Annotated in this window: 396 protein-coding genes, 5 tRNA genes and 1 riboswitch (1 of these 402 only partly in view); of the genes, 223 read left to right on the top strand and 178 right to left on the bottom strand. The window is 61.1% G+C overall.

All coding sequences use genetic code 11. The annotated features are described in order from the left end of the window. Positions 1-2,616, bottom strand: a 2,616-nt coding sequence (locus LCH64_RS05885) for a retention module-containing protein (RefSeq protein WP_226499737.1), incomplete at its 3' end; no start/stop codon positions are given. A gap of 358 nt (positions 2,617-2,974) precedes the next feature. On the opposite strand from LCH64_RS05885, the gene LCH64_RS05890 reads away from it, so the two are divergent. The 12 genes from LCH64_RS05890 to LCH64_RS05945 all read left to right on the top strand — a co-directional run bounded on the left by LCH64_RS05890 (position 2,975) and on the right by LCH64_RS05945 (position 19,184). After that, the gene (locus tag LCH64_RS05890; RefSeq protein ID WP_003220452.1) at positions 2,975-4,327 is read left to right on the top strand and encodes a TolC family outer membrane protein; all 1,353 of its coding nucleotides are present in this window, start codon (positions 2,975-2,977) and stop codon (positions 4,325-4,327) included. Positions 4,328-4,361: 34 nt separating this feature from the next. Next, positions 4,362-6,518 (top strand): type I secretion system permease/ATPase, encoded by a 2,157-nt coding sequence (locus tag LCH64_RS05895; protein ID WP_003220454.1) that lies wholly within the window; start codon positions 4,362-4,364, stop codon positions 6,516-6,518. After that, positions 6,508-7,875, top strand: coding sequence for an HlyD family type I secretion periplasmic adaptor subunit (locus tag LCH64_RS05900; RefSeq protein ID WP_003220455.1), 1,368 nt, complete (start codon positions 6,508-6,510; stop codon positions 7,873-7,875). Before LCH64_RS05895 ends, LCH64_RS05900 begins: the two co-directional genes overlap by 11 nt. Positions 7,876-8,248: 373 nt before the next feature. Beyond that, entirely contained in the window at positions 8,249-9,145 is an 897-nt protein-coding gene (locus LCH64_RS05905) for a TauD/TfdA family dioxygenase (protein ID WP_226499738.1), read from the top strand. An 18-nt stretch (positions 9,146-9,163) separates the two neighbouring features. After that, positions 9,164-10,189: an ABC transporter substrate-binding protein gene (locus tag LCH64_RS05910; RefSeq protein ID WP_098966545.1), complete on the top strand. Its 1,026-nt coding sequence runs from the start codon at positions 9,164-9,166 to the stop codon at positions 10,187-10,189. Positions 10,190-10,194: 5 nt separating this feature from the next. Continuing rightward, a complete protein-coding gene (locus LCH64_RS05915) occupies positions 10,195-11,055 on the top strand; it encodes an ABC transporter ATP-binding protein (protein WP_003220458.1) in 861 nt (286 codons plus the stop codon). Positions 11,056-11,075: 20 nt separating this feature from the next. Beyond that, positions 11,076-11,942 (top strand): ABC transporter permease, encoded by an 867-nt coding sequence (locus tag LCH64_RS05920; protein WP_226499739.1) that lies wholly within the window; start codon positions 11,076-11,078, stop codon positions 11,940-11,942. 174 nt (positions 11,943-12,116) lie between these two features. Further along, positions 12,117-13,034, top strand: a complete 918-nt coding sequence (locus LCH64_RS05925) for a LysR family transcriptional regulator (RefSeq protein WP_103486188.1) — start codon at positions 12,117-12,119, stop codon at positions 13,032-13,034. Positions 13,035-13,247: 213 nt separating this feature from the next. Further along, complete coding sequence (locus LCH64_RS05930; RefSeq protein WP_003220460.1) at positions 13,248-14,786, top strand: MFS transporter; 1,539 nt, start codon at positions 13,248-13,250, stop codon at positions 14,784-14,786. Positions 14,787-14,812: 26 nt separating this feature from the next. Further along, complete coding sequence (locus tag LCH64_RS05935; protein ID WP_201136102.1) at positions 14,813-15,883, top strand: HlyD family secretion protein; 1,071 nt, start codon at positions 14,813-14,815, stop codon at positions 15,881-15,883. Next, positions 15,880-17,427: an efflux transporter outer membrane subunit gene (locus LCH64_RS05940; protein ID WP_226499740.1), complete on the top strand. Its 1,548-nt coding sequence runs from the start codon at positions 15,880-15,882 to the stop codon at positions 17,425-17,427. Before LCH64_RS05935 ends, LCH64_RS05940 begins: the two co-directional genes overlap by 4 nt. A 161-nt stretch (positions 17,428-17,588) precedes the next feature. Next, the gene (locus LCH64_RS05945; RefSeq protein WP_226499741.1) at positions 17,589-19,184 is read left to right on the top strand and encodes a glycosyltransferase family 39 protein; all 1,596 of its coding nucleotides are present in this window, start codon (positions 17,589-17,591) and stop codon (positions 19,182-19,184) included. Positions 19,185-19,202: 18 nt separating this feature from the next. Here the strand turns inward: LCH64_RS05945 and LCH64_RS05950 are convergent, their stop codons facing one another. Beyond that, entirely contained in the window at positions 19,203-19,961 is a 759-nt protein-coding gene (locus LCH64_RS05950; protein WP_003220464.1) for a slipin family protein, read from the bottom strand. Between the two features lie 2 nt (positions 19,962-19,963). Beyond that, positions 19,964-20,515 (bottom strand): NfeD family protein, encoded by a 552-nt coding sequence (locus LCH64_RS05955; RefSeq protein WP_003220465.1) that lies wholly within the window; start codon positions 20,513-20,515, stop codon positions 19,964-19,966. A gap of 152 nt (positions 20,516-20,667) precedes the next feature. Between LCH64_RS05955 and LCH64_RS05960 the strand changes: the two genes are divergently transcribed. From LCH64_RS05960 to pgaD, 14 genes are all read left to right on the top strand, one after another. After that, the gene (locus LCH64_RS05960; RefSeq protein ID WP_003220467.1) at positions 20,668-21,129 is read left to right on the top strand and encodes a YbaK/EbsC family protein; all 462 of its coding nucleotides are present in this window, start codon (positions 20,668-20,670) and stop codon (positions 21,127-21,129) included. A 127-nt stretch (positions 21,130-21,256) separates the two neighbouring features. After that, on the top strand, positions 21,257-21,502 hold the full coding sequence (locus LCH64_RS05965; protein WP_226499742.1) for a DUF2789 domain-containing protein: 246 nt from the start codon (positions 21,257-21,259) through the stop codon (positions 21,500-21,502). Between the two features lie 87 nt (positions 21,503-21,589). Further along, positions 21,590-21,835: a hypothetical protein gene (locus tag LCH64_RS05970; protein WP_103486194.1), complete on the top strand. Its 246-nt coding sequence runs from the start codon at positions 21,590-21,592 to the stop codon at positions 21,833-21,835. Between the two features lie 122 nt (positions 21,836-21,957). Further along, entirely contained in the window at positions 21,958-22,386 is a 429-nt protein-coding gene (locus LCH64_RS05975) for a MarR family transcriptional regulator (RefSeq protein ID WP_045122246.1), read from the top strand. Next, positions 22,383-24,446, top strand: coding sequence for an FUSC family protein (locus LCH64_RS05980; RefSeq protein ID WP_226499743.1), 2,064 nt, complete (start codon positions 22,383-22,385; stop codon positions 24,444-24,446). The genes LCH64_RS05975 and LCH64_RS05980 overlap by 4 nt, the downstream gene beginning before the upstream one ends. Next, entirely contained in the window at positions 24,443-24,652 is a 210-nt protein-coding gene (locus LCH64_RS05985) for a DUF1656 domain-containing protein (protein WP_098966584.1), read from the top strand. Before LCH64_RS05980 ends, LCH64_RS05985 begins: the two co-directional genes overlap by 4 nt. Then, positions 24,649-25,551, top strand: a complete 903-nt coding sequence (locus LCH64_RS05990) for an HlyD family secretion protein (protein ID WP_226499744.1) — start codon at positions 24,649-24,651, stop codon at positions 25,549-25,551. Before LCH64_RS05985 ends, LCH64_RS05990 begins: the two co-directional genes overlap by 4 nt. Beyond that, positions 25,548-26,990 (top strand): efflux transporter outer membrane subunit, encoded by a 1,443-nt coding sequence (locus LCH64_RS05995; RefSeq protein ID WP_226499745.1) that lies wholly within the window; start codon positions 25,548-25,550, stop codon positions 26,988-26,990. Before LCH64_RS05990 ends, LCH64_RS05995 begins: the two co-directional genes overlap by 4 nt. A gap of 93 nt (positions 26,991-27,083) precedes the next feature. After that, positions 27,084-27,719 carry a hypothetical protein gene (locus LCH64_RS06000; protein ID WP_003220482.1) on the top strand — a complete coding sequence of 212 codons (636 nt, stop codon included), beginning with the start codon at positions 27,084-27,086 and terminating at the stop codon, positions 27,717-27,719. A gap of 292 nt (positions 27,720-28,011) precedes the next feature. After that, positions 28,012-29,514 (top strand): YdgA family protein, encoded by a 1,503-nt coding sequence (locus tag LCH64_RS06005; RefSeq protein ID WP_226499746.1) that lies wholly within the window; start codon positions 28,012-28,014, stop codon positions 29,512-29,514. A 259-nt stretch (positions 29,515-29,773) separates the two neighbouring features. Next, on the top strand, positions 29,774-32,254 hold the full coding sequence (gene pgaA / locus LCH64_RS06010; protein ID WP_226499747.1) for a poly-beta-1,6 N-acetyl-D-glucosamine export porin PgaA: 2,481 nt from the start codon (positions 29,774-29,776) through the stop codon (positions 32,252-32,254). 12 nt (positions 32,255-32,266) lie between these two features. Continuing rightward, positions 32,267-34,264: a poly-beta-1,6-N-acetyl-D-glucosamine N-deacetylase PgaB gene (gene pgaB / locus LCH64_RS06015; RefSeq protein WP_103520838.1), complete on the top strand. Its 1,998-nt coding sequence runs from the start codon at positions 32,267-32,269 to the stop codon at positions 34,262-34,264. A 1-nt stretch (position 34,265) separates the two neighbouring features. Then, a complete protein-coding gene (gene pgaC / locus LCH64_RS06020) occupies positions 34,266-35,621 on the top strand; it encodes a poly-beta-1,6-N-acetyl-D-glucosamine synthase (protein ID WP_103485244.1) in 1,356 nt (451 codons plus the stop codon). After that, complete coding sequence (gene pgaD / locus LCH64_RS06025; protein WP_003220491.1) at positions 35,618-36,145, top strand: poly-beta-1,6-N-acetyl-D-glucosamine biosynthesis protein PgaD; 528 nt, start codon at positions 35,618-35,620, stop codon at positions 36,143-36,145. The genes pgaC and pgaD overlap by 4 nt, the downstream gene beginning before the upstream one ends. A 31-nt stretch (positions 36,146-36,176) precedes the next feature. Here pgaD and LCH64_RS06030 read toward each other — a convergent pair whose 3' ends face one another. Next, positions 36,177-37,700, bottom strand: a complete 1,524-nt coding sequence (locus LCH64_RS06030) for an FAD-dependent oxidoreductase (RefSeq protein ID WP_226499748.1) — start codon at positions 37,698-37,700, stop codon at positions 36,177-36,179. A gap of 139 nt (positions 37,701-37,839) precedes the next feature. Between LCH64_RS06030 and LCH64_RS06035 the strand changes: the two genes are divergently transcribed. Together LCH64_RS06035 and LCH64_RS06040 are read left to right on the top strand one after the other, a co-directional pair. Next, a complete protein-coding gene (locus LCH64_RS06035) occupies positions 37,840-38,400 on the top strand; it encodes a YbhB/YbcL family Raf kinase inhibitor-like protein (protein WP_003220497.1) in 561 nt (186 codons plus the stop codon). Positions 38,401-38,571: 171 nt separating this feature from the next. After that, positions 38,572-38,844, top strand: a complete 273-nt coding sequence (locus LCH64_RS06040; protein WP_226499749.1) for a hypothetical protein — start codon at positions 38,572-38,574, stop codon at positions 38,842-38,844. Between the two features lie 77 nt (positions 38,845-38,921). On the opposite strand, the gene LCH64_RS06045 is transcribed toward LCH64_RS06040, so the two are convergent. Then, positions 38,922-38,998, bottom strand: a tRNA-Arg gene (locus tag LCH64_RS06045). A gap of 445 nt (positions 38,999-39,443) precedes the next feature. Here LCH64_RS06045 and gabD point away from each other — a divergent pair. The 3 genes from gabD to LCH64_RS06060 all read left to right on the top strand — a co-directional run bounded on the left by gabD (position 39,444) and on the right by LCH64_RS06060 (position 43,701). Then, entirely contained in the window at positions 39,444-40,886 is a 1,443-nt protein-coding gene (gene gabD, locus LCH64_RS06050) for an NADP-dependent succinate-semialdehyde dehydrogenase (protein WP_226499750.1), read from the top strand. 185 nt (positions 40,887-41,071) lie between these two features. Further along, positions 41,072-42,349 carry a 4-aminobutyrate--2-oxoglutarate transaminase gene (gabT, locus tag LCH64_RS06055; protein ID WP_003220503.1) on the top strand — a complete coding sequence of 426 codons (1,278 nt, stop codon included), beginning with the start codon at positions 41,072-41,074 and terminating at the stop codon, positions 42,347-42,349. 140 nt (positions 42,350-42,489) lie between these two features. Further along, entirely contained in the window at positions 42,490-43,701 is a 1,212-nt protein-coding gene (locus LCH64_RS06060; protein ID WP_003220504.1) for a response regulator, read from the top strand. Positions 43,702-43,838: 137 nt separating this feature from the next. Here the strand turns inward: LCH64_RS06060 and LCH64_RS06065 are convergent, their stop codons facing one another. Both LCH64_RS06065 and desA read right to left on the bottom strand, forming a co-directional pair. Continuing rightward, positions 43,839-44,828 carry a sensor domain-containing diguanylate cyclase gene (locus LCH64_RS06065; RefSeq protein WP_226499751.1) on the bottom strand — a complete coding sequence of 330 codons (990 nt, stop codon included), beginning with the start codon at positions 44,826-44,828 and terminating at the stop codon, positions 43,839-43,841. 247 nt (positions 44,829-45,075) lie between these two features. After that, positions 45,076-46,260, bottom strand: a complete 1,185-nt coding sequence (gene desA, locus LCH64_RS06070) for a delta-9 fatty acid desaturase DesA (protein WP_003220506.1) — start codon at positions 46,258-46,260, stop codon at positions 45,076-45,078. Positions 46,261-46,406: 146 nt separating this feature from the next. Between desA and dibA the strand changes: the two genes are divergently transcribed. The 6 genes from dibA to LCH64_RS06100 all read left to right on the top strand — a co-directional run bounded on the left by dibA (position 46,407) and on the right by LCH64_RS06100 (position 52,802). Continuing rightward, complete coding sequence (gene dibA / locus LCH64_RS06075; protein WP_226499752.1) at positions 46,407-48,326, top strand: phosphodiesterase DibA; 1,920 nt, start codon at positions 46,407-46,409, stop codon at positions 48,324-48,326. A 289-nt stretch (positions 48,327-48,615) separates the two neighbouring features. Beyond that, positions 48,616-48,798: a sulfur starvation response protein OscA gene (oscA, locus tag LCH64_RS06080; RefSeq protein ID WP_003220508.1), complete on the top strand. Its 183-nt coding sequence runs from the start codon at positions 48,616-48,618 to the stop codon at positions 48,796-48,798. 136 nt (positions 48,799-48,934) lie between these two features. Then, entirely contained in the window at positions 48,935-49,948 is a 1,014-nt protein-coding gene (locus LCH64_RS06085) for a sulfate ABC transporter substrate-binding protein (RefSeq protein WP_226499753.1), read from the top strand. Positions 49,949-50,104: 156 nt separating this feature from the next. After that, entirely contained in the window at positions 50,105-50,923 is an 819-nt protein-coding gene (cysT, locus tag LCH64_RS06090) for a sulfate ABC transporter permease subunit CysT (protein ID WP_003220511.1), read from the top strand. Positions 50,924-50,936: 13 nt separating this feature from the next. Further along, on the top strand, positions 50,937-51,809 hold the full coding sequence (gene cysW, locus LCH64_RS06095; RefSeq protein WP_003220512.1) for a sulfate ABC transporter permease subunit CysW: 873 nt from the start codon (positions 50,937-50,939) through the stop codon (positions 51,807-51,809). A 3-nt stretch (positions 51,810-51,812) separates the two neighbouring features. Next, positions 51,813-52,802 (top strand): sulfate ABC transporter ATP-binding protein, encoded by a 990-nt coding sequence (locus tag LCH64_RS06100; protein ID WP_003220514.1) that lies wholly within the window; start codon positions 51,813-51,815, stop codon positions 52,800-52,802. A gap of 81 nt (positions 52,803-52,883) precedes the next feature. Here LCH64_RS06100 and LCH64_RS06105 read toward each other — a convergent pair whose 3' ends face one another. Further along, a complete protein-coding gene (locus LCH64_RS06105; protein ID WP_003220516.1) occupies positions 52,884-53,408 on the bottom strand; it encodes an Mpo1-like protein in 525 nt (174 codons plus the stop codon). Positions 53,409-53,490: 82 nt separating this feature from the next. Here LCH64_RS06105 and LCH64_RS06110 point away from each other — a divergent pair, with 82 nt between their 5' ends. Then, complete coding sequence (locus LCH64_RS06110) at positions 53,491-54,168, top strand: Crp/Fnr family transcriptional regulator (protein ID WP_003220518.1); 678 nt, start codon at positions 53,491-53,493, stop codon at positions 54,166-54,168. A gap of 121 nt (positions 54,169-54,289) precedes the next feature. On the opposite strand, the gene uraH is transcribed toward LCH64_RS06110, so the two are convergent. After that, on the bottom strand, positions 54,290-54,700 hold the full coding sequence (uraH, locus tag LCH64_RS06115) for a hydroxyisourate hydrolase (protein WP_097086822.1): 411 nt from the start codon (positions 54,698-54,700) through the stop codon (positions 54,290-54,292). A gap of 11 nt (positions 54,701-54,711) precedes the next feature. Then, entirely contained in the window at positions 54,712-55,197 is a 486-nt protein-coding gene (locus LCH64_RS06120; protein ID WP_226499754.1) for a heme-binding protein, read from the bottom strand. Between the two features lie 136 nt (positions 55,198-55,333). Here LCH64_RS06120 and LCH64_RS06125 point away from each other — a divergent pair, with 136 nt between their 5' ends. Then, positions 55,334-56,014 (top strand): heavy metal response regulator transcription factor, encoded by a 681-nt coding sequence (locus LCH64_RS06125; RefSeq protein WP_003220524.1) that lies wholly within the window; start codon positions 55,334-55,336, stop codon positions 56,012-56,014. Then, positions 56,004-57,389: a heavy metal sensor histidine kinase gene (locus LCH64_RS06130; RefSeq protein ID WP_226499755.1), complete on the top strand. Its 1,386-nt coding sequence runs from the start codon at positions 56,004-56,006 to the stop codon at positions 57,387-57,389. The genes LCH64_RS06125 and LCH64_RS06130 overlap by 11 nt, the downstream gene beginning before the upstream one ends. Positions 57,390-57,521: 132 nt before the next feature. Here LCH64_RS06130 and LCH64_RS06135 read toward each other — a convergent pair whose 3' ends face one another. Beyond that, positions 57,522-58,526, bottom strand: a complete 1,005-nt coding sequence (locus LCH64_RS06135) for an AraC family transcriptional regulator (protein WP_003220532.1) — start codon at positions 58,524-58,526, stop codon at positions 57,522-57,524. Positions 58,527-58,626: 100 nt separating this feature from the next. Here LCH64_RS06135 and LCH64_RS06140 point away from each other — a divergent pair, with 100 nt between their 5' ends. Then, on the top strand, positions 58,627-59,700 hold the full coding sequence (locus LCH64_RS06140) for a fatty acid desaturase (protein ID WP_226499756.1): 1,074 nt from the start codon (positions 58,627-58,629) through the stop codon (positions 59,698-59,700). 103 nt (positions 59,701-59,803) lie between these two features. Here LCH64_RS06140 and LCH64_RS06145 read toward each other — a convergent pair whose 3' ends face one another. From LCH64_RS06145 to LCH64_RS06155, 3 genes are read right to left on the bottom strand one after another with little or no spacing between them, the layout of a single operon-like run. Continuing rightward, a complete protein-coding gene (locus tag LCH64_RS06145) occupies positions 59,804-61,414 on the bottom strand; it encodes an arylsulfatase (protein WP_226499757.1) in 1,611 nt (536 codons plus the stop codon). Positions 61,415-61,427: 13 nt separating this feature from the next. After that, entirely contained in the window at positions 61,428-62,243 is an 816-nt protein-coding gene (locus LCH64_RS06150; RefSeq protein WP_134785163.1) for an ABC transporter ATP-binding protein, read from the bottom strand. Further along, entirely contained in the window at positions 62,240-63,838 is a 1,599-nt protein-coding gene (locus LCH64_RS06155) for an ABC transporter permease (protein ID WP_226499758.1), read from the bottom strand. The genes LCH64_RS06150 and LCH64_RS06155 overlap by 4 nt, the downstream gene beginning before the upstream one ends. Positions 63,839-64,246: 408 nt before the next feature. On the opposite strand from LCH64_RS06155, the gene LCH64_RS06160 reads away from it, so the two are divergent. Then, positions 64,247-65,260 (top strand): ABC transporter substrate-binding protein, encoded by a 1,014-nt coding sequence (locus tag LCH64_RS06160; RefSeq protein WP_226499759.1) that lies wholly within the window; start codon positions 64,247-64,249, stop codon positions 65,258-65,260. Positions 65,261-65,382: 122 nt separating this feature from the next. On the opposite strand, the gene LCH64_RS06165 is transcribed toward LCH64_RS06160, so the two are convergent. Further along, the gene (locus tag LCH64_RS06165) at positions 65,383-66,303 is read right to left on the bottom strand and encodes a LysR family transcriptional regulator (RefSeq protein WP_045122247.1); all 921 of its coding nucleotides are present in this window, start codon (positions 66,301-66,303) and stop codon (positions 65,383-65,385) included. A 180-nt stretch (positions 66,304-66,483) separates the two neighbouring features. On the opposite strand from LCH64_RS06165, the gene LCH64_RS06170 reads away from it, so the two are divergent. Further along, positions 66,484-67,404, top strand: coding sequence for a TauD/TfdA family dioxygenase (locus LCH64_RS06170; protein ID WP_103485228.1), 921 nt, complete (start codon positions 66,484-66,486; stop codon positions 67,402-67,404). A 107-nt stretch (positions 67,405-67,511) separates the two neighbouring features. Here LCH64_RS06170 and LCH64_RS06175 read toward each other — a convergent pair whose 3' ends face one another. Continuing rightward, the gene (locus LCH64_RS06175) at positions 67,512-69,128 is read right to left on the bottom strand and encodes an alkaline phosphatase family protein (RefSeq protein WP_226499760.1); all 1,617 of its coding nucleotides are present in this window, start codon (positions 69,126-69,128) and stop codon (positions 67,512-67,514) included. Positions 69,129-69,318: 190 nt separating this feature from the next. Next, a complete protein-coding gene (locus LCH64_RS06180) occupies positions 69,319-70,263 on the bottom strand; it encodes a LysR family transcriptional regulator (protein WP_045122248.1) in 945 nt (314 codons plus the stop codon). Positions 70,264-70,428: 165 nt separating this feature from the next. On the opposite strand from LCH64_RS06180, the gene LCH64_RS06185 reads away from it, so the two are divergent. The 15 genes from LCH64_RS06185 (at position 70,429) to LCH64_RS06255 (ending at position 84,187) form a co-directional block, all read left to right on the top strand. Then, entirely contained in the window at positions 70,429-72,789 is a 2,361-nt protein-coding gene (locus tag LCH64_RS06185) for a TonB-dependent receptor (RefSeq protein WP_226499761.1), read from the top strand. Between the two features lie 23 nt (positions 72,790-72,812). After that, on the top strand, positions 72,813-74,156 hold the full coding sequence (locus LCH64_RS06190; RefSeq protein ID WP_226499762.1) for an aryl-sulfate sulfotransferase: 1,344 nt from the start codon (positions 72,813-72,815) through the stop codon (positions 74,154-74,156). Between the two features lie 189 nt (positions 74,157-74,345). After that, positions 74,346-74,672, top strand: a complete 327-nt coding sequence (locus LCH64_RS06195; protein ID WP_226499763.1) for a hypothetical protein — start codon at positions 74,346-74,348, stop codon at positions 74,670-74,672. 162 nt (positions 74,673-74,834) lie between these two features. After that, entirely contained in the window at positions 74,835-75,158 is a 324-nt protein-coding gene (locus LCH64_RS06200; protein ID WP_003220556.1) for a hypothetical protein, read from the top strand. Between the two features lie 46 nt (positions 75,159-75,204). Beyond that, positions 75,205-75,540 carry a hypothetical protein gene (locus LCH64_RS06205; RefSeq protein WP_226499764.1) on the top strand — a complete coding sequence of 112 codons (336 nt, stop codon included), beginning with the start codon at positions 75,205-75,207 and terminating at the stop codon, positions 75,538-75,540. Positions 75,541-75,814: 274 nt separating this feature from the next. Then, positions 75,815-76,630, top strand: a complete 816-nt coding sequence (locus LCH64_RS06210) for an energy transducer TonB (protein WP_226499765.1) — start codon at positions 75,815-75,817, stop codon at positions 76,628-76,630. Positions 76,631-76,675: 45 nt separating this feature from the next. After that, on the top strand, positions 76,676-77,401 hold the full coding sequence (locus tag LCH64_RS06215) for a MotA/TolQ/ExbB proton channel family protein (protein ID WP_003220564.1): 726 nt from the start codon (positions 76,676-76,678) through the stop codon (positions 77,399-77,401). A gap of 1 nt (position 77,402) precedes the next feature. Continuing rightward, positions 77,403-77,804, top strand: coding sequence for a biopolymer transporter ExbD (locus LCH64_RS06220; protein ID WP_003220570.1), 402 nt, complete (start codon positions 77,403-77,405; stop codon positions 77,802-77,804). Positions 77,805-78,093: 289 nt separating this feature from the next. Then, positions 78,094-78,675 (top strand): alpha/beta hydrolase, encoded by a 582-nt coding sequence (locus LCH64_RS06225; RefSeq protein WP_226499766.1) that lies wholly within the window; start codon positions 78,094-78,096, stop codon positions 78,673-78,675. Positions 78,676-78,731: 56 nt separating this feature from the next. Next, the gene (locus LCH64_RS06230) at positions 78,732-79,664 is read left to right on the top strand and encodes a sigma 54-interacting transcriptional regulator (protein WP_226499767.1); all 933 of its coding nucleotides are present in this window, start codon (positions 78,732-78,734) and stop codon (positions 79,662-79,664) included. 167 nt (positions 79,665-79,831) lie between these two features. After that, on the top strand, positions 79,832-80,629 hold the full coding sequence (locus LCH64_RS06235) for a MetQ/NlpA family ABC transporter substrate-binding protein (RefSeq protein WP_003220575.1): 798 nt from the start codon (positions 79,832-79,834) through the stop codon (positions 80,627-80,629). Positions 80,630-81,224: 595 nt separating this feature from the next. Next, positions 81,225-81,890: an amino acid ABC transporter permease gene (locus LCH64_RS06240; RefSeq protein WP_003220579.1), complete on the top strand. Its 666-nt coding sequence runs from the start codon at positions 81,225-81,227 to the stop codon at positions 81,888-81,890. After that, the gene (locus tag LCH64_RS06245; RefSeq protein ID WP_226499768.1) at positions 81,871-82,530 is read left to right on the top strand and encodes an amino acid ABC transporter permease; all 660 of its coding nucleotides are present in this window, start codon (positions 81,871-81,873) and stop codon (positions 82,528-82,530) included. The genes LCH64_RS06240 and LCH64_RS06245 overlap by 20 nt, the downstream gene beginning before the upstream one ends. After that, positions 82,527-83,309 carry an amino acid ABC transporter ATP-binding protein gene (locus LCH64_RS06250; RefSeq protein ID WP_226499769.1) on the top strand — a complete coding sequence of 261 codons (783 nt, stop codon included), beginning with the start codon at positions 82,527-82,529 and terminating at the stop codon, positions 83,307-83,309. The genes LCH64_RS06245 and LCH64_RS06250 overlap by 4 nt, the downstream gene beginning before the upstream one ends. Beyond that, positions 83,306-84,187 (top strand): transporter substrate-binding domain-containing protein, encoded by an 882-nt coding sequence (locus tag LCH64_RS06255; RefSeq protein WP_226499770.1) that lies wholly within the window; start codon positions 83,306-83,308, stop codon positions 84,185-84,187. Before LCH64_RS06250 ends, LCH64_RS06255 begins: the two co-directional genes overlap by 4 nt. 120 nt (positions 84,188-84,307) lie before the next feature. Here the strand turns inward: LCH64_RS06255 and LCH64_RS06260 are convergent, their stop codons facing one another. Continuing rightward, on the bottom strand, positions 84,308-85,468 hold the full coding sequence (locus tag LCH64_RS06260; RefSeq protein ID WP_003220586.1) for an AAA family ATPase: 1,161 nt from the start codon (positions 85,466-85,468) through the stop codon (positions 84,308-84,310). A 260-nt stretch (positions 85,469-85,728) separates the two neighbouring features. Here LCH64_RS06260 and LCH64_RS06265 point away from each other — a divergent pair, with 260 nt between their 5' ends. The 3 genes from LCH64_RS06265 to LCH64_RS06275 are packed head-to-tail and all read left to right on the top strand — an operon-like array spanning position 85,729 to position 90,943. Continuing rightward, a complete protein-coding gene (locus tag LCH64_RS06265; RefSeq protein WP_103520321.1) occupies positions 85,729-86,832 on the top strand; it encodes an efflux RND transporter periplasmic adaptor subunit in 1,104 nt (367 codons plus the stop codon). Then, positions 86,829-87,893 carry an efflux RND transporter periplasmic adaptor subunit gene (locus LCH64_RS06270; protein WP_226499771.1) on the top strand — a complete coding sequence of 355 codons (1,065 nt, stop codon included), beginning with the start codon at positions 86,829-86,831 and terminating at the stop codon, positions 87,891-87,893. The genes LCH64_RS06265 and LCH64_RS06270 overlap by 4 nt, the downstream gene beginning before the upstream one ends. Beyond that, positions 87,890-90,943, top strand: coding sequence for an efflux RND transporter permease subunit (locus LCH64_RS06275; RefSeq protein ID WP_226499772.1), 3,054 nt, complete (start codon positions 87,890-87,892; stop codon positions 90,941-90,943). The genes LCH64_RS06270 and LCH64_RS06275 overlap by 4 nt, the downstream gene beginning before the upstream one ends. Positions 90,944-91,041: 98 nt before the next feature. Here LCH64_RS06275 and LCH64_RS06280 read toward each other — a convergent pair whose 3' ends face one another. From LCH64_RS06280 to LCH64_RS06335, 12 genes are all read right to left on the bottom strand, one after another. After that, a complete protein-coding gene (locus LCH64_RS06280) occupies positions 91,042-91,671 on the bottom strand; it encodes a class I SAM-dependent methyltransferase (protein ID WP_226499773.1) in 630 nt (209 codons plus the stop codon). A gap of 93 nt (positions 91,672-91,764) precedes the next feature. Continuing rightward, on the bottom strand, positions 91,765-92,409 hold the full coding sequence (locus LCH64_RS06285; protein WP_207849377.1) for a methionine ABC transporter permease: 645 nt from the start codon (positions 92,407-92,409) through the stop codon (positions 91,765-91,767). Continuing rightward, positions 92,399-93,520 carry an ATP-binding cassette domain-containing protein gene (locus LCH64_RS06290; RefSeq protein WP_226499774.1) on the bottom strand — a complete coding sequence of 374 codons (1,122 nt, stop codon included), beginning with the start codon at positions 93,518-93,520 and terminating at the stop codon, positions 92,399-92,401. Before LCH64_RS06290 ends, LCH64_RS06285 begins: the two co-directional genes overlap by 11 nt. A 2-nt stretch (positions 93,521-93,522) precedes the next feature. Then, positions 93,523-94,332: a MetQ/NlpA family ABC transporter substrate-binding protein gene (locus LCH64_RS06295; RefSeq protein ID WP_096797452.1), complete on the bottom strand. Its 810-nt coding sequence runs from the start codon at positions 94,330-94,332 to the stop codon at positions 93,523-93,525. A gap of 120 nt (positions 94,333-94,452) precedes the next feature. Continuing rightward, positions 94,453-95,805, bottom strand: coding sequence for an LLM class flavin-dependent oxidoreductase (locus tag LCH64_RS06300; RefSeq protein ID WP_226499775.1), 1,353 nt, complete (start codon positions 95,803-95,805; stop codon positions 94,453-94,455). Next, complete coding sequence (locus LCH64_RS06305; RefSeq protein ID WP_226499776.1) at positions 95,805-96,998, bottom strand: SfnB family sulfur acquisition oxidoreductase; 1,194 nt, start codon at positions 96,996-96,998, stop codon at positions 95,805-95,807. Before LCH64_RS06305 ends, LCH64_RS06300 begins: the two co-directional genes overlap by 1 nt. Positions 96,999-97,033: 35 nt before the next feature. Beyond that, the gene (locus LCH64_RS06310) at positions 97,034-98,275 is read right to left on the bottom strand and encodes an SfnB family sulfur acquisition oxidoreductase (RefSeq protein WP_226499777.1); all 1,242 of its coding nucleotides are present in this window, start codon (positions 98,273-98,275) and stop codon (positions 97,034-97,036) included. Between the two features lie 398 nt (positions 98,276-98,673). Continuing rightward, complete coding sequence (locus LCH64_RS06315; RefSeq protein ID WP_003220605.1) at positions 98,674-99,444, bottom strand: hypothetical protein; 771 nt, start codon at positions 99,442-99,444, stop codon at positions 98,674-98,676. A gap of 472 nt (positions 99,445-99,916) precedes the next feature. Next, the gene (gene tcyN, locus LCH64_RS06320; protein ID WP_103521961.1) at positions 99,917-100,666 is read right to left on the bottom strand and encodes an L-cystine ABC transporter ATP-binding protein TcyN; all 750 of its coding nucleotides are present in this window, start codon (positions 100,664-100,666) and stop codon (positions 99,917-99,919) included. A 4-nt stretch (positions 100,667-100,670) separates the two neighbouring features. After that, positions 100,671-101,336 (bottom strand): cystine ABC transporter permease, encoded by a 666-nt coding sequence (gene tcyL, locus LCH64_RS06325; protein ID WP_226499778.1) that lies wholly within the window; start codon positions 101,334-101,336, stop codon positions 100,671-100,673. Then, positions 101,336-102,136 (bottom strand): cystine ABC transporter substrate-binding protein, encoded by an 801-nt coding sequence (gene tcyJ, locus LCH64_RS06330; protein WP_123585657.1) that lies wholly within the window; start codon positions 102,134-102,136, stop codon positions 101,336-101,338. Before tcyJ ends, tcyL begins: the two co-directional genes overlap by 1 nt. Before the next feature lie 343 nt (positions 102,137-102,479). Continuing rightward, a complete protein-coding gene (locus LCH64_RS06335; protein WP_226499779.1) occupies positions 102,480-103,478 on the bottom strand; it encodes a D-cysteine desulfhydrase in 999 nt (332 codons plus the stop codon). Between the two features lie 190 nt (positions 103,479-103,668). On the opposite strand from LCH64_RS06335, the gene epsC reads away from it, so the two are divergent. Together epsC and betT are read left to right on the top strand one after the other, a co-directional pair. Next, a complete protein-coding gene (gene epsC / locus LCH64_RS06340; protein WP_003220610.1) occupies positions 103,669-104,595 on the top strand; it encodes a serine O-acetyltransferase EpsC in 927 nt (308 codons plus the stop codon). Positions 104,596-105,019: 424 nt separating this feature from the next. After that, positions 105,020-106,981, top strand: coding sequence for a choline transporter BetT (gene betT, locus LCH64_RS06345; RefSeq protein ID WP_226499977.1), 1,962 nt, complete (start codon positions 105,020-105,022; stop codon positions 106,979-106,981). A gap of 24 nt (positions 106,982-107,005) precedes the next feature. Here the strand turns inward: betT and LCH64_RS06350 are convergent, their stop codons facing one another. Together LCH64_RS06350 and LCH64_RS06355 are read right to left on the bottom strand one after the other, a co-directional pair. Continuing rightward, positions 107,006-107,266, bottom strand: coding sequence for a hypothetical protein (locus LCH64_RS06350; protein WP_003220613.1), 261 nt, complete (start codon positions 107,264-107,266; stop codon positions 107,006-107,008). A gap of 183 nt (positions 107,267-107,449) precedes the next feature. Continuing rightward, positions 107,450-108,487: a LacI family DNA-binding transcriptional regulator gene (locus tag LCH64_RS06355; RefSeq protein WP_226499780.1), complete on the bottom strand. Its 1,038-nt coding sequence runs from the start codon at positions 108,485-108,487 to the stop codon at positions 107,450-107,452. A gap of 205 nt (positions 108,488-108,692) precedes the next feature. On the opposite strand from LCH64_RS06355, the gene LCH64_RS06360 reads away from it, so the two are divergent. From LCH64_RS06360 to mgrA, 3 genes are all read left to right on the top strand, one after another. After that, entirely contained in the window at positions 108,693-110,918 is a 2,226-nt protein-coding gene (locus LCH64_RS06360; protein ID WP_226499781.1) for a TonB-dependent receptor, read from the top strand. Position 110,919: 1 nt separating this feature from the next. After that, positions 110,920-112,239 carry an LLM class flavin-dependent oxidoreductase gene (locus tag LCH64_RS06365; RefSeq protein WP_226499782.1) on the top strand — a complete coding sequence of 440 codons (1,320 nt, stop codon included), beginning with the start codon at positions 110,920-110,922 and terminating at the stop codon, positions 112,237-112,239. Positions 112,240-112,325: 86 nt separating this feature from the next. Then, complete coding sequence (gene mgrA, locus LCH64_RS06370; protein ID WP_226499783.1) at positions 112,326-113,363, top strand: L-glyceraldehyde 3-phosphate reductase; 1,038 nt, start codon at positions 112,326-112,328, stop codon at positions 113,361-113,363. Between the two features lie 155 nt (positions 113,364-113,518). Here mgrA and tauD read toward each other — a convergent pair whose 3' ends face one another. The 7 genes from tauD to LCH64_RS06405 all read right to left on the bottom strand — a co-directional run bounded on the left by tauD (position 113,519) and on the right by LCH64_RS06405 (position 122,027). Then, on the bottom strand, positions 113,519-114,361 hold the full coding sequence (tauD, locus tag LCH64_RS06375; protein ID WP_226499784.1) for a taurine dioxygenase: 843 nt from the start codon (positions 114,359-114,361) through the stop codon (positions 113,519-113,521). Positions 114,362-114,516: 155 nt separating this feature from the next. Beyond that, positions 114,517-115,350: a taurine ABC transporter permease TauC gene (gene tauC / locus LCH64_RS06380; protein WP_226499785.1), complete on the bottom strand. Its 834-nt coding sequence runs from the start codon at positions 115,348-115,350 to the stop codon at positions 114,517-114,519. Beyond that, positions 115,347-116,141, bottom strand: coding sequence for a taurine ABC transporter ATP-binding subunit (tauB, locus tag LCH64_RS06385; protein WP_226499786.1), 795 nt, complete (start codon positions 116,139-116,141; stop codon positions 115,347-115,349). The genes tauC and tauB overlap by 4 nt, the downstream gene beginning before the upstream one ends. A 16-nt stretch (positions 116,142-116,157) precedes the next feature. Beyond that, positions 116,158-117,135: a taurine ABC transporter substrate-binding protein gene (gene tauA, locus LCH64_RS06390; protein ID WP_226499787.1), complete on the bottom strand. Its 978-nt coding sequence runs from the start codon at positions 117,133-117,135 to the stop codon at positions 116,158-116,160. A 282-nt stretch (positions 117,136-117,417) separates the two neighbouring features. Continuing rightward, on the bottom strand, positions 117,418-119,001 hold the full coding sequence (gshA, locus tag LCH64_RS06395) for a glutamate--cysteine ligase (RefSeq protein WP_226499788.1): 1,584 nt from the start codon (positions 118,999-119,001) through the stop codon (positions 117,418-117,420). A 318-nt stretch (positions 119,002-119,319) separates the two neighbouring features. Beyond that, complete coding sequence (locus tag LCH64_RS06400) at positions 119,320-119,703, bottom strand: PaaI family thioesterase (protein ID WP_003220635.1); 384 nt, start codon at positions 119,701-119,703, stop codon at positions 119,320-119,322. Continuing rightward, positions 119,703-122,027 (bottom strand): Tex family protein, encoded by a 2,325-nt coding sequence (locus tag LCH64_RS06405; RefSeq protein WP_226499789.1) that lies wholly within the window; start codon positions 122,025-122,027, stop codon positions 119,703-119,705. The genes LCH64_RS06400 and LCH64_RS06405 overlap by 1 nt, the downstream gene beginning before the upstream one ends. A gap of 358 nt (positions 122,028-122,385) precedes the next feature. Here LCH64_RS06405 and ompR point away from each other — a divergent pair, with 358 nt between their 5' ends. Both ompR and LCH64_RS06415 read left to right on the top strand, forming a co-directional pair. Continuing rightward, a complete protein-coding gene (gene ompR, locus LCH64_RS06410) occupies positions 122,386-123,126 on the top strand; it encodes a two-component system response regulator OmpR (protein WP_003220637.1) in 741 nt (246 codons plus the stop codon). A 112-nt stretch (positions 123,127-123,238) separates the two neighbouring features. Next, positions 123,239-124,552 (top strand): ATP-binding protein, encoded by a 1,314-nt coding sequence (locus tag LCH64_RS06415; protein WP_003220639.1) that lies wholly within the window; start codon positions 123,239-123,241, stop codon positions 124,550-124,552. A gap of 130 nt (positions 124,553-124,682) precedes the next feature. On the opposite strand, the gene rimK is transcribed toward LCH64_RS06415, so the two are convergent. Then, positions 124,683-125,588 carry a 30S ribosomal protein S6--L-glutamate ligase gene (gene rimK / locus LCH64_RS06420; protein WP_003220641.1) on the bottom strand — a complete coding sequence of 302 codons (906 nt, stop codon included), beginning with the start codon at positions 125,586-125,588 and terminating at the stop codon, positions 124,683-124,685. Further along, positions 125,585-126,046, bottom strand: a complete 462-nt coding sequence (locus tag LCH64_RS06425; RefSeq protein WP_007964698.1) for an ATP-dependent zinc protease — start codon at positions 126,044-126,046, stop codon at positions 125,585-125,587. The genes rimK and LCH64_RS06425 overlap by 4 nt, the downstream gene beginning before the upstream one ends. Positions 126,047-126,280: 234 nt before the next feature. On the opposite strand from LCH64_RS06425, the gene LCH64_RS06430 reads away from it, so the two are divergent. Then, positions 126,281-126,685 carry an RNA-binding S4 domain-containing protein gene (locus tag LCH64_RS06430; RefSeq protein ID WP_003220645.1) on the top strand — a complete coding sequence of 135 codons (405 nt, stop codon included), beginning with the start codon at positions 126,281-126,283 and terminating at the stop codon, positions 126,683-126,685. A gap of 167 nt (positions 126,686-126,852) precedes the next feature. Here LCH64_RS06430 and LCH64_RS06435 read toward each other — a convergent pair whose 3' ends face one another. Beyond that, positions 126,853-127,656 (bottom strand): phosphatase PAP2 family protein, encoded by an 804-nt coding sequence (locus LCH64_RS06435; protein ID WP_103485311.1) that lies wholly within the window; start codon positions 127,654-127,656, stop codon positions 126,853-126,855. 105 nt (positions 127,657-127,761) lie between these two features. Here LCH64_RS06435 and hslO point away from each other — a divergent pair, with 105 nt between their 5' ends. Beyond that, entirely contained in the window at positions 127,762-128,664 is a 903-nt protein-coding gene (gene hslO, locus LCH64_RS06440) for an Hsp33 family molecular chaperone HslO (protein WP_103485310.1), read from the top strand. Between the two features lie 181 nt (positions 128,665-128,845). After that, positions 128,846-130,387 (top strand): phosphoenolpyruvate carboxykinase, encoded by a 1,542-nt coding sequence (locus LCH64_RS06445; protein WP_103485309.1) that lies wholly within the window; start codon positions 128,846-128,848, stop codon positions 130,385-130,387. Positions 130,388-130,442: 55 nt separating this feature from the next. Here LCH64_RS06445 and LCH64_RS06450 read toward each other — a convergent pair whose 3' ends face one another. The 6 genes from LCH64_RS06450 to LCH64_RS06475 form a co-directional block, all read right to left on the bottom strand. After that, entirely contained in the window at positions 130,443-131,708 is a 1,266-nt protein-coding gene (locus LCH64_RS06450; RefSeq protein ID WP_226499790.1) for a HipA domain-containing protein, read from the bottom strand. Continuing rightward, positions 131,705-132,196, bottom strand: a complete 492-nt coding sequence (locus LCH64_RS06455) for a helix-turn-helix transcriptional regulator (RefSeq protein WP_045122694.1) — start codon at positions 132,194-132,196, stop codon at positions 131,705-131,707. Before LCH64_RS06455 ends, LCH64_RS06450 begins: the two co-directional genes overlap by 4 nt. A gap of 178 nt (positions 132,197-132,374) precedes the next feature. Next, the gene (locus LCH64_RS06460; protein ID WP_226499978.1) at positions 132,375-132,554 is read right to left on the bottom strand and encodes a YhfG family protein; all 180 of its coding nucleotides are present in this window, start codon (positions 132,552-132,554) and stop codon (positions 132,375-132,377) included. 170 nt (positions 132,555-132,724) lie between these two features. After that, complete coding sequence (locus tag LCH64_RS06465; RefSeq protein ID WP_226499791.1) at positions 132,725-133,024, bottom strand: hypothetical protein; 300 nt, start codon at positions 133,022-133,024, stop codon at positions 132,725-132,727. A gap of 342 nt (positions 133,025-133,366) precedes the next feature. Beyond that, entirely contained in the window at positions 133,367-134,509 is a 1,143-nt protein-coding gene (locus LCH64_RS06470; RefSeq protein WP_103485306.1) for a hypothetical protein, read from the bottom strand. Positions 134,510-134,601: 92 nt separating this feature from the next. Further along, complete coding sequence (locus LCH64_RS06475) at positions 134,602-134,877, bottom strand: hypothetical protein (protein WP_003220660.1); 276 nt, start codon at positions 134,875-134,877, stop codon at positions 134,602-134,604. Positions 134,878-135,179: 302 nt separating this feature from the next. On the opposite strand from LCH64_RS06475, the gene LCH64_RS06480 reads away from it, so the two are divergent. The 4 genes from LCH64_RS06480 (at position 135,180) to LCH64_RS06495 (ending at position 139,715) form a co-directional block, all read left to right on the top strand. Continuing rightward, positions 135,180-135,683: a hypothetical protein gene (locus LCH64_RS06480; protein WP_003220662.1), complete on the top strand. Its 504-nt coding sequence runs from the start codon at positions 135,180-135,182 to the stop codon at positions 135,681-135,683. 183 nt (positions 135,684-135,866) lie between these two features. Further along, positions 135,867-137,801, top strand: a complete 1,935-nt coding sequence (locus LCH64_RS06485; protein WP_226499792.1) for an ATP-dependent DNA helicase RecQ — start codon at positions 135,867-135,869, stop codon at positions 137,799-137,801. Between the two features lie 228 nt (positions 137,802-138,029). Beyond that, positions 138,030-139,253, top strand: a complete 1,224-nt coding sequence (locus tag LCH64_RS06490) for a 3-hydroxyacyl-CoA dehydrogenase (protein ID WP_226499793.1) — start codon at positions 138,030-138,032, stop codon at positions 139,251-139,253. A 30-nt stretch (positions 139,254-139,283) separates the two neighbouring features. Next, positions 139,284-139,715, top strand: a complete 432-nt coding sequence (locus tag LCH64_RS06495; protein ID WP_226499794.1) for a thioesterase family protein — start codon at positions 139,284-139,286, stop codon at positions 139,713-139,715. Positions 139,716-139,818: 103 nt separating this feature from the next. Here the strand turns inward: LCH64_RS06495 and LCH64_RS06500 are convergent, their stop codons facing one another. From LCH64_RS06500 to fdhD, 3 genes are all read right to left on the bottom strand, one after another. Further along, positions 139,819-140,301, bottom strand: a complete 483-nt coding sequence (locus tag LCH64_RS06500) for a glycine zipper domain-containing protein (RefSeq protein WP_003220670.1) — start codon at positions 140,299-140,301, stop codon at positions 139,819-139,821. 328 nt (positions 140,302-140,629) lie between these two features. Continuing rightward, positions 140,630-142,978, bottom strand: coding sequence for an FdhF/YdeP family oxidoreductase (locus LCH64_RS06505; RefSeq protein WP_103485302.1), 2,349 nt, complete (start codon positions 142,976-142,978; stop codon positions 140,630-140,632). Beyond that, a complete protein-coding gene (gene fdhD, locus LCH64_RS06510) occupies positions 142,975-143,814 on the bottom strand; it encodes a formate dehydrogenase accessory sulfurtransferase FdhD (RefSeq protein ID WP_226499795.1) in 840 nt (279 codons plus the stop codon). Before fdhD ends, LCH64_RS06505 begins: the two co-directional genes overlap by 4 nt. 188 nt (positions 143,815-144,002) lie before the next feature. On the opposite strand from fdhD, the gene lysM reads away from it, so the two are divergent. Continuing rightward, positions 144,003-144,443: a peptidoglycan-binding protein LysM gene (gene lysM, locus LCH64_RS06515; RefSeq protein ID WP_226499796.1), complete on the top strand. Its 441-nt coding sequence runs from the start codon at positions 144,003-144,005 to the stop codon at positions 144,441-144,443. A 112-nt stretch (positions 144,444-144,555) separates the two neighbouring features. Here the strand turns inward: lysM and yrfG are convergent, their stop codons facing one another. After that, positions 144,556-145,218 carry a GMP/IMP nucleotidase gene (yrfG, locus tag LCH64_RS06520; RefSeq protein ID WP_003220678.1) on the bottom strand — a complete coding sequence of 221 codons (663 nt, stop codon included), beginning with the start codon at positions 145,216-145,218 and terminating at the stop codon, positions 144,556-144,558. Positions 145,219-145,306: 88 nt separating this feature from the next. Here yrfG and nudE point away from each other — a divergent pair, with 88 nt between their 5' ends. Together nudE and cysQ are read left to right on the top strand one after the other, a co-directional pair. Continuing rightward, positions 145,307-145,873 carry an ADP compounds hydrolase NudE gene (gene nudE, locus LCH64_RS06525; RefSeq protein ID WP_003220680.1) on the top strand — a complete coding sequence of 189 codons (567 nt, stop codon included), beginning with the start codon at positions 145,307-145,309 and terminating at the stop codon, positions 145,871-145,873. A 5-nt stretch (positions 145,874-145,878) separates the two neighbouring features. Continuing rightward, on the top strand, positions 145,879-146,712 hold the full coding sequence (gene cysQ, locus LCH64_RS06530; RefSeq protein WP_226499979.1) for a 3'(2'),5'-bisphosphate nucleotidase CysQ: 834 nt from the start codon (positions 145,879-145,881) through the stop codon (positions 146,710-146,712). An 84-nt stretch (positions 146,713-146,796) separates the two neighbouring features. Here cysQ and LCH64_RS06535 read toward each other — a convergent pair whose 3' ends face one another. From LCH64_RS06535 to rfbB, 7 genes are read right to left on the bottom strand one after another with little or no spacing between them, the layout of a single operon-like run. Then, positions 146,797-147,252 carry a YiiD C-terminal domain-containing protein gene (locus LCH64_RS06535; RefSeq protein ID WP_226499797.1) on the bottom strand — a complete coding sequence of 152 codons (456 nt, stop codon included), beginning with the start codon at positions 147,250-147,252 and terminating at the stop codon, positions 146,797-146,799. After that, complete coding sequence (locus tag LCH64_RS06540) at positions 147,249-148,634, bottom strand: sigma-54 dependent transcriptional regulator (protein ID WP_003220686.1); 1,386 nt, start codon at positions 148,632-148,634, stop codon at positions 147,249-147,251. Before LCH64_RS06540 ends, LCH64_RS06535 begins: the two co-directional genes overlap by 4 nt. Beyond that, on the bottom strand, positions 148,631-150,439 hold the full coding sequence (locus LCH64_RS06545; protein WP_103485296.1) for an ATP-binding protein: 1,809 nt from the start codon (positions 150,437-150,439) through the stop codon (positions 148,631-148,633). The genes LCH64_RS06540 and LCH64_RS06545 overlap by 4 nt, the downstream gene beginning before the upstream one ends. Before the next feature lie 36 nt (positions 150,440-150,475). Next, positions 150,476-151,345: a dTDP-4-dehydrorhamnose reductase gene (rfbD, locus tag LCH64_RS06550; protein WP_226499798.1), complete on the bottom strand. Its 870-nt coding sequence runs from the start codon at positions 151,343-151,345 to the stop codon at positions 150,476-150,478. Further along, positions 151,342-151,887 carry a dTDP-4-dehydrorhamnose 3,5-epimerase gene (gene rfbC / locus LCH64_RS06555; protein WP_226499799.1) on the bottom strand — a complete coding sequence of 182 codons (546 nt, stop codon included), beginning with the start codon at positions 151,885-151,887 and terminating at the stop codon, positions 151,342-151,344. The genes rfbD and rfbC overlap by 4 nt, the downstream gene beginning before the upstream one ends. Beyond that, complete coding sequence (rfbA, locus tag LCH64_RS06560; RefSeq protein WP_226499800.1) at positions 151,884-152,759, bottom strand: glucose-1-phosphate thymidylyltransferase RfbA; 876 nt, start codon at positions 152,757-152,759, stop codon at positions 151,884-151,886. The genes rfbC and rfbA overlap by 4 nt, the downstream gene beginning before the upstream one ends. After that, positions 152,756-153,838 (bottom strand): dTDP-glucose 4,6-dehydratase, encoded by a 1,083-nt coding sequence (rfbB, locus tag LCH64_RS06565; RefSeq protein ID WP_226499801.1) that lies wholly within the window; start codon positions 153,836-153,838, stop codon positions 152,756-152,758. Before rfbB ends, rfbA begins: the two co-directional genes overlap by 4 nt. Positions 153,839-154,077: 239 nt before the next feature. Here rfbB and LCH64_RS06570 point away from each other — a divergent pair, with 239 nt between their 5' ends. The 3 genes from LCH64_RS06570 to LCH64_RS06580 all read left to right on the top strand — a co-directional run bounded on the left by LCH64_RS06570 (position 154,078) and on the right by LCH64_RS06580 (position 158,805). Then, positions 154,078-156,990 carry an aminotransferase gene (locus LCH64_RS06570; protein WP_226499802.1) on the top strand — a complete coding sequence of 971 codons (2,913 nt, stop codon included), beginning with the start codon at positions 154,078-154,080 and terminating at the stop codon, positions 156,988-156,990. Between the two features lie 251 nt (positions 156,991-157,241). Then, positions 157,242-158,348 (top strand): agmatine deiminase, encoded by a 1,107-nt coding sequence (gene aguA / locus LCH64_RS06575; protein WP_003220691.1) that lies wholly within the window; start codon positions 157,242-157,244, stop codon positions 158,346-158,348. 244 nt (positions 158,349-158,592) lie between these two features. After that, on the top strand, positions 158,593-158,805 hold the full coding sequence (locus LCH64_RS06580) for a hypothetical protein (RefSeq protein WP_003220694.1): 213 nt from the start codon (positions 158,593-158,595) through the stop codon (positions 158,803-158,805). Positions 158,806-158,994: 189 nt separating this feature from the next. Here the strand turns inward: LCH64_RS06580 and LCH64_RS06585 are convergent, their stop codons facing one another. Next, positions 158,995-161,088: a TonB-dependent siderophore receptor gene (locus tag LCH64_RS06585; protein ID WP_226499803.1), complete on the bottom strand. Its 2,094-nt coding sequence runs from the start codon at positions 161,086-161,088 to the stop codon at positions 158,995-158,997. A gap of 256 nt (positions 161,089-161,344) precedes the next feature. On the opposite strand from LCH64_RS06585, the gene LCH64_RS06590 reads away from it, so the two are divergent. The 6 genes from LCH64_RS06590 (at position 161,345) to LCH64_RS06615 (ending at position 166,040) form a co-directional block, all read left to right on the top strand. Continuing rightward, the gene (locus LCH64_RS06590; protein WP_226499804.1) at positions 161,345-162,013 is read left to right on the top strand and encodes a DsbA family protein; all 669 of its coding nucleotides are present in this window, start codon (positions 161,345-161,347) and stop codon (positions 162,011-162,013) included. 296 nt (positions 162,014-162,309) lie between these two features. Beyond that, positions 162,310-163,596, top strand: a complete 1,287-nt coding sequence (locus LCH64_RS06595; protein WP_226499805.1) for an OprD family porin — start codon at positions 162,310-162,312, stop codon at positions 163,594-163,596. A gap of 231 nt (positions 163,597-163,827) precedes the next feature. Continuing rightward, positions 163,828-164,574 carry a 2OG-Fe dioxygenase family protein gene (locus LCH64_RS06600; RefSeq protein WP_003220699.1) on the top strand — a complete coding sequence of 249 codons (747 nt, stop codon included), beginning with the start codon at positions 163,828-163,830 and terminating at the stop codon, positions 164,572-164,574. Positions 164,575-164,653: 79 nt separating this feature from the next. Beyond that, positions 164,654-165,031 (top strand): GNAT family N-acetyltransferase, encoded by a 378-nt coding sequence (locus tag LCH64_RS06605; RefSeq protein ID WP_003220700.1) that lies wholly within the window; start codon positions 164,654-164,656, stop codon positions 165,029-165,031. Continuing rightward, complete coding sequence (locus tag LCH64_RS06610; RefSeq protein ID WP_003220701.1) at positions 165,028-165,744, top strand: AzlC family ABC transporter permease; 717 nt, start codon at positions 165,028-165,030, stop codon at positions 165,742-165,744. The genes LCH64_RS06605 and LCH64_RS06610 overlap by 4 nt, the downstream gene beginning before the upstream one ends. Then, entirely contained in the window at positions 165,723-166,040 is a 318-nt protein-coding gene (locus tag LCH64_RS06615; protein WP_003220702.1) for an AzlD domain-containing protein, read from the top strand. Before LCH64_RS06610 ends, LCH64_RS06615 begins: the two co-directional genes overlap by 22 nt. On the opposite strand, the gene LCH64_RS06620 is transcribed toward LCH64_RS06615, so the two are convergent. After that, complete coding sequence (locus tag LCH64_RS06620) at positions 165,957-166,883, bottom strand: LysR family transcriptional regulator (RefSeq protein WP_007961685.1); 927 nt, start codon at positions 166,881-166,883, stop codon at positions 165,957-165,959. The genes LCH64_RS06615 and LCH64_RS06620 overlap by 84 nt on opposite strands. A gap of 442 nt (positions 166,884-167,325) precedes the next feature. Between LCH64_RS06620 and LCH64_RS06625 the strand changes: the two genes are divergently transcribed. The 3 genes from LCH64_RS06625 to LCH64_RS06635 all read left to right on the top strand — a co-directional run bounded on the left by LCH64_RS06625 (position 167,326) and on the right by LCH64_RS06635 (position 169,231). Continuing rightward, positions 167,326-167,835, top strand: coding sequence for a PBECR2 nuclease fold domain-containing protein (locus tag LCH64_RS06625; protein WP_201136045.1), 510 nt, complete (start codon positions 167,326-167,328; stop codon positions 167,833-167,835). Between the two features lie 308 nt (positions 167,836-168,143). Then, on the top strand, positions 168,144-168,554 hold the full coding sequence (locus tag LCH64_RS06630; RefSeq protein WP_007961687.1) for an MbcA/ParS/Xre antitoxin family protein: 411 nt from the start codon (positions 168,144-168,146) through the stop codon (positions 168,552-168,554). After that, a complete protein-coding gene (locus LCH64_RS06635; RefSeq protein WP_003220707.1) occupies positions 168,551-169,231 on the top strand; it encodes an RES family NAD+ phosphorylase in 681 nt (226 codons plus the stop codon). Before LCH64_RS06630 ends, LCH64_RS06635 begins: the two co-directional genes overlap by 4 nt. 296 nt (positions 169,232-169,527) lie before the next feature. Here the strand turns inward: LCH64_RS06635 and LCH64_RS06640 are convergent, their stop codons facing one another. The 7 genes from LCH64_RS06640 to LCH64_RS06670 all read right to left on the bottom strand — a co-directional run bounded on the left by LCH64_RS06640 (position 169,528) and on the right by LCH64_RS06670 (position 175,631). Beyond that, positions 169,528-170,685, bottom strand: a complete 1,158-nt coding sequence (locus LCH64_RS06640; protein ID WP_103520121.1) for an AAA family ATPase — start codon at positions 170,683-170,685, stop codon at positions 169,528-169,530. 238 nt (positions 170,686-170,923) lie between these two features. After that, positions 170,924-170,999, bottom strand: a tRNA-Thr gene (locus LCH64_RS06645). A gap of 420 nt (positions 171,000-171,419) precedes the next feature. After that, positions 171,420-172,655 (bottom strand): methyltransferase, encoded by a 1,236-nt coding sequence (locus LCH64_RS06650; protein ID WP_226499806.1) that lies wholly within the window; start codon positions 172,653-172,655, stop codon positions 171,420-171,422. Further along, on the bottom strand, positions 172,636-173,325 hold the full coding sequence (locus LCH64_RS06655; RefSeq protein WP_003220713.1) for an ABC transporter permease: 690 nt from the start codon (positions 173,323-173,325) through the stop codon (positions 172,636-172,638). The genes LCH64_RS06650 and LCH64_RS06655 overlap by 20 nt, the downstream gene beginning before the upstream one ends. Continuing rightward, on the bottom strand, positions 173,322-174,017 hold the full coding sequence (locus tag LCH64_RS06660) for an ABC transporter permease (protein WP_003220715.1): 696 nt from the start codon (positions 174,015-174,017) through the stop codon (positions 173,322-173,324). Before LCH64_RS06660 ends, LCH64_RS06655 begins: the two co-directional genes overlap by 4 nt. A gap of 77 nt (positions 174,018-174,094) precedes the next feature. Next, positions 174,095-174,844: an ABC transporter substrate-binding protein gene (locus LCH64_RS06665; protein WP_003220717.1), complete on the bottom strand. Its 750-nt coding sequence runs from the start codon at positions 174,842-174,844 to the stop codon at positions 174,095-174,097. A 13-nt stretch (positions 174,845-174,857) separates the two neighbouring features. Continuing rightward, on the bottom strand, positions 174,858-175,631 hold the full coding sequence (locus LCH64_RS06670) for an ABC transporter ATP-binding protein (protein WP_201136039.1): 774 nt from the start codon (positions 175,629-175,631) through the stop codon (positions 174,858-174,860). A gap of 552 nt (positions 175,632-176,183) precedes the next feature. On the opposite strand from LCH64_RS06670, the gene gabP reads away from it, so the two are divergent. After that, positions 176,184-177,575, top strand: coding sequence for a GABA permease (gabP, locus tag LCH64_RS06675; protein WP_226499807.1), 1,392 nt, complete (start codon positions 176,184-176,186; stop codon positions 177,573-177,575). Positions 177,576-177,645: 70 nt separating this feature from the next. On the opposite strand, the gene LCH64_RS06680 is transcribed toward gabP, so the two are convergent. The 4 genes from LCH64_RS06680 to LCH64_RS06695 all read right to left on the bottom strand — a co-directional run bounded on the left by LCH64_RS06680 (position 177,646) and on the right by LCH64_RS06695 (position 180,396). Next, the gene (locus LCH64_RS06680; protein ID WP_103485282.1) at positions 177,646-178,098 is read right to left on the bottom strand and encodes a hypothetical protein; all 453 of its coding nucleotides are present in this window, start codon (positions 178,096-178,098) and stop codon (positions 177,646-177,648) included. Between the two features lie 6 nt (positions 178,099-178,104). Next, positions 178,105-178,518 carry a hypothetical protein gene (locus LCH64_RS06685; protein WP_226499808.1) on the bottom strand — a complete coding sequence of 138 codons (414 nt, stop codon included), beginning with the start codon at positions 178,516-178,518 and terminating at the stop codon, positions 178,105-178,107. Between the two features lie 28 nt (positions 178,519-178,546). Then, positions 178,547-179,521 (bottom strand): alpha/beta fold hydrolase, encoded by a 975-nt coding sequence (locus LCH64_RS06690; RefSeq protein WP_045122254.1) that lies wholly within the window; start codon positions 179,519-179,521, stop codon positions 178,547-178,549. A 68-nt stretch (positions 179,522-179,589) separates the two neighbouring features. Continuing rightward, positions 179,590-180,396 carry a PDDEXK nuclease domain-containing protein gene (locus LCH64_RS06695; RefSeq protein ID WP_226499809.1) on the bottom strand — a complete coding sequence of 269 codons (807 nt, stop codon included), beginning with the start codon at positions 180,394-180,396 and terminating at the stop codon, positions 179,590-179,592. A 262-nt stretch (positions 180,397-180,658) separates the two neighbouring features. Between LCH64_RS06695 and LCH64_RS06700 the strand changes: the two genes are divergently transcribed. Together LCH64_RS06700 and LCH64_RS06705 are read left to right on the top strand one after the other, a co-directional pair. Beyond that, positions 180,659-181,108, top strand: coding sequence for a carboxypeptidase regulatory-like domain-containing protein (locus LCH64_RS06700; protein WP_226499810.1), 450 nt, complete (start codon positions 180,659-180,661; stop codon positions 181,106-181,108). A 76-nt stretch (positions 181,109-181,184) separates the two neighbouring features. Beyond that, positions 181,185-181,466, top strand: a complete 282-nt coding sequence (locus tag LCH64_RS06705; RefSeq protein WP_226499811.1) for a YceK/YidQ family lipoprotein — start codon at positions 181,185-181,187, stop codon at positions 181,464-181,466. Positions 181,467-181,480: 14 nt separating this feature from the next. Here LCH64_RS06705 and LCH64_RS06710 read toward each other — a convergent pair whose 3' ends face one another. From LCH64_RS06710 to LCH64_RS06735, 6 genes are all read right to left on the bottom strand, one after another. Further along, complete coding sequence (locus LCH64_RS06710; RefSeq protein WP_003220735.1) at positions 181,481-181,831, bottom strand: hypothetical protein; 351 nt, start codon at positions 181,829-181,831, stop codon at positions 181,481-181,483. 166 nt (positions 181,832-181,997) lie between these two features. Then, positions 181,998-182,073 (bottom strand) — tRNA-Phe (locus LCH64_RS06715). Between the two features lie 103 nt (positions 182,074-182,176). After that, positions 182,177-182,449 carry an oxidative damage protection protein gene (locus LCH64_RS06720; protein WP_003220737.1) on the bottom strand — a complete coding sequence of 91 codons (273 nt, stop codon included), beginning with the start codon at positions 182,447-182,449 and terminating at the stop codon, positions 182,177-182,179. Beyond that, complete coding sequence (mutY, locus tag LCH64_RS06725) at positions 182,446-183,513, bottom strand: A/G-specific adenine glycosylase (protein ID WP_226499812.1); 1,068 nt, start codon at positions 183,511-183,513, stop codon at positions 182,446-182,448. The genes LCH64_RS06720 and mutY overlap by 4 nt, the downstream gene beginning before the upstream one ends. Continuing rightward, positions 183,510-185,735, bottom strand: coding sequence for an AsmA family protein (locus LCH64_RS06730; protein ID WP_226499813.1), 2,226 nt, complete (start codon positions 185,733-185,735; stop codon positions 183,510-183,512). Before LCH64_RS06730 ends, mutY begins: the two co-directional genes overlap by 4 nt. Before the next feature lie 78 nt (positions 185,736-185,813). Continuing rightward, positions 185,814-186,218, bottom strand: a complete 405-nt coding sequence (locus LCH64_RS06735; protein WP_003220743.1) for an acetyl-CoA sensor PanZ family protein — start codon at positions 186,216-186,218, stop codon at positions 185,814-185,816. A gap of 223 nt (positions 186,219-186,441) precedes the next feature. On the opposite strand from LCH64_RS06735, the gene LCH64_RS06740 reads away from it, so the two are divergent. The 7 genes from LCH64_RS06740 to LCH64_RS06770 all read left to right on the top strand — a co-directional run bounded on the left by LCH64_RS06740 (position 186,442) and on the right by LCH64_RS06770 (position 192,253). Beyond that, on the top strand, positions 186,442-188,106 hold the full coding sequence (locus tag LCH64_RS06740; protein WP_103520112.1) for an OFA family MFS transporter: 1,665 nt from the start codon (positions 186,442-186,444) through the stop codon (positions 188,104-188,106). A gap of 265 nt (positions 188,107-188,371) precedes the next feature. Beyond that, entirely contained in the window at positions 188,372-188,965 is a 594-nt protein-coding gene (hisB, locus tag LCH64_RS06745; RefSeq protein ID WP_007909204.1) for an imidazoleglycerol-phosphate dehydratase HisB, read from the top strand. Further along, positions 188,965-189,603, top strand: coding sequence for an imidazole glycerol phosphate synthase subunit HisH (hisH, locus tag LCH64_RS06750; RefSeq protein ID WP_003220749.1), 639 nt, complete (start codon positions 188,965-188,967; stop codon positions 189,601-189,603). Before hisB ends, hisH begins: the two co-directional genes overlap by 1 nt. Further along, positions 189,604-189,864, top strand: coding sequence for a DUF2164 domain-containing protein (locus tag LCH64_RS06755; protein WP_003220751.1), 261 nt, complete (start codon positions 189,604-189,606; stop codon positions 189,862-189,864). 42 nt (positions 189,865-189,906) lie between these two features. Next, a complete protein-coding gene (hisA, locus tag LCH64_RS06760; RefSeq protein WP_003220753.1) occupies positions 189,907-190,644 on the top strand; it encodes a 1-(5-phosphoribosyl)-5-[(5-phosphoribosylamino)methylideneamino]imidazole-4-carboxamide isomerase in 738 nt (245 codons plus the stop codon). Positions 190,645-190,653: 9 nt separating this feature from the next. Continuing rightward, positions 190,654-191,424 (top strand): imidazole glycerol phosphate synthase subunit HisF, encoded by a 771-nt coding sequence (gene hisF, locus LCH64_RS06765; RefSeq protein ID WP_003220755.1) that lies wholly within the window; start codon positions 190,654-190,656, stop codon positions 191,422-191,424. Positions 191,425-191,497: 73 nt separating this feature from the next. Further along, positions 191,498-192,253, top strand: coding sequence for an ABC transporter substrate-binding protein (locus tag LCH64_RS06770; RefSeq protein ID WP_226499814.1), 756 nt, complete (start codon positions 191,498-191,500; stop codon positions 192,251-192,253). On the opposite strand, the gene LCH64_RS06775 is transcribed toward LCH64_RS06770, so the two are convergent. The 6 genes from LCH64_RS06775 to gpmI form a co-directional block, all read right to left on the bottom strand. Further along, complete coding sequence (locus LCH64_RS06775; RefSeq protein ID WP_226499815.1) at positions 192,234-193,538, bottom strand: Vps62-related protein; 1,305 nt, start codon at positions 193,536-193,538, stop codon at positions 192,234-192,236. The genes LCH64_RS06770 and LCH64_RS06775 overlap by 20 nt on opposite strands. A 211-nt stretch (positions 193,539-193,749) precedes the next feature. Continuing rightward, a complete protein-coding gene (locus tag LCH64_RS06780; protein ID WP_226499816.1) occupies positions 193,750-195,228 on the bottom strand; it encodes a serine protease in 1,479 nt (492 codons plus the stop codon). Positions 195,229-195,361: 133 nt separating this feature from the next. Beyond that, complete coding sequence (locus LCH64_RS06785; RefSeq protein WP_226499817.1) at positions 195,362-196,138, bottom strand: divergent polysaccharide deacetylase family protein; 777 nt, start codon at positions 196,136-196,138, stop codon at positions 195,362-195,364. 2 nt (positions 196,139-196,140) lie between these two features. Next, positions 196,141-197,460, bottom strand: a complete 1,320-nt coding sequence (locus LCH64_RS06790; RefSeq protein ID WP_003220766.1) for a S41 family peptidase — start codon at positions 197,458-197,460, stop codon at positions 196,141-196,143. 31 nt (positions 197,461-197,491) lie between these two features. After that, positions 197,492-198,778, bottom strand: a complete 1,287-nt coding sequence (locus LCH64_RS06795; protein ID WP_003220768.1) for a murein hydrolase activator EnvC — start codon at positions 198,776-198,778, stop codon at positions 197,492-197,494. Positions 198,779-199,018: 240 nt separating this feature from the next. Next, positions 199,019-200,548 carry a 2,3-bisphosphoglycerate-independent phosphoglycerate mutase gene (gene gpmI, locus LCH64_RS06800; protein WP_226499818.1) on the bottom strand — a complete coding sequence of 510 codons (1,530 nt, stop codon included), beginning with the start codon at positions 200,546-200,548 and terminating at the stop codon, positions 199,019-199,021. Between the two features lie 154 nt (positions 200,549-200,702). On the opposite strand from gpmI, the gene LCH64_RS06805 reads away from it, so the two are divergent. From LCH64_RS06805 to secB, 3 genes are read left to right on the top strand one after another with little or no spacing between them, the layout of a single operon-like run. Next, complete coding sequence (locus LCH64_RS06805; protein ID WP_003220772.1) at positions 200,703-201,116, top strand: rhodanese-like domain-containing protein; 414 nt, start codon at positions 200,703-200,705, stop codon at positions 201,114-201,116. 1 nt (position 201,117) lies between these two features. Beyond that, positions 201,118-201,372 (top strand): glutaredoxin 3, encoded by a 255-nt coding sequence (gene grxC, locus LCH64_RS06810; protein ID WP_003220774.1) that lies wholly within the window; start codon positions 201,118-201,120, stop codon positions 201,370-201,372. A 57-nt stretch (positions 201,373-201,429) separates the two neighbouring features. Continuing rightward, entirely contained in the window at positions 201,430-201,915 is a 486-nt protein-coding gene (gene secB / locus LCH64_RS06815; protein WP_025110924.1) for a protein-export chaperone SecB, read from the top strand. A 131-nt stretch (positions 201,916-202,046) separates the two neighbouring features. Here secB and LCH64_RS06820 read toward each other — a convergent pair whose 3' ends face one another. Then, entirely contained in the window at positions 202,047-202,502 is a 456-nt protein-coding gene (locus tag LCH64_RS06820) for a tRNA (cytidine(34)-2'-O)-methyltransferase (protein WP_003220777.1), read from the bottom strand. Between LCH64_RS06820 and LCH64_RS06825 the strand changes: the two genes are divergently transcribed. After that, positions 202,501-202,941: a hypothetical protein gene (locus LCH64_RS06825; RefSeq protein WP_226499819.1), complete on the top strand. Its 441-nt coding sequence runs from the start codon at positions 202,501-202,503 to the stop codon at positions 202,939-202,941. The genes LCH64_RS06820 and LCH64_RS06825 overlap by 2 nt on opposite strands. Positions 202,942-203,458: 517 nt before the next feature. On the opposite strand, the gene ntrC is transcribed toward LCH64_RS06825, so the two are convergent. The 5 genes from ntrC to glnA all read right to left on the bottom strand — a co-directional run bounded on the left by ntrC (position 203,459) and on the right by glnA (position 209,027). Further along, the gene (gene ntrC, locus LCH64_RS06830) at positions 203,459-204,895 is read right to left on the bottom strand and encodes a nitrogen regulation protein NR(I) (RefSeq protein WP_103485265.1); all 1,437 of its coding nucleotides are present in this window, start codon (positions 204,893-204,895) and stop codon (positions 203,459-203,461) included. Then, positions 204,892-205,977 (bottom strand): nitrogen regulation protein NR(II), encoded by a 1,086-nt coding sequence (glnL, locus tag LCH64_RS06835; protein WP_003220783.1) that lies wholly within the window; start codon positions 205,975-205,977, stop codon positions 204,892-204,894. Before glnL ends, ntrC begins: the two co-directional genes overlap by 4 nt. 231 nt (positions 205,978-206,208) lie before the next feature. Beyond that, positions 206,209-206,826 carry a DUF4124 domain-containing protein gene (locus LCH64_RS06840; RefSeq protein WP_226499820.1) on the bottom strand — a complete coding sequence of 206 codons (618 nt, stop codon included), beginning with the start codon at positions 206,824-206,826 and terminating at the stop codon, positions 206,209-206,211. Then, positions 206,823-207,335 (bottom strand): DUF4124 domain-containing protein, encoded by a 513-nt coding sequence (locus LCH64_RS06845; protein WP_226499821.1) that lies wholly within the window; start codon positions 207,333-207,335, stop codon positions 206,823-206,825. The genes LCH64_RS06840 and LCH64_RS06845 overlap by 4 nt, the downstream gene beginning before the upstream one ends. Positions 207,336-207,620: 285 nt before the next feature. Continuing rightward, positions 207,621-209,027 (bottom strand): glutamate--ammonia ligase, encoded by a 1,407-nt coding sequence (glnA, locus tag LCH64_RS06850; RefSeq protein ID WP_003220788.1) that lies wholly within the window; start codon positions 209,025-209,027, stop codon positions 207,621-207,623. Positions 209,028-209,356: 329 nt separating this feature from the next. Between glnA and thiI the strand changes: the two genes are divergently transcribed. Beyond that, positions 209,357-210,811 (top strand): tRNA uracil 4-sulfurtransferase ThiI, encoded by a 1,455-nt coding sequence (thiI, locus tag LCH64_RS06855; protein ID WP_226499822.1) that lies wholly within the window; start codon positions 209,357-209,359, stop codon positions 210,809-210,811. A gap of 139 nt (positions 210,812-210,950) precedes the next feature. Then, complete coding sequence (typA, locus tag LCH64_RS06860; RefSeq protein ID WP_003220792.1) at positions 210,951-212,771, top strand: translational GTPase TypA; 1,821 nt, start codon at positions 210,951-210,953, stop codon at positions 212,769-212,771. A 226-nt stretch (positions 212,772-212,997) separates the two neighbouring features. Here typA and LCH64_RS06865 read toward each other — a convergent pair whose 3' ends face one another. Beyond that, the gene (locus LCH64_RS06865; RefSeq protein ID WP_045122258.1) at positions 212,998-213,435 is read right to left on the bottom strand and encodes a YkgJ family cysteine cluster protein; all 438 of its coding nucleotides are present in this window, start codon (positions 213,433-213,435) and stop codon (positions 212,998-213,000) included. Positions 213,436-213,693: 258 nt separating this feature from the next. Between LCH64_RS06865 and LCH64_RS06870 the strand changes: the two genes are divergently transcribed. From LCH64_RS06870 to LCH64_RS06890, 5 genes are all read left to right on the top strand, one after another. After that, the gene (locus LCH64_RS06870; protein WP_226499823.1) at positions 213,694-216,144 is read left to right on the top strand and encodes a glycogen/starch/alpha-glucan phosphorylase; all 2,451 of its coding nucleotides are present in this window, start codon (positions 213,694-213,696) and stop codon (positions 216,142-216,144) included. A gap of 256 nt (positions 216,145-216,400) precedes the next feature. Beyond that, positions 216,401-219,988, top strand: a complete 3,588-nt coding sequence (locus tag LCH64_RS06875; RefSeq protein WP_226499824.1) for a DUF2339 domain-containing protein — start codon at positions 216,401-216,403, stop codon at positions 219,986-219,988. Then, positions 219,985-221,349, top strand: coding sequence for a DUF3999 domain-containing protein (locus tag LCH64_RS06880; protein WP_226499825.1), 1,365 nt, complete (start codon positions 219,985-219,987; stop codon positions 221,347-221,349). The genes LCH64_RS06875 and LCH64_RS06880 overlap by 4 nt, the downstream gene beginning before the upstream one ends. 329 nt (positions 221,350-221,678) lie before the next feature. Next, complete coding sequence (locus LCH64_RS06885) at positions 221,679-222,689, top strand: class 1 fructose-bisphosphatase (RefSeq protein ID WP_003220797.1); 1,011 nt, start codon at positions 221,679-221,681, stop codon at positions 222,687-222,689. Between the two features lie 3 nt (positions 222,690-222,692). Then, entirely contained in the window at positions 222,693-223,295 is a 603-nt protein-coding gene (locus tag LCH64_RS06890; protein WP_226499826.1) for a DUF924 family protein, read from the top strand. A 10-nt stretch (positions 223,296-223,305) separates the two neighbouring features. Here LCH64_RS06890 and LCH64_RS06895 read toward each other — a convergent pair whose 3' ends face one another. From LCH64_RS06895 to LCH64_RS06905, 3 genes are all read right to left on the bottom strand, one after another. Then, the gene (locus LCH64_RS06895) at positions 223,306-223,638 is read right to left on the bottom strand and encodes a type II toxin-antitoxin system RelE/ParE family toxin (RefSeq protein WP_103485259.1); all 333 of its coding nucleotides are present in this window, start codon (positions 223,636-223,638) and stop codon (positions 223,306-223,308) included. Next, positions 223,635-223,907, bottom strand: coding sequence for a type II toxin-antitoxin system Phd/YefM family antitoxin (locus tag LCH64_RS06900; RefSeq protein ID WP_226499827.1), 273 nt, complete (start codon positions 223,905-223,907; stop codon positions 223,635-223,637). Before LCH64_RS06900 ends, LCH64_RS06895 begins: the two co-directional genes overlap by 4 nt. Positions 223,908-224,111: 204 nt before the next feature. Beyond that, positions 224,112-226,004, bottom strand: coding sequence for a methyl-accepting chemotaxis protein (locus LCH64_RS06905; protein WP_226499828.1), 1,893 nt, complete (start codon positions 226,002-226,004; stop codon positions 224,112-224,114). A gap of 282 nt (positions 226,005-226,286) precedes the next feature. Here LCH64_RS06905 and LCH64_RS06910 point away from each other — a divergent pair, with 282 nt between their 5' ends. Both LCH64_RS06910 and LCH64_RS06915 read left to right on the top strand, forming a co-directional pair. After that, complete coding sequence (locus tag LCH64_RS06910; RefSeq protein ID WP_003220802.1) at positions 226,287-226,541, top strand: hypothetical protein; 255 nt, start codon at positions 226,287-226,289, stop codon at positions 226,539-226,541. Positions 226,542-226,572: 31 nt separating this feature from the next. Further along, positions 226,573-227,142, top strand: a complete 570-nt coding sequence (locus tag LCH64_RS06915) for a lipocalin family protein (protein ID WP_226499829.1) — start codon at positions 226,573-226,575, stop codon at positions 227,140-227,142. Positions 227,143-227,263: 121 nt separating this feature from the next. Here the strand turns inward: LCH64_RS06915 and LCH64_RS06920 are convergent, their stop codons facing one another. Then, positions 227,264-228,628, bottom strand: coding sequence for a formimidoylglutamate deiminase (locus tag LCH64_RS06920; protein WP_226499830.1), 1,365 nt, complete (start codon positions 228,626-228,628; stop codon positions 227,264-227,266). 188 nt (positions 228,629-228,816) lie between these two features. On the opposite strand from LCH64_RS06920, the gene hutC reads away from it, so the two are divergent. The 18 genes from hutC to LCH64_RS07010 all read left to right on the top strand — a co-directional run bounded on the left by hutC (position 228,817) and on the right by LCH64_RS07010 (position 251,248). Next, a complete protein-coding gene (hutC, locus tag LCH64_RS06925; protein ID WP_232324077.1) occupies positions 228,817-229,485 on the top strand; it encodes a histidine utilization repressor in 669 nt (222 codons plus the stop codon). Beyond that, entirely contained in the window at positions 229,482-230,051 is a 570-nt protein-coding gene (locus tag LCH64_RS06930) for a HutD family protein (protein ID WP_226499831.1), read from the top strand. Before hutC ends, LCH64_RS06930 begins: the two co-directional genes overlap by 4 nt. 481 nt (positions 230,052-230,532) lie before the next feature. Beyond that, positions 230,533-232,230 carry a urocanate hydratase gene (gene hutU, locus LCH64_RS06935; protein ID WP_226499832.1) on the top strand — a complete coding sequence of 566 codons (1,698 nt, stop codon included), beginning with the start codon at positions 230,533-230,535 and terminating at the stop codon, positions 232,228-232,230. A gap of 173 nt (positions 232,231-232,403) precedes the next feature. Beyond that, a complete protein-coding gene (locus LCH64_RS06940) occupies positions 232,404-233,876 on the top strand; it encodes a cytosine permease (protein WP_003220810.1) in 1,473 nt (490 codons plus the stop codon). Between the two features lie 70 nt (positions 233,877-233,946). Continuing rightward, complete coding sequence (locus LCH64_RS06945) at positions 233,947-234,915, top strand: ABC transporter substrate-binding protein (RefSeq protein ID WP_226499833.1); 969 nt, start codon at positions 233,947-233,949, stop codon at positions 234,913-234,915. An 84-nt stretch (positions 234,916-234,999) separates the two neighbouring features. After that, positions 235,000-235,851 carry a proline/glycine betaine ABC transporter permease gene (locus tag LCH64_RS06950; RefSeq protein WP_003220813.1) on the top strand — a complete coding sequence of 284 codons (852 nt, stop codon included), beginning with the start codon at positions 235,000-235,002 and terminating at the stop codon, positions 235,849-235,851. Continuing rightward, positions 235,848-236,678, top strand: a complete 831-nt coding sequence (locus LCH64_RS06955) for a glycine betaine/L-proline ABC transporter ATP-binding protein (RefSeq protein WP_226499834.1) — start codon at positions 235,848-235,850, stop codon at positions 236,676-236,678. The genes LCH64_RS06950 and LCH64_RS06955 overlap by 4 nt, the downstream gene beginning before the upstream one ends. 154 nt (positions 236,679-236,832) lie before the next feature. Continuing rightward, the gene (hutH, locus tag LCH64_RS06960; RefSeq protein ID WP_226499835.1) at positions 236,833-238,356 is read left to right on the top strand and encodes a histidine ammonia-lyase; all 1,524 of its coding nucleotides are present in this window, start codon (positions 236,833-236,835) and stop codon (positions 238,354-238,356) included. Between the two features lie 117 nt (positions 238,357-238,473). Next, positions 238,474-240,006 (top strand): histidine ammonia-lyase, encoded by a 1,533-nt coding sequence (hutH, locus tag LCH64_RS06965; protein ID WP_226499836.1) that lies wholly within the window; start codon positions 238,474-238,476, stop codon positions 240,004-240,006. Between the two features lie 100 nt (positions 240,007-240,106). Then, positions 240,107-241,312: an imidazolonepropionase gene (gene hutI, locus LCH64_RS06970; RefSeq protein ID WP_003220820.1), complete on the top strand. Its 1,206-nt coding sequence runs from the start codon at positions 240,107-240,109 to the stop codon at positions 241,310-241,312. Between the two features lie 10 nt (positions 241,313-241,322). Beyond that, positions 241,323-242,126, top strand: coding sequence for an N-formylglutamate deformylase (gene hutG, locus LCH64_RS06975; protein ID WP_226499837.1), 804 nt, complete (start codon positions 241,323-241,325; stop codon positions 242,124-242,126). A gap of 227 nt (positions 242,127-242,353) precedes the next feature. Further along, the gene (gene pip / locus LCH64_RS06980; protein ID WP_226499838.1) at positions 242,354-243,325 is read left to right on the top strand and encodes a prolyl aminopeptidase; all 972 of its coding nucleotides are present in this window, start codon (positions 242,354-242,356) and stop codon (positions 243,323-243,325) included. After that, complete coding sequence (gene dtd / locus LCH64_RS06985; RefSeq protein WP_226499839.1) at positions 243,322-243,759, top strand: D-aminoacyl-tRNA deacylase; 438 nt, start codon at positions 243,322-243,324, stop codon at positions 243,757-243,759. Before pip ends, dtd begins: the two co-directional genes overlap by 4 nt. Positions 243,760-244,111: 352 nt before the next feature. Further along, positions 244,112-245,896: a glucan biosynthesis protein G gene (locus LCH64_RS06990; RefSeq protein ID WP_198286788.1), complete on the top strand. Its 1,785-nt coding sequence runs from the start codon at positions 244,112-244,114 to the stop codon at positions 245,894-245,896. Beyond that, on the top strand, positions 245,889-248,459 hold the full coding sequence (gene mdoH / locus LCH64_RS06995; RefSeq protein WP_003220831.1) for a glucans biosynthesis glucosyltransferase MdoH: 2,571 nt from the start codon (positions 245,889-245,891) through the stop codon (positions 248,457-248,459). Before LCH64_RS06990 ends, mdoH begins: the two co-directional genes overlap by 8 nt. A gap of 172 nt (positions 248,460-248,631) precedes the next feature. Further along, the gene (locus LCH64_RS07000; protein WP_003220833.1) at positions 248,632-249,429 is read left to right on the top strand and encodes a transporter substrate-binding domain-containing protein; all 798 of its coding nucleotides are present in this window, start codon (positions 248,632-248,634) and stop codon (positions 249,427-249,429) included. Positions 249,430-249,561: 132 nt separating this feature from the next. Continuing rightward, entirely contained in the window at positions 249,562-250,521 is a 960-nt protein-coding gene (locus tag LCH64_RS07005; protein WP_226499840.1) for an amino acid ABC transporter permease, read from the top strand. Then, a complete protein-coding gene (locus LCH64_RS07010) occupies positions 250,514-251,248 on the top strand; it encodes an amino acid ABC transporter ATP-binding protein (protein WP_103520646.1) in 735 nt (244 codons plus the stop codon). Before LCH64_RS07005 ends, LCH64_RS07010 begins: the two co-directional genes overlap by 8 nt. A 147-nt stretch (positions 251,249-251,395) precedes the next feature. Here the strand turns inward: LCH64_RS07010 and LCH64_RS07015 are convergent, their stop codons facing one another. The 10 genes from LCH64_RS07015 to ubiE form a co-directional block, all read right to left on the bottom strand. After that, positions 251,396-253,312 carry a methyl-accepting chemotaxis protein gene (locus LCH64_RS07015; RefSeq protein WP_226499841.1) on the bottom strand — a complete coding sequence of 639 codons (1,917 nt, stop codon included), beginning with the start codon at positions 253,310-253,312 and terminating at the stop codon, positions 251,396-251,398. A 209-nt stretch (positions 253,313-253,521) separates the two neighbouring features. Further along, on the bottom strand, positions 253,522-254,229 hold the full coding sequence (locus LCH64_RS07020) for a 16S rRNA (uracil(1498)-N(3))-methyltransferase (protein WP_226499842.1): 708 nt from the start codon (positions 254,227-254,229) through the stop codon (positions 253,522-253,524). After that, positions 254,226-255,017, bottom strand: coding sequence for a twin-arginine translocase subunit TatC (gene tatC / locus LCH64_RS07025; protein WP_003220842.1), 792 nt, complete (start codon positions 255,015-255,017; stop codon positions 254,226-254,228). Before tatC ends, LCH64_RS07020 begins: the two co-directional genes overlap by 4 nt. After that, on the bottom strand, positions 255,014-255,454 hold the full coding sequence (gene tatB, locus LCH64_RS07030) for a Sec-independent protein translocase protein TatB (protein WP_103486605.1): 441 nt from the start codon (positions 255,452-255,454) through the stop codon (positions 255,014-255,016). The genes tatC and tatB overlap by 4 nt, the downstream gene beginning before the upstream one ends. Positions 255,455-255,463: 9 nt before the next feature. Then, positions 255,464-255,745, bottom strand: a complete 282-nt coding sequence (locus tag LCH64_RS07035) for a twin-arginine translocase TatA/TatE family subunit (protein WP_003220847.1) — start codon at positions 255,743-255,745, stop codon at positions 255,464-255,466. A gap of 25 nt (positions 255,746-255,770) precedes the next feature. Continuing rightward, positions 255,771-256,103 carry a phosphoribosyl-ATP diphosphatase gene (locus tag LCH64_RS07040; protein WP_003220849.1) on the bottom strand — a complete coding sequence of 111 codons (333 nt, stop codon included), beginning with the start codon at positions 256,101-256,103 and terminating at the stop codon, positions 255,771-255,773. Then, the gene (gene hisI, locus LCH64_RS07045) at positions 256,096-256,497 is read right to left on the bottom strand and encodes a phosphoribosyl-AMP cyclohydrolase (RefSeq protein WP_003220851.1); all 402 of its coding nucleotides are present in this window, start codon (positions 256,495-256,497) and stop codon (positions 256,096-256,098) included. The genes LCH64_RS07040 and hisI overlap by 8 nt, the downstream gene beginning before the upstream one ends. Before the next feature lie 80 nt (positions 256,498-256,577). Further along, positions 256,578-258,182 carry a ubiquinone biosynthesis regulatory protein kinase UbiB gene (gene ubiB, locus LCH64_RS07050; RefSeq protein WP_226499843.1) on the bottom strand — a complete coding sequence of 535 codons (1,605 nt, stop codon included), beginning with the start codon at positions 258,180-258,182 and terminating at the stop codon, positions 256,578-256,580. Continuing rightward, positions 258,179-258,802 carry an SCP2 domain-containing protein gene (locus LCH64_RS07055; RefSeq protein WP_003220855.1) on the bottom strand — a complete coding sequence of 208 codons (624 nt, stop codon included), beginning with the start codon at positions 258,800-258,802 and terminating at the stop codon, positions 258,179-258,181. The genes ubiB and LCH64_RS07055 overlap by 4 nt, the downstream gene beginning before the upstream one ends. Then, a complete protein-coding gene (gene ubiE / locus LCH64_RS07060; protein ID WP_003220857.1) occupies positions 258,802-259,572 on the bottom strand; it encodes a bifunctional demethylmenaquinone methyltransferase/2-methoxy-6-polyprenyl-1,4-benzoquinol methylase UbiE in 771 nt (256 codons plus the stop codon). Before ubiE ends, LCH64_RS07055 begins: the two co-directional genes overlap by 1 nt. A gap of 154 nt (positions 259,573-259,726) precedes the next feature. Between ubiE and LCH64_RS07065 the strand changes: the two genes are divergently transcribed. The 3 genes from LCH64_RS07065 to LCH64_RS07075 all read left to right on the top strand — a co-directional run bounded on the left by LCH64_RS07065 (position 259,727) and on the right by LCH64_RS07075 (position 261,562). Further along, positions 259,727-260,002 carry a polyhydroxyalkanoic acid system family protein gene (locus LCH64_RS07065; protein ID WP_003220859.1) on the top strand — a complete coding sequence of 92 codons (276 nt, stop codon included), beginning with the start codon at positions 259,727-259,729 and terminating at the stop codon, positions 260,000-260,002. A gap of 242 nt (positions 260,003-260,244) precedes the next feature. Further along, a complete protein-coding gene (locus LCH64_RS07070; RefSeq protein WP_127648618.1) occupies positions 260,245-260,667 on the top strand; it encodes a phasin family protein in 423 nt (140 codons plus the stop codon). Between the two features lie 10 nt (positions 260,668-260,677). Then, a complete protein-coding gene (locus tag LCH64_RS07075) occupies positions 260,678-261,562 on the top strand; it encodes a phasin family protein (protein WP_003220863.1) in 885 nt (294 codons plus the stop codon). A gap of 200 nt (positions 261,563-261,762) precedes the next feature. Here LCH64_RS07075 and LCH64_RS07080 read toward each other — a convergent pair whose 3' ends face one another. From LCH64_RS07080 to LCH64_RS07125, 10 genes are all read right to left on the bottom strand, one after another. Next, positions 261,763-262,383 carry a TetR/AcrR family transcriptional regulator gene (locus LCH64_RS07080; protein ID WP_045122259.1) on the bottom strand — a complete coding sequence of 207 codons (621 nt, stop codon included), beginning with the start codon at positions 262,381-262,383 and terminating at the stop codon, positions 261,763-261,765. A gap of 30 nt (positions 262,384-262,413) precedes the next feature. Further along, the gene (gene phaC / locus LCH64_RS07085; RefSeq protein ID WP_103520651.1) at positions 262,414-264,096 is read right to left on the bottom strand and encodes a class II poly(R)-hydroxyalkanoic acid synthase; all 1,683 of its coding nucleotides are present in this window, start codon (positions 264,094-264,096) and stop codon (positions 262,414-262,416) included. Between the two features lie 139 nt (positions 264,097-264,235). Beyond that, on the bottom strand, positions 264,236-265,090 hold the full coding sequence (gene phaZ, locus LCH64_RS07090) for a poly(3-hydroxyalkanoate) depolymerase (protein WP_003220867.1): 855 nt from the start codon (positions 265,088-265,090) through the stop codon (positions 264,236-264,238). 153 nt (positions 265,091-265,243) lie between these two features. After that, the gene (phaC, locus tag LCH64_RS07095; RefSeq protein WP_201136004.1) at positions 265,244-266,923 is read right to left on the bottom strand and encodes a class II poly(R)-hydroxyalkanoic acid synthase; all 1,680 of its coding nucleotides are present in this window, start codon (positions 266,921-266,923) and stop codon (positions 265,244-265,246) included. 257 nt (positions 266,924-267,180) lie between these two features. Further along, positions 267,181-267,558, bottom strand: a complete 378-nt coding sequence (locus LCH64_RS07100) for a DUF971 domain-containing protein (RefSeq protein WP_003220870.1) — start codon at positions 267,556-267,558, stop codon at positions 267,181-267,183. Between the two features lie 153 nt (positions 267,559-267,711). Next, complete coding sequence (hslU, locus tag LCH64_RS07105; protein ID WP_003220872.1) at positions 267,712-269,046, bottom strand: ATP-dependent protease ATPase subunit HslU; 1,335 nt, start codon at positions 269,044-269,046, stop codon at positions 267,712-267,714. 49 nt (positions 269,047-269,095) lie between these two features. Beyond that, positions 269,096-269,632 carry an ATP-dependent protease subunit HslV gene (gene hslV / locus LCH64_RS07110; protein WP_003220875.1) on the bottom strand — a complete coding sequence of 179 codons (537 nt, stop codon included), beginning with the start codon at positions 269,630-269,632 and terminating at the stop codon, positions 269,096-269,098. Positions 269,633-269,937: 305 nt separating this feature from the next. Next, positions 269,938-270,645, bottom strand: a complete 708-nt coding sequence (locus LCH64_RS07115; protein WP_003220877.1) for an SPOR domain-containing protein — start codon at positions 270,643-270,645, stop codon at positions 269,938-269,940. Between the two features lies 1 nt (position 270,646). After that, on the bottom strand, positions 270,647-272,383 hold the full coding sequence (gene argS / locus LCH64_RS07120; protein ID WP_103520652.1) for an arginine--tRNA ligase: 1,737 nt from the start codon (positions 272,381-272,383) through the stop codon (positions 270,647-270,649). Positions 272,384-272,621: 238 nt separating this feature from the next. Beyond that, complete coding sequence (locus tag LCH64_RS07125; protein ID WP_226499844.1) at positions 272,622-274,841, bottom strand: primosomal protein N'; 2,220 nt, start codon at positions 274,839-274,841, stop codon at positions 272,622-272,624. Positions 274,842-275,127: 286 nt separating this feature from the next. Between LCH64_RS07125 and rpmE the strand changes: the two genes are divergently transcribed. From rpmE to LCH64_RS07140, 3 genes are all read left to right on the top strand, one after another. After that, positions 275,128-275,346, top strand: coding sequence for a 50S ribosomal protein L31 (rpmE, locus tag LCH64_RS07130; protein WP_003220885.1), 219 nt, complete (start codon positions 275,128-275,130; stop codon positions 275,344-275,346). Positions 275,347-275,387: 41 nt separating this feature from the next. Next, positions 275,388-276,170, top strand: a complete 783-nt coding sequence (locus tag LCH64_RS07135) for a thermonuclease family protein (RefSeq protein WP_226499845.1) — start codon at positions 275,388-275,390, stop codon at positions 276,168-276,170. Positions 276,171-276,353: 183 nt separating this feature from the next. Beyond that, positions 276,354-277,622, top strand: a complete 1,269-nt coding sequence (locus LCH64_RS07140) for a malic enzyme-like NAD(P)-binding protein (RefSeq protein ID WP_226499846.1) — start codon at positions 276,354-276,356, stop codon at positions 277,620-277,622. Between the two features lie 261 nt (positions 277,623-277,883). Here the strand turns inward: LCH64_RS07140 and LCH64_RS07145 are convergent, their stop codons facing one another. After that, on the bottom strand, positions 277,884-280,331 hold the full coding sequence (locus LCH64_RS07145) for a penicillin-binding protein 1A (protein WP_103485591.1): 2,448 nt from the start codon (positions 280,329-280,331) through the stop codon (positions 277,884-277,886). A 216-nt stretch (positions 280,332-280,547) separates the two neighbouring features. Between LCH64_RS07145 and LCH64_RS07150 the strand changes: the two genes are divergently transcribed. From LCH64_RS07150 to hemE, 11 genes are all read left to right on the top strand, one after another. Continuing rightward, positions 280,548-281,612: a pilus assembly protein PilM gene (locus LCH64_RS07150; protein ID WP_226499847.1), complete on the top strand. Its 1,065-nt coding sequence runs from the start codon at positions 280,548-280,550 to the stop codon at positions 281,610-281,612. After that, complete coding sequence (locus tag LCH64_RS07155) at positions 281,612-282,178, top strand: PilN domain-containing protein (protein WP_226499848.1); 567 nt, start codon at positions 281,612-281,614, stop codon at positions 282,176-282,178. Before LCH64_RS07150 ends, LCH64_RS07155 begins: the two co-directional genes overlap by 1 nt. Further along, a complete protein-coding gene (gene pilO, locus LCH64_RS07160; RefSeq protein ID WP_226499849.1) occupies positions 282,175-282,798 on the top strand; it encodes a type 4a pilus biogenesis protein PilO in 624 nt (207 codons plus the stop codon). The genes LCH64_RS07155 and pilO overlap by 4 nt, the downstream gene beginning before the upstream one ends. After that, positions 282,795-283,322 (top strand): pilus assembly protein PilP, encoded by a 528-nt coding sequence (locus LCH64_RS07165; RefSeq protein WP_103485590.1) that lies wholly within the window; start codon positions 282,795-282,797, stop codon positions 283,320-283,322. The genes pilO and LCH64_RS07165 overlap by 4 nt, the downstream gene beginning before the upstream one ends. 13 nt (positions 283,323-283,335) lie before the next feature. Beyond that, positions 283,336-285,408 carry a type IV pilus secretin PilQ gene (gene pilQ, locus LCH64_RS07170; RefSeq protein ID WP_003220900.1) on the top strand — a complete coding sequence of 691 codons (2,073 nt, stop codon included), beginning with the start codon at positions 283,336-283,338 and terminating at the stop codon, positions 285,406-285,408. A gap of 4 nt (positions 285,409-285,412) precedes the next feature. Continuing rightward, on the top strand, positions 285,413-285,931 hold the full coding sequence (gene aroK, locus LCH64_RS07175) for a shikimate kinase AroK (RefSeq protein ID WP_103519996.1): 519 nt from the start codon (positions 285,413-285,415) through the stop codon (positions 285,929-285,931). 151 nt (positions 285,932-286,082) lie between these two features. Beyond that, a complete protein-coding gene (aroB, locus tag LCH64_RS07180) occupies positions 286,083-287,183 on the top strand; it encodes a 3-dehydroquinate synthase (protein ID WP_027611317.1) in 1,101 nt (366 codons plus the stop codon). 10 nt (positions 287,184-287,193) lie between these two features. Continuing rightward, positions 287,194-288,783 (top strand): AAA family ATPase, encoded by a 1,590-nt coding sequence (locus LCH64_RS07185; protein ID WP_226499850.1) that lies wholly within the window; start codon positions 287,194-287,196, stop codon positions 288,781-288,783. 349 nt (positions 288,784-289,132) lie between these two features. Continuing rightward, complete coding sequence (gene gltB / locus LCH64_RS07190) at positions 289,133-293,578, top strand: glutamate synthase large subunit (protein WP_003220908.1); 4,446 nt, start codon at positions 289,133-289,135, stop codon at positions 293,576-293,578. Positions 293,579-293,611: 33 nt separating this feature from the next. Continuing rightward, positions 293,612-295,030, top strand: coding sequence for an FAD-dependent oxidoreductase (locus LCH64_RS07195; RefSeq protein WP_003220910.1), 1,419 nt, complete (start codon positions 293,612-293,614; stop codon positions 295,028-295,030). Positions 295,031-295,272: 242 nt separating this feature from the next. Further along, positions 295,273-296,340: a uroporphyrinogen decarboxylase gene (gene hemE / locus LCH64_RS07200; protein ID WP_103485588.1), complete on the top strand. Its 1,068-nt coding sequence runs from the start codon at positions 295,273-295,275 to the stop codon at positions 296,338-296,340. Positions 296,341-296,516: 176 nt separating this feature from the next. Here hemE and LCH64_RS07205 read toward each other — a convergent pair whose 3' ends face one another. Next, positions 296,517-297,791: an MFS transporter gene (locus LCH64_RS07205; RefSeq protein ID WP_201135998.1), complete on the bottom strand. Its 1,275-nt coding sequence runs from the start codon at positions 297,789-297,791 to the stop codon at positions 296,517-296,519. Between the two features lie 118 nt (positions 297,792-297,909). Here LCH64_RS07205 and LCH64_RS07210 point away from each other — a divergent pair, with 118 nt between their 5' ends. Then, entirely contained in the window at positions 297,910-298,812 is a 903-nt protein-coding gene (locus LCH64_RS07210; RefSeq protein ID WP_103485586.1) for a LysR family transcriptional regulator, read from the top strand. 102 nt (positions 298,813-298,914) lie between these two features. Here the strand turns inward: LCH64_RS07210 and LCH64_RS07215 are convergent, their stop codons facing one another. The 22 genes from LCH64_RS07215 to LCH64_RS07320 form a co-directional block, all read right to left on the bottom strand. Further along, positions 298,915-299,352: an excinuclease gene (locus LCH64_RS07215; RefSeq protein WP_226499851.1), complete on the bottom strand. Its 438-nt coding sequence runs from the start codon at positions 299,350-299,352 to the stop codon at positions 298,915-298,917. Between the two features lie 149 nt (positions 299,353-299,501). After that, positions 299,502-299,945: an excinuclease gene (locus LCH64_RS07220; protein ID WP_103485585.1), complete on the bottom strand. Its 444-nt coding sequence runs from the start codon at positions 299,943-299,945 to the stop codon at positions 299,502-299,504. Positions 299,946-299,974: 29 nt separating this feature from the next. Next, positions 299,975-301,201 (bottom strand): beta-ketoacyl-ACP synthase, encoded by a 1,227-nt coding sequence (locus LCH64_RS07225; RefSeq protein ID WP_103519989.1) that lies wholly within the window; start codon positions 301,199-301,201, stop codon positions 299,975-299,977. After that, complete coding sequence (fabG, locus tag LCH64_RS07230) at positions 301,201-301,929, bottom strand: 3-oxoacyl-ACP reductase FabG (RefSeq protein ID WP_226499852.1); 729 nt, start codon at positions 301,927-301,929, stop codon at positions 301,201-301,203. Before fabG ends, LCH64_RS07225 begins: the two co-directional genes overlap by 1 nt. Continuing rightward, positions 301,922-302,386, bottom strand: a complete 465-nt coding sequence (locus LCH64_RS07235) for a hotdog family protein (protein ID WP_103485583.1) — start codon at positions 302,384-302,386, stop codon at positions 301,922-301,924. Before LCH64_RS07235 ends, fabG begins: the two co-directional genes overlap by 8 nt. Next, the gene (locus tag LCH64_RS07240; protein ID WP_226499853.1) at positions 302,383-303,579 is read right to left on the bottom strand and encodes a beta-ketoacyl-[acyl-carrier-protein] synthase family protein; all 1,197 of its coding nucleotides are present in this window, start codon (positions 303,577-303,579) and stop codon (positions 302,383-302,385) included. The genes LCH64_RS07235 and LCH64_RS07240 overlap by 4 nt, the downstream gene beginning before the upstream one ends. Continuing rightward, positions 303,576-304,166 carry a DUF3261 domain-containing protein gene (locus LCH64_RS07245; RefSeq protein WP_226499854.1) on the bottom strand — a complete coding sequence of 197 codons (591 nt, stop codon included), beginning with the start codon at positions 304,164-304,166 and terminating at the stop codon, positions 303,576-303,578. The genes LCH64_RS07240 and LCH64_RS07245 overlap by 4 nt, the downstream gene beginning before the upstream one ends. Beyond that, positions 304,166-304,891 (bottom strand): class I SAM-dependent methyltransferase, encoded by a 726-nt coding sequence (locus LCH64_RS07250; protein WP_201135993.1) that lies wholly within the window; start codon positions 304,889-304,891, stop codon positions 304,166-304,168. Before LCH64_RS07250 ends, LCH64_RS07245 begins: the two co-directional genes overlap by 1 nt. Beyond that, positions 304,888-306,135: an NAD(P)/FAD-dependent oxidoreductase gene (locus LCH64_RS07255; protein ID WP_226499855.1), complete on the bottom strand. Its 1,248-nt coding sequence runs from the start codon at positions 306,133-306,135 to the stop codon at positions 304,888-304,890. Before LCH64_RS07255 ends, LCH64_RS07250 begins: the two co-directional genes overlap by 4 nt. Beyond that, on the bottom strand, positions 306,122-307,282 hold the full coding sequence (locus tag LCH64_RS07260; protein WP_226499980.1) for a sodium:proton antiporter: 1,161 nt from the start codon (positions 307,280-307,282) through the stop codon (positions 306,122-306,124). The genes LCH64_RS07255 and LCH64_RS07260 overlap by 14 nt, the downstream gene beginning before the upstream one ends. Further along, on the bottom strand, positions 307,282-309,621 hold the full coding sequence (locus LCH64_RS07265; RefSeq protein ID WP_226499856.1) for an MMPL family transporter: 2,340 nt from the start codon (positions 309,619-309,621) through the stop codon (positions 307,282-307,284). Before LCH64_RS07265 ends, LCH64_RS07260 begins: the two co-directional genes overlap by 1 nt. Continuing rightward, positions 309,605-310,207: an outer membrane lipoprotein carrier protein LolA gene (locus LCH64_RS07270; RefSeq protein WP_226499857.1), complete on the bottom strand. Its 603-nt coding sequence runs from the start codon at positions 310,205-310,207 to the stop codon at positions 309,605-309,607. The genes LCH64_RS07265 and LCH64_RS07270 overlap by 17 nt, the downstream gene beginning before the upstream one ends. Next, a complete protein-coding gene (locus LCH64_RS07275; RefSeq protein WP_226499858.1) occupies positions 310,204-310,629 on the bottom strand; it encodes an acyl-CoA thioesterase in 426 nt (141 codons plus the stop codon). The genes LCH64_RS07270 and LCH64_RS07275 overlap by 4 nt, the downstream gene beginning before the upstream one ends. Continuing rightward, the gene (locus LCH64_RS07280) at positions 310,622-312,166 is read right to left on the bottom strand and encodes an aromatic amino acid ammonia-lyase (RefSeq protein WP_226499859.1); all 1,545 of its coding nucleotides are present in this window, start codon (positions 312,164-312,166) and stop codon (positions 310,622-310,624) included. The genes LCH64_RS07275 and LCH64_RS07280 overlap by 8 nt, the downstream gene beginning before the upstream one ends. Further along, positions 312,147-313,094, bottom strand: coding sequence for a glycosyl transferase (locus tag LCH64_RS07285; RefSeq protein WP_226499860.1), 948 nt, complete (start codon positions 313,092-313,094; stop codon positions 312,147-312,149). Before LCH64_RS07285 ends, LCH64_RS07280 begins: the two co-directional genes overlap by 20 nt. Continuing rightward, positions 313,091-313,825 (bottom strand): glycosyltransferase family 2 protein, encoded by a 735-nt coding sequence (locus LCH64_RS07290; protein ID WP_226499861.1) that lies wholly within the window; start codon positions 313,823-313,825, stop codon positions 313,091-313,093. Before LCH64_RS07290 ends, LCH64_RS07285 begins: the two co-directional genes overlap by 4 nt. A 128-nt stretch (positions 313,826-313,953) precedes the next feature. Further along, positions 313,954-315,633 carry an acyl-CoA synthetase family protein gene (locus LCH64_RS07295; RefSeq protein WP_226499862.1) on the bottom strand — a complete coding sequence of 560 codons (1,680 nt, stop codon included), beginning with the start codon at positions 315,631-315,633 and terminating at the stop codon, positions 313,954-313,956. After that, the gene (locus LCH64_RS07300; RefSeq protein ID WP_226499863.1) at positions 315,630-316,175 is read right to left on the bottom strand and encodes a hypothetical protein; all 546 of its coding nucleotides are present in this window, start codon (positions 316,173-316,175) and stop codon (positions 315,630-315,632) included. The genes LCH64_RS07295 and LCH64_RS07300 overlap by 4 nt, the downstream gene beginning before the upstream one ends. Then, positions 316,172-316,426 carry an acyl carrier protein gene (locus LCH64_RS07305; RefSeq protein ID WP_003220947.1) on the bottom strand — a complete coding sequence of 85 codons (255 nt, stop codon included), beginning with the start codon at positions 316,424-316,426 and terminating at the stop codon, positions 316,172-316,174. Before LCH64_RS07305 ends, LCH64_RS07300 begins: the two co-directional genes overlap by 4 nt. A gap of 9 nt (positions 316,427-316,435) precedes the next feature. After that, the gene (locus LCH64_RS07310; RefSeq protein ID WP_003220949.1) at positions 316,436-316,711 is read right to left on the bottom strand and encodes a phosphopantetheine-binding protein; all 276 of its coding nucleotides are present in this window, start codon (positions 316,709-316,711) and stop codon (positions 316,436-316,438) included. Further along, positions 316,695-317,501, bottom strand: coding sequence for a lysophospholipid acyltransferase family protein (locus tag LCH64_RS07315; protein WP_103521131.1), 807 nt, complete (start codon positions 317,499-317,501; stop codon positions 316,695-316,697). Before LCH64_RS07315 ends, LCH64_RS07310 begins: the two co-directional genes overlap by 17 nt. Continuing rightward, entirely contained in the window at positions 317,477-318,205 is a 729-nt protein-coding gene (locus LCH64_RS07320; protein WP_226499864.1) for a beta-ketoacyl synthase chain length factor, read from the bottom strand. Before LCH64_RS07320 ends, LCH64_RS07315 begins: the two co-directional genes overlap by 25 nt. A gap of 351 nt (positions 318,206-318,556) precedes the next feature. Here LCH64_RS07320 and LCH64_RS07325 point away from each other — a divergent pair, with 351 nt between their 5' ends. After that, on the top strand, positions 318,557-319,327 hold the full coding sequence (locus LCH64_RS07325) for a ParA family protein (protein ID WP_103485568.1): 771 nt from the start codon (positions 318,557-318,559) through the stop codon (positions 319,325-319,327). A gap of 113 nt (positions 319,328-319,440) precedes the next feature. Here the strand turns inward: LCH64_RS07325 and trxC are convergent, their stop codons facing one another. The 5 genes from trxC to LCH64_RS07350 all read right to left on the bottom strand — a co-directional run bounded on the left by trxC (position 319,441) and on the right by LCH64_RS07350 (position 328,542). Next, entirely contained in the window at positions 319,441-319,875 is a 435-nt protein-coding gene (trxC, locus tag LCH64_RS07330; protein WP_027611346.1) for a thioredoxin TrxC, read from the bottom strand. Between the two features lie 80 nt (positions 319,876-319,955). After that, the gene (locus LCH64_RS07335) at positions 319,956-321,419 is read right to left on the bottom strand and encodes a protein adenylyltransferase SelO (protein WP_226499865.1); all 1,464 of its coding nucleotides are present in this window, start codon (positions 321,417-321,419) and stop codon (positions 319,956-319,958) included. Positions 321,420-321,467: 48 nt separating this feature from the next. After that, positions 321,468-324,821: a mechanosensitive channel MscK gene (gene mscK / locus LCH64_RS07340; RefSeq protein WP_103485565.1), complete on the bottom strand. Its 3,354-nt coding sequence runs from the start codon at positions 324,819-324,821 to the stop codon at positions 321,468-321,470. A gap of 34 nt (positions 324,822-324,855) precedes the next feature. Then, the gene (locus LCH64_RS07345) at positions 324,856-326,598 is read right to left on the bottom strand and encodes a potassium/proton antiporter (protein ID WP_003220963.1); all 1,743 of its coding nucleotides are present in this window, start codon (positions 326,596-326,598) and stop codon (positions 324,856-324,858) included. Positions 326,599-326,916: 318 nt separating this feature from the next. Further along, positions 326,917-328,542, bottom strand: a complete 1,626-nt coding sequence (locus LCH64_RS07350; protein WP_103521135.1) for a methyl-accepting chemotaxis protein — start codon at positions 328,540-328,542, stop codon at positions 326,917-326,919. A 278-nt stretch (positions 328,543-328,820) separates the two neighbouring features. Between LCH64_RS07350 and LCH64_RS07355 the strand changes: the two genes are divergently transcribed. The 3 genes from LCH64_RS07355 to LCH64_RS07365 all read left to right on the top strand — a co-directional run bounded on the left by LCH64_RS07355 (position 328,821) and on the right by LCH64_RS07365 (position 331,387). Continuing rightward, the gene (locus LCH64_RS07355) at positions 328,821-329,051 is read left to right on the top strand and encodes a hypothetical protein (protein ID WP_003220969.1); all 231 of its coding nucleotides are present in this window, start codon (positions 328,821-328,823) and stop codon (positions 329,049-329,051) included. Beyond that, positions 329,048-329,350: a cell division protein ZapA gene (locus LCH64_RS07360; RefSeq protein WP_003220971.1), complete on the top strand. Its 303-nt coding sequence runs from the start codon at positions 329,048-329,050 to the stop codon at positions 329,348-329,350. The genes LCH64_RS07355 and LCH64_RS07360 overlap by 4 nt, the downstream gene beginning before the upstream one ends. Before the next feature lie 99 nt (positions 329,351-329,449). Further along, the gene (locus tag LCH64_RS07365; protein WP_226499866.1) at positions 329,450-331,387 is read left to right on the top strand and encodes a methyl-accepting chemotaxis protein; all 1,938 of its coding nucleotides are present in this window, start codon (positions 329,450-329,452) and stop codon (positions 331,385-331,387) included. A gap of 120 nt (positions 331,388-331,507) precedes the next feature. On the opposite strand, the gene LCH64_RS07370 is transcribed toward LCH64_RS07365, so the two are convergent. Both LCH64_RS07370 and putA read right to left on the bottom strand, forming a co-directional pair. After that, entirely contained in the window at positions 331,508-333,310 is a 1,803-nt protein-coding gene (locus LCH64_RS07370; protein WP_226499867.1) for an acyl-CoA dehydrogenase, read from the bottom strand. Positions 333,311-333,570: 260 nt separating this feature from the next. Then, positions 333,571-337,524: a trifunctional transcriptional regulator/proline dehydrogenase/L-glutamate gamma-semialdehyde dehydrogenase gene (gene putA / locus LCH64_RS07375; RefSeq protein WP_201135977.1), complete on the bottom strand. Its 3,954-nt coding sequence runs from the start codon at positions 337,522-337,524 to the stop codon at positions 333,571-333,573. A gap of 457 nt (positions 337,525-337,981) precedes the next feature. Between putA and putP the strand changes: the two genes are divergently transcribed. From putP to LCH64_RS07395, 4 genes are all read left to right on the top strand, one after another. After that, on the top strand, positions 337,982-339,466 hold the full coding sequence (gene putP, locus LCH64_RS07380) for a sodium/proline symporter PutP (protein ID WP_003220979.1): 1,485 nt from the start codon (positions 337,982-337,984) through the stop codon (positions 339,464-339,466). Positions 339,467-339,820: 354 nt separating this feature from the next. After that, entirely contained in the window at positions 339,821-341,836 is a 2,016-nt protein-coding gene (locus LCH64_RS07385) for a type VI secretion system tip protein VgrG (protein WP_226499868.1), read from the top strand. Beyond that, positions 341,826-342,530, top strand: coding sequence for a DUF4123 domain-containing protein (locus tag LCH64_RS07390; protein ID WP_226499869.1), 705 nt, complete (start codon positions 341,826-341,828; stop codon positions 342,528-342,530). Before LCH64_RS07385 ends, LCH64_RS07390 begins: the two co-directional genes overlap by 11 nt. A 321-nt stretch (positions 342,531-342,851) precedes the next feature. Beyond that, positions 342,852-343,172 carry a hypothetical protein gene (locus tag LCH64_RS07395; protein ID WP_226499870.1) on the top strand — a complete coding sequence of 107 codons (321 nt, stop codon included), beginning with the start codon at positions 342,852-342,854 and terminating at the stop codon, positions 343,170-343,172. A gap of 95 nt (positions 343,173-343,267) precedes the next feature. Here LCH64_RS07395 and LCH64_RS07400 read toward each other — a convergent pair whose 3' ends face one another. Further along, positions 343,268-343,681 (bottom strand): hypothetical protein, encoded by a 414-nt coding sequence (locus LCH64_RS07400; RefSeq protein ID WP_226499871.1) that lies wholly within the window; start codon positions 343,679-343,681, stop codon positions 343,268-343,270. A gap of 183 nt (positions 343,682-343,864) precedes the next feature. Between LCH64_RS07400 and rlmJ the strand changes: the two genes are divergently transcribed. Further along, entirely contained in the window at positions 343,865-344,704 is an 840-nt protein-coding gene (gene rlmJ / locus LCH64_RS07405) for a 23S rRNA (adenine(2030)-N(6))-methyltransferase RlmJ (RefSeq protein ID WP_003220988.1), read from the top strand. Positions 344,705-344,829: 125 nt separating this feature from the next. On the opposite strand, the gene msrA is transcribed toward rlmJ, so the two are convergent. The 5 genes from msrA to aceE form a co-directional block, all read right to left on the bottom strand. Next, entirely contained in the window at positions 344,830-345,495 is a 666-nt protein-coding gene (msrA, locus tag LCH64_RS07410; protein ID WP_003220990.1) for a peptide-methionine (S)-S-oxide reductase MsrA, read from the bottom strand. A 205-nt stretch (positions 345,496-345,700) separates the two neighbouring features. Beyond that, positions 345,701-348,397, bottom strand: coding sequence for a GGDEF and EAL domain-containing protein (locus LCH64_RS07415; RefSeq protein WP_003220992.1), 2,697 nt, complete (start codon positions 348,395-348,397; stop codon positions 345,701-345,703). 239 nt (positions 348,398-348,636) lie between these two features. Further along, entirely contained in the window at positions 348,637-350,034 is a 1,398-nt protein-coding gene (locus LCH64_RS07420; protein ID WP_226499872.1) for an alkaline phosphatase D family protein, read from the bottom strand. A 273-nt stretch (positions 350,035-350,307) separates the two neighbouring features. Further along, positions 350,308-352,263 (bottom strand): dihydrolipoyllysine-residue acetyltransferase, encoded by a 1,956-nt coding sequence (gene aceF / locus LCH64_RS07425; RefSeq protein ID WP_226499873.1) that lies wholly within the window; start codon positions 352,261-352,263, stop codon positions 350,308-350,310. Positions 352,264-352,274: 11 nt separating this feature from the next. Then, a complete protein-coding gene (aceE, locus tag LCH64_RS07430) occupies positions 352,275-354,920 on the bottom strand; it encodes a pyruvate dehydrogenase (acetyl-transferring), homodimeric type (RefSeq protein WP_003220999.1) in 2,646 nt (881 codons plus the stop codon). A gap of 262 nt (positions 354,921-355,182) precedes the next feature. On the opposite strand from aceE, the gene LCH64_RS28230 reads away from it, so the two are divergent. From LCH64_RS28230 to LCH64_RS07510, 17 genes are all read left to right on the top strand, one after another. Then, the gene (locus LCH64_RS28230; RefSeq protein WP_256198919.1) at positions 355,183-355,308 is read left to right on the top strand and encodes a hypothetical protein; all 126 of its coding nucleotides are present in this window, start codon (positions 355,183-355,185) and stop codon (positions 355,306-355,308) included. Continuing rightward, positions 355,305-358,244 (top strand): bifunctional [glutamate--ammonia ligase]-adenylyl-L-tyrosine phosphorylase/[glutamate--ammonia-ligase] adenylyltransferase, encoded by a 2,940-nt coding sequence (glnE, locus tag LCH64_RS07435; RefSeq protein ID WP_226499874.1) that lies wholly within the window; start codon positions 355,305-355,307, stop codon positions 358,242-358,244. Before LCH64_RS28230 ends, glnE begins: the two co-directional genes overlap by 4 nt. A 330-nt stretch (positions 358,245-358,574) precedes the next feature. After that, on the top strand, positions 358,575-359,609 hold the full coding sequence (waaF, locus tag LCH64_RS07440) for a lipopolysaccharide heptosyltransferase II (protein WP_103485550.1): 1,035 nt from the start codon (positions 358,575-358,577) through the stop codon (positions 359,607-359,609). Position 359,610: 1 nt separating this feature from the next. Further along, positions 359,611-360,672, top strand: coding sequence for a lipopolysaccharide heptosyltransferase I (gene waaC, locus LCH64_RS07445; protein ID WP_103485549.1), 1,062 nt, complete (start codon positions 359,611-359,613; stop codon positions 360,670-360,672). After that, positions 360,672-361,793, top strand: coding sequence for a glycosyltransferase family 4 protein (locus LCH64_RS07450; RefSeq protein WP_103485548.1), 1,122 nt, complete (start codon positions 360,672-360,674; stop codon positions 361,791-361,793). Before waaC ends, LCH64_RS07450 begins: the two co-directional genes overlap by 1 nt. Beyond that, positions 361,794-362,600, top strand: a complete 807-nt coding sequence (gene rfaP / locus LCH64_RS07455) for a lipopolysaccharide core heptose(I) kinase RfaP (RefSeq protein ID WP_226499875.1) — start codon at positions 361,794-361,796, stop codon at positions 362,598-362,600. Beyond that, positions 362,600-363,334, top strand: a complete 735-nt coding sequence (locus LCH64_RS07460; protein ID WP_201135967.1) for a lipopolysaccharide kinase InaA family protein — start codon at positions 362,600-362,602, stop codon at positions 363,332-363,334. The genes rfaP and LCH64_RS07460 overlap by 1 nt, the downstream gene beginning before the upstream one ends. Beyond that, on the top strand, positions 363,331-364,083 hold the full coding sequence (locus LCH64_RS07465; protein WP_226499876.1) for a lipopolysaccharide kinase InaA family protein: 753 nt from the start codon (positions 363,331-363,333) through the stop codon (positions 364,081-364,083). Before LCH64_RS07460 ends, LCH64_RS07465 begins: the two co-directional genes overlap by 4 nt. Continuing rightward, the gene (locus tag LCH64_RS07470) at positions 364,083-365,534 is read left to right on the top strand and encodes a lipopolysaccharide kinase InaA family protein (protein ID WP_226499877.1); all 1,452 of its coding nucleotides are present in this window, start codon (positions 364,083-364,085) and stop codon (positions 365,532-365,534) included. Before LCH64_RS07465 ends, LCH64_RS07470 begins: the two co-directional genes overlap by 1 nt. 212 nt (positions 365,535-365,746) lie before the next feature. Then, positions 365,747-366,082, top strand: a complete 336-nt coding sequence (locus tag LCH64_RS07475; protein WP_103485545.1) for a YceK/YidQ family lipoprotein — start codon at positions 365,747-365,749, stop codon at positions 366,080-366,082. A gap of 5 nt (positions 366,083-366,087) precedes the next feature. Continuing rightward, positions 366,088-366,939, top strand: coding sequence for a DUF3800 domain-containing protein (locus tag LCH64_RS07480; RefSeq protein ID WP_226499878.1), 852 nt, complete (start codon positions 366,088-366,090; stop codon positions 366,937-366,939). A gap of 225 nt (positions 366,940-367,164) precedes the next feature. Then, positions 367,165-368,922, top strand: a complete 1,758-nt coding sequence (locus LCH64_RS07485) for a carbamoyltransferase (protein ID WP_003221021.1) — start codon at positions 367,165-367,167, stop codon at positions 368,920-368,922. Next, positions 368,906-370,036, top strand: coding sequence for a glycosyltransferase (locus LCH64_RS07490; RefSeq protein ID WP_226499879.1), 1,131 nt, complete (start codon positions 368,906-368,908; stop codon positions 370,034-370,036). Before LCH64_RS07485 ends, LCH64_RS07490 begins: the two co-directional genes overlap by 17 nt. After that, entirely contained in the window at positions 370,036-370,932 is an 897-nt protein-coding gene (locus LCH64_RS07495; protein WP_003221025.1) for an antimicrobial resistance protein Mig-14, read from the top strand. The genes LCH64_RS07490 and LCH64_RS07495 overlap by 1 nt, the downstream gene beginning before the upstream one ends. Positions 370,933-370,940: 8 nt before the next feature. Further along, positions 370,941-372,377 carry a PIG-L family deacetylase gene (locus LCH64_RS07500; RefSeq protein WP_226499880.1) on the top strand — a complete coding sequence of 479 codons (1,437 nt, stop codon included), beginning with the start codon at positions 370,941-370,943 and terminating at the stop codon, positions 372,375-372,377. Continuing rightward, a complete protein-coding gene (locus LCH64_RS07505) occupies positions 372,374-373,528 on the top strand; it encodes a glycosyltransferase family 4 protein (RefSeq protein WP_226499881.1) in 1,155 nt (384 codons plus the stop codon). Before LCH64_RS07500 ends, LCH64_RS07505 begins: the two co-directional genes overlap by 4 nt. A gap of 32 nt (positions 373,529-373,560) precedes the next feature. After that, a complete protein-coding gene (locus tag LCH64_RS07510) occupies positions 373,561-374,445 on the top strand; it encodes a glycosyltransferase (RefSeq protein ID WP_226499981.1) in 885 nt (294 codons plus the stop codon). A gap of 69 nt (positions 374,446-374,514) precedes the next feature. Here LCH64_RS07510 and LCH64_RS07515 read toward each other — a convergent pair whose 3' ends face one another. Beyond that, positions 374,515-376,380, bottom strand: coding sequence for an O-antigen ligase family protein (locus LCH64_RS07515; RefSeq protein WP_226499882.1), 1,866 nt, complete (start codon positions 376,378-376,380; stop codon positions 374,515-374,517). A gap of 154 nt (positions 376,381-376,534) precedes the next feature. Between LCH64_RS07515 and msbA the strand changes: the two genes are divergently transcribed. The 5 genes from msbA (at position 376,535) to LCH64_RS07540 (ending at position 382,716) form a co-directional block, all read left to right on the top strand. Next, positions 376,535-378,337 (top strand): lipid A export permease/ATP-binding protein MsbA, encoded by a 1,803-nt coding sequence (msbA, locus tag LCH64_RS07520; protein WP_103485539.1) that lies wholly within the window; start codon positions 376,535-376,537, stop codon positions 378,335-378,337. A gap of 289 nt (positions 378,338-378,626) precedes the next feature. Then, positions 378,627-380,048, top strand: coding sequence for a bifunctional D-glycero-beta-D-manno-heptose-7-phosphate kinase/D-glycero-beta-D-manno-heptose 1-phosphate adenylyltransferase HldE (gene hldE / locus LCH64_RS07525; RefSeq protein ID WP_103485537.1), 1,422 nt, complete (start codon positions 378,627-378,629; stop codon positions 380,046-380,048). Positions 380,049-380,175: 127 nt separating this feature from the next. Then, positions 380,176-381,150 (top strand): glycosyltransferase, encoded by a 975-nt coding sequence (locus tag LCH64_RS07530; protein ID WP_226499883.1) that lies wholly within the window; start codon positions 380,176-380,178, stop codon positions 381,148-381,150. 3 nt (positions 381,151-381,153) lie between these two features. Beyond that, positions 381,154-381,855: a hypothetical protein gene (locus LCH64_RS07535; RefSeq protein WP_226499982.1), complete on the top strand. Its 702-nt coding sequence runs from the start codon at positions 381,154-381,156 to the stop codon at positions 381,853-381,855. A gap of 60 nt (positions 381,856-381,915) precedes the next feature. Then, positions 381,916-382,716 carry a hypothetical protein gene (locus LCH64_RS07540; protein WP_103521892.1) on the top strand — a complete coding sequence of 267 codons (801 nt, stop codon included), beginning with the start codon at positions 381,916-381,918 and terminating at the stop codon, positions 382,714-382,716. A gap of 3 nt (positions 382,717-382,719) precedes the next feature. On the opposite strand, the gene LCH64_RS07545 is transcribed toward LCH64_RS07540, so the two are convergent. The 4 genes from LCH64_RS07545 to LCH64_RS07560 form a co-directional block, all read right to left on the bottom strand. Beyond that, a complete protein-coding gene (locus LCH64_RS07545) occupies positions 382,720-383,685 on the bottom strand; it encodes a metal ABC transporter ATPase (RefSeq protein WP_103485534.1) in 966 nt (321 codons plus the stop codon). A gap of 31 nt (positions 383,686-383,716) precedes the next feature. Next, positions 383,717-384,529 (bottom strand): aldo/keto reductase, encoded by an 813-nt coding sequence (locus LCH64_RS07550; protein ID WP_226499884.1) that lies wholly within the window; start codon positions 384,527-384,529, stop codon positions 383,717-383,719. Then, entirely contained in the window at positions 384,526-385,701 is a 1,176-nt protein-coding gene (locus LCH64_RS07555; RefSeq protein ID WP_226499885.1) for an FAD-dependent oxidoreductase, read from the bottom strand. Before LCH64_RS07555 ends, LCH64_RS07550 begins: the two co-directional genes overlap by 4 nt. A 204-nt stretch (positions 385,702-385,905) precedes the next feature. Continuing rightward, positions 385,906-386,238, bottom strand: coding sequence for a multidrug efflux SMR transporter (locus tag LCH64_RS07560; RefSeq protein WP_003221050.1), 333 nt, complete (start codon positions 386,236-386,238; stop codon positions 385,906-385,908). A gap of 102 nt (positions 386,239-386,340) precedes the next feature. On the opposite strand from LCH64_RS07560, the gene LCH64_RS07565 reads away from it, so the two are divergent. Next, positions 386,341-387,243, top strand: a complete 903-nt coding sequence (locus LCH64_RS07565) for a LysR family transcriptional regulator (RefSeq protein WP_045122268.1) — start codon at positions 386,341-386,343, stop codon at positions 387,241-387,243. Positions 387,244-387,254: 11 nt separating this feature from the next. After that, positions 387,255-388,529: a lipid IV(A) 3-deoxy-D-manno-octulosonic acid transferase gene (waaA, locus tag LCH64_RS07570; protein ID WP_103522585.1), complete on the top strand. Its 1,275-nt coding sequence runs from the start codon at positions 387,255-387,257 to the stop codon at positions 388,527-388,529. Between the two features lie 147 nt (positions 388,530-388,676). Here waaA and LCH64_RS07575 read toward each other — a convergent pair whose 3' ends face one another. Next, positions 388,677-390,110 (bottom strand): TolC family outer membrane protein, encoded by a 1,434-nt coding sequence (locus LCH64_RS07575; RefSeq protein WP_003221054.1) that lies wholly within the window; start codon positions 390,108-390,110, stop codon positions 388,677-388,679. A gap of 206 nt (positions 390,111-390,316) precedes the next feature. Continuing rightward, positions 390,317-390,422, top strand: a riboswitch (TPP riboswitch). A gap of 145 nt (positions 390,423-390,567) precedes the next feature. On the opposite strand from LCH64_RS07575, the gene thiC reads away from it, so the two are divergent. Further along, a complete protein-coding gene (gene thiC / locus LCH64_RS07580; protein ID WP_003221055.1) occupies positions 390,568-392,457 on the top strand; it encodes a phosphomethylpyrimidine synthase ThiC in 1,890 nt (629 codons plus the stop codon). 187 nt (positions 392,458-392,644) lie between these two features. Next, complete coding sequence (gene cytX, locus LCH64_RS07585) at positions 392,645-393,937, top strand: putative hydroxymethylpyrimidine transporter CytX (protein WP_226499886.1); 1,293 nt, start codon at positions 392,645-392,647, stop codon at positions 393,935-393,937. Here cytX and LCH64_RS07590 read toward each other — a convergent pair. After that, a complete protein-coding gene (locus tag LCH64_RS07590) occupies positions 393,906-394,652 on the bottom strand; it encodes an RsiV family protein (protein WP_226499887.1) in 747 nt (248 codons plus the stop codon). The genes cytX and LCH64_RS07590 overlap by 32 nt on opposite strands. A 228-nt stretch (positions 394,653-394,880) precedes the next feature. Here LCH64_RS07590 and LCH64_RS07595 point away from each other — a divergent pair, with 228 nt between their 5' ends. The 9 genes from LCH64_RS07595 (at position 394,881) to LCH64_RS07635 (ending at position 404,334) form a co-directional block, all read left to right on the top strand. After that, on the top strand, positions 394,881-395,498 hold the full coding sequence (locus tag LCH64_RS07595) for an NUDIX domain-containing protein (RefSeq protein WP_103485530.1): 618 nt from the start codon (positions 394,881-394,883) through the stop codon (positions 395,496-395,498). Continuing rightward, positions 395,489-395,941 (top strand): DUF1249 domain-containing protein, encoded by a 453-nt coding sequence (locus LCH64_RS07600; RefSeq protein WP_003221062.1) that lies wholly within the window; start codon positions 395,489-395,491, stop codon positions 395,939-395,941. The genes LCH64_RS07595 and LCH64_RS07600 overlap by 10 nt, the downstream gene beginning before the upstream one ends. Before the next feature lie 99 nt (positions 395,942-396,040). Next, positions 396,041-396,856 (top strand): 3',5'-cyclic-AMP phosphodiesterase, encoded by an 816-nt coding sequence (cpdA, locus tag LCH64_RS07605; protein ID WP_226499888.1) that lies wholly within the window; start codon positions 396,041-396,043, stop codon positions 396,854-396,856. Positions 396,857-397,097: 241 nt separating this feature from the next. Continuing rightward, the gene (locus LCH64_RS07610; RefSeq protein WP_226499889.1) at positions 397,098-397,706 is read left to right on the top strand and encodes a YqiA/YcfP family alpha/beta fold hydrolase; all 609 of its coding nucleotides are present in this window, start codon (positions 397,098-397,100) and stop codon (positions 397,704-397,706) included. Positions 397,707-397,747: 41 nt separating this feature from the next. Next, positions 397,748-399,655: a DNA topoisomerase IV subunit B gene (parE, locus tag LCH64_RS07615; protein WP_083367189.1), complete on the top strand. Its 1,908-nt coding sequence runs from the start codon at positions 397,748-397,750 to the stop codon at positions 399,653-399,655. Next, the gene (locus LCH64_RS07620; RefSeq protein WP_226499890.1) at positions 399,655-400,644 is read left to right on the top strand and encodes an esterase-like activity of phytase family protein; all 990 of its coding nucleotides are present in this window, start codon (positions 399,655-399,657) and stop codon (positions 400,642-400,644) included. Before parE ends, LCH64_RS07620 begins: the two co-directional genes overlap by 1 nt. Then, positions 400,641-401,165, top strand: coding sequence for a TIGR02281 family clan AA aspartic protease (locus tag LCH64_RS07625; RefSeq protein WP_226499891.1), 525 nt, complete (start codon positions 400,641-400,643; stop codon positions 401,163-401,165). The genes LCH64_RS07620 and LCH64_RS07625 overlap by 4 nt, the downstream gene beginning before the upstream one ends. 7 nt (positions 401,166-401,172) lie before the next feature. Then, complete coding sequence (parC, locus tag LCH64_RS07630) at positions 401,173-403,437, top strand: DNA topoisomerase IV subunit A (protein WP_003221074.1); 2,265 nt, start codon at positions 401,173-401,175, stop codon at positions 403,435-403,437. 186 nt (positions 403,438-403,623) lie between these two features. Then, on the top strand, positions 403,624-404,334 hold the full coding sequence (locus LCH64_RS07635; protein ID WP_003221076.1) for an ABC-type transport auxiliary lipoprotein family protein: 711 nt from the start codon (positions 403,624-403,626) through the stop codon (positions 404,332-404,334). A gap of 225 nt (positions 404,335-404,559) precedes the next feature. Here the strand turns inward: LCH64_RS07635 and LCH64_RS07640 are convergent, their stop codons facing one another. Continuing rightward, positions 404,560-406,074 carry an AhpA/YtjB family protein gene (locus LCH64_RS07640; RefSeq protein WP_226499892.1) on the bottom strand — a complete coding sequence of 505 codons (1,515 nt, stop codon included), beginning with the start codon at positions 406,072-406,074 and terminating at the stop codon, positions 404,560-404,562. A gap of 134 nt (positions 406,075-406,208) precedes the next feature. Here LCH64_RS07640 and serB point away from each other — a divergent pair, with 134 nt between their 5' ends. Then, on the top strand, positions 406,209-407,423 hold the full coding sequence (gene serB / locus LCH64_RS07645; protein ID WP_003221079.1) for a phosphoserine phosphatase SerB: 1,215 nt from the start codon (positions 406,209-406,211) through the stop codon (positions 407,421-407,423). Positions 407,424-407,559: 136 nt separating this feature from the next. Here serB and LCH64_RS07650 read toward each other — a convergent pair whose 3' ends face one another. Continuing rightward, positions 407,560-409,314 carry a molecular chaperone gene (locus tag LCH64_RS07650; protein ID WP_226499893.1) on the bottom strand — a complete coding sequence of 585 codons (1,755 nt, stop codon included), beginning with the start codon at positions 409,312-409,314 and terminating at the stop codon, positions 407,560-407,562. Positions 409,315-409,534: 220 nt separating this feature from the next. Here LCH64_RS07650 and LCH64_RS07655 point away from each other — a divergent pair, with 220 nt between their 5' ends. Beyond that, entirely contained in the window at positions 409,535-409,936 is a 402-nt protein-coding gene (locus LCH64_RS07655) for a hypothetical protein (protein WP_003221082.1), read from the top strand. Between the two features lie 60 nt (positions 409,937-409,996). Here the strand turns inward: LCH64_RS07655 and asd are convergent, their stop codons facing one another. Genes asd through LCH64_RS07670 form a run of 3 tightly spaced genes read right to left on the bottom strand, consistent with a single transcriptional unit; the run spans position 409,997 to position 413,271 of the window. Then, complete coding sequence (gene asd, locus LCH64_RS07660; RefSeq protein WP_003221083.1) at positions 409,997-410,857, bottom strand: archaetidylserine decarboxylase; 861 nt, start codon at positions 410,855-410,857, stop codon at positions 409,997-409,999. After that, positions 410,857-411,690, bottom strand: a complete 834-nt coding sequence (gene rhdA / locus LCH64_RS07665) for a thiosulfate sulfurtransferase (protein ID WP_226499894.1) — start codon at positions 411,688-411,690, stop codon at positions 410,857-410,859. Before rhdA ends, asd begins: the two co-directional genes overlap by 1 nt. 42 nt (positions 411,691-411,732) lie before the next feature. Beyond that, positions 411,733-413,271: an HDOD domain-containing protein gene (locus LCH64_RS07670; RefSeq protein ID WP_226499895.1), complete on the bottom strand. Its 1,539-nt coding sequence runs from the start codon at positions 413,269-413,271 to the stop codon at positions 411,733-411,735. Positions 413,272-413,437: 166 nt separating this feature from the next. Between LCH64_RS07670 and motA the strand changes: the two genes are divergently transcribed. Both motA and motB read left to right on the top strand, forming a co-directional pair. Beyond that, a complete protein-coding gene (gene motA / locus LCH64_RS07675) occupies positions 413,438-414,289 on the top strand; it encodes a flagellar motor stator protein MotA (protein WP_007952169.1) in 852 nt (283 codons plus the stop codon). Between the two features lie 3 nt (positions 414,290-414,292). After that, entirely contained in the window at positions 414,293-415,369 is a 1,077-nt protein-coding gene (motB, locus tag LCH64_RS07680) for a flagellar motor protein MotB (RefSeq protein WP_226499896.1), read from the top strand. Between the two features lie 52 nt (positions 415,370-415,421). Here the strand turns inward: motB and LCH64_RS07685 are convergent, their stop codons facing one another. The 4 genes from LCH64_RS07685 to rsgA all read right to left on the bottom strand — a co-directional run bounded on the left by LCH64_RS07685 (position 415,422) and on the right by rsgA (position 418,526). After that, complete coding sequence (locus tag LCH64_RS07685) at positions 415,422-415,913, bottom strand: toll/interleukin-1 receptor domain-containing protein (RefSeq protein ID WP_003221092.1); 492 nt, start codon at positions 415,911-415,913, stop codon at positions 415,422-415,424. After that, on the bottom strand, positions 415,913-416,872 hold the full coding sequence (locus LCH64_RS07690; protein WP_226499897.1) for a caspase family protein: 960 nt from the start codon (positions 416,870-416,872) through the stop codon (positions 415,913-415,915). The genes LCH64_RS07685 and LCH64_RS07690 overlap by 1 nt, the downstream gene beginning before the upstream one ends. Positions 416,873-416,874: 2 nt before the next feature. Beyond that, positions 416,875-417,282: a TIR domain-containing protein gene (locus tag LCH64_RS07695; RefSeq protein WP_003221095.1), complete on the bottom strand. Its 408-nt coding sequence runs from the start codon at positions 417,280-417,282 to the stop codon at positions 416,875-416,877. Between the two features lie 212 nt (positions 417,283-417,494). After that, on the bottom strand, positions 417,495-418,526 hold the full coding sequence (rsgA, locus tag LCH64_RS07700) for a small ribosomal subunit biogenesis GTPase RsgA (RefSeq protein ID WP_003221096.1): 1,032 nt from the start codon (positions 418,524-418,526) through the stop codon (positions 417,495-417,497). A 107-nt stretch (positions 418,527-418,633) separates the two neighbouring features. Here rsgA and orn point away from each other — a divergent pair, with 107 nt between their 5' ends. Both orn and LCH64_RS07710 read left to right on the top strand, forming a co-directional pair. Beyond that, positions 418,634-419,176 (top strand): oligoribonuclease, encoded by a 543-nt coding sequence (gene orn / locus LCH64_RS07705; RefSeq protein ID WP_003221098.1) that lies wholly within the window; start codon positions 418,634-418,636, stop codon positions 419,174-419,176. 206 nt (positions 419,177-419,382) lie between these two features. Continuing rightward, complete coding sequence (locus LCH64_RS07710; RefSeq protein WP_047290974.1) at positions 419,383-419,994, top strand: trimeric intracellular cation channel family protein; 612 nt, start codon at positions 419,383-419,385, stop codon at positions 419,992-419,994. Positions 419,995-420,085: 91 nt separating this feature from the next. On the opposite strand, the gene queG is transcribed toward LCH64_RS07710, so the two are convergent. Further along, positions 420,086-421,150 carry a tRNA epoxyqueuosine(34) reductase QueG gene (gene queG, locus LCH64_RS07715; protein WP_226499898.1) on the bottom strand — a complete coding sequence of 355 codons (1,065 nt, stop codon included), beginning with the start codon at positions 421,148-421,150 and terminating at the stop codon, positions 420,086-420,088. A 63-nt stretch (positions 421,151-421,213) separates the two neighbouring features. Here queG and LCH64_RS07720 point away from each other — a divergent pair, with 63 nt between their 5' ends. From LCH64_RS07720 to LCH64_RS07775, 12 genes are all read left to right on the top strand, one after another. Beyond that, entirely contained in the window at positions 421,214-422,713 is a 1,500-nt protein-coding gene (locus LCH64_RS07720) for an NAD(P)H-hydrate dehydratase (protein ID WP_226499899.1), read from the top strand. Then, positions 422,701-423,171: a tRNA (adenosine(37)-N6)-threonylcarbamoyltransferase complex ATPase subunit type 1 TsaE gene (gene tsaE, locus LCH64_RS07725; RefSeq protein ID WP_103485508.1), complete on the top strand. Its 471-nt coding sequence runs from the start codon at positions 422,701-422,703 to the stop codon at positions 423,169-423,171. Before LCH64_RS07720 ends, tsaE begins: the two co-directional genes overlap by 13 nt. Before the next feature lie 3 nt (positions 423,172-423,174). Next, positions 423,175-424,602 (top strand): N-acetylmuramoyl-L-alanine amidase, encoded by a 1,428-nt coding sequence (locus LCH64_RS07730; RefSeq protein ID WP_201137054.1) that lies wholly within the window; start codon positions 423,175-423,177, stop codon positions 424,600-424,602. 5 nt (positions 424,603-424,607) lie between these two features. Next, positions 424,608-426,506: a DNA mismatch repair endonuclease MutL gene (gene mutL, locus LCH64_RS07735; protein WP_177434721.1), complete on the top strand. Its 1,899-nt coding sequence runs from the start codon at positions 424,608-424,610 to the stop codon at positions 426,504-426,506. After that, entirely contained in the window at positions 426,506-427,477 is a 972-nt protein-coding gene (gene miaA, locus LCH64_RS07740) for a tRNA (adenosine(37)-N6)-dimethylallyltransferase MiaA (protein WP_226499900.1), read from the top strand. The genes mutL and miaA overlap by 1 nt, the downstream gene beginning before the upstream one ends. A 94-nt stretch (positions 427,478-427,571) precedes the next feature. Then, the gene (hfq, locus tag LCH64_RS07745) at positions 427,572-427,832 is read left to right on the top strand and encodes an RNA chaperone Hfq (RefSeq protein WP_003221112.1); all 261 of its coding nucleotides are present in this window, start codon (positions 427,572-427,574) and stop codon (positions 427,830-427,832) included. Positions 427,833-427,844: 12 nt separating this feature from the next. Further along, the gene (hflX, locus tag LCH64_RS07750) at positions 427,845-429,146 is read left to right on the top strand and encodes a ribosome rescue GTPase HflX (protein WP_003221114.1); all 1,302 of its coding nucleotides are present in this window, start codon (positions 427,845-427,847) and stop codon (positions 429,144-429,146) included. 96 nt (positions 429,147-429,242) lie between these two features. Beyond that, complete coding sequence (hflK, locus tag LCH64_RS07755) at positions 429,243-430,418, top strand: FtsH protease activity modulator HflK (RefSeq protein WP_003221116.1); 1,176 nt, start codon at positions 429,243-429,245, stop codon at positions 430,416-430,418. Further along, a complete protein-coding gene (gene hflC, locus LCH64_RS07760; RefSeq protein WP_226499901.1) occupies positions 430,418-431,287 on the top strand; it encodes a protease modulator HflC in 870 nt (289 codons plus the stop codon). The genes hflK and hflC overlap by 1 nt, the downstream gene beginning before the upstream one ends. Positions 431,288-431,600: 313 nt before the next feature. After that, positions 431,601-432,788, top strand: a complete 1,188-nt coding sequence (locus tag LCH64_RS07765; RefSeq protein WP_226499902.1) for an ATP phosphoribosyltransferase regulatory subunit — start codon at positions 431,601-431,603, stop codon at positions 432,786-432,788. 54 nt (positions 432,789-432,842) lie between these two features. After that, positions 432,843-434,132 carry an adenylosuccinate synthase gene (locus LCH64_RS07770; RefSeq protein WP_003221122.1) on the top strand — a complete coding sequence of 430 codons (1,290 nt, stop codon included), beginning with the start codon at positions 432,843-432,845 and terminating at the stop codon, positions 434,130-434,132. A gap of 139 nt (positions 434,133-434,271) precedes the next feature. After that, a complete protein-coding gene (locus LCH64_RS07775) occupies positions 434,272-436,206 on the top strand; it encodes a methyl-accepting chemotaxis protein (RefSeq protein WP_003221124.1) in 1,935 nt (644 codons plus the stop codon). Between the two features lie 108 nt (positions 436,207-436,314). Here the strand turns inward: LCH64_RS07775 and LCH64_RS07780 are convergent, their stop codons facing one another. The 4 genes from LCH64_RS07780 to LCH64_RS07795 form a co-directional block, all read right to left on the bottom strand. Further along, positions 436,315-437,880: an iron ABC transporter permease gene (locus LCH64_RS07780; protein ID WP_226499903.1), complete on the bottom strand. Its 1,566-nt coding sequence runs from the start codon at positions 437,878-437,880 to the stop codon at positions 436,315-436,317. Further along, on the bottom strand, positions 437,880-438,890 hold the full coding sequence (locus LCH64_RS07785) for an iron ABC transporter substrate-binding protein (RefSeq protein ID WP_226499904.1): 1,011 nt from the start codon (positions 438,888-438,890) through the stop codon (positions 437,880-437,882). The genes LCH64_RS07780 and LCH64_RS07785 overlap by 1 nt, the downstream gene beginning before the upstream one ends. Positions 438,891-439,105: 215 nt before the next feature. Continuing rightward, positions 439,106-439,192: transfer RNA gene (locus LCH64_RS07790), tRNA-Leu, on the bottom strand. 181 nt (positions 439,193-439,373) lie between these two features. Then, positions 439,374-439,460: transfer RNA gene (locus LCH64_RS07795), tRNA-Leu, on the bottom strand. A 225-nt stretch (positions 439,461-439,685) separates the two neighbouring features. Here LCH64_RS07795 and rnr point away from each other — a divergent pair. The 11 genes from rnr to LCH64_RS07850 all read left to right on the top strand — a co-directional run bounded on the left by rnr (position 439,686) and on the right by LCH64_RS07850 (position 456,571). Next, positions 439,686-442,319 carry a ribonuclease R gene (gene rnr / locus LCH64_RS07800; RefSeq protein ID WP_103522253.1) on the top strand — a complete coding sequence of 878 codons (2,634 nt, stop codon included), beginning with the start codon at positions 439,686-439,688 and terminating at the stop codon, positions 442,317-442,319. Next, positions 442,316-443,080, top strand: a complete 765-nt coding sequence (gene rlmB, locus LCH64_RS07805) for a 23S rRNA (guanosine(2251)-2'-O)-methyltransferase RlmB (protein WP_003221131.1) — start codon at positions 442,316-442,318, stop codon at positions 443,078-443,080. Before rnr ends, rlmB begins: the two co-directional genes overlap by 4 nt. Before the next feature lie 309 nt (positions 443,081-443,389). Beyond that, on the top strand, positions 443,390-443,812 hold the full coding sequence (rpsF, locus tag LCH64_RS07810; RefSeq protein ID WP_003221133.1) for a 30S ribosomal protein S6: 423 nt from the start codon (positions 443,390-443,392) through the stop codon (positions 443,810-443,812). 28 nt (positions 443,813-443,840) lie between these two features. Continuing rightward, positions 443,841-444,071, top strand: a complete 231-nt coding sequence (rpsR, locus tag LCH64_RS07815; protein ID WP_002551829.1) for a 30S ribosomal protein S18 — start codon at positions 443,841-443,843, stop codon at positions 444,069-444,071. A gap of 36 nt (positions 444,072-444,107) precedes the next feature. After that, on the top strand, positions 444,108-445,001 hold the full coding sequence (locus LCH64_RS07820; RefSeq protein ID WP_003221135.1) for a hypothetical protein: 894 nt from the start codon (positions 444,108-444,110) through the stop codon (positions 444,999-445,001). Between the two features lie 19 nt (positions 445,002-445,020). Then, complete coding sequence (gene rplI / locus LCH64_RS07825) at positions 445,021-445,467, top strand: 50S ribosomal protein L9 (protein WP_003221136.1); 447 nt, start codon at positions 445,021-445,023, stop codon at positions 445,465-445,467. 120 nt (positions 445,468-445,587) lie between these two features. Then, on the top strand, positions 445,588-446,985 hold the full coding sequence (gene dnaB, locus LCH64_RS07830; RefSeq protein WP_047600693.1) for a replicative DNA helicase: 1,398 nt from the start codon (positions 445,588-445,590) through the stop codon (positions 446,983-446,985). Between the two features lie 203 nt (positions 446,986-447,188). Next, positions 447,189-449,492: a YgiQ family radical SAM protein gene (locus LCH64_RS07835; RefSeq protein WP_226499905.1), complete on the top strand. Its 2,304-nt coding sequence runs from the start codon at positions 447,189-447,191 to the stop codon at positions 449,490-449,492. Between the two features lie 338 nt (positions 449,493-449,830). Next, positions 449,831-453,106, top strand: coding sequence for a transglutaminase family protein (locus LCH64_RS07840; RefSeq protein WP_226499906.1), 3,276 nt, complete (start codon positions 449,831-449,833; stop codon positions 453,104-453,106). Between the two features lie 88 nt (positions 453,107-453,194). Then, positions 453,195-455,681, top strand: a complete 2,487-nt coding sequence (locus LCH64_RS07845) for a circularly permuted type 2 ATP-grasp protein (protein WP_226499907.1) — start codon at positions 453,195-453,197, stop codon at positions 455,679-455,681. Continuing rightward, on the top strand, positions 455,681-456,571 hold the full coding sequence (locus tag LCH64_RS07850; RefSeq protein WP_226499908.1) for a transglutaminase family protein: 891 nt from the start codon (positions 455,681-455,683) through the stop codon (positions 456,569-456,571). The genes LCH64_RS07845 and LCH64_RS07850 overlap by 1 nt, the downstream gene beginning before the upstream one ends. A gap of 154 nt (positions 456,572-456,725) precedes the next feature. Here LCH64_RS07850 and LCH64_RS07855 read toward each other — a convergent pair whose 3' ends face one another. Then, on the bottom strand, positions 456,726-456,914 hold the full coding sequence (locus LCH64_RS07855; protein ID WP_226499909.1) for a hypothetical protein: 189 nt from the start codon (positions 456,912-456,914) through the stop codon (positions 456,726-456,728). A 68-nt stretch (positions 456,915-456,982) separates the two neighbouring features. After that, positions 456,983-457,570, bottom strand: a complete 588-nt coding sequence (locus tag LCH64_RS07860) for a TIGR00730 family Rossman fold protein (protein WP_226499910.1) — start codon at positions 457,568-457,570, stop codon at positions 456,983-456,985. Positions 457,571-457,910: 340 nt separating this feature from the next. On the opposite strand from LCH64_RS07860, the gene azu reads away from it, so the two are divergent. Beyond that, the gene (gene azu, locus LCH64_RS07865) at positions 457,911-458,357 is read left to right on the top strand and encodes an azurin (protein WP_098966950.1); all 447 of its coding nucleotides are present in this window, start codon (positions 457,911-457,913) and stop codon (positions 458,355-458,357) included. 198 nt (positions 458,358-458,555) lie between these two features. Here the strand turns inward: azu and nadE are convergent, their stop codons facing one another. From nadE to LCH64_RS07880, 3 genes are all read right to left on the bottom strand, one after another. Further along, the gene (gene nadE / locus LCH64_RS07870) at positions 458,556-459,383 is read right to left on the bottom strand and encodes an ammonia-dependent NAD(+) synthetase (RefSeq protein WP_201135935.1); all 828 of its coding nucleotides are present in this window, start codon (positions 459,381-459,383) and stop codon (positions 458,556-458,558) included. A 4-nt stretch (positions 459,384-459,387) separates the two neighbouring features. After that, the gene (gene pncB, locus LCH64_RS07875) at positions 459,388-460,611 is read right to left on the bottom strand and encodes a nicotinate phosphoribosyltransferase (RefSeq protein WP_003221154.1); all 1,224 of its coding nucleotides are present in this window, start codon (positions 460,609-460,611) and stop codon (positions 459,388-459,390) included. Positions 460,612-460,825: 214 nt separating this feature from the next. Beyond that, positions 460,826-461,373 carry the 3' portion of a LysR family transcriptional regulator gene (locus tag LCH64_RS07880; RefSeq protein ID WP_098966954.1) on the bottom strand. It continues 364 nt past the right edge of the window, so the window shows 548 of its 912 coding nt (coding positions 365-912); the start codon falls outside the window, past its right edge; its stop codon occupies positions 460,826-460,828.

Consider the following 461,373-nt stretch of genomic DNA (forward strand, 5'->3'; position numbering starts at 1 on the left):
AACAGTGTCGGTTACGGTGGTGCTGACCGGGGTTTTGTCCGCTACGAGGTTTTCGTAGTTGCCACCGGTCACGCCGGTGATCGAGTTGCTCAGCGGTGCTTGGCCGTTCAGCACGTCGTTCGGTGCGGTGGTAGTGACGGTGCCGGTGGTCTTGCCCACTTCGATGGTGATGGTCTGACCATTGGCCAGGGTCACGACAACTGGCGAACCGGTCACGGGCGCACCGACGGTGGCGGTGTAAGTGACGGTGCCGCCCTCGGCGACCGAGGTGTCAGCGGACAGTTTGACCGTCGAGGTGTCGATGGTGTCGGTCACTTCGGTGACTGCAGGGACAGTGCTTGGTACCAGATTTTCGAAGTTGCCACCGGTTGCACCGTTGATGGTCACTTCGACTTTGCCGGCATCTTTGTAGACGTCATCGGCAGGCGCTGGGACCGTCACGGTACCGGTCGTTTTGCCGGCTTCGATGGTGATCACGGCGCCGTTGCTCAAAGTCACGGTGACCGGGGAGCCGGCAGCATTGGTCAACGTCGCGGTGTAAACGATCGAACCGCCCTCAGCCACGGTACCGGTCGCGCTCAGCGACAGGTTGGTGGTGTCGACGGTATCGGTAACGGTGGTCGAAACCGGAGTTTTGTCGGCGACGAGGTTCTCGTAGTTACCGCCACTGACATTGGTGATGGCGTTGGTCAACGGTGGGTTGCCAGTCAGCGCATCGTTCGGCGCGGTGGTGGTCACGGTGCCGGTGGTTTTGCCCACTTCGATGGTGATGGTCTGACCGTTGGTCAGGGTCACGGTCACTGGCGAACCGGTGACAGGCGCGCCTACGGTGGCGGTGTAAGTGACGGTGCCGCCCTCAGCGACCGAGGTATCGGCAGTCAGTTTCACGGTCGAGGTGTCGATGGTATCGGTGACTTCGGTGACAGCCGGAACAGTGCTCGGAACGAGGTTCTCGAAGTTACCGCCGGTTGTACCGGTAATGCTGACTTCGACTTTGCCGGCATCTTTGTAGACGTCGTCCGCAGGCGCCGGAACGGTCACAGTGCCGGTGGTTTTGCCAGCCTCGATGGTGATGACGGAGCCGTTGCTCAACGTCACGGTCACCGGGGTGCCGGCCGGGTTGGTCAGGGTCGCGGTGTAAATGATCGAGCCGCCTTCAGCCACGGTACCGGTAGCGCTCAGCGACAGATTGGTGGTGTCGATGGAGTCGGTAACGGTTGTGGTCGCTGGCGTCGTGCTCGGCACCAGGTTTTCGAAGTTGCCGCCGGTAGCACCGGTGATGGTGGTGCTGATGGTGCCGCCGTTGTTGTAGACGTCGTTCGGCGGTGTCGGCACGTTGACGGTGCCCGTGGTCTTGCCGGCTTCGATGGTGATGGTCGAACCGTTGGACAGCGTCACGGTAACCGGTGTCTGCGCCGGGTTGGTCAGGGTCGCGGTGTAGGTGATCTGGCCGCCTTCAACCACGCTGCCGGTGGCGGTCAGGGTCAGATTGGTGGTGTCGATCGAGTCGGTGATGGTGGTCACCGCCGGCGTCGGATTCGGCACCAGGTTTTCGAAGTTGCCGCCGGTAGCACCGGTGATGGTGGTAGTGACGGTGCTGCCATTGTTATAGACGTCGTTCGGCGGTGTCGGCACGTTGACGGTGCCCGTGGTCTTGCCGGCTTCGATGGTGATGGTCGAACCGTTGGACAGCGTCACGGTAACCGGCGTCTGCGCCGGATTGGTCAGGGTCGCGGTGTAGGTGATCTGGCCACCTTCGGTGACGCTGTTGCCCGCCGTCAGAGTAACGGTGGTGGTGTCGATGGTGTCGGTGACCTGGGTCACGGCCGGAGTAGTCGGCACGGTGACGGTAATGCCGTTGCCACCGGTGGTGCCGGTGACGGTCACGTTGATCTGGGTCGGGTCGTTGTAGACGGTGTCGTTCGGTGCCAGCGGCACGTTGACGGTACCGGTGGTGGAACCTGCCGGAATCACGATCACCGAGCCGTTTGACAGGGTGATGGTCAGGTCGGTCAGCGGCGCCTGGGTCAGGGTCGCGGTGTACACCAGCACGCCGCCGGCTTCGGTGATGGTCGGCGTGGCGCTGAGGCTCAGAGTCGACTCACGCAGAGCGTTGGCGGTGCTGTCGGTGGTCTGGCCACCGGTGATGTTCTGCGCGGCTTGCGCGCCGGAGTTGATGCCCGCAGTCGGGAAGCCGATGGTCGGATCGACGCGGCCAGCGGTGGCGTCGAGCATCACGAAGCTATGGCCGCCGCCTGCCGCGCCGCCAGTGCCTGCGGCGGTGGCGCCGGCAGCGGTGGCTTCAAGGGCGGTGGTCGGGTCGGCACCGGCAGCGATGGCTTGCTGCAGCTCGGCTACAGACGGCGCGGCCTGCGCGGTGGCCTCGGCCAGGTCAGTGCTGGAGTCGGGCGCGTTGGCGCTCCACTGGGTTTCACGGCCCAGGTCCAGGGTGCGGCCATCCGCCAGTTCCAGCGACACGGCGCCGGAGAGGCCGGTATCGATCTGGTCGCCGACGAACAGGCGATCGCCTTCAACGAGCACGCGGCGTACACCCTCGGGGGAGACCACGAATACCTGACCGACAATGCTTTTGACGATGGCAACAACACTGCTCATTGAAGACTCTCCGGGGTGTCACGTTCAGTTGACTTCCATAGCCTGATGGCTTCGGCGCCGATTCAGTCTGGACGTACTTTTAAAATTTGCGAATCAAGATTGACGCTGTTCTTCGTCAATAATTTGGCTAGATTCTTTCGCTATTAACTTTATGCCAAACTATTGACCTTCTGGGTGCCATCCTAAACAATCGCCCCACTAATGTCACATTGATATTTCCGCGGCGACCTGTCCCTCAGCGTGTGATCCAGTTCCTATTTTGAACTTTCCGACATACGGTCATTCCGGTTGCCAATCATCCGACGCAGCAGCACGTTTTGCTGTGATTCAAGACAAGAAGTCCTGGGAAATCTTTACCATGCGTTTGCACTTGTTCAAGGCTCTACCGTTCGCCCTTGCCGCCTCTTTCGTCCAGGCACAATCCTTACCGGAAGCCATGCAACAGGCGCTGGATGTCCATCCGGAAATCCAGGCAGGGGTCAACAGTCGTTTGGCCGCGGATTATCAGTTAAAGGCAGCCAAAGGTGGATACCTGCCCAAGGTCGATCTGCTGGGCGGTTATGGTCGTGAGGGCACCGACAGCGTGACCACGCGGGCGAACGGAGGTGGCAATCACTGGGAAACCCTGAACCGCGGCGAGTCAAGTTTACGTCTCTCGCAAATGGTTTTTGACGGTTTTGCAACGTCCAGCGAAGTCGGGCGTCAACAAGCCACCGTCAACTCCCGCGCCTACTCCCTGCTGGGCACTTCCGAGCGCACTGCGCTGACCGTCGCCCAGGTGTACCTGGACGTGCTGACCCGCCGCGAATTCGTGCGTCTGGCCGAGGAAAACCTCAAGAGCCACCAGCGTATCTACGACCAGATCCAGTTGCGTACCCAGCGCGGCGTTGGCAGCGGCGCCGACCTTGATCAAGCCGAAGCGCGGATGGCCCAGGCGCGCAACAACCTGATCACCGAACAGACCAACCTCGCCGACTCCGAGACCAACTTCCTCAGCGCTGTCGGCCAGATGCCTGACCAACTGGAGCGTCCGGCGCCGTTCATGGCGATGATGCCGGTCAACCTCAATGAAGCACGCCAGCAAATGCTGGAAAATAGCCCGATCCTGCGTTCGGCCGAGTCCGATATCGCCGCTGCCGAGAAGCAGTACGAAACCGCCAAGTCGACCTTCTACCCACGTTTCGACGCTGAACTGGGTCGCACTGCCGACAACGATCTCGACGGTCAGAACGGCCACAACAACGAGTGGCAGGCGATGCTGCGCATGCGCTTCAACCTGTACTCCGGTGGCAGCAACAAGGCCGATCTGGAATCCAAGTCGTACCTGTCGAACCAGGCGCTGGACATCCGCAACAACGCCCTGCGTCAGTTGAACGAAGAACTGGGCCTGGCCTGGAACGCCCTGAACAACGCCAATGCGCAGGTGCCGATTGCTCAGCAGTACGTTGATCACAGCACCGCCGTGCGCACTGCCTACCAGCGTCAGTTCAGCCTCGGTGAGCGGACCCTGCTCGATTTGCTCGACAGCGAAAACGAGTTGTTCACCGCTTCGCGGCGTCTGGCTGAAATCAAAAACATTCAGTTATTTACTCAATACCGAATCAAGGCGACCATGGGCGAATTGCTCAAAAGCCAGGGAGTGGTCGCACCATTGGCATCCGTTGTGCAGAACGACGTGAAGCCCAAGGTTCAGCTGCCCGGGATGAATTGAGTTATCCCTTTTCAACTGTTAAAGAGTGTCGAGCGTGGAATCAGAAGTCAGTCGAGTTCATCTCAGTCATGATCCACGCGCGTTGCACGACGATCCGTTGCTGGATGGTCTGCTCGCCCTTTGCATGCTGCACCAGAAGCCCGCCAGCGCGGCGATGCTGACCACCGGCCTGCCGTTGCCCAAACAACGCCTGAGTGTCGAGCTGCTGCCCCGCGCAGCGGCTCGCGCCGGGCTGCAAGGCCGGGTGCTGCAACGCAAGCTGGAAGAGATTCCGGCGATTGCCATGCCGGCGTTGTTGCTGCTCAAGGATGGCCGCAGTGCTGTCCTGCTCGGCTGGCAAGGTGAAAACGAAGCACGGGTGCTGCTCAGCGAAAGTGATGGCGGCGAATCGGTGGTCAGCCGCGAACTGCTGGCCGACGACTACACCGGCAAAGTGTTTTTCGCCCAGCCGCAGCACAAATTCGACGTTAATCACGGCACGCTGATCCCGCGTGCGCGCTCGTGGTTTCGCGACACCCTCAAGCGTTCGCGCTGGTTGTATGCGGATGCGATCGCCGCGAGTTTCCTGATCAACATCATCGCCATGGCCGCGCCGCTGTTCGTGATGAACGTCTACGACCGCGTGGTGCCGAACCAGGCCGAAGCGACCCTCTGGGTGCTGGCGCTGGGCATCACTGGTGCCTACATTTTCGACCTGATCCTCAAGAGCCTGCGCAGCCTGTGCCTGGATCTGGCCGGCAAGAAAACCGACCTGATCATCTCCGCGACGCTGTTCGAGCGTATCGTCGGCATGGCCATGAAGTACCGCCCGGCACGGGTCGGCAGCTTCGCCCAGAACATCCATGAATTTCAGAGCCTGCGCGACTTCCTCGCCTCGCTGACCCTGACCAGTCTGATCGATCTGCCGTTCACCATTCTGATCTTCATCGTCATCGCCATTCTCGGCGGGCATCTGGTGTGGATTCCGGTGCTGGCGTTCCCGATTGCCCTGTTGATCGGCTACGCGTTGCAGAAGCCGCTGGTCGCGACCATGGAACGCACCATGGCGCTGGGCGCCGAGCGTCAGTCGAGCCTGATCGAAACCCTCGCCGGCCTCGATGCGGTCAAGGTCAACAACGCCGAAAGCGAACGTCAGTACCAGTGGGAACAGACCATCGGCACCCTCAGTCGCCTCGAGCTGCGAGTGAAAATGCTCTCCGGTCTGGCGATGAACATCACCCTGCTGATCCAGCAACTGGCCGGGGTGATCATGATCGTCTTCGGCGTGTACCAGATCATCGCCGGCAACCTGAGCATGGGCGGTCTGATTGCCTGCTACATGCTCAGCGGCCGCGCGCTCAGCCCGCTGGCGTCGCTGTCCGGTCTGTTGACCCGCTACCAGCAGGCGCGGGTGACCATGACTTCCGTTGACCAGATGATGGAGCTGCCGCAGGAGCGCAATTTCGAAGAACGTCCGCTGAGCCGCAAGGTGCTGCAGGGCGCGATCGAGTGCCGTCAGCTGAACTTCACCTACCCGGAACAACAGAACCCGGCGCTGAAGAACATCAACCTGGTGATTCGTCCCGGCGAGAAGATCGGCATCATCGGCCGCAGCGGTTCGGGCAAAAGTTCGCTGGCGAAACTGCTGGTGGGCCTGTATCAGCCGGACGACGGCGCGTTGCTGGTGGACGGCGTGGACATCCGCCAGATCGACGTCAGCGAGCTGCGCTACAACATCGGCTACGTGCCGCAGGACATCCAGCTGCTGGCCGGCACCCTGCGTGACAACCTGGTCTCCGGCGCGCGTTACGTCGAAGACGAACTGGTGCTGCAAGCCGCCGAACTGGCCGGCGTCCACGAATTCGCCCGCCTGCATCCGCAAGGCTACGAGCTGCAAGTCGGCGAGCGCGGGCAGAACCTGTCCGGCGGCCAGCGGCAGAACGTTGCACTGGCCCGGGCGCTGCTGCTCAACCCGCCGATCCTGCTGCTCGACGAACCGACCAGCGCCATGGACAACACCGGCGAAGAACGCCTCAAGCAACGTCTGGCTGCCGTGGTTGAAAACAAGACCGTGGTGCTGGTGACGCACCGGGCCTCACTGCTGTCGCTGGTCGACCGCCTGCTGGTGGTCGACCGTGGACAGATTCTCGCCGATGGCCCGAAAGCCGCCGTGATGGAAGCGTTGAAGAAGGGGCAGATCAGTGTTGCTTAAGTCGGGTGTCAAAGAGTCGATCCGTCGCTACTTCAAGGGTTCTGCCTCGCTGCAGGGCCAGCCGCTGCCCGAGGTCAACAAGGCGCTGATCGAGGACGCCCCGCGCGTCGTGCGCCTGACTATCTGGGCAATCATCGGCTTCTTCCTGTTCCTGCTGCTGTGGGCCAACTTCGCCGTGATCGACGAAGTGACCAAGGGCGACGGTAAGGCGATTCCATCGTCGAAGATCCAGAAAATCCAGAACCTTGAGGGCGGGATTGTCTCGGAAATGTTCGTCAAGGAAGGTCAGATCGTCGAGGCCGGCGCGCCGCTGATTCGTCTCGACGACACACGATTTGCTTCCAACGTCGGCGAAACCGAGGCTGATCGCCTGTCGATGCTGCTGCGCGTCGAACGCCTGAGCGCCGAGGTCGATGACCGCCCGCTGAATTTCCCGGACGACGTGCTCAAAGCCGTGCCGGGTCAGGCGAAAAGCGAGGAATCGTTGTACATCAGCCGTCGCCAGCAATTGCACGACGAGATTGGCGGTTTACAGGAACAGCTGATTCAGCGTCAGCAAGAGCTGCGCGAATTCACCTCCAAGCAGGCGCAATATCGCCAGCAACTGGGCCTGCAACGCCAGGAAATCAACATGTCCGAGCCGCTGGTGGCGCAGGGCGCCGTGTCGCCGGTGGAAGTGCTGCGACTCAAGCGTGCCGAAGTCGAAACCCGTGGTCAGCTCGACGCCACCACGCTGGCGATTCCGCGCGCCGAATCGGCCATCAAGGAAGTACAACGCAAGATTGACGAGACGCGCGGCAAATTCCGCAGCGATGCGCTGACCCAGCTCAACGAAGCCCGTACCGACCTGAACAAGGCCCAGGCCACCGGCAAGGCCCTGGAAGACCGGGTCAGCCGGACGCTGGTCACCTCGCCGGTACGCGGGATCGTCAACAAGTTGCTGGTCAACACCATCGGCGGTGTTATTCAGCCGGGCAGCGACATGGTGGAAATCGTGCCGCTGGATGACACCTTGCTGGTCGAAGCCAAGATCCGTCCGCAGGACATTGCGTTCCTGCATCCGGGGCAGGAAGCGATCGTCAAATTCACCGCGTACGACTACACCATTTATGGCGGGCTGAAAGCCAAACTGGAGCAGATCGGTGCCGACACCATCACCGACGAAGACAAGAAAACCACCTACTACATCATCAAGGTCCGCACCGAGCGCAGCCACTTGGGTACTGATGAAAAGCCTTTGCTGATCATCCCGGGGATGGTGGCGTCGGTGGATATCATCACTGGCAAGAAGTCGGTGCTGAGTTATTTGCTCAAGCCGATCATTCGGGCGCGGGCCGAGGCGTTGCACGAGCGGTAGGTCTTCAGCGCGGCACATGGCCCCTTCGCGAGCAAGCCCGCTCCCACAGTGGATCTCGGTCGAACACAGAACTTGTGTCCACTGAAGATCAAATGTGGGAGCGGGCTTGCTCGCGAAGGGGCCAGCAAAATCACCACACCCCTGTCAGTAAGTGACACAAATCGTCATTCACCATCCAGTCCATTCCTCACCATCCGCCATATCGTTATTCATTAACGGTATTTAATTTCCCGTTCTTATAGCTTTAAAGTCAGCCACCTGCGTACCTGCCGACCAATCGGCGCGCCGCACGACCTGAACCAACACGCAATCCAGCGTGAGTTTCTGATCGACGTGCGCGCCTGTGAGCGCGCCGTGCGTGGGAGATTGAAAGATGTCCGCAGCTACTGCCACCCCAAGCGCCGCGACTGCCGCGCCGCAAAGCTTTGAAATTCGTCCGTTCAGCGGTGCCGTCGGTGCCGAGATCATCGGCCTGGACCTGACCCGGCCGGTCAACGATCAGGACTTCGCGCGCATTCATCGTGCGCACCTGGATCACCACGTTGTGGTGTTCCGCGACCAGCGCATCACCCCGCAACAGCAGATCGATTTCAGCCGCCGCTTCGGCGTGTTGCAGATTCACGTGCTCAAGCAGTTCCTGCTGGCCAATCATCCGGAAATCCTCATCGTTTCCAACATCGTCGAGAACGGCCAGAACATCGGCCTGGGCGATGCCGGCAAGTTCTGGCACTCCGACCTGTCCTATAAAGAACTGCCGAGCCTCGGCTCGATGCTGCATGCGCAGGAATTGCCGTCCGAGGGCGGCGGCACCTTGTTTGCCGACATGCACAAAGCCTGGGACAACCTGCCGCAAGCGCTGCGCAAAGCCGTGGAAGGGCGCTCGGCAGCGCACTCCTATACGGCGCGCTACAGCGAGACCAAATTCGAAGGCAACTGGCGCCCGACCCTGACCCCGGAGCAACTGGCGCAGGTCGCTGAAGTGGTGCACCCGATCGTTCGCACCCATCCGGAAAACGGCCGCAAGGCGTTGTTCGTCAGCGAAGGCTTCACCACTCGCATAGTCGGTCTGCCCGAGGACGAGAGCCAGCAACTGCTCGCCGAGCTCTACGCCCACAGCGTGCTGCCGCAAAACATCTACCGCCATCAGTGGCAGCCCCACGACATGGTGTTCTGGGACAACCGTTCGCTGATCCACCTCGCCGCCGGCTGCCCTGCGCACCTGCGCCGCAAGCTGTATCGCACGACCATTCAGGGCGACGCACCTTTCTGATTTGCCGGAGATTCGATCATGTCCAAACGTCTTCCATTTGCACCGCTGGCGGCGGCCATTGGCCTCGGTTTCAGCCTCATCGCCGGCAGCCTGGTGGCGCCGACCGTGGCCCACGCCGAAGGTGAAATCCGCATCGCCGAACAGTTCGGGATTGTCTATTTATTGCTCAACGTGGTGCGCGATCAGGGCCTGATCGAGAAGTACGGCAAGCAGGAAGGCCTCGACATCAAGGTCGACTGGACGCAGCTCTCGGGCGGCGCGGCGGTCAACGATGCGCTGCTGTCCGGCTCTATCGACATCGCCGGTGCCGGCGTCGGCCCGCTGCTGACCATCTGGGATCGCACCCACGGCAAGCAGAACGTCAAGGCCGTGGCCTCGCTCGGCAACTTCCCGTACTACCTGGTCAGCAACAATCCCAAGGTCAAAACCATTGCCGATTTCACCGAGAAAGACCGCATTGCGGTGCCGGCGGTGGGCGTTTCGGTGCAGTCGCGTTTCCTGCAATACGCCGCGGCCAAGCAGTGGGGTGACAAGGAATTCAATCGCCTCGACAAATACACCATCGCCGTCCCGCACCCGGACGCGACCGCAGCGTTGATCGCTGGCGGCACCGAACTGACCGGGCATTTCTCCAACCCGCCGTTCCAGGATCAGGCGCTGCAGAACCCGAACGTGCACGTGGTGCTCAACTCCTACGACATCCTCGGCCCGAACTCGCCGACGGTGCTGTTCGCCACCGAGAAATTCCGCAACGACAATCCGAAAACCTACAAAGCCTTCGTCGAGGCGCTGACCGAAGCCGCGCAATTTGCGCAGAACGATAAGGGCGCGGCGGCGGACACTTACATCCGCGTGACCAAGGCCAAGATCGACCGCGCCGAGTTGCTGAAAATCATCGACAACCCGCAATTCGAATTCAGCGTCACGCCGAAAAACACCTATCCACTGGCCGAATTCCTCTACCGCGTCGGTGCGATCAAAAACAAACCGGAATCGTGGAAGGACTACTTCTTCCAGGACGCCAAACCGCTGCAAGGGAGCTGATCGAGATGAACGCCCCCTTGCAAGGCCACGCGGCCAGCAACCCGATCGCCAGCAGCCAGGCGCTGTTGGCGGTTGACCAAGTCAGCCTTGAATACCGCACCCCGCAACGGGTGGTACGCGCCACCCATCAGGTCAGTTTCGAAATCGATCCGGCGGACCGCTTCGTCCTGCTCGGCCCGTCCGGCTGCGGCAAATCCACCTTGCTCAAAGCGGTCGCCGGGTTCATTGCGCCGTGCGAAGGCGAGATCCGCCTGCAAGGCCAGCGCGTCGACGCGCCGGGGCCGGACCGGATCGTGGTGTTTCAGGAATTCGATCAACTGCCGCCGTGGAAAACCGTGAAACAGAACGTAATGTTTCCGCTGCTGGCCTCGCGCACGCTGAAGAAAAAGGAGGCCGAAGAACGCGCGCTGCACTATCTGGAAAAAGTCGGTCTGGCGGCGTTTGCCGATGCCTATCCGCACACCCTGTCCGGCGGCATGAAGGCGCGGGTGGCGATTGCCCGGGCGCTGGCGATGCAGCCGAAAATCCTCTTGATGGACGAGCCGTTCGCCGCGCTGGACGCGTTGACCCGGCGCAAGATGCAGGAAGAATTGCTGCTGCTCTGGGAAGAGGTGCGCTTCACTTTGCTGTTCGTCACCCACTCGATCGAAGAGGCGCTGGTGGTCGGCAATCGCATCCTGCTGTTGTCGCCACATCCGGGGCGGGTGCGCGCTGAAGTGCACAGCCATCAATACGATCTGCAAAGCCTCGGCGGCGTGGCGTTTCAGGAGTCGGCGCGGCGCATTCACCGTTTGCTGTTCGATGAAGGCCAGTCGCCGGAAACCGAGCGCGAGCACGATTTCAACGACATTCGTATCGCTTATTGAGCGTTCTGGAGGATTGCCCGATGAGCCAACCATCGTCTGTACGACAAGAGTTTGAAACCGTCCTTGAACCATTGACCAGCGTACCGCTCGAGCGCGAATTGCCTGTAGGCCAACGCCTGTGGCAACAGGGCTGGTTGCGTAAGAGTGTGATCCTGATTCTGCTGGCGGTTCTCTGGGAAGTCATCGCCCGGGTGCAGAACAACGACTTGCTGCTGCCGAGTTTTCTGCAGACCAGTCATGCGCTGTATGACGGCCTGCTCAGCGGCGAGTTGCTGGGCAAGGTGTGGATATCGTTGGTGGTGCTGATCAAGGGTTACCTGATCGGCATCGTGCTGGCATTCGCTCTGACCACGCTGGCGGTGTCGACGCAGTTTGGTCGCGACCTGCTGAGCACCCTGACCTCGATGTTCAACCCGCTGCCGGCGATTGCCTTGCTGCCGCTGGCCTTGCTCTGGTTCGGGCTGGGGCAGAACAGCCTGATTTTCGTGCTGGTGCATTCGGTGTTGTGGGCGCTGGCGCTGAACACTTACGCCGGCTTTCTCGGCGTTTCGGAAACCTTGCGCATGGCCGGGCGCAATTACGGGCTGAAGGGCATGCGTTTTGTGCTGTTCATCCTGATTCCGGCAGCGCTGCCGTCGATCCTCGCCGGGCTGAAAATCGGCTGGGCGTTTGCCTGGCGCACGCTGATCGCCGCCGAACTGGTGTTCGGCGCCACCAGCGGCAAGGGCGGGTTGGGCTGGTACATCTTCCAGAACCGCAACGAGCTGTACACCGACAAGGTGTTCGCCGGGTTGGCGGTGGTGATCCTGATCGGGTTGCTGGTGGAGAATCTGGTGTTCGATACGCTGGAGCGGGTTACCGTCAAGCGCTGGGGTATGCAGCGGTAATTTGTGTTGTTCCCGCTGGCCCCGTCGCGAGCAAGCCCGCTCCCACATTTTGGAATGCGTTTCTCCTGTGGGAGCGGGCTTGCTCGCGAAGGCGTCGGCTCATGCGCCACCGGTTTCAAGGATGTTTGCTAGCATTGCACCCAGATCAATCCAGATCAGCCACGAGTGCTCTGCATGCAACTCCCGGACATGAACCTTCTGGTCGCCCTCGACGCCTTGCTCGACGAGGGCAGTGTGGTCGGCGCCGCGCGGCGGATGAACCTCAGTCCCGCTGCCATGAGCCGCACCCTGACGCGAATCCGCGAGGCGATCGGCGATCCGATCCTGGTGCGCGCCGGTCGCGGCCTGGTGCCAACCCCCAAGGCGTTGGAACTGCGCGAGCAAGTGCGCGATGTGGTCGAGCAGGCGGCGCTGCTGTTTCGCTCCGCCGACAGCGTGGATCTGGGCACGTTGCGCCGGCGCTTCAGCATCCGCGCCAACGATTTTTTCATCGGCGTGTATGGCGGCAAGCTGTTCGATACCCTCGACCAGCAGGCGCCGCACTGCGAGTTGCGCTTCGTCCCCGAGGGCGATGGTGACGACGAAGCGCTGCGCGAAGGACGGATTGATCTGAGTGTCAGCAACACCCGTCCGGTGTCCCCGGAGGTCAAAGTTCAGAACCTGTTTTCCACGCATTTCGTCGGTCTGGTGCGTGAGGATCATCCGTTGCTGGACGGCGAGATCACCGCCGAGCGTTATGCCGGTTACTCGCATATCAGCATGTCGCGCCGTGGCATTGCTCGCGGCCCCATCGACACCGCGCTGAATGCACTGGGCCTGGAGCGGCGGGTGGCGGTGATCGCGCCGAGTTTCCACGCGGCGATGTTTGCCTTGCCGGATTCCGACCTGATCCTGCCGGTGCCCAAGGAAGCGTTGCTCAGCGTGCGCCGATTGGGCCTGAAGCTGCGCTCGTTCAATCTGCCGATTCCGTTGCCGACGCTGATGCTGACCCAGGCCTGGCATCCGCGCTTCGACAAGGACCCGGCGCACCGCTGGCTGCGTGAAACGCTCAAGGCGTGTTGTGACGAAACCTGGCTGGCTGCACAGCCCTGACACCGAATCAATGTAGGAGGGGGCTTGCTCCCGAAGGCGTCGTGTCAGGCAATGCATAGGTTGAATGACCCACCGCTTTCGCGAGCAAGCCCGCTCCCACATTGGATATTCATTGCTGCACTGAGCGCACTTATAACCTGCCAATAAGTCAATTTTCGTCAGCAGTAAGCCTTACTAAAATGCTCCGGTATTTTTCCTCCGGAGTTTGAATCCATGACATCCCTGTCGGTCCCGGCGCCCCTCGCTGCGGCCAGTCCGGCGACGGCGGCTGCGCCACCGGTATTCGGGGCGCGGATCATCACGGGCCTGGTCGGCGTGCTGCTGGCGGTGCTGGTCTCGGGCCTCAACGAGATGGTGACCAAGGTCGCGCTGGCCGACATCCGTGGCGCGCTGCACATCGGTTACGACGAAGGCACGTGGCTGGTTGCCTGCTACACCGCGACCTCGGTCGCCGCGATGGCATTCGCCCCTTGGTGCTCGGTGACCTTTTCGCTGCGCCGTTTCACCCTCTGCATGATCAGCGTCTTTACCCTGCTCGGCGTGCTGTGCCCATTCGCCCCGAATTACGAAAGCCTGCTGTTGATGCGCACCCTGCAAGGTCTGGCCGGCGGCGCGTTGCCGCCGATGCTGATGACCGTCGCCCTGCGTTTCCTACCGGCCAACTTCAAGCTCTATGGTTTGGCCGGTTATGCGTTGACGGCGACGTTCGGCCCGGGCCTCGGCACGCCGCTGGCCGGGCTGTGGAGCGAGTACGTCGGCTGGCAGTGGACGTTCTGGCAAATCATCGTGCCGTGCCTGATCGCCATGGCGATGGTCGCTTGGGGCATTCCGCAGGATCCGCTGCGCCTGGAACGCCTCAAGACATTCAACTGGAAAGGCCTGCTGCTGGGCTTTCCGGCGATCTGCATGCTGGTGATCGGCTTGCTGCAAGGCAATCGGCTGGACTGGTTCGAGTCGAGCCTGATCTGCGGTTTGCTCGGCGCCGGCTCGCTGTTGCTGGTGGCGTTTCTGATCAATGAGTGGTCGCAGCCGATTCCGTTCTTCAAGTTGCAGATGCTCGGCATCCGCAACCTGGCGTTCGCGCTGATGACCCTGGCCGGGGTGCTGGTGGTGTTGCAGGCGGTGGTGCTGATTCCATCGAGCTATCTGGCGCAGGTCCAGGGTTATCGCCCGGTGCAGACCGCGCCGATCATGCTGATCGCCGCGTTGCCGCAACTGATCGCGCTGCCGCTGGTGGCGGCGCTGTGCAACCTGCGCTGGGTCGATTGCCGTTGGGTGCTCGGGATCGGTTTGAGCATGTTGACCCTGTCCTGCCTGGGCGGCTCGCTGCTGACCTCGGAGTGGATCCGCGACAATTTCTACGTCCTGCAATGGCTGCAGATTTTCGGTCAGCCGATGTCGGTGCTGCCGTTGTTGATGCTCTCGACCGGCAGCATCCAGCCGCAGGACGGGCCGTTTGCCTCGGCGTGGTTCAACACGGTGAAAGGTCTGGCGGCGGTGATCGCCACCGGAGTCATTGAGGCGCTGACCACCGCGCGCCTGCATTTCCACTCGACCATGTTGATCGACAGCCTCGGCAATTCACCGTTGGCCGATCGCAGCGATCCGGGCCTCGCCCATCGCCTGCACGAACAGGCCGTGGTGCTGACTTCCTCTGATCTCTATGTGTGCATGGCCGGCGTCGCGGTGGCGCTGATCCTGCTGATTTTCTGGCTGCCGACGCGGATCTTTCCGCCCCGTGCGCCGACCTGATTGCTTCACTGATACCGAAGGTTTTTATGACGACTCAAGCAAAGCAAAAACTCGCGGTGGCCGTGGCGGCCGCACTGGCTGTCGGCGTGTTGCTGTACCTGGCGGTGCCGGGACTGTTCGGCAAGCGGACCCAGCAAAACACTAACGATGCGTTCGTTTCCGCCGACTTCACCCTGGTGGTGCCGCGCGTGGCCGGATTCATCAAGGAAGTGCTGGTGGAAGACAACCAACAGGTCAAGGCCGGGCAGTTGCTGGCGCTGATCGATGATCGCGATTTGCGCGCCGCCGCTGAAGCGGCCGATGCGCAAACCCTGGTCGCCCGCGCTCAGCTGCAAAACGCCAAGGCCACGCTGGAGCGGCAGACGTCGGTGATTGCTCAGGCGCAGGCCTCGGTGGTCTCGGCCAAGGCAGAAATGGCGTTCGCCCAGCAGGAGCTCAATCGTTACAACCACCTCGCTGGCGTGGGTGCCGGCACGGTGCAGAACGCGCAACAGGCCCGCACGCGTATTGATCAGGCGAGCGCTCGGCTCGATACCGCCAGCGCGAAGCTCGCGGCTGAACGCAAGCAGGTCGAGATTCTCACGGCGCAGCGCGATGCCGCCGAAGGCAATCTGAAGCACGCGCAAGCGGCGCTGGAAATCGCCAGTTTCGAGCTGTCGTATACCCGGATCACCGCGCCGCAGGACGGCATGATCGGCGAGCGTGCTGTGCGCGTCGGCGCTTATGTCACGCCGGGCAGCAAGCTGCTGGCGGTGGTGCCGTTGAAGCAGGCGTATGTGGTTGCCAACTTCCAGGAAACCCAACTGACGGACGTGCAGCAGGGCCAGCACGTGCAGGTGCGCGTCGACAGCCTTGGTGGCGAGGCCTTGAGCGGTCGCGTCGAAAGCATTGCCCCGGCGACTGGCGTGACATTCGCCGCGGTGAAACCGGATAACGCCACGGGTAACTTCACCAAGGTCGTGCAGCGGATTCCGGTGAAGATCGTGCTTGAACCGGGTCAGCCGTTGGCCGAGCGTTTGCGTGTGGGCATGTCGGTAGAGGCGAGTATCGATACTCGCCGTTCGGCGTCGGCGGAACGTGAGGTGACTCAGCGATGAACAGTTTTGATAGAACTGACGCCTTCGCGAGCAAGCCCGCTCCCACCGGGGGAACGCATTACCCAATGTGGGAGCGGGCTTGCTCGCGAAGAGGCCAATGGCAGCAACTCACCCTCGGTGCATTGCTCGCTATTGGCCTCAGCGCCTGCACCGTCGGCCCCGACTTCCACAAGCCCGAAGCCGCACAGATCACCGACTGGGCCAAACCCGCCAAGTCCGCCCCCAGTCAAGCCGTCAGCGAACCCCTGAACGAACGCTGGTGGGAGGTTTTCCACGACCCGCAGCTCTCGGCCCTCACCCAGCGGGCGATCAAGAGCAACCTCGACTTGCAACTGGCCAGCAGCCGTCTGCAACAAAGCCGTGCCGCGCGCCAGGTGATCACCGCTGATCGTTATCCGTCGACGGCAGCCACCGGCAGCTACGCACGCGAACGCAACAGCGGCAAAGGCTTGAGCGACCCGTCCGGGCACAACGGCGATTCCGCCTTCAACCTGTGGGACGCCGGTTTCTCCGCTTCCTGGGAACTGGATTTCTGGGGCCGTGTGCGCCGCGAAACCGAAGCCGCCGATGCCAACCTCGAAGTCGCTGAAAACGACCGGCGCGGTGTGCTTCTGGCAGTGCTCGCCGACACCGCGCAAAACTACATCCAACTGCGTGGCGTGCAGAACACTCGCGCGGTCACCGAGCAGAACCTCGACGTCGCCCGGCACAGCCTCAAGCTCTCGCAATTGCGCCTGAACGATGGTGTGGCGACCGATCTCGACGTCGCCGAAGCCGCCGCGCAGGTCTCCGCCATCGAATCGCGCCTGCCGGCGCTTGAGCAGCGTCAGTCGCAACTGATCAACGCGATCAGCCTGCTGATGGGCGAGCCGCCGCAAGCCCTGGCCAAAGAGTTATCCACAGACGGCGCGGTGCCGCAGTCACCGCTGCAAGTCGCCATCGGCCTGCCGTCGCAACTGGCCGAACGCCGTCCGGATATCCGTCAGGCCGAAGCACGCCTGCACGCCGCCACCGCCAACATCGGCGTGGCCAAGGGCGATTTCTATCCGCGCATCACCCTGTCCGGCAACTTAGGATCGCAGGCGATGCAACTGAGCGATTTCGGTTCCTGGGGCTCACGTGCATTCGGCATCGGCCCGCAATTCAGCCTGCCGTTGTTCGACGGCGGACGCCTGCGCGGCATGCTGCAACTGCGCGAAGCCCAGCAACAGGAAGCGGGCATCGCCTATCAGCAGACCGTGCTGCGCGCCTGGCATGAAATCGACGATCAATTGACCGCTTACAACGCCAGCCAGCGTCGCCGAGACAGCCTCGCCGAAGCCGTACGGCAGAACCAGATCGCCCTGCGCACCGCGCAGCAGCAGTACGTCGAGGGCGCGGTGGATTTCGTCAACGTCCTCACCGTGCAAAGTGCGTTGCTGGCGACGCAGGAGCAGTGGGTGGAGAGTTCGACCGGCGTTTCGCTGGCGATGGTCGGGTTGTACCGGGCGTTGGGTGGGGGCTGGGAGTCGGTGTATCCGCCGGGGGAGATGGCGCAACGCTGATGGCGTGAACTGAAAATGCCGAGGGCTGTTTGGGATCGGCCGGGGTGCCGGATGTCGTGAAACCGCACACCGCCATCGACGGCCCTCCCGTGGCTGACCTAAAGTGACGGTCAGGTTCGGAGCCTTCCGTTCGCGATATTCCGGCACAGCAAGAGGATGCAATGGCGGCACACAGAGAAACGCCGGTTGGCGACACGCAGGATCCGCGTGCGGTTCCGGGGGCATGGCTGGTTGCCTTGCGCCTGATTCGTTGGGCCAGAGAACACTGGCTGTTACCGATCATGCTGCTGGCGGCGGTGGTGCGTTTTTACGACCTGACGGCGGCAGCGATCTGGTTCGATGAAGGCTCCAGCGTCCTGCTGAGCCAGTTTTCGCTGACTGAAATCTGGGGGCGTGCAGCCCACGACGTGCACCCGCCGTTGTATTTCCTGTTGCTGCACGGCTGGATCGGGCTGTTCGGCGACGGCATCCTGTCCATTCGCATGATGAGTGCGCTGCCGGGGATCATTACCGTCGGTCTCGGTGTGTGGCTGGTGGATCTGCTCGCCACCCGCCGCGCCGCGCTGCTGGCCGGACTGCTGCTGGCGCTGTTGCCCACGGCCGTGCGCTACAGCCAGGAAGTGCGCATGTATTCGCTGCTCGGCATGTGGCTGATCGCGGCGACCATTGCGTTGGTCTATTGGGTTCGGCAGCCTCGGCGGCATCGCTACCTGGTAGCGTACGCGCTGCTGATGACGGCGGCGTTTTATACCCATTACTTCACCGTGCTCTGCGTGATCAGCCACTGGCTGTACTTGGCGGCAGTGCGCGTGCAGCCGGGGTATCGGCTGCGGCATATCCAGCGACCGGCGTGGTGGCTGGCGAATCTGGTCATTGCGTTGCTGTACCTGCCGTGGGTGCCCAATCTGCTGGATCTGCTGCAACACATCCCGGAACTCAAGGCCAGTAATGACATTGGCTGGGAAGATCCGGTCACCCTCAGCTCACTGCCGTCGATGGTCTGGTCGCTGCTGATTCAAGACGATGGCATGACCCTGCCGGGTTGGCTGTTTTTGCTCTTGCCATCGGCGCTGGTGGCAGTGATCGGGGTTGCCCTGCTACGTGATCGCAGCGTATTTCGCGGCAGCTTGCTGCTGCTGTTCTACAGCGTGTTGCCGATTCTGCTGGTGTTTGGCGTGTCGTTCATCTCACCGGTGTTCATCGAACGTTATGTGACGGCCTATGCGCTGGGGCTGCCGATGCTGGTGGCGCTGGCGGTCGATCGGCTGTACACAGGTTCTCGCGTGCTGGCGCTGGCGATTCTGGTGTTGTTCGTTGGGGTCGAACTGGTGGGTGTGAAGAACAACGCCACGGTCGACAGCAACGATCAGTTCAGCGTGGTTGTCGATTACGTCAACCGGCACTTCGTTGAGGGTGACCGGATCGTTACCAGCGACATGATGTGGTACCTCAGTTACATCTATTACAACCGCACCGATGCGCAGGTTCGCCTGTACACGCCACCGGCGGCGGACGGACGCTCTACGCGTCCCAATGCCTACGGGTTCGGCACGCTGGTCAGCGAGGATGTTTATCTCGACCAACTCGGCGATTTGTCCAAGGTTGGCGCTCGGGTATGGTTGATCGGCACCCTGGACGAACCCACTGACTTTGCGGCGTTGCCCGAAGGCTGGCAGCGGCAAAGCGATGTGCATGCGGGTGGCGCTTTTGCGCGCTTGTACGTGATGGTGCCAAGCGCCGATAAACCGGGGGGATAATCGCTGGTGTGCGCATGCTCAGGACTTGCCTGACAGATCCGCCATCCCTTTGAGCAGCTCGATCGGCAGCGGAAAAACAATGGTCGAACTCTTGTCGCCGGCAATCGAACTCAAGGTCTGCATGTAACGCAGCTGCATGGCGCCGGGCTGACGACCAAGCATTTCGGCGGCCTGCATGAGTTTTTCCGAGGCTTGCAGTTCGCCTTCGGCGTGAATCACCTTGGCCCGGCGTTCGCGTTCGGCTTCGGCCTGTTTGGCAATCGCGCGCACCATCGACTCATTCAGATCAACGTGCTTGATCTCGACGTTGGCAACCTTGATGCCCCATGCGTCAGTCTGGGCGTCGAGCACCTGCTGGATGTCGATGTTCAACTGCTCGCGCTCGGCCAGCAGCTCATCCAGTTCATGTTTGCCGAGCACCGCGCGCAGGGTGGTCTGCGCCAGTTGGCTGGTAGCCGAGAGAAAATCTTCGACCTGAATGATCGCCTTCTGCGGGTCGAGCACGCGGAAGTACAGCACCGCATTGACCTTCACCGAAACGTTGTCGCGGGTGATCACATCCTGTGGTGGCACGTCGAGCACCACGGTGCGCAGGTCGACCCGGACCATTTGCTGCACCACTGGAATCAGCAGGATCAGCCCCGGACCCTTGACCTGCCAGAAGCGCCCGAGCTGGAACACCACCCCGCGCTCGTACTCACGCAGGATGCGAAAGGTCGACCCGGCGAGGGCAATGACCAGCAGCAACAGTGCAACGAAACCGATTTGCAGACCCATGATCACTCTCCGTGTCCTGCCGCGTCAGTCGCGGCGACTTTCAGCAATAAGCCCTTACGCCCGACCACACGCACCGATTGCCCGGTGTGCAGCGGTGTTGTGCTTTGCACTTGCCAATGCTCACCCTGCAATTGCACCCAGCCGTTGTGCGTGTTTTCCGCTTGCACGGTGGTCACCGCCGTCACGCTGCCGACCAGCCCGGCATCGCCGCTGACGGCGTGACGCGGACGGGTTTTCAAGGCGCGGATGATCAGCGCGATCAACAGCAAGGCGCTGATCAGGCCCAGCCCGATCATCATGGGTACCGGCAAATCGGCATTGCTCAGAATCAGCGCGCCGATGACGAACATGATGATCCCGCCCAGGCCGATTACCCCGTAGTTGGGCAGCGCGGCTTCGGCAATCAGAAAGGCAATCCCGAGGGTGATCAGCCACAGGCCGACCGGATTGACCGCCGTCAGCGGGACGTCAGCCGCGAGGGCCGAGCCGCTGAGCAGCAGCATCAGGAAAAACGTACAACATCGACTGGTCACGTGACCCTCCGGGAGAGTCATGGGTGGTTCCTTGAGTCTAGTTGAGCCTGGCGCTGGATGAATTCTGATCAATGAACAGATGTGTCCAGTGAGCGGATTTCCCTTCGCCAGTGGCTTGCCGAACTAGACTCAGCAGAACAGGTACAACGTTCAGCGTGACACCGAGGTGCATCATGCGTATGGCAAAAAAAGTGCAGAGCAGCCTGAGTCGGGCGCACTGCGAATATGACGTCGTGGCCCACCGACACTCGGCCAGCAGCCTGGAAACCGCGCGGGTCTCCGGGGTGCCCGCCGAACGTGTGGCCAAATCGGTGATCCTCGACGACCACCACGGGCATTACCTGATGGCCGTGCTGCCCGCCAGCCGGCACCTGGATTTGAGCAAAGTGCGCAGCAGCGGTGAATGGCAGATCACCCGCGAGAGCAATCTGGCGCATATCTTCGATGACTGCGAACGCGGCGCGGTGCCGCCACTGGGTGATTCCTATGGCCTGGACATGGTCATCGACCCGCTGCTGACCCGGCAGAAAGACATCTACCTGGAAGCCGGCAACCACAACTACCTGCTGCACATGAGCATGCCCGAGTTCCTGAAAATGGTGCCGCATGCGCAGGTGCGGGAGTTGAGTCATTAGGTTTTGTGGTGCGGCCACTGACGCCTTCGCGAGCAAGCCCGCTCCCACAGGTTGACCGCAATCCCCTGTGGGAGCGGGCTTGCTCGCGAATAATCGCCCATCCACCGCATTCTTGAAGGAGTCCTCCATGGAACAGCCCACCCACAGCCTCCCATCCCTGTTCGACCAACTCGGCCTGAGCAGCGACCCGACCAGCATCGAGCAATTCATCGCCACCCATTCACCACTCAAACCCGAGTTGCACCTCGCAGACGCGTTTTTCTGGAGCAAGAGCCAGGCGGATTTTTTGCGCGGCGAGATTCTTGATGATGCGGATTGGGCGGAGGTGGTGGATCAGTTGAATGTGTTGTTGCGCAAGGGGCGGGTTTTGTAGGACTGAAGTAAAACCTTATTACAGAATGTCCGCAGGATCCCTATCGATGTTGGAGTAGCTTGCCAATTCAACAATCCGGAGCCGTCGATGCAATCATTTTTGCCAGTCAGAACAATTGATGTTGACGCGCTTGGGGACTGTATTGAGGCAGTGATCGAAAGCATCTCCAACGGGCCTGTCGAGTTTCGGGAGCACGACACAACAGTGGCTGTGCTGATTTCGCCAGAAACTTATGAAGCGATCCTGAATAAGCTGGATGATTTCGATTTGGTGTCAATCACACATTCGCGCAGGAACGAAGTAGGGGTAGCCATCGAGCTGGATGAACTATAGAAATTCTCTGCCGAGAAGATTTGTTTCAAAACTTGACTGAAATTCCCCGCCAATGCGATATTGATAGTTAGCAAACTAACAGTGTGCATTTTCCCGTGCCGAATTCCCTCGACGCTCTCCAGATGAACATCAGCAGTGCCATGGTGGTGGCCGCCAGGCATTGGCGGAAGATCTGCCAGACCACGCTGGTCAACTATGGAATCTCCGAAGCCTGCGCCGTGCCGTTGTTGATGATCGGGCGGTTGGGCGAGGGTGTGCGTCAGGTGCAAGTGGCGCAGGCGGCCGGGATGGAGAGTCCGTCGCTGGTGCGCCTGCTCGATCAGTTGTGCCACGCCGGCTATGTCTGCCGCACCGAAGATGCGCAGGATCGTCGGGCCAAGTGCCTGAGCCTGACCGACACCGGCCGTGAGCTGGTGCAAGCGGTGGAAAGTGAACTGGTACGTCTGCGTCATGAGGTGCTCGAAGGCATCGACCAGAGTGATCTGGAGGCTACGCTTCGGGTACTGCGAGCTTTTGAGGCGGCCCATCCGCCTGTGGTGATCAATTCTTGAACGGTTTTTTCTCCGGCATTCCTCCGGCCCGGGACTGGTTCTACGGGGTCCGCACCTTTGCAGCGTCGATGATTGCGCTGTACATCGCCTTGCTCATGCAAATGCCGCGTCCGTATTGGGCGATGGCCACGGTGTATATCGTCTCCAGCCCGTTTCTCGGCCCGACCAGTTCCAAGGCGCTGTACCGCGCCATTGGCACCTTTCTCGGGGCGGCGGCGGCGGTGCTGTTCGTGCCGATGTTCGTGCAGAGTCCGTACGTGTTGGTGGTGGTCATCGCGCTGTGGACGGGGATCCTGTTGTTCCTGTCGCTGCACCTGCGCACGGCCAATAACTACGCATTGATGCTCGCCGGTTACACCCTGCCGCTGATTGCCTTGCCGACCGTGGATAACCCGTTGGCGGTGTGGGACGTGGCGGAAGCGCGTACCGAAGAGATTTTTCTCGGCATCGCCGTGGCGGCGGTGGTCGGCGCGATGTTCTGGCCGCGCCGTCTGGCGCCGGTATTCAACGACGCGGTGGGCAAGTGGTTCGCCGACGCCACCACCTACAGCCTGAAGTTTCTCAGCCGCGACGTGCAGCCTGAACAGATCACCGCGCTGCGCATGGCCATGGTCGCCAATTTCAACAGCCTCGAATTAATGATCGGCCAGTTACCCCACGAAGGCGCCCGGCCGCAAACCGTGCGCAACACCAAGGAGCTGCGCGGGCGGATGATCCACCTGTTGCCGGTGATCGACGCTCTGGAAGACTCGCTGTATGCCCTTGAGCGACGTACGCCGGAGCTGGTGGAAAAATTTGCCCCGCTGCTGACCGCGACCCAGGAATGGCTCGGTCATAAAGATGCCGATCTGGACCGCTGGCAGGCGCTCAAGGATCAACTCCAGGCCCTGCAACCAAGCTGCGAGGCGCTGGACGATCGCAAGCAATTGCTGTTCTCCAACGCGATTTATCGCCTCGGCGAATTCATCGATCTGTGGCAGGACTGCCGCAGTCTGCAGGACGCGATTCTCTGCGAGCGCCAGGACAGCTGGCGTGCGGTGTACCGGCACTGGCGCCTCGGGCGGCTGACGCCGTTTCTCGACCGCGGGATGATGCTGTATTCGGTGGCCTCGACCATTCTGGCGATCATCGTCGCTTCGGTGCTGTGGATTCTGCTTGGCTGGCCGGACGGTGGCAGCGCGGTGATTCTGGCGGCGGTAGCGTGCAGTTTCTTCGCCTCGATGGACGACCCGGCGCCGCAGATCTACCGGTTCTTTTTCTGGACCGGGATGTCGGTGCTGTTTGCCAGTCTCTATCTGTTTCTGATTCTGCCGAACCTGCACGATTTTCCGATGCTGGTGCTGGCGTTTGCGATTCCGTTCATCTGTGTCGGCACCCTGACGGTGCAGCCACGGTTCTATCTCGGCATGCTCCTGACACTGGTCAACACCTCTTCTTTCATCAGCATTCAGGGCGCGTACGACGCGGACTTTTTTGCCTTCGTGAATTCCAATCTGGCCGGGCCGATGGGCCTGTTGTTCGCGTTCATCTGGACGTTGGTCACCCGCCCGTTCGGTGTCGAACTGGCGGCCAAACGTCTGACCCGTTTCAGCTGGAAGGACATCGTGCGCATGACCGAGCCGGCGAACCTCGCCGAGCACCGGCAACTGGGCGTGCAGTTGCTCGACCGTTTGATGCAGCACCTGCCGCGTCTGGCCATGACCGGTCAGGACACCGGGATCGCCATGCGTGAAGTGCGCGTTGGGCTGAACCTGCTCGACCTGCTGGCCTACACGCCGCGTGTGGAAGGTGCACCGCAGGCATTGCTGCGGCAAGTGGTGGCCGAGGTCGGCGATTATTTCCGCGCTTGTCTGAAGGCCGGCGAACGCCTGCCGGCACCGAGCCCGCTGCTGATGACCATGGACCGCACGCGCCGTGCGCTCAAAGGTCACGGTGACGACGAAACCCGACTAAACCTGTTGCATGCCCTGAGCGGTTTGCGCCTGGCGCTGCTGCCCGGCGTGGAATTCGTCAGCACAAGCGATGCCGAAGAACCGCTGCCCGATGGAGCGCCCCTATGATCGGTGATCTGGATATCAGCGGGATTTTCCTGCCGACCCTGCTGGTGTTGATGGGCATCACCTATGTGTTGTTTCTGCTGGTGCATGGCGTGCTCACGCGCCTGCACTTTTACCGTCTGGTCTGGCACCGGGCATTGTTCAACGTGGCCCTCTACGCCGTGATGCTGTACGGCGTGGACTCACTCAGTCGATACCTGATGACATGAAAAAACCGTTTCTGACTATCGGTCGCGTGGTACTGACCCTGCTGATCGTGACTTTTGCCGTCGTCCTCGTCTGGCGCATGGTGATGTATTACATGTTTGCGCCGTGGACCCGCGACGGCCACATCCGTGCCGACATCATCCAGATCGCCCCGGACGTGTCCGGGCTGATCCAGCAGGTCGAGGTCAAGGACAACCAGTTGATCAACCGCGGCCAGGTGCTGTTCAGCATCGACCAGGACCGTTTCAAACTGGCCCTGCGTCAGGCGAAGGCGGCGGTCGCCGATCGCGAAGAAACCCTGGCCCAGGCGCAGCGTGAAGCCAAGCGTAACCGTGGGCTGGGCAATCTGGTGCCGGCCGAACAACTGGAAGAAAGCCTGTCGAAAGTGGCCCGGGCGCAATCGGCGCTGGCCGAAGCGCTGGTGACGGTGGACAGCGCCCAGCTCAACCTGGATCGCTCGGTGATCCGCAGCCCGGTGGACGGTTACGTCAACGACCGCGCGCCGCGAGTGCAGGAATTTGTCACCGCCGGGCGGCCGGTGTTGTCGGTGGTCGACAGCAACTCGTTCCACATCGACGGCTATTTCGAAGAAACCAAACTCGACGGCATTCATGTCGGGCAGTCGGTGGACATCCGTGTGATCGGTGACAAGGCCAAGCTGCGCGGGCATGTCGAAAGCATCGTCGCCGGTATCGAAGACCGTGACCGCACCAGCGGCAACAACCTGCTGCCCAACGTCAACCCGGCGTTCAGCTGGGTGCGGCTGGCGCAGCGGATTCCGGTGCGCATCGCCTTTGACGAAGTGCCGGAAGATTTCCGCATGATCGCCGGGCGGACCGCTACCGTGTCGATCATCGACGATCAGCCACGCGACGACCACAAACAGGAGCCCGCGCAATGAACAGGGCCCTGATGATCGCCGGGTTGGGCGTGATGCTCTCGGCCTGTCAGATGGTCGGGCCGGACTATCACCTGCCCGCTGACGCGGCGGTGCAGCGCAAGGATTTTCAGGGCGAACTGGCGGTGGAGGGCAAACCGGTGGTGTCAGCGCCGGTGCCCGCCGACTGGTGGCGGCTGTATCGCGATCCGCGTCTGGATCAACTGGTGCAGCAGGCCATGGCGTCCAACACTGACTTGCGCGTGGCGGCGGCGAACCTGTCGCGGGCGCGGGCCCAGGTCGATGAGGCCGAAGCGGCGGGCGGCTGGAGTGCCGGGGTGAAGATGGGCGCGCAGCGCTTGCAGGAGTCCGGTCAGGCCTACCTGCTGACGGAAAAGGTGCCGGTGGCCAACGTCGGCGATATCGGCATCAGCGCCTCTTACCAGTTCGACCTGTGGGGCACGCTGCAGCGCGGGATCGAAGCCGCCAAGGCCAACGCCGATGCGACCCAGGCCGCCGCCGACACCGCGCGCATCACTCTGGTAGCGGACGTGGTTCGCGCCTACACCCAGGTGTGTGCCGCCAATGAAGAGCGGGAAATCGCCCAGCATTCCCTCGACCTGCAATCGCAAGGCACCACCCTGATCCAGCGCCTGCGCGATGCCGGGCGTGGCGATGAAACCCAGGTCACCCGTTCGCAAACCCAATTCAAGTCGTTGCGCGCCGACATGCCGCGCTATGAAGCGGCGCGTCAGGCCGGGCTGTTCCGCCTGTCGATGTTGCTGGCGAAACCGGTCGATCAGTTGCCTGCCGGCACCGCCACCTGCGCCGAACTGCCGAAAATCGCCCAACTGGTGCCGGTCGGCGACGGTGCGGCGCTGCTCAAGCGTCGGCCTGATGTGCGTCAGGCCGAACGTCGCCTCGCCGCCGCGACCGCCGGGATCGGCATCGCCACTGGCGAGCTGTACCCGGACATCAGCATCGGCGCGACCATCGGCACTGTCGGTATTATTTCCGACCTTGGCGATCCGTCGACCAACCGCTGGGGCTTCGGCCCGTCGTTGAGCTGGAAGGTCCCGACCAACGGCGCCCGCGCCCGTATTCGCGAGGCGGAAGCCAATACCCAGGGTGCGCTGGCGCACTTCGATGGCGTGGTGCTCAACGCCATCCGCGAAACCCAGACCGGCCTGGCGCAGTACACCGCGCTGCTGCAACGCCGCGATGCGCTGGCCGATGCGGAACAGTCGGCGAAACTCGCCGCCGATCAGACGCACCGCTTCTTCCAGGCCGGGCGTGAGTCGTTCCTCGCAGACCTGCAAGCGACCCGCACCTACACCGACGTTACTGCGCAACTGGCCGCCGCCAACACCCAGGTTGCCATGAGCCAGATCGATTTGTTCCTCGCGCTGGGCGGCGGTTGGGAAAGCGGACGAACGCAAGCCTCAAGCGCCAGCAAACCCTGAAGCCGTTGCTATGCTTTGAAGTGTTGGAAGGGTGCCCTGAGCACGGCGCCCTTCCAGCGCACATTGCTAGCGCTGGTCTAGGGGAAACCAATAATGAAAAACCCTTACGCTCTCGGCTTCTGGTGCGCCCTGGTAGCGCTGGTGCTGCTGTCGGCCACCTATTTCTACGGCATCATGCTGGCCCATCAGATCGATAAGGCCATGGTCTTCCTCGACAGCGCCACGGCGTTGATCGCGGTGATGGCAATCGTCGTCGTGGCGTGGGCCTCGGTCCAGGTGCAGCGAGTCAAGAAAAGACAGCTTGAACAAGGCAAGACCCTGGTGCTGATCTGGGACACCAAAGTCGCTCTGCGTCGGGTCGAAACCGTATTCGATCGCTACTTCTGGGGCAGTTACTGGCAACCTGGACGTACTTTCGCCGAAGTCATGGGCGAGCTCACCGGCACCCCGCTGGAAAAAAGCCTCGAAGCCCTGAAAAAGCAGTGTCTGGAACTCGACAAGCAGATTGCCGATGAAGGCTGGCACTGGCTCAACAATGCCCGCGAACTATCGGATGTCGCCACGGCCATGGCCCGGGAGCGTTATCAACTGGATTTCTGCGACCCGCGCGCCGAGGGACCGGGCGCAGCGGTGATCGATCGGGATTTCGAAGTGCTGGTGTATACGTGGACGGCGCGGTTGAAGAGCTTTGATCATCAACTCGATGAGATCGAGGTTCAGTATTCCTGATCTTCTGCGAATCCAGTGGCCCTATCGCGAGCAGGCTCACTCCTACAGGGGAACGCATTTCAATTGTAGGAGTGAGCCTGCTCGCGATAGCGTCCTCAAAAACACTGCAACTCTCCCCGCCTGTCAGCTGTCCACACTCCCCATAGACACTCTTTAACCTTTAAACATTGGGCCGCCTCGCGCTGCCAGTGCTAATCTCCACCGCTAATTTCAGCGGAGTCGAGCCGCGACCCGGTCACGGGTTCAGGGAAGACGACCACATTTTCAGCCACGGACATTGATCAGGTCATTCATGAATAAATCAGCAGGCGTGCTTCTCGGGATTGTTGTAGCCATCGGTGCCATCAGCGCCGGCGGGGCCTGGTACACCGGAACCAAGATCGAAGGCGTGCTGAACAACGCCGTCACCAACGCCAACAAAGAGCTGCAGACCGCGATGGCCGGCTCCAATGGCACCGCATCGCTGGAGCTGGTGTCGCTGGAGCGTCACACCTTCACCAGCACCGCGCACTACCGCCTCAAGGGCGAGGGCGAGATGTTCGGTGACAAGCCGGTCGAGCTGCTGTTCGTCGACCATATCGAACACGGCCCGCTGCCGTTCTCGCGTCTGGTATCGCTGAAGTGGCTGCCGGTCATGGCCACCAGCAATTACGAGCTGGAAAAGAGCCCGGCCACCGAAAAATGGTTTGCCGCCACCAAAGGCGCCGCGCCGCTCAAGGGCGTGACCAACATCGGCTACGACGAATCCACTACCAGCAGCCTTGAGTTGCTGCCACTGGAAACCGCGCTGGACGAGCAATCGAGCCTGAAATTCTCCGGCCTGACCATGAACATCTCCGCCAGTGCCCAGGCGCAGAAGGTCAAGGCTGACGGCTACATGGACAATCTGAAACTGGTCACCGTCTCGCAAGATCAGGCGCCGGTGCAGATCGAACTCAACGGCCTGACCCTGGCCAGCAACCTGACCAAGAGCAGCTACGGCTACTACACCGGGGAAAACACCCTGGAGCTGACCAGCAGCAAAACCACTTTCGGTGCCAAACAGTCGGTGCTGGGCGTGAAGAACTTCGAAATGAAGAACCTCACCGAAGAAAACGGCAGCAACGCCTCCGGCCGTGCAGATTACCAGATCGGTGAAGTGTCGCTGAACGACAAAAAGATCGGTTCGGCGCAACTGGCCATGAGCCTGAAGAACCTCGATATCCCGTCGACCCTGTCGTTGATGCAGATCTATCAGACCAAACTGCAGCCTTACGAGAAGGCTGCTGCTGATGCCGCTGCCGCTGGCCTGCCAGCTCCGGAGCTGAATCTGACCGAGGCGGAAAACGCGCAAGTCAAATCCGATCTGCAAAAACTGCTGGCCGCCGGCCCGCAACTGGCCCTGGAAAACCTGTCGCTGAAAACCGCCAACGGTGAAAGCCGCGCCAATCTGGTAATCGACCTGACCAAACCGGCCTCGATGGACATGCCGCCGGATCAACTGGTCAAACAGTTGATCGCACTGCTCGACCTCAATGTGCAGGTGTCCAAGCCGATGCTGGTCGATCTGCTCAGCGTACAGGCGCAAGTCGATGGCCAGACCGATGCCAAAGCCATCGTCGATCAGGCCAGCGCCGGCGCCGACATGTTTGCCAGCATGGCAGTCGGTTCGCAGTTGGCGACTCTCGACGGCACCAATGTGGTGACCAAACTGCACTACGCCGCCAACCAGGTGGAGTTCAACGGCCAGAAGATGACCGTGGAACAGTTCGTCGGCTTCCTGATGAGCAAATTCGCCGGGGTTCAGATCCAGTAACACCCGCGCGTTCCAAAAGCGACGCCCGGCCTCTGTGCAATGCAGACGCCGGGCGTTTTGCTGTCTGGCATCAGGCTTTGCTCAGGTTGGGGGCAGACGCTGCGTCACGAATCTGAACAATTATTGTGTTCTGAATATTGGTCTACGCTTGCATGCAAGACTGCCTGACTAAGCTTGGCCGAGTGCTCTCGACTCGGCCGCCGTTACTAATGGGCAAGGGGGCATTGCGACCCGGCTGGCCATGTAAGGATGCTGACGAATGCCGCGTATTGATGTGCCTGTTCTACATCGTGGTTTACGCCCGTTGTTTCGTGTCGCGCTGTGCAGCCAGTTGCTCTGGCCGGCACTGGCGTTTGCCGATACGCCCTATGATCAGATGGTGCGTGATGCCCGTGCCGGGCAGACCACGCCTGCGCTGAATGTGCTGCGTCAGGTGCCACCCGGGCAATCGACCACCGGCCAGATCAGCGATCACCTGCAGATCGCCAGTTGGGCGGGCCTTGATGCCGAAGTGGTGCAGGTCTATGAGACCCAGGGTCGCGACCGTGCGCTGCCGGTGCAGGCACTGACCGCCACGGCCCGTGCCTATCGCAACCTCAAGCGTTGGGATCAGGCAATCCAGGTCTACAACAAAGCCCTGGCGCTGGAGCCGAGCAACGCTGATCTGCAACTGGGGCTGGCGCTGACCCAGGCCGACTCGGGCAAACCCGACGAAGCCGTCGCCCGCGCCAAAGCGCTGGTCGCCGCCAAACCCGATGATCCGACTCGTCGCCTGGCGCTGGGCTATGCCCTGACCCGCGCCGGCAAGCAATACGATGCCCTGTTTGAATATGATCAGGCGTTCATCCGCGCCGGCAGCAAACCGGACGTTGCCCGTGAGTATGTGGTCGCCCTGCAAAAGGCGCGTCTGCCGGAGCCGGCACTGCGTCTGGCCAACCAGCGTCCGGGCCTGATCGACCCGGTAACCCTGCGCCGCCTCGAAGGCGACCTGGCCGCCGAGCGTGTGCGCCTCGCCGAGTTCGCCACCCGCAGCGAAAAAGAGCGCTATGTCATCGCCGACCGCGCGCTGGCCGACTACGACAAGCTGCTCGCCACTTGGACCCCCGACGCCAGTGCCCACGACGACGTGGTTCGCTGGCGCATCGACCGCATGGGCGCCCTCAAGGCGCGGACGCGAACCGCTGAAGTCATCAGCGAATACCAGAAGCTGCAAGCCGAAGGCGTGAAGGTCCCGACCTACGCCTTGCGTTGGGTCGCGGCGTCGTATCTGGATCAGCGCCAGCCGGAAATCGCCACCGATCTGTACCGTCAGGTGCTGGCGGCACCTGACGCCGATCCGGGGGATCGTCTGGAAGACACCACCGCCCTGTATTACTCGCTGCTGGAAAGTGATCACCCCGAAGAGGCCCGCAAGGTTGCGGATGATCTGGCCAAGTCAGAGAAGCCACGGGTCGAACTCAAGGGCCTGCCGATCGGCAACCCCAACGACGAATGGATGGACGCTCAGCAACTGGCCGCGCAGGCCGGGACGTACGGCGCCGACCTGCCTCACGGCGAAGAAGGCCTGCAAGCCCTGGTCGACCAGGCGCCGGGCAACGTCGGCTTGCGCGTGGCCCAGGCGGATCTGTATCTGGCCCGTGACTGGCCGCGCCGCGCCGAGAGTCAGCTCAAGGAAGTCGAGAGCATGGTGCCGCGCGACATGAGCCTGGAACTCGCTCAGGCGCGCACCGCCATGACCCTGCAGGAATGGCGGCAAATGGATGCGCTGACCGACGACCTCGTCGAGCGTTTCCCTGACAATCGCCAGGTGCAGCGCGCCGAGCGTGAGCGTGAAGTGCATGACATGTCCGAACTGCGCGTCGAAGCCTACGGCGGCAAAGCCAATGGCGGCGGCAGCAGCGGCGCCGGCGCGGTCAGCGGCAGCCGTGATTTCGGCATCCAGAGCACGCTGTACAGCCCGCCGATCGATGAAGACTGGCGGGTGTTCGTCGGCGCCGGTTATGCCACTGGTGATTTTGCTGAAGGCACCGGCACCGACCGCTTCCAGCGCGTGGGTCTGGAGCGGCGTACCCGCGACATGACCCTGGAAGCCGAAGTTTCCAACCACGACTACGGCTATGGCGACAAGCAAGGCGCGCGCGTGGCGATTGCCCGCGACATCAACGACAACTGGCAGTACGGCGGCAGCTTCTCCTATCTGTCGGCCGAGACGCCGTTGCGTGCGTTGAACAGCGATATCAAGGCCAACGGCGGCAACGCGTTCATCCGCTGGCGCGCCAACGAAAGCCGCGAGTGGAAACTCTCCGTCAGCCCATCTCACTTCAGCGACGGCAACAACCGCGTCGAAGCCTTGCTCACCGGGCGCGAGGGCGTCTACAGCACGCCGCACGTGCAGGTCGACGCCGGTCTGGAGGTCGGCACCAGCCACAACTCCAACTCCGAAGACGTGCCGTACTTCAACCCGAAGGCGGACTTCAGTGTGATGCCCACGGTCAACGTCAATCACGTGCTGTACCACCGCTACGAAACCTCCTGGAGCCAGCAGTTCCAGGCCGGTGCGGGCACCTACAGCCAGCGTGATTACGGTACTGGCGGCATGGCGATGCTCGGTTATGGCCAACGTTATGCCTGGAACGACGTTTTCGAGGTGGGCGGCTTGTTCAGTGTGATCAACCGGCCCTACGACGGCGATCGGGAAACCGATCTGCGTCTGCTCGTCGACCTCACTTTCCGCTTCTAGAAGAGTTTGAAGATGCCTTTGATTTCGCGTTTCATCCTTCTGCTGGGAGTGCTGCTGGTCAGCGCCTGTGCCCAGCAAGCCCCGGCCTTCGCGCCGCCGTCGGAACGACCGCTGGCGGCCAGCGAAAAGCCGTGGCCGAAAAATCACGTGCTGGGCATTGCTTATCACGACATCGAAGACCGCGATCCGGATCAGGCGGTGGTGGCAGTACGCACCGAGCGCATGATCGAACAACTGGCCTGGCTGCGCGAGAACGGCTACAAGCCGGTGACGGTCGACCAGATCATGGCCGCCCGCAAGGGTGGGCCGGAGCTGCCGCCGAAGGCGATTCTGCTCAGTTTCGACGATGGTTATTCGAGCTTCTATACCCGCGTGCTGCCGGTGCTGCGCGCCTACAACTGGCACGCACTGCTCGCGCCGGTCGGCACCTGGATCGATACACCCTCCAACCAACGGGTGGATTTCGCTGGCGATATGCGTCCGCGTTCCGAATTTCTGACCTGGGACCAGGTGCGGGAAATCTCGCAATCGGGGCTGGTGGAAATCGCTGCTCACACCGACGCGAGCCACAAGGGCATCCTCGCCAACCCCCAGGGCAACCTGCAGCCGGCGGCCGCGACCCGGCGTTATGATCCGGTGACCAAGCGCTATGAATCGGAAGATGATTTCCGCGCACGGATTCGCAACGACGTGGTGACCATTTCGGAAAAAATCCGCAAGGTCACCGGCAAGAAGCCGCGCGTCTGGGTCTGGCCTTACGGGACGGCGGATGGCACTTCGCTGACGGTGATTGGCGAAGAAGGCTATGAATTGGCTCTGACGCTCGACGACGGCCTCGACGCTCTCGACAACCTGATGAGCAGCCCGCGCTTCCTCGTTGCCTCCGATCCTGACGGCGAACACTTCGCCAACAGCATCGTCGCGGTGCAGTCGGATTTCACCATGCGCGTGGTGCATGTGGATCTGGACAATGTCTACGACCCTGATCCGGCGCAGCAGGAAATCAACCTCGGCAAACTGATCCAGCGCATGGCCGACATGGGCGCGAACACCGTGTTCCTGCAGGCCTTCGCCGATCCGAAGGGCGACGGGCTGGTGCACTCGCTGTACTTCCCCAACCGTCACCTGCCGGTACGTGCCGACATCTTCGACCGCGTTGCCTGGCAACTGCGCACTCGGGCGCACGTGAAAGTGTTCGCGTGGATGCCGGTCCTGAGTTTCGGCCTCGATGCGAAGCTGCCGCGTGTCACGCGCTGGGATCCGAAGACCGGCACCACTTCGGTCGATCCGGGCCAGTATCAACGCCTGTCGCCATTCGATCCGCAAGTACGGCGGATCATCGGTGAAATCTACGAAGACGTGGCGCGCCTGACCTCGGTCGACGGCATTCTTTATCACGACGACGCGGTGCTCTCGGACTTCGAAGATGCCAGTCCGCAAGCGCTGAAAGCTTATGCAGCACACGGTTTGCCGGGTTCGATTGCCGCGCTGCGCGCCGATCCGGCGGCGATGCAGCGCTGGACGCGCTTCAAGAGCCAATACCTGATCGACTTCACCAACGAGCTGACTGCCAAAGTCCGGGCTATCCGTGGCCCACAGGTGCTGACCGCGCGCAATATCTTCGCCGAACCGGTGCTCAATCCCGACAGCGAAGCCTGGTTCGCGCAGAACCTCGACGACTTCCTCGTGGCCTACGACTGGACGGCGCCGATGGCCATGCCGTTGATGGAAAAACAGACCCAGGCGCAATCCGGCCCGTGGCTCGAAGCGCTGGTGGCAAAGATCAAACAGCGCCCCGGCGCCCTGGACCGCACAGTTTTCGAATTGCAGGCCCGCGACTGGACGAAAAAGGATCAGGCCGACATCGACGGTGCGCAACTTGCCGACTGGATGGGCCGGCTCAAGCGTCAGGGTGCGACCAGTTTCGGTTACTACCCGGACAACTTCCTCGACAACCTGCCGGACCTGAAAACCGTAAGGCCTGCGCTCTCCAACAAATGGAACCCATGACATGCTGGATAGACTGTTAGCCCTGCTTGTTCTGGCGCTCGTCCTCGGCGTGCCGCTGGGGTTGATCTTCCTGGTCACCGGGCAGTTCCTGATGGACTTCGTGTTCTTCTACCCGTTGTTCATGTCCGGGCTGTGGATTGCCGGCGGCCTGTATTTCTGGCTGCACTGGGAACGCCACTGGCCGTGGAAGGACGACACCCTGCCACCGCCACTGGAAGGCGAGCCGCTGATCTCGATCCTGATCCCTTGCTACAACGAAGGTGAAAACGCCGCCGACACCATTCATGCGGCGCTGGCCCAGCATTACCCGAACATCGAAGTCATCGCGATCAACGACGGCTCCAAGGACAACACCGCCGAAGTGCTCGACCGGCTGGCCAAGGAAGACCCGCGGCTGCGTGTGCTGCATCTGGCGGAAAACCAGGGCAAGGCCGTGGCCCTGCGCATGGGCGCCATCGCTGCGCGCAGCGAATATCTGGTGTGCATCGACGGCGACGCGCTGTTGGCGCCTAACACGGCGGCCTATCTGGTGGCGCCGATGCTCGACAACGCGCGCCTCGGCGCGGTGACCGGCAACCCGCGAATCCGCACACGGTCGACGCTGGTCGGGCGAGTGCAGGTTGGCGAGTTCTCATCGATCATCGGGCTGATCAAGCGCACGCAACGGGTGTTCGGGCGGATCTTCACCGTGTCCGGCGTGATCGTCGCGTTCCGCCGTACGGCGCTGAACCGGGTCGGCTACTGGAGCCCGGACATGATCACCGAAGACATCGACATCAGCTGGAAGCTGCAACTCGATCACTGGAGCATCTTCTACGAACCGCGTGCGCTGTGCTGGATCCTCATGCCGGAGACCCTGCGCGGCCTGTGGAAGCAGCGCCTGCGCTGGGCGCAGGGTGGCGCCGAAGTGCTGTTCAAGAACATCCGCGGCATCTGGCAGTACCGCCATCGTTATCTGTGGCCACTGCTGTTTGAATACTGCCTGTCGACCGGTTGGGCGTTCACCTTCCTGCTGTCGGTGATTTTCTGGGCGATCGGCAAGTTCGTGGTCATGCCCGACGCCATCGCCGTACACCACCTGATGCCGCCGGCGTTCACCGGACTGTTGCTGGCGTTCGTCTGTCTGGTGCAGTTCGCGGTCAGTATCGTTATCGACCGGCGCTACGAACCGGGGCTGGGCCGAACCATGTTCTGGGTGGTGTGGTATCCGCTGGTGTTCTGGTTCATCAGCCTGCTGACCACGCTCGTCAGTTTTCCCAAAGTGCTGTTCGGCCAACATCAGAAGCGTGCGCGTTGGGTCAGTCCTGACCGGGGTATCAAACCGGCCGGAGACGACGAAGAGGAGGTCATCAAATGAAAATCATCCGGACCCGCCAGCGGCCATTTCTGGTGGTCGTCGATGTGATCCTCACCGTGCTGGCCTGGGTTGGCCTGCTGTACCTGCTGATTCGCGGGTTGTGGCCATTGATCGAGACGCACGCCGGCGGACCGCGCATCGACAGTTCGGCGTTCGAGGCCCTGGGTACGTTGGAGATTTACCTGTGGGTGGCGCTGGTCAATGCGGTCATTCTGATTGGCTGGGCGCGTTATCAGCAGCGCAAAAGCCGAAGCTTCGCGCAGCGTCGATTACCGGCACCGGTTGTCGATGACGAAGGCCTGAGCAAGAGCTTCAAGATCTGCGATGACCGCTTGCAGCAGCTGCGCACCCCCGGGGTGATCACCATTCATAACGACCAGGAGGGCGATGTCAGCCGTGTCGTGCTGAACTTCAGGCCAGTCGAGGCCACGGAACTGCCACCGCCGCTGGCGCCGCTGGAGCATCCACGGGTGATCTTTCTGCACTCGGAAGACGATGACAATCGCGGGCCGACGGCTCACTGAACGGCTCACGCAACCTCGGCAGGAGCTGTATTCACCCGCGAATCAGCTCCCACGCTTCTTCCATCTCCAGCGGTTGCTTCATGCGTTCGGCGAGCATGGCCATCTCCCGCTCTTTCTCGCACGCCACGGCGGCCACGACGACGCCGTTTCTGCCGAACAGGCCAAGGAACGGTGGCTGTTCCGGCTCGCCGATGAACTCCACTTCATCCCAATGTTCGGCGTGGCCCAGGTAGTCGTAGTTCTTGCCAAAGTGCCAGGTCCAGAAAAACGGTACGTCCAGATAATGTTCGTCAGCGCCGAGCATGTTGGCGGCGGCAATGCGCGCGTGTTGCTGGGCCAGGCGCCAGTGTTCGATGCGTTGTGGCTGGCCGTTCAAGGGAAAGGTCGCGATGTCGCCAATCGCCCACAGGCCTTCAGCGACGCGCATGCCGGCATCGACCCGCAATGACTGATCCTTTTCCCTGGGCAACGAGGCGAAGGCCTCGGTGGCCGGATGCACGCCGATCCCTGCCAGCACCAGATCCGCCTTCACCCGCAGGCCATTATCCAGCACCACTGCCTCCACCTTGCCTTCACCAACGATTTCCCGCGCTTGATGCTCAGCGATGAACTTCACCCCGTTTTTTTCGTGAAGTGCACGGATCGCTTTGCCCACGGCTTCGCCGAACTGCGCGGCGAACGGTACCTGGTGCCGCGCCAGCACGGTCACTTCGAGGCCGTGCTGGCGCAACGCCGAAGCGCATTCGAGGGCGATAAAGCTGTCGCCGATGATTACCGCGCGTTGCTCCGCCTTGGCTGCGCTCATAATCTGCCCGGCTTGCGCCTTCGAGCGCAGGACAAAGACTTGCGGCAGATCGGCGCCGGGCAGCTCCAGTGAATTGGGCACAGCACCGGTGGCCAGCACGGCCGCGTCGTAACGCAGGGATTGGCCCTCGCGCAGGTGCAGGATTTTGCCGTCGACATCGATTGACCGGACTTCGTCCTGAAGGCGTTCGATGCGTTGTTCGCGGTAAAAATCGTCATCACGCAGCGGCGGGGTTTCGCTGACTTGCATCTCTGCGGCGAGGACGAATTTGCTCAGCACCGTACGGTCATAGCCGGCATCGGGTTCATGGTCGATCATCACGACGCGGCCACCAAAGCCCTTTTCCCGTAGCGCCGCCGCACACGCCGTGCCTGCCGCTCCGGCACCGACGATCACAAAGGTCCGCGCATCATCGGCCGGTGGAACATGCGGATCGAATATCGGCTGATCATCCACCCAGACTTCATCACCACGCATTTCCAGCGGATAACGCTTGAGGCTGTCCAGGGCCGGCGGTTCGCACAGTGCACCGTCCTCGGCGCGGAACGCGGCTTTGTGCCACGGGCAGATCAGACGACCATGGCACAGCGCTCCGTCAGCCAATGGCGCACCGGCGTGTGGGCATTCGCCCTGAAATGCACGTAATTGGCCGGCGACACGCAACAAAACCAGCTTGCAGTCGCCGATCTGCACCGGCAGGCCACGGTCTTCAGGGACATCGGCGAAACGGGCGACACGGTGCAGGCTCATGTTCGTGCTCCTGGCAGGTATTTCTCTTACGAGTTTGCGGCGCAGTGCGAGGTTCAGCCAATTGCTACTGCCACGGCACGAACGGTACGGCTATAGTTTGCAAGCCGACGAAGGCCCAACTGCACAAGGTGCTCCCGGAATGACCCGATTGACCTCTCTAAACCCTTGGCTGGCGGCCGTCGCCGTCGCCCTTTGCGTGCAGTTTCCGGCGCAGGCGGCCGAGCGCTTTACCCTCGACATCCCCGGTGTCTCGGACAACCGCCTGTTCACCTCGGCCGCAGCGAGCGATGCGGCGGGCTGTGGCGGCAAGAACCAGTCGCCAGCGCTGGCCTGGAATGCGGGCCCTGCCGGTACCCTGAGCTACGCGATCGTCATGCACGATCCGGACGGCCAGAAAGGCCTGGGCGTCGATCACTGGATTCACTACGGCATCAAGGCCACCACCCGGCAGATCCCGGCCGGTGTCGGCGCCAAATCCAACCTGGAAGGCGTGGGCGGTACCAACACCAAAGGCACCACCCACTACATCGGGCCTTGCCCTCCGGTCGGCGACAGCGCCCACCACTACATCATTCAGATCTACGCCCTCGATCTGGCCCCGGACGCCTTGCCCGCCGGCCTGACCCGCGCCGAGCTGATGGACAAAATCAAAGGCCACGTACTGCGTAACAGCAGCGTGGTGCGGCGTTATCACCGCTGAAACTAATTTCAGCGGCGTTTAACCCGATCTGAAGGGGCTGCCTGCCTCAGTGGATGAATGATCACGTTCATTCACTGAGGCGGGCAGCCCCATGTTTCGTTGCCTGCCTTTACCGCGACGCCTGTGCCGCGAACAAATCCGCTGCCAGCGAGCGGATGAATCTCCAGCCATTTGGCATTGCCCGGCAAAAACGCGCACTATCGGGCCATGGCTGAAGCGCTGGAGAACAAAGTGGCACCAAAAATCGACCGCATCGCCCAACTCCTCAACTGCCCGCAGAAGGGCGAGGAGATGCGGCGAGCGATTACCGAGGCTCGCAAGGAGTTTCTGCTGAACCAGTCGGAAGAAGACGTCGTGGAAGAGGACGAGGTTTTTGAGGAGGTTGGGGAAGATCAGGAAGACGAAGACGACGATTACGACGAGTTTGACTGGACGACGGAGTGACCGCCGCCAGAGGACTGCGTTGCGCCCACAAAAAAGCCCCGGACCATCACAGTCCGGGGCTTTCTCGTTTCAATTCATGGCGCACCAGGCGGGATTCGAACCCACGACCCCTGCCTTCGGAGGGCAGTACTCTATCCAGCTGAGCTACTGGTGCAGCGGGCGACATCATACCTAGGTCGGCTCGGGGCGTCCATGCCGGGTTTGGGCGGGTTTTGTCAGTGCGCGTGTCGGTGCGCAGACGCTGCATTCCTTAAAGCTGTAACGTCCTGCAAAACCCTCGCTTGGCGCTTTTTCCCGGCTGATCTATGGTTTGGCTGCGGCCGGGGGTTTTTGCTCGTTGATCTGAAAAAACCAGCAAACGCTGGGTTTTTGTTCTTTTTTTCGAACGGCCTATTGTCCTTTAACCCCTTTGCTCCTACGATCCGTTTGAGATTTCAAACGCTCTTTGATCGGGTGTTGAGCCGCACGTGTTTGCAACCGTGCGCTATTTAGAGGTTTCAGCCCGGTCCATGATTTCCCTGACGGCAGCCTTGCGAGGCGCCTTTCTACAATCATAATTTTGCTCCGCGCAGGCCGCGGTGCTGTTAAGGAAAGCCGACATGCAGCTTAAAGATACCCAGTTGTTCCGCCAGCAAGCCTTCATTGATGGCGCTTGGGTCGATGCGGACAACGGTCAGACGATCAAGGTCAACAACCCGGCCACCGGCGAAATCCTCGGCACCGTGCCGAAAATGGGCGCCGCCGAAACCCGCCGTGCCATCGAAGCCGCTGACAAAGCGCTGCCGGCCTGGCGTGCACTGACCGCCAAGGAGCGTGCAGGCAAGCTGCGTCGCTGGTTCGAACTGATGATCGAGAACCAGGACGACCTCGCGCGCCTGATGACCCTCGAGCAGGGCAAGCCGCTGGCTGAAGCCAAAGGCGAAATCGTTTACGCCGCTTCGTTCATCGAATGGTTCGCCGAAGAAGCCAAGCGCATCTACGGCGACGTGATCCCGGGCCACCAGCCAGACAAGCGCCTGATCGTGATCAAGCAGCCGATCGGCGTGACCGCCGCGATCACCCCGTGGAACTTCCCGGCGGCGATGATCACCCGTAAAGCCGGTCCGGCGCTGGCCGCCGGTTGCACCATGGTGCTCAAGCCGGCGTCGCAAACCCCATTCTCCGCTTTCGCCCTGGCCGAACTGGCGCAGCGCGCCGGCATCCCGAAAGGTGTGTTCAGCGTGGTCTCCGGCAGCGCCGGCGACATCGGCAGCGAGCTGACCAGCAACCCGATCGTGCGCAAGCTGTCCTTCACCGGTTCGACCGAAATCGGTCGTCAGTTGACGGCGGAATGCGCCAAGGACATCAAGAAAGTCTCGCTGGAACTGGGCGGCAACGCACCGTTCATCGTGTTCGACGATGCGGACCTGGATAAGGCCGTCGAAGGCGCGATCATCTCCAAGTACCGCAACAACGGCCAGACCTGCGTCTGCGCCAACCGTCTGTACATTCAGGATTCGGTCTACGACGCGTTCGCCGAGAAGCTGAAAGTGGCGGTGGCCAAGCTGAAGATCGGCAACGGTCTGGAAGAAGGCACCACCACTGGCCCGCTGATCGACGAGAAAGCCGTGGCCAAGGTGCAAGAGCACATCGCTGACGCCGTGGCCAAAGGCGCCACCGTGCTGGCCGGTGGCAAGCCGATGGAAGGCAACTTCTTCGAGCCGACCATCCTGACCAACGTGCCGAAAGATGCCGCTGTCGCCAAGGAAGAAACCTTCGGCCCGCTGGCACCGCTGTTCCGCTTCAAAGACGAGGCCGAAGTGATCGCGATGTCCAACGACACCGAGTTCGGTCTGGCTTCCTACTTCTACGCTCGCGACCTGGGCCGGGTGTTCCGTGTGGCTGAAGCCCTGGAATATGGCATGGTCGGCGTCAACACCGGGTTGATCTCCAACGAAGTCGCGCCGTTCGGCGGCATCAAGGCGTCGGGCCTGGGCCGTGAAGGCTCCAAGTACGGCATCGAGGATTACCTGGAAATCAAATACCTCTGCCTGGGCATCTAAGCCGGGAAAGGGATCGCTGCAAACGCAAAGGGCACGAGAGCGCTGTCCCTTTGCGTCGTTTCAAACCGGAATTTTCTCTGCGGCCGGAAACGCCGTGGCAGTCGATCATCGCATGCTGCCACCGCCGATTCCTCCCGCTTAATCCTTGAGCCACGCCGCCCGATGAGCGGTGAATGAGGACTGTAATGAGCAAGACTAACGCTGAACTGATGGCCCGTCGTACCGCAGCTGTTCCACGTGGTGTTGGCCAGATTCACCCGATCTTCGCTGAATCGGCAAAGAACGCTACCGTGACTGACGTTGAAGGTCGTGAATTCATCGACTTCGCCGGCGGTATCGCTGTGCTGAACACCGGCCACGTGCACCCGAAAATCATCGCGGCCGTGACCGAACAGCTGAACAAGCTGACCCACACCTGCTTCCAGGTACTGGCCTACGAGCCGTACGTTGAGCTGTGCGAAAAGATCAACGCCAAGGTGCCAGGTGATTTCGCCAAGAAAACCCTGCTGGTGACCACCGGTTCCGAAGCCGTGGAAAACGCCGTGAAAATCGCCCGTGCCGCCACTGGCCGTGCCGGTGTGATCGCCTTCACCGGCGCCTACCACGGTCGCACCATGATGACCCTGGGCCTGACCGGTAAAGTCGTGCCTTACTCGGCCGGCATGGGCCTGATGCCAGGCGGCATCTTCCGCGCGCTGTACCCGAACGAACTGCACGGTGTGAGCATCGACGATTCGATCGCGTCCATCGAACGCATCTTCAAGAACGACGCCGAGCCGAAAGACATCGCCGCGATCATCATCGAGCCTGTGCAGGGTGAAGGTGGTTTCTACGTCGCGCCGAAAGAATTCATGAAGCGTCTGCGTGCCCTGTGCGACCAGCACGGCATCCTGTTGATCGCTGACGAAGTGCAGACCGGCGCTGGCCGTACCGGCACCTTCTTCGCCATGGAGCAGATGGGCGTTGCTGCCGATCTGACCACCTTCGCCAAATCCATCGCTGGCGGCTTCCCGCTGGCTGGTGTCTGCGGCAAGGCCGAATACATGGACGCCATCGCTCCAGGCGGCCTCGGCGGCACCTACGCCGGTAGCCCGATCGCTTGCGCTGCGGCCCTGGCCGTGATGGAAGTGTTCGAAGAAGAACAACTGCTGGACCGCTGCAAGGCTGTCGGCGAGCGTCTGGTGACTGGCCTGAAGGCCATTCAGGCCAAGTACCCGGTGATCGGCGAAGTGCGTGCCCTGGGCGCGATGATCGCAGTCGAGCTGTTCGAAAACGGCGACAGCCACAAGCCAAACCCGACTGCCGTTGCGGCAGTCGTGGCCAAGGCGCGTGACAAGGGCCTGATCCTGTTGTCCTGCGGCACCTACGGCAACGTGCTGCGCGTACTCGTACCGCTGACCTCGCCGGACGAGCAACTGGACAAAGGTCTGGCGATCATCGAAGAGTGCTTCTCGGAGCTGTAAGCCCGGCACTGTGTGATCGGCTCGACAAAAAACCCGCTTCGGCGGGTTTTTTTACGTCCCTTGAAACACATCAGGCGCTTTTGCGCTGTATCGAAAGGCCAGCATTGGCTAAGGTTCAGGCATTGCAAGGGAGAGCGCGCATGACTGCCGTTGATTTACCCGCCGTACCTCGGGTGCTGATTGCCGAGGCTGACCCATGGTCTCGTGACCTGCTCAAACAAGTGCTGCTCAATGTGCGCTGCGATGCGCGACTGGATCTGTGTGCCGACGGCCAGCAAGCGCTGTCGTTGCTTAGCGAAGTGCCGTATGACCTGGCCATCGTCGATTGGGAGTTGCCGGGCATCGACGGTCTGAGCGTGCTGCGCAGCGTGCGTCAGCGCAAACGCAATCCGCCGCTGCCGTTCATTCTGATGAGCAGTCGTAACGACAGCGCCAGCGTGCGCGAAGCCATACCCTTGGCCCCGACGGCCTACCTGACCAAACCGTTGAACATGGAAAGCCTGACCGAGCGGCTGCAGGGTTTGCTGCTGAACGCGGGTGAAGAGGTGTTCTGCGAAGTGCCGACGCTGGCGCCGGGCATGACCTTGTCGGTGTTCCTCGAGCGACGCCGCGAGCAGGCCGACGGTGCGCCGTTGATGACCGATGTGCAGGTGGCGGTCAAACGCAGCCTCAATCCCAATGGCCTCGACCTGAAGCTGCTGGAAGAAGAGATCCGTACCGATCCGCAGATCACCGCCGTGCTGATCGCCGCCGCCAACAGCGCGGCGCAGCATCATGGCGCAGCGGTACAGACCCTCGGGCAGGCGCTGCATCGCCTCGGCACCGGGCAGAGCATGAACCTGATCCTCGGCCTGGCGCTCAAACGCAGCGCCAAGCTCAGTGACCCGTGCCTGGCGGACTACGCCGAGCGCTACTGGGGGCTGTCGCTGCACACCGCGGAATACGCGCGCACGCTGGCGCGCCTGCTCGATCTGGATCAGGAGCGTTGCTACTGCGCCGGTATGTTGCATCGTCTCGGTGACCTGGCGTTGCTGCGCTGTTTGCAGGAGTGGCAGCAGGCTGGTGGCGCACTGGATGAACTGGAGGAAGTCGGCGAGGCGCTGGCGGAATTCGGCGCGGCCTACGGTTCGGCGTTGCGCACACGCTGGCGCTTGCCGCTGGAGCTGCGGGAGCTGATTGCTTCGGTTTACCAGCTCGGTGGCGGGGTGTATTCCCGTGAGGCGCTGGTGATGAACATGGCGGCGCAAATGGCCCGTCTGACCGAGCATGAGGGCGTTGAAGAGCTGGCGAAGAGTCGTACGGCGCGGCTGCTGAAGATCGGGCTGCCGGAATTGATGCGGATGCGTAAGTAACCGGATTTGCATAAACCCCTGTGGGAGCGGGCTTGCTCGCGAAGGCGGTCTATCAGCACCACAAATGCTGAATGACCCAACGCCTTCGCGAGCAAGCCCGCTCCCACATTGGATCTCTGGGTGGCTGAAATTCTTGATCAGGCAGAGATGATTCGGTTCTTGCCCTGACGCTTGGCCTCATACATTGCCGCATCCGCCCGGGCGAACAGGCTGTCGAGGCTTTGGTCTTCGTCCTTGAGGCTGGTCAATCCCTGGCTGACGGTGATGCTGAAGGTCTGGCCGTCGATATTGAAGCTCAACCGTTGAATCTCCTGCTGCAGCCGCTCGGCCACCTGCATCGCCATGTCCGGTGCGCAAGCGGGGAACACGGCGGCGAACTCCTCGCCGCCGATGCGTCCGAACAGATCGCCGCGGCGTAACGACCCGCGCCCGCACTCGGCGATGCGCTGCAGCACATTGTCACCTTCCGGATGGCCGTAGCTGTCGTTGATCAGCTTGAAGTCATCGATATCCAGCAGCAGAAAGGCTAGAGGCGCACCTTGCAGGCGCGCCTCTTCGAACTCGCGGTTGGCGCATTCGAAGAAATGGCGGCGGTTGCTGCTCTGGGTCAGCACGTCAGTGGTGGCCAGACGTTGCAGCTCGGTTTCCATGTGCTTTTTGTCGGTGATGTCCTCGGCGATACCGACGATGATCACCGGTTGCCCAGGCTCATCCTGACGATTGATGAAGCACTTGTCGCTGAGCCAACGGACCTGGCCGTCGGCGGCGATGATCCGGTATTCGCGGTCTTCCACTGCGCCTTTGTGCAGCACTTCGGCAAGGCTGCGTTCGGCGTAGTCCAGGTCGTCGGGGTAGATACTGTCGCGCCACTGGTTATAGTCGGCCAGCAAGAGCCCTGCGGAGCGACCGAAAATCCGCTCGTAGGCCGGGCTGACATACAGCACCTGACGGGTTTCCCAATTGAAGGCCCAGAGTACCGCGTTGACGCTCACCAGCAATGAGCTGAACAGCTGTTCGCGTTCGCTCAGGCGCGCCACTTCACCTTGGGCGTGCATCAGTGCCATCAGGGTTTGCGCGGCTTCGGGCCACTGCGGGAGGGATGAGTCTTTTTGATTGTTGTTGACCATCGGCACTTATCTCAAAGGGCGTGCCGCAATATCGACAACGGCCACAGTACTGCCCGCCGGGGTGGCGAAGTGTCTTTGAGATAGGGGATTGTTGGCTTAGTTCCGCGCTTTTGTGGCGAGGGAGCTTGCTCCCGCCGGGCGGTAGGAACGACGCGTTTTGTCTGTCAAAACGCGTCGCTTGATCTACGACTGCTGCGCAGTCGATCGGGAATGAATCACCTCACCACAGGGGACTCATTCACCGCAGTCAGACTGCGGCGGGGCGTAACGAGTAGGTTTTCAACTGATCGGCGAATTCACGCAGGGACTGAATGCCGCTGGCCTCGGCCTCGTGCACCCATTCCTTGATGGCGGCGAGCATGTCGTGGCCATTGGCGCTGGTCTTGACCCAGATCTGCTGCAAGGCCAGGCGTTTTTCATAAATGACCTTCAGCGCCTGGCTGTGCTCGAGCATGTTCTGGATGCGCAAGTGATGACGGTCTTCCAGCAGGCTGGTTTCCCGCGACAGCAGGCGTTTGGCCCGATGGAATTGATGGCGTACCGAATGATCGACCTTGTCCAGCTCCTGCTTGACCAGCGGCCCGATCACCAATTTGCGGTACTGGGCCATGATCTGGAACCGGTTGTTGAGGATCGCCATGGCGGTGTCCATGTCCAGATTGCCCTTGCCTTCGACACGGTGGGCAATCGGTGCCACGCGCTGCACCTTGGCCAGACCGAAGAAGCTGAAGACCTTGATCCATGCCCAGCCGAGGTCGAACTCCCACTTCTTCACCGACAGCTTGGCCGAGTTGGGGTAGGTGTGATGGTTGTTGTGCAGTTCTTCGCCACCGATCAGGATGCCCCATGGCACCAGATTGGTTGCCGCATCGCGGCATTCGAAGTTGCGATAGCCAATGGCATGGCCGAGACCGTTGACCACGCCGGCCGCCCAGACCGGGATCCACATCATCTGGATCGCCCAGATGGTGATGCCGATGGTGCCGAACAGCAGCAGGTCGATGACGCCCATGATGGCGACGCCCAGCAGCGGATAGCGGCTGTAGACGTTGCGTTCGATCCAGTCTTCGGGGCAGTTCTTGCCGTAGATGCGCAGGGTCTCCGGGTTCTCGGCCTCGGCGCGATACAGCTCGGCGCCTTTGCGCAGCACGGTGGACAGGCCCTTGATGACCGGACTGTGCGGGTCATCTTCGGTTTCGCATTTGGCGTGGTGTTTGCGGTGGATGGCGGTCCACTCGCGGGTGTTCTGCGCCGTGGTCAGCCACAGCCAGAAGCGGAAAAAGTGTTTCAGACCGGCGTTCAGCTCAAGCGAACGGTGGGCCGAGTAACGGTGCAGATAGACCGTGACGGCGACAATTGTCACGTGGGTCATCAGCAGGGTGACCGCGACCAGTGACCAGGCCGACAAGCCAAGAAAACCTTCGTACCACATAGGCTATAGGGCCCTCGATAAAGATAAAAACAGCCGTTGCATTATCACCAAGCACACAGATAAAACCAGTCGCCCTTTCAGATAAGAGTCGCTGGATGTTTCTTGACCTATAATTCCAACCTTTTTGTAGGGACATGGACAGCCGAATGTCTGCCACTTATCGCGATGCCTTGCGTGCAGCGCTGCTCTATCTCGTGCTTGCCGCCGTCTGGCTGCAAGGTACTGGTTATTTATTAAACAATTTCTTCGATGAGTCCGTCGATCAACTGCGCTGGCAACTGATCAACGGTTACGTCTGGGCGGCGCTCAGTGCCGGGCTGATTTTTCTGGCCCGCGTGCGCTTGTGCGAGTTTCTCGGCATCGGCGCGCGGTTGCGTGAGCGGCAGGCTGATCGCGAGCGCCTGCGCCAGGCGGCAGCGGTGTTCGATTGCACCCGCGAAGGCGTGCTGGTGACCAACCGTCAGGGCCTGATCGTGCACGTCAACCGCGCGTTCATGGAGATCACCGGCTATCAGCGCGAAGAAGTCCTCGGGCATCAACCGAGCCTGTTCAAGTCCGGCCACCATCCGCCGGGCTTCTATCAGGCGATGTTCGCCACGTTGGAGGCGGAGGGTGAATGGAGCGGAGAAATCTGGAACCGGCGTAAAAGCGGCGAGATTTATCCACAGTGGCAGACCATCCGCGTGATTCACGATGATCAGGGCCGGCTCAGTCACTACGTGGCAGTGTTTTCCGACATCAGTGCGATCAAGGACTCCGAACACGAACTCAAGCACCTTGCTCACCACGACCCGCTGACCGATCTGCCCAATCGTCTGTTGTTCAGCGACCGCGCCGAGCAGGCGCTGGCGTCGGCGCAGATCCACAAACGTGGCTGCGCCCTGCTGCTGATCGATCTGGATCACTTCAAGATGATCAATGACAGCCTCGGGCACAACGTTGGGGATCGCCTGCTAAAAGCGGTGTCGGCGCGCCTGCAGGAACTGTTTGGCCCGGGGATTACCCTGGCACGGCTTGGCGGTGACGAGTTCGCGGTGCTGGCGGAGAGTTGTCCACAGCTGGTTCAGGCGGCGGCGCTGGCCCAACGCATTCTCGATGCGCTCAAGGAGCGCTTCTGCATCGATCGGCATGAGCTGTTCATCAACGCCAGTATCGGTATCAGCCTGTTCCCCAGCGATGCATTGAGTGCCGATCAATTGCTGCGCAATGCCGACGCCGCGCTGTTCAAGGCCAAGAGCAGCGGGCGTAACGGCTACGCGCTGTACACCGAAGAGTTGACCGCGCATGCGCAGCAACGGGTCGAGATTGCCTTCGAGCTGCGTCGCGCGCTGGAGCAGCAGGAGCTGCGCGTCTATTACCAACCGGTTCACGATTTGCACAGCAGTCGGCTGATCGGCGTCGAAGCGCTGGTGCGCTGGGAGCATCCGCAGCGCGGTCTGGTGTCGCCGGCGGAATTCATCCCGATTGCCGAACGCACCGGGCTGATTGCCGAAATCGACGCCTGGGTGATGCGTCAGGCGTGTTCGCAGATGTGCCAATGGCAGCAGGCCGGGGTGGTGTTGTCGTTCGTGGCGGTGAATGTGTCGTCGCGCCTGTTTGCCCGGCGTGAGCTGTACCAGCAGGTGGCGCAGGTGCTGCACGAGACCGGGCTGGATCCGGCGTATCTGGAACTGGAAGTCACCGAAAGCGCGGTGATGGATGACCCGGAAGTGGCGCTGGAGCAGATGCATCGTCTGCGTGAGTTGGGTATTCGCCTGGCGATTGATGACTTTGGCACCGGGTACTCGTCGCTGCTGCGGCTCAAGCGCCTGCCGGTGCAGAAGTTGAAGATCGATCAGGGTTTCGTCGCCGGTCTGCCGTGGGACGAGGATGATGCGGCGATCGTCCGGGTGATCATCGCCCTGGCTCGCAGCATGGGCATGCAGGTGCATGCCGAAGGCATCGAGCAGGCCGAGCAGGCGGCGTTTCTGCTGGAGCAGGAATGTGATCTGGGGCAGGGTTACTGGTTTGGGCGGCCGGTGCCGGCGGGGGAGATTGATTGGGCGCGGGCACCGTTTATCGGTTGAGTCCGATTCTGTGGCGAGGGAGCTTGCTCCCGCTGGACTGCGTAGCAGGCCCAAAAAAACGGCGAGCGCTGCGCACTCGAGCGGGAGCAAGCTCCCTCGCCACAGGGGGGCGGTGTTCTTTCGTAGCGGGAACACCGCGCAAACCCTTGCTCCGTCAGATAATGTTTTCCAGTTATATAAACATTCTTAAATAGTCTTTTTAAGAATATCTGCGCCTCTCTTATATTGCTCCCACGCCGAACGCAGTGCCGCCCACTGCCAGGCATTTCCCATTCAAAGGAGCAGCACCATGAGCGCATCCCTTCGCAGCGTTGACGGTCAGGACGAAACCACCATTTTGCGTGAGATCCAGAGCGCCCTGCGCGATCTGCGATTTGGCGCGGTGGAGATCACTGTGCACAACGCTCAAGTCGTGCAGATCGAACGCAAAGAGAAATTCCGTTTGCAGCAGCCGGGTAACAAGCCGAGCTGAAAAAGATCGCAGCCTGCGCCAGCTTTTGCAGGGGGCTGTGCGCAAGCGCTGGCGCAGGCGGCGATCTTTGAATGAGCACCCGATTCCAGCAACACATAAGAAAAAGCCACCACCAAGAATTCCAGGAGCTTTCACCATGTCGTCGATTCGCCGTTACGCTTTGGCCGCGCTGGCCAGTGCTGTGTTTGCCGGTTCCGCGGTTGCCAAGGATTACGAACTGCTCAATGTGTCGTACGACCCGACGCGCGAGCTGTATCAGGACTACAACGCCGAATTCATCAAGTTCTGGCAGAAGGATCATGCCGGCGACACCGTGAAAATCCAGCAATCCCACGGCGGTTCGGGCAAGCAGGGCCGGGCGGTGATTGACGGTCTGCGTGCCGACGTCGTGACCCTGGCCCTGGCCGGCGACATCGACGAAATCGCCAAGCTCGGCAAGACCCTGCCGGCCGACTGGCAGAAGCGTCTGCCGGATGCCAGCACCCCGTACACCTCGACCATCGTGTTCCTGGTGCGCAAGGGCAACCCGAAAGGCATCAAGGACTGGGGCGACCTGGTCAAGAACGACGTCTCGGTGATCACCCCGAACCCGAAAACCTCCGGTGGTGCACGCTGGAACTTCCTCGCCGCGTGGGCCTATGGCCTGAAAGCCAACGGCGGCAACGAAGAAAAAGCCAAGGAATACGTACAGACCCTGTTCAAGCACGTGCCGGTATTGGACACCGGTGCTCGCGGCTCGACCATCACCTTCGTCAACAACGGTCAGGGTGACGTGTTGCTGGCCTGGGAAAACGAAGCGTTCCTGGCGCTGAAAGAAGACGGCGGCGCCGACAAGTTCGACATCGTTGTGCCTTCGCTGTCGATCCTTGCCGAGCCACCGGTGGCCGTGGTCGACAAGAACGCCGAGAAGAAGGGCAACGAGCAGATCGCCGAAGCCTACTTGAAGCACCTGTACAGCCCGGCCGGTCAGGAGATCGCGGCGAAGAACTTCTACCGTCCGCGTGACAAGGACGTGGCGGCGAAGTACGCCCAGCAGTTCCCGAAACTGGAACTGGTGACCATCGACAAGGACTTCGGCGGCTGGAAATCCGCGCAGCCGAAATTCTTCAACGACGGTGGCGTGTTCGACCAGATCTATCAGGCGCAGTAATCTGACCCACAATGAGCCTGATGCTCGGGCACTAAACCATGTGGGAGCGGGCTTGCTCGCGAAGACGGTGTGTCAGACGACTTGAATGTTGAATGATAGGGCCTCTTCGCGAGCAAGCCCGCTCCCACATTGATGCGTTTTTAACCAAGGACTTTTATGTCGCGTCGTATCTCCCCCGTCATACCCGGCTTCGGGCTGACGCTGGGCTACACCTTGGTGTACCTCAGCCTGATTGTGCTTATCCCGCTGGCGGCGATGTTCGTCCACGCTGCTCAACTCACCTGGGATCAGTTCTGGACGATCATCACCGCGCCGCGCGTGCTCGCCGCCTTGAAGCTGAGCTTTGGCACGGCGCTGTGTGCCGCGATCATCAACGGCATCATCGGGACGCTGCTGGCCTGGGTACTGGTGCGCTACACGTTCCCGGGACGCAAGGTGATCGACGCGATGATCGACCTGCCGTTCGCCTTGCCGACGGCGGTGGCCGGTATCGCCCTGACCGCGCTGTACACCCCGACCGGTCTGGTCGGCCAGTTCGCCGCCGACCTCGGTTTCAAGATTGCCTACACCCCGCTGGGCATCACCCTCGCGCTGACCTTCGTCACCCTGCCGTTCGTGGTGCGCACGGTGCAGCCGGTACTGGCTGACATTCCCCGTGAAGTCGAAGAAGCCGCTGCCTGCCTCGGTGCCAAACCGTTGCAGGTGTTCCGTCATATTCTGGTGCCGGCGCTGTTGCCCGCGTGGTTGACCGGTTTTGCCCTGGCGTTCGCTCGGGGTGTCGGCGAGTACGGCTCGGTGATTTTCATTGCCGGCAACATGCCGATGAAAACCGAGATCCTGCCGCTGCTGATCATGGTCAAACTCGACCAATACGATTACACCGGCGCCACTTCCATCGGCGTGCTGATGCTGGTGGTTTCCTTTGTCCTGTTGCTGCTGATCAACCTGTTGCAGCGGCGCATCGAAACCCCATAAGGAGGCGCGAACCATGTCCCAATCGTCTATTGCGGCCGCGTCCTCGGCCAACGCTGCACGCCGTGGCAGTGCTACGTCACGGCGCGTCCTGATCGGTCTCGGCTGGCTGATCTTTTTCCTGTTTCTGGTGCTGCCGCTGTTCATCGTGGTGTCGCAGGGTTTGAAGAACGGCCTCGGCGCGTTCTTCACCGCGATCTTTGAACCGGACGCCTTGTCGGCGCTGAAACTCACGGTGATCGCCGTGTTGATTTCGGTGCCGCTGAACCTGGTGTTCGGGGTCAGTGCCGCGTGGTGCGTGAGCAAGTATTCGTTCCGTGGCAAGAGCATGCTGGTGACGCTGATCGACCTGCCGTTCTCGGTGTCGCCGGTGATCGCCGGTCTGGTCTACGTGCTGATGTTCGGCGCTCAGGGCCTGTTCGGGCCGTGGCTGCAGGATCACGATATCCAGATCGTCTTCGCCCTGCCGGGCATTGTGCTGGCGACGATCTTCGTCACCGTGCCGTTCGTGGCCCGCGAGCTGATTCCGCTGATGCAGGAACAAGGCACGCAGGAAGAAGAAGCCGCGCGGCTGCTCGGCGCCAATGGCTGGCAGATGTTCTGGCATGTCACCGTCCCCAACATCAAGTGGGGCCTGATCTATGGCGTGGTGCTGTGTACCGCGCGGGCCATGGGTGAGTTCGGTGCGGTGTCGGTAGTCTCCGGGCACATTCGCGGGGTGACCAACACCTTGCCGCTGCACGTCGAGATCCTCTACAACGAATACAACCACGTGGCCGCGTTCGCCGTGGCGAGCCTGTTGCTGATCCTGGCGCTCTTCATCCTGCTGCTCAAGCAGTGGAGCGAAAACCGTATCAACCGCCTGCGCGCCAGCGCCGCGGAGGAATAATTCATGTCGATCGAAGTGCGTAACGTCAGCAAGAACTTCAATGCGTTCAAGGCGCTGGACAACATCAGCCTGGACATCCACAGCGGTGAACTGGTGGCGTTGCTCGGCCCGTCCGGCTGCGGCAAGACCACGCTGCTACGGATCATCGCTGGCCTGGAAACTCCGGATCAGGGCAACATCGTATTTCACGGCGAAGACGTCTCCGGCCACGATGTGCGTGATCGCAACGTCGGTTTCGTGTTCCAGCACTACGCCTTGTTCCGGCATATGACGGTGTTCGACAACGTCGCGTTCGGCCTGCGCATGAAACCGAAAAACCAGCGCCCAAGCGAAAGCCAGATCGCGACCAAGGTGCATGAGCTGCTGAACATGGTGCAACTGGACTGGCTGTCGGATCGCTACCCGGAGCAACTGTCCGGCGGTCAGCGTCAGCGTATCGCCCTGGCCCGTGCCTTGGCGGTGGAACCGAAAGTGCTGCTGCTCGACGAACCGTTCGGCGCGCTCGACGCCAAGGTGCGTAAAGAGCTGCGCCGCTGGCTCGCACGCCTGCACGAAGACATCAACCTGACCTCGGTGTTCGTGACCCACGACCAGGAAGAAGCGATGGAAGTCGCCGACCGCATCGTGGTGATGAACAAGGGCGTGATCGAGCAGATCGGCTCGCCTGGCGACGTCTACGAAAACCCGGCCAGCGATTTCGTTTATCACTTCCTCGGTGATTCGAACCGCTTGCTGCTCAGCGACGACAACCATGTGCTGTTCCGTCCGCACGAAGTGTCGTTGTCCAAGCATGAACTGGAAGATCACCACGCCGCTGAAGTGCGTGATATTCGCCCGTTGGGTGCGACCACGCGAGTGACGTTGAAGGTCGAAGGACAGACTGATCTGATCGAGGCCGAAGTGGTGAAGGACCACGACAGCCTGATTGGTCTGGCCAAGGGTGAAACGCTGTTCTTCAAGCCGAAGGTCTGGCAGAAAGTCGCCAGTCTTTAAGATCAAAAGCTTCGCGAGCAGGCTCGCTCCCACCTTTGGAACGCATTCCATTGTGGGAGCGGGCTTGCTCGCGAAAGCGGTCTACACGGCTGCACGATTCGGATTGACCCGCACCACACCCGCCCGCGCCTCGATCTGCTCTTTCAACTCATGGCGCATGCCGAGCAGAAAGGCCACTTCCGCCACCACAAACAGCGGCCCGACGATCAGCCCGCTCACGTCATCGACAAACGCCGGTTTACGCCCCTCGTAGTGGTGCCCGACAAACTGGATCACCCAGCCAATCACAAACATCGCCAGCCCGCTGCTCAGCCAGACCATGGTGCTCTGCTGCGCCAGCGCATGCCCGGCCCAGACCGACAGGCCCATCAGCACCGTCATTAACACGCCGAGTTTCACTTCCAGGCGCAGGTAGAACCACGCCGACGCCAGTGCCAGCAGCACCGCCGGCGATAGCCACAAGCCGCCCAGCGACCACTCTGGTCGCGACAACAACACTGCCACCGCCACCACGATCAGCGGAATGCCGATAAAGTGGCTGGCGATGTTGCGCGGGTCGCGGTGGTAGGCGGCGTATTGACTGAGATGGTCGACGAGGCTTTTCATTGTTGTTCCTCCTGTAGGGTGCGTGCAGCATGCCTCGGGTTCGGCGTTCGCTCTGTCAGGCAGGCGACAATTGGGAGTGTTCATGGATAAGCGTTCACGGCTGCTGACCGGGCAATGGTTCAGTCATCTGCCAGCATCCTTTCAGGATAGTCTGCTGGCGGCGGCTCGGGAGCGGCGGCTGACGGCGGGGCAGCGCTTGTTCCAGCGCGGTGATCCGCCTTGCGGGTTGTACGCGGTGCTCGACGGCGCGATCCGGATCGGGGCGGTGAGCGAGCAGGGCAAGGAGGCGTTGCTGAGCCTGGTCGAGGCACCGCACTGGTTCGGCGAAATCTGCCTGTTCGATGGCCAGCCACGCACTCACGATGCTTACGCGGTCGGGCCGTGCACCCTGCTGAATATCCCGCAGGCCACGCTGCTGAAAATCCTCGATGAACAGCCGGTATATTGGCGGCACTTGGCGTTGCTGATGAGCCACAAGCTGCGCCTGACCTTTATCAATCTTGAGCAGTTGAGCCTGCTGCCGGCCCCGGCTCGCCTTGCCCATCGCTTGCTGATGATCGCCGAGGGCTACGGCGAAATCGATGCGCCACGCCGGGTCCTGCAACTGCCGCAGGAACAGCTGGCGTCGATGTTGTCGCTGTCGCGCCAGACCACCAACCAGATCCTCAAGGATCTGCAGGGGCAGGGGATTATCGGGCTGGGGTATGGCGAGATCGAGATTCTCGATGCCGAGCGATTGCGGGCGCTGGCCACACTCTAAAGAACATTGCCATCCCTGTGGGAGCGGGCTTGCTCGCGAAGGCGTCGTGTCAGCCAGCACATCATGCACTGACAGAACGCTTTCGCGAGCAAGCCCGCTCCCACCTGTGATCGCAGTTGATTCAGGAGCCGCGATAGGTCGAGAACCCGTAAGGGCTGAGCAGCAACGGGATGTGGTAGTGCTGGTCAGTCTGCTTCACTTGGAAAATCACCGGAATCTCCGGGAAAAACGTCTCGCGCTTGTTCTTCTCGAAATACTCGCCGGTCTTGAACACCACTCGGTATTCGCCCGCCTCGAAAGGCTGTTTGGCCGGGAACAGTTCGGCGATGCGCCCCTGCTCGTTGGTGGTGCCCTGGGCCAGTGGCTGCCAGTTCTGGCCGACGTGTTTTTCCAGGGTCACGTTGACGCCCGGCGAGGGCAGGCCGTTTTCCAGGTTGAGCACGTGCACGCTCAGCGGGTTGCCGGCGGCCAGCGCCAGGCTGGAGAAGGCACTCAGGCCGAGTGCGGCGAAGGTCATGCGCAGGGTGGTCATGGTCAGTCTCCTTATTGGGAACGGGTGAGGGTCAGGCCGGCCTTTTCGGTGGCCTTGATGGCACAGCTTTCGTCTTGCTCGCCGCCGCCGGAGCCGGCCACGCCCATGGCGCCGACCAGTTCATCAGCGGCGTATAACGGGATCCCGCCGCCGAGCAATAGCAGCTCATCGAGGGTGTTGAGGTTGGCGGTTTCCGGATTGCTGCGGGCGCGCTCGGCGAACAGCCGAGTCGGGGTTTTCGTCGACAGCGCGGTGTAGGCCTTGCGCTGGCTGGCAGCGGTGTTGTGCGGGCCGATGCCGTCGCCGCGCAGGGTCACCAGCAGGTTGCCGCCACGGTCGAGCACCGATACCGTGGCGGTGCAGTTGCTCAGCGCCGAGTCGGCCAGCAAGCGTGCGGTTTTCAGATCGAGGTCAGCGTGGCGCGGCAGTTCAGGGGCGGCGAAAACACTGGCGCTGAGGCCGAGGGCGAGGCTCGCTGCGAGGTATTTGACGGTCATGGACAGGCTCCAAAAGCGAAGGACATCACCTTAGCCGCCGCTCTTCGTCAGAACCCCGTCAGTCGGATTACAAGTTTGTAATGGGCAATCGGGCCGAAGGCGCCTAGCCTGTGTGCCTGATCAATCGAGGTGTGCCATGCGTTTGCTGGTCGTAGAAGATGAAGCCAAAACCGCGAATTTCCTGGCCAAGGGCCTGGGCGAGTCGGGTTTTGCCGTGGACGTGGCGCTCAATGGTCTCGATGGGCGTTATTTCATCGAGCAGCAGGAATATGACCTGATCATCCTCGACGTGATGCTGCCGGGCCTCAATGGCTGGCAACTGCTGCAACTGATCCGCCAGCGCGGCGCCACCCCGGTGTTGTTCCTGACCGCCAAGGACGCCATCGAAGACCGCGTGCGCGGTCTCGAACTGGGCGCCGACGACTATCTGCTCAAACCCTTCGCCTTCGCCGAACTGCTCGCGCGAGTGCGCACGTTGCTGCGGCGCGGGCCGCTGCGCGAGGCCGAGTCCTACAGCATCGCCGATCTGGAAATCGACGTGCTACGGCGTCGGGTCAGTCGCGGCGGTCAGCGCATTGCCCTGACCAACAAGGAATTCGCCCTGCTGCAACTGCTCGCCAGCCGCCAGGGCGAAGTGCTGTCGCGCACGCTGATCGCCTCGCAGGTGTGGAACCTGAATTTCGACAGCGACACCAACATGGTCGAAGTGGCGGTGCGGCGTTTGCGGGCCAAGGTCGATGACCCGTACATGCCGAAACTGATCCATACCGTGCGCGGCGTCGGCTATCAACTGGAAGCGCCCGACGATGCGCTCTAAGTCGATCGCCTGGCGCCTGGCGCTGGCGTTCGCGATTGTTTGCGCTTTGGTGTTGAGCGTGATTGGCGTGTTTCTCTACCGCTCGCTGGCCTCGGAAATCGCCTACCGGGATGATCTGGCGTTGCTCGGTCGACTGGAGCAGGTGCGCGCCTTGCTCGCCGACAGCGACAGCCTCGACGCCTTGCAGGCGCGGCCACGGCTGTACCAGAACATGCTCGGTAACCTCGACAGCCTGTTGCTGGTGCGGCGGGCCGATGGCTCGAACGTGATCGCGATCAACCCGCGCCAGCGCGAGCTACCGCCATTGAACGCAATCGCGCGCGAGCAAACGCCACAGCGTCGCGATGTGCTGACCTGGCAAGCGCCGGACGGCGCCGAGCTGGCGCTGTTGTCCGGTGACGCCCAAGGGCCGAACGGCGAACCGCTGACGGTGATCGCCGGCAAGGTGCTCACTGAACGTGAACAGATGCTCGCCAGTTATCGCCTGCGCCTGTACCTGGCCGTCGGGCTGGGCGCGCTGCTGGCGTTCGCGCTGGGCCTGGTGCTGCTGCGCCGTGGTCTGCAACCGTTGCGCCAGTTAAGCGCGGCGGTGCGCGGCATTGATCTGCGCAGCCTCGACCAGCGACTGCCCGCCAGCGGCACTCCCGCCGAACTGCTCGAACCGGTGCAGGCGCTCAACGGCATGCTCGCGCGGCTGGACGACAGCGTGCAGCGGCTGTCGCAGTTTTCCGCCGATCTGGCCCACGAGATCCGCACCCCGTTGCACACCTTGCTCGCCAGCAACGGCCAGGCGTTGAATCACCCGCGCAGCACGGCGGAGTATCAGGAGCTGCTGGCCTCGAACATGGAAGAGTTCGAACGCCTCAAGCGCATGGCCGAGAACCTGATGTTCCTTGCTCGCGCCGAACAGGCAGAGCGCGCGCTCGACTTGCAAACGCTGGATCTGCACAGCGTCGGCAGCGAGCTGTGCGATTACTTCGAAGCCCTGGCCGATGATCGCCAGTTGCACCTGGAAAACCAGCTGCACGGCGAACTGTTGGCCGACCAGCAACTGCTGCAGCGCGCCCTCGGTAATCTGCTGGCCAACGCGGTGCGCCACGCCGATGAAGGCACGCTGATCAGCCTGCGCCGCCGCGATGAACCGGGCGTGTGCTGGTTGCAGGTCCACAACCACGGTCCGGTGATCGCGCCAGAACATCTGGGCAAACTGTTCGACCGCTTCTATCGCGTCGACCCCTCACGGACGCAGCCTGGGGACTCGGGTGGGCTGGGGCTGGCGATTTTGCAGTCGATCATGCAATTGCATGGCGGGCGGGTGCGGGTGAGCAGTGATGTCACTGGGACTGTGTTTGAGCTGGGTTTTGAGGTGATCTGACTGGCGCCTTCGCGAGCAAGCCCGCTCCCACAGGTTTGTCGGGTGTACATGAGTTTTGGGTACGACACGGACACTGTGGGAGCGGGCTTGCTCGCGAAGAGGCCAGTTGCTTCAGCACCAGTTCCGGATCAATCAACGCAACTGATCGCGAAACTGCCCCGGCGTCATCCCGGTCCAGCGCTTGAACGCGCGGCTGAAGCTGCTGGTGTCGGCAAACCCCAGCAGGTAGCTGACTTCACTCAACGAACAATGCGGATCGCGCAGGTGCAGCAGCGCGAGGTTTTCGCGGCTCTCGTTGAGCAGCGTGTCGAAGCGACAGCCTTCATCCGCCAAGTGCCGTTGCAGGCTGCGCAGGCTCAGGTGCAAGGCCTGTGCAATGCGTTCGGCGCTGGGTTCGCCTTCGGGCAGTTGCTCCTCGATGGCATCGCGCACCTTGCGCTCCCAGGTCAGCGGTTTGAGCTGGGCCAGGGTGCGTTTGAGCACCGCTTCGTTGTGTTCGGCCAATTCCGGGTTGGCGTCGTCGAGGTGGCTGTCGAAGTCGGCGAGGGCGAATTCCAGGCGATCTTCGGCGCAGGAGAAATGCACCGGGGCGCGGAACACCTTGTGCCACTGATGCGCATCGGACGGTTCGGGGCGACGCAGGTATACCGCCAGCGGCGCGTAATCGCGCCCAAGGCGATTGCGGCAGGTGCGCACGTAGATCGCGGCAAACGCGTCAATGGCTTCGAAGGCCGGCGCCGGATTGCCTGACGGAATTTTCAGACGGAACAGATAGCGGTCATCGCTGCGGCTCAGCTCCAGTTCCAGTGCATCGCTGACCACCGGGTGATAACGCACGATGCGCTCGAATACCTCACGCAGGCTGCCGCTGGCCACCAGCGCGTAACCCAGCGCATGGAACGTGGTCGGGCTGACGAACCGCGACACTCGCAGGCCGATCGCCGGATCCCCGCTGAACTGTACTGCCAGTTGCCACAGGCGCGTGGTGCCGGACAACGGATAACGCGCGTTCGGGTCGTCCATCAACTGTGGATCGAGCCCGGCCTGTTGACACAGGCCGAGACTGTCCAGCCCCAGCGCATCGAGTTGCTTGCGCAAGGCACGGGTCCAGCTGGCGAGAGAGGTCGGTTCCTTCATGCTGATTGGCGCTTCCGGTCAACAGGTTGGCGTTCACGGCTACCACCACTAAAGCATTAGCAAGGCAGGATGCGAACATCAATAACCAGAGGATGGAAGCATGGACCGTACTTCTGCAAGTCCCCCGCGACACAATGCTGCCCAGCGATCAGCGCATATTCGCGAAGTGGTGCTGGCCAAGGGGGTCGAACTGCGTGAGCGCTACCCGATTCTGCAGCATCAGGATGCCCTCGGCGCCGGCATTCTGGCCTTTGCCCTGGCCGGGATGATCGGCTCGGCGGCGCTGTACATCACTGGCCACATGGCGTGGTGGGTGTGCCTGCTGCTGAATGCGTTTTTCGCCTCCTTGACCCATGAGCTGGAACACGACCTGATCCACAGCATGTATTTCCGCAAGCAGCGCGTGCCGCACAATCTGATGATGGGTCTGGTGTGGCTGGCGCGGCCGAGCACGATCAATCCGTGGATCCGCCGCCACCTGCACCTCAATCACCACAAGGTCTCCGGCACCGAAACCGACATGGAAGAGCGGGCGATCACCAACGGCGAGCCATGGGGTTTTGCGCGCTTGCTGATGGTCGGCGATAACGTGATGTCGGCGTTCATCCGAATGCTGCGGGCGAAAACCTGGGCGCACAAATTCAGCACCATCAAGCGCAGCCTGAAGGTCTACGCGCCGCTGGCGCTGGCGCATTGGGGCGCGTGGTACGTGTTCCTCGGTTTTCATGCGGCGAATGGCATCGCCTACCTTATGGGCTCGCCGATTGAATGGTCGGCAACCACGCTGTCGGTGATGCAGGTGATCGACATCGCGGCAGTGGTGATCATCGGCCCGAACGTGCTGCGCACCTTTTGCCTGCACTTCATCAGCTCGAACATGCATTACTACGGCGACATCGAGGCGGGTAATGTGCTGCAGCAATGCCAGGTGTTGAACCCGTGGTGGTTATGGCCGTTGCAGGCGTTCTGCTTCAACTTTGGCAGCAGCCACGGGATTCACCATTTTGTGGTGAAGGAACCGTTTTACATCCGGCAGATGACCGTGCCGGTGGCGCACAAGGTGATGCGTGAGATGGGCGTTCGGTTCAATGATTTCGGCACGTTTGGGCGGGCGAACCGGTTTGTTCGTCGGGATGAAGTGGTAGCGGAGGAGGCGCGTACGGCTCAGGCTTGATGGTGAATTTGCGGGCCTCTTCGCGAGCAAGCCCGCTCCCACAGGGGAACGCATTTCAACTGTGGGAGCGGGCTTGCTCGCGAAGGCACCGGATCAGGCAACCTCAATCCGGCTGAAACGGCGAAGCACTGAGAATCACCCCGGTCTCCTCCACATACTGCTGCCAGTGCCCGATCAAGCTGTTGAGCTTGTCCGGCTGACGCGCCGCCAGATCATGAATCTCCCCCGGATCGCTGCTCAGATCATAAAGCTGCCAGGTCGCCGGCCCCACCGGCCCGGGAATCCACACCGCTTTCCACGACCCTTGGCGAATTGCCCGGCGGCCAAACAATTCCCAACCGGTGACGGTGTGCTCGTCGTGCACTTGCGCCGTCTCGCCGGACAAAAAGCCCAGCCACGATTTACCGCGCAGCGGCGCCACCGGTTTGCCGTGCCATTGCTTGCCCGGATGGCGCACACCGGCCAGATCGAGAATGGTCGGGGTGACGTCCATCACCGTGCCGAAACCGTGGCTGATCTGCCCTTTGAGCGGCAGTTGCGGATAGTGCAGCAGCGCCGGTACGCGAATCCCGCCCTCGGTGGTGAACGCCTTGAACAACCGTGACGGTGCGGTCGCCACCTGCGCCCAGCTCGGCCCGTACCAGACGTAGGAATTGGCGCGGCCGATGTTGTCGAGGCTGTTGTCGTAATGCTGATTGAGGTAGGTCAGCAGTTCCGGGCCGAACTTGGGAAACGCCTCCAGCAGTGCACCCTCGGCACCGTTGTCGGACATGAACAGGATGAAGGTGTTATCGAGTTGGCCCTGCTGGCGCAGGTAATCGACCACCCGGCCGATGTTCCAGTCCATGCGCTCGACCATGGCCGCGTAGACCTCCATGGCCCGCGCGGAAATCTGCCGTTGCTCATCACTCAGCGCGTCCCATTGCGCATTCAGTTGAATCAGCGGATGTGGCTCGACATCCGGCTCGATCAGCCCCAGCGCCTTGAGTTTTTCCAGGCGTTCGAGGCGCAGGACTTCGGGACCGGCGTCGTAGCGGCCACGGTATTTTTCGACCACCTCGGCCGGTGCCTGCAACGGCCAGTGCGGTGCGGAGAAGGGCAGGTAGGCGAAGAATGGCCGGCTCTGATCGCGCTCCTTGAGGTACTGCAGCAGCTTGTCGCCGAAGGCATCCGACGAGTAGAAATCCTTGGGCAATGCGTCGACAAAGGTGTCGTCTTCGATGTACAGCGCTGGCGTCGATTTCAGCAGGCCAGGCGTGTGTTCATCGTAAGTCGGCTCGAAACCATAGTGGTTGGCCGCACCCGGCAGCAACGAGAACGAACGCTCGAAACCGCGAGCCTGCGGCGCCAGTTCAGCGGTCAGGCCGAGGTGCCATTTGCCGCTCATCAACGTCTGGTAACCGGCCTCGCGCAGCAGCTCGGGCAGGGCCACAACGCGGTCGTTGAGATAGCCTTCGTAACCCGGTTTGCCGATCAACTCCGGGGTCAGCGCTTCGGCCATGGTGCCGATGCCGGCGATGTGGTGGTCGGTGCCGGTCAGCAGCATCGAGCGGGTTGGCGAGCAGGTCGGTGCGGTGTGGAAATCGGTCAGGCGCAGGCCGTTATTGGCCAGGGCATCGAGGTTCGGCGTGGCGATTTCGCCACCGAACGCGCCGATGTCGGAGAAGCCGAGATCGTCGGCCAGAATCACCAGAAAGTTGGGGCGTTGCGGCATCGAAAAGCTCCTCTCAGCAGGCAATGAACGACAGCGGCAGATCGCGGATCTGTACCGGCAGGCTCGGTTGGTAATGGTCGTCACTGGTCAGTTCGTGCAGCAGCTCTTCACGCAACTGATGGAAGTCGAAACTGCTGCGCTGACGCGGGTGCGGCAGGGCGATATCAACCACTTGCTTGATCCGCCCCGGACGCGGCTCCATCACCACCACGCGGTCGGCAAGAAAGATCGCTTCTTCGACGTCGTGAGTGACGAGGATCGTGGTGATTTTTGCCCGGTCACGGATCGCCAGCAGCTCGTCCTGCATTTGCTGACGGGTCAGTGCATCAAGGGCGCCGAACGGTTCGTCGAGCAACAGAATCCGTGGGCTGGCGACCAGTCCGCGAGCAATCGCCACGCGCTGGGCCATGCCGCCAGAGAGCTGGTGCGGATAGGCGCGGGTGAAATCGCGCAGGCCGACCAGATCGATGAAATCGTTGATGCGCTGCTGCTTTTCAGCGGCGCTCAATGGTTCGTTGACCAGGCCGAGGCCGATGTTGTCGGCCACCGTCAGCCACGGAAACAAACGGTGCTCCTGAAACACGATGCCACGCTCGCCGCCGATGCCGCTGACGGCTTTGCCATCGACGCTGATCTGCCCGCGAAACTGCGTATCGAGCCCCACCAGTAAGCGCAGCAAGGTGGATTTGCCGCAACCGCTGGAGCCGACGATGGCGACGAACTCGCCCTCGGCGATGTCGAGGTTGAATTCGCGAATCGCCTCCAGTTCGAAGCCGTCGACGTCGAAGGATTTGCCTACGTGGGTGAAGCTGACAATCGGTGCGTTCATGCGTGTCTCCAGCGAGTGGCGCGAATTTCCAGGCGTTGGCCGATGAGGTTGAGCAGGGCGCCGGTGAGGCCGACCAGGAGCATCCCGGCCATGATCAGGTCCATGCGCAGCAGTTGTTGGGCGCCGATCATCTGGCTGCCGATGCCGCCGTTGGATGGCATGAAATATTCGGCGCCGATGGTGCCGAGCCAGGCGTAGATCAGGCTCAGGCGCAGCCCTGCGAAAATCCCCGGCGCCGCACCCGGCAGCACCAGTCGACGCAGGCGCTGACCGAGGCTCAGGCGCAGCACCTGCGCGGCCTCGTTGAGTTGTGGCGAGAGGTTGGCGACGCTGCGCTGGGTGGCGATGAACAGCGGGAAAAACGCGGCGAGGGCGACGAACACCCACTTCGACAATTCACCCAATCCGAACCACGCGGTGAGCAGCGGCACCCAGGCAAAAATCGCGATCTGGCGGATGGCGGCGAGGGTCGGGCCGAGCAGCCGTTCGCTGGTACGTGAAAGCCCCAACAGCAGGCCGAGGGCGAAACCAAGTCCGCCGCCCAGCAGCAACCCGCCAAGGGTACGACCGAGGCTCAACGCCATGCCGCTGATCAGGGTGCCGTCGAGCAGACCGTTCCTGGTCGTTTCCAGCACTGCCAGCGGGCTGACCAGGATGTTCGCATCGACCCACTGCTGATCGCTCGCCACTTGCCAGACGCCAATCAGGCCCAATGGCAACAGCCACGGTTGCAGCCGCTGCCAGCCTTCATAGCGCGGGCCACGGCGGATTTCCGCAGTCGCCGGGTGCGGCCAGTGCACCAGTTTGCGGTCGAGAAAACCGATGCCGCGATCCATCGCTACACCGAACACACCGATGACCACGATGCACACGAACACGATGTCGAGCATGAACAGTTGCCGTGCCCAGACCATCAGGTAGCCGATACCTTCGCTGGACGCCAATAGCTCCACCGCCAGCAATGAAGTCCAGCCAGCAGCCAGGGCCAGACGCACGCCGGCCATGAACGCCGGCAGTGCAGCGGGCAGCACCAGGCGCCGGATCAGCAGGTACGACGGCAGACGCAATACGGCGGCGGCTTCGCGTAGTTTCGGTTGCGCATCACGAACGCCGACCAAGGTATGCAGAGTCACCGGAACCACGATAGCCTTGATCAGCACCACCAGTTTCAGCACTTCGCCGATGCCGAAAAACACCATGAACAACGGAATCCAAGCCAGCGTCGGCACTTGTGCCAGACCGGCGAACGTGGGGAAAACCAGGCGCTCGAGACGCCGGCTGAAGCCCAGCGCAGCACCCAGCACCGCGCCCGCAGAGATCCCTGCCAGCAAGCCCCAGAGCAGGCGTTGCAGGCTGATCCACAAATGACTCCACAGCTCGCCCTGGGACAGCTCGATTGCGCTGTTCCACACCAGCGATGGCGCCGGCAGGATCTGCTCGCTCATCCATTGATTGCGCGCGGCCAGCCACCACAGCGCGAACAGGCTGATCGGCAGCAGCCATGGCAGCAGACGTTGGTTGAGGCTCGGCCACGCGCGCCGGCTTTTCAGAGGTGGCGCGGGCAGCGGCAGGCTGAGCAGGGAATCACGGGCCATGGGTGACCTCCGTTGTCGGGTTGCATGGCGAACCGCTGTGCCTGTGTGGGAGTGGGCTTGCTCACGAAGACGGAGTGTCAGGCGCCGGTGATGGCGAATGACACGGCCTCTTCGCGAGCAAGCCCGCTCCCACAATTGGCTAGCGGTGTATGCAAAATCGATCTATAAAAATTCAAATCAATTCTATTGAGAGATAAGCCAGACCATTTAAGGCTTGCAGCGCGACGCGCATCCAATGCATTCGAAGAATATTTTCGATGCTGTTAATGCATACGCCGCTGCAGCCCGCGTCATTGCTTGCTTAGCGTCAAAAGCTATAGAAATGTGCATTTTTAGTATTTAAGCGAAGGTCATGCTTCGGCCTACTTTCGGCTCCTCAACGCCCGTCGTGATCAAGGAGCCGCACCCATGAACCTTCCCTTCAAACGAGTCTTCAGTCTGTTTGCCATCCCGGCATTGGCGGGCCTGTTGGCGTTAACCGTGCAGGCCGACGAGCTCAAGGAAATCAGGATCGCCGTGCCCGACCTGAGCGCCGGCACCCAGCATAGCGGCGGCGGTGTGGTGGACGTGCTGCGTGATCGGCAGATCTTCGAAAAAGCCTTCGCCGATCAGGGCATCAAGATTCAATGGAGCTTCTTCAAGGGCGCCGGGCCGGTGATCAACGAGGCGTTTGCCAACGGTCAGGTCGATCTGGCGTATCTGGGCGACCTCGCGGCGATCATCGGCAAATCCAATGGCCTCGACACACGTTTGCTCAGCGCCAGTGCGCGTGGGGTGAAACAGTATCTGGGCGTGGTGCCGGGGTCGGGGATCAAGACCTTGCAGGATCTGAAAGGCAAGCGCGTGGCGATCTTCCGTGGCACCGCCACCCAGTTGTCGTTTGATGCGGCGCTGGCCAGTCAAGGCTTGAGCGAGAAGGATCTGAAGGTGATCAATCTCGACTTCAGCGGGGCCACCGCCGCGCTGGCGGCCAAGCAGATTGATGCGTCGTGGGGCAGCTCAGGTCTGGCCGCTTTGCAGAGCAAGGGGCTGGCCGAATTGCCGCTCAACACCAAGGACCTGGGGGGCGCCGGTAGCGTGCAATCGGTGCTGGTGGGGGCCGGCAAGTTTGTCGACGGGCATCCTGAGGTCGTGGCGAAACTGCTCAAGGCGCAGCAGCAGGCGGTGGATTGGCTGACCCAGGACAGCAACAAGGATGCCTACGTGCAGCTGGTGTCGGGGCTGGCAAGTTATCCACCGGTGATCCTGACCCAGGACCTGCAGGATCAGAAACTCAGCGAAGTGTTTCCGTCGACGCTGGACCCGGTATTCCTCGGCAAATTGCAGGACTCGGTGGATCTGGCGGCGCAGCAGAAGCTGATTCGCAAGCCGTTCAAGGTCAGCGATTGGGTGGCGCCTGAACTGGCGGCGGCCAAGCTCTGAATTTTCGGCGTCTGGACGGGCCTCTTCGCGAGCAAGCCCGCTCCCACAAGGATCTTCAGTGAACACAGATTGTGTATTCACAACGGTCCCCTGTGGGAGCGGGCTTGCTCGCGAAGGCGTCCTCAAACCGCGACGCTGACTTCCTGCTTGTCCACCGCCACCAACGTCTCGATCATCGCCCGCGCTGCCGGCGACAAGCGAAACCCGGTACGGCTGACAATCCCGCAGCGCGCGTTCATGCTCTCCAGATTCTGCGGCAGGTTGCGCCAGTGCAGCAGCGCCAGTGAACCCTGGGCAATGTCCTCGTAAAACGCTTCTTCCGTACCGATGCCGATGGCATTCGATTGCAGCACCACTTTCACCAGCGCCGGGAAGTGCTCGGTCTCGATGGTCGGGGAAAAATCGATCCGGCCGCTGAGGTTCGCCAGCAGTTTGCGAATCCCCGGCGGGATCAATGTGGTCGCCAGCGGGTAGTCGAACATGTCGTTGGTCGACAGGCTTTCCTTGGCCAGCAGCGGGTGCCCGGGCCGGCAGAAGAACACGCCGCGCTTGGGCGTCAGGGCCTGCGTCTGGAAGTTCGGGTCGGCTTCGAAGTGGCGGATGTCGGCGATGAAGAATTCGATCTCTTCACGGCTCAGCGCACGGCTGAGTTTTTCCCAGTTATCCACCTGAAAACAGGTGCGCACTTTCGGGTGCGCGTTGATGAATTGCGCCACCGCATCCGGCACCAGTTTCACCGCCGGGGCCGGGCCGCAGCCGAAGTGCAGCTCACCGGCATCGAGCTTGGTCATCTGCGTCACTTCGGCGCTGAGCAGCGCCGCGCCTTGCACCAGGGTCAGGGCGTGTTGCAGCACCACCTGGCCTTCGGGCGTCGGGCGCAAATCCTTGTTGCCGCGATCCACCAGCACACAGCCGAACTCTTGCTCCAGCCCTTGAATGCTGCGGCTGAACGCCGGTTGAGTGATGCCCATGGCGTCCGCCGCACGGACAAAACTGCGGTGTTCGTTGAGGGCGATGAAGTAGCGCAACTGGCGAAGATCCATATGCTTTTCCGGCATCCTAAAAATAGCTCGAAGGCATTTGCGACGAGGGTTGCTTGAGGTTTTAAATGCAAGCTCTTATTCCGTCAACGAAGCATGTGAATATCTATTAGATGTAAATGGAATATAGATAGAGCGATGTTTCGCTGCCGCCAACCGCAAGCAGTCGATGAGGGTCTACCCATGAGCAATGCCGCACTCGCTGTAAAACCCGCTGTCCACGCGCTGGAAATCCACCCGGTGGCCGGCCGTATCGGCGCCGAGATTCGTGGCGTGCACCTGTCCGGTGAACTGGACGCCGCCACGGTCGAAGCCATTCAGCAAGCGCTGATCCAGTACAAGGTGGTGTTCTTCCGCGAGCAGACCCAGCTCGACGATCAGCGCCAAGAAGCCTTCGCCCATCTGCTCGGCGAGCCCGTGGCGCATCCGACCGTACCGGTGCGTGAGGGCACGCGTTATCTGCTGGAACTGGACGGGGCCGAAGGCCAGCGCGCCAACTCCTGGCACACCGACGTGACCTTCGTCGACGCCTACCCGAAAGCCTCGATCCTGCGCTCGGTGGTGGCGCCGGCCTTCGGTGGCGACACCCTGTGGGCCAACACCGCGACTGCGTACAACGAACTGCCGACCGAACTGCGCGAGCTGGCGGACAAACTGGTCGCCGTACACAGCAACGAATACGACTACGCCGGGGCCAAGCCGGACGTGTCGCCGGAGAAGCTTGAGCGCTATCGCAAGATCTTCACCTCGACCGTCTACGAGACCGAACACCCGGTGGTGCGCGTACACCCGATCAGCGGCGAGAAAAGCTTGCTGCTGGGGCACTTCGTCAAACGCATCAAGGGGTATTCGCAGGCCGATTCGGCGCACTTGTTTGGCCTCTTGCAGAGCCATGTGATTCGTCAGGAAAACACCGTGCGCTGGCGCTGGAAGGCCGGTGACGTGGCGATCTGGGATAACCGTTCGACCCAGCATTATGCGATTGATGATTACGGCACCCAGGATCGCATCGTGCGGCGGGTGACGCTCAAGGGGGAAGTCCCGGTTGGGGTTTCGGGGCAGCGTAGTCAAACCATCAAAGGTGCCGAGCTCGTCGGCGTCTGATCGGGCCTCTTCGCGAGCAAGCCCGCTCCCACAGTGGAAATGTGTTGAACACAGTGGATGTGAACGACACAGAACCCTGTGGGAGCGGGCTTGCTCGCGAAGCTCTTTCACCAAACGCCAATCTGCACGACTTTCTCGGTCTCAGGCTCGCCATAGCGAAACCGCTGCCCGCGCAAATCGATCTCCTGATGACTGATCGTGGTCCGCCGCTTCAAACCGCGCACCCATTCGAACAGATACCCCGCATGCTCTTCGCGCACCGCCGCGTATGCCGGGTCCTCACCCAGATCGCGCAACTCCTGCGGATCATTCAGCAGATCAAACAACTGCGGCCGGAAGCCGTCGTACGCCAGGTATTTCCAGCGCTCGCTGCGCACCATGGTCATGCGGCAGCGGTCGATCGGCTGGCCAAGTCGCTCGCGCGCCGGGGCCTGAAAGGCGTAGTCGTATTCGCTGATCGCGTAGCGGCGCCAGTCGGGATTTTCGCCGTGCAGCAGCGGGATCAGCGAGCGTCCTTCCAGGCGATGCTCGGCCCCCGGCAGGCCCAGGGCCTGGAGAAACGTCGGCAACGCATCAATGGTTTCCGCCAGCCGCTCATCCACCGTACCCCGGGTGATATCCGCCGCCGCGCGCGGGTCGCGCACGATCAATGGCACGCCCACCGCTTGCTCCAGCAAAAACTCCTTCTCGCCCAGCCAGTGGTCGCCGAGAAAGTCGCCGTGATCGCTGGTGAACACGATCAGCGTGTCATCCCACCTGCCGTTGCTCTGCAGAAAATCGAACAGCCGCCCGAGTTGATCATCCACCTGCTTGATCAGGCCCATATAGGTAGGGATTACATTCAATCGTACTGAATCACGGGAGAAGTTGAGGCTTTCCTCATGTTGACGAAACGCCGTGTATACGGGGTGTTTGCTGGCTTCGGAGGGCGTCGCGCGGACCGCTTCGAGAATCGATTTCGTACTGTACAAGGCGTGGTATGGCGCCGGTACGATGTAGGGCCAGTGCGGTTTGATGTAGGAGAGGTGTAAACACCAGGATTTATCACCTTGCTCGGTGATGAAGTCGATGGCTCGATTAGTAGTGTAGACAGTCTCAGAGAACTGCTCGGGAATTCGCGCTGGCAAATGCGCATGACGCATGTGCCAGCCGCTGAGGATTTCGCCGTTCTCGCCTTCGGCGGCGTTGGCCCAGTCGTGCCAGGGATTGCGCCCGTCGAAACCCTGCTCGCGCAGGTAATGGGTGTAGGGCGCGGATTCGCGCTTGTCGTCGAACAGCGGGTCGTCGGGGAAGATCCCGTCGTGGCGAAAGTACGGTTCGAAACCGACCTCGTTGAGCACCTCGGCCTGTGCGCTGTCCGGGTTGATCGCCAGGCGCTGCAGGGCATCGACATTGGCCGTGGCGTGGGTCTTGCCGACCAGCGCGGTGCGAATGCCGTGGGGGCGCAGGTAGTCGCCGATCGTCAGCTCTTCCAGCGGCAACGGCACGGCGTTCCATGCGACCTGATGGCTGCTGACGTAGCGTCCGGTATAGGCCGACATCCGCGACGGGCCGCAGATCGTGCCTTGGGTGTAGGCACGGCTGAAGCGCACGCCGGCGGCGGCGAGGCGATCGATGTTCGGCGTGTGCAGATGCGGATGGCCATAGCAGGACAGGTAATCGCGGCGCAGTTGATCGCACATGATGTACAGCACATTGCGCACGGGGCTTTGCGGGTTGGGCATGGGGTTCACCGGTCAGAAAGACAGGCGAGGGTTGTCGCTTTCGGCAGGGGTGTTCGGCAAGTGCATTTGGGGAATGGGTTTTATGCAGTGGATGCATCGGTGTGAGTGGCGACGCCTTCGCGAGCAAGCCCGCTCCCACAGGAGTACGCATTCCAAATGTGGGAGCGGGCTTGCTCGCGAAGAGGGTGGCTCAGACGGCAAAATTCTCCAGCGAACACACCTCATCATCCACCGCATCAATCGCCTTGATCTGCTCAATCATCGCTTCAGCCAGCGGCGACAACCGATACCCCGCCCGACTGACAATCCCGTAGCGGGTGTACAGCTCTTCCAGGTCATCCGCCAGACCCTCGATCCGCAAACACACCAGCTCACCCTTGGCCTGATGCAGCGCATCGGAATACGCCCCGACAATCCCGATCGCATCCGAGCGCAGCACGACGCCGAGCAGGCTTGAGCTGTTTTCGCATTCGACATTGGGGGTGAAATCCGGGCGGCCGCTGAGGTCGACGATGACCTTGCGCAGGTTCGGCGGACGAATGCTCACCGCCAGTGGATAACTCATCAGCTGCTCGGCCGAGACCCGTTCAAATGCCGCCAACGGATGCCCGACACGGCAGCAGAAATGCCATTTGCGCGGGCGTAACCGATAGGTGAGGTAATCCGGATCGGCCTCGAAGTGCCGGGTGTCGGCGACGAAGAATTCGAACTCTTCGCTGAGCAGGCGTTTGCTCAAGCTCTGCCAGTCATCGACCTGAAATTGCACCCGCGCTTTCGGGTAGCGTCCGATAAACGCGCCGATCGCGCGCGGGATCAGTCCGGCTGCCGGCGCCGGGCCGCAACCGAAGCGCAGCTCGCCCGCTTCCAGACCATTGAACTGGCTGATCTCGTTGGCCATCTGCTGCGCGCCGCTGACCAGTCGCCGCGCGTGTTCTAGCAACACCTGGCCCTGCTTGGTCGGCGGTAGATCCTTGCGCCCGCGATCGACCAACTGACAGCCGACGCTGTGCTCCAGCGCCTGAATGCTGCGGCTGAACGCCGACTGCGACAGGTTCACCGCCTGCGCGCCGGCGACGAAGCTGCGTTGTTCGGCGAGGGCGATGAAGTGTCGAAGTTGGCGCAGGTCGATATGCATTTTTCACATAAAAAATATCCGGGAAATGCATTGGATATGCATTAGGTCGACTCCTTATAAAGGCAATCTCTTATGCAGTAAATATTTGTAAATCCATAAATAAATAACTGAAAAGAATATGCAGCACTGAAGATGTCTGTGTGTTTTTTGACCAGGAGCCGCGCCATGAGTCCGTTGAACCTTGCGTCACCCTTAACGCCACGACGGCTCAAACGCCTGCCTCTGGCCCTGTTGCTGGCGGGGAGTGCCAGCTGGACTCACAGCTACGCCGCCGACGCCGAAACTCCGCCACCGGCTCCCGCCGGCAAGCCTGCGGCCAACAGCTCGCAGCTGGAGACCGTGACCGTCACCACCCGCCGTCGCGAAGAAAGCTCGCAAGACGTGCCGACACCGATGAGCGTGGTCAGCGGCCAGACTCTGGAGACGCAGCGCGTTTACCGGATTCAGGATTTGCAGCAACTGGTGCCGAGCGTCAACGTCGCCTACATGCATGCGCGCCAGTCCAGCGTGTCGATTCGTGGCCTCGGCAACAACCCGGCCAGCGACGGTCTGGAGGGAAGTGTCGGTCTGTACATCGACAACGTGTATCTGGGCCGTCCGGGGATGGCGGTGTTCGACCTGATGGACATCGAACAGCTCGAAGTCCTGCGTGGGCCGCAGGGCACGCTGTTCGGCAAGAACACCACCGCCGGGGTGATCAACATCAGCACCCGCGCGCCGACATTCACCCCTGAGCGCAGCATCGAAACCTCGTTCGGCGAGGACGGTTATTTCCAGACCAAGGGCACGATTTCCGGGCCGATCAACGATGAGCTGGCCGGACGTTTTTCGGCCTATCGCACCCGCAGCGACGGCGACATCAAGAACGAATACAACGGCCATGATTTGAACGGTGGCTCGCGCGATGGCTTCCGCGCGCAGTTGCTGTTCAAGCCCAACGAAGACTTCAACCTGCGCTGGATCGGCGACTACAACGAAGAGGACTCCAGCGCCGGCACCCGCGTGCTGTACAACACCGGGCCGACCATCAATGGCGTCAACCTGTACCAGTCGCGGGCCGATGCCGCCGGTGCGACGTTGGTCAACGGCTCGCACCGCAAGGTCAATCTGGACAACGATCAGCACGTCACCGTGCATCAGGGCGGCACGTCGGTGGAGGCCAACTGGACGCTGCCGAGCGATTTCACCCTGACCTCGATCAGCTCCTACCGCTTCTGGAATTTCACCCCGGCCAACGACGACGGTCTCAACGTCGCGGCGACCTACAACGCTGGTGTCTCGGTGGAGGACAAACAGTACTCGCAGGAATTTCGCCTCGCTTCGCCCAAGGGCGAGTTCTTCGATTACGTGGTGGGTGCGTACTACTTCGGCTCGGATCTGGACAACAAATCCTTCGCCTATTACGGCCCGCAGGCCGACATCTGGAATGGCACGCCACGGGGTGCGCTGGCGAACGTCGACAGCGTGGGCAACGGCCATATCAAGACCGACAGTTTCGCGTTGTTCGCCCAAGGCACCTGGCACCTGACCGAGCGCCTGGATTTCACCGCCGGGGTGCGCGGCACCTATGAAGAAAAAACCGCCTGGGTCACTCGCGATGCACCAGTCGGTGGCGCTGCGGTGACCGGTGCCGCGGCCACTGCACGACGCGGACGCACTGGCGCCTACGATTCCGGCGATCTCAACCAGTACAGCTCAAGCCCCTCCGGGTTGCTCAACCTCAGCTACCGCATCACCGATGATCTGCTCGGCTACGCCACGCTGTCCCACGGCGAAAAATCCGGTGGGGTGAACCTTGCGGTGGGTTCGGCGCCAACCGCTGGCGCCGACTCGCTGTTGATCGGCACCGAGCGCGCCAACAACGCCGAACTCGGCTTCAAGAGCACCCTGTGGGATCGGCGTCTGCAGCTGAACGCCAACGTGTTCTGGACTCAGGTCAACGCTTACCAGACCAACGCCTACGACGACGTCAACCGCGTGCAATACCTGACCAATGCCGGCTCGGTGCGCTCGCGCGGCGTCGAATTCGAAAGCACGGTGATCCCGTTGCGCGGCCTGACGCTGAACTTCAACGGCTCGTACAACGACGTCAGCTACCTCTCGTACAAAGATGCGCCATGCCCGCCGGAAATCAGCCAGGCCCCGGGCGCACCGGCGTCCTGCGATCTCAGCGGCCACCAGGTGGTCGGCGCTTCCAAATGGATCGGCAACGCCAACGGCGAATACAAATGGAATCTGGCCAACGGCTTCGAACCCTACGTCACCGCCAGCTACGCGTTCCGCTCGAAAGCGGTGGGCACGGTCGAAGATTCCGACTACGGGCAGATCCCGAGCTACGCGGTGGTCAACCTGTCCACCGGTCTGCGCGGTGATTTCAATCAGGGCCAGTGGGACGTTTCGCTGTGGCTGAAAAACGCCTTCGACAAGACCTACTACACGACCCTGTGGACCGGCGGCAACGGCGGTTATGAAGGCCTGCTCGGTACGCCGCGCACCCTCGGCGTTACCGGTCGCTACGACTTCTGATCTGTCATTCAAGGAGCTGCATCATGTTGCCAGGCAAAACCGCTTTAGCGCTGTTGTTATCCGGCGCAGTGTCAAGCACCGGGGCGCTCGCCGCCCCCAGCGTGTACCCGACCGGCGTCACCCGTTATGACCCGGACAAGGCGTTCAACCAGTACGTGATCTTCAGTGGCGCCGACAAGCAGACGCACCTGATCGACATGAACGGCAACGAGGTGAAAACCTGGCCGCAGGCGGGTTTCCCATCGGCGATCATCGACCCGCAACTGGTCGGCGGCGAGCGCGGGCATGTGCTGCTGCAACTGAGCGACAAGGATCCGGGCAAGCTTGGCTCCGCCGGTAATGGCCTGGGCAATCAGAGCGTCGGCGAGCTGGACTGGAACGGCAAAGTCGTCTGGCAATGGGGCGACAAGGCGCCCGGTGGTGCGGCGCAGCAACACCATGACCAGCGGCGCCTGAGCAACGGCAACACCGTGGTGCTGGCGAATAAGGTGCACCAGGTCAAAGGCTTCAAAGTGCCCGAGGTGATCGACGATGCGATCTATGAAGTCAGCCCCGACGGGCAGCTGAAATGGCAGTGGCTGGCCTCGGAACACCTGAACGAATTCGGTTTCACCCCGGAGCAATTGAAGCTGGTACGCGCCAGCGATAACCCGGATTACCTGCACATCAACAACCTCAGCGTGGTCGGGCCGAACAAGTGGTTCGATGCCGGTGACAAACGCTTCAACCCGGACAACCTGTTGCTTGATTCGCGCAACGCCAACTTCATCGCGATCATCGACAAGCACAGCGGCAAAGTGGTCTGGCGCCTCGGTCCGAACCTGCCGCTGATCAACCCGAAAACCGCGCAGAAACTGCCGCGTCCGGTCGATCAATTCGTTGGCCAGCACGACGCGCACATCATCCCGGCCGGGCTGCCCGGCGCGGGCAACCTGCTGGTGTTCGACAACCAGGGTTCGGCGGGGTATCCGAACGTCACCCTCGGGCTGATTTCCGGCTCGCGGGTGCTGGAAATCGATCCGCTGAAAAATGAAATTGTCTGGCAGTACAGCGCGGCGAATTCGCAGCAGCCGGGGTGGGCCTTCTACAGTTCGTTCATCAGCAGCGCGCGACGCTTGCCCAACGGTAATACGCTGATCGACGAAGGCATGAACGGACGGTTTTTCCAGATCACGGCCAGCGGTGAAAACGTCTGGGAATACGTCAGCCCGTATCTGGGCAAAGCGCCGGGCAGTGACGCGATCAGCAACTGGGTCTATCGGGCGTTGCCGGTGAGTTATGACTGGGTGCCGGCCAGAACTCCGCGTTCCGAGACTGCGGTTGTCGCCCCGACACCGTCCGCGCTACAAGTCAGCGTCAGTCGTTAGTTGAAAAGGAATTAATGCTCGAATGAATGGCGATAAGTTATGTGGGAGATGAATAGTGCTTATTGCAATTTCGTTGAAAAGTCGCGTGGACAATAAGTGAATGGCCAACCATCCTGAATGTCGTGAGTTTCCAGGAGGAAACTTGCTCTCATCGGAAGACACTTATCCAACGATAAAGGAAATCTCGTTATGTCGAGCATTAATGGCAATTATGTAAACGCTAACGCTGGCGCCAAACTGACGATTACCGATGGCAACGACTCCAACGGCACCTTCAGCGGCAAGTTCAGCCAGAACGGCGTGAACTACGACATCGCTTACGGGCATTACCATTTCCAGAACAGCACCGGGCAGCCTACGATCATCACCTTCGCGGCCCTGAACGACGGCACGGGTTATCAGTCCTGGACGCTGTTCTCGCCGGATCACAACTATTCGAAAGTTCGTGCGGTGGGTTCGCGTGCCAACTTTGATGGTGATGTTGTGGGGCTGGCTGGAGAATTTATCAAACAGTAAACTGGAATCACAAAAAAGCCGCCGTGCTATTTAAGCTCGGCGGCTTTTTCTTACACTCAATAAGTCGTTTTCATGTCTATCGTACTTCCTTTGGATGACAGAGTTTGCTTGTTCTTGATTCTAAGATCGCTGCGAACTTCATCACTCGATCAGGATGCGTACATGCAAAACGGACTTTATTCCAATACCCTTGATGGTCCCTCTCTGACCATTGTCGATTCCGATGATCGCACCGGCGTCTTCGGTGGCACGTTGCATCACGAAGGCGTCAACTACAGCATCGTCAACGGTCGTTATTCCAGCCTCAACGGCTATCAGCCTCCCACCGTGGTTTCGCTCCTGGCAGCTAACCAGGATCACGGTTACTTCGCCTTGACCCTGTTTTCGCCAAGCCGTGGCACCCACGAACTGCGCGGCCACTGCGTGCGAGTCACCTACGACGGTGCGGTCAGCACGTTGCCCGGTGACTTGCTGCGCAATGCCTGAGGCGCCCGCTGTCTCCCTTCAAATGAACCAAGCAAGGATGCTGCACATGTCCACGATCAACGGCGTTTATCGCCACGAGCCTTCCGCGACAACGTTGACCCTGACCGAGGGCGATGACCGCACGGGCAGTTTCACCGGCACATTGTCGCTGTCCGGGATCGACCACCCGCTCGCGTTTGGCAATTTTCATTTCAAGCACGGCTTTTCAACAGGCACGATCGCCATCTCCTTCAGCACGCAGATGACCGATGGCAGGCGACAAGCGTGGGTAATGTTCTCCGCCGATCAGACCTATGCACGCCTGCGTGCAATGGGTAGTGCGGCCGACCTGTCAGGGGATGTCGCGCTGACCGGCCTGGAATTTGTCCGACAAGAGCCGTGAAAAAGCCCGGATTGAACGGTTTTCGCATGCCTTCGCCGAATATTTTTAATGCTTGAAAAGCATTGTAAATCTGCGCCCGGACGCTAGCCCTTGCCGGCCGCGGCTTCGCGACATTCGGCAGAAATTTATATTCTTAAAAAGCCTAAGCACATCAAGAAAAGTTACTTTCGGAGATAAGCGATTACTCCAATGATTCACCCAACGACCGGTCGCCCGGGGGATGTTTGCGGCGACCCGTCGGGTACTTCGCAAAGAGACCGCAGGGAGTGAATCAATGGGCAATGTCCAGACCGCCGCCAGTGCACAGGAGGTGCTGTGGCGCCAGGCACCGAGTGGCGAATTGGTCGATCTCGGCCGGCCTCATCGTGTGCCGCTGGGGCAGCTGCGTTTGCAGCGTGCGCCCAAGGGCATTCTGAGCCGCCGTGAAACCATTCTGCTCGGCGTGCTGGCGCTGCTGGTGCACGGCGCGGTGATCTACTGGATCAACCAGCATCCGACGCCGGCGTTGCCGATCGTGCCGCCGGAAATTCCGCCGATGACCATCGAGTTTTCGCGGCCGGCGCCACCCGCGCCGCCGGTGGTCGAACCGCCGCCACCGGCACCGGTGGTTGAGCCACCGCCGCCGGTTGAAGACGAGTTGGCGGTGAAGCCGCCGCCACCCAAACCGATTCCCAAGCCCAAGCCGAAACCCGTGGCCAAACCGGTGCCGAAACCGGCACCCAAAGCGCTCGAGCAGCCTCCGGCGCCGCCACAACCGGCCGCTCCGGTCGCGGCCCCGGCACCGCCCGCGCCACCGGCTCCCGCGCCAGTGACACCGGCCTCGGCCAACGCGGCGTACCTGAAGAACCCGGCGCCGGAATATCCATCGCTGGCCCAGCGTCGCGGCTGGGAAGGCACGGTGATGCTGAGGGTGCACGTATTGGCCAACGGCAAGCCCGGTGAGATCCAGATTCAGAAAAGCAGCGGTCGGCAGCAACTCGACGATGCGGCGCTAAGCGCGGTCAAGCAGTGGAGCTTTGTGCCGGCCAAGCAGGGTGATGTCGCCCAGGACGGCTGGGTCAGCGTGCCCATCGATTTCAAGATTCATTAAACCGAAACCTATTTCGCGCTAAACGTTTACACGAGGGAATACATCATGACGTTACTGGCCTCTCCACTGGAATCCATCGAAAGCGCGGTGATCTGGCTGCTGGTGGTTTTTTCCGTTGCCACCTGGGGACTGGCGCTGCTCAAGGCTGTGCAGTTCGGTCGTCTGAAGGCGCAGGATCGCAAGTTTCATAAACGTTTCTGGGCGGCGTCGAGTCTCGACTCCGCCGCCGAGTTGAGCGAAACCCAACCCGGCGCTGCCGCTCGGGTGGCACAGGCCGGTTATGCGGCGATCCAGGTCGGCGAAGCGCCACAGGCCAATGACCTGAGTCAGGCGATCAACCATCAGGATCGCCTTGAGCGTGCTTTGCGTCAGCAGATCGTCCGCGAACGGCGTTCGCTGGAAACCGGTCTGGCGGTGGTCGCGAGTATTGGCAGCACCTCGCCGTTCATCGGTCTGTTCGGCACGGTGTGGGGAATCATGGAAGCGCTCAAAGGCATCAGCGCGGCAGGCTCGGCGAGCCTGGAAACAGTCGCCGGTCCGATCGGTGCGGCACTGGTTGCCACCGGAGTGGGGATCGCGGTCGCCGTGCCGGCAGTGCTGGTTTACAACTACTTTTTGCGGCGTCTGAAACTGACGGCGGCGGATCTGGATGACTTCGCCCACGACTTCTACAGCCTGGCGCAGAAGAGTGCGTTCCGTGTGCTGATCCACCCGACTGCAAACAAGGTAGCGGCACCGGGCAACGCAACAAAAGTGAAGGAGGCGTCCTGATATGGCCTTCTCCACGCAAGACAGCGACGAGGTGCTGAGCGAGATCAACGTGACGCCGCTGGTGGACGTGATGCTGGTGCTGCTGGTGGTGTTTATCGTCACCGCGCCGCTGCTGACCAACGCGATCCCGATCAACCTGCCGAAGACCGAAGCGGTAGCACCGGTCGAGCAGAAAGATCCGCTGGTGGTGAGCATCGACGGCGCCGGCAAACTGTTTATCAACAAGGATGAAATCCAGCCGGACTTGCTGGAATTCAACCTCAAGTCGGCCAAGGCCAAGGACCCGGAAGTACGCGTGCAATTGCAGGCCGACGACGGGGTGAACTATGGCGAAGTGGCGCGGGCCATGGCCTCGATCGAGCGGGCAGGCATTACCAAGTTGTCGGTGATCACTGCGCGGTAACAGGATTTACGTTTTTCCGGGGCCGTCTCCTTGGCAGGGTGCGGCCCTTTTTTTATCCCGCAAAACAAGCCTCACCAGCGATTCATTGTGGGAGCGGGCTTGCTCGCGAAGGCGCTGGGTCAGTCAATTTATCTGTGACTGAAAGAATGCATTCGCGAGCAAGCCCGCTCCCACAGGGCTGCATCCAATATTCTTTTCGGATCTTAATAAATAGCTTCTTATTCCTTAACGAATATAAATCCCGTCCCTATACTCGATCAGGAACAGACACGACGCAGGAGAGCTCCCCATGCGCAACGAATCAATCCGCTACCTGATTGTGCCGGGCTGGCAAGGATCGCCAGAAGATCATTGGCAAACCCACTGGCAGAACAGTCTGCCCAACAGCGCACGCGTGGAGCAGGCCGACTGGCTGACGCCGCGCCGTGAAGACTGGGTTGCGGCGCTGGCCGAAGCGATTGCCGCCGACAGCACGCCAGTGATCCTGATTGCTCACAGCCTGGGTTGCATCACCGTTGCACATTGGGCGGCTACCGCGCCTGTGCAATACCTGCGTCAGGTGCGCGGTGCGTTGCTGGTCGCACCTGCCGATGTCGAGCGTCCGGCCTGCGCGCCTGCGTTGCGCAATTTCGCGCCGATCCCGACAGATCTGTTGCCGTTCCCGAGCCAGGTGGTCAGTTCCGACAACGACGCCGCGGTCAGCGCCCCGCGCGCTCTTGAGCTGGCGCGTAACTGGGGCGCCGAGGCGGGAATTCTTGCCGGGGCGGGGCACATCAACGTCAAGTCCGGGCATCAGCGCTGGGAGCAGGGTTTCGCTTATTTGTATCGCCTGCAAAACCGCATGGAACAGCACGCCCGGCGTCGCGCTTGAACCTTTTTCTTTTCTGAACGCCCCCGTCTGCCGGCGGTTCTGGGCGGGAGTCTGCCATGAGTTTCGAAACGTTCGGTCAGCCGTTGCTGACCTTTCCCGATGCGGAAAAAAGTCCCCTGAGCATTCGCGCCAAGGCGCTGGTGTTCGTCGATCCCCGGTCTCGCCAGTTGCGCGAAGAACTTGAGCACCTGGCGCTGCGTGCCATCTCGGTATTGATCCGCGGCGAGACCGGCACCGGCAAAGAATTGCTCGCGCGCCACATCCACCGTGCCAGTGATCGCAGCGGTCTTTTCGTCTCGGTCAATTGCGGCGCGATCAGCCCGACCTACGCCGATGCCGAGCTGTTCGGCTATGCCGCCGGCAGCTATACAGGTTCGGCGAGCAGTCGGGCCGGCTGGTTCGGTTCGGCCAACGGCGGCACCTTGTACCTCGATGAGATCGGCGATCTGCCGTTGCCGATCCAGATCAAACTGCTCGCCGCCCTGGAAAATCATGAAGTCACCCGCGTCGGCGCGCATCAGCCAAGCCCGGTGGATGTGCGGTTGGTCGCAGCCACCAGCATCGATCTGGCACAAGCGGTGGACGCCGGAAAATTCCACGAACGGCTCTATCACTACCTCAGCGAAGGGCAGCTGGAATTGCCGGCCCTGCGCGAGCGGATTGGCGACATCCTGTCGCTGGCGGAATATTTCCTCGGCATCTACAGCCAGCGCCTGGATCTGCCGGTGCCGTTGATCAGCGAAGCGGCGCAGCACCTGCTGGAGCGCCACAGCTGGCCGGGCAACACCCGCGAGCTGGAAAACGTCATTCACTTTGCGCTGTTGGTCAGTACCGGTGACGAAATCCTCCCGGAGCACCTGAACCTGCCCGAGGTGTCTGGGCCGCAGCTTCAGATCGAACGACTGGTAGCACAAATCAACATCGGCGGTAGCGTCGACGAACGTAAGGCTTTGAAAGATCTGCTGATTGGTTTAAGCCAGCAGTTGTAGCCGTTTGGTTCTGTATGAACGAAATGGAATATCAAAGTGAATAAACGTTATTGTCCGGGAATAAAAAATCCCGGTATTGTCCGCTTCACGCCAGAGATAGCACTTCACTGGCACTCGTATTAATAGCCGTCGCCATTCGCGACCGTGATTCTCGATAAGGACACTGCATGAAAAAGGTTCTGTTGTTTACCGCATTGGCGGCTGCTCTGACTGCTTCCCTGGCCCAGGCCGGCGAGAAACTGGTGGTGGCGGCGACTCCGGTGCCGCACGCGGAAATTCTCGAGCTGATCAAACCGACCCTGGCCAAAGAAGGCGTGGATCTGGAAATCAAGGTCTTCACCGACTACGTGCAGCCGAACGTGCAGGTTGGCGAGAAGCGTCTGGATGCCAACTACTTCCAGACCGAACCGTACCTGAACAGCTTCAACGCCGGTAAGTACAAGGACGACAAAGCCAAGTACCTGGTGACCGTGAAGGGCGTGCACATTGAACCGTTCGGTGGCTACTCGAGCAAGTACAAGACTCTGGCTGAACTGCCGGACGGCGCGACCATCGCCATCCCGAACGAAGGCAGCAACAGCGGCCGTGCGCTGATCCTGCTGCAGAAGGCTGGCCTGATCGAGCTGAAAGATCCGAAAAATGCGCTGGCGACCCCGAAAGACATCGCCAAGAACCCGCACAACTTCAAGTTCAAGGAACTGGAATCGGCCCTGCTGCCACGCGTCCTGAAGGAAGTTGATCTGGACATGATCAACACCAACTACGCACTGGAAGCCAAGCTGAACCCGACCAAGGATGCGCTGGTGATCGAAGGCGCTGACTCGCCGTACGTGAACTTCCTGGTGGCCCGTGAGGACAACAAGAACAGCGACGCCATCCAGAAACTGGCCGCTGCCCTGACCAGCCCGGAAGTCAAAGCGTTCATCGAGAAGAAGTACAACGGCGCGGTACTGCCAGCGTTCTGATCCGACGCTTGAACCACCCCTTCAAGGTATGAAAACGCCGATGGCCAGTGATGGTCATCGGCGTTTTTGTGTGTGCTCGATTTGTGCGATCGACATTCCTGTGGCGAGGGAGCTTGCTCCCGCTGGAGGCCGAAGGACTCCCAATGGCGTGCCCGGTTTGCGACTGCTGCGCAGCCGAGCGGGAGCAAGCTCCCTCGCCACAACAATCGGGAGTCAGCTTATTCAGGCCACCCCGGTCTTCAACGCCCGGCGCAACGCCACGAGCAATTTCACGATGTCTTGCGGGTCCAGTCGCTGCGGCACTTTTACGTCCATGTTGTCTTCCTTGTAATGGTTTGGCCGGAGGAGTCTGGCCAAAAGCTGTTCGTCCTTGGAGGGCTTTCATGCAAAAAAGATCCTTCCTACAGCGCAAGGGAAAATAGCCTTCTTATTCCTTCCCGGCAAACCCACAGGATAGTTTTTTGGGTGATATCAATATGCTTTAACGGTATTTAAATTCTTGTTTTTATACCTATAAAGTCAGTGCCTGCCGGACAGCCACCCGCTGTCCATGGACTGCACCACCGTCACTTACCGAGTGGCGTCAGGACGTTTCATGACATTCGATTACGCATTTATCCTCAGCACCCTGCCGGCCTTTCTCAAAGCCGTGGGCGTGACGCTGCAAGTCGGGTTCATCGCCATCGGCACGTCGCTGCTGGTGGCGCTGCTCAACGCGACGATTCTGGTGTTTCGCACGCCTTACCTGCAGCGCGCCGTCGGCCTGTATGTAGAACTGGCGCGCAACACGCCGCTGCTGATTCAACTGTTCTTCGTCTACTTCGCCCTGCCGGCGCTGGGTATCAAGGTTTCCGGGTTCACCGCTGCAATCATCACCATGACCTTCCTCGGCGGTGCTTACCTCACTGAGGTGCTGCGTGCCGGTGTCGACGCGGTGCCGCAGGCGCAACTGGAATCGGGGCGTTCCATCGGCCTGTCCCACGGCCAGTTGCTGCGTTACGTGATCCTGCCGCAAGCGGGGATTCTCAGCCTGCCGTCGCTGTTCGCCAATTTCATTTTCCTGCTCAAGGAAACCACCGTGGTCTCGGCGGTGGCCGTGCCGGAAATCCTCTACACCACCAAGAGCTACATCGCGCTCTACTACAAAACCTACGAAATGCTCGCCGTGCTGACGCTGATTTGCGTGCTGTTGTTCTTGCCGCTGTCGCTGCTGCTCAGCCGTCTGGAAAGGAGGCTCCAGCATGGCCAGTTCGGGTCTTGAACTGCTCTGGGTGTCGTTGCCGCAACTGGCAAAAGGCGCCGGGCAAACCTTGTCGATCTCGTTCCTGAGCATTGCGATCAGCACCATAGGCGGTGTGCTCTACGGCGTATTGCGCACGCTCAACGTGACGTGGCTGAACGCGATCCTGCGGGTCTATCTGGAACTGTTCCGGGCGATCCCGGTGCTGGTCTGGCTGTACCTGCTGTTTTTCGGCCTGCCGATTTTCTTCGGTTTGAGCTTGCCGAGCTTCTGGTGCGCGGTGCTGGTGCTGTCGCTGTGGGGCGCCAGTGAGGTCGGCGAAGTGGCCCGTGGCGCGCTGCATTCGTTGCCGCGCGGGCAGCGTGAGGCGGGATTGTCGATCGGCCTCAATGCGGCGCAACTGTATGGCTACGTGTTGCTGCCGCAAGCGCTGAAACGCATGACGCCGCCGACCATCAACGTCTACACGCGGATCATCAAGACCAGCTCGCTGGCGGTGCTGATCGGCGTGGTCGACGTGATCAAGGTCGGCCAGCAGATCATCGAGCGCACCTACGAATCGGTGCTGATCTACGGCGCGCTGTTTCTGTTTTTCTTTTTCATCTGCTACCCGCTGTCGGCCGCCTCGCGCATGCTGGAGCGGCGCTGGACGCAAGCATGAGCGCATTGATCGAGTTTCACGGGTTCAACAAATTCTACGGCGAACAGCAAGTGCTCAAGGGCATCGACCTGCAAGTGCGCAGCGGCGAAGTGATCGTCATCCTCGGCCCCAGCGGTTGTGGCAAAAGCACCTTGCTGCGTTGCCTCAATGGTCTGGAGGAGGCCCACAGCGGCAGCCTGAAATTTGTCGGCCGCGAGCTGCTGGACAAGGCCACCGACTGGCGCGAGATCCGCCAGCAGATCGGCATGGTGTTCCAGAGTTATCACCTGTTCCCGCACATGAGCGTGCTCGACAATTTGCTGCTCGGCCCGCTCAAGGTGCAAAAGCGCCAGCGCCGTGAAGCGCAGCAGCAAGCCGAAGCCTTGCTTGAGCGCGTGGGCTTGGCGGACAAGCGCGACGCCTTCCCGCGCCAGCTCTCCGGCGGCCAGCAGCAACGCATCGCCATCGTCCGCTCGTTGTGCATGAACCCGCGGGTCATGCTCTTCGATGAAGTCACCGCCGCCCTCGACCCGGAGATGGTCAAGGAAGTGCTGCAAGTGATTCAGGGCCTGGCTCGCGAGGGCATGACCCTGCTGATCGTCACCCATGAAATGGCCTTCGCCCGCGCGGTGGCCGACCGCATCGTGTTCATGGATGCCGGACGCATCCTTGAACAGAACCCGCCCGAGATTTTCTTTACGAACCCGCAAACCGCACGCGCGCAGCAGTTTCTGGAGAAGTTCTCCATCGTTGCAACACTGCCTGAAACGAATCCGACAAAGGAACTGGAACCGCTATGAAAACTGCCAAGTCATCCCTGTTTTTACTGCCGCTGCTGGGGCTCGCGCTGCTCGCCGGCTGCAACAAATCCGAAGAACCGGCCAAGCCGAAAGTCGCCAGCGAAAGCACCGCGCCGGCCAGCTATCTGGACAAGATCAAGGCCCGCGACAAACTGATCGTCGGCGTATTCACCGACAAGCCACCGTTCGGTTTCGTCGATGAAACCGGGCGCTACGTCGGCTTCGACACCGACATCGGTCGGCGCTTCGCCAAGGATCTGCTGGGCGACGAGAACAAGGTCGAGTTCGTGGCCGTGGAACCGGCGAGCCGCATTCCGTTCCTGCAGAGCGACAAGGTCGACCTGATCCTCGCCAACATGACCGTGACCCCGGAGCGCAAGGAAGCGGTGGAATTCACCAACCCGAACCTCAAGGTCGCGGTGCAGGCACTGGTACCGCAAGGCAGCTCGGTGAAAAAACTCGATGACCTGGCGACACGCACCACCATCGTCACCACCGGCACCACGGCCGATATCTGGCTGACCAAGAATCATCCGGACTGGAAACTGCTGAAGTTCGAGAAAAACTCCGAGTCGCTGCAAGCTCTGGCCAACGGTCGCGGCGATGCCTACGCGCAGGACAATCTGGTGCTGTTCAGCTGGGCCAAGCAGAACCCGGGCTACCGCGTGCTGGAGGAAAAACTCGGGGCTGAGGCGCCGATCGCGCCGGCAGTCAAGAAGGGCAACGTCGAGCTGCGTGACTGGGTGAATACCGAGCTGGCCAAGTTGGGTGAAGAGAAGTACCTGCTCAAGCTGTATGACCAATACGTGCGTAAAGAGCTGAGCGATGACACCAAGCCTGAGAGCGTGATTGTTGAAGGTGGCAAGTGGCAGGGGTGATTGGCCGTTAAATCTGCGCTGACCTGAAGACCCTCTTCGCGAGCAAGCCCGCTCCCACAGTTGGAATGCATGCCCCTGTGGGAGCGGGCTTGCCCGCGAAAGCGGTGGTTCAGGCGCCGCTCAATCCGGCCAGTTCCACGCCGGCTCATCCAGCACCCGCTGGCCGACAATCCCGGTCTGCCCCAGCGTCTTCTCCAGCACGATGCAGTTGCACTCGGGGTCTTCCTGCAGCGCCGAAATCAACCGCCGTGCGTGGGACACCACCCACACCTGACACTCCTGCGAAGCGCGAATGATCAAGCGCGCCAGCGCCGGCAACAGATCCGGATGCAGACTGGTTTCCGGTTCGTTGAGCACCATCAATGACGGTGGCCGCGGCGTCAGCAGCGCGGCAATCAGCAGCAGATAACGCAACGTGCCGTCCGACAGCTCCGCCGCCGACAGCGGTCGCAGCAATCCTTCCTGATAAAACTCGATGGCAAAGCGGCCGCCGGCCAGCGGCGCGATGTTCAGTCGTGCGCCGGGGAAGGCATCGCTGATCGCTGCCTGCAACGCCTCGGGGTCGCCGATTTCGCGAATGGTCTGCAACGCTGCGGCCAGATCCCGGCCGTCGTGATGCAGCACTGGCGTGCGCGTGCCCAGTTGCGGCTGGCGCACCGGGGCGTCGGCGTCGCTGCGGAAGTGATCGTAGAAGCGCCAGCGGCGGATGAACTCGCGCATCTGGAACACCTCCGGTGAACTGCGCAGGCTGCCGACCTGATCGAACAGGCTGTCGAAGTTCGGCGTGTGCTGGGCCAGCACGTCCCAGCCGCGCCCTTCGCGGGCGCGAATCATCGGGCCGTGGCGATCCACCAGGAGGCTCGCCGGACGATAGAGCGGCCCGGCCCAGATGCATTCCTTCTTGATCTCCGGATCGAGGGAGAAGAACGAAAGGCTCGGCTCCGGCAAGCCGAGAGCGATCGCGTAGCTGAAGTCTTCCCCGGCAAACCCCAGGCGCAGGCGTTTGACGCCCTGACGCACGGTCGGCTCGATCGCCACTTCGCCGTTGCGCATGCGCCGGCTGATGGTTTCCGGCCCGGCCCAGAACGTCGAATCCAGCCCACCCTCGCGGGCCAGCGCATTGACCACGCCACCCTGCGCGGTCTCCGCCAGCAGGCGCAGCGCGCGGTACAGGTTGGACTTGCCACTGCCGTTGGGGCCGGTGATCAGATTCAAGCGGCCCAGCGGAATCACCAATTTATTGATCGAGCGGTAATTGGCTACCGCGAGGGTCTGGAGCATGGGCGTTTCCTTCTGCCGGAACCGATAGTGTGCCGTGGCTGTACCCCTGTGGCGAGGGAGCTTGCTCCCGCCGGGCTGCGAAGCGGCCCCAACCCCCGATTCGAGAGGTTCGCGCCTGCTTCGCAGTCGAGCGGGAGCAAGCTCCCTCACCACAGAAATCAATGTGGAAAATGCGTTATTCCCGCGAGCGAAGGTTGAACCCTGTTCTAAGCTCACAGTCGTATCGTCACTTGCACGTTCGTACACAGGAAGGAGTCTGCATGGCGAGTCCCGGATTGAAAACAGTGGTCGTGCTGAGCCTGCTCACGGCGCTGACCGCTTGCGGCAAGAAAGAAGCCCCGGCGGAGTACTTGCCCCGGGTCTTTGTGCAAGTGGTGAAACCGGCTGACTATGCCGCTGCCGTGACCCTTACCGGTGACGTGCAGGCGCGGGTGCAGACCGAACTGTCGTTCCGGGTCGGCGGCAAGATCATCCAGCGCATGGTCGATGTCGGCGACCGGGTGAGCGCCAAACAGGTGCTGGCCAAACTCGATCCCAAGGATTTGCAGACCAACGTCGACTCCGCCCAGGCGCAGGTTGTCGCCGAGCAGGCGCGGGTCAAACAGAGCGCTGCGGCGTTCGTGCGGCAGCAAAAACTGTTGCCCAAGGGCTACACCAGCCAGAGCGAATTCGACTCCGCCCAAGCCGCGTTGCGCAGCAGCCAAAGCGCCCTGAGCGCGGCCCAGGCGCAACTGGCCAATGCCAAGGATCAGTTGAGCTACACCTCGCTGATCGCCGATGCCCCCGGCATCATCACCGAGCGCCAGGCTGAAGTCGGCCAGGTGGTCCAGGCGACCGCGCCGATTTTCAAACTGGCCCGCGATGGCGACCGCGATGCGGTGTTCAACGTCTACGAATCGCTGCTCTCGGAACGGCCTGCCGATCGCTCGATCGTCGTCAGTCTGCTCGACAACCCCAACATCAAGACCACCGGCACCGTACGTGAAATCACCCCGGCGGTGTCGGCGCAATCGGGCACGGTGCAGGTCAAGGTCACCCTCGACAGCCTCCCGCAAGGCATGCAGCTCGGCTCGGTGGTCAGCGCCACCGCCAAGGGCACTGGCAAAACGGCGGTGGAATTGCCGTGGTCGGCGCTGACCAAGAACATCAGCGACCCGGCGGTGTGGATGGTCGACGACAAGGGTCAAGCGCAATTGCATAACGTCACCGTCGGCCGCTACCTGACCGGCAAGGTCATCATCAGCGGCGGCCTCAACGGCGGCGAAAAAGTCATCGTTGCCGGTGGACAACTGCTGCACCCGGGCATGAAAGTCGAAATCGCCGAAAACACCTACAAGGATCTGCAACCGGGAGCACAGCCATGAAGCGTTTGGGGCTGTTGTCCATTGGCGTGCTGCTGGCTGCCTGCTCGAAAAGCGAACCACCGCCGGAGCCGGTGCGGCCGGTGCTGTCGATCAAGGTGCAGGCGCTGAACGAAGAAACCCTCGGGCGTTTCGCCGGCAGCATTCAGGCGCGCTACGAGAGCAATACCGGGTTTCGCGTTGGCGGGCGCATCGCCAGTCGCAACGTCGATGTCGGCGCCGAAGTGGATAAGGGCACGCTGCTTGCCACCCTCGACCCGACCGATCAGCAGAACCAGTTGCGCTCGGCCCAGGGCGATCTGGCCAAGGTGCAGGCGCAACTGATCAACGCTCAGGCCAATGCCCGGCGTCAGCAAGCGCTGTTCGATCGCGGCGTGGGCGCCCAGGCACAACTGGACATCGCCACCACCGACCTGAAAACCACCCAGGCTTCGCTCGATCAGGCGCGGGCGGCGGTCAACCAGAGCAAGGATCAGCTCGGCTACACCGAACTGCGCGCCGACCACAAAGCCGTGGTCACGGCATGGAATGCCGAGGCCGGCCAAGTGGTGACCGCCGGCCAGCAAGTGGTGACCCTGGCGCAACCGGACATCAAGGAAGCGGTGATTGACCTGCCGGATACGCTGGTCGATCAGATCCCCGCCGACGTGGTGTTTCTGGTGGCCGCGCAGCTCGACCCGAGCATCAGCACCACGGCGATCATTCGCGAAATCGAACCCCAGGCACAGAGCGCCACGCGTACCCGTCGTGCACGCCTGACCCTGAGCGAAACCCCGCCCGGGTTTCGTCTTGGCACGGCGATCAGCGTGACCCTCAGCTCGGCCATCAAGTCGCGGATCGAATTGCCCGCGACGTCGTTGCAGGAAGTCGACGGCAAGACCCGTATCTGGGTCATCGACCCCCAGAGCAAAACCGTCTCCCCCCGTGACGTCAGCGTGACCAGCCGCACTGACAGCACCGTGGTGCTGGCCGGCGGGGTCAAAAGTGGTGAGCAGGTGGTCAGCGCAGGCGTCAACAGCCTCAAACCCGGACAAGCCGTGAAACTCGACGAGGACAGTCAATGAAAGGCTCTTTCAATCTCTCCGAATGGGCCCTCAAGCATCAGTCGTTCGTCTGGTACCTGATGTTCGTCGCGCTGCTGATGGGGGTGTTTTCCTACTTCAATCTGGGGCGCGAAGAAGACCCGTCGTTCACCATCAAGACCATGGTGATCCAGACCAAGTGGCCGGGCGCAACCCAGGAAGAAACCCTCAAGCAGGTCACCGACCGCATCGAGAAAAAACTTGAGGAGCTCGACTCCCTCGATTACGTGAAAAGCTACACGCGGCCCGGTGAATCGACGGTCTACGTGTACCTGCGCGATACCACCAGCGCCAAGGACATTCCGGAAATCTGGTACCAGGTGCGCAAGAAGATCGATGACATTCGCGGGCAGTTTCCCCAAGGGATTCAGGGACCCGGATTCAACGATGAGTTCGGTGACGTCTACGGCTCGGTCTACGCCTTTACTGCCGATGGCCTGACCATGCGCCAGTTGCGCGACTACGTGGAACAGGCCCGCGCCGAGATCCGCAACGTGCCGGGGCTGGGCAAGATCGAGATGGTCGGCCAGCAGGACGAAGTGATCTACCTGAACTTCTCCACGCGCAAACTCGCGGCGCTGGGCATCGATCAGCGCCAGGTGGTGCAGAGCCTGCAATCGCAGAACGCGGTGACCCCGGCGGGTGTGATCGAGGCCGGGCCGGAGCGGATTTCCGTGCGCACCTCGGGGCAGTTCGCTTCGGAGAAGGATCTGGCCGAGGTCAATCTCAAGCTCAATGACCGCTTCTATCGTCTGGCCGATGTCGCCGACATCAGCCGTGGTTACGTCGACCCGGCCACCCCGGAATTCCGCTTCGACGGCAAACCGGCCATCGGCCTGGCGATTGCCATGCAGAAGGGCGGCAACGTGCAGGAATTCGGTAAAGCGCTGCACGCGCGCATTGACCAACTGACGGCCGACCTGCCGGTGGGCGTCGGCGTACACACCGTGTCTGATCAGGCGGTGGTGGTGGAAGAGGCCGTCGGCGGCTTCACCAGCGCGCTGTTCGAAGCGGTGATCATCGTCCTGGTGGTCAGCTTCATCAGCCTCGGCGTGCGCGCCGGGCTGGTGGTGGCGTGCTCGATTCCGCTGGTGCTGGCGATGGTCTTCGTGTTCATGGAGTACAGCGGCATCACCATGCAGCGGATTTCCCTCGGTGCGCTGATCATCGCTCTCGGCCTGCTGGTGGACGACGCGATGATCACCGTGGAGATGATGGTCACGCGCCTGGAAATGGGCGAGACCAAGGAGCAGGCGGCGACGTTCGCCTACACCTCCACAGCGTTCCCGATGCTCACCGGTACGCTGGTGACGGTCGCCGGGTTCGTGCCGATCGGCCTCAACGCCAGCTCCGCCGGTGAGTACACCTTCACCCTGTTTGCGGTAATCGCGGTGGCGATGCTGGTGTCGTGGATCGTCGCGGTGCTGTTCGCACCGGTGATCGGCGTGCACATTCTCAGCACCAACGTGAAACCCCACGCAGCCGAGCCGGGGCGCATTGGCCGGGCGTTCAACCACGGTTTGCTGTGGTCGATGCGTAACCGCTGGTGGGCGATCGGCATCACCGTGTTGTGCTTCGTGCTGGCGGTGTTCTGCATGCGCTTTGTGCAGAACCAGTTTTTCCCGTCCTCCGATCGCCCGGAAATCCTCGTCGATCTGAACCTGCCGCAAAACGCCTCGATCGACGAAACCCGCAAGGCTGTGGACAAGCTCGAAGCCACGCTCAAGGGCGACCCGGACATCGTGCGCTGGAGTACTTACATCGGTCAGGGCGCGATCCGTTTCTACCTGCCGCTCGACCAGCAATTGCAGAACCCGTACTACGCGCAACTGGTGATCGTCAGCAAAGACTTCAAAGCCCGCGAGGCCCTGAGCCAACGCCTGCGTGAGCGTCTGCACAAGGACTTCGTCGGCATCGGCAGTTACGTGCAGGCGTTGGAAATGGGCCCGCCAGTGGGACGGCCGATCCAGTACCGGGTCAGCGGCAAGGACATCGATCAGGTGCGCAAGCACGCCATCGATCTGGCGACCGAGCTGGACAAGAACGAACACATCGGCGAGATCATTTACGACTGGAACGAGCCGGGCAAAGTCCTGCGCATCGACATCGCCCAGGACAAGGCGCGTCAGCTCGGGCTGTCGTCGGAAGACGTGGCGAAGTTGATGAACAGCATCGTCAGCGGTTCGCCACTGACCCAGGTCGATGACGATATCTACCTGATCAACGTGGTCGGGCGCGCGGTGGATTCCGAACGCGGCACCCCGGAAACCCTGCAGAACCTGCAGATCGTCACGCCCAACGGCACCTCGATTCCGCTGCTGGCCTTCGCCACCGTGCGGTATGAGCTGGAGCAGCCGCTGGTGTGGCGTCGCGACCGTCTGCCGACCATCACCATCAAGGCCTCGGTGCGCGACGAGATCCAGCCGACCGACCTGGTGAAACTGCTCAAGCCATCGATCGATGCCTTCGCTGAAAAGCTGCCGGTCGGCTACAAAGTCGCCACCGGCGGTACGGTCGAGGAAAGCGGCAAGGCCCAGGGGCCCATCGCCAAGGTGCTGCCGTTGATGCTGTTTTTGATGGCGACCTTCCTGATGATCCAGCTGCACAGCGTGCAGAAGATGTTCCTGGTGGCGAGTGTCGCGCCGCTGGGTCTGATCGGCGTGGTGCTGGCGCTGGTGCCGACCGGCACGCCGATGGGCTTCGTGGCGATCCTCGGGATTCTGGCGCTGATCGGCATCATCATTCGCAACTCGGTGATTCTGGTGACGCAGATCGATGAGTACGAGCAGAAGGGCTATGCGCCGTGGGATGCGGTGGTGGAAGCGACCGAACACCGCCGCCGACCGATCCTGCTGACCGCCGCGGCGGCGAGCATGGGCATGATCCCGATTGCCCGCGAAGTGTTCTGGGGGCCGATGGCTTACGCGATGATTGGCGGGATCGTGGTCGCGACGTTGCTGACGCTGCTGTTTTTGCCGGCGCTGTATGTGGCCTGGTACAGGATTCGCGAGCCGAAGAAAGAGGCCGCTTAAAAGCGAGTGCTGCGCACTCATCGCGAGCAGGCTCACTCCTACAGGGGAGCGCATTCCAACTGTGGGAGCGGGCTTGCTCGCGAAGGCGTCAGAACGGACTACGCAGATTTACGCCAGACACTGGCCAGCCAAGGCTGCTGCTCGCGCGGCAATCCCGCCGGCCGGTAGTAATGCTCCAGCTCGACAAACCCCGCAGCAGTGAGCAATCCCCGCCACGCCTCCAGATCGTGATAAGCGCCATACCTCGGCCCGTTCCAGCCCTCACGGTTATCCCCGCGCGGATTGGAACTGAACAACACCCCGCCCGGTTTCAGCGTGCCATGCAGCTGCTTGAGCACTCGCGGCAACTCCTGCAACGGCACATGAAACAGCACCGCATTGGCGAAGATTCCGTCGAAGCGCTCAGCCGGCAGATCGAGTTTCAGAAAGTCCTGACACCACACTTCACAGCCACTGTCTGCCCGTGCCATTTGCGCGAATTGCTCTGCACCGTCGAGGCCGACCGCAACGTGGCCCATGCGGGTGAACGTGCGCAAGTCACGCCCCGGCCCACAGCCGAAATCGAGAATGGAGAACGGCGCCGTGCCCTGGATATGGCGAAGCAAGGCGTCGATGTTCTGGCTGACATCGTGATCGCGGGTGCCTTCTCGAAAGTCTTCGGCCACCGAGTTGTAGTGGCCGAGGGTGGTGGCGGTGATCTGTTCCAGATCGGTGGGTGTTTGCTTCATGGTCGAGGGCTGCGCGGCAGTTGGGATTCGCCGAATATACGCCAACCAGCGGGGCCGCTGCTCGCGATAGCGGTTTCAGAGGTGCGGCATGACTTAACGCTTGTTCAGGCCCCGCGCCAGACGATCCCCACCCAACTGAATCACCGCCACCAATGCCACCAGCAACACAATCACCGTCAGCATGATCTGGCTGTCAAAGCGCTGATAGCCGTAGCGATAAGCGATGTCGCCCAGCCCCCCGGCACCAATCGCCCCGGCCATGGCCGACGAGTTGATCATCGTCACCAGCGTAATCGTGAACCCGCCAACAATCCCCGGCAGCGCTTCAGGCAACAGCACATGCCAGACGATGTGCCAGCGTCGGCAGCCCATGGCCTGCGCCGCCTCGATCAAACCGTGATCGACCTCACGCAAACTCACTTCGGCAATCCGCGCAAAGAACGGCGTCGCGGCAATCGTCAGCGGCACCACCGCTGCCCACACACCGTACGTGGTGCCGACAATCAGCCGGGTGAACGGAATCAGCGCGACCATCAGAATCAGAAACGGGATCGAGCGGAACAGGTTGACGAACGCGCCCAACGCTTTGTTGAGTAAGGGCGCTTCATAGATCCCGCCCTTGTCGCTGGTGACCAGAATCACCGCCATCGGGATCCCCACCAGCAAGGCGATCAGCGACGACACGCCGACCATCAGGAAGGTGTCGATGAAACCCTGGAGCAAACGATCAAACCACATAACCCGATACCTCCACCCGTTGCGCCCATTGCCCGGCACGCTCGCGCAATTGCTCGGCGCTCGCCGCCGACCCGCTCACGGCCAGCAGCAGTTGCCCCAGCGCATGGCCCTGAATCCGTTCGACACCGCCCTGCAGCAACTTCACCCGACCACCGAGGGCGGCGAACAGGGCTGCCAGATCCGGCTCGTCGCCGGCACTGCCAGTGAACTGCAAACGCAGCACCACCGCTGCGCCCGGGGAGGGCGGCTGGGCATGCAGACGGCTTTGCAGTTCTTCCGGCAAGGCGTGTTGCAGCGGCGCGAGCAAGGTCTGGCTGACCTCGTGCTGCGGATTGCCGAACACCTCCCAGACGTGGCCCTGCTCGACGATCCGTCCGTGTTCCAGTACCACCACGCGGTCGCAGATTTCGCGGATCACCGCCATTTCGTGCGTGATCAAAACAATCGTCAGGCCCAGGCGCTGATTGATCTCGCGCAGCAGGCCGAGGATCGACTGAGTGGTCTCGGGATCAAGCGCTGAAGTGGCCTCGTCGCAGAGCAGAATGTCCGGGTCATGCACCAATGCGCGGGCGATGCCGACACGCTGTTTCTGCCCACCGGAAAGCTGCGCCGGGTAGGCCTTGTGCTTGGCTTGCAGGCCGACCAGTTCGAGCAGTTCACGCACCTTCTGCTCGCGTTGCGCCTTCGGCACGCCCGCGACTTTCAGCGGCAGTTCGACGTTCTGCCACACGGTCTTGGCCGACATCAGGTTGAAGTGCTGGAAGATCATGCCGATGCGCCGTCGCAGGGCGACCAGACGGTCTTCGTCGAACTCGCCGATGTCGACCTGATCGATCAGCACCCGCCCCGCGGTCGGTTGTTCCAGACGATTGATCGTGCGGATCAGCGACGACTTGCCAGCGCCGCTGCGACCGATGATGCCGAACACCTCGCCGCGCTGGATCGCCAGATCGATGCCTTGCAGGGCCGCGACCGGGCCTTGCCGCCCCTCGTAGGTTTTACCCAGGCCGATGAAGCGCACGTGGGCGCGATTCAGCTCGGGATGCAGTTCGGTTTTTTCAGCATTTTTTGGCTCTGGAATATCCAGTCGCCGTTGGATCGCGGCGGTCATGCTCAGCTTTCCCAACCGGCCTGATACAGCTTGCCGTGAGCCTTATCCAGTGCGGCGCGAACGGCCGGCGAGTGCTGATAGATGTCGACGAATTTGATCAGGCGCGGGTCGTTCTTGCTCTTGGGCTGGATCACGAACTGAATCACGTATTCCTTGTGGTCGAGACCGTCGAACAGCAACGCGGAGCCGGCGTCAAAAGTCTTCGCCAGACGGATGTAGGCCGGGTAGCCCTGGACCAGATCGGCGTCATCGTAGGCGCGCACCAGTTGCACGGCTTCGACTTGCAGGATCTTGATCTTCTTCGGGTTGGCGACGATGTCGTCCTCGGTGGCCTTGTAGCCGACCCCCGGTTTCAGGGTAATCAGACCGGCCTTGGCCAGCAGTTGCAGACCGCGACCGCTGTTGATCGGATCGTTGGCGATAGCGACGCTGGCGCCTTCAGGCAACTCGTCGAAGCTTTTGTATTTTTTCGAATAGAGGCCGACGTTGTTGATGATCCCCGGGGCGAACGGCACCAGGTCAAAGCCGGAGGCGGCCTTGGCATTTTCGAGGAACGGGATGTGCTGGAAGTAGTTCACGTCGATGTCGCCGGCGGCGAGGCTGACGTTCGGTGCGATCCAGTCGGTGAACTCCACCAGCTCGACTTTCAGGCCTTGTTTGGAGGCCTCCTCGACGGCGGCTTCCAGGGGAATGGCGAAGGCGGCGGTGGTGCCGATTTTCAGTGGAGCGTCGGCAGCGAACACCGCCGAGCTGAACAGGCCGAAGGCCAGGGCCAGTGCTTTGACTGGGTGGGACAGGAATTTCTGGGTCATGGTGTGGTTTCCAGTCAGTGCATGAATTTTGTGGTGTCTGGTCGGGCCTCATCGCGAGCAGGCTCACTCCTACATTTGGAATGCGCTCCCCCTGTGGGAGCGGGCTTGCTCGCGATGCTTTTAGCGGCGGTACGAAGAGCCGGTGTGTTGCTCAGGCAAATGCGCCTCACCGTGGAACAACTTCTCGCGCAGGCTGCCGTTGTCATACGCGGTCTTGTACGACCCGCGCCGTTGCAGCTCTGGAATCACCAGCTCAATGAAATCGACATAGCTTTCCGGGGTCACGATGCGCGTCAGGTTGAAGCCGTCGAGGCCGGTTTCGGCGATCCACGATTCCAGTTCATCCGCCACTTGCTCAGGCGAGCCGACCACGGTGATGTAGCGGCCACCGAGGGCGTGCTGCTTGAGTAACTTGCGTCGGGTCCAGTCGTTGTTCTGCAGGTTCTTGGTCGCGGACTGGATGGCATTGCTCTTGACGTACTGGATCGGTTCGTCGATTTCGTATTGGGAAAAGTCGATGCCGGTGGAGGCCGAGAAATGCGCGACGCCGGCCTCGGCGCTGGCATAACTCAGGTACTCGGCGTGCTTGGCCCACGCGGCTTCTTCGGTCGCGCCGACGATCACGTTGAGGCCCATGAACACCTTGATGTCCTCGGGATTGCGTCCGGCTTCGACGGCGCTGGCGCGGACCTTGTCCACCTGCACTTTGGTCGATGGCTTGTTCTGGCCGCTGATGAACACGCACTCGGCGTGACGCCCGGCGAACAGCAATCCACGATCGGAACTGCCAGCCTGGAACAGCACGGGTGTGCGCTGCGGCGACGGCTCGCAGAGGTGATAACCCTCGACCTGATAGAACTCGCCGTGGTGTTCGACCTTGTGCACCTTCTCCGGCTGCGCATAGATGCGCTGCTCACGGTCATTCAGCACCGCGCCGTTTTCCCAACTGCCTTCCCAGAGTTTGTAGAGCACTTCGAGGTATTCGTCGGCCTGATCGTAACGCCGGTCATGCTCAACCTGTTCGCGCAGTCCCATGGCCTTGGCGGCGCTGTCGAGGTAACCGGTGACGATGTTCCAGCCGACCCTCCCACGACTCAGATGATCGAGCGACGACATGCGACGAGCGAACAGATAGGGCGGCTCATACGTGAGGTTGGCAGTGAGGCCGAAGCCGAGGTTTTTCGTCACGGCGGCCATCGCCGAGACCAGCAGCAGCGGGTCGTTGACCGGCAACTGGATCGACTCTTTGAGCGTGACGTCCACCGAGTTCTGGTAGACGTCGTACACGCCGACGATGTCGGCGATGAACAGCCCGTCGAATAGGCCGCGCTCCAGCAACTGCGCCAGTTCGGTCCAGTATTCGAGCGTGTTGTAGCGCGTCGAGGTGTCGCGTGGATGCGTCCACAACCCGTGGTTGATGTGGCCGATGCAGTTCATGTTGAACGCGTTGAGCAGGATCTTTTTCTTGCTCATCAGATAGTGCCCCGCAGTGGCGGTTTTTCATCGTTGAGGTAGTAATTGCCCACCGCGTGATACTTCCAGCGCACCGGGTCGTGCAGGGTGTGCACCCGGGCGTTGCGCCAGTGGCGGTCGAGGCCGTGTTCGATCAGGGTCGCCTGACTGCCGGCCAGTTCGAACAGGGTGCTGCCGGCGGCGAGCGAGATTTCAGTGCTGATCGCCCGTGCTTCGGCGACGGCAATGGACGCGGCGGCGACGGTTTCGGCGTTGGTCTCGGCCTGGGCTTTGTCGAGGAACTCGCCAGAGCGCTCAAGCAGTGCTTCAGTGGCGTGCAGACGAATGCTCAAGTGGCCGAAACTCTTCAGGGTCAGCGGGTCTTCGGTGGCCTTGTCGTTGCCGGAGTCGATCCACGGTCGAGTCTTGCTGCGCACGAAGTGCAGGGCATCTTCATAAGCAGCGCGGGCGATGCCGGTATCGATGGCAGCGTGAAGAATCTGCGCCAGCGGGCCGACCGTGGTCGGGCGCTCGAAAGCACTCTGGAACGGGATCACGTCCTCGGCAGCGACATAGACGTCTTCGAACACCACCGAACCGCTGCCGGTGGTGCGCTGGCCGAAGCCGCTCCAGTCGTCGATCACCGTCAGGCCTAGGCTGTCACGCGGGACGAAGGCCAGTTGCTGCACGCCGTTTTCATCGACGACGGAAGTCGGGATGCGCTGCGCGTAGATCGCGCCGGTCGCATAAAACTTGCGCCCGTTGATGCGATAGCCGTCGCCGTCACGCTTGAGGCTGGTGACGCGGTCGTGAGCGGTTTTGGTGCCCAGTTCCGCCAGGGCGTTGCCGAAACGTTGACCGGCCAGCACCTCGGCGTACAGACGTTGTTTCTGCTCGTGGCTGCCGTTAACGCGCAGCACTTCGAGGGCGTAGAAATGGTTCTGCGGAATCTGTCCGAGGGAGCCGTCGGCCTGAGCGATCAGGGCGATGACTTTGGCCAGGGTCACGTTGGACACACCGGCGCCGCCGTATTCCTTGGGCACGCTGATGCCCCAGAGGCCGGAGCGGGAAAACACGTCGAGTTCCGGCAGTGGCAGGCGGCGTTCACGGTCGCGCACGGCACTGTCGCGTTTGAAATCTTCGGCCAGGTCGCTGGCGACAATCAGGGCTTGCTCATCGCTGGTGATGACCGCGACGGGATGGGAAAAAGTCATGGGTTTCTCCAGGCTCTTGAGAAAGTGTGCGGTCGTCAGATCCAGGAATGGCGAGCCGGCAAAGTGCCGTTCAGGCGATAGGCGCCGACCGCGTGATACTTCCAGCGCACCGGGTCGTGCAGGGTGTGCACCCGGGCGTTGCGCCAGTGGCGATCAAGGTTGAATTCGGCGAGGGTGGCGCGGCTGCCGGCCAGTTCGAAAAGCTTCTCGCTGGCGAGCAAGGAAATCTCGGTAGTCAGCACTTTGGCCTCGGCCACGGCAATCGAGGCGCGGGCGGCGGACTCGGCGGTGAGCGGTGCAGCATGCACCTGATCCAGCACGTGCCCGGCCTTGCGCAGCAACGCTTCAGCGGCGTGCAGTTCGATTTTCAGTTTGCCGATGTCGGCGATCACGTAGAGGTCATCGCTGGCGCGGTCGACCTTGGCGTCGATCCATGGCCGCGCGCGGGTTTTGACGAATTCGATGGCGTCGTCGATGGCGCCACGGGCGATGCCGGCGTCGATGGCCGCCTGAATCAGCTGCGACACAGCGCCTTGGGTATTCGGCTTCTCGTTGATCTTCCAGTTGTCGACGACCAGGCTCGACTCGACGTGCACGTTGTTCAGCAGAATCGTGCCGCTGGCGGTGGTGCGCTGACCGAAGCCCGACCAGTCATCAACGATGCGCAGACCCGGGGTGCCACGGCGGACGAAGGCCAGCACTTGCTTGCCGTCGTCATTGAGCGCTTTGACCGCCACCCAGTGCGCGAACAGCGCGCCGGTGGAGTAGAACTTCTGGCCGTTGATCACGTAGTCATCGCCGTCGGCGGTGATGCGCGCTTTCAATTCCAGAGTATTTTTGGTGCCGCGCTCAGGGCCGGCATTGCCGATGCGCCAGCCTTCCAGAACACTCTGGAACAGCTGCTTTTTCTGCACCTCGGTGGCGCTGCCGAGTACCAGGTTGATGATGCCGAACTGGTTCTGCGGGATCTGTCCCAGCGCCGGGTCGGCTGCGGAAATGATCGCGAATACCTCGGCCAGGGTGACGAATGAAACTTGTGGGCCACCGTATTCGCGCGGGATCGCAATGCTGCCCAGACCGCTGCGGGTGAACTGTTCGATTTCCGACCATGGCAGCTTGCGCTGGCGGTCGCGTTTGGCGGCCTGCACACGGGCAACCTGCGCCAGTTCGTGGGCAGCCTTGATGGCTTGGGCGTCGTTGCGCAAGACCTGCGCGGGCAACAACAGTGGGGCGATGTCCAGATCAGACTGGACGTTTGCATCGGCCAGACTGGACATCAATGCCGCTCCTTGGCTGCACGCAATGCCCTGGCGATCTGCACTGGGGTGATTGTGTTCCGGACCATACTACCTACCTCACATCTCATGAAAAACGCCGCAAAAGTGCGGCGAACGAAAGAATGTCCGGTGGTCCGGTTCATATACCCTAAGCGTGTATAAATATTAAATAAACTAACTTTTAGGAATATGTATAGAAGGGGTGGTGGTCGGGTTGGTTAACAACTTTGTTTCGGTGACTGGAGTCTGTGGCAAGGACGCTTGTCGAATCCTCGCACCGTCCCGTTCGGCTGCGCAGCAGTCGCGAAACCTGATCCCACCTTTCATTTGAATGAACGCGGTGCGCAGGTCTGGGGGCGCTTCGCACCCAGCGGGAGCAAGCTCCCTCGCCACAAGGTTCAGCGTTCTTCTTGGCGCGATTCAGCGGCTTTCAGCTCCTGGCGCAGCGGCACCTTCAGATAAGGGTTCACACAGCCGATCTTCAGCGTTCGAGGCGGTGCCCAGCGCGAGTTGTTGCCCACCCAGTCGAGGACGCAATAGGTCACGTCCAGGCGCAGATCCTCACCTCCCTCGACGATCACCGCCGGTGGCACCCAGACCTGGATCGGCAGGCCGATATCGGCGGCGGTGATCGGTGCCAGGTCCATTCGCACGTCGCCCCAGCGCAAGGTGATTGCGTCATCCTCGGCCATGTTCAGGTAGGGTTCGATGGTCAGGGGCACACCGCGTTTGATCTGATTGGGGTTCACGCCCTGACGGCGGATGGTGTCGGGAAACGTGACTGGCGCGAGTTGCTGATTTTCATCACCGCACAACGGCGAAGGCTGGCCGCCGGGGCAGTCGAGCTTGACCTGTACCCGGGTTGCCGCCGACAGCGCCGGTCCCTGGCCGATCTGCATCACCCGATAATGAATCCGCGCGGTGCCACTGGCGATGAAACTCTCCGGCACCCGCAGGCTGACCGTTGCGCCAAGGTCTTCACTGGTCAGGACCCGCGAGGCGACGTAACAGTTGTTCCAGAACAGTTCGATCAGATCGCCGACGTCCATGCCGGGGTAGGGCATGACATCAATCAGCAAGTGCGCGGCAGCGGCCAGGTTGATGGCGTTTTTCTGCGCGGATGCGAGGTTCGGCGCTGCCAGTTCGGGGGTAGGCGAAGTGCGGGTCATCGGGTTCTCTCCTTGAAGTCTTGCGGCGAAGTCCGTTTCTTGAAAAAACAAAAGGCGTGATGAATCGGTAATGCAGCCATGAACTTTTGTTTGGGCTGAGTACGGATTGATTCAACTAATGGGTGCCGGTTGGCGACTAGATAAGAGCGTGCGGGAAAGAGTGTCAATAGAGAGCCTTAGTTAATCCATGAATTACGGATTAATCAGAAGCTTCCTACGCTGATGAGGCATGCTGCCTAGCGTTGATTGCGAATGGAACTACGGTTTTTCGCGAGTTTTTGCGATTTTTGTGCGGGCTCATCCAGTTCATTTCACAGGCACGCAAGCGCGCATCAGATTACTTGTATCTGTTGCAGAACATATATGAATTGTTTTGACAGGTTTAAGGCTGGAGCGGTTTAGATGTTTTTTTCAAATCGGGGGAAGTATAACTTCCATCCATGGAAGTTAATGATGCAAAACAATGATGTTCTCAGGCGTGATTCAGAAACTTGCTGAGAAACTGTTGGGTGCGCTCTTCTTTCGGGCTGGCAAACAATGCCTTGGCTTCGCCTTGCTCGACGATCACGCCCTTGTCGAAAAACACCACACGGTTGGCCACGTCGCGGGCGAAACCCATTTCGTGGGTGACGATGACCATGGTGCGTTTTTCTTCAGCGAGACCGCGAATGGTCGCCAGCACTTCGCCCACCAGTTCCGGGTCGAGGGCCGAGGTTGGCTCGTCGAACAGGATCACTTCCGGCTCCATCGCCAGCGCCCGGGCAATCGCCACGCGCTGTTGCTGACCGCCGGACAGACGACGCGGATACGCATCTTCCTTGCCGGCCAGACCGACCTTGGCCAGCAGCTTCATGCCCAGGGCAACGGCTTGCTCGCGCGGCATCTTCTTGACCACGATCGGCCCTTCGATGACGTTTTCCAGTGCGGTGCGGTGGGGGAACAGGTTGAAGTTCTGGAACACGAAACCCACGTGCTGGCGCAGGTTGCGCACCAGACTCTGCTGCTGGCTCAGCGGGCGGCTGGTATCGATTTCGATATCGCCGACCTTGATCCGGCCGCTGGTGGGTTGTTCAAGGAAGTTCAGGCAGCGCAGGAACGTGGTTTTACCCGAACCGCTGGGGCCGATGATGGCCACGACCTCGCCTTCCTTCACCTCAAGATCGATGCCTTTGAGCACCTCTTGACCCTTGAACTGCTTTGTCAGTTTTTCCACGACAATCATGGGGTCAGGACTCCTGGTCGTGCCGATTGACCCGCTCTTCCAGCTTGTTCTGCAGGTGCGACAGCACCGAGGCGAGAATCCAGTAAAGCAGTGCGGCACTAAGGTACATGGTGAAAATTTCGAAGTTACGGGCGCTGATCAACTGCGCTTGACGTAACAACTCCGGCACTTGAATGGTGGCAGCCTGTGCCGTGTCCTTGACCAGTGAAATGAAGCTGTTGCCCAACGCCGGCAATGCCGTACGCATCGCCTGCGGCAGGATGGCCCGACGCAGGGTTTGCGCGCGAGTCATGCCAATGCTCGCAGCGGCTTCCCACTGACCACGTTCAATCGAACTGATCGAAGAGCGCAGGATTTCACAGATGTAGGCCGCCATGTTCAGCGAAAGGCCGATCAGGGCAGCCGGTATCGGATCGAGTTCCACTCCCACTTGTGGCAAGCCGTAATAGATCACGAACAGTTGTACCAGCAACGGTGTGCCGCGGAAAAACGACACGTAGATGCGGGCAATCCAGTTCAACAGCTTAAAGCGTGACAGGCGCATCAACGCCAGGCCGAAGCCCAGCAGGAAGCCGAAGAACATGCCACCCAGGCTGAGGATGACGGTGAAGTACATGCCCTTGAACAAAAAGGGCAGGGCCTCCCGTACGATTTGGAAAGTTTCTTCCATTATTTTGTGACGTCAGCGCTGAAGTACTTTTCCGAAAGCTTGGCCAGCGTGCCGTCGGCTCGCAGCTTTTCGATAGCCTTGTTCACAGCAGCAAGCAATTCAGGCTCGCCTTTGCGCAGGGCGACGCCGGCTTCCTGGCGAGAGAACGGTTCGCCTGCGGCAGTGGTGTCCTTGGCTTTGCGGGCGTATTCCAGTGCGGCCAGACGGTCGATCAGGATGGCGTCGATACGGCCGACACGCAGGTCCTGGAACTTGGTCGGATCATCTTCATAGGTGCGCACGTCAGCGGTTGGCACGTTAGCCTTGACCCACTGTTCGTAGTTGGTGCCCAGGCCTACGCCGACTTTTTTGCCGCCCAGGTCGGCAGCGGTCTTGATGTTCAGGTCGGCGGCTTTTTTGGTCAGCACCAGCGCTTGGATTCCGGAGATGGTGTAGGGCTCGGAGAAGTCGTACTTCTTCTTGCGCTCTTCGGAGATGGTCACCTGGTTGATGACTGCGTCCAGACGTTTGGATTCCAGTGCGGCGAGGATGCCGTCCCATTTAGTCGGCTGCAATTTGACCTTGACGCCCAGCTCTTTGGCCAGCGCTTCGGAGAACTCGACTTCGAAACCGGACAGCTTGCCGTTCTCGTCAACAAAACTGAACGGTGGGTAAGTGCCTTCCAGGCCGACGTTGATAACGCCTTTGTCCTTGATCTGTTGCAGTTGCTCACCGGCGGTTGCCTGGCCGATCAGGCCGGCGCTCAGTGCAAGGCCCAGCGAACCTACCAGCAGATTGCGACGTAGTGCGGAAAAATTCATGACAAGCCCCTGTGTTTTCTTATGGAAGACGCTTAAGGAAAGTTGGCGAATCCGGGATTTGAACGACTGCGTTATCGTGCCCTAAAGCAGCTTATGCGTCTTGCCCGAAATTCGCCTGCGGCGAGACTATAAGATGTCTGCTTTAGACTTGAAAATACTTAATATCTAATTTGATATTCGTATATGGAATATACGGCATTTACCTGTGGCGAGGGAGCTTGCTCCCGCCCGACTGCGCAGCAGTCGCAATACCTGGCACCAGGTTTCAACTGCAAAAACGCGGAAGCAGGTTTGGGGCGCTGCGCGCCCCAGCGGGAGCAAGCTCCCTCGCCACAAAGGCGCTTCAACCGCTCAAAGCGTCCTTGTAGGCAAACAACGCCGGCGCCCCACCGGTGTGCAGGAAGATGATCGGGCCATCGTCGAAACGCTGGCGGCCGATCCCGTCGAGCAACCCGGCCATGGCCTTGCCGGTGTACACCGGGTCGAGCAGCACCGCGTCCTGACTGGCCAACAGTTTCACCGCCGCCAGGGTCCCGGCATTCGGCTCGCCGTAACGCGGGCCGAAGTATTCGTCCCACAACTCGACCTTGAAGCTCTCCGGCAATTTCACGCCCAGCAGGTCTGCCGTGCGTTCGGCCAGGCCCTGCACTTTTGGTCGCTGATCGTCCTCAGTGCGCGATACGGTCACGCCGATCACTGGCAATTTCGGCAGTGCTTCGCTCAAAGCCAACGCCAGACCGCTGTGGGTCCCGGCGCTGCCCGAGGCCAGCACCACGGCAGCGAAATCGAGGCCTGTGTCCTTGATCTGTTCCGCCAGTTCCAGGCCGGCACGCACGTAACCCAGTGCGCCGAGGGCGTTCGAGCCACCGATCGGTACCAGATACGGTTTCTTGCCATTGCTGCGCAGGCGCACGGCGAGGGCGGCGAGTTGTTCGTCGGCGTTATCGAGGTTGTCCACCAGCTCGACCTTGGTGTCGAACAGATCCAGCAGCAGGCGGTTGCCGTTGCCGGTGTAGTTGCTGTCGTCGGTGCCCAGCGGATTTTCCAGCAGCGCCACGCACCCCAGGCCGAGTTTGGCCGCCAGCGCGGCGGTCTGGCGCACGTGGTTCGATTGCAGGGCGCCGGCGGTGATCAGCGTGTCGGCGCCCTGGGCGAGGGCATCGGCGGCGAGGTATTCGAGTTTGCGCAGCTTGTTGCCGCCCATGGCCAGCGGCGTCAGGTCATCGCGTTTGATGTACACCTCGCGGCCCAGCCAGGCGGACAGGCGTTCAAGTTTTTCCAGCGGCGTGGGTTGGCCGAGCAAGTCGAGACGGTTAAAGCGATCCAGCTGTTGTTTGATCATGAGCCCGTACTGGCGGAGAAAGATGACAGGACTATAGGCACGCCGTTTTACCGGGGCAACCGTGAATCGCTTATAGCCAAATGTGCTTAGCCCAGCACTATCGGTTCTTAATTCGCCTTCGTTGGCATGCCGTAAAGTAGTCGCCGTTGACGCGGCCCGACCGTCCGGCCGCCCGTGAGGAGTCTTTACCGTGAGCGAGCGTTCCAGCCATTGGCAATTGCAGACCATCGTCAGCCAACTGCGTACCGCGCGGGATCAGTGGCGTACCCAGAATGGCCGGGCCAGCGGCGAGCAGGGTGGCCGTGAGTTACCGTCTCGCGCCGCGATGGCAGAGATTCTCGAGGCGCTGTGTGGCGCGTTGTTCCCGATGCGTCTGGGGCCGGTGGACCTGCGTGAGGAGAGTGAGGACTTCTATGTCGGGCATACCCTCGATGCAGCCCTGAATGCGTTGCTGGGGCAAGCGCGGCTGGAGTTGCGTTATGTCGCCCGGCACAGCGCTCAAGGTGACGCTGACGTCGAAGCTCAGGCGATCCGCATCATCCAGGACTTTGCCTTGGCCTTGCCGGGCCTGCGCAGCCTGCTCGATACCGACGTGCTGGCCGCCTATCACGGTGATCCGGCGGCGCGCAGCGTCGATGAAGTGCTGCTCTGCTATCCAGGGATTCTGGCGGTGATTCACCATCGTCTGGCGCACCATTTGTATCGCGCCGGGTTGCCGTTGCTGGCGCGGATCAGCGCGGAGATTGCGCACTCGGCCACCGGTATCGATATCCACCCGGGCGCGCAGATCGGCCGCAGTTTCTTCATCGACCACGGCACGGGTGTGGTGATCGGCGAGACCGCGATCATCGGCGAGCGGGTGCGGATCTATCAGGCTGTGACTCTCGGGGCCAAGCGTTTCCCGGCGGATGAAGACGGCCAGTTGCAAAAGGGCCATCCACGGCACCCGATTGTCGAGGACGACGTGGTGATTTATGCCGGGGCGACGATTCTCGGGCGGATCACCATCGGCCAGGGTTCGACCATTGGCGGCAATGTCTGGCTGACGCGCAGCGTGCCGGCGGGGAGCAACCTGACGCAGGCCAATCTGCAGCATGATGACGGCACGCAGAAGTAAGATTTCCAGTTCGTTTGTGGCGAGGGAGCTTGCTCCCGCTGGACTGCGCAGCGGTCCCAATCCGGCGTTAGTCGCAATTGGGAGTCCTGCGGCCTCCAGCGGGAGCAAGCTCCCTCGCCACAATTTCCGCATCGAATCAGGTTGATGGCATTCAGCCAATTCTGCATTGAACGAATCCCCTCAAACCCGCGTCATACCCCTCCTTGGGCTACTGTAGGAAAACTACCGCTTGGCCCTGCGATTAGTCCTTAGCGCCCTATCCATGTTTAACTTGAACGTTCATTCAAGTTAAACCGGTGGTTCGCTGCCCGCTCACAACAGGAGGCTTGCCTTTGCTGAGTCCGATCATTTCAGCCACGTTTCAACCCCTCGAGGTGCACGTTTCATGAGTGCATCGTCTACCCCCGCCAGCGGTCTGGTACGCATGAATCCGCCGGTGTTCTACTTCGCCGCGACGGTCATTCTGCTGTTTGGTCTGGTTGTCATCGCCATGCCGGAGCAGGCCGGTGCCTGGCTGCTGCAAGCGCAAAACTGGGCGGCCAACACGGTCGGCTGGTACTACATGCTCGCGATGACGCTGTATCTGGTCTTCGTGGTGGTCACCGCGTTATCGGGCTACGGCAAGATCAAACTCGGTGCCGACCACGACGAACCCGAGTTCAGTTACCTGTCCTGGGCCGGCATGCTGTTTGCCGCCGGGATCAGCATCACGCTGTTTTTCTTTTGTGTCTCTGAACCGCTGACGCACATGCTCCAGCCGCCACAAGGCGAGGCCGGCACGGCGGACGCGGCGCGGCAGGCGATGCAGATTCTGTTTCTGCACTGGGGCCTGCACGGCTGGGGCGTGTTTGCCTTCGTCGGCATGGCGCTGGCCTATTTCGCCTATCGGCATAACCTGCCGCTGGCCTTGCGTTCGGCGCTGTATCCGCTGATCGGCAAACGCATCAACGGCCCCATCGGTTATGCGGTGGACGGCTTCGGCATCATCGCCACGGTGTTCGGTCTGGGCGCCGACATGGGCTTCGGCGTGCTGCACCTCAACTCCGGTCTCGATTACCTGTTTGGCATCGCGCACACCCAGTGGATTCAGGTCGGCCTGATCACGCTGATGATGGGCGCGGCGATCATCGTCGCCGTGTCGGGTGTGGATAAAGGTGTACGGGTGATGTCCGACATCAACATGCTGCTGGCCTGTGCGCTGCTGCTGTTCGTGTTGTTCGCCGGCCCTACCCAGCACCTGCTCAACACCCTGATCCAGAATCTCGGCGATTACCTCGGCGCGTTGCCGATGAAGAGTTTCGACCTCTACGCCTACGACAAAGCAAGCGACTGGCTCGGTGGCTGGACGGTGTTCTACTGGGCCTGGTGGATCGCATGGTCGCCGTTCGTGGGCCTGTTCATCGCGCGGATTTCCCGTGGTCGGACCATCCGTGAATTCGTCTTCGGCGTGCTGTTGATTCCGCTCGGTTTCACCCTGGCGTGGATGTCGATCTTCGGCAACAGCGCCATCGATCAGGTGCTCAACCACGGCATGTCGGCGCTGGGTATGTCGGCCATCGACAACCCGTCGATGACCCTCTACCTGCTGCTGGAAACCTACCCGTGGAGCAAGACCGTCATCGCGGTGACGGTGTTCATCAGCTTCGTGTTCTTCGTCACTTCCGCCGATTCCGGCACTGTGGTGCTCTCGACCCTGTCGGCCAAGGGCGGCAACCCGGACGAAGATGGGCCAAAGTGGCTGCGAGTGTTCTGGGGCGCGATGACTGCGCTGGTGACCAGTGCGCTGCTGTTCTCCGGCAGTATCGATGCACTGAAGTCAGCTGTGGTGCTGACCTCGCTGCCGTTCTCGCTGATTCTGTTGCTGATGATGTGGGGGCTGCACAAGGCGTTCTATCTGGAATCGCAGAAGCAGATCGCGCAACTGCATTCGCTGGCACCGGTCTCCGGTTCGCGGCGTGGCAAGGGTGGCTGGCGCCAGCGTCTGAGTCAGGCGGTGCACTTCCCGTCGCGCGACGAGGTGTACCGTTTCATGGACACCACGGTGCGTCCGGCGATCGAAGAAGTGACGGCGGTATTCGTCGAGAAGGGCTTGAATGTGGTCACGCAGCCGGATCCGGCGCACGACAACATCAGCCTGGAAATCGGCCACGGCGAGCAGCATCCGTTCATCTACCAGGTGCAGATGCGCGGCTATTTCACGCCGTCGTTCGCCCGGGGTGGCATGGGTTCCAAGCAGCTCAACAACCGCCGCTATTACCGCGCTGAAGTGCACTTGAGCGAGGGCAGTCAGGACTACGATCTGGTCGGCTACACCAAAGAGCAGATCATCAACGACATCCTCGACCAGTACGAACGCCACATGCAGTTCCTGCATCTGGTGCGTTGATCGGCAACTGAGCGCCGGGACGTTTCACGACTCGGCGCTCAGCACCATGAACAACACCATCGCCGCCATCGGCACCCCGAACACCGCGCTGCCCACCGCGATTTCCGACCCCAGCGGCTGCCCGGCATGCACCACCCCCACCGCACCATTGATCACCGTCAACGCCAGCCACAGCGCGGCGAAACTGTAGGCCAGCGTTTGTCGGCTGAAGCCAACGCGCTCGCCGATGTAGAGCATCAGGGCGAGCAGGACCAGACCGAAGAAGATGATGATTGCGGTGTGCATAGGCGTGCCTGCGGGTCATGCGGTGCTTGATCGGACGCCTTCGCGGGCAAGCCCGCTCCCACAGTGATCTCGGTCATTCACAGATTCTGTGTACAACCAAAATCCTGTGGGAGCGGGCTTGCTCGCGAAGGGGCCACCTCGGTGTTACTTGGAGCATAGCCAATCCAGCCTAGGCCATTTTGGTCAGGTGCTCTCGCGCTCGATCACCTTGCACTGCAACAGATTCAGGCGCTGCACCTCATCGCTCGGCAACACCCCAAGGCTTTCCAATACTCGCGTTGCCGCCAGCACGCCGATCTCCAGTGCCGGTGGTTTGATCGTGCTCAGGCTCGGCAAAAGCATTTCGGCGAACGGGTAATCGCCGAAGCCGAGCACGGCGCAGTCTTCGGGGATCTTCAGGCCGGCGCGTTGCCCGGCGAGCAGGCCGCCGGCGGCGAGGTTGTCGTTGGCGAAGATGATGGCGTCGGGGCGGGGTGAAGCGTTCATCAGTGCTTCCATCGCTTGCTTGCCGGCTTCGAATGGCGCGCGGTCGGCGTCCGGGGCGAACACCCACGGCTGCAGTCCGAACTCGCGCACGGTGGCAGAGTAACCATCGCGGCGTTCCAGTGCGCTGAGGTCGCCGGGGGCACTGTTTTGCACGAAGGCGATGCGGCGATAGCCTTTGCCGTGGAGATATTGTGCAGCCGTGACGCCGACTTCGTAGTGCGAGAAGCCGATCTGCATCGGCTCGCGATCCGGCTGGTAATCCCAGGTCTCGATCACCGGAATCTCTGCCTCGGCGATCATCTTTTCCGTGCCCGAACTGTGGAAGTGGCTGGTCAACACCAGCGCCGCCGGCGACCAGCCGAGAAATGCGCGCACGGCGTTTTCTTCCTGCTCGGTGCTGAAGTAACTCGACGCCAGCAGCAGTTGATAACCGTGGCGGCTGAGGGTGTCGCTGAAGCCCTGGATGGTGTTGGCAAAGATCGGCCCGGAGATGTTCGGAATCACCATGCCGACGATTTTGCCCCGCGCCGAGGCCAGCCCGCCGGCCACCAGGTTCGGCACGTAACCCAACTCGGCGACCACCGCCGCAATCCGCTCGCGGCGCTCCGGCGAGACGGTTTCCGGCTGATTGAAATAGCGCGACACGGTAATCGCCGACACCCCGGCCTCGCGCGCTACCGCATTGAGGGTCACGCGTCCGGCGCCACGGCGTTTGCGGGGCTTTTCCTGGCTCAAGGCTTGATCCTTCTTAAAAACCAAAACGCATATAAAAGTAATTTTTCAGTATTGGACGCTCTATGCCGAGCTTGCCGATACTGGCGATGTTAGCGCTAACAAAGCGCATTGTCTGCTACTCGCTCGAGCGAATGCCCAAGACACCGATTCAGGCGCTGTCGTCGCAGAACGGCAGTGGTTCAGGGCCAATTTCGAGCGGGCAAACATGCACAACATTCCTGGGGCGACACACACACTGGCGCAGTCGATTCGCGCCGCTGGCTGGATCCTTACCGGGCTGGCGGCGTTGCCGCTGCCCACTGCGTTCGCCGCTGACAGCAGCGATCAAGAGCCGACCCTCAAGTCCGTCACGGTCACCGCCACCCGCCGCGAAGAGTCGTTGCAGAAGGTGCCGGTGGCGGTTTCGGTGATCGACGGCGAACAACTGGAGCGCGACAACCGCAATGGCGTGGCGAGCATCGTCCAGCAAGTGCCGTCGCTGAATTTCCGTACCGGTGCGTCGAACAAGGACACCTCGTTGTTCGTGCGTGGCGTCGGCACGATTTCCACCTCGCCCGGCGTCGAGCCAACGGTGGCCACGGTGATCGACGGCGTGGTCTACGCCCGTCCCGGTCAATCGACCCTCGACCTGCTGGATCTGGAGCGCGTCGAAGTACTGCGCGGCCCGCAGGGCACGCTGTTCGGCAAGAATGCCTCGGCCGGTGTGCTCAACATCACCAGCAAGGCGCCGACCAACGAGACCCACGGCTACATCGACCAGTCGTACTACAGCGGCAACGAAAGCCGCACCCGCTTCGGCATTGGCGGCAGCCTGATTCCGGATACGTTGAAGGGCTCGATCAGCACCCTGGTCAGCAGCTACGACGGCAACGTCGACAACAAATACAACGGCCAGGAGGTCAACGGCTACAACCATCGCGGCGTGCGCGGCAAGCTCGAATTCACCCCGAATGACGACGTCACCTTCACCCTGATCGCCGACTACATGCAGTCCCACGACGACGGTCCCAACGGCGTCGTCAGCAAGTCGCTGACCCCGGCCTTCGCCAACGCGCTGAGCCCGGTCTATGCGAGCAACCACAACCGCGACATCAACACCGATACCCGCACCCACGTCGAGGACACCAACAAAGGCCTGTCCGGTCAGCTCGACTGGCAACTGGGCGATTACACCCTGACGTCGATCACCGCGTGGCGCGGTTGGGACAACACGCAATATCAGGACGGCGATCGGCTGAGCACGATCACCACCGCGTTCCCCGGCACCGCCGACAAGGGCGATCTGGCCTTCGATCAGTACTCGCAGGAGCTGCGCCTGGCCTCGCCAAAAGGTGAGTTTCTTGAATACGTCGGCGGCCTGTTCTACATGCACGGCAAGGATGACGAGACCTACCAGCGCACCCTGACGACGCCGACCAGCGTCAACCGTGGCGTGGCTGACTACAGCACCACCAGCGACAGCTACGCCGCGTTCGGTGAGACCACGCTGAACTTCACGTCGGCTTTCCGTGGCATCGCCGGCCTGCGCTACACCCACGATGATCTGGAATACGATCACCGTCGTGTCTCGACCTCGGCGACCACGGTCAGCGGCATCCAGCCGGCCACCAGCAGTTCCGGTTCGGTGGACGAGGACGGCTGGTCCGGCCGCCTCGGCGTGCAGTACGACCTGAGCGCTGCGGTCACCACGTACCTGACCTACTCGCGCGGCTACAAAGGCCCGGCGTACAACGTGTTCTTCAACATGCAGCCGCGTGACACCGAGGCGCTAAAACCGGAGACCTCCAACACTTGGGAAGCGGGGATCAAGGCCACCAGTTGGAACAACCGGCTGACCACCAACCTCGCCGTGTTCCATAGCGATTACGACAACTATCAGGCGAACTTCTTCGACACCGTCGCCGGGCAAGTGGTGACGCGCCTGATCAACGCCGGCAGCGTCAGCACCGAAGGCGTCGAACTCGATTACGCCTTGCAGGCGACCCAGCAACTGAAGTTCTCCGGGGCGCTGGCCTACACCCGTGCACGCATCGACCAATTCAGCTGCCCGGCGGGCGCGGCGGCGTCGTGCAACGTCAATGGCAAACCGTTGCCGTTCAGCCCGGACTGGAAAAGCTACGTGCGCGCCGACTACACCATCCCACTGGAAAACGGTCTGGATATCGAGCTCGGCACCGACTACAGCTGGCAGAGCGAAGTGCAGTACGACATCAGTCAGAACGCCGATACCAAGCAGGGCGCCTACGGCATCTGGAATGCCAGTGTGGCGCTGGCCGATTACAGCAACGGCTGGCGCGTGGCGCTGCTGGGCAAGAACCTCGCCGACAAGTCCTACTCGCCGCTGCTGGCCAGCGGCGGCAACTACATCTACCGCGCCGTGCCACGGGATGACGAGCGCTACTTCGGCGTGCAACTGCGCAAGGATTTCTGAGATGAGCAGACAGCTGAAACTCGGCGCCTTTCTCATGGCCACCGGGCACCACGTCGCCGCGTGGCGTCACCCGCAGGTTCCGGCGAATGCCGGGCTGGATTTCGCCCACTACAAGCGTCTGGCGCAGATTGCCGAGGCGGCGAAGTTCGACACGCTGTTCGTCGCCGACAGTGTGGCCGCGCCGACCCAGGACATCGCCAGCCGCATGGCGCGCTCGGATCACTTCGAACCGCTGACCTTGCTCTCGGCCCTGAGCGCGGTGACCGAGCACATCGGCCTGATCGCCACGGCGACCACCAGCTACAACGAGCCGTACCACGTGGCGCGTAAATTCGCTTCGCTCGATCATCTGTCGGGTGGCCGCGCCGGGTGGAATCTGGTGACCTCGGACAACGCCGCCGAGGCGCTGAATTTCGGTCGCGACGAGCACATCGGCCACGCCGAACGCTACAGCCGCGCCCGCGAGTTTCATCAGGTGGTCACCGGGCTGTGGGACAGTTGGGAGGACGATGCCTTTGTGCGCGACAAGGCCAGTGGCGCGTATTACCACCCTGCGAAGCTGCATGTGCTGGATCACGTCGGCGAGCACTTCCGGGTCAAGGGGCCGCTGAATGTCGCACGCTCGCCGCAGGGGCAACCGGTGATCGTGCAGGCAGGCTCGTCTGAAACCGGGCGTGAACTGGCGGCGCAGACCGCTGAGGTGGTGTTCACCGCGCAGACTTCGCTGGCCGGAGCGCAGGCGTTCTACGCCGACCTCAAGGGCCGCTTGGCCAAGTACGGGCGCAGCGCCGATTCGCTGAAAATCATGCCGGGGGTGTTTGTCGTCGTCGGCCAGACAGAAGCCGAAGCGCAGGAAAAATGTGAAACGTTTCAGCAATTGGTCGAACCGGAGGTTGGCGTGGCGTTGCTTGGGCGTATGCTGGGCAACTTCGACTTGTCGAAGTACCCGCTGGACGGACCGCTGCCGGCGTTGCCGCTGACCGACAGCGGCCAGCAGAGCCGGCAGAAATTGCTGACTGAACTGGCAGGGCGGGAGCATCTGACCCTCGCCGAATTGGGCCGCAGGATTGCCGGTGGGCGCGGGCATTACAGCCTGGTGGGCACGCCGGCGCAGATCGCCGACCGCTTGCAGGAGTGGTTCGAGCAGGGCGCGGCGGATGGCTTCAACGTGCTGGTGCCACATCTGCCGGGCGGACTCGAAGACTTCGCTAATGGCGTGATCCCGGAACTGCAGCGGCGTGGGCTGTTCAGAACCGAGTATGAGGGCCGGACCTTGCGCGAAAACCTGGGCCTCGCCCGACCGCAAAACAGATTTGTGTAAACACCCTGTGGTGAGGGGATAAATCCCCTCACCACAATATTGGGATTCACCCTCAATTTGCTGGCAATCAAACAAGAGAGGATTCGATGACTTACAGCGCTGCCGAAAACCGCTACGACTCCATCCCTTACCGCCGTGTCGGCCGCAGTGGTCTGGTACTGCCGGCGCTGTCGCTGGGCCTGTGGCACAACTTCGGCGACAGCACGCCGATCGACACCCAGCGCGCCTTGCTGCGCACCGCGTTCGACCTGGGGATCAACCACTTCGACCTGGCCAATAACTACGGCCCGCCGTACGGCAGCGCCGAGATCAATTTCGGTCGCCTGCTGCGCGAAGACTTCAAGCACTACCGCGACGAGCTGATCATCTCCAGCAAGGCCGGTTGGGACATGTGGCCCGGCCCGTACGGTCAGGGCGGCGGTTCGCGCAAATACGTGCTGGCCAGTCTCGACCAGAGCCTGCAGCGCCTCGGTCTGGACTATGTGGATATCTTCTATTCGCACCGCTTCGACCCGGACACCCCGCTGGAAGAAACCGCCAGCGCCCTCGCCACCGCCGTGCAGCAGGGCAAGGCGTTGTACATCGGTATCTCGTCGTACTCCGGGGTGAAAACCCGCGAGATCGCTGCGCTGCTCAAGGAATGGAAAGTACCGCTGCTGATTCATCAGCCGGCGTACAACCTGCTCAATCGCTGGGTGGAAAAAGACCTGCTCGACACCACCGAAGAACTCGGTACTGGCGTCATCGCCTTCACCCCGCTGGCGCAAGGTCTGCTGACCGACAAATACCTCAACGGCGTGCCGGCGGATGCGCGGGTCAATCGTCCGGGCGGTGGTTCGCTGCAGGCTTCGCACCTGTCCGAGGCCAACATTGCGCATGTTCGCGCATTGAACGAGATCGCCAAGCGTCGCGGTCAGAGCCTGGCGCAACTGGCACTGGCCTGGACCCTGCGTGATCCACGCGTGACCTCGGCGCTGATCGGCGCGAGCCGGCCGGAGCAGATCATCGAGAACGTCGGGGCGTTGAAGAACCTGAGTTTCAGTGCCGAGGAACTGGCGGAGATCGACCGGTTTGCCCAAGAGGGCGGGATCAATCTTTGGGAGAAGCCTTCGACGGCTGAATAATTGTCAGGCGCCGGTTGATCTGGCGCCTGCATTGACGCCTTCGCGAGCAAGCCCGCTCCCACAGTTAATCGCGTTCCTCCTGAAGAAACACGATCAAACTGTGGGAGCGGGCTTGCTCGCGAAGGGGCCTTTAAACACAACACATAAATCAGGCTTTATTTAAAAAACGGCACATCCCCCAACACCGTAGCCCGTTGCATCACCCGTCGTGCCGGACGGTAATCATCCACCGCGTAATGCTGGGTCACGCGGTTGTCCCAGAAGGCAATATCGTCCTTCTGCCAGCGCCAGCGAATGGTGAATTCCGGTCGGGTCGCATGAGCGAACAGGAATTTCAGAATCGCTTCGCTCTCGGTTTCCGACAGTTCGTTGATCTTCGAGGTGAAGCCTTCGTTGACGAACAACGAGCGCCGTCCACTGACCGGATGGGTGCGGATTACCGGGTGTGACAACGGTGGGTTCTTGCGTCGCGCCTCTTCCCACTGGGCCAGGGCTTGCGGCGTATTGCCGTAGCGTTCCAACGGGAAAGAGCGGGTGAAATCGTGAGTCGCGGTCAGCCCCTCAAGCAGGTTTTTCATCGGTGCCGACAGTGCTTCATACGCGGCAATCCCGCTGGCCCACAGGGTGTCGCCGCCAAACTCGGGCAGCAGCTTGGCGCTGAGCACCGCGCCCATCGCCGGGGTCGGCAGGAACGTCACGTCGGTGTGCCAGATCGCGTTGTCGCGCACGTCGGTGACGGCGGTGTCGAGGATCAGCACTTCGGGCTGCTCCGGCACGTTCGGGTAGATCGGGTGAATGTGCAGGTCGCCGAAGTACGCGGCAAAACGCGCCTGTTGCGACGGTTCGATCGGCTGCTCGCGAAAAAACAGCACTTGATACTTGAGCAGCGCCTGCTCGATGGCGTCGCGCTGTTCCAGGTTCAATGGCTGGCTGACGTCGACACCGTTGATCTGCGCGCCGAGGGCCGAGCTTAATGGGGTGATGGTCAGGCTGCTCATGGTGGGTCTCTGGAATTCGGGTTTTGAGCTTTTGGTGGGAGCGGGCTTGCTCCGGGCGGCGTTCCGACGAATGCGGTGTGTCAGAAGACATTTCTGTGACTGATACGCCGCATTCGCGAGCAAGCCCGCTCCCACAGGTTTTGGATGGCAAGTATTCAATGCGCCTGGCCGTGCCACGGCACCAGTTTGCGCTGCAGGGCACGCAGGCCCATTTCCATGGCGAAGGCGATCAGGGCGATCACCAGAATCCCCAGCACCACCACATCGGTGACCAGGAACTGCGCGGCCGATTGCACCATGAAGCCCAAGCCGCTGGTGGCGGCGATCAGTTCGGCGGCGACCAGGGTCGACCAGCCGACGCCCAGACCAATGCGCACACCAGTGAGAATATCCGGCAACGCGCTGGGCAAAATCACATGACGAATCAGTTGCGCGCGAGTGGCACCGAGCGACTGCGCGGCACGCAATTTAGCCGGGTCAACGGTTCGCACGCCGGTCGCGGTAGCGATGGCGATCGGCGCGAAAATCGCCAGGTAGATCAGCAGCACTTTCGACAACTCGCCGATGCCGCACCAGATCACGATCAGCGGCAGATAAGCCAATGGCGGAATCGGCCGGTAGAACTCGATCAGCGGATCAAGCACACCACGGGCAATACGATTGGCACCGATGGCGATGCCCACCGGCACCGCGGTCAGAATCGCGAAACCCAGACCCAGGCCAATGCGGCTCAGGCTCGCGCCCAAGTGCTGCCACAGGGTCGAATCCATGTAACCGGTGGTCGCGAGCAACCAGCCTTTTTGCAGCACGGCGGACGGTGGCGGCAGGAACAGCGGTTCGATCAAACCGCTGGCAGTCACCGCCCACCAGATCACCAGCAAGGCGAACAGGGTCAGCAGGCTGATCCAGCGGGTGCTGAGGCTGCGCCGCACGGGAATCACCACCGATGGGGCTTTTGCTACCGGGGCGGAAACGTCGTAACTGCTCATGCGCGCTCCTGCCGTTGAACGGCGCTGCGTTGCGAGAACACTTTGCTCAGCACGTGCTCGCGGGTCTCGATAAAACGCGGGTCGGATTTGATCGCCCGTGCCGACTCACCGGCGGCGTAGCGCTGACCGAAATCCAGATGCAGACGCTCGACGATCTGCCCCGGATTCGGTGCCAACAGAATCAGGTCAGTGGCGAGAAACACTGCTTCTTCGATGTCGTGGGTAATCAGGAACACCGGTTTGGCGGTGCGCTGCCAGACTTGCAGCAAAAGCTCCTGCATCTGCTCGCGAGTGAACGCGTCGAGGGCGCCGAAGGGTTCGTCCATCAGCAGCACGCGCGGGTCGGCGGCGAGGGCGCGGGCCAGGCCGACGCGTTGTTTCTGGCCGCCGGAAAGCTGCCAGATGCGACGCTTTTCAAAACCGGAGAGGTCGACCAGCGCGAGCATCTCGCGGGCGCGCTGTTCGCGTTTGTCCTTGGCAACGCCGGCCAGTTCCAGACCGAAAGCGACGTTGGCCAGCACGTCCTGCCACGGCAGCAGGGCGTCATCCTGGAACACCACGCCACGTTCGGCGCTCGGGCCTTTGACCGGCACGCCGTCGAGGGTGATGCGCCCGGCGCTGGGTTCGACGAAGCCGGCAATCAGGTTCAACAGCGAAGTCTTGCCACTGCCGGACGGGCCGAGGGCGACCAGCAATTGCTGAGGCCCGAGGGTCAGGGAAATGTCCGCCAGCACCGGTTCCGGGCTGCCCGGGTACTGTGCGCTGATGCGCTCCAGCTGTAGCAAGGCCATCGCAGTTAACTCCCGATCAGTTGGTGATGTATTTGGCGCTGACGTACGGCGCGTAGTCCGGCAGTACGGCTTCGACCTTGCCTTGCTCCTTGAGGAACGCGGCGGTGTCGGTGATGGCTTTGGTGGTCGGCGCGCCGAGGGTGATCACCTGATCAGCCGCCAGCGGGTAGACGTTGCCTTGCAGCAGCAATGGAATGTCGCTGGCCTTGGCGCCAGAGAGCTTCACCAGCTTGTCGACGTGGGACTGGTCGGCGAGCCAGGCTTTCGGGTCCTTGCGGTAATCGGCGTAGGCGTCGAGGGTGACCTTGGCGAACGCGGTGACGATTTCCGGGTGCTTCTCGGCGTAGTCTTTACGCACGATCCACGCATCGAACGTCGGCGCGCCGAACTTGGCCAGTTCGCCGGAAGTGATCAGCACTTTGCCGTTTTCCTTGGCCACACCGAGGGCCGGATCCCAGACGTAAGTGGCGTCGATGTCACCGCGTTTCCATGCGGCGATGATCGCTGGCGGCGCGAGGTTGAGCACGGTGACTTTCGACGGATCGATGTTCCAGTGTTTCAGCGCCGCGAGCAGGCTGTAGTGACCGGTGGACACGAACGGCACGGCGATTTTCTTGCCGATCAGATCCTGCGGGGTCTTGATCCCGGAACCGTCGCGAGCGACCAGCGCTTCGGCGGCACCGATCTGGGTGGCGATGAGGAACGTTTCCACCGGGACTTTGCGGGTGATCGCAGCGGTCAGCGGGCTGGAACCGAGGTAGCCGATCTGCACGTCACCGGAAGCGATGGCGGCGATGATGTCGGCGCCGTTATCGAACTTGCGCCAGCTGATGTCGGCCTTGGTGGCTTTCTCGTAGGCGCCATCGGCCTGGGCGACTTTCGCCGGATCAACGGTGGTCTGGTAGGCGACGGTGAGGTCGGCGGCCTGCGCCAGAAAGCTCGCAGCAGCCAACGAGGCCACGGCCAGCAGGCGAAGCGGGAAATTCAGTTTCATGGGGAGTGCTCCAAGTCAGGCGACCGATGATCGGCGTGAAAGGAGACTAAATGATCTAAGAATCTAAAAATAAATAACTTTTTAGACTTAGCTTATGAGCGGAAAAATCTAAGGCGTGAGGGATTGCTGGTGAGGTCATTGTGGCGAGGGAGCTTGCTCCCGCTGGAGGCCGAAGGACTCCAATATCAATTCATCACGGTGCTTCTTATGCACCGGGGGACTGAAATTGCGACTGCTGCGCAGCCGAGCGGGAGCAAGCTCCCTCGCCACAGGGAATAGTGGTTAGTTGCTGATGGCCAGAATGCTCGCCTGATACGACCCGACAAACACATCGAAATCGCCCACCTCGTTCTGCTCCAGTTCAGCCTGCGCCGCCAGCGACGAACGTGCCAGCTCCTCAAACTTCACTTGCTCATCCGCCGCCAACGGCTCGCTGCGGAAGAACTCGGCATGCGCCTGGCTCTGACGCAGGGAGAATTGCGCGAAGCTCTCCTTGTGCTCGGCCATCGCCGCCAGCACCTGGGCCGAAGGGGTCAGAGACGAATCCTTGACCTTGGCCAGTTGCGCGTCCAGCGCCTTGCTGTGCGCGTCGCCGCCATGGCTCTGATCGAGCAGGGCCGCCAGTGGAGCGATTTTTTCCAGCAGCTCGGCTGCCCAAACCTTCAGCTCGACCGCTTCGCCGTCACGTTGCAATTGCAGACCCGGACGGCGGCCTTCCTTGACCACGCTGAGGAAGTTCGAAGTGGCGTTGCTGCAGGAATTGCTGGTCAGCAACGGACTGTCGTTCAGCGCGCAGTACAGCAGGAACGCGTCGAGGAAGCGCGACTCGGTAAGGTCGATGCCCATCGGCAGGAACGGGTTGATGTCCAGGCAACGCACTTCGACGTACTGAATGCCACGGGCCATCAGGGCCTGGATCGGCCGTTCGCCGGTGTAGGTCACGCGTTTCGGGCGGATGTTGGAGTAGTACTCGTTTTCGATCTGCAGGATGTTGGTGTTGAGCTGTACCCACTCGCCATCCTTGTGCGTGCCGACCTCAACGTACGGCGCGTACGGCGTGGCGACGGCCTTGCGCAGGCTGTCGGTGTAGCTCGCCAGATCGTTGTAGCAAGGCGTCAGGCCGGCCTGGGCGTTGCTTTGGTACCCAAGGTCGCTCATGCGCAGGCTGGTGGCGTACGGCAGATACAAAGTATCCGGATCGAGCTGTTCCAGTTGATGCGAGCGCCCACGGAGGAAACCGGCATCCAGCGCCGGCGAAGCCCCGAACAGGTACATCAGCAGCCAGCTGTAGCGGCGGAAGTTGCGGATCAGCGCGATGTACGACGATGACTGGAAGTCGCGGTCGGTGCCGACGAAACCCTCGGCCTCGCGCAGCAGCGGCCAGAGCTTTTCCGGCAGGGAAAAGTTGTAGTGAATCCCGGCGATGCACTGCATGGTCTTGCCGTACCGCAGGGCCAGGCCCTTGCGGTAGACGTACTTGAGCTGACCGATGTTGGACGTGCCGTAATAGGCGATCGGGATGTCTTCCTCGGCCGGCAACGGGCACGGCATCGATGGACTCCACAGGTACTCGTTGCCGAGCTTGCTGTAGGCAAAGCGATGAATCTTGTCCAGGCTCGCCAGCGTATCGGCCGGATCGGGCAGGGCGGGGGTGATGAATTCCAGCAGCGACTCGGAGTAGTCGGTGGTGATCTGTTCATTGGTCAGCGCGGAACCCAAGGCTTCCGGGTGCGGCGTTTGCGCCAGACGACCTTCACTGGTCACGCGCAGGCATTCACGTTCGATACCGTGGAGGCACTGTTCGAGCAGAGAGAGGTTGGCGCGCTCGCCGAGCAGAGCCAGGCGGCGGTTGAGAAGTTCGCTCAATTTGGATTCCTTCACGCGTCAGTCGCCCCAATATGGGGGTGGGCAGGACGGTCTACAAGGGTGAAGTTGAAACTGGCGTTTTCGCCTGGTTTTTTGGGCTCACGAAGCCCCTTTCGAACCGCCGACTTCAATCCCTGAATCTGGCAGATGCACGCGAAGATTATGCGGTCCCTGTGGGAGCGGGCTTGCTCGCGAATGCGGTGTATCAGTCACAGTCATGCACACTGACACGCCCCTTTCGCGAGCAAGCCCGCTCCCACAGAAAAGCTCGACGCTGCGATCACAGCGCCGAAATTAACTCAAAATGATGAACAACATCTACAGGACAGCGAACGTGCCTTGCGCTTTTGCGACCAGTTTGTCGCCCTGCATCACGTCGGCCTCGACCACCAAAGTGCGGCGGCCCGGGTGGATGACCCGCGCCGTGCACAGCACCTCACCGTCGGACACGGCGCGGATGTAGTTGATCTTGCACTCGATGGTCGCGCTCTGCTGATCGAAGCCGTGGGTGCTGGAACAGGCCAGACCCATGGCGATATCGACCAGACTGAACAGCGCGCCACCGTGCAACTTGCCGCCGCGATTGCGCAGTTGCGGTTCCAACACCAGGGCGACTTGCGCCACTCCGGTTTCCAGGCTGTGCAGGCGGCAGCCCAACAGCTTGAAAAACGCGCTCTCGACGAGCCCGGCCGGAACTTCCATCAGCGTTTCTTCAACTGCTTGGCGTTGGCGAACAGCGAGGCCATGGCGTTGTTCACCGGAGCGGCTGTGGCCGTTTCCTTACGCGGCGCGTTGCCCGAAGACTGGCGCGGTGCCGAGCCTGGACGCGAACCACGGGCACCGTCGATTTTCTCGCCGGGGGTGTCGCTCATGCGCATCGACAGACCGACGCGTTTGCGCGGGATATCGACTTCCATGACCTTCACTTTCACCACTTCACCGGCCTTCACCGCTTCGCGTGGGTCCTTGATGAACTTCTCCGACAGCGCCGAGATGTGCACCAGACCGTCCTGATGCACGCCGATGTCGACGAATGCACCGAACGCGGTCACGTTGGTGACGACGCCTTCGAGGATCATCCCCAGTTGCAGGTCTTTCAGGTCTTCGACGCCTTCCTGGAACTCGGCAGTCTTGAACTCCGGACGCGGGTCGCGGCCCGGTTTTTCCAGTTCTTGCAGGATGTCGGTGACGGTTGGCAGACCGAAGGTTTCGTCGGTGAATTTCTTCGGATCCAGACGCTTGAGGAACGCGGCGTCGCCGATCAGCGAGCGAATGTCGCGATCGGTTTCAGCGGCAATCCGCTGTACCAGTGGATAGGCTTCCGGGTGGACGGCCGAGGAATCCAGCGGGTTGTCGCCGTTCATCACGCGCAGGAAACCTGCGGCCTGTTCGAAGGTTTTCTCGCCCAGACGCGCGACTTTCTTCAGCGCTGCGCGGGTCTTGAACGCACCGTGTTCGTCGCGATGGGCGACGATGTTCTGCGCCAGAGTCGCGTTGAGGCCGGAGATCCGCGCCAGCAGCGCCACCGAAGCGGTGTTCACATCGACGCCGACGGCGTTCACACAGTCCTCGACCACCGCGTCCAGACCACGTGCCAGTTTCAGTTGCGACACGTCATGCTGGTACTGGCCGACGCCGATGGATTTCGGATCGATCTTCACCAGCTCGGCGAGCGGATCCTGCAGTCGACGGGCGATGGACACCGCACCACGGATCGACACGTCCAGGTCCGGGAATTCCTTGGCCGCCAGTTCCGATGCCGAGTACACCGATGCGCCGGCCTCGGAGACCATGACCTTGGTCATCTTCATCGCTGGGTATTTTTTGATCAGCTCGATCGCCAGTTTGTCGGTTTCGCGACTGGCGGTGCCGTTGCCGATGGCGATCAGGTCAACCGAGTGCTTGGCGCACAGGGCGGCCAGAATCGCGATGGTCTGATCCCACTTGTTGTGCGGCACGTGCGGGTAAACCGTGGCGTGATCCAGCAGTTTGCCGGTGGAGTCGACCACCGCGACCTTGCAGCCGGTACGCAGGCCCGGGTCGAGGCCCAGGGTGGCGCGCGGGCCGGCCGGCGCGGCCAGCAACAGGTCATGCAGGTTATGGGCGAAGACGTTGATCGCCTCGGTTTCGGCACTGTCGCGCAGTTCGCCGAGCAGGTCGGTTTCGAGGTGGGTGTAAAGCTTGACCTTCCAGGTCCAGCGCACCACTTCGCCGAGCCATTTGTCGGCGGGGCGGTTCTGGTTCTGGATGCCGAATTGCTGGCCGATCATGCCCTCGCACGGGTGCATGGTGCCCGGCAGTTCGTCGCCGACTTTCAGCGCAGAGCTGAGAATGCCTTCGTTGCGGCCACGGAAAATGGCGAGTGCGCGGTGCGACGGCATGCTTTTCAGCGGCTCGTCGTGTTCGAAGTAGTCACGGAACTTCGCGCCTTCTTCTTCCTTGCCGGCGATCACGCGGGCGCTGATGGTCGCTTCCTGCTTGAGGAAGTTACGCAGCTTTTCCAGCAGGCTGGCGTCTTCGGCGAAGCGCTCCATGAGGATGTATTTGGCGCCTTCCAGCGCAGCCTTGACGTCGGCCACGCCTTTTTCGGCGTCGACGAAGCGGGCGGCTTCGGTTTCCGGCGTCAGGTTCGGGTCGTTGAACAGGCCGTCGGCCAGCTCGCCGAGGCCGGCTTCCAGGGCAATCTGGCCCTTGGTGCGGCGCTTCTGCTTGTACGGCAGGTACAAGTCTTCGAGGCGGGTCTTGGTGTCGGCGAGCTTGATGTCGCGCTCAAGGGCCGGGGTGAGTTTGCCCTGCTCCTGGATGCTGGCGAGGATGCTGATACGCCGTTCGTCGAGTTCTCGCAGGTAGCGCAGACGCTCTTCCAGATGACGCAACTGGGTGTCATCGAGGCTGCCGGTGACTTCTTTCCGGTAACGGGCGATGAAGGGAACGGTAGAGCCTTCATCGAGTAGCGCGACGGCCGCTTCGACCTGTTGCGGGCGTACGCCGAGTTCCTCGGCGATGCGGCTGTTGATGCTGTCCATAAAACCACCTGACATATTGTGAAAGCAGGCTCGCAGGCACGGAAATAAAGGCCCGGAGTCTGGTTGAGCGGCTAGAAAATTGCCGCTGCCTGGGTCAAGAGGCAGCCCATTGACCCGTGAAATCGAACAATTACTGCGGCCACCGGGAAAAAAGCCCGGCCACCTGCGGTAACGATTCAGACGTTGCCTGGCACAAAACGCCGCGCATTATAACCAGCGTTCTGTCATTCGGGGGTGTAGCAGTCTGTAGGCATAAACCCCGGTTTTCTGGCAGTGAAGGAAAAATCTGCTAACAATGCACACGGTGCGTATAACGGCAGCTACGCCATAATGCGCGCCGAGCTAAAAGGAGCATCCAATGAGCAGCACTGCAAACAATGCTGAAGGCGAAAAAATTCTTATTGTTGACGACGATCCGGGGCTGAGCAGCCTGCTGGAACGTTTCTTCGTCAGCAAGGGCTACCGTGCCCGTGCCGTACCGAACACCGAGCAAATGGATCGTCTGCTGTCGCGTGAAGTGTTCAATCTGGTCGTCCTCGACCTGATGCTGCCGGGCGAAGACGGCCTGACCGCATGCCGTCGCCTGCGGGCGGCGAACAATCAGATTCCGATCATCATGCTCACCGCCAAAGGCGATGAGATGAGCCGCATCAAGGGCCTGGAACTGGGCGCCGATGACTATCTGGCCAAGCCGTTCAACCCGGACGAGCTGATGGCTCGGGTCAAAGCGGTTCTGCGTCGTCAGGCCGCACCGGTGCCGGGCGCGCCGGGCAGCGAAGACGAAAATGTCACCTTCGGTGATTACGTGCTGTCGCTGGCGACCCGTGAGCTGAAACGAGGCGAAGAAGTGCACATGCTCACCACCGGTGAGTTTGCGGTACTCAAGGCACTGGTGATGAACGCGCGTCAGCCGCTGACCCGCGACAAACTGATGAACCTGGCCCGTGGCCGCGAGTGGGATGCCCTGGAGCGTTCCATCGACGTGCAGATTTCCCGTCTGCGCCGGATGATCGAGCCGGATCCGTCGAAACCACGCTATATCCAGACTGTCTGGGGTGTGGGCTACGTGTTCGTACCGGACGGCGCCGCCACCAAGTGATCGGCGATTTGTAGGAGCGGGTCTGCGCATCGGGTTGATCGACCCTCTACGCAGACTCGCAATCCGCAATATGCGAGCATTGCTCGCTCCTGCAAGTGTTTAACGGTTATCGATGAAAACCCCCGTCTGGTTCCCCCAAAGTTTTTTCTCCCGCACCCTTTGGCTGGTGCTCATCGTCGTGCTGTTTTCCAAGGCGCTGACCCTGGTTTATCTGTTGATGAACGAGGACGTGCTGGTGGATCGTCAGTACAGCCACGGCGTCGCCCTGACGCTGCGCGCCTATTGGGCGGCCGATGAAGAAAACCGCGCGAAGATCGCCGATGCCGCGACCCTGATCCGGGTGGTCGGCGCCGGGGTGCCGGAGGGCGAACAGCACTGGCCGTACAGTGAAATCTATCAGCGGCAGATGCAGGCGGAGCTGGGCGCCGACACCGAAGTGCGTTTGCGCATGCACTCGCCGCCGGCGCTGTGGGTGCGTGCGCCAAGCCTCGGCGACGGTTGGCTGAAAGTGCCGCTGTACCCGCATCCGCTGCGCGGGCAGAAAATCTGGAACGTGCTCGGCTGGTTCCTCGCCATCGGTTTGCTGTCCACCGCCTCGGCATGGATTTTCGTCAGCCAGCTCAACCAGCCGTTGAAACGTCTGGTATATGCCGCGCGGCAACTCGGTCAGGGTCGCAGCGTGCGTCTGCCGATCAGCGATACGCCCAGCGAGATGACCGAGGTGTATCGCGCCTTCAACCAGATGGCCGAAGACGTCGAGCAGGCCGGCCGTGAGCGTGAGTTGATGCTGGCGGGGGTGTCGCATGACTTGCGCACGCCGCTGACCCGCTTGCGGCTGTCGCTGGAGCTGATGGGCGACCGCAACGATTTGACCGACGACATGGTGCGCGACATCGAAGACATGGACGCGATTCTCGACCAGTTCCTCGCGTTCATTCGCGATGGTCGCGACGAGTCGGTGGAAGAGGTGGACCTGAGCGATCTGGTGCGTGAGGTGGCCGCACCGTACAACCAGAACGAAGAGAAGGTGCGCTTGCGTCTGGAGCCGATCCAGCCGTTTCCACTGCGCCGGGTGTCGATGAAACGCCTGCTGAACAACCTGATCGGCAACGCCTTGAATCACGCCGGCAGCGGCGTCGAGGTTGCGGCTTATGTGTCCGGCGATACCAGCGCACCGTACGTGGTGCTGAGCGTGATGGACCGTGGCGCGGGGATTGATCCGTCGGAGCTGGAAGCGATCTTCAACCCGTTCACCCGTGGCGACCGTGCGCGGGGTGGCAAAGGTACGGGTTTGGGCCTGGCGATCGTGAAGCGGATTGCTTCGATGCATGGCGGCAATGTCGAGTTGCGCAACCGCTCCGGGGGCGGACTGGAGGCGCGAGTGCGATTGCCGTTGGGGTTGATGTTGCCGCGGGATGCCGTCTGACAGCCGAGATATTCAGTGGGGCTGATGGCCCCTTCGCGAGCAAGCCCGCTCCCACAGCGGAACGCATTCCAAAATGTGGGAGCGGGCTTGCTCGCGAACGCGGCCGCCCAGCCACCACATTTCTGACGGGTTAACCCTTGCCCTTGGTCCGAGTCATATTCGGCCCGCCATTCTTCTCAAGGTGTTCGATGATGATCCCCGCCACGTTCTTACCGGTGGTGGTCTCGATCCCTTCCAGGCCCGGCGACGAGTTCACTTCCATCACCAGCGGGCCGTGGTTCGAACGCAGAATATCCACACCCGCCACCGCCAGCCCCATGACCTTGGCCGCACGCAACGCGGTCATGCGTTCTTCCGGGGTGATCTTGATCAGGCTCGCGCTGCCGCCACGGTGCAGGTTGGAGCGGAACTCGCCCGGCTTGGCCTGACGTTTCATGGCCGCGATCACCTTGTCGCCGACCACGAAGCAGCGGATGTCGGCACCGCCGGCCTCCTTGATGTATTCCTGGACCATGATGTTCTGCTTCAGGCCCATGAACGCCTCGATCACCGATTCGGCCGCGGTCGCGGTTTCGCACAGCACCACGCCGATACCCTGGGTGCCTTCCAGCACTTTGATCACCAGCGGCGCGCCGTTGACCATGTCGATCAGGTCGGGAATGTCATCCGGCGAGTGGGCGAAGCCGGTTACCGGCAGGCCGATGCCGCGCCGCGACAGCAGTTGCAGCGAACGCAGTTTGTCCCGCGAACGGGCGATGGCTACGGACTCGTTGAGCGGAAACACGCCCATCATTTCGAACTGGCGCAACACGGCGCAACCGTAGAACGTCACCGACGCACCGATCCGCGGGATCACCGCGTCGAAGCCTTCCAGCGGCTTGCCGCGATAGTGGATCTGCGGCTTGTGGCTGGCGATGTTCATGTAGGCGCGCAGGGTGTCGACCACTACCATTTCATGCCCGCGTTCGGTGCCGGCTTCGACCAGACGACGGGTGGAATACAGACGCGGATTCCGCGACAGCACAGCGATCTTCATGCAACACCTGTGGAGGAGGTAGATACCGGGAACACCGGCTTGTCTTGTACATACTTGATGCCCGGATTGACCACCAACTGGCCGTCGATCAGGGCTTTGGAACCGAGCAACAGGCGATAGCGCATGGACTTGCGGCAGGCGAGGGTGAACTCGACTGCCCAGACCCGATCACCGAGGGCCAGGGTGGTGCTGATCACATAGCGCACCTGGGCCTGGCCGTTGGAGCTTTTAATGGTTTTTCGCGTCACCAGCGGTGCTTCGCAGCGCCGGTGACGCAACTGCACCACCGTGCCCAGGTGCGCGGTGAAGCGCACCCACTTCTCGCCGTCGCGTTCGAACGGCTCGATGTCGGTGGCATGCAGGCTGGAGGTGCTGGCGCCGGTGTCGATTTTCGCCCGCAGGCCCGCGACTCCCAGATCAGGGAGCGCCACCCACTCGCGCAGACCGACAACGGTCAAATGGTCAAATGTCTTCAAAGGTACTCAACCGGCAGAAACCGCTCGGGCCACGTACGGCCGAATTCGCGGTATTCACGCAGAATAATGGTTAAAAGGCGACAGATATCTACGGCCCGGATTGCCGACCCCTCAAGCGGGTGTCGGCTGCTGCGCATTGTAATCCGGGACGGCGTAATTCATGGCACGACAGAAACGGTAGTACAGTTCATCAATATTTCAGAATGAGGAAATTCCATGGCACAAAAAAGCGAAGAGGACGACAAGGTCCGTCTCGACAAGTGGTTGTGGGCGGCGCGCTTTTATAAAACCCGGGCCCTGGCCAAAGCCGCGATCGAGAGTGGCAAGGTGCATTGCCGAGGTGACCGCTGCAAGCCTGGCAAAGAGCCACGCATTGGTGATGAATTCGAGATTCGTACCGGCTTTGAAGAGCGCACGGTGAGGGTCGAAGCCTTGTCGATCGTGCGTCGCGGCGCACCCGAGGCGCAGACGCTGTATACCGAGACCGAGGCGAGTATTGCCAAACGTGAAGCGGCAGCGGCGATGCGCAAGGCCGGGGCGTTGGGCGTGAGCACCGATGGCAAGCCGAGCAAGAAGCAGCGGCGGGATCTGTTTAAGTTTCGTGGCAGCAGCAACGAGTAGTGTGCGACGAACACACTTGTGGCGAGGGAGCTTGCTCCCGCTGGCGTCCGAAGGACGCCCTGTACAGGCGAGCACGTATTTCAAAATACAACTGCATCGACGGGTAAAGCGACTGCTACGCAGCCGAGCGGGAGCAAGCTCCCTCGCCACAGGTCTTAACGCGACTGTCAGTTTGCGGCAGACACCACACTCATCCGCGAAACCACCGGCAGCTTGCCCAGCAAAGCGAAAATCGGCGCCGTTACCTTCAGCCAGAAATTCGCCGCGTGACAGGCAAACGGCGTGTAGTAACCCCAGCCCAACGCCCACACCGCCAGCAGCAGGCCGCCGATGTAATCGTCCTGCCCCCAATGTGCGCCGGCCACCAGACGCGGCAGCATGAACAGCAGCGCCAGGCCCCAGACCGTCAGGAACTGCCCGACCGTACGGCTGAACACGCCCATGAACAGCGCCCAGATCAGCAACACCGAAGCGTGGTCACCGGGGAAGCTCTGGCTTGAGCGATCCTTCAGCTCCCAGGCTTTTTCCAGTTGCGGGAAGTAGTCACTGAGGTGCACCGCGCCTTCCAGCACCATCGACGGACTGTTGTGTTGCCAGTCCATGTAGTCGGCGAATTTGGAAAACAGCGCGCGGATCACCACCATCAACAGCAGAATGGAGAAAAAACCGAAGAAGGCGCGACGCACATCAATCGCCTTGAACACCCAGTCGCCCTTGATCAGCAGCGTCAGCAGAATCAGTCCGACAACGATGTCGAACGGGCGCAGACTTGCAATTGCCCAGATGTGGAGCCATATGGGGTTGCTGGCCAGTGGTGCATTGAGTGAGCGAAACAGCCACTCGTCGAAAATCACACACAGCATCTGGCCCGTAGGCCATAACCAGAAAGCCAGTAGCGCTAATGGCACTACGTTACACAGAACCAGCCGGCCGAGGTTCCACCTTGATTGGAACAAACCCGGATTGTTCATAAAATGCCTCCCGTGGCTGAACGTTTTGCACCAAACAGGTGCGAAGAAAGCGCGGGATTTTCATCTTTTGTAACCTTTTTGTCATCAATTCAGATACCCAGACCTATGACCGACCTACCGGATACCGACTACACCCAACGCTTCATCTTCGATGACAGCGACACTCGCGGCGAACTGGTGGCGCTGGAACGCAGCTACGCCGAAGTCCTCGCCAAGCACCCGTACCCGGAGCCGGTCGCGCAGTTGCTGGGCGAACTGATGGCGGCCGCTTCGTTGCTGGTGGGCACCTTGAAGTTCGACGGCTTGCTGATTCTGCAGGCGCGTTCCGAAGGCCCGATTCCGCTGCTGATGATCGAATGCTCCAGCGAGCGCGAGATCCGTGGTCTGGCGCGATACAACGCCGAGCAGATCGCGGCCGATGCCACGCTTGCCGACCTGATGCCGGGTGGTGACCTGACCCTGACCGTCGACCCGACGATCGGCCAGCGTTACCAGGGTATCGTCGACCTCGATGGTGAAACCCTGTCGGAATGCTTCACCAATTATTTCGTCATGTCGCAACAGGTCGGCACGCGCTTCAAGCTGTTCGCCGACGGTCGTCGTGCCCGTGGCATGCTGCTGCAGCAACTGCCGGCCGACCGTCTGAAAGACGAAGAAGACCGCGCCGCCAGCTGGCAGCACATCACCGCGCTGGCCAGCACCCTGACCGCCGATGAATTGCTCAGCCTGGACAACGAAACCGTGCTGCATCGCCTCTACCACGAAGAGCAGGTACGACTGTTCGATGTGCAGAACCTGCGCTTCCGTTGCAGCTGCTCGCGGGAACGCTCGGGCAATGCGTTGGTCAGTCTGGGTCTGGAAGACGCGCAGGCACTGGTGGCCGAACGCGGTGGCGAAATCGAGATCGATTGCCAGTTCTGCAACCAGCGTTATCTGTTCGATGCGGCCGATATTGCTCAGTTGTTCGCTGGCGCAGGCGTCGACACGCCGTCAGATACCCGGCACTAAAACGGTTCAGCGCAGGTAAATTCACTGCGTAACGACGGAATTTCGCCGTTACGACGGGAGGACCCTACTCTTTTTGGGCTTTTCTGGCATAATCCGGCCCACTTTTTTCGCGGTAGTAGTGCACGACTTTCTACTACAAAACGTTTGGAGCACACTCGGCCACTGGCCGACGGGGAACCTCATGACGCAAGCCAATAACGCCGTGTACACCGATCTGAGTGTTGATGATCTGGTAAAAGAAGCCCTGCAACGCGGTGAGGGCGAGCTTGCCGATACCGGCGCTCTGGTCGTTCGCACCGGTCACCGTACCGGTCGTTCGCCAGTCGATCGTTTCATCGTTGAAGAGCCTTCCACCCAGGCCGCTATCGCCTGGGGCCCGATCAACCGCAAGTTCCCGGCCGACAAGTTCGACGCGCTGTGGGCTCGTGTCGAGGCGTTCAACAACGCGCAAGAGCACTTTGTTTCCCATGTGCATGTAGGTGCGGCTGAAGATCACTACCTGGCCGTGAAAATGACCACCCAGACTGCCTGGCAGAACCTGTTCGGTCGTTGCCTGTTCATCAACCCGGCCCAGTACAACCCGGCCGGTCGTGACGAGTGGCAAGTGCTCAACGTGGCCAACTTCGAGTGCGTACCAGAGCGTGACGGCACCAACTCCGATGGTTGCGTGATCATCAACTTCGCGCAGAAAAAAGTGCTGATCGCCGGCATGCGTTACGCCGGTGAGATGAAGAAAGCCATGTTCTCCGTGCAGAACTTCCTGCTGCCGGCCGCTGACGTGCTGCCAATGCACTGCGCTGCCAACATCGGCGAAGAAGGCGACGTGACCCTGTTCTTCGGTCTGTCGGGTACCGGTAAAACCACCCTGTCGGCTGACGAAAGCCGTTACTTGATCGGTGACGACGAACACGGCTGGGGCGAAGGCGTTGTCTTCAATATCGAAGGTGGCTGCTACGCCAAGTGCATCGACTTGTCCGAGAAGAACGAGCCGGTCATCTGGAAAGCCATCAAACACGGCGCTGTGCTGGAAAACGTGGTCATCGACGACGCCAAACACGCCGACTACACCGATGTCAGCCTGACCCAGAACAGCCGCGCGGCCTACCCGCTGGAGCACGTTGCCAAGCGTTCCGAGCAGAACCTGGGCGGCGAGCCAAACGCTGTAATCTTCCTGACTTGCGACCTGACCGGCGTGCTGCCGCCAGTGTCGATCCTCAACGAAGAACAAGCGGCCTACCACTTCCTGTCCGGCTACACCGCGCTGGTGGGCTCGACTGAAATGGGTTCGGGCAGCGGCATCAAGTCGACCTTCTCCACCTGCTTCGGCGCGCCGTTCTTCCCGCGTCCGGCTGGCGAATACGCCGAACTGCTGATCAAGCGCATCCGCGGCTTCGGCTCCAAGGTCTACCTGGTCAACACCGGCTGGACCGGCGGCGGCTACGGCGTCGGCAAACGCTTCAACATCCCGACCACCCGTGCGGTGATCGCTGCAATCCAGAGCGGCGCGCTGATCGGTGCCGCCACCGAGCACCTGGACACCATCAACCTCGACGTGCCACTGGCCGTACCGGGCGTTGAAACCAACCTGCTCAACCCACGCAACACCTGGGCTGACAAGGCTGCGTACGACGAAGCGGCCAAGGCCCTGGCCGGTCTGTTCATCGAGAACTTCAAGAAGTTCGAAGTGAGCGACGCGATCAAGGCTGCGGGTCCCAATTTGTAAGATTGGTTCGTTGTGAACTAAAAAGCCGCCTCCAGGGGCGGCTTTTTTGTGGGCATTAAAGGGCACTAAACGCTGTTGCCATAAGGTCCTGTTCACGCTTGGATAGTCCCAATACACGTGCTACTTCCGGCCAGTTGCTGATCTCGGATTTAAAGTGCTCAATTATTTCTTCTGCATGTATCGAGCTCACTCGAAAATACCCCGCCACTTCCCTCGCCAGCTCCAGATCCAACGCGTTGTCAGCATCAGTGATGTTCAGCTTCAACCCATCTGCATGCGCTACGGGGTTCATGTCATACGCTGCCGACAAGCGCCATCCCCGACCGGGATCCAGAATAAATCCGTGATTACGCAGGTGGTCGTCGGTGTTGGATACCAGGATGTTGAAGACGATTCTCGACCATAACTCGCGAAGGTCTGCATTGGGCTCCGAACCGTGTTCCATGAGTACTTCCGCCAACTCAAGGTAGCTGGCGCCTGTTGAAGCGTCGTCGCCGTCGGTGCGGTTGGTCAGGGTCATGGCTGAGGCGAAGTGGTGGCGCCCACCGCGTTCGGTTCGGTCGAAGCGTTTGATCAGAAAACAGTGGTGGTCGCTCGCGTAACGTCGTGCCATGCCGGTTGCGACACGTAGCCCGCAGTTGACCGCCAAGGCGTTCACCAGCATTTCCCAGCCACCTACATCGAAGTCGTCTCGCGTACTCGGAAACTTGGCGATCCACAGTTGGCCATGCTCGTCGACCACACTGGCTTTTGGTCTGGCGCCGCCCAGTGAGCCACCCGGCGCGATGAGCATTCTTAGCCATTCGCGGCCATCGAGTGCGGTGTTGTCCGTGTCGTTTTCCAAGGCCAGACTCGCCTGTTCCAGCGCACGCAATTCAACAAAGGGTGGGGCAGCAACGCCATCGCGATCGTCGAGAAAATTACCCTCGTCGTTGAGCTTGTAGCGGATGGCGCCGACGCGGAACTGGTCATGCACGCCAAGGAGATAGTCAGACTCGAATAGCTTGCTGCCCTTGGGAATCAAACCGTCGCGGATATCCCTCTCCAGGCGCCGCTTCATTAACAGTCGGCCCCAACGATCAGGGCTTGAGTCAGCGAAGACGCCAAAACGAGTCTGATGTTGACCAGGAAACTGACGTCCTTGAAAAAGTCCGATTCGTGGGTCCAGCTGTGTGAAGCTTAACTCGGGGTCGGCCAGCGCTACGGGATCGTATTCAAACTCGAATACGTTGGTATTGCGTGTCTTACGGGCATGCAGGAAGCCGAGACGCCTGGCGCCGTTCAACGATTCCCAATCTGCATAAACAGCGATCAGCGTCATTTTTCACCTGTCGTGGAGCCTGGCTTTTTCTTCTTCAACAGATTGGAGAGAGTGTGCGTGTTGATTGGAAAATCGTCCGGAAGTTTTGTTGTAGTAGCGGCATCGATGACGCTTGAAGTCTCGCTGTGATCGGATGCAGCTTTTTTTAACGCGCTGACTCCGCGTACTCGCTGTGGCTTTTTGATTGGGGATCTTGATGCAGGCATTAACTGAGCATCCTGTAGCTGTCGGCCCATTTCATCGGTCGCGGCAAGCTGATTCAGATCCTTTTCCAGGCCCAGCACCTGCATGACCGACAGATAAGCGCCGATGGTTACTCCTGATTCGCCTGACTCCAGATTGCGCAAGGTGGTCAGCGACATGCCTGACCGTTCAGCGACCTGCTTTGCCGTCAGCTTGCGGCGTAGACGAGCCAGCTTCAGCCGTTCGCCAAATTCGGACAGCAGTCGAGCGGAGGCGGGCAGAAGTGGCGCTGTTTTCTTGGCCATGTGGCAGTATTCCTTCATTTTTTTTCCTTAACTGCCAGAATAATAGCACTTAAGTAGAAGGTTGCCTCTTGGCGTGGAGTCGGCAATAACGGCTCCTGTTAACTGCCATTATTCAAGATTTTTTTCATGTAAACAGCCAGAATAATGCCACTTAAGCGCCGCAGATCACTCTCTGGGATCAGCTAGTGTTGTGACGGTATCGATCAAGGATTTGCTGCCGAACAGGCAATGATTCAGCCGCATCGGCAGGCACCGTTTCAAAGCCTTCAATGCGTAAACTGGCGAGATAACTCGAGCGGTGTACTTTGTCGTAATAGGCTTGTTTCTGCTGAAAAGTCAGCGTGTTCTTTTCAGATATTTTCGGAGCAAGGGGCGAGTTGCAGCGCTGCGCGTGCAAGATCTCGTCCATTTCCTGAACGCTTTCCATCAGTGCATCAAAAAACTCGCTCATGGTTGCTCCAATGTTTGATCACGTTTTTATTGATCGCTCTCAGGTGATGCGGCAGAGCGATCCGAACATTGTCAATCTCAGGCCGGTGCTTTCCAGCCGAGCATCTGCTGCTGCGCGACCTGCAGCAGGTCACAGCCATCCTGCGTCAGCAGATAGAGGGCGTGGGTGATGTGGGGGATGTCTTCGACGTCGCCTTGTTTGAAGCTGAGGCAGTAGAGGGTTTTCAGCAGGTCGCTGGAGGCGCGCAGGCGCTGGACGGCGCATTCGAGGATGTCTTGCGGGTTGGCCTCTGTGTCGATGATCAGGGGCTTGGTGTCGGTGAGGCTGGATTCGAGTGAGCGGTAGCGATCGAGGGGGAGCGGGGTCCATGCTTTCATAGTGTGTATTCCAAATGTCGTGAGGATTCATCCCACCGTGACCAAGCGATGGGAGGCGAACTGTGTTCGGGTTGGTCAACCGAAGGAACACACAAGTCCGGCACGCTCAAAGGCGTCCCAAACACAGCCACCATTAAGCGTGCAGACATTTGAACTGCCGGCAGCATACAACGGACGCATTTATGTGTCCCTCCGGGTGACCAAGCCCGAGCCGCTGATTTGCCAGCGACAGTCACGACTATAGATAGGTGCCCTCAAGCCGCGATAGGCGACAAAGAGTCGTGGCGTGTAGGAACGGGATGAAGATTGCATCGGACGTTCCTACCGATTTTTAATCGTTTTTCAACGTAAATGCTGATACGCCGAAATATCCAGCAAGCTGGTTGCCAGGCCGGTCGCCGGCTTGTAGATCTCGCCCTTCACGCTGGTGAACGGTACACCTTTGCTGCCCAGCGAAACGTAGCGCTCGCCTTGGTCCAGCTCGGTGAAGTAGGTGTAGGAAAGTTTGTGCATCAATTTGTATTTGGCTTCATCGCGTGCGATGCCGTTGGTGAGGTTTTCCAGATCGGCCTGGGTCAGATTCAACGTTTTTTGCAGTCGTACGCCCCAGCGTTTGAGGCAGGTTTCGGCGAGGTGGCGCACGATGCGTCCGGGCTCGGACAGCGCTTTCAGATCGCTGGCGCCGGTCGGGACGCCGCCACTGCTGGTGGCATTGCCGGCCATGGTGGCGTGGCGGCCAGCCATAGGATAGATGTAGGTTTTAGTGCCGGTAGCGGTCTGTGGGATGACGCAACTGAACCCTTTGGAGCGTTCGTCACGAGCATAGAACGCTACATACTCTTTGACATTGCCCGCGAGTTTGACGCGCTCTTCCTGAAAGTTACCAATGCCTGGCACGGGATCAAGCGCAAAGATATTGACCGGGATGTTTTTCAGCAGACTATCCTTGAACATTGCATTGGCCAACATATGGCAACTGATGCCGCCCCGGCTCCAACCGACGAGATTGACTTGAGTAGGAATAACACCATCCTTGCGGTGGGTTTTGATGATTCCTTCCTGTAATTGCTGCTGGGTAATGCTGCGATTACCGTAATTATATTTGCGCCAAAACCACGAACCCTCGGCTTTTACATCTTCAATCGGAATGCCGGCAGCCTTCAGGCGATTGTATTCGGCTTCAGTCAGTTGCTCGCGTTGCCAGTCGCACTTGCCCTTGATGATATTGAGCGCGTGCAACACGTTTTCTTCCCAGCCCTTGCCGAACAAGGTGCCGCTCATGCCGTATTCCTTGGTCTTGGTGAATAGATCGTCGGCCTGCATGTTGCCGCTGCCGGGGCCATCGACCACGATCCACTCGGCAAACTCGTAACCCGTATGATTGGCAGCCAAGGTGGAAATCAGTTCGCCGTTCCAGAAGTTTTCGTGGGCGACGTCGAATTTATTGGAACCAGTGCCGCAAAAAAAGATAGTTAAAACAGTCATTGTGTTGCTCTCGGTGAAAGTAAGAGTCAACAACTTAGTTCTATTTTGGTTGTTTATTAAAGCATTCTGTTGTTTCTGGATTTTAGTTGTTTTCAGTGTGGGTCTGGTTGTTGGGGTTTGTGTTTTGCTACTTCGAGCAAGTCACAGCCATCCTGCACTAATAAATAAAGAGCATTGACGATGTTAGGTATATCTTTCACGTCGGCCTGTTTGAAACATAAACAGTAAAGGGTTTCCAGCAGATCGCTGGCGGCACGCAGTCGCTGGTCAGCGGCATCAAGCAGATCGCGATGGCTGGAGTGAGTATCGATGACCAATACGGGATTTTCGTTGTAGCAAGTCTTCAACGGGCGATAGCGGGTAATCATGGTCAGGCTTGTCCTTTACAAAGGCACTTGGGCGGGGCTGATTCAGTGGTCAGTCGCGCCGGCCACTATAGAAGTGCGTGGCGAGCACTCACAAGAGCGCCGCGATGGACAGAGTTCGTAGGGGTTTTTCCGAGGATCGGGCATATGCCCTACAAGGTTTTGCGGCTTTTTCGAGGTGAAACCCCTAGCGCTGAAATTTCCCACAGGATTCACAGGCGTTTCTTGGCAAACGTCTGTATGGTGCGCGCCAGAATCTGTAGGGCGTTTCCACGCGTCCGATACGCACTTAAAGGGAATTAGGTATGCAGTGGCTACGTTTGGCCTCGATTTTATTGCTGTGGGCCAGTGGTTGCCGTTTGGCCCTGGCGTCGGACGTCGGTAACGGCTGGATGTTCGCCGACCTTGAACGCACCGGTTGGCCCGATGCGCTCTCTAGCCAGACCAGTATCGATACCGCCTCGCGTGCCGAGGTGTTGATGTTCGGTAAAGCCCTGCTCGCCAGCGAAGCGCTGGACGAGGCAGGGCTTGAGCAGCGGCTGGGTGTGCCGCATGTGCAGCTCAAGTCGATCAGACAGGTGCGTGATGGGTGGTGGGAGCGTTTGCTGAGTACCTATCGCAACGCCAGTCAGGACTGTGACGGACAGCCGTTCTGCCCGCGCGTGCGCAGTGTCGCCGAGCTGCGGCAGTTGGCGGCGGCCTTCACGGGTGACATCAGCCCGGCTCATGCGTTGTGGGCAAGCAAGAGCCAGGGCGTGCATGAGCAGATGTTGAACGAGCAACTGCGAGTGGCGGTTTTGCGGCCCTGAATGGTTTGTTTTGGTGTTGTTTGGCAGGGCCTCTTCGCGAATGGGTTCGCTCCCACAGGGGACCGAGGTGTTTGCGCCATTGGCTGTATCATCCCGTATTGAATTGACCCCCGGCCTTTTCTCGACTCGCTGCGATCGCCCGCTAGGCTGTTGGCATCACAGCGGTCAACGGAGTGACAGCGCATGCACAACACCCTGGAACAGGTTTTCGGTTATCCACAGTTTCGACCCGGGCAGGAAGCCGCGATCAGCGCGGTACTGGCCGGGCGCTCGGCGGCAGCGATTTTTCCCACCGGGTCCGGCAAGTCGCTGTGCTATCAAGTACCGGCACTGTTGCTGCCACATCTGACCCTGGTGGTCTCGCCACTGTTGGCGTTGATGCAGGATCAACTGGCATTCCTCAAGCGTCACGGCATCAGTGCCGGCAGCATCGATTCGGCACAAAGCCGTGATGACGCCAATGATGTGATGGCCCGCGCCCGTTCGGGTGAATTGAAGATCCTGATGATCTCGGTGGAGCGCCTGAAGAACGAGCGGTTTCGCAATTTTTTGCAGCAGGTGCCGATCTCGCTGCTGGTGATTGACGAGGCGCACTGCATCTCGGAATGGGGCCACAACTTCCGCCCCGACTACCTGAAACTGCCGGACTATCAACGCCAGTTCAACATCCCGCAAACCCTGCTGCTGACTGCCACGGCGACGCCGAAGGTCATCGCCGACATGCAGACCAAATTTGCCATCGCCGAAGCGGATGTTGTGACCACCGGTTTCTACCGACCCAATCTCAATCTGCTGGTGGAGCCGGTGCGCGGCCAGGACAAACGCCGACGTCTGGTGGAGTGGATGAGCGAGCGTCCGGGCCAGCCGAGCATCGTCTACGTCACGTTGCAGAAAACCGCCGAGCACATCGCTGAACATCTGGGGCGCAACGGCATACAGGCCGAGGCTTATCACGCCGGGTTGCCCAACGATCAGCGCGAGGCGATTCAGAAGCGCTTCATGGCCGGGCAGTCCAATTGCATTGTCGCGACCATTGCGTTCGGCATGGGGATCGACAAGAGCGACATCCGCAACGTAGTGCATTTCGACCTGCCCAAATCCATCGAGAACTACAGTCAGGAAATCGGTCGCGCCGGGCGGGACGGGCAGCCATCGGATTGTCTGGTGTTGGCCAACCGCGACAGCCTCAATGTGCTGGAAAACTTCGTCTACGGCGATACCCCGGAGCGCGAGGGGATTCGTTGTGTGCTGGAGGAAATGCAGGCTGCCGCACCTGAAGGGCAGTGGGAATTTCTGCTCGGGCCGTTGGCGGATCAGAGCAACATTCGCACGCTGCCGCTGAAGACGTTGTTGGTGCAAATGGAGCTGCGCGGCCTGATTGCTCCGCGTTATGCCTATTACGCCGAGTACCGTTTCAAATACCTGCTGGAGCCGGAAGCGTTGCTTGAGCGTTTCGAAGGAGAGCGCAGGGATTTTGTCGCGGCCATCATCCAGACCTCCAGCCGTGCACGCACCTGGGCGACGGTGAATTTCGAGGCGATGTACACGCAGTATTCAGCTGAGCGCAATCGGGTGGTGAAGGCGCTGGATTATTTTCAGGAGAAGGGCTGGGTCGAGCTTGAAAGCAAGCAGATGACCGAGGTCTACAACGTGCTGCACAGTGATTTCGACAGCGCTGTATTGAGCGCTGAGTTGCATGCCTGTTTCACCCGGCATGAGCAGACTGAAATCGCGCGGATTCACGCCATGCTCGAACTGTTCGGCACTGAGCGCTGCCTGGGTTATCGCCTGGCCGAATACTTCGGCGACCACAACGCGCCCGAGTGCTGCGGGCACTGTTCGGTGTGCCACGGTGATGTCGCACGGCTTCCGGCCCCTCCCGAGTTGCCAGCGCTTGTGGATAAAAACTTCGCAGCGCTGTGCGGTGATTTTATCCACAGGCACGAACAGCACACCGGCAGTGTGCCGACGGCGGAGCGCCTGACGCGGTTTCTGTGCGAGATCAGTGTGCCGTTGTTTACCAGGTTAAAGGCGCGAACGATCTCGGGGTATGGGGCGCTGGAGGAGTATCCGTACGCCGAGGTTCGCGGTTGGGCTGACAATCATCTGCCCGAGTAAGTACAAACCCTGTGGGAGCGGGGCTTGCTCGCGAAGGCGTCATGTCAGTTGAAATATCCATGCATGACACTCCGTTTTCGCGAGCAAGCCCGCTCCCACAGGGGGAGTGCGGTGCCCTGACAGCCTCATCCATGCGCTGAATGTCGCTCATCACGGTAATAAACTTCAAAAATGCCCGGTGCCTGACTATGGTGAAGGCTGTCTTCGGATCGCCAACAAGAGAACAACATGAGCCAGACATCGTTCGATATTCAGCAAGCTGCCGTGATCGGCGCGGGCACCATGGGCCGTGGCATCGTCATGTGCCTGGCGAATGCCGGCATTGCCGTGCAGTGGGTTGATAACAATCCACAGATGCTTGAACAGGCGTTGGGCACGGTGGCCGACACTTATGCTCACAACGTGCGCCAGGGCCGGATTGATCAGGCCGAAGCGGATGCGCGGATCGGCCGAGTTCGTGCAGCGGCGGATTATGCGGCGATCCGTAATGTCGATCTGGTGATTGAAGCGGTGTACGAAAATCTTGAGCTCAAGCAGAAGATCTTTCGTGAACTGGACAGCGTGCTCAAGCCTGCGGCGTTGTTGGCGAGCAACACATCGGCGCTGGATATCGACGCGATTGCCGCTGTAACAAAGCGTCCGTCGCAAGTACTCGGCCTGCATTTCTTCAGCCCGGCGCACATCATGAAGCTGCTGGAAATCGTTCGCGGGGCGCAGACTTCTCCGGCCGTGCTGGAAGCGGCACTGGCGCTCGGCAAACGTATGGGCAAGGTCAGTGTGATATCGGGTAATTGCCACGGGTTTATCGGCAATCGCATGTTGCATCCGTACGTGTTGGAGGCGCGCAAGATGCTGCTCGAAGGCGCTTATCCACAGCAGGTCGATGCGGCGTTGCAGGGCTTCGGTTTCGCGATGCGGCCGTTCCGCATGTACGACGTGGTCGGCATTGATCTGGAATGGCGTGCGCGCGAATTGGCCGGCAAGGGCCAGGATGCGCCGGAGGTTCAGGTCGACAACCGCTTGTGCGAGTTGGGCCGCTTCGGGCAGAAATCCGGCAACGGTTATTACCATTATGAGCCGGGCAGTCGTCAGGCCGAACATGATCCCGAGGTCGATGCGCTGATATTGAGCGTCAGCGAAGGCCTCGGCTTTCAGCGCCGGGAGATTGGGTCCGAGGAAATCCTCGAGCGGTGTCTTCTGGCGCTGGTCAACGAGGGCGCGAAAATTCTGCAGGAAGGCATTGCCGGATCGGCCCATGACATCGATCTGGTGTACCTCAATGGCTACGGTTTCCCGGCGGACAGAGGCGGCCCGATGGCCTGGGCGGACGATCAGGGGCTGGCAGACATTCACAAGCGCTTGCTGGCGCTGGAGACGCGACAGGGCGATCAATGGCGGCCGGCGCCACTGATTGGCGAGTTGGCGGCGCGAGGGAAAGGTTTTTACCTTTAGACTGGGCAGAAACTCAAGGAATTGACACCGATGTCCAGCACCATGCCGCAACGCACCGATTACCCGCATTTCCAGCCGATCACCACCCGCTGGCACGACAACGATGCTTACGGACACATCAACAACGTTACCTACTACAGCTTTTTCGATACCGCGGTGAACACTTACTTGATTCAGGTCGGTGGCCTGGATATCCACGATGGCGAGGTAGTGGGGTTCGTCGTGAGTTCATCTTGCGATTACTTCGCCTCGATCGCGTTCCCGGATCAGATCGAGGTCGGTCTGCGAGTCGGCAAGCTGGGCAACAGTTCGGTGCAATATGAACTGGCGGTGTTCAAAGGCGGCGAAAGCGAGGCGTGTGCGGCGGGGCGTTTCGTCCATGTGTTTGTGGATCGGGCGAGCAATCAGCCGGTGCCGATTCCCGGCCGGTTGCGCCAGGCGCTGGAGCGTTTGCTGGTTTGATAACGCAAAAAAGATCGCAGCCTGCGCCAGCTCCTACAGCGATTGAGTGTAGGAGCTGCCGCAGGCTGCGATCTTTTGAACTGCTGCTGAAAAAGCTCAGCAATCAGCGGTGGTTGTAATACCGATGATGCTTGCGATGGCCGTAGGCATGGCCGCGACCGCGGTGGTCGTCGCGGTAGTAGCGACGGTCGTCGCGACCACGATCGTAACGACGATCGTCTTCATTGCTCTTGTTGCCCATGTAATTGCCCAGCGCGCCACCGGCACCGCCACCTGCTGCGGCGCCGATCAGGCTGCCCGTGGTGCCGCCCATGCTGCGACCAACCACGTTACCGCCGGCTGCGCCCAACGCACCGCCAATGGCCGCTTCGCCACGGCTGTGTTTGTTGGCGCCGACCGCGCTACCACCCGCGCCGCCCAGGGCTGCGCCAATGGTTGAACCTGTGCTGCCGCCTAAAGACTGACCGACGACCGAGCCAAGAACCCCGCCCAATGCGCCGCCCACACCTGCTTCGGTGGTGCCTCCAGCAGATGCAAAACCACTGACCAGGCCAAGGGACAACAAGAGAATCGAGGAGAACTTCATAGAGGAGCCTCAAAGGGATGACGGCGCGATCCTGAAGTGGTGTAACAAGGCTGACAATCGAATTCCGACGAATAACACGACTTGTATACAATTCTGCAAGTTACTGTTTTTTATGCGGAACTTAAGCGATTTTTGCCGGTCTTTAGCTACTTCGGACAGGCCGCTTTTGTGAAAAAGCGGCCTTTTTTGTGGGCGTTTGAAAGGTGCAGGGTACAAAGGATTTTGTTGAATGAGCCACCGCTTTCGCGAGCAAGCCCGCTCCCACATTTGAAAGGCATTCCAATGTGGGAGCGGGCTTGCTCGCGAAGGGGTCAGTCCAGGCGCCGCATTACGCAGATTTGGCCATGATCAAACCCGTCTCACTCGCCGCTTCAAGGCGAATCGCAATGAACTTCGACGTCGGCGTATGGCTGCCATCCCCGGTGCTTTCCAGCGGCACCAGCGGATTCACTTCCGGGTAATAAGCCGCCGCTTGCCCCGCAGGAATATCAAACGCCAGCAAGGTAAAGCCCTTCACCCGACGCTCACGGCCATCGTCCCAGATCGACACGATGTCGGCCTTCTGCCCCGGCCGGAAGCCCAGGCGAATGATGTCGGCCTCGTTGGCGAACAACACATCGCGCTGGCCCTTGACCCCACGGTAACGGTCGTCGAGGCCATAGATCGTGGTGTTGTACTGATCGTGGGAGCGCATCGATTGCAGGATCAGGTCTGGCAGTTGTCCGGTGGCGCGGGTGCGCTCGTGCACCAGATCCTTGGGCAACAGGTTCGCGCGGAAATTGGCCCGGCCCGACGGGGTGTTCCACTTGCGCGCGCCAGCGCTGTTGCCGAGGTAGAAACCGCCCGGGTTCTTGACCTTCTCGTTGAAGTCCTTGAAGCCCGGAATGGTATCGGCGATCAGGTCGCGGATGCGCCGGTAATCGGCCACCAGCCAGTTCCAGTCCACCGGTTTGCTGCCCAGCGTGGCGGCGGCGATGCCGGCGATGATCGCCGGTTCCGAGCGCATCTGGTTCGACAGCGGCTGCAACTGGCCGTTGGACGCGTGAACCATGCTGAACGAGTCTTCCACGGTGACCGCTTGCGGGCCTTCGCTCTGGATATCGATGTCGGTGCGGCCCAGGCACGGCAGGATCAGTGCATCTTTACCGTGGGCCAGGTGGCTGCGGTTGAGCTTGGTGCTGATCTGCACGGTCAGGTCGCAATTGCTCAGCGCCGCGAAGGTGCGCGGGCTGTCCGGCGTGGCCTGGGCAAAGTTGCCGCCCAGACCGATGAAGACCTTGGCGCGGCCTTCGGCCATCGCATGGATCGCCTCGACCACGTTGTGCCCGTTTTCGCGCGGCACCTTGAACTGGAAGCGCCGCTCAAGGGAATCGAGGAACGCCACCGGCGGACGCTCGTTGATGCCCATGGTGCGGTCGCCCTGCACGTTACTGTGACCGCGCACCGGACACAGGCCGGCGCCCGGCTTGCCGACGTTGCCACGCAGCAACATCAGGTTGGCGATTTCCTGGATGGTCGGCACCGAATGGCGATGCTGAGTGATACCCATCGCCCAGCACATGATCACGTTCTTGCCTTTGGCGTACATGCGCGCCGCTTGCTCGATCTCCACCAGAGTCAGGCCGGACTGCGCGACGATCTGCTCCCACGGCGTGTCATCGACCACGCCCAGATACTCCAGCACGTTGGCGCTGTGCGCATTGAGGAAGTCATGATCGAACACTGCCGGCGTACCGGCCTTCTGCGCATCGCGTTCCCACTGCAGGAGGAACTTGGCCATGCCGCGCAGCACCGCCATGTCGCCGCCCAATGCCGGACGGAAATACGCGGTGTTGGTCGGCTTGTCGCCGTTGGTGAGCATTTCGATCGGGTGCTGCGGGTGCTGGAAGCGTTCCAGACCACGCTCCTTGAGCGGGTTGATGCACACCACTTGCGCGCCGCGCTTCACCGCTTCACGCAGCGGTTCGAGCATCCGTGGGTGGTTGGTGCCGGGGTTCTGGCCCCAGACGAAAATCGCGTCGGCGTGTTCGAAGTCGTCGAAGGTCACGGTGCCTTTGCCGACGCCAACACTCTGGGCCAACGCCACACCGCTGGCCTCGTGGCACATGTTCGAGCAGTCCGGGAAGTTGTTGGTGCCGTAGGCGCGCACGAACAGCTGATAGAGATACGCCGCTTCGTTGCTGGCACGGCCCGAAGTGTAGAACTCGGCCTGGTCGGGGCTCGACAGTGCTTGCAGGTGTTTGCCGATCAAGGCGAAGGCATCGTCCCACGCGATGGGCTTGTAGCGGTCGGTCTCGGCGTCGTAGACCATCGGCTCGGTCAGGCGACCCTGATATTCGAGCCAGTAGTCGCTCTGCTCCAGCAACGAGGTCACGCTGTGTTTGGCGAAGAACTTGCTGTCCACCCGGCGCTTGGTCGCTTCCCAGTTCACCGCTTTGGCGCCGTTCTCGCAGAACTTGACCATGCCGCTTTCCGGCGAATCGCCCCAGGCGCAGCCCGGGCAGTCGAAGCCGCCGTTCTGGTTGGTCTTGAGCATCATGCGCAGGTTTTTCAACGCGTTGTCGCTGGTCAACCAGGCTTGGGCCACGCTGATCAGCGCACCCCAGCCGCCGGCTGCACCTTTGTAAGGTTTGTAGCGCGGGACAGGTTTCTGGTCGGCTTGATGATGTTGGCTCACGCTTGATTCTCCATCGCTGGGCTGTAGACCCGCGGCGCATTCTTCTGCGGCAGGTGGATGAGATTGAGGTTGTGGCGACGGGCCCATTGCACGGCAAGGCCCGTGGGCGCGGACAGGCTGACCAGGGTCTGGATGCCGGCGCGTAAAACTTTCTGGATCAATTCGAGACTGCAACGGCTGGTGACAATCGCCAGACCGCCTTCTGTGGAAATCTTCTGGCGGATCAGCCCGCCGATCAGTTTGTCGAGGGCGTTGTGCCGGCCGATGTCTTCACGGCCCAGCAACAGTTCACCACTGGCGTTCATGAACACCGCCGCGTGTACCGCGCCACAATGCTGGCCGAGGGGCTGGAACGCCCCGATGCGCTGGCGCAGACCGTCGAGCCACATGGCTGGCGGCAGCGGTGCGCCGGGCAGGACTTGCAGATCGGGCAAGGCTTGCTCGACGGCTTCAACGCCACACAGGCCGCAGCCGCTGGTGCCGGCCAGTTGTCGGCGCTGTTGCTTGAGGTTCCAGAACGCGCGGTTGGCGATGGTCACTTGCGCGTATTGCGCCGAGCCGGCGCCGGTCAGTTGCAGGTCATAAATGTCGCTGGCGTCTTCGATGATGCCGCTGCCGAGGCTGAAACCGACGATGAAATCTTCCAGATCCGTCGGCGTCACCAGCATCACCGCCTGACTGATGCCGTTGTAGGCGATCGCCAACGCAACTTCCTCGGCGAGCGCGGTGCTGGCCGATTCCACAAGGGGCAGATCGCTGTAGCTGTAGGTCTGGCTGGCGGCGGGCGCGGGCGTTTCGAGTGCAGGCGCCGCGCAAGTTGGGCGCTTGGCGTTCATGGCATCACCGACGGATTGATCAACGCTAAGACTAGGCGCGGCAACTTGTCGCGTCTAATCGGTACTGTCGATCTATTGATAGATGCCGTCGATCAAGCGGCTGTCGGGTCATTGGTCGGCCCGGAACCGGGCTGGTCTGGTGTGGTCTAGGCTTTGACGTCTGGAATACAAATCAAGGAGTGTGCGCTATGAGTCTGTTGAGCTTTGTGAAAGAGGCCGGTGAAAAGCTGATCGACCTGCTGACCCCGGGCAATGCCAATGCGAGTGAGCAGTTGAAGGAACATATCGACAAGGTCGGTCTGGGCAATCCAAATGTTCAGGCGACGGTGGATGGCGACAAGGTCACGGTTAAGGGTGAAGTCGCGAGTCAGGAGGAGAAGGAAAAAATTCTTCTGGCTCTGGGCAATATTGCCGGGATTGGCAGTGTTGATGACCAGATTACCGTTACGGGGCCGGTAGTGGTGGCAGCGGAATTTGTCGAGGTGAAGGCAGGTGACACGCTCAGTGCGATCTCCCTGCGGGTTTACGGCAACGCCAACCAGTACCAGAAAATCTTCGACGCCAACAAACCGATGCTCAAGGATGTGAACAAGATTTATCCAGGGCAGAAGCTCCGTATTCCGAAGTAATAACCACGCTGTGGCGAGGGAGCTTGCTCCCGTTCGGCTGCGCAGCAGTCGTGAACATTTGGGGCCGCTTCGCGGCCCATCGGGAGCAAGCTCCCTCGCCACAGTGGTTTTGCTAGAGTCCCCGAATCAAATCGCGGTAGTCCTCGACCGCCGCAAACTCGGCCGTGTCCTTCGGTCCCTTGCGGCTGTCCGGCTCTTTCACCGCCAGCAGATGTGCCACACCGAAATCCCGTGCACTACGCAGGATCGGCAAGGTGTCATCGATGAACAGACTGCGCGCCGGATCAAAAGCGATATCCGCCTGCAAGGCATCCCAGAACTGCGGGTTCTCCTTGGGGAAACCGTAATCGTGGGAGCTGATCAGCCGTTCGAAATACGGCGCCAGTTCGATCCGTTCCAGTTTCAGCGACAGCGAGTCCCGGTGGGCGTTGGTGATCATGATCACCCGCTTGCCGGCCTGTTTTAGCGCGTGCAGAAAGGTATCGGCATCCGGGCGCAGCGCGATCAGGTGTGCGGTTTCCAGTTTCAGTTCACGCACCGAGAGCTTGAGTTCGGCACTCCAGAAATCCAGGCAGTACCATTGCAGTTGCCCGGCATGGCGCTCGAACAGCGGCTGCAATTCCATGTCGGCCATGGCCCGGCTCACACCGTGCAATTCGGCGTAGCGTTGCGGCAGGTGTTCCAGCCAGAAATGGTTGTCGAAGTGCAGATCCAGCAGCGTACCGTCCATGTCCAGCAGGACGGTATCGATGTCAGACCACGGTAAAGAAGGCATGGCAACGTCTCGAGCGGTAGAAAGATATCCGACACAAACAATCGGGAAAGCCGCGTTATAGTAGCGCGTTCACGCCAAGGAGCTTTGCATGCGCCAGAAACCCACTGTACTCGCCCGCGAGATCGTCGCCACCAGTCGTCTGTTCTGCGTCGAAGAACTGAAACTGCGTTTTTCCAATGGCGTGGAACGCACTTACGAGCGTCTGGTCGGCAAAGGCGCGGGCTATGGCGCGGTGATGATTGTGGCAATGCTCGATAGCGAACACGCGGTGCTGGTCGAGGAATACTGCGGCGGCACTGACGAGTACGAACTGTCCCTGCCCAAAGGCCTCATCGAGCCGGGCGAGGATGTGCTGGCAGCCGCTGAGCGCGAGCTCAAGGAAGAGGCCGGTTACGGCGCCCGCCAACTGGAACATCTGACCGAGCTTTCTCTATCGCCGGGCTACATGAGCCAGAAGATCCAGGTGGTGCTGGCCACCGACCTCTACGAGGAGCGTCTGGAGGGCGACGAGCCCGAGCCGATGCGTGTCGACAAGGTCAACCTGAGTGAACTGGCGGCGCTGGCGCAGAACCCGCAATTTACCGAAGGCCGTGCCTTGGCGGCGTTGTATCTGGCGCGTGATCTGCTGACGCAGCGCGGGTTTTTTCAGTCATGAGTGAGATGTCGATGAGTTTTCCCCATCCGTTGATGGCGCCAGTGGTTGAGCTGGCATTGCAGGCCGGCGAGGCGATCCTGCCGTTCTGGCGCGCCGATGTGGCGGTTACGGCCAAGTCCGATGACTCGCCGGTGACGGCGGCGGACCTGGCCGCGCACCATCTGATCGTCGCTGGGCTGGTGGCGCTCGATCCGAACATTCCGGTGCTGTCCGAAGAGGACGCCGACATCCCGCAGAGCGTGCGTGCCGGGTGGCAGCGCTGGTGGCTGGTGGATCCACTGGATGGCACGAAAGAGTTCATCAGTGGCAGTGAAGAATTCACCGTCAACATCGCGCTGATCGAAAACGGTCGGGTGGTGTTTGGCGTGGTGTCGATGCCAACCAATGGGCGTTTCTATGTCGGCGGTGCGGGTCTCGGCGCGTGGCGTGGGGATAAAGGTGGCTCGCCGGTGGCGATTCAGGTGCGTGACGTACTCGCCGCTGGTGAAGCGTTCACCGTGGTGGCGAGCCGTCGGCATTCCAGTCCGGAGCAGGAGCGTCTGCTCGCTGGTTTGAGCGCCAGCCTGGGCGAGTTGCAACTGACGAATATCGGCAGTTCGTTGAAATTCTGTCTGTTGGCCGAAGGGGCGGCGGATTGCTATCCGCGACTGGCGCCGACTTCGCAGTGGGATACCGCGGCAGCGCAGGGTGTGCTCGAAGGTGCGGGCGGTGAGGTGGTGGATCTGCAGGGCGAAGCGTTCTGTTATCCGGCGCGGGAGTCGCTGCTCAATGAATTCTTTCTGGCGCTGCCGGCGAAAGCGGCGTGGCGATCCAGATTGCTGGAACTTGCTCGCTCATAAGATCAAAAGATCGCAGCCTGCGGCAGCTCCTACAGGGAAACGCGAATCCCGTGTAGGAGCTGCCGAAGGCTGCGATCTTTTGCTTCAGCGGTGCAGAACGTACTGCCCGCTGAACGTCACCGCATCCTCTTCGCTGCCGGCGTTGACGATCCGTGTATTGAGCGTCAATCGCGCGCGCCCGTAGCGCTGATACATCGCCAGAAATTTCTTCCAGACCGCCGCTTGCGGTGGCGGACAAATCGCCGTGGCATCACCGGTCACGGGCAGCGGATAGTTGATCTGCCCTTCCTGAATCACGATGTGCCCGTCTTCGATGCCTTCTTCCTTCAGGCACAGATGTAGCCAGCCCCAACCCGCCAGCACCGCGCCGCAGTACAGACTGCCGCCGAACATGGTGCTCTTGTGATTGACGTTCGGCTCCAGCGGCAAGTGCAGGCTTAACTGCTGCTCGTGCCAGGCGAGAACCTTGAGGCCCATCTCGCGGGTCAGGGGAATGTCGTGATGCAGCACCGATTCCAGATAGCGACTGTCGCGACTCATTCGGCTTCGTCTCCATGGGCGCTGCTGTCGGCAAAATTCAAGCCGTGCTTGCGCAGTTTGTCGTGCAGGGTTTTGCGCGGAATGCCCAGGGCTTCGGCGAGGCTGCGTACCGAACTGTGCGAGCGCGCCAGCTCGGCGGCAATCAACGATTTCTCGAAGTTTTCCACTTGCTCGCTGAGCCCGCCACTGATGACTTCCACCGTGCTGCCGCCGCCTTCGCTTCCACTGTTATCCAGCGCCAGTTCCAGACCGAGGGCGAAACGCTCGGCAGCGTTCTGCAGTTCGCGCACGTTGCCCGGCCAGGTGTGGCGCAGCAGCAAGGCGCGTTGCGCCGGTTGCAGTTCATGAGGCGGCAAGCCATGGCGGGCGCTGGCTTCATCGGCGTAATGCTGGAACAGCACCAGCGCGTCTTCGCCGCGTTCGCGCAGCGGCGGAATGCGTAGGGGGGCGACGTTCAGTCGGTAGTACAAGTCGGCGCGAAAACGCCCTTGATCGGCGGCCTGACGCAGGTCTTCCTTGGTCGCAGCGATGACCCGGATGTCCAACGGGATCAACTGATTGCCACCCAGACGTTCGACCACGCGCTCTTGCAGCATGCGCAGCAATTTCACCTGCACGTCCATACTCATGCTTTCGATTTCATCGAGGAACAGCGTGCCGCCGTTGGCGAATTCGAACTTGCCGATGCGGCGTTTCTGCGCGCCGGTGAACGCGCCCGGCTCATGCCCGAACAGTTCGCTTTCGACCACCGATTCGGCCAGTGCCCCGGCGTTGATCGCCACGAACGGGCCGTTGCGCCGGCTCGACAAGTCGTGCAGCGCACGGGCCACGACTTCTTTACCGGCGCCGGTCTCACCGAGAATCAGCACGTCAGCCTTGGTCGCGGCCAGCGCGCCGATCTGCTCGCGCAGGCGCAGCATCGGCGCCGAGTGGCCGACCAGTCGCGCGCTCAGTTCGTTGCGATCGCTCAGGGCCAGGCGCAGGCTGCGGTTGTCCAGTACCAGCCGGCGCAGGGCCAGGGCACGGCGCACGCTGTCGAGCAGCGCATCGCTGGCGAACGGTTTCTCCAGAAAGTCATAGGCGCCGGCACGCATCGCCTGCACCGCCAGCGGCACATCGCCGTGGCCGGTGATCAGCAGCACCGGCAGCTCCGGGTCCTGAGCATGCAATTCGCTCAACAGCTCCAGGCCGTCCATGCCCGGCATGCGGATGTCGCTGACCACCACGCCGGGCCAGTCACGCTCCAGTTGCCCGGCCAGACCTTTGGCTTCGGACAGCGGGAGGATTTTCAGCCCGGCCAGGTCCAGGGTCTGGCCGAGGGCCTGACGCAGGTGCGGATCGTCGTCGATCAACACCACCTGAATGCGATTGTCGATGGTCATGCACTTCGATCCTCGGACGGTTGCAGGCTGACCCCGGGCGCGCCGGCGCGCAGCCGCAGGGTGATCAAGGCGCCGCCTTGCTTGTGGTTGGCGAACGACAGTTCACCACCGAAGGCGCGCATCAGGGTTTCACAGATGGCCAGCCCCAGGCCAAGGCCCTGGGTGCGGGTCTTGGTGGTGTAGAAGGGCTCGCTGGCGCGACCGAGGGCTTCCATGCAGAACCCCGGACCGTTGTCGCGAATGTACAGGTTGACGCCCTCGGCGGTGGATTCGGCACTCAGCCACAGTTTGCGCGGCGGGCCTTTTTCGGTCAGCGCATCGAGCGCGTTGGCCAACAAGTTGCCGAGCACCTGACGCAGCCGGGTTTCCCCGGCCTCGACCCACAGGGTGGCGGCCGGCAGGTCGCGGATCAGCTCGACTTCCATGCTGCGGCGCCGTTTGGCCAGCAACGCCAGCGCATCGTCCAGCGCCGGTTGCAGGGCCACGCTTTCCGGGGCATGGCGATCGCGGCGGGCGAAGGCCCGCAGGTGGGCGATGATCGAGGCCATGCGCCCGGTGAGTTCGCTGATCAGTTTGAGGTTGCCGCGAGCATCGTCGGTGCGTTGATGATCGAGCAGCACTTCGGCGTTTTCGGCGTAGCTGCGAATCGCCGCCAGCGGCTGATTGAGTTCATGGCTGATGCTCGCCGACATGGTTCCGAGCGCCGATAGTTTTCCGGCCTGGACCAGATCGTCCTGGGCGCGCACCAGTTCCTGCTGGGCCTGTTCGCGCTCCAGCACTTCCTGCTTGAGACGGCGGTTGAGGCCTTCGAGATCGCTGGTCCGTTCAGCCACCCGGCCTTCCAGTTCACGACGGGCCTTGGCTTCGAAAGCGATGCGCTCCAGGTAATGCCGACGGCGTTGCATCATCAGCCCCAGCAACAGCATCACCACCAACAGTGTGGCGCCACCGATCGCCACCACGGTGCGTACCGGACGGTCGATCAGCGTACGCGGGGCGAGGATACTGACGCTCCAGCCGGTTTCGGCGATGTTCACGGTTTGCGTCAGCCAGGCATTGGGGCTGAGGTTCAGCGGGCGCGGCTCACGCGTCGGATAGGGCTGGATGGCGGTGATCGCCAAACGCTCGGGCTCGCTCAGGGGGCGGGTCGAGCGGAAGCGCCATTCCGGACGCGAGGTGAGAATCACCACGCCGTTATGGTCGGTCACCAGCAGTTGTTCCGGGGTTTTGCCCCACAGGCTTTCGGTGTGGTCGAGGTCAACCTTGATCACCAGCACCCCGATGATTTTTTCTCCGTTGCGCACCGCCGCGGCGAAGAAATAACCGCGCTTGGCCGAGGTGGTACCGAGGCCGAAGAAACGTCCGAGGCGTCCGGCCATGGCCTCGCTGAAATACGGACGGAAAGCGAAATTGCGTCCGACGAAGCTGTCATGTTTGTCCCAGTTCGACGCCGCCAGGGTCTGGCCGCTGGTGTCCATCAGGTACATGACTTCGGCGCCGGTCTGCGCCGCGATGTTTTTCAGCAGGCGGTTGGCATTGCCCTGGGTGACGCCGTCGTCCGGTGCGCCGAGTACGGCGCGCAGGGCCGGCAGGTCGCCGAGGATCTGCGGCAGCACTTCATAGCGGTGCAGGGTACCGAGCAGGTTGGCAACGTAGAGGTCGAGGGTCTGGCGGTTTTGCCCGGCCAGTTCACTGCGGTAATAGCGCTCGGCCAGATGTTCCAGCGGCCATAGAAGCGGCGCCAGACACAGCGCCAGCAGGGCGAGGCTGCGCCAGCGAGGTCTGCGGGGAAGGGTAGGTTTCATGAGCCGGATGCGCCTGTGGTGACAGGCGCATTATGCCTAGGCTTGCCGGGCAAGACACTCATGCAGCGCAGTTTGCCAGTCAGGCTGACTGACACCCCATTCTCGCTGCAAGCGGCTGCAATCCAGACGCGAATTCAATGGCCGGGCGGCAGGCGTCGGATAGTCGCTCGAGGGAATCGGCAGCAGCGTTGCGCAAGGCTTCCCTTGTTCACGCAGCGCGTTGCCGATGGCCTGGGCAAAGCCGAACCAGGACGTTTCACCTTGCGCGGTCAAGTGGTAGGTACCCCAGGCACCCGCTTGCCCGTCTTGCCAGCGCTTGATCAGCGCGAGGGTACTGCGGGCGATGCTGCCGGCCCAGGTCGGCGCACCGATCTGGTCAGCGACAATCCGCAGCTCGGGTTTTTCCTGAAGCAGGCGCTGCATGGTCAACAGGAAATTGCGGCCATGGGTCGAATAGACCCAACTGGTGCGCAGGATCAAATGCTGCGCATGAGCGTCAGTGACCGCTTGCTCGCCGGCCAGCTTGCTCTTGCCGTAGACCCCGAGCGGATTGGTCGCGTCGGACTCGACATAAGGCGCGTGCTTGTTGCCATCGAACACATAATCAGTGGAGTAGTGGATCAGCGGAACGTCCAGCAGGGCGGCCTCTTCGGCCAGTACGCCGGGGCCGGTCGCGTTGATGGCGAACGCCAGCGCAGGCTCGCTTTGTGCCTGATCAACCGCCGTGTGTGCCGCTGCGTTGATGATCAGGTCGGGCGCGACTTGCCTGACTTGCTGGCGGATTTGCGCGGTTTGCGCGAGGTCGAGGCGGTCGCGCCCCAGCACTACGAGGCTGCCGAGACCGGCCAGACAAGCCTGCAACTCCTGCGAGACCTGTCCATTCTGACCACAGATAAGGATTTTCATGGGAACAGGTCGGCCTCTTGCAGGCTTTTGCCGTCCTGATCCTTGGCTGACAGACGCGGAGCCTCCGTCAGCTGCCAGTCGATGGCTAGCGTCGGATCGTCCCAGCGAATGCTGCGTTCGGCCGATGGCGTGTAGTAGTCGGTGGTCTTGTAGAGAAACTCGGCCACCTCGCTCAGCACGACGAAACCGTGGGCAAAGCCTTCCGGCACCCATAGCTGACGATGGTTGTCGGCGGACAGGCGCACGGCGACCCATTTGCCAAAGTTCGGCGAACTGCGGCGGATATCCACGGCTACATCCAGTACTTCCCCTACGGTTACCCGTACCAGTTTCCCCTGGGTGTTTTCCAACTGATAGTGCAGGCCACGCAACACGCCTTTTTGCGAACGCGAGTGGTTATCCTGGACGAACTGTGCCTGAACTCCCGTCGCTTCAGCGAATGCCCTGGCGTTGAAGCTTTCATAGAAAAAACCGCGCTCGTCACCGAATACCTTCGGTTCGATGATCACGACACCCGGCAGGCCGGTTTCAATCACGTTCATTGGTTGTCTCCGGCAATCGAGAACAGGTACTGGCCGTATCCGGTCTTGCCGAAATACTGAGCGCGTTCGAGCAGATAATCGCGAGTGATCCAGCCGTTCTGATAGGCGATTTCTTCCAGACACGCGACCTTCAGGCCCTGACGGTGTTCGATCGTCTGCACGTATTGAGAAGCCTCAAGCAGGCTGTCGTGCGTACCGGTATCCAGCCATGCGAATCCACGACCGAAGCGCTCGACCTGTAGATCGCCCCGCTGCAGATAGGCATTGTTCACATCGGTGATTTCCAGTTCGCCACGCGGCGAGGGTTTGACGGCCTTGGCAATCCTGATCACATCGTTGTCGTAGAAATACAGCCCGGTGACGGCGTAGCTGGACTTTGGCTTCGCCGGTTTTTCTTCAATGGACAGCGCGCGCCCTTCGCCGTCAAAGTCGATCACGCCGAAGCGCTCCGGATCCTTGACCCAGTAGCCAAACACGGTCGCGCCAGCCTTTTGTTGGGCTGCCTTCTTCAACTGCTCGCCGAAATACTGGCCGTGGAAAATGTTGTCACCGAGGATCAGGCAGACTGGATCGTTACCGATGAACTGCTCACCAATCAGAAAGGCTTGCGCGAGGCCGTCCGGGGACGGTTGCTCGGCATAGCTGAACGACACGCCGAACTGGCTGCCGTCGCCCAGCAGATTGCGGTATTGCGGCAGATCGTGCGGGGTGGATATCACCAGGATGTCCTTGATGCCGGCCAGCATCAGGACCGAGATCGGGTAATAGATCATCGGTTTATCGTAGACCGGCAACAGCTGCTTCGAGACACCCAGCGTGATCGGATGCAAGCGTGTGCCGGAGCCACCGGCCAGAACTATCCCTTTCATCATGCTTGCAGCTCCTTGATATCCATGGCGCCCAGGCGTTCGCCCTGATAGCTGCCGTCCTGGACACGGCGACACCAATCGAGATTGTCCAGATACCACTGGACAGTCTTACGCAGTCCGGTCTCGAATGTTTCTTCCGGCACCCAGCCAAGCTCGCGTTCGATTTTTCCGGCGTCGATGGCATAACGCAGATCATGGCCGGGACGATCCTTGACGAACGTGATCAGGTCGCGGAAGTGGACGACGCCCTGCGGTTTGTGCGGCGCCAGCTCTTCGAGCAACGTGCAGATGCCGGTGACCACATCAATATTCTTCTGCTCGTTGTGGCCGCCAATATTGTAGGTTTCGCCGACCACGCCTTCGGTGACCACCTTGAGCAGTGCCCGCGCATGATCGTCGACGAACAGCCAGTCACGTACTTGCTGACCATTGCCGTACACCGGCAGCGGTTTGCCCGCCAGGGCATTGAGGATCATCAGCGGAATCAGTTTTTCCGGGAAGTGATACGGCCCGTAGTTGTTCGAGCAATTGGTCAGCAGGACCGGCAAGCCATAGGTGCGTTGCCAGGCACGGACCAGGTGGTCGGACGCAGCCTTGCTCGCGGAGTAAGGCGAGCTTGGGGCGTAAGGCGTGGTTTCGGTGAACAGATCATCGATGCCATGCAGGTCGCCATAGACTTCGTCGGTGGAAATATGGTGAAAGCGGAAAGCGCTTTTCTCTGGCTCGGTCAGCCCTTGCCAGTAGGCCCGCGCCGCTTCCAGCAGGCTGTAGGTACCGACGATATTGGTCTGGATGAATTCCGACGGACCGTCAATTGAGCGGTCGACATGGGATTCGGCAGCCAGGTGCATGATCGCCTGAGGCTGGAAGCGCTGCAGGAGGGCGCTCACCGTTGGTTGGTCGACGATGTCGGCCTGCACGAATTCGTAACGACTGTTGTCAGCGATGCTGGTCAGGGACTCCAGATTGCCCGCATAGGTCAGTTTGTCGAGGTTCAGAACCTCGTGATCAGTGTTGCGAATCAGATGGCGAACCAGTGCGGAGCCAATGAAACCGGCACCACCGGTGATGAGAATACGCATGCAGGTTGGCCTTTTTCCGTAAGACGATAAAGCGAGTGGAGCATAGCTTGTCGGCAGGTGAGGGACGGTGCAAGAGGGTTGTCCCCGCTATTTTGTCTGCGCTGTGCTTTAGCGGTGGATATTCGACGCACGGGCGTTGCAGATCGTACTTGGTTGAGGGTGCGTCTACAGCCCGGGGGTTGATTATCCCACGGGGCAATGGCGATATAGGCGCCTGATAAAATTCCAGGGGTCGTTTCATGTCGCTCGCCACGTTGATTCATCGCGCCAGTTTGCCCAGCCCGCAGGTCTCTGCGCAGCAGGCCCAGCAATGGCTGGCCGAGCACTACGGGCTCAGCGGCACGTTGCAGGCGCTAGGCAGTCAGCAGGATCTGAACTTCCGGGTCGACAGTGAGCGCGGGCGATTCGTGTTGAAAATCTGCCGTGGCGATTATTCGCTGGTTGAATTGCAGGCACAGCACGCGGGCCTCAAATATCTCGCCGAGCATTCGACTGTTCACGTGCCGCGAGTGATCGCGGCCAATAATGGCGAAGACCTGTTGACGCTGCAGGCCGATGGCGAAGCGGTGCATGTACGTTTGCTGGATTACATCGAAGGCCAGTCGCTGACCCACCTCGATCATCTCAGCCATCAAGTGGTGGCAGGGTTTGGCCGGCTCTGCGGTGAAATGGACCTGGCGCTGTGCGGTTTCGATCACCCCGGGCTTGAGCGCACGCTGCAATGGGACGCACGCCACGCCAGTGCGCTGATCAGCCATTTGTTGCCGGTGATTGAGGATGCGCAACAGCGCGCACTGATTGCTGACGCTGCCGAACAGACCGAACGTCGCTTGCAGCCGCTGCTGGACAAGCTGCCGGTGCAGGCGATCCACATGGACATCACCGACGATAACGTGGTCTGGCAACGCGATGCCAAACGTCACTGGCAATTGCAGGGCGTGATCGACTTCGGAGATCTGGTGCGCACCTGGCGCATTACCGATCTGTCGGTAACGTGCGCGGCGCTGCTGCACCATGCCGGCGGTGATCCGTTGGTGATTCTGCCGGCAGTGCAGGCCTATCACGCAGTCAATCCGTTGCAACATGCAGAGCTGTTGGCGTTGTGGCCATTGATCGTGGCGCGCGCAGCGGTGCTGGTACTCAGTGGCGAGCAGCAGGTCAGCATCGATCCGGGCAACACCTACAGCCGCGATAACCTTGGCCACGAATGGGAAATTTTCCACGTGGCCACGTCTGTACCGCTGGCGCTGATGGAAGCGGCGATCCTCACGGCGGTCGGCCAGCCGCTGCCGGCCATTGACAGTGAAGGCTTCGCTCCGTTGTTGCCAGAGCTGGTCGGGCGCGAGTTTGCGCTGATAGATCTTGGCGTCCTCAGTCCGCATTTCGAAGCGGGCAACTGGGAGCAGGAGGGGATCGATCAACGGCTGCTGACTGAAGCCGCTGCCGCGCATGGCCTGGCGGCGAGTCGTTATGGGCAATACCGTTTGTCGCAGACGCGAGTGGACAGCGCGGTAGAGCCGGAGACCTTCCCGCTGCACGTTGAACTGCGCGTGCCACAGGGCGCGACCGTGGAAGCGCCGTTTGCCGGTGTGCTGCACCACGCGGCGGACGGTGTGCTGCAACTCGACGGGCCGCAACTCAGCGTGCGTTTGCGCGGTGTGAATGCTTCGCTGCACAGCGGCGCGGCGTTGGTCAAAGGGCAGGTGCTGGGTGCGGTCAGCGGTCCGTTGCTTGTGCAGTTGAGTCGTGTGGCATCGCTGGATGCGCCATGGTTCTGCAGCCCTTCGCGCGCTGCCGCGTGGCAGGCCTTGTGTCCTTCGCCAGCCACTCTGCTCGGCCTGGCCTGCGATGCCGAACCGGAGCTGGACGGCAAAACCTTGCTCGAACGGCGCGACGCGAGTTTCGCCCGCACGCAAAAACATTATTACGTCGACCCGCCGCGCATCGAGCGCGGCTGGCGCAATCACCTGATCGACATGCAGGGCCGCTCCTACCTCGACATGCTCAACAACGTCGCGGTGCTCGGTCATGGTCATCCGCGCATGGCTCAGGTGGCGGCGCGGCAGTGGTCGCTGCTTAACACCAACTCGCGCTTCAACTATGCCGCCGTGGCGGAGTTTTCCGAACGCTTGCTGAAGCTGGCGCCGGACGGCATGGACCGGGTGTTTCTGGTCAACAGCGGCAGCGAAGCCAACGACCTGGCGATCCGTCTGGCGTGGGCCTACAGCGGCGGGCGCGACATGCTCAGTGTGCTCGAGGCCTATCACGGCTGGACGGTCGGCGCCGATGCGGTATCGACATCCATCGCCGACAACCCGCGTGCGCTGGAAAGCCGTCCGGACTGGGTGCACCCGGTGACCGCGCCGAATATTTATCGTGGCCAATTCCGTGGCCTGGATTCTGCGCCGGACTATGTGCGCAGCGTCGAAGCGCAACTGGCGCATATCGCCGCGCAGAAGCGCCAACTGGCCGGGTTCATCTGCGAACCGGTTTACGGCAATGCCGGCGGGATTTCCCTGCCGCCCGGTTATCTGAAACAGGTCTATGCGCTGGTACGTGCGCAGGGCGGGGTGTGCATCGCCGACGAAGTGCAGGTCGGTTACGGGCGCATGGGCCACTTCTTCTGGGGCTTCGAAGAGCAGGGCGTGGTGCCGGACATCATCACCATGGCCAAGGGCATGGGCAACGGCCAGCCGCTCGGCGCGGTGATTACGCGTCGGGAAATCGCCGAGGCGCTAGAGGCCGAAGGCTATTTCTTCTCGTCGGCCGGTGGCAGCCCGGTGAGCTGTCAGATCGGCATGGCAGTCCTGGATGTCATGGAAGAAGAAAAGCTCTGGGAAAACGCGCAGATCGTCGGCGGTCACTTCAAGGCGCGGCTGGAAGCGCTGATCGATAAACATCCGCTGGTGGGTGCGGTACATGGTTCCGGGTTCTATCTGGGGGTGGAACTGATCCGCAACCGCGAGACGCTGGAGCCGGCCACCGAGGAGACCACGTTGTTGTGCGATCGCCTGCGCGAGCTGGGGATCTTCATGCAACCGACCGGGGATGACCTGAATATTCTCAAGATCAAACCGCCGATGGTCACCTCGCGGCGCAGCGTGGACTTCTTTGTCGACATGCTGGATCGGGTGCTCGAGGAAGGCCTGTAACTGTCATCGAGCTTTTGTAGGAGTGGGCCTGCTCGCGATGGCGGTGTTTCAGTCGCCCTTGTGTCGTTTGACTTGCCGCCATCGCGAGCAGGCTCACTCCTACAGGGATCGGCGTTAATTCGATTTGTATCGGTATTTATCGGAGTTTTTTAGACGCGCTGCATTTTTAAGCATTTTAAATACGATATTTATCGGTTATAAAGTCGCCATTGCTTTGCAACCCTTCGACGGTTCCCAGGAGTCCTGATCCGATGACCACTTTGAAAAGTACCCCGCGTGACGATGGCTTCTACATGCCGGCCGAGTGGGCGCCGCAGACCCAGACCTGGATGATCTGGCCCGAGCGCCCGGACAACTGGCGCCTGGGTGGCAAGCCGGCACAAGCTGCGCATGCCGCCGTGGCCAAGGCCATCGCCCGGTTTGAACCAGTGACCGTCGCGGTTTCCGCTGGCCAGTACGAAAACGCCCGTGCGCGCCTCGACGTGCCGAATATCCGTGTGGTCGAGATGTCCAGCGATGACGCCTGGGTGCGCGACAGCGGCCCGACTTTCGTCATCAATAACAGCGGTGAAGTGCGCGGTGTGAACTGGGACTTCAACGCCTGGGGCGGCTTTGAAGGCGGTCTGTACTCGCCGTGGAATCGCGACTCGCAGGTCGGCGGCAAGATCCTCGAAATCGAGCGCAGCCCGCGTTATCGCACCGAAGGTTTTGTGCTGGAAGGCGGCTCGATTCACGTCGACGGCGAAGGCACGCTGATCACCACCGAAGAGTGCCTGCTCAACCACAATCGCAACCCGCACCTGAGCCGCGAAGAGATCGAAGCGGTGCTTCGCGACAATCTGTCTGTGGATAAGATCATCTGGCTGCCGGATGGCCTGTTCAACGACGAAACCGACGGTCATGTGGATAACTTCTGCTGCTACGTGCGCCCGGGCGAAGTGCTGCTGGCGTGGACCGACGATCCGCAGGATCCGAACTACCCGCGCTGCCAGGCCGCAATGAACGTGCTGCAAAGCAGCACCGACGCCAAGGGCCGCCCGTTCACGGTGCACAAGATGCCGATCCCGGGGCCGCTGTATGCCACTGAAGAAGAGTGCGCGGGCGTCGATCCGGTCGACGGTACCCAGGAGCGCAATCCTTCTGTGCGTCTGGCGGGTTCCTACGTGAACTTCCTGATCGTCAACGGCGGCATTATCGCGCCGAGCTTCGACGATCCGATGGATGCCCCTGCACGAGAAATTCTGCAGAAGCTGTTCCCGCAGCACGAAGTGGTGATGGTGCCGGGTCGCGAACTGTTACTGGGCGGTGGCAATATTCACTGCCTTACCCAACAGCAGCCAGCGCCGCACAAAGAGTGAGTTGAGACGTAACAGCTTGAGTTGATTCATAAATCAGCCAGGCAACAATTAGCTCGCTGTGCATGCAAAGAAGCCCGCGGCCTTACTGGACCGCGGGCTTCTTTGTATCCGCTTGTCGACAAATCGGAAACCTTGGCATAGCTCTTGTATCGGACAAAGCGCACTAGGGAGAGGGGGGACTTCAATAGTTCTGTCATAAACCTTGGATAACTTGGCCGCTCACGAACGGGGAGAGAGCGCTGAAATGAACGCCGAAGTGAACGTAGTCAGCGAGCGGAATTTGCATCCCATGGTCGTAAACGGCGAATCGCTCCAGATTGTCGCGCACTTTTTGAAATCCAATGGAACGCGTCAGATCAGGGAACCTGATCCGCGCCGGATGATGATCGAGCGCTATCCCGCTGGCCTGTTCAGCGAGGCCGAACTGGAAGCGTTATGGGCTGTGATGCAAGGATAAGAAAAACAACATGGATTGGTAAAAGCGCTGCCGGGATGGCGGCGCTTTTTTATGCACGACACAAAACCCACTGCGAACATTGGACCTGTGGGAGGGGGCTTGCTCCCGAATGCGGTAAGTCAGTGACGATGATGTTGCCTGGCCCGACGCCTTCGGGAGCAAGCCCCCTCCCACAGGATTTGTGTGAAATCAGAAGCTGTAAGTACCGGTCATCACCACGCTGCGCGGTGCGCCAGGCTGGATCTGATATTGGCTGGTGGCCGAGGCGTAATACTCGCGGTCAGTGATGTTGTTCAGCGCTGCGCGCAAATCCCAGTCCTTGAAGCGGTAACCGACCAGTGCATCCCAGCGGCCATACCCCGGCAGCACGGTGGTGTTGGCGTTGTCGGCATAACGCTGGCCGACCAGGGTCAGGCCGGTTTCGCCGTACCAGCCCATTTCCGGTTTCCAGGTCAGGAACAGGCTGCCGTTGTGTTTGGCCACGTTGTTGACGCGTTTGCCTTCCAGGCCGTTGTTGTCCTTCTCGATGGTGGTGTCCTGCACGCCGATGCCGCCGCGCATGTACCAGTTGCCGACCAGTTTGCCGGTGGCGGTCAGCTCGACACCGCGTGAGCGCTGAAGGCCGGTCATGACGGTCAGGGTCGGATCGTTCGGATCGCTGGTGCGGCGGTTGTAGAGTTCCAGGTCGTAGACCGCCAGGGTGGTGCTCAACCGATCATCCAGCCAGTCGCTTTTCACCCCGATTTCTTTCTGTTTGGTCAGCTCCGGACTCAAGTCGTTGCTATTGCCGGCAGCCCCTGGCGTGATGCCGATCAGGCCGCCGCCGACCGGCGAGAAGGTCTTCGACCACGAGGCGTAGAACGAATGATTCTGCAGCGGCGTCCAGACAATCCCGACGCGCGGGCTGGTGCTGTGGCTGTCGCGATCCTCAGTGATGTTCTTGAGCTTGTTGGTCGACTCGATATCGAAGGTGTCGTAGCGCAAGCCGGCCAGCAGTTGCCATTGATCATTCAGGCGCAGTTGATCCTGGACGTAGACCGCGCGGCTTTCGACTTCGGTGTGGCTGTCGCTGAACACCTGCATGCTGCCGCTGTGACGGAGCTCGCGGTTGGGGTTGAACAGGTCAAGCGATGGCACCGGTTGTGCGCCCGCGGTCTTGCCAGTCGCGGCGTTGTACAACTTCGGATCGCGGCGCTGGCTGCCGATTTCGACGCCGGTCAACAGCCGATGCTCAAGGCCGAAGGTATCGAATCCGCCTTCCAGCTCAACGTTGTTGTAGACGTTGCGGGTGGTCAGATCCTGCTGCCAGTGCTGGCGCGCGACCTTGTTGGTTTTCGGATCGAAGTTGGTCAGGTAGGTGTTGTCGAAATCGCTGTCGAGCTTGAACACGCCCAAGGTCTGGCGCAGCTGCCAGTTGTCGTTGATCTCGTAGGTGAGTTTGGAGCGCAGAGACTGCGCCTTGTCATCGATGAAGTCGTGATCATTGCCGTAGGTGGTGTCGCGACCAACGTCTGCCGGGCGGCCATTTACCCCCGGAATGCCGCGATCCGGGGTGCGGTTGTAGCGGCTGTATTCGTATTGCACCAGCCAGTTGAGGTCCGGGGTCAGCTGCCAGCTCATCGATGGCGCGAACAGCTGGCGGTTGCCGCTGACGCCGTCGCGGAAGCTGTTTTCATCCATGTTGCCCATGTTCAGGCGCAGGCTGAGGTTTTCGCTGGGGTCGGTGCTGAGGTCGGCGTACAGGCTGCGCAGGTCTTCGCTGCCGCCCTGGGCTTCGATGGTCGAGCGACGGCCGAATTCGGGCAGCTTGCTCACGCGGTTGACGATCCCGCCCTGGCTGCCACGGCCGTAAAGTACCGCCGCCGGGCCTTTGAGCACTTCGACCCGTTCGATATTGTGCAGGTCGCGCTTGTACTGGCTGTCGTCGCGGATGCCGTCCAGATAGAAGTCGTTGCTGGCGTCGAAGCCACGGATGCGCAGGCTGTCGAAGCGGGTGTCGGCGCTGCTGCTGACGTTGGGAATCCCGCTCAGGGCGTCGCCGATGTCATTGGTGCCGTAGTCGGCGACGTTCGCGGTCTTGATCGAGTCGATGGCCTGCGGCACATAACGCACCGGGGTCGAGGTGCGGGTCGCAGTGCTGCTGATTTTGACGCGCGGGTCCTCGGCCTGTTCTTCGGCGCTGATCGCGGTGGCGGGCAGTTCGGTGGCGGAGTAAGCAAAACCGCTGGTTAGAAAGGCAGACAATCCAAGGGTGACGGGCATGAGGCGGAACGGGGCAGGCATGGAAAAGCGCATCCGAAAGGGTAGGGAAATTCAAGCGCGCAAATGGTAATGCTTTGCATTTGCTCCCGTAATTTATTCCTGAGAAGTTCCCCTGTTGGATTGTTTCAATTTGTGTCGATCTCGATACATGCCGACCCTTTGAACAATTTGACCGATTACCGAAACAGTCTGAAAGGCATTCCGACGTTTTTCGCCAACACACGAGGGAATAGTCTGCCGGCATCGAATTTTCCTGATTGGTTGCCGGAGTACTCCCATGATCCTTCACTACATCTACGACCCATTGTGCGGCTGGTGCTACGGCGCCAAACCGCTGGTGCAAGCGGCGCAGCAAGTGCTGCCGGTCGTTGCCCATGCGGGTGGAATGATGAGCGGCGCGAATCGCCAGCGCGTTTCGCCGCAACTGCGCGATTACGTCATGCCCCACGACCGGCGCATTGCCGAATATACCGGGCAGCCATTTGGCGAGGCGTATTTCGAAGGCCTGCTGCGCGATCACTCGGCGATTTTCGATTCGACGCCGCCGATCGCAGCGGTGATGGCGGCAGAGTCCATCGACAGCCGTGGTCTGCAACTGCTCGGACGTTTGCAAACGGCGCATTACGTGGAAGGCCGGCGCATTGCCGATGAGTCTGTGCTGTTCGAACTCGCCAGTGAGTTGGGTTACGCCGAAGACACCTTTGCGGGTGCGTTTAAGTCCGTTGATACGACAGCGCATGTAAAAGCCAGCCGCGCGCTGTTGGCGCAGCTGGGCGGCCAGGGATTTCCAACGTTGGCACTGGAGCAGGACGGACAATTCACCTTGCTCGACATCAGCCCATGGCTTGGCAAACCGCAGGCATTCGCCGACTGGTTGGGGCAAGCGGTTGTCGCTGTTGAGCCAGGGCAATCCCCCGCGCAATGCGGTCTCGACGGCTGCGTGTAATCGCGCTGGATTCACTGGTTAAGCGCATTTCCGAGCAATGCGCTATCGCAAAATTTACGATTCTTAGACGATTTTTACCTATTTAAAGACGATTCTTGAAATTGACACATTATTGAGGGCGCGGCTACGATTCGGCCCAACGCCTGTGGCCAACCGCCATGACTCAAAATAATAAACAGGCCCGCCACGGTTTCTCCGTGGGCGGGCCTTTTTGTTTTCGGGGTGAAAAAAGAGTGCATTAGCGCCGTTTCAGCCGTTCGACACAGCGCGTTTCAACCCGTAATAAGGAAAACAAAATGTTGAACAAGCGAATCAGTCTGATCGCACTGGGGATGTTGAGTGCCACACAGGCCATGGCTGACGGCCAGGCCGAGTCCAAGGGTTTTGTTGAAGACAGCAGCCTGAAAGTGCTGCTGCGCAATGCCTACATCAATCGTGATTACAAAGACGGCAACCCGGACAAAGCCGAGTGGGGCCAGGCGGCCATCGGTACGTTTTCGTCCGGTTTCACCCAAGGCACCGTGGGTGTGGGTGTCGATGCTTTCGGTCTTTACGCACTGCGTCTAGATGGCGGCAAGGGCCGCAGCGGCGCCGGTGGTATCGACTTCTTCAAACAGGGTGACAGCGGCAATGCGGCTGACGACCTGTCCAAGGGTGGCGCTGCGGTCAAATTCCGCGTGTCCAACACCGTGCTGACCTACGGCGACCAGATGCCGGCCCTGCCGGTGCTGAACTACGACAACTCGCGTCTGCTGCCGGAAAGCTACACCGGCACCTTGATCACTTCCAAAGAGATCAAAGGCCTGCAATTGGACGCCGGTCGTTTCACTGCCGAATCGCGCAAAAGTGCTGAAGGCCGTGACAGCGGTGGTCTGAAGTCGATCAACGTATTGGGCGGTAGCTATCAGTTCACCGAACAGTTCAAGGCGGCGCTGTACGCTTCCGACGTTGAAGACGTCATGAAGAAGCAGTACGTGAACGCCAACTACGTGTTCCCGATCGACAAGGATCAGTCCCTGACCCTGGACTTCAACGGCTATCGCACCAAGCTCGACAAGTCTTATGCCGACATCAAGAACACCGGCGGCCAGGACAACAAGATCTGGAGCCTGGCGGCCACATTCGCCACCGGCCCGCACTCGTTCACCGTGGCGCACCAGCGCAGTACCGGTGACAGCAATCTGGGTTATCCGTACGGCGGTTATCAGAACGATGGTCGCCGTCAGGGCGACGGTGGCAACACCATCTACCTGGCCAACTCCTACTGGTCGGACTTCAACGCTGAAGACGAGCGCAGCTGGCAGCTGGGTTACGGCCTGGACTTCGGTGCCTTCGGCGTACCTGGCCTGAGCTACAACTTTGCTTACGTGCGTGGCGACAACATCACCACCGACACCAGCAGTGGCGGCACCGAGCGTGAGATCTTCAACCAGGTCAAATACGTCGTGCAAAGCGGTCCGGCGAAAGACCTTAGCGTGAAACTGCGCAGCTCGATTCTGCGCGTGTCGCAGAAATCCGCCGACTACAACAGCAGCGGCAACGAAGTGCGTGTATTCGTGGATTACCCGATCAACATCTTCTGATGAACGATCCGGTGTAAGAAACATGAGAAAACCCCGACTGGTTCGGGGTTTTTTTTCGAGGTCTTTTCTATAGAAACTGTAAAAAACCCGTGTTTTTGTCATGTAAAAGTTGTTTTTACGCTGCTGCAAACTCCGTTTCAAACTGGGCTTTAAATGCCTGAAATTCTTTCTCATGGACGCAAATTCTCCACCTAATAGATTAGGCCGCTCAACGCAGCGGAGAATTTGGTAATGATCGTTTTGAACAGAGAAGTGGGCGAATCGCTACGGCGCGACAAATATGTCAACGTCCAGGGTGGTGACTTCAATCTCTACGGTCATTTTGCCGACTTCGTCAGACTGACCAAAAGTTGGGAAAACATGGAGCCAGACAGTTACTACGGTCAGGCCGAAGCCGGCATGCGTTACCGTCGTTACAGCGACTTTGAGTACAACCCGAAAACACGTGAATTGAAGCAACTCGAGCATCGCGCGTACGTGCAGTCCAAAGAGAACAACGCCTACGTGGGTGGTGTTGTGCGGCACTTTCAGGATTTCTCCGATGAAGTGATTACTTCACCGGTGATGCGCAGCCTGATCGACACCGATTTTGAAGTGTACAAAAGCGTGTTGCCGGAAGAGCTGCACGATGAAATCTGGCAGTGCCAGATCCATCAGATCCGCATCGAGATCAAACCCGGCAAGCAACTGGAAATCACTCCGGAAGGGATTCACTGCGACGGCTATCCGTTCAGCGGCGTGCACTTCTGGGGGCGCAACAACGTCGAGGGCGCGGAAAGCCGTTTGTACGATGTGCACGAGCATCAACTGGCGTCGACCACCTACAAGGAAATCCTCGATACCACGTACTTCCTTGACCGCGACATGCGCCACTACGTGACTCCGGCGCGCAACACCCACACGCATGCCATGGCTTACCGGCAGATTCTGGCGATTTCCTTCTCGCGGCCCGGGACCGCTTTCGACATTGTTCGCTAATCAGATCACCCCAATCGATGGCGTCGAGTGCTCGACGCCGGTGGTGCTGCGACGCGCCACCGCCAAGGACGCGCAGCGCATGGAGCGTTTCTTCCGCCAGTTCGACGAGGTGTCGTTCTGTGAGTGGCAGGACGCCAAATGCCTGCGCGGTGTATTGATCCAGAAGACCACCACGGCCTATCTGGCCTTCGACGTCGAAGGCGAAATCGTCGGTGCGGTGCTCGGCGGCATGCTCGGCAGCCGCGGCACCATCAACCACCTGGCGGTCAGCCCACGCTATCGCAGCCAGGGTGTCGGCCAGCGGCTGGTGGAAGCGGCGTCGTCTGACATGAAACGGGTCGGTGTATTACGGATGTTTCTGTTCGTCGACGATGCTAACCTCGCGGGCAAGCGATTCTGGACTGCCCAGGGTTTTTGCGAACCCCACGGCGAGCGGACATTTGAGAGGGATCTATGAATGAAACGTCCGGCAGTGCGCCGCTGATGGCTGCCCATCAGCCATCGCGCACGTTTGCCGAAGCCAGCCCGGTGGTGGCCGGTTATTTCACGGTGTCGTTCGTGTTCGGGCTGATGGCGGTCAATGCCGGGCTGCCGATGTGGCTGCCGGTGGCGATGTGCTTGTTCGTCTATGCCGGCGCTTCGCAATTCGCCGCGCTGGCGCTGATCTCCAGTGGTGCTTCGCTGACTACCATTGTGCTGACCACGTTCCTGATCAATGCGCGGCACATGCTGATGTCGGTGTACATGGCCAAGGCCCTGCGCGCACTGGGGCTCAGCCGCATGGAGCGCTGGGCTTACGCGGGTGGACTGACCGATGAGTCTTTTGCGTTTCACAGCGTCAAGCTGGGCACCGGCGCGCCGGTCAATATCCGTTACCTGATCGGCTTCAACCTGTTCTGCCACACCTCCTGGGTGCTGGGCGGATTGCTGGGCGCCGTTTGCGCGCAATATGCGTCGCACCTGATCAAATACCAGCTCGACTACGCACTGACCGCGATGATGCTCTACGTGCTGGTGTCGCTGTGCAACACCCGCAACAAACTCATCGCCGCAGCGGCTGCCGTCGCCTGCATGGGTGCGCTGAGTCTGGTCGGTACTTCGCCATTCAACGTATTCATCGCCACGTTTGTGGGCTGCGGAGTGGGTGTATGCCTGACCAAACGTTCCTGATTCTGGTGGTGGCGCTGATGATGGCCGTGACTTTCCTGCCGCGCGCGTTGCCACTGCAAGTCAACACCGAGCACTGGCCGCCATTCGTTGCGCGGGCGCTGGAATACCTGCCGGTGGCGATCGTCGCTGCGATCAGCCTGACTCCCTTGTTGATCAAGGATCAGCACCTACAGCTCGACCGCCCGGAATTTTATGCAGCCATTCCGACGTTGTTATGTGCGTATTTCAGCAAAAACCTCTTTCTCAGTGTGGCGGTTGGGACGGCTGCGTACATTGCGCTCGGCTCGTTCATGTAGCGGCAGATCGACCACGTCATTCAGGGCCTGGCCCGACAGGTTCGGATTGTTCACCGCCAGACGCACTTCGAGGAAATCCTCGAAACCGGGGAAAATCGTCAGGCCGTTCTTTTGCGCGGCCTCACGAGACACCATGCCGACCGCGTCCATCTGCGTGATCAACGACAGCGTCAGGGTCTCGCTGCAGGAATAGACCATGCGCTGACCGTTCTCGTGATTGCCCAGACCAGCGTCGAGAAAGCGCAGGAAGCTGTGGGAATACGGACAATCTTCCGCAGGACGCACCTGAAACTTGTTGCCCAGCAACGTCAGTGGATCGTTTTCCTGCCCGCAATGGGCACCGACCACCTGCACCTGCACATCCGGCAAAACAATGCTCGGCAGACCCGGACGTTGCGGGCCGATCAGCACCGCGAGGTCAAAGTCCTCATTCTTCAGCTTGCTCAGGTTCTCCATCGACTCGGCGTAGCTGAATTCCATCTGGTAATCGGGAAACACCTCGATCAGGCGTCCGATCATTCGCCGATTGAAGTCAGACGACAACGTGTTGTTCAACGCAACCTTCAATGTGCGCTGGCCAGGCACCTTGAGCGCCTCGACCTTTTCTTCCATCTGTCGCGTGGCAATCAGCACTTTGTCCATGTAGGGCGTCAGCTCCGTGCCTTGCGGCGTCAGCGTCAGACCTTTGTTGGAACGACGAAACAAGCGGAAACCGAACTGCTCTTCGACCTTGTTCAACTGTGCGGCCAAGGCCTGCACGGTCAGGCACGAATGCTCGGCTGCGGCCGACAACGAGCCGGTCTGCACGATGCGCATGAGGTTGCGTAAGGTTCTGCTATCCATGGGTAATGCCCTCTGAAGTGGGCTGGGTATTGTTGTTTACGAGACTGCCGATCCGGCGTCATATGCTGGCTATATTCCAGCACCTGAGCATAGTTGTCGCGGGTTTAGTAGCGAATTGATGTCCCCGCCGATGGCTGGAAGCTGACACAGGATCGGGATCTTTGATGACGTGGGGGTGATTGGGGTCAAGAAAAGTGCCCGGCTCGGACGAGTCGGGCACTTTTTTATGCCCCGGGACTACTGCATTTTTGAGTATTTCCCACACCGAAACGTCACTGTTTTGCACCGTTGTCGGAAGCCTCCTATAGAAAAGAGCGAACGGGCTGATTTACCGCCAATGCACAAGTGGCTGAAATATCAGGTAGTTATTTTCGGGACTTTTAGTCCGAGGCCATGGATTTCCAGGCAATGCCGGCATCCGCGAAGCTAGCGAGTCGATGCCATGAGTTTGCAGGGGAGCAGGGCGTTACCCGATCAAAAAACCTGGAAAGATCTGGGCTTACCGGATATTCGCGATATCGACCCCGGCCTCCTGATTTCTGCAGTCAGAGAGCTTCCGGGTGCCTCGAGTCTCAATGCAGCGTGGGAGCAAGTTGCCAGAGGCTTTGGGCTTGTTCACGGTCTTGATGCTGTTCTGATCGAAACGCCATATGGACCGGTTTTGGTGAAGCATGAGCATTTGCTTCATACGGTGGAAAAGCGCCCGAATGCCCGTGAGCGATTCACCGAATTTGCGCGAGATACCCTGACGAAACCGTTAGAAATATGGCGGGTCCCCTACGATGACGCCTCGTTTCGACTCTCCTTCATCGGCGCCTACAACGCGAGATACCAGATGCTGGTGGTCATCCATGTTGAGCGTGGCAACCTACTCTGGAATTTCATGAACTGTGACAAGAAGGGCCTGAACAAGCATCGGCATGGTGAACTGTTGTATCGACGTTACCGGTAGCTCAAACAAGAAAGGGCAGCCTTCTCAGGCTGCCCTTTACATGAATGTCGCTTGATATTGTGCTCCCTCAAGCAGGGGAGAAGAGGTCTCACCCGAGCGCTGATTTTCAGGTCATCAACGGGGTTCCTAACGCCGACTATTGCCACCTGAAGGCAGTCGGTTTCGCGCTCTTGAGCCAGATTCTCTGCCAGGGAACATTGAGGTGTCAACCTGAGGTTTTGTGGATTTTATTCGTATACGGATAGAGTTATTGAAAAAATTCATATGTGTACTACGCTGAGCTTGCGGAACAGCGAAGAAGGACGACCATGCCTACCTCATCCCCAGCCCTCACCCCGCGTGAACAACTCGACGTCCCCGAAGCCGGGCGCGTCGCGCTGAAGTTTTTCTTCAACCTCATGGAGCGCTGGGGTTGCAACGCCGAGCAGCAGCGCACGCTGTTGGGCGGCGTTGGCAACACCACGTTCTACAAGTACAAACACCTGCCGCCGAACATTCGTCTGCCGCATGACACGCTGGAGCGCATCTCGTATCTGATGGGTATTCACAAGGCGCTGAGCATCATCTTCAGCAACAGCCGCGAGCGCGCCTATACGTGGGTCAGCAGCCCGAACACGGCGGCGCCATTCAATGGCCGGACCGCGCTGGATTACATGCTGGCGGGGAGGGTGGTCGATATCGCTGATGTGCGCCGCTACCTCGACGGGGTGCGCGGTTGAAGGCCCCGCCGCTGGCTGAGCCGCAATGGCCCAAGGCCTATCGGATCGTCAACAGCAGCTTCCCGCCGATTGCGCTGTTCGAAGACGTGCTCGACCCCGAAGACCTGGAAATCGCCTACGCGCTGGAAGCGCTGACCAACGATCGCCTGATCGAACAGGCCGGCGTCCTCGCCCGCGTGCGCCCCGAAGACCGGCTCTCCGGCCCCGGTTCAACCCCGGTGATGGCGGCGTTTACCCACATCGGTAAAAGCAGTCGCTTCACCGATGGCACCTTCGGCGTCTACTACGCCGCCAGCAGCCAGGCCGCGGCCATCGCCGAAACCTGCTATCACCAGGAACGTTTCCTCGCGGCCACCAACGAAGCGGACCTTGAGTTGACCATGCGTACTTACGTTAATCGGGTGGTTAAGCCGCTGCATGATGTTCGTCACGACTTTCCGGATTTGCATCAACCCGATCCAGACGCCTATGGCCCATCCCAGGCGTTTGCCCGACAACTGCGTGAGTCTGAATCGTGGGGGATGCTCTACAACAGCGTTCGCCTGCCGGGTCACGAATGTGTTGCCGCGTTCCGGCCGCCAGCGGTGTCGATTCCGAAGCAGGGCAAACATCTGCGTTATGTGTGGAGTGCGAGCCAGCGCAGGATTTCGTTTGTGTTTGAGATCAGTCAGGTTTGAAGCGCAACAAGCCCTCGCGGTGCGGCGAGGGCTTCTTACTGGCGGCTTACCTGTACCTTACCCGGGTTCTCAGGGCCGGTCCTTGAATTGGCAGCGACGGGTTTGACGGTAGCTGGGGAATAGAGGCGCGCCATCGTGGCCAGTAGTGGCTTTGCCTGGCTTCTCGTTAGAACAAATTTCTCAGGATCTCGCGCCATGCGTTGCGGTACTTCCATCCTGCTTGCGATATCTACTGGTTCGGAAAAACAAAGCCTCAGCATATTCGCACGGGGTTTTTGTAATACATGCTTTTCAGTCTAGCTCCCCTCTATCAAGGCCCGCTCTTCCAGCCAGATCTCTTGAACAAACTGATCTGTAATCGCATAAATCCCATGGCCACGTCGCATGATGATGTTCTCGGCAACCAGCGCAATCACCACCGGTTGAATCTCCTCGACCCTCACCTCTCGCCCGACTGACTTTGAATACTCAGCAGCTGCGTCAGTGGAGAAAATTCCGCGAGCATCGCCTTCTGTAGATGCGATCTTGTTGAAAACGGCTTGAGCCAGGCTACCCAGTAGCTCGACTTTTTCCAGCTCGATGCTCGCCGCGGCCGAGCGTAATGTGCTGGCGATTACTGGTAGGAAAACATCGGGTTCGCCCTCTTGCTGCAAGAGTTGGCGTAGGGCCTTCAGCATTTCTTCAGGTCGATTTCCCAAAGTGTTGAACGCGTCGATAGCGGCTTCGAGGGATGGCAGTTTGTCCTTCTTCACTGTCATTGCGAGGCGGTTGAGCAGGAATTCAACGTAATCGCCTTTCAGCAATGGGTAGGCTGCTGACGTGGCGCCGGAAAAGGCGTGGTTGCGTTTGGCTGTCAATTCGCTGACTTGCGCCCTGTGCGAGCCGGTACCAATAAACAGAAAATATCCCGGCGTTTTCGGGCGAGGATTGATGGCGTCGCGAGCGGCTTTGAGTGCCAGGAGCAGTTGATTGCCGTCGTCTGAGGAAATGGCGTGCTGTACTTCGTCAATGATCAACACCAGATCAGTCTTGGCTTGATCTACAACTTCAGTGAGTGCATGCGCCAGAGTCGGGCCGTCGACGCTTCCAATACTGTCGAGTTTGAAACCGAACTTAAATCCAGCGGCGCCGATTTCAACATTGCTGACGCGCTTGAATGTTTCCAAGGCAGAGGAACCCGGAGTTTGCAGATCTTTCAGGGTTTCCCGGATGGCGTTGTGCACAAGCGTTGCCGGGTTGGCCAGAGTGTCGCTCCATAAGTCGACATAGATGACCAAAGCACCTGCTTCCTCCAAGGCCGGGATAAGGTCGCTCCTCAAAAACGTCGTTTTACCTGTACGGCGCAGGCCAGATAGAAACAGACCTGAGCGAAGACCTTCGTCGAGCACACCTGGATTGAGAAGCTGGTTAGCCATTGACTCTGCCAGTTCAGGGCGCTGAAAAATGCTGCTCATACGATTACACCTTTTTATGTGTACACCATAATTATTGCTATTTCATAATTTAGCATAAGACGGAAATATGAGCGTCGGGTCAAAGCCCGTTCTCTCTAGTGTGTAAGAGGAAGTGTCCCTGATCGCCCGAAGGGCGGGGGAAGGGATGAAGCTATTTCCACTGAAGCTGAAACTGCAAAAATATAAACACCCCAGAAACAACAAAGCCCCTGCATTTCTGCAGGGGCTTTGTTTTGTATGGTGCCGGCACCAGGAGTCGAACCCGGGACCTACTGATTACAAGTCAGTTGCTCTACCAACTGAGCTATACCGGCGTGTGGGCGACGATTATAGCGATTGGGTTGGTTCTGTAAACCCCTGAATTCAGACTATTTTTACGCAGGCGCTGGATCAGGCTTGGCGTGAGCGGCGACGCCGGGTTTTTAGCCGCAAAACCGAGGTGCTACGCGATCAAGCCAGACTGAGCGTGAGGGCAGGATTTCCGCACCGTTCAAGCACCCATTTCACCCTTTTATGTCGTTTTGATTGGAAGCTTATGCACAACGGATCGACGCAACGGCAGTGTTGCAGGGGATTTTGTGGACACGTTCTCATTTTGTGCGCAAATCCCTGTTTTACAGGTTTTTTATCAATATGAACAAAAAATGACCAATGCTGTTTAAGCGGTCTAACGGCCGTGAATATTGGATCCACTGGAAAACCATCAACAGAGTTATCCACAGGCTGTAAAGATTTTAAGCGCGTTCAGCCAGCAGCAGGAAATTACGCGGTGTCAGTGGGGTGTCGCAAAAGGTGCCGAGGCGTACGACATACCCCTGTTCACTGAGGAAAATCGCTCGATCAAGGTTCAGCCAAAGCTCCAACGGTCGTCGGAACAGTCCGCGCAGTAGTTCCAGGTTGCGAACTTCGGCCAACCGCTGCCAACCGGCGGCTTCCAGTGCCTGCCAGTCTTGCGTGCCGATTGTGGATAACTCTTTCAGCGCTGCCAGGTCGCGGCAGTAATCGGCGAAGGGTTTGTCCAGCCAGACGCTGGGCAGGGACGGGGTTGGCAGGTATTCGTCGACGCCGCGCAGTTGCCGTTGCAGCAGGTCGAAGGCCAGGCGCCGGGCCATCGAGGTGTCGCGCTGACGTCGGACGCGTGCGCCGGCGGTGACGGTTTCGCTCATGGGCAGTGCCAGATCTTCGAGCGAGAGTTGTAGGGCGGATCGCATGCCGGCGCAGGACAAGGCCCGGTACTCGTTGCGATTGATCCGGTTGTAGCAGCACGGGGCGATGGCCATCTGCTGACATCCGGCAGCGCTCGCCAATTGCATCAGGCGCACATGCAGGTCGCCGCAGGCGTGCAGGGCGACCGGGGTGTGTTGAGCGCTCAAAACAGCCGTGGCGTCTGCTGCCAGCACATCCTGCTCGACATGCAGGGCGTGCAAATGATGGCGCTGACTTAATGCCTGACCGCTGGCGACCAGCGCCGGATCGTATTCAACACAGGTCAGCTGTTGCCCGGCGCCCAGCAGGCGTCGGCCCAAATGCCCCTTGCCGGAACACCAGTCCAGCCAATGTGTTGGCGCAGAGGCGAAAGACAAGCGGCTGGCGAACGCTTCAATTTGCTGCCACTTGCGCCCCGGCACATCGACATTCAATCGATGGCCTGCCGCTTCCAGCGCATGTCTTGGCAACTCTCCGACTGCGCTCAGCGCAGCCGACAACGCCGCCAATGAAGCGAACGGCTCCGGCGCATCGATGAGATCGGCAGGGTGGTTATGCACAAGCTCTGCATCTTCCAGCGATCGTCCGCGTAGCCACGAAGCTAATTCGGGGTAGGCGGTTTCCCATGGAAGCGAAAGATGAGTGAACGGACGAGGTTTCCACAGCGCCTGATGCTCAATTAAAAAAGCATCCAGCGCAGTGAAACGGGCGAGTAGGTCCTCGCCCGTCAGCACGTGGGAAGTTTCAACGCCCTTGGCAGGCATCGACGCGCAGCCAGCGCTCCAGCAGCTTGAAGCCGCGCACCAGCACGTAGGACATCAGCAGATAGAACACGCCGGCGGCGAAGAAGATTTCCACCGGCAGGTAGGTGCGGGCAATGATCGTGCGGGCCATGCCGGTCAGTTCCAGCAGGGTCACGGTGCTCGCCAGCGCACTGGCCTTGAGCATCAGGATCACTTCGTTGCTGTAGGCCGGCAGGCCGATGCGCGCCGCACGCGGCAACATGATGTAGAACATTGCCTTGGGCTTGGACATGCCCAGTGCCCGCGCCGCTTCGATTTCGCCTGGCGGAATGGCCTGGATCGCGCCGCGCAGGATCTCGGCGATGTACGCCGCGGTGTGCAGGGTCATGGTCGCGGTGGTACACCAGAACGGATCGCGCAGGTACGGCCACAGTGCGCTGCTACGCACCGCATCGAACTGCGCCAGGCCGTAATAGACGAGGAACAGTTGCACCAGCAGCGGCGTGCCACGGAAAAAGAAGATGTAGGCGTAGGGCAAAGCGCGCACGTACCACAGCTTCGAGGAGCGGGCGATGCCCAGCGGAATGGCCAGCAACAGGCCGGCAATCACGGCAATCGCCACCAGTTCCAGGGTCAGGGTCGCGCCCTGCGCCAGTTTCGGCAGCCACTTGATGATCACTTCCCAGTTCATGAAGCGCTCCTCGCAAAGCCGCGAGCGGCGCGTTTTTCCAGGAAGTGCATGCCGCTCATCGCCAGCACCGTCAGGCCCAGATACATGACCGCGGCCACCAGATAGAAGGTGAACGGCTGTTTCGACACGGTCACGCCGATCTGTGCGTGACGCATGATTTCTTCCAGGCCGATCACCGACACCAGCGCGGTGTCTTTCATCAGGATCATGAACAGGTTGCCCAGGCCGGGCAGGGCGATGCGCCACATCTGCGGCATGATCAGCTTGGTGAAGATCCGCCATTTCGACAGGCCCAGCGCCACACCGGCTTCACGGTGGCCCTTGGGAATGGCGAGGATCGCGCCGCGGAACACTTCGGTGGCGTAGGCGCCGAAGCACAGGCCCAGCGCAATCACGCCAGCGGCGAATGCGCTGAGTTGCAGGTCGGGGTTGCCGAAGAACTCACCGAGGCTGCGCATCAGGTTGACCGTACCGAAGTAGATCAACAGCACCCAGAGCAATTCCGGGACACCGCGTACCAAAGTCGAATAAGTACCGCCAAGCCATTGCAGCGGCTTGTACGGGGAAGTCTTGGCCAAGGCGCCGAGCAGACCGAGCACCAGTCCCAGGCACAGGGCCGTCAGCGCCAGTTTGACGGTCATCAGCGCACCGGCAGCGAGGGCCGGGCCGAATCCGTAGAGGTCGATAATCATGGATTTCTTTTCAAATCGCGGCAGGCAAGGCCGGGAGCCGGCGCCGTCGGATCACGGCGCCGGTCCCGCAGGTCAGATCAATAGATGCTGAACGGGAAGTACTTGTCGTTGATCTTCTTGTAGGTACCGTCAGCGACGATTTCCTTCAGCGCGGCGTTCAGCTTCTCACGCAGCGGATCGCCTTTACGCACGGCGATGCCGATCTTGTCGCTTTCCACGACCGGGTCGCCCTTGAACTCGTAGTTCTTGCCGGCGTCGGTTTTCAGCCAGTCGTAGTTGGCGTACTTGTCGGCGAGGATCGCGTCGACACGACCGGAGGTCAGGTCCAGGTAGGCGTTTTCCTGGGTGTCGTAGAGTTTTACTTCGATATCGCTACCGTAAGTGTCCTCGAGCCAGGTACCGGCGAGGGTGGCGCGCTGCGTGCCGATGATCTTGCCTTTGAGTGAATCCTTGTCGGTTTTGAACTCTTTATCTTTCTGCGCGATGAACTGCAGCTTGTTCGAGTAGTACGGGTCAGTGAAGTCCACCGCGCCCTTGCGCTCTTCGGTGATCGACAGCGAGGAGATCAGGAAATCGAACTTCTTCGCGTTCAACGCAGGGATGATGCCGTCCCAGTCGGAGGTGACCACGGTGCATTCGACTTTCATCTTGGCGCACAGGGCGTCGCCGATGTCTTTGTCGAAGCCGACCACGTTGCCGCTGGCGTCTTTGTTGTTGAACGGCGGGTAAGCCGCTTCGATGCCCATCTTCAGGGTCTCGGCCATGGCACCGGCGCTGAACGCGAGTGTGACGGCGGCGGCCAGGAAGACCTTTTTAAAATTCTGCATGCATGTTGCTCCGTTAGCGGTTGCTGGACATGAATTGTTTGCAGCGCGCCGAAAGCGGGTTGTCGAACACCTGCTGAGGCGATCCTTGCTCTTCCACCAACCCCTGGTGGAGGAACACCACTTCGCTGGAGACCTGACGGGCAAAGCCCATCTCGTGGGTCACCAAGAGCATGGTGCGGCCTTCTTCGGCCAGTGCGCGGATGACACTAAGTACTTCCTGAACCATTTCCGGGTCAAGGGCTGAGGTGGGTTCGTCGAACAGAATCACCTTCGGCTGCATCGCCAGCGTGCGGGCGATCGCGGCCCGTTGTTGCTGACCACCGGACAATTGCGCCGGGTAGGCGTGGCGCTTGTCGGCGATGCCGACCTTGGCCAGCAGCGCTTCGGCGACTTCGATGGCTTCGGCCTTGCTCTGGCCGAGCACACGGCGCGGGGCTTCGATGATGTTGTCGAGCACGCTCATGTGCGGCCACAGATTAAAGTTTTGAAATACAAAACCAATCTCGGAACGCAGGCGGTTGATCTGTTTGCCGTCGGCAGCAATCAGTTCGCCATTCTTGGCGGGCTTGAGCTTGAGTTCTTCACCGGCCACCAGAATCTGGCCCTGGTGCGGGTTTTCCAACAGGTTGATGCAACGCAGGAACGTGGACTTGCCGGAACCGGAGGAACCGAGGATCGAGATCACATCGCCGTCGCGGGCGGTCAGCGAGATGCCTTTGAGCACCTCAAGCTGTCCGTAGCGTTTGTGCAAGTTGCGGATTTCAAGCGCGGGCGTGGCCTCAGCCATGTGCGTTCCTCATATATGTTGCGCTCCTGCTGTTGGCGGGCCTTCCTGGCGAGGCGGCCAAGCTAGCATAGCGTTTCAATGGCAGCCAACAGCGCTACGAGCGGTAAGCGGATGGCGTGTGGCAGGTTGTCGCATCGGCACAGCAGACTGTCGCCCCATCAACAACCGAACGGGTGTTTAAACGTGCAGCCCCGTGGGTGTTGCGTAAAAAAAGGCGCGATGTTGCCAGCTTTGGCGGGGTGTTGGAAGCGCTATCCGGCCGAACGTTCCTGAATCGCCCTTTTATTGTGCATCCCACACTTTTTCAGTGTGTTTCTGGTGCGCTCGTTCGTTGGAAAAGTGAGTCGCAGGGTAACGTTCTGGCGAATTGCCATTAATTTTAAGGACTTGCGATGACTGTCCGGTCGCGTTAAAAGCCGCGGGCCAGAAGAGTTTGAAACATTTTGGCGCACTTATTGCGTGCAGAATCTGGAACGCCCCGTTGGTTTCTTTTTACGAGAAGGAAAACCAGACGGGACGGACGCAATCGCTTTCCTCGCAAAGGTAGTTCCGATGAGCAGTACCCCAAGCTCCAATGGCCTCGAACAGGGGCTCAAACCGCGTCATGTGACCATGTTGTCGATCGCCGGTGTTATCGGCGCCGGTCTGTTCGTTGGCTCCGGCCACGCTATCGCTGCCGCCGGCCCTGCTGTGCTGCTGGCTTACGCCGCCGCCGGTACCTTGGTGGTGCTGGTGATGCGCATGCTCGGTGAGATGGCTGTCGCTTCGCCCGACACCGGCTCGTTCTCGACTTACGCCGACCGTGCCATCGGGCACTGGGCCGGTTTCACCATCGGCTGGTTGTACTGGTGGTTCTGGGTATTGGTGATTCCGCTGGAGGCCAACGCCGCCGCGACCATCCTCCATGCCTGGTTCCCGAGTGTCGGCATCTGGGCGTTCGCACTGATCATCACCCTGCTGCTGACGGTCACCAACCTGTTCAGTGTGAAGAACTACGGTGAGTTCGAATTCTGGTTCGCCCTGATCAAAGTGCTGGCGATCATCGGCTTCATCATCCTTGGCCTTGCGGCGATCTTCGGCTTCCTGCCGAACAGCCAGGTCAGCGGTGTTTCGCACCTGTTCGACTCCGGCGGCTTCCTGCCAAACGGCATGGGCGCGGTGCTGGGTGCAATCCTGACCACCATGTTCTCGTTCATGGGTACCGAAATCGTGACCATCGCGGCTGCGGAATCGAAGAACCCGGGCAAACAGATCTCCAAGGCCACCAACTCGGTGATCTGGCGGATCGGCCTGTTCTACCTCGTGTCGATCTTCATCGTTGTGGCCCTGGTGCCGTGGAACGATCCGACCCTGGCCAACCTCGGTTCCTACCAGACCGTGCTTGAGCGCATGGGCATCCCGAACGCGAAAATGATCGTCGACATCGTGGTGCTGGTCGCGGTAACCAGCTGCCTGAACTCGGCGCTGTACACCTCGTCGCGCATGCTGTTCTCCCTCGGCAAGCGCGGTGACGCACCGGCCATGTCAACTCGGGTCAATAAAAGCGGCACGCCTTACTGGGCAGTGATGTTGTCGACCGGTGCGGCGTTCCTCTGCACCTTCGCCAACTACGTGGCCCCGGCCGCGGTGTTCGAATTCCTGCTGGCCAGTTCCGGCGCCATCGCGCTGCTGGTGTACCTGGTGATCGCGTTCTCGCAACTGCGCATGCGTAAACAACGCATGGCCCGCGGCGAGAAAATCGTCTTCAGCATGTGGCTGTTCCCGGGCCTGACCTACGCGGTGATCATCTTCATCGTCGCGGCCCTGACCATCATGCTGTTCCAGGAAGCCCACCGCGTGGAAATCCTCGCGACCGGCCTGCTGAGCCTCATGGTAGTCGCCGCCGGCCTGCTGGTGGCGCGTCGTCGCAAGCTGGAAAACCGTGGTGCGGTGGTGTTGAACTGATCCGCAACGCGTAATGCAAAACGGCCGCTGTCAGTGATGACGAGCGGCCGTTTTTGTTTGTGCGCGGGGTTTATTCGCTCTTTTCTTCCTGGGCATCCAACGACTTGCCGTAAGTATCCAGCGCAATCCCGAAATCGGTGATGAACTGTGGCTCGGTCAGCCAGGCCTGGGCGGTTTCGATGTCCATGCCATCGGCCCACATGCGGTAGTCGATCAGCATGTCGGCGGCCAGGTGAGTGGCAGCCATGCCTTCGTTCTCGGCATTTTCCATGTCCAGCAGCTCTGGATGGTCAACGATGATGAACGCCAGTTCGCGCAGCAGGGTCAGCAGCATTTCGTTGCGGCTGACGGCTTCGGCGTCGCGCATTTTGCTGAACATTGCGAGGGTGTATTCCGGGATCGGCTCGTCCAGATGCCCGAGATTGTCGTCCTGGTCCAGCGGCTTACGGCCGACCATGCGGATGTGCTTGGCTTTGGCCTTGGCGCGTTTGGCGCGTTTCTGTTGCTTGTTCAGGGATGCCATGGGTACTCAGTTCTTCTGTTGGGTTTGTGCGGCGATTGCGTCGGACGCCGCCACATAGTCGGCCTGGAAGGCCGGGGATTCGATCCACGCCAGGGCGCCGGCTTCGTCGGTTTCCTGGGACCACTGGCGATACTCGATCAGCGCGGCGAGGATGAAATCCATCGCGCCTTCTTCGCCTTCCTGCTCGTAGACCAGTCCTAGCAGCGGGTCTTCGAGGAACGCGGTGCACAGGGCTTGCTGGCTGATCTTCTCGGCATCGATCATTTTCTTGAACAGCTCGGTCAGGTCCACCGACTCGAAGTCGATACGGTCATCGTTCGGGTCCAGTTCGACCGGCGTCTCGGTGCGTTTGGTGCGGTTTTGCTTGGCCTTGGTCTTGGCCCGGGCGGCGCGTTTTTGCTGCTTGTTGGCGGAGGCCATGGTGTGTTCCGTCGTGCGTTGAAAGGGCTCAGCTGCGTGGCACTGGCCGCCCGGGTGTGTCGGGGGCCAGCTCGCCGGTTTGCAGCCAGGTCAGAGCGATGGGCCATAGTGTGGCTTGGTATGCGCTGCGAAAAAAGGCGAAATGTCCGACTTGTTGTTCGCCGATGTCCTGCGGCTCGATGCGCAGGTGGGTTTTGTGCGCATGGCTGAAGTAGTCGAGCAGGCGTTCGATGGCTGGAATGGTGCCGTAGGGGTCGTCGCTGATGCTGATCGCCAGGGTGTGTGCGCGGACGTTGGCGAAGGGCAGGCGACCGCTTGCCTTCAGCAGTCGGCGACCGCTCGGACGCTGCTCGTAGCGCGCGGCAGGCGTGCTCCAGTCGCGTACGACGCCGGCGGGCGTGTCCTCCAGCCAGCCGAGGCGCTTGCCCGGGAAATAGCCACAGAACCGCGTCAACAGCGGCATCAGCAGGTGCCATTTACCGAACATGCGCCGGCGCTGTTCGGGGGCATAGTCGCGCCAGTAAGCGAACTGCGCGCCGACCGTCACCAGCCGACGAATGACCTGCCCGGACTCGCCGAGTCCGGCCGCGCAACCGCCGAAACTGTGGCCGACCACATCGATTGGCTGGCCGGAGAATTCCCGTTGCGCGCGTTTGAGCATCGCCTCGAAATCCAGCGCGCCCCAGTCGGTCCATGAAGCCTCAAGGCCTTTCAGGGTTGCCGGGCGTGATTCGCCGATGCCTCGATAGTCGTAGGTGATCACGTCGAAGCCGTTGGCGAACAGGTAATCGGCGAAGCGTGAATAGTGTCGGCAGCGTACCGAGGTGGCGGCGTTGATGATGACTACCGGTCGCTGGATGTCGGGCAGGGCATGGCGCCAGGTGAAGCCGCCAAGGGCAAAGTCATCCTCGGCGGCTTCCGTGAAGGGTTCACCTTGCGCCGCGGTCAAAATTGGCAACCTTGACTGCATATCCTGCATCGCGGGCGTGTCCTGACAGGTCATGGCTTTCCACCTTTGCGGGTAAGTTGCCAACGATAGTCTCGGCGCCGCCCGGCAACAATCCAGAAGGTTTATTCAGTCGATTGAATGAGCAGGCGTTCTTCGATCAAGGCCTGTTCCCGATTGAGTTCTGCGCGTAATTCTTCCTCACTCGGCAGTATCGTCTTGTAACTGCTGGCGAACAGTTGCTCATTGCCCTTGAGCATCGAGTAACGCGCGACCGAATCATTGCTCTCTGCACACAGAATGATCCCGACTGTCGGCTTGTCGCCCTCGTTGCGCTTGAGTTCGTCGTACATGCGTACGTACATGTCCATTTGTCCGACGTCGCCGGCGCTGAGCTTGCCGCGCTTGAGGTCAATGATCACGAAGCATTTGAGCAAATAGTTGTAGAACACCAGGTCGATGTACAGATCGTCACCATCGGTGCTGATGCGTTGTTGTCGAGCGACAAAGGAAAAGCCTTTACCCAGCTCCAGGAGAAACCCCTGCAGGTGGTCGATGAGGGCCTGTTCAAGACGGCTCTCCCTGACCTTGCCGGCCGACGGCAGCCCAAGAAACTCGAGTATGACGGGGTCGCGAATGAATTCCCGAGGATGGGGTTTCATGGCTGCAATGTTGGTGGTGGCTTCTTCGATCACATCGGCTTTGTCTGGATTCATCAGCAAGGCCAGCAACTGCTTGCCATACCCCGCCCGCTGCGCCCCTTGCTGTTCAAACTCGACAATATGCCGGCCGATCTGCCAACAGGTCTGGACTTGAATCGTATCAACCGCACGCAGCACTTTTTGCCGCGCCTGGCGAATCAGTTCGCCCAACTCCCCCAGCAATGAATCGATTTTCGGGTCTTGCGCATCGGTAGGTTTTACCTGGCTCATCGAGTCTTCCGCATCAGTGGAAACAGACGCAAAAGCATGCCGGGATTCGCCGCTCGGCGATGTCGGGCGAGCCCTGTATAGGCGGCAGGAAGAGGGGATGGGTATTGCAGGACGTTGGCGGCAAAAAGTGTTTCAGTGAGTGATGGTCTGTAGTCCATTTCGTACACAGGCCAAGTTCCAATCAATCTAAAACGCGTGCTTCCCTGGCCGGATCAAATAAGGAGTCACGGTTGGGCTCTAAAAGAGTCCGGGAGTAGAGATTATGAAGCGCATTCTTTCATTCATGCTGCCAGTCGCTGCGGTCGCTGTATTGGCTTTTCCGGCGATGCTGCAGGCGGCCAGCCTTGAGCCCGTCGACAGCGCAGGCGTACAGGCTCAACAACAGCAACAAAACGGCATCAACTACTTGTCCGGCGGGATTGGCGTTGATGAGGCAAAAGCCATTCAACAATCCACCGGTTACAACCTGCACATGACGTTCGCGGTGGGCGCGCAAGACCAGTACACCGCTGATGTCGATGTGATGATTCAAAAGTCACCAGGGCAAACCGTACTGACTCTCACCCAAACCGGCCCGCTGGTTTACGTGCAACTACCACCCGGTAAGTACACGGTGGTCGCCACGCGCAATGGCGAAACACGGCGCGATGAGACAGACGTTGGCAGCGGCGGTGCCCGCAATCTGGTGTTCCACTGGAATGACGCTGGATAGTGTTGGGTTCAATTGAAAGTCGAGGCGCGGGTACAATCCCGCGCCTTATGTTTCTGTGATGCAAGGAAGTGCTGGTTTGAAAGGGATTTTGCGTATTGGCTCAGCGGTAAGCCTGGTTTTGCTGTTGGCTGGTTGTGGAACGATGATGGGGCGCCTGAACGGTGATTCTGCAGAACCGTACTACAAAGGCGTCGATGGCAACCTGCACTTGCTTGGTGTGAGAGGGGGAGACGGCATGCCCTCCGCGGTCATCTGCTACATGATGATCGTTTGCCCGGTGATTACCGTGGTATCGCTGCCGGTAGACGCTGCGCTCGACACGGTTTTGTTGCCGGTCGACTACGTCAACACCCTCTGAGGAACAACCGTCATTTACCCCCGCGTACGCTTGCCCTTCTGCTTGTCAGTGGGTTCTTGCGCCATTCGGTGAATCCATAGTCCGATCCAGCCGACGGCTATCAGGAATACGGTGCCGATGCATTGCGACACGATCTCGAACCAGAACATTCGCGGTTGCAGTGCAAGGGTGTAGGTGTGGCGTGGACCGGAGCGGTTCCAGGTGGTGATGGAGCCGCTGATCAAGCTGTGGACGATCAGATAAATCGACGCGCCGATGAGGAAGGCGATCAGTACGCCGACCAGCACCGTCAGCCAGAATGCAGTCCGACTCTGGCGATAGGGTGGCGGGTGGGGCAGGGGCACGCGGGTTCTTTTCTGGTTCATCGAACGGATGACCCTCTTCCATAAGGTGCAGCCAAAGTAGCGCGGATCGCCTTTGTTCGAAACCCGTCGCGCATTTGTGCAGCCCAGAAAAAAGGCTGGATTGAGCCGCCATCAAATCGCAGGCATAAAAAAACCCTGAATCTTGCGATTCAGGGTTTTCGGTATTTGGTGCCCAGAGACGGAATCGAACCGCCGACACGGGGATTTTCAATCCCCTGCTCTACCGACTGAGCTATCTGGGCAACGGGGCGCATTAAAAGGGTTTTTCGGATTTACGTCAACGACTTTTTTAAAATTTCTTAAATTAATTCCGTCGCTTACGATCCGACCCCCGATTTTGCGGGTTTACTCTGCAGGCGGAACGTAGCCTTCAGCCTTGGCGTAATCCTCGCCGGAGAAGTACTTGTCCATTTCGCCCTGAAGATATTTGCGATCTTCGGCGTTCATCATGTTCAGACGCTTTTCGTTGATCAGCAGGGTCTGGTGTTTCTGCCAGTCAGCCCAGGCCTTGGCCGAGACGTGGTCAAAAATATCCTGACCTTTGGCGCCCGGGAAAGGAGCGCGTTCCAGCGCGGGCAGTTCTTCTTTGTACTTGCGGCACATGATGGTGCGGGTCATGACGACTCTCCTGCGTTCAATACGGCGGCCGCGCGTTCGAGCAAGGTTTTGACCGGGGCGGCAAGGCCCAGGCGCGGCGGGGTGGCGAGGTTATACCAGAGCCAGTCGGCCTCGGCCACGTGCTGACCGGCCTCCTGCACCTGAACCAGCCAGGGTTCGATGGACAGCTGGAAATGGCTGAAGGTGTGGACGAGGCTTGGCAGCGCCTGCTGCTCGCCCATGGTCAGCGAGTGCTGGTCGGCCAGATGCTGCAGGTCGTCGAGGTCATCGAGTTCCGGCAGGCTCCATAAACCGCCCCACAGACCTGTCGACGGGCGACGATAAAGCAGAATCGCGCCTTCGCTGTTGGCCAGCAGCGGCATCAGCGTGCGTTTCTGCGGGATGGCCTTGCGCGGTTTGGGAATCGGGTAGCGCGTCTCCAGGCCAAGCATGTGCGCCTCGCAGCCCTTTTCCAGCGGACACAGCAGGCAGCTCGGTTTGCTGCGCGTACACAGCGTGGCGCCAAGATCCATCATCGCCTGGGTGTAGGCGTTGACCCGATCGTGCGGCGTGAAACGCTCTGCGTTGGCCCATAGCTGTTTGGCGACCTTCGGGTCCCCCGGGTAACCCTCTTGCGCGGTAAAACGCGCCAGAACGCGTTTGACGTTGCCATCGAGGATCGGCGCGCGCAGGCCCATGCTGATGCTGGCGATAGCCCCAGCGGTGGACAGGCCGATCCCCGGCAGATCCGTCAGCTTTTCGACGTCCCGCGGAAATTCGCCGCCATACTGGCTGACGACGATCTTCGCGGTCTTCTGCAGATTGCGCGCGCGGGTGTAGTAACCCAGCCCGGTCCATAGATGCAGCACTTCGTCCTCCGGCGCTTCGGCCAGCGCTTGCACTGTTGGCAGCGCGGCCATGAAGCGGTCGAAGTAATTGAGCACGGTGCTGACCTGGGTCTGCTGCAACATGATCTCAGACACCCATACCCGATACGGATTGATGTCTTGCTGCCAGGGCAAATCGTGGCGGCCGTGGCGGTCGAACCATTCCAGCACCGCCGTGGAAAACTGCTCCGCTCTCATCGCTTGAACAGCCCCTTCAATGCGTTTTTCAATTCCGGGCTGACCTTGTCGCCGAGTTTTTCATCGATCTTTTCGCTGAGTTTGTCACCGGCGATTTTGGTCGCGACCTGGCCGAGACGTTCGTTATCCACACGGCAGGCCTTGGCGCCCAGCTCCAGCGGGCCACGGCAGCGCAGCGGCCACTCGATACCGACGAATTTCTCGCCGACCTGACAGGCCGGATCCGGCATGGCGCTGGTGTCGCCCTCGACGATGATGCCGACGCGGTAATCCATGCCCAGCACTTTCAGGTCGATGTCGCCGTTGCCGTTGACGGTCATGCCCGGGATGCGCACTTTCAGGTCCGGGTTGCTCGCCACGCCGTTGCGCAAGGTCAGGTTGCCCTTGAGTTCCTGGAACGGTGTGTCCTTGCCTCGTGGCTCGCCGCTGAGGGTTTTGCGATTGAGGGTGGCGATGCCTTTGCACAGTTGCTGTTCAAGATTGGCGTTGAGCAGCACGCCGTTGTTGATCACGAAACTGGCGTTGCCGTTGAGGGTTTCGATCAGCGCCTGCTGACTGTTGCCGCTGCCGGTGAGGTTGCTGGTCAGCGTGACCAGGCCTTTGACCGGCGGATTCTTGCCCTGGCTTTCGAGAATTTTCTCGGCCGGCACGCGGTTGATTTTGGTCTGCAGATTGAGCACGGGGGCGCTCGGGCGTACGTCGAGGGTGCCCTTGGCTTCGAAGTCGCCGCCGTATAGCTCGCCGCGCAGGTTTTGCAGGGTCAGCAGGCCGCTCTGGCCTGTGGCCTTGAGTGCAGCGTTCTGGATCGGCAGTTTGTCGAGGGTCAGTTGGCCGAAGGTCAGGTCGGCATCGACGTCGAGTTTGGCCAGACGCTCGACCGGCAGCAGACGCTCGGTGCTCCAGGCGCTTTTGCTCGGTTTGTCTGGCAGCGGTGTGCTGCCGGCGCCGGCCATGGCATCGGCTTCGGTGCTGGCGACTTCGGCCTGACGCACTTGCGTGGCGTTTTTGGTCTTGTCCGATTTCGGCGGCAGGTAGCGGTCGACATCAAAGGTGTCGACCTTGAGGATCGCGCGCAGCGACTGCTTGGCGAAGTCTTCTACGGCAATGCGCCCGCTGAAGCTGTTGTCGTCGAGTTTCAGGTTGACGTTGTCGAAAGCCACGCTCGTTGGCGTGGCGGCCACGCGGCTGACCAGTTCGACTTTGCTCAGGCTGCCGGGCGCCATGGCGGGCAACGTCTGACCGATGCTGTCGACGAATTTCGCCAGATCGAACTGGGCGATCGAGATCCCGCCAGTGATCTGCGGGGTCTTGTCGAGGTCGTTGGCCTTCAGCTCGCCGAGGGCACGCAACTGGTTGGCGGAGATCTTGATCCCGGTCCATTCGGCGACATTCGCTGCCTTGTCCAGGGATATCTGGCCTTGGGCGGAGAAGGTCATGGCCTTGCCCTGCAGTGGATCGCCGGTCAGTTCGCCGGACAGTTTCATGTCTTCGAACTTATAACGTTGCAGGGCGCGTTCGATGCGCAGCTCGCCATTGAGCTCGGTGCGCACCCGCAGCACAGGCTGATTAGTGCTGAGGAACGCCGTGGCCTTCAGCGGAATGTTGGTCGAGTCGTGTACCGCACCGGTGCTCAACTGGATGCTTTCGGCGCTGTACTGCTTGCCGGTCTGCTCGTCGTTGTATTCAACGCGGGCGTTGTTGACTGTCAGGCTGTCGATGTCGAGGCGGATCGGCTGCGGCGGTTTTTCCGGCTGGGCAGGGGCTTCGGCAGCAGGTGCGCTGGCAGGCGCCGGGCTGCCGGCGGGCGCGGCGGCTGTCGGCAATTTGCCGATATCTTCCCAGTTGCCGTGGCCGTTCTTGTCGCGTTTGAGGCGCAGGTTCAGGCCTTCGACACGCACATCGCTCATCTGCACTTCACGGCGCAACAGCGGCAGCACGCGCACGGACAGGCCGAGCATCTGCAAGTCGGCATACGGTTCGGTCGGGTTGATAAGGGTGGCGATGCTGGCTTCATGCAGTTCCAGGCCGAGCCACGGGAACAGGCTCCAGCCGATATCGCCATTGAGCGTCAGCTCGATGTGGGCCTTGTCGCGGGCTATCTGGCGGATCTCGTCTTTGTAGTCGTTGGGATCAAACAGGTGGGTCAGGGCGAAGCCCGCCGCCACAATGATCAGCAACAGCCCGAGAAGTACCAGACCCAGGATTTTGCCGAACGCTTTCATGGGCGAGTCCTTGTAGTTAGTCGAATTCGTAATTTAGCCGGGGAGTATAGCGCTGCATCCGCCCGGTTCGGGGCGCTGTCATGTCGCGATGACTTCCAGCGGCACTTGCAGTTTGGCGGCCAGCGCCTGCGTTTCAAGGTGTCCGGCCGGTGCCAGCAGGCGCAGTTGGGCACCCGCTTGCGACGCCATTTTCTGCGCTTGGTTCACCAATCGCTCAGCCACCCCACGGCGCCGGGTGACTTTTCGTACACACAAATGCGACAAGTACCAAATCCCGTCGTGCCTTGTCAGACGCGCCGCACCGAGCAGTCGGTCGTTGAAACGTCCTGTAATCAAAGACCCGTCCGCCAGGCTGCTTTCGATCAACTGGGCGTCCCCGGAATACGGCGCGAACAGCCACTGCGGAGCGTCACGATAGATCTTCTGCAAATCCTGTTGATCCTGGTAACTGGCATCGTTCAGCGCTTGGACAACGATCGGCATGGCTTTTTCCTGAGGGGGCGAGATCAGATGACACGAAAAAGGTGATATCAGTTTGGTTTTTCTGTCACGTGCAAATGGTAACCTTCGCCGGTTCGTCCGTCCTTCTGCGACTTAACGTCGCGCCTTCAAGGAGCTTCACCTGAAAAAACGGTCATGCCTGCGTGCATAAAGGCCGAGGGTGAACAGTGGCTGGCGAACCATACTAATAATTGGGGGATACACAATGAGCACGAGTATCACGGCGGACGGCCTTCGCGCCGACCAGCCTGCGTTCCTGTCCAAGGAACGCATCATCGCCAAGCCCGGTTTCAACCGCTGGCTGGTTCCACCGGCCGCGCTGGCCATCCACCTGTGCATCGGCATGGCCTACGGTTTCTCGGTGTTCTGGTTGCCGCTGTCCAAGGCACTGGGCGTCACCGCGCCAGTGGCTTGCGCACCGGACATGAGCTTCATCGCTCAGGTCTTCTCTTCGCAATGCGACTGGCCGATCTCGATGCTCGGCTGGATCTACACCCTGTTCTTCATCTTCCTCGGCTGCTCGGCAGCGATCTGGGGTGGCTGGCTGGAACACGCCGGGCCACGCAAGGCTGGTGTGGTTTCGGCACTGTGCTGGTGCGGCGGTCTGCTGATCTCGGCACTGGGGATTTATACCCACCAGATCTGGCTGATGTGGATCGGCTCCGGCGTGATCGGCGGTATCGGTCTGGGCCTGGGCTATATCTCGCCGGTTTCGACCCTGATCAAGTGGTTCCCGGACAAGCGCGGCATGGCGACCGGCATGGCGATCATGGGCTTCGGTGGCGGCGCGATGGTCGGTGCACCGTTGGCGACGGCACTGATGAGCCACTTCGCTTCGCCTGCCGGGGTCGGCGTGTGGCAGAGCTTCGTGGCCATGGCGGCGATCTACTTCGTGTTCATGATCGGTGGCGCCCTGGCCTACCGCGTGCCGCCAACCGGCTGGAAGCCTGAAGGCTGGACCGCGCCGGCGAAAAAAGCCTCGAACGCGATGATCACCCACCGTCACGTGCACGTGAATGTGGCGTGGAAAACCCCGCAGTTCCGTCTGGTGTGGCTGGTGCTGTGCCTGAACGTATCCGCCGGTATCGGCATTCTCGGCATGGCTTCGCCACTGCTGCAGGAAGTGTTCGGCGGCAAGTTGCTGGGCGTTGACGTGCCGTTCGGTCAACTGGATGCCGGGCAACTGGCTTCGATCGCCGCGATCGCTGCCGGCTTCACCGGCCTGCTGAGCCTGTTCAACATCGGTGGCCGCTTCTTCTGGGCTTCGTTCTCGGACTACCTGGGTCGCAAAAACACTTACTTCGTGTTCTTCGCCCTCGGTTTCGCCCTGTACGCGCTGATCCCGAACATGGGCCATCTGGGCAACGTTGCGCTGTTCGTGGCGGCGTTCTGCATCATCCTGTCGATGTACGGCGGTGGTTTTGCGACCGTTCCGGCGTATCTGGCCGACCTGTTCGGCACGCAAATGGTCGGCGCGATCCACGGTCGCCTGCTGACTGCCTGGGCTGCGGCCGGGGTGCTCGGTCCGGTGCTGGTGAACTACCTGCGCGAGTATCAACTGAGCATCGGCGTTGAACGCGCTGCCGCTTACGACATCACCCTGTACATCCTCGCGGGCCTGCTGGTGCTGGGTTTCCTGTGCAACCTGCTGGTGCGTCCGGTGGCCGACAAGTACTTCATGACCGACGCTGAACTGGCTGCCGAACAGGCGCTGGGCCACGACAAGGGTGCTGATGCGAGCACCGTGCTGGAGTGGAAAGCCGCACCGGGCAGCAAGCCGCTGGCTGTGGCTGCATGGCTGGTGGTGGGTATTCCGTTGGCGTGGGGTGTGTGGGTGACCCTGCAGAAGACGGCGGTACTGTTTCACTAAGTAAAAACGTAATACCCCTGTAGGAGTGAGCCCTGCTCGCGATAGCGGTCTGACAGTCGACAGAAATGTTGACTGTGAGGCCCTCATCGCGAGCAGGCTCACTCCTACAGTTGTTTTGGGGTGCCTGTAATGGCTTGTATGGACATGTCTACCCGCGACAGTCGGGGCTTCTGTCCGTCAGCCATATCACGTCTCGTGTTTCTGTTTCGGCCCCGCGTGCCTATAATGGCTGCCTTTTTCGCCCAATGATTTTGCGGAGCTGGTGATGGCCGAACGTAAGGCGTCTGTCGAGCGCGACACTCTGGAAACCCAGATCAAAGCCTCGATCAACCTTGATGGCACCGGAAAGGCCCGATTCGATATCGGTGTTCCTTTTCTTGAGCACATGCTGGATCAGATCGCCCGTCACGGGTTGATCGACCTGGATATTGAATGCAAGGGCGATCTGCATATCGACGACCACCATACCGTGGAAGACGTCGGTATCACCCTCGGCCAGGCCTTCGCCAAAGCCATCGGCGACAAGAAAGGCATCCGTCGCTACGGCCACGCCTACGTGCCGCTCGATGAAGCGCTGTCGCGTGTGGTGATCGATTTCTCCGGCCGTCCAGGCCTGCAGATGCACGTGCCGTACACCCGCGCCACCGTGGGCGGCTTCGACGTCGACCTGTTCCAGGAATTCTTCCAGGGCTTCGTCAATCACGCGCTGGTCAGCCTGCACATCGACAACCTGCGTGGCACCAACACCCACCACCAGATCGAAACCGTGTTCAAGGCTTTCGGCCGCGCCCTGCGCATGGCCGTCGAGCTGGACGAGCGCATGGCCGGGCAAATGCCATCGACCAAAGGCGTTCTGTAATGCAGACGGTTGCAGTTATCGACTACGGCATGGGCAACCTGCACTCGGTGGCCAAGGCCCTCGAGCACGTCGGCGCCGGCAAGGTGCTGATCACCAGCGATGCGGACGTGATCCGCGAAGCCGACCGCGTGGTGTTCCCCGGCGTTGGTGCGATTCGCGATTGCATGGCGGAGATCCGTCGTCTCGGTTTCGACTCGCTGGTGCGTGAAGTCAGCCAGGATCGTCCGTTCCTCGGCATCTGCGTCGGCATGCAAGCCCTGCTCGACAGCAGCGAAGAGAACGACGGCGTCGACTGCATCGGCCTGTTCCCGGGCGCCGTGAAGTTCTTCGGCAAAGACCTGCATGAAGACGGCGAGCACCTGAAAGTCCCGCACATGGGCTGGAACGAAGTGCAGCAGAAGGTCAGTCACCCGCTGTGGCACGACATTCCGGACAAGGCGCGTTTCTACTTCGTGCACAGCTACTACATCGCTGCCGCCAATGCGCGGCAGGTAGTCGGCAGCGGTCATTACGGGGTCGATTTCGCAGCAGCGCTGGCCGAAGGCTCGCGTTTCGCCGTGCAGTTCCACCCGGAGAAGAGCCATACCCATGGCCTGCAATTGCTGCAGAACTTCGCCGCGTGGGACGGTCGCTGGTAAATGGCCGCCAAGAAGTCCAAACCGCCGATCCTGACCCTCACTCCCGAGCAGGAGAACGAGGCCAACCGCAAGATCCAGCGGTTCATGGAGGATCGGTTCGAACTCGACCTGGGTTCGTTCGAAGCGGCGGAAATTCTTGAGCTGTTTACCCGCGAAATTGCTCCGCACTATTACAACAGGGCGATTTTCGATGTGCAGACCCACCTCAAAGAGCGGTTTGAAAGCATCGAAAGCGACCTGTGGGCGCTCGAGAAAAACTGATTTCCGAGCCAAGCTGAACATTCAAATTTGAAGGTTTGCCAGATGCTGATTATTCCCGCTATCGATCTTAAAGACGGTGCCTGCGTACGTCTGCGCCAGGGCCGCATGGAAGATTCCACAGTGTTCTCCGATGACCCGGTGAGCATGGCTGCCAAGTGGGTGGAGGGCGGTTGCCGCCGTCTGCATCTGGTCGATCTGAACGGTGCGTTCGAAGGCCAGCCGGTCAACGGCGAAGTGGTCACCGCGATCGCCAAGCGCTACCCGACTCTGCCGATCCAGATCGGCGGCGGTATCCGCTCGCTGGAAACCATCGAGCACTACGTCAAGGCAGGCGTGAGCTACGTGATCATCGGTACCAAAGCGGTGAAGGATCCGGCGTTCGTCGCTGAGGCCTGCCGCGCGTTCCCGGGCAAGATCATCGTCGGTCTGGATGCCAAAGACGGGTTCGTCGCCACCGATGGCTGGGCTGAAATCAGCACCGTGCAAGTCATCGATCTGGCCAAGCAGTTTGAAGCCGACGGTGTGTCCTCGATCGTTTATACCGACATCGCCAAAGACGGCATGATGCAGGGCTGCAACGTACCGTTCACCGCTGCACTGGCGGCAGCGACGAAGATCCCGGTGATTGCTTCCGGCGGTATCCACAATCTGGGTGACATCAAGTCGCTGCTCGACGCCAAGGCGCCGGGCATCATCGGTGCAATCACTGGCCGGGCGATCTACGAAGGCACCCTCGACGTCGCTGAAGCGCAAGCTTTCTGCGATTCGTACCAAGGCTGAGGACTGACCATGGCGCTGGCCAAACGCATCATCCCTTGCCTGGACGTGGACAACGGCCGGGTCGTCAAAGGTGTGAAGTTCGAGAACATCCGCGATGCCGGCGACCCGGTGGAAATCGCCCGTCGTTATGACGAGCAGGGTGCCGACGAGATTACTTTTCTCGACATCACCGCCAGCGTCGATGGTCGCGACACCACACTGCATACCGTCGAGCGCATGGCCAGCCAGGTGTTCATCCCGCTGACCGTCGGCGGCGGCGTGCGCACCGTGCAGGACATTCGCAACCTGCTCAATGCCGGTGCGGACAAGGTTTCGATCAACACCGCAGCGGTGTTCAATCCGGAGTTTGTCGGCGAAGCTGCGCAGCATTTCGGCTCGCAGTGCATCGTCGTCGCCATCGACGCGAAGAAGGTTTCCGGTCCGGGTGAAACCCCGCGCTGGGAAATCTTCACCCACGGCGGGCGCAAGCCGACCGGTCTCGATGCAGTCGAGTGGGCGAAAAAAATGGAAGGCCTCGGTGCCGGCGAGATCCTGTTGACCAGCATGGATCAGGACGGCATGAAAAACGGCTTCGACCTCGGCGTGACTCGGGCGATCAGCGATGCACTGGGCATCCCGGTGATCGCTTCCGGCGGCGTCGGCAACCTGCAGCATCTGGCCGACGGCATCCTCGAAGGCCACGCCAGCGCGGTACTGGCGGCGAGTATTTTTCACTTCGGCGAATACACCGTGCAGGAGGCCAAGGCCTACATGGCGCAACGCGGAATTGTCATGCGCTAAACCGTACAGGCCAGTGGACAGCATGGCGTACCCAAGGCACTCTTGGGAACGCCATGGATTCCGGTAGCCCGACATGATCAAACGCCTGCTTCTTGTTCTCGCCAGTGCCTCTGTGTTGTTGCTCAACACGGCGCGGGCCGAAAACAGTCCCGACACCGATCTGGTGCTCCTCACCGAAAACTTCCCGCCCTACAACATGGCGAAAGACGGCAAGAATTTCGCCAAGGGCGAGAACATCAACGGCATTGCCGCCGACATCGTGCGCGAAATGTTCAAGCGCGCCGGGCTCACCTACAGCCTGACGCTGCGCTTCCCATGGGAGCGGGTCTACAAACTGGCGCTGGAAAACCCTGGTTATGGCGCCTTCGTGATGGCCCGCCTGCCGGATCGCGAGAACCTGTTCAAATGGGTCGGCCCGATCGGTCCGGACGACTGGATCATGTTGGCCAGGGCCGACAGCAAGATCACCCTCGACACCCTCAACGATGCACGCAAATACAAGATCGGCGCCTACAAGGGTGACGCGATTGCCGAGACGCTGGCCAAGCAGGGCCTGAAGCCGATCGTGGTGCTGCGTGATCAGGACAACGCGAAAAAACTGGTCAATGGCCAGATCGACCTGTGGGCCACGGGTGATCCTGCCGGGCGTTATCTGGCGCGGCAGGATGGCGTCACCGGACTCAAGACCGTGCTGCGCTTCAACAGCGCCGAGTTGTACCTGGCGCTGAACAAGGACGTGTCGGATGTAACGGTCGCCAGATTGCAGGCGGCGCTGGATCAGATGCGCAAGGACGGTGTGGTGGACGAGATCATGGGACGGTATCTGTAGCGGTCGGCAACGCTTTGGCCGCAGTATCGTGGCTGCATTCTTCCAGCGGATATTGCAGCAGGTGCAGGTTTTCGCACTCGGTGTAGCCGAGGTTGATCCCTGCCTGTGAACCGTCTCCACGCAACAACTCGTAGAAACTCTCCAGTTGATACACAGCGACGAACTTGCCTTTGCCGGCCATGGCGAGGACTTGTGTGACAAACGCCGTCTGCCAGCCACTGCTTGAGGTCTCGCTGTGGGTGAACTGGCTGTTCAATCTCGCCGAGAATGGCAGTGATGGCTGAGCGTCTGCCGTCGTTGCCCACGGCCCCACGAAATTGATCGCTGTGAGCTGCGTGAACAGGCGCAGCATCTTGGAGTTCTGCAGTCGCTGCGCCGTCCACTTGAACGAGCAGGCCTGGTCGCTCGTGTTGTGTCCGCTCCCGACCAGATAGTAGTGATCGGTTCTTTCCAGACGATAGAGGGGGCTGGTGCGCAGTTGTTCCAGAGGGGACAGGTCATCCTTGACGACGAACCAGGGAAGTTCGACGACTTGAGCAAGCGTGGCCGCCGCGTGGATTTGCGAAACGTTCGATCCGGAAAGCGTCGGCAGCGAGGGCGCCGACAGGATCTGCGGCGCGATCTGCATCCGCAGTGAGTAAGCGCCGCCATCGCCCTCGGGTTTGCCGAAACCGTTGGCCGCCACAAAAGTGCCTGGCGCGAAGTGAATCTCTCCCGGCGGTGCACTGCGCGGCGCAATGCTCCAGGCACTGAAGCTCTGTCTGGCGCCGCTGCCCTTGTCATTCCAGATCAGCTCGCCGACGTCCGATGCGATCACCAGATCGGCACGCACACAGCGAACCGCATTGACTGAAGGTTTTTCATGATCATTGGAGCAGACCGCTCCCATGGCCACATAACCTTGCGGGGCAAGCGGTCGCCATACGGCCCCGTCTTTCTTCGATTTTGAGCCGGAGTCTTTCCAGATCAATTCGAAGTCGTCCGGGCGGCGTAATGCCGGGCCCCGGGTTGGATCCGCGCTGGGGGTATCGGCCTCGCAAACCACGGCGACCACGGTGCTGCCGTTAATGTTGTCGTGTCCGGCGATAAATACATCGCCGAGCGGGAAGTAGCCCGGCAACACATCCGGCGCTGGTGTCGGCCGCCAGAAAGCCGCAGGTTTTGCCCGCGAGCCGGCGCTGTCCCAGATTCGGTGGTATTCCGTGGTGAACTGGATCAGCAGGTTGTCGTGTCTGATCGGCTCGATTGGCCTGGATGGCGCTGCGGCCTGTTCATGAATGGTCATAGTCACTCCTGATAGTTGAACGACGACTCAAGGGAGTCGCGACCCGTTGCAGGTCTCACTATCGGTATTCGCGCCAGGCCTTTGGCGGTAACTATGTATTCAGCGTAGTGACCGGATATTTCCGATAGACATCATCCTGGCCATTGGCAGCCTTGCGCTTCTTCTGTTTGCCGATGATGCAGAAGCACAAGGCCGCGGGGCGCCGTTCAGATCAAGGGGCGCGACTTTTGAGCGTTTCCCATTGCAGGATGTATTCCTTCAGCACTGAGCGCTGATTGTTGGTATCGAGGGCATACATGCAGAATTTCATGGGGAAGTTGCTTTCTCGGCGAACCCAATTGTATTTCGGAACGGTATACCCCTGCGGATCGACGCAACGGGTTGTATCCGCAGGGCCGGCTTTTACTTCATAACGATCAATACCCTCGATGTTCCTTTTCGGCCAGAGGAATATCACTCGGTCTGTTTCTTTGTCATAGAAAGCGTCCAGGGCAGGAGCAGGTGTCGGGCCCGCATCAATCAGATAGGTGGGAACGGTCACGGCGTTGCGATAAGTTCCGGCGGGTAATACTTCGCTGGTATCGTCCGTGGCGATAATGCAAAGGTTATTAGTCCCGGTTTCAGGTCCCATTGGAACATTCAACCGAGTGGTGCGGGTGTCGCTGTTGATCGGTTGGCTGTAGCCTTCAGGCTTTTCGCAATCAAGTGAGTCGGCAGTACGTTTGGTTCGAATAAATCGGGTGTTGGCGGTTATGTCGAAGTTCCACGTGGGATACACATAACTGTCTTGTGTAGTTACGCTGATTTTTGCATGCATTGGCAGTTCGGCGGGTAGCCTGATGGAAGCTGCCGGAAATAACTCGCACACCTGTGGGTTGGTATTGAGTTTGCCATTGATAAAGCAATTGTTGAAAACCGAGGTTGAACTACCGTAACTGCCGCTCGGCATCTGGCCGTAGCCGGGCAGGGGCGTCAGATGGGCTGCAAGCGTACCCAGAACGCCATAGACTTCGTTGGTCGCTCGAACAATGACAGGGCTCCCGGAGCTTCCGGAGGCAACGTCTTTGCACTGATTGCTGAGACTATGCCGCCAGACCCAGGGCTTTTCGAAAATGGCCGGCGAAGGTACATGGGTACAGGCTGAAATTCGTAATGGCGCTCCACCGGGTCCGTGCACAATCAGAATGTCGGTGTCTTCGGCCGGTGGTTGTTCGGCCAGCTTCATGGGCGTGATGCCCTGTGCCAGAAGTTCGCCTTGTGACATCCCTAGTTCCAAAAGAGCCAGATCGACACCCTGAATACTGCTCCAGGCTACTTTTTTCAGAGGGACGGCCTTGCGGGCATCCGGTGTGTCATTGAAATGGTTGAAGGTGATCGTGCCTTCGATGGGGTCATCTATTCGCATGACGCCATTTTCCTTGCCCACGCAATGTGCGCTGGTGAGTGCATAGGCAGAGTCGGACGCATCAGAGCTGTTTGTGTCGATCAGAAAAGCGGTGCAGGTAAGTTGCCCAGGGCTTTTGTATACGCCTATTCCGCTCCAGTAGTTATAGTCACCACCCTGATTTTTCAGGTAATAAGAGGATGAGAAGTTCTCAATGCCCCTGCCATAATCCACAGGGTTGGAATAAGCCGGCAGCGAGAATGCAGGAAGTAATAAAAAGCCTGTGTAGATGTTCTTTAAGTTCATGGCCAGTCCTTGGCGAGTGTGTTGGGGTGCAAGACTGGCGCAGAATAAATGAGTTTTGTTGTTAGTGAATTTCCAAGGTGTTGCTATTTGTTGGATTCGGCGCGGGGTAATAAGAAGTTAATTAATTGGCCGGTTAGCGATAAATACCATTTTTCCCGTGTGCAGCGGTCGCCCTGTTGCTCCGCACGCTGATCATCTGCTTGATGTCGATCCACTCGATGCCCTGAGCTTTCAGCTTCGGCAATTCACGCTCCAACACTGTCAGCGTCTGCGGGTACGGGTGACCGATCATCACCGCCGATCCCTGTTTGCGCGCCAGGCTGATGGCTGTTTGCAGTTGGGTGAAAATCGCTGCTTCGGTGCGCTCGTCATCGAGGAATACATCCCGCGAAACGCTCGCCAGGTCGATTTTCTGTGCCTGCTGCGCCGCCACGGTTTGCGCACTGGTGCGGCTGTCGACGAAGAACTTGTGGCGGCGTTGCAACTCACCCATCAGCCACGCCATCGCCACCGGTTGCGCGGTCATGCGACTGCCCATGTGGTTGTTGATGCCCGCGGTGTAAGGGACCATTTTGAACGCGGCGTCGAGGCGCTTTTGCAGCTCTTCGAGCGGCAGTTCGGGGTGCCAGGCGTACGGGCCGGTGGCCGGATCCATCGGCATGTGCAGGATCACGATCTTGCCGGCGCGATGGGCTTCGCGGGCGAATTCGGTGGCGTGCGGCGTGTCGGGCATGATCGCCGTGGTCACCGGGCCGGGCAGGGCCAGCACGCGGCGATCCCGGGGCAGGTTCTGTCCCAGGTCGTCGATGATCAGCGTCAGATAGGCTTTTGGCGGGGTAGTGCTGGCGGGTTCTGCGTGCGCAGCACCCGCCAGACAGCACAGCAGGACGAAGAGGAAACGCAAAGACATCCTCAACGGCCGGACGTGATGCTCAGCCCTTTGAGCAGGCTCAGGGCCTGGGCCAGTTGGTAATCGTCATCCTGCGGCATGGCCTTGGCCTTCGCGCCGGAACCGGTCGGCTTGTCCGCGCCGCCGTTGCCGTTGCCCAGGTGGCCTTGCAGGTCGGCTTCCTTGAAGTAGTCGCCGTCCGCTTCGTTGGTGATCTTGGCCTTGCGCACTTCGATGTCCGGGACAATGCCCTGGGCCTGGATCGAGCGGCCGTTCGGCGTGAAGTACAGCGCCGTGGTGATCTTCAGCGCGCGGTCGTTGTTCAGCGGCAGCACGGTTTGCACCGAGCCTTTGCCGAAACTGGTGGTGCCCATGACCACCGCGCGTTTCTGGTCCTGCAGGGCACCGGCAACGATTTCCGACGCCGAGGCGCTGCCACCGTTGATCAGCACCACCATCGGCACCGCTTCGCTTTCGTCCTTGCCGGTGGCGGAGAAGCGCAGTTCGGAGTTGGCGATTCGGCCTTTGGTGTAGACGATCAGACCTTTCTTGATGAAGTGGTCGACCACTTCCACGGCCGCCTGCAACACACCGCCCGGGTTGTTGCGCAGGTCGAGGATGATGCCGTTGAGCTTTTTGCCGTTGTCTTTGCGCAGCTTGGCCAGGGCCTTGGAGACCTCCTCGCCGGTCTTGACCTGGAACTGGGTGATGCGGATGTAACCGTAGCCCGATTCCAGCAGCTGCGCCTTGACGCTCTTCACTTGAATCACCGCGCGCGCCAGGGTCACGTCGAACGGCGTGCCGCCGTCGCGCACCAGGGTCAGGGTGATCTTCTGGCCGATCTTGCCGCGCATCTTGTCCACGGCTTCGGTCATGGTCTGGCCGCGAGTCGGCTGACCGTTGATCTTGACGATGAAGTCGCCAGCCTGAATGCCAGCCTTGGACGCAGGCGTGTCGTCGATTGGCGACACGACTTTTATGAAGCCGTCTTCCGAGCCGACTTCGATACCGAGACCGCCGAATTCGCCGCTGGTGCTTTCCTGCAGCTCGGTGAAGTCTTCAGGGCCCAGATAGGCGGAGTGCGGGTCGAGGTTGCTGAGCATGCCTTTGATCGCGTTTTCCAGCAGGGTCTTGTCGTCTACCGGCTCGACATAGGCGGCTTTGATTCGATCCATGACCTCGGCAAAGGTACGCAACTCTTCCAGCGGCAGCGGTGCCTTGGCGGTCGCGGCAGTACCTGCCGGAGCGACGGCCGGGGCCGGTTGAGCAGCGAACGCCAGAGGCGCGCCGATCACCACAGCGATCGTCAGGGCCAGCGAGGTAAGGCGGGACAAATGCAGCATGTCGAACGAACTCCTGAATTAGGCGACGCGCTTATCCTTGCGCGTGACACCATTGCGCCGGATCACTCGGGTGACCCTGCTGACGAATTGCGAAATACAGCGCTGGTGTGTCCTGACCGCCACTGTTACCGACAGTGGAGATCGACTCACCGGCTTTTACTACGTCACCGGCCGACTTGAGCAGTGTCTGGTTGTGACCGTAAAGGCTCAGATAACCATTGCCGTGATCAAGGATCACCAGCAGCCCGGCGCCACGCAACCAGTCGGCGAACACCACGCGCCCGCCATGCACGGCATGCACCTGGCTGCCGGCAGCGGCGCTGATCATCACGCCATCCCACTTGGTCCGGGCATCGTCGCCACGGCTTTCGCCGAAGCGTGCCAGCAATCGACCATCAACCGGCCATGGAAGTTTTCCCCGGGTTGCGGCAAAAGGGCCGCCAAAGGTCTCGCCGCTGCTGGATACCAGTGCGCCGGGGGTTGATCTGGCGGGTTTTCGTGGGGCGTCGCTGTTTTCAGCCTGCGCCTCACGCAAACGCTTTTTTTCCGCTTCCTGCTGGGCGATCAGCGCTTTCTGCCGCGCTTCTTCTGCCTCACGAGCCTGGCGGGCCAGGGTTTCTTCAATGGTTTTAAGGACTTTAGACAGGTCTGCCTGATCCTGCTCGCGGGCGGCGAGTTTCTGGTCGCGGGCCTTCACATCATCGTTGAGCTTGGCGAGGACTTGCTGGCGTTCCTTGCGGACCTTTTCCAGCTCGTCGCGCTGGGTGTCGAGGCTGCTTTTCTGTACCAGCAATTGCGCCTGTTGCGTGGCGATGTCTTTTTCGACATTGGCCAGTTGGCGCAGGGTTTCGTTGAAGTTCTTCAACTGCTCCAGGCGGGCCTGGCTCAGGTAATCGTAATAGGTGAGGGTGCGGGCGAATTTCTCGGGATTCTGCTGGTTGAGCAGCAGCTTGAGGTATTCCTGACGGCCGTTCTGGTAGGCCGCGCGGGCCTGGATGGCGATCAGTCGCTGCTGTTCAGTGCGCGCGCTCTGGAGTTTTTTTTTCTCCGCATCGAGCCGCTGCAGCTCGGATTCGCTTTTCTTCAGCTCTTTCTGCAGGGCATCGACCTGCTTCTCGAGCTTGCCCATCTCGGTTTCAGTGCCCTTGAGCTCTTTCTGCACGCCGGATTTTTCTTCCTGCAGCTTGCCCAGCAGCTTTTTCAGCTCGGCAATGTCCTGACGCGTGGCATCCAGCTGCTGTTGGGTTTGCGCGCGCTCGTCAGCGAAGGCCGGTTGGAGCAGGCATGTCAGAGCGAGGGCGATCAGGACGCGGAGCATAGAGGCGGGCGGCACCAGGGTAATGGACGGCCTAGTATGCCCGCCCGAGGCTGCAAAAAAAACGCCCAATTGGGCTTGTGTGATAACTGGAGCAGATTCGGTAATAAAAATAGCGCAAAACCAATGTGGGAGCGGGCTTGCTCGCGAATGCGGGGCGTCAGTCAACATCAACGTTGCTGATACTCCGCATTCGCGAGCAAGCCCGCTCCCACAGGGTTTGGCGGTGTTTGATCTGGCGAACTACACCAGAATCGACGTACCAGTCATCTCAACTGGTTTCTCCAGACCCAGCAGCATCAGCATGGTTGGGGCCACGTCCGCCAATACGCCACCTGCGCGGACCTTGAGGTCACGCTTGCCGACGTAAATGAACGGCACCGGCTCGGTGGTGTGCGCGGTGTGCGCCTGGTGGGTTTCTTCATCGGCCATTTTTTCGACGTTGCCGTGGTCGGCGGTGATCAGCGCTTCGCCGCCAACCTTTTCCAGCGCCTCGACGATGCGCCCGACGCAGGTGTCCAGGCATTCCACGGCTTTCACCGCGGCGTCGAACACGCCGCTGTGGCCGACCATGTCGCCGTTGGCGTAGTTGACCACGATCACGTCGTAACGCTGATGCTCGATGGCATCGACGATGCGGTCGGTGACTTCCGGCGCGCTCATTTCCGGCTGCAGGTCGTAGGTGGCGACTTTCGGCGACGGGATCAGGATGCGCTCTTCACCCGGGAACGGCTCTTCACGGCCACCGGAGAAGAAGAAGGTCACGTGTGCATATTTTTCGGTTTCGGCGATGCGCAGCTGGGTCTTGCCGTTCTTCGCCAGATAGTCGCCAAGCACGTTTTCCAGGCTGCCGGCGGCGAAGGCCGATGGCGCAGGGATGCTGGCGGCGTATTGGGTCAGCATGACGAAACCGGCCAGTTTCGGCTGGCGCGCGCGCTCGAATTCCTTGAAATCGTCTTCGACGAATACGCGGGTCAGCTCGCGGGCACGGTCGGCGCGGAAGTTCATGAACACCACGGCGTCGCCGTCTTCGACCTTGACCGGCTCACCGATGGTGGTGGCTTTGACGAATTCGTCGCTCTCGCCACGGGCGTAGGCGGCTTCGAGGCCTTCCTGGGCCGTGGCGGCGTTGAATTCGGCGTTGCCGTCGACGATCAGGTTGTAGGCCTGGGATACGCGGTCCCAACGGTTGTCACGGTCCATCGCGAAGTAGCGACCGATGAGGCTGGCGATGCGGCCCTTGCCGAGCGCCTGGAAGGTTGCGTCGAGCAATTCGATCGACGACGCGGCGCTTTTCGGCGGGGTGTCGCGACCATCGAGGAAGGCGTGCAGGTAGATTTTTTCGGCGCCGCGCTTGAAGGCCAGTTCGGCCATCGCGACCAGGTGATCCTGATGGCTGTGCACGCCGCCATCGGACAGCAGGCCCATGAAATGCACGGCTTTGCCGGCGGCCACGGCTTTATCCACAGCGGCGCAGATGGTCGGGTTCTCGAAGAACTCGCCGTCGCGAATCGCTTTGGTCACGCGAGTGAAGTCCTGATACACCACGCGCCCGGCGCCGAGATTCATGTGACCGACTTCGGAGTTGCCCATCTGGCCGTCCGGCAGGCCGACGTCCATGCCGCTGCCGGAGATCAGGCCGTTCGGCACCGTGGCCCAGAGACGATCGAGCACAGGCTTCTTCGCCGCATACACGGCATTGGATTCGTGGCTGTCACTGTGACCGAAGCCGTCGAGAATCATCAGGACCAAAGGTTTAGGCGTGGTAGTCATGGAATCCACTCGTGGCTAATAAAGAAGAGGGCGTTGAAAAAGGGAGTGGCGAGTTTAATGCTTAGTTCCGACCACGTCACCGCCGGACGGGGTTTGGCCCACCCTAGGGGCTGTGTATACTGGCCGACATTTTAACGCCCTGGAACCTCCTTCGATGGTTGCTCACCTGATTGAATTTGCCACTAACCACTACATTCTTGTCGGTATCTTCGTCGTATTGCTGGCTTTGTTGCTGGCGCACACGATGCAGGGCGGCGGTAAAAGCCTGAGCACCGGCGAACTGACCGCACTGGTCAACAAGGACGCAGGCGTGGTGGTGGACATCCGTCCGGCGAAAGATTACGCCGCCGGCCATATCGTTGGCGCGATCAACATTCCTCAAGACAAACTGGCTGCGCGCATCGGCGAGCTGGAAAAGCACAAGGCCAAGACCATCATTCTGGTCGACGCTCTGGGCCAGACCGCTGGCACCCACGCTCGCGAGCTGATGAAATCCGGCTTCACCGCCGCCAAGCTGTCCGGCGGGATCTCCAGCTGGAAAGGCGACAACCTGCCGCTGGTGAAGTGATATGAGCGAAGTCATCGTCTACTCCAGCGATTACTGCCCTTACTGCATGCGAGCCAAGCAATTGCTCGCGAACAAAGGTGTGGCCTTCGAAGAGATCAAGGTCGATGGCAAGCCGCAGATTCGTGCTGCCATGAGCCAGAAGGCCGGACGCACGTCCGTGCCGCAGATCTGGATCGGCGAAAAGCACATCGGCGGTTGTGATGATTTGTATGCCCTGGAGCGTGCCGGCAAGCTCGACGCGCTGCTCAAGGCCTGAACGGCTGCACCCACGTACAGCAATCCCTAAAAGACCCAAGATCAGAAAGGATCTGAGATGACTGACCAACAGAACACTGCAGCCAGCGAAGAAGAAACCGCACCGCAATTCTCCTTGCAGCGCATCTATGTACGCGACCTGTCCTTCGAAGCCCCGAAAAGCCCGGCGATCTTCCGCCAGCAGTGGGACCCGACCGTCGGTCTGGATCTGAACACTCGCCAGAAAGAGCTGGAAGGCGATTTCTACGAAGTCGTGCTGACCTTGTCGGTTACCGTGAAAAACGGTGACGAAGTGGCCTTCATCGCTGAAGTGCAACAGGCCGGCATCTTCCTGATCAAGAACCTCGACGCGGCTTCGATGAGCCACACCCTGGGTGCGTTCTGCCCGAACATCCTGTTCCCGTACGCTCGCGAAACCCTGGACAGCCTGGTAACCCGTGGCTCGTTCCCGGCCCTGATGCTGGCTCCGGTGAACTTCGACGCCCTGTACGCGCAAGAGCTGCAGCGCATGCAGGCAGCGGGCGAGACGCCGACCGTTCAGTAAGAAGTCTGAGCGACGACGCAAGTCCAATGTGGGAGCGGGCTTGCTCGCGAAAGCGGTTTATCAGGCGACATCAATGTCATCTGATACGACGCCTTCGCGAGCAAGCCCGCTCCCACATTTGTTATGTGCTCTTATTTGAAGTCGTTCTGCCGCCACGCTTCGTACACGGCCACCGCCACGGTGTTGGACAGGTTCAGGCTGCGGCAGCCTTCACGCATCGGCAGGCGCAGGCGCTGTTCGGCGGGCAGGGCGTCCAGCACTTCTGGCGGCAAGCCACGGCTTTCCGGGCCGAAGATGAACGCATCGCCCGGGACGAACGCGGCATCGTGAAACGGCCGCGAACCTTTGGTGGTAAAGGCGAACAGCCGTGGGTTGCCGAGGCTTTCAAGGCAACTGGCGAGGTCGGCGTGGCGCTGCAACGTGGCATATTCGTGGTAGTCGAGACCGGCCCGGCGCAAGCGCTTGTCGTCCATCTCGAAACCCAGCGGTTCGATCAAATGCAGGTGGCAGCCGCTGTTGGCGCACAGCCTGATAACGTTGCCGGTGTTCGGCGGAATTTCTGGTTGAAAAAGGATGACGTGAAACATGCACGGCTCCGAAGGTAAAGATGACGCGCATTCTACGCCGCAAGCCGACCCGCGTTCGAAACTATTCCCGCGGGTGATCGGTTCGCTGGCGATTTTCGGCTTGATGGTCGGCTTGATGATCGGTCGCCTGACCACGCCGGATCCGACTGTGCTGCAGCAGGTTGAGGTGACCGCTGTCGGCCTGGTGGTGTGGTTCAACAACGAACCGCAGCTGCACGGCGAAATCATCGACGGCACCGTGGCCCTGTTGTTTCAGGCAGAGGGCAAGGCGCAGAAGGGGCAGCTTAAGCTCAACGGCAAGGACGTGAACTGGCGAACGCGGGTGAGTGACGGTGGGTTGTTGCTGACGGTGCTGGCGGCGCGGCCGCTGCAAGGGGAGTGGGCCGGGAGCAAGGTCGATGACCGCTGGCGGCTGGAGATCCATCTCCGGGAGCAATAAAAGCGGGAATCCCCGGCCTGCCTGTACCAGGGTTCCCAAAACGGGGTGGACTTCGCTGCGAGCGTCGGTCCGGTGTAAAGAGGGAACCCCCGGCCTGCCTGTACCAAGGATCCCAAAAGGGTGGGCGCATCGCGTTGGCGCTGTGAGCCCGGTGTAAAGAGGGGATTCCCCGGCCTGCCTGTACCAAGGTCCCCGAAACGGGTGGTGAATCGAATCACCTATAAGCGTTATTGCAGGGCGCGTGCCAGTTTTAGTATTTCGAAACAGAAAAAAGACTCAGATGCGCGAAAGCCCCGTAAATCGGGGCTTTCGTGTTTTTGCTGGCTGGGTTTTTCAGCCTTGCCTGGATGGTTTTTGCACAGTCTGCGATGCCCGATCACGGGTCATCGTGCATCCATGCGGTGCACGCAGGCCTGAAAGCATCGCGAGCAGGCTCACTCCTACAGTTGAAATGCGTTTCCTTGTAGGAGTGAGCCTGCTCGCGAATGGATGTAACGGGCGGCGATGAACTCAGTGCCTAACCCTCATCCCCCTCATCCTCGTCCCCGCCATCCACCTTCATCCCCAATTCCTTGATCTTGCGCGTCAGGGTGTTGCGCCCCCAGCCAAGCAATACCGCCGCATCGCGCCGCCGACCGGCGGTGTGCTTCAGCGCAGTCTCGATCATGATCCGCTCGAACGCCGGCACTGCGCTGTCGAGCAGGCTCGACTGGCCGCGGGCCAATGCTTGATCGGCCCACTGGCGCAGCGCTTGTTCCCAGTTGGTCACCGGCGCCGAATCCTGCGGCAGGCTCAGCAGCTCCGGTGGCAGGTCACTGATGTGCACTTCGCGCCCGGACGCCATCACAGTGATCCAGCGGCAGGTGTTCTCCAGCTGGCGCACGTTGCCGCCCCACGGCAGGTTTTTCAGGTATTCCTCGGTCTCGCTCTTCAGCAGCTTCGGCTCCACCGCCAGTTCTTGCGCGGCGCGGCTGAGGAAATGCTTGGCGAGGGTCGGGATGTCTTCGCGACGGTCCGACAGGCGTGGAATGTGGATGCGGATCACGTTGAGGCGGTGGAACAAGTCCTCACGGAATTTCCCGGCATGCACCAGGGTTTCCAGATTCTGGTGAGTCGCGGCGATGATCCGCACGTCGACCTTGACCGGCACATGGCCGCCGACGCGATAGAACTCACCGTCCGCCAGCACCCGCAGCAAACGGGTCTGAGTATCGGCCGGCATGTCGCCGATTTCGTCGAGGAACAGCGTGCCGCCGTCAGCCTGTTCGAAGCGCCCGCGCCGCAGGTTGGCCGCGCCGGTGAACGCGCCTTTCTCGTGGCCGAACAGCTCGGATTCCATCAGGTCTTTCGGGATCGCCGCCATGTTCAGCGCGATGAACGGCGAGGCCGCGCGCGGGCTGTGGCGGTGCAGGGCGTGCGCCACCAGCTCTTTACCGGTGCCGGATTCGCCGTTGATCAGCACGGTGATGTTGGAATGGCTCAAGCGGCCGATGGCGCGAAACACTTCTTGCATCGCCGGTGCTTCGCCGATGATTTCCGGCGTGCGGGTCAGCGCCGGCACCACTTCCAGGCCTTGCTGTTCCTGTGCGTGCTGGTTCGCGCGTTTGACCAGCGATACCGCCTCGTCCACGTCGAAAGGCTTGGGCAGGTATTCGAACGCGCCGCCCTGATAGGAGGCGACGGCGCTGTCCAGGTCGGAGTGAGCGGTCATGATGATGACCGGCAACCGAGGATGCTGTTCGCGGATGCGCGCCAGCAGGTCGAGGCCACTGGCGCCCGGCATGCGGATATCGGAAATGATCACATCAGGCTGCTGACGGGCCAGACGACTCATCACGCCATCGGCGCTGTCGAAGCTCTGGGTGGTCATGCCTTCCTGCTGCAAGGCCTTTTCCAGAACCCAACGGATAGAACGGTCGTCATCGACGATCCACACGGTTTCACTACGGCTCATGTCGATGTGGCTCCTTGTTCCAGTGGCAGAAAGATCGAGAACGTGGTGTGGCCGGGGTGGCTGTCACACTCGATCAGGCCCTGGTGCTGGCTGATGATGTTCTGGGTAATGGCCAGGCCCAGCCCGGTACCGTCCGGACGGCCGCTGACCATGGGAAAGAAAATGGTTTCCTGAAGTTCTGCAGGGATCCCCGGTCCGTTGTCGATGATCTCGATCTTGGTCACCAGGCGATGACGGACGTGGCCGATGGTGAACTGGCGCATGGTCCGGGTGCGCAGGCTGATGCGACCCAGACGCAGCTCGTTCTGGCTGCTGATCGCCTGCATCGCGTTGCGCACGATGTTCAGTACGGCCTGAATCATTTGTTCGCGGTCGATCAGGACGTCGGGAATGCTCGGGTCGTAGTCGCGCACCAAGGTGATGCAGCCCTGGCTTTCCGCTTCGACCAGTTGGCTGACGCGCTCCAGCACTTCGTGAACGTTGCACAGCGCGAGTGACGGCAGCTTGTTGGAGCCGAGCATGCGGTCGACCAGATTGCGCAGGCGGTCGGCCTCTTCGATGATCACATTGGTGTAGTCGCGCAGACTGTCTTCCGGCAGCTCACGGGCCAGCAACTGCGCCGCACCACGGATACCGCCGAGCGGATTCTTGATCTCGTGGGCCAGGCCGCGCACCAGCATCTTGCTGGTTTCCTGTTTGGACAGCTGCGCCTCTTCCTTGGTGATCCGCAGCAGGCGATCACGCGGGTGCACTTCCAGCAGGAGCATGGTCGCGCCGTTGCTGAGGATTGGCGTCACCGCGTAGTCCACGGTCAGGGTCTGGCCGGTGAGGGCGGTGAGCATCGCTTCGCGTTTGGTGAACGGGTGTGCCTGTTCGACCGCCTGCCGCAGCGAGTTGAGCGCCTCGGTGGACTCGGTGAACAGCTCGCTGATGAACTGGCCATGACTGCGCTGGCCGCTGATGGCCAGCAGCATCTCGGCCGCCGGGTTCATGTACTCAAGGCGCAATTCGGCGTCGAGCAGGATAGTGGCGGTGGTCAGGTTGTCGAGCAGCAAACGGTGGATTGCGTCGCTAATAGTCATCGGAGCCTCTTTTGGGGGCGGAGCGTGCGCAAGAAGCAGGCGTCGTTAAACGGAAAATGCAAAAACCAAACCAAGGCTCCGAAAAGAAGCGTTCAACCCGTGAAACAGGCGTTTGACGCTCGTTTGCGTGGCGCCATTGCCGCCGGAACGGGAAGTTTCGAACCAAAATGGGTTGGGATGTGGGTACGGTGCAACCTTATGCACCAATATAGTGCGCAAAGCTGAACGGCGTTAGAAGAAACGCAGGAAGGGATTTTTTTCTTCGAGGGGTTTGTCTTTCAGCGGACATTCCGGGCGCACGCCGTAGTCCTCGCTGACACAGGGTTTGACCTGGCGTTTCTGCGCCAGCGAGATGCGCAGCATGTGGAACGGTTGGTTGGCGGTGCGCTCGACGATGCGACCCTCGGCATCGAGGATTTCCACCGACAGGTTGTGGCTGCCACGGTCGACGTTACTCAATGGGAATACCGGACTCAGGCCCGGCTCGCCAGTGGCCTGGCCGTCGAGCAGCAGGCGATAGCGATGGCCCTGTTGCAAACCGGGTTCGCTGGTGACACTGACGATCACTTCGCCCGCGCTACTGCGAATGGTCGCGTCCGGCTCGGGAATCAGGATGCGCAGCATGTCGTAGTGGAACAGCGGTTGTTCCGCGACCTTTTTTGCAGCGCTGATCGGTGCTGCAGCCGTGGGGTTGGCCGACATGCGATTACTGGTCGCGATAGGTACGCGCTTGGCGTTGCCGCGCGGCTGGTCGGTGTAGACGCGATTGCCCTGGGCGTCGACATAGGTGAAGACCTCGGCGTGCACGGGCAGGGCGCACAGGCACAGGATCAGCCAGAAAATCCTCACGGCTTGTGCACTCGCTGCACGGTGAACACCACCGCCGGGCTCTGCTGGATGATCGCTTCACCGTCGATCACCTGCACCGCGAGACGATGCTCGCCGCGATCGACATTCACCAGTTGCAGGATCGGCACGTTGCTCGGCTGGCCGTAGGGCGCGTCGTCCAGTACCAGCCTTAGCTGGTGCGGCGCCTGCAGGCGCGGCTTGATCAGCACATTGACGGTGAAGGTGCCGTTGTTGGCGCGCAGGGCTTCTTCGCTGGGCAGGCCGGTCAGTTCCAGCACTTCATAAGCACTGCGTGCCGCTGGGCGCGTGTCCGTGCTTGAAGGCGCTGGCGCGCTCGGTGCCTGTGGCTCGACGCGGTTGAGTGGCGGCAACTCGACCGGCTGCGCCTGAACACCGTCCGGCGAGTGATCGCTGTACACCGTGTTGCCGTTGGCGTCGGTGTACTTGTAGATCTGCGCGGCGGCGGGCAGGGCGATCAGCAGCAGGAGGTAGAGAAAGGTGCGACCCATGAAATCGACCGGCAATGAAAACGATGGGATGCAGCATAGGCTAGGTGCAGCGGTTGGCCCAACCCTGGACATATCCGCAAATCATTCAGGCGCTGCAATGCCCCTGTGGGAGCGGGCTTGCTCGCGAATGCGGTCGGTCGTTGAAGATGATGGTGGCTGACACGACGCCTTCGCGAGCAAGCCCGCTCCCACAGGGTCGTGCGGCGCCAACGAAATCCGCGCAATAAAAAAGGCCTCCCGAAGGAGGCCTCTTTTTGTCACGCCGCGTAGCGCGGCGCTACCGGATCAGCAGCTGTAGTACAGCTCATATTCCAGTGGGTGTACGAAGGTGCGGACCTTGATTTCTTCTTCGGATTTCAGCGCGATGTAAGCGTCGATGAAGTCGTCGGAGAACACGCCGCCCTTGGTCAGGAACGCACGGCCCTTGTCCAGCTCTTCCAGGGCTTCTTTCAGGCTGCCGCAAACTTGTGGGATCTCTTTCGCCTCTTCAGGCGGCAGGTCGTACAGGTTTTTGTCAGCGGCATCGCCTGGGTGGATCTTGTTCTGGATACCGTCCAGGCCGGCCATCAGCAGAGCTGCGAAAGCCAGGTACGGGTTGGCAGCCGGATCCGGGAAACGGGCTTCGATACGACGGCCGCGTGGGCTGTTGACGTAAGGAATACGGATCGAGGCGGAACGGTTGCGCGCCGAGTAGGCCAGCATCACCGGCGCTTCGAAACCTGGCACCAGACGCTTGTAGGAGTTGGTGGCCGGGTTGGTGAAGCCGTTCAGGGCCTTACCGTGCTTGATGATACCTCCGATGAAGTACAGGGCGGTTTCGGACAGGCCGGCATAGCCTTCACCTGCGAAGGTGTTCTTGCCGTCTTTGGCGATGGACATGTGTACGTGCATGCCCGAGCCGTTGTCGCCGTACAGTGGCTTCGGCATGAAGGTCGCGGTGCGGCCGTATGCGTCGGCAACGTTGTGCACAACGTATTTCAGCGTCTGAACTTCGTCAGCTTTCTTCACCAGGGTGTTGAACTTGACACCGATTTCGTTCTGACCGGCAGTCGCCACTTCGTGGTGGTGAACTTCAACGGTCTGGCCCATCTCTTCCAGTGCGTTGCACATGGCAGTACGGATTTCGTGGTCGTGGTCGAACGGCGGAACCGGGAAGTAGCCGCCTTTGATACCTGGACGGTGGCCTTTGTTGCCGCCTTCGATGTCCTGGTCGGACATCCACGAGCCTTGTTCGGAGTAGATCTTGAACATCGAACCGGAGATGTCGGACTTGAACTTCACTTCGTCGAAGATGAAGAATTCTGGCTCTGGACCGGCGAAGACGGTGTCACCGATACCGGTGGTCTTCAGGTATTCCTCGGCACGGTGAGCGATGGCGCGCGGGTCGCGATCGTAACCTTGCATGGTCGACGGTTCGATGATGTCGCAAACCAGGATCAGGGTTGCGTCTTCGGTGAACGGGTCGAGAACGGCAGTGTCGTCGTCCGGCAGCAGGATCATGTCGGAGGCTTCGATGCCTTTCCAGCCAGCGATGGAGGAACCGTCGAACATCTTGCCGACTTCGAAGAAGTCGTCTTCCAGCGCATCGCGAGCCGGCATGGTCACGTGGTGCTGAGTGCCTTTGGTGTCCGTGAAGCGCAGATCAATCCACTTGACGTCATGATCTTTGATGAGTTGAACCGACTTCGACATAGTGTCCTCCGGGGTGGCTTAGGGCTTGGTAGTGGATGCCCTTAATATGGGTGATGCCGGCGCAGATACTCTGCCAAGGCAACCTGCCTCACAAGGGAGCAAATTGCATGCCAGTGCCCCAGCATGGGTTTTTTGCCCCAAATTCACGCTTTCACAGGAGGAAAGCGCCATAAAGGCGAAAATCTCGCCCTTTAATGTAGCGTCTTAAATCAAAAATGACCCGTTTTGGTGCAAGTGAAACCTTCTGCATATTAACTGGTTAAACCTTGAGCAATTTCCGCTATAATCCGCGCCCCCCTTTTTCGGCTGGCCCTGCGCGCGCTGTTTTCATGAAACTAATCGTAAAAGTCTTCCCCGAGATCACCATCAAAAGCCGCCCTGTCCGGATGCGTTTCATCCGCCAGCTGGCCAAGAACATCCGCGCCGTGCTCCGCGATCTGGACCCGGCCGTGGTGGTGAACGGTGTGTGGGACAATCTCGAGCTGGAAACCCGCGTTACCGACCCCAAAGCCTTGAAAGAGATGGGCGAGCGCCTGACTTGCACTCCGGGTGTCGCGCACTTTCTGCAGATCGACGAGTACCCGCTGGGCGACTTCGACGACATCACCGAGAAGTGCAAACAGCACTACGGCGATGTGCTGGCCGGGAAGATTTTCTCGGTGCGCTGCAAGCGTGCAGGCAAGCATCCGTTCAGCTCGATGGACGTTGAAAAATACGTCGGCAGCAAGCTGCGTCGTGAGTGCGGTGCGGCCGGAATCGACCTCAAAGACCCGCAAATCGAAGTTCGCATCGAAGTTCGCGACCAACGGTTGTTTGTCATTCACAGCCAGCACAACGGCATCGGCGGATATCCGCTCGGCGCCCTGGAGCAGACGCTGGTATTGATGTCCGGCGGCTTTGACTCGACGGTTGCCGCGTACCAGATCATGCGCCGCGGCCTGATGGCGCATTTCTGCTTCTTCAATCTGGGCGGGCGTGCCCACGAATTGGGCGTGATGGAAGTCGCGCATTTCATCTGGAAGAAGTACGGCAGCTCGCAACGCGTGCTATTTGTCAGTGTTCCGTTCGAAGAAGTGCTGGGCGAAATTCTCGGCAAAGTCGATAACAGTCATATGGGCGTCGTATTGAAGCGTATGATGTTGCGCGCATCGTCGGCCATCGCCGATCGGCTGCACATCGATGCGCTGGTCACCGGCGAAGCGATTTCCCAGGTATCGAGCCAGACGCTGCCGAACCTGTCGGTGATCGACTGTGTGACCGACAAGCTGGTCCTGCGCCCACTGATCGTCGCGCACAAGCAGGACATCATCGACACGGCCAACGAGATCGGCACCGCCGATTTCGCCCGGCACATGCCGGAGTACTGCGGGGTCATCTCGGTCAATCCGAAGACCGCCGCCAAGCGCCACCGTGTTGAGCACGAAGAGAAAGAATTCGACATGGCGGTTCTCGAGCGTGCGCTCGAAAACGCCAAACTGGTGCCGATCGATCGAGTGATCGACGAATTGGGCCAGGATTTGCAGATCGAAGAAGTCGGCGAAGCGCTGGCCGGTCAGATCGTTATCGACATCCGTCACCCGGATGCGGCCGAGGATGACCCGCTGGAACTTGCCGGCATAGAAGTACAGACGATGCCGTTCTATGCAGTGAACGCTCGTTTCAAGGAGCTGGATCCGACTCGCCAGTACCTGCTGTATTGCGACAAAGGCGTGATGAGTCGCCTGCATGCTCACCATTTGCTCAGTGAGGGGCATGCCAATGTGCGCGTTTATCGACCGAGCTAAGTGCCCGGGGCTGTTTGCCTGTGGCCTGCGTCACCGGCCCCCCGACACCGCCGTCAAGCTGTAACGGCCATGCCGGACACTACTGTTAATCGCTGCCAAGACTTGTCAGCAAACCGAATCCTCTGATCGAGATACACAAGTGATCGAAAATCTACGTAACATCGCCATCATTGCCCACGTTGACCATGGTAAGACCACCCTGGTAGACAAACTCCTGCGTCAATCCGGCACCCTGGAGCGCAACGAGCTCAACGACGAGCGCGTGATGGACTCCAACGACCAGGAAAAAGAGCGCGGTATTACCATTCTGGCGAAAAACACCGCCATCAACTGGAACGGCTACCACATCAACATCGTGGATACCCCGGGCCACGCCGACTTCGGCGGCGAAGTAGAACGCGTAATGTCGATGGTTGACTCCGTTCTGCTGCTGGTTGACGCTCAAGACGGCCCTATGCCGCAAACCCGTTTCGTGACCAAGAAGGCCTTCGAAGCCGGCCTGCGTCCAATCGTGGTGATCAACAAGGTTGACCGTCCAGGCGCGCGTCCGGACTGGGTTCTGGACCAGATTTTCGACCTGTTCGACAACCTCGGTGCTACCGAAGAACAACTGGACTTCCAGGTTGTTTACGCTTCGGCCCTGAACGGCATCGCCGGTCTGGACCACACCGCCATGGCGGAAGACATGACCCCGCTGTACCAAGCGGTAGTCGACCACGTTCCGCCTCCGGCCGTTGACCGTGACGGTCCGTTCCAGATGCAGATCTCCGCTCTGGACTACAACAGCTTCCTGGGTGTTATCGGTGTTGGCCGTATCGCTCGTGGTCGCGTCAAGCCGAACACCCCGGTTGTCGCTATCAGCGCCGACGGCAAGCGCCGCAACGGTCGTATCCTGAAGCTGATGGGTCACCACGGTCTGCACCGCATTGACGTTGAAGAAGCAGCGGCCGGCGACATCGTCTGCATCAGCGGCTTCGACGAGCTGTTCATCTCCGACACCCTGTGCGATATCAACACCGTCGAGGCGATGAAGCCGCTGACCGTTGACGAGCCAACCGTTTCCATGACCTTCCAGGTAAACGACTCGCCATTCTGCGGTAAAGAAGGCAAGTTCGTGACCTCCCGTAACATCAAGGATCGTCTGGACAAAGAGCTGCTGTACAACGTTGCACTGCGCGTTGAAGAAGGCGACTCGGCTGACAAGTTCAAGGTTTCCGGCCGTGGTGAGCTGCACCTCTCGGTACTGATCGAAACCATGCGTCGCGAAGGCTTCGAGCTGGCCCTGGGCCGTCCTGAAGTGATCATCCGTGAAGTTGACGGCGTGAAGCAGGAACCGTTCGAAAACGTCACCATCGACATCCCTGAAGAATCGCAGGGCAAGGTCATGGAAGAGATGGGTCTGCGTAAGGGCGACCTGAGCAACATGGTGCCGGATGGCAAGGGCCGTGTTCGTCTGGAATACAACATCCCTGCTCGCGGTCTGATCGGTTTCCGTAACCAGTTCCTGACCCTGACCAACGGTGCTGGCATCCTGACCTCGATCTTCGACCGTTACGCGCCAGTGAAGTCGGGCCACATGTCCGGCCGTCAGAACGGCGTTCTGGTTTCGGTTGAAACCGGCAAGGCACTGACCTACTCGCTGGAAACCCTGCAGGCTCGTGGCAAGCTGTTCGTAGAACACGGCCAGGAGATCTACAACGGTCAAATCGTTGGTCAGAACAGCCGCGACAACGACCTGGGTGTGAACCCAACCAAAGGCAAGAAGCTCGACAACATGCGTGCTTCGGGTAAAGACGAAACCATCGCTCTGGTACCACCTGTTCGCTTCACTCTGGAACAGGCTCTGGAATACATCCAGGAAGACGAGCTGTGCGAAGTCACGCCTAAGTCCATCCGTCTTCGCAAGAAGATCCTGGACGAAAGCGAGCGTACCCGCGCTGCCAAGAAAGCCAAGGCGTAATTTAGCCCGAGCTTGAAAAAACGCCCCCGGTCGCAAGACCGGGGGCGTTTTTGTTTGTCCGGGATTTAACCGATACGGGTGCGGTGTTTGTGCTGGCCTCTTCGCGAGCAAGCCCGCTCCCACAGTAGATCTCGGTGAACACAAATCTTGTGTACGCCACAGTTCCCTGTGGGAGCGGGCTTGCTCGCGAAGGCGGCCTGAAAGGCGCCGAAAATTTCAGGAACGATCAGAACTTCTCGATCGACCGCGAGTTCTGCACTCGCTCCACTTCTTTGGGCTTGTACGCGCAATACCCCGGACGCGGGCCGATTTTCGGGTGGTTGCGGCAGGTGTCCGGGCGCTTGTCATAAATGGTGCACAGGCGCGATTTACGATCCAGGTAGTAGCAATCGTTGTTGCTCATGCGCTGCAGGGTGAAGATCCCCGACTTCTGGTTGAAGCGTTCGACCAGCCCTTCCTTTTGCAGGCGCTTGGCGATGTTCTTCGGCGGATCGCCCAGCTCGAACTCGTCGACCACGCCGATGCGCACCAGATCCTTGATCTTGACCTCGACCGGCAGCGTGCAGCAGCTGGAGATACAAGAACCGCACATCGGGGCCGAATATTTGGCCCACGTATCGAGACGATCGATCTCGGCGGCGGCAATCAGGTTGGGCTTCATCATCGGGAGTTACCAGGCGTGTGCATCAGGGCGCGCGATCATACCGGGACTGGTGGATTTTTGAACAACCTTTCGCCAGATTTTTTCATCGCCCGTCAAAATTGGCGCTTAACCCGGCACGGGCCATGCATCGATCAGCGTGCTCGCCAGGGTTATGCCGGGCGATCTCACACTCTCAAGAAAAACTGCCGAACCAGAGCCGCCAGCGTCGGTCAGACCGTCTAGGCTCAGACAATTCCCCGCTCGCTCGAGGTCCTATCGATGACTCAAGAACCACTAGTTCGCGAAGCAGAGGTGGCCGCATTCCGCGATGCCGTCCTGACCAAGCTCACCTATGCAGTGGGTAAAGACCCGGATCACGCCTTCGACCATGACTGGTTCGAAGCCATTGCCCTGGCGGCGCGCGACCACATGGTCGAGCACTGGATGGACCACACCCGGCAGATCTACCGCAAAGGCCAGAAGCGGGTGTATTACCTCTCGCTGGAATTTCTCATCGGTCGTTTGCTCTACGACAGCCTGAGCAACCTCGGCCTGCTCGACGTCGCCCGTGAAGCGCTGACCGAACTCGGTGTCGATCTGGAACGGATCCGCCTGCTCGAGCCGGATGCGGCACTCGGCAACGGCGGCCTCGGGCGTCTGGCGGCGTGCTTCATGGAAAGCATGTCGACCCTCGGCATCGCCGGGCACGGCTACGGCATTCGCTACGAACACGGTCTGTTCCGTCAGGCCATCGTCGATGGCTGGCAGCAGGAACAGACCGAGCACTGGCTGGATTTCGGCAACCCGTGGGAGTTCGAACGTCCGGAAGTGGTGTACTCGATCGGCTTCGGCGGCAGCGTCGAAACCGTGACCGATGCCAGCGGCAAGACCAAACAGGTCTGGTCGCCTGCGGAAACCGTGCGGGCGATTGCCTATGACACGCCAGTGGTCGGCTGGCGCGGGGCGAGCGTCAACACCCTGCGCCTGTGGCGCGCCCGGGCGATGGAAGATCTGCACCTGGAGCGCTTCAACGCCGGTGACCACTTGGGCGCCGTCGCCGAAGTGGCCCGGGCTGAAAGCATTTCCCGGGTTCTCTATCCGGCCGACAGCACCGAAGCCGGGCAAGAGCTGCGTCTGCGTCAGGAGTATTTCTTCGTCGCCGCTTCGCTGCAGGATTTGCTGCGCCGCCATCGCAACATGCACACCTCGGTGCTGACCCTGGGCGATCACGCGGCGATCCAGCTCAACGACACCCACCCCTCGATTGCCGTCGCCGAATTGATGCGCCAACTGGTCGACGTCTACGACGTGGCCTGGGATGCGGCGTGGCAAGTCACCGTCGACACCCTGTCGTACACCAACCACACGCTGCTGCCGGAGGCGCTGGAAACCTGGCCGGTCGGCCTGATGGAGCGCATGCTGCCGCGGCACATGCAGATCATTTATCTGATCAACGCCCAGCACATCGACTCGCTGCGGGCCAAAGGCATTCACGATTTCGACGTGCTGCGCGCGGTGTCGCTGATCGAGGAAGATAACGGTCGCCGGGTGCGCATGGGCAACCTCGCGTTCCTCGGTTCGCACAGCGTCAACGGCGTATCGGGGCTGCACACGCAGTTGATGCGCAAGACTGTGTTTGCCGAACTGCACAAGCTCTACCCGGAGCGGATCAACAACAAAACCAACGGCATCACCTTCCGCCGCTGGCTGTTCCAGGCCAACTCCGAGCTGACCTCGATGCTGGTCGACTCCCTCGGCCCGGAGGTGCTGGATAACCCGGAAGAACGCTTGCTCGACCTCGAACCGTTCGCCGAGAAAACCGCGTTCCGCAAAGCCTTCGCCGAGCAGCGCCTGCACAGCAAAAAGGCCTTGGCCTATCTGATTCACGAGCGGCTGGGGATCGCGGTCAATCCGGCGGCGATGTTCGATGTGCAGGTCAAACGGATCCACGAATACAAGCGCCAGTTGCTCAACCTGATGCACACCGTGGCGCTGTATCAGGCGATCCGTGCCGAGCCGGAAACCGACTGGGTGCCGCGAGTGAAAATCTTCGCCGGTAAAGCGGCGGCCAGTTATCACCAGGCCAAACTGATCATCAAACTGACCAACGACATCGCCCGGGTAGTGAACAACGACCCGACCGTACGCGGCTTGCTGAAAGTGGTGTTCCTGCCCAACTACAACGTCAGCCTGGCGGAAAGCATCATCCCGGCGGCGGACTTGTCCGAGCAGATTTCCACGGCTGGTTTCGAGGCTTCGGGCACCAGCAACATGAAGTTCGGCCTCAATGGCGCACTGACCATCGGCACCCTCGACGGCGCCAACGTGGAAATGTGCGAGCGCATCGGCGCCGAGCACATGTTCATCTTCGGCCTCAGCGCGCAGCAGGTCGAAGCGCGTAAACAGAACCACGAGTTCAGCGCCGCACCGGATATCGCTGCGTCCCATCGTCTGAACGATGTGCTGCAGGCGATCCGCAGTGGTGTGTTCTCACCGGACGACACGTCGCGCTACACCGGGCTGATCGATTCGCTGGTGGACTACGACCGCTTCCTGGTCTGTGCCGACTTCGACTCGTACTGGGAAGCGCAGATGCGCGTCGATGCGCACTGGCACGATTCCAATAACTGGTGGCGTTCGGCAGTGCTCAACACGGCGCGCATGGGCTGGTTCTCCTCAGACCGGACGATTCGCGAGTACGCCACGGATATCTGGAAAGCGCTGGAGTAATCTTTCGCAACAAATGTGCGCAAGGCCCAGCGTTTGTTGGGCCGGATCGATATACTGAGCGCCGGTTACCGAATGTGTCAGTTAGCACAAGACCCCCTTGTGGGAGCGGGCTTGCTCGCGAAGGCGTTGTATCAGTCAATTGGATATCGACTGACACAACGCCTTCGCGAGCAAGCCCGCTCCCACATTGGATTTTGCCTAGACTGAAGCGACTGTCGGGATTGCCCCTCCTTGGGGCTGCTTAGGGATATCGACCATGCAATGGATGTTCATGTTGATCGGGCTGTTGCTCGGCTGGCTGCTCGACGAGTCGTTCAGTACCGCACTGCTGGGTGCGCTGCTCGGGCTGGCGATCGGGCAAACGCTGCGCATCGCCCAGCTCGGCAGGCAGACTGCAGAGCAACAACGCCAACTTGAACAGACGAAGGTGGCCTTGCAAGGCGTCGCGCAGCGCCTGTATCTGCTGGAAGGCTCTCCCTCTCACGCGGTGCCGGCGGCAAGCGCGGAACCGGTCAGCGAGCCCGCCATCGTCGCCGAACAAGCACCCGCCGACGCGCCGGATCTGGTCTGGGAACTGCCACCCGAGCTCGAACCGATCTCTGCCGTTGCCAGCGAAACCAGTCAGCCGCTGCCGGCCGATGTCTGGCATCTGGACGCCGTCACTGCCGAACCATCACCCCCCGCACAACCTGCCGAACCTCGTGGCCCGAACCTGATCGAGCGTGGCATCCGCGCTGCGCGCAACTGGCTGTTCGGCGGCAACACCGTGCTGCGGGTCGGTGTGGTGCTGCTGTTTTTCGGTCTGGCCTTCCTGCTGCGCTACGCCACCGAAGGCATGGTGGTGCCGATCGAATTGCGTTACGCCAGCGTCGCTGCGGCGGCGTTGGCCCTGCTGGCGCTGGGCTGGTGGCTGCGTACGCGCAACAGCAGTTATGCGCTGATCCTGCAAGGCACCGGGATCGCGGTGCTGTACCTGACGGTGTTTGCGGCGATGCGTCTGCATACGTTGCTCGATCCGTCCGCCGCGCTGGGTCTGCTGGTGGCGGTCACGCTGTTCTCGGCGATCCTCGCCATCACTCAGGATGCTCTTGGACTGGCCGCCGCCGCTGCGCTTGGCGGTTTTGCCGCGCCGATCCTGACCTCGACCGGGGAGGGCAACCATGTCGCGCTGTTCAGCTATTTCGCGCTGCTCAATGCCGGCATTCTCGCCATTGCCTGGTTCAAGGCCTGGCGCCTGCTCAACCTGATCGGGTTCGTCGGCACGTTCGGTATCGGCTTCGCCTGGGGCCAGCGTTCCTACGCCCCGGAGCTGCTGTGGAGCACCGAGCCGTTCCTGATCCTGTTCTTCCTGATGTATCTGGCCATCGGCCTGCTGTTCGCCCGGCGCAAGTTGCTCGACATGCCCGATGCGCCAGCAGACGGCGATCGCGAGGCGCTGCTCCAGTGGTCGGCGCGCAAGGGCGACTACGTTGACGGCACGATGCTGTTCGGCCCGCCGATCGTGGGCTTCGGCTTGCAGTTTGCGCTGGTGCAGCACCTGGAGTTCGCCGCAGCGTTCAGCGCACTCGCACTGGGCGTGATCTATATGGGCCTGGCCCGAGTGTTGATGGGCGGTCGCGCATTGCTGCTCGGTGAAACCTGTCTGGCGCTGGGGGTGATTTTCGCCAGTCTGGCGATCCCGCTGGGCCTCGATGCGCGCTGGACTTCGGCGGCGTGGGCAGTGGAGGGCGCGGGGATTTTCTGGCTCGGTCTGCGTCAGCATCGGCCGTTCGCCCGGGCGTTTGCCCTGCTGCTGCAACTGGGTTCGGCGCTGGCGTTCCTCAGCCAGTTGCGGGTCGGCACAAGCAGCCTGCTTGACGGCGCACCGCTGGGGGCGTTGATGCTCGGCATCGCGTTGCTGTTCAGTTTCTATCAGTTGCGCAAAGCCGCGCCGGAACAGGCTTCGCCGTGGGAGCGCCAGGGCCTGCCGGTGCTGGCGGCACTGGGCCTGACGTTCCTGTACTTGTTGGCCCCGCTGTTTTTCTTGGTTCAGGCGACCGCGATCAGTTGGGCCTTGGCCGGGCTGGTGACCTTGTTTATCGGCCTGCGCCTGCAATCGCGCACGTTCCTGTTCACCGCGTTCGCCGTGCAGTTGCTCGGCGGCGCGCTGTTCCTGTTGCGCCTGCAAGGCGCGGGCGAGGATTCGGCGGCCGTATTCAGTGCCGGTTGGAGCGGTTTGCTCAGCGCATCGCTGATCGGTCTGGCGTTGATCGCCGGCATGCTGCTGGCGGCGCGCGACGAAATGGTGCGCGGCGATGTGCGGCTGCTGCGCGGGTTGTCGGTGGTGTTGCTGGCGGGGTTGGTGCTGATCAATCTGGCGGTGCTGTTCGTGCTGCCGTGGCAAACCGCGAGTGCGGTCTGGGCGGCCAGTGGTCTGTTGATCATCTGGCTTAGCCTGTACCTCAAACAGCGCGTGAGTTTTGTCTTTGGGCTGTTGTTGCAGTTGATCGGCGGCGCGGCGTTTTTGCTCGCCGGCCCCGAGTTGCTCGGGCCGCTGTCCAGCGAAGGTCTGCGGCCGTTGGCCCATGGCGGCTTCTGGACGCCGCTGGTGCTGGGGTTGGCCGCGCTGGTCGGTGCCTGGCGCCTGCAATTGGGCAATCACGCCTCGGCCTTCGACGCGCTGAGTTTGCAACGCCTGTCCGAAGTGCTGCTGGTGTGGGGCGCCGGTTGGTGGGCGTTGGCGTGGGTCAGTGAGGTGCTGCGTTTTGCGCCGCTGAATCTGCAGGCGACGCTGTTGCTGCTGGTCGCTGCGCTGAGTGTGGCGTTGTGGACGCTGTTGGCTTTGCGCCTGAAATGGCCGGCGCTGGGCCTGCTCTGCACCTTGCTGATTCCGGCTGCCGGACTGGTGTTGCTGGCGGCGTGGCATGCGCGTTATCACCCAGCGGCGAATTTCGGTTGGCTGGCGTGGGTATTGGTGTTCGCCGTGCATTTCTTCAGCCTGCGGCGTCTGGCGTCGATGCTGCCGGCTCGGGCCTTGAGCACTGCGCATGTGCTGGGTTGCTGGCTGCTGATCGGCGTGCTGGCGCTGGAGCTGCGCTATGGTCTGCTGCAGTTGTCCGAGCAATACAACGCCTGGCGCTGGCTGGGTTGGGCGATCCTGCCGAGCCTGTATCTGCTGTTGGCGGCGGCTCCACGCAACTGGCCGTGGCCGGTGGCAGCGTTCCCTCGCGAATATCGTTTGTACGCTGCCGCGCCGCTGGCAGTGCTGATGCTGGCGTGGTTCTGGCTGGCCAACGGTGTCAGCGACGGCAACGCCGAACCGCTGCCGTATGTGCCGCTGATCAACCCGCTGGAATTGGGCCTGCTGTTCGCCTTGTTCGGGGTTTACGTGTGGTCGCGTCATGCGGTGACGCAGTTTGCCCTGCGCAAGGATTACGCCGAGTACGCCACGCAACTGGTCGCCGGGGTTTCGCTGTTCGCCTTCTGCACCGCGCTGGTGACCCGCGCCGCACACCATTGGGCGGGGATTCCGTTCGAGCTGGATCTGCTGCTCGAATCGATGCTGGTGCAGGCCGGGTTGTCCATCGTCTGGACCCTGATGGCGTTGGGGCTGATGATCGGCGGGCATCTGCGCCATCGTCGCGAAGTGTGGCTGATCGGCGCGGCGCTGATTGCGCTGGTGGTGGCCAAACTGATTTTTGTCGAATTGAGCAACCGTGGCGGCCTCGCCCGGATCGTCTCGTTTATCGGCGTCGGTGTGTTGCTGCTGGTGGTGGGCTACTTTGCACCGCTGCCACCGAAACGCGTCGAAGCCGAACCGGCGGCGGACAAACCCGTCCCGGACACCGAAGGAGTTTCATCTTGAGTCGCATGCGGAATCTGGGGTGGTTGGCGCTGGGTGTGGTGATGACTGCCGGCGCCCTGGAAAAATCGGCGGACTTCGCCACGCAGGTGCCGCTGGCGGTGAGTGGCAACGGTCCGTGGTATCGCCTCGACCTGCCGTTGAGCGCGCAATTGCAGGCACGCCAGACCGATCTCAGCGACCTGCGCATATTCAACGCCGCCGGTGAACCGCAAGCCTACGCCCTGGCCCGCGAATCGGCGCAGACCCGCGACGACGGGCAGTTGCATGAGGTGAAGTGGTTCCCGCTGTACAACGCCGCCGATGCCAGTGAGCGTGCGCCGAACGTGCGTGTGCAATCGACCACCACTGGCACATTGGTAGAAGTGCAGCCGTCGACTCAACTGGAGGCCGGCGAAGAAGTGCTGCGTGGCTGGCTGCTCGATGCCAGTGCGATCAAGGCGCCGCTGCAGCAGCTCATTCTCGACTGGACCAGCGAGCGTGACGGCTTCCAGCGCTTCAGCATCGAGGCCAGTGATGACTTGCAGCATTGGCAGGCGTGGGGTGAGGGGCAGGTGGCACGGCTGACCTTTTCCGACGAGCGCATCGAACAGCATGAGGTCGCGCTGCCGGGGCAATCGGCGCGCTATCTGCGCCTGCTGTGGGAGGCTCCGACGTCGGCACCGATCCTGACTTCGGCACAATTGAAAAGCAGCGATCCACGCAACGTGCCGCTGCCGTTGGTCTGGTCGCAAGCGCTGGCGGGCAGCAGCACCCAGTCCGGCGAGTACACCTGGCAGTTGCCGATGGGGCTGAATGTCGAGCGGGTGCAGGTCGAGCTGAAACAACCGAACAGTCTGGCTCCGGTCACGCTTGCGGGCCGGCGCGAAAGCAGCCTGCCGTGGCAGACGTTGAGCAACGGTTTGCTGTATCGCCTGAGCCAGAACGGTCAGGACGTGGTGCAGAACGAATTGCAGTTGTACGGGCAGACTGTGCAGCAATTGAAACTGAGCGTGGACGAGCGCGGCGGTGGTCTGGGCGAGCAGGCACCGAGCCTGAAATACGCGGTGCGGGCGACGCAGGTGATTTTCCTTGCGCGCGGTGAGGGGCCGTACAGTCTGGCGCTGGGCAATCCGTCGGTGAAAACCGCGAACCTGCCGCTGAGCACGCTGATTCCGGATTTCAAACCGGAAAAACTCGCGACGCTGGGCAAGGCAACGGTGCAGGGCGCAGTGGTCACCACGCAAGTGGCGAGCAGTGAGGCGGCGGCGATGCCGGAGACCAACTGGAAGAAGATCGGCCTGTGGGCGGTGTTGCTGGTGAGCGTGGTGTTCCTTGGGGCGATGGCGGCGAGTCTGTTGCGCAAGCCACCGACCAACTCCTGAGCATGGCTGGCGCTGCGCGCCATTCGCGAGCAAGCCCGCTCCCACATTGATCGCGTCCAGCAGGGCTACTCGGTCAACTGTGGGAGCGGGCTTGCTCGCGAAGGCGGCCGATCGGCCAACAAGAATTTCAGATCGGTCGCGGATCCGCATGCACCACCCGTCCCGTTTCGAACTACGCTGAATGCGGTGCCTGAACTCTCTCGACCCGTTCACGTCTGATGGAAGCAATTGCGCCCCAATGCACGTTACCGGGCGTCATCGCTCGCTACGTTTTCAGACTCCCTGTAAACTGCGCGGGTTTTTAGCCCCCCATTCCACCGGAGCCGTCCATGTCCCGCGTTACCCTGAGTCGCTATTTGATTGAGCAGACCCGCAGCAATAACACTCCTGCCGATCTGCGCTTCCTGATCGAAGTGGTGGCGCGTGCCTGCAAAGAGATCAGCCACGCCGTGTCCAAAGGCGCCCTGGGTGGTGTTCTGGGCAGCATGGGCACTGAAAACGTCCAAGGCGAAGTGCAGAAGAAACTCGACGTGCTGTCGAACGAAATCCTGCTCGAAGCCAACGAATGGGGCGGTCACCTGGCCGGCATGGCGTCCGAAGAAATGGACAATGCCTACCAGATCCCGGGCAAATACCCGAAAGGCGCCTACCTGCTGGTATTCGACCCACTGGACGGCTCGTCGAACATCGACATCAACGCCCCGGTCGGCACCATCTTCTCGGTACTGCGTTGCCCGAACGAATACCTGAGCCAGAACGAAGCGCTGAACGAAAAAGCCTTCCTGCAGCCAGGCACCCAGCAGGTTGCTGCCGGTTACGCGATCTACGGCCCGCAGACCATGCTGGTACTGACCCTGGGCGACGGCGTCAAAGGCTTCACCCTGGACCGCGAAATGGGCAGCTTCGTGCTGACCCACGAAGACATCACCATTCCTGAAACCACCCAGGAATTCGCAATCAACATGTCCAACCAGCGCCACTGGGAAGCCCCGGTACAACGCTACGTCAGCGAACTGCTGGCCGGCGAAGAAGGCCCGCTGAAGAAGAACTACAACATGCGCTGGGTCGCCGCGATGGTGGCCGACGTACACCGCATCCTGACCCGTGGCGGTCTGTTCATGTACCCACGCGACAGCCGTGAGCCATCCAAGCCCGGCAAACTGCGTCTGATGTACGAAGCCAACCCGATGTCGTTCCTGGTGGAACAGGCTGGCGGCGCGTCCACCGACGGTCATCAGCGCATCCTCGACATCCAGCCCGAAGGCCTGCACCAGCGCGTAGCGGTGTTCCTCGGTTCGAAAGAAGAAGTCGCCCGCGCTACGGCCTACCACAAGGAATAAGCCATGAGCGCGCCCTGGCAGCCGTTGCTCGATTGGTGGTTCGGACACGCCGAATCACCGGACGAGATTGCGGCTGACAAGGGCAAGTTGTGGTTCGGCAAGAAAGACAGCCAAGACCTCGAAGCGCGTGAGCGTTTCGGGGTCTTTGTCGATCAGGCCCTCGCTGGCGAATTGACCGAGTGGACGCAACGTCCCGAAGGTTGGCTGGCGGTGGTGCTGCTGCTTGATCAACTGCCGCGCATGATCTTTCGCGACACGCCCAAAGCATTCTCGGGTGATCTGCGTGCGCAGAAGCTTGTCGCCCAAGGCATTGCGGCGGACTTCGACCGGCAACTGAAGCCGATCCAGCGGGTATTCATTTATCTGGTGTTCGAACACTGCGAAAACCTCGCGGTGCAGAACGAAGCCGTTTCGCGCTTTATAGCTCTGCTGGCTGAACAGCCGGAAGCCGAGCGGGCGGTGTTTGCCGACAATCTGGATTATGCCGAACGGCATCGGACAGTGATTGCGCGGTTTGGAAGGTTTCCGCATCGCAATGCGGTGTTGGGGCGGGAGTCGACGGCTGAGGAGTTGGCGTTTCTCAGTCAGCCTGGATCACGGTTCTGATTTGTTGAGTTCAAGGATTGCCGTTCAACAGCCTCTTCATCAAAAGTGAAGGCAGGCTTTTTCTTGAGTCGACAATGATATGAACGAAGACGGTCTTTTCTCTGACTTCATAAATGACTCGGTTCATCCCGGAAATGATTTGTCGGTATTGACCAAGGTTGAGCTTCTCGATTTCCTCGGGGATTGAACCGGAATAAGGAAGGTCTGCGAGACCAAGAATGGCGGTCTTGAGATCAGCGTAGGTACTCTGCCACGTCTGACTCGAGAACTGTTTGATAAGGTAGGTACGGAGTTCTTTGAGATCTGTCTGTGCGGACTGAAGAATAACGACCTTTAAACTCATTGATGGTCGGCCCTGTCCAAGTCCGCGAAAACATCCTCAGCGTCTCGATACTTGCCTTCCTCAATCTCCCGATTGCCCATTGCCAATAGCTTCAGCAAAGCCATTGTGTCTTCCAGCTCCTCAAAGCTTTTCACGTCCATAACTACAAGCTTGGCTTCACCATTTTGGGTGATGACCAATGGCTCACGGCTTTCAGTGATCGACTTGACGATCTCCGCTGTATGACTTTTGAGGTAGCTGATCGGTTTGATTTGCGATGAAAGCTTCATGGTTGAGTCTCGCCAAATTGAACAGGACTGAGTTTAGTCTTAATTCAGTCCTGCGTCATTGCGAGCTGACCAGCGTATTTCAACTCAAAATTCAATCGTCGCTAACGCCGTCATCGCCAGCAGGCTGCCTCCCAAAGGGGATCTGTGTCGTTCACAAAAACCTGTGGGAGCGGGCTTGCTCGCGAAGACGCCAGTGGCCGCGCCTTAGATCCTGAAGCTGCCTACCAGCTGCTTCAACCGCGCCGCCTGCTGCTCCAGATCCGAGCAAGCCCGCAAGGTCGCCTGCAGGTTCTCGACACCTTCCTGGTTCAGCGTGTTGATCTCGTTGATGTCGACGTTGATCGACTCGACCACCGCGGTCTGCTCTTCGGTCGCGGTAGCCACCGACTGGTTCATCCCGTCGATCTCGCCGATGCGTTGGGTCACGCTGCCCAGACGTTCGCCGGCCTGGTTGGCGATGCCGACGCTGCTTTCGCTCTCGCGCTGGCTCTCGGTCATGATGCTGACTGCCTGGCGTGCGCCGACCTGCAGTTCTTCGATCATCTTCTGCACTTGCTGCGCCGAATCCTGAGTGCGGTGCGCGAGGTTGCGCACCTCGTCAGCGACCACGGCGAAACCTCGGCCAGCCTCACCGGCGCGGGCCGCCTCGATCGCGGCGTTGAGCGCCAGCAGGTTGGTCTGTTGCGAGATGCTGGTGATCACTTCCAGAATCTGCCCGATGTTCACCGTGTTGCTGTTGAGGGTTTCGATGTTGCCGCAGGAGTCGCTGATTTTTGCCGACAGCTGCTGCATGGCCTGAATGGTTTTATCCACAACCTGCTGGCCGTCGACCGCCAGGCTGCGCGCGTCGCTCGAATGCTGCGAGGCGAGGGCGGCGTTCTGGGCGATTTCCTGAGCGGCGGCGCCGAGCTGGTTGATCGCCGCGGCCACGCTGTTGGTGCGGCTGGCCTGCTGGTCGGAGTTGTACATCGACGAGTTCGACGCGGCGACCACGCGCAGGGCGACTTCGTTGACCTGGCCGGTGGCCGATGACACTTCGCGGATCGAGGTGTGAATACGCTCGACGAAGCGGTTGAACGACAGGCCCAGCGCGCCGAACTCGTCGTGGCCGTGGATCACCAGGCGCTTGGTCAGGTCGCCTTCGCCTTCGGCGATGTCATGCATGGCGCGACCCATGGTCAGCAGCGGCTGCATCAGCACGCGAATCAGCATGCCGAGCAGGGCGATGATGATCACCACCGCGATCGCCATGGCGATCAGCGCCGAGGTGCGGAATTCGCTGAGCATCGAGAACGCGGTGTCTTTGTCCAGCACCAGCGCAACGTACCAGTCAGCCGACGGCACGCCGTTGACGCGGGTGAACGAGATCAGTTGGGTCTTGCCGTCGAATTCGACTTCTTTCAGGCCCGGGCTGACTTTCGGCGCGCCGTTGGGATAGGCCTCGGCGAGGGTTTTCAGGACCAGTTTGCTGTTCGGGTGAATCAGGATCTTGCCATCGGCGCTGACGATGAACGCATGGCCGTGGCCACCAAAGTTGAGCGAGTTGATGATCGCGCTGACACTGGTCAGGTCGATATCCGCGCCGGCCACACCGATCATCTGGCCCTGACGCTGCACCGGGGTGGCGACGGTGATCACCAGTTTGCCCGACGACGCGGCGATGTAGGGTTCGGTGACGATGGTCTGCTGCGCGCTGTTGGCCGCCTTGTACCAGCCACGGGCGCGCGGGTCGTAGTCCGGCGCGCGGTTGCCGGCGGGTACCGAGAACATCACGCCGTCAGCGCCGCCGAAGTAGCTGAGCTGGAAATTGCCGGTGTAGGCGGGCAGGTCGATGATGCGCTTGAGGCTGGCCGGGGCGCTGCCGTCGGCGGCGACCTGCTGCGACAGCGATTGCAGCAACTGGATACGGCTTTCCAGCCAGGTCTGGATGTTGCTGGTGGTCAGGCTGCCCAGCTCCTGCATCGAGGCTTCGGTACTGCTGCTCAGGGCTTCGCGTTGTCGATAGTCGTTGAACAAAATGAAACAGGCGAATGCAACGGCCACCACAAGGGCGGCAGCCAACAAGATCTTGTGGCTGAATTTCATGTTTCTGGTCATCGAATGAACTACCGCGAAGGGGCTGGTCGAGAAAGGGCGGCAATTTGCCACACTCTGGGGCTTTGCGCTGCTCTTATTTCGGCCTGGGTGCGCCAAAGATTAGGGCGCTTTTGTGAAAAGCGACGAAATGCTCAGAAGCCCTGCAAAGTGTCTGATTTATCGGCAAAAGCCAGACGAGCGGAGCAATAAATAGCCATTTCTGAAGGGAACCAGATGAGGGTTTTCTCTTCTAAGCTTCTGGTTGGCCCCATGCCATCCCCCTTCCGCTCCAGGAGTTACTTCATGTCGCTGCGATCTATCGCCCTTCTGACCTTTTGCGTGCTGCTCGCCGCATGCAGCAAGGTCAATCAGGAAAACTACTCGAAACTGTCGGCCGGCATGGCCAAGGCCGAAGTCGAGACGTTGCTCGGCAAACCTACCGACTGCTCGGGCGCGCTCGGCATGTCCAGTTGCACCTGGGGCGACAAGAACAGCTTTATCAGCGTGCAGTACGCCGGTGACAAAGTGCTGATGTTTTCCGGCCAAGGCCTGAAGTAAACCGGGGCTGTGCGCCCACGGGAGAAAAACAATGAAGCGGTTATTGCTTGTCCTTTTTGCCGGCCTGGTACTGGCCGGCTGCGCCACGCACGGTGAAGATCCGCTGGCGCCCAAGACGGCCCGCGAGGTCAACCTCAAGCGTTACCAGGGTACCTGGTACGAGCTGGCGCGGATGCCGATGTACTTTCAGCGCAACTGTGCGCAATCCGAGGCCCATTACACGCTCGAGACCAACGGCAACGTCGATGTGCTCAACCGTTGCCTGACGGCCGACTGGCAGTGGGAAGAGGTCAAGGGCACGGCTTACCCACAGGTGCCGGGCAAGACCGACAAGTTGTGGGTCGAGTTCGATACCTGGTTCTCGCGGTTGATTCCGGGTGTGGCGAAGGGGCAATACTGGGTGCTGTACGTCAGCGATGACTACAAGACCGCCATCGTTGGCGATCCGAGTCGCAAGTACATGTGGCTGCTGTCGCGCACGCCAACCGTCAACGCTGAAGTGCGTGAAGAGTTGCTGAGCAAGGCGCGGCAGCAGGGTTACGACACCACGCGCCTGATCTGGCGGGCGTCGGATCGACAGATGGCCAAAACCTCGAATTAAGCATCACCGAAGATCAAATGTGGGAGCGGGCCTGCTCGCGAAGAGGGTGTGTCAGTTAACGAAAATGTTGACTGATACACCCTCTTCGCGAGCAAGCCCGCTCCCACATTTTTGTTTTGTGTCAGCCCAAAAGTTCGCGCAGAACCTGGGTGAATGCCCGAGCGCTTTGCTCTTCGGCCGCATGCCGGCCATCGCGCACCACCCATTGGCCGTTGACCAGCACGTCGCGCACCTGACGATCGCCACCGGCAAACAACCAGCGATTCAAGATCCCGTCACCACTGGCCGTGGCCAGATACGGGTCATTGCCGTCGAGCACGATCCAGTCCGCACGCTTGCCGACTTCCAGCGCACCGATCGGCTGTCCCAAAGCCTGGGCGCCGCCATGCAGTGCCGCGTCATATAGCGTCCGCCCGACCATCGGCTGATCCGCGCCATACAAACGGTTACGCCGCTGGTCGCGCAGCCGCTGGCCGTATTCCAGCCAGCGCAACTCTTCGACCACACTGAGCGACACATGGCTATCGGAGCCGATGCCCATGCGGCCGCCCTGAGCGAGGAAATCCACCGCCGGGAAAATCCCGTCGCCGAGGTTGGCTTCGGTGGTCAGGCACAGGCCGGCGATGGCGCGACTCTTGGCCATCAGCGTGACTTCTTCCGGGTTGGCGTGAGTCGCGTGGACCAGACACCAGCGCTGATCGACTTCAGTGTTTTCGTACAGCCACTGCAATGGACGGCGGCCGCTCCAGCTCAGGCAGTCATCGACTTCCTTTTGCTGTTCGGCGATGTGGATATGTACCGGACATTGCTTGTCGCTGGCGGCCAATACTTCGCTGATCTGCTGCGGGGTGACCGCGCGCAACGAGTGAAAGCACAGACCCAACGATTGGGCTTTTTGCTGCGCCAGCAGGGGTTGCAGGCGTGCTTGCAGCTTCAGATAGTTTTCGCTGCTGTTGATGAAGCGGCGCTGGCCATCGTTCGGCGTCTGACCGCCGAAACCCGAGTGGCTATAGAGCACCGGCAGCAGGGTCAGGCCGATGCCGCTGTCGCTTGCGGCCTGACTGATGCGCAGCGCCAGCTCGGCCGGATCGGCATACGGCTGACCGTTGTTGTCGTGGTGCACGTAGTGGAATTCGGCGACCGAGGTGTAACCGGCCTTGAGCATTTCGATGTACAGCTGACGGGCGATGACGCCGAGTTGCTCCGGGCTGATTTTTCCGACCAGCCGATACATCAGGTCACGCCAGGTCCAGAAACTGTCGTTCGGATTACCGGCCACCTCGGCCAGCCCGGCCATCGCGCGCTGGAAGGCGTGGGAGTGCAGATTGGGCATCCCCGGCAGCAGCGGGCCGCTCAGCCGCTCGGCGCCGTCTGCGGTGGAATCGGCCAGGATTCGGGTCAGCAGGCCATCGGCGCTGACCTCAAGACGTACATTGTTGGCCCATCCGTTAGGCAGCAGCGCGCGTTCGGCAAAGAAGGCGGACATGGTTCAGCACCCCATCGTGTGTTATTTGTATATACATATACAGACGTTTGCCTGCCCGGTAAACTCCGGCAAGCTAGCAACTTTCAGCCAATAAACAGGGATCAACCGTGCCGACTCCGCCTCCAGTCTCTCCGTTGGCCGCGAACCTGGGCGACAGTCCGGCGCCCTTGTACGCCCGCGTCAAACAGATGATCACCCAGCAGATCGACAGCGGTAACTGGCCACCGCACTACCGCGTGCCATCGGAAAGCGAACTGGTCAGCCAGCTCGGTTTCAGCCGCATGACCATCAACCGCGCCCTGCGCGAGATGACCGCCGACGGTCTGCTGGTGCGCATGCAAGGTGTCGGGACGTTTGTCGCCGAACCGAAGAGCCAGTCCGCGCTGTTCGAAGTGCACAACATCGCCGACGAAATCGCCTCCCGTGGCCATCGCCACACCTGCCAGGTGATCACCCTCGAAGAAGAGGCCGCTGGTTCCGAGCGCGCGCTGGCGCTGGACATGCGCGAAGGGCAGAAGGTCTTCCACTCGCTGATCGTGCATTACGAAAACGATATTCCGGTGCAAATCGAAGACCGTTTCGTCAACGCGCTGGTCGCCCCGGACTACCTCAAGCAGGACTTCACCCTGCAAACGCCATATGCCTATCTCAATCAGGTCGCGCCGCTGACCGAAGGCGAGCACGTGGTTGAAGCGATCCTCGCCGAGCCGTCCGAGTGCAAGTTGCTGCAGATCGAAAAAGGCGAGCCGTGCTTGCTGATCCGTCGCCGCACCTGGTCAGGGCGGCAGCCGGTGACTGCGGCGCGCCTGATCCACCCAGGTTCCCGTCATCGTCTGGAAGGACGCTTTCATAAATGAGTGCACTGAAAGTTTTACGCGCCGAAGGCTACCCGCGCATGCCGTGGAAAAACGGCGGCGGCAGCACCGAAGAAATCACCCGCGATGCAGGCGCAGGCCTGGAGGGGTTCGGCTGGCGCCTGTCGATCGCCGACATCGCCGAGTCCGGTGGTTTCTCCACCTTCAGCGGTTACCAGCGGGTGATCACCGTGTTGCAGGGCGATGGCATGACCCTGTGTGTCGATGGTGATGACACGCGCCCACTGTTACTGCTGGACCCGTTTGCGTTCAGCGGCGAAAGCCAGGTCTCCTGCACCTTGCTCGGCGGCGCGATCCGCGACTTCAACCTGATCTACGCGCCACAGCGTTACAGCGCGCGCTTGCAGTGGCTGGACGGCGAGCAGCGGTTCTTCAGCTCGGCGGGGACGGTGGTGGTGTTCAGTGTCAGTGAGTTGCTTGAGGCGAAAGTCGGTGACAGCGTCGCGCAACTGGGCCGACATGATTGTGTGCAACTGGACGGTAACAGCGGTCTGGTTGAGGTCGCGGTGAATGCTCCGTGCTGCGTGATCGAGCTGACGGCACGCTGATCCTTCTGCTCATATAAAACACATTGTGGCGAGGGAGCTTGCTCCCGCTGGGCTGCGAAGCAGCCCCACTTAGGTAAATTCCGGAATGGGAGTCCTTCGGCCTCCAGCGGGAGCAAGCTCCCTCGCCACAATTGCGTTCACGCAGGCTGTTTCCCTTCACGCACCAACTTGTTACCGAACGCCCCAGCGTGGCGCAAAACCACGGGTTCGTAACGATCCGCCGCCACCTCATTTCCTCCCTGCAAAAAAATTCATCCACGCCACAACCCTTGTGTCAGGCGCTCTCCAGCGCTGTCCGCAATTTTTCCTGAACTGCCCGCCGGCAAGTTGGCCGCTTGATTGCATATGCTTGTATGTACAAGTAAAGACGTATGCGTATAAGTCCGCAGCGTCCACTGATTCGCTTGTCGCGCATTGAGGCGCACAGGCTGCTTGCCCACTGCCAGGGTTGGTTTGAATTGATCGCTGAGGAGTCTTTTTCGTGACTGACAATAAGCCTACAACTACCGTTTATACAAAGAGACGTGACGTCGAAATCCGTGCATCGCGCGGCAACAAGCTGACCGCCAAGAGCTGGCTGACCGAAGCGCCGCTGCGCATGCTGATGAACAACCTCGATCCGGAAGTGGCCGAGAACCCGAAAGAGCTGGTGGTTTACGGTGGTATCGGTCGCGCCGCGCGTAACTGGGAGTGCTACGACAAGATCGTCGAGAGCCTGACCCACCTCAATGACGACGAAACCCTGCTGGTGCAGTCGGGCAAACCGGTCGGCGTGTTCAAGACTCACAGCAACGCCCCGCGCGTACTGATCGCCAACTCCAACCTGGTGCCGCACTGGGCGAGCTGGGAACACTTCAACGAACTCGACGCCAAAGGCCTGGCCATGTACGGCCAGATGACCGCCGGCAGCTGGATCTACATCGGCAGCCAGGGCATCGTTCAGGGCACCTACGAAACCTTCGTCGAAGCCGGTCGCCAGCACTATAACGACAACCTCAAGGGCAAGTGGGTGCTGACCGCCGGTCTCGGCGGCATGGGCGGTGCCCAGCCACTGGCCGCCACCCTGGCCGGTGCCTGCTCGCTGAACATCGAGTGCCAGCAGGTGAGCATCGATTTCCGCCTGAAAAGCCGCTACGTCGATGAGCAGGCCAAAGACCTCGACGACGCCCTGGCGCGCATCGCCAAATACACCGCCGAAGGCAAAGCGATTTCCATCGCCCTGCTGGGCAACGCGGCAGAAATCCTGCCGGAACTGGTCAAGCGCGGCGTGCGCCCGGACATGGTCACCGACCAGACCAGCGCCCACGACCCACTGAACGGCTACCTGCCGGCGGGCTGGACCTGGGAAGAGTACCGCGCTCGTGCCAAGACCGAGCCGGCGGCCGTGATCAAAGCCGCCAAGCAATCGATGGCGGTCCACGTCAAAGCCATGCTGGACTTCCAGAAGCAAGGCATTCCGACCTTCGACTACGGCAACAACATCCGTCAGATGGCGCAGGAAGAAGGCGTGGAAAACGCGTTCGACTTCCCGGGCTTCGTTCCGGCCTACATCCGTCCGCTGTTCTGCCGTGGCATCGGTCCATTCCGCTGGGCGGCGCTGTCGGGTGATCCGCAGGACATCTTCAAGACCGACGCCAAAGTCAAAGAGCTGATCCCGGATGACGCGCACCTGCACAACTGGCTGGACATGGCCCGCGAGCGCATCAGCTTCCAGGGTCTGCCGGCACGTATCTGCTGGGTCGGTCTGGGCCTGCGCGCCAAGCTCGGTCTGGCGTTCAACGAAATGGTGCGCAGCGGTGAGCTGTCGGCGCCGATCGTCATCGGTCGCGACCACCTCGACTCCGGTTCGGTAGCCAGCCCGAACCGCGAAACCGAATCGATGCAGGACGGTTCCGACGCGGTCTCCGACTGGCCGCTGCTTAACGCTCTGCTCAACACCGCGAGCGGCGCGACCTGGGTTTCCCTGCACCACGGTGGCGGTGTCGGCATGGGCTTCTCCCAGCACTCGGGCATGGTAATCGTCTGCGACGGTACCGACGAAGCGGCCGAGCGCATTGCCCGCGTCCTGCACAACGACCCGGCCACCGGTGTCATGCGTCACGCCGATGCCGGTTACCAGATCGCCATCGACTGCGCCAAGGAGCAGGGGCTGAACCTGCCGATGATTACCGGTAAATAAACGCAATTCTGTGGGAAATGCTTTTGGTGGGAGTGGGCTTGCTCACGAATGCGCTGGACCATCAGCACATGTTTCGAATGTGCCGGTCCCTTCGCGAGCAAGCCCGCTCCCACCAAAAGCACCCCGCGCAAGACGCTCAGTGAACTCGAATAACAATCCACAGAGGTTGAATCATGGCTGTAACCCCTGATCGTGCAAGCAACAAACCGTTGATCGAAAGGCGTTCGATCGACTACATCCCGGAAGCGGAAAGACACGGTCGTCTGTTTAGCCAGTTCACCCTGTGGATGGGTGCGAATCTGCAAATCACTGCGATTGTCACCGGGGCTCTGGCCGTGGTGCTGGGCGGTGATGTGTTCTGGTCGTTGATCGGTCTGTTGCTCGGGCAACTGCTGGGCGGCGGCGTGATGGCGCTGCATGCGGCGCAAGGGCCGAAGCTGGGCCTGCCGCAGATGATTTCCAGTCGCGTGCAATTTGGCGTGTACGGTGCGGCGATCCCGATCGTGTTGGTGTGCCTGATGTACCTGGGTTTCACCGCCACCGGTACGGTGCTTTCCGGTCAGGCGCTGGGCCAGTTGTTTGGCGTCAGCGACACCGTCGGCATCCTGCTGTTCGCCAGTGTCATCGTGCTGGTCACGGTGCTTGGCTATCGGGTGATCCACTGGATCGGCCGGGTCGCCAGTGTGATTGGCGTGATTGCCTTTGTGTATCTGTTCAGCCGTCTGCTGAGCCAGGTGGACGTTGGCGCACTCCTGCAAATTCGCCACTTCAGCTGGAGCAGCTTCCTGCTGGCGGTGTCACTCGCGGCGTCCTGGCAGATCGCTTTCGGCCCGTATGTGGCTGACTACTCGCGTTACCTGCCGAGCAAGATCTCCTCGGTAAAAACCTTCTTTGCCGCTGGCGCAGGTTCGGTCATCGGCGCGCAGGTGGCGATGGTCCTCGGCGTGTTCGCGGCAGCTTCGGCCAACGGCCAGTTCGCCGGTCACGAAGTGGCCTACATCGTCGGGCTGGGCGGCACCGGGGCCACCGCCGCGCTGCTGTACTTCAGCATCGCGTTCGGCAAGGTGACCATCTCGACGCTGAACTCCTACGGCAGCTTCATGTGCATCGCGACCATCATCAGCGGCTTCCGTGGCCACCTGACGGTCTCGCGCCTGCAGCGTCTGGTGTTCGTGCTGGTGATCGTCAGTGCGGCCACCCTGATCGCCTTGCTCGGTCAGCACTCGTTCCTCGGTGCGTTCAAGTCTTTCATTCTGTTCCTGCTGGCGTTCTTCACGCCATGGAGCGCGATCAACCTGGTCGACTACTACTGCATCACCCGCGAGCGCTATGACGTGCCGGCGCTGGCCGATCCGAACGGTCGTTACGGGCGCTGGAACCTGCTCGGGATCAGCATCTATGTGTTCGGTGTGCTGGTGCAGTTGCCGTTCATCTCCACCAAGTTCTACACCGGCCCGCTGGTGGCGGCCCTCGGTGATGTGGATATCTCCTGGATCATCGGTCTGGTGTTGCCTGCCGCGCTGTATTACCTGTGCGCGAAAAAATGGCACGGCTCGGTGCCCGATCACCTGATTCTGCCGGTCGAGCAGAACAGCGATGTACAACCTGAAAAAAGTGGGGCCAGTCGCGCTGCGGCGCAGGCCTGACTGGACGTGGACAGGGCTGGATGCCTCTTGAACTGCCGTAAGCCAATTCATGATTAGGAGCGTCGCGACAATGAAATCGAACAAGACCCTGCTGACCACATTGCTGTCCATGGGCCTGTTGGCCGGTGCCGGTGCGACTCAGGCGGCTGGCTGGTGCGAATCGGGCAAACCGGTGAAGTTTGCCGGCCTGAACTGGGAAAGCGGCATGCTGCTGACCGACGTCCTGCAAGTGGTGCTGGAGAAAGGCTACGACTGCAAGACCGACAGCCTGCCGGGCAACTCCATCACCATGGAGAACGCCTTGAGCAGCAACGACATTCAAGTGTTTGCCGAAGAGTGGGTCGGCCGCAGCGATGTCTGGAACAAGGCCGAGAAGGCCGGCAAGGTCGTCGGTGTCGGCGCGCCGATCGTTGGTGCGGTCGAAGGCTGGTACGTGCCGCGCTATGTGATCGAAGGCGACGCCAAGCGCAAGCTTGAGCCAAAAGCGCCGGACCTGAAAAACATCGCCGATCTGGGCAAATACGCGGCCATTTTCAAAGACGCCGAAGAGCCGTCCAAAGGCCGTTTCTACAACTGCCCGGCCGGCTGGACCTGCGAGTTGGACAACAGCGAAATGCTCAAGAGCTACGGCCTGGAAAACAGCTACACCAACTTCCGTCCGGGCACCGGCCCGGCGCTGGATGCGGCGGTGCTGTCGAGCTACAAGCGTGGCGAGCCGATCCTGTTCTACTACTGGACGCCAACCCCGCTGATGGGCCAGATCGATGCGGTCAAACTCGAAGAAAAACCGGGCGTCGACAAGAGCCTGAGCATCAAGGTCGGTCTGTCGAAAACCTTCCACGAGCAAGCCCCGGAACTGGTGGCCGTGCTGGAAAAGGTCAACCTGCCGATCGACCTGCTGAACCAGAACCTGGGACGCATGGCGAAGGAACGTATCGAGTCGCCGAAGCTGGCGAAAATCTTCCTCAAGGAACATCCTGAAGTCTGGCATGCGTGGGTCAGTGACGACGCTGCCAAAAAAATCGACGCGGCGCTGTAGGTCGATACCTCCCGGTCAACCGTGAGGCTGGCCGGGAGATATGCCGTAAATCGCTTGATTGAGATTTCTGATTGAGAGCCGCTTATGTTTCCCGAAAGATTTACCTTTTCCATCGCCGACTGGGTCAACGGTTGGGTCGATGCGCTGGTCACCAACTACGGTGATGTGTTTCGCCACATCTCGGACACGCTGCTGTGGGCCATCGTCAACCTCGAAGGCCTGCTGCGTGCGGCGCCGTGGTGGTTGATGCTGGCGATCGTCGGCGTCGTCGCCTGGCACGCCACGCGTAAAGTCGTCACGACTGCGGTCATCGTCGGTCTGTTGTTCCTGGTGGGCGCTGTCGGCCTGTGGGACAAACTCATGCAGACCCTGGCGCTGATGATGGTCGCGACGATCATATCGGTGCTGATCGGCATACCGCTGGGGATTCTCTCGGCGCGCAGCAATCGCCTGCGTTCGGTGCTGATGCCGCTGCTCGACATCATGCAGACCATGCCCAGCTTCGTGTACCTGATTCCGGTGCTGATGCTGTTCGGTCTGGGTAAAGTCCCGGCGATTTTCGCCACGGTGATCTACGCCGCGCCGCCGCTGATCCGCCTGACTGATCTGGGCATCCGCCAGGTTGACGGCGAAGTGATGGAGGCGATCAACGCTTTCGGTGCCAACCGCTGGCAGCAACTGTTCGGCGTGCAACTGCCGCTGGCCCTGCCGAGCATCATGGCCGGGATCAACCAGACCACCATGATGGCCCTGTCGATGGTGGTGATCGCGTCGATGATCGGCGCCCGTGGTCTGGGTGAAGACGTGCTGGTGGGGATTCAGACCCTCAACGTCGGACGCGGCCTCGAAGCCGGTCTGGCGATCGTGATTCTCGCGGTGGTCATCGACCGCATTACTCAGGCGTACGGTCGGCCACGGCATGAGGTGAGCAAATGAGCAACGCAACCGTGAGCAAGATCGAAGTCAAAAACGTCTTCAAGATTTTCGGCAACCGCGCCAAGGATGCACTGGCGATGGTCGGCCAGGGCAAGACCAAGGATCAGGTGCTCAACGAGACCGGATGCGTGGTTGGGGTCAACGACCTGTCGCTGAGCATCGGCACTGGCGAGATCTTCGTGATCATGGGCCTGTCCGGCTCGGGTAAATCCACTCTGGTGCGCCACTTCAATCGCCTGATCGACCCCACCAGCGGCGCGATCCTGGTCGATGGCGTGGACATCCTGCAATACGACATGGAAGCGCTGCGCGAATTTCGCCGGCACAAGATCAGCATGGTGTTCCAGAGCTTCGGCCTGCTGCCGCACAAGACCGTGATCGAGAACGTCGCCTACGGCCTGAAAGTGCGCGGCGAGAGCAAGCAACTGTGCAACGAGCGCGCCTTGCACTGGATCAACACCGTCGGCCTCAAGGGCTACGAAAACAAATACCCGCACCAGCTCTCCGGCGGCATGCGTCAGCGCGTGGGCCTGGCCCGTGCATTGGCGGCCGACACCGACATTATTCTGATGGACGAAGCGTTCAGTGCGCTGGATCCGTTGATCCGCGCCGAGATGCAGGACCAGTTGCTGGAGCTGCAAAAGACCCTGCACAAGACCATCGTCTTCATCACCCACGACCTCGACGAGGCCGTGCGCATCGGCAACCGCATCGCGATCCTCAAGGACGGCCGCCTGATTCAGGTCGGCACCCCGAGAGAGATCCTGCATTCGCCGGCGGATGAGTATGTCGACCGGTTCGTGCAGCGGCGGTCGGCGGTGGTTTAGTGGACTAAGGGTGAGACTGCTTTTGTGGCGAGGGAGCTTGCTCCCGCTCGAGCGCGCAGCGGTCGCAAAAATTTTGGGCCTGCTTCGCAGTCCAGCGGGAGCAAGCTCCCTCGCCACAGGTTGGTGTATCAACAGAATAGGCATGAGGTTTTAGATGTCCCAGGCTGAAAAAATCATCATCACCGGTAACCCCCTGCGTTGGCAGGACGTGGTCGCCGTCGCCCGTCACGGCGCGCAACTGGAGCTGTCGGGCGAAACCTGGGCGCGCATCGAAAACGCTCAGGGCATCGTCCAGCGCATCGTCGAAAGCGGCGAACGCGCTTACGGCGTCAACACCGGTCTGGGTGGCCTGTCCAACGTTTCGCTGAAGGATGAACAACTCAGCCAGCTCTCGCGCAATACCTTGCTCAGCCACGCCTGTGGCGTCGGCCCGGTGCTGCCTGACGAACAAACTCGCGCGATCCTCTGCGCGGCGATCCACAACTACAGCCACGGCAAATCCGGCATTCATCGCCGTGTGGTCGAAGCGCTGCTGGCGTTGCTCAATCGCGGCATCACCCCGCAAGTGCCGGCGCAAGGCTCGGTGGGTTACCTGACGCACATGGCGCACATCGGCATCGCCCTGCTGGGCGTCGGTAATGTCAGCTATCGCGGACAGATCACCTCGGCGCAACAGGCGCTGGCCGAAGAAGGCCTGCAACCGGTACCGCTCGGTGCGAAGGACGGTTTGTGCCTGGTCAACGGCACCCCGTGCATGACCGGCCTCAGCTGCCTGGCGATTGCCGACGCGACGCGGTTGGTGCAGTGGGCCGACGTGATCGGCGCCATGAGTTTCGAAGCGCAGCGCGGGCAGATCGCCGCGTTCGATGCGGAGATCATCGCGCTCAAGCCACACCCGGGCATGCAGCAGGTCGGGATCAATCTGCGCGCCTTGCTCGACGGCAGTGAAGTGATCGCGGCGAGCCAAGGCATTCGTACTCAGGATGCGCTGAGCATTCGTTCGATCCCGCAGGTGCACGGCGCGGCGCGCGATCAACTGGCGCACGCGATCAAACAGGTCGAAGCCGAGCTCAACGGCTGCACCGACAACCCGTTGCTGCTGGGCACGCCGGACAACTTCCGGGTGATGTCGCAGGCCAACCCGCACGGTCAGTCGGTGGCGATGGCGGCGGATCTGCTGGCGATTGCCATGGCCGAGATTGGCTCGATTGCCGAGCGCCGTCTCGATCGTCTGGTCAACCCGCACGTCAGTGGTCTGCCGGCGTTTCTGGTGGCCAACCCGGGGGTGAACTCCGGGATGATGATCGTGCAATACGTCGCCGCTTCGCTGTGTGCCGAGAACCGCCAACTGGCGCAACCGGCAGTGCTCGACAACTATGTCACCTCGGGGCTGCAGGAAGACCATTTGAGCATGGGCACCAACGCTGCGCTGAAGCTGCACCGCGCTCTGGAAAACTGCACGCAGATTCTTGCCATCGAATATCTGCTGGCGGCGCAGGCGTTTGAATTTCTCAAGGAACAGCGCTTTGGCGTGGGCACTGACCGGGCGTGGCGCCTGCTGCGCGAAACAGTCCCGGCCTACGATCAGGATCGCTGGCTGGCGCCGGATATCGCCGCCGCCGCGAACGTTTTGAAAGACCCGAATTCGCTGCACAACGTATTACCGAATCTGCACTGATTTTTACAACGCCAGCGTGCCAAGGCGCGGATCGTCCAAAAGGCGAAATGCGACGGACAACGGAATTATCCGGAGCGACTGGCGAGCCAATAACAAACTCTCAAAAGGAGCATTTTAATGACTGCGCTGAACCTGATTCCCGGCCAACTGAGCCTGGCCCAACTGCGTGACGTCTATCAACACCCGGTCAAACTGACCCTCGACCACAGCGCCTCCGCGCAGATCGAGGCCAGCGTGGCCTGCGTCGAGCAGATCCTCGCCGAGAACCGCACCGCCTACGGCATCAACACCGGTTTCGGCCTGCTGGCTTCGACCCGCATCGCCAGCGAAGACCTGGAAAACCTGCAGCGTTCGCTGGTCCTGTCGCACGCCGCCGGTGTCGGCCAGCCGATCAGCGATGAGTTGGTGCGCTTGATCATGGTGCTCAAGGTCAACAGCCTCAGCCGTGGTTTTTCCGGCATCCGCCGCGTGGTGATCGACGCGCTGATCGCGCTGATCAACGCCGAGGTTTATCCGCATATTCCGCTCAAGGGGTCGGTCGGTGCATCGGGTGACCTCGCGCCGCTGGCGCACATGTCGCTGGTGCTGCTGGGCGAGGGCAAGGCGCGTTACAAAGGCGAGTGGATGGAAGCCACCGAAGCGCTGAAAGTCGCTGGTCTGACCCCGCTGACACTGGCGGCGAAAGAAGGTCTGGCACTGCTCAACGGCACTCAAGTGTCTACCGCATTTGCCCTGCGCGGTCTGTTTGAAGGTGAAGACCTGTTTGCCGGTGCGCTGGCAATCGGCGGTCTGACGGTTGAAGCGGTGCTCGGTTCGCGCTCGCCGTTTGACGCGCGCATCCACGCGGCCCGTGGGCAGAAAGGCCAGATCGACGCCGCCATGGCTTACCGCGATCTGCTCGGTGAGCGCAGCGAAGTCTCTGATTCGCACCAGAACTGCGAGAAGGTTCAGGACCCGTACTCGCTGCGTTGCCAGCCGCAAGTCATGGGCGCCTGCCTGACTCAGTTCCGTCAGGCTGCCGACGTGCTGGTGGTCGAAGCCAACGCCGTCTCCGATAACCCGTTGGTGTTCGCCGCTGAAGGCGATGTGATTTCCGGCGGTAACTTCCACGCCGAACCGGTGGCCATGGCCGCTGACAACATGGCCCTGGCCATCGCCGAAATCGGCTCGCTGAGCGAGCGCCGCATCTCGCTGATGATGGACAAGCACATGTCGCAGCTGCCGCCGTTCCTGGTGGCCAATGGCGGCGTCAACTCCGGTTTCATGATCGCCCAGGTGACCGCCGCGGCACTGGCCAGCGAGAACAAGGCACTGTCCCATCCGCATTCGGTCGACAGCCTGCCGACCTCGGCCAACCAGGAAGATCACGTGTCGATGGCTCCGGCCGCCGGCAAGCGTCTGTGGGAAATGGCCGAGAACACCCGCGGCATTCTCGCGGTGGAATGGCTGTCGGCGGTGCAGGGGCTGGATTTGCGTAACGGTCTGAAGACCTCGGCCAAGCTGGAGCAGGCGCGGGCGATTCTGCGCAAGGAAGTACCGTTCTATGAGAAGGACCGCTTCTTTGCGCCGGACATCAATGCGGCGACTGAGCTTTTGGCTTCGCGGTGCCTGACAGAGCTGGTTCCTGCGAAGCTTTTGCCTAGTTTGTAAGGGCCTCTTCGCGAGCAAGCCCGCTCCCACAGGGGAACGCATTTCAACTGTGGGAGCGGGCTTGCTCGCGAATCGATTTTGAACAAGACGAGGACTTGGGATGAAAACCCTCTGGCAACACTGCCACGTCGCAACCATGGCGCAGGGCGTCTACTCGATCATCGAGGACGCAGCCATCGTCACGTCCGGTGCGCACATCGAGTGGATCGGCCCGCGCAATCTGCTGCCTTCCGGCGAATATCCGGCGGTCAACGATCTGCAAGGCGCGTGGGTCACCCCGGGGCTGATCGACTGCCACACCCACACAGTGTTCGGCGGCAACCGCAGCGGCGAATTCGAGAAGCGCCTGCAAGGCGTCAGCTACGCCGAGATCGCCGCGCAGGGCGGCGGCATCGCCAGCACCGTGCGCGCCACCCGTGAAGCGACTGAAGACGAGCTGTTCGCCAGCGCCGCCAAGCGCCTGAAAAGCCTGATGCGCGATGGCGTGACCACGGTCGAGATGAAGTCTGGCTACGGTCTGGATCTGGCCAGCGAACGCAAGATCCTGCGGGTGATTCGCCGGCTCGCCGCAGAACTGCCGATCAGCGTGCGCAGCACCTGTCTGGCGGCTCATGCGCTGCCGCCGGAGTACAAGGATCGCGCCGACGACTACATCGAGCACATCTGCGCCGAGATGCTTCCGGCGCTGGCCGCCGAAGGGCTGGTCGATGCGGTGGACGCGTTCTGTGAATACCTGGCGTTCTCGCCGGAGCAGGTCGAGCGGGTGTTCATCACTGCGCAAAAACTCGGCCTGCCGGTGAAGCTGCACGCCGAACAACTGTCGTCGCTGCACGGCTCCAGTCTGGCCGCGCGGTATCACGCGTTATCTGCCGATCATCTGGAGTTCATGGATGAGGATGACGCCATCGCCATGGCCAAGTCCGACACCGTCGCCGTGCTGCTGCCGGGCGCGTTTTATTTCCTGCGCGAAACCCAGTTGCCGCCGATGGACGCCCTGCGCAAACACAAGGTCAAGATCGCCATCGCCAGCGACCTCAACCCCGGCACCTCGCCGGCGCTGTCGCTGCGCCTGATGCTGAACATGGCTTGCACCTGCTTCCGCATGACCCCGGAAGAAGCTCTGGCCGGTGCGACCATTCATGCCGCGCAGGCGCTGGGCATGGCTGACACCCACGGTTCGCTGGAAGTCGGCAAGGTCGCGGATTTCGTCGCCTGGCACATCGATCGTCCGGCGGATCTGGCCTATTGGCTCGGCGGTGATCTGGACAAACGCGTCGTGCGTCACGGCGTCGAATCAAGTCTGTAGGAGAGCGGTTGTGGATAAGGTTCTGAATTTCAAACAAGGTCGCGTACCGCTGCTGATCAGCATGCCGCATGCCGGCGTGCGTCTGACACCAGCGGTCGAGGCCGGGCTGATCGCCGAGGCGAAAAGCCTGCCGGACACCGACTGGCACATTCCGCAGCTTTACGATTTTGCCGAGGAACTGGGCGCCAGCACGTTGGCCGCCGAGTACTCGCGGTTCGTTATCGACCTCAACCGTCCGTCCGATGACAAGCCGTTGTACGCCGGTGCCACCACCGGGTTGTATCCGGCGACGCTGTTCGATGGCATTCCGTTGTTCCGCGAAGGGCACGAGCCTTCGAAAGAAGAACGCGCGACCTATCTGGAACAGGTCTGGACGCCTTACCACCGCACTTTGCAACAAGAGCTGGCGCGGTTGAAGGCCGAGTTCGGCTACGCGTTGCTGTTCGACGCGCATTCGATCCGTTCGATCATCCCGCACCTGTTCGACGGCAAACTGCCGGACTTCAACCTCGGGACCTTCAACGGCGCGAGCTGCGATCCGCAATTGGCGGAGCAACTGCAGGCGATCTGCGCCCGGCATGGCAATTACAGCCACGTGCTCAACGGGCGCTTCAAGGGCGGCCATATCACTCGCCATTACGGCAACCCCGCCGAGAACATCCACGCCGTGCAGCTGGAACTGTGCCAGAGCACCTACATGGAAGAGTTCGAACCGTTCCGCTACCGCGCCGATCTGGCGGAGCCGACGCGGGTGGTGCTGAAGGAGTTGCTGCAGGGCTATCTGGCCTGGGCAAAGTCGCATTACACCGCATAACCCACTGTGGGAGCGGGCTTGCTCGCAAAGGCGGCGCATCAGGCAACATATGCGTTGAATGACACAGCGCCTTCGCGAGCAAGCCCGCTCCCACAGGTTTTGTATGCAGCAGAAAAATTGTGACTGCGTACGGGCATGCTCATTGACGTAAATCGGGTTTATGATGCCGAACGGCAGAATAATAGAAGTCCCCCCAGGGATGACCTCGACCCCTTACGGAGCGCGCAATGCAGACATTGTTTCCGCAGATCAAACCCCATGCCCGGCACGATCTGGCTGTCGATGACACCCACACGCTGTACGTCGACGAAAGCGGCTCGCCGGAAGGCTTGCCGGTGGTGTTCATCCACGGCGGCCCGGGTGCCGGTTGCGACGCGCAGAGCCGTCGCTATTTCGATCCGAACCTGTATCGCATTGTTACCTTCGACCAGCGCGGCTGCGGACGCTCCACCCCGCACGCCAGCCTTGAAAACAACACCACCTGGGATCTGATCGCCGACCTCGAGCGTATTCGCAAGCACCTGGGCATCGACAAATGGGTGCTGTTCGGCGGTTCGTGGGGTTCGACCCTGGCGCTGGCCTACGCGCAAACCCACCCGGAGCGCGTACACGGTCTGATCCTGCGAGGGATCTTCCTCTGCCGCCCACAGGAAATCGAGTGGTTCTATCAGGCCGGTGCCAGCCGTCTGTTTCCCGATTACTGGCAGGACTACATTGCGCCGATCCCGCTGGACGAGCGCGACGATCTGCTCAGCGCCTTCCACAAGCGTCTGGTCGGTAACGATCAGATCGCCCAGATGCACGCGGCCAAGGCCTGGTCGACGTGGGAAGGGCGCACCGCGACCCTGCGGCCGAACCCGCTGGTGGTCGACCGCTTCTCCGAGCCGCAGCGCGCCCTGTCGATCGCGCGGATCGAGTGTCACTACTTCACCAACAATGCGTTCCTCGAGCCGAATCAACTGATTCGCGACATGGGCAAGATCGCCCATCTGCCGGGGGTGATCATTCACGGTCGTTACGACGTGATCTGTCCGCTGGACAACGCCTGGGAGCTGCATCAGGCGTGGCCGAACAGCGAACTGCAGGTGATTCGCGACGCCGGTCACGCCGCCTCCGAACCGGGCATCACCGATGCGCTGGTGCGTGCCGCGAGCAACATGGCCCGTCGCTTGCTCGACCTGCCGCCCGAAGAAGCATGAAGGGGCTTTTACAGCGCGTGCGCGGTGCGCGAGTCGAAGTCGCCGGAGAGATAGTCGGTGCGGTGGATCAGGGTTTGCTGGTGCTGGTGGCGGTCGAACCCGACGACACGCGTACCAGTGCCGACAAACTTCTGCATAAGCTGCTTAACTATCGGGTATTCAGTGACGCCGAGGGCAAGATGAATCTGTCCCTGGCGGATGTAGGTGGCGGGTTGCTGCTGGTCTCTCAGTTCACCCTGGCTGCCGACACCAAGAGCGGCTTGCGCCCGAGTTTCTCGACCGCGGCCCCTCCGGCATTGGGCGAGGAATTGTTCGACTATCTATTAAGCAAAGCGAAACAGATGCATGGCACTGTGGCATCAGGTAGATTCGGCGCGGATATGCAGGTGTACCTGGTCAACGATGGCCCGGTGACCTTCCTGTTACAGACATGAAAGTGCTTGAAACATCTTTTCAAGGGCCTTTCGACTGAAAACAGGCGTTTTTCGCGATAAATACTTTGTTACCCCTGATGCGTTGTCACGCGGGCTACTAGATAATCGCGCGCTATGGGGATCAGCGTTCGCTGTTCCATTTTTGACTTAGGTAGAGACTTGTCTGGATCCGATTGGGGAATCATTTTGCCCTAGCGGAGTCGGAACAATGCTCGCCAACTTGGCAAGGGTGCGCTGGGAGGTCGGCTTTTCAAAGTCGAAAACCCCACAGGCACTTAATCTGGCCGTTGGTTTTTTGATCTGTTTTCGGCGAGGGTTGCTCGTGATTGTTAGTCCCTGTAATGCAGCAAAAATGTCTGCCAAACGCATGCGAAGTGCCCTGGTAGCGGGTTCGGCGCTCCTGTGCCTGCTCAGCGCCGGCCAGCTTTGGGCGTTCAATCTTGACGATGTATCGGCCAAGGCTAAAGAGCTGGCCGGGCAGAAGTTCGAAGCCCCGCGCAGCAACCTGCCGAACGAATTCCGTGACATGAAGTTCGCGGACTACCAGAAAATCCGCTTCCTCACCGAAAAAGCGGAGTGGGCCGATCAGAAGACCCCGTTCAAGCTGTCCTTCTACCACCAGGGCATGCACTTCGATACGCCGGTGAAAATCAACGAAATCACGGCGAACACCGTCGAAGAGATCAAATACGATCCGACCCGCTTCGATTTCGGCGACCTCAAGTTCGATCCGAAGGCCACTGAGCAACTGGGCTACGCCGGTTTCCGTGTGCTGTACCCGATCAACAAGGCCGACAAGCAAGACGAAATCATGACCATGCTCGGCGCGAGCTACTTCCGCGTCGTCGGCAAAGGTCACACCTACGGTCTGTCGGCCCGTGGCCTGGCGATCGATACCGCGCTGCCGTCGGGCGAAGAATTCCCGCGTTTCCGCGAGTTCTGGATTCAACAGCCGAAGCCGGGCGACAAGCACCTGGTGATCTTTGCCCTGCTTGATTCGCCGCGTGCCACCGGTGCCTACCGCCTGATCGTGCGCCCGGGCAGCGACACCATTGTCGACGTCAAAGCGCAGATGTTCCTGCGTGACAAGGTCGGCAAACTGGGCATCGCGCCGTTGACGAGCATGTTCCTGTTCGGCGCCAACCAGCCGTCGAAAGTCCTCAACTACCGTCGTGAACTGCACGACTCCAGCGGTCTGTCGATTCATGCCGGCAACGGCGAGTGGATCTGGCGTCCGCTGAACAACCCGAAACACCTGTCCGTGAGCAACTTCAGTGTCGAGAACCCGCGTGGTTTCGGCCTGCTGCAGCGCGGCCGTGACTTCAGCCACTACGAAGACCTCGACGATCGCTACGACAAGCGCCCAAGCGCCTGGATCGAGCCGAAGGGCGAGTGGGGCAAGGGCACCGTTGATCTGGTAGAAATTCCGACTGCCGACGAAACCAACGACAACATCGTTGCCTTCTGGAGTCCGGAAACCATGCCGGAGCCAGGCAAGCCGCTGGACTTCGCCTACCGCATGCACTGGACAATGGACGAAGCGGCGATTCACGCCCCCGACAGCGCCTGGGTCAAGCAGACCCTGCGTTCGACCGGCGACGTCAAACAGTCGAACCTGATCCGTCAGCCGGACGGCAGCGTCGCTTACCTGGTCGACTTCGAAGGTCCATCGCTGGCGGCTCTGGCCCCGGATGCCGACGTGCGCAGTCAGGTCAGCGTTGGCGATAACGCCGAACTGGTCGAGAACAGCGTGCGCTACAACCCGGAAACCAAGGGCTGGCGCCTGACTCTGCGGATGAAGATCAAGGACGCGAGCAAGGCCACCGAGATGCGCGCCGCACTGGTACAGCCAGTCGTGACCGCTGATCTGGCCAAGTCTTCGGTACCGGCGTCGAACTCGTCGGTGGCCAAGGCTGACAAGGTCGCGGCCAAGCAACAAGAGAAGGAAGACAAGGAAGCCAAGGCCGCCGAAGCCAAACAGGCCGACGCCAAGCCAACCGCAGATGCCAAGGACAAGGCCAACAAAGACGCCAAGCAGCCAACCGCTGCAAACGCGGCCCCAGCCACACCGGAATCGGCACCGACTGAAGAAGTCCTGACCGAGACCTGGAGCTATCAGTTGCCTGCCGATGAGTAATTCTCAAGTACAGCCGGAGACTCTGTCCGAGTATCTGGCGCATCTGCCGATGACCGACGAGCAGCGCGCGGAACTCGCGGGCTGCCAGTCCTTCAGCGAACTGCACCAACGCCTGTCGTCGTCGACGTTCGACGCCCCTGCCGAAGCCGCCCAGGCTTCGGTGGGCAAGCGTCTGACCCTGAGCACCGCCGAAGAACTCGAAGAGGCGGAAATGCTGGTGCTGGATGCCAGTGGCCGGGTCAGCCTGAAAGCCACGCCGCCGATTCGCCGCACGAAGGTCGTGCCGGAGCCGTGGCGCACCAATATTCTGGTGCGTGGCTGGCGCCGCCTGACCGGGCGCACCAATCCGCCGAAGCCGCCGAAAGACGAGCGCGTTCTGCCGGCTGCGCGCTGGCGCACCGTCGGTTCGATCCGTCGCTACATTCTGTTGCTGCTGATGCTCGGTCAGACCATCGTTGCCGGCTGGTACATGAAAGGCATCATGCCGTACCAGGGCTGGTCGTTCGTCGATCTGGACGAAGTCCTGCACCAGCCGCTGCTGCAAACCGCCACGCAAGTGCTGCCGTACGCACTGCAAACCAGCATCCTGATTCTGTTCGGGATTCTGTTCTGCTGGGTCTCGGCCGGTTTCTGGACCGCGCTGATGGGCTTCCTCGAGTTGCTCACCGGTCACGATAAATACCGTATCTCCGGCAAAAGCGCGGGCAACGAGCCGATTCCGAAAGACGCCCGTACTGCGCTGGTGATGCCGATCTGCAACGAAGACGTGCCGCGGGTATTCGCCGGTCTGCGCGCCACGTTCGAATCGGTCGCGGCCACCGGTGATCTGGATCGCTTCGACTTCTTCGTCCTCAGCGACAGTAACGACACCGATATCTGTGTCGCCGAGCAACAGGCCTGGCTGGATGTCTGCCGTGAAGCCAAAGGCTTCGGCAAGATCTTCTATCGCCGCCGTCGCCGTCGTGTGAAACGCAAGAGCGGCAACCTCGACGACTTCTGCCGTCGCTGGGGCGGTGACTACAAGTACATGGTCGTTCTCGACGCCGACTCGGTGATGAGCGGGGAGTGCCTGACCAGTCTGGTGCGCCTGATGGAAGCCACGCCGGACGCCGGGATCATCCAGACCGCGCCGCGTGCGTCGGGCATGGACACGCTGTATGCGCGCATGCAGCAGTTCGCCACCCGTGTGTACGGTCCGCTGTTCACCGCCGGTCTGCACTTCTGGCAGTTGGGTGAATCCCACTACTGGGGTCACAACGCGATCATCCGCATGAAGCCGTTCATCGACCACTGCGCCCTGGCGCCGTTGCCGGGCAAAGGTGCGTTCTCCGGGGCGATCCTGTCTCACGACTTCGTCGAAGCCGCGCTGATGCGTCGTGCCGGTTGGGGCGTGTGGATTGCCTACGACCTGCCGGGCAGTTACGAAGAGTTGCCGCCAAACCTGCTCGATGAACTCAAGCGTGACCGTCGCTGGTGCCACGGTAACCTGATGAACTTCCGCCTGTTCCTGGTCAAAGGCATGCACCCGGTGCACCGCGCGGTGTTCCTGACCGGCGTGATGTCGTACCTGTCGGCGCCGTTGTGGTTCTTCTTCCTGGTGTTGTCGACTGCGCTGCTGGCGGTGAACACGCTGATGGAGCCGCAGTATTTCCTCGAACCGCGTCAGCTCTATCCGCTGTGGCCACAATGGCACCCGGACAAGGCGATCGCGCTGTTCTCGACCACCATCGTGCTGCTGTTCCTGCCGAAACTGCTGAGCATCATCCTGATCTGGGCCAAAGGCGCGAAAGAGTTCGGCGGCAAGTTCAAGGTAACCCTGTCGATGCTGCTGGAGATGCTGTTCTCCATGCTGCTGGCGCCGGTGCGGATGATTTTCCACACCCGTTTCGTGCTCGCCGCGTTCCTCGGCTGGGCCGCGACCTGGAACTCGCCGCAACGTGACGACGACTCCACGCCATGGAGCGAGGCGGTCAAGCGCCACGGCCCGCAGACCCTGCTGGGTTTCTGCTGGGCACTGCTGGTGATCTGGCTGAACCCGAGCTTCCTGTGGTGGCTGGTGCCGATCGTCGGTTCGCTGATGCTGTCGATCCCGGTGTCGGTGATTTCCAGTCGTGTCGGTCTGGGCCTCAAGTCCCGTGACGAGAGCCTGTTCCTGATCCCCGAGGAATACAATCCGCCGCAGGCACTGCTGGCGACCGACCAGTACACCCACGAGAACCGTTGGCATGCACTGAACGACGGCTTCGTCCGCGCCGTGGTCGATCCGCAGCAGAACGCCCTGGCGTGCTCGCTGGCGACGGCCCGTCACGGTCAGGCCGAGCCGATCGAGTTGCTGCGCCAGGAGCGTGTGCGTCATGCCCTGAAGGCGGGGCCGGCGGCGCTGAGCAACCATGATCGCCTGCAATTGCTGAGCGATCCGGTGGCGCTGGCGCGTCTGCACGAGCTGGTCTGGGCCGAAGGCCACAACGAGTGGCTGGATGCCTGGCGGGCCTCGGTGAAAGCCGATCCGCATGCACCGCTGTTGCCGTTGCGACCGCTGAGCATGCAGGCTCAGCCGGCCTGATAAGAAGCCCCGCTAACTAGCGGGGCTTTTTATTGTTAAACAAATCGTCCATTAACTCTTGTGCAAAAGAACGAGTGCGTTAGCATCCGTCCCCGAATTGGCGCACCCGGGCATTTTTGCCCATCACTGCTGGTTTTCGCGCCGCACATGCAATGGTTTTGGGGACTTGAAGATGAAGAAGTATCTGTCGATGCTGCTGGTCGGCGTCACGGCACTGGTTGCAGTCAATGCGGCGCACGCCGGCGCAATCGATGACGCGGTCAAGCGCGGCACGTTGAAAGTCGGTATGGATCCGACTTACATGCCGTTCGAAATGACCAACAAGCGCGGCGAGATCATCGGCTTCGAAGTCGACATCCTCAAAGCCATGTCCAAGGCCATGGGCGTCAAGCTCGAGCTGGTGTCCACCGGTTACGACGGGATCATCCCGGCCCTGATGACCGACAAGTTCGACATGATCGGCAGCGGCATGACCCTGACCCAGGAACGCAACCTGCGCCTGAATTTCAGCGAACCGTTCATCGTCGTCGGCCAGACCCTGCTGATCCGCAAGGAGCTGGAAGGCACGATCAAGTCCTATAAAGACCTGAACACCGCCGACTACCGCATCACCTCCAAGCTCGGCACCACCGGTGAGATGGTCGCCAAGAAGCTGATCGCCAAAGCCAAGTACCACGGCTACGACAACGAGCAGGAAGCCGTGCTCGACGTGGTCAACGGCAAGGCCGACGCGTTCATCTACGATGCGCCGTACAACGTGGTCGCGGTGAACAAGGTCGGCGCCGGCAAACTGGTGTTCCTCGACAAACCGTTCACCTACGAACCGCTGGCCTTCGGCCTGAAGAAGGGTGATTACGACAGCATCAACTTCATCAACAACTTCCTGCACCAGATCCACGAAGACGGCACCTACGATCGCATCCATGACAAGTGGTTCAAGAGCACCGAGTGGCTCAAGGACATGGAATAACACTGGGTCAGTCAGACCGAGTCGCCCCATTCGCGAGCAAGCCCGCTCCCACATTTGAAATGCAGTCCAAATGTGGGAGCGGGCTTGCTCGCGAAGAGGGCCTGCCAGGCAACACAAAATCCGGAACCTGCAATGAAACAGAAAAAAGCCCAATGGCCCTGGCACGTCCTGACCGTGCTGGTGCTGGTCGGCCTGGCGGGCGCGTTGTATTACGCCACGTCGCTGATGTCCTACGAATGGCGCTGGAATCGCGTGCCGCAGTACTTCGCCTATCAGGCCGAAGAATCCCAGCGTGCCACCGATATTTCCACCGTCACCGAACTGGTGCGCAAGGGCGGCAGCGCGCAGGTCACCCTGCGCAACGACGCCGGTGACGAGCAGCACCTGACTGTCGACGAGAACAGCCTGCAATTCGCTCAGGGCGACGATGTGGCGGAAGGTGACGTCGTGGGCGTGACCCGACATTGGGCGGCAGGGCCGCTGTTGTGGGGCCTTTGGACCACGCTGTGGCTGTCGGTGGTGTCTGGGGTACTCGGTCTGCTGATCGGTCTGGTCACCGGGCTGTGCCGCCTGTCGAACAACCCGACCCTGCGCAACCTGTCGAGCATCTACGTCGAGCTGGTGCGCGGCACGCCGCTGCTGGTGCAGATCTTCATTTTCTACTTCTTCATCGGCACGGTGATGAACCTGTCCCGCGAGTTCGCCGGGATCGCCGCGCTGTCGCTGTTCACTGGCGCGTATGTGGCCGAGATCATCCGTTCCGGCGTGCAGTCGATTGCCCGTGGCCAGAACGAAGCGGCCCGTTCGCTGGGTCTGAGCGCCGGCCAGTCGATGCGCCACGTGGTACTGCCGCAAGCGTTCAAACGCGTGCTGCCACCGCTGGCCGGACAGCTCATCAGTCTGGTGAAAGACACCTCGCTGGTGTCGGTGATCGCGATTACCGAGCTGCTGAAAAGCGGTCGCGAAGTCATCACCACCTCGTTTTCGCCGTTCGAGATCCTGTTCTGCGTCGCCGGCCTGTACCTGTTGATCAACCTGCCGCTGTCGAAAATCGCCAGCCGGCTTGAGCGGAGGCTCGCGCAAAGTGATTGAAGTCCGCGATCTGGTAAAAGTCTTCGACACCCGTGGCCAGGTAGTCCGGGCTGTGGATAACGTCAGCACCACGGTGGCCAAGGGCGAAGTGCTGGTGGTGATCGGCCCGTCGGGTTCCGGCAAATCGACCTTCCTGCGCTGCCTCAATGGCCTGGAAGAATTCGACTCGGGCTCGGTGAGCATCGATGGCCTGCAACTGGCCGACCCGAAAACCGACGTCAACGCTTACCGCCGCGAAGTCGGCATGGTCTTTCAGCATTTCAACCTGTTCCCGCACATGACCGTGCTGGAAAACCTCTGCCTGGCGCAGAAAGTCGTGCGCAAGCGCGGGCAGAAGGAAAGCGAGGCCAAGGCCCTGGCGTTGCTGGAGAAGGTCGGTATTGCGCAGAAGGCGCGGGAATACCCGTCGCGTTTGTCTGGCGGTCAGCAACAGCGCGTGGCGATTGCCCGGGCGCTGGCGATGGACCCGAAAGTGATGCTGTTCGACGAACCGACTTCGGCCCTCGACCCGGAAATGGTCGGCGAAGTGCTGGATGTGATGAAGAACCTGGCCGTTGAAGGTATGACCATGGTTTGCGTCACTCACGAAATGGGCTTCGCCCGGGAAGTGGCGGATCGGGTGCTGTTCTTCGATCACGGCAAACTGCTGGAAGATGCTTCCCCAGCCGAGTTCTTCGATGCACCGAAGGATCCGCGGGCGCAGGCTTTCCTGCGGCAGGTCCTGTAATTTTCAGCGCCTGATCTGGCGCCTTCGCGAGCAAGCCCGCTCCCACAGTTGACTGAGTTATCCAGGCGGACGCGGTCCAATGTGGGAGCGGGCTTGCTCGCGAAGGCATCACCTCGGATTTCAATCAACCGAGGTATTCGCATCACCTCAAACCTTGAACCGCCCCACCAGCATCTGCAGATGCGTCCCCAGCCGCGCCAGCTCAACACTCGACGCCGCGGTCTCTTCACTCGCCGCCGACGTCTGATCCGACACATCCCGCACATTCAGCACGCTACGGTTTATCTCCTCGGCCACGGCACTCTGCTGCTCGGCTGCCGCGGCAATCTGCTGGTTCATCGCCTGAATCGCCGAGACGGTGCGGGTGATGCTTTCCAGCGAACCGCCGGCACGGCGGGTCAGTTCGACGCTGCTGTCGGTCAGGCTGCGGCTGTTGTCCATGATCGTTGCCACTTGCTGGGTGCCGTTCTGCAGGCCGACGATCAGTTCCTCGATCTCTTCGGTGGACTTCTGCGTGCGCTGGGCGAGGCTGCGGACTTCGTCGGCGACCACCGCAAAACCACGCCCGGCCTCACCGGCACGCGCCGCTTCGATCGCGGCGTTGAGCGCCAGCAGGTTGGTTTGCTGAGCCACCGATTTGATCACATCGAGCACGCTGCCGATCTTGTCGCTCTCGCGTTTGAGTTCGCCCATGGCTTCGGTCGAATGACCGACTTCAGCGGCCAAACGCTCGATCTGCGCGATCGCTTCACCCACCACTTTGTCGCCTTCGCGGGCCTGTTGATCGGCGGCCACGGCGGCTTCGGAAGCCTCCTCGGCGTTGCGCGCGACTTCCTGCACGGTGGCAGCCATTTCGTTCATGGCGGTGGCGACCTGATCGGTCTCGATCTTCTGATTGTTGACCCCGGCACTGGTCTGCTCGGTCACCGCCGACAGCTCTTCGGCGGCGCTGGCGATCTGCGTAACGCCGTCGCTGATGCCACCGATCAGGTCGCGCAGGCCTTGGGTCATGCTCTGCATCGAACGTTGCAACTGGCCGAGTTCGTCGCGGCGTTGCGACACCAGGTTATGGGTCAGGTCTCCGGCAGCCACGCGTTCAGCGACTTTCAGGGTCTGGTTCAGTGGAATGATGATCTGCCGAGTGATCGCCCACGCCGCCAGCAGGCCGAAGGCCACGGCCAGCAAGGTGGCGATGATCAACTGGTTTTTGGCTGCTGCGGCATCCGTGTCGCGCACGATAGTCTGAGAGTCGGTGAGTTGTTTGCTGACGTCGGACAGCAGGTCACCCTGCGTCGACATGCGGGCCAGCGCCTTGGCACTGGCGACCTGCGAGTCGCGGAACTGGCTGACCGCCGCGCGGTAAGCCTTGAGCGAGTCGGTGGCCTGTTGCAGGTTGGCGATGTGCTGGTCAGGCAATTTGGCCGGCAGGGTTTCGAGGTTTTTCAGGGCATTGTCGATGGCGTCGAGCGCAGGCTGCTCGGCTTCGGTCTTGCCGCTGTAGGTGTAGCCGCGCACCTGGAAGCGCGCCTGCTGGATCAGTTTGCTCAGGTCGATGACCGCGTTGAACTGGGCGACGCTGTCGCCCTGCAACATGGACTTCTCCACCTCGGCGACCTTGGCCACGGCGTTGTCGGCGGTGGCGCCGAGTTTGCTGCGGGCGTCTTCGCGGTTGGCGCCGGCCTGGATCAAGTCGTTGAAGGCGCGCTTGTATTCGGCGACGGCGGCCAGTTGCTGGTCGACCTTCGCTGCGTCAGCCGGTTGTTCAATCTCGCCACGCGCAGTTTGCAGACCACTTTCGAGTTTGCCGAGCAAGTCGTTGACCGCCCCTGGACCTTGTTCGCCCCGGCGCATTTCGTAGTCCAGACGCGCCAGACGCAGATCCTTGGTCAGCTCGTTGAGACTGGAGATAAACCCGAGCTTGTCGCCGCGACTGATGATGCCGTTCATCCCGGTCCAGCCGGTGAAGGTGATCAATAGCGTCAGCAACAGCACCAGGCCGAAACCGATCCCCAGCTTGCGTTTGACGCTGACGTTTCCAAGATTCTCGGCTAACCAACGGTACATGCGACGACTCCCCTCGGACCACTAATTGGACTTATGGGGACTGTATCGGCTGGGGGGTGGCAATCTGTAACCCGATTTGTCTGCGAGCCCCGAATTCCTGTAGGAGCTGACGAGTGCAACGAGGCTGCGATCTTTTGATCTTGCTGTTAAAAAACAAAATCAAAAGATCGCAGCCTGCGGCAGCTCCTACAGGGGAGGCGGTACAGGTATCAGAACAGGCGGGCGAGCAGGGCGGTGACGGCGGTTTCGACGCGCAGGATGCGCTCGCCCAGTTGCACCGGTTGCAGGCCGGACTTGCCCAGCAGGTCGATTTCGTAGGGGATCCAGCCACCCTCGGGGCCGATCGCCAGCGTCACCGGTTCGCTCAATGCGCGCGGGCAGGGCGGGAAGTTACCGGGATGGCCGACCAGACCGAGGGTGCCTTCGCTGATCGCCGGCAGGCGATCTTCGACGAACGGCTTGAAGCGTTTCTCGATGATGATTTCCGGCAGCACGGTATCGCGGGCCTGTTCGAGGCCGAGGATCAGATTCTCGCGAATCGCTTCCGGCTCGAGAAACGGCGTCTGCCAGAAGCTCTTCTCGACGCGGTAGCTGTTGACCAGAATCACCTTCGACACACCCATGGTCGCCACGGTCTGAAACACCCGCCGCAGCATCTTCGGACGCGGCAGGGCCAGTACCAGGGTCAGCGGCAGCTTGGCCGGCGGTGACTGATCGAGGTTGACGCGCAATTCCGCTTCGCCGGCCTCAAGGCGCAGCAGTTCGGCCGAGCCCATCAAGCCATTGATGCGCCCGACCCGCAGGCTGTCGCCGACTTCCGAGCGATGCACTTCCTGCATGTGGGTCAGGCGCCGGTCACGCAGCACGACGCGGTCGGCCGCGATGAAGTCGGCCTCTTCGAGCAACAGCAGGTTCATGCCTGGGTCGCTGGCGGCTGGTCGTTGTGATCGTCGGCCGGATTTTCGTCCGGGCGTTCGCGCTTGCTGACCAGGCTGCCGAACAGAATGCCGATTTCAAACAGCATCCACATCGGTACCGCCAGCAGGGTCTGCGAGAAGATGTCCGGCGGCGTAAGGATCATGCCGACCACGAAGCAGCCGATGATCACGTACGGGCGAATCTTCTTCAGGTATTTGACGTCGACCACGCCGATCCACACCAGCAGCACCACGGCCACCGGGATTTCGAACGCGACGCCGAAGGCGAAGAACAGCGTCATCACGAAGTCGAGGTAACTGGTGATGTCGGTCATCATTTCCACGCCGGCCGGGGTGGCGGCGGCGAAGAACTTGAAGATCAGCGGGAACACGAAGTAATAGGCGAACGCCATGCCGGTGTAGAACAGCAGGATGCTGGACACCAGCAGCGGCACCGCGATGCGTTTCTCATGCTTGTACAGGCCCGGCGCGATGAAGCCCCAGATCTGATGCAGGATCACCGGAATCGCGAGGAACAGCGAGACCATCATCGTCAGCTTCAGTGGCGTCAGGAACGGCGACGACACATCCGTGGCGATCATCGTCGCGCCGACCGGCAGGTACTGGCGCAGCGGCGTCGAGACGAAGGTGTAGATCTGCTGGGTGAACGCGAACAACCCGGCGAAGATGATGAACACCGCCGCCACACAACGCAGCAGGCGGGTGCGCAACTCGGTGAGGTGCGATACCAGCGGCATGTGCTGGTCGTTTTCGGGGAGATCGCTCATGGGGCTCGCGGCGGCAGTGTGGAGTCGTGAGGCGCTGGTGTGATCGGCGCGGCGTTTGGAGCTACGTGTTCAACCGGCGTTGGCGCCGCGACGGGCACAGGTTCGGTTGTCGCTACGGCAGGTGCAGCTGGCGCGGCTGGCGCATGAATCGTCTGCTCGCCCACATGCTCAACCGGCGTCGGCTCCTGCTGAACCGGCGTGAAAATCTTCCGCGCCTCCTGCTCCAGCGACAGGATGTGCTCGTTGTGCAGTTGCCGACGGATCTCGTCGGCACCGATCTCACGTTCAACTTCCTGTTTGATCGCGTTGAAGCTGCGCTTCAGCCGCCCGACCCACAGGCCGGCGGTGCGCGCAGCGCCCGGCAGACGCTCGGGGCCCAGCACCAGCAGGGCGACGAGGCCGACGAGCAGCAGTTCAGAGAAGCTGATACCAAACATTTGTCAGTCTCACACGTCTTTGCGGATCGGCTCTTCGACTTTCTGCGCCTGCACGTCGATGGTGTGCGGCGGGTTGGCCTGAGCGGTGGCCTGCGGCTGCACCGGTGGTACCGGTTGCGCAGGCGTTACGGTCGGATCGGCGGCCGGTTTTTCGTCATCGTTCATGGCTTTGCGGAAGCCCTTGATCGACTCGCCGACGTCGGTGCCGAGGTTTTTCAGTTTCTTGGTGCCGAACACCAGCACCACGACTACCAGAATGACGATCCAGTGTTTCCAGTCAAAAATGCCCATGTTGCTGTTCCTCTCTAAAAATTGTTCAGGCGGACGGACGCGAGGCTTTCTCGACGTGTCCGGACAGACCGAAGCGACGATCCAGTTCATCCAGCACGGCCTGCGGATGCTGCCCCAGTTGGGCGAGCATGACCATGCTGTGGAACCACAGGTCGGCAGTCTCGTAGATCACATCGCTGCAGTCACCGCTGATGGCGGCGTCCTTGGCGGCAATAATGGTTTCGACCGACTCTTCGCCGACTTTCTCCAGAATCTTGTTCAGGCCCTTGTGATACAGACTAGCTACATATGAGCTGTCGGCCGCTGCGCCTTTGCGCTCTTCAAGTACCTGAGCGAGGCGGGTCAGGGTGTCACTCATGTTTGTGTCCTGCGGAGTAGATTGCGTGCGGGTCTTTCAGAACCGGGTCGACCGTTTTCCAGTCACCGTTTTCGTAGACGCGGTAAAAGCAGCTTTGACGGCCGGTATGGCAAGCGATGTCGCCGATCTGTTCGACCATCAGGATGATCACGTCGGCATCACAGTCCAGGCGCATTTCATGCAGGGTCTGTACGTGGCCGGACTCTTCGCCCTTGCGCCACAGCTTGCCACGGGAACGTGACCAGTAGATTGCACGGTTTTCCGCAGCGGTCAGTTCCAGCGCTTCGCGGTTCATCCAGGCCATCATCAGCACGCGTCCGGTCTTGTGATCCTGGGCAATCGCCGGCACCAGGCCATCTGCGTCCCACTTGATCTCGTCCAGCCAGTTTTTCATCTTCGACTCCGACAGCGAACCCCCACTTCGATAGTCGGGTTCAGGCGTTGAAACAGTGTGCCAGCCGATCAGCAAACTGGCTATCGGCGAACGACCAGATACAAGCCGACTGCCACCATGATGCCCGCCGGCCAATGCCCCAGTTCGTGCAACGGGCCGCCGGCGGCGAGGATCGTCCCGCCCGCCAGATGCGCGCAACCGAGCAGGCGCAGGAACCAGTCGTCCTTGCGTTTGTGCCACGGTGGCGGCGGGTCGTAGGCGTGCGGTTGTGACATGCGTTCGAGCAGGTCGCGGGCCATGTTGGCCAGGTGCGGCAGCTGTTCGAACTGGCTCTGCACGTTGCCGATCAAGGCTTTCGGGCTGACGCGCTCGCGCATCCAGCGCTCGAGGAACGGCTGCGCGGTGTTCCACAGATCCAGATCCGGGTACAGCTGACGACCGAGACCTTCGATGTTCAGCAGGGTCTTTTGCAGCAACACCAGTTGCGGCTGGACTTCCATGTTGAAGCGCCGCGCGGTCTGGAACAGGCGCATCAGCACCTGGCCAAATGAAATATCTTTTAACGGTTTTTCGAAGATCGGTTCGCACACGGTACGGATCGCCGCTTCGAATTCGTTGAGTTTGGTTTCCGCCGGCACCCAGCCCGAATCGATGTGCAACTGCGCCACGCGGCGGTAGTCGCGCTTGAAGAAGGCGAACAGGTTGCGCGCCAGGTAGTCCTGGTCTTCCGGGGTCAGGCTGCCGACGATGCCGCAGTCGATCGCGATGTACTGCGGGCTCCACGGGTTGACGGTGCTGACGAAGATGTTGCCCGGGTGCATGTCGGCGTGGAAGAAACTGTCGCGGAACACCTGGGTGAAGAAGATCTCCACGCCGCGCTCGGCGAGCATTTTCATGTCGGTGCGCTGGTCGGCGAGGGTCGCCAGATCCGTCACCTGAATCCCGTAGATGCGCTCCATCACCAGCACTTTCGGCCGGCACCAGTCCCAATAGACTTGCGGCACGTAGAGCAGCGGCGAGCCTTCGAAGTTGCGCTTGAGCTGGCTGGCGTTGGCCGCCTCGCGCAGCAGGTCGAGTTCGTCGTAGATGGTTTTTTCGTAGTCCTGCACCACGTCCACCGGGTGCAGCAGGCGCGCATCGGCCGAGACCTTTTCGGCGGCGCGGGCGAGGATGAACAGCCACGCCAGATCCTGAGCGATCACCGGTTTCAGGCCCGGGCGGATCACCTTGACCACCACTTCTTCACCGGTTTTCAGCTGCGCGGCATGCACTTGCGCCACCGAGGCCGAGGCCAGCGGTTCGACGTCGAAACGGCTGAACACTTCACTGATTTTCTTGCCCAGCTGTTCTTCGATCAGCTTGATCGACAGCTGCGAATCGAACGGCGGCACGCGGTCCTGCAGCAGCATCAGCTCATCGGCGATGTCTTCCGGCAGCAGATCGCGGCGGGTCGAAAGAATCTGCCCGAACTTGATGAAGATCGGCCCCAGATCCTGCAGCGCCAGACGCAGACGCGCGCCACGGCTCAGCTCCAGCGGCTTGCGCGGGAACCAGCGCCACGGCAGCACGTAGCGCAGCGCCAGGAGAAACCAGGGCAGCGGCAGCTCGAACAGCAGGTCATCGAGGCGGTAGCGGATCACGACGCGCTGGATGCGCAACAGACGGCGGACGGCAAGCAGCTTCATGCGTTATCGCTTGGGTCGAGGGATCGGGAAAGGCGCTCGAAACGCGCCTCGAGACGTTCCAGATCAAGTTTGATCCGGTCCAGTTCGCTGAACCGCGCTTCGGCTTCGCGCTGCCCGACCAGGGTGCGCGATTCTTCGGCGAGGTATTCGGCGAGGTTCTGGTTGAGGCTGGCAAATCCTTGTTGATACCAGCGTGCGCGGCTGCGCAGGTGGCCACCGATCAGTTGCGTGGCGACCGGGCCGAGCCAGCGCGAGAGTTCGTACTCCCAGTCCAGCTCGAGGTCCTGCAGCACGCCGGCCAGCTCCAGCAGCACGCCGCTGTCACCGTCGAGCTCGACTTCCGGGGCGTGCAGCACCGCGGTCTTGTCTTTGCTCACGGCCAGTTTCACCAGGCTCGACGCCGGGGCACGCAGGGTGCAGTCGACGCCGGTTTCCCAGTGCGAGGCGAGCATCAGCCCCTCATCGCTGGGCAGAATGAACAGTTGCAGCGCCGGGCTGCGGCAATCGACGGCAATCACTTTGCCAGTCAGATGCGCCAGCCGCGGCAGCGCCGTGCTGTCGAGACGCAGCACCCGGTTGAGGCCGAGTTCGACGCTGGCGAGCAGCCCGGTGAGCAACATCAGGGCTTGATGCCGCGGTGCAGGGCGACGATGCCTGCGGTCATGTTGTGATAGGTCACGCGGTCGAAACCGGCGTCGACCATCATCGACTTCAGGGTTTCCTGATTCGGGTGCATGCGGATCGATTCGGCCAGGTAGCGATAGCTTTCCGAGTCGTTGGTGATCAGCTTGCCCATCAGCGGCATGAAGGCGAACGAGTAAGCGTCGTAGGCCTTGGACATCAGCGCGTTGGTCGGCTTGGAGAACTCCAGCACCAGCAGGCGGCCGCCGGGCTTGAGCACGCGCAGCATCGAGCGCAGGGCGTCTTCTTTGTGCGTCACGTTGCGAAGGCCGAAGGCGATGGTCACGCAGTCGAAATGGTTGTCCGGGAACGGCAGCTTTTCCGCGTCCGCCTGAACGAATTCGACGTTGCCCGACACACCCAGATCCAGCAGGCGGTCACGACCGACCTTGAGCATGGATTCGTTGATGTCGGCCAATACCACCTGACCGGTAGGGCCAACCAGGTGCGAGAATTTCTTGGTCAGGTCACCGGTGCCGCCGGCGATGTCGAGCACGCGGTTACCGCTGCGCACACCGGACAGTTCGATCGCGAAACGCTTCCACAGACGGTGCATGCCGCCCGACAGAAGGTCGTTCATCAGGTCGTATTTCGCGGCTACGGAGTGGAACACCTCAGCGACTTTTTCCGCTTTCTGGCTTTCCGGAACGTTTTTGAAGCCGAAGTGAGTGGTGGGTTCGGCATCGCTGCCTTTGCGCTGATCAGTCATATCGCTGTCACCAAAAGAGAATGCGCGACATTCTAATCCCCAAGCCATGCTTTGTCTTGGAATGGCTAAAGGTAAGATGGGCAACCTTCGGGACGATTTGCCGCAGACGCGGTCAAGATTTAACGTCACCTATTCATCAAGCAGGAGTCATTCGATGGCCAAAATCAGTGTTGAGCGTGCCCACAGCCTGGGCAAGGAAGCCGCCCGCGAGAAGGCCGACAAGCTGGCGCAGAAACTCTCCGATCAATATGGCCTGGAGCCGCAGTGGTCGGGCGACACCCTGAACCTCAAGCGCTCGGGCGTGAAAGGTGCGGTGCATGTGGCTGACGACTCGATCAGGGTCGACGTCGAGCTGGGCATCATGATGTCGGCCATGAGCGGCATGATCAAAGCCGAGATCGAGAAGGCGCTGGACAAAGCGCTGGTCTGATTTCTGCCTGAAATACGGTCCCCTGTAGGAGTGAGCCTGCTCGCGATAGCGTCGTGTCAGCCAATAATTCTTTGACTGATACGACGCTATCGCGAGCAGGCTCACTCCTACATTTGTTTGGTGGTGCTCCTGCTGTTTATGTCAGTTGTTAGGGTGCCGTTTCTAATTTTTCTCCCTACTTTGTGCCTGAGCCCGACACATCTGCGGGCAGTTCCTCAAACCTTCTGCGCGTGAGGTGCACCATGGCCAAAGTCATTCTGAAGAAAAAAATCGACGCTTCGACTTCTGCTCTGAGCGACGTCAAATCCTATGCCCGCAAGATCTGGCTGGCAGGCCTGGGTGCCTACGCCAAGGTTGGCCAAGAGGGCAGCGACTACTTTCAGGAGTTGATCAAGGCTGGTCAAACTGTTGAAAAGAAAGGCAAAAAGGTTGTCACCGAAAAGCTCGAAGCCGCCAATGCCGAGATCGATGAAGCCAAGGGTGAAGTCAGCTCGTTCAAAGGTCGCGTCGAAGTTCAGCTCGACAAGGTCGAGAAGGCGTTCGACTCCCGCGTGGCAAGCGCCTTGAATCGTATCGGCATTCCGTCTAAACATGACGTTGAGACACTCTCTGCTAAGCTCGATGAGCTGACGGCATTGCTCGAACGCGTCGCGCGTAAATCTTAAGGAGAACGGGATGGCTGGTAAAAAGAACACCGATAAAGAAGGCAGCTCGTGGATTGGGAAAGTCGAAGACTACTCCCGCAAAATCTGGCTGGCTGGTTTAGGCGTGTACTCGAAGATCGACACTGACGGCAGCAAGCTCTTCGAGTCACTGGTCAAAGACGGCGAGAAAGCCGAGAAGCTCACCAAGTCTGCAGTCGGCAAGAAAGTCGATGCCGCCAAGGACTCTGCTTCTTCGGCCAAGTCGCGCATCAGCGGCGTGAAAGATCGCGCACTGGGCAAGTGGGACGAGCTGGAAGGGGCTTTCGACAAGCGCCTGAACAGCGCCATTTCGCGCCTGGGTGTGCCTAGCCGCAATGAAGTCAAAGCGCTGCACAGCAAGGTCGAAACCCTGACCAAGCAGATCGAGAAACTCACCGGTCTGAAAACCCAACCGGTCGCGGCGAAAACCGCAGCGGCCAAACCGGCAGCCAAAACGGCCGCCAAGCCACTGGCCAAAGCGACTGCGAAACCAGCCGCCAAGCCTGCGGCAAAAACCGCTGCCGCCAAGCCTGCCGCTAAAACGGCCGCTGCCAAACCAGCCGCCAAAGCCGCCGCGAAACCGGTTGCTGCCAAAGCTGCTGCGAAACCTGCCACCAAAGCCGCAGCCAAGCCAGCGGCGAAAACCGCAGCGGCCAAACCTGCTGCCAAGCCAGCGGCCAAACCGGCTGCGGCGAAAAAACCGGCAGTGAAAAAACCGGCCGCGCCGAAAGCCGCTGCGCCAAAACCGGCCGCTCCGGCAGCCAAGCCAGCTACCCCGGCAACCCCGGCCAGCGCGTCGAACTCCGCCGCTGCACCGACCCCGGTAGCAACTCCGACTGCTGCATCGACCCCGTCGACGCCAACCAGTCAGTCCTGATTTTTCAGGGCAAAACAAAACGCCCGGCCTGTGAAGGTCGGGCGTTTTTGTTTGTGCAGAAAATCGCTGGAACAACGTCATTCCCCTGTGGGAGCGGGCTTGCTCGCGAAGGCGGTGTGTCATTCAGCATTGATGTTGGCTGAACCACCGCTTTCGCGAGCAAGCCCGCTCCCACAGGGGGGGGACAATGTGTAGCCCATTCAGTCGTGATCTTCGAGGTATTGAAGGGCCATCCGTTCAGTAGCCACTTTCACCGGCGGCAGCAGATGCGGTGCCACCAGCATCATGATCTGGTACACCACCAATTTGACCTCACCCTCGCGATCGAGAATCCGCTGATAGTCCAGCGAGAACAGCAGGGTCATGGTGATCTGCTCCACCAGTTGCCCCAACGCCTGGGTATCACTGACCAATTGCCCCGACGCCTTCAGGCGCGCCAGCAATGACGCCAGCGTGCGCTTGAGGGCGTTGAGCAGATTGCGAATGCCCTTGGCCAGTTTTGGCAGGCGCCCGGCGAGGTTCGACAGGTCCTGGAACAGAAACCGGTATTGCGCCAGGCGCTCGACGATCAAGTGCAGGAACAGCCAGTAATCCTCCGGCGCCAACTCGGCATCCGATGGAGGATCGAGCAGCGGCGCCAGTTCATTCTGGAAGCGTTCGAACAGGCCGAGAATCAGTGGCTCCTTGCCGTGGAAGTGGTAGTAGAGGTTGCCGGGGCTGATCCCCATTTCATTGGCAACTTCCATGGTGGAGACGTTCGGTTCGCCTTTCTCATTGAACAACTGCAGAGCACATTCGAGAATCCGGTCGCGGGTTTTCATCCAGTCTTCTTAGAAAAGTTCGGTTAAGCGTCAGCGCACATGCACGTAGGTGCCGGGTGCTGCCTCCATCGGTGGATAGTTCGGGTTGCCGAGGGTAAACGTGGTTTCGTGTTGCGTGCCGGAGCGCTGCTGAATCCATTCCAGCCACTGCGGCCACCAACTGCCGTCAACGCGTTTGGCGTCGTAATACCAGGCGCGCGGATCGCTGCTGAGCTTGCCGTTCTCGACGTAATTGGCTTTCGGGTTGCTGGGCGGGTTGAGGATGCTTTGCACGTGGCCGCTGTTGGACAGCACGAAGCGCCGCTCGCCACCGAGCAGCAGGGTCGAGCGGTATACCGCGTCCCATGGCGTGATGTGGTCGTTCATGCCGGCCACGCTGAAGCTGTCGACGGTGACTTTCTGCAGGTCGATCGGCGTGCCGCAGACTTCCAGGCCGCCCGGGTGGGTCAGCGGGTTGTGCTTGAAGAAGTCCAGCAGGTCGCCGTGGAACGCGGCGGGCAGGCGCGTGTTGTCGTTGTTCCAGTACAGAATGTCGAAGGCTGGCGGCTCCTTGCCGAGCAGGTAGTTGTTGACGAAGTAGCTCCAGATCAAATCGTTGGGCCGCATCCAAGCGAACACCTTGGCCATGTCGCGACCGTCGAGCACGCCTCTCTGATAGGAACGGCGCTTGGCAGCTTCGATGGTCTGTTCGTCGGCGAACAGGGTGGTCGGGGTTTCGATCTCGCTGTCGAGCAGGCTGACCAGATAGGTTGCACTGGAGATTCGCCGCAGCTGCCGTTTGGCCTGCAGATGCCCCTGCAGCGCGGCAATGGTCAGGCCACCGGCGCAGGCGCCCATCAGGTTGACCTCGCGCGCGCCGGTGATCGCCCGGCAGATGTTCATCGCTTCTTCCACCGCTTCGACGTAGGTCGAGAGGCCCCATTCCCGGTGGCGTACGTCCGGGTTGCGCCAACTGATCATGAAGGTCTGCAGGCCGTTTTTCAGCGCGTACTGGACAAAGCTGTTCTGCGGGCTGAGGTCGAAAATGTAGTACTTGTTGATTTGCGGCGGCACCACCAGCAACGGCTTGGCGTACTGTTTTTCGCTCATTGGCTTGTACTGGATCAGCTCCAGCAGTTCGTTGCGAAACACCACGGCACCGGGGGTGGTCGCTACGGTCTTGCCAACTTCGAAAGCCTGTTTGGTGACCTGGCGCGGCAGGCCATCGTTGTGCAGCAGATCATCGAACAGATGACTCAGACCGCGCACCAGACTCTGGCCGCCGGAATTGAACAGCTCCTTGACCGCCAGCGGGTTGAGCAAGGTATTGGAGGGCGCTACGGCATCGTTGAGCAGGGTGAACGCGAAGTGCGCGCGGGCGCGGTCGTCCTCGCTCATGCTGCTTTCATCGATCCAGCTCTTGACCTGTTTCTGCCAGGCCAGATACGCCTGCAGGCTGCGCCGGTAGAACGGATTGAGGCTCCACGCCGGGTCGGCGAACCGCGCGTCCTGCGGGTTGGTCGGATGCAGGGTTTCACCGAGCAGCACGCGACCGAGCTGGCCGCCGAGTTTCAGCGCGTGTCTGGCACTGTGGATCGGGTTGCGCAGACCGTGGGCTGCGACGCTGCGCAGCGTCGAGAGCAGGTCCCGGCCACGCAGCCCGGTCATTGCACTCTGTGCATTGATGAACACGGCGGGACTGGGCACTACGCCCGTCGCAGGTTTGTCGCGCATGACTCAACACTCCTTCGTCTTCAGGTCAAAAACAAACTCACCGAACCAGAACACCATAGTCGCTGTTACGGGTTGCTGCCTGCGCGGCGTCCTGCCGCGCACGTTGTTCAAAACCCTGCATAAAGCCTGCCGCCGTGATTTATCCGCCCAGCGGCGAGGGTTGCGGATGCATGACCGCTCGCTGACGCTCCTCCTGGAGGAACTTCATGATGATCGGCGCCACCGCTTCGGCGCGGGTGATCAGAAACAGATGACCGTCGTCGATGATGTGCAACTGGGCGTTGGGAATCCGCCAGGCGAGCATGCGCATATTGATCAACGGGATCAGCGGATCGTCGTCACCGGCCAGCACCAGGGTCGGCTGATGGATCTTGTGCAGCCAATGAATGCTGGTCCAGCCCAGGCCGGCGAACAGTTGCCAGTAGTAACCGAGCTTGCCCGCCGAACGTACTTTCGCCGCATGGCTGGCAGCCAGCGTCGGGTCGCGGCGGAATGAGCCGCCGTAGATCAACGGCGCAATGCGGATCACGTGGGACGGCTGGATGTAGCGTCGCGGGCTGGCCATCATCCACAGCACTTTCGGTTTGCCCGGCACCATGAAGGCACCGGCCGCGGTCGCCGCCAGCACCAGTTTCTTGCAGCGTTCCGGGTAGTCGTGGGCGAATTGCTGCGCCAGTGCACCACCCCAGGACACGCCGATCACATTGACCTGGCCGTAGTCGAGGTAGTCGAGCATCCGCGAAGTCAGCTTCGCCAACCCGGGAAAGCGATACGGCCGGTTCGGCGTCGACGAGCCGCCGACACCGGGCACGTCGAAGGCGATCACTTCCAGATCCGGGTCCAGCGCCGCGACAAACGGAAACACCAACTCCAGGTTGGCGCCGATGCCGTTGAAAATCAGCAAGGGCGTCAAATGAGGCTTGCCGGGGCGTACCGCGGTGCGGAGGGTCTGCCCATCCAGATCGACGGTACGGAAAATGAACGGTTGCGGCATGCTTCAGGCCCTGTGGGTCAATCTCAATATCACCTCCAATCCCTTGTGGGAGCGGGCTTGCTCGCGAAGGCGTCGTGTCAGTCGCCAATGTGGTTGGGTGATCAACCGCTTTCGCGAGCAAGCCCGCTCCCACAGGGGGATGAGGTGCGTCAGTTACCGCTCATGAACATAAGTGCCCGGCGAAGCCTCGCCTGCCGGATACGCCTTGTTGCCCAGTTTCAGTGGAGCCTTTTTCAGATTGCCCGAGCGCTCGGCCTGCCACGCCTGCCAGTACAGCCACCAGGAATCGGTGTGCTTGGTCGAGTTCTCTTGCCAGTCATCGGCATTGGCGGCCATGCCTTCGCTGGTCATGTAGCGCGATTTCGGGTTGCCCGGCGGGTTCAGGATGCTCTGGATGTGCCCGCTGCTCGACAGCACGAACTCGACCTTGCCGCCAAACAGTTGCGCCGACTTGTAGCAGGACTTCCACGGGGTGATGTGGTCGTTGGTGCCGGCTAGCGAGAAGATGTCGGCGGTGACCTGCTTGAGGTCGATCGGCGTGCCGCACACTTCCAGTGCATTGGGGCGAATCAGCGGGTTGTTTTTGAACATCTCGATCAGGTCGCCGTGGAACGCCGCCGGCAACCGGGTGGTGTCGTTGTTCCAGAACAGGATGTCGAACACCGGCGGCTCGTTGCCGAGCAGGTAATTGTTGACCCAGTAGTTCCAGATCAGATCGTTCGGGCGCATCCACGCGAAGACCTTGGCCATGTCCTTGCCTTCAAGCACGCCGGCCTGATACGAGTGACGCTTGGCGGTCTCGAGGGTCTGCTCGTCGACGAACAGGGCGACGTCGCTGTCCAGCGTGGTATCGAGCACGCTGACCAGCAGGGTCAGGGCGTTGACCTTCTTCTCGCCGAGCGCGGCATAGTGGCCGAGCAGGGCAGTGCAGGTGATGCCGCCGGAGCAGGCGCCGAGCATGTTGATGTCTTTGCTGCCGGTGATCGCCGTAACTACGTCGACCGCTTCCTTCAGCGCATCGATGTAGGTCGACAGGCCCCATTCGCGCTGAGCCTTGGTCGGGTTGCGCCAGCTGACGATGAAGGTCTGCACGTTATTGCGCAGGCAGAAGCGCGCCAGACTCTTGTCCGGGCTCAAATCGAAAACGTAGAACTTGTTGATCTGTGGCGGCACGACGAGCAACGGCCGCTCGTGGACCTGCTCGGTGATCGGCTTGTACTGGATCAGCTCCAGCACGTCGTTGCGAAACACCACCGCGCCTTCGGTCACGCCGAGGCTCTTGCCGACCTCGAACGCGCCCATGTTGACCTGGCTCGGCATGCCGCCGTTGTGTACCAGATCCTTGGCCAGATGCGAGAGGCCGTCGAGCAGGCTTTTGCCGCCGGTCTCGAAGAAGCGTTTGACTGCCGCCGGGTTGGCTGCGGTGTTGGTCGGGGCCATGGCTTCGGTCATCAGGTTGATCACGAAGTGGCCGCGCGCGATGTCTTTGGGTGACAGGCTGCTGTCGTCGATCCAGGAATGGAGCTCCTTGCGCCACGCCAGGTAGGTTTGCAGATAACGTTTGTAGAGCGGGTTCTGACTCCACGCCGGATCAGCGAAGCGACGGTCATCGCTGGCCGGTTGCAGTTCGGATTTGCCGAACAGCACGTTCTTCAGTTCAAGACCGAAATGGGTCACGTGCTTGACGCTATGGATCGGTTGTTTGATGGCCTGGGTCAGCACCATTCGAGCAGAGGCCAGCAGATCCTTTCCGCGCAGCCCAACGACGGGATTAAGCCCCAGGGTGTTTTCCGAGGCTTGGTACTTCAGGTCATCGTTATTCTTGTTACTCATCTACGACGCTCCATTGTCCTGAGACGAGTACCCGGTTTCTGCTGTGCAGTTCCACAGCCAATGCCAGGTACTACTGCTCGGGTGACCGTTAATTCTGCATAGCTGCTTTACAGTCGTAGAGCACTGCAGGGAACTTGCCAGCTCCATTGGTTACCCGAGTTTAATTTTTTTCGCAAGCAGGCCGATCCTCGGCCACACAGCAGCGCATTCAAACAGATGAATTTAGAAAATGCCCTCTAAACAGCAAGAGCCTCGGACTAGAGCATCAGCTTGACGATCGACTGATCCGGATCGCGGGTTTTCCCGGCGGCTTTGAGCTCGGCCAGATAATCGGCCCAGAGTGCGTCATGACGTCGCCCCAGCTCGTAGAGGTATTCCCAGGTGAACAAGCCGCTGTCGTGACCGTCGTCGAAGGTCAGTTTCAGTGCGTACTGACCGGCCGGTTCCAGGCCGCTGAGGCCGACATTGAGCTTGCCGAATTGCAGGATCGGTTTGCCGTGGCCCTGGACCTCGGCGGAAGGGGAATGCACGCGCAGGAATTCGGCGGGCAGGGTGTACTCCTCGCCGGACGCGTATTTGAGCGTCAGGGTTTTCGAGGCTTTGTGCAGTTTGATGTCGGTGGGGATTGAGGTCATGGTCTGGCGTCCGTTGTGTGGGCGACCCTGATTCAAATGTGGGAGCGGGCTTGCTCGCTAATGCGGTGTGTCAGCCGACATTGCTGTCGACTGGCACGGCCTCTTCGCGAGCAAGCCCGCTCCCACAGGGTCCGCTACCGCTGTAAGTATGGCTTACAGGATATAACGGGACAGGTCTTCGTTCTGCGCCAATTCGCCCAGATGGCTGTTGACGTACGCAGCGTCGATCAGGATCGGCTTGTCGTCATGCGCGCTGGCCAGATCGCCGGCGCTGAACGACACCTCCTCCAGCAAACGCTCGAGCAGCGTGTGCAGGCGACGGGCACCGATGTTCTCGGTCTTCTCGTTGACCTGCCAGGCGATCTCCGCCAGACGCTTGATGCCTTCCGGCTGGAACTGGATGTTCAGGCCTTCGGTTTTCAGCAGTGCGCAGTATTGCTCGGTGAGCGAAGCGTGCGGCTCGCTGAGGATGCGTTCGAAGTCTTCCGGGCTCAGGGCCTTGAGTTCGACGCGGATCGGCAGACGGCCTTGCAGCTCGGGCACCAGGTCGCTCGGCTTGCTCAGGTGGAACGCACCGGAAGCGATGAACAGGATGTGGTCGGTCTTGACCATGCCCAGCTTGGTGTTGACGGTGCAGCCCTCGATCAGCGGCAGCAGGTCGCGCTGTACGCCTTCACGGGACACATCGGCGCCGCCGACATTGCCGCGCTTGGCGACCTTGTCGATTTCGTCGATGAACACGATACCGTGCTGCTCGACCGCTTCCAGCGCCTTGGCCTTCAACTCTTCTTCGTTGACCAGACGCCCGGCTTCTTCGTCGCGCACCAGTTTCAGCGCTTCCTTGACCTTGAGCTTGCGAGCTTTCTTCTTGCCCTTGCCCATGTTGGCGAACAGGGACTGCAACTGGTTGGTCATTTCTTCCATGCCAGGCGGCGTGGCGATCTCGATGCCGGCCATTTCGGCGACTTCGATTTCGATTTCCTTGTCGTCCAGTTGACCTTCGCGCAGGCGCTTGCGGAACAGTTGGCGCGTGTTGGAATCCTGAGCCGGCTCCTCGTTGCTGAAGCCCATGCGTGCCGGTGGCAGCAGCGCGTCGAGGATGCGGTCCTCGGCAGCGTCTTCGGCGCGGTGGCGTACGCGGGTCATTTCCTGCTCGCGGAGCATCTTGATCGCGGCGTCGGCCAGATCACGGATGATCGATTCAACGTCACGGCCGACGTAGCCGACCTCGGTGAATTTGGTCGCTTCGACCTTGATGAACGGCGCGTTGGCCAGTTTCGCCAGGCGACGGGCGATCTCGGTTTTACCGACACCGGTCGGGCCGATCATCAGAATGTTCTTCGGGGTCACTTCAACGCGCAGCTCTTCAGGCAGCTGCATGCGGCGCCAGCGGTTGCGCAGGGCAATCGCGACGGCGCGCTTGGCATCGTCCTGGCCGATGATATGGCGGTTGAGTTCGTGGACGATTTCGCGGGGAGTCATGGACATAGTAATTGGCGGTCCTCAAGCAGAAAAAAGCCGTGGCACAGGGGCCGTATCAGGCTTCTTCAGCGAGATCCTGCTCCTCAATGGTCTGAGTGTGGTTGGTGAATACGCAGATGTCGGCAGCGATGCCCAGTGCGGTTTCGACGATTTCACGGGCCGACAGGTCGGTCTTTTTCAACAGTGCGCTGGCTGCAGCCTGTGCATAGCCACCGCCGGAACCCATGGCGATCAGGCCATTCTCGGGTTCGACCACGTCACCGTTGCCGGTGATGATCAGGGACGCGTCCTTGTTGGCGACCGCGAGCATGGCTTCGAGGCGGCTCAGGGAGCGGTCGGTGCGCCATTCTTTGGCGAGTTCGACAGCGGCGCGGATCAGGTGGCCCTGATGTTTCTCGAGCTGGCCTTCGAAACGTTCGAACAGGGTGAAGGCGTCGGCGGTGGCACCGGCGAAACCGGCGATGACCTGGCCGTGGTACAGGCGGCGAACTTTTTTCGCGTTGCCTTTCATCACGGTGTTGCCGAGAGAAACCTGGCCGTCGCCGCCCATGACGACTTTGCCGTGGCGGCGGACTGAAACGATGGTGGTCAAGGGAAGAGTCTCCACGCAGCGGGGCGAAAATGCCTTATGCCCATTCATATGGGGGTGCTGGAGAGGATTTCAACCGGGGGCGGAGAGAGGAGACGAGCGGTGATGAAGGGGGGGGGCAAATCTCTGTGGCGAGGGAGCTTGTCGAATCGTCGCACCGTCCCGCTCGGCTGCGCAGCAGTCGCAAAATCTGCAATCCCGGTCTGTCTGATGCACCGGATTTACAGGCTTTGAGGGCGCTTCGCACCCCAGCGGGAGCAAGCTCCCTCGCCACAAAGTCCGCCGAACGATTTACGTTCGGCGCGAGGTCAGCGGCTCTGGCGTTGTTGTAACAACAGGTTGCTGAAGCCGCTGCCCGCCAGTTGTTTCTGCGCAGTCGTCAGCTGTTCGCGGTTGCTGAACGGGCCGACCAATACGCGGTACCAGGTCTCATCCTTTACCGTGCCCGACTCAACCGAAACGGCCTGGCCGAGCAGAATGATCTGCGCCCGCACCTTGTCCGCGTCCGCCTCTTTGCGGAACGAACCGGCCTGGAGGAAGAACTTGGTCACCGGCGCCGCTTTCGCCACCGGTGGCGCTGGCGGCGGGGTAATGCCCGACAGCGCTGCCTGCGCCCGCGCGGTATCGATCTTCGCCGCTTCCGCCGGGGTGACCGGCGTGGTCGGCACTTGTGGCGTCGGCAGGGTTTTCTCCGGCACGGCATCCGGCGGCACGATCACTTCCGATTCCGGCAGCAGGGTGTAGAAGTCGTACTTCGGCTTCACCGGTTGTGTCGGGCTCGGCGGGGTCTTGTTGGCCTCGGCGATTTTCGTGGCTTTCTGCTGTTGCGCTTGCTCGATCTTCTCGCGCTTGACCGTGTCGCTGCCCTTGCCCGGCTCCAGTTTCATCAGGAACACGATGAACGCACCGACCGTCAGGCCGATGGCCATCCACAGCCAGCCCGGGATCGGTTGCTTTGCAGGAGCTTGGTAACGGCTGGCGCCACGCTTGGGTGCAGGTTTTTTCTTGGCAGCCAACTTACATGCGCTCCAGAGTTTCCAGGCCCAACAGTTCCAGGCCTTGCTTGAGAGTACGACCGGTCAGCGCGGCCAGACGCAGACGACTCTGCATCCGGGCCGGCGTTTCGGCGGCGAGGATCGGGCAGTTCTCGTAGAAGCTGGAGAACAGACCGGCGACGTCATACAGGTAGGTGCAGAGGATGTGCGGGGTGCCTTTTTCCGCGACGTTGTTCAGCACTTCGCCGAACTGCGCCAGTTTCGCCGCCAGCTCTTGTTCGTGTGCCGCTTCGAGGACGATCTGGCCATCGACTTCGCTGAAGTCCTTGCCCAGTTTGCGGAACACACCGGCCACACGGGTGTAGGCGTACAGCAGGTACGGCGCGGTGTTGCCTTCGAAGTTGAGCATCAGGTCGAAGTTGAAGCTGTAGTCGCTGGTGCGGTGCTTGGACAGGTCGGCGTATTTCACCGCACCGATGCCGACAACCTTGGCAATGTTGCGCAGTTCGTCTTCGGCCAGTGTCGGGTTCTTCTCTTTGACCAGGTTGTAGGCGCGTTCCTGGGCTTCGGTCAGCAGGTCGATCAGCTTCACGGTGCCGCCATCACGGGTCTTGAACGGACGGCCGTCGGCGCCGTTCATGGTGCCGAAGCCCATGTGTTCCATTTCCATCGGATGGGTCACGAAACCGGCCTTGCGCGCCACGGCAAACACTTGCTGGAAGTGCAGGGCCTGACGCTGGTCGACGAAGTACAGCGCGCGATCAGCCTTGAGCTTGCCACTGCGGTAGCGCACGGCTGCCAGGTCAGTGGTGGCGTACAGGTAACCGCCGTCAGCCTTGACGATGATCACCGGCAGCGGGTCGCCGTCGGCGTTCTTGAACTCGTCGAGGAACACGCACTGGGCGCCGTTGCTCTCGACCAGCATGCCGGCAGCTTTCAGGTCGTTGACCACGTTGATCAGGTCGTCGTTGTAGGCGCTTTCGCCCATCACGTCGGCCATGGTCAGTTTGACGTTGAGCAGTTCGTAGATCTTCTGGCAGTGCGACAGCGAGATGTCCTTGAACCGGGTCCACAGCGCCAGGCATTCGGCATCGCCAGCCTGCAGCTTGACCACCAGACCACGGGCGCGGTCGGCGAATTCTTCGGACTCGTCGAAACGCTGCTTGGCGGCGCGGTAGAAGTTTTCCAGGTCGGACAGCTCATCGCTGGTGATCGGGTTTTCCTGCAGGTAAGCCATCAGCATGCCGAACTGGGTGCCCCAGTCGCCAACGTGGTTCTGGCGGATCACTTCGTCGCCAAGGAACTCGAGAACACGGGCCACGCCGTCGCCGATGATGGTCGAGCGCAAGTGGCCGACGTGCATCTCTTTGGCCAGGTTCGGTGCCGACAGGTCGACCACGGTGCGCTGTGCCGCACCGGCCTTGCGCACGCCAACGTGAGCGTCAGCCAGGGCGGCGTCGAGGCGCGAAGCGAGGGCCTGGGTGTTCTGGAAGAAATTGATGAAGCCCGGGCCGGCGATTTCGGCCTTGGTGACGTTCTCGTCGGCCGGCAGCGCGGCGATGATTTTCTCCGCCAGATCGCGCGGCTTCATGCCCGCAGGTTTGGCCAGCATCATGGCGATGTTGCTGGCGAAGTCGCCGTGGGTCTTGTCACGGGCGTTCTCCACCTGAATCGCCGGCGACAGGCCTTCAGGCAACACACCTTCGTTGACGAGTTGGGTGAGGGCTTGTTGGATCAGCTGGCGAATGGTGTCTTTCATGGTCTTCTCTTTCGACCGCAAGCGCGGCGGCGCATCGATGCGCGGGTGGAAAAACTGGGCATTATCCGTTGCGAAGACGGGCTTGCCAACCTTAGCAGGCAGCTTATGGATATGTGGTGACAATTCGGGCCTATTCGCGAGCAAGCCCGCTCCCACGGGGATCGGTATCAGACACATAATCTGAGAACGCCGCAGATCCAATGTGGGAGCGGGCTTGCTCGCGAAGGCGATTTTCAGATCAATACAGATCTACAGGATCGACATCCAGCGACCAGCGCACCGCCCGCCCGCTCGGCATCTGCTCTAATTCCAGCAACCAACTGCTGAGTAACCGATGCAGCGGCGCCCGCGCTGTAGCCTGCAACAATAGCTGCGCCCGATAACGACCGGCCCGCCGCTCCATCGGTGCCGGTACCGGCCCGAGCAGTTCGATGCCGGTCAGATTCTGCTCGACCAGCAAGCGCTCGGCCGCGCTGCACGCCTCGTCGAGAAAACCCTCGGCCTGCCCCGGCTTGTGCGCTTCGGCGCGCAACAGCGCCAGATGCGCAAACGGCGGCAGTCCGGCGGCGCGGCGCTCGCTCAAGGCTTGCTCGGCAAAGGCGAAGTAACCCTGCTCGGTCAGTTGCACCAATAAAGGATGGTCGGCCAGGTGCGTCTGGATGATCACCTTGCCCGGCTCTTCCGCCCGCCCGGCGCGCCCGGCGACCTGCACGATCAACTGCGCCATGCGCTCGCTGGCGCGGAAGTCGCCGGAGAACAGTCCGCCGTCGGCATCCAGAATCGACACCAGCGTGACCCGCGGGAAGTGGTGCCCCTTGGCCAACATCTGCGTGCCGACCAGAATGCACGGCTGGCCTTTCTGAATCGTCGCGAACAGTTGATTCATCGCGTCCTTGCGCGAAGTGCTGTCGCGGTCGACCCGCAGCACCGGGTAGTCCGGGAACAGAATCGCCAACCGCTCCTCCGCACGCTCGGTGCCGGCGCCCACCGGCCGCAGATCGACCTTGTTGCACTTGGGGCACTGGCGTGGCGTGCGTTCGACATAGCCGCAGTGGTGGCAGCGCAGCTCGCCATAGCGCTGGTGCACGGTCATCCGCGCATCGCAGCGCGAACACTCGGACATCCAGCCACAGTCGTGGCACAGCAAGGTCGGCGCAAAGCCGCGGCGGTTGAGGAACACCAGCACCTGCTGGCCGGCGGCGAGGGTCTGGCCGATGGCTTGTTGCATCGGCCCGGAAATGCCGCTGTCCAGCGGACGGCTTTTTACGTCCAGCCGCAGGAAGCGTGGCTGCTTGGCGCCGCCGGCCCGCTCGTTGAGGCGCAGCAGGCCATAACGACCGGTGTAAGCGTTGTGCAGGCTTTCCAGCGAAGGCGTGGCCGAACCGAGGACGATCGGGATGTTTTCCTGCCGCGCGCGCACCAGCGCCAGATCCCGGGCGTGGTAGCGCAAGCCTTCCTGCTGTTTATAAGAGCCGTCGTGCTCTTCGTCGATGATGATCAGTCCCGGATTTTTCATCGGGGTGAACAGCGCCGAGCGGGTGCCGATAATAATGTCGGCCTCGCCGTCGCGGGCGGCGAGCCAGGCGTCGAGGCGCTCACGGTCGTTGACCGCCGAGTGCAGCAGGGCGATGCGTGCGTTGAAGCGCTGCTCGAAACGCGCCAGAGTCTGCGGGCCGAGGTTGATCTCGGGAATCAGCACCAGTGCCTGCTTGCCGGCTTCGAGGGTTTCGCGGATCAGCTGTAAATAGACTTCGGTCTTGCCGCTGCCGGTGACCCCGGCCAGCAGAAAGGCGTGATAACTGTCGAACCCGGCGCGGATCGCTTCGTAAGCGGCGCGTTGTTCGGTGTTCAGCGGCAACTCTGGCTGGGCCAGCCAGTGTTCATGGCGCACGCCGGGGGCGTGGCGGCGGATCTCCACTTGCACCAGGCCCTTGGCCAGCAGCAGATCGAGGCTGTCCTTGCTCAGCATCAGTTTGCTCAACAACTGATGGGCGACGCCGTGCGGGTGCTGGGCCAGTGTTGCCAGGGCTTCACGCTGGCGCGGGGCGCGGGCGATGCGTGGATCATCGAGGCTGGCACCGGGGGCGACCGACCAGAAGCGCTCCTGACGGGCCTCGGCCAGTTCGCCCTGACGCAGCAGGACCGGCAGCGCCCAGCTCAGGGTATCGCCGAGGCTGTGCTGGTAATACTGGGAGGTCCACAGGCACAGCTTGAACAATGCGGGCGGCAGCGGCGGGCTGGCATCGAGCAGGGCCAGCGCCGGTTTGAGCTTTTCTGCCGGCACTTCGCTGGTGTCGGTGATCTCCACCAGAATCCCGATCATCTCCCTGCGCCCGAACGGCACCCGCAGGCGCATGCCCGGCTGCAACTGGGCGCGCAGCACACCGGCCGGTGCCCGATAGTCGAACAGGCGGCGCAGGGGCGAAGGCAGGGCGAGGCGCAGAATGGCGTCGGGCACGCGGGGGGTCTCTATCAACACGAAAGAAGGGCGAGCGCAGATCAATTGTGGGAGCGGGCTTGCTCTCGAATGCGCTGTGTCAGGCACCTTGATGTTGGCTGACACGCCGCCTTCGAGAGCAAGCCCGCTCCCACAGGAGAATGTGTTCAAGGCCGGGAGCCTAGCAGACGGTCGGTCTGAGGGACAGCTTGCGCGATTGACATTGTCTGGTAGAATCCGCGGCCTAATTACGTGCGGTATTCAACAATAGTGTTGGGTGGCGGCACGCTAGCCTGAGGAATACACCATGAAAGCCGATATTCATCCAAACTACGTAGAAATCGATGTTACCTGCAGCTGCGGTAACAAATTCGTAACTCGTTCGACTCATGGCAAAGCTCTGCCGATCGACGTTTGCAACGAATGCCACCCGTTCTACACCGGTAAGCAGAAGACTCTGGATACTGGCGGCCGCGTTCAGCGCTTTGCCGACCGTTTCGGTGCTTTCGGCGCGAAAAAGGCCTAAGGCCAATCATTCTGGAAAACCTCAATGGCTTTTCCGGGCTGATGAAAAAGGCGTCCCTTGCGGGCGCCTTTTTTGTGTCCGCGATTTGGCTGTCCGGCGCCCAGGCCTTCTGTCCCGCTCCGAAGGGGCTGAGCAGCGTTGCGGTCCAACGCGTGGTCGATGGCGATACCCTGCGCCTGAGCGACGGGCGCAGTGTGCGGATGATCGGTCTCAACACACCCGAACTGGGCAGGCACGGTCGCAGCGACGAGCCATTCGCGGTGGCGGCGCGTAAACGCCTCGAAACCCTGGTGGCGGACAGCGGCGGTCGGGTCGGTCTGCTCACCGGCAAGCAGGCCAAAGACCATTACGGCCGTACCCTCGCGCATGTTTACAGTGCCAGCGGTAGCAATCTTGAAGCGCAAATGCTCGCCGACGGCCTGGGTTTTCAGGTGGCCGTTGCACCGAACGTCGATCTTGTTGCCTGTCAGCAAGCCGCTGAGCAGAGCGCGCGCACCGCTGGGCGCGGCGTCTGGCGCCAGTCGCCTGTACTGAAAGCGGAGCAGATTCAGCACTCGGGTTTCGCCGTGGTCAGTGGGCGTGTGAGCAAGGCTCAGCGCAATCGCGGCGGAATCTGGATCGAGTTGCAGGACTCGGTTGTACTGCGCGTTGCGCCCAATCTGCTCGGACAATTCGACAGTGCCCGATTGCAGGCGCTGAAAGGCAGGCAGGTCGAGGCTCGCGGCTGGGTCGTCGATCGCTCACGCCGTGGCGGCTTGCAACCGGGTCAACCGCGTTGGCTGCTGCCGCTGACCGATCCATCGATGCTGCAAGGCGCCCGCTGAAGAAAAATTGTAGACATTTTTTCTGTCGATTGTGAACAGTCAAGCCCTTGTGCGCCGTGGCTCTTGGCCCAAAGTCGTAGGACAGGGCGCTTGACAGGGGTGACTGCTCAGTCTTGTGGGGACTTTGCGAGGCGCGTATCCTCGCTGACCAGTCTGTCCAACAGTAAAAAGCGGAATGCCAAAATGTCTGATCTGAAAACTGCCGCTCTCGAATATCATGCCAATCCTCGTCCAGGGAAGCTGAGTGTCGAGCTCACCAAGGCCACTGCTACCGCCCGCGACCTGTCGCTGGCCTACAGCCCCGGCGTAGCTGAACCAGTGCGTGAGATCGCCCGCGATCCTGAACTGGCCTACAAATACACCGGCAAGGGCAACCTGGTTGCAGTCATTTCCGATGGCACCGCGATTCTGGGTCTGGGTAACCTCGGCCCACTGGCTTCCAAGCCGGTCATGGAAGGTAAAGGCGTACTGTTCAAGCGCTTCGCCGGTATCGACGTGTTCGACATCGAAGTCGACTCCGAAAGCCCGCAAGCCTTCATCGACACCGTTAAACGCATTTCCATCACCTTTGGTGGCATCAACCTGGAAGACATCAAGGCACCTGAGTGCTTCGAGATCGAACGTGCTTTGATCGAGCAGTGCGACATTCCGGTATTCCACGATGACCAGCACGGCACCGCGATCGTGACCGCTGCGGGCATGATCAACGCCCTGGAAATCGCCGGCAAAACCCTGCCGGAAGCCAAGATCGTCTGCCTCGGCGCCGGCGCTGCGGCCATCTCCTGCATGAAGTTGCTGGTGAGCATGGGCGCGAAAATCGAAAACATCTTCATGGTTGACCGTACCGGCGTGATCCACTCCGGCCGTGACGACCTGAACCAGTACAAAGCGGTATTCGCTCACGCCACCGACAAGCGCAGCCTGGCTGACGCTCTGAAAGGCGCTGACGTGTTCGTCGGTCTGTCCGGCCCGAACCTGCTGAGCGCTGAAGGTCTGCTGTCGATGGCGGCCAACCCGATCGTCTTCGCCTGCTCGAACCCGGATCCGGAAATCTCCCCGGAACTGGCACACGCCACCCGTAGCGACGTGATCATGGCCACTGGTCGTTCCGACTACCCGAACCAGGTCAACAACGTGCTGGGCTTCCCGTTCATCTTCCGCGGTGCCCTGGACGTTCGCGCCAAGCGCATCAACGAAGAAATGAAAGTGGCAGCGGCCAACGCCCTGCGTGAACTGGCCAAACTGCCAGTGCCACAGGACGTGTGCGACGCCTACGGTGGTGGGCCGCTGGAATTCGGCCGTGAGTACATCATTCCGAAGCCAATGGACAAGCGCCTGATCACCCTGATCTCCGACGCTGTGGCCAAAGCCGCGATCGAGACCGGTGTGGCCACCCTGCCGTATCCGAAGAACTACCCGCTGAAAAGCGTGGATGACGTGTTCAACGGCTAAGACGTTGTAACGCTTCAATCAGAAGCCCCGGCTCGTGAGAGTCGGGGCTTTTTTGTGCCTGTGTGATTTGTGGTGTTATTCAGTGCCTCTTCGCGAGCAAGCCCGCTCCCACAGGTTTTGTGGTGTGCGCAAATGCTGACTACAACCCGGGCACTGTGGGAGCGGGCTTGCTCGCGAAGAGGCCGGCCCAGACAACATAAAATCACAGCCATAAAAAAGCCCCGCACATCTCGCGATGGCGGGGCTTTTGCTGATGCTGGATCAGAACAGGTCGATCGGCGCCTGCTCATCCGCCGGCAGCGGACTGCCTGGCGCCGCGCCATTGCCCAGCTCATTCACGGATGGCGGCGTGTCTTCCGACTTGAACAGCTCGAAGTAGGCACCCGGCGTGCTCGGTGTGGCCGCGCGACCGCTGACCGGGTCTACCCGCAGGCTGAGGATGCCTTCCGGCTCAGGCTGCACGTGCGGCGGCTTGTCCTTCAGCGCAGCCGACATGTAGTTCATCCAGATCGGCAGCGCCACGGTGCCGCCGAACTCACGGCGACCGAGGCTTTCCGGCTGGTCGAAACCGGTCCATACGGTGGTCACGTAATCGCCGTTGTAGCCGGAGAACCATGCATCCTTGGAGTCGTTGGTGGTACCGGTCTTGCCCGCGATGTCGCTGCGGCCCATGGCCAGTGCACGGCGCCCGGTGCCGAGCTTGATCACGTCCTGCAGCATGCTGTTGAGGATGTACGTGGTGCGACCATCGACGATCCGCTCGGCTACTGCCGGTGCTTGTGGCGCTGCTGCGGCGCCCGGGGCTTCACCCGGAACCGGTGCGGCGTTGACGGTGATCGGCTGAGACGCCGGGGCGGCAAAGCCATCGGTCGCCGAGCCACCCTGTGGCACGGTCGGCGGGTTGGCGACGAACAGCGTGTCGCCGTTGCGGCTTTCGATCTTGTCGATGATGTACGGGGTGATCTTGTAGCCGCCGTTGGCGAAGGTGCTCCAGCCGGTAGCGATCTCCATCGGCGTCAGGGTCGCGGTGCCCAGCGCCAGCGACAGGTTCGGCGGCAGGTCCTGCTTGTTGAAGCCGAAGCGGGTGATGTAGTCGATGGTCTTGCCGACGCCCATCGCCTGCAACAGGCGGATCGACACCAGGTTACGCGACTTGTACAGCGCCTCGCGCAGACGGATCGGGCCGAGGAAGGTGTTGGTGTCGTTCTTCGGCCGCCAGACTTTATCCAGGTACTCGTCGACGAACACGATCGGCGCGTCGTTGACCAGAGTCGCGGCGGTGTAACCGCTGTCCAGCGCAGCGCTGTAGACGAACGGCTTGAAGCTCGAACCCGGCTGACGCTTGGCCTGCAGGGCGCGGTTGTAGTTGCTCTGCTCGAAAGCGAAGCCGCCGACCAGCGAGCGGATCGCGCCGTTCTGCGGATCCAGCGACACCAGCGCGCCTTGCGCCTGCGGAATCTGGCTGAATTTCAGCGAATTGTTCGGCTGACGCTGCACGCGAATCAGATCGCCGACCTGTGCCACATCCGACGGCTGACGCGGTGCGGCGCCCATGCTGTTGGTGTTGAGGAACGGCCGCGCCCATTTCATGGTGTCCCAGGCAACGTGTTCTTCGCCGCTACGGGTCAGCACTTGCAGGCCGTTTTTGTCGACCTGGGTGACGATCGCCGGTTCAAGACTGCTGATGGTGCGCTGCTTGGTCAGCTCGGTGGCCCAGGCTTCGTGGGTTTTGCCCGGCAGGCGCGACTCGGGGCCACGGTAGCCGTGACGCTGGTCGTAAGTCATCAAGCCTTCGTGCAGCGCGGTGTTGGCCATTTCCTGCAGGTTGCTCGGCACCGTGGTGGTGACGCGGAAACCTTCGGTATAGGCGTCGCTGCCATAGCGGCCGACCATTTCGGCACGGGCCATTTCGGCAATGTACGGTGCGTTCACTTCCGGGGTCGGCACGTGATAGCTGGCGTTCAGTGGCTCGTTGATCGCGGCGGTGTAATCAGCCTCGGAAATCTTCCCGAGCTTGTACATGCGGCCGAGGATCCAGTCGCGACGTTCCTTGCTGCGCGCCGGGTTGGCCAGCGGGTTGAAGCGCGACGGGGCTTTTGGCAGGCCGGCGATCATCGCCATCTGCGCCAGGCTGACGTCGCGGATCGACTTGCCGTAATACACCTGCGCCGCCGCCTCGATGCCATAGGCGCGGTTACCCAGGTAGATCTTGTTCACGTACAGCTCAAGGATCTCGTCCTTGGTCAGCTGTCGCTCGATCTGCAGGGCCAGAAGAATTTCTGTGGTTTTGCGCGAGAAGCTGCGCTCGCTGGTCAGGAAGAAGTTCTTCGCCACCTGCATGGTGATGGTGCTGCCGCCGGACTGAATGTGTCCGCTTTTGACCAATTGGGTCGCGGCACGCATCAGGCTGCTTGGATCGACGCCATAGTGGTTGGCGAAATTGTCGTCTTCAGCACTTAGTAACGCATTAATGAAATTGGGGGGAATGTCGGCGAAACGGATCGGAGTCCGGCGCATTTCGCCAAATTCTGCGATCAATTTGTTATCGCTGCTGTAGACCCGCAATGGAATCTGCAACTGAATGCTTCGCAGCGCCTCCACAGAGGGCAAACCCGGACTAAGGTAAAGAAACGCGCCGCTGAGACCTAAAAGCAGTCCGCAGAAAACGGCGACGATGGACCAACCGAAAAATTTCAGCAGACGAATCAAGGCTTTTGGACATCCAGGGCAAAGAATGAATTTGGCGACAGGGTTCCGGGAACACACAGAACAACCCGCGCCGGCAGTAAAAAGCGGAAAAAAACGCTGGGCATTATAAGCACTTTTCTGCTGGGGGCGTCATTTGCGCTTCTGTCAAGGCGCGGTGAAGGAACGCAATGTGTATTACAGAGTCCGTAACTCACGGAAAGTCATAGGGAATTGGTAGTGCTGGGACTCTTCAATAAAAAGACCAATACGTTACTGGGGATCGACATCAGCTCCACTTCGGTGAAGCTGCTGGAGCTTAGCCTCCAGGGCGACCGCTACCGGGTCGAGGCCTACGCGGTGGAGCCTCTGCCGCCCAATGCCGTGGTCGAAAAGAATATCGCCGAGCTCGAAGGCGTGGGCAATGCCTTGTCTCGGGTACTGGTCAAGGCGCGCACCGGGCTCAAGAGCGTGGCGGTGGCGGTGGCCGGCTCTGCGGTGATCACCAAGATCATCGAGATGGATGCCGGGCTGACCGATGACGAGCTGGAAAACCAGCTCAAGATCGAAGCCGACCAATACATTCCCTATCCACTGGACGAAGTCGCCATCGACTTCGAAGTCCAGGGCGTTTCGCCGCGCAACCCGGAGCGGGTCAACGTGCTGCTGGCCGCCTGTCGCAAGGAAAACGTCGAAGTGCGCGAGGCGGCGCTGGCGCTGGCCGGGCTGACGGCGCGAGTGGTCGATGTCGAGGCCTATGCGCTGGAGCGCTCGTTCGGCCTGCTCGCCACTCAACTGGCCGCCTCGCAGGAACGCCTGACGGTGGCCGTGGTGGACATCGGCGCGACCATGACCACTCTCAGCGTCCTGTACAACGGCCGCATCATCTATACCCGCGAGCAACTGTTCGGTGGCCGCCAACTGACCGAGGAGATTCAGCGCCGCTACGGCCTGACCGTCGAGCAGGCCGGGCTGGCGAAAAAGCAGGGCGGTCTGCCGGATGACTATATCAGCGAGGTCTTGCAGCCGTTCCGGGATGCGCTGGTACAGCAGGTGTCGCGCTCGTTGCAGTTTTTCTTTGCCTCCGGGCAGTACAACGCAGTCGATCACATTCTGCTGGCCGGTGGCACGGCGTCGGTGCCAGGGCTGGATCGCCTGATCGAGCAGCGCCTGGGCACCCCGACCCAGGTCGCCAACCCGTTCGCCGACATGGCCTTGAGCAGCAAGGTCAACGCCGGGGCCCTGGCCAGTGACGCGCCGGCCCTGATGATTGCCTGCGGGCTCGCGCTCAGGAGTTTCGACTGATGGCGCGGATCAACCTTCTCCCCTGGCGCGAGGAGCGCCGCGAAGAGCGGCGCAAGCGCTTCCTGCTGATCCTGATCGGGGTATTGGTCGGTTCGGTGGGTGCGGTGTTCATTGCCGATCAGATCTTCGATGCCGCCATCGAGCGGCAGGCCGCGCGCAATGCCTACATCGGCAAGCAGATAGCGGTGGTCGACGAACGGATCAAGCAGATCAGCGAACTCAAGGCCCGGCGCCAGCAACTGGTCGAGCGCATGCGCATCATCCAGGACTTGCAGGGCAACCGGCAGATCAGTGGACGGATCTTCGATCAACTGGCACGCACGCTGCCGGACGGCGTCTATTTCACCAGCGTGAAACTGGTGGGCAAGACGCTGACCATCAATGGCGCGGCCGAGTCCAATAATCGGGTTTCGGAGCTGATGCGCAATCTGGATGCCTCCGACTGGTTTGACGCGCCCAGCCTCAACGAGGTGAAGGCGACGACCGCCGGTCAGGTGGATCAGGCCAACGTCTTTCAGCTGACCGTTCGTCAGACCCAGCCAGCCGTGACGGAGGGCGACAAATGAAGCCGTCCGAATGGCTGCAAAGTCTGCGCAATATCGACTTCAACGATCTGGATACCAGCAACATCGGTTCCTGGCCGGCCGCGGTGAAAACCATCGCGGGAGCATTGCTGGCGGTGCTGGTGTTGGCGCTTGGCTATAACTTTTTCATCAGCGACATGGAAAACCAGCTGGAAGCCAAGCATCAGGAAGAAGACACCTTGAAGGAGCAGTTCGCCAGCAAGGCGCACATGGCCGCCAACCTGGAGCTGTACACCCAGCAGATGAAGGAGATGGAAAACTCCTTCGGCGTGCTCCTGCGGCAGTTGCCCAGCGACACTGAAGTCCCGGGGTTGCTGGAAGACATCACCCGCACCGGGTTGGGCAGTGGCCTCGAATTCGAAGAGATCAAGCTGCTACCGGAAGTGACCCAGCCGTTCTACATCGAATTGCCGATCCAGATCACCGTCACCGGGGCTTACCACGACCTCGCCACTTTCGTCAGTGGCGTCGCCGGGTTGCCACGGATCGTCACGTTGCACGATTTCGAACTGGCGCCGGCCAACCCCGAAGGCGGGACCAAGCTGCGCATGAGCATCCTCGCCAAGACTTACCGCTATAACGACAAGGGGTTGGACAAATGACCCCGATCCGTTATTTCGCCCTGTCAGTGCTGGTGCTCGGCCTCAGTGGTTGCGGCAGCAGTGACGAATTCAGCGACCTCGACGCTTACATGAACGAAGTGCGTCTGCGCCCGGCGGGCAAGATCGAGCCGACGCCGACGTTCCATTCGTACCCCACGTTTACCTACAGCGCGGCCAACCTGCGCAGCCCGTTCTCGCGTCAGGTGCGGGTCGATCTGGCCGGGCAGCAGCGCGGCTCGCGCAATGTCAAACCCGACCCCAACCGGGTCAAGCAATACCTCGAAGGTTTCAACATCGAGCAGTTTGAAATGGTCGGCACGATCTCCAATGCCTCCGGCTCCTTTGCCCTGCTGCGTGGGGCCGGCGGTGTGCATCGGCTGAAGGTCGGCGACTACCTGGGGCGCAACGACGGGCGCATCGTGGCGATCAGCGCCACTCAGGTCGATGTGGTCGAAATCGTGCCCGACGGCGAAGGCGCCTGGCTGGAACGTCCGCGCACCATTCCTTTGAAAGAGCACTCATAGTGGAAGTCGAACAATGAACAGGATTTTTTCCACCCTCGGTTTTTCGCTATGGATAGCGCTGCTGTCACCGATGGTGCAGGCGGCCAGTCTCAAGGCGCTGGATGTGGCGGCGTTACCGGGTGACCGCATCGAGTTGAAGCTGTCGTTCGACGGCCCACCACCGCAGCCCAAGGGCTACACCACCGAATCACCGGCGCGAATCGCTCTGGATCTGCCGGGTGTCGCCAGCCAGCTGACGAGCAAGACCCGCGATCTGGGCAGCGGCAATGCGCGAACGGCGACGGTGGTCGAGGCCAACGACCGTACGCGCCTGATCATCAATCTGACGCAACTGACGCCCTACACCTCGCGGGTCGAGGGTAACAATCTGTTCGTGGTGGTCGGGCAGGGCGCCAAGCCTGCTGCACCGCGCCCAGCCGCCGCTGCGCCACGACCGGTCGCGGCTCCGGCGAAGGCTTACGCCCCCGTTGCCAAGACCATTCGTGGCGTCGACTTCCAGCGTGGCACTGCGGGCGAGGGCAACGTGGTCATTGATCTGTCGGACCCGACCATCGCCCCGGATATCCAGGAGCATGACGGCAAGATCATCCTCAGTTTTGCCCGCACCCAGTTGCCCGACAGGCTGCGGGTGCGCCTCGACGTCAAGGATTTCGCCACGCCTGTGCAGTTCGTCAACGCCGCCGCCACCGGTGATCGTGCGGTGATCACCGTCGAACCCAGCGGCACGTTCGACTATTCCACCTACCAGACCGATAACAAACTGACCGTCAGCATTCGCCCGATGACGGTCGATGACCTGCAAAAACGCAATGCCGAGCGCCAGGCCTACAGTGGCGAAAAACTCTCGCTGAATTTTCAGGACATCGATGTGCGCTCGGTGCTGCAACTGATCGCCGATTTCACCAACCTCAATCTGGTGGCCAGCGATACGGTGCAGGGCGGGATCACCTTGCGTCTGCAAAACGTGCCGTGGGATCAGGCGCTGGACCTGGTGCTGAAAACCAAGGGACTGGATAAACGCAAGATCGGCAACGTGCTGCTGGTGGCGCCGGCCGACGAAATCGCTGCCCGCGAACGCCAGGAGCTGGAGTCGCAGAAACAGATCGCCGAACTGGCACCGCTGCGCCGCGAACTGCTGCAAGTGAACTACGCCAAGGCGGCGGACATCGCCAAGCTGTTCCAGTCGGTGACCAGCGCCGAGGCGAAAATCGACGAGCGCGGCTCGATCACCGTCGACGAGCGCACCAACAACATCATTGCCTACCAGACCCAGGATCGCCTCGACGAACTGCGGCGGATCGTGGCGCAACTGGATATTCCGGTGCGTCAGGTGATGATCGAGGCGCGGATCGTCGAAGCCAACGTCGATTACGACAAGAGTCTGGGCGTGCGCTGGGGCGGTTCGATCCAGAACAAGGGCAACTGGAACACCTCCGGGGTCAGCAATGGCACCTCTACCACCATTGGCACACCGGGCAGCACCAGCACCAATTCGCCGTTCGTCGACATGGGCACGATCGGTAACACCTCGGGGATCGGCATCGCCTTCATCACCGACAATGTGCTGCTCGATCTTGAGCTGACCGCCATGGAGAAGACCGGCAACGGTGAAATCGTCTCGCAGCCGAAAGTGGTCACCTCCGACAAGGAGACCGCAAAGATCCTCAAGGGCACCGAGATTCCGTATCAGGAAGCCAGCTCCAGCGGCGCGACGTCGGTGTCGTTCAAGGAAGCTTCGCTGTCGCTGGAAGTAACGCCACAGATCACCCCTGACAACCGCATCATCATGGAGGTCAAGGTCACCAAGGACGAACCGGACTACCTGAACAAAGTGCAGGATGTACCGCCGATCAAGAAGAACGAGGTCAACGCCAAGGTGCTGGTGAACGATGGCGAGACCATCGTGATTGGCGGTGTTTTCTCAAATACTCAAAGCAAGGTCGTAGATAAGGTGCCATTTCTTGGCGATGTGCCGTATCTTGGCCGCCTTTTCCGGCGTGATGTGGTTTCGGAGAAAAAATCCGAGCTGCTGGTATTTCTCACTCCGCGTATCATGAATAACCAGGCGATTGCTGTGAGTCGTTGATTCTGTGCGAAATTTGATTCTTGTAGGACCGATGGGCGCTGGAAAAAGCACCATCGGCCGGTTGCTGGCCAAAGAGCTGCGCCTGCCGTTCAAAGATTCCGACAAGGAAATTGAACTGCGCACGGGCGCCAATATCCCGTGGATCTTCGACAAGGAAGGCGAGCCCGGCTTTCGCGACCGTGAGCAGGCGATGATCGCCGAGCTGTGCGCGTTCGACGGCGTGGTGCTGGCGACTGGCGGCGGTGCGGTGATGCGCGATGCCAACCGCAAGGCCCTGCACGATGGCGGGCGGGTGGTGTATCTGCACGCCTCCGTCGAGCAGCAGGTCGGCCGCACGTCGCGCGACCGCAATCGTCCTTTGCTGCGCACCGCCGATCCGGCGAAAACCCTGCGTGACCTGCTGGCGATCCGTGATCCGCTCTATCGGGAAATCGCCGATCTGGTGGTGGAAACCGACGAGCGGCCACCGCGTATGGTGGTGCTCGACATTCTCGACCGTCTGGCGCAGCTTCCACCCCGTTAAAGCATCGCCCGAAATGCGCTATCCTCGGCGTCCTGTCAGAGCCGTCGAGGTTGTGGCGGATGGCGTGCGAGCGGCGTCATACCCGCTATAGGCTGCAGACAACCAATAATTCAGGGCAGGACGCCTGCTTCCATCTTCACTGTGGGGACACATGCAGACACTCAAGGTCGATCTAGGCGAGCGCAGCTACCCGATTCATATTGGCGAAGGTTTGTTGGATCAGCCTGAGTTGCTGGCGCCGCATATCCACGGGCGGCAGGTGGCAATCATCTCCAACGAGACCGTTGCGCCGCTCTATCTCGAACGTCTGACCCGCAGCCTGGCGCAGTTCTCGGTGATCTCGGTGGTGCTGCCGGACGGCGAAGCCTTCAAGAACTGGGAAACCCTGCAACTGATCTTCGACGGCCTGCTGACAGCCCGTCATGACCGCCGCACCACGATCATCGCCCTCGGCGGCGGGGTCATCGGTGACATGGCCGGTTTCGCCGCCGCTTGCTACCAGCGCGGCGTCGATTTCATCCAGATTCCTACCACGCTGCTGTCCCAGGTCGATTCGTCGGTGGGCGGCAAGACCGGCATCAACCACCCGTTGGGCAAGAACATGGTCGGCGCGTTCTATCAGCCGAACGTGGTGCTGATCGATACCGCGTCCCTGAAAACCCTGCCAGAGCGTGAGCTGTCCGCCGGTCTGGCCGAAGTCATCAAGTACGGTCTGATCTGCGACGAGCCGTTCCTGACCTGGCTCGAAGACAACGTCGACGCCCTGCGCGCGCTGGATCAAAAGGCCCTGACCTACGCCATCGAGCGCTCCTGCGCGGCCAAGGCTGCAGTGGTCGGTGCCGATGAGAAGGAAACCGGCGTGCGCGCCACGCTCAATCTCGGCCACACCTTCGGCCACGCCATCGAGACCCACATGGGCTATGGTGTCTGGTTGCATGGTGAGGCGGTCGCCGCAGGTACGGTGATGGCGCTGGAAATGTCCGCACGTCTGGGCTGGATCAGCGAGCAGGAACGTGATCGCGGCATTCGGCTGTTCCAGCGTGCCGGTCTGCCGGTGATCCCGCCGGAAGAAATGACCGAAGCCGATTTTCTCGAACATATGGCAATTGATAAAAAAGTGATCGACGGTCGTCTGCGCCTGGTGCTGCTGCGCCGGATGGGCGAAGCGGTGGTGACCGCCGATTATCCGAAAGAGGTTCTACAGGCCACGCTGGGAGCGGATTACCGCGCTCTGGCTCAGCTTAAAGGTTAATAAGATTCCGATGACTAGTTTGCATGCCGACGAGGCGTTCCTCGGCCATTTCCAGTTAAGTCACGACCCTTTCGCGCCGCGGGTGCCGGGCTTCAAATTCTTCCCGGCCCAGCGCAAGCCGGTGCTGGGGCAACTGCACCACTTGGCGCGTTACAGCCAGTTGCTGCTGGTGGTCACCGGCCCGCAAGGCAGCGGCAAGACCCTGCTGCGCCAGGCGCTGGTGGCCAGCACCAACAAGCAATCGGTGCAAAGCGTTGTAGTGTCGGCCCGTGGGGCTGGCGATGCCGCCGGCGTGCTGCGTCAGGTTGCTCAGGCGCTGGACGTGGCGCAGGCGGAGGTCGGCGCGATTCTGGCGCAAGTGGTGCAGCTGGCACTGACCGGGCAGGAAGTCTATCTGCTGGTGGATGATGCCGAGCAGCTTGACGAGTCCGCTCTCGAAGCGCTGATGGCGCTGGGTGCCGGTGCACCGGAAGGTCGTCCACACGTGTTCCTGTTCGGTGAATCGTCGCTGATCGCGCAACTGGAGGCCTTGCACCTCGAGGAAGAGCGCTTCCACGTCATCGAACTGCAGCCGTACACCGAAGAAGAGACCCGCGAATATCTCGACCAACGGCTCGAAGGTGCGGGCCGGGGTGTCGAACTTTTCACCGCGGATCAGATCTCTGAGATTCACGAAAGCGCCGAGGGTTGGCCTGGCAACATCAACCAGGTCGCTCGCGATGCACTGATCGAAGTCATGATTGCCAGCCGCTCTGCGGTCAAGCGTCCAAGTATGGGGTTCAACATGCCGAAGAAACACGTATTGGCGATTTCCGCCGTCGTTGTGGTCGCGGTCGCCGCCGCCTGGCTGATGCCGGGTCGCAACAAGGCGCCAACCACTGGCGCACCCGCCAACGAACAGGCACAACTGCCGTTGGGCCAAGGCGCCAAGGGTGGCGCGCCGAACGTCGAGTTCGCCGGCAATACCCAGCCGATGCCGCTGCCGCTGGTCGGCAACTCGCAACCGGTGATGCGCGGCCCGTTGGCTGAGGCCGCTGGCGGCATCACCGAAGGCGACGATGGCGTGCCGGTCGAAGGTTCCAGCGCGACGCCGCCGACCGTAACAACTTCCGCACCACCAGCAGGTGTTCCGGCCGGCCCGGCGCCAACCCCGGTTCCGGTGCCAGCCGCCAAGCCGACCCCGGCACCGACTCAGGTCGCCACCGCCAAGCCTGCTCCGGCAGCGCCAGCGGCCAAACCGACTCCGGCTCCGGCCAAGCCTGTTGCTGCCGCCAAACCGGCCGAGAAGCCGGTTACCGTGGCCAAGGCTGCCGGTGGCAACTGGTACGCCGGTCAGCCGACCAGCAACTACGTGGTGCAGATCCTCGGCACCAGCTCCGAAGCGACCGCGCAAAACTTCGTCAAGGAGCAGGGCGGCGAGTACCGTTATTTCAAGAAAGTCCTCAACGGCAAGCCTCTCTACGTGATCACCTACGGCAACTTCGCCAATCGTGATGCAGCCGTTTCTGCCATCAAGGCCTTGCCAGCGAAGGTTCAGGCTGGTAAACCTTGGCCTCGCACTGTCGCCAGCGTCCAACAGGAACTGGCAACAACTCGCTGAAGATTCGGCGGCCTTACCCAGGCCGCCTCTCCAAGCACCTCAAAATTTCTACGAGTGCGCGCTTCCTTCCAGGTCGCGTGCCTTGTGGTGTCTGCGTCACAGTAGTCTTTGAGTCGTTGCAGTCAGAATTAAAAAAGTTTTGACTAGCACAGCAGATCGCTTTAAACCTTTCACAAATGCGACATAGATTTGCGACATTTCGTCGTCAAATTTGTGAGCGTCTGTGTCGCTGTGTACAATGACCACCCTTTTGCCCCCGCAAAGCCGGCGTACGTTCGGCGCGGTCAGCAAGTGGTTGAATTGAAAAGAAATTTGCCTCGAAAAGAGGCAGCCTGGTGAGAAAGTGTCTATGAAAGCAGGTCTGTACCAACCAGATGAATTCAAGGATAACTGCGGTTTCGGCCTGATAGCCCATATGCAGGGCGAGCCCAGTCATACCCTTTTGCAAACGGCCATCGAGGCCCTGACCTGCATGACCCACCGCGGTGGGATTAATGCCGACGGCAAGACCGGTGACGGTTGCGGTCTGCTGATTCAAAAGCCTGACGCGTTCCTGCGGGCGATTGCCCAGGAAAACTTCAGCGTCGAGCTGCCCAAGCAATATGCCGTGGGCATGGTCTTCTTCAACCAGGATCCGGCCAAGGCCGAAGCCGCTCGCGAGAACATGAACCGCGAGATCCTCGCTGAAGGCCTGCAACTGATCGGCTGGCGCAAAGTGCCGATCGACACCAGCGTCCTCGGCCGCCTGGCCCTTGAGCGCCTGCCGCAAATCGAGCAGGTGTACATCGGCGGTGAAGGCCTGAGCGATCAGGACATGGCGGTCAAGCTGTTCAGCGCCCGTCGTCGCTCGTCGGTGGCCAACGCCGCCGACACCGACCACTACATCTGCAGCTTTTCGCACAAGACCATCATCTATAAAGGCCTGATGATGCCGGCCGACCTGGCCGCGTTCTATCCGGACCTCGGTGACCAGCGCCTGCAAACCGCGATCTGCGTGTTCCACCAGCGCTTTTCCACCAACACCCTGCCGAAATGGCCGCTGGCTCAGCCATTCCGCTTCCTCGCCCACAACGGCGAGATCAACACCATTACCGGTAACCGTAACTGGGCGCAGGCCCGTCGGACCAAGTTCACCAACGATCTGATGGATCTGGAAGAACTCGGCCCGCTGGTCAACCGTGTCGGTTCCGACTCCTCGAGCATGGACAACATGCTCGAACTGATGGTCACCGGTGGCATCGACCTGTTCCGTGGCGTGCGGATGATCATTCCGCCAGCGTGGCAGAACGTTGAAACCATGGACCCGGATCTGCGTGCGTTCTACGAGTACAACTCGATGCACATGGAACCGTGGGACGGCCCGGCCGGCGTGGTGATGACCGATGGTCGTTACGCGGTGTGCCTGCTCGACCGTAACGGTCTGCGTCCGGCGCGCTGGGTCACCACCACCAACGGTTTCATCACCGTTGCTTCGGAAATCGGCGTCTGGAACTACCAGCCAGAAGACGTGATCGCCAAGGGCCGTGTCGGCCCGGGCCAGATCCTCGCCGTGGACACCGAAACCGGGCAGATCCTCGACACCGACGCGATCGACAACCGTCTGAAATCCCGTCATCCGTACAAGCAATGGCTGCGCAAGAACGCCCTGCGCATCCAGGCGACCATGGAAGACAACGACCACGGTTCGGCGTTCTACGACGTCGATCAGCTCAAGCAATACATGAAGATGTATCAGGTCACGTTCGAAGAGCGTGATCAGGTGCTGCGTCCGCTCGGCGAACAGGGCTACGAAGCCGTCGGTTCGATGGGCGATGACACGCCGATGGCCGTGCTGTCGCAGCGTGTGCGCACGCCGTACGACTATTTCCGCCAGCAGTTCGCGCAGGTCACCAACCCGCCGATCGACCCGCTGCGTGAAGCGATCGTGATGTCGCTGGAAATCTGCCTCGGTGCCGAGCGCAACATCTTCCAGGAATCGCCGGAACACGCCTCGCGCGTGATCCTCAGCTCGCCAGTGATCTCGCCGGCCAAGTGGCGCTCGCTGATGAACCTCGACCGCCCGGGTTTCGAGCGGCAGATCATCGACCTCAACTACGACGAAAGCGTCGGCCTCGAAGCGGCGATCCGCAACGTTGCCGATCAGGCTGAAGAAGCCGTGCGTGCCGGGCGTACCCAGATCGTTCTGAGCGACCGTCATATCGCGCCGGGCAAACTGCCGATCCACGCTTCGCTGGCGACCGGCGCGGTGCACCACCGCCTGACCGAAAAAGGCCTGCGCTGCGATTCCAACATCCTCGTGGAAACCGCGACCGCACGCGATCCGCATCACTTCGCGGTGCTGATCGGTTTCGGCGCCTCGGCGGTCTATCCGTTCCTGGCCTACGAAGTGCTGGGCGACCTGATCCGTACCGGTGAAGTGCTGGGCGACCTCTATGAGGTGTTCAAGAACTACCGTAAGGGCATCACCAAAGGTCTGCTGAAGATCCTGTCGAAGATGGGCATCTCGACCATCGCATCGTACCGCGGTGCGCAGCTGTTCGAAGCCATCGGCCTGTCCGAAGAAGTGTGCGAGCTGAGCTTCCGTGGCGTGCCGAGCCGCATCAAGGGTGCGCGTTTCGTCGACATCGAAGCCGAGCAGAAAGCACTCGCCACCGAAGCCTGGAGTCCGCGCAAGCCGATCCAGCAGGGCGGTCTGCTGAAGTTCGTCCACGGCGGCGAATATCATGCGTACAACCCGGACGTGGTCAACACCCTGCAAGCCGCCGTGCAGCAGGGCGACTACGCCAAGTTCAAGGAATACACCTCGCTGGTGGACAACCGTCCGGTGTCGATGATTCGCGACCTGTTCAAGGTCAAGACCCTCGACAAGCCGCTGGACATCAGTGAAATCGAGCCGCTGGAATCGGTGCTCAAGCGCTTCGACTCCGCCGGTATCTCGCTGGGCGCACTGTCGCCGGAAGCTCACGAAGCCCTGGCCGAAGCCATGAACCGCCTCGGTGCGCGTTCCAACTCCGGCGAAGGCGGCGAAGACCCGGCACGTTACGGCACCATCAAGAGTTCGAAAATCAAGCAGGTCGCGACGGGCCGTTTCGGTGTAACCCCGGAATACCTGGTCAACGCCGAAGTGCTGCAGATCAAGGTCGCTCAGGGCGCCAAGCCGGGCGAGGGCGGGCAACTGCCGGGCGGTAAGGTCAACGGGCTGATCGCCAAGCTGCGTTACGCAGTGCCGGGCGTGACCCTGATCTCGCCGCCGCCGCACCACGACATCTACTCGATCGAAGACTTGTCGCAGCTGATCTTCGACCTGAAACAGGTCAACCCGAAGGCACTGGTTTCGGTGAAGCTGGTAGCAGAAGCCGGCGTCGGCACCATCGCCGCCGGTGTGGCCAAGGCCTATGCGGACTTGATCACCATCTCCGGCTACGACGGTGGTACCGGTGCTTCGCCGCTGACCTCGATCAAATACGCGGGCGCGCCGTGGGAACTCGGCCTGGCTGAAACCCACCAGACCCTGCGCGGCAACGACCTGCGCGGCAAAGTCCGGGTGCAGACCGACGGTGGCCTGAAAACCGGCCTCGACGTGATCAAGGCAGCGATTCTCGGCGCCGAAAGCTTCGGCTTCGGTACGGCGCCGATGATCGCCCTCGGTTGCAAATACCTGCGCATCTGCCACCTGAACAACTGCGCCACCGGTGTTGCGACGCAGAACGAGAAGCTGCGCAAGGATCACTACATCGGGACCGTCGACATGGTGGTGAACTTCTTCACCTACGTCGCCGAAGAAACCCGTGAGTGGCTGGCCAAGCTCGGCGTGCGTTCCCTCGAAGAGCTGATCGGCCGTACCGATCTGCTGGAAATCCTCGAAGGCCAGACCGCCAAGCAACACCATCTGGATCTGACCCCGCTGCTGGGCAGCGATCACATCCCGGCGGACAAACCGCAATTCTGCGGCGTTGAGCGCAACCCGCCGTTCGACCAGGGCCTGCTGGCCGAGAAAATGGTCGACATGGCGACCTCGGCGATCAACGACCTCAGCGGTGCCGAGTTCGAATTGGACATCTGCAACTGCGACCGTTCGATCGGCGCGCGGATCTCCGGCGAAATCGCGCGCAAGCACGGCAATCAGGGCATGGCCAACGCGCCGATCACCTTCCGCTTCAAAGGCACGGCCGGTCAGAGCTTCGGCGTGTGGAACGCCGGCGGTCTGCACATGTATCTGGAAGGCGACGCCAACGACTACGTCGGCAAAGGCATGACCGGCGGCAAACTGGTCATCGTGCCGCCGAAGGGCAGCGTCTATCAGACTCAGAACAGCGCCATCATCGGCAACACCTGCCTGTACGGCGCCACCGGCGGCAAGTTGTTCGCCGCCGGCACCGCAGGCGAGCGTTTCGCTGTGCGTAACTCCGGTGCCCACACGGTCGTGGAAGGCACTGGCGATCACTGCTGCGAGTACATGACCGGTGGTTTCGTCTGCGTCCTGGGCAAGACCGGTTACAACTTCGGCTCTGGCATGACCGGTGGTTTCGCCTACGTGCTCGACCAGGACAACACCTTCGTTGACCGGGTCAACCACGAACTGGTGGAAATCCAGCGGATCAGCGGCGAGGCGATGGAAGCCTACCGCAGCCACTTGCAGAACGTGCTGAACGAGTACGTCAAGGAAACCGAGAGCGAGTGGGGTCGTGAACTCGCCGAAAACCTTGATGACTACCTGCGCCGTTTCTGGCTGGTGAAGCCTAAGGCTGCCAACCTGAAATCGTTGCTTTCCAGCACTCGTGCCAACCCGCAGTGATATGCGCCTGAAGAGTTTGATGAGGTTTTAACAATGGCTGAACGTCTGAATAACGACTTCCAGTTCATCGATGTCGGGCGCAAGGATCCGAAGAAGAAACTGTTGCGTCAACGCAAGAAAGAGTTCGTGGAAATCTACGAACCGTTCAAACCCCAGCAGTCGGCCGACCAGGCCCACCGCTGCCTGGGTTGCGGCAACCCGTATTGCGAATGGAAGTGCCCGGTGCACAACTTCATTCCCAACTGGCTGAAGCTGGTGGCCGAGGGCAACATCCTCCAGGCCGCCGAGCTGTCGCACCAGACCAACACCCTGCCGGAAGTCTGCGGCCGGGTGTGCCCGCAGGATCGCCTGTGCGAGGGTGCCTGCACCCTCAACGACGGTTTCGGCGCGGTGACCATCGGTTCGGTCGAGAAGTACATCACCGATACCGCGTTCGCCATGGGCTGGCGCCCTGACATGTCCAAGGTCAAGCCGACCGGCAAGCGTGTCGCGATCATCGGTGCCGGCCCGGCGGGGCTGGGTTGCGCCGACGTGCTGGTGCGTGGCGGCGTGACCCCGGTGGTGTTCGACAAGAACCCGGAAATCGGCGGTCTGCTGACCTTCGGTATCCCTGAGTTCAAGCTTGAGAAGAGCGTGCTGAGCAATCGTCGCGAAGTCTTCACCGGCATGGGCATCGAGTTCCGCCTCAACACCGAGGTCGGCAAGGACGTGACCATGGAGCAACTGCTCGCCGAATACGATGCGGTGTTCATGGGCATGGGCACCTACACCTACATGAAGGGCGGTTTTGCCGGTGAGGACCTGCCGGGCGTCTACGACGCGCTGGACTTCCTGATTGCCAACGTCAACCGCAACCTGGGCTTTGAAAAGTCGCCGGAAGATTTCGTCGACATGAAAGGCAAGAAGGTCGTGGTACTCGGTGGTGGCGACACGGCGATGGACTGCAACCGCACCTCGATCCGTCAGGGCGCCAAGTCGGTGACCTGCGCCTATCGTCGTGACGAAGCGAACATGCCCGGCTCGCGCAAAGAGGTGAAGAACGCCAAGGAAGAAGGCGTGAAATTCCTCTACAACCGCCAGCCAATCGCGATCGTCGGTGAAGACAAGGTCGAAGGCGTGAAAGTGGTTGAGACCCGTCTCGGCGAACCGGACGCCCGTGGCCGCCGCAGCCCCGAGCCGATCCCAGGCTCCGAAGAGATCATCCCGGCCGACGCCGTGGTCATCGCGTTCGGTTTCCGTCCAAGCCCGGCACCGTGGTTCGAACAGTTCGAAATCCAGACCGACAGCCAGGGCCGTGTCGTCGCGCCTGAGCAAGGTCAGTACAAGCATCAGACCAGCAACCCGAAAATCTTCGCCGGTGGCGACATGGTGCGCGGTTCCGACCTGGTGGTAACGGCGATCTTCGAAGGCCGCAATGCGGCTGAAGGGATCCTTGATTACCTGGGCGTCTGATTACATTTCAGCCTGAAATGCGCTCAAAAATGTGGGAGCGGGCTTGCTCGCGAAGAGGGAGTGTCAGTCGACAGATTTGTTGCCTGACCCACCGCTTTCGCGAGCAAGCCCGCTCCCACATTGGTTTCTGTGCGCTCAATACAGCGCAATAAATTGACCCGATAGACAAAAGGCTGACCTGCATCCGTGCCTTTTGCGTCGCGCTCTGAGAAAATGCCCGCACTTTTTTTCCGGATGCCGACATGACTGCCCTGAAGAACGACCGTTTCCTCCGCGCCCTGCTCAAGCAACCTGTAGACGTCACCCCGGTGTGGATGATGCGCCAGGCCGGCCGCTACCTGCCTGAATACCGCGCCAGCCGTGCCCAGGCCGGTGATTTCATGAGCCTGTGCATGAATCCGGAATTCGCTTGCGAAGTCACGTTGCAACCGCTCGACCGCTACCCGCAACTGGACGCGGCGATCCTGTTTTCCGACATCCTCACCATCCCCGATGCCATGGGCCAGGGCCTGTACTTCGAGACCGGTGAAGGCCCGCGCTTCAAGAAAGTCGTCAGCACCCTGGCGGACATCGAAGCGTTGCCGATCCCTGATCCGCACAAAGACCTTGGCTATGTGATGGACGCGGTCAGCACCATCCGTCGCGAGCTGAACGGCCGTGTGCCGCTGATCGGTTTCTCTGGCAGCCCGTGGACCCTCGCCACCTACATGGTTGAAGGCGGCTCGTCGAAAGACTTCCGCAAAACCAAGGCGATGCTCTACGACAACCCGCAAGCCATGCACCTGCTGCTGGACAAGCTGGCGCAGTCGGTGACCTCGTACCTCAACGGCCAGATCATGGCCGGCGCGCAAGCGGTGCAGATCTTCGATACCTGGGGCGGCAACCTGTCGGCCGCGGCGTATCAGGAATTCTCCCTGGCCTACATGAAGAAAATCGTCAGCGGCCTTATCCGCGAGCACGACGGTCGCAAGGTGCCGGTGATCCTCTTCACCAAGAACGGCGGCCTGTGGCTGGAAAGCATCGCCGAGGCCGGCGCCGACGCTTTGGGCCTGGACTGGACCTGCGACATCGGTAACGCCCGCGCCCGCGTCGGCGACAAGGTAGCCCTGCAAGGCAACATGGACCCGACCGTGCTCTACGCCAAACCGGAGGCGATCCGCACCGAAGTCGGGCGCATTCTGGCCAGTTACGGCAAAGGCAGCGGTCACGTGTTCAACCTCGGCCACGGCATCACCCCTGAGGTCGATCCGGAGCATGCGGGCGCGTTCCTGCGCGCGGTGCATGAGTTGTCGGCGCAGTATCACGAGTGATCGACGCGCAATAGAAAACGCCCGGCTTATGCCGGGCGTTTTTCTTTCCACAATCCAACGTCGGACGCGGATCAATTGTAGGAGTGAGCCTGCTCGCGATAGCGGTAAGTCAGTCGCCAGATGTGTTGGCTGACACACCGCTATCGCGAGCAGGCTCACTCCTACAGGGTTTTGCGTCAGGCTTTGACTCCGCCGAGCGGCGGCAACTTGGCCAGTTTCAACGCCACCCCCAGCGCCACCAGCAACAACGCGCCAATGAACAACCCAATCCCGTTCCAGCCGCCCAAATGCCAGAACACCCCGCCCGCCGTGCCGGCAATGCTGGAGCCTGCGTAATAACTGAACAGGTACAACGACGACGCCTGGCCTTTGGCCTTCAGCGCCCGCCGGCCGATCCAGCTGCTCGCCACTGAGTGCGCGCCGAAGAAGCCGAAGGTGAAGATCAGCATACCCACGATCACCAGCAGCAGTGGGGTGAACATTGTCAGCGCGAGGCCAGCGAACATCAGGGCAATCGTCGCCCACAGCACTTTGCGCCGCCCCAGTTTGTCCGCCAACGAACCGATCTTTGCCGAACTGTAGATGCCCGACAGATACACCACCGACAGCAAGCCGACGAACACCTGATCGAGGTTGTACGGCGCGGCGAGCAGGCGATAGCCGATGTAGTTGAACAGGGTGACGAACGCCCCCATCAGCACGAAGGCTTCAAGAAACAGCAGCGGCAGACCGGCATCGCGAAAGTGCATGGTGAAGCCGTCGAGCAGGCTGCGCGGGTGCAGTGAGCGTGAGCGGAAGTTGCGCGACTCGGGAAGGATTTTCCAGAACACTGCCGCCGCAATCAGCGCCAGAGCGCCGATCACCAGCATTGCGGTGTGCCAGCTGACAAAGTCGATCAGCACCCCGGTGATCAATCGCCCGCTCATCCCGCCAATCGCGTTGCCGCCGATGTACAGGCCCATCGCCAGGCCGATGTGCTGCGGGTGGATTTCCTCGCTCAGGTAAGTCATCGCCACGGCCGCCAGACCGCTCAGTGACAGCCCGATCAACGCGCGCATGATCAGCACGCCGTGCCAGCTCGGCATCATCGAGCTGGCGATGGTGCACAGCGCGGCAGCGAACAGCGCTGCGACCATCACCGGTTTACGCCCGATCCGGTCGGAAATCGGTCCGGTGATCAACAGACCGAAGGCCAGCATGCCGGTCGCCACCGACAGAATCAGGCTGCTCTGCGCGGCATTGATCGAATACTCGTGGGACAGCAGCGGCATCATCGGCTGCACGCAGTACAACAGGGCGAAGGTCGCGAAGCCGCCGCTGAACAGCGCCAGCACCGTGCGCATGAACATCGGCGTGCCTTTTTCGATGTAGATCTCCTGCAGCTCTGCGATCACATCGTCGGCTGCGGCAGGCGGGACTTCATGGGCCAGGGGGGCGACAACTGTTTTCACTTCAGACCTCGGAGGGCACGGCCGGGCAGGCAATGAAAAAATCATATAGCTGGCTAATGTTTCTATCCAATATATTGTTCGACCTGTTTGATAGCTTTAACGACCTAATGGGGTTTCCATGGAATTGCGTCATCTGCGCTACTTCATCGCCGTCGCCGAAGAACTGCATTTCGGCCGCGCCGCACAGGTGCTGGGGATCTCCCAGCCGCCGCTGAGTCAGCAGATTCAGGCGCTGGAGCAAGAGGTCGGCGCGCGGTTGTTCGAACGCACCAATCGTCGGGTCGAGCTGAGCGAGGCTGGCCGATTGTTTCTGGAAGAGGCGCGGCTGGTGCTGGCGCAGGTCGACAAAGCGGCGGACGTTGCCCGGCGTGCGCAACTCGGCGAACTTGGCGAATTGAAGATTGGCTTCACCTCGTCGGCGCCGTTCAACTCGACCATTCCCCAGGCAATTTTTGCCTTTCGCCAGCGTTTCCCGGCGGTGCACCTCAACCTGCGGGAGATGAGCAGCACGCAAGTCGCCGAAGGGCTGGTGGATGAGTCGATCGAGGTCGGGATCATGCGTCCACTGGGTCTGCCGGATTCGCTGAATGTGGTGGAGCTGATGCGTGAGCCGCTGGTGGCGGTGCTCGGTTCCAAACATCCGCTGGCGCAGGGCAGCGAGGAAGGGCTGTTCCTCTCGGCGCTGGCGCTGGAGCCGTTTGTGTTCTTTCCACGCAGCTACGGCAGCGGGCTGTATGCGCAACTGCTCAGTCTGGCCCGCGATGCCGGGTTCAGCCCGCACTTCGCCCAAGAGGCCGGGGAGGCGATGACCATCATTGGTCTGGTCGCCGCGGGGCTGGGGGTTTCGGTGTTGCCGGCGTCGTATCAGCGGATGCGCATCGACGGCGTGGTCTACCGGCCATTGCTCGATCCGGAGGCGGTGTCGGCGGTGTGGCTGGTGCAGCGCAAGGATCAGAAATCGCCGATGGCCAAGGCGTTTGTCGAACTGCTGACGCGCAAGGTTGAGCCTTCATCAGTGTGATGCCTGCCGGCCTCTTCGCGAGCAAGCCCGCTCCCACCCTGGAATACGTTCCCCGTGGGAGCGGGCTTGCTCGCGAAGACGCCCGCCCAAACACCACATTTCTCAGGGCAACCGCACCAAATCCCCCTTCAACGCCACCCGCGTCACAAACACCCCGGCCCGGCACTCATAGGTATTCAAATCCTTGCGCACATGCTGGTCGTAATAACTGACGATATTGACCACCGCATTCGCCCCGACCCGCTTGGCATCGGCCTGCAACTTGATCAGGTTCGACTGCAGCACCCACTCGCAGGAATCGTGATCGCTCTTGTTGAAGCCGTTGGTCTTCAGATCACTGACCACATCCCGGCGCAACAACTGCTGGGTGCCCTGCGGCCCATTGCCGATCAGATAGAACTTCACACTGCCATCAAGCCGCCCGGCGCGAATCGCATCCGAGAGCACGGTTTCGAACGGCATGTACATCAAATTGGTGGCGTGGCTGGCGCTGGGCAATAGCCCGAAGAGTGCGACGGCGATCAGGGCTTTCACTTGCATGGTCATCTCCTTGACGGTGAAAGAGAACCGCGAGTGTTCGAACGATGGGCTCGCCGTTCCGGCAGGCATGACGCGGCAACCTGCCAGAGCGAGTGTAGATGCTGAAAACGAAGAGGGCGCCGAAAGGCGCCCTTTGTCGTTTCTGGCAATTACTGAACCGTCGCCAGATCACCCTTCAACGCAACACCGGCCATGATCGCGCCGGCGTGGCATTCGTAGTTCTTCGCGTCTTTGTGCTCGTTGCTCTTGTAGAAGCTGACGATGTTGGTCACGGCGTTGGCGCCGGCGCTTTTGGCGGCCTGGTGCAGGCTGATGATGGCCGATTGCACGACCCATTCGCAGGCTTCCTGATCGGTCTTGTTGAAGGCGTTGGTCTTTTTGTTGGTCACGGCGCCGCTGCTCAGAACGGTGACTTTACCGGGCGGGGTGGTGCCGGCCAGGTAGAACTTTACGCTGCCGTCGATCTTGCCGCTGCGGGTGGCTTCGGCAACCGCTTTGTCGAACGGCAGCATGACCTGTGTATCCCGGGCCTGGCTGACTGCCGGCAGGGCGCAAAGCAGCAGGGCGGTGATGGCGAGTTTGTTGAAACGCATGGAGGTCTCCTTGACCTGGATTGATTCGGTTAAGGCCAGCGACGGAAAATCAACGAGGTGTTGACGCCACCAAAAGCGAAATTGTTGTTCATCACGTATTCATGGTGCATCGGGCGGAACTCGCCGCGCAGGTAATCGAGCTTGCCGCAGTGCGGGTCGACCTCATCGAGGTTGAGCGTGTGCACGTACAGGTCGCGATTGAGCATTTCGATGCTGAACCACGATTCCAGCGCGCCGCAGGCCCCCAGCGTGTGGCCGAGGAAACTCTTCTGCGAGCTGATCGGCATGTGTTCGCCGAACAGACTGCTGGTCGCCAGTGTTTCGGCAATGTCGCCCTGTTCAGTAGCAGTACCGTGACCGTTGACGTAACCGATGGCATCCGGCGTCAGTCCGGCGTCTTCCAGCGCCAGTTCCATGGCGCGGCGCATGGTGATCTGCTCGGGGCGGGTGGTGTGCTGGCCGTCGGCGTTGCTGCCGAAACCGACGATTTCCGCGTGGATCCGCGCACCCCGGGCGAGGGCATGCTCCAGCTCTTCGAGCACCAGCATGCCGCCGCCTTCGCCGATCACCAGACCGTCGCGGCCCTTGTCATACGGGCGTGGGCTGGTCTGTGGCGCATCGTTTTTCAGGCTGGTAGCGTAGAGCGCGTCGAAGACCATGGCTTCGGTCGGGCACAGCTCTTCGGCACCGCCGGCGAGCATCAGTGGCAAGCGACCGAACTTGATCGCCTCGTAGGCGTAGCCGATCCCCTGGCTGCCGCTGGTGCAAGCGCTGGACGTCGGGATCAGCCGCCCGGTGAGGCCGAAGAAGATGCTGATGTTGGCCGCGGTGGTGTGCGGCATCATCCGCACGTAGGAGTTGGCGTTGAGGCCTTCGGCCACCGAGTTCAGCAGCATGTTGCCGAAGGCCTTGATTTCGTCGGTGCTGCCGGTGGACGAACCGCAGGCCACACCCATGCGCCCGTCCTTGATCGATTCGTCGCCGAGCAGGCCGGCGTCGGCCAGCGCCTGTTCTGCCGCGCCCACGGCCAGCCGTGACACCCGGCCCATGCTGCGCAGTTGCTTGCGGGTCCAGTGCGGCGGTACGACAAAATCATCGATCGGCCCGGCCAGACGGGTGTTGAGTTCGCTGAAGCGGTCCCACTCGTCCATGCGGCGGATGCCGCTGCGGTTGGCCGCGAAGTTGCCGGCGATGGTCTGCCAGTCGCTGCCCAGCGAGGTGATGCCGGCCATGCCGGTGACGACGACGCGCTTCATCAGCACAAGCCTCCGTTGACCGCCAGGACCTGGCGGGTGATGTACGAGGCTTCCGCCGACATCAGGAAATTAACCGCAGCGGCCACCTCTTGCGGGGTGCCCATGCGTTGTGCGGGGATCATTTTCATCAGCTCTTCCACCGGCACGTTTTCGTCGAGCATCGCCGTGTCGATCAGGCCCGGCGCGACGCAGTTAACGGTGATTTTGCGCTTGCCCAGTTCGATCGCCAACGCTTTCGCCGCACCGATCACCCCGGCCTTGGAGGCGCTGTAGTTGACCTGGCCCCGGTTGCCGATCAATCCCGACACCGAGGTGATGCAGACGATCCGACCGGCGGCGCGACGACGGATCATCGGCATCATCACCGGGTGCAGGACGTTGTAGAAACCGTCGAGGTTGGTGCGCAGCACCACGTCCCAATCGTCGTCGCTCAGCGCCGGAAAAGCGCCATCACGGGTCAGGCCGGCGTTGAGCACCACGCCGTAATAGGCGCCGTGGGTTTCGACATCGGCTTCGAGGATGGTCTTGCAGGTTTCGCGGTCGGAGACGTCGAATTGCAGGATGCGCGCGTTGCGGCCCAACGCTTCGACTTCGGCTTTCACCGCTTGGGCTTCAGCCACGCCGCTGCGGCAATGCAGGACAATGTCGTGCCCGGCCTGCGCCAGACGCAAGGCAATGGCGCGGCCGATGCCACGGCTGGAGCCGGTGACCAGTACGGATTCAGTCATCGTTCGACTCTCTGTTTTGTTCAAGGTATTGGCTGGGCTGCGGCGGGCGGAACACGTTCAGGCGGGCGCTGGCTTCGATGCCGGGGGCATTGATGTGGCATTCGAAAACACCCATGCCGTTGTCGTCTTCCAGCGAACGGATGCCGTGGATGGTCAGTTCGCTGCCGGCCGGAAACGCCTCGACGTTGCACTCGAACTTGCGGGTGCCGAGGAGGAAGCCGAGCTCGACCGGTTTGCCCTTCAAGCGAGCATGACAACCGGCGAACGCGGCGACACTCTGCGCCATCAACTCGATGCCGACCCACGCCGGCAGGCTGCCGTCGGGCAGGTTGAACAGGCCGTCGGGCTTGACCGTGAGGCGGGTGTGGATCTGCTCCTCGTCGAAGCTGAGGATGCGGTCGATCAGAATCATGTCGCCAGCGTGGGGCAGCAGTTCGGCGAGCGGCCAGTCGTTCATGGGGCGTCTCCGATAATCAGGCTGACGTTATTGCCGCCGAAGGCAAACGAGTTGCTCATCAGGTAGCGGGGTGCAATGGACGACAGGCGCTCGCTCGCGGTCACCCACTTCAGCGTCGGCAAGTCGGGGTCGGGCTGGGCATCCCAGACGTGTGGCGGCAAGGCTTGCTGCGGGTTGTCGGCGCTCAGGCTCAGCCAGCAGAACGCCGCTTCGAGGGCGCCGGCCGCGCCGAGGGTGTGGCCGGTCATCGGCTTGGTCGACGAGCAGGCCACGCCGTCGGGGAACAGCGTGGCGACGGCCAGACTTTCCATCGCATCGTTGTGCTGGGTCGCCGTGCCATGCAGGTTCAGGTAGCTGATTTGCGCCGCTTGCAGCTGTGCGCGGCTCAAGGCTTTCTGCATCGCTTGCAGGGCGCCGCGACCGCTCGGTTCCGGCGCGGAAATATGGTGCGCGTCGGAGCTGGCGCCGCTGCCGAGCAGGGCAATGGCCGGGCCGTCGCTGCGCTGCTTGCTCATCAGGAACAGCACCGCCGCTTCGCCGATGTTGATGCCATTGCGGTTGGCCGAGAACGGATTGCAGCGCTCGTCGGACACCGCTTCCAGCGCGCTGAAACCGTTGAGCGTGAGTTTGCACAGGCTGTCGACCCCGCCGCACAGCACCGCGTCGCACAGACCCAGATCGAGCAGACGCTGCGCGCTCATCAACGCCCGCGCACTGGACGTGCAGGCGGTGGAAATCACATAGGTCGGGCCGCTGAGTTGCAGCCAGTCGGCGAGAAAGTTCGCCGGGGCGCCGAGTTCCTGTTGCCGATAGTCGTACTCGGCAGGGAACAGCTGCTCGCGAAGATAGTGCGCCAGTCCGCGGCTGGCCTCGTCGATCCCCGAGGTGCTGGTGCCGAGCACCACACCGATGCGCGCGCGGCCATAGGTCTGGATCGCCCGGTCGATGTCCTCGCGAATCTGCAGCGCGGCTTCCAGCAGCAGTTGATTGTTGCGGCTGCTCTGGTCGGCCAGTTCGGCCGGAATCGCCGCCAGCTCAGCGTGCACCGCCGCCACCGGCAACTCACGTCCGGCCACCCAGCCTGACTCGTGGCGCATGCCCGAGCAGTCACCGGCAAACAGGTTGTGCGCGACCTGGTGCTTGTCGCGGCCCAGTGCGCAGATCACGCCGAGGGCATTGAGGTAGGCAGTCATGGCGTCGGTTCACCGAGGGGAGAAACCCGATAGTGTGGGCCTTGGGGCAGATTCAATTCGAAGCTCAACGGTTGTGCATAACGGATCGCCCAGCGCGGCCCCAGCGTGCGTTGCTCGCCCTGCTGCTGCGCGGCGGGGTAATTGCGCGCCAGTTCGCCGGAGGGGGTCAGGGCGAACAGCAACGCGGCAAACAGCTCCCGGGCTTCCGGATTGGGCGGCAGCAGCCCGTCGGCCTGCCAGCGACCGTCGATCAGTTGCTGACGCGCCTGGGGGATGCCCAACGGGTCCATCATCGACCAGCGGATGCCGGGGCCTTCGCGTTGGATCACCAACAGCCAGTCCTGACGTTGATCGGCTTGCTGGCGCTCGATGTGCAATTGCAGCGGTAACGGCAGCGTCGGGTTGCTCGCGGGCAGCGGGGCCTGGCTTGCGCATCCACTTAGCAGGGCCGTTAGCAACAATACCAGCCACACCACAAACCCTGTGGGAGCGGGCTTGCTCGCGAAGGCGTCGGCACATCCGACATCAATGCCAACTGACCTACCGCTATCGCGAGCAGGCTCACTCCTACAGGTTATGTGTCGCATCAGAGACCACCTTCAAGCGGTTTTCGGGCGACGACATTCACCAAGGTTTCCTCACGCTCGCCAAACGGCTTCGGCCGGCGCAATCCGAACCGCTCCAGCAAGCCAAAGTCCTTCGAACGGCTCCACCACAAATACGGGTACGAGACATTGCGCTCGCCAAACTCGAAACCCTGTTGGCGAATCATCTCCAGGTACTGCGCCGCGCTCTTCTGCACATGCATCGGATGGCGGAACAGCCAGCGGATCACCCAGGTATCAATGTAAGCCTCGGTAGACTCGGCGAACAGCAGATAACCGCCCGGCTTCAGTACGCGGTAGAACTCGGCGAGGGCTTTTTCCTGTTCGACCAGATGATGAAAGGTCTGGTGGCAGAACAGCAGGTCGACACTGGCATCGGCGACGTTGAGCGTCGCGCAATCGCTACCAATCAGCTCCACGTCGAAGCCCTGCCGCGCCGCTTCTTCGGCGCTCAGTTGCAGGCTGTGCGGATCGGCGTCGATGCCGATCAGACGCTGTGGGGCGAAGGTCTGGCGCAGATGGCGGAACGATTTGCCCTGACCACAGCCAGCATCCAGCAGCACCGGATGGGCCGGCAGCGACTCGCTGAACAAGCCGCGCAAATCGTTGATCGCCACGCGCAGCACATGGTGCTGCCAGGTGTGACTGCGCAGGAACCAGAAACCGAAGCGGGTTTCCTCGACGTAGCTGTCGCTCAAGTAATTCATGGGGCGTCCTTTGCACAGAGTTCGGAAATCATCTTCAACCGGCGGCGTGCTTCGCTGACGAACGGGTTGCGTTCATCCCAGGCATAACCGGCGAGGATCGAGCAGATCATCCGGCGAATCTCCGCCTGACTGTCTTGGTAAAAGATCACGTCCTGAAAGGTGCCGGCGTACCAGCCTTCGACGTAGCAGCGGAAGGTATCGACCCCACGTTTGAGCGGCTCGGCGAACTCGCGCTGCCAGTCGACGGTTTCGCCCTGCAACTGCCGGTGCAAGACCGCCGCGGCCATGCTCGCCGAACGCATGGCGATGGTCACGCCGGAAGAGAACACCGGGTCGAGAAATTCTGCGGCGTTGCCAAGCAGGGCGAAGCCCGGGCCGTGCAGGGTTTTCACATTCGCCGCATAACCACCGAGGGTGCGCGCCGGGGTGTCCCACACCGCGTTGTTCAATACACCGGCGAGGCTCGGGGTTTCGGCGATAAAGCCGCGCAGGCAGGCATCCAGATCGCTGTCGCGCCCCTGGAAGTGTTCGGCGGCAGCGACCACGCCCACCGAACAGCGCCCGTTGCTGAACGGGATCGTCCAGAACCAGATGTCGCGGTGTTCAGGGTGGGTGGTGACGAGGATTTTCTCGCGGTCGAAGGCCGGGTTGTCGATGTGATCTTCAACGTGGGTGAACACCGCCTGGCGCACCGGGAAATTCGAGGGTGCTTCCAGATCGAGCATACGCGACAGCACGCGCCCGTAACCGCTGGCGTCCAACACAAAATCCGCTTCGACGCGGTACTCGCTGCCGTCCTCGCGCAGCACGTCGAGCTGCGGTCGGGCCCGGTCGAAGTCGACGCGGACGATGGCGTCGCCGTAGCGGATTTCGGCACCCTGCAATTCAGCCTGATCGGCCAGCAGCTTGTCGAAGTCGGCACGTTGCACCTGGAATGTGGTTGGCTTGCCTGCGGTGAAGGTGTCGCTGAAATCGAAGGCACTGTAGCGCTCGCCCCAGGCGAAGGCAGCACCGGTCTTGCGCTGGAACCCGGCGGCGTTGACGGCGTCGAGCATGCCGGCCTCTTCGACGAAATCCAGGCAATGGCTGAGCAGGCTTTCACCGATGGAAAACCTCGGGAAATGCTGGCGCTCGATCACCAGCACATCGTGGCCCTTGCGATTGAGCAACGCGGCGGCGATGGCCCCGGACGGGCCGGCACCGATGATCACGACCTGACGGGATTCCATTTCAACGATTGGCACGTGAGCTCCAGGGCGCAGTAGCGGTGGTTTTCAGGGGCGCGCGGTGCAGGCCGATCAGGGCCGGCAACAGCGTCGCGATCAGGCCCATCAGCATCAGCGCGAAGTACAGCGCCGGGCTGATGAGCCGTTGTTGCAGCAGCAGGTTGAGAAAGACGATTTCACTCAGCCCGCGAATATTCAGCAGCACGCTTTCGCGCCAGCGGCTGGCGCCTTCGAACGACGCACCGGCCCAGCCCAGGCCGAGCCAGTTGCCGAGCAGTTTACTGGCAATCGGCAACAGCAGCAGCGCCGCCCATTGCACCGCGCCGAGGCTGGCGAGGGCGCTGTGCACGTCGATCTGCACGATGCCGAAGGTGAGGATCAGCGGGATCGCGATCCACGTCTGCAAACGGCTCATCCACCGCGCCGGCAATGGCAGCACCAACGGCACCTTCAGCAAGGCCATGCATAGCAGATAACCGATGCCGAAAATCAGCGCGTTGAGTTTGTAGTGCTCGGCCAGCACCAGCAGCGCAAAGAAGCCGAGGCTGTAGGTCAGCGGTCGACGCACGCGCAACAGATGCAACAGCACCGGCACGCAGGCCAGACCCAGCGGCAGCAACAGGCTGCTCAGATGCAGACTGCCCTGAGCGAGGCCGAACAGCGTCCAGCAGGTCAGGTCGATGAGGATTGCGGTCTGCACCAGACGCCGGGTGGCGGCGGGCGGGTAATCGATGTGGCGCAGGTACAGGTACAGCACCGGTATCGCGGTTATCGCGAACACCAGACCGATCGCCAGCGAGTTCAGCCACGGTTGCGCCGGCAGCAGCCAGCAGGCGGCGGCCAGACCGCAGGCGAACGGCACGACAAAACTCGGCACGGCGATTTTCACGCTCTGGCGGTCCAGTCGCAGGTCGATCACATCACTGAGAATGTGCCCGAGCAACAGCGCGAAACTCAGGCTGTAGAGGTCTTTCAGCCACCCCGGCGCAATCAGTTCGGCACCGCTGAGTTGCCAGCCCGGCTCAATCCAGAAGTACATCAGCAGCGGCAATCCGAAGCTGGCCAGCAGCAACTGGCTGACGATCGGGATCAGGCCGAAATGCCGACCGATACGGGTCACCACAGCGAACAGCGCCAGGGCCAGCAGCCAGAAACCGACGACCATCACGCTGCCGGCTCCGCGACGCCGGCGCTGTGGACGTGACGTCCGGCCCACGGCGCCAGAATGAAACTGAACGCCAGCCCGAGGCTCACCGCCAGGCCGAAGTTGCTCACCGCCGGCGTACTCGACACCGCCAGCAGACCGAACGACAGCCAGGTCGTCAGCGCCGCCAGCAAGGTGCCCAGCAAGCTGACAGCCGCACCGCCGACCTGCTCACGCATGAGGATCGCGTAATCGACGCTGATCGCCGTCACCAGCAGCAGGCCGAACAGGCTGAACAGGGTCAGCGGCTGACCGAGCCAACCGAGGCTGGCAAGGCTGCACAGCGCTGCCAGCAGCGGCAGGGCGACGATGCGCAAGGCGCCGCCGAAGCCGAACGGCACGATCAGCACCAGCACGATCAACACACAGGAGGCGAGTTTCAGTTCGGCGGCGCTGATCTGGGTCGCGGCGAACACGTTGTTCAATTCGCCGAGACGATCCACCAGCATCACGCCCGGCAAGTCCAGGGCCTGCACCCGCAGCAGTGACGGATTGTTCAGGCCTTGCAGGCTGGTCATCGCCGCCACGCCGTCAGCGGTCGGGCCGAGCCACAGCGTGCGGTAAGGCTCGCCCAGCGGCCCGGCGAGTGCCGCGTCGATGTCCTCGGCGGGCAGGCTCTGCAACTGCTGCAGTTCGGTTTGCAACGCCGCGAGCGGTACGCCGAGGTCGAGCAGTGGCTGCCAGTATTGCGGCAGTTTGCTCAGTGCTTCGCGCACTTGCTGTTGCTGGCTCGGCGGACTGAGCAGTTGATCGAGGGCCAGATAGCCTTGCAGTTTGTCGAGGTTGACCAGTTGCTGCAGGCGCTCGCTCAGTGCGGCCTGACGCTCCAGCAGTTGCTGCTGATTGGCGGCGCGCACGAGGAAGAACTGGCTGGTCGGCTGATAGCCGGTGATGCGTGCGATGGTCTGCGCCTCATCGGTCAGGCGTTGTGGCGCACCGACCCACTGGCGGATGTCGTTCTTGCTTTGCAGCTGCACCAGACCGCCAACGCAGAACGCGACCAACAGCGCCAGCAGCACCGGGGTGCGCACGTGTTCGAGCAGAGTGTCACGCAGTTGCACCAGACGCTCGGCCAGGCGCAGCGGCCATTGCGCCGGCACCAGTTCAACATTTTTCAGCAGGGCCGGCAGCAGGCACACCGCCGACAGATACGCCCCGAGCAAACCGGCGGCGGAGAACACCGCGATTTGCGTCAGCGCCGGGAAGGGCGTCCAGGCCAGCGCCAGATAACCGATGGCGCTGGTGATCAGGCTCAGCGTCAGCCCGGAGAGTGTCAGGCGCAGGGCTGGCCAGCTGCGCCACGGCTTGAGGCTCCAGCTTTTCGACAGATAGTGCAGCGGATAATCCACGGCCACGCCGATCAGGCTGGAGCCGAGCACCAGGGTCATCACATGCATGTGGCCGAACAGCGCCACGCAGGCCACCGCGCCGAACAGCATGCCCACCAGCACCGGCACGAACGCCAGCAGCACCCGCCAGCGGCGAAACGCCAACAGCAGCAACAGCAGAATACCGAGAGTGGCGCCGCCGCCGACCCAGGTCATTTCGCGGGTGGCTTGTTGCTGACCGTTGGCGGCGTACAGCAGACCACTGGCGGCCAACAGTTGCATGTCGGATTTCGCCGCCTGCTCGCGACTGTGCTGCAGCAGATCGGCGACTTTCAGCGGTAGGTTCATGTCGAAGGCATTGCCGGTGGTGCGCGCGCGCAGCAGCACCCAGCTCTTGCCATCGGCATCGGCGACCAGTGCGCCGCTGCCGATGTCCAGTTGCACCGCGCCGTGCTTCGGCTGGCTGTTCTGGATGCGTGCGGTCAGGCCCAGCCAGTCGTCCTGGCTCGGCACCAGGGTAAAACCGTTGAACGGATCGAACAGTGCCTGCACCCGTTGCTGAATGAACGCATCGGGATGCTCGGTCAGCAGTTGCCGATCATCCGCCGAGAGCATCGCCAGCCGTCCTTGCAGCAACTGCGTGCGCAGCGCTGGCAGATCCGCCTGCAGGTTCCACTGGACCTTTTCGAACAGACCGCTGGCCTGCCATTGCTCGCCCAGAGTCTGCGCCATGGCCACCGCTTGCTGGCGATCAGCGTGGCCGACCAGCACTAGCATTTCCCGATTGAGCGGTTCCTGCATACGTTGTTCGGCGCGCAGTTCGAGGGCATCAGGGTTGGTCCCGGGCACCAGCTCCATGAGGTTGGCCGACAGCGGCGCACCGTCGCGCCACTGCCACCCGGCCAGCGCGACGACCGCCAACAGCAGGATCAGGAACAGCCACGGCAGCCTGCGTTCACTCGGCAAAGTCATGTTGCTCCGCTTCGCTCAACGGTTGACCGGCGCTGCTGTCTTTCATGCGCAGCACGGTGCTGTCGCCCTGGGTTTCCAGCAGTTCGATGGTCTGCACCAGTTCACCTCCATCGATATTGATCTGCTTGAACACTTGCCTGAGCAGCAGCGAACGCGGGGTCAAAGTGAGTTTCCACTGTTGTGCGTCGCCGCTCAGGGCCAGCTCGAAATCCCGTTGCAGGCCGCTGCTGTCACCTTGCAGCACGGCGAGGAACAAGCGGTTCTGCTCGGCCCCGGCGCTCTTGTTCGGCAGCATTTGCCAAGCGTTGCCATCGCGTCGCGCGATGCCGTTGGCGGTGATGCGGTAATCCTGTTGCAACGGGGTCTTGAGCAACCAGAGCAGGCCGTGATTTTTCGCCAGGACGAAGTTGCCCTTGCTGATCAATGGCTGAGGCAGCGCGCGCAGGTGTTTTTCCTGAATGAACTGGCCGTGGATCACCTGCGGTTTCGCCAGTTGCTCGCTGAGCTGCTGCAGGTCGAAGGCGTTGGCCAGCGTCGACACGGCGAGCAGCGCCATCGCGCCAAGGCATTTGCAGAACAGGTTCATCGCAGCATCCTTTCCACCGCATCGGTGAACACTTTGGGTGAGGCCAGTTGCATCTCGCGACTGCTGATCTCGACCGCCACCTGCACCGAGCTGGCACGGGTCAGGCGCTCACCGGTTAGCAGGTCGGTGATCAGATAGTTGATCTTCAAGCGGTTCTCCCACTCCACCAGACTGGCGCGTACGTTCAAGCGCTGACCGAACACCGCGCCACGTACATAACGCAGTTGCAGGTCGATGATCGGCCACGCGTAGCCGGACTCGGACATCTGCGTGTAGTTGTGGCCGATCTGGTCGAGCAGCGCGCAGCGCGCCACTTCCAGGTATTTGACGTAGTGCCCGTGCCAGACCACGTGCATGGTGTCGACGTCAAAGAACGGCACGAGGATTTCCGTGTCGGCGTGCAGCACTCCGGCGCTACGCATGCAGCCTCCAGTGTTGTTCGGCGATGCGTTGCAGGCACAGGCGCAGTTCGCCTTCCAGCGCGCGGTCTTCGATGACTGGCGGGAAGTCCTTGGCCAGCTCTTCGTGCATGGCGGCCAGCGAAGGTGGCAGCGCACGCGCGTCTTCATCGCGACCGCGCAGCCATACGCCCTGATTGGCCGCGAGCAACGTGGCGGCGGCGACCTGTTCGGTCAGTTCCAGTACGCGGATCGCGTCGCGGGCGGCGATGGTGCCCATGCTCACCTTGTCCTGGTTATGGCACTCGGTGGAGCGTGAGAACACGCTGGCCGGCATGGTGTTTTTCAGGGCTTCAGCGGTCCAGGCACTGGTGCCGATCTGCACGGCCTTGAAGCCGTGATTGATCATGGCGCGATCCGCCGGGGCGCCGGACAGATTGCTCGGCAAACCGTGGTTGTAGCGCTCGTCGACCAGCAACGCGAGCTGCCGGTCGAGCAGGTCGGCGACGTTGGCCACCAGATTTTTCAGGCTGTCCATGGCGAACGCGATGTGCCCGCCGTAGAAGTGCCCGCCGTGCAGCACGCGCTCGGCTTCGGCGTCGATGATCGGGTTGTCGTTGGCGCTGTTGAGTTCGGTCTCGATGAACGCACGCAGCCAGTTCAGGCTGTCGGCCAGCACCCCGAGCACGTGTGGGGCGCAGCGCAGCGAGTAGCGATCCTGCAGGCGATGCAGCGGTGCGGTCGGCGCGTCGATCGCCAGATCCTTGCGTAGCCATGCGGCGACTTGCATTTGCCCCGGATGCGGCTTGGCGGCGAACAGACGCTCGTCGAAGTGTTCCGGATTGCCTTGCAGCGCGACAACGTTGAGCGCGGTGATGCGCGTGGCCAGTTGCAGCAGATAGTCGGCGCGGGCGAAGGCGAGGCAGGCGAGACCGGTCATCACCGCCGTGCCGTTCATCAAGGCCAGCGCTTCTTTCGGACGCAGCACCAATGGCGTCCAGCCCAGTTCTCGATGCACGTCGGCAGCCTGGCGGCGTTCGCCACGGAACAACACTTCGCGCTCGCCGGACAGGGTGGCGGCGACGTAGGACAGCGGCGTCAGATCGCCGCTGGCCCCGACCGAACCTTCTTCGGGGATCAGCGGCAGGATGTCGTGTTCAAGGAAGGCGTGCAGGCGCTCCAGCAGTTCGATGCGCACCCCGGACACGCCGTGACACAGCGACTGCAACCGTGCGGCCAGCACCGCGCGGGTGGCTTGCGGGTCGAGCAGTTTGCCGAGGCCGCAGCCGTGGAAGGTGTAGAGATGACGCGGCAGTGCCTCAACGTGATGCAGCGGCACCGCGACCACGCAGGAATCGCCGTAACCGGTGGTCACGCCGTAGATCACGCCTTCCTTGTCCAGCAGCGAATCGAGAAACCGCGCGCCTTTGGCGATGCGCTCGCGGTAGGCGGCGTCGCTCTGCAACTGCACGGGCGCCTGACGGTTGGCCAGGGCCAGCACGTCTTCGATGCGCAAAGGGCGTTCGCCGAAGGTTACCGGCTCATGGGTTGGCGTCGTCATCGGTCTTCCAGAAAGGGTAAAAGTTGAACCATTGGTGCGGGGCTTCGAGGCAATAGTGACTCAGGCGCTGCGCGTAGCGGGTGGCCCACTGATGAATGACCTGCTCGCGCTCGCGGCGCGTCCACGTCACGCTGTCGGCGAACGGTTCGAGAGTCAGGCGATAGTGGCCGTCCGGCTGTTTCAGGCACATCAACAGATTGACCGGGCATTTGAGCAAGCCGGCCAGCAGCCACGGGCCTTGCGGAAACGCTGCCGGGTGGCCGAGAAAGTCCACGCTGACGCTGCGCCCGCCGTGCAACGGCACGCGGTCGCCAGCAATCGCCAGCCATTCGCCGCGCTCCAGGCGTTCGTGCAGTTGCAGCATGATCACCGGGTCCAGTTCGCTGACCTGAATCAGGCGCAGATTGGTCGCCCCGGCCTCGCCCAGCAAGCGGTTGAACTGCTCGGCGTGCTTGGTGTGCACCAGCACGTTCATGGTGACCTTTTCGCCGATCTCCGCCAGCGCCCGGCACACTTCGAGGTTACCCAGATGCGCGCCGACCAGCAGTTGCCCGCGACTGCCGCGCAACTGATTGCGCAGCAGCGCCGGGTCGATGATTTCGATCTGCTCGATACGGATCTTGCCGCTCCACACGTCGAGCTTGTCGAGCAGCGAATCGGCGAACGCCATGAACTGGCGGAACACCCGCCAGTAACTCGGGCGCAATTCGGCGCGGTTGCTCCAGTCAGCCAGCCGTTGCTGGTATTGCCAGGCACTGTGGCGCGCGGTGCGGCCGAACAGGAAGAAGTACAGGACGATGCCGTACAGCAGCGGACTGAGCAGGCGCCGGCCAAGCACTTTGGCGGCGAACGCGGTGAATTTCATCAGCAGGAAGCTGCCGCGCTCTTCGCGGTCGGCCCAGTGCTTCTTGTCGGTCTCGATGCTCATGCTCGCCACCGGCGCCAGAGGATGACCGGCAGGCGCAGCAGCATGCCGAAGAACAACCGGGTGTGCATGCTGGAAATCAGCGCGTTGTCGTGGAACAGGCGGAAGTGTGAGACGCCATCCAGCGGGTAGTGCACGCTGGTCTGCAACCAGCGCATCGGCTGGTTGCGCCACGACAGGCGCACGAGGATGTCGGAGTCGAAATCCATACGCTTGCCGACCCGCGCCGAGTCGATCAGCGCCAGCGTCGGGGCCAGCGGGTAGACGCGAAAGCCGCACATCGAATCGCGAATCTGCAGCGACAGCGTGTTGATCCAGACCATCACGTGGGTCAGATAACGCGCGTACAAACGGCCCTTGGGCACGCTCTCGTCAAACAGCGGATAACCGCAGATCATCGCGTCCGGGTGGGCGCGGGATTCCTCGACGAAACGGGCGACGTCGTGCAGGTCGTGCTGGCCATCGGCATCAACCTGCAAGGCATGAGTGAAGCCCAGCCGCGCCGCTTCGCGCAGGCCGGTCATCACCGCGCCGCCTTTGCCCTGATTGAGGGTCAGGCGCACCAGATGCACGTGGTCGCGTTCGGCCAGCGCATCCAGCACTCGCGCGCAGGACGGGGTGCTGGCGTCATCCACCAGAATGCACGGCAGGCCTTGGGCGAGCAGGGCATCGACCACGGTGCCGATCGCGGTTTCATGGTTGTAGACCGGAATCACGGCGCAAGGGTTATGCATTGACCACATCCCCACTGTGGCGAGGGAGCTTGCTCCCGCTCGAGTGCGCAGCACTCGCCGTTAATTTTGTGTCGCTTGGAATTGGGGCCGCTTCGCAGCCCAGCGGGAGCAAGCTCCCTCGCCACAGGTTATGCATCGGCGGCTCCTAGCAGGATTCGCCCGCTGGAGCAGGTCGCGGTGTCGTTGCGGTAGGCGAAATACAGCTTGCCGCGTTCGGGATCGAAGCGCAGGTGCAGCTGGACTTCATCGCCCGGGCGCACCAGTTGCTGGAATTTCAGCACTTCCATGCCGGCAAATTTGCCGGGCAGGTTCAGCAGGTGTCGGCCGAGGTTCAGTGCCCACTCGACCTGCACCACACCGGGCAGCACCGGGGCCTTGGGGAAGTGACCGCTGAAGTAGGCCAGGTCCTGCGGAACACTCAATTGCAGGCTCCACTCGCCGTCGGTCTCGAGCTGTTCCAGCACTTCCGGGGCTTTCGGCCGTGGCGCCAGCAGCAGCGCTTCGATGTAGGCCTGCGGCAGCTTGCCCTGGCTGTTCAGCGGCAGTTGCCGCACCAGACGCCAGCGCCGGGGCAAGGCCAAGGCTTCGCAATGCTGGCTCAGGTGTTTGCGCAGGGCTTCGGTCAGGCTGCGACGGCCCTGTTCACGCAAGGCAAACAGGCCCGCGTCGCTGAGCACCAGCAAGGCACCCAGCACCGCACGGTTTTCCTGAACCACGCCCAGGCGTGCTTCGGCGACCCAGTCATGGGCGATCAGCGCCTGTTCCAGCATCGGCAGGGAGATACGTTTCTCTTCGAGTTTGACGATGCGGTCCAGCCGCCCGAGCAGTTCGAAACGCCCGTCGGCAGCGATACGCGCGGCATCGGCGGTGTGCTCGACATGCCCGGCCGGCAGATAGGGCGAGGCGATCAGCAGGGCGCCGTCGCTGTCCTGACTCAGTTCAACCCCGGCGAAGGGCTGCCACAGGCTGGCGCCCTGACGCCAGGCGATGCCACCGGTTTCCGAGCTGCCGAGGATTTCCGTCGGCCACTGGTGCAGGCGTTGCTGCAGACTCTGTGCTGCGTCTGCCGGTAACGCACCGCCGGAGGAAAACACCCGGCGCACGGCGCTCAGGGCCGGCCAGTCGAGGTTGTCGCCCATGCGCTTGAGCAGCGCCGGGCTGGCGACCCAGGCGAAGGCCGGGTGTTCGCGGCTGGCGCGCTGCAGGTCTTCCGAGAATGCCAGTTGCTTGCGCCCGAACGGACGTCCGGCGCACAGCGGCCACAGCACCCGGAACAACAAACCGTAGATGTGCTGGGTGGCGACGCTGCCGATGACCCAGGCTTCACCGAGATCCGCGCCCCACAGTTGCTCCAGTGCCTCGACCTCGTTGGCCAGTTGGCGCAGGGTCTTGTCGATGCGCTTGGGTTCACCGCTGGAGCCGGAGGTGCACAGGCTCAGGCGGCACTGCTCGAGATCGAGTTCGGCGCCGGGCAAGGCAGGCTGCAGCAGATCGTTCAAGTGAGCGTCATCGGGATGATCGCTCAGCCACAGATCGACTTCACTCGACCAGCGCTGGCGGGTCTGCGCTTGCAGATCGGAGGGCAGCAGGACGCTGACGCCGGCGCGCCAGGCTCCGAGCAGAGCGATGGCGAGGTCGGCGGCATCTTCCAGATGCACCGCCATGCGCTGCACGCCGCGTGCCTGCAGGCCGGCGGCAACGCTCAGCGCCTGCTCGCGCAGTTGCGTGTGGTCGAGCGCCGGGGCGGCGCTGATCGCGCGCTCCGGCAGGGCCTTGAGCAACAGTTGCTCAAGTTTTATCCAGTTCATTTACGGCCTCTTACCCGTTGTCGTATCAGCCATTCAATGGCAAACATCAGGCCGATCAATCCGTAGGAGATCAGGCCGGTGTACAACATCCACCAATGCAGCGGCGCCCACAGGGTCAGGAGCGCGGCGCACAAACCGTTGCAGAAGAAAAACACGCTCCAGGCCACGGTGACCTGGCGGGTGTAGCGGATCGCCTCGAGCGGCAGGTGCGGCTCGCGCAGTCGCGCCAGGCGCTCGACCATCGGCGGCCCGTATTTCAGGCTCAGGCTGAACAGCACCAGCATGAAGCCGCTGATCAGCACCGGATACCAGCGCAGCAACAGCGGACTGTCGAACAGCGCCAGCAGCAGGCAGAACACGATCGCCACGCAGGCTATCCAGCGGCTGCCGGGCTTGCGTTCGCCGGTCAGCGCGCGCGCCAGCCACAGGCCGCCCAGCAGCAGTCCGAACTGCCACGGGGCGAAGTGCTCCATGCCGAAATACACCGCAAAGGGGTACAGCAGCCCCGCCAACAGCAGGCCGAGGCCGATCAATCGGCTCATGCGGCCGGTTGAACCAGACGGTAGACCGCCTCGACCACGTCACCGACAGTGCGCACCGATTTGAATTCTTCGGCGGCGATTTTCTTGCCGGTCTGGCGTTTGATGTGATCAATCAGGTCGACCGCGTCGATGCTGTCGATTTCCAGATCCTGATACAGGTTTGACTCCAGGCTGATCCGCGCCGGATCCAGTTCGAACAGCTCGACCAAGGCATCGCGCAGGGTGTTGAAAATGTCGTCACGAGTTTGCATGGTCCGGTCTCAAGCTGCCTTTTTTGCCGTGACGAATGCCGCAAGGCTCGCCACGTTGGTGAAGTGGTTACGGGTGTCTTTGGCGTCGGCGTCGATCTTGATGCCGTACTTTTTCTGGATCGCCAGACCCAGTTCCAGTGCGTCGACGGAATCCAGGCCCAGGCCTTCGCCGAACAGCGTCTGTTCGTCGCCGATGTCGTCGACGCTGATGTCTTCGAGGCCCAGGGCATCGATGATCAGCAGTTTGATGTCGCGCACCAGGCCAGGGTTATTCAGATCGCTCATCTTCGGCGAGCTCCTTAATGTAGTAAGAGTGCAAATAATCATTGAGCTTGCGCGAGGCCTGCGGTGCAGGGCCTTGCGTGGCGAAAGTCTGTGGATCTATATCGGCCCCGATACGAAAACTGAAGTGCACGCGGCGGTGGGGGATGCGATACCAGGGTTCGGCCTTGGTCAGGGTGGTCGGATTGACCTTGATGACCACTGGCGTAAGGATTTTCGCACCGCGCAGGGCAATCGCCGCCGCCCCCCGATGAAAGGCTGGCGCCTGACCGGGTTGAGTGCGCGTGCCCTCGGGGAAAATGATCAGGGTCTGGCCGTTTTGCAGGGATTCGGCCGCGGCATCGAGCATGTCCATGCTGCCGTCATTGCTGATGTATTCGGTGCTGCGCAGCGGGCCGCGGGTGAAGGGGTTTTCCCACAGGCTTTTCTTCACCACGCAATTGGCCTGACGCACCAGGCCGATCAGGAACACCACGTCGATCAGCGACGGGTGGTTGGCGATGATCATCTGCCCCGGCCGGCCGAGGCGTTCCGCCCCTTGAATGTCGTAGGTCAGGACGCCGGTGCGGGCCATGAACCGCACGAAAAACCAGAACAACCGACTGACGGTCTGCCGCGCGCGCTGGCGATGCTTGAGCGCGTCTCCCGGCAAATAGCCGAGCAACGGGAACACCAGCAGGCGCAGGCACAGCCCGCCCAGCCCGAACAGAGCGAAACTGGCGGCGGTGGCCAGCAAGCGCCAGTAATAGGCGTCGCGGTTCTTCGCGGTCACGGGTTGCGTTGCCAGGTCCATACACGATTTTTCCAGGCATGTTGGCAATGGGATTGCTGGCCGAGCAGGGTGCGCAACAGATTGAGCGCGTGTGGCCATTGCGTTTTGGACAGTGCCTCCGGGCCGCTGTTCAGGGTCAGCCGCCAGTCGGTACCGGGAGTGAGCAGCAGGCCCAGCGCATAAGGGAACGGGACGTCGTCGATCCACTGCGAATAGGCCTGGGGCGGCTGCTCTTCGGTGATGATCAGCAGCACCGCCGGAGCGCCTTCGTCGAGCAGGGCAGCGGCTTCGAGGATGCCATGTTCCAGGCCATCGCCTGCCGCCGCGAGGGCGGTCATTTCGCTGGTTTCGCCGCGCATGATCGACCACAGACCGATGATTGCGTTGTGCACCGACAGGCTGAACTGGGTCGGCGACAACGGCTCGTCATTGGCCAGATCACTGAGGATCTCGAAGGTACGCGGGGTTTCGCCGTGGCGCGAAACAAACACCAGCGGCAGGTTCTCCCGTCCGTCGGCCAGCGGCCAGCCGACACTGAACGCCATGCGCGCCAGGCGGCTGAGCCGACGGCGCTGCATCGCCGGTAGAAACGACACATCGGGCGCGACATCGCTGCCCGGGAGCACGACCGGTTGTCGGCTCCAGGCCTGCCACGCGTCCACGCTGTCGAGCCCCGGGGCCCACGCGCGCCATTGGGCGATGTTGAAGTTGATCACGGAGTTCATCCCGCCCCTGCGGGCTTTTATGACGCTTTGAGTCGCCAAAGCCGCGGCTGACCTGACGTGGCGCTTGGCGCCGGGTGGCGCGCATTATCCCGGTGCGACGAGTGTGTAGCAAATGTTGGTTACGTTTTGCTCAACGAAATGTACTGAGTGGTTCGCAGAAAAACTGTCACTTGGCCATTATCCAGGTCGTGGGGGATTTGTCTGTCGGGCCTATCAGCGCACAGGAGAGGTTTTTGCCCTCTGTTCCCGCTGATTTTTGCGCCTGACTCTGTAGTCCGCGTCGTTGAAGGTAGCGAAGCGCACGCACAGGCAACTACACTCGGTCATTCTTTGATACACGGAGGTTTTGTCATGCGGCGCGTGGTGTTCAATCAGAAAGGTGGCGTGGGCAAATCCAGCATTGCCTGCAATCTGGCGGCAGTGAGTGCCAGCGAGGGCTATCGCACGCTATTGGTCGACCTCGATGCCCAGGCCAACTCCACTCAGTATCTGACGGGGCTCACCGGGAATGACATACCGATGGGCATTGCCGACTTCTTCAAGCAGACCCTGTCTTCCGGGCCGTTCTCGAAGAAAAACCAGGCCGACATCTACGAAACCCCGTTCGACAACCTGCACATCATCACCGCCACCGCTGAACTGGCCGATCTGCAGCCCAAGCTTGAGGCCAAGCACAAGATCAACAAGCTGCGTAAGTTGCTGGATGAACTGGATGGCGAATACGACCGGATTTATCTCGACACCCCTCCCGCGCTGAACTTTTACGCGGTATCGGCACTGATTGCCGCTGATCGTGTGCTGATTCCCTTCGATTGCGACAGCTTCTCGCGTCAGGCGCTGTACGGCCTGCTAGCGGAAATCGGAGAGTTGAAGGAAGACCACAACGAAGGGCTGGAAGTCGAAGGCATCGTGGTCAACCAGTTCCAGGCCCGGGCCAGCCTGCCGCAGCAGATTCTTGATGAATTGATTGCCGAGGGCTTGCCGGTGCTGCCGGTGTACCTGAACAGCTCGGTGCGCATGCGCGAGTCGCACCAGGCCAGCACCCCGCTGATCCACCTCGACCCACGGCACAAACTGACGCAGCAATTTGTCGAACTGCACAACCTGCTCGAAGACCACTGATTTTCCTGTGAGAGCGAGCCTGCTCGCGAAGAGGCCAGCACATTCAACATCTCTGTTGACTGAACGGGCGCCTTCGCGAGCAGGCTCGCTCCCACATTGGGTTCTCTGGAGGGTCAGATGCCTTGGCTACGCAGCCACGCCATCAACTGCGGCAACGGAAATGCCCCGCTCTGGCGTGCCACTTCCCGCCCGTTCTTGAACAGAATCAGGCTCGGAATCGAACGAATCCCCAACTGCGCCGACAACTGTTGATTGGCCTCGCTGTCGAGCTTGGCCAACCGGCACTTGCCCGCCAACTGCGCCGCCGCCTGCTCGAACACCGGTGCAAACGACTTGCACGGCCCACACCAGTCCGCCCACACATCCACCAACAACGGCAGATCACCTTTGATCTGGCTGGCGTAGTCGCCTTGCTTGAGTTCGAACGGCTTGCTCAGCAGCACCGCGGATTTGCAGCGCCCGCACTTCGGCTGATCGCCCAGGCGTTCGGCGGGGATGCGGTTGAGGCCGTTGCAGGCGGGGCAGGGGATGAGGAGTGGAGTGGTCATGACGGGCTCGGTTTAAGTTGATATCTCGTACGACTGATCTGGAGTCGTACGAGGCGTTTATCAAGGTTGAATCCGGAGCCTCAAGACGAACAACTGATCTCCAGATGCTTGCCCCACTCCGGCGGCCGCTCGGCATAACCCTCCATCCCCGGCTGTTCGTCGAACGGTTTGCTCAGCACCGCATGCAGCCGGCGAACCTCGGAGTAGTCGCCTTGTTCGGCGGCGTCGATGGCTTTTTGTGCCAGGTAGTTGCGCAGGATGTACAGCGGATTGACCGCGTGCATCCGTGTGCGGCGTTGCTCCTGATTGCTGTCGCCATCACGGGCAACCCGGGCCAGGTAGCGCTCGCCCCAGGCATCGAAGCCTTTGATGTCGACGAAGTCATCGCGCAGGCGGGCGACGGCTTGCTCTGCGGACTGGTCGCCGAGGCGGCGGAAAAACATGGTGTAGTCGACGCCGCTGTTCTGCATCAGTTGCAGCAGGTCTTCGAGCAGTTTCTGGTCGTCGTCTTCGGCGCTGGTGAAACCGAGGCGACGACGCATCAGGTCGAGGTAGTGCGCCTGGAACAACGGCAGGTACAAACCGAGGGTTTCGCGCAGGGCTTCGACGCTGATGAACGGCGTCAGGGCCTGGGCCAGGGCGCTGAGGTTCCACTGGCCGATCGGCACTTGGTTGCTGAACGAGTAGCGGCCCTGATCATCGGAGTGGTTGCAGATGAAGTTGGCGTCGAAATCGTCGAGGAAGGCGAATGGGCCGAAGTCGAAGGTGATGCCGAGGATCGACATGTTGTCGGTGTTCATCACGCCGTGACAGAAGCCGTAGGCCTGCCACTTGGCGATCAGTTCGGCATTGCGCTCGACGATCTCGCGGAACATCGCCAGATACGGCTCCGGCTGCTCCAGGCATTCGGGATAGTGCATCGCCAGTACGTGCTCACCGAGCTGTTTCTGCTGCTCGGGACGCTTGGTGTAGTAGAAGTATTCGAAGTGGCCGAAGCGCACATGGCTCGGCGCCAGACGCAGCACCATCGCGGCGCGTTCCTGCTTTTCGCGCCACACCGGAGTGTCGGAGCCGATCACGCAGGCGGCACGCGAAGACGGGATGTTCAGCGCGTGCAGCGCCTCGGAGGCAAGGAATTCACGGATCGACGAACGCAACACCGCGCGGCCATCGCCCATGCGCGAAAACGGCGTCTGCCCGGCGCCCTTCAAATGCAGGTCCCAGTGCTCGCCGGCGTTGTTGTAAACCTCGCCCAGCAGTAAGCCGCGACCATCGCCCAGTTGCGGCGTGTAGCCACCGAACTGGTGCCCGGAATAGACCATCGCCCGTGGCTCGGCATCCGCCCATAACTTGTGGCCGCCGAACAGTTCGGCGAATTCCTGAGTGTCAGCCGTCGTCTGCTCGAGATCGAGCAAGGCCAGGGCCGCCGGGCTGGCGACGACCAGACGCGGGTTGTCGATCGGTTCGGGCAGCACGTGGGCGGAGAACGCGTCGCCCAGGCGAGCGAAGCGATTGTCGAAGGTCAGTTCGTCGAGGGCTTTCAAGGGCCGGCTCCAGCAGAATGTCCGAGCATTCTGCTGGGATCAGGCCGGTTAGTCGAGTTTGGCCGGCGGCGGCTCTTGCAGCGGCTTTTGCTCGCCGCTGATCGGCACGATGGTTTTGCTGTCGTCCTCGACCGGCACCAACTTGTATTCCTGGCCGTGAAGGTTTTTCAGGTACACCTCCATCTGGCGGAACGAGATGTTGATGTGCTGCTTCTTGAACTCGCGGTTGATGAAGCGGTTCACTTCGTCGATCACCGGGTTGCGGTCACCGAGGTCGCGCACGTGCATGCGCAATTCGTGGTCGAGGGTGCTTTCGCCGAAGTTGAGGAAGTACACATGCGGCTCGGGTTCCTTGAGGACGCGCGGGTTTTCCCGGGCGGCCTTGAGCAGCAGTTCCTTGACCAGATCCAGGTCGGAGCCATAATCCACGCCGAGTTTCAGAGTGACGCGGGTGATGGTGTCGGTCAGCGACCAGTTGATCAGTTGCCCGGTGATGAACGTCTTGTTCGGGACAATGATGTCCTTGCGGTCGAAGTCGGTGATGGTCGTGGCGCGGATGCGGATCTTGCTCACCGTGCCGGACAGGTTGCCGATGGTAATGGTGTCGCCGATCCGCACCGGGCGTTCGAACAGGATCATGATGCCGGAGATGAAGTTCGCGAAGATCTCCTGCATACCGAAACCGAGGCCGACCGACAGCGCCGCCACCAGCCACTGCAACTTGTCCCAACTGACGCCGAGGGTCGATAGCGTGGAGACAAAACCGACGCCGGCGATCACGTAAGACAGCAGCGTCGTGGTCGCATAGGCGCTGCCCTGCGCCAGATTGAGTTTCGACAGCACTAATACTTCGAGCAGACCCGGCAAGTTGCGCGCCAAGGCGAAGGTGATGCCGATGATGATCAGCGCACCGAGCATGTCGCCGATGCTGATCGGCACCATGCTCATATTGGCCCCGGTGCCGCTGGTGTATTCGTAGAGGGTGATGTTGTCGAGGTACGAGAACACCGAGATCAAGTCGGCCCAGACCCAGTACAGCGCGGCGATGAAGCCGCCGAGCAGCGCCAGACGGATCAGACGCAGCGACTGTTCGTTGACCTTTTCGATGTCCAGGGTCGGCTCTTCGATCACCGCTTCGCCGTCGCCGGCCTCTTTCGCGGCCTGGCGTTTGGCCAGAGCGCGCTGGTAAGCCAGACGGCGTGCGGCAACCGCCAGACCACGGACGAAGGTGGCTTCGATCACCAGCCAGAACATCAGCAGGTACAGGGTGTTGATCAGCCGGTCGCTGAGTTTCAGCGCGGTGTAGTAGTAGCCGAAGCACACCGCGACGAACAGGGCGATCGGCAGCAGGGTGAACATGATGCCCACGGCCTTGCGGAACAGCGAAGCGTTTTCATGGGCCGGACTGCTGATCAACAGGCGGCTGAGCAGCCATGCCATCAGCGCATAGCAGGTCAGCACCACCGGCATGCCCAGTACGTCGTCTGCCAGCGCCGCCGGTTGCAGCTCGGCGACGGCCACGACGGCCACCAGTGCCATGACCACCAGGCCCAGGCGACGTACCCAGCCTTGCAGGAATTCGACCTGCGGTTTTTCCCAGCGAAAGTGCAACTCGGCCACGCCGCCCGGCGCGAGAATCCGGTAGGCGGTGTAGAACACCAGCCACGCCTGGCCCATTTGCAGCAGCGCCGCGCCCATGTTGGCGTTTTGCCCGCGGGCGTCGATTTGCAGGGCCAGACCGCACAGGCCCAGACCCAAGGCTACCGGCATCGCCAGCAGAATGTTGATCAGGATCGCCTGAGGCGTGTGCCACTGGCTGTCGCGCTTGAAGTGACCGATGTCCTGGTGAACCTTGTTCAGCCGCGCATACAGATGTTTGCGCCGCCACAGCAGCGCGCCGATCAGAAGGGCCAGCGGCAGGAACAGCAGTGGACGCTGGGTCAGGCCGTCGGTCAGTTCGCTCAGGCTTGAGGCCCACGGCAGGGTGTCTACCTGACGTTGCAGACGCTCCGGCACGCCGCGCAGCCATTCGGCGTCCAGCGGCTTGTTGCTGGGAATCCAGAACATCTGCTCATCAAGTGTCGCGCGCAGGCTTTGCGCGGTGCTCAGCAGTTGTTTCTGATTGAGCTGCAGGGTGATCGATTCGTTGAGCACCGCGCTCAGTTCGCGGTTCAGGCGCTCCAGCAGATCGGCGCGGGTATTGGCCAGATCCAGCAGGCTCCTGCGCAGCTGCGGGGTGACTTGCTCCGGCGGCTGGGTGGAGAGCAGATTGTCGACGTAGGTCGCCGGGTTGCTCAGCAGTTCGCGCTGCTGGCTGACTTCGAACTGATACAGGCGAATGTCGGCGATCTGGTCCGCCAGGTCGCGGTCGACCTTGAGTCGTGGCAACGCCTGTTTCTGCTTGTAGAGAATCTTCGACAGCAACAGGCTGCCTTTGAGCACGTTGATCTGCTCGTCGAGGGCCGAGTCGCTCTGGGTCAGGCTGTCGAGTTGCTGTTTGGTCTGCAGGTTTTGCTGGGTGACTTCGTTGAGGCGGTCAGTGCTTTTGAGCAAGTAGTCCGAAAGCTTGAGGTTGGCCGCGCTTTCGCTGGCGAGCAGGCTGCTGCCGCCGGCCTTCTGCGCCTCGATCGATTGCTGGGTAACGGTTTCCTGCGACTGCGCCAGACGTTTCTGGTTGATCAGGGTCTGCAGTTCCTGGATCTCGCGGTCGAGACGGTCGGATTTCTCCGAGAGCAGATCGTGCTGGCTGTTGCCCAGATCCTGCAACTGGCTGTTGCCCGCCAGTTCCTGACGGCGCAGCGGGATCAGCGCGTTCAGCGCGGCCAGTTCGGCGTTCAACTGGTCGCGTTGTTCGGCGCTGACGGTCTTGCCGCTGTCCTTGCCGGACTTGAGGATGGTGTTGATCTGCTGGATGCGCGTCTGGCTGGCGGAGATTTCCGCCTGGGCGCGCTCGGGACGGGTCTGGGCGGTGATGATCAGGCTGTTGGCATCGGCCAGCGCTTTTTGCAGATCGCTTTGCTGGGTCGAGCGATCCGTGAGGATCTGCTCCAGCTGCGGGATCGACTCCCTGGGGAAGCGCTGCGCCATCGGCACCACCGCCGTGGCCTTGAGGCGTGCCAGTTCGCGGGTGTTCTCGATGGTCTGTCGAGGGGCGGAGGCCAGTTGTTGCTTGAGGTCGATCAGCTTCTGGTCGTAGTCACGCCGGTTGTTGAGCTGATTGAGGGTATTTTGCAGAACCGTCTGCAGGGTCTTTTTATCGGCATCCGGCAGTTTGCTGTCGGCCAGTTTGTCCAGGCTGGCCTGCACGGCTTCGCTGGACGGTGGTTCGGCGGCATACAGCGGGCCGACGGAAAGACTCAGGCCCAGCAGGGCCGCGAAAAAGAAAGAGCGCAGGGTAGGCATAGAGACCGGTCAAGCAAGTGATAGTGGACGCAGTTTAGAGGAAGAGACCGGGGCCCGGGCGACTTCCTTCGGGGAATCTGACGCCCACTTTGCCGATCTTGTTCCCGTCCATGACCGCGACCGTCCAGTGGGTGTTGTTCCACTCCACCTGGTCGCCAACGATCGGTGCACCACCGACCTTCTGGGCAATGAATGCACCCAGCGTCATGTCCGGATCGATGCCCTCGGCCGGCAACCCGTAAAGCGCTGCAACCGCTTTAAGCTGGGCGTCTCCTTCGAGTACGAAGTCACCGAAGAAGCGCAGATCCAGACCACGTTGCGGCGCCTGGCTGAACAGTTTGCCAAGGGCCGGAAGGTTGTGTTCATGGCCGATCACACACAGCAAATCATCGACTTCCAGCACCGTACTACCCGACGGATGGAGCAGTTGCTGGCCACGAAACAGGGCCGCGATGCGCGTACCTTCGGGCATTTTCAGCTCACGCAGGGGCGAACCGATGCACCATTTCTCGGCGCCGAGCTTGTAAACGAACAGCTCCCACTCGCTGGTGATGTGCACTTCCAGCGCTGAACGGGAGATCGGCGCAGGCTCCGGCGGTACCGTCACCTTGAGCAGTTTGGCCACCCACGGCAGGCTCGTGCCCTGCACCAGCAGCGACACCAGCACGATGAAGAACGCGAGGTTGAAGTACAGCTGCGCATTCGGCAGCCCGGCCATCAACGGGAACACCGCGAGAATGATCGGTACTGCGCCACGCAAGCCGACCCAGGAAATAAACGCTTTCTCGCGACCGTGGAACGCCTTGAACGGCAGCAGGCCGACCAGCACCGACAGCGGGCGGGCGAACAGAATCATCCACAGCGCCAGCCCCAGCGCGGGCAGGGCGATGGGCAGCAAGTCATGCGGGGTGACCAGCAGCCCCAGCACGAGGAACATGCCGATCTGCGCCAGCCATGCCATGCCGTCGAGCATGTGCAGGATGCCGTGACGGCTGCGCACCGGGCGGTTGCCGATCACCAGACCGCACAGGTACACAGCAAGGAAGCCGCTGCCGTGCAGGGCGTTGGTCAGGGCGAACACCACCAGACCACCGGCGATCACCAGAATCGGGTACAGGCCGGTGGCGAGGTTGATCCGGTTGACCAGTTGCAGCATCAGCCAGCCACCACCCAGACCGATCACGCCACCGATGCCGAACTCGCGCACCAGATGCCCGAGCAGGCTCCAGTGCAGGCCGGTCTGGCCGCTGGCGAGCATGTCGATCAGGGTCACGGTGAGGAACACCGCCATCGGGTCGTTGCTGCCGGATTCGATTTCCAGGCTGGCGGTCACCCGTTCGTTGAGGCCCTTGCCGCCGAGCAGCGAGAACACCGCGGCGGCGTCCGTAGAGCCAACGATGGCGCCGATCAGCAGGCCCTGAATCAGGTTCAGGTCGAACAGCCACGCGGCGGCCATGCCGGTCAGCCCGGTAGTGATCAACACCCCGACCGTCGCCAGCGATAGCGCCGGCCACAAGGCCACACGGAAACTCGAAACCCGGGTGCGCAAGCCACCGTCGAGGAGGATCACCGCGAGCGCGAGGTTGCCGACCAGATAAGCCGTCGGGTAATTATCGAAAATGATCCCGCCGCCATCGACCCCGGCGGTCATGCCGACCGCGAGGATGATCACCAGAATGGGGATGCCGAGACGGGAGGAAAGTGAGCTGACAAGAATGCTCGCACCTACCAGCAACGCGCCGATCAAGAACAGGCTGTTGATGGTCGTCGCATTCAAAGGCAGTACTCCAGAAGCGTAAAGACGGGCACAAACTGACCATGCAGTCTGCGTGCCAGCGATTCTAACCTGTTGAAATGTGATGCTGTCAAAAAGCTTTTTACAGCGTGATCACACAGGAGGTGCGGTATGTGATGACTGTGGCGAGGGAGCTTGCTCCCGCTGGGGCGCGCAGCGCCCCTAAAAATCAGACGCTACGGTTTTTTCAGAGCAGACGCAGTGGCTGGATTGCGCCTGCTGCGCAGCCGTGCGGGACGGTGCGACGACTCGACAAGCTCCCTCGCCACAGAGGTTTCATTTACTTCAAGGTAAATGTCGTTACAGGCTGAACCGCCCAACCATATTGTTCAGATCCAGCGCCAGGCGCGACAGCTCGTTGCTCGCCGCACTGGTCTGATTCGCGCCGGTGGCCGATTGCACCGAGAGGTCGCGGATGTTCACCAGGTTGCGATCGACTTCGCGGGCCACTTGCGCCTGCTCTTCGGCGGCGCTGGCGATCACCAGGTTGCGCTCGTTGATCTCGACGATCGCGGTGTTGATGGTGTCCAGCGACATCCCGGCACCACGGGCAATGTTCAGCGTCGATTCGGCACGCTCGGTGCTGTTGCGCATCGAGTCCACGGCGTGTTCGGTACCGCTCTGGATGCTGCCGATCATGCGTTCGATTTCGCTGGTCGACTGCTGGGTGCGATGCGCCAGGGCACGAACCTCGTCCGCCACCACGGCAAAACCACGCCCGGCTTCACCGGCACGCGCCGCTTCAATCGCCGCGTTCAGGGCCAGCAGGTTGGTCTGATCCGCCAGGCCACGAATCACGTCCAGCACCTTGCCGATGTCGCGGGATTCATTCGCCAGATCGCCGATCAGGGTCGCGGTGCTCTGCACATCGGCGCTCATGCGTTCGATGGCGCTGACGGTTTCCTGTACCAGGTCACGGCCGTCGCCCGCCGAAGTGGTGGCGTTCTTCGAGGCTTCCGAAGTGCTCACCGCATTGCGGGCGACTTCTTCCACGGCGCTGGTCATTTCGTTGACAGCGGTGGCGGCCTGTTCGATTTCGTTGTTCTGCTGGGTCAGGCCACGGGCGCTTTCGTCGGTGACGCTGTTCAGTTCTTCCGCCGCAGACGCCAGTTGGGTCGCCGAGCCGGAGATGCGCTGCAAGGTGTCGCGCAACTTCGATTGCATCTTGGCCATGGCGGCCAACAGACGTCCGGCTTCGTCGGTGCCGTCGACGTGGATCGGCTGGGTCAGGTTGCCTTCGGCGATGGTTTCCGCCGCGTCCAGCGCTTTGGAGATCGGCTTGGTGATGCTGATGGTCAGCAGCCAGGCGAACAGGAAAGTCAGACCGGTGGCGATGACCAGCAGGGTGACCACCAGATTGAACGCCGAGGAATACTGGTCGACCGCCTCTTGATTGGTCTGGCTGATCTGCTCGCCGTTGATCTGCATCAGGCGGTTGAGCACGGTGTTCATCGCTTCGGAGTTGTTCAGCAACTCGGTGTTGAGCAGGTTGCGCAGGTCGTCCACCTGATTGTTGCGCGACAGGCTCTTCATCCGGTCTTCGATCTGGCGGTACTGGCCCAGCAACTGCACATATTGATCGTAGGCCGCGCGTTCCTGCGGGCCGCTGATCAACGGTTCATAGGCCGATTGGGCGGCGCGGATCTGCTGGTTGCGGGTGTCCAGCAGTTCCATGGTCTTCTGCTGCACGTCCGGCTCACGGTTGACCAGCAAGCGATACGAGAGCACCCGCAGGCGCAAGGTCAACTGCGTGAACTCGTCGAGGTTCTTGATGCTCGGCACACTGCTGTTGGTGATGTCCTCGGCGGCGCCGCGGATTTTGCTCATCTGGTTCAGGGCGAACACGCCGAGAATCAGCATCAGGCCGCCGATCAGGGCGAAACCGGTGAACGCCCGGGGGGCGATATTCATGTTGCGAAGGGACATGGCGCGGATACCAAAAAGGGCCGCATCCATGCGGGCTGAGACTGCTGTATGGATGACTTATCGGTCATACGACTAAAGTCTTGAGGCACTGTGCGTATTTGTCGCATATGGGGCTGAGCGACGAAGTGCAGGAACCAGATCGGCAGATCACAGTCTTTTAAACTCGTGAGAACGGTCGGCCACCAGGAAAATCAAGGCCTTGCGCCGGTATAACCCTGGCATCCGCAGTGACTTTTCTTTATCGTACGCGCCCTTTGAAAAACGCTTGGAAGATCAAAATGTTGGAAGCATCCCTCAGCCAATTGGAACAGCTCGTCAGCGACCTGGTGCAACAGAACCAGACCCTCACGCAAACCAACCAGACCCTGTCCACGGAACTGGCCCAGGCCAAGGATGAAAACGAAAGCCTGCAACTGAGCCTGATGGAACAGGAAGAGAAGCACGGCGCCACCGCAGCGCGCATCCAGGCCTTGGTTGATCGCGTCAACGCAGGTCCTGTCAGCGCATGAACCACGGCACCGCAGGGGTAAAAGTCATCTCCATTCTCGGGGAGGACTATTCGATCAAGGCACCGGCCGGGGAAGAACAGACCCTGCTGGATGCCGCACTGATGCTCAAGGCTGCACTGGCCGACACCAAACGCAAATACCCGACGCTGATCGGTGACCGCTTGCTGGTGCTGGCAGCGATGAACCTGTGCTCGCAGCAGATCGAAATGAAGAAGCAGCATCAGGAAGAACTCGACCGTTACCAAGAGCAAGTCAGCGCCACGGTCGAAACCATCGCCAAGACCATCAATCAGGGCTGATGGGGTTGCGCACAACCAAAGAATAGATTGTCGATCAGGTTGTATACAATCGGCACGGCTGTTGCATTGTTTCGGCCACTTATTCTTTGGGGGTGCTCCATGCAGTTGTGGCGACGCAGTATTCAATGGCAACTGATTCTCAGCATGGGCACCGCCCTGCTGGTCAGCATCCTGATCGTGGTTGGCATTTATACCCTAGTGGTCAACCGCCTCGCCCAGAGCTATCTGGTCGAACAAGCGCTGCCGTCGAGCATCGAAGCGACGCGCAACGACATCGAACGCATCCTCGTTCAACCCCTGACCGCCGCCAAAGACATCGCCAGCAATAGCATGGTGCGCGACTGGCTGGCCTCGGGAGAAGACAGCAGCAAAACGGCGGCCTTCGCGCAGTATCTGGAAGGCATCCGCGCCGAACATAAAGCCTTCACCGCGTTGATCATCGGCACCGACTCCAACCACTACATCACCGAAAAAGGCCTGGATCGCACCCTCAGCCGGGCCAAACCGGCCGATGCCTGGTTCTATGCCTTCCTCGACAGCAACCAGCCGCGCACCCTGAACATCGACAACGATGGCGCCACCGGAGAATTGGCGCTGTTCATCGACTTGAAGGTCGAGCAGGCCGGCAAAGTGGTCGGCGTCGCGGGGCTGGGCCTGAGCATGAAAGAGCTGTCGGAGCTGATCCACAACTTCAGCTTTGGCGAGCGCGGCAAAGTCTATCTCGTGCGTTCCGACGGTTTGATCCAGGTCCATCCCGAGGCGCAGTTCAGTGGCAAGCGCACCCTCACGGAGCAGATCGGTGCGTCGGCGGCGCAAGCGGTCATGGGTCAAAAAGTTGCCGCTAACAGTTCCTTCCAGCGCGATGGCGAAGACTTCCTCGCCTTCAGCCTGCCGCTGCGCGATCTGGGCTGGACGCTGGTGGCCGAAGTGCCGCAGGCGCAGATTTACGCCGAAGCCCGCAAAGCGATGTGGATGAGCGGCGGCATCGGTCTGGCGGTGGCACTGGTGTGCCTGGCGCTGGTGGTGTGGCTGGCCCAAGGTCTGGTGCGACCGATTCGTCAGGTAACAGCCGCGCTGGTAGCAATCGGTAGCGGCGGTGGAGATTTGACCCATCGGTTAGATTCCAGTCGCGCCGATGAACTGGGTGATCTCGCGCGCGGCTTCAACCGCTTTCTCGACAGCCAGCGCGGGATGATCGGCGAAGTGCTGACCACCAGCGAGCGCCTGCGCACCGCGGTCGGCCAAGTGGCGAAAGTGGTGGAGAACACCGCCGAACGCTCAGGGCGCCAGCAGGAAATGACCGACATGGTCGCCACGGCGGTGCATGAGATGGGCCTGACCGTGCAGGAAATCGCGCAGAACGCCGGCAACGCCGCGCTGGCGTCACAAACTGCTCGCGATGAAGCAATGCAGGCGCGGGAAGTGGTCGGTGGCTCGATCCGTCATATCGAAAGCATGTCCGATGAGATTGGCCTGGCGGCGGGCGCGGTCGGTGAGCTGGCGCAGCAGGTGGCGTCGATCGATTCGGTGCTTGCGGTGATTCGCGGGGTGTCCGAGCAGACCAACTTGCTGGCGCTCAACGCGGCGATTGAAGCGGCGCGGGCTGGAGACATGGGCCGCGGATTTGCCGTGGTGGCGGATGAAGTGCGCACCTTGGCGCGCAGGACGCAGGCGTCCACCGACGAGATCCAGCAGATGATCGGCAGCCTCAAGCAAGGCGCAGAAAACGCGGTGTCATCGATGCGCACCGGGCAGGCGGCGACCGGCACCGGGGTTGAGTCGAGCCAGCGTACCGGGGCGTCGTTGACCGCGATTACCGGGCAGGTCGAGCGCATCAGCGACATGAACCATCAAGTGGCGACGGCCACGGAAGAGCAGTCGGCAGTGACCGAGGAGATCAACCGCAATGTGCAGGGGATTTCCGATCTGGCCCGGGCCACGGCGGGGGAGGTTCGCGCCTGTCGCGAGGATTGTCAGATGCTGCAGAAGCTGGCGGATGATCTGGCGCGGCAGATGGGCGGGTTCAAGTTGAGCTGAGAGATGTATTGCCTGAACTGACGCCATCGCGAGCAGGCTCGCTCCTACAATTTGGAATGCGTACTCCTGTAGGAGTGAGCCTGCTCGCGATTGGATTTCAGCTGCGACCCATAATCCGGATCAAAACCACGCATCCCGCATCGCCAGACACGTATCATCCCGCACCTCCAGCAACGCCAGCTCATGCTGACAACCCGGCACTTCCCATGTCAGGAAGTACCGCGCCGCCTGCAACTTGCCCTTATAGAAGTCGGCATCCGCCGCATTGCCCTTGGCCAAGCCTTCCTCCGCGCGAATCGCCTGTTCCAGCCAGCGCCAGCCAATCACCGTGTGCCCGAATACTTTCAGGTACAGCGCCGAATTCGCCAGGCTGCTGTTGACCTTGCCTTGCGCCAGATCGGTCAGCAGGCCGATGGTGACTGTTTGCAGGCGAGCCACCAATTGCTCCAGTGGCTCACGCAGTGCGGTCAACGATTCGTAAGCGGTCGCGCGCTCGGCAGTGTTGGCGATCAGGCGGATCAGTTGCTTGAGCCCAGCGCCGCCGTTCTGCGCCAGTTTGCGCCCGAGCAAGTCCAGCGACTGAATGCCGTGGGTGCCTTCGTGGATCGGGTTCAGACGGTTATCGCGGTAGTACTGCTCAACCGGGTATTCGCGGGTGTAGCCATGGCCGCCGAGAATCTGGATCGCCAGTTCGTTGGCCTTCAGGCAGAACTCCGACGGCCAGGACTTGACGATCGGCGTCAGCAAATCCAGCAGCTCATGCGCCTGTTTGCGCTCGGCTTCGTTCTCCAGCGTGGTGGTGTCATCGAACAGCCGTGCCGCGTACAGACCGAGGTCAAAGGCCCCTTCGACGTAGGATTTTTGCGTCAGCAGCATGCGTCTGACGTCCGCGTGCTGAATGATCGCTACCGGTGCGGTGCTCGGATCCTTGCTGTCCGGCACTCGGCCTTGCGGGCGTTCCCGTGCGTATTCCAGCGAGTACAGGTAACCGGCGTAACCGAGCATCACCGCGCCCATGCCGACGCCAATCCGCGCCTCGTTCATCATCTGGAACATGTAGCTCAAGCCATGGTGCGGCTTGCCCACCAGATAGCCGACGCACTCGCCGTTATCGCCGAAGTTCAGCGCGGTGGAAGTGGTGCCACGCCAGCCCATCTTGTGGAACAGCCCGGCCAGCAGCACATCGTTGCGCTGGCCGAGGCTGCCGTCATCGTTGACCAGAAACTTCGGCACGATGAACAGCGAAATCCCCTTTACCCCCGGCGGCGCGTCCGGCAGCTTGGCCAGGACCATGTGCACGATGTTTTCCGACAGCGGGTGATCGCCGCCGGAAATGAAGATCTTGTTGCCCTTGAGCCGATAAGTGCCGTCGGATGCCGGCTCGGCGCGTGTACGAATATCCGACAGCGACGAGCCGGCATGCGGTTCGGTCAGGGCCATGGTGCCGAAGAAGCGGCCGTCGATCATCGGTTGCAGGAAACGCTGTTTCTGCTCGTCGCTGCCAAAACTTTCGATCAGGTTGGCCGCGCCCATGGTCAGGAACGGGTAGGAAGTGGTCGCCGCGTTCGCTGATTGAAAGTGGGCAAAGCAGGCTTGCGACAGCAGCGTCGGCAGTTGCATGCCGCCGGCTTCGAAGCTTCGCGCGGCATTGAGGAAACCCGCCTCGAGGAACGCGTCCACCGCCGGTTTGACTTCGGGAATCAGAATCGCCTGGCCGTTCTCGTAGCGCGGCTCGTTCTCGTCGCCCTTGCGGTTGTGCGGCGCGAAGTATTTCTCGGCGATGCTGCGCGCGGTGCCGATGGCCGCGTCGAAGGTCTCGCGGTTGTGTTCGGCGAAGCGCTCACGCCGGGTCAGGCCCTCGGCATCGAGGACTTCGTACAGCTCGAAAGCCAGATTACGGGAACTGAGCAGCGTCTCGGACATGGCGGCCTACCTGAAAATGGGGGTTGGGCCGAGTCTAGGCTTGCTGATAAAGGCTGAATACGATGATTGATGGCGGTGATGTCAGGGCCGAGCACCGACTTAACAAACACCCCAAAACAACTGTGGGAGCGGGCTTGCTCGCGAATGCGGTGGATCAGTCACTGGAGATGTCGACTGACACAACGCCTTCGCGAGCAAGCCCGCTCCCACATTGGGATTTGATTGTCAGGCAACCATCGCGGTTGCCTGACTTCTCGGGTTTAACCGATAGTCATCAAGCTCGCATTACCCCCCGCCGCCGCGGTGTTGACGCTCAACGCTCGCTCGATCACCAGACGCTCCAGCGCGATGTTGGTCTCGCCCTGGGACAAGCCCTGAACGCCAACGATCGCACCAGCACGTTTGGCAATCTGCTGGCAGACACCACGCAACTGGTCGGAATGACCGTGATGCAGTACGGCATCAAACACCACTTCATCCTTGTGCCAGTCGGCAACCCGTTTGATCCGCGCCTGAACTTCCTTCGGCAGGCGTGCGAACAGGGCCTTGCTGATGTCGGATTCCGGCCATACCGCCGAACCGCCGACAGCCAATACCGCCGCCAGTTGGGTCAGCAGATCGCCTTCGACGTCCGCCAGGCACAGCACGTGTTCACGCGGCAGGATCGCGTAGCTGTTCTTCTCGCCGGTCGGGCCGGCCAGCACGCGGGTGATGCCGCTTTGCGATTGAGCGGCGTACTGCACGCACAGTGTGCTCAGTTCGGCGTACTGGTTGCTCTCGGCCCAGGCCTTGAAGGCGTTCAGCGGTTTGCTCATGGCATCACGCAGACGCACGTCCGGGGCGACGGCTGCATCACCGCGAGCGAAGGATTGTTCGATCGCGTCAGTAGGACGGGTCGACAGCAAGCGGTACAGGTACAGCGGACCACCGGCTTTCGGGCCAGTCCCCGACAGGCCTTCGCCGCCGAATGGCTGCACGCCGACCACGGCACCGACGATGTTGCGGTTGACGTAGACGTTACCGGCGTTGACGTTGTCGATCACCTTGGCGATGGTCTCGTCGATGCGGGTGTGCACGCCGAGGGTCAGGCCATAACCGGAGGCATTGATCTGGCCGATCAACTGGTCGATGTCCTTGCGCTTGTAGCGCACCACGTGCAGCACCGGGCCGAAGATCTCGCGTTGCAGCTCGTCGAAGCTTTCCAGTTCGATCAGGGTCGGCATGACGAAGGTGCCGCGTTTGACTTCTTCGCTGTCGGCGATAGCCACCTGGTACACGCTGCGACCTTTATCGCGCATGGCCTGGATGTGCTTGTCGATACCGGCCTTGGCTTCGGCGTCGATCACCGGGCCAATGTCCACGGACAGACGCTCAGGGTTGCCGAGACGGCTTTCCGCCATCGCGCCTTTGAGCATTTCGATGACGCGGTCTGCGGAATCTTCCTGCAAGCACAGTACGCGCAGTGCCGAGCAACGCTGACCGGCGCTGTCGAAGGCCGAGGACACCACGTCGATCACCACTTGTTCGGTCAGTGCCGAGGAGTCGACGATCATCGCGTTCTGCCCGCCGGTTTCGGCGATCAATGGAATCGGACGGCCCTGGCTGTCGAGGCGACCCGCGATATTGCGTTGCAGCAGGCGCGCAACTTCGGTGGAGCCGGTGAACATCACGCCTTTGACGCGCTCATCACCAACCAGACCGGCACCGACGGTTTCACCGCGACCCGGCAGCAGTTGCAGCACGCCTTCGGGAATCCCGGCTTCCAGCAGCAGGCGCACGGCTTGCGCGGCGACCAGCGGAGTCTGCTCAGCCGGTTTGGCCAGGACCGGGTTACCGGCGGCCAGTGCGGCAGCGACCTGACCACTGAAGATGGCCAGCGGGAAGTTCCACGGGCTGATGCACACCACCGGGCCCAGTGGGCGGTGGGCGTCATTGCTGAAATCGTTGCGCGCCTGCACTGCGTAGTAACGCAGGAAGTCGACCGCTTCGCGGACTTCGGCGATGGCGTTGGCGAAGGTCTTGCCGGCTTCACGGGCCAGCAGGCCCATCAGTGGCTGGATCTCGCCTTCCATCAAGTCAGCGGCACGTTCCAGAATCGCCGCGCGCTCGGCCGGCGGGGTGGCCTGCCAGATCGGTGCGGCGTTAAGGGCGCACTGGATCGCGTTGTTGACATCTTCGACGGTGGCTTCCTGCACGTGACCGACCACATCGCGGTGATCCGCCGGGTTCAGCACCGGTGCCGGCGCTTCGTTGCTGGAAGCGCAACCGAGCATCGGCGCGGCTTTCCAATCGTTGTGCGCGGTGGCGAGCAGGGCGCAGGACAGCGAGGCCAGACGATGTTCGTTGGCCATGTCGATGCCGCTGGAGTTGGCGCGCTCGGAGCCATACAGGTCACGCGGCAGCGGAATGCGTGGGTGCGGCAGGCCGAAACCACCTTCCACGGTCGCCATCTGCTCGATCTGGGCCACCGGGTCGGCCACCAGTTCCTGAATCGAAATCGACTGGTCGGCGATGCGGTTGACGAACGAAGTGTTGGCGCCGTTTTCCAGCAGACGTCGTACCAGGTACGCCAGCAGGGTTTCGTGAGTACCGACCGGTGCATACACGCGGCACGGACGGTTCAGCTTGCCTTCGGACACTTTGCCGACAACTTGCTCGTAAAGCGGTTCGCCCATGCCGTGCAGGCACTGGAATTCGTACTGGCCCGGGTAATAGTTCTGACCGGCAATGTGATAAATCGCCGACAGGGTGTGGGCGTTGTGCGTGGCGAACTGCGGGTAGATGACTTCCGGTACCGCCAGCAGTTTGCGGGCGCAGGCAATGTAGGAAACGTCGGTGTACACCTTGCGGGTGTAGACCGGATAGCCTTCCAGGCCTTCGACCTGGGCGCGCTTGATTTCGCTGTCCCAGTACGCGCCTTTCACCAGACGGATCATCAGGCGATGACGGCTGCGGCGGGCCAGATCGATCACGTAGTCGATCACGTACGGGCAACGCTTTTGATAAGCCTGAATCACGAAACCGATGCCGTTCCAGCCGGTCAGTTGCGGCTCGAAGCACAGGCGCTCGAGCAGATCCAGCGACAGCTCCAGGCGGTCGGCTTCTTCGGCGTCGATGTTCAGACCGATGTCGTATTGCTTGGCCAGCAGGGTCAGCGACAGCAGGCGCGGGTACAGCTCATCCATCACGCGCTCGTACTGCGCACGGCTGTAACGCGGGTGCAGGGCCGAGAGCTTGATGGAAATGCCCGGGCCTTCATAAATCCCACGACCGTGGGAGGCTTTGCCGATCGAGTGGATGGCTTGTTCGTACGACGCCAGGTACTTCTGCGCGTCGTGTTCGGTCAGCGCCGCTTCACCGAGCATGTCGTAGGAATAACGGAAGCCCTTGGCTTCGAACTTGCTCGCGTTGGCCAGTGCTTCGGCGATGGTTTCGCCGGTGACGAACTGCTCGCCCATCAGGCGCATGGCCATGTCGACGCCCTTGCGGATCATCGGTTCGCCGCTCTTGCCGATGATCCGGCTCAGCGACGAAGTCAGGCCGGCTTCATTGTGGGTCGATACCAGTTTGCCGGTCAGCAGCAGACCCCAGGTCGCGGCGTTGACGAACAACGACGGGCTGTTGCCCAGGTGCGGCTGCCAGTTGCCGGTGCTGATCTTGTCGCGGATCAGTGCATCGCGAGTGCCCTTGTCCGGGATGCGCAGCAGCGCTTCGGCCAGGCACATCAGGGCCACGCCTTCCTGGGACGACAAGGAAAATTCCTGCAGCAGGCCCTGAACAATGCCTGCACGACCGCCGGCACTTTTCTGGTTACGCAGTTTTTCCGCAATGGATGCGGCGAGTTTGTTGGTGGCTTCGGCCATTGGTGCCGGCAGGCGCGCCTGCTCGATCAGCATCGGCACCACTTCCGGCTCCGGGCGACGGTAAGCGGCGGTGATCGAAGCGCGCAGTACCGATTGCGGCAGGATGCTTTCAGCGAATTCGAGGAAGCACTGGTGGGCGTGATCGTTCTGGACTTCACCGGCGTCGTCGGCGTCCTTGGTGGTCAAACCGTTCAGCTCGGTCAGGGTTGCACCACCCTCGAGTTTTTCCAGGTAATTGAAAATTGCCTGCTTGATCAACCAGTGCGGGGTGCGATCAATCGAGGTCGCGGCAGCCTTCAGGCGCTCGCGGGTCGGGTCATCGAGTTTGACCCCAAGGGTGGTGGTAGCCATATTTTTATCCTCATGGTTGCCACAGTTGCGTGGCATCAGCTGGCGGCAAGATTAGCCGTGCGCTGAGTGAGGTGCAACCGGGTGCAACCCTTTTTTTGTCGGAAAAATAAACGCTTCGTCAGGAATTATTTTCTGGTACTGAAGTGCCGCTCTGGCTTGGTGCTTTTGCTTCTAGCGAAGCGCCTGGACTGCGCTAAAAGGGAGCAAAAACCGCGTATTTATCGGTATATCCGACTAGGTGCAACTTAATTGCCAGAAACTGGTTGCACCTTTTTTGCTTTGTTGCATAGCATTCGCGCCCAAGGTGCAACCGGGAATACCCGGTGCATCGGCTGGTGGCTTTCCTGGGGAAACATCAGTCCTAAATGCGCGGGATCCCGTTTCGTCTGCCAAACGTCGTCGTTTGTGGACGATCAATCACCGCAGCAACATAAAAACAAAGCCAGGGCGTAACTTAATGAGCGTAAGCAATCCAACACTGATCACCTTCGTGATCTACATCGCAGCAATGGTGCTGATCGGCTTCATGGCCTATCGCTCCACCAACAACCTCTCTGACTACATTCTTGGCGGCCGCAGCCTGGGCAGCGTCGTGACGGCTCTGTCCGCCGGTGCTTCCGACATGAGCGGCTGGTTGCTGATGGGCCTGCCGGGTGCCATCTACATGTCCGGTCTGTCGGAAAGCTGGATCGCCATCGGCCTGATCGTCGGCGCCTACCTGAACTGGCTGTTTGTCGCCGGCCGTCTGCGCGTGCAGACCGAGCACAACGGCGATGCCCTGACCCTGCCGGACTACTTCTCCAGCCGTTTTGAAGACAAAAGCGGTCTGCTGCGCATCATCTCGGCGATCGTGATTCTGGTGTTCTTCACCATTTACTGCGCATCCGGCATCGTGGCCGGCGCCCGTCTGTTCGAAAGCACCTTCGGCATGTCCTACGAGACGGCGCTGTGGGCCGGTGCGGCGGCGACGATTGCCTACACCTTCGTCGGCGGTTTCCTCGCGGTGAGCTGGACCGATACCGTACAAGCCACGTTGATGATTTTCGCGCTGCTGCTGACGCCGATCATCGTGCTGCTGGCCACCGGCGGCGTCGATACCACGTTCCTGGCCATTGAAGCCCAGGATCCAAGCAACTTCGACATGCTCAAGGGCACCACCTTCATCGGCATCATCTCGCTGATGGGCTGGGGTCTGGGTTACTTCGGTCAGCCGCACATCCTTGCGCGTTTCATGGCCGCTGACTCGGTGAAGTCGATTGCCAACGCCCGTCGCATCTCCATGACCTGGATGATCCTGTGCCTGGGCGGCACCGTCGCCGTGGGCTTCTTCGGCATCGCCTACTTCTCGGCGCACCCGGAAGTGGCCGGTCCCGTGACCGAGAACCACGAGCGGGTGTTCATCGAACTGGCGAAAATCCTCTTCAACCCGTGGGTTGCCGGTGTCTTGCTGTCGGCGATTCTCGCGGCTGTGATGAGCACCTTGAGCTGCCAGTTGCTGGTGTGCTCGAGCGCCCTCACCGAAGACTTCTACAAAACCTTCCTGCGCAAATCCGCCTCCCAGGTTGAACTGGTCTGGGTCGGCCGCGCGATGGTGTTGTTGGTGGCGCTGATTGCTATCGCCATGGCCGCCAACCCGGAAAACCGCGTACTGGGCCTGGTGTCCTACGCCTGGGCCGGTTTCGGTGCCGCGTTCGGTCCAGTGGTGCTGATCTCGGTGATCTGGAAAGACATGACCCGCAACGGCGCGCTGGCCGGCATTCTGGTCGGCGCCATCACCGTGGTGGTGTGGAAGCATTTCGAGGTGATGGGGCTGTACGAAATCATCCCGGGCTTCATCTTCGCCAGTCTGGCGATCTACATCGTCAGCAAGCTCGGCGCGCCGACCGCTGGCATGGTGCAGCGCTTCCAGGCAGCGGAAAAGGATTTCCACCTGAACAAGTGATGCACTGAGCTGCGGCTCACAGGAAAACGGCCCGCGTCCTACAAGGAGGCGGGCCGTTTTTTTATGCCTGCAATATCCCTGACTCAGCATAGATCCCCTGTGGGAGCGGGCTTGCTCGCGAATGCGGTGGGTCAAATGAAATCAATGTCGACTGACACGGCCCTTTCGCGAGCAAGCCCGCTCCCACAGTTGTTCGGTGGTGATTTTGAGAGGGTTGTCTGTAGTCGGATACACCTATTTGCGAAGGCTTTTTCGCCAGAAAAAGTAGGGAAAATCTGATTTTCCCGTCACCCAACCAACACCCCTTGCCCCTCATGCAGAATCGCCCGCCCTCATTCTGCAGAGAGACATCGGATGTTCGCGCCTGCCAATCAACCGCGTTTTACGTTGACCCTCGAAGGCGCCCAGCATGACCTCAAAGTCCTTGAGTTCACGGGCAAGGAAGCCATCAGCCAACCCTTTCGTTTCGAGCTGGAGCTGGTCAGTGAGCGCCCCGATCTGGATCTCGAAAGCCTGCTGCACTGTCAGGCGTTTCTTGGCTTCGATGCCGATGGCAGTGGCATTCACGGTCAGATTTATCGGGTCGGGCAGGGCGATTCCGGGAAACGTCTGACGCGCTATCACCTGAGCCTGGTGCCGCGTCTGACCTACCTCGGTCACCGCATCAACCAGCGGATTTTTCAGCATCAGACGGTTCCGCAGATCGTCGCGCAGATCCTCAAGGATCACGCAATCTTGCGCGATGCCTTCGAGTTCCGCCTCGGCAGCGATTACCCGGTGCGTGAATATTGTGTGCAGTACGCCGAGAGCGATCTGGCGTTCATTCAGCGGCTGTGTGCCGAGGTGGGTATTCATTACCACTTTCAGCACAGCCCGGATGGACATGTGCTGGTGTTCGGCGACGATCAAACGGTGTTCCCGCGCCTGGCCGAGCCGACGCTGTATTTGCCGGGCAGCGGCATGGCGTCGGCGGCGCCGGCCATCAAGCGCTTCAACGTCCGGGTGGAGACTCGCACCAGCGTGGTCACCCGGCGCGACTACAACTTCGAAAAGCCGCGACTGCAACTGCAAAGCCGCAGCGACAGTGAGCAGCGCCCGGTGCTCGAGGACTATCACTTTCCCGGCCAATTCAACGATCGAGAAACCGGCAGGCAACTGGCGCAACGTACGCTGGAAAGGCATGTCGCCGACTACCGTCAGGCTGAGGGCATCAGCGACGTATCCGCACTGGTTTGCGGACATTTCCTGCAACTGAGCGAGCATCCGCGCCAGGACTGGAATGACCTGTGGCTGCTCACCGCCATCGAGCATCGTGGGCGACAGCCGCAAGTGCTGGAGGAATCGGTGACCAGCGATGGGGAAACATTCCAGGGTTACCGTAATACCTTTCTTGCCACGCCGTGGGAGGTGTTCTTTCGCCCGGCGTTGGGGCCGGAAAAGCCGCGCATGCCCGGCTATCAACCGGCCGTGGTCACCGGGCCGCAAGACACGGAAATCCACTGCGACGAGTACGGCCGGGTCAAGGTGCAACTGGCCTGGGATCGTGACGGCGAGCTCAACGAACATTCCAGTTGCTGGCTGCGCGTCGCCACGGGTTGGGCGCATGACCATTACGGCAGCGTGCTGATCCCAAGGGTCGGCATGGAAGTGCTGGTCGGTTTCATCGACGCCGATGCCGACAAACCGTTGGTGATGGGTTGTCTGCCAAACGCGGCAACTCCGCTGCCGTTGGACCTGCCCGCCGACCAGACCCGCAGCATCTTTCGCAGCCAGAGCAGCCCCGGTGGCGGCGGTTACAACGAGCTGCGCATCGAGGACAAAAAGGGCGCCGAAGAAATCTACCTGCGCGCCCAGCGCAACTGGACTCAGCATGTACTGCACGACCAACAGGTTCAGGTCGACAACCAGCGCAGCATCGTCGTCACCGGACTTGCCAGCCATGAACTCAAGGCTGACGAGCAGCGCATTACCCACGGTCAGCGCCAGACCGAAGTGAAACAGGATGATCACCTGACGGTGGTCGGTGATCGGCATATTCGCGTGAGCAATCAGGCCACCAGTGCCAGCGGACAAGTCCACCTCAGCGCCGGCCAGCAAGTGGTGATCGACGGCGGCGCGAGCGCGACGATTCAGGCCGGCGGACAGTGGATCAGCATCGGCCCCGGCGGGATTTTCAGTAGCGTGCCAATTGTTGTGGGTGGGGCGCCAATGGCGGCGATGAGTGCAGCGCCGGGAGTGCCGGGATTGCCGGCAAAACTCGCAGCCGCACCAGCGGCCATGCTCACTGCTGCGCAAATCATGAGCTTTAAAGGTGATGCACCATTCTGCGAAGAGTGCGAGCGCTGCAAGGACGGTGTCTGTGCAGCCTGAGTGCGTCACGCCTTCAGAGTGGCTGGCGCGTGAACCGCTGAAATCTTCGGAACAACTGTTCGCGGTCTTGAGTAACGCCAGCGACGCCAGGCCTCCGTTGGTTGCACCGAGCCCGATCTGGGCGGACACGATCTACGCCGAGTGGGACGCGGTGATGCCCTTCGTGGGAATTGTCGCGGCGGACAGTGAGTTTCTCGATTGGGTAGCCTCTACCGAGTCTCGCGATTGGGGTTGGCTGGCGGTGTCTTCCGCGAGCCTGGAAGTGCTGGTCGAGCATTTTTGCAGCCTGACTCAGGTGCTGATGCCGGATGGCAAAGCGGTGTTTTTTCGCTTCTGGGATGGGCGGTTTTTGTTGCCGATCCTGCAGTCCGATGAAGTGCAATCGGCGCAGTTGATGCCAGTGATCTCGCGCGGTTTGATCAATGGACAGGCCGTGGATATCGGGGGCAGGGCGCAGGTTTCAGGGCGGGTGTTTCCCTGGTGGAAAGTGCCTGAGTCAGTGCTGGCTTCAGCAGGGAATTCAGTCCGGATCGGTAATGCGCTGCAGTGGCTGAGCGAGGAGCATCCGGCGCTGTACGAGGCGTTTCCGCAGGCTGTGTTGCGCTGCAAGGTTCAGCAGTTTTTTCAGGTTTCAGCGTCGGAAGAATCGTCGCAATCGGCGTTATTGGCGTATTTGCAAGACGAAGCAGAGTGAAATTTCTGGGCGAAGGCTTCGGAAATTTCCCGCGAGTTGCGGCGGATTTCATGAACTGGTGGGCGGTGGGTTGCGGGGATAGTCTTTTCGTTGTCACCGCAAACCCAGTGACAGGGCGTGGAAGCCCTTTTATCGTTAGGCGCATCTAGCGCCACCCGTCAGGCGTTCTTTGTTGTCTGTGTTTCATGGTGGCTGTGCGCGGGGCGCTTTCGAGTGCGCCGGGTGCCTAACGTCCTGGTCTTCCACACCTGCGTACAGCCGCCACCCTTTTGCGTGGAAGCGAAGGCGGGCGGTTTCCGTCCATACGTTAGGAGACAACCAATGAGCAATTTGAAGCCCGACCCACCCTACGAAAAAATCATCCCCCATCCCGACAACCGCTTCATGGCCCTGACCGGCAACTGCAGCGACATGCCCACCCTGTTCGTCGATACCCACGTCCCCCTCGACATCCTTATGGACGCCGCCAACTACCGCATCCGCGCCGTGATCCAGGTGCTGGAAAACATGTGCATGCGCGGCTCGGTCGAGTGCGACTCGATCATCCTCAGCGACTTTGCCATGCTCTGCGCCATTCCACTGCGTGACGGTTGCGATGTGCTGGATGTCATCGGCAAACGCTTGAGCGCGATGCCGGCCTGAAAAAAGAGCAAAAGATCGCAGCCTTCGGCAGCTCCTACAGGGGGACGCCAATCCTGTGTAGGAGCTGCCGAAGGCTGCGATCTTTGGACTTTGGCTCAATCAGCGATATACGCATCCTGAGTTTTGATAAAGCGGTCGAACGCCTCGGAGTTGTAGACCTTCATGCACCCAAAAAACACTACTTTTTCATTCGAGTATTTACTGTTTGAAGGTTTCTGCTCGTAAGCCGCCAACACGTAGTTTCGGGTTTCTTTGTAGGGATCGTGCAGCACCTGGAGCGTGTCTTCATTTTGCAAAATGGTATGCATGCCTTTGCCCATGAACGAATAGGCATTGGCGGACAGTGCGATGTCTTTTTCCAGCGCGGAGCGTTCGTTGAATGGCTTCAGAATGCAGTGGCTCAGTCCGTAGTTTTTTAGTAACTGGCGTGCCTGTTCAATGTGAGTTTCGTCGGCAAGGGCGAGGTATGGGCTAAGCAGGCTGAATAAGCAGATGATCAGATATTGCATGAGTTTTTGACTTCCTGTCGTTCATGGTTCGCCAGTTTAACGCCATAAAAGCAAAGCCCCTCACCCTAGCCCTCTCCCAGAGGGAGAGGGTTAGGGTGAGGGCCGGCTTTTGTCCGCTCGGCCGCCAACCCCTGACTTGCCGCCCGGTAAAAGGTAAACTTTGCGCCCTTCGCAGGAGCAGCCATGAATTATCGTCACGCCTTCCATGCCGGCAATCACGCCGATGTGTTCAAACACCTGACCTTGACCCGCCTCATCGCGCTGATGTCGCGCAAGGAGCAGCCGTTTGCCTATCTCGATACGCACGCCGGCATCGGTCTGTATGACCTGCAGGGTGATCAGGCCAACCGTACCGGCGAGTACCTGGAAGGCATCGCGCGTTTGTGGGATCAGCCGGATCTGCCGGCGCTGACCGCCGACTACATGAAGGTGCTGCACGAGATGAACCCGGATGGCCAGTTGCGCTACTACCCGGGTTCGCCGGAGCTGGCGCGGCGTCTGACCCGGCCGCAGGATCGGGTGATGCTCAACGAGAAGCACCCGGAAGATGGCGTGCAGCTCAAAGAGAACATGGCCGGCGACCGTCGGGTCAAGGTGCATCTGGGCGAGGGCTGGCATGTGGCGCGGGCGATGTTGCCGGTGCAGGAGAAGCGTGCGGTGATGTTGATTGATCCGCCGTTCGAGCAGCTCGACGAGATGCAAAAGTGTGCGGCGTCGCTGAAAGAAGCGATTGGCCGGATGCGCCAAACCGTGGCGGCGATCTGGTATCCGGTGAAGGATCAGCGTGCGTTGCGCCGTTTCTATCAGGATCTGGCCGGTACCGGCGCGCCGAAGTTGCTGCGTGTGGAACTGCTGGTGCATCCGCTGGATACGCCGAACAGCCTCAACGGCTCGGGGATGGCGATTGCCAATCCGCCGTGGGGGCTGGAGGAAGAATTGCGTGAGCTGCTGCCGTGGTTGTCGAAGAAGCTTGGGCAGACCCAGGGCGGGTGGCAGATGGATTGGTTGATTGCTGAAAGCTGATCAACTGTTTTAGCGGTGTCTGAACGGACGCCTTCGCGGGCAAGCCCGCTCCCACAAAGTACTGCGCCATTTCGAAGTCGGCGCTAAACCTGTGGGAGCGGGCTTGCCCGCGATGCTTTGGCGGTTTAGTTACCCGCCAGGCTCGGTGGCATGCACACGCCGGTGCCGCCAATCCCGCAATAACCCTCAGGATTCTTCGCCAGATACTGCTGGTGATAAGCCTCAGCAAAGTACACGGTCGGCGCCTGCTCGATCTCGGTGCTGATTTCGCCCAGGCCAGCCTTCGACAGTTCAGCCTGATACACCGCTTTGCTCTTCAGCGCCGCATCCAGTTGCTCAGGCGAAGTGGCGTAGATCACCGAGCGGTATTGGGTGCCGATGTCGTTGCCCTGACGCATGCCCTGCGTCGGGTTATGCAGTTCCCAGAACATCGCCAGCAGCTCTTCGTAGCTGACTTTGGCCTTGTCATACACCACCAGCACCACTTCGGCGTGGCCGGTCAGGCCCGAGCAGACTTCTTCGTAGGTCGGGTTCGGCGTATAGCCGCCGGCGTAGCCAACCACCGTGCTGACCACGCCTTCGCGCTGCCAGAAACGGCGTTCCGCCCCCCAGAAGCAACCCAGACCGAAGATCGCAAAGTCGACGTCCTGAAAGAATGGGCCGAGCAAGGGAGTTTCTTCGAAGACGAAATGCTTTTCAGGCAGGGTCATCGCGGTTTCGCGGCCGGGCAGCGCTTGTTCTTTGGTCGGTAGCACGTTTTTGTTCACCAGAATTTCCGAGCGCAGAACCATGATCGTTCCTCTCAGTCAGGATGGGATGTAAAAAGTCAGACCGTCAGTGTGCCGAATGATGCCGGATTTCGCACTATTCAAATGTGGGAGCGGGCTTGCTCGCGAATGCGGTGTGTCAGTCGACATCAACATTGCCTGACAAACCGCATTCGCGAGCAAGCCCGCTCCCACAAGTGGAATTCATCGACAGGGACATCGGTGGGGGCTAGAGGCAGAGTGGGCCGCGCGGGTAGCGCTTGAGCGCCTGAATCAGCTCACCGCCGGGGATCGGCCGGTCGAACAGGTAGCCTTGGCCGACATCGCAGCGGTGGCGGCGCAGGAACGCCAGTTGTTCGGCGGTCTCGATGCCTTCGGCCACGACTTTGAGCTTCAGGTTGTGGGCCATGGCGATCACCGCGGAGGTGATTTCCATGTCGTCCTGGTTGTCGGGGATTTCGTGGATGAAGCTGCGATCAATCTTGATGATGTCGATCGGGAATTTCTTCAGGTAGCTGAGCGACGAGTAACCGGTGCCGAAGTCGTCCATGGCCAGGGTCAGGCCCAGACGCTTGAGCTGATCGAGCTGCAAGTGAGTGTCTTCGGTGGCTTCCAGCAACAGGCCTTCGGTCAGCTCCAGTTCGAGCAGATTGGCCGGCAGCGCTTCTTCCTTGAGGATGTTGGCGATCGAGGCGACCAGATCCGGGTCGGAGAACTGTTTCGGCGAGAGGTTGATCGCCACTTGCAGATTGCCCAGGCCAGCGGCGGTCAGCGCCTTGCTCATGCGGCAGGCCTGGCGGGCGATCCACTTGCCGATCGGGATGATCAGGCCGGTTTCTTCGGCGACGCTGATGAACTGGTCCGGGCGAATCATGCCGCGCTCCGGGTGATTCCAGCGCAGCAGCGCTTCCATGCCCAGCAGGCGACCGCTGCGCAGGCACAGTTTGGGCTGGTAGAACACGTCGAGCTCGTTCTGGGTCAGGGCGCGGCGCAGGTTGTTCTCGACGAACAGTTTGTAACTGGCTTCGGCGTTCAGCGCTTCGGTGAACACCTGGACCTGGTGTTTGCCGTTGGCCTTGGCCTTGTGCAGGGCGAGGCCGGCGTTGCGCATCAGGGTCTGCGGATCGCGGCCATGCAGCGGCGCGCAGGCCAGGCCCACGGAGCCGGTGACGCTGATCAACTGGTTGTCGACGAACATCGGCTTGTCGAGGGTCGCCAGCAACTGGTTGGCGATCTGCTGGCCGGTGGCGAGATCGGTGTCGTCGAGCAGCACCGCAAATTCGTTACTGGCGAACCGCGCGAGGCTGCCGCTCGGGCTCAGGCTGTTGCGCAAGCGGCGGGCGAGGCTGATCAGCAACTTGTCGCCGGTCTGGTGACCGAGGCTGTCGTTGATCCGCTTGAAGTTGTCGATGTCCACTAGCAGCAGGCTGATCGGGGTATCGCTATCGCGGGCGAAGCGTTCATCCAGATTGCGGATAAACGCCGGGCGGTTGCCGAGGTTGGTCAGGTTGTCGGTGTACGCCAGACGTTCTATGCGCTGCTGCGCCAGTTTGGTCTGGGTGATGTCTTCGTAGATGCCGATGTAGTGCGTCAGCTCGCGGTTGTCGCCATACACCTTGGAGATCGACAACTGGCCCCAGTACGGTTCGAGGTTCTTGCGCCGGCTCTTGAATTCGCCCTGCCAGCTGTTGCTCTTGGCTAGCGCCGACGGCGCGTCGAACAGCAGTTCGCTGAGGTTTTCCAGGGCCGGCAGCTCCGACAGGCGCTGGCCGTGGACTTCTTCGGTGGAGTACTGGGTGATCGCGGTGAAGCTCGGGTTGACGTACTCGACCACGCCGTCGCAATTGACCAGCAGAAAGGCGTTGGCACTTTGTTCGACTGCGCGCTGGAACAGGTGCAGCGCGCTGGTGGCGGTACGCCGGTTATGGTTGTTGATGACCTGGGCGAACTGGTCGGCCAGCTCACCGGCAAAGGCGATTTCGTCGGACTGCCAGGCGCGGGTGACGCCGGTCTGCTCCAGACACAGCACGCCGACCACTTGGCCATCGACCCGGATGCTGGCGTCGAGCATCGCGTTGACGTCGCGCGGGCGCAGGGCTTCGGCCATCTCGCGGGTACGCGGGTCGCGCATCGCATTGTGCGCGTCGATGGCGCGGCTGCCGTGCAGGGCTTCCATGTAGTCGGGGAAGCCGCTGATGTCGATCACCTCCGGCAGGATGTATTCCTGCGTCGCGCGGTGATACGCCGAAATCGGCACCAGCAGGCTGCCTTCGAGGTTCCACAGGCTGGCACAGTCGATCTCATAGATATCACAGGCGCTGCGGGTGATCAGCTCGGCGGCTTCCTGCAGCGAGTTGTGGCTGCTGTAGCGCTGGCGAGCCAGCAGCAGAATCAGATCCTGCTGGGCGCGTACCCGCTCCAGGTGCTGCAGTTGTTCCTGCTGAGCGCGCTGGTTCAGTTCCAAAGCGATCTGCAGGCGCGAATTCTGGGTTTCGAGGTCGACGCAGGGCACCGCTGGCGCGCCGTCGAACACATCATCGACCGCCAGCAGATAACCGCGCAGCAAGTGCCGATTGTGCTGCTTATAGGCCTCGCCCAGCTCAAGGATGCTCAGCGCACCAGCGGCGGTGTGCAGGGTGTAGCGCACCAGATAATGCGGGCTGTCGCGCAGTTGTTGCTGAATGGTGTCGTGCAGCTGATAGCGCGCTTCGGGTTCCATCAGGCTGGCGTAAGGCGAGCCGACCAACGCACACAATTCGACGGCCGGCTGGCCGAACTGGCGTTCGCAGTTGGGGTCGAGAAACAGCATCGCCCAGCTCGCTTCATTCAAGCGCTCGAAACGCAGCATGCCGAGCCGCGAGGGCACAGGCAGCTGCGTCACTACCTCGACCGCCATACGGCTGGCGGCATCGGGTTGGCTCTTCATGAAGGAACTCGCTTGGAAATATGCTGAACGCGCCGGGCTCGCGCCCTCTTTACTGTTGCCTGCGGCAAGGTTGCATCATTGCGGCACCGACTGACAAGAGAGATGAAGGCCAAGTGCTATAAGAATATGTCGGCCGCGCAGGGCATTTCTCCAGCGCGCGGCAAAAAGTAATACGGATGTGCGCCGCGAGTGCCGTTCCAGAGCGCCTGGCGCGCGGGAACGGCATTTTGTTCAGGGCTTCAGCGCAGGTTGATTTCGATCGATTGCAGGCGTTTGCCGTCGCGATCATGGTAATTGACCTGAATTTTTCCGGCCTCAACCACCACATGGGCGAAGTTGTCTTCGCTGACCACTGTGCTGGTCAATTCATGTTGATAATCGCCTGCTGCCGTGCGCGCCAGCGGTTGATCGAGGATGAACGTCGACGCCTTGGCATAGGGCAGCAGCTTGCTGTTGCAAAACGGCGAGGAAACGATGGTGTGCACTTCGAAGTCCGGGTCTTCGCTGTGGGTCAGGCGCGAGGTCAGCGAGCCATGCACGTCGCCCGAGACAAACACGACATTCTTGATGTGTCGGGTGCGGATGGTTTCCAGCAGCCGCAAGCGCTGCTCCGGGAAGGCTTTCCAGGCATCGTCACCATGCAGTTTGCGATCCGGGTAGAACATTACGCTGGTCACCACGAATTTCACTCGCGCCGGGCTGTTGATCAGCCACTTGAGCAGCGCCTGTTCCTGCGCCTCATCCAGTATGCGGCGATCATCGGCTGATAAGTTGCGTCGAGTGCGGCTGTCCGTCACGAACCATTCGATGTCACCGTCACTGAATTGATACCAGTAGTGCTCGAGCTTTACGCGATTCACCTCTTTGTTAGTTGTAAGTTCGTGCGCAGGGCCGTGGCTGGCTTGATAGATTTCATAGGCGGCCATGGCATTGCGATATAACGCTTGATCTGACTTGCTGGCGTTCGCCGGCCAATTGTCTTCGATTTCGTGATCATCCAGGATCATGTAAGTCGATGTGCCGGACATCAAACGCTGAATGTTGGGTTGAGAGAATGCCGCACGGTACTTGCTGAGGATTTCCTTATATTCACGATCGGGTGCGAACAGATTGAGGTCATCGACATAAATCTGATCGCCCGTCATTAACGTGGCACTGATCGGTGGTTGCGCGCCTTCGATCAACTGGTTGATGGAAGCAAAGATCCGGTCACCCAGATGCGGCAGCGACGGGATGCCGGCGGTCATGCGCAAGTAACGGCAGGAGCCGACGATATAGGCCCTTGGCTGCAGGGCTTTGCTGGAGCGGGTGCGTAATCGATAGATTTCCCGGGGCCACTGCAGCGGCAGTTCGGCGACACTGTCCACGGTATGTACCGGATTCATCGGGCTGAACCAGCCGGTCTGGTATTCATATTCGGTGTCGCTGCTCAAGTTGTTGAGGGTGAATACTTCGGTCATGTCGCGCAGTGCGCTGGGCTCGGCGAAAGTGCCTGCTGACCACTGTTGTGTTCCTGCAGTCCGATGACGAATGGCGGCAAATACCGGTGCGTTGCCTTGATTGTCTGCGCGCATGAATATGCGGGCATGATTAGTTGTGGTATGGCCGATAATCGGGCCGATAGTTGGTTTGAACATATTCGAATCCATTCGAGTAAGTCTGGTTTTGATAAATAACGCAGGAAGTTGCTTATTTGATCGGGAGGCAAAGATTAGTTGGCGGTCGACGAAAAATATCGAGGCGAAGTGGACTGCGTTCGTAGTTCAAGTAAACCGAACTTGTAGGAAGAGGCGCTGTACTTTTCTCTGGGCAAAAAAAGCCCCGTCAAACTGACGGGGTTGAGGTACGAGCGTGTGGCGCTCGAAAACGTGAAACGCAATCGGCCCTCCGTTGCCGGAGGGCCGAACGCTTTACAGCAGGATGGTGCGGATGTCGCCCAACAGGCTGCCCAGACGCTGGGTGAAGCGTGCAGCAGCGGCGCCGTTGATCACACGGTGATCGTAGGACAGCGACAGTGGCAGCATCAGTTTCGGCTGGAAGGCTTTGCCGTCCCAGACTGGCTGGATGGTTGCCTTGGAAACACCGAGGATCGCCACTTCCGGCGCGTTGACGATCGGCGTGAAGCCGGTGCCGCCAATGTGGCCGAGGCTGGAAATGGTGAAGCAGGCGCCTTGCATCTCGTCCGAAGAGAGCTTCTTGGTACGGGCTTTTTCAGCCAGCGAAGCAGCTTCTGCAGCCAGTTGCAGCAGGCTCTTCTGGTCGACGTTCTTGATGACCGGTACCAGCAGGCCATCTGGAGTGTCGACCGCGAAACCGATGTTGACGTACTTCTTGCGAATGATCGCCTTGCCGCTTGGCGCCAGCGAACTGTTGAAGTCCGGCAGTTCCTTGAGCAGGTGCGCACAGGTCTTGAGCAGCAGCGGCAGGATGGTCAGCTTGACGCCGGCCTTCTCTGCGACGGCTTTCTGCGCAACGCGGAACGCTTCCAGCTCGGTGATATCCGCCGAGTCGAATTGCGTCACGTGCGGCACGTTCAGCCAGCTGCGGTGCAGGTTGGCAGCGCCGACCTGCATCAGGCGGGTCATCGGCACTTCTTCGATTTCACCGAAGCGGCTGAAGTCCACGACCGGGATCGGCGGGATGCCCGCGCCACCGGTTGCGCCGCCAGCAGCCGGCGCTTCCTTGGCCTTCTGCATCATCGCCTTGACGTAAACCTGCACGTCTTCCTTGAGAATGCGACCGTGCGGACCACTGGCACCAACAGCGCTCAGCTCGACGCCGAACTCACGGGCCAGTTGACGCACGGCCGGGCCGGCGTGAACTTTGGCACCAGGCTTGGCCGGAGCAGCAGCCGGAGCGGCAGCAGCAGGTGCAGCGGCAGCCGGAGCAGCAGCGGCAGGTGCCGGAGCGCTTGCAGCAGCGGCAGCTGGAGCCGGGGCAGCAGCAGGCGCTGCGCCTTTGACTTTCAGCTTGAGGATCAGGTCGCCGGTACCGACTTCGTCGTCCAGCTTGATCGAAACGCTTTCCACCACGCCAGCGGCAGGCGATGGGATTTCCATGCTTGCCTTGTCGGATTCGAGGGTGATCAGCGACTGGTCGGCTTCAACGCTGTCGCCAGCCTTGACCAACACTTCGATGATCTTGGCCTTGCCGGCCGAACCGATGTCCGGAACGTGGATGTCCTGAACGCTGTCGGCAACTGGAGCAGCCGGGGCTGCTGCAGGAGCAGGCGCAGCGGCAGCGGCTGGCGCAGCAGCCTGAGCCGGAGCGGAAGCAGCAGGGGCCGCAGCACCCGCCACTTCCAGATCAAGGATCAGGTCACCGGTGCCGACTTCGTCGTTGAGCTTGACGCTGATGGCCTTGACCACGCCCGCGGCAGGCGACGGGATTTCCATGCTGGCCTTGTCGGATTCGAGGGTGATCAACGATTGATCAGCCTCGACCTTGTCGCCGACCTTGACCTGGATCTCGATGATCTGGGCCTTGCCCGACGAACCGATGTCCGGCACGTGCACTTGCTGCACCGAAGCGGCAGCAGGCGCAGCGGCTGGCGCAGCGGCGGCAGGGGCCGCAGCCGGTTTTTCTTCGGCTTTTTTGGCCGGAGCAGCAGGAGCAGGGGCCGCAGCAGCGGCGCCCTCGACTTCCAGCTCGAGCAGTTCGTCGCCTTCTTTCAGACGGTCGCCCAGCTTCACTTTCAGGCTCTTGATGACGCCGGCTTTCGGAGCCGGCACTTCCATGCTGGCCTTGTCCGATTCCAGGGTCAGGATGCTCTGGTCGGCTTCGATACGGTCGCCGACCTTCACAAACAGTTCAATTACTTCACCTTCACCGCTGCCGATGTCAGGTACGCGAATGAGTTCGCTCACAAAATGTCTCCTCAGCAGTCCAGTGGGTTGCGTTTTTCCGGGTCGATGCCGAACTTGACGATGGCCTCAGCCACGACTTTAGGTTCGATATCACCACGGTCAGCCAGTGCTTCCAGGGCTGCCAACACCACGAAATGACGGTCGACTTCGAAGAAATGACGCAGTTTCTTGCGGCTGTCGCTGCGGCCGAAACCGTCGGTGCCCAGGACTTTGAATTCCTTGGACGGTACCCACTGACGGATCTGCTCGGCGAACAGCTTCATGTAGTCGGTAGAGGCGATGACCGGACCTTTACGGCCGCTCAGGCACTCTTCAACGTAGCTCTGCTTAGGCTTCTGGCCAGGCTTCAGACGGTTGCTGCGCTCAACGGCCAGGCCGTCGCGACGCAGTTCGTTGAAGCTGGTGACGCTCCATACGTCAGCGCCGATGTTGAACTCTTCACGCAGAATCTTCGCCGCTTCACGCACTTCACGCAGGATGGTGCCGGAGCCCATCAGCTGTACGTGATGCGCCGCATCGCGGGTGTCTTCTTCGAGCAGGTACATGCCTTTCTTGATGCCTTCTTCGGCACCGGCCGGCATGGCTGGCTGCTGGTACGACTCGTTCATCACGGTGATGTAGTAGAAGATATCCTGTTGCTCTTCGGTCATCTTCTTCATGCCGTCCTGAATGATCACCGCCAGCTCGTAGCCGTAGGTTGGATCGTAGGTGCGGCAGTTCGGGATGGTCGCGGCCAGCAGGTGGCTGTGACCGTCTTCGTGCTGCAGGCCTTCACCGTTCAGGGTGGTACGGCCGGCGGTGCCGCCGATCAGGAAGCCACGGGTACGGCTGTCGCCGGCGGCCCAGGCCAGGTCACCGATACGCTGGAAGCCGAACATCGAGTAGAAGATGTAGAACGGCAGCATCGGCTGGTTGTGGCTGGAGTACGAAGTACCGGCAGCGATGAAGGAACTCATGGCGCCCGCTTCGTTGATGCCTTCTTCAAGGATCTGACCTTTCTGGTCTTCCTTGTAGAACATCACCTGGTCTTTATCGACTGGCTCGTAGAGCTGGCCGACGGAGGAGTAGATGCCCAGCTGACGGAACATGCCTTCCATACCGAAGGTACGGGCTTCGTCCGGGATGATCGGCACGATGCGCGGGCCGATTTCCTTGTCCTTGACCAGTTGCGCGAGGATCCGCACGAAGGCCATGGTGGTGGAAATTTCACGGTCGCCCGAACCATCGAGGATGGCTTTCAGGGTGTCCAGGTCCGGCGTCGGTACGCTGAAGCTCTGCGCGCGGCGCTGCGGTACGAAACCGCCCAGTGCAGCACGGCGCTCGCTCAGGTAGCGGGCTTCGGCGCTGTTTGGCTCTGGCTTGAAGAACGGCAGGTTCTCCAGCTCTTCGTCCTTGACCGGGATGTCGAAGCGGTCGCGGAACAACTTCAGGCTGTCGACGTCGACTTTCTTGGTGTTGTGCGCAGTGTTTTTCGCTTCGCCGGCACCGGTGCCATAACCTTTGATGGTCTTGGCCAGGATGACGGTTGGTTGTTCTTTGTGGTTGACCGCTTCGTGGTACGCCGCATAGACCTTGTACGGGTCGTGGCCGCCACGGTTGAGTTTCCAGATCTCGTCGTCGGACAGATCGGCAACCATCGCCTTGAGTTCAGGCGTGTTGAAGAAGTGCTCGCGAACGAACGCGCCGTCTTTGGCTTTGTAGTTCTGGTACTCGCCGTCGATGACTTCGTCCATGCGACGTTGCAGGATGCCGTCGACGTCCTTGGCCAGCAGTGGGTCCCAGAAACGGCCCCAGATGACTTTGGTCACGTTCCACTGAGCACCGCGGAACACGCCTTCGAGTTCCTGGATGATCTTGCCGTTGCCGCGAACCGGGCCGTCGAGGCGCTGCAGGTTGCAGTTGATGACGAAGATCAGGTTGTCCAGCTTCTCGCGGCCGGCCAGGGAGATCGCGCCCAGGGATTCCGGCTCGTCGCACTCGCCGTCGCCCAGGAAGCACCAGACTTTCTGTTTGCCCGGCTGAATGAAACCGCGGTGTTCCAGGTACTTCATGAAGCGTGCCTGGTAGATCGCCTGGATCGGACCCAGACCCATGGATACGGTCGGGAACTGCCAGAAGTCAGGCATCAGCCAAGGGTGCGGGTAGGACGACAGGCCCTGACCGTCGACTTCCTGGCGGAAGTTGTTCATCTGGTCTTCGGTGATGCGGCCTTCCATGAACGCACGGGCGTAAACGCCTGGCGAGGTGTGGCCCTGGAAGTAGATCAGGTCGCCGCCGTGTTCGTCGGTCGGGGCCTGGAAGAAGTAGTTGAAGCCGATGTCATACAGGGTCGCGCTGGAAGCGAAGCTGGAGATGTGACCACCCAGGTCAGAATCTTTCAGGTTCGTACGCATTACCATGGCCATCGCGTTCCAGCGCACCAGCGAGCGAATGCGGCGTTCCATGAACAGGTCGCCAGGCATGCGTGCTTCGTGGGTTACCGGGATGGTGTTGCGGTAAGGCGTGGTGATGGCGTAAGGGAGCTGCGAACCGCTGCGGGTCGCCAGTTCACCCATACGGGTCATCAGATAGTGAGCACGGTCTTCGCCTTCTTTGTCGAGAACCGATTCCAGGGCGTCCAGCCATTCCTGGGTTTCGACGGGATCGAGGTCTTGCATGGCTTGCTCCAGGGCGGAAAGGCTTCCAGAATCGGTTGCCTGAGTTTGCGACTGGCCTTGTGGGCAGACGATTTAAAATTCTTGGATTGCCGACAGGTTGTTCCGGCGGCGTGTAGTTTTACTACAAATCTTTGAGCATTTCAGCCTTTCGCCTGTATAGACGAGTAGTAAAACTACAGAGGAAAGGCTTGTGGCCTCCGACTGCGTTGTGAGAATAATCGTTAAGGTTGGTCGATTACCATCCGAAAAAGGTGAAAGTTTGATGCTGGATGCCAAAGAAGAAGAAATTTCAGCTATTTCTAACTTTTGTTCGACAGTCCTTCGCGTAGCGGGTTTTCATCAAACACTACAAGCGGCCATTTACACGCCGATCAAGGATAGACCATGACCCTGCCCGTGCTTGCCGAACTGCCCGCCATTCTCCTGCCGTTGGTCACTCGATCCGAGCAGTCGTTCCGTACGGCCGTCGCCGCGCTGGAAGACGATCACGGCTTCTCCAACTGGACGCCGGAACGCTGGGCGCAATTCGCCCGCGTCAGTGCCGCCAGTGATTTCGTCATTGAACAGAGCGTTCGTGACCCTTTGATGTTGCTGTCGCTGGTGCAGTCCGGCGAACTCGACCGGCCGTTCGCGCCGGGTGAACTCTGCGCGCAGATTGCCGCAGCGGTGGCTGCCGCGCAAAGCGAAGACGAACTCGGTCGCGTCCTGCGTCGCCAGCGTGCCCGCCATCAAGTGCGGATCATCTGGCGTGACCTGAACCGCCAGGCTGATCTGGTACAGACCTGCCGCGACCTGTCGGACATGGCCGACGCCACCATCGATCAAGCCTACCAATGGCTGTACAGCCGCCATTGCCAGCAGTTCGGTACGCCGACCGGTCGGCGCAGCGGTCTGCCGCAGCAGATGGTCATCCTCGGCATGGGCAAGCTCGGCGCTGTCGAGCTGAACCTGTCGTCGGACATCGACCTGATCTTCGCCTACCCCGAGGGCGGCGAAACCGTCGGCGTGAAACGCGCGCTGGATAATCAGGAATTCTTCATTCGTCTCGGCCAGCGCCTGATCAAGGCCCTCGACCCGATGACCGTCGACGGTTTCGTGTTCCGCGTCGACATGCGCCTGCGCCCTTACGGCTCGTCCGGCGCGCTGGTGCTGAGCTTCAATGCGCTGGAGCAGTATTACCAGGATCAGGGCCGCGACTGGGAACGCTACGCGATGATCAAGGCGCGAGTGGTGGCCGGCGATCAGACGGCCGGCGCGCAGTTGCTCGATATGCTGCGCCCGTTCGTCTATCGGCGTTATCTGGATTTCTCGGCGATCGAAGCGCTGCGCACCATGAAGCAGCTGATCCAGCAGGAAGTGCGGCGCAAGGGCATGGCCGACAACATCAAGCTCGGCTCCGGCGGTATTCGTGAAGTCGAGTTCATCGCTCAGGCCTTTCAGTTGATCCACGGCGGGCGCGATTTGAGCCTGCAACAGCGTCCTCTATTAAAGGTGCTGAGCACGCTGGAAGGGCAGGGTTACTTGCCGCCGGCGGTGATCGGCGAACTGCGCGAAGGTTACGAATTCCTGCGCTACACCGAACACGCGATCCAGGCGATTGCCGACCGCCAGACCCAGATGTTGCCGGACGGCGCTCAGGATCAGGCGCGTATCGCGTTCATGCTCGGTTTTGCCGATTGGGCTGCTTTCCACGAAAAGCTGATGTTCTGGCGCGGTCGCGTGGCCTGGCACTTTGCGCAGGTGATCGCCGATCCCGATGAAGAAGAGGGCGCCGACTGCGAAGTGGTGGTCGGCGGTGAGTGGTTGCCGCTGTGGGAAGAGGCGCAGGATGAAGAGGCCGCTTGCCGGCAGCTCGAAGAGGGCGGTTTCGCCGATGCGACCAAGGCCCTGAAAGCGCTGGCGAGCCTGCGTGGCAGTCCGCAATTGCGCGCGATGCAGCGGCTGGGTCGCGAGCGTCTTGATGCGTTTATCCCGCGCCTGCTGGCCCAGGCGGTGGAGCATGACAACCCGGATCTGGTGCTGGAGCGGGTGCTACCGCTGGTCGAAGCGGTCGCCCGACGTTCGGCCTATCTGGTGTTGCTCACGGAAAACCCCGGTGCCCTGCGGCGCTTGCTGACGCTGTGCGCGGCCAGCCCGTGGATCGCCGAACAGATCACCCGTTTCCCGCTGCTGCTCGACGAGTTGCTCAATGAAGGCCGGCTGTTCAAGCCGCCACTGGCCCCGGAACTCGCCGCCGAGCTGCGCGAGCGGCTGACGCGGATCCCCGAAGATGACCTCGAACAGCAGATGGAAGCCCTGCGTCACTTCAAGCTGGCGCACCGCTTGCGCGTCGCTGCCTCGGAAATCGCCGGCAGTCTGCCGTTGATGAAAGTCAGCGATTACCTGACCTGGCTCGCCGAAGCGATTCTTGAGCAAGTGCTGGCGCTGGCCTGGCGTCAGACGGTGGCCAAGTACGGCACGCCGCTGCGCACTGACGGCAGTTTGTGCGATCCCGGCTTCATCATTGTCGGTTACGGGAAAGTCGGCGGGCTGGAACTGGGGCATGGTTCGGACCTGGACTTGGTGTTCATCCATGACGGCGATCCACAGGCGGAAACCGATGGGCCGAAGCCAATCGATGGCGCGCAGTTCTTCACCCGGCTGGGGCAGCGGATCATTCACCTGCTGACGGCGCAGACCAACTCCGGTCAGTTGTATGAAGTGGACATGCGTTTGCGCCCGTCCGGAGCGTCGGGGCTGTTGGTCAGTTCGCTCGGTGCTTTCGAGCGCTATCAGGAAAATGAAGCCTGGACCTGGGAGCATCAGGCGCTGGTGCGGGCGCGGGTGCTGGTCGGCAGTCAGGATGTCGGTCAGGCCTTCGAGAAAGTCCGCGCGCAGGTTTTGGGCAAGGCGCGGGATCTGGCGAAGCTGCAGCAGGAAGTCAGCGAGATGCGCGCCAAGATGCGCGATAACCTCGGCAGCAAGAGCACAGCGGCCGGCACGGCAGCAAATGCCTTCGAGGCCACAGCGCCGTTCGACCTCAAGCAGGACGCCGGAGGTATCGTCGATATTGAATTTATGGTGCAATACGCGGCCCTGGCGTGGTCGCAAAGCCACCCGCCATTGCTGCGCTGGACCGATAACATCCGCATTCTGGAAGAGCTGGAACACGAAGGGCTGATGCCTGCCGAAGATGCCAGCCTGCTGCGTGAGGCCTATAAAGCCTACCGCTCCGCCGCCCACCGACAGGCCTTGCAGAAGGACGCCGGGGTGATTGCAGGCGACCAGTTTGTCGAGGAGCGCCGGCAGGTATTGCGGATCTGGAAAGAGTTGGGGCTAAGCTGAAACCGGATATTTGAAACACCTGATGGCCCCTGTGGGAGCGGGCTTGCTCGCGAAAGCGCAGTGTCAGTCACCACCGATGCAGGATGTGACTGCCCCTTCGCGAGCAAGCCCGCTCCCACAGTGGATCTGCGTTGAATTGCAGATGCAGGGCCGAATGCGAAACCCTGTGGGAGCGAGCCTGCTCGCGATAGCGGAGTATCAGACGACAATAATGTTGGATGTGAAGACCCTTTCGCGAGCAAGTCCGCTCCCACAGCAGATCTACAGTGTTTGTAGAATTCTCGAGGCGGGGAGGCGTAAATGCCTCCCCGGTTCGTTTATGGAAACCACATGAATATTCTGATCGTTGGGCCCAGTTGGGTCGGTGACATGGTGATGGCGCAGACACTGTTTCAGTGTCTCAAGCAGCGCCACCCGCAATGCGAAATCGACGTGCTGGCCCCCGAGTGGAGCCGGCCGATCCTTGAGCGCATGCCCGAAGTGCGCAAGGCCTTGAGCTTTCCGCTCGGCCATGGCGTGCTGGAATTGGCCACACGCCGGCGGATCGGCAAGTCCCTGGCCGGTCAGTACGATCAGGCGATCCTGCTGCCGAACTCGCTGAAGTCGGCGCTGGTGCCGTTTTTCGCCGGCATCAAGCAGCGCACCGGCTGGCGCGGCGAGTTCCGCTACGGCCTGCTCAATGACGTGCGTACGCTGGATAAAGAACGTTATCCGCTGATGATCGAGCGCTTCATGGCCCTGGCTTACGAGCCGAACGCCGAGCTGCCAAAACCTTATCCGCGTCCGAGCCTGCAAATCGATCCGGTGACCCGCGAAGCGGCACTGGCGAAATTTGGCCTGACCCTCGACCGCCCGGTGTTGGCCCTGTGCCCCGGCGCCGAGTTCGGCGAATCCAAACGCTGGCCGTCCGAGCATTACGCCAAGGTCGCCGAAGCGCGGATTCGCGAAGGCTGGCAGGTGTGGCTGTTCGGCTCGAAAAACGACCACGCGGTGGGCGAAGACATTCGTGCGCGGTTGATTCCCGGCCTGCGTGAAGAATCGGTCAACCTCAGCGGCGGTACCTCGCTGGCCGAGGCCATTGACCTGCTGTCCTGCGCCGATTCGGTGGTGTCCAACGACTCCGGCCTGATGCACGTCGCGGCAGCACTGAACCGTCCGCTGGTGGCAGTCTACGGTTCGACTTCGCCGGGTTTCACCCCGCCGCTGGCCGAGCACGTCGAAATCGTTCGGCTGGGTCTCGATTGCAGTCCGTGTTTCGACCGCACCTGCCGTTTCGGCCATTACAACTGCCTGCGCCAGCTGATGCCGGACGCGGTCAACGATGCCTTGCAGAAATTGCAGGGCACTGTGGTCGAGGTTCATTAAGTTGCGGGTATTGCTGATCAAGACCTCATCGCTGGGCGACGTGATTCACGCGTTGCCGGCGCTGACCGACGCGGCCCGGGCCATTCCCGGGATCAAGTTCGACTGGGTGGTGGAAGAGGGCTTTGCCGAGATTCCTACCTGGCACCCGGCCGTCGGCAAAGTGATTCCGGTGGCGATCCGCCGCTGGCGCAAGAACCTCTGGCAGACGATCAAGAGCGGCGAGTGGAAGCGCTTCAAGCAAAGCGTGCGCGCCCATAAATACGATCTGGTGATCGACGCTCAGGGTCTGCTGAAAAGCGCCTGGCTGACGCGCTACGTCAAAGCTCCGGTGGCCGGCCTCGACAAAGGCTCGGCGCGCGAGCCGATCGCCGCACGTTTCTACGACCGCAAACTGGCGGTGGCTCGTGGGCAGCACGCCGTTGAGCGGGTGCGCCAGTTGTTCGCTATCGCCCTCGGTTATGACCTGCCCAAAGGTCTGGGCGATTACGGCCTCAACGTCGAGCGGCTGGTGGAATTGCCGCGCAAGAGCGCCTTCGTGGTGTTCCTGCACGGCACCACGTGGGACACCAAGCACTGGCCGGAAGCCTACTGGCGCGAGCTGACCGAACGCGTTGGCTATCTGGGCGTCGGGGTCAAACTGCCGTGGGGCAACCCACTGGAGAAGGCCCGCGCCGAGCGCATCGCCGCTGGCTTCAAGCACGCCGAAGTGTTGCCGAAGCTGAATCTGGCCGGGGTCGGCAAAGTGCTGGCCGGCGCCCAGGCCTGCGTAGCGGTGGACACAGGCCTCGGCCATCTCGCCGCCGCGCTGGATGTGCCAACGATTTCACTGTTCGGCCCGACCAATCCGGGCCTGACCGGCGCTTACGGCAAGGTGCAGATTCACATGGCCAGTGATTTCCCCTGCGCCCCTTGCCTGCAAAAGAAATGTACGTATCAACCGACCGCGCAGGATGCCCGTCAGTTTGACCTGAAACGCGAGCAGCCCCTGTGCTTCACGCGTCTGAATCCCGAGCGTGTCGCCAGCCGACTGAGCACGTTGTTAATGGCTGAGGAGCTGCGCTGATGCAATTGGCTTTTGTCCTGTACAAATATTTCCCGTTCGGTGGCTTGCAGCGCGACTTCATGCGCATCGCCCTCGAATGCCAGAAGCGCGGCCACCAGATTCGTGTCTACACGCTGATCTGGGAAGGCGACGTGCCGCCCGGTTTCGAAGTGCTGGTGGCGCCGGTCAAGGCGTTCTTCAACCATCGGCGCAACGAGAAGCTCAGCGCGTGGATGGAGGCGGATCTGGCCAAGCGTCCGGTGGACCGCCTGATCGGCTTCAACAAGATGCCGGGGCTGGACGTCTACTACGCCGCCGACGGCTGCTTCGAAGACAAGGCGCAGAACCTGCGCCATTCGCTGTACCGCCGTTGGGGCCGCTACCGGCACTTCGCCGAGTACGAGCGCGCGGTGTTCGCCAAAGATGCGAAAACCGAAGTGTTGATGATTTCCGAAGTGCAGCAGCCGCTGTTCATCAAGCACTACGGCACGCCGCTTGAACGCTTCCACCTGCTGCCGCCGGGCATCGCCCAGGATCGTCGTCGGCCGGCGGATGCCGACGAGATTCGCGCCGGTTTCCGCGCCGAATTCAACCTCACGGACGACGAATTGCTGCTGGTGCAGATCGGCTCCGGGTTCAAGACCAAGGGTGTCGATCGCAGCCTCAAGGCGCTGGCCGCACTGCCCGCCGAGCTGAAGAAGCGCACCCGGCTGTTTGTAATCGGCCAGGATGACCCCAAATTGTTCCAGATGCAGAGTGCTACTTTGGGCCTGGGCGACAACGTGACGTTCCTCAAGGGCCGCAGCGATATTCCGCGGTTCCTGCTCGGCGCCGACCTGTTGATCCACCCGGCGTACAACGAAAACACCGGTACGGTGCTGCTCGAAGCGCTGGTCGCCGGTTTGCCGGTGCTGGTCAGCGCGGTTTGCGGTTACGCCCATTACATTGCCGAGGCAGATGCCGGGCGAGTGCTGGACGAGCCGTTCGATCAGGCGCAACTGACGCAATACCTGACTGAGATGTTGGGCGACGCCTCTGCACGCGCGGCCTGGAGCCGCAATGGTCTGGCCTTCGCCGAGACGGCCGACCTCTACAGCATGCCGCAGCACGCGGCCGATGTGATTCTGGCGGAGCACGCTTAAATGAAGTTGATGCTGGCTGAACCGTTCAAGAGCCTTTGGGCCGGGCGCGACCCGTTCGCCGAAGTCGAAGGCTTGCAGGGCGAGGTCTACCGCGAGCTGGAAGCTCGCCGCACGCTGCGCACGGAAGTCGACGGCAACGGATTTTTCGTCAAGATCCACCGTGGCATCGGCTGGGGCGAGATCTTCAAGAACCTGCTGACCGCCAAGCTGCCGGTGCTCGGCGCGGGTCAGGAGTGGCAGGCGATCCAGCGTCTGCAGGAAGTCGGCGTGCCGACCATGACCGCCGTGGCTTACGGCGAGAAGGGCAGCAACCCGGCGGATCAGCATTCGTTCATTGTCACCGAAGAGCTGGCGCCGACCATCAGCCTCGAAGATTTCAGCATCGATTGGGTCAAGAACCCGCCGCAGCCGAAACTCAAGCGCGCGCTGATCGCTGAAGTGGCACGCATGACCGGCATGATGCACCGCGCCGGGGTCAACCACCGCGACTGCTACATCTGCCACTTTCTGCTGCACACCGACAAGCCGATCACCCCGGACGCTTTCAAACTCTCGGTGATCGACCTGCACCGCGCCCAGACTCGCCCAAGAATTACTCAGCGCTGGCGCAACAAGGATCTGGCGGCGCTGTATTTTTCGGCACTGGACATCGGCCTGACCCGTCGTGACAAGCTGCGCTTCCTCAAAGGCTACTTCCAGCAACCGCTGCGGCAGATCCTGGCGGAAGAAGCGCCGTTGCTGAGCTGGCTCGAAGGCAAGGCCAACAAGCTCTATGCGCGCAAACAGCGTTACGGGGATGCGCTCTGATGGCGGGTTGGACGCTTGAGCCGCAATACAGCGAACTGGCCGAAGATTTCGGCAGCCTGGAAGCGGTGTTTGCCCTGCAGGGCGAGCGCCTGACCCGTGATCCGCTGTCCGAAGTCATCCGCGTGCAACGCAACGGCGTCAACTACTACGTCAAACGCTACGTCGGCGCCGGCAAAGGCTTGCGCCGTTACCTGGGCAAGCCACGGGTGAAGATGGAGTGGCAGAACCTCAAGCGCTTCGCCAAGTGGGGCATTCCCACCGCCGAAGTGGTGGCCTGGGGCCTGGAGCGACGTGGCGCGGCCTATGCCCGTGGCGCGATGATCACCCGCGAGCTGCCGCACACCGAAGACCTCTCGGCGCTGGCCGAGCGCAACGATCCGAAACTCAAGGATCGCCTGTGGGTGGATGGCATCAGCCGGCAACTGGCCGGTTACACCCGGACCATGCACGATCACCGTTTTACCCACAACGACCTGAAGTGGCGCAACCTGCTGATCGACGATCAGGAACAGGTGTTTCTGATCGACTGTCCGAACGGCGATTTCTGGCGCGGCTTCTGGCTTAAATACCGGATCACCAAGGATCTGGCCTGCCTCGACAAGGTGGCCAAATATCACCTGTCGAACACCCAGCGCCTGCGCTTCTACCTGCAATACCGCGGACGTGATCGGCTCAATGCTGCCGACAAGAAACGGATTCGCCACGTGGTGAGATTTTTCGAGGGACGTGAATGACTGATTTCCTGGCCGCTGAAGACCGGGCGCTGCTTGAGCGTCATGGCCTCGGCACTTTCGACGCGCTCTGGGCCAAACAGCTCGAAGCCGTGGACGAACCCAACACCGATGGCGGTGGCTGGAGCAGCGTGTTTCGTCTGGAGCTGGAAGGGCAGGCCTACTACCTCAAGCGCCAGAGCAACTACCTGACCCGCACCTTGCACGCGCCGTTCGGCGAGCCGAGTTTCGCCCGCGAGTTCCGCAATATCAGCCGCTACAACAAGCTGGGGATTCCGGCGCTACAGGCAGCGTTCTTCGGTGAGCGCAAGGTCAAGGGCGACGTCCGCGCGATCCTGCTGACCCGCGCGCTCGATGGCTGGGATGACCTCGATTCGCTGTTGCAACGCTGGGCGTCCCTGAGCGCGACGCAGCAATCGGCCATTCTCAAGGCCTGTGGCCAACTCGCGCGGCATCTGCACGGTGTGCGTCAGGTACACGGTTGTTTCTACCCCAAACATATCTTTTTGCAGGCCGACGGCGATGGCTATCGGGCGCAGTTGATCGATCTGGAAAAGACCCGTCCGCTGCTGTTTGGCATGCGTGATCGGGTCAAGGACCTGGAACCACTGCTGCGCCGTGCCGTGCAGTGGGGGGCAGCGCAACAGCGTGAATTGCTCGCAGCGTATCTCGATCAAGGAGCGGACAGTTCGCTGGTGGACAGTTGGGTTTCGCGGCTGACCGCGCGCCGCAGCCACAAGGAGACCCGCTGATGCAGTTGTCCGACCTCAGGCACAGCGGACGTACGCCAAATCTGCCGCTGACGGTCACTCTCGCCGACGCTGCCGGTCCTGCGGATCTGCAGTTGCTGAGCCTGCTGCGGGTTTTGCCGGGGCAGCGTTATGTCGGTGCCGGTGTGTGGCGCGGCCGGCCGGTGTTGGCCAAATTACTGGTGGGCAGCAAGGCTGCGCGGCATTTTCAGCGCGAGCTGGCGGGCGTCAAGTTGCTCGCCGAACAGGGCCTGACCACGCCGCTGCTGCTGGCCGATGGTTTGAAGGACGGCGAGGGTGGCTGGCTGCTGTTCGAATTTCTCGAAGGTGCCGAAAGCCTCGGTGATGCCTGGCAGCAAGTCGAATCGCTGCCGCTGCTGGCGGACGAGCAATGGGCGGTTCTGGCCGAAGCGCTGGGCGCTATCGGTCAACTGCATGGCAAAGGCCTGTGGCAGGAAGACCTGCATCTGGACAACCTGCTGCGCCAGGGCGGTCAGTTGTACCTGATCGATGGCGCCGGGATCTGCGCCGAGACCGCTGGCCAGCCGTTGTCGCGGCAGAAAGTACTGGAAAACCTCGGGGTGTTTTTCGCCCAGTTGCCTAAGTCACTGGAGCCGTTCATCGAAGAATTGCTGGTGTATTACCTGCTGAGCAACAGCGAGCATGCACTGCCGCTGGAAGCATTGCAGAAGCAGATCGCCAAGGTGCGCGCCTGGCGCCTGAAGGATTACCTGATCAAGGTCGGCCGCGAGTGCACGTTGTTCAGTGTGCAGCGCGGTGCGTTTGGCCTGCGGGCGATCCGTCGCGAGGAAGAGGCGGCGATGCTGCCGGTGCTGGAGCAGGCCGATGCGTTGCTCGATCAGGGCCATCTGTACAAGACCGGTGGTGCGGCAAGCGTTGGCAAGGTCGAGGTGGCCGGGCGCACGTTGGTGATCAAACGCTACAACATCAAGGGCTTTGCGCACTGGCTCAAGCGTTTCTGGCGCCCGAGCCGCGCCTGGCATTCATGGCGCGAAGGCAATCGCCTGGCGTTCATCGGCATCGCTACGCCGAAGCCGCTGGCGGTGCTGGAAAAGCGCTTTTTGTGGCTGCGCAGCCGCGCCTATCTGGTGACCGAGTTTCTGCCGGGCCCGGACATCATCGAGCGCTTCGCGCCGTATGTTGAAAGCGGTGCGGCGCCGGAGTCCGAGTTGCAGGCCCTGGATCAACTGTTCGCACGGTTGATTGCCGAGCGCATCAGCCATGGCGACTTCAAGGGCCACAACCTGTTCTGGCAGGAAGATCGCTGGGCGTTGATCGATCTGGATTCTATGTGTCAGCACACCTCTGTCAGCAGTTTCGCGCCGGCCTATGCGCGAGATCGGGCGCGGTTCATGCGCAACTGGCCCGAGAGCAGCGCGTTGTATCGGGTGATCGATCAGCGGTTGCCCAAAGAAATCTCCAGCGCGGCCTGAGCCGCCTTCGCCAGCAAGCTCACTCCCACATGGAAATGCATTCCCTTGTAGGAGTGAGCCTGCTCGCGATAAGGCTTTAAACCTCAAAAATCTGCCCTTGAGCAATGACGGACAAACTCCACTGACTTGTCCTACAGCTTCTCCAGAAGCCATGAACTGTGCCCGCTCCAGCCCCGATGCTAGCTTGCCCTGACCACTTCGGAGGGCAAACCTTGACCATCAAAAACGCCGTAACACTGAGCACATGCGCATGGCTTTTATCCGGCTGCGGCACCGCCGCCTCGGTAATGCAAATGGACGCCGACGTCGCCCGCGACATGCGCAAACAGAAAACCTACTGCCAATCGATTCCGCGAATCTACAGCGGTCTGGCGTTCGACTTCTGCGTACTCCACGCGCCCCCAGACCCCTCCGGCGTCCTGGTGCCGTTCGTGCTGCTGGACCTGCCGTTGTCCGGGGTGCTGGATACGGTGGTGTTGCCGTATACGATTTATCAACAGGTCGTGGATGGCAATATCGGCATCTATTGGCGATCGGATCGCGGGTAGCTGTTTTGCAGTTTTCTCTGTTTGAAAACCAGAGCGAGTCGCAAACGATTCTTGAAGCGGCAGCGCTCTTGTATCCGTCCGGGAGATACAGCGACTACATCGTCTATGTTGATGAAAGCGGTGATCAAGGGATGCAGAAGCTGGATCCCTATTACCCGATATTCGTGCTTGCTTTTTGCGTCTTTCACAAAAGGCATTACTGCGAAAAGGTCATTCCGGCTGTCCAGAAATTCAAGTTCAACCATATGGGGCACGATCTGATCGTGCTGCATGAGCTCGAGATTCGAAAAGAAAAAGGAGCGTTCTCCAGCCTGTTCACTTCGAGAGTGCACAAGCATGCCTTTCTCGACGAATTGACCGGCATTATCGAGGCCATCAATTTCGTCCTTATCAGTTGCGTCATCGACAAGGTCTTGCTGCGTGAAAAGCAGGCATCTGCTGACAACCCCTACCACTTGGCTCTCGGTTTTTGTCTGGAAACGCATGAGTTTTTGCAGGAAAAGCATCAACATAAGGTGTTAACGCATGTGATTTTCGAGCGGCGAGGCAAGCGGGAGGATAACGAGCTTGAGTTGGAGTTTCGCAGGGTTTGTGGCGGGTCTAACCGACTGGGGGTTCAACTGCCGTTTGACATCGTCTTCGCCACAAAACAAGTCAATTCCACCGGATTGCAGCTGGCTGATCTTGTTGCAAGGCCCATCGGCATGAGTGTTTTGAGGGCGGGTCAGGAAAATCGCGCGTTTGATGTGCTCAGGCGCAAGTTCTATTGCAGCGGTGGGCGGAATAAAGTTGGGAAAGGTTTCGAGAACTGGGGGTTGAAGGTTTTCCCTCCCCCAGAAAGCGAAAAGCCCCGGTGATCTCACCGAGGCATTAGCGCCGACCGGGATCCCCCAGCCCATTTGCACGGAAGTCTATGTTGAGAGGCTCGGGAGTGTCAACGCGAAGGCCGGCCAGTTCCGCTAGAGGCTTGTCGGCGCTTTTACGCTATAATCCCGCCCTTTAGCTGTCTCTCGCCCGGTGCGAGGGCACATCAATTTTCAAGGCGCATCGCGCCTGAATGCAGACTAAAGAGGCTAGACCCTGTGGCATTGACGATTCTTGGCCTGTCCGGCGCCCTTAGCCATGACCCTTCAGCCGCCTTGTACATCGACGGCAAGCTGGTGGCGGCGGCTGAAGAAGAGCGCTTCGTCCGCGATAAGCATGCAAAGAACCGCATGCCCTACGAATCGGCGAAGTTCTGCCTGGAACAGGCCGGTATCAAGCCGTCCGACGTTGACGTGGTGGCGATTCCGTTCGCCCCGATCAGCCTGTTCGGCAAGGCCCGCTGGCACTACGCCAAGCGCTACTGGTACGCGCCGGATCGCGCCCTCGATGCGATCCTGATGGGCAACCGTCGCTACAAGCGCTATCGCAACAAGATCGTCTGGTGCCTGGAGCAGCTGGGTTTTGATCCGAAGAAGATCAAGATCGAGCCGGTCGAGCATCACCTGGCTCACGCTTCCAGCGCCTACCACTGCTCGGGTTTCAAAGAGAAAACCGCGATCCTCGGCATCGACGGCAAGGGCGAGTACGCCACGACCTTCTTCGGTTACGGCGAAAACGGCAAGATCCACAAGATCAAGGAATTCTTTGATCCGGACTCCCTCGGCGGGCTGTATGGCGCGATCACCGAGTTCCTCGGTTTCGAGATGCTCGACGGCGAGTTCAAGGTCATGGGCATGGCGCCGTACGGCGACGCCAGCAAATACGATTTCTCGCGCCTGGCCTCGTTCGAGAACGGCGAGCTGGTGATCAACACCGACTACGCTAACGTGATCGGCCTGCGTCGCTACAAGGAGAAGGGCAAGGGCTTCTACTTCTCGCCGAAGCTGATCGAGTGGCTGGGTCCGAAGCGCGAAGGCGACATCGCCGACGAGCCGTACATCCACTACGCCGCGAGCATGCAAGCGCTGTTCGAGAAACTGGCGTTGCAGATGATCGACTACTACCTGGGCGACGTGCTCAAGGAAACCGGCAAACTGGCCTTCGCCGGTGGCTGTGCGCTGAACGTCAAGCTGAACCAGAAAATCATCGCCCGCGATGACATCAAGGAACTGTTCGTGCAACCGGCGTCCGGCGATGCCGGCACCGCGGTGGGCGCAGCGGCCTATGTGTCTCACGCCCGAGGCGTGCCGGTCGAGAAGATGGAACACGTCTACCTCGGCCCGTCGTACAGCAACGAAGACGTGATCGCTGCGTGCGCCCGTCACGAGAACAAGCCGACCTGGCGCAAGCTCGACAACATGCCGGAGCAGATCGCCAAAATCATGGTCGATGGCAACCCGGTGGCCTGGTTCCAGGGCCGCATGGAGTTCGGCCCGCGTGCGCTCGGTGGTCGTTCGATCATCGGTTGCCCGAGCGTGGCCGGTGTGGCTGACCGCATCAACCACCAGATCAAGTTCCGCGAGCGCTGGAGGCCTTTCTGCCCGTCGATGCTCGACACCGTTGCGCCACAGATGATCAAGATCGATCACCCGGCGCCGTTCATGACCTTCACCTTCGAAGTGGCGGAAGAGTGGAAGACCCGCGTGCCGGAAGTGGTTCACGAAGACGGCACTTCCCGTGCCCAGGTCCTGAAGCGCGAATACAATCCGCGCTACTACGACATGATGAAGGCGCTGGAAAACCTCACCGGCAACGGCGTGTCGCTGAACACCTCGTTGAACCGTCGTGGTGAACCGATGATATGCTCGCCGACCGACGCCCTGAACATGTTCTTCGGCTCGGATCTACAGTATCTGATCATGGAAGATATTCTGGTGGTCAAAGAGGGCGCAAACGCTTATGACACGCTCGGCTGAACGCCATGTGCTGCAGTTCTGTCACGGCTATGACGGGCCGTTCCTCGACTGCGCACGGCAGTATGCCAGCCTGTTCGCGGGCACCGGTTATCGGGTGACCACGGTCTTTCTGACCGGGGTCGCCGATAGCGAGGTGGCCGCCGCGTGTGCTTCCGATGAAGTGTTGTTCATGGAATACAGTTCCAAGGCCATTCGTGGCCTGAAGCTGGGCGCCATCGGCGATCTTCGCAAGATCGCCGCTTCACGCAATTTCAGTTTCTGCATCGCCCATCGCTTCAAGCCGATCTATATCGCCTTGCTCGGCACTTCGCTGCCGGTGATTGGCGTGCACCACGCGTTTGACGATTACAAACGCGGCACGCGCAAGCTGTTCGCGCACATTTTCCGCAAGCGCCTGAGCCTGCTCGGCGTGTCCGATGCGGTGCGCGACGACATGCGTCGTTGCCTGCCGAAATGGCCGTCGACCCGCATCCAGACCCTGTACAACCGCATCGACGTACCGGCCTTGCAGGCCAGTCAGGTGTCGGCCCGCGAAGCGCGCGAGACCCTCGGGCTGGCGGCGGATGCGTTCATTGTCGGCAACGTCGGGCGGCTGCACCCGGACAAGGATCAGGCGACGTTGCTGCACGGTTTTGCCGCGGCGTTGCCCGGTCTGCCGGGCAACAGTCAACTGGTGATTCTCGGCAAGGGCCGTCTGGAGCAGGATCTCAAGGAGTTGGCGCGCGAGCTGGGTATCGGCGATCGTGTCTTGTTCCTCGGTCAGGTGCCGGACGCGCGCAATTACTTCCGGGCTTTCGATGTGTTTGCGCTGAGCTCCGATCACGAACCGTTCGGCATGGTGCTGCTCGAAGCCATGGCTGCTGGCGTGCCGTTGCTCGCCACGGCGAGTGCCGGGGCCAAGGAAGTGGTCGAAGGTGTGGGCATTCTGTTCCCGCTGGGTGATGCCGAACACCTTGCGCAAGGTCTGCAGCATTTGGCCGGTATGGATGATCAGCAGCGCCGGCAGTGCGCCGAGCTGATGCTCGATCGCCTGCGTGAGCGTTTCTCCGACCGTGCGGTGCGCGACACCTTCTGGCGTCTGCCGCAAGTTACCGATCTGGCACCGAGGGGCTGATGCTCAACCGATTTCAAGGCTGGCGCGAACGTGGCTGGTCGCCCGTTGACGCCTCCACCTATGCCACCGCCTGGCAGCGTTTTGGCGGCAGCGTCGCGACGCATCCTATGGTGGTCGAGCGTCTGGCCGATCTGGCCGGCATCCCGGTGCGCTATCTGGCTTGGGAGCAGGGCGGTGACGTCAAAGCGGCGATCCCGACCTGGGGCCGCGATCTGGCGCTGTCCAAAGACGTGCTCAAGCGCAACGGCAAGAAAGGCCTGTTCGACCTCGGCAATGCCGAGCTGATCCTGCCGGCCGCCGCCGATGTCCAGGCGCCGTTGCGCCATCGCGCACGCTATCTGTCGGCGCTCAACGAAAGCCGTTTCAGCGGCATGAAGTTGCAGACCGAGCAACTGGCCATGGCCCGCACCCCCGAAGAACTGTCGAAGAAGTTTCGCTACAACCAGCGCCGCGAACTGCGCCTGCTGGAAGAGGCGGGTGGTGTGGTGCGTCCGGTCGGCGAGTTCTCCAGCGCCGAACTGGCGGCGATCTACTGTGATCTGTTCCAGCGCCGCTGGGGCTTCCCGGCCACCGGCGCGGCGCGCATGGCCGAAGTCATCGAGCTGCTGCGCGAGCTGCTGATCGGCTCGGTGATTTTCCTCAACGATGCACCGATCGCTATTCAACTGGTGTACCGCGTCGAAGCGCCGGAGTGGATCAGCGTCGAATACATCAACGGCGGCGTTGACCCCGAGACCCGCGAATTCAGTCCGGGCAGCGTGTTGAGCTTTCTCAATACGCAAAGCGCCTGGGAGCATGCGCGGGCACTGGACAAGCCACTGCGGTTTTCCTTCGGTCGCGCCGACCGTGAATACAAGGATCGCTGGTGCAATCCTGTGCCGGTGTTCACTGTATGAGTCAGCCCATGAGCCGTAAACAGCAACTGCTCAAGCGTCATCGTCGCAATAAACGCATCACCTTGTTGATCGCCCTGGTCGTGTTGATCGCGCTTGGCGTGCTGGTGAAGTGGTGGTTGCCGCTGGTGCTCGCGGTAATTGGCTGGGTCGCCCATGAGGCGTGGTTTGCCGATCACCTGTTCTATTCGCCGAAAGACGATTACCAATACAGCTTTCCGCCGTTCACACCGCAGCCGAAGGTGCATTTGAGCGGCGAGCAATTGCGTCTGGACGAGGGCGTGATGCTGGTCGACGACGCGACGTTGATCCTTGCGATAAAGGTCAAAAGCACTTGGCTGGGACGTTTTCTCGATCCACGCGTCGAACTGCTCGGCGGGACGCATCCTGATGCACAAACCTTCGAGCGCGGGGTCAATGGCCTGCGTTACCTGAACCTCAGCGGTCAGGCTCAAGCCTTGGCGCAAGGTCAGTTGCGCTTGCGCGGGCGCTTCTGCCGGGTGTCCGGCGAGCCGGTGCTGTGGGCGCTGGAGCAGCCGGATTACCGCCGTCAGCGGGTGATGGTGATTGCCCCGCACGCCGACGATGCCGAACTGGCGGCTTATGGCTTGTACAGCCAGGCCGACGAAGCCTGGATTGTCACCCTGACCGCTGGCGAGATCGAAGCCGAACACTATCAACAGATGGGCATGAGCAAGGTCGAGGCGGCACGGCTCAAGGGCCGGCTGCGCGCCTGGGACAGCCTCGCCGTACCGCGTTGGGCCGGGGTGCCGCAGGAACATTGCGTGCAGCTCGGTTACTTCTGCCTGCAACTGGCAGCGATGCAGGCTGCGCCGAATCAGGCAGTGGGGTCGCGCGAAGCCGAGCTGAACGACACGCGATTGTTTCGCCAGTTGAATCCGTTCACCTTGCCCGGAGATGCCGATGGCGCGCCGACCTGGAACAACCTGCTGGCCGACCTGCGTGAAGTGCTGCTGCGCGCACGTCCGGAGGTGATCGTGCTGCCGCATCCGACCCTCGATCCGCATCCCGATCACCTCTGCGCCCAGCAAGCGGTGTTGCAGGCGCTGCACGGTCTCGACTGGCAGCCGACGCTGCTCGGCTACGCCAACCATCTGCATGACAACGACCGCTGGCCGATGGGCAACACCGGGCAGGGCATCGCTTTGCCGCCGGCCTTCGATTCGGCAGTACCGATGCAGCCGCTGTGCCTGCCGCTGTCCATCGAGTTGCAACGCGACAAGGCCATGGCGCTGGGCATGATGCATGACTTGCAGCCGCCGGCACCGTTCAAGCGTCGCCTGCGCCGGGTGATCCAGCGCGTGTTGGCCGGTCGGGCCGCGTCGGTATACGGCGAAAACGAATTTTTTCGAAAAGCCGTCAGGCGCCAGGAGTTGTTCTGGCTTCTGCAGCACGGTGAGACAGGCGTCCAGCGGGGAGAGTCATGAGTCAACGGTTCAAGGTGTTGCAGCTGCAACCCGACTACAACGTCAAAGCCCATGACTTTGCCGACCTCGCCGAGCAGATCGTCAAGGCATTGCCGAGCGAGCGCTATGAGATCACCGCCGCTTTCCTGCGCGGCAAACCGGGGCCGGGCGAGCCGGTGAGCCGCGCCGACCATTCGGTGTACTTCGAGTTTTCCGACAAGTCGCTCAAGGGCATGCGCCTGCGGGCGATGTGGCAGTTGTACAAGTTCTGTCGCCGGGAAAAGTTCGACGTGGTGATCTGCAATCGCTTCAAACCGGTGAACATGATGCTCGCGCTCAACCGCTGGTTGAAGGTGCCGCTGTGCATTGGCATCTCCCACGGTTTCGGCGAATATGATCGCTTCTACCGGCGTCGGCAGACCCAGCGCCTGATCGATCGGCACTGGCGCTTCGTCGGTGTGTCGCCGGCGGTCAAACAGTACCTGCTCGATTGCGACTGCGGCTTCACCGACCAGAACACTTACGCCATTACCAACGCGATTGATATCGAGCAGGCCGAGGGCTTGCAACACAGCCGCGAAAAAGCTCGCGAGTTGTTGGGGCTCGACCCGAATGTCCGATTGATCGGCGCATTGGGGCGGCTGGTGTCGGTCAAGGGTCACACCTATCTGTTGCAGGCCTTCGCCGCACTGAAGGACAAATACCCGAACACTCAACTGGCAATCATCGGTGCCGGACGCCTGCAAGCGCCGCTGGCGACCGAGATTGAGCAACTGGGCCTGAGCGGTCGAGCACACCTGCTGGGCTTCAAGGAAAACGCTCTGCAATACGTGCGCGCGTTCGACATCTGGACCATGCCATCGCTGGCTGAAGGTCTGGGCCTGGCGTTGCTTGAAGGCATGAGCGGGCACCTGCCGGTGATTGCCTCGAACGTGCCGGCGATGTTGCCGCTGATCGAAGGTGCCGGTGGTCTGGCGGTCACGCCCAAGGATGTACCGAGTCTGGTCGCCGCGCTGGATACCTATCTCGCGCTGTCGGACGATGAACTCAAGGCCAAGGGCGAACAGGCCTACCGCTATCTGCAGGAACAACACGACATCGAGGTGTTCCGTCAGGAATACCTGGACCTGATCGACTCTGGCCTCGAACAGGCCCGCAAGGAACAGCCGTGAGCGTAGAGAAAGCCTTGAGCGAAGAAAGAGCCATGAGCGAAGCCAACGCTCTCGTCACCGTGATCATCGCCTCGTACAACCACGGTCCGTACATTGAGGAAAGCATCCTCAGCGTCCTCAACCAGAGCTACAAGAACATTGAGCTGCTGGTGATCGATGACGGTTCGAAGGACGACAGCGTCGAGCGCATCAGCGCGTTGCAGGCGCAGTACGGTTTCGATTTTCGTGTGCAACAGAATCAGGGCCTGACCAATACCCTCAACGGCGCTATCGCCCGTGCAAAGGGCAGCCTGATTGTGCCGTTCGGCTCCGACGACATCATGTATCCGGAGCGGATCGCCATTCAGGTTGCACACATGGACGGCAAGCCCGAGGTCGGAATCTGTGCCGGCAATATCGAGCTGATGCACGCTGACGGTAGCCTTTATCCAGAAAAGCGTCAGCGTCGCGATGTGCCTTTTCGCCGCCTCGATTTCGATGACATGTTCCTGGAGCGCAAGCCGTATCCGCCAGCGCCGACGCTGATGATTCGACGCGAAGCGCTGGACAAGGTCGGGGGGTTTGATCCGACGATTCGTCTTGAAGACCTGTACATCGAGCTGAAGGTGACCCACGCCGGGTACTTCATCGACGGTTTGAATGTGGTGATGGCGCGCTACCGCAAGCACGCCACCAACTCGTACAAGAACAACCGCTTCATGACTGAAAACATCCTGCGCACCTACGCATTGTTCAGCGAGCATCCGCTGTACGACTTCGTGCGCTACCGGTTTCTCAGCTCGATGTTCCTCAAAGTCTCCAACCGCGATCGCCAATTCGCCAGAGAGCTGCTGGCGCAGATTCCGTTCAAGGCCTGGAACAAGAAAACCTGGCGCGGTCTGGCGCGGATGTACTTTTCTCCCCTGGAAAAAAGCTGAGCCTCGCCGCTCGCCATTGGCGAGCGGCTTAGGTCGTGTTCGGCTGTTCGGAATACGACCAGCCAACGACTATTTCAGTGCAGGGGTCGCTGGGTCGCCGGCCAGTACTTGCCTGCGCAATTTATCCACAGCGGATGACGATGCCGTCACGGCATAGCCCGCCAGCAGCGCATCGAGGTGATCCTCGAACAACCAGCGCTTGTCCACGGTGTAGCGTTGCATGTGGCGTAAATTGCGCTGGCGTAGCGAGTTGCTCAAGGCGCTCGGGTAGACGTACAGGTCCGCCAGATCGATCAAGCCGAACTCTCCGTCCTCCAGCACCAGCACGTTGCCCAGATGCAGGGAGCGGAAGTACACGCCCTTGTCATGCAGTTGTGCCATGAACCTGCCGAAGCGTTCCACCAATGCCTGGCGAACGGCCGGCGCGGTGATGCTCTGCAGTACCTGGCGCAGGGTATGCCCCGGCAATGGCGCGTAGTGCACAGCGCTGCTGCGGTCCTCCAGTCGATACAGATTGAGTACCTGCGGGGTGGGAATCCCCCTCTGGCGCAACTGTTCGCTATTGACGGCGAAGCGTTCGGAGTACGGGTTGAAACTGCCTGAGGTGTACCAGCGCCGGCGTCGGAACAGCTTGAGAAAGGTGCCGTCATTCAGGCGCAGGACCTTGGGCCCCAGGCCATCCTCTTCGATCACTTGGGCGTCCGCACCCAGCCGCTGAAGCTCGGTTGCCGAGAGTGTCTGCACGGGCAATGTCAGCAGGCGCCGCGCGCGCTGGTTGATGCTCAAGGCGGCGATCAGGGCCAGTGGGATCCACAGCAGGAACCAGTGTTCCTTGGGCCGCGAGATGATCCCGCCCCCTTCGGTCAGGCCGGCACCGATGCCGAACACCAGCCAGGTCGAAGCAAGGATCAGCAGCGGCTGCACACGCTGACGCCAACTGCTCAGCAGCCCCCAGGCCAGAAAGAACAGCCAGGGCAGCAAGCCGAGGATGCCGACGTAATAAAGAACGCCCAGGACAAAACTGTGCGGCTCCTCAAAGTTCACCCCGATGCCTGGATCGACGCTCAGTTCGGCGCTGTAGCCATGACCGATCCACGGATGCTCGGCAATCATGTGCAGCACTTTTTGCCAGATTTCGAGCCGGAAGGAATCGCCACGTTCCAGGATCATGTGTGAGAACACGGTCACCACGGCAACACCGCTGACCAGCAGCGCCCCCAGCATGCCCAGCGAACGCCGATTCCAGCAGATGAAGCACAGCCACAACGCTGCCAGGGTCAGGGCGACCAGCGGGGTGCGGGAGCCGGTGCCGATCACCGCCATGAACATGATCGCCATCGCCGGAACGCTCAGCCACATTAACTGGCGGCGCTTGCAGGTCATGGTCACGGCCAGCCAGTAAGTGCAGAAGAACCCGAACAAGTGCGAGCTGAGCAGCGGGTTATCGAACGCGCCGCCACCGATCAGGCGCATGCCCGGTGCATACTCCCGGGCGAACGTGAACAGAAAAAAGATCGTCGCAATCAGTGCGACCAGTGCGGCGGCGAACATCAAGGGTTGCAGGATGTCGCTGCGATAGCGCACCAGCAGATAGCTCCCGGCAAACAGCATCAACGTGTGCAGCGGCGGTTTGATTGTGCCGCCGAAGGATTCGCCTTCGGGGCCCCAGATCACACTGAGCAGCGCCCAGGCGACGAATATGAGGACGGCAATGATGATGGGCTCGCGCAGCAGTTCCTTCAGCTCCCTTGGGCGCAGGCACAGCGCAAACAGCGCTGGAATGCTGAACAGGCCGTAATAGATTTTGTGCAGTGAGCTGCGTCCGGGCAAAAAGAACAATGCGCACAGGAGCAAAAGATAGCCAACTGGAAGAATCCAAAGGCAAATGAAATCGAAGATTCGATTGGACGTACTGCTGAAGCTGCGAAGTTGCATGCTGTGAGATTCAATCCTGAAGTTGATCGACCATTCGAGTGATGGCTATTTAATGCTGAAAAAGATGCTTAACAATAACAGCCTTTCGCCGATTGCCAGAACCCAGAAGAAGCTGTGCTAAAGTCAGCGTCCTTTTTATCGACTTTCGCGTGATATGACCGACTCCAGTCCCGCCGCAAGCCCATCGAGCTTGAAAATCTACTTCCGCCTGCTCGGCTATGTCCGGCCTTACATCAGTCTGTTCCTGATCAGCATCGTCGGCTTTCTGATTTTCGCTTCGACCCAGCCGATGCTTGGCTACATCCTCAAGTATTTTGTCGACGGCCTGTCCAACCCTGAAGCGGTGCTGTTCCCCTCCGTGCCGTACCTGCGTGACCTGCAACTGCTGCAGGCCGTGCCGCTGCTGATCATCCTGATCGCCGCCTGGCAGGGGCTGGGATCTTATCTGGGCAACTATTTTCTGGCCAAGGTTTCCCTCGGCCTGGTGCATGACTTGCGGGTGCAATTGTTCAACAACCTGCTCGTGCTGCCCAACCGCTACTTCGACAAACATAACTCCGGTCACCTGATTTCGCGCATCACTTTCAACGTGACCATGGTCACGGGGGCGGCAACCGATGCGATCAAGGTCGTAATCCGTGAAGGCATGACGGTGATCTTCCTGTTTGCCTCGCTGCTGTTCATGAACTGGAAGCTGACCCTGGTGATGGTGGCGATCCTGCCGCTGATCGCCGTGATGGTGCGCACTGCGAGCAAGAAATTCCGCAAGCAAAGCAAGAAAATCCAGCTGGCGATGGGTGACGTCACGCACGTGGCCTCGGAAACCATCCAGGGTTACCGTGTGGTACGCAGCTTCGGCGGCGAAGTCTACGAGGAAAAACGCTTCCTCAAGGCCAGCCAGAGCAACACCGACAAGCAACTGCGCATGACCCGCACCGGTGCCATCTACACGCCGATGCTGCAACTGGTGATCTACACCGCGATGGCCGTGTTGATGTTCCTCGTGCTCTATTTGCGCGGCGATGCTTCGGCCGGTGACATGGTTGCCTACATTACCCTCGCGGGCCTGTTGCCCAAGCCGATTCGTCAATTGTCCGAAGTCAGCTCGACCATCCAGAAAGGCGTGGCCGGTGCCGAGAGCATCTTCGAACAACTGGATGTCGAGCCGGAAGTCGATACCGGTACCGTCGAGCGCGACTCGGTCACCGGTCGCCTGGATGTGCGCAATCTGAGCTTCACCTATCCTGGCACCGAACGTCAGGTGCTGGACGACATCAGCTTCTCGGTCCAGCCCGGGCAGATGGTGGCACTGGTCGGTCGTTCGGGCAGCGGCAAGTCGACGTTGGCCAACCTGATTCCTCGCTTCTACCACCACAACAAAGGCGAAATCCTTATCGATGGTGTGGAAGTCGAACAGTACAAGTTGCTGAACCTGCGCCGTCATATTGCCCAGGTCACGCAGCACGTGACGTTGTTCAGCGACACCGTGGCCAACAACATTGCCTATGGCGATCTGGCTGGTGCGCCGCGCGAAGACATCGAGAAAGCCGCGCGTGATGCCTACGCGATGGATTTCATATCGCAACTGCCCGAAGGCCTCGACACTCAGGTCGGCGAGAACGGCGTGCTGCTGTCCGGTGGTCAGCGCCAGCGTCTGGCTATTGCCCGTGCACTGCTCAAAAACGCGCCGCTGCTGATTCTCGACGAAGCCACCTCGGCACTCGACACCGAATCCGAGCGGCACATTCAGGCGGCACTGGACCAAGTGATGAAGGGGCGCACCACACTGGTGATTGCGCACCGTCTCTCGACCATCGAGAAAGCCGATCTGATTCTGGTCATGGATCAGGGGCGAATCGTCGAACGCGGCACCCACGACGAACTGCTGGCACAAAACGGTTATTACGCTCGTCTGAACGCCATGGGGCTCGACGCTCCGGCCGAAGATATCGCCTGAACCCACTGCAAATCTGGCGGGAGATCATTGTTCGGGGCTTTGCCCGGAATACTGGTCTCCCGTTTTATCTGGTATCGAGATCTTCATCTTCCTTGTCCAGACCGAATAAATTCCGCCGCCGCGCTGACTTGGGTTCCTCGAAGAACTTTGACGCTTGTCGAGGGCTGGCAAGTGTTCAAAAGAGCCAGCAAGGCCTATAGCTGTTTCATACTGTTGCAGCCTGCACACAAGCCTGCGCCAACCCTGTGTTAATATCGCGCCCCTGTTCATTTTGTATGTGGGTTGCTCCATGAAGTTGTCCATGCCGCGATTCGATCAAGCCCCAGTCTTGGTGGTCGGCGATGTCATGCTCGACCGTTACTGGCATGGTGGAACCTCACGGATTTCCCCTGAGGCACCGGTTCCGGTCGTAAAAGTCGAGCAAATCGAAGACCGCCCGGGCGGTGCTGCCAACGTTGCCTTGAACATTGCCGCGCTGGGCGCGCCGGCGTCACTGGTCGGTGTGACCGGTGATGACGAAGCCGCCGACAGCCTGAGCAACAGTCTCAAGGGCGCGGGCGTGCGTGCCCTGTTCCAGCGCATTGCGCATCAGCCGACCATCGTCAAGCTGCGGGTCATGAGCCGGCACCAGCAATTGCTGCGTATCGACTTCGAAGAACCGTTTGCAACCGATGCGCTGGCCTTGGCTTCGCAGGTCGATGATCTGCTCGAAGGCATCAAGGTGCTGGTGCTGTCGGACTACGGCAAAGGCGCGCTGAAGAATCATCAGGCCTTGATTCAGGCGGCTCGTGCCAAAGGCATTCCGGTGCTGGCCGATCCCAAGGGCAAGGATTTTTCGATCTACCGTGGCGCCAGTCTGATCACGCCGAACCTCAGCGAATTCGAAGCCATCGTCGGCGGTTGCGCCGATGAGCACGAACTGGTGAGCAAGGGCGCAGCCCTGATGCACGACCTGGAGTTAGGTGCACTTCTGGTGACCCGTGGTGAGCACGGGATGACATTGTTGCGCCCTGATCATCCGGCGCTACACTTGCCGGCTCGCGCCCGTGAGGTGTTCGATGTGACCGGCGCTGGTGATACGGTGATTTCCACCCTGGCGGCGGCGATTGCTGCCGGTGAAGAGCTGCCTCACGCAGTCGCGCTGGCCAACCTGGCGGCGGGTATTGTCGTTGGCAAACTGGGTACGGCGGCGATCAGTGCGCCGGAGTTGCGCCGCGCGATTCAGCGCGAAGAAGGTTCCGAACGCGGTGTACTGGGTATTGAACAGTTGCTGCTGGCAGTCGACGACGCTCGGGCGCATAACGAGAAAATCGTCTTTACCAACGGGTGTTTCGATATTCTCCATGCGGGTCACGTGACTTATCTGGAGCAGGCGCGGGCTCAGGGCGATCGCCTGATCGTAGCAGTCAACGATGACGCCTCGGTCAGCCGGCTGAAAGGGCCTGGGCGACCGATCAACAGCGTTGACCGGCGCATGGCGGTACTCGCTGGTCTGGGCGCCGTCGACTGGGTTATCAGCTTCCCGGAAGGTACCCCGGAAAACCTGTTGCGCGAGGTCAAGCCGGACGTACTGGTCAAAGGTGGGGATTACGGAATCGACCAAGTGGTCGGTGCCGATATCGTGAGCGCTTACGGCGGCACCGTAAAAGTACTCGGGCTGGTGGAAAACAGTTCGACTACGGCGATTGTCGAAAAGATTCGCAGTCGTTGATGTGAAGAGTCATGAGTGTTTTGAACCGTGCGGGAGCGCACGTTGTCATGGGGATTCATTCGTTCCATCAAAGCTGGGGCCAAATACCGTTGCGCGCGCCAGCTTTTGTCACCCGGTAATTTAATTTATGAAAGTCATGCTCCTGGTTATGGACGAGCAGCGAGTCATTCTGGACCGGTTGTACGAAATCGTGCAGCAGAACTGCGATGAATGCGTCGTCTACCGTTTGAGCAAGCAGCAGCAGATGAACCTGGGACCGTTCCTGGCATCTGTGGAGTATCAGACTTTCGATCGTGTTGTGATTTTCACGCGAGTCAAACGCGTCGTGCGTCAGTTGCGGGTGCTCAAATGCATTCCCGGCCTGATCTTCCTCGAACACGACGCGTACCAGAACTACATGCCCGAGAGTAAGTACCGCGGTGTGTATTCACGGCTGTACAAGCGACTTCCCGCGTGCCGGGCGTTGGTGTCCGGGGCGGTGGTCGCCCGCAAGATGCAGGCTGAAGGCATTGATACGGTGTTTGTATCCAAGGGCTATGACGAGCAGATGCTGCGTAATACCGGCACCGAGCGCGACATTCCACTGGGTTTTCTCGGCAGTCTGAAAAGCACCGAGTACGCACTGCGCAAAGCACTGCTGGAATCGCTTTCGCAGCGCACCGGGTTGCTGGTGACACGCACCAATTCCGGCGCTGAATACCTGGAAACGCTCAATCGCATCAGGATCTTCGTCAGTGCCGACATCGGCATGAATGAGTTCATGATCAAGAACTTCGAGGCAATGGCGTGCGGTTGTGTGCTGCTGGCGTGGAGTCAGGGAGAAGAGGACCGTCTGCTGGGCTTCGAGGACATGCACAACACGGTGTTCTATCGCAGCGAAGACGAGGCCGTGGAGAAGATCCGGCTCCTGCAAAGCAATCCGCAGCTCGCCGATCGCATTGCCCGCAATGGTCAGGCATTTGCCGAAGACCGCTACTCCTTTGCCCGTGTCGGGCGCACCCTCGCTGCCGAAATCCAGCGCGAAATGCGTCCGTGGCAACCACCCTCGGCATTTTCGCGGCTATGGGTCAAGTTACGCTATGGGATGAAGGTGCCGGGTTAAATGATGGAGCATCAAGCGCCACGAACCGTTGCGCCCATGGCGCTGGATGCACTGCCAGGCGGTCATCAATCAGTGACTCAGGCATTGCCGCACGCCTTGATCGACTGTCTGCGTCGAGCACCACGGGTGCTACTTATTGCCAACAACCCAGCCATCACCCAGGCCGACGTCGACCGATTGGCCATCAACGCCAATGATGTGGTGGTCAGTTTCAATACCTGCGTCAAAGCGTCTTTGCTCAACCCGCAGAGCGTCAACCTGTTTGTTCATGGTTTCAATGCGCCGGACGCCTACTTCTTCGGCCTCCCTCCCGGCCCGGAGGTGCAGCGGCTGATCGAGCAGGGTGGACGGTGTTTCACCCTGCTGGTGGGCGCCACTGGGGCGATGTGTCCGATCCCGGGCGTCGCCCTTTTCTGGGAGCGTATTCCGCTGCCGCCCTTGTGGAATTATCCGGTGGAGCGTCCAGGCGGCAAGCGCTTTGTAGGGCCGTCCACGGGATTCAATGCGCTGGTGCTGCTGGACTGGTTGCGCGGGCAGGGCGATTACAACTACCAGCTCATGACGCTCGGTTTCTCCAACGAAGCGGGCAAACTGTGGAGCGGCCATGCCTGGGACTATGAGCGGCAATGGCTGCTGCAATCAGACGTGATCACCGTGCCGCTGTTGCCGCGTCCCTGGTGGCAGCGGTGGTTCCGCCGTCGCTAAACAATGCGACATTCGCGGAGCGGGCTCGCGGTTGGTTTTACTTATAAAAGGTGTGGTCGAGTGTTGAACATTGCGGTGGCGTTTTTCGGGATTCCAAGGAACTCGGACATCTGTTTCCCTTCCATCGAGCAAAACGTTCTGGCGCAATTGCCAGCCGACTGCAATGTGCAGTGTTTCTACCATCTGTATCAGGTTGGCGAGGTCAGCAACGCAAGGTCCGGCGAGCAGGGTGAGCTTGCGGCTGACAACTATCGGCCTTTCGAGTCGATGAAGGGCGGCATCACCGCTACCGACGGCGTGCTGGAGCGCTGGGATTTCGAACGGGTAAAAACCCTCGGCGACACTTGGAATGACGACTACGCCTCGCTGCGCAACCTGATTTATCAGCTCAATTCGCTGCACACCGTGACCACGATGATTGAGGCGTTCAATCCGGATTTCGTGGTGTTCGTGCGCCCGGACAATTTCTTTCACACGCCGTTGCCGGCCTACATGTTCAATCAGCCCGATGCCCGTCGACATAACGTCTACATACCTGACTGGCAGTGGTGGGGCGGGCTGAACGACCGCTTTGCCGTCTGTGGGCGCGACACTTACAGGGCATATGGCAAAAGAATCGAGCGCATCTTCGACTTCTGCAAGGAGACGGGCAGGAAGCTGCATTCCGAGCGTCTGCTCAAGTTTGCCATGCAGCGGGCAGATGCCAGGGTCTGCACGCTGCCGACCCAGGCGTCACGCGTGCGGATCAATGGTGCGTTTGCCGAGGAGTCGTTTTCGCCCAAGCGGGGCATGGGCAAACGCGAGAATCGCTACTTTCACTGGTTCGCCACGTTGCGCACGTTCATGGACCGTCGACGCTAAACGCTATTTGCTCTGGCGACGTTTAACCAGACCGACCAGCTTCAGTGCCTTGAGGCTCAATTGTCTGAGACTGGTGCGGGGTGCTTTTGGCGTCGCCAGCCCCTGCGCCACGAGCCAGTCTTTCCAGCGAATCCGCTCGTCACGCACCAGCCAGCCATCCTGTCTGGCAAAGCTTTCGGCCAGATACAGACCGCGTGTGCCTGCCGGAGACAGCTGACCTTTCTTCAAGGTATACAGCTCGGCCAGCGGTTCGCCGTCCTGCAACGGCATCAGGTACAGATCGGGGCGCTTGCGGTCCAGTCGCGCGACAAGCTGATCGCCTTCCAGTCGCTCATCGACGTGAAACAGGCTCAAGGATTTGACTTCCTTGGGCACCTCCAGGCGCAAGTCATAGATCAGTTGCAGCGATGCGGTTGGGAGATGCACGTAGGCCCGCGGCCGTTCGAGCAATTGCAGATTGGCGCAGCGCACCGGCCGCGCCGAACCGGAGTGTGGCGTCAGGCGAAATGGCAGGGCCTCTCGATAATGCAGGGCGGACGAGTAGGGTGCGGGTAGCCAGGTGTCGTTGAAGCGTCCGCCGAGCCAGCCTTCCGGGGTTTCCAGCAGACACTCTTCGGCGATTTCCTGAATCGCCGTGTGCAACGGGATGTTCAGTTCTTGAGCGGGCACGTAACCGGAAATCAGCTTGAGCACCACATCGCCACGATCCTGCCGACGCTGGCGCACCAGCACCCAGTAATCGCGATTCTGCCAATGCAGGGTCAGGCGCACCGAGACCCCGAGGTTGGCCAGCTCCACCGCGAAGCGCTCGGCATCCGCCACGCTCACCGGTTTGCGCCGTTGCAGGGTCTGGGCGAAATTCAGCGGCATGCCGACGCTCTGATATGTCAGGCCTTCGGGCGTGGCCTCGACGAACAGCGGCAGTGTCTTGAAGTTGCTCGGGTTCTTTCTGATGAGCGTGCGCGGCATGTCGGCTCCTGCTTAAGGCCGCGGGGCGGCGTCAGTGACCACGAAGGACCTGGGCAACGGTCGCAACGTTATGGGCGAGGTGCAGCGGATTGATCGTCCCGACAATAGCACTGGCCACACCGGGCTGTTGGAACAACAACTCGAAGCTGGCGCGCACCGGATCCACGCCCGGACTCAGGCACACATGGCCGCTGGCCAGGGCTTTTTTCACCAGAATGGCTTTGCCGTGGGCAGCAGCATAGTCAATGACTGCCTTCTCGTTCTGTTCGTTCAGATTGTAGGTGACCATCGCGCAGTCCCCTTGCTCCAGCGCCTTGAGTCCGCCCTCGACCGTTTTGCCGGAGAAGCCGAAGCCGCGAATCTTGCCCTCGGCCTTGAGTGCGGCGAGGGTGGCGTAGACCTCTTCGTCCTCAAGGATGGCCATGTCGTTGCCGTCGGAGTGCACCAGCACCAGGTCGATAAAATCGGTTTCAAGACGTTGCAGGCTGCGCTCGACCGACATCCGTGTGTGTGCGGCGCTGAAGTCATGGCGCGACAGGCCGTCGGCAAACTCTTCGCCGACCTTGCTGACGATCACCCAGTCCTGCCGCTGGCCGCGCAACAGCGGGCCGAGGCGTTCTTCGCTGCGCCCGTAGGCCGGCGCGGTGTCGATCAGGTTGATGCCCAGCCCTTTGGCCTGATTGAGCAGCATGCGTGCCGCGTCATCGTCGGGGATCTGGAAGCCGTTGGGGTATTTCACCCCTTGGTCGCGGCCGAGTTTGACCGTGCCCAGGCCCAGCGGTGAAACCATCAGACCGGTGCTGCCCAGTGGGCGATGCAGTTCGTGCAGGGTAGGGACGCTCATGGCAACAATTGCTCCCAGGCCGGTACGCCCATCGGTGGTTTTGGCAATGCCGGCAACGGCTCGGTCGGTTGCGGCTGGATGCCGTCGCGCTGCAGCGAGGCAATAACGCGGTCGGCGAAGTCTGGCGCCAGTGCCAGTTTGGTCGGCCAGCCCACCAGCAGGCGACCCTGCTCGGCGAGGAAGGCGTTGTCCGGACGGCTCAAGCCAGTTTGCAGCGGCTCGGCGCGATCCACGCGCAAGGTCGCCCATTGCACCTGGCTCAGGTCGATCCATGGCAGCAACTGGCCGAGTTCTTTCTGCGCGGTGGCGATCTGCTCGGCCGGCTCGCGGGCCACGCCATCGCTTTCGGCAATGTCGCCGCCCAGATACCAGACCCAGTTGCCATCAGCGGCCGGGTGAGTGGTGACGGTGATGCGCGGCTTGGTGCCACCGCCCAGACAATGGGCGTACAACGGCTTCAGGCTCGGGCCCTTGGCGATGATCATGTGCAGCGGCCGACGCTGCATTGCCGGTTGGGTCAGGCCCAAGTCTTCCAGCAATCGGGCGGTACCGGCACCGGCACTGAGGACGATGCGCTGGGCGCGAATCTCGCGGCCGTCGACCTTCAGGCCGACCAGTACACCCGCTTCCAGCAGCGGCTCGATGGTTTGTCCGGCGAGCAGACCGTCACCGGCCAGATCGGCCAGGCGCTGAATCAGGCTTGGCACGTCGACCACCAACTCGGCGAGGCGGTAGACCTTGCCCTTGAAGCGTTTGTCTTGCAGGGCCGGCGGCAGTTGCTCGCCCTTGACCTGATCGACCCGGCCACGCACGGCTTTGCTCGCGAAGAAACTGGTGAGGTTGCCGGCGAGGGTGCCGGGCGACCACAGGTAATGCGCTTCGGACAGCAGGCGCACGCCGGACAGATCCAGCTCGCCGTTGCCGGCCAGCGCTTCACGCCAGCGGCGCGGCATGTCGGCGATGGCTTCCGAGGCACCGGTCAGCGCACCGTGCAACGCATACTTGGCGCCGCCGTGGATGATGCCCTGGGACTTCACACTCTGCCCGCCGCCGAGGCTGGCGCTTTCCACCAGCACGGTCGAAAAACCCTGGCGGCGCAGACGCGCATTCAGCCAGAGGCCGGCGACACCAGCGCCGACAATCAGAACGTCGGTGGAAATAACGGATGGCATGCAGCGACCTCAGTGTTCAAGACGAGGGCGCAGTATACAGACTCGGGAAAGCGGGGGATTTGTCGATGATCAACAGGGCAGATGCAAAACCAGATGTGGGAGCGGGCTTGCTCGCGAATACGGTATGTCAGTTAACAGAAATGTTGTCTGATAAACCGCATTCGCGAGCAAGCCCGCTCCCACAGGAATTTGCGTTACTTCAAATTAATGACCGGCAGTTTTCGAGAACAGCTGGATGACCACCACACCGAGCACGATCAACGCCATTCCGAGCATCGCCGGCACATCCAGCTTCTGCCCATAAATGAACAGCGCCGCGACGCTGACCATCACGATGCCCATACCGGCCCACACGGCGTAGGCAACACCCACCGGCACAGTGCGCACCACCAGAGTCAGCATCCAGAAAGCGATCCCGTAGCCGACGATGACCAGAATCAGCGGCAGCGGGGTGCTCAAGCCTTTGACCGCTTTCATCGAAACGGTGGCGATCACTTCGGCGCAGATGGCGATAGCCAGGAAGGCGTAGGCGTTCATGTGTAGATCCTCATGTAAAACGTTGCTTGCTGAGGCGGCATTCTAGTCGCTCGCCAGATGGGGTAAAGTCATTACCTATCTGTTTTAAAGATGGGCTGCAGCATGAATACCCAGTGGAATCTCGATCAACTGCGCGCCTTCGTCAGCGTCGCCGAGCAACGCTCGTTCTCCGCCGTGGCGCGCCAGCAGCGCAAGGCGCAGTCGGCGATCAGCAGCGCCATCGCCATGTTGGAGGACGATTTGGGTGTCAGCCTGTTCGAGCGTAGCAGTGGTCGCCAGCCCCGGCTCACCGAAGCGGGGGAAGCACTGCTCGAAGAGGCGCGCGAAGTGTTGCGCCAATGCGCGCGTCTGAACGGTCGGGCGATGGCAATGATGCGCGGCCAGGAAGCGCAGTTGCGCGTGGCGCAGGATGAAGCCATGCCCTATCAGGCACTGGTAGAAAGCTTCGATGCGCTGGCCGAGCAATTTCCCAGTCTCGAAGTGCAACTGACCAGCGCCGCCCAGGGTGAAGTCGCACGCAAACTGGTCGAGCGTCGCGCCGATCTGGGCCTGCTGTTCTATCACGATGAAATCCCCGAAGCGCTGGAACGACGGGTACTGGGCCGGGTGGAAATGGTCACCGTCTGCGGGATCAACCATCCGCTGGCGACGCAGTCCTACGTCACCTGCCAGCAACTGGCGCAGCATCGGCAATTGCTGATGTCGACGCAAACCAGCGTCTACCCCGGCAACGAACCGGCCAGCCCGCAAGTGTGGCGCGCCGACAGTTTCTATGTGATGGCCGAATGGCTGGTGCGCGATCTCGGTTGGGCGTGGCTGCCCCGGCATGTGGTGCAGTACTCGGCCTATCAGGGTTTGATGGTTGAACTGGACAGCGAATGGACCCCGCCGGCCTTGGTGGTGGAACTGGTCTGGCGCCGGGATGAACCCCTGGGGCCTGCGGCGCGCTGGCTGGCCGAACGTTTTGCCGTGCACTTGCGGGCGATTGGCGACAAAAGTCGATAAACTCCGCCGCCATGAATAGAACTCTCTACACCGCGCTGTTTTACCTGGGGCTGCCATTGGTGGCGATTCGGCTGTGGCTGCGCTCGCGCAAGGCCCCGGCGTATGCCAAACGAATTGGCGAGCGCTTCTCCTACGGGATGCCACCACTGCAACCCGGCGGGATCTGGGTGCACGCGGTGTCGGTGGGCGAAAGCATCGCCGCTGCGCCGATGATTCGCGCCTTGCTGCAACGTTATCCACAGCTGCCGATCACCGTGACCTGCATGACCCCGACCGGATCGGAACGGATTCAGGCGCTGTTCTCCAACGAGCCGCGCATCCAGCATTGCTATCTGCCCTATGACTTGCCGTGCGCAGCGGCGCGTTTTCTTGATCACGCCAAACCGAAACTGGCGGTGATCATGGAAACCGAACTGTGGCCCAACCACATTCATCAGTGCGCCAAACGCGGGATTCCAGTGGCATTGGCCAACGGGCGATTGTCCGAGCGCTCGGCCAAAGGTTATGGCCGCTTCAGCAAACTGACCGCGCCGATGCTTGCGGAGATGAGTTTTTTTGCGGTGCAGACCGAAGCCGAAGCCCAACGGTTCCGCGATCTTGGCGCGCGCCCGCAGACGGTCGAGGTCACTGGCTCGATCAAGTTCGATCTGACCATCGACCCGCAACTGCTGCAACGTGCCGCTGAGCTGCGCGGACAGTGGCAAGCGCTGGAGCGCCCGGTATGGATCGCCGCCAGCACCCACGAAGGCGAAGACGAGGTCGTGCTCGACGCCCATCGTCGGCTGCTGGCGAACTACCCGAATGCGCTGCTGATTCTGGTGCCGCGTCATCCCGAACGTTTCAACTCGGTGTTCGAGTTGTGCCAGCGTGAAGGCTTTGCCACGGTGCGCCGTTCGAGTGGTGCCAATGTCGAGGCGAACACTTCAGTGCTGCTCGGCGACACCATGGGCGAGTTGCTGTTTCTCTACGCGTTGGCTGACAGCGCTTTTGTTGGCGGCAGCCTGGTGCCGAACGGTGGGCACAATCTGCTGGAGCCGGCGGCACTGGCCAAACCGGTGATCAGTGGCCCGCACCTGTTCAACTTCCTCGACATCGCCGCGCAATTGCGCGAAGCCGGGGCGTTGGCCGAAGTGGATGACGCCGAAGGGCTGGCGGTGGCAGTGCAGCGGCTGTTCGAATTACCCCGCGATGCGCAACGCATGGCCGAGGCCGGGCTGGCGGTGATGCGCCGTAATCAGGGGGCGTTGCAGCGGTTGCTGGATGGGCTGGGCAGGTTGATTCGCTGATTTGCACTCAACCCCTGTGGCGAGGGAGCTTGCTCCCGTTGGGCAGCGCAGCTGCCCCAAGCCCTGATACATCGAGTTGCCAGGTTTACGACTGCTGCGCAGCCGAGCGGGAGCAAGCTCCCTCGCCACAGGTATCTTGTTTGCTGTTTACGGGCGCGCCTTGAGCTGTGCTTCGGCTGCCTTGGCCAGATCCGGCGGGAGGAAGTCCTTGTCCGGGTTGTAGTCGGGCTTCAGATAGCGCGCCAGGTCCTGCAAGTCACCCGGATTCAACGTTCCCGCTGCCTGCTTCAAACGCAGGTTGTCGAGGATGTAGTCGTAGCGGGTGTTGTTGTAGTTGCGCACCGAGGTGTACAGCTGACGCTGCGCATCGAGCACGTCGACGATGTTGCGCGTACCCACCTGATAACCGATTTCCGTGGCTTCCACCGCACTCTGGTTGGAGATGATCGACTGGCGGCGCGCCTGCACCTGCTCGACATCGGTGTTCACCGCGCGATGCAGGTTGCGGGTGTTTTCCACCACTTGCCGGCGCAGGGATTCGCGCTGTTGCTCACTCTGATCCAGCTGCGCATAGGACTGGCGCACTTGCGAACTGGTCAACCCGCCGCTGTAGATCGGAATGTTCAGTTGCAGGGCCAGGGTGCTTTGCTCGACGTTGCCACCGTACGGAGTACCGAAGGCGTTCGGGTTGGCGAAGCCGAGGGCGTCGTTGTCACCCTTTTCGTATTTGGCCACGGCATCGAGGGTCGGCAGGTGACCGGCCTTGCGCTGTTTGAGGGTCTGTTCGGCGGAGCTGACCGCAAAGTTGCTCGCCAGCAGATTGAGGTTCTGTTTGCCTGCGGTGTCGACCCAGGCCTTGGCGTCGTTTGGCGTCGGCGGCAGGATCGGCAGTGTGTGGACGATGCCCTGAATCGAGTTGTACTGACGGTTGGTCAGGGTGATCAGCGCTTCAAACGCATCATCCACCTGACGCTGAGCGACGATCCGGTTGGCGCGCGCGGTGTCGTAACTGGCCTGCGATTGCAGGACATCGGTCTTGTCCGACAGGCCGACATCGAAACGCTCGTTGGACTGATCGAGCTGACGCTTGAACGCGGCCTCTTCAGCCTTGGTCGAAGCCAGGTTGTCCTGACTGCGCAGCACGTTGAAGTAGCTTTCCGCCGATTGCAGGATCAGGTTCTGCTCGGTGGCCGAGAGTTGCAGGGCGGCCTGTTCGTTGACGTCCTTGGCGGCCTGGTACTGGAACCAGCGATCAGCGCGGAACAATGGCTGGGCCAGGGTCGCCTGATAGGAATGCGCGCTGCGATTGGCAATGGCTGAAGGCTGGTCGATCGAGGTACGCACGTCCGCCACTTCGGCGCCACCAGACAAGTTGGGCAGCAAGCCGGCGCGGGCCTGTGGCACCACTTCTTTCTGTGCACCGTACTGGGCGCGGGCGGCGGCCAGATCGGCGTTGTTGTCGACCGCTTCCTGATAGACGCTGACCAGATCGGTCTTGGTCGACAAGGGCGCTTCTGCTGCCCAGGCCATTGCGTTGGACGCACAAGACACGGCAAGAGCCAGTGAAAGTTTGCGCAGCATGAGGCGATCCCTAGCAAAAAATATTATGAAAATAATGTGCGCGCCAAGGCTACGGCGCGGCCCCGGCAGCGTCAAGGCGCGCAAGGCACAGCGAGTGTAGTTGTGCAAACGTGCGGCAACAATCCTGCAAGTCCCGCTAATTACGCCATTCATCAAGGTGTTTGCTGCGGTGTTGGCGTTCTTTGCCGGTTGTGTCTAGACTGGCCGGGTTCTTGTCGGGGTGCCTTGCTATGAGGCTGAGATCGAATAATTTCGGATCCCGTTGAACCTGATCAGGTTAGCGCCTGCGTAGGGAACAAGATTTCTCGTCACCCGGCGAGTCCTCTTGTGCTTCGTCCGGGAAATTGTTCGACAATCGAACGCTCGACGACGATGCACAGCACCAGTCCTGGTGCGTCCGTGCCTTTCAGGTTCTGCTCCGACAATCCACTGCTGGATGCTGTCTGGAGAGCCCGTGATGACGACAAAATCAAAAAACGCGATCAACCTGAGTGACTCGGCCAAGGTCGATGAACAGTCCGTTCAACCCTTCACTCGTTCGCAGAAAGTCTACGTTCAGGGCTCGCGCCCGGACATCCGCGTGCCGATGCGCGAAATCACCCTGGATGTGACCCCGACTGACTTCGGCGGCGAAATCAACGCGCCGGTCACCGTGTATGACACCTCGGGCCCGTACACCGATCCGAACGTGGTGATCGATGTGCGCAAAGGTCTGGGCGACGTGCGTTCGGCGTGGATCGACGACCGTGGCGACACCGAGCGTCTGCCAGGCTTGAGCTCGAACTTCGGTCAGGAGCGTCTCGCTGACCCGGAGCTGACCAAACTGCGTTTCGCTCACGTCAACAACCCGCGCCGGGCCAAGGCCGGGGCCAACGTCAGCCAGATGCACTACGCGCGCAAAGGCATCATCACCGCCGAGATGGAATACGTCGCCATCCGCGAAAACATGAAGCTGCAAGAGGCCCGCGCTGCCGGCCTGTTGACCCAGCAACACGCCGGTCACAGCTTCGGTGCGAGCATCCCGAAAGAAATCACCGCTGAATTCGTCCGTGAAGAAATCGCCCGTGGCCGCGCGATCATTCCGGCCAACATCAACCACGTCGAGCTGGAACCGATGATCATCGGCCGTAACTTCCTGGTGAAGATCAACGGCAACATCGGCAACAGCGCGCTGGGTTCGTCCATCGAAGAAGAAGTGGCGAAACTGACCTGGGGCATTCGCTGGGGTTCGGACACCGTGATGGACTTGTCCACCGGCAAACACATCCACGAAACCCGCGAGTGGATCATCCGCAACTCGCCGGTGCCGATCGGTACCGTGCCGATCTATCAGGCGCTGGAGAAGGTCAACGGCGTCGCTGAAGACCTGACCTGGGAGCTGTTCCGCGACACGCTGATCGAACAGGCCGAGCAGGGCGTCGACTACTTCACCATCCACGCCGGCGTGCTGTTGCGCTACGTGCCGCTGACCGCCAAGCGTGTGACCGGCATCGTTTCCCGTGGTGGTTCGATCATGGCCAAGTGGTGCCTGGCGCACCACAAAGAGAACTTCCTCTACACCCACTTCGACGAAATCTGCGAAATCATGAAGGCCTACGACGTCAGCTTCTCGCTGGGCGATGGCCTGCGTCCGGGCTCGATTGCCGACGCCAACGACGAAGCGCAATTCGGCGAACTGGAGACCCTCGGCGAGCTGACCAAGATCGCCTGGAAACACGACGTGCAGTGCATGATCGAAGGCCCTGGCCACGTGCCGATGCAGTTGATCAAAGAGAACATGGACAAGCAGCTGGAGTGCTGCGACGAGGCGCCGTTCTACACCCTCGGCCCGCTGACCACCGACATCGCTCCGGGTTACGACCACATCACCTCGGGTATCGGTGCGGCGATGATCGGCTGGTTCGGTTGCGCCATGCTCTGCTACGTGACGCCGAAGGAACACCTCGGCCTGCCGAACAAGGATGACGTGAAAACCGGGATCATCACCTACAAGATCGCCGCCCATGCCGCCGACCTTGCCAAGGGCCACCCGGGCGCGCAGATTCGTGACAACGCCTTGAGCAAGGCGCGTTTCGAATTCCGATGGGAAGACCAGTTCAACCTCGGTCTGGACCCGGACACTGCCCGTTCGTATCACGATGAAACCCTGCCGAAGGACTCGGCCAAGGTCGCGCACTTCTGTTCGATGTGCGGGCCGAAATTCTGCTCGATGAAGATCACTCAGGAAGTCCGCGAGTACGCGGCCAACCAGCGGATCGACGCGGTCGACGTGGATGTCGCCCAAGGCCTCGCGGAACAGGCCGAGCGGTTCAAGAAGGAAGGCAGTCAGCTGTACAAGAAGGTTTGATCTGACCTGAAGTCTGCGGTGTCTGTGCTGGCCTCTTCGCGAGCAAGCCCGCTCCCACATTTGAATCCAGTTGTTCACAAAACTTGTGTTCACGGGAGATCCAGTGTGGGAGCGGGCTTGCTCGCGAAGGCGTCAGAACAGGCGCCAAGGATCTCAATGACACAAATACTCCTCCGAGATAACACCCTTGAGCATTCAACCCAGCACTTATTCCCCCGACCTCGCCGTACCCGCCGACAAGCGGGTATTCGGCGCTCGCGATCTGTTTTCCCTGTGGTTTTCCCTCGGCATCGGCCTGATGGTGTTGCAGACCGGCGCCTTGCTCGCGCCCGGTCTCGGCCTGTCCGGTTCACTGCTGGCGATCTTCCTCGGCACCCTGGTCGGCGTGCTGCTGCTGGCGGCCGTAGGCGTGATCGGCAGCGACACCGGCCTGTCGTCGATGGCCGCGCTGAAACTCAGCCTCGGCAGCAAAGGCGCGGGCCTGCCGGCGCTGCTCAACCTGCTGCAACTGATCGGTTGGGGGTCGTTTGAAATCATCGTCATGCGTGATGCGGCCAGTCTGCTTGGCACCCGTGCGTTCAGCGAAGGTTCGCTGTGGGCCAGTCCGATGCTCTGGACCTTGTGCTTTGGTGCGCTGGCGACCCTGCTCGCCGTCAGCGGGCCGCTGACGTTCGTGCGCAAGATCCTGCGCAAATGGGGTATCTGGCTGATCCTCGCGGCCTGCATCTGGCTGACCTGGAACCTGTTTGCCAAGGCTGATCTGGCGGCACTCTGGGCGCGTGCCGGGGACGGTTCGATGCCGTTCGCCGTTGGCTTCGACATTGCCATCGCGATGCCGTTGTCGTGGCTGCCGCTGATCGCCGATTACTCGCGTTTCGGCAAGCGTGCAAAGAACGTATTTGGCGGCACCGCCATCGGATTCTTCATCGGCAATTTCTGGTTGATGAGCCTCGGCGTGGCCTACACCCTGGCGTTCGCGCCGAGCGGTGAAGTCAACGCGTTGCTGTTGGCTTTGGCCGGTGCTGGCCTGGGGATTCCGCTGTTGCTGATTCTGTTGGACGAGTCGGAAAACGCCTTCGCCGACATTCACTCGGCGGCGGTGTCGAGCGGGATTCTGTTGCGTTTGAAAGTCGAGCATCTGGCCTTGGCCATCGGCGTGCTCTGCACCCTGATCGCGCTGCTGGCGCCACTGGCGCAGTACCAGAACTTCCTGCTGCTGATCGGCTCGGTGTTCGCGCCGCTGTTCGGCGTGGTGCTGGTCGATCACTTCATCCTGCGCAAGCGCCGGGGCCAGGTCGCTGCGGCCGCGTTGCGCTGGCCGGCGCTGTTGGCGTGGCTGGGCGGTATCAGCACCTACCACTTGCTGGCGAATCTGTATCCGGATGTCGGCGCGACCCTGCCGGCGCTGGTGCTGGCAGGGCTGCTACAGCTGGTGCTCGGCCGAGCCTTCAGCTACGGCCCGGAAACAGCTCGGGCTTGAGGATGCCGTTCAGGCGCGAGTAAGGGATCGTCATTTCGATCAGGCCCAGCGCGTAAGGCGCGATGGTGCTCACGTTGTACTTGAGCACCACGCCGCCGGTTGTCAGGGCCACGTTCGGGGTTTTCACGAATGGCCAATTCCTCACGAACTCCGGTTCCTGATCGAGCCTGGTGTTGATCAGCCAGCTGTTGTGCACTACCTGTGCGGCTTTCCAGAACATTTCTTCCTGACCCGGCAGCAACATGTCCGACAGGCTCAGCACTTTGTGCTGCTGACGCGAATAGTTGATGAAGCCGCGCCCCGGTGTGTCATGAGCGCCACCGGTGTCGAGGTAGCTCGACAACTCGATGATCACCAAGCCGTCATGCTGCTCACGTACCTTGGCCTGCAAATAGCTGCCGTAGTGTGGGTCGGCGGTGCGCAGGAACTGATCACGATAGGCGGCCAGCGTTGGTGCCACCGGCGCATTTGGCTCGCTGCGAGTCATTTGCAGCAGACGCTTTTCAATGATGCCATCCAGTGCCGGCTCAGCCGGGAAGCGCAGGGTATCGATGTTTACCAGTGGGCAGTCCGGGCCGGAACAGCCGGGTTTCAGGGTTTCCGACGCATCGCGGGTGGTTTCCAGCGGCGTGCGGTAGCTGGGCTGGAACAGGCTCGAGCATGCGCCAAGAGTCAGGGCGATGGCGGCCACGGAGGCAATTTTGAAGAGCGACATGGGCGTCCTTTGTGAAACAGAGGAAGGCAAAAAGTTATCCGCTTCGACTCTCGTCGAGGCAGTCAGTTCGCCACTAAGCTAATTAGAGTGGGTTTCGCCTCCACCGTCCATCCCGCTGACGGTAAAGGGGCTGCATCAATCATCGCGGGCGCGTTAGGATGGCGCGAAGTCGAGGTTGCCAGTCACCCAAAGCAACCTCGAATCGGATTTGCAGTAGAGAGGATGCTCATGACTGATTTTGCCAACGCCACTCCGGCCACCGTCGATGTTGTAAAGCGCGAGCGCTGCTACGAGGGCTTCTACAAGCTCGACCGTTTGCACCTGCGCCATGAGCTGTTCGCCGGCGGCATGAGTCGCGAGATCAACCGCGAAGTCTTCGTGCGTCACGATGCCGTGTGCCTGCTGCCCTACGATCCGCAGCGCGATGAAGTGGTGCTGCTCGAGCAGTTTCGCGTCGGCGCCATGGGCAAGACCGACAACCCGTGGCTGGTCGAACTGGTCGCCGGTCTGATCGACAAGGCTGAAGTGCCGGAAGAAGTTGCTCACCGCGAGGCGCAGGAGGAAGCTGGACTGGACATCAAGTCCTTGTGGCCGATGACCAAGTATTTTCCGTCGCCGGGCGGCAGCAATGAATTCGTGCATTTGTACCTGGGGCACTGCAGCACCGACGGCGTAGGCGGCCTGCATGGGCTGGAGGAAGAAGCAGAAGATATCCGCGTCACGGTCTGGGCGTTCGAAGATGCCTTGCAGGCCGTCCGTGACGGACGCATTGCCAACGCGGCGAGCATCATCGCCTTGCAATGGCTGGCGCTGAACCGCGCCGAAGTGAGGGGGTTATGGTCGTAAACAAGCTGCGCGATCGTTATCGAGTCGACCTCGCGGGGCTGCAAGCCGCCTGCGAGGCCAACTACGCGCGCCTGATGCGACTGGTGCCGGACATGCGCAACGAACCCGAGGCGCGGCGCATCGCCGTGACCCAGGGCGAGCAGATGCTCGGCGTGCTGGCCCTCGAAGTGCTGCAGACCTGTCCGTACACCACCACCTTGCAGGTGCGTCAGGAACACAGTCTGCCGTGGCTGCCGGTGCCGCAGCTGGAAGTGCAGGTCTACCACGACGCGCGCATGGCCGAGGTAATCAGCGCTGAACATGCACGACGCTTTCGCGGCATCTATCCTTACCCGAACGCCGCGATGCATCAGCCGGATGAAAAGGCCCAGCTCAATCTGTTCCTGGGGGAATGGCTGAGCCATTGTCTGGCCCTGGGGCACGAGTACGAAGTCGTACGCTAGTTGTGAACTGCGTCCGGTTCGTCGGTTTCCTCTTTGTGTCATCCCCCAGCATAATTGCGGCACTCAACCGATTCCGTGCTTTTGCCCTGGGAGAACGCCTTGCCGAGCGTATCCACATTGACCACCGCCGATCCGGCGTTGCTGGTGCAGTTATCCGACAGTCATCTGTTCGCCGAGGCGGACGGCACGCTGCTGGGCATGAATACCCGCGAAAGCCTGCAAAAGGTTATCGAGCTGGCGCTGGGTCAGCAGCCGCAGATTGATCTGCTGCTGGCCACGGGGGATATTTCCCAAGACGGCACTCTGGAGTCGTATCGACAGTTTCGTGACCTGACGCGGCAGATCAATGCGCCGGCGCGCTGGATTCCCGGCAATCACGATGAGCCGCGAATCATGGCCGAGGCCGCGGAGCAAAGCGCATTGCTGGAATCGGTGGTGGACATCGGTAACTGGCGGGTGACCTTGCTCGATTCGGCGGTACCGGGTTCTGTGCCGGGTTATCTGCAGGACGATCAGTTGCAGCTGCTCGCACGTTCGCTGAGCGAAGCCCCGCAGCGCCATCATCTGGTGTGTTTCCACCATCATCCGGTGCCGATCGGTTGCGCGTGGGCGGAGCCGATCGGCTTGCGTAACCCGGAAGCGTTTTTCGCGGTGCTGGATCGTTTTCCGCAGGCCCGCGCAGTGCTGTGGGGGCATGTGCATCAGGAATTCGACCGCGAGCGCAACGGCGTTCGGCTGATGGCCTCGCCTTCGACCTGCATTCAGTTCGAACCGGGGAGTGAAGACTTCAAGGTGGGCGAGCAGGCGCCGGGATATCGCTGGTTGCGGCTGTTGCCGGATGGACGGCTGGAAACCGGCGTCGAGCGCGTTACCGACTTCGAATTCACCGTCGATTACGGCTCCGAAGGCTACTGATTTCGATCAAGAGCCCCTCACCCCAGCCCTCTCCCGGAGGGAGAGGGAGCTGACCGAGGTGTCTGGCGTTATCCATCGACCTGAAAGAATGTGTCGATTATGGATTCGCTGAAACTCGCTCAAGTCGGTGTAGCTCTTGAATATCCCCCATTCAGTCCCCTCTCCCTCCGGGAGAGGGCTAGGGTGAGGGGCTTTCTCCCTGTAAACTCCGCTATCTTTCGCCGACACTCAGGGAGCTCAAATGTCCGGTTCGATCCTCTATATCCACGGTTTCAACAGCGCCCCGGCTTCGAAAAAGGCCTGTCAGCTGGTCGAGGTAATGGAGCGGCTGGGTTTGAGCGACCAATTGCGTGTCCCGGCGCTGCATCACCACCCGCGTCAAGCCATCGGTCAGTTGCAGCAGGCGATTGCCGAGCTGGGCCGGCCGTTGCTGGTGGGAAGCTCGCTCGGCGGCTACTATGCGACTCACCTGGCTGAGCGCCACGGCTTGAAAGCCCTGCTGGTCAACCCGGCGGTCAGCCCGCACCGGATGTTCGACGGATACCTGGGCACGCAGAAAAACCTGTATACCGATGAGACTTGGGAATTGACCCGCGACCATGTGACGGCCCTGGCCGAGCTGGAAGTGCCGGCGCCCGTGGATGCACAGCGTTATCAGGTGTGGTTGCAGACCGGCGATGAAACACTGGATTATCGCCTCGCCCAGCAGTATTACCGGGCCTGTGCTCTGCGCATTCAGGCCGGCGGCGACCATGGTTTCCAGGGTTTTGCCGGGCAATTGCCGGCGTTGCTGAGTTTTGCCGGCATTGGCGCCGATTTGTATCAGGCAATCGATTTCACCGCACTGTGAAGTCTTGCCCCTTTTCATTGAATCACTGACGACGAGACCCTATGGCCACTCCCAGCGCTAGCTCTTATAACGCCGACGCCATCGAAGTCCTCTCGGGCCTCGACCCGGTGCGTAAACGCCCCGGCATGTACACCGACACCAGTCGGCCGAACCACCTCGCCCAGGAAGTCATCGACAACAGTGTCGACGAAGCCCTGGCCGGCCACGCCAAATCGGTGCAGGTCATTCTGCACGCCGATCACTCGCTGGAAGTCAGCGACGACGGTCGCGGCATGCCGGTCGACATTCACCCGGAAGAGGGTGTGTCGGGGGTCGAGCTGATCCTCACCAAGCTGCATGCGGGCGGCAAGTTTTCCAACAAGAACTACCAGTTCTCCGGCGGTCTGCACGGGGTGGGTATTTCCGTGGTCAACGCCTTGTCGACCGAAGTCCGGGTACGGGTAAAACGTGACGGCAACGAATACCAGATGACCTTCGCCGATGGCTTCAAAGCCACCGAACTGGAAATCGTCGGCACCGTCGGCAAGCGCAACACCGGGACCAGCGTGTACTTCGCGCCGGATCCGAAATACTTCGATTCACCGAAATTCTCCATCAGCCGCCTCAAGCACGTGCTCAAGGCCAAGGCTGTGCTGTGCCCGGGGCTGCTGGTCAGCTTCGAAGACAAAGGCACCGGCGAGAAAGTCGAGTGGCATTACGAAGACGGTCTGCGCTCCTATCTGGTGGACGCGGTCAGCGAATTCGAACGCCTGCCGGACGAGCCGTTCTGCGGCAGCCTGGCCGGTAACAAGGAAGCGGTCGATTGGGCGCTGCTGTGGCTGCCGGAAGGTGGCGACGCGGTGCAGGAAAGCTACGTCAACCTGATCCCGACGGCGCAGGGCGGTACCCACGTCAACGGTCTGCGTCAGGGCCTGCTGGATGCGATGCGCGAGTTCTGCGAATTCCGCAGCCTGCTGCCGCGCGGCGTGAAGCTGGCGCCGGAAGACGTCTGGGAGCGCATCGCTTTCGTGCTGTCGATGAAGATGCAGGAACCGCAATTCTCCGGCCAGACCAAAGAGCGTCTGTCGTCCCGTGAAGCGGCGGCGTTTGTCTCCGGTGTGGTCAAGGACGCGTTCAGTCTGTGGCTCAACGCCAACCCGGAAACCGGTCTGGCGCTGGCCGAACTGGCAATCAACAACGCCGGTCGCCGCCTCAAGGCGAGCAAAAAGGTCGAGCGTAAGCGCGTCACCCAGGGGCCGGCGCTGCCGGGCAAACTGGCTGACTGCGCGGGTCAGGACCCGATGCGTTCCGAGCTGTTCCTGGTCGAGGGTGACTCCGCCGGTGGTTCCGCCAAGCAAGCGCGGGACAAGGAATTCCAGGCGATCCTGCCGTTGCGCGGCAAGATCCTCAACACCTGGGAAGTCGACGGCAGCGAAGTGCTCGCCAGCCAGGAAGTGCACAACATCGCCGTAGCGATCGGGGTCGATCCGGGCGCGGCGGACATGAGCCAGCTGCGCTACGGCAAGATCTGCATCCTTGCCGACGCCGACTCCGACGGTCTGCACATCGCCACGCTGCTGTGCGCGTTGTTCGTCCAGCACTTCCGCCCGCTGGTGGATGCCGGTCACGTCTACGTGGCGATGCCGCCGCTGTACCGCATCGACCTCGGCAAAGAGATCTACTACGCCCTCGACGAAGCCGAGCGCGACGGGATTCTCGACCGTCTGGTGGCCGAGAAGAAACGCGGCAAACCGCAGGTCACCCGATTCAAAGGTCTGGGTGAAATGAACCCGCCGCAACTGCGTGAAACCACCATGGACCCGAACACCCGGCGTCTGGTGCAACTGACGCTGGGCGAGGATTTCGCCGAAACCTCGGAAATGATGGACATGCTGCTGGCGAAGAAACGCGCCGGTGACCGCAAGACCTGGCTCGAATCCAAGGGCAACCTCGCCGAGGTGCTGGCCTGATGCGGTTTGGCTGGGCCTTGGCGGGTGCCTTGCTGCTGAGTGCGATGGGCGTGTCGGCGGAGCCGCTGCAGGAGTTGCGCGTGCTTTCGGAACATCCGGTCGAAGGCATGCGTGGCGGCAACCTGTCGGGACTGGCCATGTGTGGCAGCGAGTTGTGGACGGTGTCGGACCGCGATGACGATCAGATCTACCGGCTCAATACCGCCGATCAGGTCTGGCAGGCCGAAGCCTTGCACATCGACGTGCCGCCAGTGCCGGAGACCGGTTTGCCGTGGGGGTTGCGCTCGCGCAATTGGGCCGCGTCGTTCGTGCGCGGTGGCGACCTGGATTTCGAAGGCATCAGCTGCGACAGCACCGGCAATCGCTACATTGTCAGCGAGGGCCACGCGGCGGTCTTGCAGGTGCCCGTCAGCGGCCCGGTCAACTGGCTGAAGATTTCGCCGATGATGGTTCGCGAAGCGCGGGCCAGTGGCATGCTCCTGCATTTCAATGCGATCTTCGAAGGTCTGGCGATCAACCCGGCGGGCGATCAGATGTGGCTGGCCGGCGAACGGCAAAACCGCGGCTTGCTGCTGATCAAGCGTCAGCAGACGGTGTGGGATTGCGACGGTCGTTGCGTGCTGCTCAGCGAGGGCGGCAAGGAGATGCAGCCGCCGCAGTTCCCGCACGCCAAAGCGGTCGACCGCGACTTTTCCGACCTTTCGTTGTTCAACGGCAAATTGTTTACCCTTGAACGTAACGCCTTCCAGATTTGTCGGCGCGATGCGCAGACTGCCAAGGTCGAGCGCTGCTGGTCGTACGCCGCTGAACTGTTGCAGGCCAACCGCCGTTACTCGCAGAACTTCGGGTTGGAAGAGGCATTGATCGTTGAGGCTGATGGTGCGTGGGTCGGCGTCGACAATAATTTCGGCCCGCGGGCCGACGGTGAGGTTCGGCCGATCGTCTGGCGTTTCGCCGCGCCTGAAGGTGGCTGGAGCGCCAAGCCGTGAGTCAGCAACCGCCGGGCAAGCGCGCCGGTCGGGTGTTGATGATTCTGGCCTGGTGCGCGGGGCTGTTTCTGGCCACGCGGTTTTTCGGCCAGTGGGAAGAACGGCAGCAGAATCCGAACGTCGTGGTCACATCCGAGCAGCATGACGGGGTGATCGAAGTGCAACTGGCCGGCAACGCCCAAGGGCATTTTGTCGCCAGCGGCCAGATCAACGGGCAACCGGTGGAGTTCATGCTCGACACCGGCGCGACCGATGTGGCGATCCCGGCGGATCTGGCCAAGCGTTTGAAACTGGAAGAAGGTTTCGGTGTGACCCTGAGCACGGCCAACGGCCTGAGCCAGGGCTATCGTACAAAAATCGACCGCCTGCAACTGGGCGACATCGTGCTGCGGGATGTCCGCGCACTGGTCGCGCCGGGGCTGCATGGCGATCAGGTGCTGCTCGGCATGAGCGCCCTGAACAAACTTGAATTTACCCAGCGCGGTGGCACCATGCTGCTGCGCCAGACAACGAACCGATGAGGCCCGCATGAGCGACTCCCTTGATCTCAGCCTGGACGGTGTAGAACGCCGCTCGCTGGCTGACTTCACCGAAAATGCCTACCTCAACTACTCCATGTACGTGATCATGGACCGTGCTCTGCCGCATATCGGCGACGGCCTGAAACCGGTACAGCGGCGTATCGTCTACGCCATGAGCGAACTGGGGCTGGACGCCGATTCCAAGCACAAGAAATCGGCGCGTACCGTCGGTGACGTGCTCGGCAAGTTCCACCCGCACGGCGATTCGGCGTGCTACGAAGCGATGGTGCTGATGGCCCAGCCGTTCAGCTATCGCTACACGCTGGTCGACGGCCAGGGCAACTGGGGTGCGCCGGACGATCCGAAGTCCTTCGCGGCCATGCGTTACACCGAAGCCCGTCTGTCGCGTTATTCCGAAGTGCTGCTCAGCGAATTGGGCCAGGGCACCGCTGACTGGGGGCCGAACTTCGACGGCACCCTGCAGGAACCGCTGGTGTTGCCGGCACGTTTGCCGAACATCCTGCTCAACGGTACCACCGGCATCGCTGTCGGTATGGCCACCGATGTACCGCCGCACAACCTGCGCGAAGTCGCCACCGCTTGCGTGCGTCTGCTCGATGAGCCGAAGGCCACGGTCGAACAGCTCTGCGAGCACATTCAAGGCCCGGACTATCCGACCGAAGCGGAAATCATCACCCCGCGCGCCGACCTGCTGAAAATGTACGAAACCGGCAAGGGCTCGGTGCGCATGCGCGCCGTGTACCACGTCGAGGACGGCGACATCATCGTCACCGCGCTGCCGCACCAGGTCTCCGGGGCCAAAGTGCTGGAGCAGATCGCCGCGCTGATGCAGGCCAAACCGTCGAAAGCGCCGCAGATCGCCGACCTGCGTGACGAATCCGACCACGAAAACCCGTGCCGTATCGTGATCATTCCGGTCAACAGCCGCGTCGATCATGAAGCACTGATGCAGCACCTGTTCGCCAGCACCGAGCTGGAGTCGACCTACCGGGTCAACGTCAACATCATCGGTCTGGACGGCAAACCGCAGCTGAAAAACCTGCGTGCGTTGCTGGTCGAATGGCTGGAGTTCCGCGTGCTGACTGTGCGTCGCCGCCTGCAATTCCGCCTCGACAAGGTCGAACGTCGTCTGCACCTGTTGGACGGTTTGTTGATCGCCTACCTCAATCTGGATGAAGTGATCCACATCATCCGCACCGAGGAACACCCGAAAGCCAAGCTGATCGAGCGTTTCGCCCTCAGCGAGATTCAGGCTGACTACATCCTCGACACCCGTCTGCGGCAGTTGGCGCGACTGGAAGAGATGAAACTGCGCGACGAGCAGGACGAACTGCTCAAGGAACAGGCCAAGCTGCAAGCCCTGCTGGGCAGCGAAGCCAAGCTGAAGAAGCTGGTGCGCACCGAGCTTCTGAAAGACGCGGAAACCTATGGCGATGATCGTCGTTCGCCAATCGTCGAGCGCGCTGAAGCCAAAGCGCTGACCGAGCACGATCTGCTGCCGAACGAGAAAGTCACCGTTGTCCTGTCGGAAAAAGGCTGGATTCGCTCGGCCAAGGGGCATGACATCGACGCCACCGGTCTGTCGTACAAGGCTGGCGACGGCTTCAAGACCTCGGCGGCGGGGCGTTCCAACCAGTTTGCGGTGTTTATCGACTCCACCGGCCGCAGTTACTCGGTGGCCGCGCACACCTTGCCATCGGCTCGGGGCCAGGGCGAGCCGTTGACCGGCCGCCTGACCCCGCCACCGGGCGCGACCTTCGAATGCGTGCTGATGCCGGAAGACGATGCGCTGTACGTGATCGCCTCCGACGCCGGTTACGGTTTCGTGGTCAAAGGCGAAGACCTGCAAGCCAAGAACAAGGCTGGTAAAGCTTTGTTGAGCCTGCCGAATAACGCCAAAGTCATCGCGCCGCGTCCGGTCGCCGATCGTGAACAGAACTGGCTGGCCTCGGTCACGACCGAAGGGCGTCTGCTGATTTTCAAAATCAGCGATCTGCCACAGCTGGGCAAGGGCAAAGGTAACAAGATCATCGGGATTTCCGGTGAGCGCGTGGCCAGTCGCGAAGAATATGTCACGGACATCGCCGTGCTTCCGGAAGGCGCCACCTTGGTGCTGCAGGCCGGCAAGCGGACTCTGTCGCTGAAGGCCGACGACCTCGAACACTACAAGGGTGAACGCGGACGTCGTGGCAATAAGCTGCCACGTGGCTTCCAGCGAGTAGATGCGCTGCTCGTCGAAAACCTCAATTAGGCGAGAACGCCCTCCTAGAGAGCTCGATCTGCGATTTAACGCGTAGATCGACGCTTTGGCGCTGGAGTCGGAACGCATATTCACGGATGATATGGCCTTTCCAAACGCCGGCGTGGCCGAGCGTTCTTCATATTTATTGAGTATTTTCACTGTGGTCAGCCTTGTGGCGGCCACCTGGACGGGATGATGACTGCTCTGCGCCCCCTTATTTTCCTGCTCGCTGGCGTTTTGGGCCTGGCGGGCTGCAGCGTTCACCAGCCGGTGTCGCTGTATCAACTGGACAGTGGAAGTCCGGTTCAGCCTGCGCAAAGCGCAGGCATGGCGGTTTTGTTGGGTCCGGTAGTCGTGGCCGACTACCTGCAACGTGAAACCCTGCTGCAACGTCAACCGGACGGCAGCCTGCAAGCCTCGACCGACGGTCGCTGGGCCGGCAGCCTTTCGTCGGATATCGATCAATTGCTGATGCGTCAGGTGGCCGGTCATCTCGACAGCCAGCGTGTGGTGCTGGCACCGGCCACTTTGGGCTTTACCCCGGATGTACAGGTATTGCTGACCATCACGCGTCTGGACTCCGGTGAGAAACAACCGGCGATCCTCGATGCGCAATGGCGTCTGATCGACCGTCGTGGTCAGGTGCGCGATAACCGCATCGTTCATCTGCAAGAGCTGCACGCCGGGACTACGGCTTCGCAGGTTCAGGCGCAGGGCATTCTGCTGCAGCGTCTGGCCGAGCAGTTGTCGGTGGCGCTCAAGCCATTGGCCAACCAGCCACCAGTGGCCGAAGCTCCGCGTAAAGCGGCGCCGAAACCGGCAGCGCCGGCGGCGGATGCCGATAAGCAACCGAAGATTCCGATGGCTTCGCCGATTCGCACCGATATGGAAGTGTTCCGCTTCTAAGACTGGATCGAGTCAAACCCAAAGCCCGCCTTGTGCGGGCTTTGTCGTGTCTGGGAAGGGGAGATCTTTGTCGTCAGTGCCGGCGCCTTCGCGAGCAAGCCCGCTCCCACAGGGGAGCGCGATCAACTGTGGGGGCGGGCTTGCCCGCGATGAGGTCCGGACAGGCCATAAAAAAGCCCGCAGACAATCACTCGTCTGCGGGCTTCTGTGCATCTGGCCTAAGGCTTACGCCCGGCGCTCATGCATCCGCGCCAGTTGCCGCTCCAGCATCGAGGGATAAGGCTCCATCAACCGCTCGACACAGCAGGCCCCCTCAGGGCTGGCGATCGGGCGGATCCGCGCACGCTGGCGAATCAGCGCATCATCACCGATCTTGCGCTCGACCAGCAGCAGGTTGCGGCTGTGTTGCGACAGGGCCAGGGCATCCTGAGCCGAATCGGTCAGCAGCAGGTCGATCTGGCTCAGACCGAACAGGTCATCGCCCAGGGTCAGGCCCAGTTGCAATTGCAGGGTGATGCCGCTGTCGGCGACTTCGATCTGCAACTGATGGCCCAGCGCCCGCAGCAACTCGCCGCAGCAGATGGCGTTGGTCAGGTAGTCATCACCGCTGTCTTCGGTGTGGAACAGCATCAGTGTGCTGCCATCGTTCAGGGTTTCGATTTCGCCCTGATACAGCGAAGCGGCCTGGTCGAGGCAGTCGCGGTAGCGCTCCAGCAACTCTTCCAGGCGGGCACGCGGCAGGCGCCGCAGTTGCTCTTGCGAACCCAACTGGATCGCCAGCACCGCGCTGTGTTGCGGCACGCTCGGGGTTGCCTGACGCGGGGCCGCTGGAGCGGCTTCGGTCAGCGACTCGTCGCGCAGATCGGCAAACGGGTCTTCGTCGTCATCATCGTCTTCAACGGTGCTGACCACGTGGCGCGGCGCAGGCTTTTGCGCGGCCATCGGGCGGGTTTCGTCAAAGCTCGGGTCACGCAGATTGCGCACTTCGAACTCTGGCTCATCTTCTTCGAACTCGGGTTCCGGCTCGGGCTCTGGTTTTGGCGCAGGTTCCGGAGCGAAGTTGGCGTGCAGCTGACGCGCCAGATCACCGATCTCGTCCTGACGCTCGGTGGCCGGGGTGTATTCGTCGATATTGCGCAGCCAGACGCGCAATTGCAGCAGCGGCGTCGACAGGTAGCGACCCATGCGCAGGCTCAGGGCCAGCGACAGGGCCAGCAGAATCGCGCTGAGAATACCCATGCTTTGCAGGCTGATGGTCATCGGCTGCTGGAACTGATCCATGTCCAGGCTGATGCGCAGTTGCCCGGCGGTCACGTCCTGGAAGGTGATCTTGCTCTCGTACATGCCCTCGGCTTCGCCCAGCAGGCTGTGCTTGGGGCGCTGACCGGATTCGGCGAGGATGCGGTTGTCCACGCTATAGATAGCGGCGTGTGCCACCAGCTTGTTTTTGGTCAGGTTGTTGAGCAGCACGTTGAGGCTGAGGATGTCGTTGGACACCAACAGTTCAGTGGCAGAGGTGGCGGTCTGCGTGGTCAGGCTTTCGCCCAGCGCATCGGCCTGCTCGTGCATGGCCTGCTTGAACTGCAAGCCCATCACCCCGGCATAGATCACCAGGGCCAGAGCGACCAGGATCACGTTATGGCTGGCAATGCGCAATGCAATCGGCACACGGCGGTGGCGCAGTGCACGGAAGATCAGCAGGAAGAAGTTATCGGTTTTAACTGGCGTGGGCCGGTTCACTGAGCTCGGCTCTTTTGTCCGTGAAGTTGACGCGCAGTATAGCGACAGGCCCTAGACCGGCAAAGCGCTCGCGGTGCCCGATGGTCACTGAAAGTGGGTAGAATGCGGTTTTTTTCCAGTTGCGGGGGTGCGCGTTGCGCGAAATCGTCCTGATTAACATCACGGGAGTCGACCGTCCGGGTCTGACTGCGGCCATTACCGGCGTTCTGGCCCAGGGTGGTGTGAACATTCTCGACATCGGTCAGGCGGTGATCCACGACACCCTGTCGTTCGGCATCCTGGTTGAAATTCCCGACTCCGAGCAAGGCAAAGCCGTGCTCAAGGACATTCTGTTCAAGGGCTACGAGCTTGAGCAGCAGGTGCGCTTCACCCCGGTGTCCGAAGAGGATTACCAGCAGTGGGTGGGCAATCAGGGCAAAAAACGCCACATCGTCACCCTGTTGACCCGTAAAGTGACCGCCGGTCAGTTGCAGGCTGTCAGTTCGATCACTGCCAAATATGGTTTGAATATCGATCATATCGACCGTTTGTCGGGTCGCATGCCACTGGACACGCCGGCCGACAAGGGCAAGGGCTGCATCGAGTTCTCCGTGCGTGGCGAAGCGGCTGATCCGCAGGCCCTGCGTGCCGAATTTCTCAGCGTTGCTCAGGAACTGAATGTCGACATCGCCTTCCAGGAAGATTCGCTGTTCCGTCGCAACCGGCGTCTGGCGGTGTTCGACATGGACTCGACCCTGATCGAAGCCGAAGTCATCGACGAACTGGCCAAGGCTGCCGGCGTGGGTGAGCAAGTCTCGGCCATCACCGAGCGCGCGATGGCCGGCGAACTGGATTTCCGCGCCAGCTTCAAGGAGCGCCTGGCGCTGCTCAAGGGCCTGGATGTCAGCGTGCTGGACTCGATCGGTGCTTCGCTACGCCTGACCGAAGGCGCGGAAACCCTGTTCGCCGAACTCAAGCGCCTGGGCTACAAGACCGCGATCCTGTCCGGCGGCTTCACTTACTTCGCCAAGCAGTTGCAGGCCAAACTCGGCATCGACTACGTGTTCGCCAACGAACTGGAAGTGGTCGACGGCAAGTGCACCGGCGTGGCCATCGAGCCGATTGTCGATGCGCAGCGTAAAGCAGATCTGCTGAAGGAACTGGCGCACAAGGAAGGCTTGTGTCTGGAGCAGACCATCGCTGTCGGCGATGGCGCGAATGACCTGCCAATGCTGGCGATTGCCGGCCTGGGTGTAGCGTTCCGCGCCAAGCCGCTGGTCAAGCAGTCGGCCAAGCAGGCGATTTCCACCCTTGGGCTGGATGGCGTGCTGTATCTGCTGGGCTTCCGCGATCGCGACGGGCAACTCTGAGCCTGAAACGGCCCCCTGTGGCGAGGGAGCTTGCTCCCGCTGGGGCGCGAAGCGGCCCCGCTCTTTAACTCAAGAGAGTGGGACTGCTGCGCAGTCCAGCGGGAGCAAGCTCCCTCGCCACAGTTTCTTTAAAGCTTCAAAGCGATTTCCACAACGAGTCGAAATTCTCCTCGCCCCCGCCATTCTGCGCGGCTTCCAGCGAGCGATAGGCAAACTGATTGAAACTGTGGGTACTCGCCACCCGTCGATCCAGTCCGGCGCGGTGTTCTTCGCCGTGGGTGTTGATCAGCACTTTATTGCCTTCCTGAAACGGCAGGCGCGGGGCGAGCAAGGTCGCGGGCAGGTCGATGGCGCTGATCTCGGGCAGCAACAGGCCGCGCAAATAGTGGCTGTGATCGTCTCGCGAACGCACCAGTTGCAAGCCACAGGGTTCGGCGTGTGGCGCCACCAGCTCGATGCCCATTTGCGGCCCGCTGCCGCGTACCTGACGAATCCAGCGCACCACCGCAATGCTCCAGCCCTGATTCGAGCTGTCCTGAATACCGACCATTTCCCCGGCCTGCAACTCGGCGGGCACGTCACTCGGCCACATCAGGCAATAGCCGCCGGGACTGTGGTTGATCACCGCTAACGTGTAAGTCGGGTAGTGTGGAGTGCTGCTTGCGTTGCTTTCATCGTCGCCCAAGTGCTCGTACTGGATTTCCTCGTACGGCAGCAATTCCTCAGCCGCGCTCAGCGGGGCGGCGTCGAAGGCCTGGCTCCAGCTGTCCTTTTCGCCCTGAACCACGGCGCGGCTGAAGTTCGCCGCGCGGGCGCCGGGATGTTTCAGCAGTTCGCTGAAAGTGCGCTCGCCGCCCAGATAAAAGTGCAGGGCGCTCATGCCGACGCACACGCTCAGGCTGCCCTGACCGATGGTGCGCTGAAAGCTGCGCTCGGCGGTATGTCCCCAACTCGCGTGCAAATGCTGCAGGGTATCGAGGCTTAGTCCTGCCGGGACGGGCAGCGGCACCGACGTCTCTTGCTGCAGTAAATGCGCTTCGATCACGTTCACCAGCGGTTGCGGATCAAAGCCCTGCAGTGCGCCCTGTTGTTCTTTGCGAAACATGCTGCGGTAACGCGGACCGGCGTCCAGTTCGGCGCTGATGGCGAACATTCCATCGTCCGGCCTGCCGGGATGCAGCTTGAGCAGGGCGCTCCACGGTTCCAGCACTTCGCCCAGTCGGGCGATCTGGTTCTGACGCAATTGATTGCAACGGGCGCTGCCCAGCAGCAACGCGGCGATATAGGTCTGTTCCAGGCTCAGTTCGCTGCTCAGGCTCGCCAGATCGTCGGGCACCCGGCGCTGATGCAACTGCAATGCGCAGGCGCAGCGATACAGCTGATGCAGCTCGAACCACAGATGTTCCGGTGCCGGGCTATACAGCTGCGTCGCCCGCAGCAGTTGCCCCTTGAGTGCATGGGCGGCCCGTTGCAGGGCCTGACTGACCAGCGCCGCACGATCCTTGGTGTACTTAGGCGCAATGCGCAGAACGATCTGCTTGTAGCCGATGGCCAGCTGACTTTGCAGCGCCTGGCACAGATTGCTGATCTTGCGCGAACGGTCATCGAGCATGATCGCCTGATGCAGGAAGTGCCGCTCCAGATGCTGACAAACGAAATACACCTCGGGGCGCAGCAGCTCCAGGAGGTGCAGGCGATTGTCGCTGGGGGTAAGCAATTGGTTGAGTTCGCCCAGGCCCTGGTACAACTGGCGAGCGGTTTCGCCGATGTTGGCCTTGGGCAGGCCGGCGATCCAGCGCTTGAGGTCGCGCGGGGTGGCTTCGCAGAACGACAGGCGCGTTTGCGTCGGGATCGGCGCGCGCAGGGAGGGTTGGGGGCGTGACTCACTCATGCCGTGACGGGCTCCAGCGGCGAAATAGGCAACTCCGAGAACTCTAGCAGCTGTGATTCGTTTCGCCGGATGGCGGCAGGCTTTTTGACCGCTGGTCTGCTGGCCGGATGCCATTCGACAAGCCCTACTAGGCTCTCAGGCGTGCGATCGGAAACGCACGGTTGCACGGCCTGCCGTCAACCTCGGGCAGGTCTCCCGAAACTTCAAGGAGATGAGGTTCATGTCTAAATATGCAGTGGCAAATCAATGGGGCGGCAGTTCGGCACCGTGGCATCCGGGTGGAACCTGGGTGTTGGGCGGGCGGGACAACCAGAAAGTTGTCGCCATCGAGATCAAGTCGGGCGATGGCGGCAAAAGCTTCACCGGCACCATGACTTACGCCGGCGAAGGCCCGATTGGCTTCAAGGCGCAGCGCACCGGTCAGAATCAATACAACGTCGAGAACCAGTGGGGTGGCAATGATGCCCCATGGCATCCGGGCGGCAAGTGGGTGATCGGTGGTCGGGACAATCAGGACGTGGTCGCGTTGAGCGTCACTTCCAGCGATGGAGGGAAAAACCTCAGTGGCACCAATACCTACGCCAACGAAGGGCCGATCGGCTTCCGTGGGCAGATAGAGTAACGGCGCCTCCCAGGTCGTGTCCGCCCCTTCACAGACGTGTGAAAGGGCGGATCAGCCGGCTCAGGCAGTCGGCAGGGCCAGGGCCTGGCCCATCTGCACTGGCGAACCCGCCACCAGTTCTTCAGCCCACTTCACTTGATCCGGGCCGAACAGCACGATCGCCGTCGAACCCAGTTTGAAACGCCCCAGTTCCGCGCCTTTTTCCAGATGAATCGGCGCACGGGCGGCTTCGTCGTAGCGGAAGGTTTTCAGTTCGCGCTTCGGTGGGGTGACCAGACCGGCCCATACGGTTTCGATCGACGCGACGATCATCGCGCCGACCAGTACCACGGCCATCGGCCCGCGCTCGGTGTCGAAGATGCACGCCACGCGCTCGTTGCGGGCGAACAGCTCCGGGACGTTTTCGGCAGTGGTCTGGTTGACCGAGAAGATCCGGCCCGGGATGTAGACCATTTCGCGCAGAGTGCCGGCCAGCGGCATGTGCACGCGGTGGTAGTCCTTCGGCGACAGGTAAATGGTGGCGAAGTCGCCGCCCATGAATGGCGCGGCATTGGCGGCGTCACCGCCGAGCAGTTCCAGCACGCTGAAGCTGTGGCCCTTGGCCTGGAACACGCGACCGTGTTCGATCGGGCCGAGCTGGCTGACGGCACCGTCGGCCGGGCTGAGGATTGCGCCCGGGGTCTGGTCCAGTGGCCGCGCGCCGTCTTTCAGGGCACGGGTGAAGAACGCGTTGAAGTGCTCGTAGGCGGTCAGGTCTTCAACCAGTGCTTGCGACATGTCCACTTGATAACGCTTGGCGAACCACTGGGTGAAGGCATTCTTGAACCAGCGCACGCGGCACTCGGCAACGCAGCCGGCCAGGCGCGACAGCAAGTGATGAGGCAGCAGGTACTGGCTGAGGATAAACAGACGCTCTTTCATTAGTTGTCCTTAGAACCTTGAATCTCGACAGGCGTATCAGGGTGGTTGCCCCATTCGCCCCAGGAACCGGCGTAGCCCTTGACCCGCGGATAACCGAGGGATTTGGCCACCAGATAAGTGAAGCCCGACCGGTGATGGGTCTGGCAGTGGGTAATGATTTCTTTGTCCTTGGTGATCCCGAGGTCGTCGAGGATCTGCGGCATATCCGTGCGAATCCGCAACTGACGCGCCTTGTCCATGCCGGCGGTCCACTCGAAGTTGACCGCGCCGGGGATGTGTCCGCCCTTGGCGGCCAGCACCTTCTCGCCCGAAAACTCCAGCGGTCCGCGCGCATCCCAGATCGCCAGATCGGCGGCGCCGAGACGGCTTTGCAGGTATTCGCGGGTGGCCGTCGGCTCGTCGTGCAGGGTCAGCGCCACCGGGCCGCCCACCGCAGGCGGAACCTGGATCGACATCGGCATACCCGCTTCCAGCCACGCCGGCAGACCGCCGTCGAGGTAGTGGTACTTGTCGTGGCCGATCACGTCGAGCAACCAGATGAAGCGTCCGGCCCAGCCACCGCCTTCGTCGTCATAGACCACGTAGACCGCGTCCTGGCGATGGCCCAGTTCACCGAACAGGGTTTCCAGATCGGCCTTGGCTGGCAGCAATCCCGGCGCCGGTGGCTGGCCGAGCTGGGTGCGCTTCGGATCGACAAAGCGTGCGCCTGGCAGATGGCCCTCCGTATAGCGGGCGGCACTGGTCAGGTCCACCAGAATCAGTTCGCTGGCATCCAGCCGAGGGAGCAGGTCGCTCGGTTCGATGACGAGCGGCAAGCCAGAGAAGTCAGACATGTGAGGTCTCCAGAGCACAAAGGGGGGGATTGTAGCGCAGCCTCATCGGCCACGGCTGCTAAAGCTGTGCAGGGCCTTTTCGATGCACTGCGCGGTTTTGCCGAAAGCCTGCACGCTGATGTCGGCGAACGGCCCACCGCCCTGGTCGGCGACCACGATCATGATCACCCGGCCGTTATTGACCAGCGAGCGCAGGAACAGGTGTTCGCCGCGGAACAGTGTGCGCAGGCCTTGCGGCAGCAGCGCGGAGAATTGCGCGTTGTTCTCGGGGTTGATCCGCACCTGTGCCTGCTGCGCGAGCAACCGTTGCAGAACTTTGCTCTGGCTGACGACAAAATTCAGCGCGGCGGCTTCCTTAGGCAAACCGAAGGTCTGGTGCACCCGCAGATTGGACTGCGTGCGGTCGGCCATCAGAATCATCACCCGGCGCATGCCACTGGCGACCAGCGCATCACGCGCAGCGACGGTCAGGCTCATGGCATTGGTGAAGCGGCTTGGCTCGGCCAGCAGTTCGGCGCATTGCCGGCGCCATTGAGTCAGATCCTCGGCACTCGGCGCGGCCGCCGGCAGCATCCCGGCCGGCAACCGATGGGTGCCCCACGGCCATAATAATGAAACGGCCGGGTGCCACAGATCGGGCATTGCATGCTGGCGCGCACTGTTGGCCGCTTGCTGGTGCAACTGCTGCTGCACTTCGTCCATCGAGATTTGCAGATAAAGGCTGGTCAGGTACTGCCAGCGCTCGCTGTGCGGACTGTCCCAGGCCTGTTGCGCCGACAGCGCCAGGCCGTTGGCCAGCAACACGGTGTTGGCCGGCTGGTTGAGCCAGCGGCGCAGGGTCGGATCGTCGTCGAGGCGATTCTGCTGGCGCAGCGGATGCTTGCTGTCACGGGCGATGCGCAGGACTTTCACCAGTTCGCGCTGTTCGCTGAGCAGCAGTTTATAGCCTTGCTGCACCCAGATCGGCAGGTGCCAGACCTGGACCAGCGCCTCGGCGATCTTCAGCAGGCGCACGCCAAACAGTTGCTTCTCGACGACCGGGGCCGATTCGCCCTTGTGGATAACCCGCACTTCCCACTCTTCGAGCAATTCTGGAAACGTCAGCGCCAGCGGCCATAGCGGCGAGAGAAACAACAGGCTGCCCCAATGAATGTCCTGCCACAGCCGCGCCAGGCGACTGGCGAAAAAACCGTTGGCCTGTTGCGTGGCGTGCTGGCTGATCATCTGCAGTTGGCGCAGCGCCTTGGGGATCTGCATCTGCGGTTCGACGGGAAGACGCGCGAGCAATTCTTCGGTACGCGCAAGGCCCAGACGGTTGATCGCCACCTCGAGATTTTCCGCCGGTGCGGTCATCGTGCCGTGGGTGTGACGATTGGCCTCACGGATGATGCTCAAGGCCAGCGCGGGACTGTCCTGCATCAGGTCGGCGATGTCGCGCAGCGAGCTGCGGTTGTCGCGGATCGCCCGGCAAACCTTGTCGTGAGCCTCTTGCGGCACGGGCAGGCGCACGCCATCGAGCAGCTTGACCCAGCCCTCGAGCGTGGTCGGTTTTACGTGTGGGACGTTCGTTTCATTAGCCATGTCTGGACGAGATCTTCACTGACTGTAGACGCGCCCGGCATGGGCTAAATTGGCTTTTCGCCTGAACTGGCTATAGTCTGGCGCAGTTTTGCCGATAAGTAGAAGAAGAGATTTTTTAACTTCCGAATATGACCTTGAACCCGACTCAGTAAGTACTTTCCTACCTATGGCTAAAATTATCGGCATCATCGTCGTATTCGCGAGCGTGCTCGGCGGATACGTGCTCTCCCACGGCAAAATTGCCGCCCTGATCCAGCCTTTCGAGGTGATGATCATCGGTGGTGCGGCCCTCGGTGCATTCCTGCAGGCCAACCCCGGTTACATGACGATGCACGTGCTCAAGAAATCCCTGAGCATGTTCAGTTCGCGCTTCAGCCACACTTTCTATCTGGAAGTGCTCGGCCTGATCTACGAGATCCTCAACAAGAGCCGCCGCGAAGGCATGATGGCCATCGAAGGCGACATCGAAGACGCTGCCGCGAGCCCGATCTTCGCCAAGTACCCGGCCGTGCTCAAAGACGAGCGCATGACCGCGTTCATCTGCGATTACCTGCGCATCATGTCCTCCGGCAACATGGCTCCGCATGAGCTGGAAGGCCTGTTCGACATGGAACTCTACAGCCTCAAGGAAGACCTCGAACACCCGTCCCATGCGGTGAACGGTATCGCTGACGCCATGCCGGGTTTCGGTATCGTCGCGGCGGTACTGGGTATCGTGGTGACCATGGCTTCGCTGGGTGAAGGCGATCAGAAATCCATCGGCCTGCACGTGGGTGCGGCACTGGTCGGTACCTTCTTCGGTATTCTCGCGGCCTACGGTTTCTTCGGGCCGTTGGCGCACTCCCTGGCGCACGATGCCAAGGAAGAACTGAACGTCTACGAAGCCATCAAGGCCTCGCTGGTGGCTTCGGCTTCCGGCATGCCGCCATCGCTGGCCGTGGAGTTCGGGCGCAAGGTTCTGTACCCGGCGCACCGTCCAAGCTTTGCCGAGCTGGAACAAGCCGTTCGCGGTCGTTAAGCCATGGAAAATAATCAGCCGATAATCATCAAGCGCGTCAAGCGCATAGCCGGTGGGCACCACGGCGGGGCGTGGAAAATCGCCTTCGCCGACTTCGCCACGGCGATGATGGCGTTCTTCCTGGTGTTGTGGCTGCTGTCCACCGCAACGCCTGAGCAGAAGATCGCCATCGCCGGTTACTTCAAGGATCCGGTCGGCTTCTCCGAGAGCGGTACGCCGTACATCATCGATCTGGGCGGCACGCCGACCCTGGCGCCGGAAAACACCCTCAACCCTGAAGTGAAGTCGCAGCCGCAACCGGACAAGGTCACGGTCGACACCGAGCAGGTCGAAGGCATGGCCGAGCAGGTCGAGAAAGAGCGCCTGGAACTGTTGCTGCAAGAACTGCAGAACAAGGTCAACGAGAACCCGCAACTGCAGAAGTTCAAGGACCAGATCCTGTTCGAGATCACCCCGAACGGCTTGCGCATCCAGATCATGGACGCCGAGAACCGGCCGATGTTCGACTCAGGTTCCGCACGCCTGAAACCGTACTTCGAAGACATCCTGCTGGCCATGGCCGACACCATCAAAGCGGTGCCGAACAAGATCAGCATCAGTGGCCATACCGACGCCAAGCCGTATACCGGCAGCGGCGATTTCGGCAACTGGGAACTCTCGGCCAACCGTGCCAACGCCGCGCGGCGTGCACTGGTTGCCGGCAGCTATCCGGACGGGCAAGTGGCGCGGGTGGTGGGTTATGCCTCGTCGGCGCTGTTCGACAAGGAAGATCCGTTCAACCCGGTCAACCGCCGCATCGACATCGTGGTCCTGACCAAGAAGGCCCAGGCCGCCATCGAAGGCTCGCAAGGTGCCGAACCGGCCAAGCCCGCTGCCGAAGGTCAGAACGGCGCCGCTCCGGCAACGCCGGTCGATCCGAACGCGCTGCCGGCAGATCAGCAACCAGTGCCGGCGCACGAGTTGCGTGAACGCCTGAACCTGTTCGACGACGCCGCACCGAAACCGGCAGTGCCGGGGACTGCGGCGCCCGCGCCGGCGGCTCCACCAGCCGCCGCACCGGCCCCCGCGCCGAAGCAGTGACCGACAAAAAAGCCGACAGCGATGTCGGCTTTTTTGTGGCTGTCGATTGACCTCAGAACCCGCGACGAATCCGGTTCTTCAGCCCCTCATGGAACATCTCGGCATTGATCTTGTTGGCGCTGCGCGTCGATTGATTGCCGGTCACCGAGTCGAGCGTCATCGAGCGTTTGATCGTGCCTTCGCTGCGATAGGCCTCGATGAAGAAATCGACATCCGTGGGCGTGCTCAGCTTCGGCCACTTGTCCAGGTATTCCGGCAGCTGCGCCGGCCCGGTGCGAAACGAGCAGATCCGCCGGTTGCTGATTGTCGCTTCGCCGATTTCGAACGGCACCCACCACGACAACGCGGTTTTCTCCGACACCACCGCCAGCAGGTGCGTGCATTCGGTGATGTTGCGCGTGATGACCCCGGTGATGTCGTCGGTGGTCTGCGATTCCGGGTCGAGCACGTCGAGGTAGGTCTTGATGTTGGCCTGCATCAATTGGGCATTGATCGCCATGGCTTGCGGGCGATCCATGTGGCGGTAGCTGATGAATACGGGCATCAGAAGTGTCCTTTTATGGCGAGTTCGCGGTAATAGGCGCCGAGCGCCGTGAGACGGCAGCCAGTGGAGTGAATGGCCGCGTAATACATGTGTTCGGCGTCGACCGGTTCGATCAGGCTGTGGCGGTTGCACTTTTGCAGTTGGGCGAAGACCTCGCCGTGCTCCGGGTCGAATGTGGCCTCGGTGGGTTCGTAGCTGGGGTCGAGGCGGAACGTCGATTCGGCTTCGGCAAACCATTCCGGCAGTTTGCGCAGGATCTCCTTGGGGATCAGCGGCGAGACTTCGCGCAGGGAGATGAACTGCGAGACGTTGGTCTTGAACACCGGGCGCTGCTCCCAGGCATCGAGTGCGTTGTCGACGAAGGAATACAGGCTGCCCGGTGTGATCTTGCCGAGGATGTTCGCCGCACCGCCGTGCAGGGCCTGCAACAGCAAACCGGTGAACACGCCGTGTTGCGCACCTTCCAGGGCCGGCTCTTCCTTTTTGCAGGCGGTCAGGATGGTCATGCCTTCGCCGACCACGCTGCTTTCGCTGCGCAAGGCACGCACTTCGCCGGCCGCGCCGCTCTGGCAGCAGTCGAGGATGATCACTTTGTTTTTGATTTTCGTGGCTTTGGCGGCCCAGTTGAGAATGTCGCTGATGCGGATGCCGTCCTTGGGGTTGCGATAGTCCTGCGGCAGGAGCATGCCTTCATCGTTGTCGCTGTCGAAGCCGCCGTGCCCGGCGAAGTACAGCAGGGCGACGTTGCAGTCGCCGGAGAACAGCTCGCGAATCTGGTCTTCGAGCTTGCCTCGGCCGAGGTCGTCTTCAGCCGAGGTCAGCACCACATTCTTGAAGTTGGGGTCACCGTTGGCGTCGGTTTTCAGCACGGACGCCATGGCCATGGCGTCGTTGCAGCAACCGCTCAAGGGCGAAACGTGCGAGTAGTGGTTGATGCCGATAAACAGTCCCTTGCGCATGTTTACACCGCCGTGTGCTGACGGATCGCACCGATGATGCTGTTGGTGTTCCACGCGCACTCGGCGTGGGCCGCCTCACGTACCACCGTGGAAATGCGCTCGGCGCCGAACGGCTTGATTGCGATGATCACTTTGCCCATGCGTTTGGCGATCTCGATTTCCTTGTTGATCCACTTGCTGTAGGTCGAATACATCCCGGCCATGATCAGCACCGCCGAGCACGGACGAATCTTGTTTTCGATGGCTTCCTCGAGCTGCTTGTCGGTCTGCGCGCCCATGATCGGGTTGTGCGGCGGCACGGAAAAATTCTTGAAGCTGAAATCTGCCTTGGCGCCGAGCAGGCGCACCAGATTGTCGTGGGCGTGGGCGTAGTTCCACGAATGGCTGATGAACAAATGGTAGGTCTGCATGGGGTTCCTCGAAGGTCGCGAAGGTGCGAAGGAACAACCCAATTTAGGCATCTCTAAAGTGCCCGCAAGGTCTGCGCGCGGAAAGAGAAATGTCCTGCAGGCAGGCGCGAGCAGGCCTGTCAGAAAGGTCTGACGTTTAAACGGTCGGGGGATGTGTCAGGCGTGGTCCGACATCCGGCAGCCCTCGGACGAGGGACTGCCGGTGCAGATGTTTAGTAGCCGTTTTCCGGCAGGCTGGCGATGATCGAGCGGTAGCTGTTCATCCGTTGCTGCTGCACGCGGCCATCTTCCAGGGCCTTGAGCAGGGCGCAACCCGGCTCGCGATCGTGCTTGCAGTCGCGGAAGCGGCAGGTGCCGAGCAGGTCGTTGAACTCGATGAAGCCGGCTTCGACGTCGGCGCGGCTGACGTGGCCCAGGCCGAACTCACGGATACCCGGGGAGTCGATCAGCTCACCGCCGCCAGGGAAGTGGAACAGGCGCGCGGTGGTCGTGGTGTGCGTGCCCTGACCGGACAACTCCGACAGCGGGCCGACACGGGTTTCGACTTCCGGCAACAGGCTGTTGACCAGCGACGACTTGCCGACACCGGACTGGCCGACGAACACGCTGATGCGGCCGTCGAGCTGCTTCTGCAACTGTTCCATGCCGTTGCCGTGATGCGCCGAGACTTCCAGCACCGGATAACCCAGCGTGCGGTACACCGCCAGCAGCGCGTTGAGCGCCGGGGCGTTCTGCTCGTCGATCAGGTCGAACTTGTTCAGCAGCAGCAACGGGCGGATGCCGGCGTGTTCGGCGGCGACCAGGTAGCGGTCGATCAGGTTGGCGTGCGGTTCGGGCAGCGGTGCGAAGACGATGACGATCATGTCGACGTTGGCAGCGACTGGCTTGAGCTGGCCACGGCTGTCCGGGCGGCAGAGTTCGGTGCTGCGCGGCAGTTGCGCGACGATCACCCCGATGCCCTGGTTGCCGGCGCGCCAGACCACCCGATCACCGGTCACCAGTGCCGGCAGGTTGGCGCGCAGGTGGCAACGGAAAACCTGGCCGGCCTGTTCGCCGTCCACGGCCTCGACTTCGACCTGCACACCGAAGTGGGCGATCACCAGGCCGTGTTGCTCGGGGCCCAGGTCGCCGCCCTCGAGGGCTTCGACCGCCGAGGACTCGCGTTTGGCGGCGCGCGCGGCGCGCTCGCCTTGAATCTTTTCGATGCGCCAGTTTTGACGACGATTGAGTTGGCGTTTGGCCATGGGTGTTCCGTCTGAAGAATGCAGCGATTAGGTAAAACGGCCGCGAGTTTAGCACGCCCGGGCATCGGCCTAGGCTAAACTGCGCAGCATTGCCTAGGAGCCCGAATATGCAAAACCCGCAGAACCTGATCTGGATCGACCTGGAAATGACCGGTCTGGATCCGGAAAACGACGTCATCATCGAAATGGCCACCATCGTCACCGACAGTGACCTGAACACCCTGGCCGAAGGCCCGGTAATCGCCATTCACCACAGTGACGAAGTGCTCGCCCGCATGGACGAGTGGAACACCCGCACCCACGGCAACTCGGGCCTGACCCAGCGTGTGCGTGATAGCCGTATCAGCATGGCCGAGGCCGAGGCCGAAACCATCGCTTTCCTCGAGAAATGGGTACCGAAGGGCAAGTCGCCGATCTGCGGCAACAGTATCTGCCAGGACCGCCGCTTCCTTTATACCCACATGAAGGCGCTGGAAAGCTACTTCCACTACCGCAACCTCGATGTGTCGACGCTCAAAGAGCTGGCCGCACGCTGGGCACCGGACGTGCGCGACAGCTTCAAGAAGGGCAGCACTCACTTGGCACTGGACGACATCCGCGAGTCGATCGCCGAGCTGCAGCACTACCGCAAGCATTTCATCAAGTTCTGATTGAGGGGGGGGGCTGCCCTGACGTCTTCGCGAGCAAGCCCGCTCCCACAATTTGGAATGCGTTCCCCCTGTGGGAGCGGGCTTGCTCGCGAAGAGGGCGTCAGAGTCCCGTAAGATTCAAGTCAGAAATGCATCCCGGAGCGCGCCCCCTTCTGGTGCGGCGCTGAAATGGCTAGACTGCGCGCCTTCCTGCCAGGACCGCCGCCATGTTGCTGATGCTCTATCTGATCGCCATTACCGCTGAAGCCATGACTGGCGCGTTGTCTGCCGGACGGCGCGGCATGGACTGGTTCGGTGTGGTGCTGATCGCCTGCGTCACCGCGCTGGGTGGCGGTTCAGTGCGTGACGTGTTGCTCGGGCACTATCCGCTGACATGGGTCAAACACCCGGAATACCTGGTGCTGACCTCGGCCGCCGCGATGCTCACCGTGTTCACCGCCCGCTGGATGCGTCACCTGCGCTCACTGTTTCTGGTGCTCGATGCGGTCGGTCTGGTGGCGTTCACCCTGATCGGCTGCATGACCGCTCTGGAAATGGGCCACGGCATGCTGGTGGCCTCGGTCAGCGGCGTGATCACCGGGGTATTCGGCGGCATCCTGCGCGACATCTTCTGCAACGACATCCCGCTGATCTTCCGCCGCGAACTGTACGCCAGCGTCTCGTTCGCCGCCGCGTGGTGCTACATGCTCTGTCTGTATCTGAATGTGCCGAGCGAGCAGGCGATTCTGATCACCTTGTTCGGCGGCTTTCTGCTGCGGCTGCTGGCGATTCGGTTCCACTGGGAAATGCCCAAGTTCGTCTACAACGACGAGCATTAATACATTTCTCTGTAGGAGCTGCCGCAGGCTGCGATCCTTTGATCCTGTCTTTTAAAAATCAAAGTCAAAAGATCGCAGCCTGCGGCAGCTCCTACAATTGACCGTGCTGTTTCAGCGCCCACTCGACGTGTTCACGCACCAGCTCTGACGGATAGTCACGGCGCGCCTTCAAGGCTTCCAGTACTGGAATGCTCGACGGCGCGTTGCCCAAGCCGACTGCCAGATTGCGCAGCCATCGCTCGTAACCGGCGCGGCGCAGCGGCGAGCCTTCGGTGCTGCTGAGAAATTTGTCCTCGTCCCACATGAACAGCTCGGCCAGTTCGGCGTTGTCCAGGTTGTGCCGTGGCTTGAAGTCGCTTTCCCCGGATGGCCGGGCGAAGCGGTTCCATGGGCAGACGATCTGGCAGTCGTCGCAGCCGAACACGCGGTTGCCGATCAACGGGCGCAAGTCCTCGGGAATGGCGTTTTTCAGTTCGATGGTCAGGTACGAGATGCACCGTCGGGCGTCCAGCACGTACGGACCGACGAAGGCGTTGGTCGGGCAGATGTCCAGGCACGCCGTGCAGCGCCCGCAATGTTCGGTGCTGTGCGGTTCGTCCACCGGCAGCGGCAGATCGACGAACAGTTCGCTCAGGAAGAAATAGCTGCCGGCCTTGCGGTTCAGTACCAGGGTGTTTTTGCCGATCCAGCCCAGTCCGGCCTGCTCGGCGATGGCTTTTTCCAGCACCGGGGCACTGTCGACGAAGGCACGGAAACCGAACGGGCCGATCTCGGCCTGAATCCTGTCGGCCAATTGCTGCACGCGTTTACGGATCAATTTGTGGTAATCGCGGCCCAAGGCATAACGCGAAACGTAGGCCTTCTCCGGTTGCGCGAGCATTTGCGCCATTTGCGTGTCGCCGGGCAGGTAGTCCATGCGCAGCGAAACCACGCGCAACGTACCCGGAACCAGTTCCTCCGGATGCGAGCGTTTGCTGCCGTGGGCGCCCATGTAATCCATTTCGCCGTGGTAGCCGGCGGCGAGCCAGCGCTCCAGGTGCTGCTCATGCTCGGCCAGGTCCAGACCGCTGATGCCGACTTGCTGGAAGCCCAGCTCGCGGCCCCAATCCTTGATCGATTGGGCGAGGGCGGGAAGATCTGTGGTGATGGCGGACATGAGGCGAGAGAAACCGGAGCTGAGGTGCGTATAATTCTGCCAGACATCGGAGCCCGAAGACGCATGCCGCACACGAAAGATGAATTACCCGACGCGCTGTATGGCGCTGCACAGGTGGGAGCACTCGAAGCGCGGCTGATCGCTGCGGGCACCACGGGCTTCGAATTGATGCAGCGCGCCGCGCACGCGACCTGGCGCGCATTGGTGCGGCAATGGCCGTCGGCGAACGAAATGACCGTGCTGGCCGGGCATGGCAACAATGCTGGTGATGGTTTTCTGATCGCCGCGCTGGCGCACCGGGCCGGTTGGGCGGTGCGGGTGCTGGCCGTCGGTGATCCGCAACGCTTGCAGGGCGACGCTGCGCAGGCTTATGCGCAGGCACTGAGCGATGGCGTCGCCGTGCAGGGCTGGACCGCGCAATTCGAGCTGCGCGGCATTATCGTCGATGTCTTGCTCGGCACCGGGCTGGCCGGCGATGTGCGCGAGCCGTATGCCACTGCGATCAAGGCGATCAATGCCAGTGGCCTGCCGGTGGTGGCGGTGGATATTCCTTCGGGGCTGTCTGCCGATACCGGGCATGTCCGTGGCGTTGCGGTTCACGCCGACCTTACCGTGACCTTTATTGGCTTGAAGCCCGGCCTGTTCACCGGTGATGCGGCGGATCAGGTCGGAGCGCTGGTGTTTAACGATCTGCAAGCCGCTGCCGACATCTACCGTGACATTCCTGTCAGCGTCCTGCGTCTCACGACGGCTAATCTTCCGCGACTGGCTCCGCGTGCGCCCACTGTGCACAAAGGGCGCTTCGGGCATTTGCTGTTGATCGGCGGCGATCAGGGTTTTGGCGGGGCGATTCTGCTCAGTAGCGAAGCGGCCTTGCGCAGCGGCGCCGGCATGGTGTCGCTGGCGACCCGTCCGGAACATGTCCCGGCCGCGCTGACGCGGATGCCGGAAGTCATGGCGCTCGGCACATCGTCGGCCAATCAGTTGATGGGGCTGCTGGAAAAGGTCTCGGTGCTGGTGGTTGGTCCGGGTCTCGGACAGGCGAGTTGGGGCCGGGCGCTGTTGTCCGCTGCCGCCAATGCGCCGCTGCCGCAGGTATGGGACGCCGACGCGTTGAATCTGCTGGCGAGCGGTTTTGTCAGCCTGCCCGGGAATTGCGTGATCACTCCGCATCCGGGCGAGGCGGCGCGCCTGTTGGGCGTCAGTACCGCTGAGGTGCAGGCAGATCGCCCGGCCGCCGCGCGGGCGTTGTGCAAAAAATACTCGGCCGTCGTCGTGCTGAAAGGCGCCGGCAGCCTGATCGCCCATCCCGATGGGCGTCTGGCGTTGTGTCATCAGGGCCATCCGGCCATGGCCGCTGCCGGCCTTGGCGATGTGCTCGCCGGGTTGACCGGGGCGCTGCTGGCGCAGGGCATGGACGGCTACGATGCCGCCTGCCTCGCAGTCTGGCTGCACGCCAATGCCGGCGCGCAACTAGGTAAATTCGGCCGTGGGCTGGCGGCCAGTGATCTGATTCCAGCCATTCGTCAGTTGTTGGAGGAGCATGCACCGTGTCTGAAGTAACCCTGTACCTGGCCGATGAACAGGCCATGAGCGACTTTGGCGCACGGATCGCCCGCGTTACCCAGGGCCATGGCCTGATTTTTCTCGAAGGCAATCTGGGCATGGGTAAAACCACCCTGTCGCGGGGCATCATTCGTGGGCTTGGGCATGTCGGCGCAGTAAAAAGTCCGACCTTCACTCTGGTTGAGCCCTACGAGATCGGCGACGTCCGTGCCTTTCACTTCGACCTGTACCGCCTGGTCGATCCGGAGGAGCTGGAGTTTCTCGGTATCCGCGATTATTTCGAAGACGATGCCCTGTGCCTGATCGAGTGGCCCGATAAAGGTGCAGGCTTTTTGCCAAAGCCTGACCTGACCATTACCATTACCCCGCAAGACAGCGGCCGTTCGCTGAAAATTTTGTCCCAGGGCGCGCGTGGTGAGTCCTGGTGTGCCGCTTTGGCATTGGAATCCAATTAAATGATGGGGTTAGGTATGCGCTTTCGCGCGTTGGTGGCTGCCGCAGGACTGATGTTGATGGCAGTGGCCGTCAACGCTGTGGCCGACACAAAGGTCAACAGCGTGCGCCTGTGGCGGGCGCCGGACAATACGCGACTGGTCTTCGACCTGAGCGGCCCGGTGCAGCACAGTGTCTTCACCCTGACCGCACCGGATCGGCTGGTGATCGACATCAATGGCGCCACTCTGGGTGCGCCGTTGAAAGTGTCGACCGCCAACACGCCGATCACCGCGATGCGCTCGGCCCAGCGCACGCCGACCGACCTGCGGGTGGTCATCGACCTGAAAAAAGCCGTCACCCCGAAAAGTTTCTCGCTGGCGCCGAACGCGCAATATGGCAACCGTCTGGTGGTCGACCTGTTCGACAACGCCGCCGATGCCGCCCCGCCGCCAGCTCCGACGCCTTCGGTTGCGACCGTGCCGGCAGTGCCGGTGACGCCTTCGGAACCGGCGATCAAACTGCCACCGGCCCCGGCCGGCAAACGCGACATCATTGTGGTGATCGACGCCGGCCACGGCGGCGAAGACCCGGGTGCGTCCGGCTCGCGCGGCCAGCGTGAGAAAGATGTGGTACTGCAGATCGCCCGCGAACTGCAGCGTCAGGTCAACGGCATGAAAGGTTTCCGTGCCGAGCTGACCCGGACCGGCGACTACTTCATCCCGTTGCGCGGCCGTACCGAAATCGCCCGCAAGAAGGGCGCCGACCTGTTCGTGTCGATCCACGCCGACGCCGCGCCGTCTGCGGCAGCCTTCGGCGCCTCGGTGTTTGCCCTGTCCGATCGCGGCGCAACGTCGGAAACCGCCCGTTGGCTGGCCGACAGCGAAAACCGTTCCGACCTGATCGGTGGTGCCGGCAACGTCAGCCTCGACGACAAGGACCGCATGCTCGCCGGCGTGTTGCTCGACCTGTCGATGACCGCGTCGCTGACTTCCAGCCTCAACGTCGGCCAGAAAGTCCTGACCAACATTGGTCGCGTGACCCCGTTGCACAAACAACGCGTGGAGCAGGCCGGGTTCATGGTGCTGAAATCGCCGGACATCCCGTCGATTCTGGTCGAAACCGGCTTCATCTCCAACGCCAACGAAGCGAACAAGCTCTCTGCATCAAGCCATCAGCAGGCGCTGGCGCGTTCGATCAGCAGCGGTGTGCGGCAGTTCTTCCAGCAGAACCCGCCACCGGGCACCTACATTGCCTGGCTGCGTGACTCCGGCAAAATCGCCCAAGGCCCGCGCGATCACCGCGTGAGTCCGGGTGAGACGCTGGCGATGATCGCCGTGCGTTATCAGGTGTCGCCCGCCACGCTGCGCAGTGCCAACAATCTCAGCAGCGATGAGCTGAAGGTCGGTCAGCACTTGACCATTCCTGGCACCGAACTGGCGTCCAAAGAATGAACCAGGTGTTGAACGCCGCACGCATCGAACTGCTCAGCCCGCGGCTGGCGAACCAGATCGCCGCCGGTGAGGTGGTCGAGCGCCCGGCTTCGGTGATCAAGGAATTGCTGGAAAACAGTCTCGACTCTGGTGCCAAGCGCATCGACGTCGATGTCGAGCAGGGCGGCGTCAAGCTGCTGCGGGTGCGTGACGACGGCAGTGGCATTTCCGCCGACGACCTGCCGCTGGCCCTGGCCCGTCACGCCACCAGCAAGATCCGCAATCTCGAAGACCTCGAACAGGTGATGAGCCTGGGCTTTCGTGGTGAAGCGCTGGCCTCGATCAGCTCCGTGGCACGCCTGACCCTGACCTCGCGCACCCGCGACGCCGATCAGGCCTGGCAGGTCGAGACCGAAGGTCGCGACATGGCGCCTCGCGTTCAGCCGGCAGCGCATCCGGTCGGCACTTCGGTGGAAGTGCGCGACCTATTCTTCAACACGCCAGCGCGGCGCAAGTTTCTCAAGACCGAAAAAACCGAATTCGATCATCTGCAGGAAGTGATCAAGCGTCTGGCGCTGGCGCGTTTCGACGTGGCCTTCCATCTGCGCCACAACGGCAAGACCATCCTCAGCCTGCACGAGGCCCACGATGATGCGGCCCGCGCCCGGCGGGTGGCGGCGATTTGTGGTTCGGGCTTCCTCGAGCAGGCGCTGCCGATCGAGATCGAGCGCAACGGTCTGCACCTGTGGGGCTGGGTCGGGTTGCCGACCTTCAACCGCAGCCAGGCGGACTTGCAGTATTTCTTTGTGAACGGCCGGGCGGTGCGCGACAAACTGGTGGCGCACGCGGTGCGTCAGGCTTATCGCGATGTGCTGTTCAACGGTCGTCATCCGACCTTCGCGCTGTTTTTCGAGGTTGATCCAGCAGCGGTGGACGTCAACGTGCACCCGACCAAGCACGAAGTGCGTTTCCGTGACGGGCGCATGGTGCATGACTTCCTTTACGGCACGTTGCACCGCGCACTGGGCGATGTGCGTCCGGAAGATCAACTGGCCGGTTCTGTCACCACTGCTGTCGTCCGTCCAACCGGCATCGAGGCGGGTGAATTCGGCCCCCAAGGCGAAATGCGTCTGGCGGCCAACGCGCTGCTGGAGCAGCCGCAGGCGCAACCGGTGTTCAATACTTCGTCGGGCGCCAGCGCTGGCGGCGCTTATCAGTATCAGTACACGCCGCGTCCGCAGTCGGCTGTGCCGGCGGCCGAGGCACAAGCCGCTTACCGCGAGTTCTTCGCACCGTTGCCGGAAGCGAATGCCAACGCGCTGCCAGCCGGCCAGGAAGACATTCCGCCGCTCGGTTACGCGCTGGCGCAACTCAAGGGCATCTACATTCTGTCCGAGAACGCTCAGGGACTGGTGCTGGTGGACATGCATGCCGCGCACGAGCGGATCATGTACGAACGCCTGAAAATCGCCATGGCCAGCGAAGGTCTCAGCGGCCAGCCGCTGCTGGTGCCGGAGTCGCTGGCGGTCAGTCAGCGTGAAGCCGACTGCGCCGAAGAACATGCCGCATGGTTCCAGAAACTGGGCTTCGAACTGCAGCGTCTGGGCCCGGAAACATTGGCGATCCGCCAGATTCCGGCCCTGCTCAAACAGGCCGAGGCCAATCGGCTGGTGGGTGACGTGCTGTCGGACCTGATGGAGTACGGCACCAGCGACCGGATTCAGGCACATCTGAACGAACTGCTCGGCACCATGGCCTGCCACGGCGCGATCCGCGCCAACCGGCGCCTGGCCCTGCCGGAAATGAACGGCCTGCTGCGCGACATGGAAAACACCGAGCGCAGCGGTCAATGCAACCATGGCCGACCGACCTGGACCCAACTGGGCCTGGACGATCTGGACAAACTGTTCCTGCGCGGTCGTTGATGAGCCAGCTTCCTCCAGCGATTTTCCTGATGGGCCCGACCGCTGCGGGCAAGACCGACCTGGCCATCGAGCTGACCAAGGTGCTGCCGTGCGAGCTGATCAGCGTCGATTCGGCGCTGGTCTATCGCGGCATGGACATCGGCACCGCCAAGCCCTCGAAAGAACTGCTGGCCGAATTTCCGCACCGGCTGATCGACATTCTCGATCCGGCTGAAGCCTATTCGGCTGCGGATTTCCGCCGCGATGCCCTGCAAGTCATGGCTGAAATCACCGCGCGCGGGAAAATTCCGCTGCTGGTCGGCGGCACCATGCTCTATTACAAGGCTTTGGTCGAAGGTCTGGCGGACATGCCGGCGGCGGATCCCGAGGTTCGTGCGCAGATCGAAGAAGAGGCTGCACGCCTTGGCTGGCAAGCCCTGCACGAGCAACTGGCGCTCATCGATCCGGTGTCGGCGGCACGCATTCACCCGAACGATCCGCAGCGCCTGAGTCGTGCGCTGGAGGTCTATCGGGTCAGCGGTCAAAGCATGACCGCCCTGCGTCAGCAACAATCTGCGCAAAGTACTGAAGCAGCCGCTTCGGGACAGCAACAATTGCCCTATACTGTCGCGAACTTGGCCATTGCTCCGGCAAATCGCCAGGTACTGCACGAGCGCATTAAACAAAGATTCACAAATATGCTGGAACAGGGGTTCATCGACGAGGTCGTAGCCCTGCGTAAAAGAAGTGACCTGCATTCCGGGTTGCCGTCTATACGTGCGGTAGGCTACCGCCAAGTCTGGGACTACCTGGATGGCAAGCTGTCGTTAGCCGAAATGCAGGAACGCGGCATCATTGCCACGCGTCAATTGGCCAAACGCCAGTTCACCTGGCTGCGCAGCTGGGAAGAACTGCACTGGCTGGACAGTCTTGATTGCGACAATCTGCCACGCGCCTTGAAATACCTTGGGACCATCTCCATATTGAGCTGAGTCCTTGCAATTGCCGTCTATCCTTGGGGGTGTGGCGGCCAAAGCCATCTGAATTACCTATTTTTATTATTGAATCCTTAAAGGAGTGCGGCACATGTCAAAAGGGCATTCGCTACAAGACCCTTACTTGAATACTTTACGTAAAGAGAAAGTTGGGGTTTCCATCTACCTGGTCAACGGTATCAAACTGCAAGGCACGATCGAGTCGTTCGACCAGTTCGTTATCCTGCTGAAAAACACCGTGAGCCAGATGGTTTACAAACACGCTATCTCTACAGTCGTGCCAGTACGTCCAATTCGTCTGCCTAGCGCAACCGAATCCGATGCAGGTGACGCTGAGCCAGGTAACGCCTGATAGGAGTCTCCTTTGTTCTTTGAGCGCCACGGTGGTGGTGAGCGAGTCATCCTCGTTCACTTGGAAGGTCAGGACCCTGAGGCGCGCGAAGATCCGCAGGAGTTTCAGGAATTGGCTAATTCGGCGGGCGCCGAGACCGTTGCGTTTTTTAACGTACCGCGTCATCGGCCAACCGCCAAATTCCTGATTGGCAGCGGCAAGGTCGAGGAATTACGCGACCTGGTCCATGCCGAAAAGGCCGATCTGGTGATTTTCAATCACATTCTCACGCCCAGTCAGGAACGTAACCTCGAACGTGTTTTCGAGTGTCGCGTGATCGACCGTACCGGCCTGATCCTCGATATCTTCGCCCAGCGCGCCCGTACCCATGAAGGCAAGCTCCAGGTAGAACTGGCCCAGCTTGACCACATGAGCACCCGGCTGGTTCGCGGCTGGACTCACCTTGAGCGTCAGGGTGGTGGTATCGGCATGCGTGGTCCGGGTGAAACCCAGCTCGAAACCGACCGGCGTCTGCTGCGGGTTCGCCTGCGGCAGATCAAGGGTCGTCTGGAAAAAGTACGCAGCCAGCGCGAGCAATCGCGACGCGGCCGCTCCCGTGCGGATATCCCTACCGTTTCTCTGGTGGGCTATACCAACGCCGGCAAATCCACGCTGTTCAATAACGTGACCAAATCCGAGGTGTACGCGGCCGACCAGTTGTTCGCCACGCTGGACCCGACCTTGCGCCGTCTGGAACTTGACGACCTGGGGCCGATTGTCCTGGCGGACACGGTAGGGTTCATTCGGCACTTGCCGCACAAGCTGGTCGAAGCATTTCGGTCTACGCTCGAAGAGTCGAGCAATTCCGACCTGCTGTTGCACGTGATCGATGCGGCCGAACCGGATCGCATGTTGCAGATCGAGCAGGTGATGGTGGTGTTGGGCGAGATCGGAGCCCAGGACTTGCCGATCCTCGAGGTATACAACAAACTCGATTTGCTTGAAGGCGTTGAGCCACAGATCCAGCGCGATGCCGATGGCAAACCGCAGCGGGTCTGGCTGTCGGCGCGTGATGGCACGGGTCTGGAATTGCTTGAGCAGGCCATTGCCGAGTTGCTGGGCAGTGATTTGTTTGTGGGGACATTGCGCTTGCCACAACGGTTCGCTCGACTGCGTGCGCAGTTCTTCGAACTCGGTGCGGTACAGAAAGAAGAGCATGACGAAGAAGGCATCTGCCTGCTGGCCGTTCGTTTGCCCCGGGTCGAGTTGAATCGACTGGTAAGCCGCGAAGGATTGCAGCCGATGGAATTCATCGAGCAACACACTTTGCAATAAAAGCCTGGCAAAGCGGTTGTGCCGCGACGGCAGGCATTCTGTAGCATTGGTCGGCGCGCCGTGGGTGCGTCTTTGCTTTATCAGATGGAGAGCGCTATGGCTTGGAATGAGCCGGGTGGCAACTCGAATAATCAGGATCCTTGGGGTGGCAAGCGCCGCAATAACGGCGACCGCAAGGGGCCACCGGATCTCGACGAGGCCTTCCGAAAGCTGCAGGAAAGCCTGAACGGGTTGTTCGGTGGTGGTAAGAAACGCGGTGGTGATGACGGCGGTGGTTCGGGCAGGAGTGGTGGCGGCTTCGGCGGTCTGCTCGGCATCGGCCTCGTCGTGCTGGCGGCTGTCTGGCTGTACAGCGCGGTCTATGTGGTCGACGAGCAGGAGCAAGCCGTGGTGCTGCGCTTCGGCAAGTACTACGAGACGGTCGGCCCCGGCCTGAACATCTACTTCCCGCCGATCGACAAGAAGTACATGGAGAACGTCACGCGTGAGCGTGCCTACACCAAGCAGGGCCAGATGCTGACCGAAGACGAGAACATCGTCGAAGTGCCGCTGACCGTGCAGTACAAGATCAGCAACCTGCAGGACTTCGTACTGAACGTCGATCAGCCGGAAATCAGCCTGCAGCATGCGACCGACAGCGCCCTGCGTCACGTGGTGGGTTCGACCGCCATGGATCAGGTGCTCACCGAAGGTCGTGAATTGATGGCCAGCGAAATCAAGGAGCGTCTGCAACGCTTCCTCGATACCTATCGCACCGGTATCACCGTCACTCAGGTCAACGTACAGAACGCGGCAGCCCCGCGTGAAGTGCAGGAAGCCTTCGACGACGTGATCCGCGCCCGTGAAGACGAGCAACGTTCGCGCAACCAGGCTGAAACCTACGCCAACGGCGTCGTGCCGGAAGCCCGTGGTCAGGCCCAGCGCATCCTCGAGGATGCCAACGGTTACCGCGACGAAACAGTCTCGCGCGCCAAGGGTGAGGCTGACCGCTTCACCAAACTGGTGGCCGAGTATCGCAAGGCACCTGAAGTCACCCGCCAGCGTCTGTACCTGGACACCATGCAGGAAGTCTTCAGCAACACCAGCAAGGTACTCGTGACCGGCAACAAGAACGGCCAGAGCAACTTGCTTTATCTGCCGCTGGACAAAATGATTCAGAACAGTTCGGGCAGCAATGCACCGGTGACCGGTTCGGCCGCTGCCAGCAACAACACGGATGTCGCGCCGCATGTCACTGATCTGCCGCAGACACGCACAAGGGAGACCCGCTGATGAGCAATAAATCGCTGATCGCCCTGATCGTTGGCGTTGTTGTGGTACTGGTGGGCTGGAACTGCTTCTACATCGTGGCTCAGACCGAGCGTGCGGTGTTGCTGCAATTTGGTCGTGTGGTTCAGGCCGATGTTCAGCCAGGTCTGCATGTGAAAGTGCCTTACGTTAACCAGGTGCGTAAATTCGACGCACGTCTGATGACGCTGGATGCACCGACACAGCGCTTCCTGACCCTGGAAAAGAAAGCCGTAATGGTCGATGCCTACGCCAAGTGGCGCGTGAAAGATGCCGAGCGCTTCTACACCGCGACTTCCGGCCTCAAGCAAATCGCCGATGAGCGTCTGTCCCGTCGCCTGGAATCGGGCCTGCGTGACCAGTTCGGCAAGCGCACCCTGCACGAAGTGGTGTCGGGTGAGCGTGATGCGTTGATGGCTGACATCACCGCGTCGCTGAACTCGATGGCGGAAAAAGAGCTGGGTATCGAAGTGGTCGATGTCCGGGTCAAGGCCATCGATCTGCCGAAGGAAGTGAACCGCAGCGTGTTCGAACGTATGAGCACCGAGCGTGAGCGTGAAGCTCGCGAGCACCGCGCCAAGGGTAACGAGCTGGCCGAAGGCATCCGTGCCGACGCCGATCGTCAACGCCGCGTGTTGCTGGCTGAAGCCTATCGTGAATCCGAAGAGATTCGCGGTGATGGCGATGCCCAGGCCGCTGCGATCTACTCCAAGGCCTACGGTCAGGATCAGGAGTTCTATGGTTTCTACCGTAGCCTGCGTGCCTACCGTGAAAGCTTCGCGAACAAATCCGACGTCATGGTTCTCGACCCAAGCAGCGACTTCTTCCGTTACCTGGAAAAGTCCAAGCCTTGATACGACGTTGACCTGAATCACTCCGCCCGGCGGCTAAAACCTCGGGCGGGGTGATCCTTTGGGAAAACGTGTGTATGATGCGGCAGCCGGGAAATTCCCGGCTTTTTTGCGTCTGCACGTTTGATTGCTGTTTTTTGTTGCAGGCATCGGGTTGAATGGCCCGAGAGTATTTCGAGGAAAGTGATGGGCGAAGCCGGTAACAGGCCTTTCGCCGCGTCGTTCATGCGCGTGCGTTTTGAACGAGTCGGTCATTTTCTGCTTCACTCAAGGCTCGCCCGCAGGCTGGCCGCCCGGATCAAAGGGGAATGGCGTAATGGCAACGGTAGACCGCTGGCTGCTGCCAGATGGCATCGAAGAAGTACTGCCACCGGAAGCGGCGCGCATTGAAGTCGCGCGTCGTCAGGTGTTGGATCTGTTCCAGAGCTGGGGTTACGAGTTTGTCGTGACTCCCCATATCGAGTACCTGGAATCCCTGCTGACCGGTGCGGGCCAGGATCTGGATCTGCGTACCTTCAAGGTCATCGACCCGCAGTCGGGCCGGCAGATGGGTTTCCGTGCCGACATCACGCCGCAGGTGGCGCGCATCGATGCGCACACCCTGCGTCGCGAAGGCCCGAGCCGTCTGTGCTATGCCGGCAGCGTGCTGCATGCCCAGCCGCGTGCACTGTCGTCCTCGCGCAGCCCGATCCAGCTGGGTGCCGAGCTGTACGGCGATGCCAGCCCGAGCAGCGACGTTGAAGTGATCAGCCTGATGCTGGCCATGCTGCAACTGGCCGATGTGCCGGACGTGCACATGGACCTTGGTCATGTCGGCATCTATCGTGGCCTGGCGCGCGCCGCCGGTCTGTCCGGTGAAGTCGAGCAGCAGTTGTTCGATGCGCTGCAACGCAAGGCCATCGACGAGGTCATTACCTTGACCGAGGGCCTGCCGGCCGATCTGTCCGGCATGTTGCGGGCGCTGGTCGACCTGTGTGGCGGCCGTGAAGTGCTGAGCGCCGCCCGTGAGCGTCTGGCCAATGCGCCGGCGCCGGTGCTGGCCGCGCTGGAAGATTTGCTGGAGATCGCCGATCGTCTGGCGACGCGTTTCCAGGAGCTGCCGCTGTACTTCGACCTGGGCGAGCTGCGCGGCTACCACTACCACACCGGTGTGGTGTTCGCGGTATTTGTCCCGGGCGTGGGCCAGTCCATCGCTCAGGGCGGTCGTTACGACGACATCGGCGCCGACTTCGGTCGTGCCCGTCCGGCGACCGGCTTCTCTACCGATTTGAAAACCCTGGTGACCCTGGGGCGTGCTGAGATCGAGCTACCGTCTGGCGGTATCTGGATGCCTGACAGTACGGATGCGGCACTCTGGCAGCAGGTTTGCCAGTTGCGCAGTGAGGGTCAGCGTGTCGTTCAGGCGTTGCCTGGACAACCTTTGGCCGCCGCCCGTGATGCGGACTGCGACCGGCAATTGATTCAGCAGAACGGGCTTTGGCAAGTATCGCCACTGGCTTCTTGAGTTTTCCTGCCGGCCATCGCCGGCACCAAGTTTGCGCGAATGAGGACAAGTGTTATGGGTAAGAATGTCGTAGTCCTGGGCACCCAATGGGGTGATGAGGGCAAAGGCAAGATCGTTGATCTGCTGACCGAACATGCTGCCGCCGTAGTGCGCTACCAAGGTGGCCACAACGCTGGCCACACCCTGGTGATCGACGGCGAGAAAACCGTCTTGCACCTGATCCCGTCGGGCGTGCTGCGCGAAGGCGTGCAGTGCCTGATCGGCAACGGCGTGGTGGTTGCACCTGACGCCCTGCTGCGTGAGATCACCAAGCTGGAAGAGAAAGGCGTACCGGTGCGCGAGCGCCTGCGTATCAGCCCGTCCTGCCCGCTGATCCTGTCCTTCCACGTGGCGCTGGACCAGGCCCGTGAAAAAGCCCGTGGCGAGCTGAAGATCGGTACCACCGGTCGCGGCATCGGCCCGGCTTACGAAGACAAGGTTGCACGTCGTGGCCTGCGCGTGGGCGACCTGCTCAACATGCCGCGCTTCGAAGACAAGCTGCGTGAACTGGTGGATTACCACAACTTCATGCTGGTGGGTTACTACAAAGAGCCGGCCATCGAGTTCGAAAAGACCCTGGCCGAGTGCAAGGAATACGCTGAGCTGCTCAAGCCGCTGATGCTCGACGTGACTGCCGAGCTGCACGACCTGCGTCGCGCCGGCAAAGACATCATGTTCGAAGGCGCCCAGGGTTCGTTGCTCGACATCGACCACGGTACCTACCCGTACGTGACCAGCTCCAACACCACCGCAGGTGGCGTGGCGACCGGTTCGGGCGTTGGCCCGATGTTCCTGGACTACATCCTGGGCATCACCAAGGCATACACCACTCGCGTTGGTTCGGGCCCATTCCCGACTGAGCTGTTCGACGACGTGGGTGCGCACCTGGCCAAGCAAGGTCACGAGTTCGGCGCTACCACCGGCCGTGCCCGTCGTTGCGGCTGGTTCGACGCCGTCATCCTGCGTCGCGCGATCGATGTGAACAGCATCTCGGGCATCTGCCTGACCAAGCTGGACGTCCTCGATGGCCTGGAAACCATCAACATCTGCACCGGCTACAAGGACGCGCAAGGCAACGCCGTGGCGCCGACCGACGCTGACAGCTACGTGGGCCTGCAGCCTGTGTACGAAGAAGTGCCGGGCTGGACCGAATCGACCGTGGGTGCCAAAACCCTGGAAGAGCTGCCAGCTAACGCTCGTGCCTACATCAAACGCGTTGAAGAGCTGATCGGCGCGCCGATCGACATTATTTCGACGGGCCCGGATCGCAACGAAACCATCGTTCTGCGTCATCCGTTCGCTTGATAAGTCGTTGATGTAAAAAACAAAGGCCCCTTAATCGGGGCCTTTGTCGTTTATGCCTGTTGGACGGCATGACCTTTGCTGTAAATCTTCCTACAAGAGTGCCATCAAATTAATGGCGTCAGAAGTAGAGGGATTCACAGTGTCGGCCGTTCTCTCACTGTTACAAAGCCGTTTGTTGCGGCCCGTGTTCGTTACCCTTGGTATCGCCCTTTTGGTGCAAGTGCTGGTGGCAGTCGCCCTGACACGAAGCACCGTCACGGCGCTGGAAGCCGATCTCGGCACTCGCCTCGGCGCAGACAGCCAGAAGCTTTCGGGTGAGCTGGAGCAAGCCGGGCGTGAAGTCACGTCGAGCCTCGACGCCTTGTCCGCCAGTACTCGTCAGCGTCTTACTGCGGGTCTGTCTTCGCGTCTGGAAGAGGAGCAGGCGCAGCTGCGTACGACTCTGGAAAAAGACCTAAAGGACTCGGCCAACGACATGGCCCAGTTGCTCGCCTCGGTCGCGCCCCGTGCCATGTGGGATAACGACGTACCGACCCTCTCCGAGTTCGCCCGGCGCGCCCAGCGCAATCCCAACGTGCTGTTCGTGGTCTACGATGACGCCACCGGTCAGCACCTGACGCGTTATCTCAATCGCGAAAACCCGATCAACAAGGCCTTGCTGGAAAAAGGCCAGGGCGAGCGTGCGCTCGATAAAGTGCTGGATGCGGCGAAGAACGATCCGTCGGTCTACTACCTCGAGGCCTCGATCAACCCCAATGGTGTGGAAATCGGCAAGGTGCTGATGGGTGTCTCGACGGCGTCGGTGGAAACTGATCTGGCGGCGCTCGACAAACGTTTCTCGGCGCTGATCGCCAGCAGTGATCAACTGGTCGGCGACAGCCTGAAGGGGGCGGCTGCTGACAGCGCCACGGCCATGCGCGCCCGCCTGCAGTCGGCGCAGTCCACGGCTGCCGAGATGAAGGCTAATACCGCGAGCACCGTGCAGGATGCCGCGGGGACGCTACGCTGGCGGATCGGCATGGGCCTGGCGCTGGTTGGATTTGGCGTACTGCTGTTGCTGGCGGTGGTGCTCGGTCATCGGGTAGTCAATCGCCTGAAGATGCTCAACGCGGCGATGGATGATCTGGCGGCGGGCGAGGGCGATCTGACCAAGCGCGTGCAGATCAACAGCAAAGACGAGATCGGCGACATGGCGTCGGCGGTCAATCGCTTTGTGGATAAGTTGCAGCCGATCGTGCGCGAGGCGGGCGACGTGGCCCAACGTACCGGCGTGGAAATCGGCGCCATGACCCTGCGCAATGCCGGTGCCGATGCGGCGGCGGGGATGCAGCGTGATGAAGTGGCGGAAAGTCTGCGCGCGCTGTCGCAAATGGCTGACGAGGCGCAATCGGAAAGCCATGCCATGCAGGCGGCGTTGAAACAGGTGGTGGATATTCGCCAGGCCACCGACGAAAACACTCGGACCTCGGCGAAAGTAGGCAGCCTGATCGAGGCGCTGGCCGGACAGGTCGACACCGGGGCGAAAGTCATTGAGCGACTGGCGCAGCAGAGCGAACAGATCGAAGTGGTGCTGACGGTGATTCACGGCATCGCCGAACAGACCAACCTGCTGGCGCTTAACGCGGCGATTGAAGCCGCGCGGGCCGGCGAGACCGGGCGCGGTTTTGCCGTGGTCGCGGATGAAGTGCGCGCCTTGGCGAGCAAGACACAAAGCTCGACCGGCGACATTCAGGCGCACATCGTCGCGTTGCAGCAGGGCGCGCGTGAGGCGGTTGAAGCGATCGGACAGGCCGGGCGTCAGGCCAGCGAAGGTTTGCTGGTGTTACGCGACAGCGCACGCCTGCAGCAGTCGGTGCAGGCCTCGGTCGAGCAGGTGCATGCGGCGATTGGTCTGGCGACGCAGGCGGCGGCGCATCAGGCGCAGGGCGCGCAGGCGGTGCGTGGGCGGGTCGAGACGATTCATGCCCAGGCCGAGAAAGCCGCGCAGGCGGTGGTGGAAACCACGGCCAGTGGCAAGGTGCTGGATGGTTTGGCGGCGCAGCTGAAGGCAAGCCTGGGGCAGTTCAGGGCTTGAGGTCGTCTGGCGGGCCTCTTCGCGAGCAAGCTCGCTCCCACATTCGATCGCATTCCTCTGGTGGGACTCGGTCAAAATGTGGGAGCGAGCCTGCTCGCGAAAGCGGGGTCAGCGGCTCAGATACATCCGCGTCGTCAACAGATATACCGGCAACCCGGACACCACTATCAACAACGCCGCATAAGGCGCTGCCGCCGCAAACTCGACGTTCGCGGTATGCGCCCAGACTTCGGTCGCCAGCGTGTTAAGCCCGGTCGGGCTCAGTAGCAACGTCGCCGTCAGTTCCTTCATTGCGTCCAGAAACACCAGCGCAAACGCCGCGCCCAGTGTCGGGAAGATGATCGGCAGGGTCACCCGGCAAAACGCGGTGAACGACGACGCCCCCAGCGTGCGTGCCGCTTCTTCCAGCTGCGGCGCAGCCTTGTTCAGTGCCGTACGAATCGGTGCCTGCGCCAACGGTAGAAACAGCAACGCATAAGCGATCAGCAGTAATGCCGAGGTCTGGTACAGCGCCGGCACGTAATGCAGGGCGAAATACACCAGCGTCAGCGCAATCACCAGGCCTGGCAAGGCGTGGAGCAGATACGGCAAGCGCTCCGCCCAGATCGCCAGTCGACCCTTGTAACGCACCACTAGCAGCCCCACCGGCACTGCCAGCAGCAAGCACAAAGCTGCGCCACCGAGCGACAAGGCCAGCGAAGACAGCAGAGCCTCGGTGATCGCTGCGACCGGGAAGGCCGCCGATGAGCCAACCGCCAGCCAGTACGCGAGCATGCCCAGCGGAATCCCGCTGCCGACGATCGCCAGCAGCAGACAATACAGCTGACCGACAACGGCCCATGGCCCGAGACGCACTTGTTCGGCCTGACGCGCCGCGCCTTGGCCTGTGCGCACATGCCGACCCTTGCCGCGCACCCGCAGCTCCAGCCACAACAGCATCAGACACAGCGCGAGCAACACCGCCGAAAGCATCGCCGCGTTGGCGTTGCTGAATTCCAGTTCGAATTGCTGGTAGATCGCCGTGGTGAAGGTTTGCAGGCCGATGATCGACAGCGCGCCGAACTCGACCAGCATGTGCAGGGCAATCAGCAGCGAGCCGGCCAGCAGCGACGGCCAGAGCAGCGGCAGGGTGACGCGGAAAAACACGCCCCAGCGATTCTGTCCCAAGGTGCGAGCCGATTCTTCAAGGGACGGATCGAGGTTGCGCAGGGTCGCCGCGACCGGCAGAAAGATCAGCGGATACTTCGACAGGCTCATCACCAGAATCGCCCCGCCAAGACCTTCGAACTGGGCGCTCAACGACACCCAGGTGAAGCTGCTGACGAACGCCGGCACCGCGAATGGCAAGCACAGAATCACCCCCCACAGGCGTCGTCCCGGTAGATTGCTGCGCTCCAGCAGCCATGCCAGTGACAGGCCGATCACGCCGCAAGTCAGCGTTACGCCGACCATCAGCGCCAGGGTGTTGCGCAGCAGACCGAATACGTACGGGCGCCACAACAGGTGCAGCGCTTCGGCCCACCCGGCCTGCCAGGCTTTCAGGCCGACATAGGCCAGAGGCAACAGGCTCATGACCACCAGCAATAAAACCGGCAGCACCAGCCAGATCGACGGCCGTTTGCGTCGTGGCACATAACCCCCGCGCGCGGCGGGGGCGGATAACGATGTGGCCATCAGTTCAGGCCAACTTCACGTTCCAGGTCCAAGGCTTCTTCGGCGTTGCCCAGATCGGCCGGGGTCACGTTTGGCGCTTGCAGTTCGCTGAACGGCTTGAGCCCGCGATCCGATTCCATGCCTTTGTGCAGTGGGTATTCGGCGGTGGTCTGGGTGATCACGCGCTGGCCTTCCTCGCTGGCCATGTAGGCGAGGAATTGCTGGGCTTCTTTTGGATGTTTGCTGGATTTGAGGACGGCAGCGCTGGAAACAGTGATCAGCCCGCCGACGTCGCCGCCGGTGAAGTAATGCAGTTTCGAGTCGAGTTTGCCTTTCTCGCGTTGCAGAGCGAACCAGTAATAGTTGTTCACCAGCACCGTGGCGACTTCGCCGTTTTCCACGGCTTTAAGGGCGACCATGTTGTTGCTGTAGGTCTTGCCGAAAGCGCGCAGGCCGGTCAGCCATTCCTCAGCGGCGTCGCGACCATGCATCTTGATGATCGCCACGGCCTGTTCCTGGAAGGCGCCGCTGGTTGGTACGAAACCGACTTTGCCTTGCCATTTCGGATCGGAGAATTCCATCACCGACTTCGGCAGGTCTTTCTCATCGACCAGTTTCGGGTTGTAGGCAACCACGCGAACCCGGGCGGTGACACCGATCCAGGTGCCGTTGCCGGCGACGTATTGCTTGGGCAGCACGGCCAGCGTGGCGTCGTCGGTATTGGCCAGCAGACCTTGCTCGCCGAGGTTGTTCAGTGGCGGGGATTCTTCGGTGTAGATCACGTCGGCGGGGGAGCGGTCGCCTTCTTCGATGACCTGGCTGGCGAGCTGGTTGCTGCTGCCCTTGCGTACATTGACGTGGATGCCGGTCTTGGCCTCGAAGGCCTTGGCGATCGCATCGCCGACTTCCTTGTGTTGACCGTTGTAGAGCGTCAGGGAAACCGCATCGGCTGCCTGGGTGAGGGGAGTGGCGAGTGCCAGGCCGAGCAGGGTGAAGGTCAAGCCGCGGCGCAGGGTATTTCGAAACATCATTCGCAGGGTTCCTCACTGTCGCATTGCAAAAACTTGCAACAATGATAAACGATATTGTTTCTCAAGTGCGCCTTGCGGGGAGGGCGGAGGTTTGCTAGAGCATGATCTGGTGATCATGTGTGGCGAGGGAGCTGCAGGTTTTCAAACGCCAGAAACGCAAAAACCCGCTTTCGCGGGTTTTTGGGAAACTCAAGATCGTGACCTTGAGTTTGAATTGGTGCCCAGAAGAAGACTCGAACTTCCACGACCGTAAGGTCACCAGCACCTGAAGCTGGCGTGTCTACCAATTTCACCATCTGGGCATTCATCGCGAGCGTTGCCGCTGTTGATGTGGCGCACTATACGGAGCGCTTTTTGATCTGTAAACCCCTGATTTAATTTTAGTTAATCGGTTTTAACAAATCGGTTGCTTAGAATGCAAAAAACCCGCTTTCGCGGGTTTTTGTGTGAGCCTTGAAACTGATCTAGTCTCAAACTCGAAATTGGTGCCCAGGAGAAGACTCGAACTTCCACGACCGTAAGGTCACCAGCACCTGAAGCTGGCGTGTCTACCAATTTCACCACCTGGGCATCTCGCCAACGTGTGTACGTCGTCGATGGCGCGCACTATACGGAGCGCCTTTTTAACTGTAAACCCCTGTCAGCAAAAAAAATGAATTTTTTTACCGGCGGTGTTCAAAAGGGCTTTCAGGCGTCGATACAAGCCTATAGAAGGGCCTTATAGAGTCGGAAATTTCCCGTTTGATGGCGCCTATGCCAAACTAACCCGCATATAGACAAGGTGAAAACTCTCTAATGGCCGATTGGCAGTCCCTCGATCCCGAGGCCGCTCGTGAAGCGGAAAAATATGAAAACCCTATTCCCAGCCGCGAACTGATCCTTCAGCACCTTGCTGATCGGGGTTCGCCTGCTGCCCGTGAGCAACTGGTCGAAGAGTTTGGTCTGACCACCGAAGACCAGATAGAAGCCCTGCGCCGCCGTCTGCGCGCCATGGAGCGCGACGCTCAATTGATCTACACCCGCCGTGGCACCTATGCGCCAGTGGACAAGCTCGACCTGATCCTCGGCCGCATCAGCGGTCACCGTGACGGTTTCGGTTTCCTGGTGCCGGACGACGGTAGCGATGACCTGTTCATGAGCCCGGCGCAGATGCGTCTGGTGTTCGATGGTGACCGCGCGCTGGCCCGTGTTTCCGGTCTTGATCGTCGCGGGCGCCGTGAAGGGGTGATCGTCGAGGTGGTGTCCCGTGCCCACGAAACGATCGTCGGTCGCTACTTCGAAGAGGGCGGTATCGGTTTCGTCGTTGCCGACAACCCGAAGATCCAGCAGGAAGTGCTGGTTACTCCAGGCCGCAACGCCAACGCGCAGATCGGTCAGTTCGTCGAGGTGAAGATCACCCACTGGCCGACGCCGCGGTTCCAGCCGCAGGGTGATGTGGTCGAAGTGGTCGGCAACTACATGGCGCCGGGCATGGAAATCGATGTCGCGCTGCGTACCTACGACATTCCGCATGTCTGGCCTGAAGCGGTGCTGAAAGAAGCCGCCAAGCTCAAGCCGGAAGTCGAAGAAAAAGACAAAGAGAAGCGTGTCGACCTGCGCCACCTGCCGTTTGTCACCATCGACGGCGAAGATGCCCGCGACTTTGACGACGCAGTCTACTGCGAAGCCAAGCCCGGCAAGCTGCGCCTGTTCTCCGGTGGCTGGAAGTTGTACGTGGCGATTGCCGACGTTTCCAGCTACGTGAAAATCGGTTCGGCGCTGGACAATGAAGCCCAGGTGCGCGGCAACTCGGTGTACTTCCCCGAGCGCGTGGTGCCGATGCTACCTGAGCAGCTGTCCAACGGCCTGTGCTCGCTGAACCCGCACGTCGATCGTCTGGCCATGGTTTGCGAGATGACCATCTCCAAGTCCGGCGAAATGACCGACTACTGCTTCTATGAAGCGGTAATTCACTCCCACGCCCGCCTGACCTACAACAAGGTCAGCGCGATGCTGGAAACTCCGAAAGCCACCGAAGCGCGCAAGCTTCGCGGTGAATACACCGACGTGGTGCCGCACCTCAAGCAGCTCTATGCGCTGTACAAAGTGTTGCTGGCTGCCCGTCACGTGCGTGGCGCGATCGATTTCGAAACGCAGGAAACCCGGATCATCTTCGGTTCCGAGCGCAAGATTGCCGAAATCCGTCCGACCACCCGTAACGATGCGCACAAGCTGATCGAGGAATGCATGCTGGCGGCCAACGTGGCCACCGCCGAATTCCTCAAGAAGCACGAAATCCCTGCGCTGTACCGTGTCCACGACGGCCCGCCACCGGAGCGTCTGGAAAAACTGCGCGCGTTCCTCGGCGAACTCGGCCTGTCTCTGCACAAAGGCAAGGATGGCCCGTCGCCGAAGGACTATCAGGCCCTGTTGGCGAGCATCAAGGACCGTCCGGATTTCCATCTGATCCAGACCGTGATGCTGCGCTCCCTGAGTCAGGCGGTGTACAGCGCCCAGAACGAAGGTCACTTCGGCCTGAATTACGAAGCCTATACCCACTTCACTTCGCCGATCCGACGTTACCCGGACCTGCTCACGCACCGCGCCATCCGCAGCGTGATCCATTCGAAACAGGACACTCCGCACGTTCGTCGTGCCGGGGCGATGACCATTCCGAAGGCGCGCATCTATCCGTATGACGAAGCGGCGCTGGAACAACTCGGCGAGCAGTGCTCGATGAGCGAGCGCCGTGCCGACGAAGCCACCCGCGACGTGGTGAACTGGCTCAAGTGCGAGTTCATGAAGGATCGCGTCGGCGAGTCGTTCCCGGGCGTGATCACTGCGGTGACCGGTTTTGGCCTGTTCGTCGAGCTGACCGACATCTACGTCGAAGGCCTGGTGCACGTCACCGCGCTGCCGGGCGATTACTACCACTTCGATCCTGTGCATCACCGCCTGGCGGGCGAGCGCACCGGTCGCAGCTTCCGTCTTGGCGATACCGTTGAAGTGCGCGTGATGCGCGTCGACCTCGACGAGCGCAAGATCGACTTCGAGATGGCTGAAAAAACCATCAGCGCGCCGATTGGTCGCAAGAAGCGCGGCAGCGAAAGCACCGCTCCGGCAGCGACCAAGGCTGTGGAAGAGAAGGCGCCGGCGAAAACCGCCAGCCGTCGTCCAGCCAAGGAAAAGGCTACCGAGGCTTATCGCCCGAGCGATGCCGTGGCGAAAAACGCCGAGCTGCGCAAAAGCCGTGAAATGAAGAAGGCCTTGCTGGCCGACGCCAAAAGCGGTGGTAAAGCGGCGTCTGGGGGAAAGACCGGACGGTCGGCGCCTGACAAGGCCGCCGGCGGCAAGCCAGCCAAACCGAGCAAACACCGTAAAGGCCCGCCGAAAGCGGGTTCGGCTCCAGCCAAAAGTGGCGGGTCGCGTAAACCGAAGGCGAAGTCATGAGTCAGTTGGAAAAAATCTACGGCGTTCACGCGGTAGAAGCGTTGTTGCGTCACCACCCGAAACGCGTCAAGCAGATCTGGCTGGCTGAAAGCCGCAACGATCCGCGCGTGCAGACCCTGATCGAACTGGCCAACGAAAATCGTGTGCAGATCGGTCAGGCCGAGCGCCGCGAAATGGACGCCTGGGTTGAAGGTGTACACCAGGGCGTGGTCGCGGACGTCAGTCCGAGTCAGGTCTGGGGCGAGGCGATGCTCGATGAGCTGCTCGACCGCACCGAAGGTGCACCGCTGTTGCTGGTGCTCGACGGCGTGACCGACCCGCACAACCTCGGTGCCTGCCTGCGTTCGGCGGATGCTGCCGGCGCGCTGGCGGTGATCGTGCCCAAGGACAAGTCGGCAACCCTGACGCCGGTGGTGCGTAAAGTGGCCTGCGGCGCGGCGGAAGTGATTCCGCTGGTGGCGGTGACCAACCTCGCGCGCACCCTGGAAAAGCTTCAGCAGCGCGGTCTGTGGGTAGTCGGCACGGCGGGTGAGGCCGAGGTCAGCATTTATGACCAGGACCTGACCGGACCGACCATCCTGATCATGGGCGCCGAAGGCAAAGGCATGCGTCGCCTGACCCGCGAGCACTGCGACTATCTGGTGAACCTGCCAATGGCCGGTAGCGTCAGCAGCCTCAACGTGTCCGTGGCAACCGGCGTGTGCCTGTTCGAAGCGCAGCGTCAACGCGGTGCCAAGGCCAAGGCAGCAGCCAAGAAATAAGGCTGTACGCAAGCAAACTGTGGGAGCGGGCTTGCTCGCGAAAGCGGTGTGTCAGACAACAATAATGTTGCCTGATGAAACGCATTCGCGAGCAAGCCCGCTCCCACAGTGTTTTGTGCGAAGGCGAAGAAATGGTGATTGTTCAAATAATCACCAATTGCCTTGCACCTCTGCAGTCCCTTCTCTACAATTGCGCCCCTTGCTGTGACGGCAGGCACGCATGTGCCCCGCGCCAGCAAGTCCATAAGTGTCATTCACTCCTTGTCTGACCGTTTTTGAGCGGCAGGCTACAACCCGTAAGGAGCATTCATGCGTCATTACGAAATCATCTTTCTGGTCCACCCTGACCAGAGCGAGCAAGTCGGCGGCATGGTTGAGCGTTACACCAAGCTGATCGAAGAAGACGGCGGCAAAATCCACCGTCTGGAAGACTGGGGCCGTCGTCAACTGGCCTACGCAATCAACAATGTTCACAAGGCTCACTACGTGATGCTGAACGTTGAATGCACTGGCAAGGCCCTGGCCGAGCTGGAAGACAACTTCCGCTACAACGATGCAGTGATCCGTAACCTGGTCATCCGTCGCGACGAAGCCGTTACCGGCCAGTCCGAGATGCTCAAGGCTGAAGAAAACCGCAGTGAGCGCCGTGAGCGTCGCGACCGTCCTGAGCACTCCGACGCTGATGGCGTTGAGGGTGATGACAGCGACAACAGCGATAACGCTGACGAGTAATCCACGGACCTTTTAAGGAGCCTATCAAATGGCACGTTTCTTCCGTCGTCGTAAATTCTGCCGCTTCACCGCTGAAGACGTGAAAGAGATCGATTACAAAGATCTCAACACTCTGAAAGCCTACGTATCCGAGACCGGCAAAATCGTTCCAAGCCGCATCACCGGTACCAAAGCTCGTTATCAGCGTCAGCTGGCCACCGCTATCAAGCGCGCCCGCTTCCTGGCCCTGCTGGCCTACACCGACAGCCACGGCCGCTGAGACCGGGCAGTCGACAAGTAGCAAAGGATTGAATGCATGCGTGCCATAGCTGAGTTCATCATGCGCGGCCGCATGCAGGCCACTCTCGTAGTGGCCGGGTGTGCAACATTGCCGTTGTTGTATTGGTTGGGTGCTGCCGCCGGGAGCCTGGTGCTTCTGCGGCGCGGACTGACGGACGCCATTGGCGTTCTGTCCCTGGGGCTGCTGCCGGCATTGATCTGGTGGCTGTATGCCGATGATCCACGGGCACTTCTGGTGCTGCTGGGGTCTTCGGGGCTTGCGTTGGTGTTGCGCGCAAGCGAATCCTGGGTCCGCACGCTGCTGGTCAGCGTAGTGATTGGAGTGGTGTTTTCAGTGGTGCTCGGGGCAGCGTTTGCGGCCCAGATCGAGATGCTCGCGCAGGCCTTGATAAAGGTCATGCCGGCGCTTCTTGGTGAAACCTACAAGCAATTGTCGGTCGATGAGCAAGCGCGCTTCGCGTCCCTGATTGCACCAGTCCTGACCGGACTGATTGCGGCTCTGTTGCAGATCGTCAGCGTGCTGAGCCTGATTGTCGGGCGTCATTGGCAGGCGTTGTTGTACAACCCGGGTGGTTTTGGTCGCGAGTTTCGCGCCATCCGGATCCCGCTGGGGCCGGCGATGTTGCTGCTGGCGTTGATGCTTCTGGGCCCGAATCTCGGTGCACAGATGGCCATGTTGACGCCGTTGTGCAGTGTACCGCTGGTGTTCGCCGGACTCGCCCTGATTCACGGGCTGGTCGGGCAGAAGCGACTGGCCGGTTTCTGGCTGGTGGGGTTGTACGTCACGCTGCTGTTGTTCATGCAGCTGCTCTATCCGTTGCTCGTGGTTCTGGCCATTGTCGACAGCCTGATTGATTTTCGCGGTCGTCACGTGTCGAAAGACACCGATAACGCGAACGGTGAAGGTTAAAAGTTAAGAGGATTTCCACATGCAACTGATCCTTCTGGAAAAAATCGCCAACCTGGGCAACCTGGGCGACAAAGTAAACGTTAAGGCCGGTTACGGCCGTAACTACCTGCTGCCTTTCGGCAAAGCTACCGCTGCGACCGCTGCCAACCTGGCTGCGTTCGAAGAGCGTCGTGCTGAGCTGGAAAAAGCTGCCGCAGACCGTAAAGCATCGGCTGAAAGCCGTGCTGCCCAACTGGCCGAGCTGGAAGTGACCATCACTGCCACCGCTGGCGACGAAGGCAAGCTGTTCGGTTCGATCGGTACTCACGACATCGCTGACGCACTGACCGCTTCCGGCGTTGAAGTGCAGAAGAGCGAAGTTCGTCTGCCGAACGGCACCATCCGCAACGTGGGTGAATTCGACGTGGCTGTGCACCTGCACGCCGAAGTTGAAGCCACCGTACGCGTTGTCGTGGTAGCAGCTTAAGCAATACTTGTCGGCTGGCACCCTCGGGTGCTTGCCGGTAACATCGGGCACGATCCTGTTTACAGGTCGTGCCCTTTGTCTTTCTGGTAATCCCGTTTTCAAACCTGACTCCAAGTGGCCATGAACGAAATCACCGCTCCCGAGCAATACGATCTGCAAACCGCCGCGCTGAAAGTGCCGCCGCATTCCATCGAGGCCGAACAGGCCGTACTCGGTGGTCTGATGCTGGACAACAACGCCTGGGAACGCGTGCTCGATCAAGTCTCCGACGGCGATTTCTACCGACATGACCACCGTCTGATCTTCCGTGCGATCGCCAAACTGGCCGATCAGAACATGCCGATCGACGTCGTGACCCTTGCCGAGCAACTGGACAAGGAAGGTCAGACGTCCCAGGTCGGCGGCCTCGGTTACCTCGGCGAACTGGCGAAAAACACGCCGTCCGTCGCCAACATCAAGGCCTATGCGCAGATCGTTCGCCAGCGCGCGACGTTGCGCCAATTGATCGGCATCAGCACCGAAATTGCCGACGCCGCGTTCAACCCCGAAGGCCGTACGGCCGAAGAGATCCTTGACGAGGCCGAACGGCAGATCTTCCAGATTGCCGAGGCGCGGCCGAAGACCGGCGGCCCGGTGGGGGTCAACGAACTGTTGACCAAAGCCATCGACCGCATCGACACCCTGTTCAACACCGCCGACGCGATCACCGGCCTGTCCACCGGCTATACCGACCTCGACGAGAAGACCAGCGGTCTGCAGCCGTCCGACCTGATCATTGTCGCCGGCCGTCCGTCGATGGGTAAAACCACCTTCGCCATGAACCTGGTGGAAAACGCCGTACTGCGCAGCGACAAGGCGGTGCTGGTGTACTCCCTCGAGATGCCAGGCGAATCGCTGATCATGCGTATGCTCTCGTCCCTGGGCCGGATCGACCAGACCAAGGTGCGTTCCGGTCAGCTCGAAGACGACGACTGGCCGCGCCTGACCTCGGCGGTCAACCTGCTCAACGATCGCAAACTGTTCATCGACGATACCGCCGGCATCAGCCCGTCGGAAATGCGCGCGCGGACCCGGCGTCTGGTGCGCGAGCACGGCGACGTCGGCCTGATCATGATCGACTACCTGCAGTTGATGCAGATTCCGGGTTCCAGCGGTGACAACCGGACCAACGAGATTTCCGAGATTTCGCGATCCCTGAAAGCCCTGGCCAAGGAATTCAACTGCCCGGTGGTGGCGCTGTCGCAGCTCAACCGCTCCCTGGAACAACGTCCCAACAAGCGTCCGGTGAACTCCGACTTGCGGGAATCCGGAGCGATCGAGCAGGACGCCGACGTCATCATGTTCGTGTACCGGGACGAGGTGTATCACCCGGAAACCGAGCACAAGGGCATCGCCGAAATCATCATCGGCAAGCAGCGGAACGGCCCGATCGGCTTTATCCGCCTGGCCTTTATCGGTAAGTACACCCGCTTCGAAAACCTCGCGCCGGGCAGTTACAACTTCGACGACGACGAGTAACGTCGAGCACTTGTGGCGAGGGAGCTTGCTCCCGCTGGGTTGCGCAGCAGCCGCCAAAATTCGACTGCTGCGCAGCCGATCGGGAGCAAGTTCCCTCGCCACAGGTAAAGCACAATTTCCGACCACAGCCGTCGGAATTGGTCAAAATTTGTGCTATATTCCGCGCCCGCGAAATTCAATGAAAGCCAACACCGGTTATCGACATGCAAGCAGCCAAGCCGTTATTTGACTATCCGAAGTACTGGGCCGAATGTTTCGGGCCAGCGCCATTCCTGCCGATGAGCAGGGAGGAGATGGATCAGCTCGGCTGGGATTCCTGCGACATCATCATCGTCACTGGTGATGCCTACGTCGATCACCCCTCGTTCGGCATGGCGATCATCGGCCGGCTGCTGGAGTCCCAGGGCTTCCGCGTCGGGATCATTGCCCAGCCGAACTGGCAGTCCAAAGACGACTTCATGAAGCTCGGCGAGCCGAACCTGTTCTTCGGCGTCGCGGCCGGCAACATGGACTCGATGATCAACCGCTACACCGCGGACAAGAAAATCCGTTCCGACGACGCCTACACCCCAGGTGGCATGGCGGGCAAACGTCCGGATCGCGCGAGTCTGGTCTACAGCCAGCGCTGCAAGGAAGCCTACAAGCACGTGCCGATCGTCCTCGGCGGCATCGAAGCTTCGCTGCGCCGCATCGCCCACTACGACTACTGGCAGGATCGTGTACGCAACTCGATCCTGATCGACGCCAGCGCCGACATTCTGCTGTACGGCAACGCCGAGCGCGCCATCGTCGAAGTGGCTCAGCGTCTGTCCTACGGGCACAAGATCGAAGACATCACCGATGTGCGCGGCACCGCGTTCATCCGTCGTGACACGCCGCAGGGCTGGTACGAAGTCGATTCCACGCGCATCGACCGTCCGGGCAAGGTCGACAAGATCATCAACCCGTACGTCAACACCCAGGACACCCAGGCTTGCGCCATCGAGCAAGAGAAGGGCCCGGTGGATGATCCCGAGGAAGCCAAGGTCGTACAGATTCTGGCCAGCCCGCGCATGACCCGCGACAAGACCGTGATCCGCCTGCCGTCGATGGAAAAGGTGCGTAACGACCCGGTCCTGTACGCCCACGCCAACCGTGTGCTGCACCTGGAAACCAACCCGGGTAACGCCCGCGCGCTGGTGCAGAAGCATGGCGAGGTCGACGTCTGGTTCAACCCGCCGCCGATTCCGATGACCACTGAAGAAATGGACTACGTGTTCGGCATGCCTTACGCCCGGGTTCCGCACCCGGCGTATGGCAAAGAGAAGATCCCGGCCTACGACATGATCCGTTTCTCGGTGAACATCATGCGTGGCTGCTTCGGCGGTTGCACCTTCTGCTCGATCACCGAGCACGAAGGCCGGATCATCCAGAACCGTTCCGAAGAGTCGATCATTCGCGAAATCGAGGAGATCCGCGACAAGGTCCCGGGCTTCACTGGCGTCATCTCCGACCTCGGCGGCCCGACCGCGAACATGTACCGCATCGCCTGCAAGAGCCCGGAAATCGAATCCGCGTGCCGCAAGCCGTCCTGCGTGTTCCCGGGCATCTGCCCGAACCTGAACACCGACCACTCGTCGCTGATTCAGCTGTACCGCAGTGCCCGTGCCTTGCCGGGTGTGAAGAAGATCCTGATCGCCTCCGGCCTGCGTTACGACCTCGCGGTCGAGTCGCCGGAGTACGTCAAAGAGCTGGTGACCCACCACGTCGGTGGCTACCTGAAGATCGCCCCGGAACACACCGAGGAAGGTCCGCTCAACCAGATGATGAAACCGGGCATTGGCAGCTATGACAAGTTCAAGCGCATGTTCGAGAAGTACACCAAGGAAGCAGGCAAAGAGCAGTACCTGATCCCGTACTTCATCGCCGCGCACCCGGGCACTACCGACGAAGACATGATGAACCTGGCGCTGTGGCTCAAGGGCAACGGCTTCCGTGCCGACCAGGTGCAGGCGTTCTACCCGTCGCCGATGGCCACCGCCACCGCGATGTACCACTCGGGCAAGAACCCGCTGCGCAAGGTCACCTACAAGAGCGACGGTGTGACCATCGTCAAGAGCGAAGCGCAGCGTCGTCTGCACAAGGCGTTCTTGCGTTATCACGACCCGAAAGGCTGGCCGATGCTGCGTGAAGCGTTGATCCGCATGGGCCGTGGTGATCTGATCGGTCCGGGCAAGGATCAGTTGATTCCGCTGCATCAACCGGCTACCGACAGCTACCAGAGCGCCCGTCGCAAGAACTCGACGCCGGCCGGCAGCCACAAGGTCGCGAAAGAGAAGACCACCAAGATTCTCACCCAGCACAACGGCCTGCCGCCGCGTGCCAGCGACGGTGGCAATCCTTGGGACAAGCGTGAACAGGCCAAGGCTGCGGCGTTCGCCCGCAACCAGCAGGCGGCCAAGGAACGCAAGGAAGCGGCCAAGGGCAAGGGGCCGAAGCCGGCGCGCAAGCCCGTCGTTCCGCGCTAAATCGCTTTTTGTTTCAACAGAACGCCAACCTTCGGGTTGGCGTTTTGCATTTCAGGGCTCAGGAGGTGCGTTGAATCGACTGGCCCCTTCGCGAGCAAGCCCGCTCCCACAGTTGGAATGCGGTCTCCTGTGGGAGCGGGCTTGCTCGCGAAGGCGTCATCTCAGGCGCCGCGTCTACCACTGCCGCCACATTTCGGCGCAACTTCCTCAATCCATTTCCCCGCATCGCCCGATTTTGGTGCTGTACTGCCCTGAGCATTCCGGGAAAGCGCCCAAGCCTCTGCATGGCATAAGTCTTGCGCGCTTTCGAATACGCTTAGGCTCGCAGGAGGCACGCCGTGTCGATTCATGTCGCATTGCATCACGTCACGCATTACCGCTACGACCGCGCTGTCGAACTCGGCCCGCAGATCGTACGCCTGCGCCCGGCCGCCCACAGCCGCACGCGGATCCTCTCGTATGCGCTGAAGGTCTCGCCCGAGCAGCATTTCATCAACTGGCAGCAAGACCCGCAGGGCAACTACCTCGCGCGTCTGGTGTTCCCCGAGAAAACCGACGAGTTGCGCATCGAGGTCGACCTGCTGGCCGAGATGGCGGTGTTTAACCCGTTCGATTTCTTCCTCGAACCCTACGCCGAGAAAATCCCCTTCACCTACGCGGCCGATGAGCGTAAGGAGCTGGCGCCGTACCTCGAAACCCTGCCGCTGACGCCCGCCTTCAAAGCCTATCTGGACGGGATCGACCGCACGCCGCAGCCCGCCGTGGATTTCCTGGTGATGCTCAACCAGCGTCTCAGCGAAGACATCCGTTACCTGATCCGCATGGAACCGGGCGTGCAAACCCCGGAACACACCCTCGAACATGCGTCCGGCTCCTGCCGCGACTCGGCGTGGCTGCTGGTGCAACTGCTGCGCAACCTCGGGTTGGCCGCGCGGTTCGTTTCCGGTTATCTGATTCAACTGACCGCTGACGTGAAGAGCCTCGACGGTCCGTCCGGTACCGAAGTGGACTTCACCGACCTGCACGCGTGGTGCGAGGTGTACTTGCCGGGCGCTGGCTGGATCGGTCTGGATGCCACGTCCGGGCTGTTCGCCGGTGAAGGGCATATCCCGCTGGCCTGCAGCCCCGATCCGTCCTCGGCGGCGCCGATCAGTGGCCTGGTCGAGCCGTGCGAATGCCAGTTCAGTCACGAGATGTCGGTGGAGCGGATCTGGGAAGCGCCACGGGTCACCAAACCCTACACCGATGAGCAGTGGCTGGCGATTCAGGCGCTGGGCCGACAGATCGATGCCGATCTGCTGGAAGGCGATGTGCGCCTGACCATGGGCGGCGAGCCGACTTTCGTCTCCATCGACGATCCGGACGGTGCCGAATGGAACACCGCCGCACTGGGCCCGGACAAGCGCCGACTCTCCGCCGAACTGTTCCAGCGCATGCGCCAGCACTATGCGCCGAAAGGTCTGGTGCATTTTGGTCAGGGCAAGTGGTACCCGGGCGAGCCATTGCCGCGCTGGTCGCTCAACTGCTATTGGCGCCGTGACGGCGTGCCGATCTGGCACAATAACGCGCTGATCGCCGACGAGCAGCAGGACTATGGCGCCAATGGCGAACTGGCCGGGCGTTTTCTGGCGAGTGTTGCCGAACGCCTGAAACTGCCCGCACGTTTCGTGTTTCCAGCCTACGAAGACCATTTCTATTACCTCTGGCGTGAGGGCGCATTGCCGAGCAACGTCAGTGCTGAAGATTCGCGACTGGAAGAGCCACTGGAGCGTGCGCGACTGCGCAAGGTTTTCGCTCAGGGCCTGGATAAAGTGATCGGCCAGGTGCTGCCGCTGGCGCGTACCGCCAAGGGTGATCAATGGCAGAGCGGGCGCTGGTATCTGCGCGACGAGCATTGCCGGCTGGTGCCGGGGGATTCGCCGCTGGGTTATCGCTTGCCGCTCGCCTCGCAACCGTGGGTGAAGGCGGCGGAGTACCCGTTCATTCATCCCAGCGATCCGAATCAGGACTTCCCCGAGCTGCCGGATACCGCGCAGCTCAACAGCCATACCGAACCCGCCGCGGCCGCCGAACGTGCGCCGAAAATCGACGAATCCGCCGACTGGCTGACCCGCACCGCATTCTGTGCAGAGGCCCGTGAAGGGCGTCTGTATCTATTCATGCCGCCGCTGGAGCGGGTCGAGGATTATCTGGAGCTGGTGGCGGCCATCGAAGCCACCGCCGAAGAGCTGCATTGCCCGGTATTGCTGGAAGGATACGAGCCGCCGAGTGATCCGCGCCTGAGCAATTTCCGCATCACCCCGGATCCGGGCGTGATCGAGGTCAACGTGCAGCCTTCCGCGACTTGGGACGAGCTGGTCGAGCGCACCGAGTTTCTTTATGAAGAGGCGCGACAGACGCGACTGACCACCGAGAAATTCATGATCGACGGGCGCCACACCGGTACTGGCGGCGGCAACCATTTCGTCCTCGGTGGCGCGACCCCGGCGGACTCACCGTTCCTGCGCCGCCCGGACCTGCTGCGCAGCCTGATCAGCTACTGGCACAACCATCCGTCGCTGTCCTACCTGTTTTCCGGCTTGTTCATCGGCCCGACCTCGCAGGCGCCACGGGTCGATGAAGCCCGCAACGACGCCTTGTACGAACTGGAAATCGCCTTTGCGCAGATGCCTGAACCCGGCGAAGCGTGCGCGCCGTGGCTGGTAGATCGACTGCTGCGCAATCTGCTGATCGACGTCACCGGCAATACCCATCGCGCCGAGTTCTGCATCGACAAACTGTATTCGCCGGACGGCGCCACCGGGCGTCTCGGCCTGCTGGAGCTGCGCGCTTTCGAAATGCCGCCGCACGCGCGCATGAGCCTTGCCCAGCAGTTGCTGTTGCGGGCACTGGTGGCACGCTTCTGGCGCGAGCCGTATGCGCCGTCGAAGCTTGCACGTTGGGGCACCGAGCTGCACGACCGCTTTATGCTGCCGCACTTTATCGAGCAGGATTTTGCCGACGTCATCGTCGAACTGAACAACGCCGGTTATCCGTTGCGCGCCGAGTGGTTCGCCGCGCATCTGCAGTTCCGCTTTCCCAAGGTCGGCGATTACGCGGTCAGTGGCATCGAGATGGAACTGCGTCAGGCGCTGGAGCCTTGGCATGTGCTGGGCGAGGAAGGGACGGCGGGCGGCACGGTGCGTTATGTCGATTCGTCGCTGGAGCGTTTGCAGATCAAGCTCAGCGGCTTGCCGCCGCAGCGCTATCTGCTGACCTGCAACGGCATCCCGGTGCCGCTGCAACCGACCGGGCGCATCGGTGAGTTCGTCGCGGGTGTGCGCTTTCGGGCCTGGCAACCGGCCAACTGTCTGCAACCGACCATTCCGGTGCACGCGCCGCTGGTGTTCGATTTGCTCGATACCTGGATGCAGCGTTCGCTGGGCGGTTGCCAGTATCACGTTGCACACCCGGGAGGGCGCAATTACGAGACCTTGCCGGTCAATGCCAACGAAGCGGAGAGCCGGCGCATGGCGCGGTTTTTCCGCATCGGACACACGCCGGGGAAACTTCCGATACCTAACCTGACAATCTCCGACGAGCTGCCGATGACGCTCGATTTGCGACGTTTCTAAGTCCTGCACGACATGCGGATTTTTCGTATATCCGCACGTCATGTGCCTGCGTTAGTCTGACCGTTCCCTGCTGTCTGCCGAGTTTTCCATGCCTGACCTGCTAGACCGCTACCCGCTGACCGCGGGCACTTATCACGAACTGCTGAATGACAGCGGGGAAGTGCGCCCGCACTGGCGGCGGCTGTTCGATCAATTGCAGCGCAGCACCCCGGCGCAACTGGTGCAGCGGCAGGCGCTGCTGGCCCGGCAGATTCAGGAAAACGGCGTGACCTACAACGTCTATGCCGATCCCAAGGGCGCCGACCGCCCGTGGGAGCTGGACCTGCTGCCGCACGTGATCGCTGCTGATGAGTGGCAGCAACTGTCGGCGGGGATTGCCCAGCGAGCACGCCTGCTCAACGCGGTACTGGCTGATCTGTACGGGCCGCAGCGGCTGATCAGCGAAGGGTTATTACCGGCGGAGTTGGTGTTCGGCCACAACAATTTTCTCTGGCCCTGTCAGGGCATTGCTCCGCCTGAAGGGGCCTTTCTGCATCTGTACGCCGTGGACCTGGCGCGCACGCCGGACGGACGCTGGTGGGTCACGGCGGATCGTACCCAGGCGCCGTCGGGCGCGGGTTATGCGCTGGAAAACCGCACCATCGTTTCGCGGGCCTTTCCCGAGTTGTACCGCGATCTGAAAGTGCAGCACCTGGCCGGATTCTTCCGCACCCTGCAGGAAACCCTCGCGCGTCAGGCGCCGTGTGCCGACGACGCGCCGCTGGTGGTGTTGCTCACCCCAGGGCGCTTCAACGAAAGTTACTTCGAACACCTTTATCTGGCGCGCCAGCTCGGTTATCCGCTGGTGGAGGGCGGCGACCTCACCGTGCGCGATGCCACGGTGTACCTGAAAACCCTTAGTGGTCTGCGCCGGGTGCACGCGATCATGCGCCGGCTCGACGATGACTTCTGCGATCCGCTGGAGCTGCGCACCGATTCGGCACTTGGTGTGCCTGGCCTGCTGGAAGCGGTGCGTCAGGGCCGGGTGCTGGTGGCCAACGCCTTGGGCAGCGGCGTGCTGGAGTCGCCGGGGTTGCTCGGATTTTTACCGAAGATCAATCAGTACCTGTTCGGCGAAGAACTGCTCCTGCCGTCCATCGCCACCTGGTGGTGCGGCGAGGCGCCGGTGCTGGCGCAGGCGTTGGAAAAGCTTCCCGAGCTGCTGATCAAACCGGCATTCCCCTCGCAAAGCTTCGCCCCGGTATTCGGCCGCGATCTGAGTGAACAACAGCGCCAGGCATTTGCCGAGCGCATGCAGGCGCGGCCATACGCGTATGTCGCGCAAGAGTTGGCGCAGCTGTCCCAGGCGCCGATCTGGCAGGCCGAAGACGGTCAACTGCAACCGCGAGCGATCGGCATGCGCGTGTACGCGGTGGCCAGTGGTGACGGCTATCGCGTATTGCCCGGTGGGCTGACCCGGGTCGCCGCCGAGGCCGATGCCGAGGTGGTGTCGATGCAACGCGGTGGCGCGAGCAAGGACACTTGGGTGCTGGGCGAGCGTGCGCCGAGTGGCGAACAATGGAAAACCCAGCGCAACGTCGGCGTGCACGATCTGGTGCGCCGCGATCCTTACCTGCCCTCGCGGGTGGTGGAGAACCTGTTCTGGTTCGGCCGTTACTGCGAGCGTTGTGACGACAGTGCGCGATTGCTGCGGATCATGCTCGCGCGTTATGTCGATGGCGATGATCCGCAAGCCTTGCAGGCCGCCGTGGAGCTGGGCGAGCGGCTGATGTTGCTGCCGGAGGAGGGTGAGTTGCCGGAGCGGCTGCTGGCGGCGCTGCTCGGTGAGGATTGGTCGTTCAGTCTGCGCTCCAACCTGCAGCGCTTGCAGTGGGCGGCCTCGCAGGTGCGCGGCAAGCTCTCGCGGGAGAACTGGCAGGCCTTGGTCGAGTTGCAACGCGAGGCGCTGGAACTGGACACCGAGGAGCCGGACTTCGGCGAGTTGCTGGATTTCCTCAACCGGCTGGTGATGTCGCTGGCGGCGCTTTCGGGTTTCGCGCTCGACGACATGACCCGCGACGAAGGCTGGCGCTTTCTGATGATCGGCCGGCGGATCGAACGGTTGCAGTTTCTCAGCAGCAGTCTGGCCGCATTTCTGCGCGGCGCCGGGGCGTTCGATCAGGCGGGGCTGGAATGGCTGCTGGAACTGGGCAACAGCAGCATCACCTACCGTTCGCGGTATCTGGCGGTGGCGCAGTTGATTCCGGTGCTCGATCTGTTGCTGCTGGATGAACAGAACCCGCACGCGGTGCTGTTTCAGTTGAAACTGGTGACCCGCACGCTCAAGCGCCTGAATGATGATTTCGGCGTGCCTCGCGAGGCGGGGTTGCCGCAATTGGTCGAGCGTCTGGCGCGGTTCGATCTGGGCTGTCTGGAGAATCCGCTGTTCGGGGAGAACAGCGTGCGTGCCGCGCTCGATGGTCTGGCGGATCTGCTGCAAGAGATTGCCGAGGCCAGCGGTCAGGTGTCCGATCGTCTGGCGCTGCGCCACTTTGCCCATGTCGATGATGTCAGCCAGCGTACGGTGTCCGTCTGATGAGCGCGCATTACCAGATCTTTCACGACACCTGTTACCACTACGACAGCCCGGTTTCCCTGGCACAGCAATTGGCGCACCTGTGGCCGCGCGAGTGCACGTGGCAGCGCTGCACCGAGCAGCAATTGCTGATCAGCCCGGAGCCGACCACGCGGCGGGATGAATTGGATGTGTTCGGCAATCCACTGACCCGGCTGGCCTTTGAGCGGCCGCATGATGAATTGCAGGTCAACGCCCGGCTCACGGTTGAGGTGCTGGCGCGGCCGCTGGCGGATTTCAATCTGTCCCCGGCGTGGGAGCAGACGCGCAACGCGCTGACCTACAGCAGCCTGCCGTTGTCTGCTGAAATGCTGGAGGCTTGTCGCTATCGCTTTCAGTCACCCTACGTGCATTTGAAACGCAGTTTCGTCGAGTTTTCCGAAAGCTGTTTTCCACCGGGCAGGCCCTTGTTGCTGGGCGTTCAGGCGTTGATGCAGAAGATTTTCAGCGACTTCACCTTCGACGCCGAGGCGACGCAAGTGGCGACGCCGCTGGTCGAGGTGCTGGAGCGCCGACGCGGCGTGTGTCAGGACTTCGCCCACCTGATGCTTGCCTGCGTGCGTTCACGGGGGCTGGCGGCGCGTTACATCAGTGGTTATCTGCTGACCCAGCCGCCACCGGGGCAGCCACGGCTGATCGGCGCCGACGCGTCGCATGCCTGGGTGTCAGTATTTTGTCCGGTGCTGGGGTGGGTGGATTTCGATCCGACCAACAACGTGCAGCCGGCGCTGGAGCACATCACCCTGGCGTGGGGCCGGGATTTTTCCGATGTGTCGCCGTTGCGCGGGGTGATTCTGGGGGGCGGCTCGCATGATCCGGAAGTGCGGGTCACGGTGATGCCATTGGAATAAGGAAATTTCACTGGGGGGAGCCAATGTGGCGAGGGAGCTTGCTCCCGCTCGACTGCGAAGCAGTCGCAAAACAATTTGGGGTCGCTGCGCAACCCAGCGGGAGCAAGCTCCCTCGCCACAGATCGCTCCCTCTGGGAGCGAATCAGCAATCAGCTCAGGCGTCAGGCGCCTGGTCTTTCGGTGCATCAACAACATCATCATCGTTGTCAGTCGCCACTTCCCCGTCAGGGTTCTGTGCCGCTTCTTCAGCCAGCTGTTTCTTGCGTTGAAGCTTTTCCTCTTTCTTCTTTTCCTTTTCCAGGTCTCGTTGACGTTTGGCGAAGGAGTAATTGGGTTTGGCCATGGGCGATCCTCTGGGGTCGAAGGTGAGGTTGAGCGGCGCGTATTCTGCCCTGTATCGGTGCCCGGCGGTTAGCCGGGTTTTTGGTCGACCCACTTGGGCGTGACGGTCGGCTTCCAGTTATCCAGGGCGTCGAGCAGCGTTTGTGCGGATTCGCTCACTTGCAGCATGTCACGGTGTGGGGCGCGAACGAAGCCTTCGCCGACGATATGGTCAAGAAAAGCGGTGAGTTTGCTGTAAAAACCGTTCACCTCAAGCAGCCCCAGCGGCTTGCCGTGGTAACCGAGCTGGCCCCAGGTCCAGACTTCGAACAGCTCTTCCAGCGTGCCGAGACCGCCGGGCAACGCGACGAACGCATCGCTCAGTTCAGCCATGCGGGCCTTGCGCGCGTGCATGCCACCGACCACTTCAAGGCGCGTCAGGCTTTTGTGACCGATCTCCTTGTCCATCAGGCTTTGCGGAATGATCCCGATCACTTCGCCGCCAGCGGCCAGCGCGGCGTCCGCCACCAGGCCCATCAGACCCACGGCACCCCCACCGTAAACCAGCGTCAGTTGGCGCTCGGCGAGTGCCCGGCCAAGGGCTTGGGCGGCTTCGGTGTAAGCCTGATCAGTGCCGGCGTTGGCACCGCAAAATACACAAACGGATTTGAGAGACATGCCTTCCTCCTGGGTCAATCCGTCACAGGGTAATGGCTGGCACGCCTTGATCCAAGGACTAAGCTTCGCGTTCTGGCTATTCGAAGGTACCGCTGGCGCCACAGGCGTAGGCGGCGAGCAAACTGCACAACAGACCGTTAAAGAACATGACAGGCACTCCGTTTCAGTAGATGCGCCGATCATAGGCCCGGCCGTGGATTCTGGTCGGTAGATTGTTTCGATGAGTGTCATAGCCTGAAAGTTGTATACAATTTTTGACTCAAGTCATAGGAACTTGCGAAGATTTCAGGCAGTCTTTCCACCATTAGTGTTTTTGTTAACCCTGCCTTGGAGATTCACCATGTTTTCCAAAGTTGTTGCGGTATCCCTGCTGGCGCTGGCCAGCAGCCAATTGATGGCTGCCGAGTGCAAAACCACCGTTGATTCCACCGACCAGATGTCCTTCAACACCAAGGAGATCGTGATCGACAAGAGCTGCAAGACCTTCACCGTCGAACTGACTCACTCCGGCAGCCTGCCGAAGAACGTCATGGGCCATAACCTGGTGGTCAGCAAAACCGCTGATATGCAGCCGATTGCCACCGACGGCCTGGCCGCTGGCATCGACAAGAACTACCTGAAAGACGGCGACGAGCGCGTTATCGCTCACACCAAGATCATCGGTGCCGGCGAGAAAGACACGCTGACCATCGATGTATCGAAGCTGACCGCTGGCACTGACTACGGCTTCTTCTGCTCCTTCCCGGGCCACATCTCGATGATGAAAGGCACCATTGCTGTGAAGTAAGCAGGCTTACCGCGTTATCGTTCTTCGCGAGCAAGCCCGCTCCCACAGGGTTTGTGTCGGTCACACATTTTGTGAACAACCGGGACACTGTGGGAGCGGGCTTGCTCGCGAAGAGGCCATCAGCATCGACAGGTGAACTGGCCAAAGAAAAGCCCGCTGAGGATCGCTCCTCAGCGGGCTTTTTCATTCGGTCGCCGATCAAGGCGCGAACGGCATGACCCGCTTGTGATGGGTCTTGTTGTAGGTGCTGACGATGATATCGAACGCTTCCTGACGCACCGGCTCGCCGTGCAGGAAGGCGTCGATCTCGGCGTAGGTCACGCCGTGGGAGGCTTCGTCCGGTTTGCCCGGCGACAGGTCTTCCAGATCCGCGGTCGGCACTTTTTCCACCAGCGATTCCGGTGCGCCGAAGCTGCGGGCAATCGCCCGGACCTGGTTTTTCACCAGACCGCTGAGTGGCGCCAGGTCGCAGGCGCCGTCACCGAACTTGGTGAAGAAACCCATCACCGCTTCCGCCGCATGGTCGGTGCCGATCACCAGACCGTGCGCCGCGCCGGCGATGGTGTACTGGGCGACCATGCGCATCCGCGCCTTGGTGTTGCCGAGCACGAAATCCACCGACACCGCGTGTTTGCCTTCGAACGCCGCGACTTCACTGGCCAGCGATTTGACCGCCGGGCCGATGTTCACCGTGTGGCGTTCGTCCGGAGCGATGAAGTCCACCGAAGCCTGGGCGTCGTGCTCGTCGAACTGGGTTTCGTACGGCAGGCGCACGGCAATGAACTTGTAGGCGTTGTCGCCGGTGCGTTCGCGCAGCTCACGCATGGCGCGCTGGGCCAGCAGGCCGGCGGTCAGCGAGTCGACGCCGCCGCTGATGCCCAGCACCAGGGTCTTGAGGCCGGAATTGACCAGGCAATCCTGGATAAAGGTGATGCGCCGGGCGACTTCCGCTTCGAGGGCCTGATGCCCGGCGAATGGCGGTTGCACCTTGAGCTGTTCAGCAATCTCACGCTGTACGGCTTGCATGAATTCACTCCTTGCTAGATAGACTGGAATCGGCAGGAACCTGGAACACATGTCGCAAATAGGCGACGAAATTCGGGTCTTTGCAGTGGGTCTTGCCGGGCTCGTCGGAGATCTTCGCCACCGGCTGGCCATTGCAGGCGGTCATTTTAAGCACGATGCTCATCGGTTCGACACCCGGAATGTCACAGGTCAGGTTGGTGCCGATGCCAAAGCTGACGTTGATCCGCCCGTGCAGCGCGCGGAAGATCTCCAGCGACTTGGGCAGGGTCAGGCTGTCGGAGAACACCAGGGTCTTGCTCATCGGGTCGATGCCGAGCTTGTGGTAGTGGGCGATGCACTTTTCGCCCCACTGCACCGGATCCCCGGAATCGTGGCGCAGACCGTCGAAGAGCTTGGCGAAGAACAGGTCGAAATCGCCGAGGAACGCGTCGGTGGTGATGCAGTCGGTGAGCGCAATCCCCAGCAGGCCACGGTATTCGCGCACCCAGCAATCGAGGGCGGCGATCTGGCTGTCGATCAAGCGTGGGCCGAGTTGTTGGTGGGCCATGATCCATTCATGGGCCATGGTGCCCAGCGGTTTCATGTCCAGCTCGCGAGACAGGTGAACGTTGCTGGTGCCGACAAAGCGCCCGGGGAAATCGTGCTTGAGCACGTTGACCACTTCTTCCTGCACACGGTACGAAAAGCGCCGGCGGGTGCCGAAGTCGGCGACCTGCAATTGCGCCAGTTCGTCGGCCGAGGCGTTGGCGCTCAGCCAGTCGAACTTGCGATACAGCTGTTCGCGCGCCTGTACCAGTTCGATTTCCCGGTAGCGATAGCGGTTGCGCACTTCGCTGACGATCGCCAGCAGCGGCACTTCGTAGAGAATCACGTGCAGCCACGGGCCGCGCAGACGGATGAACAGTTCGCCGTTCTCGATCCCGGTGTGCAGGTAGCGCAGGTTGAAGCGGAACAGGCCGAGAAAGCGCAGGAAATCCGGTTTCAGGAAGGTGATGCGCTCGAGAAAGCTCAACTGGTCGGCACTCAGGCTCAGTTCGGCCAGGCGCTCGATCTGATAGCGAATCTCGGCCAGATACGGCCGTAGATCCTCGCTGTTACGGCAACGGAACTCCCATTCGACTTCGACGTTGGGGTAGTTGTGCAGCACCGCCTGCATCATCGTCAGTTTGTAGAAGTCGGTGTCGAGCAGGTTCTGCACGATGCGATCGGCAAACACACTCTCGCTCATAAACGGGGTCTCCAGGTGCACCGCGCGGATGCGCGGGATCAATCAATGACGCTAGTGGCGCATATCAGCGGTGGGGATTGCCAGCATTTTTTAAGAGCGCCGAGATCACCTGTGGGAGCGGGCTTGCTCGCGAATGCGGTGGGTCAGTCACATTTGAATTGACTGACCCACCGCATTCGCGGGCAAGCCCGCTCCCACAGGGTTGTTGAAAACTCTATATCGGCGTCAGGTCCGGACTATCAATCTGCTCCAGCATCCACTTCACAAAATCCCGCACCTTCGGCACTTCCGCCGCATGTTCCGGGTAGGCCAGGTAGTAGGCGTCGGAACTGGGCATTGCATGCTGCCAGGGAATGACCAGTTTGCCGTCGGCCAATTCTTCTTCCACCAGAAACCGTGGCAACAGCGCGACGCCGCAGCCGACCTGAGCGGCGCGGATGCACATATAAAAGGTTTCGAAGCGCGGCCCGTGGTAGCTGTGTTCGGTGTGGTAACCCTGACTGTCGAACCAGTCGTGCCAGGCCTGTGGGCGCGAGGCGTTTTGCAGCAGCACCAGATCGGTCAGTTGCGTCGGGTCGGTGAACGGCTGATCCGGCAGGCTGCCGGGTGCGCAGACTGGCACCAGCTCTTCGCCAAACAGCTTCAGGCACTCGGTGCCGGGGCGTGAGCCCTGACCGAAATAGAACGCCAGATCGCTGCGCCCCTGTAGCAAATCGTCGGCCTCCTGCTCGTTGCACAAGTCGAGATGGATCGACGGATGGC

The organism is Pseudomonas sp. MWU16-30322 (assembly GCF_020515535.1).
GTDB classification, from domain to species: Bacteria; Pseudomonadota; Gammaproteobacteria; order Pseudomonadales; family Pseudomonadaceae; genus Aquipseudomonas; species Aquipseudomonas fluorescens_H.

Coding starts and splice junctions, on each gene's coding strand:
- LCH64_RS05890 (WP_003220452.1), top strand. CDS start 2,975: ATGCGTTTGCACTTGTTCAAGGCTCTACCGTTCGCCCTTGCCGCCTCT.
- LCH64_RS05905 (WP_226499738.1), top strand. CDS start 8,249: ATGTCCGCAGCTACTGCCACCCCAAGCGCCGCGACTGCCGCGCCGCAA.
- LCH64_RS05910 (WP_098966545.1), top strand. CDS start 9,164: ATGTCCAAACGTCTTCCATTTGCACCGCTGGCGGCGGCCATTGGCCTC.
- LCH64_RS05915 (WP_003220458.1), top strand. CDS start 10,195: ATGAACGCCCCCTTGCAAGGCCACGCGGCCAGCAACCCGATCGCCAGC.
- LCH64_RS05920 (WP_226499739.1), top strand. CDS start 11,076: ATGAGCCAACCATCGTCTGTACGACAAGAGTTTGAAACCGTCCTTGAA.
- LCH64_RS05925 (WP_103486188.1), top strand. CDS start 12,117: ATGCAACTCCCGGACATGAACCTTCTGGTCGCCCTCGACGCCTTGCTC.
- LCH64_RS05930 (WP_003220460.1), top strand. CDS start 13,248: ATGACATCCCTGTCGGTCCCGGCGCCCCTCGCTGCGGCCAGTCCGGCG.
- LCH64_RS05935 (WP_201136102.1), top strand. CDS start 14,813: ATGACGACTCAAGCAAAGCAAAAACTCGCGGTGGCCGTGGCGGCCGCA.
- LCH64_RS05940 (WP_226499740.1), top strand. CDS start 15,880: ATGAACAGTTTTGATAGAACTGACGCCTTCGCGAGCAAGCCCGCTCCC.
- LCH64_RS05945 (WP_226499741.1), top strand. CDS start 17,589: ATGGCGGCACACAGAGAAACGCCGGTTGGCGACACGCAGGATCCGCGT.
- LCH64_RS05950 (WP_003220464.1), bottom strand. CDS start 19,961: ATGGGTCTGCAAATCGGTTTCGTTGCACTGTTGCTGCTGGTCATTGCC.
- LCH64_RS05955 (WP_003220465.1), bottom strand. CDS start 20,515: ATGACTCTCCCGGAGGGTCACGTGACCAGTCGATGTTGTACGTTTTTC.
- LCH64_RS05960 (WP_003220467.1), top strand. CDS start 20,668: ATGCGTATGGCAAAAAAAGTGCAGAGCAGCCTGAGTCGGGCGCACTGC.
- LCH64_RS05965 (WP_226499742.1), top strand. CDS start 21,257: ATGGAACAGCCCACCCACAGCCTCCCATCCCTGTTCGACCAACTCGGC.
- LCH64_RS05970 (WP_103486194.1), top strand. CDS start 21,590: ATGCAATCATTTTTGCCAGTCAGAACAATTGATGTTGACGCGCTTGGG.
- LCH64_RS05975 (WP_045122246.1), top strand. CDS start 21,958: ATGAACATCAGCAGTGCCATGGTGGTGGCCGCCAGGCATTGGCGGAAG.
- LCH64_RS05985 (WP_098966584.1), top strand. CDS start 24,443: ATGATCGGTGATCTGGATATCAGCGGGATTTTCCTGCCGACCCTGCTG.
- LCH64_RS05990 (WP_226499744.1), top strand. CDS start 24,649: ATGAAAAAACCGTTTCTGACTATCGGTCGCGTGGTACTGACCCTGCTG.
- LCH64_RS05995 (WP_226499745.1), top strand. CDS start 25,548: ATGAACAGGGCCCTGATGATCGCCGGGTTGGGCGTGATGCTCTCGGCC.
- LCH64_RS06000 (WP_003220482.1), top strand. CDS start 27,084: ATGAAAAACCCTTACGCTCTCGGCTTCTGGTGCGCCCTGGTAGCGCTG.
- LCH64_RS06005 (WP_226499746.1), top strand. CDS start 28,012: ATGAATAAATCAGCAGGCGTGCTTCTCGGGATTGTTGTAGCCATCGGT.
- pgaA (WP_226499747.1), top strand. CDS start 29,774: ATGCCGCGTATTGATGTGCCTGTTCTACATCGTGGTTTACGCCCGTTG.
- pgaB (WP_103520838.1), top strand. CDS start 32,267: ATGCCTTTGATTTCGCGTTTCATCCTTCTGCTGGGAGTGCTGCTGGTC.
- pgaC (WP_103485244.1), top strand. CDS start 34,266: ATGCTGGATAGACTGTTAGCCCTGCTTGTTCTGGCGCTCGTCCTCGGC.
- pgaD (WP_003220491.1), top strand. CDS start 35,618: ATGAAAATCATCCGGACCCGCCAGCGGCCATTTCTGGTGGTCGTCGAT.
- LCH64_RS06030 (WP_226499748.1), bottom strand. CDS start 37,700: ATGAGCCTGCACCGTGTCGCCCGTTTCGCCGATGTCCCTGAAGACCGT.
- LCH64_RS06035 (WP_003220497.1), top strand. CDS start 37,840: ATGACCCGATTGACCTCTCTAAACCCTTGGCTGGCGGCCGTCGCCGTC.
- gabD (WP_226499750.1), top strand. CDS start 39,444: ATGCAGCTTAAAGATACCCAGTTGTTCCGCCAGCAAGCCTTCATTGAT.
- gabT (WP_003220503.1), top strand. CDS start 41,072: ATGAGCAAGACTAACGCTGAACTGATGGCCCGTCGTACCGCAGCTGTT.
- LCH64_RS06060 (WP_003220504.1), top strand. CDS start 42,490: ATGACTGCCGTTGATTTACCCGCCGTACCTCGGGTGCTGATTGCCGAG.
- LCH64_RS06065 (WP_226499751.1), bottom strand. CDS start 44,828: ATGGTCAACAACAATCAAAAAGACTCATCCCTCCCGCAGTGGCCCGAA.
- desA (WP_003220506.1), bottom strand. CDS start 46,260: ATGTGGTACGAAGGTTTTCTTGGCTTGTCGGCCTGGTCACTGGTCGCG.
- dibA (WP_226499752.1), top strand. CDS start 46,407: ATGTCTGCCACTTATCGCGATGCCTTGCGTGCAGCGCTGCTCTATCTC.
- oscA (WP_003220508.1), top strand. CDS start 48,616: ATGAGCGCATCCCTTCGCAGCGTTGACGGTCAGGACGAAACCACCATT.
- LCH64_RS06085 (WP_226499753.1), top strand. CDS start 48,935: ATGTCGTCGATTCGCCGTTACGCTTTGGCCGCGCTGGCCAGTGCTGTG.
- cysT (WP_003220511.1), top strand. CDS start 50,105: ATGTCGCGTCGTATCTCCCCCGTCATACCCGGCTTCGGGCTGACGCTG.
- cysW (WP_003220512.1), top strand. CDS start 50,937: ATGTCCCAATCGTCTATTGCGGCCGCGTCCTCGGCCAACGCTGCACGC.
- LCH64_RS06100 (WP_003220514.1), top strand. CDS start 51,813: ATGTCGATCGAAGTGCGTAACGTCAGCAAGAACTTCAATGCGTTCAAG.
- LCH64_RS06105 (WP_003220516.1), bottom strand. CDS start 53,408: ATGAAAAGCCTCGTCGACCATCTCAGTCAATACGCCGCCTACCACCGC.
- LCH64_RS06110 (WP_003220518.1), top strand. CDS start 53,491: ATGGATAAGCGTTCACGGCTGCTGACCGGGCAATGGTTCAGTCATCTG.
- uraH (WP_097086822.1), bottom strand. CDS start 54,700: ATGACCACCCTGCGCATGACCTTCGCCGCACTCGGCCTGAGTGCCTTC.
- LCH64_RS06120 (WP_226499754.1), bottom strand. CDS start 55,197: ATGACCGTCAAATACCTCGCAGCGAGCCTCGCCCTCGGCCTCAGCGCC.
- LCH64_RS06125 (WP_003220524.1), top strand. CDS start 55,334: ATGCGTTTGCTGGTCGTAGAAGATGAAGCCAAAACCGCGAATTTCCTG.
- LCH64_RS06130 (WP_226499755.1), top strand. CDS start 56,004: ATGCGCTCTAAGTCGATCGCCTGGCGCCTGGCGCTGGCGTTCGCGATT.
- LCH64_RS06135 (WP_003220532.1), bottom strand. CDS start 58,526: ATGAAGGAACCGACCTCTCTCGCCAGCTGGACCCGTGCCTTGCGCAAG.
- LCH64_RS06140 (WP_226499756.1), top strand. CDS start 58,627: ATGGACCGTACTTCTGCAAGTCCCCCGCGACACAATGCTGCCCAGCGA.
- LCH64_RS06145 (WP_226499757.1), bottom strand. CDS start 61,414: ATGCCGCAACGCCCCAACTTTCTGGTGATTCTGGCCGACGATCTCGGC.
- LCH64_RS06150 (WP_134785163.1), bottom strand. CDS start 62,243: ATGAACGCACCGATTGTCAGCTTCACCCACGTAGGCAAATCCTTCGAC.
- LCH64_RS06155 (WP_226499758.1), bottom strand. CDS start 63,838: ATGGCCCGTGATTCCCTGCTCAGCCTGCCGCTGCCCGCGCCACCTCTG.
- LCH64_RS06160 (WP_226499759.1), top strand. CDS start 64,247: ATGAACCTTCCCTTCAAACGAGTCTTCAGTCTGTTTGCCATCCCGGCA.
- LCH64_RS06165 (WP_045122247.1), bottom strand. CDS start 66,303: ATGGATCTTCGCCAGTTGCGCTACTTCATCGCCCTCAACGAACACCGC.
- LCH64_RS06170 (WP_103485228.1), top strand. CDS start 66,484: ATGAGCAATGCCGCACTCGCTGTAAAACCCGCTGTCCACGCGCTGGAA.
- LCH64_RS06175 (WP_226499760.1), bottom strand. CDS start 69,128: ATGCCCAACCCGCAAAGCCCCGTGCGCAATGTGCTGTACATCATGTGC.
- LCH64_RS06180 (WP_045122248.1), bottom strand. CDS start 70,263: ATGCATATCGACCTGCGCCAACTTCGACACTTCATCGCCCTCGCCGAA.
- LCH64_RS06185 (WP_226499761.1), top strand. CDS start 70,429: ATGAGTCCGTTGAACCTTGCGTCACCCTTAACGCCACGACGGCTCAAA.
- LCH64_RS06190 (WP_226499762.1), top strand. CDS start 72,813: ATGTTGCCAGGCAAAACCGCTTTAGCGCTGTTGTTATCCGGCGCAGTG.
- LCH64_RS06195 (WP_226499763.1), top strand. CDS start 74,346: ATGTCGAGCATTAATGGCAATTATGTAAACGCTAACGCTGGCGCCAAA.
- LCH64_RS06200 (WP_003220556.1), top strand. CDS start 74,835: ATGCAAAACGGACTTTATTCCAATACCCTTGATGGTCCCTCTCTGACC.
- LCH64_RS06205 (WP_226499764.1), top strand. CDS start 75,205: ATGTCCACGATCAACGGCGTTTATCGCCACGAGCCTTCCGCGACAACG.
- LCH64_RS06210 (WP_226499765.1), top strand. CDS start 75,815: ATGGGCAATGTCCAGACCGCCGCCAGTGCACAGGAGGTGCTGTGGCGC.
- LCH64_RS06215 (WP_003220564.1), top strand. CDS start 76,676: ATGACGTTACTGGCCTCTCCACTGGAATCCATCGAAAGCGCGGTGATC.
- LCH64_RS06220 (WP_003220570.1), top strand. CDS start 77,403: ATGGCCTTCTCCACGCAAGACAGCGACGAGGTGCTGAGCGAGATCAAC.
- LCH64_RS06225 (WP_226499766.1), top strand. CDS start 78,094: ATGCGCAACGAATCAATCCGCTACCTGATTGTGCCGGGCTGGCAAGGA.
- LCH64_RS06230 (WP_226499767.1), top strand. CDS start 78,732: ATGAGTTTCGAAACGTTCGGTCAGCCGTTGCTGACCTTTCCCGATGCG.
- LCH64_RS06235 (WP_003220575.1), top strand. CDS start 79,832: ATGAAAAAGGTTCTGTTGTTTACCGCATTGGCGGCTGCTCTGACTGCT.
- LCH64_RS06240 (WP_003220579.1), top strand. CDS start 81,225: ATGACATTCGATTACGCATTTATCCTCAGCACCCTGCCGGCCTTTCTC.
- LCH64_RS06245 (WP_226499768.1), top strand. CDS start 81,871: ATGGCCAGTTCGGGTCTTGAACTGCTCTGGGTGTCGTTGCCGCAACTG.
- LCH64_RS06250 (WP_226499769.1), top strand. CDS start 82,527: ATGAGCGCATTGATCGAGTTTCACGGGTTCAACAAATTCTACGGCGAA.
- LCH64_RS06255 (WP_226499770.1), top strand. CDS start 83,306: ATGAAAACTGCCAAGTCATCCCTGTTTTTACTGCCGCTGCTGGGGCTC.
- LCH64_RS06260 (WP_003220586.1), bottom strand. CDS start 85,468: ATGCTCCAGACCCTCGCGGTAGCCAATTACCGCTCGATCAATAAATTG.
- LCH64_RS06265 (WP_103520321.1), top strand. CDS start 85,729: ATGGCGAGTCCCGGATTGAAAACAGTGGTCGTGCTGAGCCTGCTCACG.
- LCH64_RS06270 (WP_226499771.1), top strand. CDS start 86,829: ATGAAGCGTTTGGGGCTGTTGTCCATTGGCGTGCTGCTGGCTGCCTGC.
- LCH64_RS06275 (WP_226499772.1), top strand. CDS start 87,890: ATGAAAGGCTCTTTCAATCTCTCCGAATGGGCCCTCAAGCATCAGTCG.
- LCH64_RS06280 (WP_226499773.1), bottom strand. CDS start 91,671: ATGAAGCAAACACCCACCGATCTGGAACAGATCACCGCCACCACCCTC.
- LCH64_RS06285 (WP_207849377.1), bottom strand. CDS start 92,409: ATGTGGTTTGATCGTTTGCTCCAGGGTTTCATCGACACCTTCCTGATG.
- LCH64_RS06290 (WP_226499774.1), bottom strand. CDS start 93,520: ATGACCGCCGCGATCCAACGGCGACTGGATATTCCAGAGCCAAAAAAT.
- LCH64_RS06295 (WP_096797452.1), bottom strand. CDS start 94,332: ATGACCCAGAAATTCCTGTCCCACCCAGTCAAAGCACTGGCCCTGGCC.
- LCH64_RS06300 (WP_226499775.1), bottom strand. CDS start 95,805: ATGAGCAAGAAAAAGATCCTGCTCAACGCGTTCAACATGAACTGCATC.
- LCH64_RS06305 (WP_226499776.1), bottom strand. CDS start 96,998: ATGACTTTTTCCCATCCCGTCGCGGTCATCACCAGCGATGAGCAAGCC.
- LCH64_RS06310 (WP_226499777.1), bottom strand. CDS start 98,275: ATGTCCAGTCTGGCCGATGCAAACGTCCAGTCTGATCTGGACATCGCC.
- LCH64_RS06315 (WP_003220605.1), bottom strand. CDS start 99,444: ATGACCCGCACTTCGCCTACCCCCGAACTGGCAGCGCCGAACCTCGCA.
- tcyN (WP_103521961.1), bottom strand. CDS start 100,666: ATGATTGTCGTGGAAAAACTGACAAAGCAGTTCAAGGGTCAAGAGGTG.
- tcyL (WP_226499778.1), bottom strand. CDS start 101,336: ATGGAAGAAACTTTCCAAATCGTACGGGAGGCCCTGCCCTTTTTGTTC.
- tcyJ (WP_123585657.1), bottom strand. CDS start 102,136: ATGAATTTTTCCGCACTACGTCGCAATCTGCTGGTAGGTTCGCTGGGC.
- LCH64_RS06335 (WP_226499779.1), bottom strand. CDS start 103,478: ATGATCAAACAACAGCTGGATCGCTTTAACCGTCTCGACTTGCTCGGC.
- betT (WP_226499977.1), top strand. CDS start 105,020: ATGAATCCGCCGGTGTTCTACTTCGCCGCGACGGTCATTCTGCTGTTT.
- LCH64_RS06350 (WP_003220613.1), bottom strand. CDS start 107,266: ATGCACACCGCAATCATCATCTTCTTCGGTCTGGTCCTGCTCGCCCTG.
- LCH64_RS06360 (WP_226499781.1), top strand. CDS start 108,693: ATGCACAACATTCCTGGGGCGACACACACACTGGCGCAGTCGATTCGC.
- LCH64_RS06365 (WP_226499782.1), top strand. CDS start 110,920: ATGAGCAGACAGCTGAAACTCGGCGCCTTTCTCATGGCCACCGGGCAC.
- mgrA (WP_226499783.1), top strand. CDS start 112,326: ATGACTTACAGCGCTGCCGAAAACCGCTACGACTCCATCCCTTACCGC.
- tauD (WP_226499784.1), bottom strand. CDS start 114,361: ATGAGCAGCCTGACCATCACCCCATTAAGCTCGGCCCTCGGCGCGCAG.
- tauC (WP_226499785.1), bottom strand. CDS start 115,350: ATGAGCAGTTACGACGTTTCCGCCCCGGTAGCAAAAGCCCCATCGGTG.
- tauB (WP_226499786.1), bottom strand. CDS start 116,141: ATGGCCTTGCTACAGCTGGAGCGCATCAGCGCACAGTACCCGGGCAGC.
- tauA (WP_226499787.1), bottom strand. CDS start 117,135: ATGAAACTGAATTTCCCGCTTCGCCTGCTGGCCGTGGCCTCGTTGGCT.
- LCH64_RS06400 (WP_003220635.1), bottom strand. CDS start 119,703: ATGGAAGTTCCGGCCGGGCTCGTCGAGAGCGCGTTTTTCAAGCTGTTG.
- LCH64_RS06405 (WP_226499789.1), bottom strand. CDS start 122,027: ATGGACAGCATCAACAGCCGCATCGCCGAGGAACTCGGCGTACGCCCG.
- ompR (WP_003220637.1), top strand. CDS start 122,386: ATGAGCAGCACTGCAAACAATGCTGAAGGCGAAAAAATTCTTATTGTT.
- LCH64_RS06415 (WP_003220639.1), top strand. CDS start 123,239: ATGAAAACCCCCGTCTGGTTCCCCCAAAGTTTTTTCTCCCGCACCCTT.
- rimK (WP_003220641.1), bottom strand. CDS start 125,588: ATGAAGATCGCTGTGCTGTCGCGGAATCCGCGTCTGTATTCCACCCGT.
- LCH64_RS06430 (WP_003220645.1), top strand. CDS start 126,281: ATGGCACAAAAAAGCGAAGAGGACGACAAGGTCCGTCTCGACAAGTGG.
- LCH64_RS06435 (WP_103485311.1), bottom strand. CDS start 127,656: ATGAACAATCCGGGTTTGTTCCAATCAAGGTGGAACCTCGGCCGGCTG.
- hslO (WP_103485310.1), top strand. CDS start 127,762: ATGACCGACCTACCGGATACCGACTACACCCAACGCTTCATCTTCGAT.
- LCH64_RS06445 (WP_103485309.1), top strand. CDS start 128,846: ATGACGCAAGCCAATAACGCCGTGTACACCGATCTGAGTGTTGATGAT.
- LCH64_RS06450 (WP_226499790.1), bottom strand. CDS start 131,708: ATGACGCTGATCGCTGTTTATGCAGATTGGGAATCGTTGAACGGCGCC.
- LCH64_RS06455 (WP_045122694.1), bottom strand. CDS start 132,196: ATGGCCAAGAAAACAGCGCCACTTCTGCCCGCCTCCGCTCGACTGCTG.
- LCH64_RS06465 (WP_226499791.1), bottom strand. CDS start 133,024: ATGAAAGCATGGACCCCGCTCCCCCTCGATCGCTACCGCTCACTCGAA.
- LCH64_RS06470 (WP_103485306.1), bottom strand. CDS start 134,509: ATGACTGTTTTAACTATCTTTTTTTGCGGCACTGGTTCCAATAAATTC.
- LCH64_RS06475 (WP_003220660.1), bottom strand. CDS start 134,877: ATGATTACCCGCTATCGCCCGTTGAAGACTTGCTACAACGAAAATCCC.
- LCH64_RS06480 (WP_003220662.1), top strand. CDS start 135,180: ATGCAGTGGCTACGTTTGGCCTCGATTTTATTGCTGTGGGCCAGTGGT.
- LCH64_RS06485 (WP_226499792.1), top strand. CDS start 135,867: ATGCACAACACCCTGGAACAGGTTTTCGGTTATCCACAGTTTCGACCC.
- LCH64_RS06490 (WP_226499793.1), top strand. CDS start 138,030: ATGAGCCAGACATCGTTCGATATTCAGCAAGCTGCCGTGATCGGCGCG.
- LCH64_RS06495 (WP_226499794.1), top strand. CDS start 139,284: ATGTCCAGCACCATGCCGCAACGCACCGATTACCCGCATTTCCAGCCG.
- LCH64_RS06500 (WP_003220670.1), bottom strand. CDS start 140,301: ATGAAGTTCTCCTCGATTCTCTTGTTGTCCCTTGGCCTGGTCAGTGGT.
- fdhD (WP_226499795.1), bottom strand. CDS start 143,814: ATGAACGCCAAGCGCCCAACTTGCGCGGCGCCTGCACTCGAAACGCCC.
- lysM (WP_226499796.1), top strand. CDS start 144,003: ATGAGTCTGTTGAGCTTTGTGAAAGAGGCCGGTGAAAAGCTGATCGAC.
- yrfG (WP_003220678.1), bottom strand. CDS start 145,218: ATGCCTTCTTTACCGTGGTCTGACATCGATACCGTCCTGCTGGACATG.
- nudE (WP_003220680.1), top strand. CDS start 145,307: ATGCGCCAGAAACCCACTGTACTCGCCCGCGAGATCGTCGCCACCAGT.
- cysQ (WP_226499979.1), top strand. CDS start 145,879: ATGTCGATGAGTTTTCCCCATCCGTTGATGGCGCCAGTGGTTGAGCTG.
- LCH64_RS06535 (WP_226499797.1), bottom strand. CDS start 147,252: ATGAGTCGCGACAGTCGCTATCTGGAATCGGTGCTGCATCACGACATT.
- LCH64_RS06540 (WP_003220686.1), bottom strand. CDS start 148,634: ATGACCATCGACAATCGCATTCAGGTGGTGTTGATCGACGACGATCCG.
- LCH64_RS06545 (WP_103485296.1), bottom strand. CDS start 150,439: ATGAAACCTACCCTTCCCCGCAGACCTCGCTGGCGCAGCCTCGCCCTG.
- rfbD (WP_226499798.1), bottom strand. CDS start 151,345: ATGAAAATCCTTATCTGTGGTCAGAATGGACAGGTCTCGCAGGAGTTG.
- rfbC (WP_226499799.1), bottom strand. CDS start 151,887: ATGAACGTGATTGAAACCGGCCTGCCGGGTGTCGTGATCATCGAACCG.
- rfbA (WP_226499800.1), bottom strand. CDS start 152,759: ATGATGAAAGGGATAGTTCTGGCCGGTGGCTCCGGCACACGCTTGCAT.
- rfbB (WP_226499801.1), bottom strand. CDS start 153,838: ATGCGTATTCTCATCACCGGTGGTGCCGGTTTCATTGGCTCCGCACTG.
- LCH64_RS06570 (WP_226499802.1), top strand. CDS start 154,078: ATGTCGCTCGCCACGTTGATTCATCGCGCCAGTTTGCCCAGCCCGCAG.
- aguA (WP_003220691.1), top strand. CDS start 157,242: ATGACCACTTTGAAAAGTACCCCGCGTGACGATGGCTTCTACATGCCG.
- LCH64_RS06580 (WP_003220694.1), top strand. CDS start 158,593: ATGAACGCCGAAGTGAACGTAGTCAGCGAGCGGAATTTGCATCCCATG.
- LCH64_RS06585 (WP_226499803.1), bottom strand. CDS start 161,088: ATGCCTGCCCCGTTCCGCCTCATGCCCGTCACCCTTGGATTGTCTGCC.
- LCH64_RS06590 (WP_226499804.1), top strand. CDS start 161,345: ATGATCCTTCACTACATCTACGACCCATTGTGCGGCTGGTGCTACGGC.
- LCH64_RS06595 (WP_226499805.1), top strand. CDS start 162,310: ATGTTGAACAAGCGAATCAGTCTGATCGCACTGGGGATGTTGAGTGCC.
- LCH64_RS06600 (WP_003220699.1), top strand. CDS start 163,828: ATGATCGTTTTGAACAGAGAAGTGGGCGAATCGCTACGGCGCGACAAA.
- LCH64_RS06605 (WP_003220700.1), top strand. CDS start 164,654: ATGGAGCGTTTCTTCCGCCAGTTCGACGAGGTGTCGTTCTGTGAGTGG.
- LCH64_RS06610 (WP_003220701.1), top strand. CDS start 165,028: ATGAATGAAACGTCCGGCAGTGCGCCGCTGATGGCTGCCCATCAGCCA.
- LCH64_RS06615 (WP_003220702.1), top strand. CDS start 165,723: ATGCCTGACCAAACGTTCCTGATTCTGGTGGTGGCGCTGATGATGGCC.
- LCH64_RS06620 (WP_007961685.1), bottom strand. CDS start 166,883: ATGGATAGCAGAACCTTACGCAACCTCATGCGCATCGTGCAGACCGGC.
- LCH64_RS06625 (WP_201136045.1), top strand. CDS start 167,326: ATGAGTTTGCAGGGGAGCAGGGCGTTACCCGATCAAAAAACCTGGAAA.
- LCH64_RS06630 (WP_007961687.1), top strand. CDS start 168,144: ATGCCTACCTCATCCCCAGCCCTCACCCCGCGTGAACAACTCGACGTC.
- LCH64_RS06640 (WP_103520121.1), bottom strand. CDS start 170,685: ATGAGCAGCATTTTTCAGCGCCCTGAACTGGCAGAGTCAATGGCTAAC.
- LCH64_RS06650 (WP_226499806.1), bottom strand. CDS start 172,655: ATGCCTGCCAAGGGCGTTGAAACTTCCCACGTGCTGACGGGCGAGGAC.
- LCH64_RS06655 (WP_003220713.1), bottom strand. CDS start 173,325: ATGAACTGGGAAGTGATCATCAAGTGGCTGCCGAAACTGGCGCAGGGC.
- LCH64_RS06660 (WP_003220715.1), bottom strand. CDS start 174,017: ATGATTATCGACCTCTACGGATTCGGCCCGGCCCTCGCTGCCGGTGCG.
- LCH64_RS06665 (WP_003220717.1), bottom strand. CDS start 174,844: ATGCAGAATTTTAAAAAGGTCTTCCTGGCCGCCGCCGTCACACTCGCG.
- LCH64_RS06670 (WP_201136039.1), bottom strand. CDS start 175,631: ATGGCTGAGGCCACGCCCGCGCTTGAAATCCGCAACTTGCACAAACGC.
- gabP (WP_226499807.1), top strand. CDS start 176,184: ATGAGCAGTACCCCAAGCTCCAATGGCCTCGAACAGGGGCTCAAACCG.
- LCH64_RS06680 (WP_103485282.1), bottom strand. CDS start 178,098: ATGGCATCCCTGAACAAGCAACAGAAACGCGCCAAACGCGCCAAGGCC.
- LCH64_RS06685 (WP_226499808.1), bottom strand. CDS start 178,518: ATGGCCTCCGCCAACAAGCAGCAAAAACGCGCCGCCCGGGCCAAGACC.
- LCH64_RS06690 (WP_045122254.1), bottom strand. CDS start 179,521: ATGACCTGTCAGGACACGCCCGCGATGCAGGATATGCAGTCAAGGTTG.
- LCH64_RS06695 (WP_226499809.1), bottom strand. CDS start 180,396: ATGAGCCAGGTAAAACCTACCGATGCGCAAGACCCGAAAATCGATTCA.
- LCH64_RS06700 (WP_226499810.1), top strand. CDS start 180,659: ATGAAGCGCATTCTTTCATTCATGCTGCCAGTCGCTGCGGTCGCTGTA.
- LCH64_RS06710 (WP_003220735.1), bottom strand. CDS start 181,831: ATGAACCAGAAAAGAACCCGCGTGCCCCTGCCCCACCCGCCACCCTAT.
- LCH64_RS06720 (WP_003220737.1), bottom strand. CDS start 182,449: ATGACCCGCACCATCATGTGCCGCAAGTACAAAGAAGAACTGCCCGCG.
- mutY (WP_226499812.1), bottom strand. CDS start 183,513: ATGAGAGCGGAGCAGTTTTCCACGGCGGTGCTGGAATGGTTCGACCGC.
- LCH64_RS06730 (WP_226499813.1), bottom strand. CDS start 185,735: ATGAAAGCGTTCGGCAAAATCCTGGGTCTGGTACTTCTCGGGCTGTTG.
- LCH64_RS06735 (WP_003220743.1), bottom strand. CDS start 186,218: ATGCCGATCGTTGTCCAAGCGCTGAACGATGCCAGTTACCAGGATCAA.
- LCH64_RS06740 (WP_103520112.1), top strand. CDS start 186,442: ATGAGCACGAGTATCACGGCGGACGGCCTTCGCGCCGACCAGCCTGCG.
- hisB (WP_007909204.1), top strand. CDS start 188,372: ATGGCCGAACGTAAGGCGTCTGTCGAGCGCGACACTCTGGAAACCCAG.
- hisH (WP_003220749.1), top strand. CDS start 188,965: ATGCAGACGGTTGCAGTTATCGACTACGGCATGGGCAACCTGCACTCG.
- LCH64_RS06755 (WP_003220751.1), top strand. CDS start 189,604: ATGGCCGCCAAGAAGTCCAAACCGCCGATCCTGACCCTCACTCCCGAG.
- hisA (WP_003220753.1), top strand. CDS start 189,907: ATGCTGATTATTCCCGCTATCGATCTTAAAGACGGTGCCTGCGTACGT.
- hisF (WP_003220755.1), top strand. CDS start 190,654: ATGGCGCTGGCCAAACGCATCATCCCTTGCCTGGACGTGGACAACGGC.
- LCH64_RS06770 (WP_226499814.1), top strand. CDS start 191,498: ATGATCAAACGCCTGCTTCTTGTTCTCGCCAGTGCCTCTGTGTTGTTG.
- LCH64_RS06775 (WP_226499815.1), bottom strand. CDS start 193,538: ATGACCATTCATGAACAGGCCGCAGCGCCATCCAGGCCAATCGAGCCG.
- LCH64_RS06780 (WP_226499816.1), bottom strand. CDS start 195,228: ATGAACTTAAAGAACATCTACACAGGCTTTTTATTACTTCCTGCATTC.
- LCH64_RS06785 (WP_226499817.1), bottom strand. CDS start 196,138: ATGTCTTTGCGTTTCCTCTTCGTCCTGCTGTGCTGTCTGGCGGGTGCT.
- LCH64_RS06790 (WP_003220766.1), bottom strand. CDS start 197,460: ATGCTGCATTTGTCCCGCCTTACCTCGCTGGCCCTGACGATCGCTGTG.
- LCH64_RS06795 (WP_003220768.1), bottom strand. CDS start 198,778: ATGCTCCGCGTCCTGATCGCCCTCGCTCTGACATGCCTGCTCCAACCG.
- gpmI (WP_226499818.1), bottom strand. CDS start 200,548: ATGACTACCACGCCTAAACCTTTGGTCCTGATGATTCTCGACGGCTTC.
- LCH64_RS06805 (WP_003220772.1), top strand. CDS start 200,703: ATGGTTGCTCACCTGATTGAATTTGCCACTAACCACTACATTCTTGTC.
- grxC (WP_003220774.1), top strand. CDS start 201,118: ATGAGCGAAGTCATCGTCTACTCCAGCGATTACTGCCCTTACTGCATG.
- secB (WP_025110924.1), top strand. CDS start 201,430: ATGACTGACCAACAGAACACTGCAGCCAGCGAAGAAGAAACCGCACCG.
- LCH64_RS06825 (WP_226499819.1), top strand. CDS start 202,501: ATGCACGGCTCCGAAGGTAAAGATGACGCGCATTCTACGCCGCAAGCC.
- LCH64_RS06820 (WP_003220777.1), bottom strand. CDS start 202,502: ATGTTTCACGTCATCCTTTTTCAACCAGAAATTCCGCCGAACACCGGC.
- ntrC (WP_103485265.1), bottom strand. CDS start 204,895: ATGAGCCGTAGTGAAACCGTGTGGATCGTCGATGACGACCGTTCTATC.
- glnL (WP_003220783.1), bottom strand. CDS start 205,977: ATGACTATTAGCGACGCAATCCACCGTTTGCTGCTCGACAACCTGACC.
- LCH64_RS06845 (WP_226499821.1), bottom strand. CDS start 207,335: ATGGGTCGCACCTTTCTCTACCTCCTGCTGCTGATCGCCCTGCCCGCC.
- glnA (WP_003220788.1), bottom strand. CDS start 209,027: ATGTCGAAGTCGGTTCAACTCATCAAAGATCATGACGTCAAGTGGATT.
- thiI (WP_226499822.1), top strand. CDS start 209,357: ATGAAACTAATCGTAAAAGTCTTCCCCGAGATCACCATCAAAAGCCGC.
- LCH64_RS06865 (WP_045122258.1), bottom strand. CDS start 213,435: ATGATGAAGCCCAACCTGATTGCCGCCGCCGAGATCGATCGTCTCGAT.
- LCH64_RS06870 (WP_226499823.1), top strand. CDS start 213,694: ATGACTCAAGAACCACTAGTTCGCGAAGCAGAGGTGGCCGCATTCCGC.
- LCH64_RS06875 (WP_226499824.1), top strand. CDS start 216,401: ATGCAATGGATGTTCATGTTGATCGGGCTGTTGCTCGGCTGGCTGCTC.
- LCH64_RS06885 (WP_003220797.1), top strand. CDS start 221,679: ATGTCCCGCGTTACCCTGAGTCGCTATTTGATTGAGCAGACCCGCAGC.
- LCH64_RS06890 (WP_226499826.1), top strand. CDS start 222,693: ATGAGCGCGCCCTGGCAGCCGTTGCTCGATTGGTGGTTCGGACACGCC.
- LCH64_RS06895 (WP_103485259.1), bottom strand. CDS start 223,638: ATGAGTTTAAAGGTCGTTATTCTTCAGTCCGCACAGACAGATCTCAAA.
- LCH64_RS06900 (WP_226499827.1), bottom strand. CDS start 223,907: ATGAAGCTTTCATCGCAAATCAAACCGATCAGCTACCTCAAAAGTCAT.
- LCH64_RS06905 (WP_226499828.1), bottom strand. CDS start 226,004: ATGACCAGAAACATGAAATTCAGCCACAAGATCTTGTTGGCTGCCGCC.
- LCH64_RS06910 (WP_003220802.1), top strand. CDS start 226,287: ATGTCGCTGCGATCTATCGCCCTTCTGACCTTTTGCGTGCTGCTCGCC.
- LCH64_RS06915 (WP_226499829.1), top strand. CDS start 226,573: ATGAAGCGGTTATTGCTTGTCCTTTTTGCCGGCCTGGTACTGGCCGGC.
- LCH64_RS06920 (WP_226499830.1), bottom strand. CDS start 228,628: ATGTCCGCCTTCTTTGCCGAACGCGCGCTGCTGCCTAACGGATGGGCC.
- hutC (WP_232324077.1), top strand. CDS start 228,817: ATGATCACCCAGCAGATCGACAGCGGTAACTGGCCACCGCACTACCGC.
- LCH64_RS06930 (WP_226499831.1), top strand. CDS start 229,482: ATGAGTGCACTGAAAGTTTTACGCGCCGAAGGCTACCCGCGCATGCCG.
- LCH64_RS06940 (WP_003220810.1), top strand. CDS start 232,404: ATGGCTGTAACCCCTGATCGTGCAAGCAACAAACCGTTGATCGAAAGG.
- LCH64_RS06945 (WP_226499833.1), top strand. CDS start 233,947: ATGAAATCGAACAAGACCCTGCTGACCACATTGCTGTCCATGGGCCTG.
- LCH64_RS06950 (WP_003220813.1), top strand. CDS start 235,000: ATGTTTCCCGAAAGATTTACCTTTTCCATCGCCGACTGGGTCAACGGT.
- LCH64_RS06955 (WP_226499834.1), top strand. CDS start 235,848: ATGAGCAACGCAACCGTGAGCAAGATCGAAGTCAAAAACGTCTTCAAG.
- hutH (WP_226499835.1), top strand. CDS start 236,833: ATGTCCCAGGCTGAAAAAATCATCATCACCGGTAACCCCCTGCGTTGG.
- hutH (WP_226499836.1), top strand. CDS start 238,474: ATGACTGCGCTGAACCTGATTCCCGGCCAACTGAGCCTGGCCCAACTG.
- hutI (WP_003220820.1), top strand. CDS start 240,107: ATGAAAACCCTCTGGCAACACTGCCACGTCGCAACCATGGCGCAGGGC.
- pip (WP_226499838.1), top strand. CDS start 242,354: ATGCAGACATTGTTTCCGCAGATCAAACCCCATGCCCGGCACGATCTG.
- dtd (WP_226499839.1), top strand. CDS start 243,322: ATGAAGGGGCTTTTACAGCGCGTGCGCGGTGCGCGAGTCGAAGTCGCC.
- LCH64_RS06990 (WP_198286788.1), top strand. CDS start 244,112: ATGTCTGCCAAACGCATGCGAAGTGCCCTGGTAGCGGGTTCGGCGCTC.
- mdoH (WP_003220831.1), top strand. CDS start 245,889: ATGAGTAATTCTCAAGTACAGCCGGAGACTCTGTCCGAGTATCTGGCG.
- LCH64_RS07000 (WP_003220833.1), top strand. CDS start 248,632: ATGAAGAAGTATCTGTCGATGCTGCTGGTCGGCGTCACGGCACTGGTT.
- LCH64_RS07005 (WP_226499840.1), top strand. CDS start 249,562: ATGAAACAGAAAAAAGCCCAATGGCCCTGGCACGTCCTGACCGTGCTG.
- LCH64_RS07015 (WP_226499841.1), bottom strand. CDS start 253,312: ATGTACCGTTGGTTAGCCGAGAATCTTGGAAACGTCAGCGTCAAACGC.
- LCH64_RS07020 (WP_226499842.1), bottom strand. CDS start 254,229: ATGAACCTGCTGTTGCTCGAAGAGGCCGACTTCATCGCGGCCGACCGC.
- tatC (WP_003220842.1), bottom strand. CDS start 255,017: ATGAGCGATCTCCCCGAAAACGACCAGCACATGCCGCTGGTATCGCAC.
- tatB (WP_103486605.1), bottom strand. CDS start 255,454: ATGTTTGGTATCAGCTTCTCTGAACTGCTGCTCGTCGGCCTCGTCGCC.
- LCH64_RS07035 (WP_003220847.1), bottom strand. CDS start 255,745: ATGGGCATTTTTGACTGGAAACACTGGATCGTCATTCTGGTAGTCGTG.
- LCH64_RS07040 (WP_003220849.1), bottom strand. CDS start 256,103: ATGAGTGACACCCTGACCCGCCTCGCTCAGGTACTTGAAGAGCGCAAA.
- hisI (WP_003220851.1), bottom strand. CDS start 256,497: ATGAAAAACTGGCTGGACGAGATCAAGTGGGACGCAGATGGCCTGGTG.
- ubiB (WP_226499843.1), bottom strand. CDS start 258,182: ATGAAGCTGCTTGCCGTCCGCCGTCTGTTGCGCATCCAGCGCGTCGTG.
- LCH64_RS07055 (WP_003220855.1), bottom strand. CDS start 258,802: ATGTTGCTCACCGGGCTGCTCGCCAGCGTCGAACTCGGCCTCAACCGG.
- ubiE (WP_003220857.1), bottom strand. CDS start 259,572: ATGACTGATCAGCGCAAAGGCAGCGATGCCGAACCCACCACTCACTTC.
- LCH64_RS07065 (WP_003220859.1), top strand. CDS start 259,727: ATGGCCAAAATCAGTGTTGAGCGTGCCCACAGCCTGGGCAAGGAAGCC.
- LCH64_RS07070 (WP_127648618.1), top strand. CDS start 260,245: ATGGCCAAAGTCATTCTGAAGAAAAAAATCGACGCTTCGACTTCTGCT.
- LCH64_RS07075 (WP_003220863.1), top strand. CDS start 260,678: ATGGCTGGTAAAAAGAACACCGATAAAGAAGGCAGCTCGTGGATTGGG.
- LCH64_RS07080 (WP_045122259.1), bottom strand. CDS start 262,383: ATGAAAACCCGCGACCGGATTCTCGAATGTGCTCTGCAGTTGTTCAAT.
- phaC (WP_103520651.1), bottom strand. CDS start 264,096: ATGCGCGACAAACCTGCGACGGGCGTAGTGCCCAGTCCCGCCGTGTTC.
- phaZ (WP_003220867.1), bottom strand. CDS start 265,090: ATGCCGCAACCGTTCATTTTCCGTACCGTCGATCTGGATGGGCAGACC.
- phaC (WP_201136004.1), bottom strand. CDS start 266,923: ATGAGTAACAAGAATAACGATGACCTGAAGTACCAAGCCTCGGAAAAC.
- LCH64_RS07100 (WP_003220870.1), bottom strand. CDS start 267,558: ATGACCTCAATCCCCACCGACATCAAACTGCACAAAGCCTCGAAAACC.
- hslU (WP_003220872.1), bottom strand. CDS start 269,046: ATGTCCATGACTCCCCGCGAAATCGTCCACGAACTCAACCGCCATATC.
- argS (WP_103520652.1), bottom strand. CDS start 272,383: ATGAAAGACACCATTCGCCAGCTGATCCAACAAGCCCTCACCCAACTC.
- rpmE (WP_003220885.1), top strand. CDS start 275,128: ATGAAAGCCGATATTCATCCAAACTACGTAGAAATCGATGTTACCTGC.
- LCH64_RS07135 (WP_226499845.1), top strand. CDS start 275,388: ATGAAAAAGGCGTCCCTTGCGGGCGCCTTTTTTGTGTCCGCGATTTGG.
- LCH64_RS07140 (WP_226499846.1), top strand. CDS start 276,354: ATGTCTGATCTGAAAACTGCCGCTCTCGAATATCATGCCAATCCTCGT.
- LCH64_RS07155 (WP_226499848.1), top strand. CDS start 281,612: ATGGCGCGGATCAACCTTCTCCCCTGGCGCGAGGAGCGCCGCGAAGAG.
- pilO (WP_226499849.1), top strand. CDS start 282,175: ATGAAGCCGTCCGAATGGCTGCAAAGTCTGCGCAATATCGACTTCAAC.
- LCH64_RS07165 (WP_103485590.1), top strand. CDS start 282,795: ATGACCCCGATCCGTTATTTCGCCCTGTCAGTGCTGGTGCTCGGCCTC.
- pilQ (WP_003220900.1), top strand. CDS start 283,336: ATGAACAGGATTTTTTCCACCCTCGGTTTTTCGCTATGGATAGCGCTG.
- aroB (WP_027611317.1), top strand. CDS start 286,083: ATGCAGACACTCAAGGTCGATCTAGGCGAGCGCAGCTACCCGATTCAT.
- LCH64_RS07185 (WP_226499850.1), top strand. CDS start 287,194: ATGACTAGTTTGCATGCCGACGAGGCGTTCCTCGGCCATTTCCAGTTA.
- gltB (WP_003220908.1), top strand. CDS start 289,133: ATGAAAGCAGGTCTGTACCAACCAGATGAATTCAAGGATAACTGCGGT.
- LCH64_RS07195 (WP_003220910.1), top strand. CDS start 293,612: ATGGCTGAACGTCTGAATAACGACTTCCAGTTCATCGATGTCGGGCGC.
- hemE (WP_103485588.1), top strand. CDS start 295,273: ATGACTGCCCTGAAGAACGACCGTTTCCTCCGCGCCCTGCTCAAGCAA.
- LCH64_RS07210 (WP_103485586.1), top strand. CDS start 297,910: ATGGAATTGCGTCATCTGCGCTACTTCATCGCCGTCGCCGAAGAACTG.
- LCH64_RS07215 (WP_226499851.1), bottom strand. CDS start 299,352: ATGCAAGTGAAAGCCCTGATCGCCGTCGCACTCTTCGGGCTATTGCCC.
- LCH64_RS07220 (WP_103485585.1), bottom strand. CDS start 299,945: ATGCGTTTCAACAAACTCGCCATCACCGCCCTGCTGCTTTGCGCCCTG.
- LCH64_RS07225 (WP_103519989.1), bottom strand. CDS start 301,201: ATGAAGCGCGTCGTCGTCACCGGCATGGCCGGCATCACCTCGCTGGGC.
- fabG (WP_226499852.1), bottom strand. CDS start 301,929: ATGACTGAATCCGTACTGGTCACCGGCTCCAGCCGTGGCATCGGCCGC.
- LCH64_RS07235 (WP_103485583.1), bottom strand. CDS start 302,386: ATGAACGACTGGCCGCTCGCCGAACTGCTGCCCCACGCTGGCGACATG.
- LCH64_RS07240 (WP_226499853.1), bottom strand. CDS start 303,579: ATGACTGCCTACCTCAATGCCCTCGGCGTGATCTGCGCACTGGGCCGC.
- LCH64_RS07245 (WP_226499854.1), bottom strand. CDS start 304,166: ATGCGACACATAACCTGTAGGAGTGAGCCTGCTCGCGATAGCGGTAGG.
- LCH64_RS07250 (WP_201135993.1), bottom strand. CDS start 304,891: ATGAATTACTTGAGCGACAGCTACGTCGAGGAAACCCGCTTCGGTTTC.
- LCH64_RS07260 (WP_226499980.1), bottom strand. CDS start 307,282: ATGGTCGTCGGTTTCTGGCTGCTGGCCCTGGCGCTGTTCGCTGTGGTG.
- LCH64_RS07265 (WP_226499856.1), bottom strand. CDS start 309,621: ATGACTTTGCCGAGTGAACGCAGGCTGCCGTGGCTGTTCCTGATCCTG.
- LCH64_RS07270 (WP_226499857.1), bottom strand. CDS start 310,207: ATGAACCTGTTCTGCAAATGCCTTGGCGCGATGGCGCTGCTCGCCGTG.
- LCH64_RS07275 (WP_226499858.1), bottom strand. CDS start 310,629: ATGCGTAGCGCCGGAGTGCTGCACGCCGACACGGAAATCCTCGTGCCG.
- LCH64_RS07280 (WP_226499859.1), bottom strand. CDS start 312,166: ATGACGACGCCAACCCATGAGCCGGTAACCTTCGGCGAACGCCCTTTG.
- LCH64_RS07285 (WP_226499860.1), bottom strand. CDS start 313,094: ATGAGCATCGAGACCGACAAGAAGCACTGGGCCGACCGCGAAGAGCGC.
- LCH64_RS07290 (WP_226499861.1), bottom strand. CDS start 313,825: ATGCATAACCCTTGCGCCGTGATTCCGGTCTACAACCATGAAACCGCG.
- LCH64_RS07295 (WP_226499862.1), bottom strand. CDS start 315,633: ATGAACTGGATAAAACTTGAGCAACTGTTGCTCAAGGCCCTGCCGGAG.
- LCH64_RS07300 (WP_226499863.1), bottom strand. CDS start 316,175: ATGAGCCGATTGATCGGCCTCGGCCTGCTGTTGGCGGGGCTGCTGTAC.
- LCH64_RS07305 (WP_003220947.1), bottom strand. CDS start 316,426: ATGCAAACTCGTGACGACATTTTCAACACCCTGCGCGATGCCTTGGTC.
- LCH64_RS07310 (WP_003220949.1), bottom strand. CDS start 316,711: ATGAGCGATCTGAATAACCCTGGCCTGGTGCGCGACATCAAACTGCTG.
- LCH64_RS07315 (WP_103521131.1), bottom strand. CDS start 317,501: ATGGACCTGGCAACGCAACCCGTGACCGCGAAGAACCGCGACGCCTAT.
- LCH64_RS07320 (WP_226499864.1), bottom strand. CDS start 318,205: ATGAACTCCGTGATCAACTTCAACATCGCCCAATGGCGCGCGTGGGCC.
- LCH64_RS07325 (WP_103485568.1), top strand. CDS start 318,557: ATGCGGCGCGTGGTGTTCAATCAGAAAGGTGGCGTGGGCAAATCCAGC.
- trxC (WP_027611346.1), bottom strand. CDS start 319,875: ATGACCACTCCACTCCTCATCCCCTGCCCCGCCTGCAACGGCCTCAAC.
- mscK (WP_103485565.1), bottom strand. CDS start 324,821: ATGCCTACCCTGCGCTCTTTCTTTTTCGCGGCCCTGCTGGGCCTGAGT.
- LCH64_RS07350 (WP_103521135.1), bottom strand. CDS start 328,542: ATGTCCCTTCGCAACATGAATATCGCCCCCCGGGCGTTCACCGGTTTC.
- LCH64_RS07355 (WP_003220969.1), top strand. CDS start 328,821: ATGTTGGAAGCATCCCTCAGCCAATTGGAACAGCTCGTCAGCGACCTG.
- LCH64_RS07360 (WP_003220971.1), top strand. CDS start 329,048: ATGAACCACGGCACCGCAGGGGTAAAAGTCATCTCCATTCTCGGGGAG.
- LCH64_RS07365 (WP_226499866.1), top strand. CDS start 329,450: ATGCAGTTGTGGCGACGCAGTATTCAATGGCAACTGATTCTCAGCATG.
- LCH64_RS07370 (WP_226499867.1), bottom strand. CDS start 333,310: ATGTCCGAGACGCTGCTCAGTTCCCGTAATCTGGCTTTCGAGCTGTAC.
- putA (WP_201135977.1), bottom strand. CDS start 337,524: ATGGCTACCACCACCCTTGGGGTCAAACTCGATGACCCGACCCGCGAG.
- putP (WP_003220979.1), top strand. CDS start 337,982: ATGAGCGTAAGCAATCCAACACTGATCACCTTCGTGATCTACATCGCA.
- LCH64_RS07385 (WP_226499868.1), top strand. CDS start 339,821: ATGTTCGCGCCTGCCAATCAACCGCGTTTTACGTTGACCCTCGAAGGC.
- LCH64_RS07395 (WP_226499870.1), top strand. CDS start 342,852: ATGAGCAATTTGAAGCCCGACCCACCCTACGAAAAAATCATCCCCCAT.
- LCH64_RS07400 (WP_226499871.1), bottom strand. CDS start 343,681: ATGCAATATCTGATCATCTGCTTATTCAGCCTGCTTAGCCCATACCTC.
- rlmJ (WP_003220988.1), top strand. CDS start 343,865: ATGAATTATCGTCACGCCTTCCATGCCGGCAATCACGCCGATGTGTTC.
- msrA (WP_003220990.1), bottom strand. CDS start 345,495: ATGGTTCTGCGCTCGGAAATTCTGGTGAACAAAAACGTGCTACCGACC.
- LCH64_RS07415 (WP_003220992.1), bottom strand. CDS start 348,397: ATGAAGAGCCAACCCGATGCCGCCAGCCGTATGGCGGTCGAGGTAGTG.
- LCH64_RS07420 (WP_226499872.1), bottom strand. CDS start 350,034: ATGTTCAAACCAACTATCGGCCCGATTATCGGCCATACCACAACTAAT.
- aceE (WP_003220999.1), bottom strand. CDS start 354,920: ATGCAAGACCTCGATCCCGTCGAAACCCAGGAATGGCTGGACGCCCTG.
- LCH64_RS28230 (WP_256198919.1), top strand. CDS start 355,183: ATGCTGGATGCCAAAGAAGAAGAAATTTCAGCTATTTCTAACTTTTGT.
- glnE (WP_226499874.1), top strand. CDS start 355,305: ATGACCCTGCCCGTGCTTGCCGAACTGCCCGCCATTCTCCTGCCGTTG.
- waaF (WP_103485550.1), top strand. CDS start 358,575: ATGAATATTCTGATCGTTGGGCCCAGTTGGGTCGGTGACATGGTGATG.
- LCH64_RS07450 (WP_103485548.1), top strand. CDS start 360,672: ATGCAATTGGCTTTTGTCCTGTACAAATATTTCCCGTTCGGTGGCTTG.
- rfaP (WP_226499875.1), top strand. CDS start 361,794: ATGAAGTTGATGCTGGCTGAACCGTTCAAGAGCCTTTGGGCCGGGCGC.
- LCH64_RS07460 (WP_201135967.1), top strand. CDS start 362,600: ATGGCGGGTTGGACGCTTGAGCCGCAATACAGCGAACTGGCCGAAGAT.
- LCH64_RS07465 (WP_226499876.1), top strand. CDS start 363,331: ATGACTGATTTCCTGGCCGCTGAAGACCGGGCGCTGCTTGAGCGTCAT.
- LCH64_RS07470 (WP_226499877.1), top strand. CDS start 364,083: ATGCAGTTGTCCGACCTCAGGCACAGCGGACGTACGCCAAATCTGCCG.
- LCH64_RS07490 (WP_226499879.1), top strand. CDS start 368,906: ATGACACGCTCGGCTGAACGCCATGTGCTGCAGTTCTGTCACGGCTAT.
- LCH64_RS07495 (WP_003221025.1), top strand. CDS start 370,036: ATGCTCAACCGATTTCAAGGCTGGCGCGAACGTGGCTGGTCGCCCGTT.
- LCH64_RS07500 (WP_226499880.1), top strand. CDS start 370,941: ATGAGCCGTAAACAGCAACTGCTCAAGCGTCATCGTCGCAATAAACGC.
- LCH64_RS07505 (WP_226499881.1), top strand. CDS start 372,374: ATGAGTCAACGGTTCAAGGTGTTGCAGCTGCAACCCGACTACAACGTC.
- LCH64_RS07510 (WP_226499981.1), top strand. CDS start 373,561: ATGAGCGAAGCCAACGCTCTCGTCACCGTGATCATCGCCTCGTACAAC.
- LCH64_RS07515 (WP_226499882.1), bottom strand. CDS start 376,380: ATGCAACTTCGCAGCTTCAGCAGTACGTCCAATCGAATCTTCGATTTC.
- msbA (WP_103485539.1), top strand. CDS start 376,535: ATGACCGACTCCAGTCCCGCCGCAAGCCCATCGAGCTTGAAAATCTAC.
- hldE (WP_103485537.1), top strand. CDS start 378,627: ATGAAGTTGTCCATGCCGCGATTCGATCAAGCCCCAGTCTTGGTGGTC.
- LCH64_RS07530 (WP_226499883.1), top strand. CDS start 380,176: ATGAAAGTCATGCTCCTGGTTATGGACGAGCAGCGAGTCATTCTGGAC.
- LCH64_RS07535 (WP_226499982.1), top strand. CDS start 381,154: ATGGAGCATCAAGCGCCACGAACCGTTGCGCCCATGGCGCTGGATGCA.
- LCH64_RS07545 (WP_103485534.1), bottom strand. CDS start 383,685: ATGCCGCGCACGCTCATCAGAAAGAACCCGAGCAACTTCAAGACACTG.
- LCH64_RS07550 (WP_226499884.1), bottom strand. CDS start 384,529: ATGAGCGTCCCTACCCTGCACGAACTGCATCGCCCACTGGGCAGCACC.
- LCH64_RS07555 (WP_226499885.1), bottom strand. CDS start 385,701: ATGCCATCCGTTATTTCCACCGACGTTCTGATTGTCGGCGCTGGTGTC.
- LCH64_RS07560 (WP_003221050.1), bottom strand. CDS start 386,238: ATGAACGCCTACGCCTTCCTGGCTATCGCCATCTGCGCCGAAGTGATC.
- LCH64_RS07565 (WP_045122268.1), top strand. CDS start 386,341: ATGAATACCCAGTGGAATCTCGATCAACTGCGCGCCTTCGTCAGCGTC.
- waaA (WP_103522585.1), top strand. CDS start 387,255: ATGAATAGAACTCTCTACACCGCGCTGTTTTACCTGGGGCTGCCATTG.
- LCH64_RS07575 (WP_003221054.1), bottom strand. CDS start 390,110: ATGCTGCGCAAACTTTCACTGGCTCTTGCCGTGTCTTGTGCGTCCAAC.
- thiC (WP_003221055.1), top strand. CDS start 390,568: ATGACGACAAAATCAAAAAACGCGATCAACCTGAGTGACTCGGCCAAG.
- LCH64_RS07590 (WP_226499887.1), bottom strand. CDS start 394,652: ATGTCGCTCTTCAAAATTGCCTCCGTGGCCGCCATCGCCCTGACTCTT.
- LCH64_RS07595 (WP_103485530.1), top strand. CDS start 394,881: ATGACTGATTTTGCCAACGCCACTCCGGCCACCGTCGATGTTGTAAAG.
- LCH64_RS07600 (WP_003221062.1), top strand. CDS start 395,489: ATGGTCGTAAACAAGCTGCGCGATCGTTATCGAGTCGACCTCGCGGGG.
- LCH64_RS07610 (WP_226499889.1), top strand. CDS start 397,098: ATGTCCGGTTCGATCCTCTATATCCACGGTTTCAACAGCGCCCCGGCT.
- parE (WP_083367189.1), top strand. CDS start 397,748: ATGGCCACTCCCAGCGCTAGCTCTTATAACGCCGACGCCATCGAAGTC.
- LCH64_RS07620 (WP_226499890.1), top strand. CDS start 399,655: ATGCGGTTTGGCTGGGCCTTGGCGGGTGCCTTGCTGCTGAGTGCGATG.
- parC (WP_003221074.1), top strand. CDS start 401,173: ATGAGCGACTCCCTTGATCTCAGCCTGGACGGTGTAGAACGCCGCTCG.
- LCH64_RS07635 (WP_003221076.1), top strand. CDS start 403,624: ATGACTGCTCTGCGCCCCCTTATTTTCCTGCTCGCTGGCGTTTTGGGC.
- LCH64_RS07650 (WP_226499893.1), bottom strand. CDS start 409,314: ATGAGTGAGTCACGCCCCCAACCCTCCCTGCGCGCGCCGATCCCGACG.
- LCH64_RS07655 (WP_003221082.1), top strand. CDS start 409,535: ATGTCTAAATATGCAGTGGCAAATCAATGGGGCGGCAGTTCGGCACCG.
- asd (WP_003221083.1), bottom strand. CDS start 410,857: ATGAAAGAGCGTCTGTTTATCCTCAGCCAGTACCTGCTGCCTCATCAC.
- rhdA (WP_226499894.1), bottom strand. CDS start 411,690: ATGTCTGACTTCTCTGGCTTGCCGCTCGTCATCGAACCGAGCGACCTG.
- LCH64_RS07670 (WP_226499895.1), bottom strand. CDS start 413,271: ATGGCTAATGAAACGAACGTCCCACACGTAAAACCGACCACGCTCGAG.
- motA (WP_007952169.1), top strand. CDS start 413,438: ATGGCTAAAATTATCGGCATCATCGTCGTATTCGCGAGCGTGCTCGGC.
- motB (WP_226499896.1), top strand. CDS start 414,293: ATGGAAAATAATCAGCCGATAATCATCAAGCGCGTCAAGCGCATAGCC.
- LCH64_RS07685 (WP_003221092.1), bottom strand. CDS start 415,913: ATGCCCGTATTCATCAGCTACCGCCACATGGATCGCCCGCAAGCCATG.
- LCH64_RS07690 (WP_226499897.1), bottom strand. CDS start 416,872: ATGCGCAAGGGACTGTTTATCGGCATCAACCACTACTCGCACGTTTCG.
- LCH64_RS07695 (WP_003221095.1), bottom strand. CDS start 417,282: ATGCAGACCTACCATTTGTTCATCAGCCATTCGTGGAACTACGCCCAC.
- rsgA (WP_003221096.1), bottom strand. CDS start 418,526: ATGGCCAAACGCCAACTCAATCGTCGTCAAAACTGGCGCATCGAAAAG.
- orn (WP_003221098.1), top strand. CDS start 418,634: ATGCAAAACCCGCAGAACCTGATCTGGATCGACCTGGAAATGACCGGT.
- LCH64_RS07710 (WP_047290974.1), top strand. CDS start 419,383: ATGTTGCTGATGCTCTATCTGATCGCCATTACCGCTGAAGCCATGACT.
- queG (WP_226499898.1), bottom strand. CDS start 421,150: ATGTCCGCCATCACCACAGATCTTCCCGCCCTCGCCCAATCGATCAAG.
- LCH64_RS07720 (WP_226499899.1), top strand. CDS start 421,214: ATGCCGCACACGAAAGATGAATTACCCGACGCGCTGTATGGCGCTGCA.
- LCH64_RS07730 (WP_201137054.1), top strand. CDS start 423,175: ATGGGGTTAGGTATGCGCTTTCGCGCGTTGGTGGCTGCCGCAGGACTG.
- miaA (WP_226499900.1), top strand. CDS start 426,506: ATGAGCCAGCTTCCTCCAGCGATTTTCCTGATGGGCCCGACCGCTGCG.
- hfq (WP_003221112.1), top strand. CDS start 427,572: ATGTCAAAAGGGCATTCGCTACAAGACCCTTACTTGAATACTTTACGT.
- hflK (WP_003221116.1), top strand. CDS start 429,243: ATGGCTTGGAATGAGCCGGGTGGCAACTCGAATAATCAGGATCCTTGG.
- hflC (WP_226499901.1), top strand. CDS start 430,418: ATGAGCAATAAATCGCTGATCGCCCTGATCGTTGGCGTTGTTGTGGTA.
- LCH64_RS07765 (WP_226499902.1), top strand. CDS start 431,601: ATGGCAACGGTAGACCGCTGGCTGCTGCCAGATGGCATCGAAGAAGTA.
- LCH64_RS07770 (WP_003221122.1), top strand. CDS start 432,843: ATGGGTAAGAATGTCGTAGTCCTGGGCACCCAATGGGGTGATGAGGGC.
- LCH64_RS07780 (WP_226499903.1), bottom strand. CDS start 437,880: ATGGCCACATCGTTATCCGCCCCCGCCGCGCGCGGGGGTTATGTGCCA.
- LCH64_RS07785 (WP_226499904.1), bottom strand. CDS start 438,890: ATGATGTTTCGAAATACCCTGCGCCGCGGCTTGACCTTCACCCTGCTC.
- rnr (WP_103522253.1), top strand. CDS start 439,686: ATGGCCGATTGGCAGTCCCTCGATCCCGAGGCCGCTCGTGAAGCGGAA.
- rlmB (WP_003221131.1), top strand. CDS start 442,316: ATGAGTCAGTTGGAAAAAATCTACGGCGTTCACGCGGTAGAAGCGTTG.
- rpsF (WP_003221133.1), top strand. CDS start 443,390: ATGCGTCATTACGAAATCATCTTTCTGGTCCACCCTGACCAGAGCGAG.
- rpsR (WP_002551829.1), top strand. CDS start 443,841: ATGGCACGTTTCTTCCGTCGTCGTAAATTCTGCCGCTTCACCGCTGAA.
- LCH64_RS07820 (WP_003221135.1), top strand. CDS start 444,108: ATGCGTGCCATAGCTGAGTTCATCATGCGCGGCCGCATGCAGGCCACT.
- rplI (WP_003221136.1), top strand. CDS start 445,021: ATGCAACTGATCCTTCTGGAAAAAATCGCCAACCTGGGCAACCTGGGC.
- dnaB (WP_047600693.1), top strand. CDS start 445,588: ATGAACGAAATCACCGCTCCCGAGCAATACGATCTGCAAACCGCCGCG.
- LCH64_RS07835 (WP_226499905.1), top strand. CDS start 447,189: ATGCAAGCAGCCAAGCCGTTATTTGACTATCCGAAGTACTGGGCCGAA.
- LCH64_RS07845 (WP_226499907.1), top strand. CDS start 453,195: ATGCCTGACCTGCTAGACCGCTACCCGCTGACCGCGGGCACTTATCAC.
- LCH64_RS07850 (WP_226499908.1), top strand. CDS start 455,681: ATGAGCGCGCATTACCAGATCTTTCACGACACCTGTTACCACTACGAC.
- LCH64_RS07855 (WP_226499909.1), bottom strand. CDS start 456,914: ATGGCCAAACCCAATTACTCCTTCGCCAAACGTCAACGAGACCTGGAA.
- LCH64_RS07860 (WP_226499910.1), bottom strand. CDS start 457,570: ATGTCTCTCAAATCCGTTTGTGTATTTTGCGGTGCCAACGCCGGCACT.
- azu (WP_098966950.1), top strand. CDS start 457,911: ATGTTTTCCAAAGTTGTTGCGGTATCCCTGCTGGCGCTGGCCAGCAGC.
- nadE (WP_201135935.1), bottom strand. CDS start 459,383: ATGCAAGCCGTACAGCGTGAGATTGCTGAACAGCTCAAGGTGCAACCG.
- pncB (WP_003221154.1), bottom strand. CDS start 460,611: ATGAGCGAGAGTGTGTTTGCCGATCGCATCGTGCAGAACCTGCTCGAC.